The sequence below is a fragment of the Streptomyces yamdrokensis genome (genome assembly GCF_053890455.1).
Genome location: NZ_CM132679.1, coordinates 2172976 through 2631876, shown reverse-complemented (window position 1 = coordinate 2631876; position 458901 = coordinate 2172976). Strand labels below are relative to the sequence as shown.

Here is a 458901-nt window from a genome sequence, read left to right as displayed (position 1 = left end):
GCTCACCTCCGCCGTCGAGGGGGCGTACGACAAGGAGCACGCGCGCCTGCGCGGCCGGCTGCAGGCCGGAACCGTGCTCGCCGGTGACGCGCTCAAGCGGTGGCGCGCCTTCCCGCTCGACTGCACGCCCCGGGAGCTCCTCGACACCCTCGTGGAGGGCCTGGGCGCTCTGCTGCTGTGCGCCGTCGCCGCCGCCGACGAGCGGGTCGACGCCGCCTGGCGGCGCGAACCAGCCGCGAGAGCACCGGAGTTCACCGACCGCGAAGGGGCGACGGAGGGCACCGAGCACCGGATCGGGCTGGCCGTAAGGCGATGGCGGCGCGAGCTGGAGGAGTACGCCGAGGAAGAGGTCCGCGAGCTCGACCGGGGTGCCGCCGCCGATCCCGAGACGGTCGCCGCCCTGGTCGCCACGGCACTGCTGAGCGGGCGCCGGGCACGGACCGCGGGGGAGAGGCTCGCCCAACGGATCGGCGCGCACGCGGCGGTGCGGCTGCGTGACCGGGGCGGGAGGCTGCTCATCGAGCACGTGGATCGGATCATGCACACCGAACGCGAACGCCGGCTCGCACCGCTCGACGCGCTCGAGGTCCATCCGGAGCCCCAGGCCGAACTCATCGCCGCGTTGTCCGTACTGCAGAAGGAGAGGTGACCGGTGACCTCCGTCACTGACCAGGACCACACCGAGCACCCTGAGCGCCCCCGGTCCTCCGAGCGACCGGAGGGGCCGGAGAGGTGTGAGCGGCCGGAGAGGTCCGAGAGATCAGAAGGGGCCATGAGGCCAGAGAAACCAGAGAAACCAGAGGAGCCAGATCGTCCCGAGGAAGGACGCGCGGAGGACGAACGGGAGCAGCAGAAGCGGCGCAGGGGTGGGCAGGGCCCGCACGGGGGCGACAAGTACGGGGACGACGTCTACGAGGAGGACACGTACGAGGAGGACGAGGAGGACGAGGAGGACGACGGGGAGCCCGAGTCGGGACCGGCCGAGCAGGCCTCGTGGGCCGACGGGCTGATCGCGCGCCGGGTGAGCGAGACAGCCGGGCCCCGGCCCCGGCCCCGGCCCAGGCCCAGGCCCAAGACCCGGACCGGGATCGGGGCCGGGGCCGGGGCCGGGACAGAGGGCGGGGCAGGGACCGGGACAGAGGGCGGGGCCGGTTTCGGGTTCGGAGCCGAACCGTACGACCCCCCGGAGACCCGCGCGCCCGCGCCGCAGAAGGTGACCCCTCTGGTGTACGAGGCGCCCCTGGCGTCCCGGCTGGAGGCCCTGCGTGAGCTGGTGGGGCTGTCCCGGGCCCGGCTCGACAGCCGGACGCTGGCCGGGGCGGGCCGGGTCCTCGACGAGGCCGCCGCGCGGCGCAGGCTCTCCGGGCAGCACACCGTCGTCGCCATCGCGGGCGCGACCGGCAGCGGCAAGTCGCAGCTGTTCAACACGCTCGCCGGAGTCGCCATTTCGGAGACCGGCGTCCGACGGCCGACCACCGCCGCGCCCATCGCGTGCAGTTGGAGCGACGGTGCCGCGGGCCTCATCGAACGGATCGGTATCCCGCCCAGGCTGCGCCGGCGTCCGCTGCAGGCGACGGCGGACGCGGACGAGCGGCTGCGCGGACTCATCCTCGTCGACCTGCCGGACCACGACTCGGCGGCCGTGCAGCACCGCGAACAGGTCGACCGGGTGCTGGCCGTGGTCGACGCCGTCATCTGGGTCGTCGACCCGGAGAAGTACGCCGACGCGATGCTGCACGAGCGCTATCTGCGGCCCATGGCGGCCCACGCGGAGGTCATGTTCGTCGTCCTCAACCAGGTCGACCGGCTGCCCGGGGAGGCCGCCGAACAGGTCCTGGACGATCTGCGGCGCCTGCTCGACGAGGACGGCATCGCCCTGGGCGAGTACGGCGAACCCGGTACGACGGTCCTCGCGCTGTCCGCGCTCACCGGCGACGGGGTCGGCGAACTCCGCGAAGCACTCGGCCAGTTCGTGGCCGAGCGGGGGGCGGCCGGCCGCCGTATCGCCGCGGACGTGGACATCGCCGCGGCCCGGCTGTGGCCCGTCTACGCCAACCGCCGCTGGGCCGGGCTCAGCGAGGAGGCGCGGGAGGAGTTCACGGACCGGCTCGCGGACGCCGTGGGCGCCACCGCGGCGGGCGAGGCGGCCGAACGCGCATGGCTGCGCAACGCCAACCGCGCGTGCGGCACCCCGTGGCTGCGGCTGTGGCGCTGGTACGAGGACCGGGGCGGGCCGCCCACCGGAAAGCTCCCGCAGCGGACGCTGCCCGACGAGGAGACCGCCGCCAGGCAGCGGGTGGAGCAGGCGGTGCGCACGGTGTCCGACCGGGCCTCGGACGGGCTGCCCGAGCCGTGGGCCCTGGCGGTGCGCGAGGCGGCCGTACGGGGCTCCCAGGGGCTGCCGGAGGCGCTGGACGCCCTCGCCGCGCGCGCCGCGCTGCCGCCGGGGCGGCCACCGCGGCCCGGGTGGTGGCCGGCGGCCGTGCTCGCCCAGGCGTCCATGACGATCATCCAGTTCATCGGCGGGCTGTGGCTGGTGGGCCAGATCATCGGGTTCATGTCGCCGAACCTGGGGGTTCCGGTGCTGCTGATGGCGATCGGCATCGTCGGCGGTCCGATCGTCGAGTGGAGCTGCCGGATGGCGGCCCGCGGGCCGGCCCGGCGGCACGGGCTGGAGGCCGAGAGGCGGCTGAGGGAGGCCGCCGCGGGGTGCGGCCGCGCCCGGGTCCTGGACCCGGTGGCCTCGGAACTGCTGCGGTACCGGGAGGTACGGGAGGAGTACGGACGGGTGGCGGGGGCGGGCGTCGGGGTGGGCTGAGGCGTGCGAGCGGCCACTTCCGCAGGGCCTGAGGGACCTGCGGGGCCACTCGTACGGAGGGCTGAGTTGTCCACAGTCCGGCGGTGGTCCACAGGCTTCGGCGGGCCCGGCCCGACGGCGGCAGTCTGAGGCGCAGCCGTACGGGACGGGCCCGTACGCGTACCCGTCCGGCGGCCGGTGGAGGTGCCCGGGCGGGGGGAGGCAGGCACGATGAACGAGACGATGATCTGCGCGGTGGGCAACGTGGCGACGCAACCGGTGTTCCGGGAGACGGCGTCCGGACCGGTGGCGAGGTTCCGGCTGGCGGTCACGTCGCGGTACTGGAACCGGGACAAGGCCATGTGGGCGGACGGACACACCAACTTCTTCACGGTGTGGGCCAACCGCCAGCTCGCCACCAACACCACGGCCTCGCTGTCGGTGGGCGAGCCCGTGATCGTGCAGGGGAGGTTGAAGGTGCGCACGGAGACACGCGAGGGTCAGCAGGGCCGTACCTCGGCGGACATCGACGCGGTGGCGATCGGCCACGACCTGGCCCGGGGCACGGCGGCCTTCCGCCGCGCGGGCCGCCCGGGCCGGCAACAGGCCTCCCCGGACCGGCCGGAGCCCAGGTGGGAGACCAGGCCACCGGACGAGCCGGGCGAGGCAGCCGAAGCAGCCGAAGCGGTTGAGGCAGCCGAACGGGCGGAAGCAGCAGGTGTGTCCGACGTGGCCGAGCCTGTCGCCGCAGCCCGGCAGACGCCGGAACCAGCCATGGTGACGTGATGTCACCAGTTCGGCCCCCGGCGGCGAAGCTGACCGAAGTGAGGCCTATCGGCCCATCCGTGTCGAACAATCACGAGTTGTTTTATCGACAATCTCTGTTCGCGCGCACCCCAGGGATAACGATTCCACGTCGGATCGGGCCTCCGACCTGATCATCGGCAGGTGCGGTTCGTGGCGTACTTAGGATGCCGGGCATGGCTTCCGGGGTTCTCGGGGTCGGTGATTCTGCTGGTGGGACCCGCCCCCCACGTCAACGGGCCCCGCTCGGAAGGGAAATCGGTGTTTGCTGCGTCCTCTGGGTTCTCGGCGTTGTCCGCACGCGGGTTCGGGCCGGTGAGACGTCTCGCCGCCGGGACGCTGGTGGCCGGATCCGTCGCCGCCGGTGTACTGGCCGGCGCCGGGACGGCGGCCGCAGACGGCGGGACGACGCGCGGTGAGGGCGGAGCTGCCGCGACCGTGGACGGCCTGAAGACGTACGGCGAGGCCGTGATCCGCAGTACCGCCGGGGACCAGCAGGTGTCGGCGGGGCTGTTCGAGATGTCCGTCGAGGGCGGCGGCATGCTGCAGACGTACTGCGTCGACATCCACACCCCCACGCAGACGGACGCCGAGTACCGCGAGACCGCCTGGGGCGGTACCTCGCTGGGCGCCAACGAGGACGCCGGCAGGATCCACTGGATCCTGCGGAACTCCTACCCCCAGGTGAACGACCTCGCGGCGCTCGCCGACCGGGCGGGCGTCCGGGGCGAGCTGACCGAACAGGACGCGGCGGCCGGCACGCAGGTGGCGATCTGGCGTTACTCCGACGACGTGGACGTGGACGCCCTCGACCCGCAGGCGGAGCAGCTCGCGGACTACCTGGAGAAGAACGCGCGGAACCGGGCGGAGCCGCAGGCGTCACTCACCCTGGACCCGCCGGCCGTCTCCGGACGCCCCGGCGAGCTGCTCGGCCCGGTGACGGTACGTACGGACGCGGGCAGCGTGACGGTGTCGCCGCCGGCGGACGCCACCACGAGCGGGGTCCGGATCCTGGACGCGGACGGCCTGCCGGTCACCACCGCGGTGGACGGCACCGAGGTGTTCTTCGAGATACCCGAGGACGCGCCGGCGGACACGGTCCAGCTGACCGCGCAGGCCTCGACCACGGTGCCGGTCGGCCGGGCGTTCGCCTCGGAGAGCCGCAGCCAGACGCAGATCCTGGCCGGCTCCAGCACCTCGACGGTCTCCGCGACGGCGAGCGCGACCTGGGCGGAGCAGGGCGCGATACCGGCGATGTCCGCCCGGAAGAACTGCGCCGAGGGCGGCGTCGACGTCATCACCACCAACCAGGACGACGAGCCCTTCACCTTCGAACTCGCCGACCGCGAGTACAGCGTGGAGCCGGGCGCCACCCGCACGGTGACGGTCCCGGTGGCCGAGGACCGGACGTACGACTTCACGGTCCAGGGCGCGGACGGATTCGAGAAGCGGTTCACCGGCATGCTCGACTGCCGGACCAAGGCCGCCGAGACCGGCGTCGACGTCCACACCCTCAACGGCCCCACTCCCACTCCCGTGGTGGTCGGCCCCGACGACGTCAACCTCGCCGCCACCGGCGCCACCGGCGCGGCCCCCTGGATCGTCGGCACCGCCATCACCCTGGTCGTCCTCGGCGGAACGGCCCTGGTCATCACCCGCCAGCGCGAGAGGGGGCGCGGCAACTGACGCACTCGATCGACGCGCCCGTCGGACGGTTACTCCTGGATGCCAAGATCCGGACGAGTGGCGGGGAAGACCACGTAAAGGATCGCCGCTGTCGCTCCCGGCAGGGCCGGCACGCCGCCGACCACGGCGTGCGGCCTGCTCGTTCGACCGCGGGCCGATGCCCGGTACTCGGCACAGGCCCGCACAGGCCCGGCGAGGGCCAGGGGCGGCGCGAAGAAGCAGACGACGTCCAGACCGGGCAGCAGCACCAGCACGCGACAAACGCCTCGCCGAACAGGACCGCGAACGCTGTTCCCGCCCGTGTCCCGTCCGGTGCGCCGGCGGAAGGCATGGGCCGATCCAAACAAAACCTCCAGGCGGGTTCTGCGGTAGGGACCTCGACCGACATCCCGGAACGATGCCTGTCCCTCACCGCCACGCGCGTGTCAAGGAACGGATCGATCCGGTTTGCCGTGGGCGGACTGCGGCTTCGGTCGGTTGGTGTGCCGGCGGTGATCTGCCGGGCCACACTCAGGGGTGGGTGGAGCCTTCCGGTGCTCGGGGGCAGCGGGACCGGCCGGCGGGAGACGGGTTTGTGCTCGGGGACGTCGACGAGGTCCGGCCTCGGCGTGGTGAGGCACCGCTACCGCGCTCGTCGTGGGCCCTCGCCCCGCAGCACGTCGATCCTGCCCTCATCGACGCGAACCGGTGTCGCCGGGGGCAGCGATGCGACGGTGACCGAGCTGGTTCGCCGGCGCCCGGCCAGGCCCTCCAGGTGTGATCGAACAGGGCTTCCCTTCGGACGATCACGTTCGACAGATGCATGGTGACAGCGTTCCCGGTGCTTCGAATCCGTGATCTGGACGCTGCCACGGACAGATGCGAAGGTAGATCGCCGGACGCACCGGCAACAGGAGGACGACGTATGTACGTTCGCATCACCGTGACAGTCACGGTCGGCTCCTTCCCGGGAGGCGTGCGGCGGCATGCCCGGTGAGTTCCACGACCGCTCTCCGCGACAGGTCGGCCCCTATCGGATCCTTGCCCGGCTGGGCGCGGGCGGCATGGGCGAGGTGTATCTGGGCGCCGACGAGCGCCCCTCTCCCCCGAGTGCGGAGCCGCAGCTCGTCGCCGTCAAGACGATACGGGCGGACCTGAGCGGCGATCCGGCGTTCCGTGATCGCTTCCGCAGGGAGATGGCGACGGCCAGAGAGGTCGAGAGCCGCTCCACCGCACGCCTGTTGGCCGGGGACGCGGACGCCGCGGAGCCCTGGATGGCCACCGAATACGTGGCGGGCCCGACGCTGGAGCGTGCCGTACGCGTGACAGGCCCGCTGCCCGCCGAAGCAGTGCGGCGCCTCGGTCTCGGCCTCGCACGCGCGCTGCGCGGCATCCACCACGCCCGTGTCCAGCACCGCGACCTGAAACCGGCGAACGTCCTGCTCGGGGCCGGCGGGCCCATGGTCATCGACTTTGGTATCGCCCGTGTCTTCGGTGCCAGCACGATGACGGTGACCGGTGCGATGGTCGGTTCCCCGGGCTACATGTCGCCCGAACACGTCCTGGGCGGGCGGCATGTGGTCGCCGCGTCCGACATCTTCAGCCTGGCTTCCGTGCTCTGTTTCGCCGCCACGGGGGAAAACCCCTTCGGGGACGGGCCGGTGGCTGCGGTGCTGTACCGGATTTCCCAGGTCCAGGCCGATCTGACCGCCGTACCGGCCGAGGTGCGCGAGCTGATCGAGGACTGCCTCGCCCCCGATCCGTCCTCCCGCCCCGACGCCGCCGAACTGGACGTCCGTTTCGGGGCGGCTGTGGGCGACCCGGACAGCCCGTTCGTGTGGCCACCCGCGGTACGGGCCCTGGTGAAGGAGCACGAGGACGAGCTCGCCCGGACCCTCGCCGCTGTCGCCCCAGTGAACCGCCCGGCCCCGACCATGCCGGGCGCCTCGCCGGTCCACAGTGCGCAGACCGTCACCGGCCGGCCCCCGCAGCTCCCCGCCTCGTGGACGCCCGTCCCCGCAGGCGCGCGTCGTGGCAGGACCGTCGCGGCCGTGGTGGCGGGAGCGATGGTGGTGGGGGTGCTCGGAGCGGTCGGACTGCGGTCGTTGGAGGATGACAGCCCGCCGGACGAGCGCACGGCGAAGCCGGGAGCGTCACCGTCCCGAACCGTTCAGCCGACGGCGGGAGTCGATCGCTACGGCGCCGAGCGCACCGGGTACTTTCCCGTCGATTCCAGCGCCCGCCCGGACGGCTGGAAACCGTGGAGCGCCACGATGACGGAGCGGCCCCTGAGATGCGCGATGAACAGCGAAACCCTGGTGTGCCGCACCCTGGACGGCGGCCTGGAGGCGGTGCGCGCGGCCGACGGCAAGCCACTGTGGAAGGCCGGTTCGGCTGCTCCTGACGAGTCCCCCGTGCTCTCCGGCTCGCGAGGTCTGCGGCTTCCCGGGAACCCGACCAATCCGGTGATCCACGGCGACACGGTCGTCTCCGCCGAAGGGGAAAAGGTGCGGGGCCGCTCGCTTGCGGACGGAACCGTCCGCTGGGAACGGTCCCTGGAGGACGAGGGGGCGGGGCGGGCCGAGGGTGACGTGTTCCTGGGTGAGGGCGTCGCCTTCGTCACCGCGAACGGAGCGCGGGCCACGGCTCACGCGTTTGACGCCGTCACGGGCGAGGCTCTCTGGCAACGGCAACTGGCGTCGTCCGACAGGCCGGGGGCCGTCGACGGGGCTTTCGTGGGTGATTCGTTCGTGGCGGGGCGTCTCATCGCCAGAACCGAAGGCGGCCTGACCGCCTTCGAGGCGCGGACCGGCCGACCGACCCAGCTGTCTCTGCCGGAGGACGGCGGCGAGTGCGGCGCGGTCCGTGCACACGGTGGCGGAGTGCTCTGCGACATCGGGGGGAAGGGAACCGTGACGTTGGACGCGGTGACACTGAAGCCGGTGGCCAACGGCTCCCCGGACCCCGGCACGCCCGTGATCCCCGCGGAGGGCGTGATCTCCGCGGGCAGTGGTGAGTACAAGCTGGAGCGGGACCGCACGAAGTTCGCCCTCACCACCCTGAGGGCGACCGCTTCCGAAGGCGGACCGCGCACCGTCGGGGTCTTCCCGACGCGACTGGAGGACCAGGAAGACCCGGGGAGCGGGGAGGGCAGTGCCGATGAGTACGGATACGTCCACTCCGAGGCCGCGATCGTCGGCTCCACGGCGCTGTTCCTCGACAACCGCTACCTCTACACGCTGCCGCTGAAGAGTGGTGAGCGCAGGCGGACCGCAATCGGGAACGCGCCCGGCAACCGAGTGAGCGACGGAGTCAACGGAGAGCTCGACCAGTACGTCTGGGCTCCGGAACCGCTCTCAGTGGGCGGGGTGCTCTTCCTCGTCTTCCACGACGGCACCATCCGCTCGATCGAGCTTCCCGCCTGACGCCCCCGACCCGCCCCGTTCCGCCCCGAAGGCTGTGCCCTCGTCACGACGACCACCCGACCTGGAGTCGCCCACCGTGCTGCGCCCACTCGACGCCCACGCTCCGTACGACGTCGGCCCCTACCGGCTGCTCGCCGGCCTCGGCTCCGGCGGCATGGGAACGGTCCACCTCGCTCTTCCGCCCGACGGTGGTCCCGAGGACCTCGTCGCGTTGAAGACGGTCCGCCGGGATCTGGAGTCGACAGGTGACTTCCGGCTTCGGTTCCGGCGGGAGGCGGAGGCCGCCCGCGCGGTGCGCAGCCCGTACGTCTCCGCGCTCGTCGATGCCGATCCGGACGCCGAACGGCCGTGGCTCGCCACCGAGTACGTCGTCGGTCCCTCGCTCGACGAGGCGGTCACCCGTGCAGGCGCGCTGCCCGTACCCGTTGTACGGGAACTCGGGGCGGACCTTGCCCGCGGGCTGGCCGCCGTGCACGGCGCACGACTCATGCACCGGGACCTGAAGCCCGCCAACGTCGTTCTGGGCGCCCGCGGCCCGCAGCTCATCGACTTCGGCATCGCTCGGGCGTACGACGCGACGGCGCTCACCGCGACCGGCATCATGGTCGGCTCGCCGGGCTTCATGTCGCCGGAACACATCGCGGGCGACCGCTCGGTGACGGCCAAGTCCGATGTCTTCTGTCTCGGCGCGGTCCTCTGTTTCGCGGCCACAGGGCAGGGGCCGTTCCAGGACGGGGAACTCGCCGCGATCGTGCACCGCATCGCCCAAGGGAACGCCGACCTGTCCCGGCTGCCGGAAGTGCTGCGGGACGTGGTCACCGCCTGCCTGCACCGCGACCCTGCCCGGCGGCCCACACCGGGAGAGCTGATCCGGTCGCTGGATCCCGCGGCCGCCGCCGCCCGCCCCGGCTCCTCGGCATCGCGCTTTGGACCCTTCCCCTGGCCGGACAACGTGCGCCGAGTGATCGCCGAGTACGAGGTCGCCGTCGGCAGGGCCCTGATCGCGCCCCCGGCGCCGCGCAGACCGCCGGGCCCCACAGCCACCCCATCCACCCCCGACGACCCGCCCGGAACCACGCCCGCCCCCGCCGTCCTTCCCACCGCCCCACGGTGGGGCAACCGTCTGCGGTGGGCCGTCGGCGCAGGTGCCGGACTGCTGGCCGGTACCCTGACCGCTCTGCTGCTGCCCCTGCTCGGTGAGGAAGACGGTGCCGGCGCGAACGCGGACGAGCGGCCCACTCCGAGCTCCTCCGGCAGCCCGGGTGCCACTGGACCCGCTGTGCCCGTGGTCACCAGTGCGATGCGGGATTTCGGCCCGGACGCGATGGACCGCTCGAATCTGCCCGAGGGATGGTCACCGTGGGTCGCCTCCTTCGAGGGCTCGGGCAGGCCCCTGGACTGTGCGCTCAGCGGCACGGTCATCGTCTGCCGGCTGTATGACGAAGGCAGGCAACGACTGTGGCTGGAGGCGAGGAACGCGTCCGACGGCGCCGCCCTGTGGCAGTACCCGGCCGAGAACGAGATGACCGACAAGAACAGCGTGGGCGGCCTCGACCTGGACGCCCGCCACGCCTACGTCACCTCGGCGGACGAGGACGGTTTCGTGGTCCTGCGTCTTAGCGACGGCGAACCGGTGGGCAAGCTGGCCGGTGAGACCGGCTACAGGCCGTCGACCGCACGGGTGCACAAGGGGCAGGTCTTCGTCTCCTACACAGGAGACGGCGGTGTGGGAACCGCCGGCAACATGTTGTTCCGTGCCTACTCGGCCCGGGACCGCCAACAGCAGTGGGAGCGCGTGCTCGACAGCGCGTTCCCCCTCTCCCTGGACGTCGTGGGCGACCGCGTCTGGGTGGACGGCCTCATCGAATCCCTCACGCTGGACCGGGCGACCGGGAAGACCGTGGCCGGGGTCCCCGAATACTGCCGCCTGCCTGCCCGGGGCGCGAACCACGCCATCTGCCCGGACGGTGTGCGGGACGCCGGAACACTGAAGCAGGTGAGTGACGTCCGCACCGTCATCCCCTCCGCCGTGAGCCGCGCCGGTCTGGCTGTCACCCAAGGCCCCGGCCGGCGGCAGGGCACCCCTTACCTGCAGGCCGTGGACCTGCTGACCGGGCGGGAGCAGTGGTGGGTGGGGGCGGCCGGTGACCCACTGGCACTGGTGGCCGGAGACCGGGTGTTGACTCTGGGGGAGGCCGGGGTACGGAGCTTCGAGCTCGACAGCGGGGAGGGGGAGATCCAACGGACCTACCCCGACTGGCCCACGGAGGACACACCCGGCGGCCCGGTACCCGCCCGCCCCGGCACTGCCATGATGTCCGGCGGTGCGCTCTTCCTCACGTTCGAGACCGGCACGGTGCTCTCCGTGAACGCGCCGTGAGCCCCGTGTCAAAACCCGATGACCGGGTGCGACGGCCGGGCCGACGCGGCCCCGATGATCCTCGTCGTCCGATCTCTCCGGAGCTACGGATCGGACGGTGAACGCCGGCTCGGCAGAGAGACGTCGACGCGGTGCTCAAGCAGTTCGCTTTCTCGGGGAGTGAGGGGAGACGTCCGGGACACGGTCCCTGGAGCCGTCTTTGGGACGTCCAAGGTTTCCCGAGGCCGGCCGGCAGCGACCGGCAGTGACGGACGAGCCACCGGCGCGACCGGAGAAACCCCAGATCAGAGGCTCCGGGCCGAACGCGTTTCGTTCCAGGGGTGGCGGTGCGGCAAGATGGGGTGTATCTGCCCACTGCCAGTTTCAAGCTGCCGGACGGTTTCTCTTGGCTGAGTTCATTTACACCATGCGCAAGGCGCGCAAAGCGCACGGCGACAAGGTGATCCTCGACGATGTCACCCTGAGCTTCTATCCGGGGGCGAAGATCGGTGTCGTCGGCCCGAACGGTGCCGGTAAGTCGACCGTTCTGAAGATCATGGCGGGGCTGGAACAGCCGTCCAACGGCGACGCCTTCCTCACCCCCGGTTACACCGTGGGCATCCTGCTCCAGGAGCCCCCGCTGACCGAGGACAAGACCGTCCTGGAGAACGTCCAGGAGGGTGTTGCCGAGGTCAAGGGCAAGCTCGACCGGTTCAACGAGATCGCCGAGCAGATGGCGACCGAGTACACCGACGCGCTCATGGACGAGATGGGCAAGCTGCAGGAGCAGCTCGACCACGCCAACGCCTGGGACCTCGACGCCCAGCTCGAGCAGGCCATGGACGCTCTGGGCTGCCCGCCCGGCGACTGGCCCGTCGCCAACCTCTCCGGTGGTGAGAAGCGTCGCGTCGCGCTCTGCAAGCTGCTGCTCGAGGCGCCCGACCTGCTGCTCCTCGACGAGCCCACCAACCACCTCGACGCCGAGTCGGTGAACTGGCTCGAGCAGCACCTCGCCAAGTACGAGGGCACCGTCGTCGCCGTCACCCACGACCGGTACTTCCTGGACAACGTCGCCGGGTGGATCTGCGAGGTCGACCGCGGCCGCCTGCACGGCTACGAGGGCAACTACTCCAAGTACCTCGAGACCAAGGCCGCCCGCCTCAAGGTCGAGGGCGCCAAGGACGTGAAGCGGCAGAAGCGCCTCAAGGACGAGCTCGAGTGGGTCCGCTCCAACGCCAAGGGGCGCCAGGCCAAGTCCAAGGCCCGTCTCGCCCGGTACGAGGAGATGGCCGCCGAGGCCGACAAGATGCGGAAGCTGGACTTCGAGGAGATCCAGATCCCGCCGGGTCCGCGGCTGGGCAGCATCGTCGTCGAGGTGAACAACCTCAGCAAGGGCTTCGGCGAGAAGGTCCTCATCGACGACCTCTCCTTCACGCTGCCGCGCAACGGGATCGTCGGGGTCATCGGGCCCAACGGTGCGGGCAAGACCACGCTGTTCAAGATGATCCAGGGGTTCGAGGAACCCGACTCCGGGTCGATCAAGGTCGGCGACACCGTCAAGATCTCCTACGTCGACCAGAGCCGCGCCAACATCGACCCCAAGAAGACGCTCTGGGCCGTCGTGTCGGACGAGCTCGACTACATCAACGTCGGCCAGGTCGAGATGCCCTCCCGGGCGTACGTCTCCGCCTTCGGCTTCAAGGGCCCGGACCAGCAGAAGCCCGCCGGCGTCCTCTCCGGCGGTGAGCGCAACCGGCTGAACCTCGCGCTCACCCTCAAGCAGGGCGGCAACCTGCTGCTCCTCGACGAGCCCACCAACGACCTCGACGTCGAGACCCTCGGCAGCCTCGAGAACGCGCTGCTGGAGTTCCCCGGGTGCGCCGTGGTCGTCTCCCACGACCGGTGGTTCCTGGACCGGGTCGCCACCCACATCCTCGCCTACGAGGGCGAGTCCAAGTGGTTCTGGTTCGAGGGCAACTTCGAGTCGTACGAGAAGAACAAGATCGAGCGGCTCGGACCGGACGCCGCGCGCCCGCACCGCGCCACCTACAAGAAGCTGACCCGGGGCTGATCTCTTGCGGCACATCTACCGCTGCCCGCTGCGCTGGGCGGACATGGACGCGTACGGCCACGTCAACAACGTGGTCTTCCTCCGGTATCTGGAGGAGGCCCGTATCGACTTCCTGTTCCGCCCGGACAAGGACTTCCAGCAGGGGTCCGTGGTGGCGCGCCACGAGATCGATTACAAGCGGCAGCTCGTCCACCGGCACGCACCCGTGGACATCGAGCTGTGGGTCACGGAGATACGGGCCGCGTCCTTCACCCTCACCTACGAGGTGAAGGACGGCGACCAGGTCTACGTCCGGGCGTCCACGGTGATCGTGCCGTTCGACTTCGAGGCGCAGCGTCCGCGCCGCATCACCCGGGAGGAACGGGAGTTCCTCCAGGAGTACACGGACGACGGCGGCGGCGGCGGGGGCGACGCCGCCGACACCGAACAGGACGAGGCCGTCGCGGCATGACGGCGCTCCACCTCGCCGACGAGAGGGAGGCTGCGGACCTCGCGGCCTTCCTCTCCCGGCTGCTCCACTACGACCGTGGGGCCGCGGTGCGCCTCCAGGCGTCGGGCACCGCCCTCGCGGTGTTCGGCCGGCCGCCCTCCTTCGAGGTGCTGGCCATCCGCGCGGTACGGCTGGCCAAGCCGTACGAGGACGGTCTCGAGGTCACTCTGGACGTGACCGTGTCCGCCGGTGAGTTGCTGGAATGGGTGGACGAGGCCGCTGCCACCGCCGCCGTGCCGGGTGCGGTGACCGGGCCGCCGTGGGCCGGGGTGCTGCCCCCGCGCAAGGGCTGGCAGGCGGCCGAACCGGGGCTGCCCGCACCGGAGGCCCTGCGGGCGCTCGTCGCCGCCGCGGTCGCCGAGTTCAAGGCGCGTACGGGAGAGCTGGCGCCCGAGTCGCGTACCCGGACCGAACTCGACCGGATCGGGCGGGAGATCTGGTCCCGCACGGTCGCCGGGACCGACCTCCCGGTGCGGGCCGTGCACGCGGCCCAGTCGCTGGGATTCCTTCGTGCGGCAGCGGCGGCGGGCCCGTCCGCCGGTACGGCCGGCGATCCCGGCGAGCCGGTGCTGCTCGCCTCGGGGTCCTGGCTCCGGCTGCGGACGCCGTACGGGTCCATCGCCCTGCGGCGGGCGGGAACGGGCGGGGTGCTGGGGCTCAGCGTGCGCTGAGCCCCGAGGGGTGTCCGAGCCCCGGAGGGTGTCTCAGTCCGGGGAGTTGATCATCGAGGCCGCCGCGTACGTCAGGTACTTCCACAGCGTCTGCTCGTGCTCCTCGGACAGGCCGAGTTCGTCGAGGGCGACGCGCATGTGCTTCAGCCAGGCGTCGTGCGCGGCCCGGTCGACCTTGAACGGCACGTGCCGCATCCGCAGCCGCGGATGACCCCGGTTCTGGCTGTACGTGGTCGGACCGCCCCAGTACTGGATCAGGAACAGCGTGAACCGCTCCTCGGCCGGGCCGAGGTCCTCCTCCGGGTACATGGGACGCAGCAACGGGTCCCCGGCCACGCCCTCGTAGAAACGGTGGACGAGCCGGCGGAAGGTCTCCTCCCCGCCGACCTGCTCGTAGAACGTCTGCTCCTGAAGCGTGCCGCGCCGAATCTCTGTCACTCCTCCATCGTCTCAGACGGGGCGGCATAGGCCTCAAGGCCCAGGCCCCGCCTTTTGGCCCTTGGGTCCCGGGTCGATACCGGCCGGGCCCCGCCCCCGGCCAGGCTCCGGGCCCCGCCCCCGGGCCGGTGCTCGTACTGTGGAGGTATGGGCGGGCACGCTGTTCAGCAGGATCTCGACGACCTCGCCGGTGCGGCGCGGGCCGCGCTGGTGCGTGAGATCGGCGCGAGCGGGGCGTTCGACGCCGACCCGGTGTGGCGGGAGGCGTTCGCGGCCGTCCCGCGCCATCTGTTCGTGCCGTCCTACTACGTGGGCGTCGTCGGGGGCTACGAGCGGCGGTGGGGCGAGAGCACCGACCCCCGGGCGCGCGAGGCCTGGCTGCGCGGCGTGTACGAGGACGTCCCGCTGGCCATCCGGATGCGCGACGGAGAGCTGCTCTCCTCCAGCAGCCAGCCGTCCCTCATGGCGGTGATGCTCGTCGAACTGGGCGTCCGCGACGGCGACAGGGTCCTGGAGATCGGCACCGGCAGCGGCTACAACGCCGCCCTGCTCGCGCACCGGCTCGGGGACGACGACCTGGTCACCACCGTCGACCTCGACCCGGAGATCACCGAGTCGGCCCGCCGGCACCTGGACGTCGCCGGTCACCACCCGGTGGTCGTCACCGGCGACGGCGCCCGCGGGGTGCCCGCACGCGCCCCCTACGACCGGATCATCGTGACCTGCGCGCTGCCGTCCGTGCCCGGAGCCTGGCTCGCCCAGTGCCGGCCCGGCGCCCGTGTGCTCGCCCCGTTCGCCACCGGCCTGATCGCCCTCACCGTGCACGGTCCGACGCACGCCGAGGGCCGGTTCCTGCGCACGCCCGCCTACTTCGTACCGCTGCGCGGCGCGAACCGGTCGCGGGGGGTGCCGGCCGAGGCGGGCGACCTGGCCGACGTGCCGCGCCGGGCCATGGAGCACGACCGGTTCCGGTTCCTGCTGGCCCTGACCGCGGGCAGCGTCGGGGCCCGGGAGGCGTACGACGTGTGGCGGCACGAGGGGAGGCCGCAGCGTGAACGCTACGGCCTCACGGTCGGCGAGGAGCACTGCTGGGCGTGGCTGGACGACCCAGGAGGGCCGCACCGCTGGGTGCTGCCCTCCTGATACGCGCGTACGTGCCGTCCGCTCAGCCGCGGCGGATGGTGATGGTCGTCCAGGCGCCCACGTGGACGCGGTCGCCGTCCTGGAGCGGGACCGGGACGAACGGCTGAATCGGTTCCTCCCCGCCGTTGACCGTCGTGCCGTTCGTCGAGTTCTGGTCCACGACCGCCCAGCTGCCGTCCGACTGCTGCACCAGCACCGCGTGCTGGTGCGAGACGCCCGGGTCCTCCGGCGGCGTCGACAGGTCGATGTCGGGGGTGTCACCGGTGGAGTGGCGCCGGCGGCCGATCGTGAGCTGGTTGCCGGTGAGGGTGCGCTGCTGCTCGGGCGAGTACGCGGGCAGGTTCAGGCCCGTGGCCTCGGGGCCGGAGCGGTGCATCATCGCCATGAAGTAGTCACGGTCCGGACCGATCGTCGCGGTCCAGGTCACCGGACCCCGGGGCTGCTGCGGGAAGCCGCCGGGACCGGGCGGCGCCTGGGTCGCACCGGGCTGCGGGTAGCCGTAGCCGCCGTGCTGCCCCTGACCGTGCTGACCGGGGCCGTTCGGGGCGCCCTGGCCGCCACCGGGGCCGTCGGACGGCGGGGAGATGACCCAGTCGTCGTCACCGCCGAAGGCGGGACCGCCCTGCTGCGGCGGCCGGCCGGTCTCCTGTGGGAATCCGGGCGGGGCAGGTGGACCGGACCGGTACGCCTGCGGACCTCCGGGGCCGTTCGGACCTCCGGGGCCTCCATATCCGCCCTGGCCACCCGGACCGCCCTGGCCACCGTGCGGACCGGGTCCACCGGGACCGTTCGGTCCACCGGGTCCACCGGGTCCACCGGGACCGTTCGGACCGGGCGGTGGCGGTACCGGACGTGAGGGGTCGCCGCCGAAACCGGGCGGGCCCTGCGGGATCGGCTCGGCCGGCCGGTTCATCTGGGACGGACGGGAGCCCTGGTAGTCGTAGGAGTCCCCGCCGTTGCCACCGCCGTACGACGGACGGGGCGGGGGCGGCTGCTGGTACCCGCCGTGACCACCGGGGCCGCCCTGGCCGCCGTGACCGCCCTGGCCGCCGTGACCACCGGGGCCACCGGGTCCGGGACCGCCCGGTCCCGGACCGACGGGGCGCGGGGCGGCCGGGGTGTACGAGGTCGCCGTGTTCGTCAGGAAGTTCCACCGGCACTCTTCGCAGAACGGCGCGGCGCCCTCACGCGGCGTGCGGCACTGCGGGCACAGCTCGGCTCTGCCACCGGGGCCGGGGCCGCCGGGCGCCCCGTAGCCGCCCTGGCCGCCGGGACCGCCCTGGCTGCCGGGACCGCCCTGGCCGCCGGGAGGAGGGAATCCGTAGCCACCGCCGGGCGGCGGCGGGGGAGGGGGCGGAGGCACGGACCCCGCCATGCGGTGGCCGCACACCTCGCACCAGTCCTCGGAACCCGACTGGTGTCCGTTCGGGCAGGTCGGCATGTCGGCGCTTCCCCCTCTCCTTGTCCGGTCGCTTCCGACCGAAGTTCTCCGGCCCGTAGGCCAGGCTCGTTCAGTTCAGTTTCACTTCTTTACACGAACAGTCTTGGTGGACCGGGTTTCGAGTGTCATCTCGTCGGCCTCCTCGACCCTCGCTTTCAGTCGCACAGTACCGGTCGCGGCGTCGACGACGTCCACCACCTTCGCAAGCAGTTTCGCAGTATCGGCGTTGCCGGAGACACTCGCGAGCTGAACGGCCCGGCCCAGTTTGGACGTTGCTCCATCGAAATCACCCGCTTTGCGCAGGTCGATACCCTGTTGGATGACTTGCGCCAGTTCGGCCTGCCCGGTGTAGTGGGCGACCTGGGGGTTGATCGACGTCGAGGCGGCCACGTCGTCCGTCCACACGGCGCGTACGAGACCCTGCGCGCCGAGCTTGTGGACACCGCCCGCGCCGCTGCCGGCCGGGGCGCCGGCGGGCTGCGGGACGACCAGCGAGAGCCGGGCGGCGAGCATCTCCTGCCCCACGCCGGCGGCCGGGACCTCGACGCAGACGTGGTAGTCACGGGACTCGTCGCCCCAGGAACCCAGCGGGTAGTCGCCCGCGCGAAGGCCGGCCTCGGTACGTCGTCCGGTCATCTCCTCGACCGTCGGCGCGACCTGCTTGACGAACTTCACCGTCGCGCCCAGCGGGGTCCACAGCCGCAGAACGACGTCCGCGACCTCCTTGCCCATCGCCGTCTCCATCATCCGCGTGAAGTCGTCGGCGAGTCCGGCCGGATCGGCGACGATGTCGGCGCTGCCGAGGAGACCGGAAGAGATCGCTGTGACTTCTTTCACTTCCCAGTCGGTGCCCACGCCGCGGGCGTCGCAGGTGAAGCGTCCGGCGCACGCCTGAAGGGCCGCCTTCAGATCCTCGGGCGACTCGTGCTCGTTGCGCCCGTCGGTGAGCAGGATGCCGTGCCGGATCGCCACGTCCGCCGACGCGAGCAGCCGGTCGGCCAGCTTCAGCCAGGTGCCGATGGCGGTGCCCCCGCCCGCGTTCAGCGTGCGCAGCGCCCGCTTGGCCTGCTCACGGGTGGCGGTGTCGGCCACCGCGAGCCGGCCGGCGCCGGGATAGACCTCCTTCGCCACATGCGTGCCGCCGACCACCGCGAAGTGCACGCCGTCGCGCAGGGCGTCGATCGCGGCGGCCGTGGCGTCGCGGGCGTTGCGCATCTTGGTCGGCGGACAGTCCATCGAGCCGGAGCAGTCGACCATGAGCACCACGGCCGCCGACGGCCCTTCACCGGGCGCGTAGAGATGGGGGGCCGCCACCGTGCTGCCGATGGTGCCGCCGCCGGTCGCGGTCACCGTGACGATGGCGTTGACCTCGCGACCGCCCTCCGGCAGGTACTCGTTCTGGTACACGTCCACCGAGAACCGCGGCACGTTCGACTTCGCGAAATTGGCCATGCCTGTTTCTCTCCCCCTGGAGAACCCCGCCGAACGGGGCGACGACAGAAGGCGGACCGGTCCCCTCCGGTTCGCCTGTGCTTGTCCGCAGCTCTCCTGCGGTTTCCTGCGGCTTCCCTGTACTTTCCCCGTCGAGGGCCTGCCGTACGCGGCCTCAGGCCGATCCTGCCCCCTGCGGCACGGCCGGGAACGGGACGAGGGCCACTGTTACGTTGTCGTGGCCCCCGCCGTCGAGGGCGTGACCGACCAGGACCCGCGCGCCGTGCAGCGGGCGGACGGCCGCGTCGGCGGGGACGGCCCCGGCCATCTCCTCGGCCGACTCCGCGTAGTTCCACAGCCCGTCCGTGCAGACCACGACCACTCCGGGCCGGTCCGGTTTGAACGACGCGGTGTGCGGATCGAGTTCGTACGCGTCGGCGCCGAGCCAGCCGGTGATCGCGTGGGCGCGCTGGTCGGCGTACGCCTCGGCCTCGCCCATCAGGCCCGCGGCGACCATCTGCGCGGCCCACGAGTCGTCCTCGGTGAGCCGGGCCGGGGGCGCGGAGCGGTCCACCGGGACCCAGTAGACGCGGCTGTCGCCGACCCAGCCGACGACCAGCAGACCGTCCGTCACCACGGCGCCGACGAAGGTGCAGGCCGGGGCGTTCTGGTGCGGGGCGCGCTCCCGCTCCGTCTCGGGCTCGTCGGCCAGCGCGTTGACCGCGTCCGACGCGGCGATGATCGCCTCGTGCATCGCCTGCTGGGGGTGCGTGCCGCGCGGCAGGGCCGCGAGCAGCGACTCGCTCGCCGCCCGGGACGCGGCCAGCGAGGCATCGTCGGGCCGGGTCGCGGAGGAGACGCCGTCGCAGACGATCGCGACGGAGGCGGGGGAGCCGTCGGGCAGCGTGGTGGTGCCGATGCCGAAGGCGTCTTCGTTGCGGTGGTGGCGCAGGCCGCGGTCGCTGACCGCGGCCAGCGGGCCGCATTCCTGTTCCATGTGGTCCCGTTCGCGTGGCTGGGCGTGGCCACAGTTCTCGCAGTAGCCGTCGTCGTCCACCCTGCCCGCACGACAGGCCACGCACACGGTGCCGCCCGGGACCGTCGAGCCCTCTTCGACACCCTGCTCGGAGGCCACGCGCGGGTCCGGGGCCTGGAGCGGGTACTCCTCGGGCTGCCCGGCCGCCGGCTCGGCGACCAGCTGGGCCGGGCGGTCGAAGCGCACGCCGGAGGGGCGGGGAGCCCCGGCGGGGGGCGGGGGCGCCGGAGGGGAGGGCGGGGGAGGAGGCACGGGGGCGGAGTGCTGGGGGTGGGGGTGAGGACGGGGACCGCCGGTCAGCGGCAGGCCGCTCGAGTCGGTGCCCGCGAGGTCCGCGGGCCGGTGCGTCGGAGCGGACACGCCGGAACCGTCAGGGCGGACGGTGGGCCAGTCCGGCTCGGTCGGCGCCGGTACCGGCGCCGGAGGAGTTGCCGAAGGAGCCGCCGGAGGCCGGGGCGCCCCGCGCTCCGCCGGACTCGGCGACGGCACCGAGCCGCTCCCGGTGTTCCCGGCGTTCATGGTGATCGTCGGATGATCCACCGGCGGTGCCGGGACGGCCGACAGGTCGTATCCGCACGCACCGCAGAAACGGTCACCCGGCTCGAGGGGTTCCTCGCAGCTCGGGCACTTCGACAGGGCGGCCTGCTGGGGCATCTGCGACATCAACTACACCCACGTCCGGGGGCGGTAACGGTTGGCACGTTCCACCAGGTCGATCCTTTCCTCACCGCTCCGCGCCAGCCGGGCCAGCGCGCGGTACGAGCGCTCGAGTCCGAAGCGCAGGTCCCGCTCGTCCAGCCCGTTGCCGAGCAGTGTCCGTCCCCCGGCGGCGGTCCGCTGCCCCCGTCCCGGCTGAGCCGGAAGCGGAGGCGGAACGGAACCCTGGCCCCCGGAGAGTACCCAGTCGAGCGCGCGGCCGAGGACCTCGACCGCCAACTGCTCCCGGCGCGCCGGGTCCAGACCGTACGAATCCAGTGCCTCGACCTGGTCCGCCGCGGCACTCAGGTCGTCAAGGAACGGTACGTCACCCGCGGTCGCGGCCGACCCCCGCAGCCGGGCGCGTACGGCCGCCACCCGCGCGCCCGTGTAGTGGATCGAGGACTCCGGCACCGACTCCAGCGTCCGTACGGCGCCCCGCCGGTCGCCGGTGGCGAGCCGCACCCGGGCCAGACCGAACGCCGCGCTCACATGGCTCGGGTCGGTGGACCACACCAGGCGGTAGTACTCGGCCGCGTTGTCGAGCTGGCCCAGCACCTCGGCGCACAGGCCGAGCGCCAGCTTCGGCGCGATCTCGCCGGGGAAGGCGTCGTAGATCGCGTCGAAGGCGAGCGCGGCGCCCTCGTGGTCGCCGGTGGCCAGGGCGGCGACCCCGCGGTACCAGACCACCCGCCAGTCGTCGGGGTCCTGCTCCTCCAGGGCCCGCAGCGCGGCCAGCGCGGAGTCCGGCTCGCCGGTCTCCAGCCAGGCGCGGACCTGCCGCAGCCGGGTCTCGGCAGACGGCGCGGGCGCCGCGGCCAGGGCGTTGACCAGCTCCGCGGGCGCGGAGGCAGGCAGGCCCGCGAGGAAACCGGCGTTGGGGTCGGCCGGGTCGACGTGCGGGACGGGCAGCGCGAGCGCCGCCGCGGCGGTGTCGACGGGCCTGACGAGACCGTCCGGGGCGGTGTCAGAGGAGGCGCCCGGCGGCACGGAGGCGCCCGGGGTGCCGGACCGTCCGCCCGCCGAGCCCCCGCCCGGCCCTCCGGGGAACTGCTCGGGCCGCGCGCCCCGCGCCGGCTGCTTCGAGTGTCCTCGTCCCGGCCCTCTTCGGGGTACCGCCCGCGCCCCCAGCCGGGACACGTCGCCGTACCCCCGGGGGAACAGCTCGGTGTCCGTCACCCGCGGCTCCGGGCCGAACAGGGTCGACAGGGCGGGGCGGGCGTGGCCCGACTGGACCGAGACGACCTCGCGCAGGACGCCGGTGAGCTGCTCGGCCATCTCCTGCGCGGAGGCGAACCGGCGGGCCGGGTCGGGATCGGTGGCGCGCACCAGCAGCCGGTAGAACGACTCGTACTGGCGGAAGACGTCGATGTGGTCCGGGTCGGGCAGTGAGTCCGCGTAGACGGTCGTGTAGCCCTGGAAGTCGAACGTGAGGACGGCGAGCGTCCGGGCGACCGTGTACAGGTCGGAGGCGACCGAGGGGCCGGCCTCGGCGACCTCCGGGGCCTGGTAGCCGACCGTGCCGTAGATGGCCGACCGGTCGTCGTCCACCCGGCGCACCGCGCCCATGTCGATCAGCTTGAGCTCGTCCTCGGTCTGGATCGCGTTGTCGACCTTGAAGTCGCAGTACAGCAGGTTGCGGGAGTGCAGATGGCCCAGCGCCTCGAGCGCCTCGATACCGTACGCGCACGCCTGCTCCACCGGCAGCGGGTCCCGCCTGCCGTCCGGTGTGCGGCGGCCGTTGGCGATCTCCTTGAGGGCCTTGCCGCCGACGTACTCCATGACGATGTAGCCGTCCAGCGAGCCGGTGCGCTGGTCGAGGTGCTCCACGAAGTTGTAGATCCGCACGATGTTGGCGTGCTCGATCTCCGCGAGGAAGCGCCGCTCGGAGATCGCCGCCTCCATCGCGTCCTGGTCGCCCGTGTCCAGCAGGCCCTTGAGGACCACCCAGCGGTCCGAGACCGCCCGGTCCACGGCGAGGTAGATCCAGCCCAGGCCGCCGTGCGCCAGACAGCCGACCACCTCGTACTGGCCGTGCACCACGTCACCGGCCCGCAGCTTCGGGACGAACGAGTACGGGTGGCCGCACTTGGTGCAGAACCCCTCCGTGCGGCCCGGCCGGCCCGCCCGCGCACGGCCCACCTGGGCCCCGCAGTCCGAACGCGAGCAGAACCGCTTGCGCTCCGGCACCTCGGGGGTGTCCAGGACCATCGCGCGCGGGTCGGGCCGCGGGATCGGCGGGACCTGGACCAGCCCCGCGCCCAGCCGGCCCCGGCCGGAGGAACCGCCGGCGGACCCGGAGCCGCGCACCGACACCGAGCGCTCGGTTCTCCCGCCCGCAGCCGAGCGGGAGAGCCGCCCGGACACCGAGCGCCGTGACTTCGCCGACTGCGACGTCCTGCCGGACGACGTACGCGGACTGCGGCTGCCGGAACGGGAACTGCCGGCCGAGCCGTGCGAGCCGCGTGAGCCGCGTGAGCCGCGTGAGCCGCGCGAACCGCGCGACTCCCGGCCGCCCGCGGCGGTGCCGGTCGGGACCGGACCGACCGTGCCCGTCGGCGACACGACCGGGGCGAGCCCGCAGGTGTCGCAGTACAGCTCACCGCCGCCGACGTCCTCGTAGGCGCCCTCGCAGCCGGGACGCTGACAGGCACGGGGCGCCGCGGAGGCGGGCTGCGACGACTGCGCCTGCTGCTCCCCGTTCCCGTTCCGCTCCCCGTTCCCGCTCCGTCCGCCGTTCCCGCTCCGTTCCCCGGAACCACCGTCGGTCCCCTGGGGCCGGTTCTGGGGCCGGCCCTGGTGGTGCGTCCGGTTCTCCGCCCGACTCATGCGCCCGTCTCCCCCCTCGTCGCTCATGCGCCGGACCCCCCACGCTCCTCGGGCGCGCCCCGGCCCGACGGGCCGGGCATCCGGGGCTGCGTCGTGCCGAGGAGTCCGGCGGCGGCGTGCTGGTAGCGCAGCACCGCCTCCCCGGCGACCCGCAGGTCGCAGGGCGCGCTCCACAGCATGCGGCGCGCCTTCTCGTACCGCTCGGCCAGCACGGTGTCCTCCGCGAGGCCGTGCCGGGCCACCTTCGCCCTGTACGCGTCGAGCCGGCCCCGCAGCTCGGCGCGGATCGCCAGCGGCGCGGTGACCGCGGTCAACGACTCACGGGCGCGCACCAGTTCGTCCTCCGCCTTCTGCTCCAGGGAATCCAGGAGCGGGGACAGCCGGTGCCACTGGGCGTGCCTGCGGTACTCGGCGGCCGTCGCCAGCTGCTCCTGCAGCGCGGTCGGCGGGCCGCTGACGACCGGCACCTCCGTCGCCGCGATCTTCGCGAGCACCTCGCCGCGCGCCGTACGCGCCTCGGCGAGCGTGCGGTCGGCGCGCGAGAGGACGTCCCGCAGCCGCACGATCCGCTTCTCGGAGTCCTGGCGGACCGCGAGCACCGCGTCGATCTCGCGGCGTACCTCCTCCAGGGCGCGCGCCTCGCGGTCGTACACCGTCGTGTCCGGCCGGCCGCCGCCCGGCGCCGAACTGCCCTCCAGGGGCTTCCAGAAGGCCAGCGGGTCACAGATCACCTGCTCGCGCAGCCGGGTCAGGGTGCGGGTGATCCGCTCCAGGTCGTCGCCCGCCGGGTGCTCCCCGGGGCGGACGCCCACGGGGTGGGCGAGCCTGCGGGTGCGCTGGAGTTCGGCGGCCAGTAAGTCGATCCGCGCGGGCAGCGCCGACCACACCGCGTCCGCGGCGACGATCATGTCCAGCGAGGACGCGTACAGCTCGTTCATCAGCTCGACCAGCGTGGCCAGCGAGTAGCGCTCGCCGAGGCGGCCCGCGCGTCCATGGAGCGCCGGCGCGTTCGCGGGGACGGCGACCGGGCCCGGGAGCGTGACGCACTCGCCGCGCAGCAGCTCCGTCAGTTCCACGAGGTCGTCGTGGCTGGACCAGCGGCGCCGGGCGCGGATCTCGCGGGCGGTGCGCAGCGCGCCGGAGTACGCGTCGAAGTACGTCCACAGCAGCGTGATCGACGCCTCGGTGGCCTGCCAGCGCTCCTCGGTACGGCCGGTGAGGCGGGCGCCCTCCAGGAGTCTGCGGCCCGCGTGGTCCTGCAGGGCGAGGAGCGAGGTCTCGACCGCCTCGTGCTCCGCGCCGAGGCGCGCGAGCGCACGGTCCACCTCGTCCCGGTCCATCACCGGCCCGGTGGGATCCGTGTCGCCCATCGATCACCTCTCGCTGCGGGACGGTCGTTGACGTTCGTGAGTCGTTCTGCGTTCTGCGTTCTGCGTTTGGCGTTTGGCTTTTTGCGTTCCGCGGGTTCCGCGGGTTCCGCGGGCCGGGAAGTGACGGTCGGTCAGCTCACGCGCAGGTACTCCGGTGCCGGTGGTTCAAAACTCCCCGGATCCTTGCCCAGAGTCTGTGACAGCCAACGCTCGTACGAGGCCTGCCATCCGTCCGTGGTGTCCTCGCGGAAGTCCTCCAGGATCCGGTTGACCCGGCGGACCAGGTCGTCCGCGTCGTCCTTCATCGCCACGCCGTAGTACTCGGTCGTGAAGGAGTCGCCCTTGAGCTCGACCGTCGGGTCCTGCGCGGCCTGGCTCGCGGCGAGCGCGGCGTCGGTGACGACCGCGTCGACCCTGCCGAGCTGCAGCCGTACCAGGCAGTCGAGCTGGTTGGGGACGGTGGTGCGGATGTCGACGGACTGCGGGAGGACGCCCCTCGCCCTGTCCTCCTCCAGCGTCGTGAACGCGGTGGAGCCCGCCGCCGTGCAGACCTTCCGGTCCGCGAGCGTGGGGCCGTACCCCTGGACCGGGGACTCCTTCTGGGCCAGCACCTGCTGTCCGGTCCTGAAGTACGGTGCGGAGAACGCCACGTCCTCGATGCGGTCGCAGGCGATCGTCATGGTGCGGACCACCATGTCGACCCGGCCGCTCTCGATCGCCGGGATGCGCTGGTCGGTGGGGATCGCCTTGAACTGGACCGCGTTCCGGTCGCCGAGTATGTCCTCGGCGATGCGGTGCGCCAGGTCGATGTCGAAGCCCTCGAGCCCGGCGCTCCCCGGGCTGTTGGGGTCGCGGTAGCCCCAGCGGTAGCTGTTCTGGTCCACGCCGACCATCAGCTTGCGTTTCTCGCCCTCGCGGGCCTTGATCGCGTCGATCGTCGGGCCGTCGTCGCCGGAGGGGGCCAGGGTCTGCTTCTCCGGATCGTCGCACTCCCCGGCCGCCTTCGCGCCCGCGGCGTCCGTCACGGCCCGTCCGGCGGCCCCCGGCGCCTTGACCCCGGCCTTGGAGGAGAAGCCGGTGCTGGTCAGCACCAGCGCGAAGACCAGCGCGAGCGCGCAGAGGGTGGCCATCGCGCCCACCCCGCCCCAGCCCCGCAGCCCGGTCCGCAGACGTCGTACGTTCCCCATCACGCCCCCTTCCGCTCTCACCGGTACTCCGACAGCCTGCGCCCGATGCCCAGCACCGCGCCCGCCGCGCCCAGGACGGCGAGGCCCGCGGAGCCCTGCGGGAGGCCCGTCAGGGCGTCCCGGCCGCCGGTGGCCGCCTCCTCGAACTCGCGCCTCTCGTGCGCCAGCGCCGTGGCCAGGCTCTCGTCGACGCCGGCGAAGCACTCGCCGGTCGCGCCCCTGCCGCCGATCACCAGGTCCAGTGCCTGCTGGTAGTTGCCGCTCTCGTCCTGCTCCCGGGCGGCGTCGTGGCGCTTCCTCCACTCCGTCATGTTGCTCACGGCGGCGGCGACCGGCCTCTCGCCGGCGCTGTCGTCCGCGAGCTCACCGGCCCGGGTCAGACCCTTGTCGAGGGCGGCCATGTCGCGCCGGAAGTCGTGGTCGTAGGCGTCGTACGTCTCGTCGCCGACCTTCTTCGTCTCGGCGCCGCGGGCCACCAGCGTCAGGTTCTCGTTGCCGCGGGCGCTCAGGGACGCGATCCGTGCGTCGTGCAGCACGCCGAGCGAGCGGACGCCGTGGTCGTAGGAGCCGTTCAGCCCCGAGCGGGCGAGGCTGTGACCGACGACCAGCCAGAGCAGCACCACCGTCGCCGCCGCCGTGGCCGCGACCAGGCCGTGGTTGAACACCCGGTGGGTCCGCAGGTACATACGGCGCTGCGTCCAGGCGAGCGCGGCGAGGGCGACGACACCGAGCGCGATCGCGGCCCACGGGTAGGGTGTCGCGTCCGCGTAGTCGGCTTCGAGGCGCCGGGACTCCTTCTCGTAGAGATCCTCCGCCGCCGGGAGCATCTCCTCCTGCATCTTCTCGTTCGCGTACCGCAGATAGGCGCCGCCCACGGGGTAGCCCTGCCGGTTGTACGTACGGGCGCGCTCCACCAGCCCTTTGTACTCGGGCAGCAGCCGGTTGAGCTCGGTGATCGTCGCCGCGGACGAGGAACCCGGGTCGGAATGGGCCGCGGCGCCCACGAGTTTGCCGGCGGCGGTGCGAATGCCCCTCTCGTAGCTGTCCCGGGAGGCGGCGGTCTCCTGACCGCCGGCCAGGAAGCCGCTGGAGGCCGCGGTGTTGGCGTCCGCGAGGGAGCGGTAGATGTCGGCGGCGTCCGAGGCGAGCGGCTCGCTGCTGGTGAGGACGTCGTCGGCGGCCGCGGCCCGGTCGGACATCTGCCAGGCGGCGACCGCGCCGAAGGCCACGACGAGGGCGGCCAGGACCGCGCCGATGACCCTGAGGCGTCCGGGTTCGGTGGTGGCGGCCTCACGCAGACGGACGGCGCCCTCGGCGAACGCCGTACGCCGCGGCGCCTCCGGCTGCCGCCGGGAAGCGGGCAGTCGGGAGCCGCCGCCGGGTGCCTGCCGCGGGACCGGGGCACCGCCAGGACCGGACTGCGGCGGTACGGCGGGAGTCGCGGGCACGGCGGCGCCCGGCGGCGCCGCGCCACCTCTCGGCGTGTGGGTCACTTGACCTCCCCCATGGTCATTCGTCCCCGCAAGTATCGCCGCGGGAACCGACATATGCACCGGCCTTGGCGCGATCTTGATCCGACAGCCCGGAGGCCACCGGCAATTCGGACACACGTGAGCGATCCGGACCGCCCCCTCGCACCACCCCCTGCCCACGAACACGCCGGGGGAATCCGCTTGGTTCCGGGCGGAGTTCGAGGGTGTCGGGGGAGGTCGGTTCCGGAGCTGTCCGGCGGGCCCGGCGGCTTCGGCGGGTTCCGGCGGGTTCCGGCGGAGCCTCGGATCCGACCGGCCGCCCGGCCCGCTTTCCGGGGCCCGCCCGGTGGACGGGGCGCGGACAACCGGCCGTGCCCGCCCCGTGCTGGGCGGGAGGACGGGAAGCCGGGGGAGGGCAAGCCGGGGGAGGGGTGGCCGGGGGAGGGGGAGCCGAAAGCCGGGGCGGGGGAGCTGCCGGCCCCGGCTCGGCCTGCTCCCCTCCGGCCGGCTTTTCCTACCCCCGCTCGTAATGGGCCCGCAGCCGGTCCTGGGCGCCCGGTGGGGCCGTCAGGTGGTCCAGGCCCAGGAGGGCCGCGCCCAGGACCGGGGCGGCGGTGACGACCCGGGGGACGGCCTCGGGGGCCCGCTCGGCGAGCAGGGCGCGGATCCGGTCGTCCAGCCGGGGGTGCCGGGCGGCCAGGACACTGCCGCCCAGCAGGACGGGCGTCTCCTCGGCGAGCAGGTCCAGGCGGGTCAGTGCCACGACGGCCATCGCCACCACCTCGTCGGCCTGGCGGTCGACGATCGCACCCGCGACCGGGTCGCCGCCCGCCGCCGTGGCGAAGAGCACCGGCGACAGCTCGTGACGGCGCTCCGGCGCGAGGTGCCCCAGGTGCAGGGCCTCGACGAGGGCCGGCACGTCGGGAAGCCCGAAGTGCGCCGGGAGGGTGTCGGCCAGGGCGGTGGCGGCGCCGCGGCCGTCCTGGGCGCGGGCGGCGTGCCACAGGGCCTCCTCCGCCAGCGTCCAGCCGCCGCCCCAGTCGCCGGAGACGCGGCCGAGCGCCGGGAAGCGCGTGGTGCGGCCGTCCGGGCGCATGCCGACGCAGTTGATGCCCGCCCCGCACACGACGGCCACCCCGCGCGGCTCGGTGACCCCGGCGCGCAGGACGGCGAAGGTGTCGTTGCGGACCTCCAGGGTGTCGCCCCAGCCGCGGGCCGCCAGAGCCGCCGTCAGCCGCTCCTCCTCGACGGGGAGGTCCGCGTTGGCCAGGCAGGCCGAGACGTGTGCGACGTCATGGGCGCCGGCGGCGGCGAGCGCGGCGGCGACGGTCTTCGACAGGGCGTCCACGGCCGCCTTCACGCCGACGGCGGGCGGCCGGAACCCCCCGCCCCGGGCGGTGGCCAGGACCTCGCCGTCGTGGGCGACCACGGCGACGTCCGTCTTGCTGTTGCCGGCGTCGACGGCGAGGACGCCCGCGGTCAGGCCCATGAGAGGTGCTCCCTGTTGTGTGCGACGAGCAGGTCGGTGAGCTGCTCGGCGTACTCGTACTGGCCGGTCAGGGGGTGGGCGAGCAGGGCGCGGAACACCCGCTCGCGGCCGCCGCGCAGGGCCGCGTCGAGCGCCAGCTCCTCGTAGGCGGTGACATGCGCCATCAGTCCCGAGAACAGGGGGTCCACGCGCGGGACGGGCAGCGGGCCCGCGCCCTTCGGGCCCACGGCCGCCTGCACCTCGATCACGGCGTCCTCGGGGAGGAACGGCAGCGTGGAACCGTTGCGCGTGTTCACCACCTGGTACGGGCTGCCGGCGCCGCCCAGCAGGGCCGCCGCCAGGTCCACGGCCGCCTCGGAGTAGTAGGCGCCGCCGCGCTCGGCCAGCAGCGCCGGTTTCTCGTCGAGGGCCGGGTCGGCGTAGAGGCCGAGCAGCCGGCGCTCCATGCCGGCCACCTCGGCGGCCCGGGACGGCTTGGTGCGCAGCTCCCGTACGACCTCGTCGTGCGCGTAGTAGTAGCGCAGGTAGTACGAGGGGACCACGCCCAGCCGGTCCAGGACGGCCCGGGGCAGCCGGAGGTCGGCGGCGATCGCGTCGCCGTGGTCGTGCAGCAGCGCGGGCAGCACGTCCTCGCCCCCGGGGCCGCCCCGGCGCACCGCGGTCTCCCAGGTCAGGTGGTTCAGGCCCACGTGGTCGAGGTGCAGCTCGGCGGGACCGACGCCGAGACGCGCGGCGAACTTCCGCTGGAGCCCGATGGCGACGTTGCACAGTCCCACCGCCCGGTGACCGGCCTCCAGCAGCGCCCGGGTGACGATGCCGACGGGGTTGGTGAAGTCGATGATCCAGGCGTCGGGGCTGGCGCGCCGGACCCGCTCGGCGATGTCGAGCACCACCGGGACGGTGCGCAGCGCCTTGGCGAGGCCGCCGGCCCCGGTGGTCTCCTGGCCGACGCAGCCGCACTCCAGCGGCCAGGTCTCGTCCCGCTGCCTGGCCGCCTGCCCGCCCACCCGCAGCTGGAGCAGCACCGCGTCGGCACCGTCCACGGCCGCGTCCAGGTCCGACGTGGTGACGATCCGCCCGCCGTGCCCCTGACGGGCGAAGATCCGGCGGGCCAGCCCGCCCACCAGCTCCAGCCGGTCCACGGCCGGATCGACCAGCACCAGCTCCTGGACCGGCAGGGTGTCCCGCAACCGGGCGAACCCGTCGACGAGTTCGGGCGTGTAGGTCGAACCGCCGCCGACCACGGTGAGTTTCATGTCGTCAGACCCTTCAGCCCTGTCGGCCCTTTGCTCCGGTGAGCGCGGCGCCCCGGACGGGCACCTTCGGGGCCAAGAGGACCACGGGACGGGCGGTGCGCGGGAGGGCGGCGCCCGGAAGTTTTGGACGCCGCCCTCCGACCCGGCCTTTCCCCGTGCCGCCGCCGGCTACTTCGTGGTGTTCGGCGGGGTGATCGGGGACGCCGCGATGGACTGCGGCGAGATGCTGCTCGCGTAGGCGGACGGGGGCGCGACGGCCGCCGCCGGGTCGGGACCCTCCATCTCCACCGGGGCCGTGGCGCCGCCGACGATGCGGATGCCGGCCGCGTCGAAGGCGCGCTTGATGCGCCACCGCAGTTCGCGCTCCACGGTCAGGGACTTGCCGGGCATCGTCTTCGCCGAGACACGGACCACCATCGAGTCCAGCAGGACGGAGTCGAGGCCGAGGATCTCGATGGAGCTCCAGAGCAGCTCGTTCCAGGGGTCCTCCTTGGTCATCCTCTCGGCGACGGCGACGAGCGTGGACCTCACGTGGTCCAGGTCCTCGTCCGAGCGGACCGTGACGTCGACGTTGGCGGTCGCCCAGCCCTGGGAGAGGTTCCCGATGCGCTTGACCTCGCCGTTGCGGACGTACCAGATCTCGCCGTCGGCGCCGCGCAGCTTGGTCACCCGCAGGCCGACCTCGATGACCTCGCCGGTGGCGACGCCCGCGTCGACGGTGTCGCCCACGCCGTACTGGTCCTCGAGGATCATGAACACGCCGGAGAGGAAGTCCGTCACCAGGTTGCGGGCGCCGAAACCGATCGCCACACCGGCGACACCGGCCGAGGCCAGCAGCGGGGCCAGGTTGATCTGGAAGGTGCCCAGGACCATCAGCGCGGCCGTGCCCACGATCATGAAGGACGCGACCGAGCGCAGCACCGAACCGATCGCCTGCGAGCGCTGGCGCCGCCGCTCGGCGTTGACCAGCAGTCCGCCGAGCCCGGGGCCGTCCACGGCGTCGCCGGTCCGCGACATCCGGTCGATGAGCTTGGTGATCGCCCGCCGCACGACCACTCTCAGGACGGTCGCGATCACCACGATGAGCAGGACCCTGAGCCCGATCGCGAGCCAGGTGGACCAGTTCTCCTCCACCCAGCCGGCGGCGTTGGTGGCGCTCTCGTGGGCGTCCTCGAGCGTGGGCACCATCGGGGTCCCGGAATCCGAGGGGGTCGGGGACGGCTCCTCGGCGAGGGGGACGGCGGACAGGGACACGGCGGGTACCTCCAGGTGGCACGGTCTGCCCCCGGTGCGGCGGTCGGGGTGCCACGAACTTCGGGGCCTGCATGATTTCAAGGCCTGCTGGATTACGAAAAGGTCACCGGCCGGGCAGAATCACCACACTAACGGGGCATTGTGGGGGGACCTGCCCGATGCGGGGAGAAGAGACGGCCCTCACGCGCGACCGGCCGTGATCCCGCGGGCCGGGGGCGGGGCGCCCGCGGGCCGGAGGGCGGTGTGGTCGAAAACACCCCCAGCCCGTTACCGGGACATGGTGGCGCTACGACCAGGCATGAGGAGAGACTGACTTACGGATCGTCCCGGCGCGAGCCACGCGCCGCCGGCGTACAAGGAGGCATCCGTGCCGCACGTCCTGGTTCTCAACGCGTCGTACGAGCCGCTCGGCGTCGTACCGCTCCGCCGCGCGCTCGTCCTCGTCCTCGAGAACAAGGCCGTGTGCCTCGAGGAGTCCGGCGCCTACCTGCACAGCGCGACCGTCACAGTCCCCGCACCCAGCGTGGTCCGGCTCAAGCGATTCGTGCGGGTCCCCTACCGGGGGCCCGTTCCACTCACCCGCCGGGCGCTCTTCGCCCGCGACGGGGGCCGGTGCATGTACTGCGGTGGCGTCGCAACCAGCGTCGACCACGTCATCCCGCGCAGCCGCGGGGGCAAGCACGTCTGGGACAACGTGGTGGCGTCCTGCCGCCGCTGCAACCACGTGAAGGCCGACCGTCACCTGTTCGAGCTGGGCTGGCGCCTGCGCCACAAACCGGCCCCGCCCACCGGCCTGGCCTGGCGCATCATCGGCACCGGCCACCGCGACCCGTGCTGGCTCCCCTACCTCCAGCCCTACGGCGCGGCCGACGCGATGGCCCGCATCGACGGCCTGTCCAGAGCGGACGGCATCTCCGCCTGACGGGGCCGGGCCGGGCTTTCGCGTACACGCTCCGCGTACACGGTACGGGGGCCGGTCCCGGTACCGCGGGCGGGGCAGACGTGGTCAGGCTGCGTCTCGGTGACGCTCGGAGTACGTGAACGCGAGGAACTCCTCCAGTTCCTCGTCCGACTCGAACGTTTCGGCGGCGAGGTCGTCCGGGGAACGGAGCGACCGGATGTTCTTCGCCGCCGGCGACTCCTCGACCGACAGGCGTGGCCTTGGCTGCGGGGAGTAAGTGAAGTCTTCAGGTGCGGACGTACTCATCAGGGCCCCCAGCAGGGTGAAAACCGGCTCCACGGCCGGCACACGGGCGCTCTCACCTGCTGACATCAGGTTTCGTCGCAGCGAGGACAGCGACCTCTTCGACCGCACGGCCCGGCGGAGCCTTGCGCCACGTGACTCCGCCAGGCTCATCGGAGCCATCCGACAGGAGATCTGACCGGTGCCCGAATTCGACTTCGTGAAGTCCAGCTACAGCAACACCTCCGGCGAATGCGTGGAGGTCGCCCTCGACGCCCCCACGCCGTGGCCGTGCGGGACTCCAAGGTCCCCGACGGCCCGATACTCCGCCTCACCGCGGTGACTTGGGCGGAATTCACCGTGTCGCTGGGCTGACTGCAGCAGCGGTCTTGGCCTGCGTCAAGCACGACGGCACGGCGGCCACGCCCCGGTCCCCGGCGGACCTCCGTTCCTCCGGTGCCGGGGTATGGCCGTCGCGCCGCCGCTCAGGCGTACCGCAGTTGGGAGGGGTCGGCCGAGCGGCTCAGCAGGGGGAGGGCCGTTGCCGAGGCCAGGAGGCAGGCCGCGTAGGCCGCCGGGGGGACCAGCAGGGCGGTCCATGGCAGGGACGGTGCGTTCGCCATCATCGTGCCGTAGCCGGTGCCGAACGCCAGGCCGCCGATGCCCGCGAGGAGCAGGGCGGGGGCCAGGGGCAGTGCGGTTTCCAGGAGCAGTGCCCGGTGCAGTACCGGGCGCGGCACGCCGGCGGCCGTCTGTGCGGCCAGTCCTCGCCGACGGGTGGCCGGCGACTCTGCGGTGCCGACGGCGAGGGCGGTCAGGGTGATCAGTACCGCCACCGTGATCGCGGCGGCGGTCAGGTTCAGTCCTGTCGTGTAGTACGACGTGGAACCGGCCAGGGACGGCCCGTCCCGGTGCAGGGCCGCGAGGAATGCGTGGCGCACGCCCATGAAGCCGGTGCCGACGACCGTCACCAGCAGCATCGCCGCATGCGTACGGGCCGCCGCCCACGGGTCGGCGCGCAGCCGCTCCGCCGCGATCAGTACCGCCGCGGACCGGGCCCGGCCCGCGAGGAACCGCCCGATCAGCCGGGAGGAGGCCCCGGCCAGCCACACCGCGCCCGCGCCGACCGTGAGCAGCGCGGCGAACACCGTCACCAGGAACCCCCGGTCCGCCCCGCCGGCCGAGGTGCGGCCCGCCAGCGCGGACATCACGCCCACCGCCACCACCAGCGCCGCTCCCCCCAGGAACAGCCGGCCGGGTCCGCGTGCCGAACGGATCTCCGTCACCCGGCGTACCCGACCGAGCGGCGAGGCCACCACCCGGCGCAGCGCCAGCGCGCCCGACGCCGCGCCCAGCACCGGCACGGTCACGGCGACCAGGACGACTGCCACCCAGGCGAGGGCGTCCGGCCGCGCCTCCAGGCTCAGCAGGAGCAGTACCGAGAAGACGGTCGCGACCGCCGAGCCGAGCAGGCAGGCGAGACCCGTCTCCAGTGCGGCGATCCGCCGCACCTGCCAGGGCGTCGCTCCGGCCAGACGCAGTCCGGCCAGCCGCCGGTCCCGGTGCACGGCGCCGACGCGGGCGCACTGCCCGAGGAACCCGAGCACCGGGACCAGCAGGAGCAGCAGACCGAGGATCACCCCGGCGCGCGTCCCCGGCTCGTCGACCAGTCCCTCGGCGACGGACGTGCCGGTGCTGCGGCCGCCCAGCGACAGCAGGACACCGGCCGCGAGCGCGAACCCGGTCGCGAGCGCCGCGCCGGTCGCGGTGAGCGTGATCCGCCACCACTCCCGCCGGTCCGAACCGTGGGTGAGCAGCCAGGCCAGCGGCAGATCGGGCCGCAGGGTGTGAGAGAAGCGCGGATGCGAGGAGCGGGCGGCGTTCACGCGGTCACCTCCAGCGGTGCGAGCGTCCCGTCGCGCAACTGCGCCTCGCGGTCGGCGTACGCCGCCACCTGGGCGTCGTGCGTGATCAGCAGTACGGCGGTGCCGGCCTCCCGGGCCGTGTGCGTCAGGGCTGTCATCACCTGCTCGCCCGCCAGCGAGTCCAGGGCGCCGGTCGGTTCGTCCGCGAAGACCACCCTCGGGCCGGTGACCAGGGCCCGCGCCAGCGCGGCCCGCTGCGCCTGCCCGCCGCTCATCTCACCCGGCCGCGACTCCCCCTGCCCGCGCACCCCGAACCGCTCCAGCCACTCCCCGGCCCGCTCCCGCGCCTCGGCCCGCCCGGACCCCGCCAGCATCAGCGGCAGCGCCACGTTGTCGAGCGCGGTCAGCTCCGGAACGAGCTGCCCGAACTGGAACACCACCCCGAAGTCGGTGCGGCGCAGCTCGCTCAGCCGCTTCTCCGGCAGCTCCTCCAGCCGCTGTCCGTCGTACGTCACCGAGCCGGCGTCGGGGCGGACGATCCCGGCCAGGCAGTGCAGCAGCGTCGACTTGCCGCTGCCGCTGGCGCCGGTCACCGCGAGGATCTCCCCGGCGCGCAGTTCGACGGAGGCGCCGCGCAGGGCGAGCGTCTTTCCGTGCGCCTTGACGAGGCCGCGGGCCGCGAGGAGCGGTTGCGCGGTGTCCTTGTCGTGGGCGGCGCCGTCGCCCGTGGTGCCGCTCGGGTTGTTCATGCTGCGTCGACCTCCGCGGTCAGGGTGGTGAGCCGGGCCGCCGTGGTGGTCATCCAGCGGAGGTCGGCGTCCAGGTGGTTGAGGGCGTAGTCCGCCGAGAGCACGGTCGCCGGACCGGCCCCGGCCGCGGACTTCACCGCGGTGAGCTCCCGCATCCGCGCCATGTGGGCGGCGCGTTGGGCGCGCAGGTACGCGGCCGGGTCTCCGCCGGACAGGATCGACACCACGACCTTGGCGAAGATCTCGTTCGTCACGAAGGGCGCGGGCGGGGCGATCTCCCCGGCCCAGCGGGCCAGTTCACGCGTCCCCTCGTCCGTCGCGCGGTACGCGGTCCGCTCCGGGCCGCCGTCGGACCCGGTGCCGTCGACCTCGGCGAGGCCGTCGCGGACCAGGCGTTGCAGGGTCGTGTAGACCTGCCCGTAGGCCAGCGGGCGGGCCTCGGGAAATCGTTCGTCGTGGCGTCGCTTGAGGTCGTAGCCGTGGCTCGGCCCCGAGGCGAGCAGGCCCAGCAGGACGTGACGGGTGCTCATGAGCATCATTATGTACTGAGTACATGTACTGAGTGAATAGTGGTCGCCGAGGAGATTCCCGGTGCCTCGGTGATGCGGTGTTCCGGCGCCCCGCCCCCGCCCGTCAGTCCGCGACCGCGTACGCCTCCGCCGACCACAGCGAATAGCCGTACCGCGTCGCGCGGCTCTCGCCCTGGACGCGGACGTGGCGGACGTCGGGTTCGTCCATGCGGACCGTCTCCCGGCCGCCGGCGCTGTCCGTCACCGAAGCCGCCGTGCGCCAGCTGCGGCCGTCCGCCGAGACCTCGACGCGGTACGCCGACGGGTGGGCGTCCTGCCAGTGCAGGGCGACCCGGCCCAGCCGCACCGGGCCCTCCAGCTCGACCTGCCACCAGGAGTCGTCCTCGACCGGGGACGACCAACGTGTCCCGGGGTCCCCGTCGTTCGCCGCCGAGGCGGGGAAGTCGGGCGTCTCGTCGGCCGAGGAGGTCGCCGTGCCGGTGCGGGCCAGGTCGGGGCCCGCGGTGCGCGGGACGGCGTTGACCGTCAGGGTCCGGGTCGCCCCGCCGAAGCCGAGCCGCACCTCGTACGACCGGGTCGGCGTCCCCGGCTCCACCGTCACCTCGACCGGCACCTCCACGGGCGTGCCGCGCGGAACGGTCAGGGTGCCCTTCGGGACGCCCACCTTCACGCCCTTCGGCGCCTCGACCGTCACCTTGCCGCGCACCTCCTCGGGCAGCAGCGAGCCCAGCGTGGCCGTCAGCCGGCGGGTGCCGCCGATGTCGGCGTCCAGGGTCCCGTCCGCGAGGTCCGGCAGCTTCAGCGAGGCGGCGGGCTCGTCCGTGAACCACGGCACGACGTGCCGTACCCGGGAGGCGTCCGCGCCGGTGACGCGGACGGCGCCGGCCGGGCCGTCCACCCGCAGCTCGGTGGCGCCGGACGCGGCCAGCGTGCCCAGGCGCCGCCAGCCAGCGCCCGGGGCGTGGATCTCGACGGTCCCCGCGGTGCCGGGCTCGGCCAGTACCGTCACCGTGCTCAGGTCCCGGACCCGGGGCAGCTGGAGCACGCCGTCGTCCGTCCGGCCGCCGGACCCGGCGGTCGCCTCGCGGCCGATGCCCGCCCAGGTCCCGTACGCGTTCCGCGCCCGGTCCAGGAACGGGTCCAGGACGCCCTTGCCGACCGTCACCCGGGCCGGCTTCAGCCCCGCCCGCTGTTCGGCCAGCTTCCGGTACGCGGTCCAGGCCGCGCCCGAGTCGTCGGACTCCTGCGCGCGCAGCATGTCCAGCGCGGTGGTCCCGGCCTCGCCGTACCGGGCCAGCTGGCCGGCCCAGGGGGCGACCTCGGTGGCGAGGGAAGCGGTGCGCGGGTGGCCGGCCAGGGTCTCGGGCAGTTCGCGCAGCACCGTGAAGGCCGCGCGCAGCCGCTTCTCGGCCGCGCGGCCGTCGTCGCCGCCGGCGTCCGGGCGGGTCCGCCAGAACTCCTTCAGCAGCGGCCGCAGGTACGCCGACTCCTCGGCGCCGAGGACCGAGGACGCGTCGTTGCCCGCCAGCGCGGACAGCGCCTCACCCAACCGGGGGTCGCCGCCCGCGAGATCCCCGATGGCGGCCCGCCAGGACTCCTGGGGGCGGTAGTCGCGCGGGTTCCACGCGAAGTCGGCCGCGGTGAACAGGGGGATGCGGGACGCCTCGGGCTGCTCCATCGCGTTCGAGAGGAGGGCGGCCGAACCGGCGGCCACGGCGGGTTCGCGGCCCTGGTAGGGGCCGAGGAAGATCCGGCCGGGGGCGAAGTCGTTGACCGGGTAGTTGTCCATGGTCACCAGCGGGCGCGCGAACACCTGCCGCGCCTCGGCCAGGTCGCCGCCGGTGATGGTGCTCGGCACCACCCCGACCCCGGTCCACGCCACCTCCACCCCGGAGGCCAGGGCGTCCGACAGGGCCCGCCGGTACTCGGTCGACCCCTGCTCGTAGTACTCGGTCGGCATCAAGGAGAGCGCCGCGGAGCCGGGGTGACGGTGCGCCAGGTGGCGGGCCACCGCGTTCGCCACGTACGCCTGGGCGCGCGCGGCGGCGTCCGGGCCGGAGCCGAAGAGGTCCGCGTCCGCGCCGCAGTGCCACTCGCTGTAGCTGACGTCCTGGAACTGCAGCTGGAAGGCGCGGAAGCCCAGTGCCCACATCGCGTCCAGCTTGCGGGTCAGCGCGTGCAGGTCGTTGTCCGAGGCGAAGCACATCGCCTGGCCCGGCGCCACCGCCCAGCCGAGCGTGACGTGGTTGCTCCGGGCCCGCTCCGCCAGCTCCCGGAACTGGGCGCGCTGCCGGTCCGGGTACGTCTCGCGCCAGCGGGCCTGCCGGTGGAGGTCGTCGCCGGGCGCGTACAGGTACCGGTTCTGCTTGGTGCGGCCCATGAAGTCCAGCTGGTCCAGCCGCTGCCGGTGCGTCCACGGGGTGCCGTAGAAGCCCTCGGTGATGCCGCGCACGGCGGTGCCCGGCCAGTCGCGGACCACGACGGCGGTGAAGGTGCCGTCGGGGCGCAGGAGCTGACGCAGCGTCTGGACGGCGTGGAACAGTCCGTCCTCGCCCGCCCCGGTGAGGGCGACCGCCTCTTCGCCCACGGTCAGCGTGTAGCCGCCGGAGGGGAGGGAGTGGAGGTCCGGCCGGCGGGCTCCCGCCGGCCGGTCCGCGCCCATCCGCACCATGAGCGCCCCTGCGGGCGCCTTGTCGCCGGGGGCGGTGAACCGGCGCGCGCCGGCCTCCCGCAGCAGCGCCCGCAGAGCGGCGACGGCATGCGGGTCCGCCGACGCGTCGGCGGTCAGCGCGACCTCGTCGGTCACCGCGACCGGGGCACCGTTGGCCCGCAGGGACTGGGGACGGGGCCAGACGGCCAGGCCCGTCTCGGCCCGGTCGGGAACGGGGGACGCGGTCGTCCCGGGAACGGACGGCGCCGCCACGGAGGCGGGCGCGGCGCCCAGAGTTCCGGCGACGACCGCGAACGCGAGAGCGACCGCGCTCTTCCCATGCCGTAGCTGCAAGGCCCCTCCCGAGGAGACAGAACCGTCCCGATCATGCATTGGCACGCCCGGAGCCCACCATTGTGCTCCGGGCGTGTCAACGGGAGTGGCCGTTGTGACAGGTTTGTCCGCATGTGAGACGTGGGAACGGGAACACCATGTGAGCAGGAGCACGTTGTACGGATTGGGAGGTCTGCCTTCGCGTCCGCTGGGTAGGGGCTGCGAGGAACGCGCCGAAAGGCGCATCCGTACACGAGCCGTAACGACGAGGAGGCCCTCTGTGGCTGCTGCACCGGCGTTCCTTCTGGCCCCGCCCATGTCCAAACCCGAGGCGGAGCCGTCCGCCGCCTTCGAAGACCTGCACAGCGCGGAAGCCGAGGGCCTGCAGGCCTGCGTCTTCAGCGCGGAGGGTCCGTGCGCGGGAGTCCCGCTCACCAGTGAGCCCCCGCTGCTCGACGCCGAACCCCTCACCAGCGAGCCCCCGCTCGCCGACGCCGCCCCCCTGACCAGTGAGTCCGACGCCGCCATGGACGCCACCGGACTCGACTCCTTCCCGGCGCAGTACGTCCCGGCGCCCTAGTGGCCGCGCCCGGACCGGCCGAGCCGCCCTCCGAGTCGCCCTTTGACCCCTTCGAGCTTCCCGGGCCGCCGTCCGAGCCGCCATCCGGGCCGTCCTGCGCGCCGCCGTCCGGGTTGTTCTCCGGGCCGTCCTGCGAGCCCTCGGAAGACCTCTCCCGGCTCGCCGCCCTGTACGGCGTCGCCACCTCCTACAACCCCTCGCCGGACCGTGCGGTCGCCGCCTCGGTCACCGCCGTCACCCTCGCCCTGGCCGCCCTCGGAGTGGACGCGGGGGCCCCGGAGGCCGTCCGCGAGGCGCTCGCCGCCCGCGAGCGGGAACTGGCCGAGCGGCTGCTGCCGCCCACCGTGGTCGGCTGGGGCACCGGCACGCCGTCCGCCCTGGGCGCGCTCCCCGAGGGCACCCGGCTGCTCGTGCGCACCGAGCAGGGCGAGACCCGCGTCTCGGCCGCGGACCTCCCGCCCGGCGTGCACCGGGTGAGAGCCACCGCGCCCGACGGGCGCACCGGCGAGGCCCACCTGATCGTCGCCCCGCCCCGGCTGCCCGCGCCCCCGGCCCGCTCGTACGGGCTCCTCGTCCAGCTCTACTCGCTCCTCTCCCGCCGCTCCTGGGGCATGGGCGACCTCGCCGACCTCGGTGAACTCGCCGCCTGGGCCGGACGCGCCCTCGGCGCCGGATTCGTCCAGATCAACCCGCTGCACGCGGCCGTCCCCGGCACTCCGACCGACCCGTCCCCGTACCGTCCCTCCTCCCGCCGCTTCCCGGACCCGGTGCACCTGCGGATCGAGGACGTTCCGGAGTTCGCGTACGTGCCGGTCGACGAGAGGGCCGGGGAGGCGGCCGAGGGCGGGGCCCTGGCGGGGGACCGGATGCCGGACCTGCTCCGGCGGGCCGCGGAGCTGCGCGAGGCGGTGCTGGACAAGGGCGCGCTGATCGACCGGGACGCCGTCTGGGCGGCCAAGAAGGCCGCACTCGAAGCAGTGGTGGACGAGGTGCCGCTCGATCCGGGCCGCCGCGCCGCCTACCGCGACTTCCTCGCCGAGCAGGGACGGGCCCTGGAGGACCACGCCACCTGGTGCGCGCTCGCCGAGGTGCACGGCCCCGACTGGCACGGCTGGCCGGCCGGACTGCGCGACCCGCGCTCGCCCGGGACCGCGCGGGCCCGCCGCGAGCTGACGGCCCGCGTCGACTTCCACTCCCGGCTGGCCTGGCTCACCGACACCCAGCTCAGGGCGGCCCAGCAGGCCGCGCGCGAGGCCGGGATGCCGCTGGGGATCGTCCACGACCTCGCGGTCGGCGTACACCCCGAGGGCTCCGACGCCTGGGCCCAGCAGGACACCCTCGCCGCCGGCATGTCGGTCGGCGCGCCCCCGGACGCGTTCAACGCGCGCGGCCAGGACTGGGGCCTGCCGCCCTGGCGCCCCGACCGGCTCGCCGCCTGTGGCTACGCGCCGTTCCGCGCCCTGCTCCAGGCCCTGTTCCGGTACGCGGGCGCCCTGCGCATCGACCACGTCATGGGCCTGTTCCGGCTCTGGTGGGTGCCCCGGGGGCAGCCGCCCACCGAGGGCACGTACGTCCGCTACGACGCCGAGGCGATGCTCGCCGTCCTCGTCCTGGAGGCCTCCCGCGCCGGCGCGGCGGTGATCGGCGAGGACCTGGGCACGGTCGAGCCCGGCGTACGCGAGGCACTGCGCGAACGCGGGGTGTACGGGACGTCGGTGCTCTGGTTCGAACGGGACTGGGAGGGCGACCGCCGGCCGTTGCCGCCGGAGAGCTGGCGCGCCGACTGCCTGGCCACCGTCACCACCCACGACCTGCCGCCCACCGCGTCCCGCCTCACCGGCGAACACGTCGAGCTCCGCGACGGCCTCGGCCTGCTCACCCGCCCCCTGGCGGAGGAGCGCGCGGAGGCCGCCGCCGACACGGCGGAGTGGCTGGACCTGCTGACCGGACTGGGCCTGCTGCACGGCCCCGGCAGCCCCGGCAGCCCCGGCGGCCCGGAGAGCCCCGGTGCGAGTGGCGCCGTCACCACCGAGGAGGAGGCGCGCGTCCAGGCCGTCCACCGCTACCTGCTGCGCACCCCCGCCCGGATGATCGGCGTCTGGCTCCCCGACGGCGTCGGCGACCGGCGCCCGCAGAACCTCCCCGGCACCTGGGACCAGTACCCGAACTGGCGCCTGCCGATCGCCGACGCGCAGGGCCGCCCGATGTCCCTGGAGGACCTGACGACGTCCCCGAGACTGCACGCGCTGCTCGACGTGGTCCGCGCCCACACCGACCGGCCGGAGGGGGCCGGGTAGTCCTGGGACGGGACGGACGAGGCATGGGGCCGGACGGGTGAGAGGCACGGGACGAACCTTCTCGCACCCGGACATACACGTGCTGACCGGGGTCTCGTGAACCACCCCGGGCGCGCGGTCCCCGAGGCTGTTCGCTACGTTGGCACCGTGGACAAGACGAACGCCCTGCGCGCCGGCGCCCTGGCAGCCGGTACGACGCTGATGATGCTGCTCATGACGTCCCCCGCGCTCGCGCTCACCCGCGACGACGGCGACGACCCCGGCACGGGCCTGAGCGTGATCGAGACGCTGGGGCTGTACGTCGTGGCCCCGACCGTGCTCTTCCTGGTCATCGCGGGCCTGGTGATGGTCCTCGACAAGTCGCACAAGAAGAAGGACACGACCACCTCCAACATCAGGATCAAGGCCGACGCCAAGGCCTGACCCGGCCGTCGTCCCACGCCCTTCCCGAAGGCGCCGCCCCACCGCCCGTATCCGCGTCCCGCGGTACGGGGAGGGGTGGCGCCTTCGGCGTGCGCGGGTCTTCCTACGGCTCTGAACGCTCCGTCGCGAGGAGCAGTTCGCGGAGCAGGCCGTTGAGCTGCCGGGCGCGGTCCGGGGGGAGGGCGGCCAGGGCCTCGGTCTGGACGGCGAGACCCGCGCCGACCGCCTGGTCGACGACGGTGAGTCCCTGCTCGGTGAGGGTCACGCGCAGGCCCCGGCGGTCGTGGGGGTCGGGGGAGCGGCGCAGCAGCCCCGCGCGCTCCAGTTTGTCGAGGCGGCCGGTCATCCCGCCGGTGGTGAGCATCAGCGTGCCGGAGAGCCGGCGGGGGGAGAGCGTGTAGGGCTCACCGGCGCGGCGCAGCGTGGCGAGGACGTCGAACTCGCCCCGGGCGATCCCGTACCGCGCGTACGCCTCCTCCATCCGGTCACCCATGGCGCGCGAGAGCCGGTGGACGCGGCCGAAGACCTCCATGGCGGTGGTGTCGAGATCGGGCCGGACACCGGCCCACTGCTCGACGATCGCGTCCACGGGGTCCTTGCGGTCTCTGCCGTCCGTGCCGTCCGTGCGCTGCTCGGGGCGTGCGTTCATGGCGTCGAGTATCGGCCGGTCCTCGGTCACCCGCAAGAAAGAAGGTCGGAGGTAAGTAGCTTGCTGCTAAGCTACTTTCTGTCGACCTGATGAGAGGGGTGCACCGACCATGACCGCGACCCGGTCCGCGCCGACGGGGAAGCGAGCCGCGGGCCTGATCCTGCTCACCGCCCTGGCACCCGTCTCCTGGGGCACCACGTACGCCGTCACCACCGAACTGCTCCCGCCGGACCGCCCCCTCTTCACCGGCCTGACGCGCGCCCTGCCCGCCGGACTGCTGCTGCTCGCTCTGGCCAGGGTGCTGCCGAGGGGCGTGTGGTGGTGGAAGGCGGCGGTGCTCGGCGCGCTGAACATCGGGGCGTTCTTCCCGCTGCTGTTCCTCTCCGCGTACCGTCTGCCCGGCGGTCTGGCGGCGGTGGTCGGCTCGGTGGGCCCGCTGTTCGTGGTCGGCCTCGCGGCGCCGCTGCTGGGTCAACGCCCGACCGTACGCACGGTGCTCACGGGGGTGGTCGCCGCGTTCGGGGTGAGCCTGGTCGTCCTGAAGGCGGCGGGGGCGCTCGACCCCCTCGGAGTGGGGGCGGCGCTCGCCTCCACGGCGTCCATGTCCACCGGCACGGTACTGACGAAACGCTGGGGACGCCCGGAGGGCGTGGGCCCCCTCGCCCTGACCGGCTGGCAGCTGACCGCGGGCGGCCTGCTCATCGCCCCGCTCGCCCTGCTGGTCGAGGGTGCCCCGCCGGCCCTGGACGCCCCGGCGATCGGCGGCTACCTCTACCTGGCCCTCGCGAACACGGCCCTCGCGTACTGCCTCTGGTTCCGAGGCATGGGCCACCTCACCGCCACCCAGGTCACCTTCCTGGGCCCGCTCTCACCCCTGACCGCGGCAGTGCTCGGCTGGGCAGTCCTGGACGAGACCCTCACCCCACTCCAACTGACAGGCATGGCCCTGGCGTTCGGCGCGACGGTGACGGGCCAGCTCGCGCCGGCGCCCCGGCGGAAGGCCTCCTGGCGCACGGGGCGGCCCCGGACGCCACAGGACGTGAACACGACGCGCCGGGGCCGGCGTGAAGAGCTGCGGCGGTCCGGGCCTCCCGGTCGAGAGCGGTAACGCGTCGTTTGCGCCACGCGGGGCGAAAGTGGCGCGAACAGACGTTGCCCCCCTGTTTCGCGACGCGCAGCCTGGAAGTCCGCGGGAGCGCTCCCATGCGTCGGACCCCGCAGGGGACCGGTCGCGCCCGTTGCCCGGAGAAGCACCAGAAGCACCAGAAGCACCACCGCCGTGCACACGTCCTCGTTTCTGGAGCCGACATGCTACGACGCCGCTGGACCGGGCCCCTTCTGCTGGCCCTCCTGCTGACCGTCCTCGCCCCCCTGCCCGCCGCGGCCCGGTCCGCCGGGGCGGCTGTTTCCGCGGCGGCGGATCCCGTGCCGCTGCGGACGGGAACGGCAAAGGGTGCCCCGGCCGTGCCCCTGCCGTCGCTCAGCGCGACCACCACCCAGGTCGCCCACGGGCTGAGACGGCCCACCGCCGTCGTCGGCCCCGACGACGGCACGGAGCGGCTGTTCGTCACCGAGAAGTCCGGCACCGTCCGGGTCTACCACCCGGACACCGGCCTGGCCGCGACCCCGCTCGTCGACATCACGTCGGCCGTGGACGAAACGGGCAACGAGCGCGGCCTGCTCGGCATCGCCCTCCCGCCCGACTTCGCCGCCAGCCGGAACCTGTACCTGGCGTACACGGCGCTGCCCGACGGCGCGGTCACTCTCGCCCGTTACCGGCTCGACGAGTCCCGCCTGGAGGTCCTGCTCTCCCAGGAACACGCCGAGTACAGCAACCACAACGGCGGCCAGCTCGCGTTCGGCCCCGACGGCAACCTGTACTGGAGCATCGGCGACGGCGGCGGCTCCGGGGACCCCTTCCGCTCCGGCCAGCGGCTGGACACCCTGCTGGGCAAGATCGTGCGGATCGACGTGAGCCGTGGTTGCGGCCCGCTTCCCTACTGCGTCCCCGCCGACAACCCCTTCGTGGACACGGACGGCGCCCGCGAGGAGATCTGGCTGTACGGGCTGCGCAACCCGTGGCGGTTCTCCTTCGACGACGCCGACGGCTCGATGTGGATCGGCGACGTCGGCCAGGGCCGATGGGAGGAGATCGACCACCTCGCCCCGGGACAGGGCGGGCTGAACCTCGGCTGGTCCTGTTACGAGGGGCTGGAGAGATTCGAGGGCGGCGACTGCGTGCCCGGTGAGACGTACACCGAGCCGGTCTTCACGTACTCCCCGTACACCGGCGGCTGTTCGGTCGTCGGCGGCCACGTCTACCGCGGCCAGAAGTACGCCGGCCTGGTCGGCGGCACGTACATCGCCACCGACTACTGCTCGTCCACGGTCTGGGCGCTGCGCCCCGACGGCAGCGGCGGCTACGAGCAGGCCGAGATCGGGGAGATGCCCACCCAGGTGACGTCGATCGGTACGACCGCCGACGGGGAGTTCTACGTGGTCAACGATCTGCCCGGCGGCCTGCACCGGGTGTCGTTCGCGCAGGAGGAACCCGCCTGCCGGGTGGACCGCGCGGTGACGACCTGGGGTACCGGCACGACGGTCGACCTCACCGTCACCAACACCGGTGGCACCCCGGTGAACGGCTGGACGCTGGAGTTCCCCCTGGCCCTCGGGCAGACCGTCGTCTCCGACTGGAACACGGACCTGGCCCAGGGAAGCAACGTGATCACGGCGACCGACGCCTCGCACAACGCCACGATCGCTCCGGGCGCGAGCATCACCCTCGGCTACCTCGCCGGCCATACCGGCGACGCGTCACCGCCGCCACGGTTCACGCTCAACGGGGACGCCTGCACCGTCGGCCGCTGAACCACCGGCGTGGCGCCGGCGCCCACCCGGCCGGCGCACCCGCGGCGCCGTCGGACTCCTCGTGCGGCGTACGGCGTCGGAGACCGGCCCAGTCGCCTCGAAGGGCTGGAGGAACACCAGGGGCGCCCGGCACGGCACCGGGCGCCCCTGCCACTCGTACGGGTTACGCCCCTTCGGCCGCCGCGTCCGCGGCCTGGGCGCGCAGGGCGCGTTCCACGCCTGAGCGGGACTCCGAGACCAGGCGGCGCAGGGCCGGGGCCGGGGCGGCGGCGGCCAGCCAGGCGTCCGTCCTGGCCAGGGTCTCCTCGGAGACCTGGACCGCCGGGTAGAGGCCGACCGCGATCTGCTGGGCCATCTCGTGCGAGCGGGACTCCCAGACGCCGGCCAGCGCCTCGAAGTACCGGTCCGTGTACGGCGCCAGCAGCTCGCGCTGGTCGGTCTGGACGAAGCCGGCGATGACCGCCTCCTGGACCGCGTTCGGCAGCTTGTCGGACTCCACGACCGACGCCCACGCCTCCGCCTTGGCCTCCCCGGTCGGCCGGGCGGCGCTCGCGGTGGCGGCGTGCCGCTCGCCGGCGGCCGTACGGTCCCGCTCGTACTCCGAGGCGATCTCCGCCTCGTCGAACCGGCCCACCGCCGCGAGCCGCTGCACGAACGCCCAGCGCAGCTCGGTGTCGACGGCCAGACCCTCGATCGTCCGGGTGCCGTCCAGCAGGCTCTCCAGGAGGTCCAGCTGCTCCGGCTTGCGCGCCGTCGCGGCGAACGCGCGCGCCCACGCCAGCTGGTGGTCGCTGCCCGCCTCGGCGGCCCGCAGATGGGCCAGCGTGGCCTCCGTCCAGTGGGTGAGCAGCGCCTCGCGGGAGGACGGGGCGGCGTACAGGTCGATCGCCAGCTTCACCTGGCGGTGCAGCGACTGCACCACACCGATGTCCGACTCCTTGCCGATGCCCGACAGCACCAGCGACAGGTAGTCGCGGGTGGCCAGCTCGCCGTCGCGGGTCATGTCCCAGGCCGACGCCCAGCTCAGCGCGCGCGGCAGGGACGCCTCGAAGTCGCCCAGGTGCCCGGTGACGAAGGCCAGCGACCGCTCGTCCAGCCGCACCTTGGCGTACGACAGGTCGTCGTCGTTGAGCAGCACGACGTCCGGACGGGCCTTGCCGACGAGCTCCGGTACGGCCGTCAGCTCGCCGTCGACGTCCAGCTCGACCCGGTCCACGCGCACCAGCTTCCCGCTCGCCCCGTCCAGGTCGTACAGGCCGACCGCGATCCGGTGCGGGCGCAGGACCGGCTCGCCCTTGGCGCCGGCGGGCAGCGCGGGCGCCTCCTGGCGGATGGCGAAGGAGGTGATGGTCCCCGTACCGTCCGCGCCGTCCGTCTCGATCTCCGGGCGCAGGACGTTGATGCCGGCGGTCTGAAGCCACTTCTCCGACCAGGTGCTCAGGTCGCGGCCGGAGGTCTCCTCCAGGGCGCCCAGCAGGTCGGGCAGGCGCGTGTTGCCGTACGCGTGGCGCTTGAAGTACGCCTGCACGCCGCTGAAGAACGCGTCCTTGCCGACGTAGGCCACCAGCTGCTTGAGGACGGAGGCGCCCTTGGCGTACGTGATGCCGTCGAAGTTGACCAGGACGTCGTCCAGGTCACGGATGTCGGCCATGATCGGGTGCGTGGACGGCAGCTGGTCCTGACGGTAGGCCCAGGTCTTCATGGAGTTCGCGAACGTCGTCCACGAGTGCGGCCACTTCGAGCCCGGCGCCTCCGCCTGGCAGGCGGCCTCGGCGTAGGTGGCGAACGACTCGTTCAGCCACAGGTCGTTCCACCACTCCATGGTGACCAGGTCGCCGAACCACATGTGGGCCAGCTCGTGCAGGATCGTCGCGGCCCGCCCCTCGTACGCCGCGTCCGTCACCTTCGACCGGAAGACGTACTGGTCGCGGATGGTCACCGCACCCGCGTTCTCCATCGCGCCCGCGTTGAACTCCGGCACGAACAGCTGGTCGTACTTCCCGAAGGGGTACGGGTAGTCGAACTTCTCCTGGAACCACTCGAAGCCCTGCCGCGTGACCTCGAAGATCGCGTCCGCGTCGAGGTACTCGGCGAGCGAGGGCCGGCAGTAGATGCCGAGCGGCACCGACTGGCCGTCCTTCTCGTACACGCTGTGCACGGAGTGGTACGGGCCGACGATGAGCGCCGTGACGTACGTCGACATCCGCGGGGTCGGCTCGAACTCCCAGACGTTGTCACGGGGTTCGGGGGTGGGCGAGTTGGAGACGACGGTCCAGCCGTCCGGCGCCTTCACGGTGAACCGGAAGGTCGCCTTGAGGTCGGGCTGCTCGAAGCTCGCGAACACCCGGCGGGCGTCCGGCACCTCGAACTGGGTGTAGAGATAGGCCTGGTCGTCCACCGGGTCCACGAACCGGTGCAGTCCCTCACCGGTGTTGGTGTACGCGCAGTCGGCGCTCACCCGCAGGACGTTGCGGCCCGGGAGCAGGCCGGGCAGGGCGATGCGGGAGTCCGCGAAGACCTCGGCGGGGTCGAGGGGGTCCCCGTTGAGGGTCACCTCGTGGACGGTGGGGGCCACCAGGTCGATGAAGGAGTCCCCGCCGCCCTCGACGACGTCGAAGCGCACCGTGGTCACGGACCGGTAGGTGCCGCCCTCCTGCGCGCCAAAGAGGTCGAGATCGACCTCGTACGAGTCAACGGTCAGCAGTCTCGCCCGCTGCTGCGCCTCTTCGCGAGTCAGGTTTGTGCCAGGCACGCGGTCATCTCCTCGTTATGTGTGGGTTGCGTCATCCTTCCACGCCACCGGCGCGGAACGCGATGTCCATTTCCCGCCGGTGGCGTGCCCGGCCGGGCACGGGCCCGGAGACCCGCCTCCTCTGCGCCCCCTGCGCCGCCGGGCGGGAGAAACGGGCAGCGACCCGGCGGCGGGGAAGGAACCGGGGCACCTACCCTGTGAGGCGTCGAGGCCGTGTCGGAGCGTCCGCCGCAGGAGGACATCGTGAGTGCGAGCACGTGGGTCAGTACCTCGATGCCGTATCTGACGCCGCGGGAGAAGGGGCGGCCCGATGCCTGGGAAGCCGAGGCCGCAGCCCGTGGCGGCAAGGGCAGCCAGACCATCGTGCACGCCGGCGCGGTGCCCGCTCCCGACGACATCGCCGCACTGCTCGGCGTTGCTGTGGGCGAGGAGACCGTCGTTCGCCGCAGAGTCATCCGACTCGACGGTGAACCGTACGAGCTGACCGACACGTACTACCCGGCGACCATCGCCCTGGGCACCCGTCTCGCCGAGAGGCGGAAGATTCCGGGCGGCGCGGTGACCTTCCTCGCCGAGCGGGGACACGTCGGGGTGTGGGTGCGCGAGGACGTGACCGCGCGCATGCCCGGCGCCGAGGAGCGCGAAATCCTGCGGATGGGCCAGGACGAGCCGGTCATCGGACTGAGCAGGGTGACGCTGGACGGTGAGGGCCGCCCGATCCAGGCGGACGTGATGGTCGTGCCGGCCTCGCGACAGCGGCTGCGCTACGAGATCCGGATCGGGTGACCGTGCCTGAGCCGGGAGGCGTGTACGACGACAGCGACCGCCCGCCGAACCCCGGGCCACTCCGACAGGCCCGGCTCGAGCAGGAGTACTCGGAGGCGTTCGCCGAGTGGGACGGGAGCGAGGACGCGCGTTTGTGGGACCAGGTGAGCGGAGACGGGATCACCGGGCAGGTGGGGTGACCGCGGTTTTGGGGCTCTCGCGTGCGGGAACCGCGGCCCGGCCGGCCGGGGTCATGGTGCTGCCGGCATGTCGAAGGGGGTTCACCCCGGCCGGGTGAACCCCCTCGCGGCGAGCGGAAGCGGTCAGCCCTTGAGCTCGGCCGCCACCAGTTCCGCGATCTGGACGGCGTTCAGGGCCGCGCCCTTGCGGAGGTTGTCGTTGGAGACGAAGAGGGCCAGGCCGTTGTCGACCGTCTCGTCGCGGCGGATGCGGCCGACGTAGGACGGGTCCTGGCCCGCCGCCTGCAGCGGGGTGGGGATGTCGGTGACGACGACACCGGGGGCGTCGGCCAGCAGCTCGGTCGCGCGCTCCGGGCTGATCGGGCGGGCGAAGCGGGCGTTGATCTGGAGGGAGTGACCGGAGAAGACCGGGACGCGCACGCAGGTGCCGGAGACCTTCAGCCCGGGGATGTCCAGGATCTTGCGGGACTCGTTGCGCAGCTTCTGCTCCTCGTCGGTCTCGTTGAGACCGTCGTCCACGATGCTGCCGGCGAGGGGCAGCACGTTGAAGGCGATGGGGCGCTTGTAGACGGCCGGCTCCGGGAAGTCGACCGCGCCGCCGTCGTGGGTCAGCCTGTCGGCGTCGGCGACGACCTTCTGGGTCTGGCCGTGGAGCTCCGCCACGCCCGCGAGACCGGAGCCGGACACCGCCTGGTACGTGGCGACCACCAGCGCGTCCAGGCCCGCCTCGTCGTGCAGCGGACGCAGCACCGGCATCGCGGCCATCGTGGTGCAGTTCGGGTTGGCGATGATGCCCTTGGGGCGGTTCGCGATCGCCTCCGGGTTCACCTCGGAGACGACCAGCGGGACCTCGGGGTCCTTGCGCCACGCGGACGAGTTGTCGATCACGACCGCGCCCTGCGAGGCGACCTTCTCGGCCAGCGCCTTCGAGGTCGTACCGCCCGCAGAGAACAGCACGATGTCCAGACCGGTGTAGTCGGCGGTGGACGCGTCCTCCACCGTCACGCCGTCCAGCTCCGTCCCCGCCGAGCGGGCCGAGGCGAACAGGCGCAGCTCCGTGACCGGGAAGTTCCGCTCCTTGAGGATGCTGCGCATGACCGTGCCCACCTGACCGGTGGCTCCGACGATTCCGACCCTCACGGCGTCTCCCTCACTGCGTTCTGCGTCATACGACGTATACGGCGTACATGTGCCCTTTGCCTGTCGGCCGGGGCATTTCCATCATGCGGCCGACCACGGCCCGCCTGTCCAGTTCTTTGCGCCCCCTGCCCGCACAGTGGGACGCGCCGGCGCCCCCCACCGGTCGCGGACCTGCGGTCGCCACCCCCTTGAGCTGCAGGAAATCAGTCGTCGGGGGTCGGCGGCCGCAAGGTTCCCTGCCCCGGCCCACTCCCCTCACACGGAGGTGTGACGTACGCCTCTGCCCGGTTCGCGCCCGGTTCGCGCCCGGTTCGCAACCGATTCGCGCGGCGGGCGAACGTTCCGGGCCGCACCGGCGTCGTAGGAGAAACAGTGCGAGGGGGGTGGGCAGTGCTGCGCGGAAGGATCCGGCACGGCCGGCAGGCGTCCGGCGCCGTGGACGACGACCCGCTGGACGCGGCGCAGGAACGCCGGGTACGGGCGGTGCTCGCGCTCGGCGGGGTGCCGCAGACCGACCTGCCGGACGGGGTGCAGCAGGTCAGGCTGCGGCTGCTGGAGCGTGCCGCGAGCGGGCAGGAGGCGCCCCGGGACGTCTCGGCCTGGGCCGCCGTCGTCGCCTCGAACCTCGCCATGGACTGGCACCGGGCCAAACGCCGCCAGGAGCGGCTCGGCGAACGCCTGGCCGCGCTGCGCCCAGCCGGACCCCCGGCCGACGAGGAGACCCGCCTGCTCTCCCTCGCCGTCGCCCGGGGCCTGGACGGGTTGCCCGACGCCCAGCGCCAGGTCGTCGTGCTGCGCTTCTACGCCGATCTTCCGGTGCGCTCGATCGCCGAGCAGCTCGGCGTGCCGGAGGGCACGGTCAAGAGCAGGCTGCACACGGCGGTCCGGGCCCTGCGCGCCCGCCTGCACGAGGACGAGGTGGTGTGACGTGAGCGTCCACGGCGACGACCGGAACGACACCGGCGACGAGCGCGGCACCGAGTACGACGGCCCCCAGTACGACAGCACCGAGTACGACAGCACCGAGTACGAAGGCGTCGAGTACGAAGGCGTCGACGCCCTCATGGCCGCGCTCCTCGACGAACCGCTGCCCGCCGCGGCCCGGCAGGACCCGGCGTTCATGGCCGCGCGGGACGCGGCCGCCGCCGACGTCGCCGTGCTGAGGGAGCAGCTGGGGGCGATCGGGGATGTGCTGGCCGGGGGAGCGCAGGCCGTTCCCACGCCGGTGCGGCCCCTGCCCGCAGCTGCCGCCCCCCGGCCGTCCCGCCGCGCCCGCCGCCCGCTGCGGGTCGCCCTCGGCGCGCTCGCCGCGGTGGCGGCCGCCTCGGTGGTCCTCGGTACGGGCCTGCTCTGGACGCAGTCCGGGCAGGGCGACACCGCCTCCTCGGCAGCCGAGTCCGCCGACGGGGCGGCGGGCGACGAGCGGTCCACGGGCGGCGGGGATCCGGCGGGTCTCCTGTTCGGCAGCCCCCGCTACCTCGCCTGCGCCCGGCTCGTCGCCGAGGGCACGGTGACGGAGGTGGAGCCGGTACCGGGCGCCGGACGGGACCGCGTCACGCTGGAGGTGACCCGCGGCCACAAGCCGCAGCCGGAGCCCGGCACGAGCGCGGGGGACCGGGACGAGGTCACCTTCCTGACCGGGCCCACCGGCCTGCCCCGGCTGCACACCGGCGACCGGGTCCTGGTCGGCCTGCCCCGCGAGGGCACCGTCCCGGACGCGGTGATCGTCGGCGAGGAGGACATCGCCCCCGAGCGGGCGCGCATCACCGCCGCGCTGCCCGCCTCCCGCACCCTGACCTGCGAGTGACCTGCGAGTGGCCGGCGCGGGAGCGGGGTGCGTACGACGAAGGGGCGGGCGCCCTGTTGGACGCCCGCCCCCGGTGGTGGCCGTCGGTTACGGCACGACCTTCTCGATCGTCACGCTGCCCGTGCCCGCGACCGTGCCGCGCGCGTTGACCAGCTGGACCTGGCCGAAGAACTCGCGGCCCTCGGGAGCCGCCGCGGCGGCCGTGACGGTGCCGGAGACGGTGGCCGACTCGCCCGTACCGATCCGCACCGGCGTGGAGCCGTCGACCGTGACCTCGCCGAGGGTGGCGGAGAAGAACACGTCCCGGTAGTCGTAGTCGGTGGAACCGGCCGGGACGGAGTAGCCCACGACCTCGACGGTGTACGTGCCGGCCGCCGGGCCGGCGACGGACACCGACTCCTCCGAGTCGCCGTCGGCGGACTGGCCGACCAGGGCGCCGGCCGCGTCGTAGACCGCGAGGTCCAGGTCGGCGGAGGCGTCGGAGACGTTGCCGATGGTGACGTCGAGCGACGCGGCGCCCTCGGGCACCTCGACCGTGGTGGTGCGGACGTCACCCGTGCCGATGGCCGGGCGGTCCGACAGGGCGGAGCCCAGCGGGCCGCCGACCAGCTTGCCGTCCAGGTCGGCGGCCTCGTTGGTCACCTCCCAGGAGACGTCGGCCGGGGTACCGACCTTGGCCTCCGGCACGGTCACGGTCTGAGGGTCGAAGACCGCGCCGAGCACGGCGACGTCCAGCTTGTACGGGTTGTCGAGCAGCGGCGAGGTGCGGCGCGCCTCGACCTCGATCTCCCAGACGCCCGGCTGCGGGTTCACGTACGAACGCAGGTCGGGGCGGCAGGTGTTGGCCGGGTTGCTGTAGTTCGGGTAGCAGTTGACGGTCGACGTCGGGTCGGCCGGGACGCCGTAGGGGTGGATGGCGACGAACCGGGTCTGGCTCGTGGCCCTCAGCCCGCTCATCGCGATCTCCAGCGTCTTCGCGCCCTCGGGCACGGTGACGAAGTAGGAGGTCGAGGCGTTGCGCTGGGCGGTGCCGGAGGCGGAGAAGGTGTGCGCCAGCGGGGCCGAGACGACCACGGTGCTCAGGATCTGCCGGTCGACGCCCTCGGTGCGCGGGTCGTCGACCTCGAGGATGGCGCTCTTGAGACCCGCCGACCGGGGCGAGGCCTGGACCTTGACGGTCACCGGCTCGTTCAGCGGCAGCCGCACGTCGTCGTCGCCGACGATGCGGAAGGCGCGGTCGGTGTTGTTCTCGAGGTCCAGCTCGTGCCGGATCGCGCGGTCGGGACCGGACGTACGGGTGATCGTGATGTCGTACGTCTTCTTCTGGCCCGCCTTCAGGCCGCCCTCGCGGTCGTAGAGGCCGGTGCCGAAGCCGGGGGTCTTCAGGAACTGCTCGATCGCGGTGTCGACCGGCGCCTTCACGCTGTACTCGTGAGCGGTGGCCCCGTCACGGATCGAGTCCCAGGCCTCCTCGACGTCGATGAGGCCGGCACCCTCCTCGTAGGCCTGCAGGCCCTTGACGTGCTGGGCGGTGGAGGTGAGGGCGGTGCGCAGCTTCGCGGGCGTCAGGTCGATGCGCTTGTGCTTCGCGGCCGACAGCAGCAGCGCGGCGGAGCCCGCGGCCTGCGGGGACGCCATCGAGGTGCCCTGGAGCATGCCGTAACCGGCCGGCAGGCTGTAGCCGGCCTCGGCGACCGGCTGGCCCGCCGCCCAGGTCTGGATGGTGTTGATCGCCGCGCCGGGCGCGATCAGCGTCGGCGTGAAGCCGCCGTCCTCGCGCGGACCGCGGGAGGAGAAGGGCATCATGGCGTACTTCGTCTTCACGACGGAGCCGTAGTTGGCGGCCCAGGTCTCCCTGGAGACGGACGCGCCGACCGAGATGACCTTGTCGGCCAGGGCCGGGTCGCCGATGGTGTTGGCGCCGGGGCCGGAGTTGCCCGCGGAGATCACCAGCTGGACGCCGTAGGTGTCGACGAGGCGGGTGTACAGCTCGGCGCGGGCGTTGTTGCCGTCGTTGAGCGCGGGCAGGCCGCCGATGGACATGTTGACGATGTCGACACCGCGCTCGGTGACGAGGTCGATCATGCCCTCGGTCAGCGCCACGTTGGTGCAGCCGCCGGACCAGGTGCAGGCACGGGAGGAGACGAGCTTCGCGCCGGGCGCGGCGCCGTCCATCTTCCCGCCGAACAGGCCGTTGGCGGCGGTGATGCCGGCGACGTGCGAGCCGTGGGAGCCCTCGATGACCCCGATGTTGACGAAGTCGGCCGTCCTGCCGACCCAGTCCCCGCCGTACGGGTCCATCGGGACGTCCTCGCGGATCTCCACGACGAACGGCTGGCGCTCGGCGACGTCGGTGGCCGGGTCGTCGGTGCCGAAGTACCCGATCTGGAAGCCGTCCTTGTAGGGCTTCATCGGGGTGTCGTCGGAGAAGTCCTGGTTGTTGTTCAGGTCGACCCGGACGGTGCCCGCCCCGGCGTCGTACAGCACGCCCCAGGAGTCGGTGGTGTCGCCGTCGCGGTTGGCGTCGCCGCCCGCGTCGCCGCCGGTGGTGTACGACTCCAGGAAGGTGCTGACCTGGTACGAACCGGCGGGGGCCTGCCAGGTCCTGCCGTTGTACGTGAAGGTCGGGCCGGAGACCGAGGAGGTCATCGGGCGCCAGGTCCGGTCGCCGTCGACGATCGGGTCGGTCGCCGTCACCCAGTCGACGATCTTGCGCTCGCCGGTGGTGGTCCTCTGCAGCGCCGGGTGGGCCAGGTCCACGCCCGAGTCGAGGATGCCGATGGTGACGCCGCGGCCGTCCGCCGTGCGGTTCTTCTTCACGAAGTCGACGGCGCCCGTCTCGAAGGACGGGTTGTACGGGTTCTTCGCGGGAGTCCGCCTGTCGGGGCCCGCGTAGGTGGCGGAGCCGCCCTTGCCGCCCTTGCCCTTGGCCTTGGCGGTGGTGTCCGCGGCCGGGGTGGGGTCGTCGAGCGGTATCTCGTCGCGCAGGTCGATGCCGTGCACGGTGGAGAGCTTGGCGGCGGCGGCGATGGCCGAGTCCGCCCTGGCGGTGGGGACGGTGGCGCGGACGTAGCCGAGCTTGTCGTGGGTCCGGCCGACCGAGCCGCCCTTGACCGCGTTCAGCTCCTCGGCGACCTGTTCGGTCTGGCCGGGGGCGGTGGCGATCATCATCGTGATGTTCTTCTCGCCGTCGGCCTTGGCCTCGGCGAGGAGGTCCGCGTCGCCCGAACCGAGCTTGTCGTGCGCGGACTTGACGTCACCGTCGACGGGTGCGGCGGCCGGCGCGTCGGCGGCGGCCGCCAGGGGTATCGGCCCGACCGCACAGAGCGCGGCGACGAGGCCGGCGGCCAGGGAGATACGGGCCGCGCGTCTCGCGCCCGACAGCGGTTCGCGCTGGGAGGACTGGGTCATCGGCATCCCTTGTAAGTAAAGGCACCATCGTGGAGCGACCGGAGCCGATCGACCCTGGCCGCGATCGTCCGGAATGCGATCCCGGACGATCGTTGAGCCTTACGCAAGGGGTGTGTGTTTGGCGAGGGTTGGCTGAATCGAGATGAATGTATGGGGAAAACCCGCGATGCGTTTATGGGGTGTCGGGGGACCTAAGCGGGCAAGTCGCCCGTGCGGTGGGTCGCGTGGGCGCTCGCGGGTTAACGTCCCGGCATGCGGCAGACCCTGAGGGTGGCGGCCTACGCCGTGGTGGTGCGCGACGGACAGCTCCTGCTGGCCCGGTCCCCGGTCCCCGGAGGTGCTCCGGAGTGGGTGCTGCCGGGCGGTGGCATGGAGCACGGCGAGGATCCGTACGACACGGTGCGGCGGGAGGTCGAGGAGGAGACCGGGTACCGCGTCGAGGTCACCGGGCTGCTCGGCGTGGACTGTGTCCGGCGCGCCTTTCCCCGCCGCCCGCTCCTGCTCCGCCGCGCCGTCGACCACCAGGCCGTACGGCTGGTCTACGAGGGGCGGATCGTCGGCGGCGAGCTGCGCAACGAGATCGGCGGCTCCACCGAACTGGCGGCCTGGCAGCCCCTGGACGCCGTCGCGGACCTGGTCAGGGTCGGCCTGATCGACACCGGGCTGCGGCTGTGGCGGGAGCGCCCGGCGGCGGGACGGGTGGAACAGGTGGAGGGCTGACGCGTGCGACGCGTGAACTTCCGGGCTCCGCGGGCCGACGGGCCGAAACGCTCTTGACGCGCAGTGTGGCGCCACCCGGGTTCCCCGTGAGGTGAACGCGGCGTGACCGGTCCCGGGCCGGTGCGAGAGCGGGGGCCGACGGCCCGGGTGATCCAAGATCCACGTACGGCGATCGGTGTCGCGCGTTGCCGTCGCGTTCACACGCAGGCCATTCCCGCTGCCAAGCATCCAGTAAGAGCGGGACGTTCACCCGGCGAACCACCGGCGAACGCCCCGCGGTCACTGCCGACGCGTTCGCACCCGGGGAGACAGGCGCCATGTCGCGCATACGCTCAGTCACCGGCTCCACCGCACTCCACCGCCGTTCCCTCCTCGCCGCCACCGGCGCGGTCGGCCTCTTCGCCGGTGCCGGATACGCCCTGCGGACCGGCGGCGGCCAGGCCGTGGCCGCCGGCAGTGCCGACGCCGCCGTGGACGAGGCCGTACCGGCCTCCTCCCGGCAGGCGCCGGCCGCCCCGCTCACCCCGTACACGCGCGGCACCACCGTCGCCGGGGTGTCCACACCGCGCGGCGGCAGTGCCGCCGGCTACCGGCGCCTCGAGGAGGGGCCCGGCTGGGGGCGGGTGGTGCGCGGCGAGCTGGCCGGTGCCCGCTCCGGCCGGGACGACCGCCGCACCACGCTGGCCGCCTTCGTACAGCTCACCGACCTGCATGTGATCGACGCGCAGCACCCGCTGCGCCTGGAGTACCTGCGCTCCGCCGAGGTGCGTGCCTGGCGGCCCCACGAGGCGCTCACCGTGCACGGCGCGGTCTCCCTCGTCGAGCGGATCAACGCCCTGCGCGGCGCCCCCGTCACCGGTTCCCCGCTGCACTTCGCGATGACCACCGGCGACAACACCGACAACAACACCCGCTCCGAACTGGACTGGTACCTGACCGCGCTCAGCGGCGGCCGCATCACCCCCAACAGCGGGGACCCGCGCCGGTACGAGGGCGTCCAGAACAGCGGTCTGCGCCAGTACTGGCAGCCGGACGCCACCACCCGCGACGACGACAAGCGGCTCGGCTTCCCCCACCTCGACGGCTTCCTCGCCGCGGCCGTCCGCGAGGTGAACAGCCCCGGCCTCAACCTCCCCTGGTACTCCACCGTCGGCAACCACGACACGATGCCGCTCGGCTGCTACGCCTCCCACGGCGACCCGTACCTCACCGAACTCGCCGTCGGCGGCCGCAAGCTGATGGAGCTCGGGGCGGCCGAGGCGAAGAGGCTCCGGCGGACCATCAAGAAGGCCACCGACCCGCGGGGCGTCCAGTACGGCGCGTTCCTCAGGTCCCAGGCCCGCGCCATGCGGCCGGTGACCCCCGACGAGGCGCGCGCCCCCTTCACGCCCGCCGAGTACATCGAGGCCCACCTCGACCCCGCGTACCGCGGGTTCGGGCCGGTGGGGCACGGCTACTCCGCCGCCAACCTCGACGCGGGCACCCAGTACTACTCGTTCCGCGTCTCCGAGGACGTCATCGGCATCAGTCTCGACACCACCGACCCCGGCGGCCACTACACGGGCTCCCTCGGCACGGCCCAGCTGCGTTGGCTGGAAAGGACGCTGCGCACCAACAGGGGCGCCCGCGCGATCGTCTTCAGCCACCACACCAGCAAGTCGATGACGAACACGCACCGCGACCCGGCCCGCCCCGACGAGCGGCGCCACGACGGCGCGGAACTCGTCGAACTCCTCGGCAGCCACCCCAACGTGGTGGCCTGGGTCAACGGCCACATCCACCGCAACGCCGTCACCCCGCACACCGGATCGGCCGGCTCCTTCTGGGAGATCTCCACCGCCTCCCACGTCGACTTCCCCCAACTCGCCCGCGTCATCGAACTGGTGGACAACAAGGACGGCACCCTGTCCCTGTTCACCACCCTGGTCGAGTCCGCGGCCCCGGCCCGCACGGACTACGACGACCTCACCCAGACCGGCCTCGCCGCCCTCTACCGCGAGCTGTCCTGCAACGCCCCCGGCGCCCGCACCGACCTCGGCGGCACTCCCCGGGACCGCAACACGGAACTCCTGCTCAAGGCGTAGGGCCAAGGCACGGCGGGGTGCGGCGGGGTGCGGCGGGGCGCGGCGGGGCGCGGCGCGGCGAACGGCCCCGGGGGCCGTGCCCCGGGGCCGGTTCAGCGCGGCAGGACCACGACGTAGGCCGCGGGCTCGCGGTCGTCCGCCGCCATCAGGGCCGTACGGATCACCGCCGCCTGCTGCTCCGCCGCGTCCCGCAGTCTGCGCGGGGCGACCCGCACGACCGTGATGCCGAGCCGCTCCAGGTGCTCCCGCCCGTGGGCGTACCCGGACCGCAGGACGTCGTCGTCCAAACGGTCCTCCCGGCGGGTGTCCAGGTCGAGTGCCACGGCCTGCTGCGGCCAGTACGCGTCCAGGCCGCCCAGGTGGGGGCCGCCCGGCAGGCGCAGGTCGACGTTCCACAGCGGGTCGGGCAGACCGTACTCGCGCACCATCCGGTACAGGCGGTCCTCCGCGTGCGCGCGGCCCTCGGCCACCAGGGAGTTCACCGCGTGCTCCACATGCGGCCGGTTCAGCAGCTTCGCGGCGGTCAGTTCCCCCACCAGCGCGGCCGCGTCGCAGTGGCCGCCGACCACCGCCTCCGTGAGCAGCCCGCGCACCGCGCCCGCGTCGTCCAGGCCCGCCACCGCGTCGGCCAGCGCCCGCGGGACCGGCGCCACCGGCACGCCCGCCACCCGCTCGGAGGCCGGCAGCACCGGGGCGCGGACGATGCGCACACAGCCCGTGGAGCGCAGCCGGCGCAGCCGCGGGACCAGTACGTCGAAGGTGTCCAGGCAGGGCAGCGGGGGAGCGGAGGAGAAGCCGTGCAGGGCCAGCGCGGCGAGACCGGTGATCATCGCGTCCTCGTAGTGGGGCGCCGTCGAGTCCGCCGGGCCGGGCTGGACGGGCACGCGTCCGGACCGGACGGACGACCGCTCCCGCGCCGTGTACAGCAGCACCGCGTGCAGCCGCTCCTCACTGGTCGGCGGACCGGGGTGGAGCAGGACGACGCCGGGCAGGAGCCGCTGCCAGGGCCCGCCGGGACGGCACCGGTCGTCGGCCTCCGCGGCCGGGACGCCGTGCGCGCGGAGACGGGCGGTCGTGAGCACGCGCCGCGGCCCGGCGGCGAGATGGTGCAAAGAGCGGGGGGAGAGCGGGGGAAGCGGGGAATCGTGGTTCATGTCCGGCAATCTCCCGCGCCGGATCGGCTCCCGAACCTCTGTTACACGCCCGTCGGCAATTCGGTACAAGCCTGCTTTAAGGGACGCGTGTTCGAATGCCGAAAACCCCTGGTCCATTCGGGTGAGACCAGGGGTAACGGCTGTTATTGACCGAATTCCGTAACAGTCACCCCGCCGCCGCGTCGCACGCCTGGCCGCGCAGCGCACGGGCCAGGTCGTCCCGGGCCTCCAGCACCAGGCGGCGCAGCGCAGGGGGCGCGTCCTCGTGGGCCGCGAGCCACGCGTCCGTCGCGTCCAGCGTCCCGGGCGAGTCCAGCAGTTCGGGGAACAGACCCCGCACCACGTGCATGCCGATCTGGATCGACCGCTCCTCCCACACCCGCTCGATCACCGCGAAGTACTTCTCCGCGTACGGGGCGAGCAGCTCCCGCTGCGAGGGCTGGGCGAAACCGGCGATGGTCGCCTCCACCAGCGCGTTGGACAGCTCCCGCGACTCCACGACCAGCTCCCAGCCCGCCGCCTTGACCTCCGCCGACGGGCGGGCGGCCAGGCAGCGGACCTGGTGGCGCCTGCCGGAGGCGGTGTCGTCCCGGGCCAGCTCCTCGGCCAGCGCCTTCCCGTCGGCGAGCCCGTGCGCGGCCAGCGGCTCCAGGAACACCCAGCGCAGCTCCTGGTCGACGTCGAGCCCCTCGACCGTCACCGTGCCCGACAGCAGCTCCTGGAGCAGCTGGAGGTCGCCCGGCGCACCGGCCGACCGGGCGAAGAAGCGGGCCCAGGCCAACTGCTGCTCGCTGCCCGGCGCGGCGGCCTCCAGCTCACGCCGGGCTCCCTCGGCGAGCAGCCGCCCGCCGGTCTCCCGCCAGGCGGGCGCCGCGTAGTGGACGATCGCCGACTCGGCCCAGGCGTGCAGCATCTGGAGCACGCCGATGTCGGACTCGCGCCCGCCGAACCGCAGGACCAGGTCCACGAACTCCCGCGCGGGCAGCAGCGCGTCCCGGGTGAGGTTCCACAGCGCCGACCAGCACAGGGCGCGGGCCAGGGGGTCGGTCAGCGCACCCAGGTGCTCGCGGAGCGTGGCCAGCGAGGTCTCGTCGAAGCGGATCTTGCAGTACGTGAGGTCGTCGTCGTTGACGAGCACCAGCTCGGGCGCCTCGGCCCCGGCGAGTTCCGCGACGACCGTACGGGCCCCGTCGACGTCCACCTCGGCGCGCGCGTACCGCTCCAGGGACCCTTCGCCCGTACGCCGGTACAGGCCCACCGCCACCCGGTGCGGGCGCAGCTCCGGGTGCGACTCGGCGGCCTCCTGCACCACCGCCAGCTCGTCGATCCCGCCCTCCGCGGTCAACAGCACCTGCGGCGTGAGGGAGTTGACCCCGGCCGTCTGGAGCCAGGCCCGCGACCACGCCGTCATGTCGCGCCCGCTGGTCTCCTCGAGGACCGACAGCAGATCACCGAGCCGGGTGTTGCCGTACGCGTGCCGCTTGAAGTAGCGCCGGGTGCCCTCCAGGAACGCGTCCTGGCCGACGTACGCCACCAGCTGCTTGAGCACCGAGGCGCCCTTGGCGTACGTGATGCCGTCGAAGTTCAGCTTGGCGTCCTGCAGGTCGCGGATGTCCGCGGTGACCGGGTGCGTGGACGGCAGCTGGTCCGCGCGGTACGCCCAGGCCTTGCGGCGGTTGGCGAAGGTGACCCAGCCGTCGGTGAACCGGGTGGCGCCCACGAGCGAGAAGGCGCCCATGAAGTCGGCGAAGGACTCCTTCAGCCACAGGTCGTCCCACCACTCCATGGTGACCAGGTCGCCGAACCACATGTGCGCCATCTCGTGCAGGATCGTGTTGGCGCGGCCCTCGTAGGACGCCCGGGTGACCTTGCCGCGGAAGACGTACTCCTCCCGGAAGGTCACCAGGCCCGGGTTCTCCATCGCGCCCAGGTTGTACTCGGGCACGAACGCCTGGTCGTACTTCCCGAAGGGGTACGGGTAGTCGACGTGGTCGTGGAAGAAGTCCAGGCCCTGCTTGGTCACCAGGAAGATGTCGTCGGCGTCGAAGTGCGGCGCGAGACCCTTGCGGCACATCGCGCCGAGCGGGATCTCCAGCCGTGTGCCGTCGGGCAGTTCACGCTCGTAGGAGTCGGTGACGTAGTGGTACGGCCCGGCGACCACGCAGGTGATGTACGTCGAGATCGGCTTGGTCTCCGCGAACCGCCATACGCCGTCGGTGAGTTCACCGACCCCGTTGCTCCACACCGTCCAGCCCTCGGGGGCCCGCACCTCGAAACGGTGGGGCGCCTTGAGGTCGGGCTGCTCGAAGCCCGCGTACACCCGGCGGGCGTCGGCCGGCTCGTACTGGGTGTAGAGGTACACCTCGCCGTCCTCGGGGTCGACGAAGCGGTGCAGGCCCTCGCCGGTACGGGAGTACGCGCACTGCGCGTCCACGATCAGCTCGTTGTCGGCGGCGAGGTCGTCCAGGAGCAGCCGGGAGCCGTCGAACACCTCGCCCGGGTCGAGGTCGCGCCCGTTGAGCGAGACGGCCGTCACGCTCGGCGCGATCAGGTCCGCGAAGCTGCTCGCGCCGGGCTCCGCACAGCGGAACCGGACGGTCGTCACCGAGCGGAACGTACGCGTCCCGTCCACGCCGCCCCCGCCCTCCCCGCCGGCCCTGCCGGTCGCACCGGCCGTGCCGATCGCGGTGCGCAGGTCGAGGGACACCTCGTACCCGTCCACCGACAGCAGTGCGGCCCGCTCCCGGGCCTCGTCGCGGGTCAGGTTCTCACCGGGCACAGGCGGACTCCTCATGCGTCGTCTGGTGCGTCGTCGACATCGACAGGTCTGTACAGCACCGATCCTGCCATGTGCCCCTGACGCGGGGCGGCAGGGAAGGGAGGGGCGGGAATGAAGGGCGGGAACGAGGGACGGGAATGAGGGGCGGGGCGCGGGTGTTTCCAGGGGGAACGATTCCCCGCACCTGATTTCCTCCCGAGGAGCGACATGCCGGACACGTCCACCGCCACTCCTGTCGACTTCTGGTTCGACCCGCTGTGCCCCTGGGCCTGGATGACCTCCCGCTGGGTGCTGGAGGTGGAGAAGGTGCGGGACATCAAGGTCCACTGGCACCTGATGAGCCTCGCGGTTCTCAACGAGGACAAGCTCGACGAACTGCCCGAGGAGTACGCCGAGATGCTCGCGACCAAGGCGTGGGGCCCCGTCCGTGTCGTCGCCGCGGCCCGGGAGGAGCACGGCGACGAGGTGCTCGGCGACCTCTACACCGCGATCGGCACCCGCATCCACAACGACGGCGAAGGCCCGACGAAGGAGGCCGTGGCCACCGGCCTGAAGGAGGTCGGGCTGCCCGAATCCCTCATGGACCACTGGGACGCCACCCCCTACGAGCCCCAGCTGCGCGCCTCCCACAAGGAGGGCATCGACAAGGTCGGCCAGGACGTCGGCACCCCGGTCATCGCCGTGCCCGGTGCCGACGGCGAGCAGATCGCCTTCTTCGGCCCGGTCGTCACCCCCGCCCCCAAGGGCGAGGAGGCCGCCCGCCTCTGGGACGGCACCCTCGCCGTGGCCTCCGTCCCCGGCTTCTACGAGATCAAGCGGACGCGGACGAAGGGCCCGGACTTCGGCAACCTGTGACGGGACGCTCCGGGGCCGGCCGCTTCGGCCAGGGGCGGCACCGGGACCGTCACTTCGGTTCGGGCAGGCGGATGGGCTTGGGGAACGGCTTCATCGTCCACCCCGTACGCAGGTTGCGGCACTGCCTGCCGGAGTCCGGGTCCAGTACGTTCACACAGATCCAGAACTCGTTCACCCCCGCCCGCCCCAGCCTCTCCTTGAGCTGTTCCTGCTCCGCCCTGTCCAGCTGACGATGCAGTTGCTCCGCGTCGCACGTCGAGCAGGGGTACTTCTTGGTCCTGGGTGTCGTCATGAGTCACTTTGACCCGGAATGCCGCACACCGGAAGCCCCCGCGAGTCGAGTCCTCGCGAGGGCTTCCGTCTTTCCGCCTGCCGGGTGAACGGTGAGAAGACGATCACGGGGCAGGACGTTCACGAACAGCCCTCAGGGGGCGAGCAGGAGCACATCCGTGCGGGACTTCGCGGCCTCGTGGCGCCTGGCCGCGTCCTGCCGGTTCACGACGGCCCACATGGCCTCGATGAGGTCGGCCTGCTGGTTCCTGTGCTGGAGGTGGAAGGCGTGCTCCCAGGCGTCGAAGGCCGGGATCGGCGTCGAGCCCTGTCCGACGTCGCCCTGGTGGTCGTAGACCTGCTCGACGATCGGCCGTCCGCTCGGCGGCTCGTACGCCAGGACACCCCAGCCCGACCCCTGCGTGGTCGCCGCGGCCTTGGTCGGCTGCGCCTTGAAGTCCGCGAAGGAGCCGAAGGGCGCCGTGATCGCGTCGGCCGGCTCGCCCACGCCGTCCTTCCCTGCGGGCTCGCCGCCGCCGTCGCCACTCATGTTGTGCCGGTGGATCGAGTGCAGGGTGTGCCCGGAGGGATGGAACGCCAGGTTCTTCTCCAGCCCGTTGACCGAGCCCCACGACTCCTTGTCCCGGGCCTTCGCGAGCTGCTCCAGCGTGTCGTCGGCGCCCTTCCCGTGGGCCGCGTGGTGCTTGTCGTGGCGCAGCTCGACGATCTCGGGGCTGATCACCGGCGCGAGCTCCGCGTAGTCGTACGGCAGGTCGGGCAACGTGTAGACGGGCATGGCCCCCCTTTGGAACGCTTATTGCAATTAGCTTGCAACTGCACGCTAGCAGCAGAAGGGGTGGTGCGGGTGGCCGGTGCGCGCGCGGACACGGAGAAGGGCCCCGCGCGGACGTGTGGTCGTCGTCCGTGCGGGGCCCTTCTCCGTGGGAGCGGCGGGGAGGGAGGCGGAGAGCGGGGGAGGGAGGCTTCACGTCCCGGTGCGTGTGCGTGCCCCGGCCCGCTGCCAGGCGTAGCCGGCGGCCGCCAGGACGAGGGTCATGCCGCCCGTCGAGTACAGCTGCACGCGCGTGTCCGGCTCCCGGGCCATCAGGACGAAGACGGCGGCCATCCCGGCCAGCGCGATCCACGTCAGCCACGGGAACGCCCACATCCGGACGACCAGCTTCTGAGGTGCCTCGCGCTCCAGGACGCGGCGCAGCCGCAGTTGAGAGACGGCGATGAAGGCCCAGACGACGAGGATCACCGCGCCGATCATGTTCAGCAGCCAGGAGAAGACGTCGTCGGGCCTCCAGTAGCTGAGCAGCACGCACAGGAACCCGAAGACCGACGAGGCCAGCACGGCGACCCGCGGCACCCCGGCCGACACCAGGCCCAGCACCTTCGGCCCCTGACCGCGCCGCACCAGGGAGTAGCCGATGCGCGAGGCGCCGTAGATGTTGGCGTTCATCGCGGACAGCAGCGCCACCAGCACCACGACGTTCATCAGTTGGCCGGCGCCCGGGATGCCGAGCCGGTCCAGGGCGGCGACGTACGGGCCCTGCTCGACGACCGCCGGCGAGTCCCACGGGACCAGGGCGACGATGACCGCCATCGAGCCGACGTAGAACAGCGCGATCCGCCACATCGCCGTACGGACCGCGCTCGCGACACCCTTGACCGGGTTCTCCGACTCCGCCGCGGCGATGGTCACCGTCTCCAGGCCGCCGTACGCGAAGACGGACGCGAGCAGGCCGATCACCAGCCCCTCGCCGCCGTTCGGGAGCAGCGGGGTGAGGTTCGAGGCGCCGGGGGAGTCGGTGCCCGGCAGCACGCCCGCGACGGCCAGCGCACCGAGCACCAGGAACAGCGAGATCGCGCCGACCTTCAGCGCCGCGAACCAGAACTCGAACTCGCCGAACTTCTTCACGGCCGCGAGGTTCGTGGTGCAGAACATCACCATGAACAGCGCCACCCACGCCCACTCGGGCGTACCCGGGAGCCAGCCGGTGACGATCTTCGCGGCGCCGATGCCCTCCAGGCCGACCGCGGTGCACAGCAGCACCCAGAACGCCCAGCCCGAGGCGAAGCCCGCCCAGGGCCCGATCGCCCGCTCGGCGTGCGCAGAGAACGAACCGGACGACGGGTACGCGGCCGACATCTCGCCGAGCATCCGCATCACCAGCATGACCAGCAGGCCGGAGAGGGCGTAGGCGACGACGATCGACGGCCCCGCGGCGGCGATGCCCGCGCCGGAGCCGACGAACAGCCCGGCCCCGATCACCCCGCCCAGGGCGATCATCGACAGATGGCGCTGCTTGAGGCCGTGGGAGAGGGGAGCGTCGTCCCGCGGGGGCGTGTCGGGTGCGTGGGGTGTCTCAGGTGTCTCGGTGGAGGGGCTGGGCACGGACACGGCTCGTCCAATACGGGAGACGGCAAAAACCCCGTCAGTCTGGGCGGCCCTCCCGGGCGGGGAGGAGGCTGCCCAGCATGTGGACGCACTCCATTCGGAGGGTGTTGTTCCGGTTACTCGGCGGCCGCGGGCCCGCCGGCCGGCTCCGCCCTTGCCCGCCGGCAGGGGAAAGCCGGAGGCGGGTGCTTTGGCGGGACCCCACAGACGCCGTACGGCCGGGTCCTGTAGGAGAGGCCACGTCACCGCAGTGACCGGCGTCACCCCGCCCCCCGGTTGGCGGGGATTCTTTGTCCGGAGCCCACCAAGGGCGCGCCGGAGCCTTTGTCGAGCGCTGACGGTGATCGGCGCGAGGGCGCTGGGATAGCGTCGCGGTGTTCCGAACCGCCCTCACCTCCGCGGAGTCCCCATGAGCACCGCAGCCGCCACATCCGCTCTGCCCCGGCAGGGCGGGACCCGAGTCGGTCTGGTCCTCGCCGACCTCGTCCCGGCGTCCCGTGTACGGGACGTCGCCCTGGTCGTCGGAGGTGCCGCGCTCACCGGCATCGCCGCCCAGCTCGCCGTCCCCGTCCCGGGCTCCCCGGTCCCGGTGACCGGCCAGACCTTCGCCGCGCTGCTCGTCGGCACCGCCCTCGGCGCCCGGCGCGGTCTGTTCGCCCTCGCGCTGTACGCGATGGCGGGCGCCGCCGGTGTGCCGTGGTTCGCCGAGGGCGGGTCCGGCATCGGGATGCCGTCGTTCGGCTACGTCCTCGGCATGCTGCTGGCCGCGGTCGTGGTGGGCTCCCTCGCCCGCCGCGGCGCCGACCGCTCCGCCTGGCGGATGGCGGGCACCATGCTGCTCGGCTCGGCGGTCGTCTACGCCGTCGGCGTGCCCTACCTGGCGCTGGCCACCGGCATGTCCGCCTCCGCCGCGGTCGCGGCCGGCCTCACCCCGTTCCTCGTGGGCGACGCCCTGAAGGCGGCCCTGGCCATGGGCGTACTGCCCACCGCCTGGCGGTTCGTCGACAAGCGCTGACAGCGGGGTCCTTCGGGCCGGTCGGGCGCGGACGGACGAGGAGAAGGAGGCCGGCCGGGCGCGTGCACAGCGCCCGGCCGGCCTTTCGTGGGCCCGCCGGGAGGCCGCCCGGGTCCCGCCCGGGGCCGGCGGCGGGACGTACGGGCCGGGCGGAGGTCCACCGCGCCTTTCCGGACGGCACCAGGGTCCCCTTGCCGAGTCCTCCCCGGCCCGCGGTGACCTGCTGGAGACCCGGCAGACCTCGGAACGCAGCGCCCACCGGGGCCGGGAGTACCGGAAGATCCGCTCGGAGGAGACGGCCTCCCGCGACCACCCGGCGGTGGTCCGGGAGTACACGTTCACCCTCAAGGGCGTCGCCCGGCCCGCACCTCTGCTCGGCTGCGACGCGGACGGGAAGCCGTACCGGACCAACACCTGGTACCAGCCGCGCACCGGGGCCACCGCGCTCAGCACGTACGAGAAGGTGAAGGAGGGCTTCACGCCGCTTTGACCCCGCCCCCGCGCTCCCCTGCCCGTGCCCCGGCCCCGACGCGCCCGCGCGCGATCCGCCGTGTCACACTCGGAGCATGCGCGTGTACCTCGGTTCCGACCATGCCGGATACGAACTCAAGAACCACCTCGCCGCGTGGCTCAAGGACGCGGGTCACGAGCCCGTCGACTGCGGGCCCCACCTCTACGACGCCCAGGACGACTACCCGCCCTTCTGCCTCCGCGCGGCCGAGCGGACCGCCGCCGACCCCGGCAGCCTCGGCATCGTGATCGGCGGCTCCGGCAACGGTGAGCAGATCGCCGCGAACAAGGTGAAGGGCGTACGGGCGGCCCTGGCGTGGAGCGAGGAGACCGCGGCGCTGGGCCGCACGCACAACGACGCCAACGTGGTCGCGGTGGGTGCGCGCATGCACACCACGGACGAGGCGACGAAGTTCGTCGAGATCTTCCTGGGCACCCCGTTCTCGGGCGACGAGCGCCACAGCCGCCGCATCGACATGCTCGCGGACTACGAGACCACCGGTGACCTCCCCCCGATCCCTCCCCACCACCCCCAGCAGTAGCCGGCGACCGGCCGGTACGTGACCGGCCGGTACGTGACCGGCCCGTGCGCGGCCCGCCGGGGGAGCGGCAGTTCCTACGGCGGGGCGCACGGACGCGCCGGCTCCGGGAGGCAGCGGCCGGCGACGGCGGACGAGAGCGGAAGAGAGCAGGGAAGGAAGGGACCGGACCCGTGCCGGAGGGCCACACCATCCACCGGCTGGCCGAGGACTACGCCGCGGCCTTCGCCGACGGCGGCCCACTGCGCGTGACCAGCCCCCAGGGCAAGTTCAGCGACGCCGCCGCCCTCCTCGACCGCACCTCCCTGCACACCGCGGACGCCCACGGCAAGCACCTCTTCCTCGGCTTTTGCGACCCCGACCCCGAGCACACCGCCTGGGTCCACATCCACCTCGGCCTCTTCGGCAAGGTCGCCCTGGGCCCGGCCCCCGCGCCCCCGCCCACGGACACCGTCCGCCTGCGCCTCGCGCACCCCACGGCGTACGCCGATCTCCGCGGACCCACCACCTGCGCCCTGATCACCGGCCCCGAGAAGCGGGCGATACACGACCGCCTAGGCCCCGACCCCCTGCGCCCGGACGCCGAACCGGACGCCGCGTACCGCAGGATCAGCCGCAGCCGTACGACGATCGCCGCGCTTCTCATGGATCAGAAGGTCGTCGCCGGCGTCGGGAACGTCTACCGCGCCGAGGTCCTCTTCCGGCACCGCATCGACCCCTACCGCGCGGGCCGGGACGTCACCCCCGCCGAGTGGGACGCGATCTGGACCGACCTGGTCGGGCTGATGCGCGAGGGCGTCCGCGACAACCGCATCGACACCGTCCGTCCGGAGCACACCCCGGAGGCGATGGGCCGCCCGCCGCGCGTCGACGACCACGGCGGTGAGGTGTACGTCTACCGCCGGGCCCATCAGCCCTGCCACATCTGCGGCGGCGGGATCCGCACCGCCGATCTCGCGGCCCGTAACCTCTTCTGGTGCCCCGCCTGCCAACACCGTTAGAGATTTTCCGCCGGACACCCCCCGCGACGGCGCCCGGTGAAGTTCACTGTGAAGTCGGTCCCCCAACGAGGGACAACCAGGACCTCCCGTGCCAAGTGGCCGGTCCGATGGATAGGGTCCCGAACTAATGGCAGCAGGACGAGAGAGGCGCGCAGAAGCCGACACGTTGACGGCCCGGGTGAAGAAGCAGTGGCACCGGGCCCGCGTCGGCGTGCGCCGGGCTGCCGTCGACTACTTCCGCGGGGACGGCTCCGACTGGATAGCCCTCGCGGGGCTGTTGCTGACGATCCCGCTCATCGCGGTGGCGACCCTCGCCAACTCCGTGTGGTTCGCGCCGTCCGCGCTGGTCCTGCCGATCGTCGCCGGCGGGTTGCTGCTGCGCCCGGCGAGCCTGCTCGGCCTGTACGCGGCGGCGGCCACCGCGCTGATCGTGGAGGCCGTCCGACTCGGCCCGTACACCGAGGGCGCCTCCCGGGTCACCCCCGGCGTCGTCCTCGTGGTGGCCGCCGGAGGCTTCTTCGGCCTGGTCGTCGCCCAGTTCCGCAGCCGGGTCGGCGTGCCCTGGCGACGGGGCGGCACCATGCTGTTCGACCTGCGCGAACGCATCCGCGTCCAGAGCCAGTTGCCGCCCCTGCCGAGCGGATGGCACCGGGAGATGTCCCTGCGCCCCGCGGGCGGCCAGTCCTTCTCGGGCGACTTCGTGGTCGCCGCCCGCACCAACGGCGGGCGTACGCTGGAGGTCGTCCTGACCGACGTCTCCGGCAAGGGCATGGACGCCGGATCGCGCGCCCTGCTGCTGTCCGGCGCCTTCGGCGGCCTGCTCGGCAGCCTCCCGCCGCACGCCTTCCTGCCGGCCGCCAACGGCTATCTGCTCCGCCAGGAATGGGAGGAGGGCTTCGCCACCTCCATCCACCTCGTCCTCGACCTGGACTCCGGCGACTACGAGCTGTACTCCGCCGGACATCCGCCGGGTCTCCAACTCAGCGCGGGCAGCGGCAAATGGGAGGAGAAGACGGCCGACGGCCCGCTCCTCGGGGTGTACGACGGCGCCCAGTTCGACCCGGTGAAGGGGGCGCTGCGCGCCGGCGACGTGCTGATGCTGTTCACCGACGGTCTGGTGGAGACGTCGGAGCGGGACATCGTCGAAGGCATCGACCGCCTCACCGGCGAGGCCGACCGCTATGTCGCCGGCGGCTTCCACGGAGCGGCCTGGCACCTCATCGAAGCGGTCGCCAAGGACGTCAACGACGACCGGGCGCTCCTGCTGATCTGCCGCGAGGGCCCGACGGCCGCCGCGACCCGCTGACCGGGCGCCGTACGGCTCGGCGCCGCCACTCTTCTGCCGTCCTCCTGTCTGCCCGTCGTCGCGGGCGAGGGACACTGGAAGGGTGAACGGGACACCGCGCAACCTGCTGACCCTCGCCCAGATCGAGGCCACCGCCCGCGCCGTGCACGAGAGCCAGACCGACAAGGCGGGCGTGCCGTACGCCGAGCACCTGAGGGCCGTCGCCGAGGGCGTCCGGGCGCGCGGCGGCGACGAGGAGCAGATCGCGGCGGCCTGGCTGCACGACGCCGTCGAGGACGGCAGGCTGTCGCAGGAGTGGCTCCGGGAAGCGGCACTGACCCGGCGGACCAAGGACATCGTCCTCGCGGTCACCAAGCGGTCCGGGGAGCCGCCCGAGGTGTACGCGGCCCGGATTCTCGCGACGCCCGGCGCACTGCTGGTGAAGGAGGCGGACCTGGCGCACAACGCCGATCCGGCGCGGCTGGCGGTACTCGACGGGGCCACCCGCACCCGGCTGACCGAGAAGTACAAGCGGACGCGCACTCTCCTCGGCCTTGTGGCGGGCGACCGGCCGGACCGGCCGGCCTGACCGGACGCACCGGCCCACTGGACCGGCTGGAGCGTGTCGCGGAAGTCCCGTCCGGCCCGCGGCGCCCGGCACGGCGCCCCGCCGCGTTGTCGGGGCCGGCCGCGTACACCCAGTACCCCGGCACGCGGACGGCCTTCCGCCCTGCGACGCACCGCACCGGACGCCGCGCATACAAAACCGCGTACACGACGGTGTACGCGGCCTCCAGGGACCGGCTGTCACCCTTGACGGGCTTCCAGAAGCGGCCTGTGGCCACCAGCACGATCGCCAGGTACTCGGCGTTGCCGAAGAACGCGTCCCGCCGCTTGGCGGAGCCCGGCGCTCCAAACGCCCTGCGGTTGGCGTCCGGTCGCGACGAGTCCGTCACAGGGCCACCCGCCAAGAACTCGGGGAGGGGACCGGCGCACTCGCCGCGCTTCTGGAGGACGAGGCGGCGTGGAGCATCTGAGGCACCCTGGCCTTCGCCGTGGAAGGCGTGGAATCCCCACGTCGTTCCGGTTCTCCATTCCGGGTACCCGCGATCGGTGAGTGCTGACGGCCCTGTCGCCGTGACGGCCGGCACACGCCCAACGCACCGCGCGAGCGGGGTTCCAGGGCACCCGGGGCGCCTGTTGTGCGCCGATTGCCCCAGGGTGAAAGGCGCGTATGCCTCATCGTGCGAGCTCGTGAGATGTCCATTCCATTCTTCTTCGAGGCCTGCCCTGTGCTTCGTCGGGACGCGGGGGCGGCAAAAGTGAACAGCCGTGGACGCGTTGTGCGGATACGGCAGGGGCCCGGTCGAATTCCGCCTGCGGGTGGTGAGTCGAATTACCGTGCGAGATCGAACCGTTGGCCCCGGGCGGGCCCCTCGCGGGCGGGCGCGCGCACGCGAGGGGCGGCCGATGCGAGACGGATGATGCGTCACTGGCCGCATGGCCCGGCCCTGTTGGTGGCACGATGGTTCTGGCGGGGCGCGCGGGGATGCGTCACCCGGACCGGACGAGCGGACCGACCAGGGGTGTGATCAGTTGTGGCCATTTCACTGTCTGTGGTGGTGCTGTTGGCGGTCATCCTTGTGGTGCTGATCAGAGGCGGCTCCATCAAGGCCGGCCCCGCGATCGTCGCGATCCTCTTCGGTTTCTTCCTCGCCTCCACCGGCATGGCGCCGTCGATCAACCGCTTCATGAACTCGATAGCGGACATGATCAATTCGATCAGCTTCTGACGCCCTCTGCCGGCGTCCGGTCCTGCCGGTGTCCGGGAACGCGAACAGGGCCGGCCGGAGGAATGGACCTCCGGCCGGCCCTGCACCGTATGGAGCGGGCGACGGGAATCGAACCCGCGTGGCTGGTCCGGGAGATCGCGCGACCGGGCCTTGCCCGACCCGGCGAGACGCTGACCCGGGCGGTTTCGAGTCGTCAGCCGGTGTTCCCCGTTGCCCCTCGTCCGTTCCTGCCGGATCGGGCACGCCGGGGGCACGGGTGGCTCTCTCCCGGCCTCCCGGGGAGGGGAGGCCGGGAGGGGCCTCGTCGTCGGGTCCGGTCGGCGGTCACGAGGTCGTCCGCGGCCGGCGGGCTGATACCGCGTTCACCGCGGAGCCGCAGACCAGGACTGCCGACAGTGCGGTCAAGCTGGTCAGAACGTCCTGGATCTGTGCGACGGGGACGTAGACGACCACGATGACGACGAGGACGGCAGTCCAGTCTCGCAGTCGGGGGATTGAAGGTGGGTTCGCCGAGGTCACACGCATAGCAGTACCTCCTGGGTGCCCGCCCGCCGATCGCCGCTCCTGCCGGGAAGCCTGAGCGGCGATCGGTGGGCTTTCGCGTTGGGCCACTGTGATGTAGGTCTCCCCTCGGCGTGTAGTGGAGTAACGATGCGTAAGGGTGATCTGACACATGGTCACGGGGTGCAGGGGTGCAGGGGTGCAGGGGTGCAGGGGTGCGCGAAGTCATGACGCCCGCGATGCGTGCCGTCCGGCAGCGCTTCGATCGCCGGTGGCGGACGTTCGGACTGCACCCGCCACGGCGGGTCGGCGCCGGTGACGGCGGCGGCTCTCGGGTCCGGGGCGGCTCGGTGCGGTGCTGCGGCCCGGGGGTGGCGTCGATCGGCGCGCGGGTTCCGCGCCCGGCCAGGGAGGTCGGCCGCACCTGGGGGTGGCCGGCCGGGCGTGTGGTGCGGGCCGCATGCCGACGGAAGCGGACCCCGCCGGAACACCCCGATCGTGCCGCGCGTGCCGAGCGGTCCGCGCGGCCGGTCGAACAGAAGCGCAAGCGGCCCGGGGCCCAGTCGCTGCCGGGCCTGGCGCGGGGCCGCCGACGACGGGTCGGCCACGGCCGCACCCCCGGTGGATCCCGGCTCGCCGCCACCATCCGCCGCGACATCCACCTCGCCCGCGAAGCCGCCCGCGAGGCCCTGCGGGACCTCGACGCCCAAGGGGAGGACTGGCCGGGGACCGACCGCCGGCCGTGTCCGCAAGCTTCCGTCCGGCCGCCGCCGAGCCCGCTGCGCCGGTCCTGAAGGCATGCTCCGGCCCGCCCCGGAGACCTTCCGCACGATGAGGGACACGGATGCCGGCCGGCCGACGAGCAGACCGGGGCGAGGCGCGGAGGCCGGCACGACCCGGACGCCGGAAAGAGCTCAGGGCCAGGCCGGAGGAATGATCCTCCGACCTGGCCCTGAGCCGTTCAAAGCGGGCGACGGGAATCGAACCCGCGTAGCTAGTTTGGAAGACTAGGGCTCTACCATTGAGCTACGCCCGCACATCACGCATCGCGGGCCCTGGGGCCGCGGTACTGACAGGCATCGTAGCGGGTGGTGCGCCCTCGTCGCACACCCCGTGCCCGCCCCGGCCCCGGCGCCGCGCCGCGCAGCGCGCCACGCCCGGTAAATGCGGCGTCCCGACCGGGTGCCGGCATGTACCCTACGTGTCGCACCAGACGGGGTGTGGCGCAGCTTGGTAGCGCGTCCGCTTTGGGAGCGGAAGGCCGTGGGTTCAAATCCCGCCACCCCGACCAGTCACCCGATCACCGCCAGTGATCGGCTTTGGGCCGCTGTAGCCGCTGCCGTTACTATGCAAGCTGCACGCCCGTGTGCTCAGCGTCTGAAGTCTCCGGGCTGCGAATCGGCCGGACCGTTCTGGTCCCGGCAGAAATCCAGAAGTCAGCCACCAAGGAGACCGAACCGTGAAGAGCGCCGTGGAGACCCTGAACCCGACCCGGGTTCGGCTCACTGTCGAGGTGCCCTTCGAGGAGCTCAAGGACAGCCTCGACGCGGCGTACAAGAAGATCAACCAGCAGGTCACGGTGAAGGGCTTCCGCAAGGGCAAGGTCCCGGCCCGGGTCATCGACCAGCGGTTCGGCCGCGGTGCGGTGCTGGAGGAGGCGGTCAACGACGCGCTCCCGAAGTTCTACACCGACGCGGTCAACGAGGCCGAGCTGAACCCGCTGGGCCAGCCCGAGGTCGACATCACGGAGCTGAAGGACGGCGAGACGCTGAACTTCACCGCCGAGGTCGACATCCGCCCGACCATCGAGATCCCGGACTACTCCGGCATCGAGGTCGAGGTCGACGCCGTCGAGGTCAGCGAGGAGGACGTCGACAAGGCCGTCGAGGAGCTGCGTGAGCGCTTCGCCTCCACCGCCCCGGTCGAGCGCGCCGCCGAGGACGGCGACGTCGTCACGATCGACCTTGAGGCCAAGGTCGACGGCGAGGTCCTCGAGGACGGCATCGCCAGCGGCGTCTCCTACACCATCGGCTCCGGCGAGCTGCTGGACGGCGTCGACGCCGCGGTGACGGGCCTGTCGGCCGACCAGGAGGCCACCTTCACCTCCGAGCTGAAGGGCGGTTCCGCGGCGGGCAAGGAGGCCGAGGTCACCGTCAAGGTCACCCAGGTGGCCAAGCGGGAGCTGCCCGAGCTGGACGACGAGTTCGCGCAGCTCGCCTCCGAGTTCGACACCCTCGAGGAGCTGCGCGCGGACAGCCGCAAGCGCCTGGAGAACATGAAGCAGTACGACCAGGCCACGCAGGCCCAGGAGCGCGTCCTGGACAAGCTGCTCGAGCTGGTCGAGGTCCCCGTCCCGGAGAAGCTGCTCGAGGACGAGATCAACACCCGTAAGCACAACCTCGAGCACCACCAGCTCGGCCAGATGGGCCTCGACCTCGAGAAGTACCTCGAGATCCAGGGCAAGACCGCCGAGGAGTTCGACACCGAGACCCGCGAGGCCGCGGTCAAGGGCATCAAGACCCAGTTCGTCCTCGACGAGCTGGTCAACCAGGAGAAGCTGAACGTCAACCAGGAGGAGCTCACCGAGCACCTCATGCGGCGTGCGGCCTCCTCCGGGATGTCCCCCGACCAGTTCGCCCAGGCGGTCGTCGAGGGCGGCCAGGTTCCGCTCCTGGTCGGCGAGGTCGCCCGCGGCAAGGCCCTGGCCGCCGTGGTCGAGAAGGCCACGGTCAAGGACACCAACGGCGAGATCGTCGACCTCGACGACGAGGAAGAAGAGGGCGAGGGCGCCGAGGCCCCCGCCGCGGACGCCGACGAGGCCCCCGCCGAGGCCGAGGCCGACGACGCCAAGGCCGACAAGGCCGGGGAGAAGACCGAGGGCTGACCCTCGCGTCGCCTCTGACGGACATACGACGGGCCCCGGACATTCAGCGCCGGGGCCCGTCTGTCGTACGGCAGGGCAGTACACCCAGGGGCGCGGGGCCGTGCCGGTGTGCGGCTCCGCCGCGTGGGCGCGGCCGGCCGCCCCGCTCCGAGGCGCTTCTTGACGGGCCTTTGCGGCGTCGCGACGCCCGGCACACGCTCCCGGCCCGCCGGACACGCCGCTCCTTCTTCCACGGAGATCCACCGGAAGCGCCCCGCCGGACCTCCACCGGCGGACACGCCCACGACGCGGGAACCCGGCGCACCCGGCGGAGCACCCTGCGCTCACAGCGAACACCCCCCGCTCCGGGATTCCCCGAAGGAGCCCGCGCGTTAGGGTCCATGAGTACGAGGGCAGGGGAGTCCGCGAGCACGGCCGGACGGCCCCACGCCCCGGCAGAACACGTGAGACGGCCCGGCGCCGTCGTAAGACGAGCAGGTGGATACGTGACGAATCTGATGCCTTCAGCCGCCGGCGAGCCTTCTATCGGTGGTGGCCTCGGCGACCAGGTCTACAACCGGCTGCTCGGCGAGCGGATCATCTTCCTCGGCCAGCCGGTCGACGACGACATCGCCAACAAGATCACCGCACAGCTGCTGCTCCTTGCCGCCGAACCGGACAAGGACATCTTCCTCTACATCAACAGCCCCGGCGGCTCCATCACCGCCGGCATGGCGATCTACGACACCATGCAGTACATCAAGAACGACGTGGTGACCATCGCCATGGGCCTCGCGGCCTCGATGGGTCAGTTCCTGCTCAGCGCGGGCACGCCCGGCAAGCGCTTCGCACTGCCGAACGCGGAGATCCTGATCCACCAGCCGTCCGCCGGCCTGGCCGGCTCGGCCTCGGACATCAAGATCCACGCCGAGCGGCTGCTGCACACCAAGAGGCGCATGGCCGAGCTCACCTCCCAGCACACCGGCCAGACGATCGAGCAGATCACCCGCGACTCGGACCGCGACCGCTGGTTCGACGCCTTCGAGGCCAAGGAGTACGGCCTCATCGACGACGTCATGCCCACGGCCGCGGGCATGCCGGGCGGCGGCGGCACCGGGGCGGCCTGAGCGGCCCACGGGAGCCACACGGCCCCGTAGGACCCCCACCGGACCCCGACCCGGACGGGACCGGCTCCGAGCAGACCCGCTCGGGCCGGCCCGGACCGGCTCGGAGGGCCCGGTGGCAGCCCCAGCAGCCCCGGCCCACCGCCTCAGCCCCTTTCCAGGAGACACTGTGAACGACTTCCCCGGCAGCGGCCTGTACGACCGCACCCGTGCCGAGTACACCGGCCCCGCGGCCGAGTCCCGCTACGTCATCCCGCGCTTCGTCGAGCGCACCTCCCAGGGCATCCGCGAGTACGACCCGTACGCGAAGCTCTTCGAGGAGCGCGTGATCTTCCTCGGCGTGCAGATCGACGACGCCTCCGCCAACGACGTCATGGCGCAGCTGCTGTGCCTGGAGTCGATGGACCCCGACCGGGACATCTCCGTCTACATCAACAGCCCCGGCGGCTCCTTCACCGCCCTCACGGCGATCTACGACACCATGCAGTACGTGAAGCCCGACGTGCAGACGGTCTGCATGGGCCAGGCGGCCTCCGCCGCCGCGGTCCTGCTCGCCGCCGGTACGCCCGGCAAGCGCATGGCGCTGCCGAACGCCCGCGTGCTGATCCACCAGCCGTACAGCGAGACCGGCCGCGGCCAGGTCTCCGACCTGGAGATCGCCGCCAACGAGATCCTCAGGATGCGTGCGCAGCTCGAGGACATGCTGGCCAAGCACTCCACCACGCCGGTCGAGAAGATCCGCGAGGACATCGAGCGCGACAAGATCCTCACGGCCGAGGACGCGCTGAACTACGGCCTGATCGACCAGATCATCACCACCCGGAAGATGGACAACTCCAGCCTGCGCTGACGCGTGGGGCCCGGGAGGCTGTATCGTCTGCCGCCCCTTGGCATGGTTCATGACGGTCCGCGTCGAAGCGAACCGTGCCGAGGGGGGCCCGAACGGGGGGCCCGGCAAGGTACCGTCGGACATAAGGCAGCACCAGGAGTCGTTGGACGTTGACGTCCAGGCGGCTCCCAGGCGAAGGGGAAGCACACCGTGGCACGCATCGGTGACGGCGGCGATCTGCTCAAGTGCTCGTTCTGCGGCAAGAGCCAGAAGCAGGTCAAGAAGCTCATCGCAGGGCCCGGTGTGTACATCTGCGACGAGTGCATCGACCTCTGCAACGAGATCATCGAGGAAGAACTCGCCGAGACCAGTGAGGTCCGCTGGGAGGAACTGCCCAAGCCCCGGGAGATCTACGAGTTCCTCGAGGGGTACGTGGTCGGCCAGGAATCGGCCAAGAAGGCCCTCTCCGTCGCCGTGTACAACCACTACAAGCGGGTCCAGGCGGGGGAGAACGGCGGCGCCCAGGGCCGCGAGGACGCCATCGAGCTGGCGAAGTCCAACATCCTGCTGCTGGGCCCCACCGGCTCCGGCAAGACCCTCCTCGCCCAGACCCTCGCCCGCATGCTGAACGTCCCGTTCGCGATCGCGGACGCCACCGCCCTCACCGAGGCGGGGTACGTCGGCGAGGACGTCGAGAACATCCTGCTGAAGCTGATCCAGGCCGCCGACTACGACGTCAAGAAGGCCGAGACCGGCATCATCTACATCGACGAGATCGACAAGGTCGCGCGCAAGAGCGAGAACCCGTCGATCACGCGCGACGTGAGCGGCGAGGGCGTCCAGCAGGCCCTGCTGAAGATCCTCGAGGGGACCACGGCGTCCGTCCCGCCGCAGGGCGGCCGCAAGCACCCGCACCAGGAGTTCATCCAGATCGACACGACGAACGTGCTGTTCATCGTGGGCGGTGCCTTCTCGGGCCTGGAGAAGATCATCGAGGGCCGTGCGGGGGCCAAGGGCATCGGCTTCGGCGCCACCATCCGCTCCAAGCGGGAGATCGAGTCCAAGGACCAGTTCGAGCAGGTCATGCCGGAGGACCTGGTCAAGTTCGGCATGATCCCCGAGTTCATCGGCCGGCTCCCGGTCATCACCTCGGTCCACAACCTCGACCGCGAGGCCCTGCTCCAGATCCTGATCGAGCCGCGCAACGCGCTCGTCAAGCAGTACGAGCGGCTCTTCGAACTCGACGGCGTGGAGCTGGACTTCGAGCGAGAGGCCCTCGAGGCCATCGCCGACCAGGCCATCCTCCGCCAGACCGGCGCCCGCGGCCTGCGCGCCATCATGGAGGAAGTCCTCCAGGGCGTCATGTACGAGGTCCCGTCCCGCAAGGACGTCGCCCGCGTGGTGATCACCGCGGACGTGGTCCTCTCCAACGTCAACCCGACCCTGATCCCGCGCGACGCCCGCGGCCGCGGACCGGGCGAGCAGAAGACGGCGTAGGGAACGGCGGCAACCGCCGTTCCCCGCACATGCGAAAGGGCCCCGGTCGAGCGACCGGGGCCCTTCCGCGCTCCCGCGTAGTGCGCGGGCACGCTCCGCGTACTACGCGGGCACGCGCACGTCGTCGCGGAGCTTCGTGGCGATGTCCGCGGCGGCGTCCTTCGTGATGTCCTTGGTGTTGTCACCGGGGGAGACGACGACGACCGTGCTGTAGTCGGCCCAGATGCAGAACCAGTTGGTGGTCTCTTTCTTGGTGAGGTTGTTGTTGCCCTTGCCCGCCTGGCACTTCATCACCGCACCGTCGAGGTCGACCGCCTCGGGCTCGCCCACGAGCTCGGTCATGAGCTCGTTGGACGAGTCCCCGTTGGACGAGTTCTCCCTGGTCTCCTTCTCGATGTTCGCGAAGAGCTTGTCCACGGCCGCCTCGGGGTCCTCGACCTCGCCGTAGGCGCCGAAGAACGTGACGCCCTTCGCCTTGAGCAGTTCGTCCTGGCCGGGCATGTCGGCCGGGTCGGGGTTCGCGGGGTCGTAGTTGCTGAAGTCGGCCGTCGAGTAGGAGGCGCCGACGGACCTGCCGTCCTTCACGCCGCCCTTGGCCAGGTCCTTCGTGGTGCTGGAGCTCGAGTCCTCGCCGGCCTCACCGACGCGCGTGTACTCGCCGATGACCGTTTCCGGCGCCGAGAGCTTGTGCGGGCCGTCGTCCTCCAGGCCGCCCGCGCCGCCGCCCCCGCCGATCACGAAGTACGCGCCGACACCGATCGCCACCACGACCGCCACCGCGCCGATGATCCAGCCGGCCTTCTTGGCGCCGCCACCCGGTGCCGGGGGCTGGGGCGCGCCGTACGGGGCCTGGCCGTAGGGGGGCTGCTGCGGCGGGACGCCCTGGCCGGGCTGGGGCGGGTAGCCGTACCCGGGCTGGCCGGGCGGCGGGGTCTGCTGGGGGTAGCCGTAGCCGGGCTGCGGAGCCTGCGGCTGTTGGCCGTAGGGACCCGGCTGACCGTACGGTCCGGGCTGCTGGGGCTGCCCGCCGTACGGGCCCGGCTGGTTGTAGCTCATGTTCTGGGTTCCCCTCCAGATGCTTATGTGTCGCTGACATCCTGTCTCAGCTCCGGCGTGATCAGGCCGTCGGGGGGTGCACCGTTACAAAGGAAACGCGTTTCGGGACTGGCCCGTGACACCTCTAAACTGAGGCTCGTGACCGAGAACTCTCAGCAGCCGCAGTCGCCCACCTCCGAACTGCCGACCCAGTACGCGCCGGCCGACGTAGAGGGGCCGCTGTACGAGCGCTGGGTGGAGCGGGGCTATTTCGAGGCCGACGCGAAGAGCGACAAGCCCCCGTACACCGTCGTCATCCCCCCGCCGAACGTCACGGGCAGCCTGCACCTCGGGCACGCCTTCGAGCACACCCTCATCGACGCCCTCACCCGCCGCAAGCGCATGCAGGGCCACGAGACGCTGTGGCAGCCCGGCATGGACCACGCCGGCATCGCCACGCAGAACGTCGTCGAGCGGGAACTCGGCAAGGAGGGCAAGTCCCGGCACGACCTGGGCCGTGAGGCCTTCGTCGAGCGGGTCTGGCAGTGGAAGGGCGAGTCCGGCGGCCAGATCTCCGGGCAGATGCGCCGCCTCGGCGACGGTGTCGCCTGGTCGCGCGAGCGCTTCACCATGGACGAGGGGCTGTCCCAGGCCGTCCAGACCATCTTCAAGCGGCTCTACGACGACGAGCTGATCTACCGCGCCGAGCGCATCATCAACTGGTGCCCGCGCTGTCTGACCGCGATCTCCGACATCGAGGTCGAGTACCAGGACGACGACGGCGAACTCGTCTCCATGACGTACGGCGACGGGGACGACACCATCGTCGTCGCCACCACCCGCGCCGAGACGATGCTCGGCGACACGGCCGTCGCCGTCCACCCCGAGGACGAGCGGTACAGGCACCTGATCGGCAAGCTCATCAGGCTGCCGCTGACCGACCGCTCCATCCCGGTCGTCGCCGACGAGCACGTCGACCCCGAGTTCGGCACCGGTGCCGTCAAGGTGACCCCGGCGCACGACCCGAACGACTTCGAGATCGGCCGCCGCCACGACCTGCCGTCCCTCACCGTGATGGACGAGCACGCCGTCATCACCGTCCACGGCCCCTTCCAGGGCCTGGACCGGCTCGAGGCCCGCTCCGCCATCGTCGCCGCGCTGCGCGCCGAGGGCCGGATCGTCGCCGAGAAGCGGCCGTACGTCCACAGCGTCGGCCACTGCTCGCGCTGCAAGACCACCGTCGAGCCCCGCCTGTCCATGCAGTGGTGGGTCAAGGTCGGCCCGCTGGCCAAGGCGGCGGGCGACGCCGTCCGCGACGGGCGGGTCACCATCCACCCGCAGGAGATGGAGAAGCGGTACTTCGACTGGGTCGACAACCTCCACGACTGGTGCATCTCGCGGCAGCTGTGGTGGGGCCACCGGATCCCCGTCTGGTACGGGCCGGACGGCGAGGTCGTCTGCGTCGGACCCGACGACGAGGCACCGAGCGGCGAGGGCTGGCACCAGGACACCGACGTCCTCGACACCTGGTTCTCCTCCGGCCTGTGGCCCTTCTCGACGCTGGGCTGGCCCGAACAGACGGAATCGCTCGCGAAGTTCTACCCGAACTCCGTCCTGGTCACCGGCTACGACATCCTCTTCTTCTGGGTCGCCCGGATGATGATGTTCGGCCTGTACGCGATGGACGGCACCCCGCCGTTCCACACCATCGCCCTGCACGGCATGGTCCGCGACCAGTTCGGCAAGAAGATGTCGAAGTCCTTCGGCAACGCGGTCAACCCGCTGGACTGGATGGACAAGTACGGCTCCGACGCCCTCCGCTTCACCCTCGCGCGCGGCGCCAACCCGGGCACCGACGTGCCGATCGGCGAGGACTGGGTCCAGGGCTCCCGCAACTTCGCCAACAAGATCTGGAACGCGACCCGCTTCGCGCTGATGAACGGCGCCACGGTCGACGGCCCGCTGCCGGACGCGTCGAAGCTGTCGTCGACCGACCGCTGGATCCTCTCCCGGCTGAACTCGGTCGTCGCCGAGGTCGACGCGTTCTACGACGACTTCCAGTTCGCCAAGCTGTCCGACACGCTGTTCCACTTCGCGTGGGACGAGGTCTTCGACTGGTACGTCGAGCTGTCCAAGACGACGTTCCAGGCGGGCGGCGAGCCGGCCGAGGCCGGCAAGCGCGTCCTGGGCGAGGTCCTCGACGTCACGCTGCGGCTGCTGCACCCCGTGGTCCCGTTCGTCACCGAGACCCTGTGGACCACCCTCACGGGCGGCGAGTCGGTCGTCGTCGCCGACTGGCCGACGGCGGTGTCCGTCCCCGGCGCCGACACGCCGGGCGGTTTCCGGGACGCCGGCGCCGAGCGGGAGATCGAGACCCTCCAGTCCGTCATCACCGAGGTCCGCCGCTTCCGCGCCGACCAGGGCCTGCAGCCCGGCCAGCGGGTCCCGGCCCGGCTGTCCCTCGACGGCTCGGCGCTCGCCCCGCACGAGGCGGCGATCCGGCAGCTGCTGCGTCTCCAGCCGGAGGGCGACGCGTTCACCGCGACGGCGACCCTGCCGGTGGCGGGCGTCGAGGTCGCCCTGGACCTGTCCGGGGTGATCGACTTCGAGGCCGAGCGCAAGCGCCTCACCAAGGACCTCGCGGCCGCGCAGAAGGAGCGTCAGCAGGCCGAGGCCAAGCTGGGCAACGAGGCGTTCCTGGCGAAGGCCCCCGACCACGTGGTCGACAAGATCCGTACCCGGCTGGCCAAGGCGGACGAGGACATCACCCGCATCGGGGCCCAGCTGGAACGGCTCCCGAAGGCGTAGCCCCGGCCGTCCCACGTCCTCGAGAGCCCCCCGGAGCCCGAGCGGTTCCGGGGGCTCTCGGCTGCCGTGGGGCGGATGCGGGCGGATACGTAGACTGGCCCCGTGAGCGACCTCCCTCCGAACGGCAACCACGACGACCACGGTGACCACGACGACCACGGTGACCACGACGACCGGCCGGATCCCCTCTACCCTCTCGACTCTCCCGACCCCTTCGAGGAGATCATCGAGGCGGAGACCCACCGGGACCCCGACCTCGCGGTGATCGAAGCCGGCAGCCGCACCCTGCGCACGCAGGGCGGCGCGCCCGAGTCCGACGTGCCCGCGCGGCCGGCGGACCCCGAGGTCGACAAGGCGCTGCGGGAGGTCGAGGGGGAACTGGCGTCCCGCTGGGGCGAGACCAAGCTGGAGCCCTCCCTGACCCGGGTCGCCGCGCTGATGGACGTCCTGGGCGAGCCGCAGCGCGCGTACCCCTCGATCCACATCACAGGCACCAACGGCAAGACGTCCACCGCCCGCATGATCGAGGCCCTGCTCGGTGCCTTCGAACTGCGCACCGGGCGTTACACCTCGCCGCACGTCCAGTCGGTCACCGAGCGGATCAGCCTCGACGGCGCGCCGGTCTCCGCCGAGCGGTTCGTGGAGACGTACCGGGACGTCGCGCCGTACGTCGAGATGGTCGACGAGCGGCAGGAGCACCGGCTGTCCTTCTTCGAGGTGCTCACCGGCATGGCGTACGCGGCCTTCGCCGACGCGCCGGTGGACGCGGCCGTCGTCGAGGTCGGCATGGGCGGCAGCTGGGACGCCACCAACGTGATCGACGGCAGTGTCGCCGTGGTGATGCCGATCGACCTCGACCACACCGACCGGCTCGGCACCACGCCCGCCGAGATCGCCGCCGAGAAGGCCGGCATCATCAAGCCGGACGCGACGGTGATCATGGCCCAGCAACCGGTCGACGCGGCCCAGGTGCTGCTGAGGAAGGCCGTCGAGGCCGACGCGACCGTGGCCCGGGAAGGACTGGAGTTCGGGGTCGTCGCCCGGCAGGTCGCCGTCGGCGGCCAGCAGCTGACCCTGCGCGGCCTCGGCGGCGAGTACTCCGAGGTGTATCTGCCGCTGCACGGCGCCCACCAGGCGCACAACGCCGCCGTGGCGCTCGCCGCCGTGGAGGCGTTCTTCGGCGTGGGCGCCCAGCGCGCCGAGCCGCTGGACATCGACACCGTCCGCAAGGCCTTCGCCGCCGTCGCCTCACCGGGCCGGCTGGAGGTCGTACGCCGGTCGCCCACCGTCGTGCTGGACGCCGCCCACAACCCGGCGGGCGCGCGGGCCGCGGCCGGGGCGGTCGGGGAGGCGTTCCAGTTCAGCCGGCTCATCGGCGTGGTCGGCGCCAGCGGGGACAAGAACGTGCGCGGGCTGCTGGAGGCCTTCGAACCGGTCTTCGCCGAGGTCGTCGTCACACAGAACTCCAGCCACCGCGCGATGGACGCCGACGAACTGGCCGGGATCGCCGTCGAGGTGTTCGGCGAGGACCGCGTCCAGGTCGAACCCCGGCTGCCCGACGCGCTGGAGGCGGCGATCACGCTCGCCGAGGAGGAGGGCGAGTTCACCGGCGCCGGTGTGCTCGTCACCGGTTCCGTCATCACCGTCGGCGAGGCCCGACTGCTTCTGGGGAAGGGCTGAGGAACCGTGCGTACACTCTGCGCGTCGACCCTGATCGGCGAGTTCTTCGTCATCGGTTTCGCCGGACTGGTCGCGATGAAGGACCCGGACCTGGCGACCGGCACCGTGTGGACGGTCTGCGGCATCGCCATGTTCCTGTCCGTGGCACTGTGCGGGGTGATCACCCGGCCCGGCGGCGTCGCCCTCGGCTGGGCCCTGCAGATCCTGCTGATCGCCTCCGGCGTCTTCGTCCCGATGATGTTCCTCCTGGGCGTGATGTTCGCGGCACTGTGGTGGGCCTCGGTGCACTACGGGCGGAAGATCGACGAGGCGAAGGCGATGTTCGCGGCACGACAGCGGGCATAGCGGGGCGTTGCCGGTGCCGGGTGCCTCACCGTGCCCGGCACCCGGGCCCTCTTCGCCGGCGCGGGGACGATCCCGGCTTCCCCCTGTGCCCGGCTCACCGCCGGCCGTGCTCCCCGCGACAGCGGGGCCACCGGGCGAGGTCCGGGTGCCGACCCCGCTGCCCCACCGGGTAGCCTCGGGCCATTCGACTTCCTGGCCTGCAAGGAGCCGCACACCATGACACAGCGCACCCTCGTCCTCCTGAAGCCGGACGCCGTCCGCCGCTCACTGGTCGGCGAGATCCTCAGCCGTATCGAGCGCAAGGCCGGCTGGCGGATCACCGCGCTGGAGCAGCGGACCCTGGACCGTGCCACCCTGGAGCAGCACTACGCGGAGCACGTCGGCCGCCCGTTCTACGAGCCGCTGATGGAGTTCATGGCCTCCGGCCCCGTCGTGGCGATGATCGTCGAGGGTGAGCGGGTCATCGAGGGCGTGCGCCAACTGGCCGGTCCGACCGACCCGGTCGCCGCGGCCCCGGGCTCGATCCGCGGGGACTTCGGCGTCATCGTCCGGGAGAACCTGATCCACGCCTCCGACTCCGAGGAGTCCGCCGAGCGCGAGGTGAAGATCTTCTTCCCGGGCCGCGCCTGACGTTCACGGGCAACACCGTCCGCATCGGCCGCGCGTGACGGCCCCACGGGTACGGGCCGTGCGTGCCGATCGCCCGCGTGGCCGTACGTGGCGTACCCGCCGTGCGCGAGGAATGCGCACAACGGTTGTGTACAACACGCGTACGGCAAGGGACGCGAGGGCCGCACGCGACGATCACCCGCCAAGGTCGCGCATAACAATCACGTAGCGTCCGTGGGCTGCGGTTTCGGCCGCCTGGCGATGGTCTGGGGGCTTTGCCCCCGGACCTTTTCCACGAACGAGTGGCGTTCGGGGGAACGAATGCCCCCGATGGCCCGTCTCCGCAAGCAACGGGATCCGCCATCCGATGACAATGGCGAAGACCCTCGCGCCGTGTTCGCGATGGCGCGTCTACGATGGAAGCCTTCGCGTCACCGCACCCACCTCGCCTACCTGAAAAGCCCTCAAAAGCCAGTGGGAAGGCCAGACGAATCCTGATGGGGAACTCAATGTCGTTCATCGGCCGTGACATGGCTGTCGACCTCGGGACCGCCAACACGCTGGTGTACGTCAGAGGCCGCGGGATCGTACTCAACGAGCCGTCCGTCGTGGCGATCAACACCAATACCGGTGGCATCCTCGCGGTCGGGTCCGAAGCGAAGAAGATGATCGGGCGCACCCCCGGCAACATCGTCGCCGTCCGCCCCCTGAAGGACGGCGTCATCGCCGACTTCGAGATCACCGAGCGGATGCTCCGCTACTTCATCCTGAAGATCCACAAGCGGCGGTACCTGGCCCGCCCGCGGGTCGTCGTCTGTGTCCCCTCGGGCATCACGGGTGTGGAGCGCCGTGCCGTCATCGAGGCGTCGTCCCAGGCCGGCGCCCGCCAGGTGCACATCATCGAGGAGCCCATGGCCGCGGCCATCGGCTCCGGCCTGCCGGTCCACGAGGCCACGGGCAACATGGTGGTGGACATCGGCGGAGGCACCACGGAGGTCGCGGTCATCTCCCTCGGCGGCATCGTCACCGCCCAGTCCATCAGGGTCGCGGGCGACGAACTGGACAACGCGATCATCCAGCACATCAAGAAGGAGTACTCCCTCCTGCTGGGTGAGCGCTCGGCCGAGCAGATCAAGATCACGATCGGTTCGGCGTACGACCTCGACTCCGACGAACACACCGAGATCCGCGGCCGGGACCTGGTCTCCGGGCTGCCCAAGACCGTGGTCATCTCCGCCGCCGAAGTCCGCAAGGCGATCGAGGAGCCCGTCAACGCGATCGTGGACGCCGTCAAGACCACCCTCGACAAGTGCCCGCCGGAACTGTCCGGCGACATCATGGACCGGGGCATCGTGCTGACCGGTGGCGGCGCCCTGCTGCGCGGCCTGGACGAGCGGCTGCGCCGGGAGACGGGCATGCCCATCCACATCGCCGAGGACCCGCTGGACAGCGTGGCGCTCGGCTCCGGAAAGTGCGTCGAGGAGTTCGAGGCACTCCAGCAGGTGCTGGACGCCCAGCCGCGCAGATGACACCTCTTCGATTCCGCCGTACGGGACGATCTCCTCTCGTACGGCGGATCGTTGATATAGAGACACCAGCCCATTCATACTTTCCGACCGTTCCCGAAGACTTCCGAAGACTTCTGACGACTTCCGTTCTCGCTACCCGTTTCGACGAGGAAGGCACGGCCGCCGCACGTGAGGGACACACGAGAGAGCCGGCTGCTCCTGGTGCTGCTGATCACCACCGCTTTCGCACTGATCACGGTGGACATCCGCGGCGGAGAGGATTCCCCGGTCGACGGTGCCCGACAGGCCGCGGCCACGGTCTTCGGCCCGATCGAGAACGGGGTCTCCGGCGCGGTCGACCCGATCGGCAACGCGGTCGCCGCGGTCCGTGACTCCGGCGACCGGCACGACCGGCTCGCCGAACTCGAGCGGGAGAACGCCGCGCTCAAGGCCGAACTCGGCAGCGACGACCGCAACCGCAGCAGGGCCGAGCAGCTCGACACGATGCTGAAGGTCGCCGGGCAGGGCCAGTACGGCATCAAGGGCGCTCAGGTCATCGCCATAGGAGCGGCCCAGGGGTTCTCCTGGACCATCACCATCGACGTCGGCGCGAACGACGGCATCGAGCGCGACATGACCGTCCTCAACGGCGACGGACTCGTCGGCCGGGTCACCACCGTCGGCCCGCACACCGCCACCGTGCTGCTCGCCAACGACCCCGACTTCACCGTCGGCACCCGCATGGAGGCCGGCGACGAACTCGGCTTCGCCTCCGGCCAGGGCGACCGGCCCCTGCGCGTCGAACTCCTCAACGGCAAGGCCGAGATCAAGAAGGGCGACCGGCTGGTCACCTTCGGCTCCCAGGCCGACAAGCCGTTCGTGCCCGGCGTTCCCGTCGGCACCGTCTCCCGCGTCGACCCCTCCGGCGGTGGCCTCACCCGCACCCTCTACGTCACGCCGTTCGTCGGCTTCACCAAGCTCGACGTCGTCGGCGTCGTCGTCCAGGCCCCCGAGAAGGACCCGCGCGACACGGTGCTGCCCGAGAAGCCGAAGCCGACGCCCACCCCGACCGTCACGGTGACCGTCACCCCGTCCGCCCCTGCCGACGGCCAGTACCAGCAAGAGCAGTAGGAGCTGTCACCCATGCGCGTCAACCGGATCCTGCTCTCCAGCTCACTGATCGTCGTCGCCCTGGTGGTCCAGGTGAGCGTCCTCGCCCGCCTCCACCTCCCGGGTGCCGTCCCCGACCTGCTCCTCCTCACCGTCCTCGGCCTCGCCCTGGTCTACGGCCATGTCGGCGGCTCCCTCATCGGCTTCGGCGCCGGACTCCTCGCCGACCTCGCGCCGCCCGCCGACCACGCCGTCGGCCGCTACGCCCTCGTGCTGTGCGTCATCGGCTACCTCGCCGGACTGGTCAAGCCCGAGTCCGGCCAGGTGAGATCGGCGAGTGGCCCCATGACCGTGGTGGTCGCCGCCGCGGTCGGCTCCACCCTGCTCTACGCCGGCGTGGGCGCCCTCGTCGGTGACACCGCCGCCCGCCATGTCGGCCTCGGCGGACTGCTCTTCAGCGCCGCCCTGTACGACCTGCTGCTCGCCCCGTTCGTCGTCCCCGGCGTCATGGCCCTGGCCCGCCGGGCCGAGAACGATCCGCTCGCCGAGACCAGCTCCGCCAAGTCCGGCGACGTCGCCTCCGGCTGGAGCTCCGGCGGCACCGGGCTGCGCATCGGCGCCCAGCGGGGCCTTCGCGTGAAGGCGGCGCGGGCACGGGTGGCGCGGGCCGGCCGCATCAAGGGGGTCAAGCGCCTGTGACCCCGCACCACCTCACCGAGGGGGAGGAAGCCGCGTGACCAACTCCCACCCGTCTCCCACCACCACCCTCAACGGAATGGGCTGCGCCCATGAGTAACATCCCCGAGACCGGGCGCAGTACACGGGTGCAGATCCGGCTCGTCGTCATCCAGGTCCTCGTCCTCTCCCTCCTCGGCACCCTCGGCGGGCGCCTGTGGTACCTCCAGATCCGCGAAGGCGCCGAGTACGCCAAGGAGGCCTCCGGCAACCACGTCCAGCAGGTCGTCCAGCCCGCGGTCCGCGGCTCCATCCTGGACGCCCGCGGGGTGGCCCTCGCCGACAACGAGACCCGGCTGGTCGTCTCCGCCTCCCGCACCGAGCTGATGAAGATGCGCGACGACGGCGAGGCGGTCCTCACCAAGCTCGCCGGTGTCCTCGGCATGCCCGCCGAGGACGTCATGGAGAAGGTCCGGCTGTGCGACGCCGAGACCCCCCAGCCCTGCTGGAACGGCTCGCCGTACCAGCCCATCCCCATCACCGACGAGGCCACCGCCAAGCAGGCCCTGCAGATCCGCGAGCGCGCCGAGGACTTCCCCGGCATCAGCGCCGAGCCCCAGGCCGTACGCCGGTACGCGGCCCCCGGACAGGCCAACACCGCCCAGGTCCTCGGCTACCTCTCGCCCGTCACCGACGAGGAACTCCAGAAGGCGCAGGACACCGACTCGCCGTACCTGCGCTCCGACCAGGTCGGCCGCTCCGGCCTCGAGCGCCAGTACGACAAGGAGCTGCGCGGCAAGGCCGGCGTCACCCGCTACGAGGTGGACAACCTCGGCCGCGTCATCGGCGAGGCCCAGGCCGACCCCGCCGAACCCGGCGCCAACCTCGTCACCAGCATCGACGCCCGCGTCCAGCGGGTCGCCGAGTACGAACTGAACGAGGCGATGAAGGCCGCCCGCAAGGAGATGGACCGCAACACCAACCGCCTCTACGAGGCCGACTCCGGTGCCATCGTCGTCATGGAGGCCAAGACCGGCCGGGTCGTCGCCATGGCCTCCAACCCGAGCTACGACCCCAACGCCTGGGTCGGCGGCATCTCCGGCAAGGACTACGCGAGCCTGACCGGCAAGGACTCCAACTACCCGCTGCTCAACCGCGCCATCCAGGGCGTGTCGGCGCCCGGCTCCATCTTCAAGGTCATCCCGACCGCCGCGGCGGTCAACGCCGGGTACTCCTTCGACGGCCCCTACGAATGCTCCAGCTCGTACTCCATCGGCGGCCAGGTCTTCAAGAACTTCGAGTCCCAGAACCACGGCCGGATCAGCCTCGGCCGTGCCCTCGAGGTCTCCTGCGACACCGTCTTCTACCGCCTCGCCCACGAGGAGTGGAAGCGCGACGGCGGCAACAAGCCGAAGAAGAACGCCGAGGACTGGTTCTACAAGACCTCCCACCAGTTCGGCCTCGGCGAGCTGACCGGCATCGACCTGCCCAACGAGGTCACCGGCCGTGTCCCCGACCGCCAGTGGAAGCGCGACTACTGGGAGGCCAACAAGGACGCCTGGTGCAAGTCCGGCAAGAAGGGCGGCAGCTACGTCGAGCAGATCGCCTACGAGAACTGCCTCGAAGGCAACCGCCTGCGTGCCGGTGACTCCGTCAACTACTCCATCGGCCAGGGCGACACCCTCGTCACCCCCATCCAGATGGCCTCCGTCTACGCGGCCCTCTCCAACGGCGGCACGCTCTACCAGCCCACCGTCGGCAAGGCCGTCATCAGCCCCGACGGCAAGAAGGTCACGGAGATCGAGCCCGAGGCGCAGAGCAAGCTGCCGGTCACCAAGAAGACCCTCGCCGAGATAGACGGCGCCCTCGAGGGAGTCGCCACCCGCGGTACGGCCGCCTGGCGGTTCGGCGGCTGGCCGCAGGACGAGATCCCGATGCACGCCAAGACCGGCACCGCGGAGGTCTACGGCAAGCAGACCACCTCCTGGTTCGCCACCTACACCGAGGACTACTCGATCGTCATGACGATCTCCCAGGGTGGTACCGGCTCCGGTGCCTCGGGTCCCGCCGTGCGCAACGTCTACAACGCGCTGTACGGGGTCTCCCCGGACGGCGTCATCGACGAGAGGAAGGCACTGCTGCCCACCCCGCAGAAGACGCTGCCCAAGGTCAGGACGGACGGCACCATCCTCTCCCCGAAGGTCTCCAAGGACCCGGCCAAGGAACAGCGGGCCGCCGCGGAGGGCGAGCAGGCACCCGACGGACTGTCCCAGGAACAGGGCGCGACCACGACCACATCCCCGCCCGCCAACCGCGACACCCGCCGCCGCGACGCACGACGGGGCGGCTTTCGGCGGGGCGGCGTCCGGGCACGCCGCACGGCAGGCCGGAGGTCGGCGCCATGACCGGCGGAGTCAACAGCTTCCACGTCTCCGGATACGGACCCGAGCGGGCCGGCTGGACGCGGCTCTTCGCCCGCGACTCCCCGGCCCGGCGCCTCGACTGGCCGATACTGCTCTCGGCGATCGCCCTGTCGCTGCTCGGCTCCCTCCTGGTCTACTCGGCGACCCGCAACCGCACCGACATCAACCAGGGCGACCCGTACTACTTCCTGGTCCGGCACTGGCTGAACACCGGCATCGGCCTGGCCCTGATGATCGCCATGCTCTGGCTCGGCCACCGCACCCTGCGCACCGCCGTGCCGGTCCTCTACGGCGCCTCGGTGCTGCTGATCCTGCTGGTGCTCACCCCGCTGGGCTCCACCATCAACGGCGCCCACTCCTGGATCAAGCTCGGCGGCGGCTTCTCGGTCCAGCCGTCCGAGTTCGTGAAGCTCACGATCATCCTGGGCATGGCGATGCTCCTCGCCGCCCGGGTCGACGCGGGCGACAAGCCCTACCCCGACCACCGCACGGTCCTGCAGGCACTCGGACTGGCCGCCGTCCCCATGGTGATCGTGATGCTGATGCCCGACCTCGGGTCGGTCATGGTCATGGCCGTCATCGTGCTCGGCGTCCTGCTCGCCTCCGGTGCCTCCAACCGGTGGGTCCTCGGCCTGATCGGCGCCGGCGTGGCCGGCGCGGTCACCGTCTGGCAGCTCGGGGTGCTCGACGAGTACCAGATCAACCGCTTCGCCGCCTTCGCCAACCCCGAGCTCGACCCCGCAGGCGTCGGCTACAACACCAACCAGGCCCGCATCGCCATCGGCTCCGGCGGTCTCACCGGCTCCGGGCTCTTCGAGGGCTCGCAGACCACCGGCCAGTTCGTGCCCGAGCAGCAGACCGACTTCGTCTTCACCGTCGCCGGGGAGGAACTCGGCTTCGTCGGCGGCGGACTCATCATCGTCCTGCTCGGCGTCATCCTGTGGCGTGCCTGCCGCATCGCCCGCGACACCACCGACCTGTACGGCACCGTCGTCGCCGCCGGCATCGTCGCCTGGTTCGCCTTCCAGTCCTTCGAGAACATCGGCATGACCCTCGGCATCATGCCGGTCACGGGTCTGCCCCTGCCGTTCGTGTCCTACGGCGGCTCGTCGATGTTCGCGGTGTGGCTGGCCGTGGGCCTCCTGCAGTCGATCAGACTGCGACGCCCGCTGTCCGCGTAACCCGGCCACCAGGCCCTTTCGGCCGACCCGGTTTCTCCGGCACCGACCGGGGAAACCGGGTTGGTGGGACCACCGGCCACGAAGAGATTGCGGGTCATGGCGGACACAAAACGTGAAATCGAGCGCAAGTACGAGTCCGGTGAGCGGGGACTCCCCGACCTGACCGGCGTCCCGGGAGTCGAGTCCGTCGTCGACCGGGGCGTGACCCACCTGGACGCCACCTACTACGACACCGCCGACGAGCGCCTCGCCGCCGCCTCCCTCACCCTGCGCAGACGCACCGGCGGCTCCGACGCCGGCTGGCACCTGAAGTTCCCCGTCGCCCCCGGGGTGCGCGACGAGATCCACGCCCCACTCTCCGACGCCCTCCCGGAGAGCCTCGCCCGGCTCGTCCGCTCCCGCGTCCGCGACACCGAACTGAAGCCCGTGGTCCGGCTGCGCTCCGACCGGGACCTGCGCCACCTCCTCGACGCCGACGGCCGGCTCCTCGCCGAGATCAGCGTCGACACGGTGCGCGCCGAACGCCTCACCGGCCACGGCGGCACCGCGCGGTGGACCGAGATCGAGGTCGAACTCGCCGACGGCAGCGACCCCGCCTTCCTCGACAAGGTCGGCAAACGGCTCCGCAAGGCGGGCGTACGCCCCTCGAAGGCCGCGTCCAAACTGGCCCGCGCCCTCGCCGAGACCGCGCCCCCGGCCGGCCTTCCCGAAAAAGCCGCGCCCGCTCCCGCACCCGCCCCGGCCGCGGCACCGAAGCGCAAGCACCGCAGCCGCCCGGTCGGCGAACCCGTCGACGCCGGCGACCACGTCCTCGCCTACGTCCGCGCCCAGCGGGACGCGCTCGTCGAACTCGACCCCGCCGTACGCCAGGACGTACCCGACTCCGTGCACCGCATGCGGGTCGCCACCCGCCGCCTGCGCAGCACCTTCCGCTCCTTCGGCTCCGTCCTGGACCGGGAGACCACCGACCCGATCGGCGCCGACCTGAAGTGGCTGGCCGCCGAGCTCGGCCTGGACCGCGACCAGGAAGTACTCGCCGAGCGCCTGACCTCGGCCCTGGGCGAACTGCCCGACACCCTCGTCCTCGGCGCCGTCCGCGAACGACTGGCCTCCTGGTCCGAGGCCGGCCACCGCGGAGCCCACAGCGAGGTCAACGCCGTCCTCGACTCCCGCCGCTACTTCTCCCTGCTCGACAGCCTCGACAGCCTGCTGGCCGACCCTCCCCTGCGGAAGAAGGCCGCCCGCGACCCCGGGAAGGTGCTCACCAAGGCCGTGAGCAAGGACCTCGCCAAGGTGTCCGACCTCGTCGCCCGGGCACTGGACCTGCCGCCCGGCCACGACCGCGACGTCGCCGTGCACGAAGCCCGCAAGAAGACCAAGCGCACCCGCTACGCCGCCGAGGCCGCCGCCCCGGCCCTCAAGGGCCCCGCCAAGGGCCTGGTCAAGGACATGAAGACGCTCCAGAGCCTGCTCGGCGACCACCAGGACAGCGTCATGGCCCGCCAGACCCTGCGCGAACTGTCCGCCGTCGCCCACGCGGCGGGGGAGAGCGCCTTCACCTACGGCCTGCTCCACGGACACGAGGAGCGCCGGGCGGAGATCGTCGAGGCGGCCCTCCCGGAAACCTGGAAGCGGATCAGGAACAGCACCGCCTTCTGACGCCGGGCCCGCCGCGGGCCGTGCGGGGGACCTCTCCGGCCGGGTTAGGCTGGATGGTCCCCCCGCCCGCACACAAAGGTTCCCGAGATGCCTGCCGAAGCCGCCGAGGCCGCTGAGTCTGTGTTTCCGCAGCTCGAAGCTCTGCTCCCGCATGTGCAGAAGCCGATCCAGTACGTCGGCGGAGAGCTCAACTCCACGGTCAAGCCTTGGGACAGCTGTGACGTCCGCTGGGCGCTCATGTACCCCGACGCGTACGAGGTCGGGCTCCCCAACCAGGGCGTCATGATCCTCTACGAGGTGCTCAACGAGCAGGACGGCGTCCTCGCCGAGCGCACCTACAGCGTCTGGCCGGACCTGGAGGAACTGATGCGCGAGCACCACGTCCCCCAGTTCACGGTCGACAGCCACCGCCCGGTCGGGGCCTTCGACGTGTTCGGCCTGAGCTTCTCCACCGAGCTCGGCTACACCAACATGTTCGCCGCCCTGGACCTCGCCGGCATCCCGCTCGAGGCCCGGGACCGCGGCCCGGACGACCCGATCGTCATGGCCGGCGGCCACGCCGCGTTCAACCCCGAGCCGATCGCCGACTTCATCGACTGCGCCGTCATCGGCGACGGCGAGCAGGCCGTCCTCGAGGTCACCCGGATCATCCGCGCCTGGAAGGAGGAGGGCCGCCCCGGCGGCCGCGAGGAACTCCTCTTCCGCCTGGCCAGGACCGGCGGCGTGTACGTCCCCGGTTTCTACGACGTCGAGTACCTCCCCGACGGCCGGATCGCCCGCGTCGTACCGAACAGGTCGGGCGTGCCGTGGCGCGTCTCCAAGCACACGGTGATGGACCTCGACGAGTGGCCCTACCCCAAGCAGCCCCTCGTCCCGCTCGCCGAGACGGTCCACGAGCGCATGTCGGTGGAGATCTTCCGCGGCTGCACCCGCGGCTGCCGTTTCTGCCAGGCCGGCATGATCACCCGCCCGGTCCGCGAGCGCTCCATCACCGGCATCGGCGACATGGTCGAGAAGGGCCTCAAGGCCACCGGCTTCGAAGAGGTCGGCCTCCTGTCCCTCTCCTCCGCCGACCACTCGGAGATCGGAGACATCGCCAAGGGCCTCGCCGACCGCTACGAAGAGGACAAGATCGGCCTCTCGCTGCCCTCCACCCGCGTCGACGCCTTCAACGTCGACCTGGCCAACGAGCTGACCCGCAACGGCCGCCGCTCCGGCCTCACCTTCGCCCCCGAGGGCGGCTCGGAGCGCATGCGCAAGGTCATCAACAAGATGGTCTCCGAGGACGACCTGATCAGGACCGTCGCCACGGCCTACGGCAACGGCTGGCGCCAGGTGAAGCTCTACTTCATGTGCGGTCTGCCCACCGAGACCGACGACGACGTCCTCCAGATCGCCGACATGGCGATGAACGTCATCCAGAAGGGCCGCGAGGTCTCCGGCTCGGGCGACATCCGCTGCACCGTCTCCATCGGCGGTTTCGTCCCCAAGCCGCACACCCCCTTCCAGTGGGCCCCGCAGCTGTCGGCCGAGGAGACGGACGCCCGCCTGACCAAGCTGCGCGACAAGATCCGCGGCGACAAGAAGTACGGCCGCTCCATCGGCTTCCGCTACCACGACGGCAAGCCCGGCATCATCGAGGGCCTGCTCTCCCGCGGCGACCGCCGCGTCGGCGCGGTCATCCGCGCGGTCTACGAGGACGGCGGCCGCTTCGACGGCTGGCGCGAGCACTTCTCCTACGACCGCTGGATGCGTTGCGCGGACAAGTCCCTCGCGCGGTTCGGCGTGGACGTCGACTGGTACACCACCCGCGAACGCACCTACGAGGAGGTCCTCCCCTGGGACCACCTCGACTCCGGCCTCGACAAGGACTGGCTCTGGGAGGACTGGCAGGACGCCCTCGACGAGACGGAGGTCGAGGACTGCCGCTGGACCCCGTGCTTCGACTGCGGCGTGTGTCCTCAGCTCGACACCAGTATTCAAATCGGACCAACTGGTAGGAAGTTGCTGCCGCTGACGGTCAAGAACGCGGCGTCGGCTCCCAGCGGGGCGACGTCCTGAGCCGTCGTCCACGAGACGTCCAGTGGGCCCACTCCCGGACATCGGGGTGGGCCCACCGGCGTTCGCGGCCCGCGGTGGTGACGCGGTGTTACGGCCGTGCGGTGTCGGGCGTCGGTACCGGTACCGGTGGCTGTACGGGTGCCGTTTCGGGCGGACGGGTGGTGAGGAGGGGCGGGAGGGCGGCCTCGAGGTCGTCCAACGCCCTTCTGGCGACGGCGATGCGGGTGCGCAGATCCCCGTCGGGCACCGGGACGACGGGCACCGGAACCCGGGCGGGGGCCGGGAGGACGTCGGGGGCGGGGGACTGTTCGTGTTCCAGTTCGCGGGCCTCGTCCAGGGAGCTGATGACGACTCCGATCAGGACGTTGACCAGGACGAACGAGGCGATCAGCACGTAGGAGGCGTAGTAGACGATGCTCCAGCGGGAGATCTCCAGACCCGCGTGGACCGCGTCCCCGAGGCCGTCCAGGGTCATCAGCAGGAAGAGGGTGAGGACGGCGCGGCCGAGAGAGCCGTACTGGCCCGGGTTCGCCTCGCCGAAGAAGACCCAGCCGACCATGGCGTAGACGTACAGCAGGAGCGCGCCCACCAGCAGGAAGCTGATGGTGCCGGGCAGGCTGCGGGCCACCGCCACGATGACGATGCGCAGTTGGGGCAGGAAGCGGGCGGTGCGCAGGACGCGGGCGAGGCGCAGGAGCCGCAGGACGGTGGTGTTCTCGCGGACGACGGGGAGGAACGCGCAGGCGACGACGGCGAGGTCGAAGACGTTCCAGGGGTCGCGGAAGAAGTCGCGGGGGCGGTCGGCGTGGGCGCAGGCGCGTACGGCTATCTCGGCGGTGAAGGCGGCGAGGCAGAGGTGTTCGGCGAGGCGTAACCAGCGGTGCCAGTCCGCGGCGAGTCCGCTGTAGGTCTCGGCTCCGAGGAGGACCGCGTTGACGATGATCAGGGTGAAGACGGACAGGGCGAACCAGCGGGCTTCGGTGAGGGCGCGGGCTCTCTCCGCCAGGACGCGGCGCGGGGGCCGGGACCGGGGCGGCCGGGGCATGGCGCCCATGGGGGCAGGGTGGTCGTTCATCGTGCTTTATCTGCTCCTTCGTGCCGCGCGTCATGCCCGAGGTGCGGACGGGCCGGCGGGTTCGCGCGGCGGTGACACTCCAGAGCCGATTTCTACAGCATTGTAGATTCGCGGGTGCCCGATGCGGGAGGGTGACGCGTCGGCCCGGCACCGGTGCATCCGAACGGCCTGCCGGGGCGTCTACTCCTGCATGGACCTGGAGAAGCCGGACGCGGAGAGACCGACACCGCCCGTACCGCCGCCTCCGCGGCGGCAGCCGGAGGCGGCGGGTGAGGGACCCGGGGCGGGGGGTGAGGGGTGCCTGGTCGTGGCGATCCGCCTGCCGGTGCGGATCGTCGTGTTCCTCGTGGTCCTGCCGGTGCGTCTGGTGTGGGACGCGTGTGCCGTCGCCGCGCGGTGGCTGGGCCGCACCGTGTTCCGTCCGCTCGGGCGGGCGCTGCTGTGGATCGGGCGCGCGGTGTTCGTGTGGCCGCTGGTCGGGCTGTGGCGGTACGTCCTCGTGCCGCTCGGCAGGGCGCTCGCGTGGCTCGGGAACCTGGTGGTCGTCGTGCCCGCCGGGTGGCTGTACCGGTACGTGCTCGTGCCGCTCGGGCACGCGCTGGTGTGGCTGTACGCGCGCGTGCTGACGCCCTTCGGGCACGGCGTGATGTGGGTGCTGCGCGGGATCGTGGCCGTCTGTGCCGCGATCGGCCTCGGGGTGTTCGCGGCCCTCGCCCGGCTCACGCGGTATCTGGTCGTCGTGCCCTGTGCCTGGCTGTACAAGTGGGTGCTCACGCCCGTCGGGCATGCCGTCGCCTGGTGTGCGAAGGGGCTGGCGGGACTGGTGGGCATGCTCGTCACCGGCATCGGCGTGGGGCTGTACTGGATCACCCGGATCCTGTTCGTGCTGCCGCTGCTCGCCGTGTGGCGCTGGGTTCTGGCGCCGGTGGGGCGGGCGCTCGCCGTCGTCGCGCGGGAGATCCGGGACGCCCTCGGACATGCCTGGCGGGTCACCGGGTACATCTCGCTCGCGGTGGGGCGGTTTCTGAGGGACCTCTTCCGGTGGACCGTCGTGGAACCGGCGCGCTGGGTGTACGCACGCGTGCTGACACCGGTGGGGCATGTGGTGCGGGACGTGGTGCTGCGGCCCGCCGCCGCGGCGGGCCGTGCCGCGGGGCGGGCCGTACGGCAGTCCCTCGCCTCCGCCCGCGCGACGCTGCGGCAGGCGCGCGCCGACCTCGGCCGGGTGCTCGTCGGGGAACGGCGGCCGGCACCGGTGGAGAACCGGCGGGAACCTATCGGCGGCGACACGCGTACTCTTGGTAGCAGTACGACCGCACTCACGAAGGACTGAGCGACACTGGGCAAGCGACAGCCCGAAGGCCCGCCGCCCGCACCCGCGGTGCAGCGCATCCGACTGCGTTACACCAAGCGCGGCCGCCTCCGGTTCACCAGCCACCGTGACTTCCAGCGTGCCTTCGAGCGCGCGCTGCGCCGCGCCGAGGTGCCGATGGCGTACTCGGCGGGGTTCACGCCGCACCCGAAGGTGTCGTACGCCAATGCCGCACCCACCGGCACGGGCAGTGAGGCGGAGTACCTCGAGATCGCGCTCACCCAGGAGCGCGACCCGGAACTGCTCAGAACGCTCCTCGACGAGTCGCTGCCCACGGGCCTCGACGTCGTGGAGGCGGCCGAGGTCCGTACCCCGGGGCTCGCCGACCGGCTCACGGCCTCGGTGTGGGAGCTGCGGCTGGACGGTGTCGACGCAGAGGAGGCCCGCCGAGCGGTGGACGCCTTCAACGCGGCCGGAACCGTCGAGGTACAGCGCCGGACGAAGAACGGCGTCCGTACGTTCGACGCCCGCTGTGCGGTCGTGGATCTGGAGAGCGTGGAAACGCCCTCTTCACCGGCCGATAGGCCGACCGGCCGCCCCTGTGCGATACTGCGGCTGGTTGTTCGGCACGTGACGCCTGCCGTTCGACCCGACGACGTCCTGTCCGGTCTCCGCGCCGTGGCCGATCTGGCGCCGCCGGTCCCCGCAGCGGTGACCAGGCTGGCGCAGGGGCTGCTCGATGAAGAGACCAGCACGGTGACCGACCCGCTCGCGCCCGACCGCGAGGCAGCAGCGACCGAGCCGCAACCGGCCGGTGCCACTGCCACCGCGACGGTGCCGGCGTAAGGAAGGTCCCGCGTAGGGACGGACGTCGTAGCGCCGCCCTCGTACCTCGGGAGCCACCCGGGTCGGGCAGCGCACCCACCACAAGACTTTCGCCAGGCCGTGCGCATTCGGTGTACGGAACCGGTGAGACAGGACACAGAGAGCTCCCGTGCGGCGCCCGCGCCCCGGACGGCGGTAACCGCGCTTCGCGCGAACCGCGGACGTCACCGGCATCGCCGGACCAGGTGCGGCGCCCGGGAGCCTGACGGGAGAAACCCCCGCATGCTCGAACCGACCGAGCCCACAGAGGGCTCCGAACCGAACAGCCCCAGCGACACCCTGCCGCCGCGCCGTCGGCGCCGGGCCGCGTCACGGCCGGCCGGCCCGCCCGCGGCGGCCCCCGGCACGACGGACCCGGCGACCGCCCCGGCCATACCGGCCGACGAGTCCGCCCGATCCCTCGATCCGCTCGAGGAGAACGACGAGCTCGAGGCGGCGGAGGGCACCGGGAGCGAGACGGCCGCGGCACCCGCGCCGGTCGTGGAGCCGGTGGCGGACCGGGCCGAGGCCCCGGCCGACGTGGACGACGCCGCTCCGCGCAGGCGCCGACGGGTCGCGCGCCGCCCGGCCTCGTCCGCGGGCGCGCCGGAGGCCGCGCAGGCCGCCGAGACCGTCGTACCGGCGATTGAGACCCCGGCCGCGCCGGACGCCCCGGCCGTCGAGCCCGCCTCGGACGCCGGTCCGGCCACTCCGGCCGCGGACGCGGCCCCGCCGCGGGCGCGCCGTCGTGCCACGCGCCGCGTGACCTCGCCGACGGCCCCCGCCGCCGGGACCACCGAAGCGGCACGAGCCACCGCGAGTGCCGAGAGCGCCGTGAGCGCGGACGGCCCGCAGGCCGCCGAGACCGTCGTACCGGCGATTGAGACCCCGGCCGCGCCGGACGCCCCGGCCGTCGAGCCCGCCGCGGACGCCGATCCGGCCACTCCGGCCGCGGACGCGGCCCCGCCGCGGGCGCGCCGTCGTGCCACGCGCCGCGTGACCTCGCCGACGGCCCCCGCCGCCGGGACCACCGAAGCGGCACGAGCCACCGCGAGTGCCGAGAGCGCCGTGAGCGCGGACGGCCCGCAGGCCGCCGACACCGCGGTCGCTTCGGACACCGCCCCCCTCACGGACACCGCCGCCGCGGACACCGCCGAGGCCGCCGTCGCCGACGACGCGGCTCCCCGTCGTACCCGGCGTCGCACCTCGCGTCGTGCCTCCGCGCCCGCGACCGCCGAGACGGCGCAGGCCGGCCCGTCCGCCGAGGCCGCCGCCTCCCCCGCCGAGGAGGCGCAGGCCCCCGTGACCGAGACCACCGGAGAGACCCCCACGTCCCCCGGGACCCCCACGACGTCCGAGACTCCCACGACGTCCGAGACTCCCACGACGTCCGAGACTCCCGGGGCGCCCGACGCGGACGACGCCGCTCCGCGCCGTCGTCGTCGTGCCGTCCGCAAGGCCGCCGCCGGATTCGCCGAGCCCGCCCGGCCCGCCGCAGGGTCCGCCGAGGCCGAGCCGTCGAAGCGTCCCGCGCGTCCCGCGGTCGCCGTCTTCCAGGCTCCGGTGTTCACCGAGCCCCAGTTCCAGACCCCGGAGCGGGCCGCCGCCGAAGCGGCCGCAGAGGCCGTCGGCCCGGTGGAGCCCGATGAGCCCGAGGCGACCGAGGAGCTCTCGGAGGAGCAGCCCGCCCCCCGGCGTCGCCGCCGTCGCCGTGGCGCCGTGGAGGAGACCGACACGGCACCGGACGCCCAGGCCGATTCCGCCGGCGCCGGCAGCACCCGTACCGAGCCCGCCCCCGAGGCCCGCACCGAGGAGGAGGCCGACGAGGACGCGGACGCCGACGAACAGGCCGAGGACCACGCGGACGACGACCAGGACGACAACGAGGGCGCCGGTTCCCGTCGCCGTCGCCGCCGGGGCGGCCGTCGCCGCAGGCGCGGCGAGTCCGCCGAGGGCGACGCCGAGGGTGACGAGCCCGGGGCCGACGCCGAGCGGGACGCCGAGGACACCGCCGACGACGCGGAGGACACCGACGAGCCGGCCGAGGACCATGACGACTCGGGCGCCGCGGGCGGCTCCAGCAGCAGCCGGCGCCGTCGTCGCCGGCGCCGCCGGGCCGGGGACGGCGGCGGTGAGTCCGCCGAGGCCTCCACCGACGACCCCGAGCGCACCGTCGTCAAGGTCCGCGAGCCGCGCAAGGCCTTTGAGCCGTCGGACGAGGTGCAGTCCATCAAGGGCTCCACCCGCCTGGAGGCGAAGAAGCAGCGCCGCCGGGAAGGCCGTGAGCAGGGCCGCCGGCGCGTCCCGATCATCACCGAGGCCGAGTTCCTGGCCCGCCGCGAGGCCGTCGAGCGCGTCATGGTGGTCCGGCAGTACGGCGACCGCACGCAGATCGGCGTCCTGGAGGACGGCGTGCTCGTCGAGCACTACGTCAACAAGGAACAGGCCACCTCGTACGTCGGCAACGTGTACCTCGGCAAGGTGCAGAACGTGCTGCCGTCGATGGAGGCCGCCTTCATCGACATCGGCAAGGGCCGCAACGCCGTTCTCTACGCCGGCGAGGTCAACTTCGAGGCGCTGGGCATGGCCAACGGCCCGCGCCGGATCGAGGCCGCGCTGAAGTCCGGCCAGTCGGTTCTCGCCCAGGTGACGAAGGACCCGATCGGACACAAGGGCGCCCGTCTGACCAGCCAGGTCTCCCTCCCGGGCCGCTACCTCGTGTACGTCCCCGAGGGCTCGATGACCGGCATCAGCCGCAAGCTGCCCGACACCGAACGGGCCCGGCTGAAGACCATCCTCAAGAAGGTCGTCCCCGAGGACGCGGGCGTCATCGTGCGCACCGCCGCCGAGGGCGCGAGCGAGGACGAGCTGCGCCGTGACGTCGAGCGGCTGCAGGCGCAGTGGGAGGACATCAAGAAGAAGTCCAGGAGCGGCGGCAGCTCGAACGCGCCGACGCTGCTGTACGGCGAGCCGGACATGACCGTCCGGGTCGTGCGGGACATCTTCAACGAGGACTTCTCCAAGGTCGTCGTCAGTGGCGACGAGGCGTGGGAGACCGTCCACGGGTACGTCGCGCACGTCGCGCCCGACCTGGCCGACCGGCTGCAGAGGTGGACCAGCGAGGTCGACGTCTTCGCCACGTACCGGATCGACGAGCAGCTCGCCAAGGCGCTGGACCGCAAGGTCTGGCTGCCCAGCGGCGGTTCGCTGGTGATCGACCGGACCGAGGCGATGGTCGTCATCGACGTCAACACCGGCAAGTTCACCGGTCAGGGCGGCAACCTCGAGGAGACGGTCACCAGGAACAACCTGGAGGCGGCCGAGGAGATCGTGCGCCAGCTGCGGCTGCGCGACCTCGGCGGCATCATCGTCATCGACTTCATCGACATGGTCCTGGAGTCCAACCGGGACCTGGTGCTGCGGCGCCTGCTCGAGTGCCTGGGCCGGGACCGTACGAAGCACCAGGTCGCCGAGGTGACCTCGCTGGGCCTGGTGCAGATGACCCGCAAGCGGGTCGGCCAGGGTCTGCTGGAGTCGTTCTCCGAGACCTGCGTCCACTGCAACGGGCGCGGGGTCATCGTCCACCTGGACCAGCCCACCTCCACCGGAGGCGGAGGCGGCGGCAAGCGCAGGAAGCGGGCGCGGGCCGGGGCCGGGGAGCACATCCACGAGCACGAGGCCGACGTCGCCCTGACGGCGGAGCAGGAGGCGGAGGCGGAGTCGGAGGCCGAGGTCGCCGCCGAGGTGGCCGAGCCGGTCGCGCTACCGGCGCCCGAGTACGTCCCCGACGAGGAGCTGTACAGCAGCGCCGCCGAGGCGGAGGCCGCGGCCACCCGCGGACGCGGCCGCCGCCGGGCGAGCCGGAGGGCCTCGGCCCCGGCCGGCGCGCCGAGGCGCGAGGAGCGCCGTCGCGAGCCGGCCGCCGTCGAGGAGCCGGTCGCCGCGGAGGAGCCGGTGGCGGAGGTGCCGACGGCCCAGGACACGACGGCCGCCCAGGAGGCCGCGCGTCCCGTGCAGCCGGAGCCGGCCTCGGAGGCGCACGCCGGGCCGGTCGCCGCAGAGGACCCGGTCGTCGAGGCACCCGCCGAGGCACCGGCGGCCGAGGAGGCCGCTCCCAAGGGCCGTACGCGTCGTCGGGCCACCCGCAAGGTGTCCGCGCCGGCCGGTTCCCCGGCGGGTGCCGAGGCCGCGGTGGTGACGGTCGCGGAGACCTCGTCCGCAACCGTCCCGTCGGAGCCCGAGAAGGCGCCGGAGCAGGTCTCGGCCGAGGCGCCCGAGGCGGCGGCCGGGACCGCCGCGCCGCCGCGCCCGCGCCGCCGCGCGGTGCGCAAGCCGACCGTGTCCACCGCGTCCGAGGATGCGGCCGTCGTGGTCGTCCCGTCGGCCACGGCGGACCGGGCGTCAGCGGTGGACGAGGCGTCAGCGGTCACCGCTGACGCGGAAGTCGCCGGGGAGGCCGCCGACGAGACGGCTCCGGCCAGGAAGACCGCCCGCGCGGCGGCCAAGAAGGCCACGGCGAAGAAGGCCGCCACGAAGAAGACGACGGCCAAGAAGGCGACGGCCAAGAAGACGGCTACGAAGAAGACCGCCGCCAAGAAGACGACGGCCAAGAAGGCGGCGGCCAAGACCACCAAGTCGGCCGCGAAGAAGACGACGGCGAAGAAGACCGCGGCAGCGGCTCAGCAGTCGTCGCCCTCGGTCACGGCGTCGACGGAGGACTGATCAGGGCCCGCCCGGCAGGGCGGCACGCGGAGAGGCGCGGACACCGGTGACACCCGGTGTCCGCGCCTCTCCGCGTTTCGTTTCCCTGGCCGTCCCTGTGGCCGTCCCCGGCCGTCCCCGGCGCCGGACCTCGAACGCCGGCCCGGCCCCGGCATCACGCCGTGCAGTTCGGACAGGTGCCGCGGTACGTCAGCTCGACGTCGGAGACCGTGTATCCGAAGCGTTCCGACTCGGGGAGGGCCGAGAGGGCGTCGCCCGTCGGGTGCACGTCGCGGATCGTTCCGCAGCGGTCGCAGAGCAGGTGGTGATGGGGACGGTGCGCATTCGGGTCGTAGCGCGTGGCACGGTGGTCGGTCGGGACCTCGGTGAGCTCGCCGAGGGCCACCAGTTCGCCCAGAGTGTTGTAGACCGTGGCGCGGGAGATCTCGGGCAGCCGCTCCGTCGCGCGCGCGTGCACCTCGTCGGCGGTCAGGTGGACGTGGTCTCCGCCGAGCACCTCGGCCACGACACGCCGCTGCGCGGTCAGGCGCCAGCCGCGTTCCCGAAGCCTCTTCAAGAGATCACTCATACCGTCACCCTAACCAGCGGTGGAACCCATCTCAAGAACAGGTATGGTTCTGAAAGTCGCCTTGACTTAGACCATGTCCAACGTAGGGTGTTGCCGACGCGAGCCGCGGAGCGGCTTGCGCGGACACTCGGACGACCAGGACCGCAGGCCTTGATCCCAAGCGAAGAACCACTCACCGAGGAGCGAGCTTTGACCGAGAACAACCAGAAGCCGTTGACCACGGCTGCCGGCGCACCGGTTGCCGACAACCAGAACTCCCTGACGGCCGGCCCGCGCGGTCCGATGCTCCTGCAGGACGTCTGGTTCCTGGAGAAGCTCGCGCACTTCGACCGTGAGGTCATCCCGGAGCGCCGGATGCACGCCAAGGGCTCGGGCGCGTTCGGCACCTTCACGGTGACCCACGACATCACGCAGTACACGAGCGCGAAGATCTTCTCCGAGATCGGCAAGAAGACCGACCTGTTCGTCCGGTTCTCCACCGTCGCGGGCGAGCGCGGCGCGGCCGACGCCGAGCGCGACATCCGCGGCTTCGCCCTGAAGTTCTACACGGACGAGGGCAACTGGGACCTGGTCGGGAACAACACCCCGGTCTTCTTCTTCCGCGACCCGCTGAAGTTCCCGGACCTCAACCGCGCGGTGAAGCGCGACCCGCGCACCAACCTCCGCGACGCCGAGAACAACTGGGACTTCTGGACCAACCTCCCCGAGGCCCTGCACCAGATCACGATCGTGATGTCCGACCGCGGCATCCCCGCCTCGTACCGGCACATGCACGGCTTCGGCTCGCACACCTACAGCCTGATCAACGCCGAGGGCGAGCGGTTCTGGGTCAAGTTCCACCACCGCACCCAGCAGGGCATCAAGAACCTCACCGACGCCGAGGCCGAGGCCCTCGTCGGCAAGGACCGCGAGTCCCACCAGCGCGACCTCTTCGACGCGATCGAGGACGGCGACTTCCCGAAGTGGAAGATGTTCATCCAGGTCATGCCGGAGGCCGACGCCGAGAACTACCGCTTCCACCCCTTCGACCTGACCAAGGTCTGGTCGAAGAAGGACTACCCGCTGATCGAGGTCGGCGAGTGGGAGCTCAACCGCAACCCCGAGAACTACTTCGCGGACGTCGAGCAGGCAGCCTTCACCCCGGCGAACGTGGTTCCGGGCATCAGCTACTCGCCCGACAAGATGCTGCAGGGCCGGCTCTTCTCCTACGGTGACGCCCAGCGCTACCGCCTCGGCGTGAACCACCACCAGATCCCCGTCAACGCCGCGAAGAACCCGGTGAACACCTACCACCGCGACGGCGCCATGAGGGTCGACGGCAACCAGGGAGCCACCCCGGGCATCGAGCCCAACTCGTACGGACGCTGGCCGGAGCAGCCGGCCTATCGCGAGCCGAGCCAGGCCGTGGGCGCCGTCGCCGACCGGTTCAACTTCCGCGAGGACGACGACAACTACTTCGAGCAGCCCGGGAACCTGTTCCGCCTGATGAGCTCCGAGCAGCAGCAGGTTCTCTTCGAGAACACGGCGCGTGCCATCAACGGCGCGTCGGAGCAGACCGTCGCACGGCACATCGCCAACTGCACCAAGGCCGACCCGGCCTACGGCGAAGGCGTCCGCAAGGCGATCGAGGCCCTGGCCGCCGGCAGCCTCTGAGACCCGCTCAAGGGGGCGTGCTCCGCGCCCCCGCACCGTACCCGGCGCCGGGCCGTCCGCGCCCCCGCGCCGGGGCGGGCACAGCCACCGCCCGACCACCCTCACGGGCACGACCAGCAAAACCGCTCGATCGGGAGAGATGCGCATGGGCAGGGACGGTCTGACGGCTGAGCAGACGGAACGCGTCATCGCCATCGCCATGGAACTGGCCCGGGAGGGCGACACCGGGGAACTGGTGGGGTTCGTGGAGCACGGGCTGCCGGTGAACACGGCCGACGCGGACGGCAACACCCTGCTCATGCTCGCCGCCTATCACGGCCACGCCGACACCGTGCGGGCCCTGATCCGGCTCGGCGCCGACCCGGATCTGCGCAACGCCCGGGACCAGGCCCCCCTCGCCGGCGCCCTGTTCAAGGGCGCGGACGAGGTGGTCGGGGTACTGCGGGAGGCCGGCGCGGATCTGGACTCCGGCACGCCGACCGCGCGGGCCGCGGCGTCCATGTTCGGCCGCGCCCACCTGCTCGCGGGCTGATCCGCCGGGGGCCGCGCGCGGTCCGTCACCGTGACCGCTCGGACCGGACCCGGTTTGACCGGTCAGGCCATGTCCCCGTAACCTTGACCGTCGGCGTGTCCATCGGGACCGCCACATTCCCGTAAACCTCTTCCTCCCGGGTGCATGGACTGGCTCGGGAGAGGTTGCCCGCGTGTCTGTACTGTCGGGCGGCTGGCCTGCGGGGTGCCGTTCTTCGAGTGAGAGAGAGATCCGCGTGTACGCCATCGTGCGCAGCGGTGGTCGCCAGCACAAGGTTGCTGTCGGCGACATCGTTGAGGTTGACAAGATTTCCACCGCCAAGGTCGGTGACACGGTCGAGCTCTCGACCCTGCTCCTCGTCGACGGCGATGCCGTGACCAGCGACCCCTGGGTGCTGGGCGGCGTCAAGGTCCAGGCCGAGGTCGTGGACCACCACAAGGGCCAGAAGATCGACATTCTGCGCTACAAGAACAAGACCGGCTACCGCCGTCGTCAGGGCCACCGCCAGCAGTACACGGCGATCAAGGTCACTGAGATCCCCACGGCTGCGAAGTAAGGGACTGAGGAGAGATGGCACACAAGAAGGGCGCATCGTCCACCCGGAACGGTCGCGACTCCAATGCCCAGCGGCTCGGCGTGAAGCGCTTCGGCGGTCAGGTCGTCAACGCGGGTGAGATCCTCGTCCGCCAGCGTGGCACCCACTTCCACCCGGGCGCCGGCGTCGGCCGTGGTGGCGACGACACGCTGTTCGCGCTGGCGGCCGGTTCGGTGCAGTTCGGCACCCACCGTGGCCGCAAGGTCGTGAACATCGTTCCGGTCGCCTGATCGGAAGCTTTCGCGAGGCGGACCTCACTTCCCTGGCGGGAAGGCGGGTCCGCCTTTCGCGTGTTAACCAGGAAACACGTACGTACGTACACCTCACTGTCTCTGGAGGCACCCCACATGACCACCTTCGTGGACCGCGTCGAGCTGCATGTCGCCGCGGGTAGCGGAGGTCACGGCTGTGCCTCCGTCCACCGTGAGAAGTTCAAGCCGCTGGGCGGACCCGACGGCGGGAACGGCGGGCGGGGCGGCGATGTGATCCTCACCGTCGACCAGTCCGTGACCACGCTGCTCGACTACCACCACTCCCCGCACCGCAAGGCCACCAACGGCAAGCCCGGCGAGGGCGGCAACCGCAGCGGCAAGGACGGCCAGGACCTGGTCCTGCCGGTGCCGGACGGGACCGTCGTCCTGGACAAGGCGGGCAACGTGCTCGCCGACCTGGTGGGGCACGGGACCTCGTACATCGCCGCCCAGGGCGGCCGGGGCGGGCTCGGGAACGCCGCCCTCGCCTCCGCGCGGCGCAAGGCGCCCGGGTTCGCGCTGCTCGGTGAGCCGGGGGACCTGCGGGACATCGGCCTGGAGCTGAAGACCGTCGCCGATGTGGCCCTGGTCGGCTATCCGAGCGCGGGCAAGTCCTCGCTGATCTCCGTGCTCTCCGCCGCCAAGCCCAAGATCGCCGACTATCCGTTCACCACCCTCGTGCCCAACCTGGGGGTCGTCACCGCCGGTTCGACCGTCTACACCATCGCCGACGTGCCGGGGCTCATCCCGGGCGCGAGCCAGGGCAAGGGCCTCGGGCTCGAGTTCCTGCGGCACGTGGAGCGGTGCAGCGTGCTCGTGCACGTGCTGGACACGGCGACGCTGGAGTCCGACCGCGACCCCGTATCCGACCTCGACATCATCGAGGAGGAGCTGCGGCAGTACGGCGGTCTCGACAACCGCCCCCGCATCGTCGTCCTCAACAAGACCGACGTGCCGGACGGCAGGGACCTCGCCGAGATGGTGCGCCCCGATCTGGAGGCACGCGGCTACCGCGTCTTCACGGTGTCCGCCGTCGCCCACCTCGGGCTGCGGGAACTGTCGTTCGCGCTGGCCCAGCTGGTGGCCGAGGAGCGGGCCGCCCGCCCGAAGGAGGAGTCCACGCGCATCGTCATCCGGCCGAAGGCCGTGGACGACGCCGGGTTCACCGTCACCCGCGAGGACGAGGGCCTGTTCCGGGTGCGGGGCGAGAAGCCCGAACGATGGGTCCGCCAGACCGACTTCAACAACGACGAGGCCGTCGGCTACCTCGCCGACCGGCTCAACCGGGTCGGTGTGGAAGCGGCGCTGATGAAGGCCGGCGCCCGGTCCGGCGACGGTGTCGCCATCGGCCCCGAGGACAACGCGGTCGTCTTCGACTGGGAGCCCACGGTGACCGCCGGTGCGGAGATGCTCGGCCGGCGCGGCGAGGACCACCGTTTCGAGGAGCCCCGCCCGGCCGCCCAGCGCCGCCGCGACCGGCAGGCCGAACGGGACGAGGCCGAGCAGGCGTACGACGACTTCGACCCGTTCCGCGACAAGTCGTAGGGTTCGCAGGGCCGGTAGGGGACGAGGGACCGCTCCGGCGACGGGATTCCCGACCGTCGCCCGCCGCTCACCTCGAGGACCCGCCCGGGCAACGGGATGTTCCCGTGCCGGGGCGGGTTTTCTCTTGTCCGTCTCCTTGTCATGCACGCGCCCTTCCGGGTTCAGTGCGCGGACCGCCCGGAGCGAGAGCTTCCCCGTGTCCACGACGCATGCGAGGCAGGGGAGTTCGCCCATGTCCGGAGCAGTACCGCCCGACCGCCGCCGCGTTCTGACCGGCGCCGCCGTGGTCGGCGCTACGGCCCTCACCCAGCTGCGGCTGCCGGCCACCGCTCGCGCGGCGGAGCAAAAACCGTTGCCCGACGGTGTGTTCGGCCTGGGAGTAGCCTCCGGCGACCCGCTGCCCGACGGCATCGTGCTGTGGACCCGGCTGGCCCCCGACCCCCTGAACGGCGGGGGCATGCCGGACCGCACGGTACCCGTCGAGTGGCAGGTCGCCCGGGACCCCCGGTTCAGGTGGATCGTCCGCCGGGGCACCGCACAGGCCCGGCCCGCCCACGGGCACAGCGTCCACGTCGACGTACGCGGGCTGCGGCCGGACACCCGGTACTGGTACCGCTTCCGCGCCGACGGACAGCTCTCCCGCACCGGCCGCACCCGTACCGCGCCGCCCGCGCGGAGCACGGGCGGTCACCTGAGGGTCGCGCTCGCCTCCTGCCAGAACTGGCAGCACGGCTACTTCACGCCGTACGCCGACATGCTGCGGCAGGACCCGGACGTCGTCGTGTTCGTCGGCGACTACATCTACGAGTCCAACCCCTCGGCGACCGGCGTACGCCGTCACGAGGGCGGCGGGGAGCCGTACAGCCTGGTCCAGTACCGCAACCGGTACGCCCAGTACCGCTCGGACCCGGACCTCGCGGCGATGCACGCGAACGCGCCCTTCGTGGTCTCCTTCGACGACCACGAGATCGACAACGACTTCGCCGGCGAGATCCCGCAGGACCCCGGCAAGCAGCCGCACGACGCGTTCACGGCCCGGCTGACCGCGGGCTACCAGGCGTACTACGAGCACATGCCGGTCCGCGCGAGCGCGGTCCCGAACGGCCCGCACATCCGGATGCACCGCCGGCTGGAGTTCGGCCGGCTCGCCCGGCTCAACGTGCTGGACACCCGGCAGTACCGCAGCGACCAGGCGACCAGCCAGGAGGGCGCCCGGGACCCGTCGCTGACCATGCTCGGCGCCGCGCAGAAGCGGTGGCTGGTCGACGGACTGCGCCACTCGCCCGCCCGCTGGAACCTGATCGCCTCCCAGATCATGATGGCCGAGACCGACCTCCGGGTCGGTGAGGGCAAGCTCTGGTACTACGACGCCTGGGACGGCTACCAGAGCGAGCGCAACGCGCTGCTCCAGGAGTTCCGCCGGGTGAGCAACCCCGTCGTGCTCACCGGCGACCGCCATCTGACGATGATCAGCGACCTCAGGGAGGACTTCGCCGACCCGCGGTCCGCGGTCGTGGGCGCCGAGTTCGTCGGTACGTCCGTCTCCAGCAACGGCGACCAGGACCAGGCCGCCTTCCGCGCGCAGTGGGACCCGCGGCGTGCCGACAACCCGCACTGGAAACTGCTCGACGCCCACCGCGGGTACCACCTGTTCGACATCCGCCGGGACGGCATCGACGCGCGGGTGCGGGTGGTGGACACCGTGGTGGAGCCGCGGGCCACGCCGAGGACCCTGGCCAGGCTGCGGGTCGAGGCCGGCCGGCCCGGCGTGCACCTCGTCTGACCCCGCGGCCCGACGGGAGGGGCCCGGCACTCACGCGGGGCCCGGGCTCCTCCCACGGCATCCCCGGCGAACCGTTCTACCGTCCCTCGGCATGGACACGGAACGTACGCGAGAAGAACTCCCGGCCGCCGGCACCGCCGTCCCCCCGCTGCCCGCCGGCATCCGCCTGCTGCACATGGGCCCGCACGAGACCGGTACCACCGCCGTCCGGGGAGCGCTGTTCGCCGCGAAGGAGAAGACGGCGCGGCACGGCGTCGACTTCCCGGCGCACAGCGCTCCCCGGCCGGGGCCGTCCTCGCCGCCTGCGCCCGGCCCGCGATGACGGGGGACACCGCCCCCCACCGAGCGACACCGGCAGCGGCTGCTGGACCGGGTGCGGGCCACCGGCCGGCGCACCTCCGTGATCAGCGGCGAGTTCTTCGGCTGGAGCACATGCTCCGCCGGCCCCCGCACGGCAAACCCGCCCCCCGGCTTCTGGCGCCGGCACGGGCACCGGCACGACCGACTGGTCGGGCGGTGGGGCGGGGCGACCGGGCCGGACCGGACCGGACCGGGTGGCCGTCGTGGCGGTCGACGACCGCGACCGGGACGCGCTGATGCGCGCCTTCGAGGCGCTGCCCGGACTCCCCGGGGGACCGCTGAGGCCGGTTTTGGAGACCGTGAACCGTTCCCTCACCCTCGCCGAGACCGAAATGCTGCGGAATCTTAATAAAGAATTCCACGGCAATGAGCTTCCGGAGGAGCTGTATTCCGGGCTCGTGCGGCACGGCGCCATCGCACATATGAAGAACTCGTGCGGCCCCACTCCGCAGGACGTGAGGATCCGTACCCCGCAATGGGCTCCGGAGGGCGCCGCCGGGATCGGCGCCGGGGCGGCCGCGCGGATCGGCGGCACGGGCGTGCGGGTCCTCGGCGACCTGGAACCGCTGTCCCGCGTGCCCCGCAGTCCGCGGGCCGGCGGGTGAGCCGCGGCTCGCCCCCGAAGTGGCCGCGCGGGCCCTGCCCGGGGTGCCGGTCACGGTCGCCGCGACGAACGGCACCGACGGGGGCGAACGGCACCGGCAAGGGGCGCAGCGCTCACCGGACACCGTCGAAGGAGCTCGTGAAGGTCCTCGGTCACCGCTGCCTGAAGCGACTGCGCCAGCGCTGAACGAACCAGGGGTGTCCCGCCCGTCACGCACGGCAAGGGTGTGACTCCTGTGGAGTCACTCACAACGATTCACGGGGCGCCCGGGAACCGTCACCCGGCACCAGGAGTCCCAGGTGAATGACAGGTTGCGTGCACATATGCGGCGGAGGTCGCTCACCTTGCACTGCGGTAACCGCAAGTGGGACCATTTGGAAGTTCCCTGTCGCCCCAAGGTAGGTCACCTGTGTCCCAGCGCATAGCCAAGCCCCGTACCACCGCAGTGATCCTGGCCGGTGGCACCGGCCAGCGGGTGGGTCTCTCGATCCCCAAGCAGCTGCTGAAGATCGCCGGCAAGGCAGTCATCGAGCACACCCTGACCACCTTCGAGAACACCGACTCGATCGACGACATCATCGTGCTGATGGCGCCGGGCTACGTGCCCGACGTCGAGAAGATCGTCGCCAAGGCCGGGTTCAAGAAGGTCGCCCGGGTCATCGAGGGTGGCTCGACGCGGAACGAGACCACCGAGCGGGCCATCTCGGCACTCGGCGAGGGCCTGGCCGAGGGCGAGGACCGCAACGTCCTCTTCCACGACGCCGTCCGCCCCCTGCTGTCACAGCGCGTCATCGAGGACTGCGTGAGCGCCCTGGAGCGCTACCAGGCCGTCGACGTGGCCATCCCCTCCGCCGACACCATCATCGTCACGCGGACGCACGGCGAGGACGGCGAGTTCATCACCGAGATCCCCGACCGCTCCCGTCTGCGCCGCGGGCAGACCCCGCAGGCGTTCAAGCTCTCCACGATCCGTCGTGCCTACGAGGTCGCCGCCGACGACCCCAACTTCCAGGCCACGGACGACTGCTCGGTCGTGCTCAAGTACCTGCCCGACGTGCCGATCCACGTCGTCGCGGGCGACGAGTACAACATGAAGGTCACCCAGCCGGTCGACGTCTTCATCGCCGACAAGCTGTTCCAGCTCGCCTCCACCGCCACCCCCGAGCAGATGGGGGAGGACGCCTACCGCGAGCTGCTCACCGGCAAGACGGTCGTCGTCTTCGGCGGTTCGTACGGCATCGGCAAGGACATCTGCGGGCTCGCCGAGTCCTACGGCGCCACCGTGTACGCGCTCGGCCGCTCCACCACCGGCACCCACGTGGAGAACCCGGAGGAGGTGGACGACGCGCTGTCCAAGGCGTACGCCGAGACCGGCCGCATCGACTACGTCGTCAACACGGCCGGTGTGCTGCGCATCGGGAAGCTGGCCGAGACCGACAACGCCACCATCGAGGAGGCGCTGAAGGTCAACTACCTGGCGCCCGTGCAGATCGCCCGGTCGGCGTACAAGTACCTCGCCGAGAGCAAGGGCCAGCTGCTGCTCTACACCTCCAGCAGCTACACCCGGGGACGTGCCGAGTACAGCCTCTACTCCTCGACCAAGGCCGCGATGGTCAACCTCACCCAGGCCCTGGCCGACGAGTGGGCCGGCGACGGCGTCCGCGTCAACTGCGTCAACCCGGAGCGCACCGCCACGCCGATGCGTACCAAGGCTTTCGGCCAGGAGCCGGCGGGCAGCCTGCTGTCCTCCGAGGCGGTGGCCCGTACGTCCCTGGACGTGCTGCTCTCCGAGCTCACCGGCCATGTCATCGACGTGCGCCAGCAGGACCCGACGGCGGGTGCCGCCCGTGCCAGCGGTTTCGAGCAGGCGCTGGCGTCGGTGCTGGACCGTCAGGACGGCGTGTAATAATCGACGGCAAATAGACTCCGGTAATTCAGGCCTCTGCGGCCTCCCGTTTACGCAGTTCCTGCGCGGGTGTTCGCGGGGGCCTGAATCCGTCGCTCACGAATTACCCACAGGCACAAACCGGCACTCACCCTCCAAGAGCAGGTTTCTCCGTTGATATCCACCGCTATTCGCGTCGCCCGGGTGGGCAGCGCGGCCGAGCTGGCCGCGGCGGTCCTCATGATGCTGGGCTTCCCCTGTCTCATGCTGGCCGCGCTCGTCCCGAGCGTCCCCGCCTTCGCGGCAGCGGCCGCCGTGACGTACCTGGCGGACCACTATCTGCACCGCAGGGGCAGCTACCTGGTCAACCGCCTCAGCAAGGTGCGCGCGGGCCTGTCGATCCGCTTCCTGATCCGGCAGCTGCTGCTGATCCTGCTGCTGGCCCGGATGTCCCTCGCCGACAACCTGATCTACTACGGGGCGATCGCCTGCTTCATCGCGTTCTACGGCCTGCAGGCCCCGCACGGCGCGCTGACCACGCTGATCCGCAACCGCCGGCGCATGCCGGTGGCCACCCGCAACGTGGACCTGGCGTCCCGCGTCCGGATCCCGGACGCGCCGCCGCGCCTGCTGTTGAACCGCGCCGCGGAGAAGATGCTCCACCTCGACCTGGCGGCGGTCGGCGGCATACTGCTCGCCGCGGCCCTCGACTCGGCCGCCGTCGGGTTCGCCGGCGTCGGCGTCACGGTGGCCCTGGGCGTCGGGTACGTGCTGGTCCTGGTGCCCTACGTGCGCGGCCGGCGGGTACCGCCGAAGGCCGACCAGGTCCTGGTGGCGGTCGACGACTGGCTGCGCGAGTACCGGCCGCAGACCGTGCTGTACTTCTCCGGCTCCAAGGACTCCGCGTACCAGGTCAACATGTGGCTGGAGACCATGGAGCAGCTGGACACGCGGCCGCTGGTCATCCTGCGCGAGCGGGTCATACTGAACAGCCTGGCACCCACCACGGTCCCGGTCCTCTGCGTGCCCGGAGGGGTGCACCTGATGAACCTGGACCTGTCCACGGTGCGGGTCGCGCTGTACGCGGCGAACGTCGGCAAGAACATCCACCTGCTGCGCGTCCCCACCATGAAGCACGTCTTCATCGGCCACGGCGACAGCGACAAGCTCGCCAGCGTCAACCCGTTCAGCAAGGTCTACGACGAGGTGTGGACGGCCGGCCGCGCGGGCCGCGACCGCTACGCCATCGCCGACGTCGGCGTCCGTGACGACGACATCGTCGAGGTCGGCCGCCCGCAGCTGGCCCCCATCGAGGCCTGGCAGGCCGCCGCCGAGGGCTCCGGGGAGGGGCACCGCCCGACGGTTCTGTACGCCCCCACCTGGGAGGGCTGGGACGACAACCCGGGCAACACCTCGCTCCTGCTGGCCGGTGAGAACATCGTGAAGCGGCTGATCACGGCCGACCCCGCGGTCCGTGTCCTCTACAAGCCGCACCCCTTCACCGGCACCCGCAGCGCGCAGGCCATGGCCGCCCACCTGCGGATCACCGCGCTGATCGAGCAGGCCGCCGCCGAGCGCGCCGCCGACCCCCGCTTCACCGTCGACTCGGCGGCGCAGGCCCGGGCGCGGGGCGAACTGTCCCGTATCGAGGCCCGGCTGGCCGAGCTGACCGGCTCCGCCGACAAGGGCGACGAGGCCGAGGCCAGCCGCGACGGCGTGATCGACGTGGCCCTGCACGAGGAGACCGCCCGGCTGCGCGCCGAGTGGAACACCGCGTACTGGAATTCCTTCCCCGACTGGGAGCACCGCGTCATCACGGGCGCCGAGCCGCGCCTGTACGACTGCTTCAACGTGTCCGACGCGATGGTCTCCGACATCTCCAGCGTCGTCTCCGACTTCATCGCCAGCGGCAAGCCGTACGCGGTCACCGACTCGGCCGGGCTGGGCGTGGAGGAGTTCAAGCGGCAGAACACGGCGGTGCGCGCCGCGGTGATCCTGTCCAACGACGCGGCGCGGCTGGCCGAACTGCTCGAGGCGGTCCGCACCCCAAAGGCCGACTCCCTGGCCGGGGAGCGGGGCGAGCTCAAGCGCTACCTGCTGGGCCCGGACGAGCCGACGTCCATCGACCAGTTCAACGCGGCGGTCGCACAGCTCGCCCAAAAGGCCGAGACGCGCAACCTCGGCCAGGAGTCCCGTATCACGGTCGGCGGCCCGGACGTGGAACCGGTGGACGCGCTGCCCGCACAGCCGGCGTCCGTCACCGGCGAGCCGGACGGCACCGGAGCGAACTGACCGGCTCCGGACCCCCGGAACCCTCTCCGGACACCTGGCAGGGCTCGGCCCCCGAGGAGCGATTCCTCGGGGCCGAGCCCTTCTGCGTCCGGGGCCGCCGACAGGTTCCCGCAACACCCGTGTGGCGTAGGCCACTTGAGGGAGGGCTCGAGGCAACCTCCTGCCTCGAACGCACGTCTAACAGGTAGAGAATGAGGCGATACAAGGGGAAATATCCCGTAACGAGGGGGAAACGTGACCGTGGCGCAGCCTGATGTCACCGTGGTCATCGGGGCGTACGAAGCGATGCCGTACCTGATCGACTGCCTGGACTCGGTGGAGGCGCAGACCATCGACCCGGAGCGCGTCGAGGTCGTCGCCGTCGACGACGGCTCGACGGACGGCACGGGGGAGTACCTGGAGGAGTTCGCGGACCGTGCGCCCATGCGGGTCACCGTGATCCGGCAGGCGAACTCGGGCGGCCCCAGCGGCCCGCGCAACGTCGGTCTGGACAAGGCCTCCGGGCGCTACGTGTTCTTCCTGGACGCCGACGACCGGCTGGGCCCCGAGGCCCTCGAGCGGATGGTCGCCATGGCGGACCGGGCCGGCACCGACGTCGTCCTGGGGCGGATCGAGGGCGTCAACCGCAACGCCCCGAAGTCGATGTGGGGCCGCACGGTGGAGCGCACCGACGTGCACTCCTCCAACATCATGTTCACCCTCAGCGCGCAGAAGCTGTTCCGCCGCGCCCTGCTGGACCGGCACGGCCTACGGTTCGACGAGTCGCTCTACACCGGCGAGGACGCGCTGTTCACCATGGAGGCGTACCTCAGGGCGGACGGCGTCTCCGTGGTCGCCGACCACACCTGCTACTACCTGGTGGGCCGCGACGACGGCAAGCACGTGACCAAGAGCGGGAGTTACACCCTGCGGTTCGACTCCGCCCGCCTCCTGGCGAACCTGATCGCCGACCTCGTCCCCGAGGGCCCGCAGCGTGACCGGCTGATGGTGCGGCCCTTCACCGTCACCCTGCTCCCGCAGTTCGGCCCCCGGTTCCTCAAGGACAGCGACCAGGTGCGGCGGCACAAACTGGAACTGGCGAAGCCGCTGACGGACGCCCACTGGACCGAGGACGTCGCCCGGCACCTGAAGGTCGAGGAACGGTTGCGGCTGCACCTGGTGGCTCAGCAGCGGCTCGAACTCCTCACCGAAGCGGTGAAGTTCACGGCGTCGAAGAAGCAGGCGCCGGCCCTGCTGGAGCGGCGGGGCCGACGCGTCTACCTCGCCTACCCGCACTTCCGTGACCGGGCGGCGGGCATCCCCGACTCCGTCTACCTCGCCGCGCCCCGCGAGGCCCGCGCCTTCCCCGGGTACCGCGAGGGCGGCACGGGCACCGTCCTGCGCCGCGCCGCCCGCCGGGCCCGCCGCCTGCTGACCTCCGGCGAGAGGGTCACACCGGAGGCCCCGACCGTGACGGCGGCGTGACGGGCCCCGCCGCCTCGGCGTCGGCCGCGGTGCCGGCTCCCGCACCGGCGTCGGCGCCGGAATCCCTGCGCTGACCGGGCAGGCCGGGCTGATCCGGGATACCGGGCAGCAGGTTCTCCGCGAGCCGCTGAGAGCATGGACGCTGCCGCGCCTCGGCCTGTTCACCGGGCACCCCGCGGTTCAGGGCCGCCCTGTACAGGCCGCGCAGGGCCGTGTTGCAGCGCTCCTGGGACGCCGGCTCGTCGGGGCCCATCAGCCGCAGCTTCAACTCGGCTCGGACGTGCGCCAGTCCGTCCTTCTCCGGGTGCCGGACCGCCTCCAGCAGCGCCGGTACCCCGCCCGCGTCCGGGGTCAGCACGGTCGCCGCCGCCACCGTCGGGAACTCGGCGCGGAAGGCCTCCTCGGACAGCCCGCCGGTGTTCGCCACCGCGTACGGCTTGCCACTGGCGAGGAAGTCGCTGATGACGCTGGAGACGTCACTGATCAGCAGGTCGGCGGCGTTGAAGCAGGAATACAGGGCGGGCCGTGCGCCCGTGACGATCTGGTGCTCGTCCACCGGCAGCGACGCCCAGTACGCCTCCTCCCAGGCCGCCGTGGCCCTCGCCACCGCCTCGGCCCGTCCGGGCGGCGGAGCGGACTGGGCCAGCATCCTCTCCACCTGGTCGGCGCCCTCCCGGACCCCGGCCGCCGTGAGCCGGTCCAGCTCCGCCGTGAGCCGCTCCAGCTCCGGGGCGGATCGCGCGGGCCCCGCGGATGCCGCGGGCCGTTCCCGGTTCGCCGCCCGGATCAGCTCCCGGACGCGCCGGTCCGCGGCGCCCGCCGCCGGCTGCACCGAACCGGTCAGCGGGTGCGGCTTGTACAGCAGCCGCACGGCCGGATCCGCGAGCAGCGCCCGTACGAGGTTCTCCCCGGCCGCCACCACCGAGGTGTTTCCCGGGTTTCCGTCCCAGCCCTCCCAGGTAGGCGCGTACAGCACGGTGGTGCGGGCATCGGCGGCCGGCGGGCCCGACCGGGTCCGCACGGCGTCCAGTTGGGGACGGCCGATCTCCACCACGTCCTTGTCCTCGACCCCGACCGCCGCCCGCGCGTACCGCTCACGTGCCTGCGGACCGGCCACCCACACCTCGTCGTACGCCTTCGCGTACGGGTTGCAGGACGACGGCTTGTCGCTCTCGCCGTGGTTGACGAAGGCGTGCTTGATCGTGGGGATGCGCAGCACCTGCGAGGTCTTGCCGGAGTTCGACGGGTGGATGAGGACCCGCAGTGTGGAGTGTTCGAGCCGCATGAGGGTGGACACCTTCGGCAGGCACACGACGGGGATGTCGGTCGGCGCGATCCTCGCCACCATGAACCGCTCGCGCAGGATGACGACAGGCCGCCCGTCGAGCCTGCTCATCGTCTCCAGCCACATGTTGGCCTGATAGGCGGAGGACACCCCGCCGGAGAAGTACAGGCCGACCGTGGGCCGGTAGTCGGCCAGCCAGGCGTCGAACCAGTCGAGCACCTCCTGCTCTCCCGCCGGACGCCGGGAGGGCAGCAGCCGCACCAGCAGCGCGCCCAGGCCCGCCGCCGCGAGTACCACCGACACCGTGATCCCGGCCGCCGCGGGCAGGGGCTCCCCGCTCACCGCCGCCGTCGCCAGTCCGGCGGTCGTGGGCAGGCCGAGGAGCAGCAGCCGGTGGCCGGGACGGCGCAGCGGCGCGGCGGGGGCGGGGGACAGGCGCAGCGCCGAGGCGTCGATGTTCCGGGTCAGCACCGGCGGCGTGCGGGTGCGGCGGACCAGTACGGACACCGCCTGGATCGCGCAGTGCAGCGCGTAGAGGGCGAGCAGACCGGCGACCGGCCACGCGAACTGCTGCTCCCGGCCGTGTTCCCCGAGCCGCAGCAGGCCCACCACCAGGAGCAGATCGCGCAGTACATGACGGACGGTGATGTCCGCGTGCGACTTGGCCAGCAGCGACAGCATGCCGGGCTGCCACCGGTACAGCACGCCCTCGACCGCCAGGGACACGGCGGTCGCGGCGAGCAGCAGCGGGACGTCGGGGAGCAGGGCCCCGGCCGCCTGCGCCACGAAGGCACCGGCCAGGACGGCCGCCATCAGCGCCTTGGCGGCGAGCGGACGGCCGGGCGGACGGGGCGAGGCACGGCGCCGGCGGACGCTCGCCGTGAGCCGACGACGGGACCGGGACAGCCGGCCGGACCGGGACGGCCGGCCGGATCGGGACAGGGGCAGGGGCACGCGGTCACTCCAGGGTGCGTCGCTGAGGCGGACGTCCGGGTTAACGCGTACCGACGTCCGGACGACACGCGCGTGTCCGCAACGTGTGGAGTGACCGTTGGCTGCTAGGGGTGTTCCGAAAGTCCCGCACAGCACCCACGGCGCCCGGCACGCACTCTCGCCGCACCGGCCGAAACCCCGAGTACGTCCAGTGCGAGAGCTTTCGTCCGGCACGCCGAGAGCACGCACCGGACACCGCGGGCACCGCACAGGACTTTCGAAACACCCCCCAGGGCCTGTCCGGCATGATCCGCCGGACAGGCCTCAAGGCCCCCGGGAGGTCCCGGGGGCCGGGGGAGCCCTACCCGCGCCCGCCCTGGAGGGCTCGTCGCAGCGGGCGGCCCACGACCCGGCGGGCCTTGCGGTACACCGAGCCGGAGGCGGGGGTGACCGCGGTGGTCTTCGCGGCGCCCGTCTTGGCCACGGACTTGTTCTTCGCCTTGACGGCGGCCAGTTCCTTCTTCAGCTTGGCGTTGTCCGCGCCCAGTTCGCTGACCCGGGTGTGCAGCCAGCCGAAGCGCGCGACGAGCGAGGCCGGGTCGGTGTCGGTCCACGGGCGGACACCGCCGGGGAAGTCCAGCGAGCGCAGCTTCTTCTCGTAGGCCGCGCCACCGTCGCCGTGCGTGAACGTGTTGTCCAGCCCGTTGCGGTCGAGGAACGACGTGAACCGCTCGAACCGCTCGTGGTGGTTGCCGGTGAGCGCCCCGAGGTCGGTCTCCTCGTACAGCCGAGCCGGGTCGACGTCCTCGGGCAGCTTGTCGAGGGTGTGGTGCGGGATCTCGAAGTAGCGGCACAGCTCCAGCGTGCGCGAGTCCGAGCACAGCACGTTCGCGGGCGTACCGGCCAGCAGCGCCGCGATGTTGCCGTGGATGCGGGAACCGAAGGAGAAGTCGAAGTCCCGCAGGTCGTCGATCCAGGTCACCGGGTCGATGTAGACGCGGGCCTTGCCCTCCCGGTACATCGGGTGGTCGGGGTGCGTCGGCATCCCGGTGACCTTCCCGTTCGGGTCGGACAGGTCCCGCCAGTGCAGCTGCATCGCGTCGCTGAGGTTCTGGCCTATGAACCGCAGGTTCGGGTAGCGGGCGTGGGTGCGGGTGATGACCCGGTCCAGACCCTGGTTGCGGACCGCGTTGTGCGAGCCGTTGATCGCGATGCGGGAGTCGGCGGTCAGCTCCCGCGCCCGCTTGCGTACGTCGAGTTCCTTGCCGTACATGAACAGCGAGGGGCAGCCGATGACGTCGACGTCCTTGAAGCCCAGGTCGTTCAGGTACTTCTCGGTGAACTCGCCGCGCACACCGATCGAGGCGCTGCGGTCCAGCACGGCGGAGACGAACTCGCGCACCGCCGGCTCCATCGGCTTCAGCCGCGCCGGGTCGTAGTCGAGACCCGCCTGCGCGCCGATGCCGACGACGACCACCGGGATCTTCAACTGGCTGATCAGCCGCGTCAGCCGCCGCAGGCTCGGCTCGAAGGACGGCCGGAAGGCGTTGGCGAGCGGCACGACGAAGGCGTCGTACTCCTCGTTGATGCGCCCCGGCGGAGTCCCGTCGGCCCGGATGCCGTTGGACACCACCGTGGTGTGCGGTGTCTCGAGGATCTTGTGCGTGGCGTCGCTGAAGATCAGGTTGCCCGCGTTGCTGGCGATGACGTCGCGGTGGAGGGCTTCCTCCACCGCGAAGACGTCGTAGGGGCTCTTGCCCGATCTGAGGAGGATGCGCTGGGTGCGAGAAGCGTTGGGTGACACGCAGTTCACAATATGTTTCCGGAAGCTTTTATTTCTATAGGCAACCAATGCAATCTTTTTCACATGCGCGCTCCGTGAGCGAGCGGTCGCGACGGGGTGTCCGGAGGCTGGACCGACGGGCGCGACCCGCCCCGCTTCGCGTAGATTGCCGGGCGAGGCGACCGATCGGCGTGAGGGGACGGGCGGCACGGTGACAGGGGCAAGGCAGGCCGTGGGCGAGGCCCGCAGGATCGTCGTCAAGGTCGGGTCCTCGTCGCTGACGACCGCGGCGGGCGGCCTGGACGCCGACCGGGTCGACGCGCTCGTCGACGTCCTCGCGAAAGTCCGCAGTGGGGGAGAGCGCGAACTCGTCCTCGTCTCCTCCGGTGCCATCGCCGCCGGGCTCGCCCCGCTGGGCCTCACCCGGCGACCGCGCGACCTCGCCCGCCAGCAGGCCGCCGCCAGTGTCGGCCAGGGCCTGCTGATGGCCCGCTACACCGCGTCCTTCGCCCGCTACGGCGTCCGCGTCGGCCAGGTGCTGCTCACCTCCGACGACATGAGCCGCCGCGCCCACCACCGCAACGCCTCCCGCACCCTCGACAAGCTGCTCGCGATGGGCGCCTTCCCGGTCGTCAACGAGAACGACACCGTCGCCACCGACGAGATCCGCTTCGGCGACAACGACCGCCTCGCCGCCCTCGTCGCCCACCTGGTCCGCGCCGATCTGCTGGTCCTGTTGTCCGACGTGGACGGCGTGTACGACGGTGACCCCGCCCGGCCCGGCACCGCCCGGATCGCGCAGGTGCGGGGCCCGGAGGACCTCGCCCACATCGAGATCGGCAGCGTCGGGAAGGCGGGCGTCGGCACCGGAGGCATGGTCACCAAGGTCGAGGCCGCCCGGATCGCCGCCGCCGCGGGCGTCCCGGTCGTGCTGACCAGTACCGTCCACGCGGGCGACGCCCTCGCCGGCGCGGACACCGGCACCTACTTCCACCCCACCGGCCGGCGCTCCGCCGACCGGCTGCTCTGGCTCCAGCACGCGTCCACCCCGCAGGGCTCGCTCACCCTCGACGACGGGGCGGTGCGCGCGGTCGTGGAGCGCCGCAAGTCGCTGCTGCCGGCCGGGATCGCGGGTGTCGAGGGCGAGTTCAGCGCGGGCGACCCGGTCGAACTGCGGGACCACGAGGGGCGGCCGGTGGCCCGCGGCCTGGTCAACTTCGACGCCAAGGAGATCCCCCGGCTGATCGGCCGCTCCACCCACGACCTCGCCCGCGATCTCGGACCCGCGTACGAACGCGAGGTCGTACACAGGGACGATCTGGTGGTCCTGTATCCGTAAACGCGCCGGACCGTCCGACCCCGGTGGTGGACGTTCCGTAAAACCGCCCCACGACGCCCGGCGGCCTGCTCAACTTTGTCCCGGGGACACATCCGCCCGGCCACCGGGGCCGGCCTGTGCGTGAAGGAGGCCGTCGTGAGACGAGTGCGCCCTGGGACGGCGACGTCCCGCGGTGGTGCCGGCTCCCGGGCGGCCGGCGAGGAACGCGCCCTGGCCAGCGTCGCGGCGGGTGACCGCTACCGGAGCGGCGAGCCCCACGACCTCCCGCGCCTGTGGCACGTCACCCTCAGTGTCTCCGGCGGCCGGGCCCCGATCGCCGAGGTCCGCCGCGCCCTGGAACAGCTCGCCCACGACCACCCCTTCCTGCTGACCAGCCGGTACGCCGACGACCACGCGGAGATCCGCTACTGGGAGGAGGCCCGCGACCTGCACGACGCCGCCGCCGTGGCGCTGCGGCTGTGGGGCGAGCACCGGCAGACCGCGGGACTGCCGCCCTGGGAGATCGTCGGCCTGGAGGTCATCGACCGGGCCACCTACCACCAGCGCATCGCCGCGGGCTACGGCCCGGCGCCGGCGACGCCGGTGGGGGTGCATCCGTTCTGACTTCAAAAGGCCCGTCCGGCTCTCCGCGAGGCGGCGGCCCCCTGTGCCGGCGACCGTGTCGGCGACGACGGGCCCCGTGTCTCGTGGTGCGGGACGACGGTGGTCCGGCCCTCCGGCCGCACTACCCTTCCCTACATGACCACGCTTTCGCCGTACGACTCGATGTCCCCGGTCAACCAGGCCGCCTACCGCGCCAAGGGGGCCGCCGCCACCCTCGCGCCGCTGCCGCGCGCGGCGAAGGACGACGCGCTGCTCGCCGTCGCGGACGCACTGGAGGTCCGGGCGAGCGAGATCGTCGAGGCCAACGCCCAGGACGTCGCCAAGGCGCGCGAGGCCGGCATCGGCGAGGGCATGATCGACCGGCTCACCCTCACCCCGGAGCGGGTGCGCGCGATCGCCTCCGACGTGCGGGACGTGGCCGCGCTGCCCGACCCGGTCGGCGAGGTCGTCCGTGGCTCCACCCTGCCCAACGGCATCGACCTGAGGCAGGTCCGGGTGCCGCTCGGCGTCGTCGGGATCATCTACGAGGGCCGCCCCAACGTCACGGTCGACGCCGCCGCCCTGTGCCTGAAGTCCGGCAACGCGGTCCTGCTGCGCGGCTCGTCCTCCGCGTACCGGTCGAACACCGCGCTGGTCCGGGTGCTGCGCGACGCCGTGGGCGGCGCCGGGCTGCCCGCCGACGCCGTGCAGATGGTGCCCGGCGAGGGCAGGGACAGCGTGCGCGATCTGATGCGCGCCCGCGGCCTGGTCGACGTCCTCATCCCGCGCGGCGGCGCCTCCCTGATCAACACGGTCGTCCGGGAGTCGATCGTCCCGGTCATCGAGACCGGCACCGGCAACTGCCACGTGTACGTCGACGCCCACGCCGACCTCGACACCGCCGTGGAGATCCTGATCAACTCCAAGGCCCAGCGGGTCGGCGTCTGCAACGCCGCCGAGACCCTCCTGGTCCACCAGGACATCGCCCCCGCGTTCCTGCCGCGCGCCCTGGACGCCCTGGCCGGGGCCGGGGTCACCGTGCACGCCGACGAACGGGTGATGGCGTACGCCAAGGGCTCCGCGGCGACGGTCGTGGAGGCCACCACGGAGGACTGGGAGACCGAGTACCTCTCCCTCGACATCGCCGCGGCCGTCGTCGACTCGCTCGACCGGGCCGTGGAGCACATCCGGCTGTGGACCTCCGGCCACACCGAGGCCATCGTCACCACCTCGCAGCCGGCGGCCCGCAGGTTCACCCGGCTGGTGGACTCCACCACCGTCGCCGTCAACGCCTCGACCCGGTTCACCGACGGCGGCCAGTTCGGCTTCGGCGCGGAGATCGGCATCTCCACGCAGAAGCTGCACGCCCGGGGGCCGATGGGGCTGCCGGAGCTGACCAGCACCAAGTACATCGTCACCGGCGACGGACACGTCCGCCGCTGACCCCGCCGGCCCGCCGTCCCACGCCCGGGGCAGACGGACGAATTTCCGTACCGTCTGCCCAGAACGACCCCTCAGGTCTACTCTGGAGAGGTGCCGGAGGACGTGGGGGGCACGCCGTTCCCTGACGGCGGGGAGCCCGACGACGACCACGACCGCGGAGTGTCGGACGAAGAGTTCGACTCCGTGGTCTTCGACGAGGCCTTCATCGGCGCGGCCGTGGTCCATGAGCCGACCGCCGTCGAACGTCTCCTTGCCGCCGCCCGGGCCAGGGCGGAGGCCTCGGAGGCCGATGCCCACCGCACCCGCCCGAGGACCGGGCGGTACGACGACGGGTACGGAGGCCGAGGGCGGTACGACCGCCGCCGGGGCGACGACTTCGACGACCCGGACGACGACACCGGCACCCCCGAGGACGACTACGGTTTCACCGGGCGGCCGTACGGCGGACCGGTCCGCTGGCACCGCCCGGTCGCCTGGGTGCTCGCCCTCGTCATGGGCATCGGCATGGTCGCGCTCGCCTTCTCGGCCGTATACCGGGGGTCCTCCGCCAACAACCGGCAGGACCCGGTGCCGCCGCCTGCCTCGACCGGCCTGGAACAGGGCGGCAGGAGCGCGGCTCCGTCCGCCTCCGCCGACTACTCCCAGCCAAACGTCCCGGTGATTCCGAGCAGCCCCTGACGGGCCGCCGGCAGGTCAGGCGGCAGGCCCGCCAAGGGCCCCCGGCCGGGTCGGGGCCCTGTCACAACCTGGCGTGCGCCGGGGCGTTTACGCGGGCCCGACGCGACCTACTCTGAAGATGTGGCAGGGCCCGTGGACCCGCCCGGAGGGACACCCGAGGGGGCCCCCGGAGGCGGCGAGGACGAGTACCGGTCCGTCGTCTTCGACGAGACCTTCGTCCGCGCTGCCCGCCTCCAGGAGTTCTCCGCCCGGGAGCGCATCACCGACCACACCCCCGCCGTACGCCGCCGGCCGCCCCGGCACCGGGGTCTGTCCCGGCAGGCGCTGGTCCTCGTGGTGCTGATCGCCGTGGCCTTCGGCACCGCGATCTACATGGGCGTACGGCATCCCTACCGGACGCCCGAGACCTGGGCGGCCGCCGAGCCGCTGCGCATGACCGTGATCCCGCTCGCCCCCGGGGGCAAGGTGCCCGGCACCCCCGATCCCGAACGGTTGTACGACAACAGCCCGGCGGCGCGGTTCCGCGTCGGCGCCGAGGGAGTGACGCTCCCGGCGTCCCGGAGCACCGCGCACTTCTCGGACGGACAGGTCGTGACGGCGCTGCTCACCGCGAAGGACTACGTCGTCCGGTCCGCGCTCGACCCCGAGGTGCTGACCGGAGGGGAGACCCGCGCCGTACGCGTCCTGCTCGACGCCGGCCAGCAGGACCAGTTCGACCGGAGCTTCAGGCGGCCGGCCCCGGACGGGCGGCACGCGCCCACCGGATGGCTCGTGCGCTTCGACCCCTCCCGCGCGGAGCTGGCCGACCGCAGGATCCGGGTCCGGGGCACCCTGCAGGCGTCCGAGGCCGACTCCGGTGTCCTCGAGGTCACCGCGGACCACACCTCGGTGTACGCGCTGCGGCCGGCCGGCGCGGACCCGGGGGCCCGGGTGTCGCTCTTCACCGTCCGGCGCGAGCTGCACTTCCGCTTCGACCGCGAGGACCTGCGCCTGCACCAGGCGCAGCTCGTCGCCTCCTACGTCCAGGCCGGCCCGCTGTCCTGCGCCGAGGACTCCGCGGGCCATCTGCGCCCCCTGCTGGCGGGCGGCACGGCCAAGGAGGGCGGCCCCGCCGGCACCGACCCGTACGCCACCGGCGGCACCCGGGCCCTGTGCGGCTCGCTGGCGGCGGGGGCACAGCCCAAGGTGTGACGCCCGGACGCGGACGCCCGTGGCGTTACGCGGTGCCCGTGCCTCAGACGCCGTCGCGCGGCGGCCGGTCGTCCCCGGCGCCCGGGTCCGACGACGTACCCGGCTCCTGCGGGCCGCCCTCGGTTCCCCGGGACCCGTCCGGTCCCTGCGCGGGCCTCGGTCCCGGGGACGTGAAGCCGCCGAAGCCGCGGCGGACCCGGCCGCCCAGGTCCCCGGCGCCGCCCGCGATGTCGCTGACCAGCTTCATCAGCGGGTCCTTGGAGTTCTTCACGTCACCGGCGTAGCTGGTCGCCGAGTCGCGCCAGGAGTCCCGTACCGAGGCGTCCTTGTCCTCGTCGCGGCGCGGGTAGTGACCGTCCATGATCCGCTGGTGGTCGCGGCTCTCCGCCCACTTCTTCAGCTCGGCGGCCCGGACGGTGGTGAACGGGTGGGAGCGGGGCAGCACGTTGAGGATCTTCAGCACGGAGTCGCGCAGGTCGCCCCCGGCGTCGTACTCCTCGGCCTGCTCCAGGAACGCGTCGACGTTCATCTCGTGCAGGTGGTTGCCACCGGCGATCTTCATCAGACCGCGCATCGAGGCCTGGAGGTCCTGGCCGACCAGCAGCCCCGCACGGTCCGCGGACAGCTCCGACTTGCGGAACCACTCGCGCAGCGCCGTCACGATCGCCATGATCGCGACGCTGCCCAGCGGGATCCAGGCCACCCGCACCGCGAGGGAGGTCAGGAACAGCAGGATGGTCCGGTACACCGAGTGCCCGGACAGCGCGTGCCCGACCTCGTGCCCGACGACGGCCCGCATCTCCTCCTCGTCGAGCAGCTCGACCAGACCCGTGGTGACCACGATGATCGGCTCGTCCAGGCCGATGCACATCGCGTTCGGCGTCGGGTCCTGGTTCACGTACATCGGCGGGACCTTCTCCAGGTCCAGGATGTAGCAGGCGTCCCGCAGCATGACGTTGAGGTGCGCGAACTGGCGTTCCGAGACGCGCACGGAGTCGGACAGGAAGAGCAGCCGCAGGCTGCGCTCGGGCAGCAGACCGCTCAGCGCCTTGAAGACCGTGTCGAAACCGGTCAGCCTGCGCAGTGCCACCAGGGCGGAGCGGTCGGCGGGGTGTTCGTACGCACGCGAGGAGATTCCGGGGAAACGCCTGCGCTGCCTGCTCGGCACCTTCTCGTGCCCGTTGTGCTGATGGCCGTCGGACATGTGTCCCCCATGTGCGTCTGTGTGACCTTCGCGGTCCGTTGTGACCTGCGCGGTTGCCAGTACGGTCCCCTGGCGGTCCTCTGTTCGCTCCTTCACCCGCCCCGGGCGAGGCCCAGCCTAGGCGGAGAAGGCGTGGACCGGCAGACCGGTGGGGCGGAAGAGCGGCACGACCGGGAGACCGCGCCTGGAGCACCGTTCCCGAGCCGCCCGGCTCCCCGGGAAGGACGATCAGGACCGCGGGATGGTTGCCTGAGCCGGCCGGCCCCCGCCCGCCCGGGAAGACCGGGGCGGGGCGGCCGGGGCCCACAACGGCGGAGTCGGAGTGATCGGCGGGAAGACGCCCGCATACGATGAGCCGACGTCCTTGTCCCGCCCACACGCGATAGGTACTGCCGAAGATGAGCTTCCCCAGCACCGCTGCCCAGTTGGTCACCCTCGCCGCCGAGGGCGGAGAACACGGTGGCAACCACGAGAGCCTCAGCCCCTACTTCGTGGGTGGCTGTGTCCTGGCCGCCCTGCTGCTCCTGCTGTGGATCACGACCCGCTTCAACCGCGACCGGTAGACCCCCGGGGCCTGTTGGGGGTGTGACCGTAGGGCGTACCTGGAGGCCGGACCGTTCAGGAAGGGCCGGTAGGGTCTGCTCGCATGGGAGAGCAGGACATGCCTACCGGTCCGGAGAAGGGCACGGCCGGGGAACCGGCCGGGGCCGGGGTGGAGGACACGGCCGGACGGCCGGCGAGCGGCGCCGAGCGCCGTCCGGCGCCGAGCCGGGCCGACGGACCGGGCGGCGGCCTGCCGCAGTCGGGCAAGCGCCGCCTCGGCGTCATGGGCGGCACCTTCGACCCGATCCACCACGGGCACCTGGTGGCGGCCAGTGAGGTCGCCGCGCGGTTCCACCTCGACGAGGTGGTCTTCGTCCCCACCGGGCAGCCGTGGCAGAAGAGCCACCGGGCGGTCTCCGCGGCCGAGGACCGCTACCTGATGACGGTCGTCGCGACCGTCGAGAACCCGCAGTTCTCGGTGAGCCGGATCGACATCGACCGCGGCGGGCCCACCTACACCGTGGACACCCTGCGCGACCTGCGCGCGCTCAACCCCGACACGGACCTGTTCTTCATCACCGGCGCCGACGCCCTCGCACAGATCCTCACCTGGCGGGACAGCGAGGAACTGTTCTCCCTGGCGCACTTCGTGGGTGTCACCAGGCCCGGCCATCATCTGACCGACGCGGGCCTGCCCGAGGGGGGCGTCTCGCTCGTCGAGGTTCCAGCCCTGGCCATTTCCTCGACGGACTGCCGTGCGAGAGTCGCCACGGGAGATCCCGTCTGGTACCTGGTGCCGGACGGGGTCGTGCGCTACATCGCCAAGCGCGAGCTGTACCGCGGCGAGTGAGCGGAGAGGGGCACCGGTGAACGACCGATACGACGCGGGACACGGCGACGGAGGGGGCGCCCCGTACGGGCTCGTGGGCTACGACGAGTACGGCCGGCCCGTCTACCGCCAGGCCGACACCCAGGCACCGGGCCGGCACACCCAGGAGGCCCCGCAGGCCCCGCAGCAGCCGTACGACCCGTACCGGCAGCAGGGGCAGCAGGACCAGTACGGGCAGCAGGACCAGTACGGGCAGGGCCACGGGCAACAGGGCCAGCCGGGTTACGGCGGTGGTTACGGCTATGACCCGTACGCCACCGGCGGCCCGCAGCAGCCCTCGCAGCCGTACGACCCCTACGGGGCGGCGGGGGCGGGTACCGGGCAGCAGCCGCAGACGCCCTCCTACGACCTCTACGGGACCCAGGGCGGCTACGACACCCCCCAGAGCGCCGGGACGGCCGCCCCGTACGACCCCTACGGCGATTCCTACGGCGATTCCTACGGGCAGACCGCGCAGGGCGGCACCGGGCAGCAGCCCCGGGTCACCGGACAGACGGCGCACATCCCGCAGCAGCCCGGCCCGGCCGACGGCACGACCGGCCCCCACGACCGCGACGGCCGTGAGGACCGCGACGGCCGTGAGGACCGCCCGGCCGCGGACTCCGGGGCGCCCGAACGGGAGTACCACACCGAGCAGTTCGCCTTCGTCGAGGAACCGGACGACGACTCCGAGGACGTCATCGACTGGCTGCAGTTCACCGAGAACCGCACCGAGCGCCGCGAGGAGGCCAAGCGCCGCGCCCGCAGCCGGATCGTCGCCCTGGTCGTGGCCCTCGCCCTGGTCGCGGCCGGCGGCGTCGGCTACCTCTGGTACGCCGGGAAGCTCCCCGGCCTCTCCGGCTCCGGCAACGGTACGGGCACCACGACGGCCGCGGGCACCCAGAAGCGGGACGTCATCGTCGTCCACCTGCACGACACCGAGGAGGGCGGCACCGCCACCGCGCTGCTCGTCGACAACACCACCACCAAGCAGGGCAGCACCGTCCTGCTGCCCAACTCCCTGGCCCTCGCCGCCGACGACGGCACCACCACCACGCTCGCCAAGTCGGTCGAGGACGACGGCTCCGGCGGCACCCGGAGCGCCCTCGACACGGTCCTCGGCACCGACATCGAGGGCACCTGGCGGCTGGACACGCCCTATCTGCAGAACCTCGTCGACCTGGTCGGCAACATCGACATCGACACCGACGCCGACGTGCCGGACCCGGACGCCAAGAAGAAGGGCGAGGCCCCCCTGGTCAAGAAGGGGAAGAGCCAGACCCTCACCGGGAAGATGGCCGTCGCCTACGCCACCCACCGCGCCTCCGGCGAGGCACAGAACGCCCAGCTGGAGCGGTTCGGACAGGTCATGCAGGGCGTACTGCGGAAGATGACGTCCGACGCGGGCGCCGCGACGACCACCATCCAGACCCTGGGGCAGATCATCGAGCCGCCCCTGACCGACAAGGACCTCGGCTCCTTCCTCGCCCGGCTCGCCGACCTGGCCAAGGGCGGCGACCACAGCACCGCGCTGCTGCCGGTCGAGGAGGACGGCACACTCACCGCCCGGACGAGCGACAGCGTGGTCGAGGAGGTGCTCGGCGGCACCGCGAAGAGCCCCGACAAGGACGCCGCCGTCAGCGTCTCGGTGCGCAACGCCACCGGCGTCGAGGACAACACCGAGAAGGCCCGGGTGGTCCTCCTCAACGGCGGCTTCACCTTCCTGGGGGGCGGCACGGCCACCGCGGCGGCGTCCTCCGAGGTCGTCTACGCGGACGACGCCGACAAGGAGAACGCCTCCGAGGTCGCCAAGACCCTCGGACTGCCCACCGGGTCCGTCACCAAGGGCGAGGTCTCCGGCAACGCCAGGGTCTCGGTGGTCCTGGGCCAGGACTACGAGCCGGGCACCTGACCGGACCGCGGAGTGCCCCGGCCGGAACGCCCCCTGCGGGGCGTTCCGGCCGGGGCACTCCGAAACGCGTGGGGCGCGCCCGGCGGTCCGTGAGACCCTTGAGGGCAAACGACCGCCGAGCGAAAGCCTTGTAGTGACCGCAACCGACCGTTCCATCGAGCTCGTCCAGGCCGCCGCCCAGGCCGCGGCCGACAAGCTCGCGCACGACATCATCGCCTACGACGTCAGTGACGTGCTGTCCATCACCGACGCCTTCCTGCTGGCCTCCGCGCCCAACGACCGTCAGGTCAAGTCGATCGTCGACGAGATCGAGGAGCGGCTCAGCAAGGAGCTCGACGCCAAGCCGGTCCGCCGCGAGGGCGACCGCGAGGCCCGCTGGGTGCTGCTCGACTACGTCGACATCGTCGTCCACGTCCAGCACAGCGAGGAGCGCGTCTTCTACGCCCTCGAGCGGCTGTGGAAGGACTGCCCCGAGCTGGAGCTGCCCGAGGACGCCGTGGCCACCCGCGGCAAGGCCGCCGAGCACGCCCGGCAGAAGGAGGCCGAGGAGGCCGCGGCGCCGGGTGGTGAGTGGCGGTGAGCCCCGCCGGCGAGGTGTCCGGTTCCGGCGTGGGCCGGGGCCGCCGCGTCATCCTGTGGCGGCACGGCCAGACCTCCTGGAACGTGGAGCGCCGCTTCCAGGGCAGCACCGACGTGGAGCTGACCGACACCGGCGTCGCCCAGGCACGCCGGGCCGCCCGCCTCCTCGCCGGTCTCGAGCCCGACGCGATCATCGCCTCCGACCTGAAGCGGGCCGCGCGCACCGCCGCGGAACTCGCCGCGCTCACCGGTCTGGAGCCGGTCCACGACGAGGCCCTGCGGGAGACCTACGCGGGCGTCTGGCAGGGCCTGACACACGACGAGATCATCGCCAGATACGGCGACGAGTACACCGCCTGGAAGCGCGGCGAGCCGGTCCGCAGGGGCGGTGGCGAGCTGGAGACCGAGGTCGCCGACCGCGCCGCTCCGGTGGTGCTCCGGCACGTCGACAAACTCCCGGACGACGGCACGCTCGTGGTGGTCAGCCACGGCGGCACGATCCGCACCACCATCGGCCGGCTGATCGGGCTCGACCCGCGCAGCTGGGAGAGCCTCGGCGGGCTCACCAACTGCTGCTGGTCCGTCCTCGGCGGGGGCGCCCGAGGCTGGCGGCTGCTCGAGCACAACGCCGGCACCCTGCCGGAACCGGTGCTCGGCGACGACGACTGACCCCCTCGGCCGCGGCCCGGGACCCGGTCCGGGGCCGGATTTCACTTTCCGGCAGGACGCAGGCTAAAGTTCTTCTTGTTCGCCCGCCGAGCGGGAAGAACACTCGGGGCTATAGCTCAGTTGGTAGAGCGCCTGCATGGCATGCAGGAGGTCAGGAGTTCAATTCTCCTTAGCTCCACAGAAGCTCCACAGGTCATATGACGAAGATCCCGTCCTCGCCACGAGGGCGGGTTTTTTCGTTGTTCCCGGTTGAGCAGGAGGCGGCCGGCGGGCGTATACCCCCACGAGACGGCCGGCCGTGTCCCGACCGGTACCCCGGCGTCGCTGACCGTACTGGTCCGGCCGTGGCAGAATCAAACGACCGGAAGGGGGCGCGGCCCGACGGGAGGGAGTTGTTGATGCCTGCGAGCATCCACGAGGAGGTCGACCACCTCTTCGGCGGGGTGTTGACACGACGGACCTCTGCCCGCTTCCGCTCCTCCGCGCGTACGGCGTGCGGCCACAGCTGGAGCTGAGCGATGGGTGCACACAGGCGAAGGTGCGACTGGTGCGGCAGCGGGACTCCGATCGTGCGGGACATGGAGCCGGTCAATCCCGACTACCAGTACTGGTGCGCGGAGTGCGCGCAGGCGCTGATCATAAAAGGCGACCCGATCGAGACGTACCGCGAACTCGAAGGCGAACCGATCTACGGCCGGCTTCTCGAGGAGCACTGCACGCTCAAGCGTTTCTATTCGTTCGTGACCGCGTGAAAATGCGGGCAGAACCGGGCGGAACGGAATCGATTTGGTGTTGGGCCCGGATGACCGTGTAAAGTTGGCGTCGCCGCCGGGGCAACCGGGCGGGATGTGACCTGGGGCTATAGCTCAGTTGGTAGAGCGCCTGCATGGCATGCAGGAGGTCAGGAGTTCAATTCTCCTTAGCTCCACAGCAGTAGAGGGCGGATCATCCGATCGGATGATCCGCCCTCTGTGTGTGTCGGGGTGTGCGGCTGCGTGGGTTCATGCGGCCGTGCGGGCCGGCCCGGAGGGCGGCCCGCACGAACCCGTGTCAGCGGCCCAGCGCGCGCCGGCCGCGGCCCTGGGAGAGGACCGGCAGATTGCGGGAGGGCGCCTTGGGCTGCGTCCCCTCCTCGACGCGCAGGGCCAGCGCCGGGCAGCGGCGCACCGCGCGGATCGCCTTGGCCTCCGCGTAGCGCGGCACCTGGGCCTGGGCGACGGTGGGGAAGCCGTCCGCGCCGAGCTGGAAGACCTCCGGAAGGATGTCCGCGCACAGGCCGTGGCCCCGGCACAGCGTCCAGTCGACGAAGATCTTCTGGCGGCTGGGGCCGTTCTCCTCCCCGCCGCCGCCCGGGATGCCCGTAGGGGTCCTGCCGCCCTCGAAGAGCGGCAGCACGCCCTCCACGGGGCGCCCGCAGCCGTTGCCCAGGACATGGGCGGCGAGATCGTCGGTGAACGCCTTGACGGTCGATTCCAGGAACATCGCGGAGCCGTCCGGGTGTGAACACGCGCCCCGCCGCTTCACGTTCCTGGCGACCTGCTTGACCGCCTCCAGAGCGGCCGGGCCGCCGCCGCCCAGGATGTCCTCCAGACCGCGCGCGGCGGCCGGCAGGCCGAGGTAGCAGGGGCCGCACTGGCCGGCGCTCTCCTCGGCCAGCCATTTCGCGACCATCAGGGACTCACCCAGCGGGCAGGTGTCCTGACTGATCGGCAGGATCGCGCCCGCGCCGAGCGTGCCGCCCACCGCGTCCAGGGAGTTGCGGGAGACGATCGCCTCGTTGACGGTCGCCGCGTCGATCCACTTGCCGTGGTAGCCGCCGGTGAGCACCCCCTGCGGCATCGGCGGAGCACCGGCGAGCTGCAGGACGTAACGCAGCGGTACACCCGTCGGGACCTCGATCACCATGGGGCGGGCGACCGCCCCGGAGACCGTGAGCATGACGGTGCCCGGCTCGTCGTACAGGCCGGTGTTGCAGTAGCGCTCCGGGCCGATGCGGGCGGCGATGGCGAGCTGCGCGAAGGTCTCGGCGTTGGAGAGCAGGGTGGGGGCGCCGCCCACGCCGTTCTTCGAGGCGCTGACCTTGCGGCCGGGTGGCACCGCGGGACCGCCGTCGATGGAGCGGATCAGCGAGGCCGCGGCGCCCGTGACCATGCGCACCGGGTTGAGCTGCACGCGGGCGCGCAGCACGGACCGGCGCCCGTTGTTCAGGCCGCGTTCGGCGAGCGCGGCCTCCATGGAGCGCTTGGTGGACTCCCGGGTGACCCCCACCACGAGCGTGCGGGCACCCATGGCCTCGGCGCACAGCAGCGCGCCGTCCAGGATGAGGTGCGGGGCACGGTTGATCATCACCGTGTCCTTGCGGCAGGCCGGTTCGTCCTCGCTGCCGTTGACGACGACGACCGGCCGGACGCCGCGTTTGATCGCCGTCTCGGCGACCGAACGCAGCTTCTTGTGGAAGGGGAAGCCGGCGCCGCCGCGTCCCCTGAGGTTGATGCGTTCAGCGAGCTGGGCGAGCTGTTCGCCGCCCATGGGTTCGAGCGGCCCGTGCACCTTGAGGTGCATGGGCAGATCGAGCCGGTCGACAAGGTCGAAGCCCGACGTGAGCTGGGGAAGCCCGACGACGCGGACTTCGGGTACGTCGGGCAGAGCCTCGTTCACTTGAAGCCTCCGGAAGGCGTGTTCCAAGGTTCGCCCGATCCCGGTGCGTCGAAGTCGTACGACGCACCGGGGGATGGATCAGTGGCGGGACCGCTGTTGTACGTGTCACTCGGGTTGTACGTGTTGTAGAGGCTGTTCGACTCACCGGTGTCGTACACATCACTCGAGCCGTAGCCGGAGGCGGCCGGATTGTCGTAGGTCGGGATGTTGTATCCGGTGTCCTGGAGCGGGTCGTAGGCCGACGGCGGGGCCTCGCCGACCGGTGGCGGGGACGGGACGGGCCAGCTGCCCGAGGTGCTGGAGGGGCCGTCCACGATCCGGCCGTCCATGGTGGGGACGGCCTGGGTGGGCTGCATGTCCGGGGGCAGCTCCATGCGGGCGGTCCGGTCGGCGTAGAGGGGCTGTTGCGGCTGGGACGGAGCGGAGACCGCGCGGTAGGCGGCCGCGAAGCCGTTCGCCGGGTCCGGGGCCGGCGGCGCGACGCGTTCGGCGGTCTCGTACAGCGGCCGGGAGGCCGGTTCGGGGCGCTCGGAACGGGACCGGGAGTCCCGTCTGCCGCCACCCCCGTACCCGGGGAGCGACGCCTCGGCGGCGCGGGCCCGGCTCTCGTCCAGCCTGTCGCGGCCCGGCTGCTCGGCGGTGCCGAGCAGGGCGGTGACCCGGTCGGCGACCTTGCGCTTGACCCGCGGCGGGGAGGCGCGCAGGGCAAGGGCTGCCATGACGCCGAGCAGGGACAGGCCGTACAGGATCAGGAAGACCGGCTTCGCCGCTCGACCCGCGTAGAGCCCGTGCACGAGCGCCGCGCACCAGGCCGGGTAGGCCAGCATGTGCATGGCGCGCCAGCGGGCCGCGACGGGGGCCGGCGAGGCGAAGCGGTTGCGCAGGACGCCGGTGATGCCGACGAAGATCATCAGCATTCCGGCCAGGGTGCCCAGACCGATCAGGAAGGACCTGCCGAGGGCCGCCTCGTCGTCGGTGAGGGCCAGCCCGAAGGGGATCACCGCGGCGATCCAGGTGGTGTGGTCCAGGGCCAGCTTGATGCCGATGTGCACCAGCAGGAAGGCGATCGAGGCGACCGCGGTCGTCCGGTGCACCGCCTGCGCCAGGATGCGCTGGCGCGGACCGAGCAGGACCCGGTCCTGGGCGACGAGTCCCCAGATCACCGAGCAGCTCAGGCAGACGAGCGAGAGAACGCCCACACCGAAGTTGAGGAACTCGGCGAACCAGTCGTCCGCCGTGCTGTCGTCCGGCCTCACGCCCCGCCTCCCCGTGTCACGGCGGAATGCGGGTACGGCCGACCGGCAGCCGACCGGCCCTGAACGGGAGGCGGGCTGCTGTCTGGACGAGGGTTCATGGGGGAACTCCGAACGTTCGGGAGAAGCGGTCCCGCGCCGCACTCTAAACCTCGCCGTACCGGGTAGTACGAGGTTTGAGTTATTGCGCTGTTATCAAAAGACGATCTGGCTGCCGTGATGCCCCTTAGGGGTTGTTACGCGAAGTAACTTTTGACCGGGATTCAGGGATGGTGCCCCGCCGCGGCGGGGCACGGTGCGTCGCGGCGCGCGCCGGGCCTGCGGTATCCTGGCGCCATGCGTGCCGTACGCCTTCTGCTTAGCGAGCCGCGCTGATCAGTCCCGACCACGGTCGAAGAGCGAACCGGGTGGCCGGAATCGGCGCGGCGTCCCCTCCTGTGCGAGGGGATTTTTCATTTCCGAATGTCGCAGCAGCCGTGGGCGCAGACGATCGATGGAGCTTTGAGGATCATGAGCGAGACGAACCCCGCGGCCACCCCCGAAGTGGCCGCGCCGCACCGCTACACGGCCGCCCTGGCGGCCGAGATCGAGGCACGCTGGCAGGACTTCTGGGACGCCGAGGGCACGTACGAGGCGCCCAACCCCAAGGGCGACCTGGCGGGCGACCCGGAGACGGTGGCCCGGCCCAAGAAGTTCATCATGGACATGTTCCCCTATCCGTCGGGTGCGGGACTGCACGTCGGGCACCCCCTGGGGTACATCGCCACCGACGTCTCCGCCCGGTTCCAGCGCATGACCGGCCACAACGTCCTGCACACCCTGGGCTTCGACGCCTTCGGCCTGCCCGCCGAGCAGTACGCCGTGCAGACCGGCACGCACCCGCGCGTGTCCACCGAGGCCAACATCGAGAACATGAAGGCCCAGCTGCGCCGGCTGGGTCTGGGCCACGACCGGCGCCGGTCGTTCGCCACGATCGACCCGGACTACTACAAGTGGACCCAGTGGATCTTCCTGCAGATCTTCAACTCCTGGTACGACGACGAGGCCGGCCGGGCCCGGCCCGTCGCCGAGCTGATCGCCGAGTTCGAGTCCGGTGAGCGCCCCGTACCGGGCCACGCGCGCGCGTGGAGCGAGCTGAGCGGGACCGAGCGCGCCGACGTCCTGGGCGGCTTCCGGCTGGCCTACGCCTCCGACGCGCCGGTCAACTGGTGCCCCGGGCTGGGCACCGTACTGGCCAACGAGGAGGTCACCGCCGACGGCCGCTCCGAGCGCGGCAACTTCCCGGTCTTCAAGGCGAAGCTGCGCCAGTGGAACATGCGCATCACCGCCTACGCCGACCGGCTGCTGTCGGACCTGGACGCACTGGACTGGCCCGAGGCCATCAAGCTGCAGCAGCGCAACTGGATCGGCCGCTCCGAGGGCGCCCGCGTCGACTTCCCCGTCGACGGCGAGCGGATCACCGTCTTCACCACCCGCCCCGACACCCTGTTCGGCGCGACCTACATGGTGCTGGCGCCCGAGCACCCGCTGGTCGAGAAGTTCACCCCGGCCGCCTGGCCCGAGGGCACCCACGACGTCTGGACCGGCGGCCACGCCACCCCGGCCGAGGCCGTCGCCGCGTACCGCGCGCAGGCCGCGTCCAAGTCCGACGTGGAGCGGCAGGCCGAGGCCAAGGACAAGACCGGTGTCTTCATCGGCACGTACGCGACCAACCCGGTCAACGGCGAGCAGGTGCCCGTCTTCATCGCCGACTACGTCCTGATGGGCTACGGCACCGGCGCGATCATGGCCGTACCGGCCGGTGACCAGCGCGACTTCGAGTTCGCGCGTGCCTTCGAACTGCCGGTCCACTGCATCGTCGAGCCGACCGACGGACGCGGCACCGACACCTCCACCTGGCAGGACGCCTTCTCCTCCTACGAGGCGAGGATCATCAACTCGTCGAACGACGAGGTGGACCTGGACGGCCTGGGCGTCGTCGAGGCCAAGGCGCGCATCACCGAGTGGCTGGAGCGCCGGGGCATCGGCGAGGGCACCGTCAACTTCCGGCTGCGCGACTGGCTGTTCAGCCGGCAGCGCTACTGGGGCGAGCCCTTCCCGATCGTCTACGACGAGGACGGCACCGCCCACGCCCTGCCCGAGTCGATGCTGCCGCTGGAACTGCCCGAGGTCGACGACTACTCCCCCCGCACCTTCGACCCGGACGACGCCGACACCCGGCCCGAGACGCCGCTGTCACGCAACGAGGACTGGGTCAACGTCACCCTGGACCTGGGCGACGGCCGCGGCCCGCGCGCGTACCGCCGCGAGACCAACACCATGCCCAACTGGGCCGGCTCCTGCTGGTACGAGCTGCGCTATCTGGACCCGCACAACAGCGAGAAGCTGGTCGACCCACGGATCGAGCAGTACTGGATGGGCCCGCGCGAGGGCATGCCGCACGGCGGCGTCGACCTGTACGTCGGCGGCGCCGAGCACGCGGTACTGCACCTGCTGTACGCGCGCTTCTGGTCCAAGGTGCTGTACGACCTGGGGCACGTGTCGTCGTCGGAGCCGTTCCACAAGCTGTTCAATCAGGGCATGATCCAGGCCTACGTCTACCGTGACAGCCGGGGCATCGCGGTGCCGGCCGCCGAGGTGGAGGAGCACGAGGGCGCCTACCACTACCAGGGGGAGAAGGTCTCCCGGCTGCTGGGCAAGATGGGCAAGTCCCTGAAGAACGCGGTCACTCCCGACGAGATCTGCGCCGAGTACGGGGCCGACACGCTGCGCCTGTACGAGATGGCGATGGGCCCCCTGGACGTGTCGCGGCCGTGGGACACCCGCGCGGTGGTCGGCCAGTTCCGGCTGCTGCAGCGGCTGTGGCGCAACATCGTCGACGAGAACACCGGCGAGGTGACCGTGGCCGACACCCCGGACGCCGACGTCGACGTGGCCACCCTGCGCGCCCTGCACAAGGCGATCGACGGGGTGCGCCAGGACCTGGAGGGGATGCGCTTCAACACCGCCATCGCCAAGGTCACCGAGCTGAACAACCACCTGACGAAGGCGGGGGGACCGGTCCCGCGCTCGGTCGCCGAGCGTCTGGTGCTGCTGGTGGCGCCGCTGGCCCCGCACATCGCCGAGGAGCTGTGGCGCACGCTGGGCCACACCGACTCGGTCGTCCACCGGGACTTCCCGGTCGCCGATCCGGCGTACGTCGTCGACGAGACCGTCACCTGCGTGGTCCAGGTCAAGGGCAAGGTGAAGGCCCGGCTGGAGGTCTCGCCGTCCATCTCCGGGGAGGAACTGGAGAAGGTCGCGCTGGCCGACGAGAAGGTCGTCGCCGCGCTGGGCGGGGCCGGGATCCGCAAGGTGATCGTGCGGGCGCCGAAGCTGGTGAACATCGTTCCGGCGTGACGGCGTGACGGCGTGACGGCGTGACGGCGTGACGGCGTGACGGTGCAGGGCCGGTGCCGTTCGGGCTGCGGGCTTGTGGGCCGCCGGTCCGGGGTAGTCCCCTACGGGCAGGTTCGGGGTTCTTCCGGAACTCAGGGCCTGCCTGTTGCGTTTACCGTTGAAGAACGGCGCGGTGCGTGTGACGGTTGGCCCCAGGGCCTTGGAGGAGGAGTCCCGTGGAAGCAGTGATCGCAGTACTGGCCCTGCTCTTCGTGCTCTTCGTCACGCTGGGCGTGTACGCCACGGTGAAGGTCGTCGGCGCCGCCAGGCGCGGCGCGGACCGGCACATCACCCAGGCCCGCCGCACGGTCGAGGACCACACCCTGAAGGTCAAGTCCTTCGCCCAGTCCGGCCCGGCCGGCGAGATCGCCCAGCTCAGGCTGAAGCTGCGGACGTCCATGCGCGCCACCCAGGACGCGCTGCAGTCCGGCGCGCCGGAGGACCAGTCCCTCAAGGAGTCCCTCGGCCTCTTCGAGCGGCTCAGCGCACACGGGCACGAACTGGACGCCGAACTGAGGCGCCTGGAGTCCGAACCGGACCGCGGCACCCTCGCCAAGCGGCTGCCCGAGCTGCGCGAGCGCACCCATCGCATCGCACGGTCGGCCGACTCCCTGCGCTGGGCGGCCCGTGACCGCGCCCGCCACTTCGCGCAGGACGACCTCGACTCGCTCAGCACCCAGATCGACATGGAGGCCGGAGCCCTGCGGCACTGGACGGCCACCGACCCGCAGCCCGCGCCCGCCTCCGTCTCCGAGTCCGAGTCCGAGTCCGCCCACGATGCCCCGGCGACCGGTCGGACCCGGCCGGAACCGTCGCGGTCCGAGACCGTGCGGGAGCCCGCGCCCGAGCCGGCGCAGCCCTCGATCGCACCGGCCGCGCCCCCTCCCACGTACCCCTGGCAGAAGAAGCCCCGCCCCGAGAGCACCACTTGATCGGGCGCACCGTCCTGACGCAGTGATCCGGCCACGGCTGCGCCCGGCCCGCGAGGCCGGGCTGCCCAGGGGGCGGTACGCCAGGTAACCTCCAGCTCATGTCCCGCCATGTCGCCATCGTCACCGATTCAACGGCCTACCTTCCGGCCCGGACGATGGAGCGGCACGGCATCACAGCGGTCCCCCTGACCGTGGTCCTCGGCGACCGCGCGCTCGAAGAGGGCACCGAGATCTCCACCCGTTCCCTCGCCCAGGCGCTCCAGAAGCGGCGGCCGGTGACGACGTCCCGTCCCGGCCCCGAGGTCTTCGCCGCGGCCTACGGCCGGGCCGCCGAGGCCGGCGCCACCGGCATCGTCTCCCTCCACCTTTCCGCCGAACTCTCCGGCACCTACGACGCGGCGGTCGTCGCGGCCCGCGAGGCGCCGGTGCCGGTACGGGTGGTGGACACCGGCATGATCGCCATGGCGCTCGGATTCTGCGCGCTCGCGGCGGCGGAGGCCGCGGAGGCGGGCGGCACCGTGGACGACGCCGTCACGGCCGCGGAGAAACGGGCGGCGGGCACCGCCGCCTACTTCTACGTCGACACCCTGGACTACCTGCGCAGGGGTGGACGCATCGGGGCCGCGCAGGCCCTGCTGGGGTCGGCGCTCGCCGTCAAGCCACTGCTCCAGCTGACCGACGGCCGCATCGAATCCCTGGAGAAGGTGCGCACGGCGTCGAAGGCCATCGCCCGCCTGGAGGAGATCGCGGCCGAACGGGCGGGCGGCGCCGAGGTCGACATCGCCGTCCACCATCTCGCCGCCCCGGAGCGTGCCTCGGCCCTCGCGGACCGGCTGAGGGTGCGGGTGCCCGGACTGACCGAGCTGCACGTCAGCGAGGTCGGCGCGGTGATCGGGGCGCACACGGGGCCGGGCCTGCTGGGGGTCGTGGTCTCGGCCCGATGAGGCGACGGCGGGACCGCGCCAGGGCCGTACGGGTGACGGGGTTGTCCACAACCGGGAAGTGATCCACGGGAATCGAGCAAGATCATCGCGGATGCGGTGACGTGCCCGATCCTCCTCGCATGGCATTTCGATCACGTTCACACTCACCTTCACGGTCAGCCGCGGCGACCAGCGGCCCGGGGCGTGCACCCGCGTCCGACGGACGTGCCCGGCACCGCCGGCCGACCACTGCCGGTACCGCAAGGGGGACGGTGCCGGGGCTGGGGCCCGGCGGCCGGGAGGCCCGGCGCGGACAGCGGCTCCGGGGCGGCCGGGACCGGGACGCCTCGGTGGAGGAGCTCCGGCGCCGGGCGGAGGTGCTGTTCGGGGAGGGATCAGGGCGAGGCACCCGGGGCGTCGGAGGCGCCGGGCGGACCCGGCGTGTGCCGAGCTGGGCCGTGGGTGGTGAGGACGAGCCGGTGGCGCGGTCCGGGAGGGGGCCGGCCGCAGCCCGTGGCGATGTGGACGTCGGGGAGGTGGGGACGTGGGAGGAGGTCCCCGGGCCGGCCGCCCCGGACCCGGTGCCGCCGGGGGAGCGGCGGCCGGTCGGCCGGACGGTGCTCGCGCTGCGGGATCGGTTGCCGTTGTGGGTGCGGACGCGGTGCGGGCTGGAACGGCGGAGCGTGGCCGCGCTGTCGGTGGTGCTCGTGCTGGCGGTGGGGTTCGCCGCGCAGCACTTCTGGGCCGGGCGGACCCAGCCCGTGCGGGCACCGGAGGTGGTGGGAGCGGCCGTGCCCCGGGCCGGGGACGGAGCGGGGAGCACGCCAATCGCCCCGGCGGGAGCCGGCGGCACGAGTGCGGGCTCCGGCACGGGCACGGCGGGCACGGGTGCGGCGGGCACGGCGCTGCCCGAGATCGTGGTCGACGTCGGCGGCAAGGTCCGTGACCCGGGCGTCCACCGTCTCCCGGCCGGCTCACGGGTCGCGGACGCGCTGCGGGCGGCGGGCGGAGTACGGCCCGGAACCAGGACCGACGGGCTCAACCGGGCCCGGTTCCTCGTGGACGGGGAGCAGGTGATCGTCGGCGGCCCGGCACCAGTGGCGGGGGCCGGCCCGGCACCGGCGGCGGGCGGTCCGGCCGGAGCGGCGCCGGGCGCCGGGCCCGCGACACCCGTGTCCCTCAACACCGCGACGCTGGATCAGCTGGACAGCCTCCCGGGGGTCGGTCCCGTACTGGCCCGGCACATCCTGGACTACCGCACCCGCAACGGCGGTTTCCGCTCGGTGGACGAACTGCGGGAAGTGAACGGCATCGGCGACCGCCGCTTCGCGGACCTGAAGAATCTCGTACGGCCGTGAACAGCCGGGAGGACCTGGTGCACCCCGGGCCGGCGGACCCGGCGCACCCCGCCCCCACCGACCCGCCCGCCCGGCTGTCCGTGCACGCCGCCTCGGGGAAGCGGCTCGGGGCGTCCCACCCCCGACAGGAGGGGCCTGCCGACCTGCGGCTCGTACCACCCGCGCTGGCGGCCTGGGCGACGGCGGCGGTGATGCTGCACGCCCCGCCCGGCCTGGCGACGGGCACGGTGATCACCTCCTTGCTCCTGGCCGCAGTCCTCCTCACCGGGCGAAACCGCCGGACGGAGCCACGGCCTGCGGGGCAGGAACCCGCGGGAGCCGGACACCCAAGCGGACGGGGCCGGTCGCGGGTTTCCGGAGCCGCGGTGCTCCTCTGCGTCGCCGCCGCCGCCGGATCGGCGGGCCTGCACGGCGCCGATCTGCGGCGGGGCCCGGTGCCGGAGCTGGCGCGGGAGTACGCCTCGGTCACGGCCGAGGTCGAGGTCACCGCCGATCCCCGGCTCACCCGCCCCCGGGCCGGCGCCGGCCACACGGCTCCGACAGCCGTACTGCTCGAGGGAGACGTGCGACGGGTGGAGCGGGAGGGGAACGGTGCGGCGGCCGCGACCCGGGCCCCGGTGCTGATGATGGTCGACGCGCGTTCGGCCCGGCCGGGCCCGCGGGGCGACGGACCGGCGCGGGCGGGGGGTGCGCGGGAGCACGCGCCGTGGCTCGGGCTGCTGCCGTCCACCCGGCTGCGGGTCGAGGGCCGGCTCGCGCCGGCGACGGCGGGCGGTGACCGGTTCGCGGCCGTGCTGCGGGTCAGGGACGACGAGACCGGGCCGCAGACGGTGGAGGAGCCGTCGGCGCCGCAACAACTGGCCGGACGGCTGCGCGCCGGACTGCGGGCGGCGACCGACGGCCTGCCGGCGGACGCGCGAGCCCTGCTGCCGGGGCTGGTCGTGGGCGACACCTCCCGCGTCACCCCGGAACTGGAAGAGGCGTTCAAAGAGACCGACCTGACGCACACCTTGGCGGTGTCCGGTGCGAACTTCACGATCCTCCTCGCCCTGCTCCTCGGCCCACCGGGGCTGGCGCAGTACGCCGAACGCCGCGGTCTCGCGTCCCGCCTCGGCCTCCCGCTGCGCACGACCGCGCTGCTCGGCGGGGCGGTCTCGCTCGCCTTCGTCGTCGTGTGCCGGCCCGATCCGAGCGTGCTGCGGGCCGCCGCCTGCGGATCCGTGGCGCTGCTCGCGCTCGCCACCGGCCGCCGCCGGTCCCTGATCCCGGCACTGGCGACCGCCGTCCTGCTGCTGGTGCTCTACGACCCGTGGCTGGCCCGCAGTTACGGCTTCCTGCTCTCCGTGCTGGCCACCGGCGCCCTGCTCACGCTCGCGCCGCGCTGGAGCGCCGGGCTGCGACGGCGCGGAGTGCCGCCACGGCCGGCGGAGGCGCTGGCCGCTGCGGGCGCCGCGCAGGCGGTGTGCGCGCCGGTGGTCGTCGTGCTGTCGGCGCGGGTGAGCCTGGTGGCGGTGCCGTGCAACCTCCTCGCCGAGTTCGCGCTCGCGCCGGCCACCGTGCTGGGCTTCCTGGCCCTGGCCACCGCCCTGCCGGCCCTGTCAGTGGCGAAGGCGCTCGCCTGGTGCGCGAGCTGGCCCGTGGAGTGGATCGCGCAGATCGCCCGGACCGGGGCGGCGCTGCCCGGCGCCGGGGTCGACTGGCCGGGCGGCTGGGCCGGGGCGGCGCTGCTCGGGGCGTGCACCCTGGTCCTCCTGCCGGTCGGCCGGAGACTGCTGCGGCACCCCTGGTGGTGCGGGGCCTGCGCCCTGCTCCTGGTGCTGCTGGTGGTGCAGCCGCCACCACTGACCCGTGCGGTCACGGGCTGGCCGCCACCGGACTGGCGGATGGTGATGTGCGACGTGGGGCAGGGCGACGCGATGGTGCTGGCGGCGGGCGAGGACACCGGCGTGGTCGTGGACGCCGGGCCGGACCCGGCCCCGGTGGACCGCTGTCTGCGCTCCCTGGGCATCACCCGGATCCCGCTGGTCGTGCTGACCCACTTCCACGCCGACCACGTGGCGGGCCTGCCCGGCGTCCTGCGCGGACGGTCGGTGGGCGGCATCGCGGCCACGGGACTGGAAGAACCCGCCGAGCAGGCCCGGTTCGTCCGAGGACTCGCGGCGGACCGGCACCTGCCGGTGACGCGGGCCGTCGCGGGGGAGCGGCGGCGCACGGGGGAGCTGTCCTGGGAGGTGGTGTGGCCACCGCCGCCGAACACCGGCCACACGGCCGGCACTTGGCCGGCCCCGGCCCCGGAGGGGCCGAACGACGCCAGTGTGGCCATGCTCGTCCGGACGGCGGGGCTGCGCCTGCTGCTGCTCGGGGACATGGAACCACCGGCCCAGCGGGCCCTGGCGAGGTCGCCCGCGGCGGGCCGGCTGGCGGACGTCGACGTCCTCAAGGTCGCCCACCACGGCTCGGCGTATCAGGATCCGGGTCTCGTACGCCGGTTGGCGCCCCGGCTGGCGCTGATCTCCGCGGGGCGCGACAACTCGTACGGACATCCGGCCCCGGGCACGGTCGCCGCGCTGCGGGACGCCGGCGCCGCGGTGCTGCGGACGGACCGGGGCGGGTCGATCGCCGTGCTCGGTGGGAAGGACGGGGACGGAGAGCCGCGGGTGGCGCGACACTGAGGGCATGAGGGAAGCCGCGCACGACCACACGCACGACCGTACGCACGTGGACACGGACGAGGGAGCGAGCGAGGGGGCGAGCGAGGGGGCGAGCGAGGGCCCGGACGCGGGTACGCAAGCCGGCGCCGGTCCGGACGCGACGGCGGTCGGTGCCTATCTGCGGCGGCTGGGTGTCGGGCGGCCGGCCCGGCCCACCACCGACGCGCTGCGCGAACTGCACCTGCGCCACCTGCGGACCGTGCCCTTCGAGAACCTCTCGGTCCACCTCGGTGAGGAGATCGTGCTCGACGGGAAACGGCTGATGGACAAGGTGGTGAGCGGCCACCGGGGCGGCTTCTGCTACGAACTCAACGGGGCCTTCGCCACCTTGCTCACCGTCCTCGGGTACGAGGTCACCCTGCTCGCCGCGCGGGTGCACGGCGACGGAGGACGGCTCGGCATCCCGTACGACCATCTCGCCCTGCGGGTACGGACCTCGGACGGCGGCGACCTGCTCGCCGATGTCGGGTTCGGGGCGCACTTCCTGCTGCCGCCGGCGTTCGGGGAGCGGGGGGACCAGGAGGACCCCGGGGGCACGTTCCGCATCACCGGGGCGGCGCCGGACGCGGCCGGGGCGCGCGGCGGTCATGACGACGCCCCGGGCGCGGACCTGGACGTGCTGCGGGACGGGAAGCGGGTGTACCGGCTGGAGCAGCGCCCGAGGGCGCTCGGCGACTTCGTGGCCGGGGCGTGGTGGCACAGCACCTCGCCGCAGTCGCATTTCACCCGGTCACTCGTCTGCTCACGGGTCACCGAGGAGGGAGGGAGGATCACGCTCAGCGGCCGCCGGGTCACCACGACGGCGGCCAACGGCACGCGTGAGGAGCGGGAGTTGGAGACGGACGAGGAGGTGCTCGCGTTCTACCGGGACCGGTTCGGGATACGCCTCGCCCAGGTGCCCACTGTGAGAAATCCCCACCGGGCCGGCTGATCGCGGCCGGCCGGGTCTTTAATGGCCGACGTGAGCGATGTGAGACATGTGCTGGTGCTGCCCGACCGGGATGCCGCGGAAGCGGTGGCGGAGGAGCTGGGTGAGCGGTTCGGCGTCGACGAGGAGCCGCAGCTCGTACGGGATGCCCTGGCCGGTGAGGACGACGCGGAGGACGCCCAGTGGCTCGTCGTCCTGCGCGACGAGAGGCAACGGCTGGACCCCGGAGTCCTGGACGAGTTCGCGGCCCAGTGGGACGGCTGGCGGGAGGAACCCTGAGCCGGCACCGTGACGTGAGGAGCCACCGCCGTCAGTGGTGCGTGCGATGCTTGTCGCGATGGCCAGGAAGACAGCTCAAGACGACCCTCTCGCCCCGCTGACGCTCGCCGTGGGCCAGGAGGACCTCCTGCTCGACCGTGCCGTGCGGGAGGTGGTGGCCGCGGCGAAGGCCTCCGACGCCGACACGGACGTACGCGACCTCACCCCGGACCAGCTCCAGCCCGGCACCCTCGCCGAGCTGACCAGTCCCTCGCTCTTCGCCGAGCGCAAAGTCGTGGTCGTGCGCAACGCGCAGGACCTGTCGGCCGACACCGTCAAGGACGTGAAGGCGTATCTCGGGGCGCCCGCCGAGGAGATCACGCTCGTCCTGCTGCACGCGGGCGGCGCCAAGGGCAAGGGCCTGCTCGACGCGGCGCGCAAGGCCGGGGCGCGGGAGGTGGCCTGTCCGAAGATGACGAAGCCGGCGGACCGGCTGGCCTTCGTACGGAGCGAGTTCCGGACCACCGGGAGATCGGCCACACCGGAGGCGTGCCAGGCGCTGGTCGACGCCATCGGCAGTGATCTGCGGGAGCTGGCGGCGGCGGTGTCCCAGCTGGCGGCCGACATCGAGGGCACGATCGACGAGGCGGTCGTCGGCCGTTACTACACCGGGCGGGCCGAGGCGTCGAGCTTCACGGTCGCCGACCGCGCGGTCGAGGGACGGGCGGCGGAGGCGCTGGAGGCGTTGCGCTGGTCGCTGTCGACGGGGGTGGCGCCGGTGCTGATCACCAGCGCGCTGGCCCAGGGTGTCCGGGCGATCGGGAAGCTGTCGTCGGCGCGCGGCGGCAGACCGGCCGATCTGGCTCGGGAGCTGGGCATGCCGCCGTGGAAGATCGACCGGGTGCGTCAGCAGATGCGGGGCTGGACCCCCGACGGCGTGTCCGTCGCCCTGCGGGCGGTGGCCGAGGCGGACGCCGGCGTCAAGGGCGGCGGGGAGGACCCGGGGTACGCCCTGGAGAAGGCGGTCGTCACCATCGCACGCGCGGCCAGGTCGAGGGGCCGGGCGTAGGGCCTGCCGCCGCCTTCGGACGTCCTGTCCGGTGACAGGCCGAGGACCCCGCTCCACCGCCCGGGGAAGGGCGGTGGAGCGGGGTCCTCGGTGACGCTCGGAGCCCGTACCCGCGTGGCGAACGCAGGCCGCGTACAGGCTCGGGATGCCGGTCGGGGGCGGAGAGAGAGGGCCCGCCCGGGGTCCTTCCGGCGGTCGGATCAGATCCGGTCAGATCAGCGAGCGGTTCAGCCCTTGAGGGACGCGACCTTCACAGCCAGCGCCGACTTCTTGTTGGCGGCCTGGTTCTTGTGGATGACTCCCTTGGAGACGGCCTTGTCGAGCTGACGCGCGGCAGCGCGCTGGTACTCGGTGGCCTTCTCGGCGTCGCCTGCGGCGGCGGCCTCACGAGCCTTGCGGATCGCGGTCTTCAGGGAGGACTTGACGGCCTTGTTGCGCAGCCGGGCCTTCTCGTTGGTCTTGTTCCGCTTGATCTGGGACTTGATGTTCGCCACGAATGAGCCTCTACAGGTTCTGGCACGGGGCCGCACGGGTCCCGTACCGGTGAATTTCTTGAGACGTGCCCCGCGCCGAGAGGGCAAGAGGCACAACCCCCCACGTTACCAGCGGCCCGGCGGACGGCCCAAACCAGGCCCCGGCCGGGCGCCGGTACGGGCCCGAACCCGGCCCCCGCCGGACCTCCGGCCCCCACCCGGGGCGCCACGCCCCCCGCCCGTGGGACCATGGAAGCTACGTATCGACCCGATCCGACCCGAGACCGCAGACACTGCGGACGCCTCAAGAATCAGGACCCTGCGTGCCCGCGACCCCCAGCCACGTGCCCGAGCCGAGCCGTACCGACCCGGCTCTGATCCGCAACTTCTGCATCATCGCGCACATCGACCACGGCAAGTCCACGCTCGCCGACCGGATGCTCCAGCTGACCGGTGTGGTCGATCAGCGGCAGATGCGCGCCCAGTACCTCGACCGCATGGACATCGAGCGCGAACGCGGCATCACGATCAAGTCCCAGGCGGTGAGGCTGCCGTGGGCGCCCACGGACGACAAGGGCAGCACGCGCATCCTCAACATGATCGACACGCCGGGGCACGTCGACTTCACCTACGAGGTGTCGCGGTCGCTCGCCGCCTGCGAGGGCACGGTCCTCCTGGTGGACGCCGCGCAGGGCATCGAGGCCCAGACCCTCGCCAACCTGTACCTGGCGATGGAGAACGACCTCACGATCATCCCGGTGCTCAACAAGATCGACCTGCCGGCCGCGCAGCCCGAGAAGTTCGCCGAGGAACTCGCCAACCTGGTCGGCTGCGAGCCCGACGACGTGCTGAAGGTGTCCGCGAAGACCGGTCTCGGGGTCGAGGCGCTGCTGGACAGGGTGGTCGCCGACGTCCCCGCCCCGGTCGGCGTCGAGGACGCCCCGGCCCGCGCCATGATCTTCGACTCGGTGTACGACTCGTACCGCGGTGTCGTGACGTACGTCAGGGTCATCGACGGCCAGCTCAACAAGCGCGAGCGCATCCGGATGATGTCCACGGGCGCGACGCACGAGCTGCTGGAGATCGGCACCAACTCGCCGGAGATGCTGCCCGCCGACGGCCTCGGCGTCGGCGAGGTGGGCTACCTCATCACCGGTGTGAAGGACGTCCGCCAGTCGAAGGTCGGTGACACCGTCACCAGCCAGCACAAGGGGGCCGAGGAGGCGCTCGGCGGCTACAAGGACCCCAAGCCCATGGTGTTCTCGGGCCTGTACCCGCTGGACGGTTCCGACTACCCCGAGCTGCGCGAGGCGCTGGACAAGCTCCAGCTCAACGACGCCGCCCTGGTCTACGAGCCGGAGACCTCGGCCGCCCTCGGCTTCGGTTTCCGCGTCGGCTTCCTCGGCCTGCTGCACCTCGACGTGATCCGCGAGCGCCTCGAGCGCGAGTTCGGGCTCGACCTGATCGCCACCGCGCCGAACGTCGTCTACCGCGTGGGCATGGAGGACGGCACCGAGCACATCGTCACCAACCCGAGCGAGTTCCCCGAGGGGAAGATCGCCGAGGTGTACGAGCCGGTCGTGCGCGCCACCCTCCTGGCGCCCAGCGAGTTCATCGGCTCGATCATGGAGCTGTGCCAGACCCGGCGCGGCGTCCTGCTCGGGATGGACTACCTCTCCGAGGACCGGGTGGAGATCCGCTACACCCTCCCGCTCGCCGAGATCGTCTTCGACTTCTTCGACCAGCTGAAGTCCAAGACCCGCGGCTACGCCTCCCTCGACTACGAGCCCACCGGCGAGCAGACCTCCAGCCTGGTGAAGGTCGACATCCTGCTGCACGGCGACAAGGTGGACGCGTTCTCCGCGATCACCCACAAGGACCAGGCGTACGCCTACGGTGTGCGGCTCGTCGCCAGGCTCAAGGAGCTGATCCCGCGGCAGGCCTTCGAGGTGCCGGTGCAGGCCGCCATCGGCTCCCGGGTGATCGCCCGCGAGACCATCCGCGCCATCCGCAAGGACGTCCTCGCCAAGTGCTACGGCGGTGACATCTCCCGCAAGCGCAAGCTGCTGGAGAAGCAGAAGGAGGGCAAGAAGCGGATGAAGATGGTGGGCTCCGTGGAGGTCCCGCAGGAGGCCTTCATCGCGGTCCTCTCCAGCGACGAGAACGCGGGCTCGGGCAAGGCCAAGAAGTAACCGCGGGTTACCGGGGGTTGCCGGGGGAGCGCCCGCCGGACGCCCGGGGTGGAGCGAGGCCCGTCGTGCGCGCGCACGACGGGCCTCCGCGCGTCCGCGCCGGGTCCGCAGCGGGCTCCCCGGCGGCTCCCCGGCGGGTTCGTCGTCCGCCCGTCAGGGGATTCTCTGTGCAAAGTGACAGGCCGTGGCCCCTTACGCAGCCGCCGGTGGGCCTTTACTCTGTCCCTGCTCGACGGTTACTCGCGAGTTAAACAAGGGTACGACAGCGTAACCGGCCGAACACCACCCGCATGTCAGCCGTACACCAGCCGCATCTGAGCCAGCCGCACCGTCGCGGGTCCCGGAGGATGTCTTGAGCGACACACAGACTTTGATCGAGAACCGGCCGCCGAGCGTGGCGACCCTCTTCCTGGAGCGTGTCGCCGCCACACCGGACGCCGAGGCGTACCGCTATCCCGTCCCGCCCGCCTCGGGCGAGGGTCCCGACGACTGGAAGTCGCTCACCTGGGCCGAGGCCGCCGAACGGGTCAACGCCATCGCGGCCGGCCTGATCGAGCTGGGCGTGAACCCGGAGGAGCGGGTGGCGCTCGCGTCCGCCACCCGGGTCGAATGGGTCCTCGCCGACCTCGGCATCATGTGCGCGGGCGCCGCCACCACCACGGTCTACCCGCAGACGAACATCGAGGAGTCCGCGTACATCCTGTCGGACTCCGACAGCCGGGTGCTGATCGCGGAGAACGCCGAGCAGGTCGACAAGGTCGCGGCGAAGCGCGCCGAGCTGCCCCACATCGGCCACGTCGTGGTCATCGACGCGGCCGGCGTCGAGACGGACGACTGGGTGATCAGCCTCGCCGAGCTGGAGCGCCGCGGCACGGCCCGGCTGGAGAAGGACGCCGGGCTGGTCAAGGAGCGGGTCGCCGCGATCACCAAGGACCAGCTGGCCACCCTCATCTACACGTCGGGCACCACGGGCCGCCCCAAGGGCGTCCGCCTGCCGCACGACAACTGGGCGTACATGGCGAAGGCGATCGCCGCGACGGGCCTCGTCCACACGGACGACGTGCAGTACCTGTGGCTGCCGCTCGCACACGTCTTCGGCAAGGTCCTCACCTCGGGCCAGATCGAGGTCGGCCACGTCACCGCCGTCGACGGCCGCGTCGACAAGATCATCGAGAACCTGCCGGTGGTGCGGCCGACCTACATGGCGGCCGTCCCGCGCATCTTCGAGAAGGTCTACAACGGGGTCGCCGCCAAGGCGCGGGCCGGCGGCGGAGCCAAGTACAAGATCTTCCAGTGGTCCGCGGGCGTGGCCCGCGAGTACGCCAAGGTCACCCAGGACAACTTCCGCCGCACCGGCACCGCCAGTGCCCCCTTCGGCCTCACCGCCAAGCACAACGTCGCCGACAAGCTGGTCTACGCCAAGATCCGCGACGCGTTCGGCGGCAACCTGCGCGCCTGCATCTCCGGTTCGGCGGCCCTCGCGCCCGACATCGGCTACTTCTTCGCCGGCGCCGGGATCCACATCCTGGAGGGCTACGGACTCACCGAGTCCTCCGCGGCCTCCTTCGTGAACCCCGGCGAGGCCTACCGCACCGGCACCGTCGGCAAGCCGCTGCCCGGCACCGAGGTGCGCGTCGCCGACGACGGCGAGATCCTGCTGCGGGGCCCCGGCGTCATGGAGGGCTACCACGGGCTGCCCGAGAAGACCGCCGAGGTCCTGGAGTCCGACGGCTGGTTCCACACCGGTGACATCGGCGAGCTGTCGCCCGACGGCTACCTGCGGATCACCGACCGCAAGAAGGACCTCATCAAGACCTCCGGCGGCAAGTACATCTCGCCGGCCGAGGTCGAGGGCCAGTTCAAGGCGGTGTGCCCGTACGTCTCCAACATCCTGGTGCACGGCGCCGACCGCAACTACTGCACCGCCCTCATCGCCCTCGACGAGGTCGCCCTCGCGGCCTGGGCCCAGGAGAACGGTCTGGGGGGCAAGCCGTACGCGGAGATCGTCGCCGCGCCCGCCACGGTCGAGATGGTCGACGGCTACGTCAAGGAGCTCAACGAGGGCCTCCAGCGCTGGCAGACCATCAAGAAGTTCCGCATCCTGCCCCGCGACCTCGACATCGAGCACGGCGAGATCACCCCGAGCCTGAAGCTGAAGCGCCCGGTGGTGGAACGCGAGTACAAGCACCTGATCGACGAGATGTACGCGGGCGCCCGGGAGGTGTGACGCGCAGGGGGTGACCCGCCCTTTCCGGTCGGCCGGTGGGTTCCGGTCTTCACACACCACGGACAGCGCCCCAGCGGCATACCTCCCGGGGACACGTCCGGGTGGGAGGCTCAGCGGTCCGTCGCGAAGTTCACGAACGCGGCCCAGCCGGCCGTGTGGACGGAGAGGTGCGGTCGGCTCACGTCCTTGGAGTCGCGGACGTGGACGGTCCCCGGGGCGACGGCTATTTCGACGCACTCGCCGCCCTCGTCGCCGCTGTGACTGCTCCTGTGCCAGACGAGTCGTCGACGGCTCTCAGCGCTCGTCTTCCGTCCGCATCCTCTCGATCAGGGTCGGAGACTCTCGCGGAGCGAGCGCCCGGGCCCCGAGGCTGCCGTAGCGTGCGGCCAGGATACGGACCTCGTCCAGGTCCGCGGCCAGTCGTGCGGAGGTCCGCACTTCCGTATACGCCACCTGCGGTTTTCCCGCGGCGTCAGCAGGGTGAACGAGCCTCCCATGCCCGAGGGCTCGGTCCGGCCCGTAGGCATGACCCGCAACTCGACGGTACGCAGCCGCCCGAGGTCGAGCAGTCGGTCCAGTTGCCCCTTGTGGACCTCGAGTCCTCCCAGCGGTCGACGAAGTACCACCTCGGCGATCACCACAGTCATGTGGGAGGGGGACGTCGGGTCAGAATTTCCCGGCGGCTCGTGCGTGAGGCCACACGTTGTCCGATCATCTCCTCGTCGAGCAGCGGCTTGCGCATCTCGTACAAGGCGCTGGTGCGTCCCTCGGACTGGAACAGCCCAGGGGCGTCCCGGTTGTTGTAGAAGCTGACCTCGACCGCCTGGGCCTCCAGCCGTGCGCAGTCACGGAACCAAGCCGGATGCCGGACCCGCGTACGGGCCTTCGCCCGCTTTTCAACACTTGCGGATCGGACAGGTGTCAGGGCCACAGCAGTTGCTTGGTCCACCCGTCGGGTGAGGACAGGTAGGCGAGCCTGGTGTGGCGGCGCTGCTTGTCGCCCTGCCAGAACTCCACCGACTCCGGGCGCACTGAGTACAGCGTCCAATGGGGCGCCACGAGGTCCGGCTCGCTCTTGATCCGCGTGAGTGATGCCTCCACCTGCGCGTCCCTTTCGGCCAGATCCGCGAGCGGTTGCGATTGCCGACCGAGCAGGGCTTCCGCCCGTGCCCCCGCGCTGCGGGCGAGGAAGTCCGCAGCGCACAGTTCTGGGGTCTCTCGCACGACCGGTCCGCGCACCCGGACCTGGCGGGCGAGCGGTGCCCAGTAGAAGGTCAGCGCCGCACAAGGGCGGGCGGCGAGGTCCCGGCCCTTGAGGCTGCTCGCGTCCGAGGCGAATTGCCAGCCCTCAGGGCTCACGTCCTTGAGGATGAGTACGCGGGCGGTCGGATCACCCTTGGCGTCCGCCGTGGCCAGCGTCATGGCATGCGGCTCCTGCACCCCGGCGCTCAACGCCTTGAGCAACCACTCGGTGAACAGCTCGAACGGCGTGTCCGGCGCAGTGGACGGGTCGAACCCGGGAAGCTCGCCGGCGAAGACCTCGATGTCCCGCAGCGTCTGACGCAGGTCGGCCGCACCGGTCACGTTCTGCTCCCTCGGTCGTGATCGCTCAAGTCGAGCTGAACCTATCAACTCGCATGATTCGCAAGCTGATTGTGGTCGACCACGCCGTTGCATCCCCGAGGTGTCGGACAAGGTGGCCGTTTCCGGACGGGGTTCCGGCGCGGACGAGGAGCCTCGGCGGGCCACGGTGACCGGGCGGCGCGCGCCGAGGAGAATCGCCGCATGCGGATTCTGATCGTCACCGCCGGCTCACGGGGAGATGTCGCGCCCTTCACAGGTCTGGGGCGGCGCCTGCTGGATGCGGGCCATCAGGTCGCCGTGGCCGCTCATCCGTCCTTCGGCGCACTCGTCGGCGGGTGCGGTCTCGACCACCGGCCTGTGCCGGGAGACCCGCAGGGGCTGGTCCGAGCCTGGTCCCAGGCGGCTTCGCGGGAGGAAGCCCGGGCGATGACCAGGGCGTACGCGGACGGCCTCGCCGATGGAGTGGCGGACGCCGTGGCCGCCGGAGCCGACCTGGTGCTCACCCCCTTCGGTCCCGCACCGCTCAGCCGGACGGCCGGCGAAGCGTTCGGCGTCCCCGTCATCGGCACCTACCTCACACCGGCGTTCGCCACCGCGGAGTTCCCGCTGCCCGGGGCACGAGACATCGACGGCCCGGGCCCGGAGGGGAACCTCGCGGCCGGCCGGGCCGTGCTGGAACGCGCGAAAGGGGTCTTCGCGGGCGCCGTGGCCAGGCTGCGCGACCGCCTCGGGCTGCCCGCCGACGCACCATCGGCACCGGAGGAGATCCGGCCGGTCCTCCACGGCTTCAGCCCGCTGGTCGTGCCGCGTCCCGGGGACTGGCCGTCGGGGGTGGGCGTGGCGGGCTACTGGTGGCCCGCCCGGCCGGACCGCTGGCAGCCTCCGGCCGAACTGGTCGACTTCCTCCAGGCCGGTCCGCCCCCGGTGTTCATCGGGTTCGGCAGCATGGCACCGGGGCAGGGGGAACGGCTCAGCGAGCTGGTGGCCGCGGCGGTGGAGCGGGCAGGCGTACGCGCGGTGGTGCAGGCGGGGTGGGCCGAACTGGGCGGCCGCGGCGCCGACGTCCTGGTCGTCGGCGACCTTCCGCACGACTGGTTGTTCCCCCGCACCGCCGCCGTGGTCCACCACGCCGGGGCGGGTACCACCGCGGCCGGACTGCGGGCCGGAGTACCCGCCCTGCCCGTACCGGTCATGGCCGACCAGCCGTTCTGGGCGTCCCGGCTGTACCGGCTGGGAGTCGCTCCCCGGCCCCTGCCGTTCCAGGATCTCACCGTCGAAGCCCTCGGCGCCGGGATCACTGCCTGCCTGTCCGATCCGGCCCACCGCCGCCGCGCGGCCGAACTCGCCCACGGCATCGCCGCGGAGGACGGCGCCGCCGCGGTGCTCGCCCACATCGGCTCAGGACGCGCCGGGTGAATTTGGGGACGCTCCGTCGCCGTGGTCACCCGCGAAGGCTTCGAGGTGGCGCTGGAGGGTGCGTGTCCGTCCCACTCCTGGCGCGCCGTCCACTGCGGCGATGTGGCGTGCACCGCCTTGATTCGTCTGGGTGGTCCGCAGGGGCGGGCCTCCGGACCGGCTGCCCGGGGCCCGTGCTGCCGGCGCCCGTCGAGGGTCACGGGTTTCTCCCTCTCCGGTATTGCGCGAAGCTGATCGGTTTTCGGCCAGTTCCCGACCGGGTGTGGGGTGCCGTTCCTGCTTTCGGTGGTCCACTTCGGTAACTGGTTGCTTATGGGTGGGGTCGGTCTGTCACTCTGTCGGCATTGATCGAGGTGTATTCGTACGAACTGCCCGGGGAGCTGCCCATGGGGGCCATTCCGACGCAACGGGAGGCCTCGCCTGCCGCATCCGAGGCGTTCGCGCGGGCGGGTGCGCGGGCGGACGCGACCCTGCCCGGCGGTTCCCTCGCCCCGGGGTCCGCGCGCGCCCTGGTGCGGGCGGCGCTCGCCGAGTGGACGGAACGCGCCCTGCCCGGCGTCGAGCACCTCACCATCCGTGCCGGTGACGACGCCACGCTGATCGCCAGCGAGCTGGTCACCAACGCCGTCGTCCACGCCGGGACCGAGGTACGGCTCACCTGCACGCTGGAGGAGGACACCGGCGCGCTCGTCATCGAGGTCGCCGACCGGCATCCCTCCCGCGCCCCGTGCGACGGCGGGCCGGACGCGGTGCCCTCCGGGAGTTCCGAGGGCCCCGAGCACGGGCGGGGGCTGCGGCTCGTCGCCGCTCTCTCCGAGACCTGGGGGATCACGTACCGGCCCGGCGCCCACACGAAGACGATCTGGGCCCGCGTCCCCGCAGGGGGCCTCGCGCCGGACGGCCCGGGTGACACGGCGGACGGCGTGGGCGACCCGGACGGCGGGGGAGCCTGGGGCGACGACGTGTGCGTGTACGCGGGGGAGACGGAGCCGGACGGGGCGTATGAGGTTCCAGCGCCCGGCGGGGGCCGGGAGGTGTGGCGTGCCTCGCGGCCGTACCGACGGGACGGGGCCTGGCTGGGGCGCGGAGCGCTGTCGTTCCTGGCCGAGGCGTCCGATCTGCTCGCCGGGCAGCTCGACGAGGATCTCGTCGCCGCCCTCACCGGGCAGCTGATCGTTCCGCGGCTCGCGGACTGGTGTGCCGTGTGGCTGGAGGACGAGAGCAGCGGTCACGGCGGCTGGGGCGGAAGCGCGTCGGCCGACGGGTCCCGTCTCGCCCGGGTCTGGCACGCCGACGAGAGCCGCGTCGAGGAACTGAGCCGGGTGCTCGAGCAGAATCCGCCGCCGCCCTCCGACCCGTTGTCCCCCGGCCCGCTCGACTACCCCTGGCCCGAGAAGGCGTTCCGGATGCCGGAAGCCGGCCTCGGCCTGCCGGAAGCCGCTCTCGGCCTGCCGGAGAGCCTCGGCGGGGCGGAGGGCTTCCGCATGCCGGGGAGCCTCGGCATGCCCGGGGTCGCGGACGGCGGACCGGCGTACGACTGCGTCGTCTCCGTCTCCCTCCCCGTGCCTCTCCCGCCTCCGGTCTCCGTCCCCGCGCCCGGCGCGGCCCTCGCCTACCGGCTCGTCGTCGGCGGGCGGCCGCTCGGGACGCTGGTGATCGGGCGGGCCGGGATCGGGCGGTTCCCGGACGAGATCACCGGGCTGGTGGAGGATCTCGGGCGGCGCGTGGCGCTCGCCATCGGCGCCGCCCGGCAGTACGCCCGCCAGGCCACCATCTCCGCCGTGCTCCAGCGCGGACTGCTGCCCGGCGCCGTCGCCGAGATCCCCGGTGTGCGCTCCGCGTTCGTCCACGAGCCCCTCGACAAGGGCGGGCCGAGCGGCGACTTCTACGACCTGTTCCAGGCGGGCGAGGGCCGCTGGTGCTTCGCCGTCGGCGACGTCCAGGGCAAAGGGCCCGAGGCGGCCGTCGTCATCGGTCTCGCCCGGCCCTGGCTGCGGCTGCTCGCCCGCGAGGGCTACCGCGTCGCCGACGTCCTCGACCGCCTCAACCGGCTGCTCCTCGACGACGCCACCGAAGCCGCCGACGCCGCCGCCCGTGCCCTCGTCGCCGCCGGTGCCCGCCCCTCCGCCCCGGGCGACGGCCCCCAGACCCGTTTCCTGTCCCTGCTCTACGGTGAGCTCACCCTCCGCGACGAGGGCGACGGCGGCGCCCGCGTCACCCTCGGCTCCGCCGGGCATCCCCTGCCGCTGCTGCTCGCCCCCGACGGGACGGTCCGTACCGTCGCCCAGCCGCAGACCCTGCTCGGGGTCGTCGAGGACGCCACCTACAGCAGTGAGACCTTCGAGCTGCGCTCCGGCGACACCCTGCTCTGCGTCACCGACGGCGTCACCGAGCGGCGCTCCGGCTCCCGCCAGTTCGACGACGGGGACGGGCTCGCCACGGCGCTGGCCGGCTGTGCGGGGCTGGACGCCGAGCTGACGGCGGAAAGGATCCACCGGCTCGTCCACGAGTTCGGGGCACGGCCGCCGGCCGACGACCTCGCGCTGCTCGTGCTCCAGGCGGACTGATCCCGCGAGGCGGGAGAGGACCGGGACGAGTGCGGGACAATGGAGCACATGCCTTCCGCACTCCCCGACGGCGAGCCCGTCCCCGCCGACGGCGCGCTGCCCGCGTCCGCGCTCGCCGGGGCCGCAGGCCGCCCCCTCGGGTTCTATCTGCACGTGCCGTACTGCGCGACCCGCTGCGGCTACTGCGACTTCAACACCTACACCGCCACCGAGCTGCGCGGCAGCGGAGGAGTGCTCGCCTCCCGGGACAACTACGCCGAGACCCTGACCGACGAGGTCCGCCTGGCCCGCAAGGTGCTCGGCGACGACCCGCGCGAGGTGCGCACCGTGTTCGTCGGCGGCGGCACGCCCACCCTGCTGGCCGCCGACGACCTCGTACGGATGCTGGCCGCGATCCGCGAGGAGTTCGGGCTCGCGGCGGACGCCGAGGTGACGACGGAGGCGAACCCGGAGTCGGTCGACCCGGCCTACCTGGAGACCCTCCGCGCGGGCGGCTTCAACCGGATCTCCTTCGGCATGCAGAGCGCCCGGCAGCACGTGCTGAGGGTCCTCGACCGCACGCACACCCCCGGCCGCCCGGAGGCCTGCGTCGCCGAGGCGCGCGCGGCGGGCTTCGAGCACGTCAACCTCGACCTGATCTACGGCACCCCCGGCGAGTCCGACGACGACTGGCGGGCCTCGCTCGACGCCGCGATCGGTGCCGGGCCGGACCATGTCTCGGCGTACGCGCTGATCGTCGAGGAGGGCACCCAACTGGCCCGGCGCATCCGGCGCGGCGAGGTCCCGATGACCGACGACGACGTCCACGCCGACCGGTACCTGATCGCCGAGGAGGCCCTGTCGGCGGCCGGATTCGACTGGTACGAGGTGTCCAACTGGGCCACCTCCGACGCCGGCCGCTGCCTGCACAACGAGCTGTACTGGAGGGGCGCCGACTGGTGGGGCGCCGGCCCGGGGGCGCACTCGCACGTGGGCGGGGTGCGCTGGTGGAACGTCAAGCACCCCGGCGCGTACGCGGCCGCCCTGGCCGAAGGGCGCTCGCCGGGGGCCGGGCGCGAGATCCTCTCCGAGGAGGACCGCCGGGTGGAGCGCGTCCTGCTGGAGCTGCGACTCAAGGAGGGCGTTCCGCTGTCGCTGCTCCGCGCGGAGGGCCTCGCGGCCGCCCGCCGCGCCCTGACGGACGGCCTGCTCCGGCAGGGTTCGTACGACGAGGGCCGCGCGGCCCTCACCCTGCGGGGGCGGTTGCTGGCGGATGCGGTGGTGCGGGACCTGGTGGACTGAAGGGGGTCCCGGGGAGGGGGCGGAAAACCGTTGATTCAGGCCGGAGCCGTGACGAAGTCGATCAGCTCCTCGACCCTGCCCAGGAGCTCCGGCTCCAGATCCCGGTAGGACCGCACGCGTCCCAGAATGTGCTGCCAGGCCGCACCCGTGTTCTCCGGCCACCCCAGCGCCCGGCACACCCCCGTCTTCCAGTCCTGGCCGCGCGGGACGCGCGGCCAGGACTCGATGCCCAGGGACGACGGTTTCACCGCCTCCCAGATGTCGATGTAGGGGTGGCCCACCACCAGGGCGTGCTCGCTGGTGACCGCCTCGGCGATGCGCGACTCCTTCGAACCCGGCACCAGGTGGTCCACCAGGACCCCCAACCGCGCGTCCGGGCCCGGACCGAACTCCTCGACGATCGCCGGGAGGTCGTCGACGCCCTCCAGGTACTCCACGACCACGCCCTCGATGCGCAGGTCGTCGCCCCACACCCGCTCGACCAGTTCGGCGTCGTGGCGCCCCTCGACGTAGATGCGCCCGGCGCGTGCCACGCGCGCGCGTGCGCCCGGGACGGCCACCGAACCGGACGCCGTACGGGTCGGACGCGACGGACCGGCGGCCGGCCGCACCAGCGTCACCACGCGCCCCTCCAGGAGGAACCCGCGCGGCTCCAGCGGGAACACCCGGTGCTTGCCGAAGCGGTCCTCCAGGGTCACCGTGCCCGCCTCGCAGCGGATCACCGCACCGCAGAATCCGCTGCCGGGCTCCTCCACCACCAGACCGGGCTCGGCCGGCACCTCGGGGACGGGCCGGGACTTCTTCCACCCAGGGGTCAGGTCAGGAGAGTACTGGCGCATTCTGATGACGATAGGAGAATCCGGCTCCCGTTCGGCCGAGGATTCAGCGCGACACGCCGAAGCGGGCCGTGAGGACGTCGCGCTGGGCCCGTAGGAACGCCGCGTCCACCGCCGCGCCGTGGCCGGGAACGTACACCGCGTCCTCGCCGCCCAGGGCCAGCAGCCGGTCCAGGGCGCCCGGCCACTGCGACGGCACGGCGTCGGGCCCCGCCTGCGGCTCGCCGGACTCCTCCACCAGGTCGCCGCAGAACACCACGTCCGGGGTACCGGGCACCAGCACCGCGAGATCGTGCGCCGTGTGCCCCGGGCCCACGTTCGCGAGGAGTGCCCGCCGTCCGCCGCCCAGGTCGAGCGTCCACTCGCCGGACACCGTGTGCCGGGGGCGGACCAGCGCGTCCACCGCCTCCCGGGCCTCCCGCGCGTCCAGACCGTGGCGCTCCGCGTCCGTGAGCAGTTCCTCGCGCCCCCGCGCCAGCACCGTGTCCAGCCCCACCGCGCCGAACACCTCCGCGCCCGCGAACACCGCCGCCCCCAGCACATGGTCGAAGTGGGGGTGGGTGAGCGCGAGATGCGTCACACGCCGCCCGGCGAGCGACTGCGCCTCGGCCCGCAACCGCGCGCCCTCGCGCAGGGACGAACCGGCGTCCACGAGCAGTACCGCGCCGGTACCGACCACGAGTCCCGCCGTGCAGTCCCACACCGGAAGCCGGCACCGCCCCACCTTTGGCGCCAGCCTCTCCCATCCCGACCCTTCCCAAGCCACCGTCATACCGCGACGCTAACGGCCTACGGCTTTCGCGGCGCGTCCGCGCGGGACCGGCCTTGCCCGGGGAGTACCCCCCGGCCGTACACTGGGCGGGGAGTCTGGCACTCGCGTGCGAAGAGTGCCAGGGCATCCAGGAAACGGACCGGGCGGACGGCTTTTGGAGGTGTGCGTGATGCTCAGTGAACGCAGGCTCCAGGTGCTGCGCGCCATCGTCCAGGACTACGTCGGCACCGAGGAGCCCGTCGGCTCCAAGGCCCTCACCGAGCGGCACAACCTGGGCGTCTCCCCGGCCACCGTGCGCAACGACATGGCGGCCCTGGAGGACGAGGGCTTCATCGCCCAGCCGCACACCAGCGCCGGGCGCATCCCCACCGACAAGGGCTACCGGCTCTTCGTGGACAAGCTCGCCGGTGTCAAACCGATGACCGCGCCCGAGCGGCGCGCCATCCAGAACTTCCTCGAGGGCGCCGTCGACCTGGACGACGTCGTGGCCCGCACGGTGCGGCTGCTCGCGCAGCTCACCCGGCAGGTCGCCGTCGTGCAGTACCCGTCGCTGACCCGCTCGACCGTGCGGCACGTGGAGCTGCTCCCGCTGGCGCCCGCGCGCGCCATGCTGGTGCTGATCACGGACACCGGACGGGTCGAGCAGCGCATGGTCGACTGCCCGGCGCCGGTCGGCGAGGCGTCCCTGGCGGATCTGCGGGCCCGGCTCAACAGCCGTGTCGCGGGCCGCCGTTTCACCGATGTACCGTCCCTCGTCGAGGACCTCCCGGAGGCCTTCGACCCCGAGGAACGCGGTACGGTCTCGACCGTGCTCTCCACCCTCCTGGAGACGCTGGTCGAGGAGAACGAGGAGCGGCTGATGATCGGCGGCACCGCCAATCTGACCCGCTTCGGGCATGATTTCCCCTTGGTGATCCGGCCTGTCCTGGAGGCACTCGAGGAGCAGGTCGTGCTTCTCAAGCTGCTCGGCGAGGCGAAGGATCCGGGCGTGACCGTCCGTATCGGTCATGAGAACGCCCATGAGGGACTCAACTCCACGTCCGTCGTGTCGGTGGGCTACGGTTCGGGCGGCGAGGCGGTTGCCAAGCTCGGCGTGGTCGGACCGACCCGCATGGATTACCCGGGAACGATGGGAGCGGTACGCGCAGTGGCACGGTACGTCGGACAGATCCTGGCGGAGTCGTAAGTGGCCACCGACTATTACGCCGTACTCGGCGTGCGCCGGGACGCGTCGCAGGAAGAGATCAAGAAGGCCTTCCGGCGACTCGCCCGCGAGCTGCATCCGGACGTCAACCCGGATCCGAAGACGCAGGAGCGGTTCAAGGAGATCAACGCCGCCTACGAGGTGCTGTCGGACCCGCAGAAGAAGCAGGTCTACGATCTCGGCGGCGACCCGCTCCAGCAGGCCGGAGCAGGCGGTGGCGCGGGCGGCTTCGGGGCGGGCGGCTTCGGGAACTTCTCCGACATCATGGACGCGTTCTTCGGCACGGCGTCGCAGCGCGGTCCGCGCTCGCGCACCCGCCGGGGCCAGGACGCGATGATCCGCCTCGAGGTCGAACTGGACGAGGCCGCGTTCGGCACGACCAAGGACATCCAGGTCGACACGGCGGTCGTCTGCACCACGTGCAGCGGTGAGGGCGCGGCGCCGGGCACCACGGCGCAGACCTGTGACATGTGCCGCGGCCGGGGCGAGGTCTCGCAGGTCACCCGGTCCTTCCTGGGCCAGGTCATGACCTCGCGCCCCTGCCCGCAGTGCCAGGGCTTCGGCACCGTCGTCCCGACCCCGTGCCCCGAGTGCGCGGGCGACGGACGGATCCGCTCCCGCCGCACCCTGACGGTGAAGATCCCGGCCGGTGTGGACAACGGCACCCGGATCCAGCTGGCCGGAGAGGGCGAGGTCGGCCCCGGCGGCGGCCCCGCCGGCGACCTGTACGTCGAGATCCACGAGCTGCCGCACAACATGTTCCAGCGGCGCGGCGACGACCTGCACTGCACGGTCACCCTCCCGATGACGGCGGCCGCCCTCGGCACCAAGGTGCCGCTGGAGACGCTGGACGGCATGGAGGAGGTCGACATCCGGCCCGGCACGCAGTCCGGCCAGTCGATCCCGCTGCACGGCCGGGGTGTCACGCATCTGCGGGGCGGCGGCCGGGGCGACCTCGTCGTCCACGTCGAGGTGCAGACCCCGGGCAAGCTCGACCCCGAACAGGAGCGCCTGCTGCGCGAATTCGCCAAGCTCCGCGGCGAGGAGCGCCCGCTGGGCCAGTTCCAGCCGGGCCAGCAGGGCCTGTTCTCCCGGCTGAAGGACGCCTTCAACGGGCGCTGACGGGCCTTTCCCGCGGGGACCGGACGAGGTCCCCGCGGGTGCCCCCGAGGCGGGCCGCGCCAAGGGCACGGTCGGCTTCGGGGTCGTTTCGGACCCGCTTTCGATCCGGTTCCGGTCCGTCCTCGATCCAATTCGGAGATGCCCGAAGGACGTGGCAACATGCCGTCATGTCCTTGGCCCTCACCGACCTCCTCCGGCACCCCGTGGTGCAGGCCCCGATGGCGGGCGGAGTCGCCGTGCCGCAGCTCGTCGCGGCCGTGTCCGAGGCGGGAGGGCTCGGGTTCCTGGCCGCCGGGTACAAGACCGCGGACGGGATGTACCAGGAGATCAAGCAGCTGCGCGGGCTGACCGGGGCCCCCTTCGGCGTCAACGTCTTCATGCCCCAGCCCGAGACCCCCGACCCCGCCGCCGTCGGCGTCTACGCCCACCAGCTGGCCGGTGAGGCCCCCTGGTACGACACCGAACTGGGTGACCCCGACAGCGGCCGCGACGACGGCTACGACGCCAAACTCGCCGTCCTGCTCGACAACCCGGTGCCGGTGGTGTCGTTCCACTTCGGCGTGCCCGCCCGTGAGGTCCTGGACACCCTGCGCCGCGCCGGCACGTTCACACTGGCCACCGCCACCACCCCCGACGAGGCGCGGGCCGTTCAGGACGCGGGCGCCGACGCGGTGATAGCGCAGGGCGCCGAGGCCGGCGGCCACCAGGGCACCCACCGGGACTGCCCGGAGACGGACTGCTCCGGCCTCGGGCTGCTGCCCCTGATCAGCCAGGTGCGGGAGGCCGTGGACATTCCGATCGTCGCGGCCGGCGGCATCATGCACGGCAGCCAGATCGCCGCCGTCCTCGCGGCAGGCGCCTCGGCGGCCCAGCTCGGCACGGCGTTCCTCGCCACGCACGAGTCCGGTGCGCACGGCCTGCACAAGCAGGCGCTGACCAACCCCCTGTACACCCGCACCGAACTGACCCGCGCCTTCTCCGGACGCCCGGCCCGCGCCCTGGTCAACCGCTTCCTGCGGGAGCACGGCCGGTACGCGCCCGCCGCCTACCCGGACGTCCACCATCTGACCGCCCCGCTGCGCAAGGCCGCCGCCACCGCCGGGGACCCGCAGGGCATGGCGCTGTGGGCGGGACAGGGCCACCGGATGGCCCGCGAGCTGCCCGCCGGGCAGCTGGTGGAGGTGCTGGCCGCCGAACTCACCGCCACCCGGACCGCGTTGTCGGCGGGAGGTACCCGATGACCGCCCCGGTCTTCGTCGTGGACGACTTCGGTACGGACGGCTTTGGCCACCACGTGCTCGACGGCCCCGAGGGACGGCACGCCGTCTCCGTGAAGCGGCTGCGGGCAGGGGAGAGGGTCGTCCTCACCGACGGCGCCGGCCGCCGGGCCGAGGGCGAGGTGACCGGCACCGAGGGCAAGGACCGGCTGATCGTGCGCCTCGGCGACGTCGTCGAGGAGCCCGTGGAGTCGCCCCGGCTCACCGTCGTCCAGGCCCTGCCCAAGGGGGACAGGGGCGAGCTGGCCGTGGAGACGATGACCGAGGTCGGCGTCGACGCGGTCGTGCCGTGGTCGGCGGCGCGCTGTGTCACCCAGTGGCGGGGCGAGCGCGGGCTGAAGTCCCTCGGCAAATGGCGGGCGACGGCCCGCGAGGCGGGCAAGCAGTCCCGCCGGACACGCTTCCCAAAGATCGCGGACGCGGCCACGACCCGGCAGGTTGCCTCACTTCTCGCCGAAGCCGACTTCGCCGCCGTCCTCCACGAGAGCGGCACCGAACCCCTCGCGACCGCCGCACTCCCCTCCTTCGGCACCATCGTGCTGGTCGTCGGCCCCGAGGGCGGGATCTCGCCGGAGGAGCTGGAGCTCTTCGCGCAGGCCGGCGCCAAGCCCTACCGCCTGGGCCGCAGTGTCCTGCGCACCTCCACCGCCGGCACCGCGGCGACGGCCGTACTCCTGACCCGCACGGGCCGCTGGTCCTGACGGCGCAGGCCGGCCGTCCGCCGCGAGGGCGGCGACCGCCGGGAACAGCTCCCGGCCGTCGAGCTTTGCGAACCCGGGCCCGGAGCCGGAGCCGGTGAGCGGCCCGTGCCGGGCCGCCTCGTCGACGAGGACCCGTACGGCACCCGGCTCGCGCAGGTCGACCCCGCCTGTCCCCCGAGGGCCACGCACCCCGGGTGAGGGAAGCCGTCGGGGACGGAACGACCCTCACCGACCCGGAACACGAGGCGCGTCGTCCTTTCGCCCGGGTGCGGCGGGAGGACTTCCCGGCAGGGCTCCCCGGAACTGTGCCGATGGCGCACCGACCACAGGTGGACGGCCGTTCCGCCCGCGACGGAACCGTCCACGGCGAGTCTCCCGAGCCGGCGTCCGCCACGCGTCCGCCCGGGGTGGTGCGCGGTGGCCGTATGCGCCCTACCGCCACGCCTGTGCCGGTGGCAGGCTGCTGCCCATGGCGTCCAAGGGGGCACTGACAAGGAGTTGGCCGAGGTCCTGGCCGAGGGTTCGGCGCGGGACACGGTGGCGGCGGCCGGCCCTGGCCGTGGGGTTCGCCGTGGTCGCCGTGGGCGGGGCCGTGGCGTGCGAGCCGGGCTCGGTCGGCTCGGCCGCGGTGGCGCTCACGACCGACGAGACGGTCACCCAGGAGCTCAACAGGCAGAAGAACGGGGTGCGGTGGCTCAGCTGCACCGCCTCCTACGGGGACGACGCGAGCGCGTCGCCGCGGTCCGCGAGTGCGAGCGAGAACACGGTGGCCACCGTGGACTGCGACGGGGAGACCGAGGACGGCAAGGAGATCACCGTCACCGGGAAGATCACCCACGCCGTCAACGGCGCCTGTGTGCGCGGGGACATCACCGCGAAGGTGGACGGCAAGCAGGTGTTCCGGGTCGACGGCCTGGGCGACTGCGACGCCACCAGCCCGCCTCCGGTGGGCGAGCCCGCGAGCCGCGGCCCGCGGCCCACCGTCACGGTGACGGTCACGACGACCGTGTGGTGCGACCAGTACCCGTCCTGCCGCCCTGTCGAGGGCAAGTGATCCAAACCCCTGTCCACGCCGACCGCGCCTGCGTAGGGTGACCGGGTGACGCACTCTGCTTCGGTAGCCTCCGCCGCGTATCTCCGGTTCCCGCATCCGCACGGCGAGTTGGTCGCCTTCACCGCCGAGGACGACGTGTGGCTCGCCCCGCTCGACGGCGGCCGCGCCTGGCGGGCCAGCGCGGACAACGTGCCGGTGACGATGCCCCGCATCTCGCCCGACGGCACCACCGTCGCCTGGACCTCCACCCGTGACGGCGCCCCCGAGGTGCACATCGCCCCCGTCGAGGGCGGCCCCGGCCGGCGCCTGACGTACTGGGGGAGTGCCAGGACCCAGGTGCGCGGCTGGACCCCGGACGGGAAGGTCCTGGCGCTCAGCACCCACGGTCAGGCCAGCCTGCGCCGTACCTGGGCCCGTGCGGTCCCCCTCGACGGCGGACCCGCCACCACGCTGCCCCACGGCCCCGTCGGCGACGTCGCCCACGGGCCGCGCACCGTACTGCTCTCCGCGACGATGGGCCGCGAGGCCGCCGCGTGGAAGCGCTACCGGGGCGGTACGGCGGGCAAGTTGTGGATCGAGCAGGAGCCCGGCGACGGCGACGGCGACGGCGCCGAGAACACGGCCGACGGCCCCGGCGAGTTCGTCCGCCTGCACGCCGACCTCGACGGGAACATCGAGTATCCGATCTGGGTGGGTACGAGGATCGCCTTCCTCTCCGACCACGAGGGCACCGGCGCGCTGTACTCCTCCCTCGCCGACGGGTCCGACCTGCGCCGGCACACGCCCCTCGAGGGCTTCTACGCCCGGCACGCCGCCACCGACGGCACCCGCGTCGTCTACTCCAGCGCCGGCCGGCTGTGGATCCTCGACGACCTGGACGGGGCCGAGCCCCGCCCGCTCGACGTCCGGCTCGGCGGCCAGCGCGTCGACCTGACGCCCTTCCCGGTGAACGCCGCCCGCTGGTTCGGCTCCGCCTCCCCCGACCACACCGCGCGCGGCAGCGCCGTCTGCGTGCGCGGCACCGTCCACTGGGTCACCCACCGGTCGGGACCCGCCCGCGCCCTCGCCGCCACTCCCGGCGTCCGCGCCCGGAGTCCGCACACCTTCCGTGCGGACGGCGAGGAGTGGGTGGTGTGGGTGACCGACGCCGAGGGCGACGACGCCCTGGAGTTCGCCCCGGCCACCGGCCTCGCCCCCGGCGCGACCCCGCGCCGGATCGCCGCCGGACAGCTCGGCCGGGTCCTGGGGCTCGCGATGTCGCCGGACGGCAGCCGCGCCGCGATCGCCTCGCACGACGGCCGCGTCCTGCTCGTCGAGCGGGAGACCGGCGAGGTCCGCGAGGTCGACCGCAGCGCCGACGGCGACGTCTGTGGGCTGACCTTCTCGCCCGACTCCGCCTGGCTCGCCTGGTCCCACCCCGGCCCCCGCCCGCTGAGCCAGCTGAGGATCGCCAGTACCACCGACCTCCAGGTCACCGAGGCGACCCCGCTGCGCTTCCAGGACTACGCGCCCGCCTTCACCCTCGACGGCAAGCACCTCGCGTTCCTGTCGACCCGTTCCTTCGACCCGGTCTACGACGAGCACGTCTTCGACCTCGCCTTCGTCGAGGGCGCCCGGCCGCACCTGATCCCCCTCGCCGCGACGACCCCGTCGCCGTTCGGCCCGCAGCGGCACGGCCGCCCCTTCGAGACGCCGGACCGGGACGAGACCCCCGACAGCGAGGGCACCCCCGCCACCCGGATCGACCTGGAGGGGCTCGCCGACCGGATCGTGCCGTTCCCGGTCGAGGCCGCCCGCTACTCCAACCTGCGCGCCGCCAAGGACGGGGTGCTGTGGCTGCGGCACCCGGTGCGCGGTGTGCTCGGCGCCTCCCGGGCCACCCCCGACGACCCCGACCCGAAGACCGAGCTGGAGCGCTACGACCTCGCCCAGTCGCGCATCGAGCAGCTGGCCTCGGACGCCGACCACTTCGAGGTCAGCGGCGACGGCAAGCGGGTGCTGCTGTGGACCGACGGCCGGCTCAAGGTCGTCCCCAGCGACCGGCGCGCCTCGGGCGACGACGACAGCGACGGCAACATCACCGTCGACCTCGACCGGGTCCGCCAGTTCATCGACCCGGCCGCCGAGTGGCGGCAGATGTTCGACGAGGCCGGCCGCATCATGCGGGACAACTACTGGCGGCCGGACATGAACGGCGTCGACTGGGACGCCGTCCTCGACCGCTACCGGCCCGTCCTCGACCGGCTCGCCACCCACGACGACCTGGTCGACCTCCTGTGGGAGGTACAGGGCGAACTCGGCACCTCGCACGCCTACGTCACCCCGCGCGGCGGCTTCGGCGGCGGCGCCCGGCAGGGCCTGCTCGGCGCGGACATCTCCCGCCACGAGGACGGCAGCTGGCGCGTCGACCGCATCCTGCCCGCGGAGACGTCCGACCCCCAGGGCCGTTCCCCGCTGGCCGCGCCCGGCGTCGCGATCCGCACCGGTGACGCGATCGTCGCCGTGGCCGGGCAGCCCGTCGACCCGGTGGGCGGACCGGCCCCGCTGCTGGTCGGCACCGCGGGCAAGCCCGTCGAGCTGACCGTCTCCCCGGCCGGCGGAGGCGAGGCGCGGCACGCGGTCGTCGTCCCCGTCGCCGACGAGGAGCCGCTGCGCTACCACGCGTGGGTCGCCGACCGGCGGGCCCGTGTCCACGAGTTGTCCGGCGGCCGGCTCGGCTACATCCACGTCCCCGACATGCAGGCTCCCGGCTGGGCCCAGATCCACCGGGACCTGCGGGTCGAGGTGGTCCGTGAGGGCCTGGTCGTGGACGTCCGGGAGAACCGCGGCGGCCACACCTCCCAGCTCGTCGTGGAGAAGCTGGCCCGGCGGATCGTCGGCTGGGACCTGCCGCGCGGTATGCGTCCGGAGAGCTACCCGCAGGACGCGCCCCGCGGTCCGGTCGTCGCCGTCGCCAACGAGTTCTCCGGCTCCGACGGCGACATCGTCAACGCGGCGATCAAGGCGCTCGGCATCGGCCCGGTCGTCGGCACCCGCACCTGGGGCGGCGTCGTCGGCATCGACAGCCGCTACCGGCTGGTCGACAACACCCTCGTCACCCAGCCCAAGTACGCCTTCTGGCTGGAGGGTTACGGCTGGGGTGTGGAGAACCACGGCGTGGACCCGGACGTGGAGGTCGTCCAGCGCCCGCAGGACCACGCGGCGGGCCGGGACGTCCAGCTGGACGAGGCGGTACGGCTGGCGCTGGCCGCGCTCGAGGAGACCCCGGCCAAGACGCCGCCGACGGTGGAGTAGGCGGCCCGGCGCCGGGGCGCGGCCGGGTGGACGACGGCTTCCCACGCCCGCCCGCGTCCGGGTGCCCGTCCGCGTTTTGGCGTCGCTCGTGTCCTCGCGTATCCGCGAGACCCGGTGTCCGTCGATGTGCCGGGGTGCCCGTCCGTGTCCCGGCGTCGGCCGGCGTCCGGGGGTGCCCGTCCGTGTCCCGGCGTCGGCCGGCGTCCGGGGGTGCCCGTCCGTGTCCTGGTGTCGGCCCTGTCCCTCCGCGTCGGTGCATCCGTGTGCCCCCGGTGTCCGGCCCGTCCCCGCCCGTCCCCGGGTCCGCCCGGGTCCGCCCGGTCCCGCGCGTCCGCGTGTCCCTCCGGACTGTCCCCGGACGCCTGCCCGCCGCGGCGGGGGCGACTACGATGCCTTCGTACGCGATCACCACGCACCGAGGAGGGCCTGCCATGGCAGGGGAACCGCAGGACGACTGCCTGTTCTGCAAGATCGCCGCAGGGCAGACCCCGGCGACGATCGTCCGGGAGACGGACACCACCGTCGCGTTCCGCGACATCAATCCGCAGGCGCCCACGCACATCCTGGTGATCCCGAAGGCGCACCACAAGGACGCGGCGGCCCTCGCCGCGGCCGCCCCCGAGCTCGCGGCGGACGTCCTGCGCGAGACACGGACCGTCGCGGACCAGGAGCAGTTGGAGAGCTACCGCATCATCTTCAACACCGGCAGCGGCGCCGGTCAGACCGTCTGGCACGCGCACGCCCACGTCCTCGGCGGCCGCGGTCTCCACTGGCCCCCCGGATAGGCGGCGGCTTCCTTGTCCGTACGCGAACTGGTGGTGCTCGGCACCGCCAGCCAGGTTCCCACCCGCCACCGCAACCACAACGGTTATCTGCTGCGCTGGGACGGCGAGGGCATCCTGTTCGATCCCGGCGAGGGCACCCAGCGCCAGATGCTGCGCGCCGGGGTCGCCGCGCACGACCTGAACCGGATCTGCGTCACCCACTTCCACGGCGACCACTCACTCGGCCTCGCCGGAGTGATCCAGCGCATCAACCTCGACCGGGTCCCGCACCCCGTCACCGCGCACTACCCGGGCTCCGGGCAGCGCTTCTTCGACCGGCTGCGGTACGCCACCGCCTACCGCGAGACGGTCGGCATCACCGAGGAACCCGTCGCCGCCGACGGCCCGCTCGCCCGCACCGCCGGATACACCCTGGAGGCGCGGAAGCTGTCGCACCCCGTCGAGTCGTACGGCTACCGGCTGGTCGAACCCGACGGCCGGCGGATGCTGCCCGACCGGCTCGCCGCGCACGGCATCAAGGGCCCGGACGTCGGCCGCATCCAGCGTGCGGGCACGCTCGACGGGATCGCGCTGGAGGACGTCAGTGAGGTGCGGCGCGGCCAGCGGTTCGCCTTCGTCATGGACACCCGGCTCTGCGAGGGGGTGCACGCGCTCGCCGAGGGCTGCGACCTGCTCGTCATCGAGTCCACGTTCCTCGACGAGGACGAAGAACTCGCCGTCGAGCACGGTCACCTGACGGCCGGCCAGGCGGCCCGGGCGGCGCGGGACGCAGGCGTACGGCACCTGGTGCTCACCCACTTCAGCCAGCGCTACAGCGACCCGGAGGAGTTCGAGCGGCAGGCGCGGGCCGCCGGGTACGAGGGCGAGCTGACCGTGGCACGCGATCTGCTGCGGGTGCCGCTCCCCAAGCGCCGCTGAGGCCGCCCGTACGATGCTTCGATGCCCGTACCGAAAGCCGAACTGCACCTTCACATCGAAGGCACCCTCGAACCCGAGCTCGCCTTCGCCCTGGCCGCCCGCAACGGCGTCGACCTGCCCTGGGCCGACACCGACGCCCTGCGCGAGGCGTACCGGTTCCAGGACCTCCAGTCGTTCCTGAACCTGTACTACGCACTCATGGCCGTGCTGCGCACCGAGCGGGACTTCGAGGACCTCGCCGACGCCTACCTGGCCCGCGCCGCGGCGCAGGGCGTGCGGCACGCGGAGATCTTCTTCGACCCGCAGGCCCACATGGCGCGTGGCGTCGGCATGGAAACCGTGGTCGACGGACTGTGGCGGTCGCTCGGGCGCAGCCGGGAGACGCACGGCGTCTCGACCCGGCTGATCATGTGCTTCCTGCGGGACGAGTCCGCCGGGTCGGCCCTGGCGACGCTGGACGCGGCCGAGCCCCACCTGGACCGGATCACCGGTGTCGGCCTGGACTCGGCCGAGGTCGGGCACCCGCCCGTGAAGTTCCGTGCGGTGTACGAGGCGGCCGCCGCGCTCGGGCTGCGGCGCGTGGCGCACGCCGGTGAGGAGGGGCCGCCGGAGTACATCACCGAGGCGCTGGACGTCCTCGGCGTCGAGCGGGTCGACCACGGGCTGCGCTGCGTGGAGGACCCGGCGCTGGTGGAACGGCTGGTGCGGGACCGGATCCCGCTGACCGTGTGCCCGCTGTCGAACGTCCGGCTGCGCGCCGTGGACACCCTCGCCGGCCATCCGCTGCCCGCGATGCTCGACGCCGGCCTGCTGTGCACGGTGAACTCCGACGACCCGGCCTACTTCGGCGGCTACGCGGGCGACAACTTCGACGCGGTGCGCGACACGCTCGGCCTCGGCCCGGAGCGGCTGCGCGAGCTGGCCCGCAACTCCTTCCTCGCCGCCTTCCTGGACGACGACGAGGACCTGCGGGGCCGGTACCTCGCCGAGGTGGAGGCGTACGTCTTCCCGTAGTCCCCACGCGGTCCTCGCCGTCAGCCGTCAGCCGTCAGCCGTTCAGTGCGTCCGGCGCACGGACCGATGGTGGCGCCGACTCCCCTGTGCACACGGGTCGCGGCCCCGTCGGTCGCCGCAACGGCCGTCCACGGCCCCCGTGGTGCCGCCGGACGGGACGTCACCGCGCAGGCCGCCGGCTCACGGTCCGGGACCGGTTGCGCCTGCCCATTGACGACCCCTGTTCGTCTATCTAACCTCTGTTCTCATACGTGGATGACTGTCCCGTGGTCCGGCTGCGCGGGCGCCGCCCGTGGCCCCGTACGCGCCCGCTCGCCGACCCCCGCCCCTGGACCTCACCGATCCCAGGGTCCGCTCGCCGCCGGCCCGGACCCCGTAGGAGCCGCCCCGTGACCGCGCAGACCGTGCCCGTCGCGCCGACCGCCCGCGACCTGACCGTCACCGAGGTACGGCTCACGCCGATCCTGGTCGCCGACCCGCCGCTGCTGAACACGCAGGGCGTCCACCAGCCGTACACGCCCCGGCTGATCGTCGAGGTCGTCACGACGGACGGGACCACCGGGGTGGGGGAGACCTACGGCGACACCAGGTACCTCGAACCGGCCCGGCCCTTCGCCGAACAGCTCAAAGGCCGCAAGATCACGGATGTGAACGGGCTGTTCGCGCTCCTGGACGACGTCACCGTCGCGGCCGCCCGGGTCGGGAACGCCGTCGACGTCGGCGGGCTGCGCGGCGTGCAGACCGCCGACAAGCTGCGGCTGTCCATCGCCTCCGCCTTCGAGGTCGCCTGCCTCGACGCCCTCGGCAAGACCCTCGGCCTGCCCGTGCACGCACTGCTCGGCGGCAAGCTCCGCGACACCGTGGAGTACAGCGCGTACCTCTTCTACAAATGGGCCGGCCACCCCGAGGGCGTCCCGGCCGAGAAGGACGACTGGGGCGCCGCCCTGGACCCGGCCGGCGTCGTCGCGCAGGCCCGCGCCTTCAAGGAGCGGTACGGCTTCGGCTCCTTCAAGCTCAAGGGCGGCGTCTTCCCGCCCGAGGAGGAGGTAGCCGCCGTCCGTGCCCTCGCCGGGGCCTTCCCCGGCCACCCGCTGCGGCTCGACCCCAACGGCGCCTGGTCCGTCGAGACCTCGGTCGAGGTGGCCGAGGAGGTCGGCGGACTCCTGGAGTACCTGGAGGACCCGACGCTCGGCACCCCGGCCATGGCCGAGGTCGCCGCCCGCACCGGCGTGCCGCTGGCGACCAACATGTGCGTGACGACGTTCGCCGAGATCAAGGAGGCGTTCACCACGAACGCCGTCCAGGTCGTCCTCTCCGACCACCACTACTGGGGCGGACTGCGCAACACCCTGCACCTCGCCGCCGTCTGCCGCACCTTCGGCGTGGGCGTCTCCATGCACTCCAACACCCACCTCGGGATCAGCCTCGCCGCGATGACCCACGTCGCGTCCACCGTCCCCGGCCTGCACCACGCCTGCGACTCCCACTACCCGTGGCAGTCCGAGGACGTCCTCACCGAGCGCCTCACCTTCGAGGACGGCGCCGTGCGCGTGTCCGACGAGCCCGGTCTCGGCGTCACCCTCGACCACGACCGGCTCGCCGCGCTGCACCGGCGGTGGCTGGAGGACGACGGCGCGCTCCGCGACCGCGACGACGCGGCGGCCATGCGGACCGCCGATCCCGACTGGGCCACCCCGAAGGTGCCCCGCTGGTGAGAGGCCGGCGGCACACCGGCCCCCGGTCGGGGCGGCTCCGGCGCGAGGGGCCGCGCGTTGTCGGCGACGTGGTGCACACTGGCCAGAACCGCACCAGGCCAGGGAGCGCAACGTGAGAGCGTCCACCGCGCCGGCCGCGCCGGCCGGAGAGGGAACCACCGAGGACAACACCGGGAGTGCCGACAGGGGTGCCCCGGACAGCGCGCCCCGGGCCGCCGCCGTCCGCTCGGGGTCGTCCTGCATGCCCCACGTCGACCCGCTCGCCGCGCTGCGCGCACCCGACGACCCGCCCTGGGACGTCTACCTCACCGGCACCGTCTTCCTCGACATCATCTTCACCGGGCTCGACTCCGCCCCGGTGCGCGGGACCGAGTCCTGGGCGCGCGGGATGGGGTCGAGCCCCGGCGGCGTCGCCAACATGGCCACCGCCCTGGCCCGCCTCGGCCTGCGCACCTGCCTCGCGGCCGCCTTCGGCGACGACCACTACGGGGACTACTGCTGGGACGCCCTGGAGAAGGGCGAGGCCATCGACCTCTCCCCGTCGCGCACCGTGCCCGGCTGGCACTCCCCGGTCACGGTCTCCATGGCGTACGAGGGGGAGCGCACGATGATCTCCCACGGTCACGAGCCGCCCCCGGAGCAGCCCTCCCGCCCGTCCGGCCCCGCCGCCCGCAGGCGGCTCCCGCCCGGCGCGGACCTGCCGCCCTGCCCGCCCCGCGCGCGGGCCGCCGTCGCCTCCCTCGCCCCGGGCCGCAGCGACTCCTGGATCGCCCGCGCCGCGGCGCAGGGCACCCGTGTCTTCGGCGACGTCGGGTGGGACGACACCGGCGCCTGGGACCTGGCCGCGCTGCCCGACCTGCGGCACTGCGAGGCCTTCCTGCCGAACGCGCAGGAGGCCATGCGCTACACCGGCACCGACTGCCCCCGCGCCGCCGCGCACGCCCTCACCGACCAGGTGCCGGTCGCCGTCGTCACCCTCGGCGCGGACGGGGCGTACGCGGTGGACCGGCGGACCGGTGAGAGTGCCGAGGTGCCGGCCATCGCCGTCGAGGCCCTCGACCCGACCGGCGCCGGGGACGTCTTCGTCGCGGGCTTCGTCACCGGCAGCCTGGCCGGCTGGCCGCTCGCCGACCGCCTCGCCTTCGCCGGTCTGACCGCGGCCCTGTCCGTCCAGGAGTTCGGCGGCTCCCTGTCGGCGCCCGGCTGGTCGGAGATCGCCGCCTGGTGGCGCGAGGTCCAGTCCGTACGGGCCCAGGACCCGGCCGCGCTGAGGCGCTACGCGTTCCTCGCGGACCTGGTCCCCGACGACGTGATCCGTCCCTGGCCCCTGCGCCGGGCGGTCCCGACCATCGGCTTCGGCCGGTCGGCCTGACCCGCCCGCTCCCCGGTCCGCCGGCGGGGGGCGGCCGTCACCCCGTCCCCACCCGCCCGCAACCACCCCGCTGTGAAAAGACCTACGGGGTTCTCGCTCCCGCGTCGTACCCTGGGAGACGCGAGGCCGCCCTCAGCTGCGCGGCCCTGACGAGGAGGAACCGCAGGCCTTCAGAGCCGGCCCATGACTCAGACACCCACAGATCGCATCCCCGCGCAGGAGCAGGCGAGAGTTCAGTTCACCGTCCCGGCCAAGCACCCCATGGTGACCGTGCTGGGGTCCGGTGACTCCCTCCTCCGCGTGATCGAGAAGGCCTTCCCGGGGGCCGACATCCACGTCCGGGGCAATGAGATCAGCGCGGCCGGCGACGCCACGGAGGTAGCCCTCGTCTCGCGCCTGTTCGACGAGATGATGCTGGTGCTCCGCACCGGACAGCCGATGACGGAGGACGCGGTGGAACGCTCGATCGCGATGCTCAGGACGACCGAGGACGGGGAGAGCGACGGCCAGGAGACCCCGGCCCAGGTGCTCACGCAGAACATCCTGTCCTCGCGCGGGCGCACGATCCGCCCCAAGACGCTCAACCAGAAGCGCTATGTGGACGCGATCGACAAGCACACCATCGTCTTCGGCATAGGCCCCGCCGGTACCGGCAAGACCTATCTCGCCATGGCCAAGGCGGTGCAGGCCCTGCAGTCCAAGCAGGTCAACCGCATCATCCTGACCCGCCCCGCGGTCGAGGCCGGAGAGCGCCTGGGCTTCCTGCCCGGCACCCTCTACGAGAAGATCGACCCGTACCTGCGCCCGCTCTACGACGCCCTGCACGACATGCTCGACCCCGACTCCATCCCCCGTCTGATGGCGGCCGGGACCATCGAGGTCGCGCCGCTGGCGTACATGCGGGGCCGGACGCTCAATGACGCCTTCATCATCCTGGACGAGGCGCAGAACACCAGCGCCGAGCAGATGAAGATGTTCCTCACCCGGCTCGGGTTCGACTCGAAGATCGTCATCACGGGTGACGTCACCCAGGTCGACCTGCCGAGCGGCACCAAGTCCGGGCTGCGGCAGGTGCAGGACATCCTGGAGGGCGTCGAGGACGTCCACTTCTCCCGGCTGTCGTCGCACGACGTCGTACGCCACCGGCTGGTGGGCCGTATCGTCGACGCGTACGAGCAGTACGACAACGAGCACGGCACCGAGAACGGCACACACAAGAGCGGCCGGGGCAGGTCCGGGCCCAAGGGGAAGTAGACCGAGCAGCAGATGTCGATCGACGTCAACAACGAGTCCGGAACCGAGGTCGACGAGCAGGCGGTTCTCGACATCGCCCGCTACGCGCTCGCGCGGATGCGCATCCACCCGCTCTCCGAACTCTCGGTGATCGTGGTGGACGCCGCCGCGATGGAAGAGCTCCACATCCAGTGGATGGACCTGCCGGGACCGACGGACGTCATGTCGTTCCCGATGGACGAGCTGCGGCCGCCCACGAAGGACGAGGCCGAGCCCCCGCAGGGGCTGCTCGGCGACATCGTGCTGTGCCCCGAGGTCGCCGCCAGGCAGGGCGCCGAGGCGCCGACGCAGCACACCATGGACGAGGAGCTCCAGCTGCTCACCGTCCACGGTGTGCTGCACCTGCTGGGCTACGACCACGAGGAGCCCGACGAGAAGGCCGAGATGTTCGGCCTGCAGGCCGCCATCGTCGACGGCTGGCGCGCGGAGAAGGGCATCACCGGCCCGTCCCCCGCCCCGACCGTGTCATGAGCCCGCAACTCGTGCTGGGCGCGATCGCCCTGACCGTCGTCGCCTGGCTGTTCGCCTGCGCGGAGGCGGGCATCGCCCGGATCTCCACCTTCCGCGCCGAGGAGGCCGCACGCTCCGGCCGACGGGGCAGCGCCGGACTCGCCAAGCTCGCCGCCGACCCGACCCGCTACCTCAACGTGGCCCTGCTGGTCCGCGTCGGCTGCGAGATGGCCGCCGCCGCGCTGGTCACCTACGCCTGCCTGCGCGAGTTCGACGGCACCGCCGAGGCCCTGCTGATCGCCATCGCGGTCATGGTCCTCGTCTCCTACGTCGCCGTCGGTGTCTCCCCGCGCACCATCGGCCGCCAGCACCCCATGAACACGGCCACGGCGGCGGCGTACGTCCTGCTGCCGCTGGCCAGGATCATGGGCCCGATCCCGAACCTGCTGATCCTCATCGGCAACGCGTTCACCCCCGGCAAGGGCTTCAGGCGCGGCCCCTTCGCCTCCGAGGCGGAGCTGCGCGCACTGGTCGACCTCGCCGAGCAGGAGTCGCTGATCGAGGACGAGGAGCGCCGCATGGTGCACTCCGTCTTCGAACTGGGCGACACCCTGGTCCGCGAGGTCATGGTCCCGCGCACCGACCTGGTGATGATCGAGCGCTACAAGACCGTCCGGCAGGCCCTCACCCTCGCCCTGCGCTCCGGTTTCTCCCGGATGCCGGTGACCGGCGAGAGCGAGGACGACGTCGTCGGCGTCGTCTACCTGAAGGACCTGGCCCGCAAGACACACATCAGCCGGGACGCGGAGAGCGAGCTGGTGTCCACTGCGATGCGGCCCGCGTACTTCGTGCCCGACACCAAGAACGCCGGTGACCTGCTGCGTGAGATGCAGAAGGAACGCAACCACGTCGCCGTCGTCATCGACGAGTACGGCGGCACCGCCGGCATCGTCACCATCGAGGACATCCTCGAGGAGATCGTCGGCGAGATCACCGACGAGTACGACCGTGAGATCGCGCCGGTCGAGGAACTGGGCGAGGAGCGCCACCGGGTCACCGCCCGCCTCGACATCACCGACCTCGGCGAGCTGTACGGCCTGGAGGAGTACGACGACGAGGACGTGGAGACCGTCGGAGGGCTGCTCGCCAAGATGCTCGGCCGGGTGCCGATCGCGGGCGCGTCCGCCGTGGTCGAACTCCCCGACGAGCGCCGGCTGCGGCTGACGGCGGAGGCGGCGGCCGGCCGCCGGAACAAGATCGTCACCGTGCTGGTGGAGCCGGTCGCCCCCGGAGACCCGGGGGAGCCGACCGACCCGTCCCGGGACGAGGCGGAAGAGGCGCAGGAGAGGGACGAGCGGGCGGGGGAGCCGTCGGCATGACTCCGGCACGGCTGCGCGCCCTCTGCCTCTCCTTCGACGCGGCCGTGGAGGAGTTCCCGGTCGACCCGGAGACCTCGGTCTTCAAGGTTGAGGCAAGCTCCTCGCCCTGACGAACCTGGACGCGCGGCCCCTGACGGCCAACCTCAAGTGCGGCCCGGACGACGCGGTCCGGCTCCGCGCCGGGTACCCCGGGCTGATCGTCCCCGGCTGGCACATGCCGTGTTCTCTGGTGGGACACCCCCCAGACCCCCCGGACGGCACTGGAACACGGTGACCGTCGACGGCGGCCTCCCGGACCGACTGGTCCGGGAACTGGTCGAGGACTCCTACGACCTGGTCGTCGCCGGCCTCCCACGCGCCGAACGCCTCCGCCTCGACCGCGCGTGAGGCGCTGAGGCGCGGCCCCGTGCCGGGGGAGCCCCGGCGGTCCCGGGACACGGCGACGCAAGCGGCCCTGGGGCACGTCCCCGGGGCCGCGCTCCGTATGCTCGGGGCCATGACCGACAGCAGCGCGCTCGACCCCGAGGACCTCAAGATCGTCACCCTGGCCCGTTCCGCGCGGGCCCGCAACGGTGTGCCCGAGGGGGCCGCCGTACGGGACGAGAACGGCCGGACCTATGTCGCCGGGACCGTGGACCTGGACTCCCTGAAGCTGACCGCCCTGCAGACGGCGGTGGCGATGGCGGTGGCGTCCGGGGCGAAGTCGCTGGAGGCGGCGGCCGTGGTGACGGACGCCGGTTCGGTGCCGGAGGCGGACCGCGCGGCGGTACGGGACCTCGGCGGCCCCGCGACCCCGGTGTTCCTGGCCGGCCCGGACGGGACGGTCCGGGAGACGTCGACCGCGGGATGACCTGATCCAGGACTCCCGGGACGGTCCCGGCCCCCTGGGTGTTACCGACGGTAAATGGGCCGGAATCCAACCTTGCCGTCCCCTGCCTCCCACGCGTCAATGGAACCGTTGCTCCGACGGGCCGTCAGGAGCGGTCCGTCGGTCCCCCGGCTCGCGCAGCGTGACGACCGCTCTCACCTGCCGGGCGTTTCCCCCCACGGAAAGGGAACCGGATTCCATGAGAGGCACACGAATCGGAACAGGCGCGGCACTGGCCGCGGGGGCGCTCGCGGTCTGCGGGCTCGCCCTCGCCCCGTCCGCCGCCGCAGTCGCCCCCGGGTCGGCGACGATCACCGCCGACTGCGGAAGCTTCGGCGGCGGTGAGGCCACCCTCACGGCGACCCAGAACGGCTCGGCCGCCACCCTCACCCTCAGCACCTCCGCGTTCACCGCGCCCGTCGCCCTCGGCCAGGACTCCATCAACTCCACTCTCACGCTGGTGAACGACAACGGGGGAACCGTGAGGTTCGCCGGCACGAAGAACCCGGCCATGGCGGCCGGCGACTCCCTCTCCGTCGGCCCGCTCAGCGGCACCGTGGCCTCCGGCGACAGTCTGGAGGCGTACGGGGGCTCGCTGCGGATGACCGTGTTCGGCTTCATCACCATCACGTGCACGGCGGAGGGACCGCAGTCACCGGGCCCGTTCGTCTTCGACTGATCCCGGGCGAGCCCCACTCGACCGCTGCTCGACCGCTGTCTGCTCCCTCCCGTTCCCCGGGCCGGACATCTCACGGGGTGCCCGGCCCCTGGGGCCCGTCGCCGGCGGGTGGTACGGCGGGGCTCCGGGGATCAGGGAGAATGGGCGGCATGAGTGTTCGTACCCAGTCATCCGAGCAGCCCGCCGAAGCAGTCCACCGGGCCGGCTTCGCCTGCTTCGTGGGCCGCCCCAACGCGGGCAAGTCCACCCTCACGAACGCTCTGGTCGGGCAGAAGGTGGCGATCACCTCCAACCGGCCGCAGACGACCCGGCACACCGTGCGCGGCATCGTCCACCGCCCCGACGCGCAGCTGATCCTCGTCGACACCCCCGGTCTGCACAAGCCGCGCACCCTGCTCGGCGAGCGGCTGAACGACGTGGTCCGCACCACCTGGGCCGAGGTCGACGCGGTGGGCTTCTGCATTCCCGCGGACCAGAAGCTCGGCCCCGGCGACCGCTTCATCGCCAAGGAACTGGCCGGGATCAGGAAGACTCCGAAGATCGCCATCGTCACCAAGACCGACCTGGTGGACGGCAGGGCGCTGGCCGAGCAGCTGATCGCCGTAGACCAGCTCGGCAAGGAACTCGGGATCGAATGGGCGGAGATCGTCCCGGTGTCGGCGACCGCGAACCAGCAGGTCGGCCTGCTGGCCGACCTCCTCATCCCGCTGATGCCCGAGGGCCCCGCCCTCTACCCCGAGGGCGACCTGACCGACGAACCCGAGATGGTCATGGTGGCCGAGCTGATCCGCGAGGCCGCCCTGGAGGGCGTCCGCGACGAGCTGCCGCACTCCATCGCCGTGGTCGTGGAGGAGATGCTGCCCCGCGAGGACCGCCCCGCGGACAAGCCCCTCCTCGACATCCACGCCAACCTCTACATCGAGCGCACCAGCCAGAAGGGCATCGTCATCGGCCCCAAGGGCAAGCGCCTGAAGGACGTCGGCATCAAGTCCCGCAAGCAGATCGAGGCACTGCTCGGCACTCCCGTCTTCCTCGATCTCCACGTCAAGGTCGCCAAGGACTGGCAGCGCGATCCGAAGCAGTTGCGCCGCCTGGGGTTCTGACGCGGGGTGGGTGTGGGGGCGTTCCTGGGGCGTCGGGTTCGGTGGGTGGGGCGGGGTGGTGTTCGGGACTCCTGCCGCGCGGCGGTAGCCGCATGTCGATGCGGCCTCGATCTCCACGTCAAGGTCGCCAAGGACTGGCAGCGCGTTCCGAAGCAGTCGCGCCGCCTGGGGTTCTGACGCGGGGCGGGGTACCTCCGAGACCGCCGGTGTCTCAGGTGCGGGCCGGCCGGCCCCGGTGCTGCTCGCGCAGCACCTCGCGCAGCCAGCCGTACGACGCCTTCGGTGTGCGCCGCTGGGTCTCGAAGTCCACGTGGACCAGGCCGAAGCGGCGGGCGTAGCCCTCCGCCCACTCGAAGTTGTCCATCAGGGACCACACGAAGTAGCCGCGTACGTCCACGCCCGCCTCCAGCGCCCGGTGCAGGGCACGGAGGTGGCCGTCGAGGTACGCGATGCGGGCCTGGTCGTCGATGCCCTCGTAGGAACAGCCGTTCTCGGTGATGACGACCGGGGGGAGCCGGTCGCCGTAGCGGTCGCGGAAGCCGGTGAGGAGCTCGGTCAGGGCCTCGGGAACCACCGGCCAGCCGAAATCGGTCACCGGATACCCCTCGATATCCCTTACGGAGAAGGGGAGTCCGGCCGGCATCCGGACACCACCGAAGTCGATCTCCGTGCCCTGCGGGGCGCCCACCCGGGTCGGCGCGTAGTAGTTGACGCCGTACCAGTCGACCGGCTCGGCGATGATCCGCAGGTCCGCCCCGACGTCGCCCGGCATCAGGTCGCCGACGCCGTCCGGGTAGCGGCCGAGCAGCACGGGGTCGGCGAACAGGCGGTTCAGGAGCGTGTCGTAGAAGTCCGCCGCCGCCACGTCCGCCGGGTCGGGAGAGGCCGGCCAGGTCGGACCGTGGGAGTTGGCGATGCCGATGTCACCGGCTCCGGCCGCGCGCAGGGCGCGTACCGCCAGTCCGTGCGCGAGGAGTTGGTGGTGCGCCACCGGCAACGCGTCGAGGAGCAGCTTCCGGCCGGGCGCGTGGACACCCAACGCGTGTCCGAGCAGGGTGTGTTCGGCGGGCTCGTTGAGGGTGATCCAGCGCTTCACGCGGTCGCCGAGACGCCCGGCGACCTCGGACACGTACTCCGCGAACCGCTCCGCGGTGCTCCGATCCAGCCAGTCCAGACCGGCCGGCAGGTCCCAGTGGAACAGCGTCGGCACCGGCCGTACGCCCACAGCGCACAGGTCGTCGACCAGACGGTCGTAGAAATCCAGGCCGCCCTGCGCACGCACCCGGGGCCAGGAGACGGAGAAGCGGTACGCGTCCACGTCCAGGCCGGACAGCAGTGCCACGTCCTCGCGGTGCCGGTGGACGTGGTCGCAGGCCACCGCCGCCGTGGAACCGTCCCGCACCCGGCCCGGCTCGGACGTGAACACGTCCCACACGGACGGCTCGCGTGAGTCCACCGCGCCCTCGATCTGGTGCGCCGAGGTCGACACGCCCCACAGGAAGCCGTCCGGGAAGCGGGGGACCGGGTTCGTCGTCGCCATGGGGTGGATCATCCGCACCGGCCGCGAGAGAAGTCAACGCCCTTGCGGCCGAAGAAGGTTACGCAGTACGCCGATTACGCGCCCTCCTTGAGCACTCTGCTGATCAGCGCGCGCTGTTCCTCGGTCAGCCGGGGGTCGGCGCAGTACACGGACCGCCCGTCCACCGTGATCCGGTAACTGAAGCCGTCCGGGACCCCGGCCGAAGGTGTGCCCCGGCCGGCGGTCAGGGCCCGCTCGGCCAGGGCGTGCCAGTCGGCGGCGTCGGCCCGGCCCGAGGTGTTCACCTCGGCCTGCCGCTCGATCCCCGCGAAGCCGCCCGTACGCCGCACCTGAATACGCATGGGTCCTGTCTAGTACGAGAACGGACGTGACGCCCACACCGCTGCCACCGCCGCTACCGCGTCGGCACCCCCACCCGCTCCCACGCCTTCGACACCGCCAGCAGTTCCTCGCCCTCGCCGAACCGCTCCCGCGCCGCCTTCACCGTGAGCGTCGCGAAGTCCGTGAACTGCGCGTGCTGCTCCAGCTCGCCGCCGGTCAGCACGTCGTACCAGACCTGCCCCGCCCGCTCCCACGCGTTGCCCCCGAGGGCGGTGGCCGCCCGGTAGAAGGCGTGGTTGGGGATGCCGGAGTTGATGTGGACGCCGCCGTTGTCCCGGCCGGTGCGCACGTAGTCGTCCATCGTCGCGGGCTGCGGGTCCCTGCCGAGGACGTCGTCGTCGTACGCCGTGCCCGGCGCCTTCATCGAACGCAGCGCCACCCCCGTCACCCGCGGGGCGAGCAGCCCGGCGCCGATCAGCCAGTCGGCCTCGGTGGCGGTCTGGCCCAGCGTGTACTGCTTGATGAGGGCGCCGAAGACGTCCGACACCGACTCGTTGAGCGCGCCGGACTGGCCGAAGTAGTCGAGGTTGGCGGTGTGCTGCGTGACGCCGTGCGCGAGCTCGTGACCGATGACGTCGACGGGGATCGTGAAGTCGAGGAAGATCTCCCCGTCCCCGTCGCCGAACACCATCTGGTCGCCGTTCCAGAACGCGTTGTTGTAGTCGCGGTCGTAGTGCACGGTCGCGACCAGCGGCAGGCCACAGCCGTCGATCGAGTCGCGGGAGAAGGCCTCGAGGAACAGCTCGAAGGTGGCGCCGAGGCCCGCGTAGGCGCGGTTGACGGTGGCGTCCTTGCCGGGCCCGTCGCCCTCCTCGCGGACCTTCGCCCCCGGCAGCGCGGTGCGGTGCCGGGCGTCGTGGATCGTCCGGTGCGGCCTGCCCGGTTCGGCCCCGGCGAGGGGCGCGACGGCCGCGGCGCCGATCACCGTGGTCAGGCGGCGCTGGGTGCGCTCGTAGGCGTCGCGCTGGAGGGTGCGGCGGGCGGGGCCGGCCAGCGCGGGGTCGTCGGCCCGCGCGAGCCGGTCCAGGACGTGCGGCGGGACGATGGTGCAGAAGACGGGCTCGAAGCCACCGTGGGTCGTCATGTCCGCACCCTTGCACTGCGTCACGGGAATGTCACTATCGGCAACCGGATCCTCGACCGCGATGGATGAAATGTGCCGCCAACCCCCGCGTCGGGACGCCTTCGAGTGGTATACGGCACTTTTTGTCCCCTTCCTCCCTCTGGTCCCGCATACTGATACGGAACCTCGCGCGGGAGTGCGTCTCGGTTAAGCTGCGGAGCATCATGCGTTTCGGGCTGCTTCTCCTTAGCTGCCGCGGCGAGGGCCTGTAGTCGAGGCCGACCCCCTCCCCGCGGAGTTCGGTGCTGCGCCGTCGGCCGTCCCTTCCGGATCCCACCCGATGACCGCGGACCATCGAGGAGCCCACGCATCATGGCGAACCGCCAGCAGCCCAGCCCCATGCCGATCCACAAGTACGGCCGTTACGAGCAGGTCGACATCCCCGACCGCACCTGGCCCCAGAAGCGGATCACCGCCGCCCCCCGCTGGCTCTCCACCGATCTGCGCGACGGCAACCAGTCCCTGATCGACCCCATGTCGCCCGCCCGCAAGCGCGCGATGTTCGACCTGCTGGTCACCATGGGCTACAAGGAGATCGAGGTCGGCTTCCCGGCCTCCGGCCAGACCGACTTCGACTTCGTGCGCTCCATCATCGAGGACCCGGACGCCATCCCCGAGGACGTCACGATCTCCGTGCTGACCCAGGCCCGCGAGGACCTGATCGAGCGGACGGTCGAGTCCCTGAAGGGCGCCCACCGCGCCACCGTGCACCTGTACAACGCGACCGCGCCGGTCTTCCGCCGGGTCGTCTTCCGCGGCTCCAAGGACGAGATCAAGCAGATCGCCGTCGACGGCACCCGGCTGGTGGTGGAGTACGCGGAGAAGCTGCTGGGCCCCGAGACGCACTTCGGCTACCAGTACAGCCCCGAGATCTTCACCGACACCGAGCTGGACTTCGCGCTGGAGGTCTGCGAGGCGGTGATGGACGTCTACCAGCCGGGTCCGGGCCGCGAGATCATCCTCAACCTGCCCGCCACGGTGGAGCGTTCCACGCCGTCCACGCACGCCGACCGCTTCGAGTGGATGGGCCGCAACCTGTCCCGCCGCGAGCACGTCTGCCTCTCCGTCCACCCGCACAACGACCGTGGTACGGCCGTGGCCGCCGCCGAGCTGTCCCTGATGGCCGGCGCCGACCGCGTCGAGGGCTGTCTGTTCGGACAGGGCGAGCGCACCGGCAACGTCGACCTGGTCACCCTGGGCATGAACCTGTTCTCCCAGGGCGTCGACCCGCAGATCGACTTCTCCGACATCGACGAGATCCGTCGCACGTGGGAGTACTGCAACCAGATGAAGGTCCACCCGCGCCACCCGTACGTGGGCGACCTGGTCTACACGTCCTTCTCCGGCTCCCACCAGGACGCCATCAAGAAGGGCTTCGACGCCATGGAGGCCGACGCGAAGGCCAGGGGCGTCACCGTCGACGACATCGAGTGGGCGGTGCCGTACCTGCCCATCGACCCCAAGGACGTCGGCCGCTCCTACGAGGCCGTCATCCGCGTCAACTCGCAGTCCGGCAAGGGCGGCATCGCCTACGTCCTGAAGAACGACCACAAGCTGGACCTGCCCCGCCGGATGCAGATCGAGTTCTCGAGGATCATCCAGGCCAAGACGGACGCCGAGGGCGGCGAGGTCACGCCGGCCGACATCTGGTCGGTGTTCCAGGACGAGTACCTGCCCAACCCGGACAACCCCTGGGGCCGGGTCCAGGTCAAGAACGGCCAGTCCACCACCGACCGGGACGGCGTCGACACGCTCACCGTCGAGGCCGCCGTCGACGGCGTCGACACCGTGCTGACCGGCACCGGCAACGGCCCGATCTCGGCGTTCTTCGAGGCGCTGCAGTCCATCGGCATCGACGTACGCCTGCTCGACTACCAGGAGCACACGATGAGCGAGGGCGCCTCGGCGCAGGCCGCCTCGTACATCGAGTGCGCCGTCGGCGACAAGGTTCTGTGGGGCATCGGAATCGACGCCAACACCACCCGCGCCTCGCTGAAGGCGGTCGTCTCGGCCGTCAACCGGGCGGCCCGCTGAACAGCCGCTTCGAGGGGTTCGACGGCCCCGCCCGCCATGTCCGGCGGGCGGGGCTCCGTCGTTTACCGGCCAAATCCGGTGGAGATCACGGAAAGGTCTCGTCCGGGGTGCTGACTCGGCCTCACCGATGTGGCTAACATCACGGGGCGCGGCGACGGAGCCGGGGCGATGTGGAGGTGCGACGTGCTGCCAGGACGGGGACCCGACGGCCGTGCCGCTGTCGCCAGACTTTCGCGCCTGCTGGGCACCCGGACCGCGTGGACGGCCGTCGGTGACGGCGAGTTCTTCTGCCCCGGCTGCGGCGGTGACCGCAACTACCAGCGGCTGACCGGACAGCGCCGCTTCGCGCTCCTCGGCGTGCCCGTCATGCCCCGCGGCACGACCGGCCCGGTCGTCGAATGCGCCGCCTGCCGCCACCACTTCGGCACCGACGTCCTGGACCACCCCACCACCACCCGCTTCTCCGCGATGCTCCGCGACGCCGTGCACACCGTCGCCCTCGCGGTACTGGCCGCGGGCGGCACCTGTGCGCGCGCCTCCCTGGAGACCGCCGCGACCGTCGTCCGCGCGGCCGGCATCGACGACTGCACCCAGGACCGGCTGGCGGCCCTCGTCGAGGCGCTGGCCGCCGACACCGGCCGATTCACCGGCGAGCCCTGCGCGGCGGGCCTCGCCATCGAACTGCACGAGGCCCTCGACCCGCTGGCTCCGCACCTCGCCGCCACCGGCCGCGAAGCGATCTTCCTCCAGGGTGCCCGCATCGCCCTCGCCGACGGCCCCTACACACCCGCCGAACGCGACACCCTGTCCGTCATCGGCGCCGCCCTCACCATCTGCGCGACGGACGTGACCCGCCTGCTGGCGGTGGCCCGGACGCCGTCCTGACCGCCCGGGCCGGGCCCGGCTCAGTGGAAGCCGGTGAGTCCGAGGTGCATGATCAGGCGGTCCTGGCCGGGGCCGAAGTAGTCCCGGCGCAGCCCCGCGTCGGGTTGCTCGAGGCGAAAGCCCAGGGACCGGTAGAGCAGGATGGCCGCGCGGTTGGCGGGTTCCACCGTCAGACGGACCTGTTCGATGCCGCTCCCGCGCAGCCGCGCCAGGACCTCCACCATCAGCTCCCGGCCCAGTCCGTGACGGCGGCGCTCCTCGTCCACGCACAGGCCGAGGATCCAGCTCTCCCGGTTGAGCGCCGTGGTCGCGGCCAGGACGTAGCCGCACAGGCGTCCCCCGCCGTCGTCGAGGACCAGGAGATGCTCGGCGTACATGTCGTAGAGCTGGCGGAACAGGAACGCGGGGTACGAGACCTCCTGGAAGACCGCCTCGTCGAGCCGCCGGAGCTCGGGCAGGTCGGACTCCTGTGCCGTCCGCAGGACCAGGGACCGCGGGTCGGGGAACGGGTCCGGTTCCCTGAGGAACCCGCGGCGGTCCAGGGCGTGCTCCAGCGGTTCGGCGGTCATGCCACCCCCAGTCGGGACGTGCGGGATGTGTGGGCGTCAACGCGGCAGCCCGGCGCGGTTCACCCCAAGGAGGGAAGTGGGCGTCCCGGTGGCGGCCGACGGTTTCACCTCGCTACAGTGAGCGTCCAACTCACTGCGTGCAAGGGCGAGTTCAGCTTTGTCGGCGAAGTGCTGACGTGCGCCTGTTGTGCGCCTGTTCGTTGGGGACTGGCTCATTCCCGGCTCTCTGGGCGTTTCGCGTCGGTTTACCGTGCGAGTACCGGCAGACGCTGTTCCGTCCGCCGGTGTCCGCGAGGACATGCGCCCGGAGCACAGGGGCTTGTCCGACACCGATGGGAAACGACAGGGTGATGATGGATCGCAACGCCGACGCGCCGTGGTCGCATTTCGATCCTGAGGTGTATGTCGACCTCAACTACCGCACGCCGCTCGAAGTCGACCTGCTGATCGTGCGGTTGATGCGCGACTACTTCAGCGGCTGCTTCGGCCGGGGCGTCCCGGAAGCGGTGCGCGGTGTCGACGTCGGGGCCGGCGCGAACCTCTATCCGGGCCTGGCCATGCTCCCGTGGTGCGAGAAGATCGTCCTGCTCGAGTACGCGCAGCCGAACGTCGAGTACCTGGAGCGGCAGACGTCACCCGATGGCTACGACGAGGCCTGGGACGCCTTCTGGAACGAACTGGGCGAGGCCCCCGCCTACGCCGCCGTCGAACCGAGGGCCCGGTTCGGCGAGATCGTCCGCGTGGAGCGGGCCAACCTGCTCGACCTCGACGGACAGCGGCGCTGGGACATCGGGACGATGTTCTTCGTCGCGGACTCGATGTCCGAATGCCCCGACGAATTCCTGCGGGGCGTACGGTGCTTCATGGACGTGCTGACCGAAGGGGCCCCCTTCGCCGCCGCGTTCATGAAGGAGTCGGTCGGCTACCAGGTCGGCGAGCACCGGTACCCGGCCTACCGGGTGAACGAGGACCGGGTCCGCGAGAGCCTGGAGCCCTTCACCTCCGAGCTGGAGCTCCACGATCTGCACCACATGGTGCGGCCGGGGCACGAGGGAATCATCCTCGCCCTGGGACGGCGCAATTCGGAGATTGCCGTCCCCTAGGAACGGGGACCATCTCCGAACACAGGGTAACCAGATCTGTACGAGGGGTGCGGGAATGCAGATCAAGCCACGGCAGCATCTGCTGGACATCTGGCGGGCCGCAGCCCGCCATTCGTTCGACGACGGAAAGCTCGTCTGGGGGGAGACCGACGGGCTGAGTGCCGTCGCGGACGCGGAGCGGCTGCTCTGCCTGCTGTACCCCGCCACCGAGGTCCCCGCGTTCCGTCTCGACCAACCGGACACCACCGAGCGGGATGTCCTGCGCGCGCTGGAGCGGGTCGGCAGCCGGCTCGAGATCCCGCCCAACATGATCACCGTCCTGTCCCAGTTCATGCGCACCCACACCGGGCCGGACGACAGCCCCACCTTCTCCGGCGGGCACTACTTCAGGCCGACCGACCCGAAGCAGGAACTCACCCACGGACAAACCCAGCTGGGCGTCGTCGACGCCTACTCCATGTCCGTCACGCTGTGCCTGGCCACCCTGGGGTTCCTCAAGGTCTACGAGGAGAACACCACCCGGCCCGAGGTGCGCAGGTCGCTCGGTGAACTGAGAGACGCCACCAACGCCCGGCTGACCGCCGCGATGGTCAGCCTGCTGCGCTCCTTCACCGTCAACGTCTTCGACGCCGAGTCCGAGCAGGGCCGGCGGCTCATCCAGGTCATCGGGCAGGACAAGCAGTCCGACCGGGCCGTGCTCCAGCAGTTCTCCCGCAAATTCCGCCCGCTGCGCGCCACGATCATCGAAAGCCTCAGCCGTGGCATCGAGGTCGACGAGAGCATCCGGGACGAGAGCCAGCTCTTCGAGTGCGGCTGGGCCTGGGGCGTGGTGAAGGACGCGCCGACCATCACCGACCTGGACGACCCGGTCGAGGGCCAGCCCGACGGCATCGCCGACCGGCTGCCCTACGTGTACTTCACCGTCGTCGCCCTGGACGGCATCCAGGACCTGTTCTCCGACCGCACCCTCACCCTGGGGCTGCTCGACGCCGACCAGCAGAAGCTCGCCGAGGCGTTACGTCTGCGCTGGGAACTCAGCCAGCAGTACTGGTCGGCCATCGCCCGCTTCGGTGCCGAGCGCTGGCCCCTGGAGGACCTTCCCTGGCAGACCACCGGTCTGCGGCTGGAGTCGGAGTACTTCTCCCTCACCGTGGCGGCCATCCTCGTCCACGACCTGATCCGCCGGAAAGCGACCGACGACGACCTCACCCGTACCGTCGCCATCATGGAACGCCTCGCCGACCGGGGCCGCGTCACCAGCCGGATGACCAGGAACGACCCCGCCGTCCGGCTGCACCACCCGGGGGTCACCATGCCGCTCGCCGGGTCCGAGCGGTCCGGCGCGCCGCTGGAGTGGCGGATGACCGACTTCTCCGCACAACTGCTCAAGCGGATCATCCAGCTCGCGGCACTCTCCCGGAACATCGAGGCGCAGGACCGCCTGATCCGCCTGGGCGAGCAGACGTTCGAGCACCTGTGGGACCGGCGGATCGAGGACGGCGACGGAGCCGGCCTCTGGGACAACGCGGCATCCGTCTTCCCGGACGCGGCCCTCGGCCGGCGCCTCTCCTGGAGCATCACCGAGCGCATCACCGAGTGCCTGGTCGCCGCCCGCGGCCTGTACGAGCAGCAGCCCATCCGCAGCCCTGAACTCGCCGAGCTGGCCCGTGAACTGCTCAGCGAGGCCGCCCATCTGTTCGGCAAGGAACAGCTGGAGGCCTCCGCCACCGCCGACGGCAGCCGGGGACGGGCCATGCGGAGCATCGAGAACCGCCTGGACCACGCCCGTGACCTGGTCGACGAGCGGCCCGCCACCGCGTTCGCACTCGCCCTGCCCGTGCTCCAGGAACTCGACACCCTGGCCCAGGCCCGCGGTGCCGCCGCAGAGGAGATGTGAGCCGTGCTCGTCTTCGCCGCCTCCGACAAGGGAGGCACGGGTCGCTCGGTCACCAGCGCCAACCTGGCCTACCAGCGCGCCCTCACCGGTGACCACGTGGCCTACGTGGACTTCGACTTCGGCTCGCCCACGGCCGCCGCCGTCTTCGACGTGCCGGGCGCGATGCGCGGCGTCGCGGAGCGGGGCCTGCACTCCTACCTGGAGGGCGAGGTCGCGGAACCGGCCAGGATCGACATCTGGCGGCAGACCGAGCACCCCCTGCTGCACGCCCGGCCGAACCAGTCCGGCCGCCTGGCCCTGCTGCCCGGCGACGCCGGCGGCGGCGAGTTCGTCACCGGCGAGGACACCCTCGACCGCTGCGTCGACCTCCTGCTCAGGCTGCACGGCGAGTTCGACCTGACCGTGGTGGACCTCAGCGCCGGGCGCAGCTACGCCGTGGACATGGTCCTGGCGGCGACCGCCCACCCCCGGATGCGCTACGTCCCCTTCCGCTGGCTCGTCTTCCACCGCTGGACCCGGCAGCACGTGATCGCCGCCGCCGGGCTGGTCCACAAGGAACACGGGATCATCAGGGGCGGCGTCGAGCGCGGACACGACGAGGAGGCCCTGCGCGGCGCCGTCCGGTTCGTCCGGGCCGCCGTGCCCGACCCCGACTCACCGCTGTGGGCCCAGGGTTCACCCGCCCAGGCGGCCTGGATGCAGTCCTGCGACGACGCCCTGCGCCGGCTCGCCGCGGAGCACCGCATCGGCGACAGCGTGGTGCTCGGCGCCGTACCGCTGGAACCCGTCCTGCAGTGGCGTGAGCAGCTGATCACCGAAGAGGACGTGCTCTCCACCCAGATCGCCAACAAGGAGACGCTCGAGGCGCTGGAGGAGATCGCACGACGCCTGACCGACGACTCCTGCTGGGGACGGCCATGACGGACGCAGTGTTCCGCGAGACCACCGCCGAACCGCGCACCCAGGCGGTGCCGCTGTCCCACCTCTCCCTGGAGCTGGGCCACCTCTACATGGAGGACTTCGAGGCCGGTCCGCAGCACCTGCGGCGGCACTTCGCGCAGGTACGGCCCTGGGCGGACGCGGCGCGGGCCGCGGCGTCCGCCCAGACCGGCGGCAAACGCCCCCGGATCAGCACCTGCTTCCTGATCGACGACTACTTCACCCGCTTCTCCAGCCCCGCCGAACTCGTCCCGCTGCTGCTGACGGAGGCGGAACGGGCCGGGCTGGCCGTCGACTACCTGGCACGCGAGTCCGGCTGCGCGGTCGCCGGCAAGGTGCCGGTCGCGGAGGCGGTGGCCGGCCGGCTCGTGGAGGAACCACCACCCGGCAGTTACGGCCTGCGTCCGCCGGCCGCGCAGACCGGCTGGCTGGCCAACGGTGAGCGCAGCCCCGTCGCGCGCGCCCCGCAAGCGATGAAGAAGGCCGTCGTCTGGCAGCCGCCCAAGGAGACCGCGTCCCGCCGCCACTCCGTCTTCCTGGACGTCGAACTCTGGAGCGACGCACCCGACGGGCAGCGCACCTGGTCCTGCCCCTTCCTCGCCGCGGTGTGGCAGCTCTCCCGCCTCGGGCTGCTGCGCACCGAGGGCGAGGCCGTCCTCGAACCCCAGCCGCACACCGCCGACGGCTTCCCCGAGGACTGGGACGAACTGCCCCCGCTGCTCCGGCTCAACCCCCGGGCGGATCCGTTCGCCGCGTACCGCACCTGCTCGGTGGTGCCCAACCGGTTCCTGCCCGTCGAGCACGCCGTCCGCGTCATCCTCGACCAGACCGAGGTGGACCCCGAAGCGCTGGGCCAGACCGCCCGCCGGTCCGCCGGCGAGAAGGTGCCCGTCCCCGACTCGGTCGCCGACCGCGTCTCCTACGTCTTCTACGCGGGGCCGTGACATGGGGCCGGCGAAGACCGCGCCGCGTGTCGTGCTCGCCTGCGGAGAGGTCCGCACCTCGCTGCTGCCGGCCCTGCAGGCCCTCGACAGCCGGGCCGCCGCCCAGCTCCTCGGACTGCGTGCCGACGAACGCGTCCTGCTCTCCGAGCGCCCCAACCTCTACGGGCGCTCGCCGGACACGCTCACCGGCGTCGACTGCCCCCTGCCCAGCGCCAACGGCGCCCGGGTCCGCGCCGTCGGCACGGTCGCCGCACGGGCCGCGCTCACCGAGGGACGCCTGCTCCAGGCCTCCGCGTACTTCAGGGTGCCCGCCACCGGCCCCGACCACCGGCGGCCGTGGGGTCACTACCTGGTACGGCCCGGTGTGGTCGAGCCGTTCGGGAAACTGCCGCACGAGGCGGTGGCCGAGGGCGTGCTGAACGGCGGGCGGCACGGCGATCTCGACGTCGGCCTGATCGCGGACGGACTGCACACCAGACTGCTGCGCCACCCCCTGCTCGACCACCGGCCGCCCCTCAGGTCCCGCCCCACCCGGCTCCGCTGGGTGGCCCTGCCCGCGGACCCGGGCGCCGGCCCGTCGATCGAGCGGTTCACCCTAGCCGAGGACGAGCTGCGCACCGTCCGGCTCCGGGTGCCCGAGGGCACCCCCAGCGAGGGGCTCGCCGGGCTCTGCGACGACCTCGCCCTGCACGACTGGCTGCTCACCACCGTGGTCCGCATCCTCGACGGCATCCGGCTGGGCGCCGGCGCCGGGGCGGCCGGAGCACCGCCGGCCCGGCAGCGTCCGGGAGCGGGCGGGGAGCTTCCCGCCGTGGTCGGGGCGCTGCGGCCCACCGTCGACCATCTGCTGCACCTGTGGATGCCGCGGGCCCGGGTGGCGCAGGACCTGGCGCCGCTCTGGGACGCGCTGGAGGAACGGCCCGGCTTCACCCGGCAGTGGCAGACCCTCGTGCAACGCATCCGCGACCAGCTCACCCTGCACGCGATCCCGTCCCCCCACCGGGAGGCGGACATGGGTCCCTGACCGGACACCGGGCAACCGCCGGACCCGGCCCCAAGCACATTTCCGCATCCCGATCCGACGCGTATCCCAACGGGGGGAAGAGCGAGATGAGCACGGCACCATCACCTGAGCCCGAGGGCACCCGGCCCGAACCCGGCACGGCGATTCCCGCACAGGCGGGGCCGCCGGACGACCCGGGCAGCACAGTGTTACCGCCTTCGGCGGACGCACGCGACACGCCCGACAAGCCGGGCAGGCGGCCGGGTCCGGCCGCATTCGCGTGGCAGCGCCGGCTGCTGGTCGGCTTGGCCCTCGGCCTCCCCGCCTGGGGCGTCGCCGCGCTGCTGGCCCCGGACGCCGGTACGGGGCGGCAGCTCGCCGCCGCCGCGCTCTGCGCCGGTGCCGTCGTGGCCGTCCAGTACCTCCTCGGCCCGGACCGCGAGACGCGGGAGCGGCGGATGCGGGAGCGGCAGGACAGCTACGGGCGGGAGCGGGAGAGGCGGGCGGAGCGCGTCCTGGCCGGGACCGCCACCGAGGTGGGGAACACCGTGCGGGACGGTCTCCAGCGGTACGACGACGCCCTGAAGACCGGTCTCACCCGGCACGCCGAGGAGACGCGGACCGCTTTGAGCCGGCACACCGAGGACATGAAGCAGCTGGTCGAGAACCGCTTCGCCCAGCTGGACCGGCCCTCGCAGCCCTACCCGCCGCTGGACCGGGTCCGCATGGACGGCGTACCCGAACTGGCCCAGCGCTTCGCCGACTTCCTGGCGCCCGGATCCCCGCTCCTCTACTCCTTCGTCCGGCTGGAGATGCAGCGGGTGATCGAGCACATGTCGGCGCTCACCCGGCTGAGCGTGGAGAGCCACGGGGAGAACCACGACTGGATGCTCGGCCTCGCCCACGTCGCGGAGCAGTCGATCTGCGCCATCAGTACGTCCGTCGACCGGGAGTTCTGGAACAGCGAGCCCGCCGGCCGCTACCTCGACGCGCAGAAGCAGGCGATCGAGGAGCACGGGGTGCCCGTACGGCGCCTGTTCCTGCTGGAGAGCGCCCGCGAACTCGACGACCGACTGCTGCGGCTGTGCGACGAGCAGGAGGCGCTGCGCATCGAGGTGCGGGTGGCGGTGCTGCCGGAACTGCCGCCGCACATCCAGCGCGGCACCGCCAACGACTTCATCGTCTATGACGAGGAAGTGTCCTTCGAGATCGAGCAGGACCTGCGCGACGTCAACGTCAGAACCCGGCTCATCGCGCGTCCGGACCATGTCCAGGAGCAGATGAAGCGCTTCTGGAAACTCTGGGAGGCGGGTATGAGCGTCCGCGAACTGGAGGTGCGGGTCGACGACGAGGAGGACGGCACCTGGATGGTCGACCGCGCCTGAGGCCGTTCTGCCCGGCGCCCTCTCCACGGCTTTGCCCCGCCCTCGCCCGGCCCACGCCCCCGTTACTCCCCGGGGAGTGACCAGCCCTCCGCGCCACCCTCGGCAGTACCCGCCGACTCGCCCTCGCGTCCGACGCATCGGCCCTCCCGTGCCGGGAGTCCGGTGAGCGAATCAGGCTGGGCCGGCCGGGTCCGAGTGGAGGGAGACGGTGTCATGGAACTGGTCCGCATCATCGGCCGGGCCATCGCCGTGCCCTTCCTCGGCGTCGACGTCCGCTGCTGCCGGCGGCACGTCACCGGGCTCGTCGAACGGGCCGGACGCACCCGCGAGGAGGAGGCCCGCCGGCGGGTCGCCGAGGAACGCCTGCGCATCGACCGTGACCCGCACGACCTGCACGACCTGCCGGCCCACAGCATCACCCCCATCGGCGTGCGGACCTCCGTCGCCGCGCACGTCCTGGCCGCCGCCCCGAAGCGGTTCACCGGGAGACGGCCGCCATGTCCCTCGACGACATCGCCGGGACCTGCCGTACGGCCCGCGGTGGACTCCGTACGGCCCTGGAGGCGCTGCACGGCTGATCGCGCGGTTCCCGCGCAGTCCCGGGATGCCGGTGACGGCCGGTCCCGAGTGCCTGTCGGACCGCGAGCGGTAGGTGCTCGCGCCGGTCGCGCGGGCTCAACAACACCGAGATCGCCGAGGCGTCGGGGCTGGGCACGCTCGCGGCGAAGACCCGTGTCAGCCGGATCACGGGCAAGCCCGCCGCCCGCGACCGGGCCCAGCCGGTCATCGTGGCCCACGAGTCGGGGCTGGTCGCGCCGGGGACGCCGTGACGCCCCTCCCGTACGCCCCGCCCCGCGTCAGAGGGCGTGCTGCAGCCAGCGCTGGATCGTGTTGTTGATGTTGCCGGGCAGGGCGCTGAGCCGGTCGATGGCCTCGCGGTCCTCGGGGAGCGGCGGGATACCGGCGGCGGTCAGGGCCGCGTGGAGCTCCAGCCGCCGCCGGTCCTGCGGGTCGATGGCGACGTCCAGCCGGGCCGGCGGGTGCGGCGGCGCGATCGGGAAGTCGCCGTAGGTGCCCCCGTCGAAGGCGTACGGGTCGACGTAGGTGTGGTGGGGGCCGTACTCGTACGAGGTGGCGGTCACGTCGGTCTCCAAAGAATCGCGGTCCTACCTCACAGGAGACCGCCCCGGAGCCCGCCACAGGCGCCGCCCCGCCGAAACGTCACGCCATCGGCGTCATAGCCGGGTCATCCTCCGATCGGACCAACCGCCCAGCGGAAAAGCGGAAGTTGGGAGGAGACGGGGAGGGGGTGAAAGCGCCCCGCGGCACGAACGGCCACCACGTATTCGTACGCTTCAACCTGTATGCCCACCAAGGCGTGAATCAATCCGCGGCGCACAACCACCCGGAGCCCTCACAGGTTGTACACCCGCACCGCGTGAATGATCCCGTTCCGCCGTTCAACGGCAGTACGTGTCCCGGGCGGGGCGTTCGCCGGTGGCCAGGAAGTGGGAGACCCGGGCGTCGCCGCAGGCGTTGCCCTCGGCGAGGTAGGCGTTGTGGCCCGTGGAGTTCACGGTCACCATCACCGCGCGCCGGCCCAGCGCCTCGCGGAGCTTCCTGGCGCCGGTGAGCGGGGTGGCGACGTCCCGTTCGTTCTGCACGAGCAGCACGTTGGACGGCCCCCGGTCCGTGATCCTCACCGGCGCCCGGCGGGGCGGGTACGGCCAGGCCGCGCACGGCATCGCGTTGCGCGGCATCCCGGCCGTCAGCGGGAACGCGGTGCGGCTCCCGGCGACGTCCTTCTCGTACACGGCAGGGGACGTGGGCCAGGCCACGTCGTTGCAGAGGGTCCCGGCGCCCACGGCGGCGACGTTCTGGAGCACCTCCTTCGGCGGGGCGGGCGGCGCGGGCGGCACCGTGCCCTTCCGTGCCGCCCGCATCAGCTTCGCCAGGGCCGGATAGCGGGAGGGCCGGTACAGGCTGTCCAGCATGGTCTGGCGCAGGACGTTGCCGTTCAGCTCCTTTGGACTGGCGCCCGGCCAGGGGATCGGCTCGCGGTCCAGACGGGCGGCGAGCCGCAGGAACAGCGGACGCACCTCCGCGGCCGTCTTCGCCACCCGGCCCGGGTTCCCCGGCTTCGACGCCCACGCGGCGAAGTGCGGGAACACGTCCTCGACCCCCTGCTCGTGCCCCGCCAGCCAGGCGCGGGCCACCCGCTCGGGGTCGGGGTCGTCGTTGCTGTCCAGCACGATCCGGTCCGTCCGGTGCGGGAACATCTCGCTGTAGACCGCCCCGACGTACGTCCCGTACGACACGCCCCAGGCGGAGATCCTCCGCTCCCCGAGCGCCGCCCGGACGCGGTCCAGGTCCCGGGCGTTGTCCGCCGTGCCGAGGTGCCGGAGCAGCTCACCGCCGTTGCGCGCGCAGGCGTCCGCGACGCGCTGTGCGGTGGCCGTGTTCCCGTCGACCGAGCCGTCGGGGGCCGGCCACGGGCGCAGTTTCGACAGCGCCAGGTCACCGTGTTCCAGGCCGCAGTCCACGGTGGTGGAGGGGGCGAGGCCACGGGGTGCGAAGCCGATGAGGTCGTACTGGTCGCGCACCTTCTGCGGGAGCTTCTGCCCCTTCCCGGCCGGGTCGTCCAGACTCGAGCCGCCCGGTCCTGCGGGGATCAGGAACAGCGCGCCCCGCCGGGCACGGTCGTTCTCGGCCGGGAGGCGCGACAGCGCGAGGGAGACGGCCGGGCCGTCCGGGTCGGCGTGGTCCAGGGGGACTCGGAGCGTGGCGCACTCGGGGACCGGCTGTGTGTCACCGGCGCCCCCACAGGGCTCCCAGGAGAGGGCGGAGCGGGAGGAGGCGGACGACGACGGCACGGGTTCGGCGGAGGCGGTGAAGGAGGGCGCCAGGGCGACCAGGACGGCTGCCGGTACGGCAGTGAGGACTGCGGTGTGACGCGTGGTGTACGGCATGCGTCCGAGCGTCCCGGACTCCCGTCGCCGCCCACATCCGGGCAACGGGCGTGTTCATGCGGGGGATTACCCCCGGCTGGAGCCGCGACGCACGGTGCCCGTGAACTCCGTCCAGGCCGCCGCCCCGATCACCAGCACGGGGCCGGCGGCCACCTTGCTGTCCCGGACGGGGACGGCGCCGGGGACTCCGTCGGCGACTTCGACGCAGTTGCCGCCGTTGCCATCGCTGTACGTGCTCTTGCGCCAGCGCGCTTCGCTCAGGTCGTACTCGCGCATCCTCTGAAGTCCTCCGCCGCCGATTGGACCAAGGTCAGGGACAGCTCTGGTGACAGCGCCTCTGCCCTGAGCAGATCGTATGCCGATTGCGCTCGATGCACCACGGCCGGATCGTCCAGCAGGTTCCCCGAATACACGGCTTCTGTATAGGCGGTTGGTGGGGCGTCCTCGAACTCCATGAGCCGAAGGTCTCCCGTCATCACGGGATACGCGCCGGCCGTATAGGGCAGTACCTGGACCAGCACCGCCCGATCCTGTGTGAGCCCCGCAACGTGCTCCAGCTGCTCCGCCATGACCGCCGGTCCGCCCACCGGGATGCGCAGCACGTTCTCGTGCAGGATCGCCCAATAGACCGGCCTCGTGGCGTCCTTGAGGATGCGCCCTCGTTCGACGCGTCCCGATACCTTCTGGTCGACCGACTCTTCCGGCGCGAACGGGTTCATTGCCAGCGTGACCGCCCGCGCATAGGCCGGTGTCTGCAGCAGTCCGGGAACCAGCGTCGGCGCGAACTCGCAGATCTTCGTCGCCAGTGTCTCCAGCTCCGCCGCCTTGGCGAAATAATCCGCGTACCGTCGATCGTCGACCAGCTTCCTGCACAGCCGCTCGAAAATACCGTCGGTTTGCAGCGTGCTGTCGATCCGCTGGGCCACGTCCAATTGAGGTTTCCGAATAGCCTGTTCGAATTGGCCGATGTAGCCACCCGACACGAACACCCGCGCCCCCAGTTCCACCTGGGTGAACCCCGACTCCTCCCGGCGTCGCCTCAGTTCCGCGCCGAAGAACTCCCATGCCGCCTGGCGTGAACCATTGGCCATTGCTACCCCCTTTCCCAACCCCTTTGTGCAGCCCTTTGCCTGTAGAGCGCAAACCTCTTCCGAGTGTAGGTTCCGGCGGGCACCTTAAGGGGCGGAAGCGTGAAAGCCGAATAGAAGGGGACCAGGGTGAAGGAACAGCACTCGGCGCTCTGCGTCGAAGAAGCGGAGGACGTGGTGAAAGAATTGCGGGCGTTACTCGCGAAGGCCGGAATTGTTCTGCCGTCACTGGGGCTGGACCCGGTGAGTCTTGCGCGGGAGGCGCCCTGCCCGCTCGTCGAGCTGGGGCGGTGTTCCGTGGAGACCGCACAGCGGCTCGCGGCCGCGGTGGCGAAGTGAAACCGCCGGTCGGGGTGTACGTCGTGGACACCCGGACCGAGCGGATCGGCATCGTGATGGGACATGAGGGGCCCTACATTCAGCTGAGACCGTACGGCGGCGGCCGGGAGTGGGACGCCGAGCCGGTCGCGGTGCGGCAGGCGACGCCCGCCGAGCGGCTGCGCGCGGCGACCGCGTACGCCAACGCGCGCAGCCGGGGGGAGCTGCCTTGACGCCGGGCCCGGGGCCCGGCGGCTCCGCGCGTACGCGAGAATGGGCGCATGAGCCTGTTCCGCGACGACGGCATCGTGCTGCGCACCCAGAAGCTGGGTGAAGCGGACCGGATCATCACGCTGCTCACCCGCGGTCACGGACGCGTACGTGCCGTGGCGAGGGGCGTGCGCCGGACGAAGTCCAAGTTCGGCGCACGCCTCGAACCGTTCTCCCATGTGGACGTGCAGTTCTTCTCCAAGGGGAGCGAGCTGATCGGGCGCGGCCTCCCGCTGTGCACGCAGAGCGAGACCATCGCGCCGTACGGTGGCGGGATCGTCACCGACTACGCCCGCTACACCGCCGGCACGGCCATGCTGGAGACCGCCGAGCGGTTCACCGACCACGAGGGCGAGCCGGCCGTCCAGCAGTACCTGCTGCTCGTCGGCGCCCTGCGGACCCTCGCCCGCGGCGAGCACGCACCGCATCTCGTCCTCGACGCGTTCCTGCTGCGCTCCCTCGCCGTCAACGGCTACGCCCCGAGCTTCGGCGACTGCGCGAAGTGCGGGATGCCCGGGCCGAACCGGTTCTTCTCGGTCGCCTCCGGCGGCTCCGTCTGCGCCGACTGCCGGGTGCCCGGCAGCGTCGTACCCTCGCCGCAGGCCCTGGAACACCTCGGAGCGCTGCTCACGGGAGACTGGGAGGCGGCGGACGCGTCCGAGGGGCGGTACGTCCGGGAGGGCAGCGGGCTGGTGTCCGCGTACCTTCACTGGCACCTGGAGCGCGGGCTGCGCTCCCTGCGGTACGTCGAAAAGTAAGCACGACACGTCGGTACGAGGAGACGAGAAGCACATGGCCGTACGCGGATTCCTGGGGCGTCAGCGCCGGGAGTACAGGACGCCGGAACCGCACCCCTCCGGCGCGCGGCCCCCGAAGTTTCCCGGTGAGCTGGTCCCCAAGCACGTGGCGATCGTGATGGACGGCAACGGCCGCTGGGCCAAGGAGCGGGGCCTGCCGCGCACCGAGGGGCACAAGGTCGGCGCCGAGCGGGTGCTGGACGTGCTCCAGGGCGGGATCGAGATGGGTGTCGGCGCCATCTCGCTGTACGCCTTCTCCACCGAGAACTGGAAGCGCTCGCCGGACGAGGTGCGCTTCCTGATGAACTTCAACCGCGACTTCATCCGCAAGTCCCGTGACGAGCTCGACGAGCTGGGTGTGCGGGTGCGCTGGGTGGGCCGGATGCCCAAGCTGTGGAAGTCGGTCGCCAGGGAACTCCAGATCGCCCAGGAGCAGACCAAGGACAACGACCGGCTGACGCTGTACTTCTGCATGAACTACGGCGGGCGGGCGGAGATCGCCGACGCGGCGCAGGCGCTGGCCGAGGACGTGAGGGCGGGGCGTCTCGACCCGGCGAAGGTCAACGAGAAGACGCTGCAGAGCTACATGTACTACCCGGACATGCCGGACGTGGACCTGTTCCTGCGGCCGAGCGGTGAGCAGCGTACGTCCAACTACCTGCTGTGGCAGAGCGCCTACGCCGAGATGGTCTTCCAGGACGTCCTGTGGCCGGACTTCGACCGCCGGGACCTGTGGCGCGCCTGTCTGGAGTTCGCCTCCCGCGACCGCCGCTTCGGCGGGGCGATCCCGAACGAGGAGCTGCTCGCCATGGAGGGCAGGCAGGAGCAGTAGGGGACGGCGTGGGTACGGCGAAGGGGCGCGGAGATCACCTCCGCGCCCCTTCCCGCGTCCGGGTCCTCAGGCGCCGCTCGACGCCGCCGCGCACTCCGCGCACGTGCCGAAGATCTCCACGGTGTGGGCCACGTTGACGTAGCCGTGCTCGGCGGCGACGGCCTCCGCCCAGGTCTCCACGGCCGGGCCCTCGACCTCGACCGCCTTGCCGCAGTTGCGGCAGACCAGGTGGTGGTGATGGTCCCCGGTGGAGCAGCGGCGGTAGACGGACTCGCCGTCGGCGGTGCGCAGTACATCCACCTCGCCGGCGTCGGCGAGGGACTGCAGGGTGCGGTAGACCGTGGTGAGCCCGACCGAGTCGCCCTTGTGCTTGAGCATGTCGTGCAGCTCCTGTGCGCTGCGGAACTCGTCGACGTCCTGGAGCGCAGCCGCCACAGCGGCCCGCTGCCTGGTGGCGCGGCCCTTCACGGGCGGTCCAGCGGTGGTCACCGGTTTCCTCCTCACGTCTGCCTCTGCCCTGCCGCGGCCATTGTGCCAGGCCGGGCGGAGGCGGGTCAGGCGCCGCCGTCGCCGGGCGGTTTCCGGCCGGCCGAAACGGCGCACTCCGCGGGGTCCGGGGTGGGCCGCGCGGCGCCCGGAGCACGGGCGCGGCGGCGGGCCAGCGGTGTGGCCAGCACGGTCAGCACGATGAACGCGGCGATCGTCAGCAGCACGATCGTCGCCCCGGGCGGCACGTCCTGGTAGTACGAGGCGACCGTGCCGCCGATGGTCACGCTCACGCCGATCGCGACGGCGATGGCGAAGGTGGCGGCGAAGCTGCGGCTGAGTGCCTGGGCGGCGGCGACGGGCACCACCATGAGCGCGCTCACCAGGAGCAGGCCGACCACGCGCATCGCGACGGTGACGGTGACCGCCGCCGTGATCGCGGTGAGCAGGTTCAAAAAGCGCACCGGCAGGCCCGTGACCCGGGCGAACTCCTCGTCCTGGCTGACCGCGAACAGCTGGCGGCGCAGACCGAGGGTGACCAGCACCACGAACGAGGCCAGGAGGCAGATCGCGGTCACGTCGGACTCGGAGACCGTCGACAGGGAGCCGAACAGGTACGAGGTGAGGTTCGCGTTGGAGCCGGTCGGGGCGAGGTTGATGAACATCACGCCGCCCGCCATACCGCCGTAGAACAGCATCGCGAGGGCGATGTCACCGCGGGCCTTGCCGTACCAGCGGATCAGTTCCATCAGGACGGCGCCGACGACGGAGACCAGGGTCGCCATCCACACCGGCGACCAGGAGAGCAGGAAGCCGAGGCCGACGCCGGTCATCGCGACGTGCCCGATGCCGTCGCCCATGAGGGCCTGGCGGCGCTGGACGAGGTAGATGCCGACCGCGGGGGCGGTGATGCCGACCAGGACGGCCGCCAGCAGGGCCCGCTGCATGAAGGCGTAGTTCAGGAGGTCCATCGGCAATCAGCTCAGCAGTCCCGTGCGGATCGGTTCGGTGCCCGCCGGTGCGTGCGGGTGTACGTGGTCGTGGCCGGGCAGGGCGTGCTGGCCGACCGCCTTCGGGGGCGGGCCGTCGTGCGTCACGCAGCCGTCGCGCAGGACGACCGCCCGGTCGATCAAGGGCTCCAGCGGGCCCAGCTCGTGCAGGACCAACAGGACGGTGGCACCCTGGGCGACCTGGTGGCGCAGGATCGTCGCGAGCACCTCCTGGCTGGCCAGGTCGACGCCCGCCATCGGCTCGTCCAGGATCAGCAGCTCGGGTTCGGCGGCGAGCGCGCGGGCGATCAGCACCCGCTGGTGCTGGCCGCCGGAGAGCGCGTCCACGGAGTCCTTCGCCCGGTCCGCCATGCCGACCAGGTCCAGCGCGTGCCGTACGGCCTCGCGGTCGACCCCCCGGAACACGCCGAAGCGGGTACGGGAGAGCCGGCCGGAGGAGACCACCTCGGTCAGCGTGGCGGGCACGCCGCCCGCGGCCGTGGTGCGCTGCGGGACGTACCCCACCCGCGCCCAGTCACGGAAGCGGCGCTGCGGGGCGCCGAACAGCTCGACCGAGCCGGAGGCGACCGGCACCTGGCCGATAATGCCGCGCACGGCCGTCGACTTCCCGGAGCCGTTCGCGCCGAGCAGGGCGACGACCTCACCGCGGTGCACGGTGAGGTCGATGCCGCGGAGGACGGGACGCGAGCCCAGCTCGGCGTGGACGCCCCGCAGGGATATGACGGGGTCGGTCTTCGTCGTCATGCTGCCGCCCTCCGGTGGGTCGGTCGGTGGTACGCGGCCGGGCGGCCGGTCATGCGGCTCCCAGAGCCGTCCGCAGGGCCTTCAGGTTGGACTCCATGACCTCGAAGTAGTCGTCGCCGCGGGAGGTGTCGGTGATGCCCTCGAGCGGGTCGAGGACGTCCGTCTTCAGTCCGGCGTCGCCCGCGACGGTCTTCGCGGTGTCGTCGCTCACCAGTGTCTCGTAGAACACGGTGGTCACGCCGTCGGCCTTGGCCGTCTCGGAGAGTTCCTTCACGCGGGCGGCGCTGGGCTCGGCCTCGGGGCTGAGGCCGTTGATGGCCTCCTGGGTCAGGCCGTAGCGCTCGGCGAGGTAGCCGAAGGCGGAGTGGGTGGTGATGAAGACGTCGGACTCGCGGTTCTCCAGGCCCGTCTCGAACGTGGTGTCCAGCTCGTTCAGCTTGCCGACCAGGGCCTCGGTGTTCTTCCTGTAGTCGGCGGCGTGGTCGGGGTCGGCCTTCTCGAAGGCCTTGCCGACGCCCTCGGCGAGCTCGGCGTACTTGACCGGGTCGAGCCAGACGTGGGGGTCCTCGCCGCCCTCGGTCTCGTGGCTGTGGCCTTCGTCCCCGCCCTCGTCGGCGTGTTCGTCGGCGTGCTCGTCCTCGTGACCGTGTTCGTCGGCGTGTTCGTCGGCGTGCTCGTCCTCGTGGGCGTGCTCGTCCTCGGCGCCGTGCGTCTCCAGGGTGGTCAGGGTGGCCGCGTCGATCTTCGTCTTCACACCGGACTGGCCGATGGCCTCGTCCACGGTGGGCTGCAGGCCCTTGAGATAGAGCGCCGCGTCGGACTCCTCGAGCTGCGCGGTCTGCTTGGCGCTGATCTCCAGGTCGTGCGGCTCCTGGCCGGGCTGGGTCAGGCTCGTGACGTTCACATGGTCGCCGCCGATCTGCTCGGCGAGGAACGCCATCGGGTAGAAGGAGGCGACGACGTCGAACTCCCCGGTCCCGCCCGCGCCGGCGCTGGCGCCGGCGTCGTCGGAGGAGCAGGCGGACAGCGTGCCCAGGGCCAGCGCGGTGACCGCGGTCGCCGCTGCGGCGGGTATGAGGCGTCGTCGTACGTTCATGACTCCCATTTTCAACAAATATGGAAACCGTTGTCAACAAACTGGACGAGAGGCGTTGAGCACAGTGGGCAGGGCCCCGAATTGGTCGGGGGGCGGGCCCCGCCGGTAGCCTGAGTGCTTCGCTGGAAGCAATCTCGCTTCGTCGCCCGTCGTCGTAATGAAGAGAGCACCGTGGCCGCCGACAAGATCGACACCATCGTCAGCCTGAGCAAGCGCCGAGGCTTCGTATTCCCCTGCAGTGAGATCTACGGCGGCCAGCGTGCCGCCTGGGACTACGGGCCGTTGGGTGTCGAGCTCAAGGAGAACCTCAAGCGCCAGTGGTGGCGCTACATGGTGACGTCGCGTGAGGACGTCGTGGGTATCGACTCGTCGGTGATCCTGGCCCCCGAGGTGTGGGTCGCCTCCGGTCACGTCGCCACCTTCTCGGACCCGCTCACCGAATGCACCGCCTGCCACAAGCGGTTCCGCGCGGACCACCTGGAAGAGGCGTACGAGGAGAAGAAGGGCCGCGCCCCGGAGAACGGCCTCGTCGACATCAACTGCCCCAACTGCGGCAACAAGGGCCAGTTCACCGAGCCCAAGCAGTTCTCGGGCCTGCTCTCCACCCACCTCGGCCCCACGCAGGACTCCGGCTCCGTCGCCTACCTGCGCCCCGAGACCGCCCAGGGCATCTTCACCAACTTCGGCCAGGTGCAGACCACTTCGCGTCGCAAGCCGCCCTTCGGCATCGCCCAGATGGGCAAGTCCTTCCGCAACGAGATCACGCCCGGCAACTTCATCTTCCGGACCCGCGAGTTCGAGCAGATGGAGATGGAGTTCTTCGTCAAGCCGGGCGAGGACGAGACGTGGCAGGAGTACTGGATGCAGCAGCGCTGGAACTGGTACACCGGCCTCGGCATGCGCGAGGAGAACATGCGGTGGTACGAGCACCCGAAGGAGAAGCTCTCCCACTACTCCAAGCGCACCGCCGACATCGAGTACCGCTTCCAGTTCGGCGGCAGCGAGTGGGGTGAGCTCGAGGGCGTCGCCAACCGCACCGACTACGACCTCGGCGCCCACTCCAAGGCCTCCGGCCAGGACCTCTCCTACTTCGACCAGGAGGCCGGCGAGCGCTGGACGCCGTACGTCATCGAGCCGGCGGCCGGTGTCGGCCGGGCGATGCTCGCCTTCCTGCTCGACGCGTACATCGAGGACGAGGCGCCCAACGCCAAGGGCAAGCTGGAGAAGCGCACCGTGCTGCGCCTCGACCCGCGCCTGGCCCCGGTGAAGGTCGCGGTGCTCCCGCTCTCCCGCAACCCGGAGCTGTCGCCGAAGGCCAAGGGCCTCGCCCAGGCGCTGCGGCAGAACTGGAACATCGAGTTCGACGACGCCGGCGCCATCGGCCGCCGCTACCGCCGCCAGGACGAGATCGGTACGCCGTTCTGCGTCACGGTCGACTTCGACACGCTCGAGGACAACGCGGTGACGGTGCGCGAGCGCGACACCATGAAGCAGGAGCGGATCTCCCTCGACCAGATCGAGGGCTACCTGGCGAGCCGCCTGGTCGGCTGCTGACGCCGTAACTCCCTTGAGCCGCCGGCTCCCTCGAACCGCCCCGGGCGGCGCCTTGTGCGCCGCCCGGGGCGGTTCACGTTCCCGCGGGGTCCACCGTCGCCTGGTGGGCCTCGGCCAGATGTTCCTGTGCCTTCAGCCAGGGCAGGAACTGGGCGCGTCTGCGCCAGTCGCAGGTCCCGCAGCTGATCGTGCGCTGCACACCGGTGCGCCGGACCCGCACGACGTGTTCCCGCCCGTGCTGGTCCCAGCGGCTGACCTTGCTCGTGTCGATCTGGGGCATGACGCAGAGTGTGCAGCAAGAGCAACATCAACGGGAGCCCGGCGCGGGGGAATTCGGTGGAGGTCCGGCCCGTGCGGGAGAGGGGGGCGGGGAGGTCGTGCGCGAACCTCGCGCGTGGCCACCCCGTGCGGGGCTACGCGTCAGCTCCGGCCGCCTCGCGGATCTCCTTCGACTCCAGCCGCTCGGCCGTCCGCCGAGCGGTCGCCCGTGCCCAGGGGCCCGAGGTCACCGCGCCCACCACCAGTACCGCGAGCCCGCACGCGGTGAGGATCCACCAGCCGGGCCGCGAGGCCGTCACGAAACTTTCCGCGTACGACGAGGATCCCACCCCGGCTGCCAGCACCGCGCCGATCACCGCGACGCCGAGCGCCTGGCCCAGCTGCCGGCTGGTGGAGGCCACCGCCGAGGCCACCCCGGCCTGGGCACGGGGCATGCCGGAGACGGCGGTGTTGGTGATGGGCGCGTTGACGAAGCCGAAGCCGACGCCGAACAGGACGTACCCGACGGCCAGCGTGGCGTTGGACGTCTCGGCCTCGAAGAGGGCGAAGAGGAGCCCGGCCGCCGTCATCGTGCCGCCCGCGACCAGCAGCGGCAGCCGGGGTCCCCGGCTGCCGACCAGCCGGCCGGAGAGCGGGGCGCACAGGAACGTCGGGAGAGCCATGGGGAGCATCCACAGCCCGGCCTCCAGGGCGCTCAGGCCCCGTACGTTCTGCAGGTAGAGCGTCGACAGGAACAGGAACCCGCCGAGGGCGGCGAACGCGCTCACCGCGATCACCGTGGCCCCGCTGAACGGCGCCGAGCGGAAGAAGCGCAGATCGATGAGCGGTTCGTGGCGCCGTGACTCGTGGACCAGCAGGGCGGTCAGGGACACGAGCGCGACGGCGGCGAAGGGGACCGTGGTGGAGAGCGGCGCGTGCGGCGCCTCGATGATCGCGTACGTCAGCGAGCCGAACAGGACGATGACCAGCAGCTGGCCCACCGGGTCGGCGCGGCGGGCCTTGGGGGCCCGCGACTCGGGGACGAAGCGCAGGGTGAGGAGCAGGGCGGCGAGACCCACCGGCAGGTTGATCCAGAAGATGGAGCGCCAGCCGACGGAGTCCACCAGCAGACCCCCGACCAGGGGTCCCGCCGCCATCGAGAGGCCGACGACCGCGCCCCACGCGCCGATCGCGCGGGCGCGTTCGCGAGGGTCGGTGAAGGTGTTGGTGATGATCGACATGGCGACCGGGTTGAGCATCGAACCGCCCACCGCCTGCACCATGCGGAAGGCGATCAGCGTCTCGAGGTCCGGGGCGAGCGAGCACAGCAGTGAGCCGAGGGTGAAGACGACCAGGCCCGCCAGGAAGACCCGTCTGCGGCCGATCCGGTCCGCCGTGGAGCCGGCGAGCATCAGCAGGGACGCCAGGACGAGCGTGTACGCGTCGATGGTCCACTGCAGACCCGAGGTGCCGGCGTCCAGGTCTCTCTGGAGCGACGGCAGGGCGACGTTCAGGACCGTGTTGTCCAGGCTCACGAGGAGCAGGCTCATGCAGCAGATCGCGAGCACGAGGAGACGTCGGCGCGGATTGAGCTCGGACATGGCCACCATCGTACGCGCGCTTCGATAGTGCGGCTAACTAATGGTCGTTACACGGTGTCGCCCGGAGATCCACGGGCGGCGCCCCGGGCAGTGCTCGGCATGCGGGACAATGGGGGAATGTCCACGCCCCCCTCCACCCCGAACCCGGCCCCGGACGCGCGCGACCTGGCGATCGGCCCGTACGCGGTCCGGCCGCCCGTCGTGCTGGCCCCCATGGCCGGGATCACCAACGCGCCCTTCCGTACCCTCTGCAGGGAATTCAGTGGGGGCAAGGGGCTGTTCGTCAGCGAGATGATCACCACCCGGGCGCTGGTGGAACGCAACGAGAAGACCATGCAGCTGATCACGTTCGACGCGAGCGAGACGCCGCGCTCGATCCAGCTGTACGGCGTCGACCCGGTGACCGTCGGCAAGGCCGTCCGCATGATCGTCGAGGAGGACCTCGCCGACCACATCGACCTCAACTTCGGCTGCCCGGTACCGAAGGTGACCCGCAAGGGCGGCGGCTCGGCCCTGCCCTACAAGCGGAACCTGCTGCGTTCCATCCTGCGCGAGGCGGTCGCCGGAGCCGGGGACCTGCCGGTCACGATCAAGATGCGCAAGGGCATCGACGACGACCACCTGACCTACCTGGACGCCGGCCGCATCGCCGTCGAGGAGGGCGTGAGCGCCGTCGCCCTGCACGGCCGCACCACCGCCCAGCACTACGGCGGCACCGCCGACTGGGAGGCCGTCGCCCGGCTCAAGGAGCACGTGCCGGAGATCCCCGTGCTCGGCAACGGCGACATCTGGTCCGCCGACGACGCCCTGCGGATGGTGCGCGAGACCGGCTGCGACGGGGTCGTGGTGGGACGCGGCTGCCTGGGGCGGCCGTGGCTGTTCGCCGACCTGGTCGCGTCCTTCGAGGGCCGCCGCGACCTGTACCGGCCCACGCTGCGCGAGGTCGCCGACGTCATGGTCCGCCACGCCACCCTGCTCGGCGAGTGGATCGGCGACGAGGCCCGCGGGGTGATCGACTTCCGCAAGCACGTCGCCTGGTACCTGAAGGGCTTCGCGGTCGGCTCCGAGATGCGGAGGCGGCTCGCGGTCACGTCCTCCCTGGAGGCCCTGCGGGCCGGCCTGGACGAGCTGGACCTGGACCAGCCCTGGCCGGCCGGCGCGGACGGCCCCCGCGGCCGCACGTCCGGCAACAACCGGGTGGCGCTGCCGGACGGCTGGCTGAAGGACCCGTACGAGTGCGCGGGCGTCGGTGAGGACGCCGAACTGGACACGTCGGGCGGCTGAGCCGGGCCGAGTCGCGCGTCGGCGGCGGGTGCCGGCGGGTCAGCCCTTCGTGGGGTGCGGGACGGAGCCGTAGGCCTTCAGGAAGCGGTCGCGGAACGCGTCCATCCGCCACACGGGTGCGTCCCGGTCCGGCCTCAGCCCTTCGGTCCAGTTCCAGTCGGCGATGTCCTCCAGCGCCTTGGGGTCCTTGGCGACGATCGTCACCGGTACGTCCCGGCTCGCCCTCGGACCGCTGACCCGGGCGATGGGCTGATGGTCGCCGAGGAAGACGAGGACGGTGTCGTCGGTGCCGTAGCGCTCCAGCCACCGGGTGAGGGCGGTCACCGAGTACTCGACCGACCTGCCGTACTCCCGACGGGACCTGGTGGCGTCCGTCATGAGGCTGCCGGGGTCCTTCCCCGCCCTCTGGATGGGAGCGAAGACGGAGCCGTCGCCGAGTTCGTCCCAGCCGACCATCTCGGGCAGGGGCGCCCAGGGCTGGTGGCTGGAGGTCAGGATGATCTCCGCCATCAGGTTCTTGCCCTCGTCGCGTTCCCTGCCGTGCTCCAGGCGCTGGAACGCCTCGAGCGTGTACTGGTCGGGCATCGTCGACCAGCTGAACTTGGGTCCCCGGTAGCCCAGCTGAAAGGCGTTGTAGACCTTGTCGAGACCGAACCACTCGGCCTCGGGCCAGCCCTTCTGGACGCCCGGCACGATGCCGACGGTGTCCCAGGCGCCGGACTTGCCGAACGCCTTGGTGAGGGTGAGGCGGTCGCTCGCGGTGGCGGTGCGGTAGCGCTGCTGGTTGTCGATCCACAGGCCGGACAGCGCCGTCGAGTGGCCCAGCCAACTGCTGCCGCCGAACGTCGACGACGTCAGCCAGCCGCTGCGCGCCCCGAACCCCGCCTTCGCGAGCGACTCGGTGCCGGCGTCCAGGGTGCCGGTGACGCCGGGGGCGGTCACCGGGTCCTCCAGGGCGGTGCGGCCGTAGCTCTCGATGAACGCGATGAGGACGTCCTTGCCGCGCAGGCCGGGCAGGAGCTGGTCGGAGGGCGTGCCCGCGAACGGGTCCGAGCGCGCCACCTTCTCGAACGCCGCCTCGTCGCGCAGTGTGTCCCGCACCCGCTTGCCCTGCACCTTCAGCGCGGCCGCGGCCCGGTCGGAGGCGACCGGCACACCGGATATCTGCAGGCCGAGGGCGGTGCAGGTGATCCACACCGTCCCCGCGATCAGCGCGCCTTGGGTGGCCCGCGTACGGTGCCGGGCCAGCAGGTCGCCCAGCCGGACCGCGGCGAGCGCCATCACGCCCACCAGGAGCAGGACCAGGACGACCGCGCCGACGGCGGCGGCCGTGGCGACGGCACCGCCCATCGAGTCCTCGACGTAGTGCTGCGCGTCGTCGAGCAGCCCCCAGTCGAGCACCACGTTGAAGCCCCGGCCCAGATACTCGTTGAACCCGATGTCCAGCAGGTTCAGCACGGTCAGTACGGCGATGGCGGCCCCGTACAGCGCGGCCGCGACGATCCGCGGCCGGCGCGGCAGCGCGAGCAGCAGTACGGCCCCGATGATCGCCTCGGCCGGGATCCGGGTGAACCGGCTGGGGCGCAGGGCGCCGGCGGTGTTCGGCAGCAGGAGCGCGCCGACGATCAGCGCGGCGGCGAGTCCGTGCAGGGCCCAGCGGGTGGCGCGCGCGGCACGGGGGTGCCGCGCGCGCAGGCGGGCGCAGTGGGCACGCAGGGCACGCAGGGGGTGCGGGACGCGGGGGATGAGCCCCTTCGAGGCCGCTTCCCCACGCTGTTCCTCCGCCCCTTCCGTGCCCTCGGCCTTCCCTGCCTTCCCTGTCTTCCCTGCCTTTTCTGCCTTCCCTGTCTCTTCCGCCGGGTGCGGGCGCTCTTCCCCCTGTCGGTTCTCCTCGGTCGTCCGTGTCGGTCGGCGCAGGCGTGTGAAGACAGGCACCCGGAGGTCCTTCCGTGCAAAACCCGGTGAGGTGGCGGACCCGGCGTGGGGGTCCGGATCCGCCGTAGTTCCGTACGGGCGTGCTGACCGGCGTGTTCAGCGCGGCGGGAGGTACGTTCGGCGAACAGGGGGCAAAGGCCGGGCATGCCGTCCGTGGAGCCTCGGTGAGGTGCCTGTACAGCCGCCCGGGCGCGGCGGCCGGGGAAGGCGTACGGGGTGCGTCCGCATGGTGAAATCCCGGCGACTGTGGCAGCGTGATTCTCGCCACCCCTGATAAGGGTTGCGCTCAGATGAGCGGATCACGAGCGACTGCACTTCTCAAAGGATGGCACTCGGTGCCATCCTTTGATCGTTCATCGAGCGAAATCAGACGTGCCGATTGTCGCTCACATGAGCGACCGGATCGCTCAATCCGGAATCAATGCGTTCAAGAAATGAACACATGCGGCTGCGAGAGCTTGCCGAGCTGTGACTTTCGATCCCGTGGCGGCGGAGTGGTCGCAGGCGCATGACGCACGTGTGGACGTACCCAGATGCCTTTGATCTGGGTATGTTCCTGCCCGTCAGGGCAGCCACCGCGTCCTCGAGGAGTCGAGACCCGTGTCGGAAAACAAAGATCCCCACGTAGGCCAGCAGGCTCACGGCGTTGAGGGCGTGAAGTTCGTCTACGGCTTCACCGAGGGCAACAGGGACCTCAAGGACCTTCTCGGCGGCAAGGGTGCGAACCTCGCCGAGATGACCAATCTGGGTCTTCCCGTCCCTCCCGGCTTCACCATCACCACGGAGGCCTGCAAGGTCTACCTGGAGAGCGGCACGGAGCCGGCGGCACTGCGTGACGAGGTGAGTGCGCACCTCGACGCCCTCGAAGCGGCGATGGGCAAGAAGCTCGGCCAGAGCGACGACCCTCTCCTCGTGTCGGTCCGCTCCGGAGCCAAGTTCTCCATGCCGGGCATGATGGACACCGTCCTGAACATCGGCCTGTCCGACAAGTCCGTGCAGGGGCTCGCCAAGCAGGCCGGCGACGACCGCTTCGCCTGGGACTCCTACCGGCGCCTCATCCAGATGTTCGGCAAGACCGTCCTCGGCGTCGACGGTGAGCTGTTCGAGGACGCGCTGGAGGCGGCGAAGGCCGCCAAGAAGGTCGAGGTCGACACCGAGCTGGAGGCCGCCGACCTCAAGAAGCTGGTCGCCAGGTTCAAGAAGATCGTCAGGACCGAGGCGGGCCGGGACTTCCCGCAGGACCCGCGCGAGCAGATGGACCTCGCCATCCACGCGGTCTTCGACTCGTGGAACACCGACCGGGCCAAGCTCTACCGCCGCCAGGAGCGCATCCCGCACGACCTGGGCACCGCCGTCAACGTCTGCTCCATGGTCTTCGGCAACCTCGGCCCGACTGCGACGTCCAGGGGCGGCGGCACCGGCGTGGCCTTCACCCGCGACCCCGCATCCGGCCACCAGGGCGTCTACGGCGACTACCTGGAGAACGCCCAGGGCGAGGACGTGGTCGCGGGCATCCGCAACACCGTGCCGCTCGCGGAGCTGGAGCGGATCGACAAGAAGTCGTACGACCAGCTGATGCAGATCATGGAGACGCTGGAGAACCACTACAAGGATCTCTGCGACATCGAGTTCACCATCGAGCGCGGCCAGCTGTGGATGCTCCAGACCCGTGTCGGCAAGCGCACCGCGGGCGCGGCCTTCCGCATCGCCACCCAGCTCGTCGACCAGGGCCTGATCGACGAGGCCGAGGCGCTCACCCGCGTCACCGGCGCACAGCTCGCCCAGCTGATGTTCCCGCGCTTCGACGAGGACACGAAGGTCGAGAAGGTCGGGCGCGGCATCGCGGCCTCGCCGGGCGCCGCGGTCGGCAAGGCGGTCTTCGACTCGTACACCGCCGTCAAGTGGTCCCGCTCCGGCGAGAAGGTCATCCTGGTCCGCCGCGAGACCAACCCCGACGACCTGGACGGCATGATCGCCGCCGAGGGCATCCTCACCTCCCGCGGCGGCAAGACCTCGCACGCCGCCGTCGTCGCGCGCGGCATGGGCAAGACCTGTGTCTGCGGCGCCGAGGAGCTCGAGGTCGACACCAAGCGCCGCCGGATGACCGTCCCCGGCGGGCACGTAGTCGAGGAGGGCGACCTGATCTCCATCGACGGCTCGACCGGCAAGGTCTACCTCGGTGAGGTCCCGGTCGTGCCGTCGCCGGTCGTGGAGTACTTCGAGGGCCGGATGCACCCGGGCGCCGACGACGCCGACGAGCTCGTCGAGGCGGTCCACCGGATGATGGCCTTCGCCGACCGCAAGCGCCGGCTGCGCGTACGCGCCAACGCCGACAACGCCGAGGACGCGCTGCGCGCCCGTCGCTTCGGCGCCCAGGGCATCGGTTTGTGCCGCACCGAGCACATGTTCCTCGGTGACCGGCGCGAGCTGGTGGAGCGGCTGATCCTGGCCGACACCCAGGACGAGCGCGAGGAGTCCCTCAAGGCGCTGCTGCCGCTGCAGAAGAAGGACTTCGTCGAGCTGTTCGAGGGCATGGACGGCCTCCCGGTCACCGTCCGCCTCCTCGACCCGCCGCTGCACGAGTTCCTGCCCGACATCACCGAACTGTCGGTCCGCGTGGCCCTCGCCGAGTCCCGCCAGGAGCCGCACGAGAACGAACTGCGCCTCCTCCAGGCCGTCCACCGGCTGCACGAGCAGAACCCGATGCTGGGCCTGCGCGGCGTGCGGCTCGGTCTGGTCATCCCCGGCCTGTTCACCATGCAGGTACGGGCCATCGCCGAGGCGGTGGCCGAGCGACGGGCGGCCAAGGGCGACCCGCGCGCCGAGATCATGATCCCGCTGGTCGGCACGGTCCAGGAGCTGGAGATCGTCCGCGAGGAGGCCGACCAGGTCATCGCGGAGGTCGAGGAGGCCACCGGAACGAAGCTGAAGCTCGCCATCGGCACGATGATCGAGCTGCCGCGCGCCGCCCTGACCGCAGGTCAGATCGCGGAGGCCGCCGAGTTCTTCTCCTTCGGCACGAACGACCTCACCCAGACGGTGTGGGGCTTCAGCCGGGACGACGTGGAGGCCAGCTTCTTCACGGCCTACCTGGAGAAGGGCATCTTCGGCGTCTCCCCGTTCGAGACGATCGACCGGGACGGCGTCGGCTCCCTGGTGAAGCTCGCCGCCGAGGCCGGCCGCGCCACCCGCCCCGACCTCAAGCTCGGCGTCTGCGGCGAGCACGGCGGCGATCCGGAGTCCGTCCACTTCTTCCACGAGGTGGGCCTGGACTACGTCTCCTGCTCCCCGTTCCGCATCCCGGTCGCCCGCCTGGAGGCCGGCCGCGCGGCGGTCACCTCGAAGGGCAGCGACCACCGCTGACCCCTCCGGGGCGAAGCGGACCCGACCCACAAGCCCCGGAGCCGTTGCCTGTCACCCGACCACCCTCACCGATCGGCAACGGCTCCGGATCACGAAGGAGGGGGCGGCACCCGTGCGGGGGTGCCGCCCTCTCCTGCATGATCTGCCCTGTTGCGTCAAATCACGCTCTGACCTGCGGGTATACGTCTAGCCGCGCCCGGACGGACCCGGTTAGGCCCAGTCATGCTGTGCCCTCGTTGTGCCCTGTAACGGCCGACGGGGGCTCGTTGCTTTCCGTGACCGCCTTCACGATGCGGCGCACCTGCTGGCGGGTGTAGCCGGTCGCCTCGCAGATCTCCTTCTGTGCGACGCCGTCGGTGTCCGCCTGGGCGATGGCGACGGCCAGCTCTTGCCGCAGGATTTCGGTCCGCGCTTCGGCGTCTCTGAACCGGCCTGCGAGCTGGGCCAATGATCGCTTGTCCATGGTACATAGTGTTCCACTCGTCATCATGGAACATGACGTTACCTAGATCGGCAACGAATAACTAGGTCCCGACGCGTTGACAGGGAACATGATGTTCCCTACGGTGGTCCATGTCGCCATAAACGGCGGCGGCCCCGCCCGGTGTGTCACCACCGGAACGGGGCCTAGGTATCGACCCTCTCTCGAAGGGACCGAACCATGCGCGAAAGCGTATCCCTCATCGTCAACCTGCCGTCGATCCCGAAGCAGCCGACGGCCGCCGACAAGTCGCGTGCCATGCCCATCCTGTCCGTCGATCACTTGATGGACACCCCTCTGCCCGTGCTCATCAACGAGCTGGGCGTGACCCTCTTCGACTCCGAGATCACCGACCGGGAGTTCTTCGGTGCGGTGGTCGAGCGGAAGACCGGTGAGCTGCTGCTCACGATGCCCGCCGGCCGGTCCGAGTTCGAGCGGGACACGGTCGCCCGCTACTTGCTCGCCCAGGCGCTCGGGGTGGACGTGGCGCCGATGCCGGCGCCGCTGGTCACCTCCCGCAGCGACGACGACGGCGACTCCGGCCAGGCCGACGAGGCGCTGCGTCGCGTCCGTCAGGGCGGGGGCAACCGGTGAGCACCTCCTACAACCCGCTGTACGACCCGCAGAAGGACGCGCACGTCGTTGTCCCGCCGCTGGAGCGCGCCATCGGCCAGGCCCGGAAGGTCCTCGCCGAGAAGGCCCAGGCGAACATCCACGACCGGGACGAGATGATCCGCGCCGCCTACGGCCTCCACTACGTCCTGCGCGACCTGCTTGCCGCGCTGGACGCCGAGCGGAGTGAAGACCAGTGAACGGGGCGCCTCCGCCGTTTCCGGCGGTCCGCACGGTCACCCTGGACACGCTCGACTGCGGGCCGGTCACGTTCGACTGCCCGGCCTGGTGCATCGGGCATCACTGGCAGGCGGGTGCGGTCATCGGCCGCAACGACATCACCTGCAACTCGGTTCGGGTGAAGGCGTCGGTCGTCACGGAGTCCTACGGGCTGATGCCGGTGCTGAACGCGCGGATTTCGTGGGCGCCGTTCGCCGAGCTGGTGCCGCGGGTGGCCGTCGAGGTCGACCTCGTGGGCGACTTCGAGGCCGAGGAGATCGGGCGGGTGGCCGGCGCACTGCGCACGGCCGCCGCCCGGCTCGAGAAGGTCGCCGCCGAAGCACTCCGACTGCGGGGTGAGGTCCTGTGAAGCGCGACCCACTGCTCTGGGCTGCGCTCGCCGCGGTCCTCGCCGTCCTCGCCTCCGCGGAGTACGAGCTGGCCGTCGCGTGCGGCTTCGGCACCTACGTTGCGGCCGGAGTCCCGGCCGCCCTGGACGTGTACGCCATCGCCGCGCTGCGGGCCCGCCGTGACGTGTTCGCGGTCGTCTGCGCCCTGATCGTGGTGAACGCTGCCTCGCACCTCGTGGCGGTGAAGCTGCTGCCGGTGAGCGCGCCCTTGGTGGTGGCCGTGTCGGCGATTGCTCCGCTCGTCCTGTGGCGTGTTCACCGCCTCTCCGAAGGGACCCAGGCTTTCAAAACTGAAAGCCTGCCGGAACCGAGTTCCGCCCCGGCGGAACCGGCGGCGGAACTGGCGGAACCGATCACCGTGGAGCGGGCCCCCGAGGTGTCTGAAATTCAGACACCTGCCCCCGTCCTCGGCCCCTGGCAGCCCCTGGCGGAACTCGCGGGCGGAACCAGCGGAACCGGCTTCGACCTGCGACTTTCCGAAGGGTCCTCACTAGTGAGGACCCCTGGCGGAACCAGAGCGGAACCGGCCCCGGAACCGGTTCCGCCCACGGTTCCGGCGACCGGGACCGGCGCCGACGACATCGCCTCCGAGGACAGCGGCAACACCACCTTCGAGGCCCGCGTCGCCACCGTCCGGACGTGGCTGCAGACGGAACCGGAACTCACCGGAACCGAGATCGGAACCCGCCTCGGCGTGAGCGACGGCTACGGCCGGCGCCTCCTGCGCACCGCCCGGGACGGCGCATGATCCTCGCCGCCGTCTTCGCGCTCGCCGCCCTCGCGGCCCTCCTCGGCCTCGCCCTGGTCGACGTCCGCACCGTCCCCCCGGTCACCGGGACGTGCGCCCTCATGCTCACCCTCGCCGCGCTCGCCGCGGCCCTGTACCGCTGAAGGAACCCAGCTCATGCAGATCGTCACCATCGGCGGCGTCACCATCGGCGTGTGCATCCTCGTCGCCACCCTCGTCCAGTGGTACCCGGGCCACAAGGCCCTGCAGAAGAAGCCCCAGCTCGTTGGCAGCCTCCTGCCGTTCGTCCTCGCCTGGGCCTACGGCGTCCTCGCGATCCTCACCGTCGGCGGCCTGGTCGGCTGGATCGCCGACACCGCTCTCTGGATCACTAACTGGCTCGGCGACGTCGCCCTCGTGTGGGGCGTGGGCGGGCAGACCGGCCAGTCCGCCACGGGCAGCGCCTACCTGCCGCTCACCCAGACCGGCGGCGCCGTCGTTCTGATCCTCACCGTGGGCATGGTCGCCGCGGCGAAGAAGTCGAGGTACGGCCGGGACCTGAAGGCCGGCGCCTGGTGCGGCATCTGCCTCGGCACCAGCGCGGGTGTCGCGGGGTTCGCCGCGGTGCCCCTGGCGCAGGCCGTGAACTGGCTCGGCAACGCGGTGTACGGAGCCCTGTGATGGCGGAGTCCGAGGAGCCGTCCCGGGCGGCCGGCGGGTGCGTCCTGGTCGTCCTCGGCGGTGCAGCGGTCGCCGCGGTGTTCGCCGCCTCCGAGGAAGCCGGAGTGCTCACCGTGTGGGCGGCCGGCGTGGCTGCCCTCTGGCGGGCGGCCCGCCGCCCGGTGTCCGATTCGTCCGCCCCTCCCCCACCGGGGGAGGACCGCCCCTCTTGCAGTGAATGCGCAGGTCACGAGTTTGTGGGCGTGACCCCTTCTCGAACTCAGAAGGGGATGTTGATCTACACCAGCGCCCCGCCCGACCGGCCCAACCACACCCACATCCACATCGTCGAGGGGGAGGTGAACCAGACATGATCCGTCGACTCCTCGCCCTCGTGCACGAGTACTGCGGGCAGTGCGGATGGTGGGTAGAGAACTGCCCCCATCAGCAGTGAGCCCGGCATGACGGAGCCCCCCGAGACGGCATCGCCTCGGGGGGCTTCGCGCTGGGGTCTACGGCCTGTCGGCATACGGGACCAGGCCGTGCACCTCACGGCAGGGCGGGCAGGCGTAGTGCACGTGCCCCGGGCCGGAGCCTTGCTCGATGACGTCGATGAGCCGGACGCCGGCGGCGAAGCGGTTGTGCCAGCTGCAGAAGCCGTAGCTCGTGGGGGTGCCCGCGGCGTCCTCGGTCTGCGTACTCTCGTCCATGTCGACTCCTCACCAGTCGTCCACACCCCCGGGCCCAGCCAGGCTGCGGGGGCTTTCCATTCCCGCAGCGTAGGCCCACTTGTCAGGTGTTGTCAGGTGGCGTCACCCAACGAGAAGCACCGACGTATGACTCCTACGGTCGATACATGACCGTAGATCTCGACGGGCCCGAACCCCTGTATGAGCAGATCGCCGCGGTCCTCGCTGCCCGGATCGCCGACGGCACCTATTCGCCGCGCCGGCGCATCCCGTCCGAGGCGGGCATCGTGGACGAGTTCGGCGTGTCCCGACCGACGGCGCGGGCGGCCGTGCAGCTGCTCATCAAACGCGGCTTGGTCGTCACCGTGCGAGGCAAGGGCGTGTACGTCATCGCCCTACCGGACACGCCAAAGGATGCGGACTAGCTCGCCCCCCACGGGAACGGGCCCCCGCCCTCGGTCCTCGAGGGCGGGGGCCTTGCCGTTTCAGATCGCGTTGAGTACCTGCACGAGGGCCTGGTCGTGGTCCCGGATCCGCACGTCGATGATGTCGGACAGGGTGCCCTCACGGGCGTGGAGCTCCACGACAACCGGCTGCTGCTGGCCACCGCGGGCGAGCGCGTTGAACTGGGAGCCGGTCAGCACCGGCTCGGGCCGGCCCGTCCCGTTGTACGCCAGATTGAAGCCCGGCTGCAGCATCCCGCCGTTGTCGTACTTGCCCGGCTCGAAGCCGTACCAGTCGGTGTACAGGGGCGACTTGTAGGAGCGGGCGCGGGAGCCGACGACCACGCCGTCACCGCCGCGCGACTCGACGTTCGTCTTGCCGATCGTTCCCGACGTGTGGCCCACGCCCGCGTTCGTGATGCCGATACGGAACGCGCTGGCCCCGTTCTTCACCCAGCCGGGGGGAGCCGTCCGCCCGGAGAAGGCGCCCGTCGCCCAGCGGCGGTGTGGCTTCTGCCCGCGGATCACGGACTCGATCGCCGACACGAACCCGGAGCAGTCCCACGAGGGATTGCCGTTGCCGCCCCACTGGTAGGGCTTGCCGTGCTGGGTCTTCGCCCATTTCACCGCCGCCTGGATCCGCGGGCCGCCGATACCGCCGGCGCCCCGCTTGTCCGCCTCCTTGCTGTACCCGAACAGCCGGTCAATGACCTTGTTGGGGATGCGGCGGATGACCTTCCCGAAGCCGGTGTCCATGCCCGGGAACGACTTCATCAGCGGATCGACCACGTTCTTCATGCCCGCCCGCGCGGACGCCTCAAGGCCGTCCTTCAGCCAGGATGCAGACTCCTTGATCTTGTTCCATGCCGCCGAACCGGCACCCAGGCCGGCCTTCGCCGCGGACTTGATCCAGCCGAAGATGCCCCCATCGGCGAACGACTGCACCACCCCGCCCGACGCGTAGGGCAGGCTGCGATCCGTTGGCATCGACGGGTTCCCGCCCAACATCGGGGCGAGCGCGGCCTTCACGCCCTGCGCGCCCTGAGAGCGGGCGATGGCGTTCACCGAGTGGACGAACCCCGAGCCGACCGCCCGCGTGAACTCCGGCCGCATGATCGCTTCACCGCCCGACAGTTCGAGGCCGCCGCCCGTCGGCGACACGAACCGGTGAACGTCACGGCCCGGCGTGTACCCGGGCAGTACGCCACCGGACGCGAAGCCGGTGAACTCCGGGAGCGGGTCACCGCCGAACGCCTTGGTGACGAACCCCCACACCTTCCGGATGCCGTTGTTGTACACCGTGTTCACGACGTACTCGACGGGCTTCTTCGCAATCCCCGAGATCTTGTCCCAAGCCTTCTTGATGGCCTTCCGGGCAGCCTCGAACGCCTCCCCGACGAGGCGGGCCCCCGTCTTCACCGAACTGAAAGCGGGCTTGATGCCCTTCTCCCACACCCGGCTGATCGTCGACGAGACAGCATCCCAAGCCGGTTTGATCGCCTTGCTGTACGCCTTCTGGAACGCCTCGCCCAGCGTCTTCGCGGCAGCCTTGACCATGTTGAAGTACCGCTGAACGATGTTCTTCCACCACCAAGCGATGACCTCTCCGATGCCGCGGAACACCGGGGCGAGCACCTTTTGCCACAGCCACATGGCGACGCTGGCAACCGTCTTCCAGTAGCTGATGATGAACCCGATGTACGGCTTGATGATCTTCTGCCAAAGCCAGACGACGATCTCGCCGATCCACGTGAACACCGGCTTCAGCACCGCGTTCCACAAGTCCAGCGACGCCGTCCGCAGCCAGTCCCATACCACCTGGACGCCCGCGCGGAACCACGAGAAGCGGTTGTACAGCAGGACCACAACCCCGATCACGGCCACCACGGCGAGGAGAATCCAACCCCACGGGCCCGCCATCATCACCGCGTTGTACGCGGCCACCGCCGCCGTGAGCAGCCACTGAACGCCCGTCCACACCAGCATGGCCAGACGCCACGCATACATGGCCGTGACAATCCCGTAAATCCCTTGGATCGCCCACGGCGCATGGTCGGCAACCCACTGGATGCCCTGCGCGAGGAGACCGAGCGCCTGCAGAGAGATACCGCCGATCGGCCCGAGCGCCTGCCCCACCGACAGGAAGGCGCCCGCAATGTTCCGCAGCGTCTCCCACACCTTCGGGCCCATCTCCGAGGAGTACGACAGGAACCGCTGGAACTCCGGCGACCCTCTGAGGCCGGCACCCCAGTCGGCGAACCTCTTGGTCACCGACTCCATGCGCCCAGAAATGTCGTCCATGTGCGGCAGGAACGCGCCGATCACCCCCGCCATGCCCTTGAAGATGTTCCCGAACGCCACACCCAGGCCAGTGATGGCAGGGCCGACGGACGTCTCGAGATCCTTCTTGAACGTCTTCCACCAAGGCGACTTGAACCCGGCCGACGCCCGGTCCTGCAACCCCTTGATCGCGTCCGCCGCCTCCAGGACGAACGGCGTCAGACCGGGGAGCGCGTTCTTCATGCCGTTGAGGGCCCGCGTGAAGATGGGCATCACGGCCGGCTGCAGCGACTTCGACCAGGCGCCGAACGCGTCCCGCAGACCCGTATACGCGGCCATCGTGTCCCGGGCGGCCGGCGTCAGCTTCGCCAGCTCAGCCTGATACTTGGCCTGCGCGATCGCCGCCTGGTTCACGCCCGCGGTCACCGGCTGCTGCGCCTGCTGCAGGGAACGCTGCGCCGAAGCCGCCTGCTCCGCGGCCTGCACCTGAGCCTCACTCACGCCCCGCTGCGCGTCGGCGATCTTCCGCTGCGCGTCCGCGAGCTGCTGCGCGTTCTCCGTCGCCGTGCGCGCCTGGTCGGCCTGCGCGTCCTTCAGCGACCGCGTCCGGTCCGCCACTGTCTCCTGAGCCGCGGCCACCCTCTCGTGCGCCGTGCGCATCGTCTCCGAACCGTCCACGCCGGCCTTATTCGCGGCCTTCGTCTCAACCTCGAGCCGCTTTGTCTCCGACGTCTGGTCGGCGAGCTGCTGCTTCGCCCTGTCATAGTTGAGCTGGGCCCGCGCCAACTCCCCCTGACCGGCCGCGGCACCCTTCTTACGGACCTCCCGCAGCTCCTTCTCGGCATCCTGCACGTCGAGGACCGCCTGACGCTGATCCAGCTGCGCGCCGGCGAGTTGCCGGTTCATGTCCTCGAGCTCGCGGACCGCCGTGCGACGGGCGTCCGTCAAATCCTCCTGGGCGCGCCGTGCGTCCCTCTGAGCGTCCGCGAGGTCGCCTTCCGCGTCCTGGACGGCCTGAGCCGCCTGCTGCGCCCTCAGGGACGCCTGAGCGGCCGTCTGAGCCGCGCTACGGCGAGCATCCGACACCTGCCGCTGCGCCGACGCAATCTGCCGCGCCCCGTTCCGCTCCGCCGACGCCACCGCAGCCTGAGCCGACGCAAGCTGACTCGCCCTCGAAGCAGCCTGCGCCGCCGCCTGCCCGCCCTGGCTGGTGGCCTGAGTCGCCGCCTCCTGCGCAGCCTTCTGAGCCTGCAGCGTCGTCCCGATCTGCTTGAACGCCGGCACGGCGACCAGAGCGATACCGCCGACACCCACGGCGGCGGCCGTCGCCGCAGCAGCCACCGCACCCAAACCGGCGGCGACAACGGGAAGCACCGGCAGCAGGGCAGGACCGAACGCCAAGCCGGCCGTCGCCAGCAGGTTCAGGTTCGCCGCCGCCGACCGCGTGTCCACGTCGACGTTCGCCGTCTGCCCATCCAGCCGATTCACCTGCGCCTGAAAACGCGCCAGCGAAGCCGACGCGGCCCCCGTGTCCAGCCGCACATCGACGTCCACATCGGACGCCTCCAGGCGCTGCAGGCGGGCCGTCAACTGCGCCAGGCGGGCCATCGCCTCACCCGCATCGATGTCGACACCCACCTCGACATCCATCAGCGTGCGCATCTGCGCCCGGATCTGCGCAATCTCCCGCTGCGCATCCGTGCTGTCCGCGTTGATCTCGATCTCCGGCAGATCCCGCAACGCCGCGGCGACCGCCGTCCGCATGCCCCGGCCGAACGCGCTACCGGTCTGCGCGCCCTGCGTCGTCGCCGGCGCCCTCGCAGTACGGCCACCCGTCGTCACACCATCACGGACCGCCGACGCGAGCTGAGCGGCCATCTGACGGCCCATGATCCGACCCAGCTCATCACCGATCGGAGAAGCAGCCGGCAAGACCGCCGCACGCAAACGCCCCTGGAAACCCCGGGCGTCGGGGAGTACATCGACTTCAACTGAGCCGACAGAGATAGCAGGCACCGCGCCCTCCTCAGGCGACGTGGCGCGGGCCTAGAGGACAAGTCTGGATCAGTTGTTCAGGAGCGGCGAGGCCTGCCCCGCTTGTAGTACGTAGCGATGAACTTGGCCTGCGGCTCGCCCCGCCCCTCGTTCCGGGACGGCTGCGTCGTCCGATCAATCGACGGCAGGAGGCCCGTGTACGGGATCGGGTCCGGCAACGGCCGCTCCGGCGGCAGCAACACCGGCTGCCCAGCCAGCCACGCTTGCCGGGCCTCGTCGAAGTCGCGATAGCCGAGAATCCACTCCACGTAGTGCGGGAACGGATCATCCTCCAGAGCGGGCGGCCTCCACTCCCGCCAGTCGAATCGGCGCAGACACTCCGGCATCCGGTCCGGATCCCGGGTCCGGCGCCTCACGACGGCCACCTCGCCTCAGGCGTACCGAACGTCTCCCGCACCCACGCCACCGGCGGCAGAGGCGTACCGAACCGAGGGCGGCCGTTGACGCGGGACGGCATGCCGCGGCTCCGCATCCACACGTGCCGCTCCGCAAGGAACGCCCGCCACACAGCCATCGCAGCCCAGAACGTGTCATCCGGATGCCGCTCGAGGTAGGCCGCCGCCGCGGACCGGTAGCGGTCCGGCTGCAACTCCGAGACGTGCGCCGGCACCTCCGGGGGCCCCGGGCGCCGCTTCACACCGCACCCCGCACGCCATACGAGCCGCGGGCCGCCCCCCGACGCTGCGGCCGGCTGTCCTCCTCGCCCGACGGCATCCGCAGACTGGCCAGCAGACGGGCCAGGACAAGCGACTGCTGACGATGCTCCGTGATCCAAGGAGCCGTCACCTGCTCACCCTTGGCGTTCACCACGGTCAGCTCCGCACCGTCCGCCCGACGGGCCAGCCGATCCAGCAGATCCGCCGTGCGGCACGCCTGCAACAGCACCAGTTCCTCGTGCACGTCCAGGTCGAAGTGCTCGAACACCGACTCCCACAGCCGAGCCCCCGACTCACCCAGCTCCCCGGGTGTCACGGCTACAGGGCTCTGACCTGCGGCAATGCTCAGACGACTCACGTCGTCTCCTCTCCCAGACCTGACGGCCTGTCAGTCAAACGGGTAAACCCGCAGGTCAGCGGGCCCCTAGGGATCGTTTCAGGGGTCAGCCAGGGTCAGCAGGTATACGACCCCGATCCGTGGAGATCATCCGGAGGGGATCCGGCCCCGGGTGATCCGTCCTGGTTTGGGTGCGGTCCGGCCGGCTCGGCGTCCCAAGCAGCCGGCCGGACCGCGTGTCGACGCTGCAACGCGAGCTCGTCATGCCCGTGACCCACTCGCGGAGCGTCGACGTCTTCATGTCAGCCTCGCAGCGCTGACTCGATGGCCTTGATGGCCTTCGGTGTCGGTACTGGTGCGACGCCTCGCGCGCCGATGGCGTCGACCCACTGCTGCCTGACTGCGGCGCGCTGCCTCACCTCATCGGGTGTGGCGAGCTCGATCGTCAGATGCTCTGACCTTGCGAGCTGCAGCCAGCGCGAGACGGGCTGGTGCTTGAGGTCTCGCCACTGCTGCATCTCGGGTGAGATGTGCGTGCGCATCAGGTGCTGCACCACACCGGTTGCGGTCGGTGCGGGCAGCTTGGCGACGGCGTACAGCTCGGCGTCTCTGCCGCCCTCGCCCGCCAGGTCGCCGGCCATCGCCATCGTCTTACGGTCGGTGACGATCTGGTCGAGTTGGAACGCGATCCCTTCCGCCTTCTCCCACGGTGTGGTGACAGCTGGGTCGTTCCAGTCGAGGAGGTGCTTGTCCAGGTGGGCGGGCAGCTTCCTCGCCTGGGTGCGCAGCTGCTTGACCAGCCCGTCGAACTCGGGCTGCAGGGCGCGAATCCAGCCGGGGACCTGGGCGCGGACGAGGGCGTTGAACTTGCGGGCGATCGGCTCCAGGAAGTCGGTGCCGATCGCGTTGTGCGCCTTGGCGATCCGGTGGGCGTGGGCGCGTTCCTCGATGAGCGCCGCGAGTTCCTCCGGGGTGGCGGGGATGTCGGCGATGGTGGGCCGCTCCGGGGCCTTCATGTGGGCGGCCTTGAGGACGACGTCGACCATCGCCGCGGTGTCGGCGATCTCCTGCGGTACGGGCAGGGCGCGCCGCTGGGCGGACTTCACCGCCTTCTGCGCCTTGCCGGTGTCGTAGTCGAATCCGAGCATCACGCTGCCTCCGGTCCGTCGTTGCCGTACACGGTCATGGGGCTCTCGGCGAGCGAGACGACCTGCTGCGGGCTCATCCTGCCGAGTTCCTGCGGCACGGCCGGCGTCATGTAGCTGGTGTCGTCGTAGGTGCCGGGCTCGCGCAGGGTGCGCAGCTCCTCGAGGTTGGCCGTGTAGCCGGGGGTGTTCTCGGCGTGCGTCTCGACCAGGGGCCGCCACGCGTCGCCGAGGATCGGCATGGCGGCCTGGTCCGCGGCCCACGAGCCGAGGGCGCGCATCATGTCGCGGTCGCCGTCGCGCTGGGCCCGCCTGTACGCGGCGAGAGCGTCGTCGGGGTGCGTGTAGCCGGCAGCCCGCTCGCGTGCGTCACGGGCGGACAGGGCGTCGGTGCCGGACAGTTCGCGGTTGCCGAACAGCCGCTTCTCCAGGGTGGTGCGCCGCTCCTGGTACTGCTGCCGGTCGGCGTCCCGGATGGCGTTGAGCTTGGTTACGGCGTCCTGGTGGGCGCGGGCCATGGCGACTTGCTTCGCCTGCACCGTGATGTCCTCGCGGGCCCGGATCTTCTCGATCTTCCGGTTGAACGCCTCGCGGATCTGGTCGGGGGTCATGACTGGGTTCCTTCCTGGACTGCGTCGTGTGCGAGCTGCTGGGCGTCGCGGACGGCTTGCTGTACGGCTTCGGGGGTGATGGCTTCGCGGACCAGGCCGGCCATGGCGCCGATGGCGGCGACGGCGACGACGCGGACGTGGTCCGGCGGCAGCGTGCCGATCAGGAGTTCCACGGCCATGTCGTCGCCGCGCAGGGCCGCCGCCGTGATGAGCGACCCCGTGCGCAACACCTGCGCTTCGTTCACGACGCCTCCCCAGTCGTTGCCTTACCGCAACGGTTGGGGCACTGCGGCAAGTGGACGTTGCCGCAGCCGGCCCGCTTCCGGCAGAGAGCCGTCCCGCAGCCGAGCGGGCAACGCAGGTAGCTACCGCGCCGCTGGAGTCGGGCGCACGTCCCGCAGAACACCCGACGCAGCTTCGAGCGCTTCCGCGCCACGAGACCCGCAGCACGCCGCCGGGCGAACGCGGCACGCTCCTCCCGCTGCTGCTGCTTCTTTGCTGCGACAGCCGCTATCCGGGCGGCCACGGCCTCATCGACGTGACTCGTCATGCGGGTGACTCCTGATCTGTGGTGGCGGCCGAAAAGCGGCAGCAGCAAGGGGACGGGGGGCGCTTCGGTCTGTTGCTGGGTGTCCCCCGGACCCGTGTCCCCCCTATAGGGGGACGGGGGACACGGGGACACCGGCGGACGTGCGTCCCTGGGGGACACTCGGGGACACTCGGGGGACACGGGGACACCGGTCATTCCGGGGCCTCCTCGAAGGGCTTCACGAGGGTGTGAACCTTGGATCGGTTCGGCCCCGGAGCGACCTCGACGAAGCCTTCGTCGACCAGCCGGGCAATGGCTGCGGCGAGTACGCCCTTGTTGCCGCCGACCCGCGCTTCGATGGCGCGGACGGTCATCGGCTCTTTGGGGTCGGCGATGGCGTCGCTGATCTTCTTCATGACCGACGTCGGGCGGAAGGGTCCGTCGTCCTCGACGGGCTTGTACAGGGCCGCTTCGGCGAACGTCTCGTCATGGGACTTCAGGACGAAGTCGGCGAACCAGTGGAGGCCGCTGCTGTGCGGCAGGGCGTGCCTGCGCAACTGTCCGGGCCGGTCCTTGGCGATGCGCACCGTGGTTCTGCCGGTGAGGCCGACGCCGAACGGGCTCCGGTTCTCGAGGATGTACATCGCGCCGTTGATGCCGTTGAGCTTGTGGACGCCTCCGATGGCGTACCGGCCGCGGCCTTCCTTGTCCTTGACGACGTGGTCGAGGGTGGCGACCGCGGCGCCGAATTCGGCGATGGGCCGCAGGAGCATCCGGCCGAACTTGGCGACGTCGGTGTTGTCCTTGAGTTCCATGCCGTGCATGGCCATGCCTTCGGTGACGCCGTCGACGGGGACGAACGTGGGCCGCAGGTCGTGCATGGCCTGGCCGATCTCCTGCCGGTTGAACCCCATGGTGAGCGGGTCCTCGGGCCGGATGTAGGCGAACCGGTCGCGGATGTGCTGCCGGTCGGTGCCGAGGGCGAGGAGCCGGCCGACGACTCCGGGTGCGTCGTCCTCGAAGTCGATGAACACGACCGCGTTGCCTGCGGCCAGTTCGGAGGCGACGGCCATGAGGGCGAACCACGTCTTGCCGCCTTCGGATTCGCCGACGATCGAGTGCATGCGCCCGGCGTAGAAGAGGCCGACGCCGTCGTCCCGGCTGCCCACGGTGGGCACCGGGGGCTTGTACGTGCCGTCGAGGACGTCCTCGAGGTCGCGAGGGCGCCACGTTGGCAAGGGACCGGCCGGCTGCGGGACGACGGCGAGGCGGGCAGGCTCGGGGGCGACCACGCCCCCGGCCTGCTCCTCCCAGTCGTCCCACATGCCCGGCTCCTGATGGGTCACGCCGCCTCCTTCTTGCTGCGGTTGCGGGTGACGATGTCGGCGTAGGCCTGGTCGCGTTCGGCGAGGGTGGGCCGCATCCAGAGGGCTTCGGGGGTGGCGAGCTGCCGGTTGAGGTCGGAGGCGATCTCGTCGCCGTACTTCAGCCACATCTGGGCGAAGGCGACCAGGCCGGCCATCTTGCGGGGGTCCTCGAGGGGGAGCGCGCACCAGTCGGCGCTGCCGTAGTCGACGTAGTCGCCTCGCTGGTAGCGGGCCTTCGCCGCGGCCCAGTAGTCGCGGAGGATCGCCTCCGGTTCCGTCTCAGGTGGGTGAATTTCACCCACCTGCCGGGGGCCCTGCTGCGTCTCCGGCTTGCCGTGCGCTACCTTGGGGCCAGCGACCGATTCGCTTCTACGAGACCTGGCACCTAGCCCGTGCCGGGTCTCGTTGCTGTTTCGGGTCATGCCGCTCGCTGACCTCCGACCTGTTCGGCGTCGTACTGGTCGATGTCGTCCCAGCGGGCGCGGAGGTACTTGCCGACCCGGAACATCAGGCAGCCGGGACCCGTCTGGGTCTGGTGCCAGTACCGGACGGTCTTCAGGGGGACGCCGTAGTGCTCGGCGATGTCGGGCACGGTGGCGAGGGGGCGCCGATTTGCGCCTGCCGACTTGGGGAGCGTCACGCGGGGGAGGGTGGCCCGTCCCATGCTTCTCCTTTAGGTGAAATGGTTACACGTTCAGGTGTAACCGGGCATCAGGTGCGGCCAATCGTGCCTCACCGTTGCCGGTGATGCAAGTGCTCTGTAGGGTGAAACTAGATCACCTAGGAGTGGAGTGGACTTGTCGGATCGAGGAATCGGCCCCGTGCAGACTGTGGCCTTCAGGGTCGGTGAGCTGCGTAAACGAAAGGGCCTCACAGCGGCCGAAGTTGGCCAGCGAATGCAGGCAGAAGGCTTCAAATGGGATCGGTTCACCGTCTCCAATCTGGAGAAGGGGAAGCGGCAGAACGTGAGCCTGACGGAGTGGCTAGGGCTCGCTCACGTCCTCGACGTGTCTCCCCTTCACCTTCTCGTGCCGCTCGAAGAGGTCGAGTACAACGTGACTCCCGAGACCGCGGCGCCGGCCGCCCGAGTGCGGGCTTGGGTGAGGGGTGTTGAGCCGCTGCCCGGGACGGATCAGCGGATCTTCTACACGGAAGTGCCGTTGAACGAGGTGCGGAGGCGGGAGGCTAAGCGGGAGCTCTTCGAGCGCATGGGTGAGTGGGGCGCGGTCGACGTCGAGGCCGAGAAGCGGCGCGACCCTGGCACATGGGGGAGTGCAGATGGCGAGGGTCTATGACCGCTGGCACTTGAGCCGGCCGCCCGCCGGGGCGGACCCGTGCGAGGACCACAGCACGAAGACGAAGCCGGTGTACGCGAGCGCGGACCATGGCGTCGGGAAGCGCTGGCAGGTCCGCTACCGGGATCCGGCCGGTGAGCAGAAGAAGGAGAACTTCGCCAAGCGCACCGCGGCCGACGCGCGTGCGGCCGAGGTGAAGACCGAGCTGGACAAGGGCGAGTTCGTCGACCGCACCACGCGCCGCCAGACGTTCCGGGAGTACGCGGAGGAGTGGCGCGCCTCGGCGACGCACCGGGAGCGGACCGAGTCGAACGTCGAGCGGGCCCTACGGCTGCACGTCTACCCGCTGCTGGGCAACCACCAGATGGCCGGCATCAAGCGCGCGGACATCCGGGCCTGGCTGAAGGATCGGTCTGCCGCCCTCGCGCCGTCCAGCCTCCGTACCCCGTGGAACGCCCTGTTCGGCGTGCTGGCTGCGGCCCACTACGACGGGATCATCCGGTCGAATCCCTGTCACGGGATTGACCTGCCGGAGATCCGTAAGCCTGAGGTGGTGCCGCTGGATCCGGTGGTCGTTCGCGCGCTGCTGGCCGCGGCCTCGCCCAGCTACCGGGCGCTGGTGCGCCTGGCGGCCACGACCGGGCTACGCCAGGGCGAGCTGTTCGGCCTCGAGGTCGAGCACATCGACCTGCAGGCCGGGACGCTCGAGGTAGAGCAGCAACTCATCGGCCCCGACAAGGGCGTGCCGTACCTGGGCCAGCCGAAGACGGAGAAGAGTTACCGCACGGTGCCGTTGTCGGCGTCCGCGGTGGCGGCCGTCGAGGAGCACCTGAAGGCGTTCCCGCCGGCCGAGGTGGAGATCGAGGACCGCACGGACCCGCGCAAGCCGCGTACCAGGAAGGCCCGCCTGCTGTTCGTGAGCCGGACGGGCGACCCGATCCGGCGCGGGTCGTGGGCCAAGTCGTGGGCGCGCATGGTGAAGCGGGCAGACAAGCAGCTGATCGACGCCGGGTCGCCGCTGCGCGTGCCGGAGGGGACGACGACGCACGACTGCCGCCACTTCTATGCCTCGGTGCTGATCAAGCACGGGGCGAGCGTGAAGAAGGTACAGCGGCGCCTCGGTCACGCTAAGCCATCGATCACGCTCGACCTCTACGTGCATTTGTACGAGGACGACGAGGACACGACGGCCGCTCTCATCGATGAGGCCCTGGCGGAAGTGCCCTGAAAGTGCCCTGATGGGTGCGGAATTCGGAGAGTTCGCAGGTAGACGCAGAGAGGGCGGCACCCGTGCGGGGGTGCCGCCCCCTCCTGTGCCGGCGCGCGCCCCGGCGGCCGTCGGGCCGCGACTCCGTGGGCCGAACGGAGGACGCCCGGGAGCGGATCGGGCAACCCTCCCGAAGGGCGGCCCTACCGTGGGGCATGCCCGACTGGAACGTTCTTTTCCTCCCCAGCGTGCCGCCCCTGGAGCTCTTCCTGCGGGGCACGGTCACCTACCTGGTGCTGCTGGCCGTGATGCGCGTCATCGGCCAGCGCGAGTCCGGCGGGCTGGGGGTCAGCGACATCCTCCTGGTCGTGCTGGTCGCCCAGGCCGTGGGCCCGAGCCTGGTGGGCCACAGCAGCGCCCTTCCCGACGGCCTGCTGGTGGCGGTCACGCTCATCTTCTGGAGCCTGGTGATCGACGCCCTCGCCTACCGGATGCCCCGCCTCGCCGGCGTCGTCAAGGCCCGGCCCCGGCCCCTGGTCGAGGACGGACGGCTCAACCACAGGGCCATGCGCCGGGAACTGATGACCGAGGAGGAGGTCATGGCGCAGCTGCGCCTGCACGGCGTGAGCGATCTGTCGGACGTCACCCGCGCCTACCTCGAGCCCAACGGCATGATCAGCATCATCCGGGGAGAAGAGAGGCGGACCGACGGGCCGCCCCGGCCCGGAACGCCGTGACCGGGAGCGGCACCCGCGGCCGGCGCCACCCCAGCCCTCGCCCTCGTGGTCTCGTAGGCGAGGGCGAGCAACGTCTGTCGACGGTTCCGGGCAGCACTTGGCAGTCGGACAGCCCGAAGACGTCGATGAGAACTGACGACACCGGAGGACGGAGGCCGTTCCCCGATGCCCGTGACGGTGGCCGGCCGCAGGACCGTGTCAAGGCCGTTCGTCCTCGGCTTCGCCTGCGGGCGTCTCCGCCTCGACGCGGCCCCGCGGCCGGCGAACGCGGCGTCCATCGGGGAAGGACTCACCGAGTGGGGGAGGGGCTTTCGTCGTAGGCGGGGATCTGCGACTGAATGTTGAAGGTGATCGGCCCCGCGTCCTCGAACCGCATGGTGAACTTCATGAAGTCGCCGCCCCTGATCAGTTCGCGCACGTCCCGCAGCACCAGATGGGCCTTGCCCGGCTCCAGCTCCACGAGCTGGTTCACCGGGAGATCCACCCCGTCGGGAGACGGCCGGCCGTCGGAGTCGACGATGTCCACCGAGGCCGCATTCGGCGTGCCGGCGCCCACGAGCTTGTCGGCCTCGCTGCCCTTGTTGTAGAGCCACACGTACGCGGGGACGTCGTCTCCCGGCTGCCACGGCTCGCCTCGCGGTTCCGCCACGTGCGCGTACCGGATCATGATGTCGCCGATGCGGGCGTTCTGGCCCGGCGCTTCCCAGTCCGGCAGGGAGAAGTCGTCGTCCCCGCCGCATCCGCCCGCGGTCACAACCAGGGCAAGCGCGGCCGCCGCGAGGGTGCACCGGCCACGGCGTGCGAGGAGGGCTGCCATGGTTGCTCCTCTCACCGACCCACTGGTTCCATCTTGACCACCCCCATGATCCAGGGCAAACGGCGCAGGGCTGATCGTGTGCAGAGCACGGCCTGCGTCGGGACGCCTCGCATGGCGAAAACGGGCACTCGGCCCGTGGCGATGTCCTGTACCCGGGCTGCCCGGATGCCGGCCGGCCGGTGGGACCCGGTGCCGGTCTCGATCCTCGGCGCGGCTCGGAAGGCCGCCGTACGCGGTGACAGCCACCTCCCCACGCGCTACTGGTGCAGCCCCGCTCCGGGCCGAGACGTATGCCTGCCCGGGGGACGTCGATGCCTGTGAACGGGCACTCGACGAGGCCGACCGGGTGACTCACCTGCCGGGCCCCGCACGACAGGGAACGGCCGCGGCTCGACGGCGCACGGCTGGTGGGGGAGCGCGGCGCCGGACATGTGCGGCTCGGGCGGCTGGACCTGGCGGAACCAGCCCTCGAGCGGGCTCTCGAGTGTGATGCGCTGTCCAAAGGTGTGTCGTTCCGGCGCCGTGCCGCCGTCCTGCCCGACCTCGCCCTGATCGGAGCGAAGCGCAGGGCCGCCGATCAGGCCGTGACCTTCACCGATGGGACGTTGCAGCCGGCTCGGCGGTCCGGTTCCGGGTACGTCGCCCGTAGACCCCGGGCTCTGCGGGCGGAGCCCGGCCCGTCGGGCCGGGAGGGCCGGGTGGCGGAACCCGGTGCCGGGATCGGCGCCTTGCGTCTGTGCGGACAACCGGAACGCCGGTCGGGCATCGGCGGGCGCCGCGACCAGTGCAGCAGAGCCACCGTCGACGGACCTTCGCGCCCCGCAGGCTGCGGGATGTCCCAAGATGTCGCGGCCGTGGCACGGCATTGGTCACCGGGACGATCGGGTGAGTCCGGCAGCGACTTGCGGGGGTGGGATCAGTTCTATCAGGAAGTCCTGGTCGGCGGCGCCGGAGCAGCGGCCCTGGACGATCTCCGCTCCGTCCTCGGTGTCTTGGTCGCGCAGGCTCAGGCACCGGCCGGTGACGACCGGGCGGACGCGGAAGTGGGCCGTAGCAGGCGGGCCGAAGGGCTCGATTCGGAACTGTTGGGTCCGGTTGTCGTCGGCACAGTCGTCGCGGGGCTCGAGCAGGTCGCGCCCCGGCCCCTTCAACAGAACGGTGAGACAGCCGATGCCGTACTTCGGATGGTGCCACTGGATCTGCACGGTGTCCTTGCCCAGCGGTTCGAGGAACACCAGCGGCAGGACGGCCTTCGTGCAGGGTCGTTGAGCGGCGACGGCGGTCTGGTACCGGCCGGTGCGATCCCTGCCTTCGGTGAGGCACAGCTCGGGTGTGCGAGCGGGGTGGATGCGTGCCCAGCTGCCCACGGCCAGCATGCGCAGTTCGGTCACCGGCATTGCGGGCGGGGCGGCCGGTGCCGACGAGTCGTGGAACAGGCTGCCGACACCAAGCGTGCCCGCGACCGCGATGCCCGCGGCGCCGAACAGGCCGGCCGCCCGGCGCCACCGCGGGACGCGCGCGGGGACAGGCACACCGATGGCTGAAGCGCCGCGATCGTCGCCCCCCTCGTCGCCGATCGGTGCGGGCCTGTCGGTGGCGATGCGGCGACGTGCGTCGAGCCACTGACGTACTTCTTCCTCACCCAGGCCGCACGCGCGGGTGAAGGCGGCGACAAACCGTTCCCGGGGCAGGGTGGCGCGGCCGAGAGTGGTGGCGATCGTGCTGACCGGGAGCGTGTCGGTGTGCGCGATGGCCTTGCCCTCGAGCTGGCGGTAGGTCAGCCCGGACCAGAGCCGCAGCGTGCGCAGCGCCGCGGTGAACTCGGCAGGGGTGCTGGCCTGCGCCGGCTGTGGTGGTTCCTCCGGTGGCTCGGTGAAGCCGCTCCCTCTCTGGCTCATTACCTCAGCATGCGCCCCGCAGACGGTGATGGGGCACCCTTGAAATCGGCCTTGTTCGAGTGCGTTCGGAGCGCAGTGAGCATCGTTCCGAACGGGTGCGAACAGTGACTTCCCTTGTCGGCCCGGTGGCCGTGCGGACATGCTCGTCGGCGATCGAACCGTCGTGCGGCAGCCGTCGCCGACTCATCAGCCTCCTCTTCGACGCGACAGAGCGGTCCGCCCATCACGCGGCGCCTTCTGTCGCGCCGGACGTCGGCTTCCTCCCAGGAGGGGAACATTGGACAAGGCCAGGATTGGCAGGACCCTCGGTCGTGCCCTGACCGCTGCCGCCATCACCGCCGGTCTCGCCTTCACCGGCCTGCCCGGCACGGCCTCCGCAGCAGCTGAGGCGGCTGACGGCTGCCGCGACATCCACACGTCCGTTACCGGTGCCTACTTCCAAGGCACAGTGTGCTCGGACCCGGACCTCTGGTGGATGTCCCCGGAATACAACGAGCTGCCCACCTACCTGGAGGACACCGCCAAGGACGGCCGACGGGCCGAGTTGTGGGTCGGCTACACGTCGAGCGGCTACGACAGCGAGCTCGTTCTCGAGGCCACATGCGGCGTCGGATGCGCGCCTGACGCAGGCGGGCTGTGGGGATGGGCCGCCTACCCCTACACCGGTGACCAGGCCAAGTTCAGAGTGTGCACCAGTGACGCCGGGGCCTCCCGGCGCTGCGGCAGCTGGCGCTGACGAGCCGACCCCACAGGCCTCGGCCTCGAAGCGGCCGGGCCGCCCGGCGGTGAGTTGCCCGGGCGCCCCGGTCGCGCCGTCACCCGACGACGGGTGCCCCGCCACCATCGGCGCGGGGTGCCCTCGAAACAGGAGGTGTCATGACCATCCGCGCAAGACTTTCGTCTCTGACGACCGGCGCGCTCCTCGCGGCTACGCTGATCGCCACCACGGCGGCCCCGACACGGGCTGCGCCCGCCACTTCCGATCTTCCTGCGGCTGCGACAGAGTCGGAGCAGACGGCTTCCCAGACCGCCGGAGCGGTGGCCTGGTATTCCACCACGTCGCTGGGCGGGCCGATCAGGGCCTGCTTCAAGGCCAGTTGTGACTGGTACTACAAGACGTCTCCCGGGGACGATCTGCTGTGGAGTCATAACGCCTACAACGAGTACGGAAACCTGTGGTACTACGTCGACAACGGTTTCACACGCGGGTGGATCCACTGCGGGAACGTGACGGCCGGCTGCTGAACCCCGGTGGGCGGCTCTTCGGTCGCAGCGTGGCTGCGTATGCGGTGGATCCCTTGTCCGCCACTCCGCGCGGTCTCCTGCCGGGCGGGACTGCCTGCTTGCCGGGGAACCACGGAAGCCCCGCCGGATTTGTTTCCGGCGGGGCTTCGCCCCGTTTGCGGACATCACCCTGACGGCATCGCCCGCCCCGATGTGCTGGGGCACCCGCAGGGGAACGAGAGCCAATCCTTCCGATCGGGTGCCTTCGAGGGGACCGAACCGGCCGACGCGATTGCCACCGAGGCGCCGGCCCTGGGCGCGGAGGGGGTCCGGATCCGGTCGGACGGTGAGTGGCCGGCCGTGACCGCTGACAAGGACTGGTGGGAACCGTATGCGCGTGGTGCGTTCCGCGAGATCATTCCGTTTCCGGAAGCCGGAGCCAACGGCATGCTTGCCGAGGCGCTCGACGTGGCCCTTTCGGCAGGTGTGACCACCCCCACGCGGGACGGAACCAAGGTGGCGGGGAGTGTTCTCCTCCCCGCCTCTCCCCTGCCCGTCCGCTGATCAGGCCGCGGCCAGAACGGTTGCCCTTGTGCGGCGGCGCGGGCTCCGGCCCCTGGGGTGAGCGCCGCGCGGAAGGGCGGCGTCCCTGCGGCCGTCGAGCGTTCGACGTGGCGGCGCCCCCGTACGGGGGCGCCGCCACGTCGCCGTTTCGGAGTGCCTCAGTCGGTGCTGCGGCGCCTGCGGGCTGCGAGGAGGACGCCGCCGCCCGCGAGGACGACGGCCGCACCGCCGGCCGCGATGTACGGGGTCGCGCTGTTGCCACCGGTCTCGGCGAGGTCGGTGCCGCTGCCCTTTTCGGTGGCGCCCTTTTCGCCGGAGCCGGTTTTGGTGGTGCCGTCGTCCGAGCCGGTGTCCTTGTCCTTTTCCTCGTCGGCGGCGGGGACGAAGCCCGCCGGCGGGTTGTCGCAGCCGATGCCGTCGCCGTCGCGGTCCAGGTGCTTGCCGTAGTGCTCGCTGCTCGCCGGGATGTTGGCGTACCCGGCGGCGTACGCCTCGGGGCAGTTCTTGAACACGCCCTCGTGGGCGGTGGCGGTGGTGACGGGCAGCGTGGCCAGTGCGAGCGCGGCGACGGTCACGGCGGCGGACTTGCAGGACAGGTTCACAGGGGTTCCCCCAGCTATGTGCGGATATCCGGCAGCGTGCCCCTGTCCGGGGAGGTCTGCCGGGTGTGAGCTGCCGACGGTAGGGGAGGGGCGGGGGGAGGGTGGGGAGGTTTCGTGGACCTGTGATGCGAACGTGACGTGACCGGACGGTAGCTCTCCGCTCACGCCGGTGCGTTCTGTGCACCGGCGTGAGCCGGAAGCCGGGAGCGTTTACCTGCGGAACGGGCCCTTCACCTCGTACGTGATGCCGCCCGACGAACTCCCGCTCGTGCCGCGCTGGCTGGAGAAGTACAGGCGGGTGCCGTCCGGGGAGAAGGCCGGGCCGGTGATCTCGGAGCCGGACTGGCCGCTCACCCGGAGGAAGGGGGCCACGACGTCGTCGGGCGTGATGACGCAGATCTCCATGTTTCCGCCGTCCTCGGCCACGAAGAGGTCGCCCGAGGAGGAGCCGGTGACGTTGTCCACGCCGGTCAGGGGAGCGGAGCCGCCCGTCACCAGGGAGTCGTCGTAGGCGAGTTCGATGGTCTGGGCGGCGGCGTTGTACTGCCAGACGCGGTTGTCGCCCTTGGTCGTGAACCAGCAGGTGTCGTTCGCGTAGTGGCAGCCCTCGCCGCCGTTGAAGCGCTTGGCGCCGGAGACCTGGTTGCGGGTCGCGGTGACCCCGGACGGGTCCGGGACCCTCGCCCAGCTCACCGGGCCGCTCGTGCCGCTGCCCGCCACCAGTACCTCCAGCGTGCCGGAGGACAGGTCGCCCCACGTCGTCGGCCGGAAGCGGTAGAAGCAGCCGTCCGAGACGTCCTCGGTCAGGTAGACCACCCTGCGGACCGGGTCGGCGGCCGCCGCCTCGTGCTTGAAGCGGCCCATCGCGTCCCGGCGTACCGCCGCCCTCGTCCCCCACGGATCGGTCTCGTAGACGTAACCGCGGTCCACCTCCTCGCAGGACAGCCAGGTGTTCCACGGCGTGCTGCCGCCCGCGCAGTTCTGCCGGGTGCCGGACAGGATGCGGTACGCGCCCGTGACGGCGCCGGTGGCCGAGAAACGCACCGCGCCCGCGCCGCCGGACGGGTTGATCTCCGAGTTGGAGACGTAGATCCAGCCGCTGCCGTCCGCGTAACAGGCGCCGCCGTCGGGGGCGTTGTGCCAGGTGTACGACGTGCCCGGGACCTGCCGGCCGGAACGGGCGATCACCCTGCTGGTGAACCCGGCCGGCAGCCTGATCCCGTTGGCGTCCGCGGCGCCGAGCGCGCCGTAGGGGCCCGGGCCGGGCCGGGCGGGCGCCGCGTACGCGGCGCTGTGCCAGAGCGCGCCGCCGAGGACCGCGCCGGTGCCGCCCATGGCGCTCGCACGAAGGAAGGTACGACGTTCCACTGCCGCTCCTAGAGGTGCCGTGAACCGTCCCGCCACCGGCCGGTGACGGGGACGTGCGGACACGGAACCTACGGGTGTGCCATGGACACATCATGACCACAGGTGTGCCGGGGGGTGACCATCCCGAGTGCCGCCGGGCGCCCGCGTTCTCCCGGCGGGCGCCCGGCGGGAGTCCTACAGCGGCACGCCCACCGCCGTGAACGTCGTCCCGGGTGTCTGCGGGCTGGTGAAGCGGGCGTTGACCAGGTACAGGCGGTCGCGGTAACGGGCCGCGGTGGCCGGGACGTCGAAGCGCGGGTCGGTGATCGAACGGCGCAGGGTCGCCGTCGTCGCGCCGGCGTCGAGGTGGAACACGGTGACGACGTTCAGCCGGTTCTGGACCACGTACAGCGTGCGGCCGACGCGCACCAGGCCGTCGCCGTTGACGACGTCGTCCGCGCCGGACAGGGTGATGCGGGTGGCGCGTCCGGTGCGCAGGCCGACCCGGTACAGCTCACCCGGGGTGCTCTTGACCACGATGACGTCGCGGCCGTCGGGTGTGCTCACGATGCCGTTCGCGTTGTTGACGTCCGGCAGCTGCTCCCAGTCGCCGCTCAGCGGCAGCACCCGGACGGCGCCGCGCCGCCCGCGCGGGACGCCGTAGAGCACCGCGTCGCGCGAGTCGGTGAACCAGGCGCGGTCGCCGAGCAGGGCGACGTCGTTGATGAAATGGCCTGTCGCGGCCGTGAGCCGGTGGGTGGTGCGGAGGGTGCCGGTGCGGGCGTCCACGAGGCGCGCGGTGCCGCCACCGCCGCCCGCGACGTACAGCAGGCCGCCGTGGTCGTCCAGCTTCAGGCCGATGGACGCCAGGCCCGGGGCGCCCTCGTGGAACACCGCGCCCTGTCCGGTGCGCAGGTCGGTGCGGTAGATCGCGCCGTTCGCGCGGGAGCCCATGTACGCGTACGGCCTGCTGCCGATGGTGATGCCCTCGGGGAGCCAGCCGTCGGGCAGCGGGAACCCGGTCGGCCAGGCGGGGCGGTGTCCGGCCGCCTGCGCGGTACCGGTGCCGGCGGTCGCCGCGAGGGCGGCGGCCGCGGCACCGCCGAGCACGGCGCGGCGGGACGGCCGGGAGTGAGGGGAGTGCTTCCGGTTCATGGTTCGGGCCTCCGGGGCGGGTGGGGAGTGCGCGAGACGAGTGGGCGGGGTTCTCGGAGTCGATGAAACTCCAGGAACCCCGCCCACCGAACGGAAACACACGGATCCGACAGGAATTCGACAGTCGGACGGACGGGCGGTAACCGGGACGGCGGTACCCGGGACGGCCGGACGGCCGTCCCGGGTACCGCCCCTTATCCGCTCACGCCGCCTTGACCTCGTACGTCGTCAGACGGACCGTGTCGTCGTCCAGGCACTGGCCCGTCCCCAGGTCGAAGCGCTGCTTGAGCAGCGGGGAGGCGACGAACGGGCGGCCCCGGTGGGTGCCGGTCAGGCCGCGGGAGAGGACCGCCGCGCCGGTGAAGGGGTCGCGGTTGTCGACGGCGTACAGGCCGCCGTTGCGGTCGGTGAAGACGGCGGCCTGCCGGCCGTCGGGCAGCAGGGCCGCCACGCCGCGGCCCGGGACCAGTGCGCTCAGGTCGCAGACCGCGAACCAGGCGTCGGTCAGCTGGAGTCGGACCTTCAGGTCGGTGGTCTCGAGTGCCAGGGTCATCGCTGGGCGCTCCCTTCCAGGGCGGCTTCCTCGGACTGCGCGGGTCGCATGCCGATGTTCAGCAGGGGCAGGTCGGGCTTCATCTGGTCGCGTTCGGGGACGAAGCCGACGACCGGGTCCGGGGTGTCGGGGGCGTTGACGAAGGACACGAACCGGGAGAGCTTCTCGGGGTCGTTGATGGTCTCGGCCCACTCGTCGCGGTAGTGCGAGACGTGGGCGGACATCAGGGACTCCAGCTCGTCGCAGATGCCGAGCGAGTCGTGCACGACGACGTCCCGTACGTGGTCCAGGCCGCCCGGGATCCGGTCCAGCCAGGTCGAGGTGCGCTCCAGACGGTCTGCGGTGCGGATGTAGAACATCAGGAACCGGTCGATGAGGCGCACCAGTTCGGCGTCCGAGAGGTCCTGCGCGAGCAGGTCGGCGTGGCGCGGGGTGGCACCGCCGTTGCCGCCGACGTACAGGTTCCAGCCGCCCACGGTGGCGATGACGCCGAAGTCCTTCGACTGGGCCTCGGCGCACTCGCGCTGGCAGCCGGAGACCGCCGACTTCAGCTTGTGGGGCGACCTGAGTCCCCGGTAGCGCAGCTCCAGGTCGATCGCCATGCGCACCGAGTCCTGGACGCCGTAGCGGCACCAGGTCTGCCCGACGCAGGACTTCACCGTGCGCAGCGACTTGCCGTACGCGTGGCCGGACTCGAAACCGGCGTCCACCAGACGGGCCCAGATCACCGGGAGCTGTTCGACGCGGGCGCCGAACATGTCGATGCGCTGACCTCCGGTGATCTTCGTGTAGAGGCCGAAGTCGCGGGCGATCTCGCCGATCACGATCAGCTTCTCCGGGGCGATCTCGCCGCCGGGGATGCGGGGGACGACCGAATACGAGCCGTTCCTCTGCAGGTTGGCGAGGAAGTGGTCGTTGGTGTCCTGGAGGGCGGCCTGTTCACCGTCCAGGACGTACGTGCTCGCGCCGATGGCCGGGGCGAGCGAGGCGATGACCGAGCCGACCGTCGGCTTGCAGATCTCGCAGCCGTCGCCGCCCCGGGCGCCCTCGCGGCCGTGCCGGTCCAGCAGGTCCCGGTGGGAGGTGACGCGCAGGGCGTGGACGATCTCGTACAGCTCCTCGCGGGTCTGCGAGAAGCAGCCGCACAGGCCCTTGTCGACCTCGACGCCGCTCGCCTCCAGTTCGGCGTTGACCAGCTGGCCGAGCACCTTCACGCAACTGCCGCAGCCGGTACCGGCCCTGGTGCACTTCTTCACCTCGGGCACGGTGGTGCAGCTGTGCTCGGTGACCGCGCCGCGGACGGCGCCCTTGGTGACGTTGTGGCAGGAGCAGATGACCGCCTCGTCCGGCAGCGCGGACGGGCCGAGCTGGGCGGGGGCGCCGGCTCCGGCGGGCAGGACCAGGGACTCGGGCGAGACGGGCGGGACCGACCCGGTGAAGGCGCGCAGCGTGCCGTACGCCTCCGCGTCGCCGACCAGGATGCCGCCGAGCAGGGTGCCGTCGCTGCCGATGACCAGCTTCTTGTACAGGCCGGCGCGGGAGTCGGAGTAGACGACGTCCAGGCAGTCGGCGGTGGCGCCGTGCGCGTCGCCGAAGGACGCCACGTCCACGCCGAGCAGCTTCAGCTTGGTCGACAGGTCGGCGCCGGTGAACGACGCCTCGTCGTCGGCGATCGTCGCGGCGGCGGTCTGCGCCTGTTCGTAGCCGGGGGCGACCAGGCCGTACACCCGGCCGTCGGCGGCCAGCGCGCACTCGCCGATCGCGAAGACGTGCGGGTCGGTGACCGTGCGGCACTGCTCGTCCACGGCGATGCCGCCGCGCTCGCCGACCTCCAGGCCCGACGCACGGGCGAGCTGGTCGCGGGGGCGGACACCGGCGGAGAACACCACCATGTCGGTGGCGAGTTCGGAGCCGTCGGACAGCTTCATGCCGGTGACCGCGCCGTCCTCGCCGACCACGATCTCCTGCGTACCGGTGCCGGTGTGCACGGCCAGGCCCATGTTCTCGATGGTGCGCAGCAGCGCGCCGCCGCCGCCGTCGTCGACCTGCACCGGCATCAGGCGCGGCGCGAACTCCACGATGTGCGTGGTCAGTCCGAGCCCCTTGAGCGCGCCGGCCGCCTCCAGGCCGAGCAGCCCGCCGCCGACCACCGCGCCGGTCGTCGCCTTCTTCGCGTACTCCTCGATCGCGAGCAGGTCCTCGATGGTGCGGTAGACGAAGCAGCCGGCCGCGTCCTTGTTCGGCACCGGCGGCACGAACGGGTAGGAGCCGGTGGCCAGCACCAGGACGTCGTAGTCGACGGTCAGTCCCGAGCGGGCGGTGACCCTGCGGGCCTTGCGGTCGACCGTCTCGGCCGGGTCGCCGACGTGCAGCTCGATGCCGTGTTCCCCGATGAACGCCAGGTCCGTCACGGACAGGTCCTCGGCGGTGCGCCCCGAGAAGTACGAGGTGAGCTGGACGCGGTCGTACGCCGGACGCGGTTCCTCGCACAGCACGACCACGCGGTGCGTGGCGGTCAGGCCGCGCTCGGCGAGCGCCTCCAGGAAACGCTGGCCGACCATGCCGTGGCCGACGAGCACGATCGTGGGGGTGGGCCCCGGGGTGGCGGTCATCAGGAGCCTCCGTCGTTGGTGAGCAGGTGGAGCAGGGGGCCGCCGTCGGACGGGAGCGGCTCTGCTCCCTCCCACGCGCGGGCGAGCGCGCCGACCGTGCCGAGTTCGCCGACCAGGACCCCGCCGATCAGCCGGTCGTCGCGGACGACGACCTTGCGGTAGGTGCCCCGGGTGGCGTCGGTGAGCTGGACGACGTCGTCGCCGGGCCGTGCCTCGGTCTCGCCGAACGCGGCGAGGTCGAACGGGCTGTCGGGCCCCGTGAGGGTGAGCCGGGTCAGGGAGCGGGTGCCGGTGTAGCGGGCGCCCGCGTCCCCGGCGAGCAGGGCGGCCAGTGCCTCGGCCTGTTCCAGCGCGGGGGCGGCCAGTCCGTACACCGTGCCGGCGTGCTGGACGCAGTCGCCGACGGCGTGGATGCGGGGGTCACTGGTGCGCAGCTCGTCGTCGACGACGATGCCCTTGCGGACCTCCAGGCCGGCCGCCTGGGCGAGCCCCACCCGCGGGTGCACCCCGCAGGCCAGGACCACCAGGTCGGCGTCGAGCGCGTACCCGTCGGCCATCTCGACCGAGCGGACCGCGCCGGCGACGCAGCGCACGTCCCGCACCCGGCACTCGGTGTGCACCTCCACGCCGAGGTCGCTCAGATGCCGCCGGACGAGCCGGGAGGCCGCCGGGTCGAGCTGGCGTTCCATGAGCCGCTCGGACTGCTGGGCGAGGACGACCTGCGCGCCGCGCACGGCGAGTGCGCGGGCCGCGGACACGCCGAGCAGCCCGCCGCCGATGACGACGGCCCGCGTCCCCGGACGTACCGCCTTGGCCAGGCCCAGGCAGTCGTCCATGGTGCGGAACGCGTGCACGCCCTCGGGCAGCGTGTGGTCCTCGGTGAACAGCCCGCGCAGCGGCGGCAGCACCGGGTTGGAGCCGGTGGCCAGGACGAGCCGGTCGTAGCCGATCCCGGTACCGTCCGCACAGGCGACGGTGCGTGCCGCGCGGTCGATGCCGGTGACCCGGCCGCGGGTCAGCACCGTCGGCGCCGCCGGGGCGGGGAGGGCGATCAGCTCGGGGCTGTAGCGTCCGGCCAGCACCTCGGCGAGCAGCACCCTGTTGTACGGGCGGTGCTCCTCCTCGCCGACCAGCGTCACCGGTGTGCCGAGCCCGCCGAGCCGCCGGGCGAGTGTCACGCCCGCCAGGCCGGTGCCGATCACCACCACACGCTCGTTCGAGGTCATGTCCCTGAGCGTGCGGTGCGGGTGTTACCCGGCGGCATCGCGTCTGTTTCCCGCGCGGAACGCTGCCCTCAGCGGGGACGGGGGGTGGGTGTGAGGGTTCGGAGCACCGGGCCGGGGCGGCTGTGAGGAGGCGCCGACGGGGAGGCGGGGGTGATGCCGGGGTGATGCGGGGCGGCACTGTGACGACGCCCAACCTCAGGAAAAGCTCATCTTGATGGACGGCACAACTACCCGCTCCATAGGGTCACGCTCATGCCCGACATTTCGCTGACCACGGTCGTTCTCCTCTGCCTCGCGGCGCTCGCCGCCGGCTGGATCGACGCCGTGGTCGGCGGCGGCGGGCTCCTGCTCCTGCCCGCGCTGCTGCTCGGCCTGCCCGCCGGCACGCCCGCCGCGCACGCGCTCGGCACCAACAAGGCGGTCGCCATCGTCGGCACCACCGGCGCGGCGGTGACCTTCGCCCGCAAGGCACCCGTCGACGTACGGACCGCCGTACGCATCGGTCTCGCCGCCCTCGCCGGATCGTCGGGCGGGGCCTTCCTCGCCGCCGGGATGAGCACCGAGGTCCTCGAACCGGTGATCATGGTGGTGCTGCTCGCCGTGGCCGCCTTCGTCATCCTCCGGCCCGGTTTCGGCACCACGCCGAAGCCCGGCCCGGTCTCCCGCCGCCGCGTCCTCGCCGCGATCGGTTTCGGCGGCCTGGGCATCGGCTTCTACGACGGCCTCATCGGCCCCGGCACCGGTACGTTCCTCGTCCTGGCCCTCACCGCCCTGCTCCACCTCGACCTCGTCACCGCGTCCGCCACCGCGAAGATCGTCAACTGCTGCACCAACGCCGGCGCGCTGGCGATGTTCGCCTGGCAGGGCGCGGTGCTGTGGCAGCTGGCGGGCCTGATGGCCGTGTTCAACCTGGCGGGCGGCACCCTCGGTGCCCACACGGCCCTGAGGAAGGGCAGCGGCTTCGTCCGTGTCGTCCTGCTGGTGGTCGTCTTCGCGCTGGTGGCGAACATGGCGTACGAGCAGTGGCTGGCCTGAGCGCCGCACCCGGTGACCAGCCCGGCTGACGTGATCCCTTCGGACGGGCCGGGCTCCAGCGCCGCTCCGTGACGCGAGCGGCCGGTACCGGGGAGCGCCGCGGAACAGGACGACGCCGCCCGGGCCCCGGCCGACGACCTCCGCACGCAGATCGTCGACATGCAGGGCCGGCTGCGGGAGGCCGGGACCCGCCTCGAACACCTCGCGACCGTCCAGAGGACCATCACCGCACTCGCTGACCGCCTTCCGGCCGGGCCTCCGCGCCCGACCCGCCCGAGCACCCGGACCCCCGCGTCCTCGCCTTCCTCAACGGGGCCGCCGGCCCCCTTCGGGCCCGCGACATCTGCGAAGCCCCCGACCACGAACTGATGCCGAAGGACATCGAAGGCACCCGCGCCAAACTGAAACGCCTCGTCGAACTCGGCGTCCTCTCACAGCGTGCCCGGGCCGGTCGGCGTCCGGACAGGTCGACCGGTTTTGCTTCTCAAGGTGTTCATGCCGTGACGACAGGCTCCGCGGCTTCCGTGGCGACGGACGCCGGGGCTGCGGCCGGAGTGGTGGAGGGGGTCGGGGAGACGTACCGCACCTGGTTCTCGAAGGCGACGCCGTGGCTCTTCACGTCGATGGCGATACGGTCGCCGTCGGCGATCCGGAACCCGTCGTGGAAGCTGGCCTCGTCGGCACCCAGGAGTACGTAGTTGACCAGCCCGGGCCGCCGCACCGCCGGGAACGTGAACAGGTGGGCCGCCATGTCCTGCACCCGGTAGTAGAGGGCGTCGTCACCGCAGTCGAAACCGCCCTCCCACGCCGTCGCGCCGTCCCGGACGATGGTGACCCGGCCGGTCACCGTGCGCGGCGGCGGTCCGAGGAACAGCCAGGGGGTGAGCGCCGTGTCGCACAGCTTGCAGTACGGGTTGTAGCCCGGGTCCTGGCGGTGCAGACCGATGTCGCACAGGTCGTTGCCGAAGGTGTAACCGGCGTAGTGGGGCGTGCCGTCGGCGTCGTTGACGTAGACGAGGGCGACCTCCGGTTCCTCGATGAGGGCGACCGGCCGCGCGGGCACGCTCAAAGCCTCGCCCGGCAGCCGCACCCAGTCGCCGAACCCCTTGAAGAACCACTTGGGCGGGGTGAACACCCCGTCCTCCGGGGCGGTTTCACCGCCCCACTTCTTCTTGTGCGTGCCCATGAAACCGCTCAGCAGCGCATGGCCCGTGGCCGTCGGCAGCAACGGAGGCAGCAGCCGTGTCTCCGGTTCCCCGGCGGTGACGACGACGGTCTCCGCACCCTCGGTGAGGGCGGCCCGCAAGGCCTCCTCCGAGCCGTCCGTGGCGATGAAGGCGGCCGCGACCTGGCCGTCCTGCACCCGGTACAGGGTCTGCTGCGCGCCGTCCTCGGGGCGGCCGAAGCCGACGTGGCGTTCGCCGTCGTACATGGCCTCGAAGAGGACGGGGAGGTGAGGGTGGGACATGAATGACTCCTCGATTGCGTAGGTGAGTTGGGGTGAATCAGGAGTGAGGGGCGAGGGTGGTGGGCACGTCCGCGCCCGTGAGGTCGGCCAGGATCTCGCCGACCCGGTCGACCGCCTCCCGTATCCACGGCAGGGTGAGCGGGTCCGCCGCCTCCAGCGCGGCCGTGCGCCGTTCGTCGGTGTCGCCGTAGAAGTGGCTGGTGGCCGCCCGGATCCGCAGAGGGCGGCCGGACTCCCCGAACGCGCTCGCGGGCAGTACGCCGACCCCGTAACGCTCCGAGAGCAGCCCGGCCAGGGCGTCGCCGTCGTGCACGCCGTGCGTGACGGCCAGGTGCTCCCGCAGGGGTTCGAAGTCCGGGTAGAGGTAGCAGGTCGCGGCGACGGGGGCCAGCTCCGCGCCCACGGCGGTGAAGCGGGCGGCGACTGCGCGCACCACCTTCTCGTGCAGCCGCCGGCTCGCCGCGATGCGCTCGGTGACCTCCGGCGGCTCCCCGAACGCGTACGCGGCCGCCGTCTGCACCGGCGCGGGCGGGCTGGACCAGATCTGGCTGGCGACCGCGACGAGCCGGGTGTGCAAGGCGCGCCCCGGTTCGCTGTCGGGCAGCCGGGCCGCCCCTGTACGCCAGCCACCGAGCGCCAGGTTCTTGGTGAGGCCGGTGGTGACAACGGTCAGCTCGGGCGCCTGCAGGGCCGGGGAGACGGCCGGCTCGGAGGTGTCGTACACCAGGTCGCAGTAGATCTCGTCGGAGACGATGACGAGGTCCAGTTCACGGGCCGCCTCCGCCAGCCGCCGTACGGTGGCGGCCGAGGCGATCGTGCCGGTCGGGTTGTCCGGCACGGTCACGACCACGGCCCGGGGGTTCTGCCCGGCGGCCCGGGCATCGGCGACCGCGCCGCGCAGCCGGTCCGGGTCGGGCACCCCGCCCTGCCCCGGCGGGATCGGTACGGGGATGGGCCGGGCCCCGGCGAGACGGGCCTGGGCCGCGTAGCTGACCCAGCCCGGGACAGGCACGATCACGTCCCCGCCGATGGCGAGGAGCAGCGCGAAGAGCAACGACTTGCTGCCAGGACCCGCCACGACGAGCCCTGGGTCGATGGCCAGGCCGCGCCGCTCCCAGTACCCGGCGACGGCGGTGCGCAGGGCGGGGTTTCCGGCGACGGAGCCGTACGCGTTCTCGGCGGCCGCGGCGGCGAGCCGGTCCCTGAGCGCGGGGAGGACGGGCAGGCCGATCTCCCCGCTGGCCATCGACAGGACCCGTTCCCCGGCCCGACGCCGTCGGGCCAGGGCCTCGTCGGCGGCGAGGGTCGCCGACATGGAGACCGGCGTGGGTTCGGGCATGACAGCTCCAACGGTCGGGGTGAGGGTGGAGGTGAACAGGGGGCGGCTCCGGGTCAGGAGGCGGTGGTGCTCGTGGCGTACCGCTCGCGCAGCTCCGCCTTGCGGACCTTGCCGGTCAGCGTCTTCGGGAGGGCGGGGACGTGCTCCACCCGGTCCGGCAGGAAGCGGGTGTCGTGGCCCGCCTCCGTGACCCGGGCCCGGACCTCGTCGAGCGTCGGGCCCTGGCCGCCGCGCGGGACCACGACGGCGACGATCACGTTCCCGGGCCCCGAACCCTCCTGGGCGCCGCCCCCCGCCGGCTCCAGGCCGACCAGCGCGGCCTCGACCGCCTTCGGGTGGCTGCCGATCACCGCCTCCAGTTCCGTCATCGGAGCCACCTGCCCGTCCCGCAGGACCGCGTCCCGGGCCCGGCCGATGATGCGGATGCCGCCCCGGCCGTCGTCCCGGGCGAGGTCGCCGGTGTCGAACCAGCCGTCCTCGCTCAGCTCGGCCGCGAACGCCTCGGGACGCTTGTGGTATCCGAGCGCGAGCGACGCCCCGCGCACCTTGAGCCGCCCCACGGAGCCGGCCGTGCCGCAGGCCCCGGAGAGGGCCGGGGCCTCCGGGGTCCCGAACGCCCCGGACGTCTCGATGCGGGTCTCCATGGCGTCGATGGCGCTGCCGTTGCTCCGCGCCGCCCAGCCCTCGGGGTCCTCGGGCCGGGTGGTGGTCACGGGGCCGTTCTCGGACATGCCCCACAGCGAGTGGGCGCGGGCGCCGAGCGTCTCGTGGACCTCGTCGGCCAGCTCTTTCAGGACCGGGGCCGAGCCGATCACCACATGTCGCAGCGTGCTGGTGTCCCGCCGCTCGGCCCGCTGCGAGACGACCACATCGGCGAGGGTGGCGGGCGGCCCGTACAAGAGGGTGGCGCCGTACCGCTCCACCAGGTCCAGCAGCGCCTCGTTGCGGCGTACGTCCTGGAAAGCGACAGTGCCGCCCAGCATGACGCCCGCGAGGAGGCCCTGCGCGAACCCCGAGTAGTGGACGAGCGGCGTGGAGACCGCCGCCACCCAGTCGTCGCCCGCCCCGAATGCGTCGACGTACCCGCGTACGGCCGAGTGGACCGTGTTCTGGCTGTGCAGGACGCCCTTGGACGGACCGGTGGTGCCGGAGGTGAACAGCACCACGAACGGGTCGTCCGCACCGAGCGCCAGGCCGTCCAGACGGGCGATGGCGCCCTCCTGCTTCTCCCGCTCCTGGGCCACGAAGTGCTCGTGGAAGGGGAGCGCGCCCTCGGGCCGCGGCCCGTCGACCACCACCACATGCTCAAGGGTGCGGAGTCCGTCCTTGAGGCGGGTGACGATCTCCGCCAGTGGCGTGCCCGACCACTCGGGGAGGGTGACGCACACCCGGGCCCCGGTGAGGCCGAGGCGGTGGCGCAGCTCCTCCTCCGTGCAGATGGGCGAGATCGGGACGATGACGGCGCCGACCCGGATGGAAGCGAAGATCAGCGGCACCATCTCCCATCGGTTGGGCAGTTGTACGGCGACGAAGTCGCCCCGCCGTACACCCAGTTCGAGCAGGGCCAGCGCGAACCGGTCGGTCAGACGGTCCAGTTCGGCGTAGTCGAGCGTGTCGGTACGGGACTCCGCGACGCGCCGGCCCGCGATGGCCGGCCGGCGTGGACGCAGGCGGGCCTGGCGGTGCAGGTCGTCGAGGAAGGTCTCCTTCCGCCACCAGCCCCGGCGGCGGTACTCGGCAGCGCGCTCCTCGGGCGTTTCGCCCCCGGTCGCCCGTTGTCCGGGAACAGCGGCCGGGACGGGCCGTTCCGTGGCCGGCACCGCCGCCTCCGTGGCCGCCGTACCCATCAGCGGTCCTTCCGGCGGGCCGCGAGCAGCTCGGGCAGCGGGTTTCCCGCCCGGGCGGCCGCGATCTCCAGCAGGTCCCGGGTGTTCTGCCGTACCCGGTCGCCCACCCAGTCGAAGACCCATGCCTTGCGCGCCTCGGCCGGCAGGTCGAACGGGACCACCCGGGTGACGGCCAGGGCCGCCGAGGCCGCGCCGCCGATATTGGCGATCACGCCGGGCACCAGGGCGGCCCCGGAGGCGGCGACCTTCTCCTTCGCCGCCGCGCTGGAGGCGAGGTTGGCACCCTCCACCACCAGACCGGCCCGCAGGCGGTGGGTGTTCTCGGCGGTGAGCGCGTACTTCTGCGCCGCCAGGACCAGGATGTCCGCGTCGACATCGAGCCAGGCGTCCGGCTCGCCGGAGAGCTTGACGTCCTGCGGCAGGCGGGTGCGGTCGATCCGCCCGAACTCGTCGGTGACAGCGACCAGTTCTTTCACCGGCAGCCGGTCCGCGCTGATCGTGCCCCGGACGTCGGCTATGCCCACGATGATGTGCCCGCGGTCCTCCAGGAAGCGGGCCACCGCCCGGCCCACCGCGCCGAAGCCCTGCACCACGACCCGGGCGGGCCCGGTACGGCCGGTCGCCTCCAGGGCGGTGATCGCGGCGACCCCGACGCCGTGACCGGTGGCGTCGATCAGGGGCTCGTAGTACGTACGCCAGTCGATCGGCATGTCCGGGGCGCCGGGCCGGTAGCGGGGGTCGTAGTTCGCCTCGGCGAAGAAGACGGCCCGGTCGGCGGGGGTGACGCCCATGTCGATGCCGAGGTGGATGCCGCCGTGCAGCAGCGGCTTCACCGTGCGGCCGAAGGTGCGGAAGGTCTCCTCGCGGTGGGAGCCGTCGGAGACGATCCCGGCCTTGGCGCCGCCGATGCGCAGTCCCGCCAGGGTGAACTTCTCGGTCATGTCCCGGGCCAGGCCCGCGACTTCCTCCTCGGTCACCCCGGTGGTCATCCGGGTGCCGCCCATCGCCAGGCCGTCGACGAGCGTGTCGACCACCACCCAGCCCTTGATGGCGCCGCCGCTGCCGTTGAGGTGGACGGTGAGGGCGGGGTCCTGCGGGTCTTCCAGAGCACTCATGGCGAAATCCTTGTCGTTTGTGAGTAACGGGAGTCAGGTGTGGGGAGAGCGGAGATGAGAGGAGTCGGGCCGGCTCCGGGTCAGGCTCGACGGGCACGGGTCACTGGTAGAGCCGGGCGAAGCCGCGCAGGATCTCCAGGCCGTCCTTGCGGAACTCCAGGTGGGCCTGGGCGCCGAAGATCCGGCCGTCGTCGGAGCGCAGGAACTCCACGGGCGCGTGCTCGGAACGACCGATCGAGCGGTAGCCGGCCGGGGCCTCCTGGAGGTAGAGGGTGTGCCGGTGGAAGACGGTGACCGTCGGCTTCACGTAGGTGAAGAGCGGTTCCTCCGTATCGACCTGCACCTCGTAGCCGCCGACCCGCTGCGGCCCCTCCGCGAGGCGTCCGCCGGCCGCGACGGCGAGGATCTGCATGCCGCCGCAGATGCCGAAGACCGGCACGTCCGTGTTGGTGACGAGGTCGATCAGGGGCTTGTAGTACTCGCTGTCGTACGCGCGCACCTTGGTGCCGCTCAGCACGATCGCCTGGTAGCGGCCGTTCACCCGGGCGGGTACGGACAAGGCGTCGACCGCCTCGGTCTGCGACCCCAACTCCTCAAATCGGGAACGGAGTTGTTTGAGGGAGAGCGTTCCGTTGTTGACGACCAGCACACGGGACCGCGTCATGCGCCCGCTCCTGACGTGTGGGTCCGGGCATCGGTGACGACCGTGCCGGTGGAGCCGTCCAGCAGCTCTGTGACGGCGGCGCTGCCGATGACGACCCGCTCGACGCCGCGCTCCAGGGCCTCGCCCGCGGCCCGCAGCTTCTTGCGCATGCCGCCCTTGGCGCCCTTGTCGCGGAAGGCGGCCGCGTCCCGGGCGCTGATCCGGCGTACCGGTTCCCCGCCGATCAGCAGGTGGCTGACGTCGGTGACCAGGACCAGGTCGGTGGCGCCGGTGGCTCCGGCGATCGCGGCGGCAGCCCGGTCGGCGTCGGTGTTGACCTCCTGGCCCGCCGCGTTCCGGGCGAGCGGGGTGACGAGGCAGGCGTGTCCGGGCCGGAGGTTCTTCAGCGGGGCCGGGTCGACGCCGGCGACCGGGCCGACGAGGTTCTCCAGCTCGACGAGCTGCTTCTCCTGCCACCACCAGCGCTCGCCCTCGCCCGCACTCACCAGTCCTTCGCTGCCGAGCAGCCGCTCGGCGGTGATGCCCCGGCTCTCCAGCCGCCCGAGAACGTCCTCGGCCAGCTCGGCGCTGACGGTCTTGATGTCGTCGATGACCTCCGGCGTGGTCCACCGGCTCTGGTTGCCGTACCGGTCGTGCAGGATCGCCGACGGTTCGCTGTAGCGGGGGCTGAGCTTCTTGAGCGGCTTGGACCAGCCGTGCACGAGGACCAGCGGACGGCCCCGGCCGTGGCGGGCCAGGTCGTCCCACCAGCCACCGTCGAGATCGTCCAGGCAGCTGCCGCCGAGCTTGACCACCGTGGGGACGGAACGCTGTGCGCTCATGCCGGCATCACCGGCTGCTGGGTCAGCCCCGTCTCCTCCGGCAGGCCGAACCGCAGGTTCGTCACCTGCACGGCCTGGCCCGCGGCTCCCTTGACGAGGTTGTCGAGCGCGGCGAGCACGACGATCCGGCCGCCCTCCTCGTCGTGCAGGATCGTCACATCGGCGAAGTTGGAGCCGAGGACGACCTGCGGGTCGGGCACCGGGATCAGCGTCTCGTCGGGCCGGCGCACCCGGACGAACGGGCACCCCTTGTAGAAGCGCAGGTAGGCCCGGTTCAGCTCGCGCTGGTCCACCTGCTCGTCGGTGAAGACGTACGAACTGGTCAGCAGCCCCCGTACGTTGGGGACGCCGTACGCCGACATGGTCAGGTTGCCGACCGCGCCGGGCTTGCTCCGCTCCAGGAAGTCACCGACCTCCGCGGCGTGCCGGTGCCCGGTCGGGGAGTACGGGGCGATGGCCCCGGCCCGGAACGGGTGCAGGTCGGAGGTGCGCAGCTGGATGCCGCCGCCGCTGGACCCGCTCTTGCCGTCCACCACCACCGTCTTCAGGTCGAGCCCGAGGCCGAGGGTGAGCGGGGCCAGCCCCAGGGTGATCGCGGTGGCGTAGCAGCCGGGCAGCGAGATCAGCGCGGCGCCCTTCAACCGGTCGCCGATCAGCTCCGGTACGCCGTACACGAAGCGGTCCGCCAGATCGGTGCGCCGCTTGACCTTCGGGTACCAGCGGTCGTGCAGTTCCGGCGTACGGATGCGGAAGGCGCCGCTGAGATCGACGATGGCCGGGACGCGGTCCGCGAGCAGCGAGGCCAGCTCGGCCGAGACCGGCGCCGGGGTGGCCAGGAAAAGGACGTCGACCTTCTCCGCGACCTCCTCGGTGACGGGCTGCACGGTCAGGCCCTGGTGGATGCGGAGGCCCGGGTGGAGCTCGGAGGGCCGGCGGCCGATGTTGGAGGAACCGCCGAGGAAGGCCAGCTCCAGGTCGGGGTGCTGGGTGATGAGTCGGATGAGTTCGCCGCCGGCGAGCCCGGAGGCGCCGACGACTCCTGCACGGATCATGCGAGTAGCTCCTGCACATAACGGCCGATGGCCGAGGGGATGTCCACTCCGGTGGCGGAGGCCACGGCCCGGAAGCCGGGTGCGTGGTTGACCTCGTTGACGACGTAGCCGTCCGGGGTGCTGAAGAGGTCGACCCCGTAGATTCCGGGTCCGAGCACGTCCACCACGCCGTCGATGATCTTGAGCACGTCGGGGTCGTGGGCGACCGCGCGGTTCTTGTTGCCCAGGGCCGCGTTGTTGCGCCAGTCGCTGCCGCCGCTCTCGAACTCCGCCGCGCCGATCAGCTCGCGCCCGACGACGAGGCAGCGCACCGAGCGGCCGCCGAGGTACGGCTCCACCACGCCGGCCTGCTCGAAGGCGTGGGCCAGGTCCTCGATGTAGTCGTACACGGAGTGGGCGGTGTCGGCGTGCCGGATCAGCGTGACCCGCTTGCCCATGCCGCCGAAGACGGGCTTGAGGACGAGGGGCAGCGGCAGGTCGGCGAGGGCCTTGTCGAAGTCCTTGCGGGAGAGCACGAGCCGGTGGTCCGGCACCGGCACGCCCGCGGTCTGCAGCAGGGCGCGCAGGGCGGCCTTGTTCTCGCAGGCGTGGATGGCCCGGGCGGTGTTCAGCGTGGGGACGCCGGCCGCCTCGGCGAGGGTGGCGATCAGCCCGCCGCGGGTGTAGCTGCGACTGCGGATCAACAGGGTGTCGTACCCCCTGATGGCCGGGGCGTCCGGGTGACCGAGGGAGAGGGACTCGTCGTTGACCCAGCCGAGACGGAGGCCGAACGCCGGGGCCGCCTCGATCAGCAGGCGTTCCTCCCAGGCGATTCGGTCCGCGACGACCGCGACGGGGCGGGGAGCGCCCATGTCACTGGCCCCAGTCGCGCAGCTGCACCTCGACCATCTCCAGCGTCAGCCGGCCGTCCTCGACGGCCTCGACGCGGAGGGTCAGGATGCACTCGGGGCAGGAGAGGGTCTCGCCCTGGGTGACCGGGGGCACGGTCAGGTCGGTCTCGCACTCGGGGCATACGCCGGTCAGGGTGGCGGTGGACATGGGGCGACTCCGTCGGTGAGGGAGGGATGTGGGAAAGCGGTGGTTCAGGCGGGGACGGGGCGGAAGTCGATGGCGGCCTTGCGGATCGTGTCCCGGTCCAGCAGCGGGCGGCCGTCCCGCTCCTGCCGCTCGGCCAGCCAGGGGGTGAAGGCGTCGATGTCGATCTCCAGGCCCGAGTCGGCCAGGGCCCAGCGGACCAGCGCGGTGGTGAGGCGGCTGCGGACCCGCAACTCGCGTCTGTTGCCGACAAGTTCGGCGGGCAACGTCTCGTACGCCTCCGGGTGGGTCAGCTGGCCCGGCAGCTCGTACGCGAAGGCGTGCGGCGTGGTCGGCCCGGACTGGAAGGCGTCCCCGAGGCCGGCGCCCCTGAGGGCGATCCGGGACAGCTCGGTGAGGTGGGTCAGGTCGAAGCGGGTGTCGCCGTGGATGACGCGCAGCGAGGTGAGCAGCTCGGCCAGCGGGGCGTTGCCGCCGCGCTCACCGATGCCGCCGACGGTCGCGGAGATCCACTGGGCGCCCGCACGCACGGCGGCCAGGGAGTTGGCGACGGCCATGCCCAGCATGTTGTGCGAGTGGATCTCGATCTCGGAGCCGTCGATCGCGGTGATGTCCCCGATCACCTCCTCCATCTGCCAGGGGGACAGACAGGCGACGGTCTCCGCGAGCCGGAACCGGTCCGCCCCCGCCGCGAAACCCGCCTCGACATAGGGGACGAGCCGTTCCTTGGGCGTACGGGCGCCGTCCTCACCGCTGAACGTGACGTGGAAGCCGCGCTCCTTGGCCTGCGTAATCGCCGAACGCGCCAATACCTGGAGGAACTTGGGGCTGGCCGAGTCGATCTTCAGCTGCGCGTGCTGCTCGGAGGTGGGGATGGAGTACATGATGTGGCGCACACCCAGGCGCTCGGCCTCGTCCAGGGCGCGGGAGACCTGGCGGCGGTCGCGTACGACGAGGAGCGTCATGCTGCGCTCGGGGCCGATGGCCTCGTGGGTGGCGAGGACGAGGTCGGCGTCCTTGGAGTCCGGGCCGGAGACCATGCCCACCTCGACGAGTTCGACGCCCGTACGCACCAGCAGGTCCGCGATGGCGGCGGCGTCCTCGGGGCCGAACTCGACGCCTGCCATGTGCGCGGAGTCCCGCAGCGTCGCGTCGGATATGCGGGGCGGTCTCCCCGGTTCCTCGGTGCTTGGCACTGCCATTTCCTTCACTCCTTATTTCCGGAAGGGCCGTCCTGGAATGGGTTGAATTCCCGAAAGGGGCTGTGAATCGAAATCCTGGGGTGCGCAGGCGCTGATCGCTGATCCATATCCTTCGCCGCCCGGCGGGGAAGGGCAACATCCGCCGCGTCAGAGCTGTGTGGTGGAGTGTCAAGGAATGTCAAGAAGGAAAGGGAGTGCAAGGATGGTGTGCGGGGTTGCCAAATGGCTTACGGAGAGACCCGGTCGATGTGACGCGCGTCTACTGTGCGGACATGGATCTCTTCTCGCTGCCCCGGCTAGGGGTCGTCGTGCCGCCGGAAAACCCCACGGCGGAACCCGAGTTCAACCGTCTGCTCGGTGCCGGAATGAATGTGTACACCTCCCGTTTCCCCGTGACTCCGGGGGTCGGACTCAGGGCCATGCTGGAGACGTACAACGACGTGCTTCCCGATCTGCTCGGCAGCTTCGGCGCGCTGCGCCTGGACGCCACCGTGGTGGCGTGCAGCGCCTCGCACTACCTGCTGGACCCGGAGGGCGACCGGGCCTTCTGCGACGAGTTGTCCGAGCGCGCCGGCTCTCCCGTGCAGTCCTCCACGCAGGCGATACTCGCGGCCTGCGAGGCGCTCGGGGTGACCCGTCTGACGCTCGTCTCCCCGTACCAACCGTGGCTCACCGACACCTCGCGCGCCTTCTGGGAGCGGGCCGGGCTCACGGTCGACGGGGTGGTACTCGTACCGGCGGACCCGGGCACGGCGGAGCCGGGGGCCACGAGCCCGGGTGAGGACGCGCACTACGACCCGTACGAGGTGACGACCGGGGCGATCCTGCGGCGCGTACGGGAGCGGGAACTGCCCGCCGGCACGGCCCTGCTCTTCACGGGTACGGGCATGAGCACGCTCGCCGCCCTCGCCGAGCTGGCCCGGAGCGAGCCGCGGCGCACACTGCTGACCTCGAATCTGGCGTCGGCCTGGTGGGCGCGACGGGCGGTGGGGGAGACCGGAGAGGCGCACCACCCGTTGCTGCGGCGGCTGGAGGGGGCGGCGGTGTGACGGCGAGGGCCCCGGGGAGCGTGGTCGTACGCTCCCCGGGGCCCTCGCGCCGCCCGTTTGCTCAGCCGGCGAACGTCTCCGGCATGCGCCAGGCATACCCCATGCGATAGCCGACACCCCGGACCGTGATGATCCAGCCGCTGGAGCCGAGTTTCGCCCGGAGGCTGCTCACATGGGTGTCGATGGTGCGGCTGGTGTGCCCCCAGTTGCTTCCCCAGACCCGGGACATCAGCTCTTTCCGTGTCACGACCGTTTCGGGGGTGGCGGCCAGGGTGTAGAGCAGCTCGAACTCCTTCGATGTGACGCCGACGAGCCGGTTGTGCAGCCGCACCTCCCGCAGACGCGGATCGATATGGAGATGGTGCAGGGAGATGGCGGCCGGGAGGGCCTGCCGGGGCTGGGCGCGGCGGAGTACCGCCTCGATACGGGCCCCGACCTCCCAAAATCCCCAGGTTTTCACCACGCAGTCGTCCGCGCCTGCTTTCAGGACAAGAACCCGCCCCAGTTCGTCCTCGGCGTCGGTGACGGCTATCAGTGCGGTGTCACCGCTGTTCCGCAGGGAACGGCACAATTCCAGTCCGTCGATATCGGGCAGTTTCAGGGAGAACAGCACCAGATCCGCGTCGCCGTGCGCCCGCAGGGCCTGCTCTCCGGTGGAGACACTGCGGGCGGTGAAACCCTGCCGCCGGAGATCGCTCACCATGGTTGATGCGGCGGCGGTGTTCTGCTCCACCACGAGTACCTGTCTCACGTGCCCCACCTTTTCTCCTCGGCCTCACGTCAGTTCAGGGCGCCGGTGAGCCGGGCCGGGGGTGTGAGCGGTGAGGTGGCCGGTGGTGGCGGGGTCGCGCCGGGGCTGCGGTAGAGGCACTCGTATGCGTAGGCGGCGGAGGCCATGGTCATGTGCCGGTGCCAGCCGGGATAGGAACGGCCCTCGAAGTCGAGTACCCCGAAACGCTTTTGCAGCGTGCTGACGGTCGAAAGGGCCGCCACACGGCTGCGCGCCAACCTGAGGATCTCCACCACGCGGCGGTCGGTGAGCGAGGTGATCCAGTACCGGGCCGGCTGCCGGCCGTCCGGGTCGGGCCGCTCCAGGACGCGATAGGGACGGGCCTCCCCGTCGTTGCCGAGGCTCGGTAGGCGTACCGTATTGGTGTACATGTGTATGGGGACGGTCCTGGTACGGGCCGCCGTCGTCTGCCGGAACGTGACGTATGTCTGGCGGGCGCACCGGTCCTCTCCCAGCGCACTCACCGTGCTTGCGGCAGGTGTGCGACGTCCGGTGAGCACCACCTGTTCCGGCGAGACCTCGCACACCACCTCGACGCGCTGGCGCGCGAGCCCCACGAGCACGCTGGCCGACTCGTCGCATCTCGTCAGGTCGAGTACCCAGGGGATTCTGCGGAGCGGAGGCTGAGCGGCGATCCCGCCCGCGTAGTCGATCACGTAGGAGCCGGCGGTCCGCCCGGCCTGGGACGGGGGGACACGCGCGCGACGCCTGCGTTCGGCGTCCAGGTTCCACGCCCTGTCGAGCACCAGGCTCCAGTCCACCGGTAAGCAGTGTGCATCCGTTACGAGTAACAGGCCCAGGGCACGCTGGCAGTTGACGGCGCGTCCGGTGTTCCGGTCGATCCGCCGGTGCACCCCCACGGAGTGCTCGCCACGCTTGGGAATGATGAGTTCGGTAACGGTCCAGGCGCGCGGGGTCGTGCTCGCGGCCGCGCGCAGGGCCAGCCGGTTACGCACCGGCTGCCAGTCCCACGGACTGGCGTTGATGAACTGGTGCAGTCCATGTGCGGCAGCCGACGGCAGGGGTTTGGCCAGCGCCAGCCTGCGCGGAGTCTTCTTGCCGGGTGCGTGGATCAGCCCCCACAGGTACGCCTGGGCCCACCGGCGCTGCTCCGCGCGTTGGAAGGCCTGGAAGATCTCGTCCATGAATTGTTGCATGCGCGTGCCATCGCCCGACACGACCGTGCGTACCTCACTTGACGACATGTAACGCTACGCCCCCTCGATATTCGTCTTTACTCGAACCCAAGCGGATACACGGCACATAAGTGCGAGTTGAAAATACCGTCTGGGGCGACGATTCCCTGACTTGATCGGCAATTTTGCAACTTTGCGGGCTGAGCTGGGGAAACGGGGCGCCACGGGGTGGGGGAGCGAGGCGCGTGCCGAGGGAGGTAGGGGTTCGACCAGGCAGTAAACCGTTACCGAACCCGACCGAGGAAGTGTCAACAGGATATGAACATGACGCGGATCCGGTCGAGATGGCTGAAGTTGGTCTACGACCGTCGCGTCGGGGCGCGGGCCCGGCGGGCACGATCGGGCGGGGAACGCCGCGCGGGCCCGATGCTCGGCATCGGGCCCGCGCGGAACTGTGGCTGCGGTCAGGCCGGGTCAGGTGCCGCGCCGTGGGCCGGGGCCACCGGCCGCTGGGCGGGGAAGCCCGCCTGCCGGGCGTACAGCACGACCGCGATCACCGGCAGCAGAAGCAGCAGAACCGTCCAGGGGAAGGACTCGCTGCCGACCACGTCGAGCAGGATGCCGCCGACGATGCCGCCGCCCGCCATCGCGACGTTCCAGAGCGTGACGAGCATCGCCTGCGCCGCGTCGGCGGACTCGCCGCCCGCGTCACCGACGGCGGTCTGCAGCAGGGTGGGCACGCCGCCCCAGCCCAGACCCCACAGCACCGCGGCGACGTAGACGAGGGCGGTGGTGTCGGAGAGGACGGCCAGGAGCAGCGAGGCGACGGCGACGAGCAGGGCGCCGCCGACGGTGAGGCCACGCAGCCGCCGGTTGATCTGCGCGCCGACGATCCAGATGCTCGCCAGCGAGGCGGCGCCGAAGACCAGGAGGATCAGGCCGGTGGAGCCGCCCAGTCCCAGGTCCTCGAGATACGTGGCGATGTACGCGTACAGGATGGTGTGGGCCAGCACGAAGACCAGCGTGACGAAGAGGACCGGGGACACACCCGGGATGCGCAGGGTACGCAGCATCTTCGGCCGCTCGCCGCGCCCCTGGCCGGCGAAGTCCGGTACGGCCGCGAAGATCCACACCAGGAGCACGAACGTGAGGGCGGTCATCGACAGGAACGCCACCCGCCAGCCGAGCCAGTCACCGAGGAAGGTACCGGCGGGCACGCCGAGGGAGAGCGCGACGGGGATACCGGCCATGGCGATGGCCATCGCCTTGCCCTGGAGGTGCACGGGGGCCATACGGCGGGCGTATCCGGCGAGCAGGGCCCAGGCGAGACCGGCGGCCACACCGGCGACGAAACGCGCCACCATCGTCAGCTCGTAGACGGACGACACGGCCGTCACGGTGTTGGCGAGGGCGAAGCCGCCCATGGCCGTGAGGAGCAGCCTCTTGCGCCGCCAGCCCGCGGTGGCCGCGGTGAGCGGGATCGCGGTCAGGGCGGTGCCGATCGCGTAGATCGTGACCGTCTGGCCGGTCGCGGACTCGCTGACCCGCAGGTCCTGGCTCATCGCGGGCAGCAGGCCGGCGGGGAGGGTCTCGGTGAGACTGGTGATGAAGACGGCGGTGGCGAGGGCGAGCAGGGCGAACAGCGGAAGCTTCTGCTGTTCGTCGCCTCCGCTCTTCGGGTCCGGGGCCGCAGCGGCGGCGGGCGCCGTGTCGGGTGCGGTGCTCATGGGGTGCGCTCCAGGTTTTCCGTAAGGGAGGTGCGGGATGTGGGACGGACGTCGGGGTCTCGCGAGGACGGTGGAGGCCGGGCGGCGAAGGCGGTGGTGCGGGGCGGCTGGTTCACGGGTGGCCGAGCCCGCCGTCGACGGGGAGCCTGGCCCCCGTGGTGAACGTCGCCTCCGTGGCCAGGAACAGCGCGGCCCGGGCCACCTCTTCGGCGGCGCCGAGGCGGCCGAGCGGCGGCAGGGGCACGGCACCGGAGCCCGGCGCCTCGATACAGCCCGGGGCCACCGCGTTGACGCGGATGCCCCGGGAGACGAGTTCGGCGGCGAGCGCGGTCACGGCGTCGGGGCACGGGGTGGGGGCGGTGAGCACGATCGCACCGCCGTCCTTGAGGTGCGGCAGCAGGGGCCGGGCGGTGGGGACGGCATCGGCGAAGAGGAGATCGACGCCGCCCCCGGCGGCGCTCCTTGCGGTGCTCCCGGGTCCGGTGCCGGTTCGTGCGGTGAGGGCCTGTGCGGTGAGAGCGGTCTCGACGGCGGACGGGGCGACGACGCGGGCGGCGGAGCCGAGTTCGGCGACCGCGTGGGCGCGCTCCTCGTCGGTGCGGGCGGTCAGCAGGACCGTCGCCCCGCCCTCCACGAGACGCTTGGCGATGGCCAGGCCGATGCCGGTGGCCCCACCGACGACCAGGGCCTCTCTGCGCGCGTACTTGGTCATGGTTGCCGCTCCCTCCAGGGGGTGCCCGTTCCTCGCCGGTGCCGCGGTGCCACCCGCGTGGACGACTCTGTGCCCGGGCGCTTCGGGGAACCTTCGGGAAACCTTCGGAACGGCTGACGGACGGGCCGGTGGTGCCCAGAGGCCCGGGGGCCGGTCCCCCGGACATGTACGGTGGCGCCCATGCGGTTTGGGGTACTCGGGCCACTGGTGGTGTGGGACGGCGAGGGACGGGAAGTCAGAGTCCCCGAAGCCAAGGTCCGGGCCCTGCTGGCGGACCTGCTCGCGAACGACGGGGGGCCGGTCTCCGCCGACCGTCTCATCCACGACCTGTGGGGCGACACTCCTCCGGGCAAGCCCGCGGGCGCCCTCCAGGCCAAGATCTCCCAGCTGCGCCGGGTCATCGGCCGGGACCGGGTGGTGCGCCAGCCCCCCGGCTACCGGCTGCGGCTCGACGGCGACGAGGTGGACGCCGCACGCTTTCGCGCCCTGGTGACCGAGGCACGCCCCGTCCAGGACCCCCGCGCCCGGGCCGCGCTGCTCACCGAGGCCCTGGAGCTGTGGCGGGGGCCGGCGTACGCGGACTTCGCGGACGGTCCTTTCGTACGGGGGGCCGCCCAGCGGCTCACGGAACAGCGGCTGTCCGTACTGGAGGAGCAGGCACAGGCACGCCTCGAGGCGGGGGACCACGCGCTCCTCGTCGGGGAACTGACCGGCCTCGTGGCGCTCCACCCGCTGCGGGAACGCCTGCGTGCCGTCCAGATGAAGGCCCTGTACGCGGCGGGGCGCCAGAGCGAGGCACTCGCGTCGTACGACGACCTGCGCACCCGGCTCGTGGGAGAGCTGGGGGTCGATCCGAGCCCCGAACTGACCGCCCTGCACGGGGCGGTGCTGCGACAGGAGCCGGGGCTGAGCGCGGGGGCGTACGGGGCTTCGGCAGGCGGGTCCGGGGCGGCGGTGGCGGACCTCGCACCCGCGGCGGAGACGGCGAGCACCGCAGCGGCCACCGCCCCGGCCCCGCACACGAACCTCCCCGTCCCCCTCACCCCCCTCGTCGGCCGCTGTCAGGCACTGGCCGACCTCTCGCAACTCCTCGCGGAAAAACGGCTGGTGACCCTCACCGGTCCCGGCGGCGTAGGCAAGACCCGGCTGGCCGTGGCGGCGGCCACCGCCGAGCGGGACGGCGCTCAGGCAGGTGAACCGGCCGACGGAACATGGCTCGTCGAGTTCTCCGGCATCCGCGCCGGCACCCCCGCCGACCTGGCCCAGGTCGTCGCCGCCACCCTCGGCATCCGGGACGACGCCCCCCGCTCACTGCCGGGCACCGGCCCTCCCACGCCCTCCCTGCCGCACCGCCTCGCCGCAGCCCTGCGCGACCGCCGCACCCTGCTGGTCCTGGACAACTGCGAGCACGTCGTCGACGCCGCCGCCGAACTCACCGAACTGCTCCTGCGCACCGCCCCAGGGCTGCGGGTCCTGGCCACCGGGCAGGAGCCGCTCGGCCTGGCGGGCGAGGCGATGTTCCTCGTCGAGCCCCTGCCGCCCGCCGACGCGGTCCGGATGTTCATGGAGCGTGCCGCCGCCGCGACCCCCGGCTTCCCGCGCGACCCACAGGCGCCGGACGAGCCCGAGCGCCGGGCCGTGGCCGAGATCTGCCGCCGGCTCGACGGCATCCCACTCGCGTTGGAGCTCGCCGCCACCCGGGTACGGGCCCTGGGAGTGAGGGAGCTGGCGGCCCGGCTCAACGACCGCTTCCGGGTGCTGACTTTCGGGCAGCGCGGCGCACCGGCCCGGCAGCAGACGCTGCGGGCGGTGATCGACTGGAGTTGGGAGCTGCTCAGCGCGCCCGAGCGCATCGTCCTGCGCCGCCTCGCCGCCCACAGCGACGGCTGCGACCTGGCCGCCGCCGAAGCGGTCTGCGCGGGTGACGGCGTCGCCCGGGAAGAGGTGCTCGACCTCGTCACCCGGTTGGTCGACCGGTCCCTGGTGGTCGTGGTGGACGGGCCCACCGGGCCCCGCTACCGGCTCCTGGAGTCCGTCGCCGCGTACGCGACCGAGCGGCTCCACGACATGGAGGACCTCACCGCCGTACGGGACCGTCATCTGCGCCACTACCGGGCCCTGGCCGAACATGCCGAGCCGCAGTTGCGCGGCGCCGGGCAGCGGCCCTGGCTGGCCCGGCTGGACGCCGAGGCCGGGAACCTGCGTACGGCGCTCGACGAGGCGGTGCGCCGTGCGGGCGCGGGAGAGCCGGACGAGGCGGTCCGGCTGGCCACCGCCCTGGCCTGGTGGTGGCTGCTGCGCGGCCGTCTCACCGAGGCCCGCAGCAGCCTGGGAGCGGTGCTGGCCGTGACGTCCGCTTCCTTCGACCCTGCCGATCCCGGCCCCGCCGCCCCCGCCGCCCCCGCCGAACTCGCCCTCCTCCACGCCGCCTTCGCACTGCTCACCGGGGATCACACCGCAGCCGCCACCCCGGAGGGCGGCCGCACCACGACAGCGGACAGCCGCGGCCTCATCGCGACCGGTGACGCCGTTGCCGACCCCGTGCGCCGGGCCCGTGCCCTGTGGCTCTGTGCGTACGGCCTGTTCAGCGCGGGTGACGATGCCGAGGGCAGCGAGCTGAACACCCGCGCCCTCACCCTGTTCACCGCCGCGGAGGACCAGTGGGGCACCGCCGCCGCGCTCGGCCTGCGCGCGACGCTCGCGCTGGTCCGCGGCGACCTCGTCGGGCTCGGCCGTGACGGGCTGCGCAGCTCCCTGATCTTCTGTGAACTGGGCGACCGCTGGGGTGAGTTGCAGACCGTGTCTCCGCTCGCCGCACTCGCCGAGATCAAGGGTGCGTACGAGGACGCGGAGCGTCGCCAGTACGAAGGCCTGCGGATGGCCCGGGAGCTGGGTCTGGAGGCGGAGGTGTCCGCGCGGCTCTCCGGGCTCGGTCGGCTCGCGCTGCTCGCCCGCGACTGGGACCGTGCCCGCGGCCTGCACGAACAGGCGCGCCGGATCGCCGCCGAACAGGGTTACAAGTACGGCGAGATCCACTCCGAGATGGGCCTCGCCCTCGGCGCACGCCGCTCCGGCGACCTCGACGGAGCCGAGGCGCACCTGCTGCACATCCGCGACGGCTACGCCGATGTCTCCTCCCAGGCGGGCGACCACCTGCTCCTGGCCGAGCTCGGCTTCGTCGCCGAGCTGCGCGGCGACGCGCGCGGGGCGGCGGCCCACCACCTGGAGGGCCTGGAGATCGCCCGCGCCCTCGCGGAGCCCCGTGCCCTGGCCCTCTCCCTGGAGGGCCTCGCCGGTGCGGCCGCGCTGCCCGGTCACGGCCCCGCCGCCACCCGCGCGGCCGTCCTCCTGGGCGCGGCGGCGGCCGCCCGTCGCCGGGCCGGAGCCCCGCTGCCGCCCGCCGAACGCGCCGACGTCGACCGCGTCACCGCGTCGGCGCGGGCCGCGCTGGGCGAGGACGCGTTCACAAAGGCGTATGACCGTGGCACCCGGCTGACCGCCGAGGAGGCGGTCCGCCACGCCCGTACGGCACTCGACCCGGGACACTGACCGGGCGGCGCCCTCCTGGACGTCGAGCGCGTCGGGCGGGGGCCGCACGCCCGCGCACTCACCGCCCGCGCATCGTGCCAGGGGGAGCGTCCGCGCCGGTGGGCCGGCGGACCATGACGTGGGTCATCGCCCGGTGGGCGCGGGAGGCGGAGAAGACCGGGCGGTGCCCGCGGTCGCGGTCCGCCCACGCCGACGGATGTCCCCCCACCCTCGCGGTCAGTCCGCACGGGCCGCCGGCGCCAGCAGGTCGATCATCCCCGTCCCGTCCTCGTGGCCGTGTCCCTCGGCGACGTGGCGGGCCATCAGGTCCATGTACGGCGTCAGCAGCTCCGCGCTGACGCCCTGCTCCCCGGCCGTGCGCAGCAGGGTCGCGTTGCCCACGGCCTGCATCGCGAGCTCGGACACCACGTCCGAGGTGTAGTCCCCGCTGCGCAGTCGCCCGGCGGTCTCGTGCACGGCCGGCGTCATCGCGGTGAGCCAGGAGGCGAGCAGGGGCGCGAAGTCCCCGGGATCGATGTCCTCCCGGCGGATCAGCGCGAAGGCGTGGGTGACGCCGGCGAACAGCCCGCTCATCGCACTCAGCAACGCCACGTCGTGCAGCGCGGCGAACCCGGGGTCCTCACCCACGTACCGGGTGCCGGCCGGGACGGTGAGCGTGTCCCGGTGCTCCTCGAACAGGGGGCGCGAGCCGCTGTAGAAGACGTACGCCCCGGACTCCGGGGCCCCGATCATCGGCGGTACCGCCATGATCCCGGCGTCCAGGAAACGGGCGCCGCGTGCCGTGGCCCAGGCTGCGCGGGCACGGCCCTGGGCCGGCGTTCCGGTGGTGAGGTTCACCAGGTCCCGCCCGGTGAGGACGGTGTCCCCGAGCGCCTCGCCGACGGAGTCGTCGTCGAGCAGGCAGGCGACCACCAGACGGTTCGCGGCCACCGCCTCGGCGGCGGTCGAGGCGACCACGGCGCCCTCGGCGGCGAGGGCCGCGGTGCGGGCGGCGGTGCGGTTCCAGACGGTCACCGGATGACCGGCGGCGAGCCAGGCGCGGCCGAGGGCGGTGCCCATGGCGCCGGCGCCGAGGAGGGTCAGGGAAGCAGGAACGGGGGAGGGGGTGTTGTGGGTCATGGAGACCAGGCTCGCCGCGGGGAAGGAGCTGCTCAAGTACGCACTTCGAAGTGGGTGCTCACCCCGGGGAAAGGGCGCAGGCAGCGGAAGCGGACGAGGTGACGGGCATGGGGACGGTACGGCGGCCGGGGGCGTATCTGTGCGGGATCGACGCGGCGATGGACGTGATCGGCGGCAAGTGGAAGGTGCTGGTCCTCTGGGCGCTGCACGAACGGCCGTACCGCTTCGGCGCCCTGCGCCGGGAGCTGCCCGGGATCACCGAGAAGGTGCTCGCCTCGCATCTGCGGGAGCTGGAGTCCGACGGCATCGTGCACCGCGAGGAGTACGACGAGACCCCGCCGCGGGTCGAGTACTCCCTGACGCCCAGGGGCACGGCGCTCAACGAGGCGCTGGAACCGCTGGGCGCGTGGGGGAGGGCGAACGTGCTGGGGCCGCTCGAAGGGTCAGCGGCTGCCGGTGAGGTGGGCGTAGACGACGACGTTGCCCCGGTAGCCGGTGGTGCGTGAGTAGCCTCCGCCGCAGGTGATGATCCGCAGCTCCGGGCGGTTCGCCGCGCCGTACACCTTCCCGTCGGGGAAGTCCCGGGCGTCGTACACCTCGACGGCGTGCACGGTGAACACGGCGGTGGTGCCGTCGCGCCGGTCCACCTCGACGGTGCCGCCCTTGCGCAGGGCGCCCAGGGAGTAGAAGACGGCGGGACCCTCGGCGTTGTCGACATGGCCCGCGACGACCGCGGTGCCGCTCTCACCGGGCGTGGTACCGGCCTCGTACCAGCCGGCCAGGCCCGGCCGCTCGGGCGGCGGCACCTCGAGGCTGCCGGTGCCGGTCAGGCCGAGGCCCGTCAGGGGCGCGTCCACGCCGATCGCGGGGATGCGGATCCGGTCGGGCGGGGAGGGCGGCAGCGCGGCGGACGCCGGGACCTGCCCGGCACCGTGCCCCGAGCCCGTGGAGTGGGCCTGGGTGGCCGACGGCTGCGGCGGGGCGCCCGTGCCGGTTCCGGCGTGCAGCAGCCACAGGCCGCAGCACAGGGCGAGCGTGCTCACCGACGCTATGACCGTGTTGCCCGGTGCCCCGGCCACCCGCCCGGACCTGCGGCGTGTGCGGCGTGTGCGGTGTATGTGACGTATGCGGTGCATCTCTCACCGACCTCTCCCGTGTCGGCCCCGTGCCCCTCCGGGCCGCGAGGGGCGTCGGGCCCGGAGGGGGAGGGACATGCGGTACCGGCGGACGGGCGGCGGAGGGGCGCCCGTCAGATCCTCTCGCCTCTCGCCCGGCGATGCAGGAGCCAGGTACCGCCCGCGGCGGCGACGGCGAGAGCCGTCACGCCGGCCGCGGTCTGCGCGGGACCGGGGCCCAGAGCGCCGCCGACCCCCGTCCTCACACTGCCCCGGGGATACACCTGCTGCGCCGCGGGCGTCAGCCTGACCACCAGGTCACCGGTCACCCGCTGCCCGCCCGCCTCGCACGTCGCGACGATCTCGTACGTCCCCGGCTGCGCGCCCGGTGGCACCCGGAACCGTCCGGTCGAGTCCCGTCCGGCCGTGTCGGGACCGTCGTCGCGCGGTGCCAGCGTGAAACGGCCGGCGCCCACGGCGGTGGCATCGCCCGTGACCGTGTCACCGTCGCCGCACGCCGCGGTGTCCACCGTCACCTGTGTGCCCGCCACGACCACGGACGGGCGCAGTTCCAGGCTCCCGGCCGGTTTTCCGGCCGGCCTGCCGTTGCCGTGGGGAGGTCCCGCGGGGGCGGCGGACTCCTCGGCGTACGCGGCGGGCACCACGAGCAGCCCCGCGGCGGCCATGGCGACGGCGAGCGCGGGTCCGGTCAAGTCGGTCAGCCGCCGGGCGGTACCTCGCATCGATGCTCCCTCGGGCTCACGGAGGGGCCGCGCCCGCGGCACCCCCTTGTGCCGCCGTCGGTCGCGTCCCCGCTAGTCCGAGGTAAAGGCCGGCGGGCGCGGCCCGCTCCCTGAGAGAACGTCAAAAATGAGGTGAATGGGTGTCAGACAGTCTCCGCCGGAGCCCTGCCCGCACCCGTTTCGGCAGGTCACCGCAGTGCCGGGGGCCCGGCCGGGGGAAAGAACCCGAAGGGTGTGCCACACGGCGGTGAACGGGTGAGGCAGCGGCGTACGAGCGGAGCGGCCGGGACTCAGGACCGCACCGTCTCCACTTCCACCCGTACCGCGCACACCTTGAACTCCGGCATCCGCGACGTCGGGTCCAGGGCGGGGTTGGTGAGGGTGTTCGCGCGGCCCTCGCCCGCCCAGTGGAACGGCATGAACACGGTGTCGGGGCGGATCGCGGTGGTGATCCGGGCCGGCGCCACCGCCCGGCCCCGCCGGGACACCACGGCCAGCGGGTCGCCCTCGGCCGCGCCGAGCCGCTCCGCGAGCCGCGGGTGCAACTGCACGAACGGGCCGGGCGCGGCCGCGTTCAGCTCGTCGACGCGCCGGGTCTGCGCGCCGGACTGGTACTGCGCCACGACCCGGCCGGTGGTCAGCAGCACGGGGTACTCGTCGTCGGGCTCCTCGGCGTTCGCGCGGTGCGCGACGGGCACGAACCGGGCCCGCCCGTCCTCGGTGGCGAACCGGTCGAGGAACAGCCGGGGAGTGCCGGGGTGCACGGCACCGTCCGCCGGCGCAGGTTCCTCCACCGGCGCGGGGCCGGGGGCCGGGCACGGCCAGAACACGCCGTTGTCCTCCGCGAGCCGCCGGTAACTGATCCCGGAGTAGTCGGCGGGCCCGCCCGCGCTCGCGCGGCGCAGCTCCTCGAAGACCTCCTCGGGATCGGTCGGGAACCTCTTCTGCGGACTCGGCCCGGTGCCGAGCCGGGCGGCCAGCCCGTGCAGCACCTCGAGGTCGCTGCGCACGCCGTCCGGCGCGGACAGCGCGCGCCGCCGCAGCAGGACCCTGCCCTCCAGGCTGGTCGTCGTGCCCGTCTCCTCCGCCCACTGCGTCACCGGCAGGACGACGTCGGCGAGCGCGGCCGTCTCCGACAGCACGACGTCGCACACCGCGAGGAAGTCCAGCGACCGGATGCGCTCCTCGACGTGCGCGGCGCGGGGCGCCGACACCACCGGGTTGGAGCCCATCAGCAGCAGCGAGCGGATGTCCCCGCCCAGCGCGTCCAGCAGCTCGTACGCGCTGCGCCCCGGGCCGGGCAGCGAGTCGGGGTCCACACCCCAGACGCCGGCGACATGTGCGCGCGCCGCGGGGTCGGTCAGCTTGCGGTAGCCGGGCAGCTGGTCGGCCTTCTGGCCGTGTTCGCGCCCGCCCTGCCCGTTGCCCTGCCCGGTCAGGCAGCCGTACCCGGACAGCGGGCGGCCCGCCCGGCCGGTCGCCAGGCACAGGTTGATCCAGGCGCCCACGGTGTCGGTGCCCTTGGCCTGCTGTTCGGGCCCGCGGGCGGTGAGCACCATCGCCGCCTCTGGCTCGCAGAACAGCCGTACGGTCTCGCGCAGCCGGGGCACCGGCACGCCGGTGATCCGCTCCACGTACTCCGGCCAGTGCGCCATCGCCGCGGCCCGGGTCTCCTCCCAGCCGGTGGTGCGTTCTTGGATGTACGCCTCGTCGCTGCGGCCCTCGGCGACGACCAGGTGCAGCAGACCCAGCGCCAGCGCGAGGTCGGTGCCGGGGCGGGGCGCCAGATGCAGATCGGCCAGCTCGGCGGTCTTCGTACGGCGCGGGTCGACGACGATCAGCGTGCCGCCGTTCTCCTTCAGTTCGGCGAAGTAGCGCAGCGCCGGCGGCATGGTCTCCGCCGGGTTCGAGCCGACGAGGATCACGCAGCCGGTCCTCGGGACGTCCTCCAGCGGGAACGGCAGCCCCCGGTCCAGCCCGAACGCCTTGATGCCGGCGGCCGCCGCGGACGACATGCAGAAGCGGCCGTTGTAGTCGATCTGGGAGGTGCCCAGCACCACCCGCGCGAACTTCCCCAGCGAGTACGCCTTCTCGTTCGTCAGCCCGCCGCCGCCGAACACCCCGACCGCGTCCGCCCCGTGCTCACCGCGCGTACGGCCCAGCCCCTCGGCGATCCGGTCCAGCGCCTCGTCCCAGCCGGCGGGCACCAGCTCGCCACTCTCCCGTGACCGCACCAACGGCGAGGTCAGCCGCACGGCGGAGGACAGCACCGCCGGCGCCGTACGCCCCTTGCCGCACAGCGCGCCCCGGTTCACCGGGAAGTCCGCGCGCTCGCTCACCTCGACGGTCCCGTCCGGCGCGGGCGTCAGATTCATCCCGCACTGCAGGGCGCAGTACGGGCAGTGCGTGGACGTCACGGTGTTCTGCATACCGCCCAGCGTGCGCCGCACGTGTTACACACCGCACCGGCCCCTGTTACACGCCCGGTACGGCGACCTCCCCGGGGGCGGGGGAGCGCGGTGAGGGCACGGCCGTGCGGGGCTTCCTCCGCTCGGACGCCCACGAGGCGGACACGGCCGCCGCACAGGCGGGACATGTCGTCGAGGTCGGCCGTTGCACAGTACGGCCACCGGCCCGGGTCGGCGCAGCGCCATCTCCGCGACGGTCGCGTCGATCGCGTACTTGTGGCCGTGCAGGTCTGCCGCCTCGAGCAGTTCCGCGGCTCTGTGCGCTGCCGCCCCGGTCACCGGCTCCACCTTCACGCGGGACAGCACCCACCGAACCCGGGGCAGGTTCACGCGCGCGTGACCGACCTCCACGATGGTGTCGGCCCCGACGACGACATCGGCCCCCAGGGCATGGAACTCGTGGAGCATCGCGAGGATCCTGCGGTCCTGCGCGATCCAGGCGGAGAGCCTTTGGGAGTCCGGCACGACAGTCCTGGACCGGCCTTTCACGCCGCCGTCGCCGACCCGTCGGCGTCACGCGTCGTCCCGAAGATCCGGGACCGTGCCCCGGCCGGCTCCTCCTCGGTGAAGGCTCCTGTTCTTCCTGGTAACGCGTCAGGCCGGCGCCGGGCAACTGGTGCCGCAGCTGACGAGCCACTGCTTCGGCGACGTAGCCAAAGACGTTGTCGGTGAGCTTTCCCAGCTCGGCGACCTGCTCGGCCGGGAGGGGGCGACCTTGATGCGTGCGGTGTCCGCCATGGTGCGGGCCCACTGCGGTATGCGCGTTACGGCCGCCGTGCGGCCGACGGGGCACGGACGTCGTCGAGCGCCTGCTCCACCCCCGCCTCCCTCGGCCCGAGGAAGTGCGGGTCCGGGCGGAAGGCCGCGTCCGCCGCCGCCTTGCCCGCGGCGAGGATCTCCCGGGCGCCCCCGTAGTACCAGGTGACGTCGTGCCGGTCGTCGACGCCGACGCCGTACGAGGAGACGCCGGCCGCCCGGCACAGGGTGACCGCGCGCCGGATGTGGAAGCCCTGGCTGATCAGTACGGCCCGGTCCACGCCGAAGATCTTCTTCGCGCGCACGCACGAGTCCCAGGTGTCGAAGCCCGCGTAGTCGCTGACGATCCGCGCGCCGGGCACGCCGTGCCGGGTCAGATAGGCGCGCATCGCGTCCGGTTCGTCGTACTCCTCACGGCTGTTGTCGCCGGTGACCAGGACCACCTCGATCCGGCCCGCCCGGTACAGCTCGGCCGCCGCGTCCAGCCGGTGCGCGAGGTACGGCGACGGCTCCCCGTCCCACAGGCCCGCGCCGAAGACCACGGCGACGTCGGTGCGGGGCACGTCGGCGATGGTGTGCAGCCGGCCCTCCGCCGCCAGACGCATCCACGTCGCGGGCAGCAGCGCCAGTACGCACGCCACCATTCCCGCCCGCACCAGCCGCCGCCGGCCGGCCCGGGTGCGCGGCAGGCGGGGCGGGCGCGGTCGGCGGAGCCATCGGGCAGCGCCCGCCCTCACACGGCGCAACGGATGAAGCATGAAACGGACGCCCTCCCCGGTCGGTCCTCGCCGTCGAAGACGCCCTCGCGCGCCCCACGGTTCAGCCGTTTCCTGTGATCAGCGGCACGGTACGGGGGTACCCGGGGGTGAAGCCGCAGCTCGAACGGGCTCACACCGGGCGGGGGCCGTGCCGTGAACCGCCGGAAAACACCCGTCACGCCCGTGCAACGGGCAGGCAACGTCCCCCGGCGACGATCGGAGACATGACGGTGCACCTCACGACCCCGACCCCGATCCCGACCCCGCTCAGCAGCCGGCCGCCCGGGCACGGGGCGGCCGGCGGGAGCGGCCGGCGCCGCCCGCTCCCGCCGCCGCCCCCGGCCCTCGTCGTGGTGGCCCACGGCAGCCGTGATCCGCGCGCGCTGAGCACCGTACGGGCGCTCCTGGACCGCGTACGCGCGCTCCGCCCCGGTCTGCCGGTGCACCTCGGACACATCGAGCTGAACGAGCCGCTCCTTCCCGACACCCTCGCCGGTCTGCACGCGCGGGGGACCGGCTCCGCCGTACTGGTGCCGCTGCTGTTCGGCCGCGGCTACCACGTCAAGCGGGACATCCCCGAGATGGCCGCCGCCTCGCCGCTGCCCACGCGCGTGGCCGCCCCGCTCGGCTCGCACCCGCTGCTCGTCGACGCGCTGCACGCCCGCCTGACGGAGGCCGGCTGGCGGGCCCCGGCCGACGGGGCGACCCGCCGGGCGAGCGCGGTCGTGCTGGCTGCCGCCGGGTCCCGCGACCCCGAGTCGCGGGCCGACACCGCCCGCACCGCCGACCTGCTGGCCCGGCGCCTCGGCGTCCCCGTCGTCCCCGCCTACGCCTCCACGGCCGCCCCCACCGTCTCCGAGGCCCTGCGTGCCCTCGAGGCCGAGGGCCGCCACCGGGTGGCCGTCGCCTCCTGCTTCACCGCCCCCGGCCGCTTCGCCACGGAGTGCGCGGCGGCCTCCCCCTGGGTCACCGCGGCCCCCCTCGGCACCCATCCCGCCATGGCCCACCTCCTCCTCCACCGCTACACCCGGGCCCGCACGGCGCCCGCCCTGACCGCCGCGTGACACGGAGGTCCACGACGGCGCCCGTTCAGGGCGCGGCGGGGGGCCCGGTCCGGGACCAGGACAGCCCCGTGGCCGCCGGCCGCCCGTCCGGCCCCGCCCGGTGACCCGCGCGGCCCGGTGCGGCAGCCCTCCGCGCGTCCCTCGACTGTCACCGCGTACACGTAGTGTCGAGACATGGCAGGCACCAGCACCCCCGCCCCCACCGGCCCCCCGGCTCAGGCGCAGGCACACCCGCGGCAGCACCCCGCCCCGTCCCCCGGCTACGACCCGGGCTCGGCCGCCCGCTGGGCCGCCGAGCCCGACAAGCGTCCCGGGCGTACGGCCTTCCAGCGCGACCGCGCGCGCGTGCTGCACTCCTCGGCCCTGCGCCGCCTGGCCGGCAAGACGCAGGTCGTCACCCCCGGAGCGGCCAGCCCGGTCTGGGACGCCAGCCCTCGCACCCGCCTCACCCACTCCCTCGAATGCGCCCAGGTGGGCCGGGAGCTCGGCGCCGCCCTCGGCTGCGATGCGGACCTCGTGGAGGCCGCCTGCCTCTCCCACGACCTGGGCCACCCGGCCTTCGGCCACAACGGCGAACAGGCGCTGAACGAGTTCGCCGAGGACTGCGGCGGCTTCGAGGGCAACGCCCAGTCGCTGCGCCTGCTCACCCGCATCGAACCCAAGCGGTTCGTCCCGGACCCGGAGAGCGGAGACGCCGTCAGCGTCGGCCTCAACCTCACCCGCGCCACCCTCGACGCCGCCACCAAGTACCCCTGGGCGCGAGGCGCCCACCCCACCGACCCGGCCTCCCCGAAGTTCGGTGTCTACGGGGACGACCGCCCCGTCTTCGACTGGGTCCGCGAGGGCGCCCCCGAGGGCCGTGTCTGTTTCGAGGCCCAGGTCATGGACTGGGCCGACGACGTCGCCTACTCGGTGCACGACGTGGAGGACGGCCTGCACGCCGGCCACATCGACCCCAACTGCCTGCACGCCGAGCCCGAACGGCAGGAGATCTTCGCCGTCGCCGTCGGCCGGTACGTCGGCGCGGACACCGACCCGGCGGAACTCGCCGAGGCGCTCGACCGCCTCCTCGCCCAGGAGTGGTGGCCGCACGGCTACGACGGCACAGCGGTCGCCCAGGCCCGCCTCAAGGACGCCACCAGCCAGCTCATCGGCCGCTTCTGCCTCGCCGCCGAGGGCGCCACCCGGGAGGAATTCGGCAGTGGCCGTCTCACCCGCTACGGAGCCGAACTGGTCGTACCCAGGGGCACCCGTATGGAGTGCGCCGTCCTCAAGGCGGTCGCCGACCGGTACGTCATGCAGCGCGCCGAGCAGGAGCAGCTCCGCGCCGACCAGCAGATCGTCGTCCTGGAACTGGCCGAGGCGCTCACCGCCCGTGCCCCCGAAGGCCTGGACCCGCAGTTCCGCACCCTGTTCGCACAGGCTCCGGACGACCGCGCCCGCAAGCGGGTGATCGTCGACCAGATCGCTTCCCTCACCGACGCCTCGGCCCGCTCGCTTCACGCCCGCCTCACCGGGCAGGCGTGAGGCAGGCGTGAGGCCGGCACGAAGGAGTACGGCACCGGGGGGACCCGCGGGGCCCCGGAGACGGGCGCCTGCCCGAAGGTGACCCTCCGTGGCCTGATCGGGTCACTCCCCCTTCCGGCATCACCCTGTGTGCGGGACGCTCGCACATGGCGGCACTCAAGAGGAGGCATCACGTGGTCGACGCGGATCAGACATTCGTCATCGTCGGAGGCGGCCTGGCGGGCGCGAAGGCGGCCGAGACGCTGCGGGCGGAGGGATTCACCGGCCGGGTCCTGCTGATCTGCGACGAACGGGACCACCCGTACGAGCGGCCGCCGCTGTCCAAGGGCTTCCTGCTCGGCAAGGAGGAGCGCGACGGCGTCTTCGTGCACGAGCCCGCCTGGTACGCGCGCCACGACATCGAGCTGCACCTCGGCCAGACCGTCGACGCCGTCGACCGCGTCGCGAAGACCGTCCGCTTCGGCGAGGACGGCACCACCGTCCACTACGACAAACTGCTGCTGGCCAACGGCTCCGAGCCCCGCCGCCTGGACATCCCGGGCACGGACCTCGTCGGCGTCCACCACCTGCGCCGCCTCGCGCACGCCGAGCGACTCAAGGGCGTCCTGGCCTCCCTCGGCCGGGACAACGGCCACCTGGTGATCGCCGGCGCCGGCTGGATCGGCCTGGAGGTCGCCGCGGCGGCCCGCGAGTACGGCGCGGAGGTCACCGTCGTGCACCGCGGGCCCACCCCGCTGCACTCCGTCCTCGGCCCCGAGCTCGGCCAGCTCTTCGCCGACCTGCACAGCGAGCACGGCGTCCGCTTCCACTTCGGCGCCACCCTCACCGGGATCACCGGCCAGGACGGTGTCGTCCTCGCCGCCCGCACCGACGACGGCGAGGAACACCCGGCGCACGCGGTCCTCGCGGCGATCGGCGCCGCCCCGCGCACCGGCCTCGCCCGGGCGGCGGGCCTGGACCTCGCCGACCCCGTGGACGGCGGCGGCATCCGGGTCGACGAGCGGCTGCGCACCTCCGACCCCGACATCCACGCCGCCGGTGACGTCGCCTCCTTCCCGCACGCCCTCTTCGGCACCCGGCTGCGCGTCGAGCACTGGGCCAACGCCCTCAACGGCGGCCCGGCCGCGGCCCGCGCGATGCTCGGCCAAGAGGTCGCCCACGACCGGGTCCCGTACTTCTTCAGCGACCAGTACGACCTGGGCATGGAGTACTCCGGCTGGGCCCCGCCGGGCTCCTACGACCAGGTCGTGATCCGGGGCGACGCGGGCAAGCGGGAGTTCGTCGCCTTCTGGGTGAGGGAGGGCAGGGTGCTGGCCGGCATGAACGTCAACGTGTGGGACGTCACCGCCCCGATCCAGCGCCTGATCACCTCCCGGACCCAGGTGGACACGGACTCCCTGGCGAACCCGCGCGTCCCACTGGAAAGCCTCGCCCCCTGACGGCCTGCGGAGGCCGAGTGCCCCGACGGCCGGCCGGAACGCCCGTGCTCCTGTGGGCCGGCGGGGACTTCGGCACTCCCGTCGGCCGGCCGGGACGCACGCGCCCCACGGGCATCCGCACTCCGCCGGCGGGGAACCGGGCACCGGTGGGCCGGGTGCCCCGGGACCGGCCGCCGGCGGACCGCCGTAGACTTCACGCGTGGCTGGACGGATCAACGACGAGGACGTGAAGGCGGTACGGGACGCGGTCCCGATCGACGCCGTGGTGTCCGAGTACCTCCAGCTCAAGGGCGCGGGCGGCGGCAACCTCAAGGGTCTGTGCCCGTTCCACGACGAGAAGTCGCCCTCCTTCCAGGTGAGTCCGAGCAAGGGGTTCTTCCACTGCTTCGGCTGCCAGGAGGGCGGCGACACCATCACGTTCGTGATGAAGATCGACCACCTCTCCTTCTCCGAGGCGGTCGAGCGCCTCGCCGCCCAGGCCGGCATCACCCTGCGCTACGAGGAGGGCGGGTACAACCCCGCCCACCAGCGCGGCGAGCGCATCCGCCTGGTCGAGGCCCACCAGATCGCCGCCGAGTGGTACACGGAGCAGCTCGCGACCTCCGCCGAGGCGGACGCCGGCCGCACCTTCCTCGCCGAGCGCGGCTTCGACCAGGGCGCCGCCCAGCACTTCTCCGTCGGCTACAGCCCCCAGGGCTGGGACCACCTCACCCGCTTCCTGCGCGGCAAGGGCTTCACCGACAAGGAGCTGATCCTCTCCGGCCTCTCCCAGGACGGCCGCCGCGGTCCCATCGACCGCTTCCGCGGCCGCCTGATGTGGCCCATCCGCGACATCGGCGGCGACGTCGTCGGCTTCGGCGCCCGCAAGCTGTACGAGTCGGACAACGGACCGAAGTACCTCAACACCCCCGACACGGCGATCTACAAGAAGTCCCACGTCCTCTACGGCATCGACCTGGCGAAGAAGGACATCGCGAAGTCGTCCCGCGCGGTCGTCGTCGAGGGGTACACCGACGTCATGGCCTGCCACCTGGCCGGGGTCACCACCGCCATCGCGACCTGTGGCACCGCGTTCGGCACCGACCACATCAAGATCCTGCGCCGGCTGCTGATGGACAACGGATCGGCCCGGGTGATCTTCACCTTCGACGGTGACTCGGCCGGTCAGAAGGCGGCCCTGCGCGCCTTCGAGGACGACCAGAAGTTCGCCGCCGAGACCTACATCGCCGTCGCGCCCGACGGCATGGACCCCTGCGACCTGCGCCTCGCCAAGGGCGACGAAGCGGTCGCCGACCTCGCCGAACCGCGCACCCCGCTCTTCGAGTTCGCGCTGCGCCACATCGTGGGCCGCTACGACCTGGACACCCCGGCCGGCCGCGCCGCCGCCCTCGACGAGGCCGCCCCCGTCGTCGCCCGCATCAAGAACAGCGGCGCCCAGCACGAGGTCGCCGTCCAGCTCGCGGGCATGCTCGGCATCCTCGACACCCAGTTCGTGGTCAAGCGGGTGGCGCAGCTCGCCCGCTGGGCCCGCGACCGCGGCGGCAAGGGTCCCGCCCCCGACCGGCAGCAGCGCGGCGACCGCGGCGGCGGTGGCCCGCAGCAGTACGGCTCCGCCCCGGCCTTCCCGCGCGGCCCCGCGCTCAACCTGCGCAACCCCGTCTTCGCCACCGAACGCGAACTGCTCAAGCTCGCCCTCCAGCGCCCCGAACTGGTCTCCCCGGCCTTCGACGCGTACGGCCTCGACGAGTTCACCGCCCCGGTGTACGCGGCGGTGCGCCAGGCCGTCCTGGACGCGGGCGGCGCCGAGTCCGGCGTCCCCGACCCGCAGGGCTATCTGGTCCGCGTCCGCGAGGCCGCCCCCGACGACGCCGTCCGCGCCATGGTCACCGAACTCGCCGTCGAGGCGATCATGCTGCACCGGGGCGTCAAGGAGGTCGACGGGACGTACGCGGGCGCCCAGCTGGTCACCGTCCGCCGCCGCGCCGTCGAGCGCCGCATCCGTGAGATCACGGGCCGGCTGACCCGCGTCGCCTCCCAGGGCGACCCGGCCGAACTGGCCTCCGTGCAGAACGAACTGTGGGTTCTCCAGCAGTACGACCAGGCCCTGCGCGAACACGGCGCGGCGGCGCTGTAGGCAGCCCGTAACCGCCGGGTCACCGCGCGGAAGCAAAAAGTCGACGCACGCCCCTCGTGGGGAGGATGTGTCGTACCCCACACTGGGGTGCGGTGCCCGAGTCCTCGGAGCGCGGCCGACCCGTTCCGGCGGGTCCCAGACCCCCCTGGCCCCGCTCATCGCGTACGGGACGGACAGCGGCGAGGTCGCCGACTCCGTCCCGAAGTACCGCTGCCGCCCTCCTCGGCAGCGATCATCCTGGAGGTCGCCCCGGTGCAGACCCAGATCCAGACCCTCGCCCAGTCCGCCGCGCGTACGGCCGGTGCGCGGCCCGACGCGGACGTCCTGGTGGCAGTGCCCGCGCAGAGCCGGGCCGCACATCACCCCGAGACGGAGGGCGAACCCCCGTCCGAGGCTCTTGAACCGGGGAATCCGGCGGCGGCCGCGGACCCTGCGGACCCCGTAGACCTCGTGGACCCCGTGGACCCCGTGGAGGCGGTGGACCCCGTGGACCCCGTGGAGGCGGTGGACGCGGTGGAGGCGGTCCCGCCGCCGGTGCGTGCCGAATCCGGCAGCCCCTCGTCGGACCTGTTCCGCCAGTACCTGCGGGAGATCGGCCGCATCCCGCTGCTCACCGCGGCCGAGGAGGTCGAGCTCGCCTGCCGTGTCGAGGCCGGACTGTTCGCCGAGGAGAAGCTGCGGCTCGCCTCCGACCTGGACAGCGGACTCGCCCTCGACCTGGACCGGCTCGTCGTCATGGGCCGGATGGCCAAGCGGCGGCTGATCGAGGCCAACCTGCGGCTCGTCGTCTCCGTCGCCAAACGGTACGTGGGCCGCGGGCTGACCATGCTGGACCTGGTGCAGGAGGGCAACCTCGGCCTGATCCGGGCCGTGGAGAAGTTCGACTACGCGCGCGGCTACAAGTTCTCCACCTACGCCACCTGGTGGATCCGCCAGGCCATGTCCCGCGCGCTCGCCGACCAGGCCCGCACCATCCGTGTCCCCGTGCACGTGGTCGAACTCATCAACCGCGTCGTCCGCGTCCAGCGCCGCATGCTCCAGGAACGCGGCTGTGAGCCGACCGCGGAGGAGGTCGCCGCCCACCTCGGCCTGACCCCCGAGCGGGTCGGCGAGGTGCTGCGGCTCGCCCGGGAACCCGTCTCCCTGCACGCCCCGGTGGGCGAGGAGGACGACGTCGCCCTCGGCGACCTCATCGAGGACGGCGACGCCGCGAGCCCCGTCGAGTCGGCCGCGTTCCTGCTGCTGAGGGAGCACCTGGAGGCGGTCCTGTCGACGCTGGGGGAGCGTGAGCGCAAGGTCGTCCAGCTCCGCTACGGCCTGGTCGACGGACGGCCCCGCACCCTGGAGGAGATAGGCCGCATCTTCGGCGTCACCCGCGAGCGCATACGCCAGATCGAGTCCAAGACCCTCGGCAAACTCCGCGACCACACCTTCGCCGACCAGCTGCGGGGTTACCTGGAGTGAGGTCGCGGCCATGGCGGCGACCGTCCGCTCGTGGCCCGGGTCCACGCGCACCACGGACCACGGGCGTAGAGGGAGTACGCATTTTCACCGACGCCGAACCCGCCGCATTCTGCCATCGTCCTTCCCATGTGACCTTGGTACCGATGTGCCGGGGACAGGTCTTCGAGGAGTGGGAATGCGCGTGAACGGATTACGGCGGGTTCCGGCGGTCGTGGCGGTGCTGGCGACGGCTGCGCTGCTGGCCGGCTGCGGAGGCGGCGACGAGGGGTCCGCGGACGGCGGGGCCGGTGCCGCGGCCGAGGGCTCGGGGAAGGGGACACAGAAGAAGGCGGGCGGCCCGCTGGACGCGGCCGGTCTGGAGAGCGCGGCGGTCGCGGAAGCGGACCTGCCCGACTACACCTTCACCGTCTTCAAACAGGGCACCGTCCTCGGCAGCAAGGGCGAACCGGCCGACCCGGCGGTCTGCCAGCCCATGGAGGACATCCGGCTGCGCTCCCCCGAACCGGAGCCGGCCGCCGCGGCGGCCCGCTCCGTCCACCCGAAGACGGACACGAAGGCCACCACGATCGAGCTGTACGCCTACGACAAGGCCGCCGACGCCGGGGAGCTCCTCACCCGCGTCCGCGAGGCGACGAGATCCTGTACCGGGTACAAGGACGAACTGGGCCTGCGGCCGACCGTCACCGCCCTCCCCGACCCCGACCCCGGTCCGGGCGACGAGGCGGTCGCCTACAAGCGGGAGTCGTCGGGCACGGCGTTCTGGTACCAGGTGGTGCGCAGCGGCTCCCACGTCGCCGTCTTCGGCTGGCAGGGCCTGGCCGCGCACAAGAGCGCGGGCGTCGTACCGGACGAGGTGATCACCGTCCAGCTGAGGAAGCTGACGGAGACGGCCGGGACGGGCTGAGCCCGGCGGCGGTCACGATGCCGTGACCGCCGCCGGCCGGGCACGGGCCCGTCAGTCCACCTCCACCGCCGCCTGCGCGAACTGCGCCCGGTACAACCGGGCGTAGGCTCCGCCGGCCGCCAGCAGCTTCTCGTGGGCGCCCTGTTCGACGATCGAGCCGTTCTCCATGACGAGGATCGTGTCCGCGTCCCGGACCGTGGAGAGCCGGTGCGCGATGACGAACGACGTCCGTCCGTGCGCCAGTTCGGCCATCCCCTTCTGGATCAGCACCTCGGTCCGGGTGTCCACGGAACTCGTCGCCTCGTCCAGCACCAGGATCACCGGATCGGACAGGAACGCCCGCGCGATGGTGATCAGCTGCTTCTCACCGGCACTGACCCCGCTGCCCTCGTCGTCGATCACCGTGTCGTACCCGTTTGGCAGTGTGCGGACGAACCGGTCGGCGTGGGCAGCCCGCGCCGCCTCCTCGATCTCCTCGTGGGTGACCTTCCGCGAGGCGCCGTACGCGATGTTCTCCGCGATGGTGCCGCCGAACAGCCAGGTGTCCTGGAGCACCATGCCGACCCCGGCCCGCAGCTCGTCCCGGGACATGCGCGCTATGTCGACGCCGTCGAGCGTGATGCGCCCGCCGGACACCTCGTAGAACCGCATCAGCAGGTTCACCAGCGTCGTCTTGCCCGCGCCGGTCGGGCCGACGATCGCGACCGTCTGCCCCGGCTCCACCGTGAGCGAGAGGTCCTCGATCAGCGGTTTCCCCGGCTCGTACCGGAACGAGACGTGCTCCAGCGCCACCCGCCCGCGCAGCTCGGCGGGCTTCTCGGCCGGCGAGAGGTCGGCCCCCTGCTCCTCGGCGTCGAGCAGTTCGAAGACCCGCTCCGCCGACGCGACACCCGACTGCACCAGGTTCGCCATCGAGGCGACCTGCGTCAGCGGCATCGAGAACTGCCGCGAGTACTGGATGAACGCCTGCACGTCGCCGATGGACAGCGCGCCCGACGCGACCCGCAGTCCGCCGACGACCGCCACCAGCACGTAGTTGAGGTTCGACACGAAGAACATCAGCGGCTGCATGATGCCGCTGTTGAACTGCGCCTTGAAACCGGCCTCGTACAGCGCCTCGTTCTCCTCGGCGAACCGCTTCGCCGACTCCTCCTGGCGCCCGAACACCTTCACCAGGGTGTGCCCGGTGTACATCTCCTCGATGTGCGCGTTGAGCTCGCCCGTCGTACGCCACTGCTGCACGAAGTGCGGCTGCGACCGCTTGGCCACGCGGGTGGCGACCACGAACGACAGCGGCACGGTCACCAGCGCGACCAGCGCGAGGATCCACGACACGTAGAACATCATCGCCAGCACCCCGATGACGGTCAGCAGCGAGTTGATCAGCTGGCCCATCGTCTGCTGGAGCGTCTGCCCGAGGTTGTCGATGTCGTTGGTCGCCCGGCTCAGCACCTCACCGCGCTGCCGCCTGTCGAAGTACGACAGCGGCAGCCGCGACAGCTTCGTCTGCACGTCCTCGCGCATCCGGTACATGGTGCGGTTCACGGCGCCGTTGACCAGCCGCGTCGCCACCGCCATCAGCAGACCGGCGACCACGAACACCGCGAGCGCGACCAGCAGGACGTTGCCCACGGCCGTGAAGTCGATGCCCTCGCCCGGCGTGAAGTCGGTGCCGCGGAGCATGTCCGCGACACCGCCCTCGCCGCGCTCCCGCATCGACTCCAGCACCTGCTCCTTGGTGGCCCCGGCCGGCATGTCCCGTCCGACGATGCCCGCGAAGACCAGGTCGGTCGCCCGGCCGAGGATCTTCGGCCCGATCACGCTGAGCCCCACGCTCAGCACCACGCAGGCCAGCAGCCCGTAGATGGTCAGGCGTTCCGGCCCGAACCGCTTGACGAGCCGTTTGCCCGACTCCTTGAAATGCAGCGACTGGTGGTCGGGGCCCGTTCCGGCTCCGGCCCGCGCCATGGCCCCGGCCATCAGGCGGCCTCCGCTTCCGTCAGCTGGGAGAGCACGATCTCCCGGTAGGTCTCGTTGTCCGCCATCAGTTCGTGATGCCGGCCGGTGCCGGCGACCCGGCCCTCGTCCAGGACCACGATCCGGTCGGCGTCCCGGATGGTCGCCACCCGCTGGGCGACGATCACCACCGTCGCCTCGGCGGTCTCCTCGGCCAGCGCCGCCCGCAGCGCCGCGTCGGTCGCGTAGTCGAGCGCGGAGAAGGAGTCGTCGAAGAGATAGATCTCGGGCCGCTGCACCAGCGTCCGCGCGATCGCGAGCCGCTGGCGCTGGCCGCCGGAGACGTTCGTCCCGCCCTGAGCGATCGGCGCGTCGAGCCCGCCCTCCAGCCGCTCCACGAACTCCCTGGCCTGCGCCACCTCCAGCGCGTGCCACAACTCGGCGTCCGTGGCGTCCGGATGGCCGTACCGCAGATTCGTCGCCACCGTCCCCGCGAACAGGTACGGCCTCTGCGGCACCATCCCGACCGTCCTCGCGAGCAGCGCCGGATCGAGGTCCGCGACGGGTACGCCGTCCACCAGGACCTCGCCGTCGGTCGCGTCGAACAGCCGGGGGACCAGTCCGAGCAGCGTCGACTTGCCGCTGCCGGTCGAGCCGATGACGGCGGTGACCTCGCCCGGCCGGGCCACCAGGTCCACCGACTTCAGCACCGGCTCCTCGGCACCCGGGAAGCGGAAGCCGCCGCCCCGGATCTCCAGATGGCCGTGCCGGGGCAGCTCGGTGACGGGCGCGGCGGGCGGTACGACGCTGGAGGAGGTGTCCAGCACCTCCTGGACGCGCTCGGCGCACACCTCGGCCCGCGGCACCATCATGAACATGAAGGTGGCCATCATCACGGCCATGACGATCTGCATCAGATAGGCGAGGAACGCGGTCAGGTCACCGATCTGCATGCCCCCGCTGTCGATCCGGTGCGCGCCGAACCACACCACCGCGATCGACGACAGGTTCACCACCGTCATCACCACGGGGAACATCAGCGCCAGCAGATTGCCGGTGCCGAGCGACACCTCGGTCAGGTCGGCGTTGGCCTTCTTGAACCGCCGCTGCTCGTACGCGTCCCGGACGAACGCCCGGATCACCCGGTTGCCGGTGATCTGCTCGCGCAGCACCCGGTTCACCGTGTCGAGCCGCTCCTGCATGGTCCGGAACAGCGGGCGCAGCCGCCGCACGATCAGCGTCACCGAGACGCCCAGCACCGGCACCACCGCGACCAGCACCCCGGACAGCAAGACGTCCAGACCGAGCGCCATCACGATGCCGCCCAGACACATGATCGGCGCGGACACCATCAGTGTGAACGTCATCAGGGCCAGCATCTGGATCTGCTGGACGTCGTTCGTCGTACGGGTGATCAGCGAGGGTGCGCCGAAGTGGCCGACCTCCCGCGCGGAGAACGACTGCACCTGGTCGAAGACGGCCCCGCGCACGTCCCGCCCCAGCGCCGCCGCGGTCCGGGCGCCGTAGTACACGGCAGCGACGTTGCACACGACCTGCGCCAGCGAGACGCCGATCATCAGGGCACCGTAGGACAGGATGTAGCCGGTGTCCCCCTTGACGACACCGTCGTCGATGATGTCGGCGTTGAGGGTGGGCAGGTAGAGCGTGGCGCAGGTCTGCAGGAACTGCAGCAGCACCAGAAGGACGATGGGTCTTTTGTACGGCCGCAGATGAGTCCGCAGTAGTCGTATCAGCACGCTGAGTCTCTCGGGTGGTCGGCAGGGGCCAGTGGTTGCCCCTGGCCCCTATCGTCGGACACTCCACCCGTGTTACCCCAACCGATTAAATCCGGTTCCGCGCGCCGTCGGTGACGTCCCCACAGCCCGTCCGGTCACATCCGGAACGCCCCCGGGTGGGTCTGCTCGCGCACCGACACGAACTGCTGGCGCACCGCCTGCCCCACCGCCAGGTCGTCGCCCGGTTCCAGCACCTGCGCCGCCGCGCCCTGCCAGACGGGCGGTGTCCGCGGGTCGAGGGTGCCCTGGGACGCCCCGAGCGCCCACGCCGCCTGCCGGGCCGCGCCGATCGCCGCGTAGTCCGCGGGCTGCGGCACCATCACCTGCGCCCCGAACAGCGAGGGGGCCGCCGCCTGGACGGCGGGCAGCTCCGCGGCCTGTCCCAGCAGGAACACCCGCCGGACCTCCACGCCCCGGCCGCGCATCACGTCCAGCGCGTCCGCGAGCCCGCACAGCATGCCCTCGAACGCGGCCCGGGCCAGGTGCTCCGGCTTCATGGACTCGCGCCGCATCCCCGAGAGGGTCCCGGCGGTGTGCGGCAGGTTCGGCGTCCGCTCACCCTCCAGGTAGGGGAGCAGCACCAGCCCGTGCGAGCCAGGCGTCGACTTCATCGCCAGGTCGGACAGGCTCTCCAGATCGGGCAGCCCGAGCAGTTCCGCGGTCCCGCGCAGGGTCCGTACCGCGTTCAGCGTGGTGACGACGGGCAGGTGCATCCCGGTGGCGTCCGCCAGCGCGGTGATCATGCCGTTCGGGTCGTAGAGCGCCTCGGGGTGGACGGCCATGACCGAGCCGGACGCGCCCAGCGACACCACCGCGTCGCCCAGACCGATCCCGAGCCCGAACGCCGCCGCCATCGTCTCCCCGGTGCCGGCCGAGATCAGCAGCCCCTCCGGGGTGGCCCCGGCCGCCTCGGCGGGGCCGATCACCTCCGGCAGCATGGTCTGGTGTCCGAGCGCCAGCTCCACCAGGTCGGTCCGGTAGTTCCCGGTCGCCGCCGCCCAGTAGCCGGTGCCGGACGCGCCGCCCCGGTCGGTGGTCCGGCGCACCGGACGGCCCAGGAGCTGCCACACCAGCCAGTCGTGCGCCTGGAGCAGCACGGCGGTGTGCGCCGCGTTCTCGGGCTCCGTACGGGCCAGCCAGCGCAGTTTCGTCACCGGGTGCGCGGCCTGCGGCACGCTGCCCACCGCCTGCGCCCACGCCTCACGGCCGCCGAGCGCGTCGACCAGATCGGCCGCGGCCACCTGGGTCCGCTTGTCGGCACCGACCATGGCGGGCCGCACGGTGTTGCCGTGGGAGTCCAGCGGCACCAGGGCGTTCGCCTGCGCGGACACCCCGATGGCCTGGACGCCCTCGAGCAGTCCGCCGCCCGCCGCCTCGCCCAGCGAGTACAGCCAGTTCTGCGGATCGACGTCGGACGGGCGGCCCGTGCCCTGGGGGTTGTCCACCGGATGCGGCGCATACCCCTGTTTGAGCACGGTCCCGCTGTCCGCGTCACAGACGACGATGCGAGTGAAATCGGGCGCACTGTCCAACCCGGCGACTATCCCCATGGCCAAAATTCTGCCGTACCCGGCGGCGTCACGACGCCGGGCCGGTCCGCCGCGGGCTTCCCGCCGGGTGTCACCGGGACCCCGGTCAGGTGTTGCTCGTGCCCCAGTCGTCCTCGCCGGCGCCCTGCGCGCTGCGCTCGCGCAGGGTGCGCACCCGCTGCGAGACCGACTCGGGCATCCGGTCGCCCACCTTGTCACTCACCACGTGGTACGCCCGGCCCGCGATCTCCCGGCCCTGCTGGGCCGCGGTCTCCGCGGTGTTGCGCACGGCGGGGTTCTGCGCGAACTGCTGCGCTGACTTCTTCAACTGCTCGTAGCGCTCGCGTCCGGCCCTCGTGCCCAGCACGTAACCCAGGACGACTCCGGCGACGAACGTGAGCCGGTAACGCATGGTGGCCACCCTTCCCTTGTGTAGGACTGCGTGCAGGTCTGCACGGCTCCGCGGTGCGGCGACAGCGCCGGGGAGTACCGATTGGCGAAGCACCCCCCTGCTTGCGCTAATGTATGTGTCGCAGCGAACGCGCGCCCTCTGGCGAATACCCAGGTAGGTGCGTTCGATGCAGACGAGGCATTCCTCCGTAGCTCAATTGGCAGAGCAGCCGGCTGTTAACCGGCAGGTTACTGGTTCGAGTCCAGTCGGGGGAGCTCGGTCCTCCGTAGCTCAATTGGCAGAGCAGCCGGCTGTTAACCGGCAGGTTACTGGTTCGAGTCCAGTCGGGGGAGCATGCTGAACGAGGACCCCGTGGGGGTCCTTTTTCATGCCCGGTTCGCGTCCTGGTCCACCGCCCGGAGCAGCCGTGCGGGCCCCGGGGCGGTCCTCGGGGTCGCGAGGGGGGCCGTGCCTAGTCGATCATCGAGGCAGGAGATCGTATGAGCGGCTATGCTGCGGCAGACGGCACGCACACTTGTGCGCGACACGCCGCTTGGGGCGGTAGCTCAGCCGGTTAGAGCAGCGGACTCATAATCCGTCGGCCGTGGGTTCGAGTCCCACCCGCCCCACCGAGCGCAGATCAGAAGTACGTTCCTACGGCCTCGGGGAACATCGGTACAGCGGTTGGCGCTGAGAACGATCATGGTCAGGGCGTGAGGGCGCTGACCCGGTTCTCGTACTCGCGGCGGGCCTTGCGCTGGGCCGGAACAGCCGGGACGCCGTCGCCCCCGTCGAGTGGCCGGCAGCGGTCGAGGAACTGACGGTGCACGGCGGGGACGGCGCTGACGCGCAGGGTGTAGCCCTGGCCTCGCCGTACGGTCACCCCTTGGTCGAGCGCGGCCCGCTCGGCGGGCTCCAGCTCGGCCGAGCGGAGGAAGTCGGCGACCTTGCCCGGCATGTCGAGGGTGACCGGCAGTTCCGGGGCGGGGATGTCCTCCTCAATGGCGGTGTGGTCAGGCATGAGGTCGGCGACAGCCGTGCGGATCGCACCGCGGCTGACAGTGTGGTCGCGGGCGAGGGCCGCGATGGAGCGGCCTTCCAAGTAGGCGGTGCGTACGGCTTCGGTCTCCCCGGCCGGGACGGCGGGGCGGCGCCCGCCCTTGCTGCCCTTGGCCTCGGCGGCGCGCAGTCCGTCGTAGGTCAGCTCGCGTTGGAGGTCGCGCTGGAGTTCGCCGGCGGCGGCGAGGGTCTGCACCATGAACTTCACGGTGGACAGCAGCTCTCCGGTGCGCGGGTGGCGGGCGGTGAGGTCCATCGCGGAGAACGCGCCGTCGTGGATGCACAGGGCGAGGCGGTCGCGGTGGAGGACGTCGAGCACGTCGAGGATGTGGCCGGTGCCGCGTACGAGGCGGAACATCTCGGAGATGTGCACGGTGTCGCCCGGCCGCCCGTACGCCAGCAGCTCGCTGAACTTCGGGCGCTGGAGGGGGTGGAGGCGGCTGGAGGTGCCCGGGTCCTCCTCGAAGACGACCGGGTCCTCGATCCCGGCCTCGTCCAGGACGAGGTTCTGTCTGGCGGTCGACTGTTGGTCGGTCGAGACCCGCTTGTAGACCAGGTTCGCCACTGAGGGCCCCTTCCGGACGGAGGATCGGACCCTATCTGTCGTCAAACCCTGTCAGCAATCACCATCGGATCTGATTGGATTCGCGCCGCCGTGAACCCCCGGATTGCACGGGTTCATTGGACCCGTCGCCCTCCTGTCGGCAAACGATGGCGGGCTCAAGCGGTCAGCGCATCGCCTCTCAGGTCTCATTCGAGGCTGGCCCCTGGCCGGACCGAATCGAGCAGCGGTGACGTCGCTTGTCACGGTCCCCTGAGGCAGCCGTCATACCTTGCCGCGGCATCCGGCGAGGAGGAGGGCGACCATGTCCTTGGCATCAGCCTGGCCGTAGTCGGGGCCGGTGATGCAGAGGTTTCCGATGGCGCGCAGGAGCGTGTAGGCGGTGACACCGGGGCGAAGTTCCCCGGTGGCGGCGCAGGCGTCCAGCAATGACGCGCAGGCCGGGACCAGGGTGTCGAGCATGAGGGTGTGGAGGTTCTCCAGTCCTGGGTCACCGGACCCCAGCGCCGCGCCGAGGCCGTGCTTGGTCACCAGGAAGTCCACGAACGCGTCCGTCCACAGGGCCAGAGCGGTGAACGGCGAGGCGGATTCCTCAAGAAGTCGGGGCGCGAGAGCGGTGCAGGCGTCGATCTGGTGTCGGTAGACGGCAGTGACGAGATCCGCGCGGGTCGGGAAGTTTCGGTAGACCGTGCCGACACCGACGCCGGCACGTTCGGCGATGTCGCGGACGGGTGCCTGGATGCCCCGGTCAACGAAGACTGCCGCAGCGGCCTCCAGCACGCCACTGCGGGTGCGCTGAGCCTGTGCCTGGCGTACCCCGACCGACTCCGGCACGGATGCCTCCCATTGCTCGCGGAACAATGTTCCGCTAGTTTGGCGGAACGGCGCTCCGCCAAATTATGGCATCCCGGTACTCATGGAAAGTGCAGGACCCTCATGTCCTCGTCCCACTCCCTCAGCCAGCAGATCGTCTCGGTCAAGCCCATCGTTGTTCCCTCGCCCGGGCGCGGCATCGACCTTCAGGTAAAGGTCACCGCACCCCGGTCGGGCCAGAACCTGCCTGTGATCGTTTTCTCCCACGGGAACGCGTGGTCACTGGACGGGTACGAGCCCCTCGTCGACCGGTGGGCCGCCGCCGGATTCGTCGTGGTGCAGCCCACCCACCTGGACTCCCGGCGCAACGCCATCGCCTGGGACGACCCGCGCTTCGCCACCATCTGGCGCGTGCGGATCACCGACCTGCACGCAATCCTCGACCACCTCGCAGACGTCCTGGCCCAGGCCGGCCTGGAGGCCCGCGCCGACCGTGGGCGCACTGCCGTGGTCGGCCACTCCTGGGGCGCCCAGACCGCGGGCGCCCTCCTCGGTGCGCGCGTGCTGGACGCCGAGGGTGTTGCGGGAGAGGACTTCTCCCACTCCGCGGTTTCGGCCGGCGCGCTGATCGGGGCGACGGGAACCGGCGACACCCTCACCCCGTTCGCCGCCGAGAACCTTCCGTTCATGAAGCCGGACTTCTCCACCATGACCGCTCCGACCCTGGTCGTCGCGGGCGGCAAGGACGACTCGCAGCTCTCCACCCGCGGGCCGGAGTGGTTCACCGACGCCTACCACCTCAGCCCGGCGCCCAAGAGCCTGCTCAGCATCACCGAGGCCGAGCACACCATGGGCGGAATCGCCGGCGAGAAGGTCGCCGAGACCACCGACGAGGACCCCGCCCGTGTCGTCCTCACAGCCGATGCGATCTCCGCCTACCTCCGCGCAGCCCTCGACCTCGACGACGCCGAGTGGACCGCCCTCAACAGCACCGCCGAAGGCAGCGACGGTACGTGGAGCCTCGTCAGCAAGTGAGCTCAGCCTGACCGCCGGGGCACACCCGGCGGTCAGCAGCGAGCGGGGCGGAGTTCGGCACCGGGGCGGCGCCGACGCGCACGCTGGGCCGGTTCGAGGCGCGCGTTGACGCCGCCCGGCCCGTCGGCGCTTCCCTGGAGGAGTTCCAGGCCTCCGAGTTCCGCTTCCCGGTGCGCGGCGGGACCCGTACCACTGGAGCGACTGGTACCTGCTCTCGTGCGTGCTGCTGTCTGGGCCGCCGAGCAGTACGACGCCGCTCTGGTACCCGTCGGCTGACCTCTCGCCTCACTCGGCGTCGTCGTCCTCGTCCAGCTCGGGCGCGTCCGGGTCACGCAGCGGGCGCAGGGCGCCGGTGGCCGGGATCCGGGCGGTGAAGCTGTAGCGGCCGAGCAGGTTCGGGTTCTTGTGCTTGAGCGGGGAGAGCCGGGCGACGTCCTCATCGCGGATCTCGTGGGCCTCGGCGCCGAGCTGGTCCTCCATCCCGTCCCGGTGCGCCTGGTGGATGGTGCCGCGCTTTCCATGGCACACGTCCCTCGCCAGCCTGTGGCGGGACTCCTGCACGGTGAGCTGCCGGTTCATCTGACGGCGGTAGGTGTCGTCGACCGGGTCGACCACGCGCAGCAGGTGTTCGGTCCTCGCGATCCGCCCGTACTCCGCGAACGCCGCACCCAGCGGGGTGGGGCGCCCCTCGCGTCCGAACATGCGCAGCAGGTCGTAGGCGCGGACCTGGTTGGTGACCAGGGAACCGGCGACTTTCAGCATGTCCGGCCAGTGCGTGATCACCTTGTTCAGGTTCACGCGGTTGCGGGCCGGGTCCTCCACCGCGCCGTACGTGCCCGTCTCGACGCCGGGCATCGTGGCCCGCCAGAACCGCTGGTCGTCCAGGTCGTGGAACCGGGGTGAGAAGTTGCAGCCGAGGATCTTGAACAGGCCGAACACCATGTCGGAGCAGGAGGCGTTGTCGGTGGCCACCGTCTCCGGCTTGCGCCCGCTGTCCAGGTTCAGCAGCGCGTCCAGGATGTGCAGGGAGCCGCGCGGGGTGCCCGGGACGACCATCTGCCCGATGCCCGCGACCTTCGCCGGGGCATCCCCGCTCCACGCGGTTGATGTCCGGTTTCGGGGTACGGCCCGACATCGGCAAACCGGCGGATCCAGTCCTGCTCGGCGGTCTCGTCGGAGGGGCCGAAGTGCCGTACCTGGTTCCACCAGCGGTCATGGTCGTAGCCCTCGCAGTGGTTGAACTCATGGGCCGTACTGCGTAGCCACTGCCACTCCCGCACGATCGCGGCCTGCTGCCACATCTGTGGCCGCTCCACCGCGAGGAGCGTGTGCAGGAGCTCGGCCGAGTCGCAGACCAGGATGAGCAGAGACCGCATCGCGAAGGACGTCTCACCGGCCTCCCCGACATCCTCGTACACCCGCCCCAACTGGACGTCGAGGAACGTCTCCAAGGCGCGGACGTCCTCGACCCCGATGGGGGACGTCGCCGAGATCACCGCGCTGCGCACGGTGTTCGGCGACGACACCGACCACTTCGCGGTCTCCGCCACCAAGTCCATGACGGGCCACCTGACGGGCGGGGCCGGCGGGGTCGAGTCCGTCGCCGTGGTCCTCGCGCTCCGGGACCGGCTCGCGCCCCCGACCGTCAACCTCGACACCCTCGACCCCGGGGTGAGCGCGGACATCGTCCGCGACGAGCCCCGTCGTCTGCCCGAAGGGCGGATCGCCGCGCTGAACAACTCGTTCGGCTTCGGCGGCCACAACGTGGTGCTGGCGTTCCGGACCTGGTGACGCCGTTCAGAGCAGGCGGCGGGCGAGAGCCGTGGCCAGGGCCTCCCGCACCTCCTGCGGCGGGCGGGGGCCCGCCCGGTCGGTGTCGGCGGTGACGGCCGCGGCGACCGTGCGGAGCGGGGCGCCGGACAGACGGGAGGTCTCGCGCAGGATGTGCCAGGCGGTGTCCGAGTCGCAGCCGTGGGCGGCCATGAGGATGCCGCGGGCCCGGTCGACGGCCGGGCGGGCGGCGATCTCCCGCCGGAGCTGTTCGACCTCGTCCTCCCGTACCCGCACGGGCGGCCGCCGCGCCGGTCCCGGGGCCGTCCCCGGGGCGGGGGCGTCACCCCGGCCCCGGGCGCGCAGGGGGTCGGTGGGGTCCAGGCCGACGAGCGCCAGGATGCGGCGCGGCTGACCGCTCCAGCGGGTGGCCGTGACCGGCACCGACCGCCGGCTGCCGTGGTCGCGCAGGACGTCCAGGAACCGCAGTCCCGCCGTGTCCATGAAGCGCACGCCGCTCATGTCCAGGTCGACCCGGGCCGTGCGGGCGGGCAGCCGGGCCAGCTTCCGGGCGAGGGTGTCGGCGCTGCCGTGGACCAGTTCGCCGCGCGGGGTGAGCAGGGCCCGGTCCCCGTCCATGCGCCCACCGATGACCAGCGTGTTTCGTCTTCCCGAGAAAGGGGGTGGAGCCGCGAAGGTCATGTCACCGCCTGGTTCGGTATGGGTGCGGGCCGTCGGGCGTGCGGATCGGGCGCCGTGGACCGGGCGGCGGGAGGTGCGGGATCGCGGGGCGGGGTGGTGCGGGGTGTATACGGTCCGTGCAGTGCCCGCGAAGGCGCCTGCCCGGTTTGCCGCGCGCTACACCCCTTGCTCGTGCACCGGCCGGAATTCCGGCCGGTTACGGCGGGCCGGCGGCTCAGGTCGCCAGCGGGTTCAGCACCAGGGGGGCGATCTTGCCCTCCAGCATGGCGCCCAGGCCCTGGACGGCGCACACGTCCGGCCGCTCGGCGATGTGGACCGGCATGCCCGTCGCCTGCCGCAGCATCTGGTCGAGGCCCGGCAGCAGGGCGCTGCCGCCGACCATCATGATCCCGCGGTCGGCGAGGTCGGCGACCAGGTCGGGCGGGCAGCCCCGCAGCACCTTGCCGATCCCGTCCAGCACGGCCGTCAGCGGGGTCTGGATGGCGTGCCGCACGGCCGCCGTGTCGACCTTGACCGAGCGGGCGAGGCCGGTGGCGACGTCCCGGCCGTGGATCTCCGTCGACTCCGGGCCGTGCGGGGTGAGCCCGTTGCCGGACAGGGCCACCTGCAGCGGCCGTACGGACTGGCTCGGCAGCATCAGCTCGTGCTGGTGGCGCAGGTGCTGGACGATGGCGTGGTCCACGGCGTCCCCGCCCACGGACATGCGCTCGGCCGTCACGATCGATCCGAGCGAGAGCACGGCCACCTGCGTGGTCGCCGCCCCGCACACCAGGATCATGGTCGCCTCGGGACGCTCCACGGGCAGTCCGCAGCCGACGGCGGCCGCGATGAGCGTGTCGACCAGCTCCACCCGGCGGGCGCCCAGCCCGACCAGCGTCTCGATCGTGGCGCGCTGGGCCAGCGGGTCGGCGTCGTGCGGGGTGGACGCCGCGGCGCGCAGCCGGGGCCTGCGGCGCAGGGTGCGGCGGATCCGTTCGCCGAGCAGATGGCGCAGCATGCGCTGCGCCATCTCGATGTCGACGACGGTGCCGCCCGAGACGGGCCGTACGACACGGATGTAGCCCGGCGTGCGTCCGGTCATCCGCTCGGCGAGCTCGCCGACCGCGATCAGCGCACCGGTACGGGTGTTCACGGCGGCGGCGGACGGCTGGTCGACGACGAGCCCGGCACCCTTGACGTAGACCCGGGTACGGGCCGCTCCCAGGTCGACGGCGAAGTGGCAGCGGCGCAACTGCTCCAGACTGGCGGTCACGGCAGATCCTCCCGAGTGCGCGGTTCTGCGGGCCGCCGGGCGGCGAACCTCAGGACCATCGTGCGCGCGGGCGGGAGCCGCCGCCTCTTGTGGAGGGCCGGGCGGGGGCCGCGGGGCGGGGGAGCGGGCCCGGGCCCTTTGCCGGTTCCCTGGCTGTCGAGGGCCCGGCCGGGGTGCTGCGGGAGGAAGGCGGCGGCCGCCTTTCCGCCGGCGTCGTCACCGACGCGGACAGCCGGACCCGAGTGCCGCCCCGCGCCCCGTCCGCCGCACGCGGGACGACGCCCGGGTCAGGCGGCGGACGCGTGGGCCGCGGGCGGAACCCGGTTCACCTGCCGTCGTGATCGTGATCCGGGTCGGGGCGGCCGACGATGCCCCGTACGACGCCCAGGTCCACCAGGTCCTGGGGGCGGACGCGGAGCCGGTCCGCCGTGGCCCTCGCCTCCTGAGGGGGGCGTTTGAGGATCGCCGCCGCGAGTTCCGGGGCGATCACCGAGAAGTAGCTGTCGGGTGTGGCCCAGGTGTTGCCCGGTGCCGCCAGGGCCAGCGCGCCGCCGGAGCCGCCCTCGCCGACGACGAGCGTGGTGACCGGGGTGCGGGAGGCGGCCACCGCGGCGAACAGGTCGGCGACGGCCGCCCCCGCGCCCTGCCGTTCCGCCTCCGCGTCGTTGGCCGCGCCCGGGGTGTCCACCAGGGTCAGCACCGGGATGCCGAGCCGGTCCGCGAGCCGGATCAGCCGGGCGGCGGTGCGGTAACCGGCGGGACGGGTCGCCGTCCCGGTCTGTGCGGCGTAGGCGACCGTACGGCCCTCGTGCTCGCCGAAGCCGCAGAGCACGCCCTGCGGATCGGTGCCGCCGCAGCGGTCGCCGTTGATCGCGACGCGGTGGGTGAAGTACGCGTCCAGGTAGGCCTGTGCGCGGGGTCGTTCAAAAGACCGGGCGCGCTGTACGGCGTCCCAGCCGGTGGCCGGAAGATCACCCGGGCCCATGCCCAGCGGCTTCGGTGGAGCGGCCGGGGTGGTGGACGGGCGGGTCAGCAGCCGCAGCCACCGGCCCAGCGTGCCGCGCAGGTCCTCCGGCGGGACCACGGCGTCCACCGCGCCCGCCGCCACCTGCGCCTCGGCCGTGTACGCCGCCGGGTCGGCGTCCGCCGGGCGGACCCGTGAGCCGGCGAAACCGATCTGTGCGCCGGGCAGTGCGAGGACCACGTCGGCGCCCGCGCCCAGGGTGGCCCAGCCGCCACCCGTCGTCGGGTCCCGGACCACCGCGATCTGCGCCGGCCCGGCTTCCCTGGTGAGCGTCGACTCGCGGGCCACCCGCTGGAGTTGGGTGAGGGCGAGCATGCCCTCCTGCATCCGGCTGCCGCCGGTGGCGACCAGCGGGACGACCGGCAGCCGGTGCTCGCGGGCATGCGCGTACGCCGACACCAGCCGGTCACCGGTGCGTTCGCCCAGCGAACCGCCGAGGAAGCCGAACTCGAAGGCGATCAGCACGGCCCGGACGCCCTCGACCAGGGCGGTGCCGCAGACCACCGACTCCTGCTCACCGGTGCGCTCGGCCGCACGGGCGCGCGAGGCGTCGTAACCCGGCCAGCCGAGCGGGCCGTCGGGGGCGCACTCCCGGACGGGGTACGGGAGTTCGGTGAACGTGGAATCGTCGGCGACGCGCGCGACGGTCTCGCGTGCGGAGAGCCGGTCAGTCATGCCGCAGCGCCCGCTTCATGATCTTCCCCATGTCGTTGCGGGGGAGCGAGGTGAGGTGGTGGAGCACCCGCGGACGCTTGTGCGGGGCCAGGCGGCGGGCGACGTGGTCCGCCAACTCCTCCAGACCAGGAGGCGAGTGAGGGTCGGCCGGAACGATCCACGCCACGATCCGCTCACCCAGGTCGGCGTCCGGCTCCCCGGTCACCGCGGCCTCCCGGACGCCGGGGTGCTCCAGCAGCGCGTTCTCGATCTCCCCGGCGCCGATCTTGTAACCCCCGCTCTTGATCAGGTCGGTGGCCTTGCGGCCGACGATCCGGACGTAGCCGTCGGCATCGCGCACCGCCATGTCACCGGTACGGAACCAGCCGTCGGCGGTGAAGGCGCCCGCGGTGGCGTCCGGCCGGTTCAGGTACCCGGTGAACAGGTTCGGGCCGCGCACCTGGATCTCGCCCACGGTCTCACCGTCGTACGCCGCCACCGGGGACCCGTCCTCCTCCACCAGCCGCAGCTCCACTCCCGGCAGCGGCACGCCCACGGTGCCGGGGCGGGCCTCGCCGTCCGCGCGGACGCTGGTGTTCATCAGCGTCTCCGTCATGCCGTACCGCTCGACGACCCGGCGTCCGGTGGCCGCGGCGATCCGTTCGTGGTCGTGCACGGGCAGCGCCGCCGACCCCGACACCAGCAGCCGTGCCCCGGCCAGCGCCCCGGCCAGCTCCGGCTCGGTGGGCAGCGACTCCGCGACGCGGTGGTACATCGTCGGCACGCCGAACAGCATGGTCGCGCCGGTGCTCAGCTCCCGGGTCACCCCCCGGGTGGTGAACCCGCCCAGGTGACGCACCGAGCCGCCGCGGCGCAGCGGGCCCAGGACACCCAGGACCAGACCGTGCACATGGAACAGCGGGAGCCCGTGGACGAGGACGTCGTCACCGGTCCACTGCCAGGCGTCGGCGAGCGCGTCCAGGGTGGTGGCGATCGCGCGGCGGGGGATGACGGCGCCCTTGGGCGGGCCGGTGGTGCCGGAGGTGTAGACGACCAGGGCCGGGTCCTCGTCGCCCGCGCTGTCCTTGGGGAGCGTGCCCGGGGCGCGGTCGGCGGGGTCGACGTCCAGGCGGGCCAGGCCGGCCAGTGCCTCCGGGAGTTCCTGGCCGGGCGCGGTGAGCACCAGGTCCGGGGTGCTGTCGGACAGGATGTGGCCGAGTTCCTTCCCGCCCGACTTCGGGTTCAGGGGCACCACGGTCACCCCGGCGAGCAGCGCCGCGGTGACCGCGACCGCCGTCTCCAGCGTCGGCGTCGCCCAGACGGCGACCCGCCGCGCCTCCCGGACGGCCCCGGCGACCGGGCCGGCCGCGGCCGCGAGCTCCCCGTACGTCAGTGAGCGCTCGCCGAACCGGAGGGCGGGCCGGCCGGAGGCGGGGCCGCCGGTCCGGCTGTCGGTCAGGGCCGGGAAGAGAGAGGACACGCGTCGTACTCCTTGACCGTTGGGTGGTGCGGTGCACTGGTGTGGGGCGGGTCGGCTGTGGGGCGTGGGGCCGGCCTTCATGGTCGCCGATGTGCGGCGCGAACGGCAGGCGGGCTCGGCGGTGCGCCCCGTCGGCCTCGCGCTCGACCAGTCGTCCGTAGGTCGTGGAGGGAGCCCGCCGTGTTCCGCACGGCCCTCGTGACCCCCCGGGTGGCGGACGCGACCATCAGGGCGGCGGCTCACCGGCTTCGGTCCGTGGGCCGGGCGCGGTCCGTTGCAGCAGGCCCCAGGTGAACTCCGCGACCACCTCGTGCCGCACGCCCCGCACGTCCGGTGCGACGAGGGCGAGAGCCCACCGGGTGGGGGCGGTGCCTTCGAGCGGGCGGGCCGGGGCGAAGGCGCGGGCGGCCTCGTCGACCGTGCAGGACCAGGGTGTCAGGTCCTCGACGGTGCGCAGCACGGGCGGGCCGGCGCCGGGCGCGCGGACCAGCCACTCGTTCCAGACGGTGCCGTCGGGCGCGGTGAGGACCTCGAAGCGGAGGTCCGGCCAGAGCGGGAGCCGCCACCGCGACGCCTCGCAGTCGAGGTCGCCGATCCGGCGCCGGACCCGGGACTCCGGCTCGCCGAGCACGGACCGGTACCTGGAACGGGCAGGACGGGAGCGCGGCGAGCGGACCGTGGCCTGCCAGCGCTTGTTGGCCTCGCGCATCTTGGCGAGGGAGACGCCCAGTTCGTGACGGGCGTCCTCGACCAGGCCGGGATTGTGGTCCGCCATGCGGCGCAGCAGGACGAGCTGGAAGTCGAGCGGGGTGAAGGGGCCGGACGGGCCGGACGGGCTACCGGGGGTTCTCGCGGAAGGCACGGGGACCATCGTCGCTCACCGCGGGCGCTCCGGGGCGGCGGCCGTCCGGGAGGAACAGCACCGAGTTCACGTAGCGCGGACCCCTGAGCGCGCCGTACGGCAGGACGCGGCGGAGCAGTCCGTGCGAGGCGACGTAGGAGGCCCTGGCCTGGTGGGCCTCCAGCGGGAAACGGGCCAGCGGGACCCAGGCGTCGTCGGGCAGCACCCAGCCGTGGTAGCCCAGCAGGGACAGCTGGTCGACCACGGGCGCGATCGGCTGGATGCGGGACTCCAGCTCCACGAAGAGCGCCGGGCGGTCGCGGGCGAGGATGCCGGCGGCGCCGCGCAGCACCGCCGACTCGTTGCCGTCCACGTCGATCTTGATGAAACCGACGTCCTTCAGGCCCAGCTCGTCCAGCGTGACGCAGGTGACGTCCAGGGCGTGGCCGTGGATGTCCCGGCGGACCAGGGAGGACACGCCCCGGTCGCCGCCGTCGTCCGGCGGCAGCCACAGCCGGGCGACCCCGGTGCGGTCCGAGGCCGCCGCGCGGATCACACGGACGTTCGGCGGAGCGCCGGAGGCGAGCAGTCGCGCCAGGTGGGGGACCGGTTCGACGGTCACCACCTGGCGGGCGCGCCGGGCCAGCCGGTGCGTCCAGGGGCCGTACCAGCCACCGACGTCGACCGCCGTACCGCAGTCCGGCGGGCACAGGTCGGCGAGCCGGGCCAGCTCGGGCTCGAAGCGGGGGTAGACCGCGCGGGCGACGGCGGCCACGGCCCGGGTGGGCAGGACGGACGCCGCACGGGCGGCGAGCGTGACCCGGGGGCGGCCCTCCGTCATGGGGTCGCCCCCGGGGCCCCGGGACGCCCGGCGGGGTCCGCGGGCCTACGGCCCCCGGGCGTGGGGCCTCCGGGCGTGGGGCCTCCGGACACGCGCGCCAGCAGTCTTTCGTGCTCCTCGTCCGAGACCTGCTCGCCGGAGGACGGGAGCAGTTGCGGGATGCCGTCGACGATCGGATAGCGGCGGCGCAGGCGGGGGTTGTACAGCGCCTCCTCGTGACGGCCGTCCCCGTGACCGTCGGCGTCCGCAGCGGCGGGGAGCAGGTGCAGCGGACCCTTGTCGAGCGGGCAGGCCAGAATCCTCAGCAGCGGGTCGTCGGGCTTCACGGCGGAGTCAACTCCTTGGTAGAGGTACTTTGTCGCGAGGCGGTGTCGTGCTTCGGCATGGCCAGCAGCACGGTGACCGCGAGCACCGTGCCCGCCACGCGCAGACCCAGCCGCAGGGGTTCGTCGGGGAGTTCCTCGCCGAACGACAGCGTGCCGAGCACCGCCGTGTACAGGCAGGTCACGGTCGTGCAGACCGGCACGATCAGCGAGGCCCGGCAGCGCTGGAGCGCCGCCTGCGACAGCACCAGGCCGAACGCGCCGGTGAACAGCAGCAGATACGGATACGGGGAGCGCAGCAGGCCGAGCACCGCGTCGCCGACGCCGCTGGTCGTCAGATGGCTCGACACGCCCTTGACGGCGAGCGAGCTGACACCGTAGAGCAGGCCGACGGCGACCCCGTACTCGACGCCGGTGGTCGGCATCCGGTGCCGGCGCCGGGCCCGGCGCTCGGCGGAGCGGTAGAGCCACACCCCGGCCGCCAGCGACGGCACGCACACCAGCAGGATCAGCCGGTACGGCGCATCCCGGCCGACGGTGTCGGCGCCCTCGCCGCCCCCCTTCAGGGACAGCACCACCATCAGCAGCGCGAGCAGGATGGCGCCCAGCGCGTACCGTTCCCGGCCGGTGGTCTCCTCACCCAGGAGCCGTGCCGACAGCATCACGAGCAGTACCAGGCCGGAGACGAACAGGCCCTGGGCGGCGGCGATCGGCAGGGTCCGGTACACCGCGAGCTGCGCGGCGAAACCGGCGGCGAGGGACAGGGCTCCGGCGATCCACAGCGGGTTGCCGAGCACCAGCCGCAGCAGCCGCGCCGGCCGGTGAACCGATACCTCGGGCAGGGTGGACAGCGCCCGCTTCTCCAGGACGAACCCGCCGCTGTACAGGACGTTCGACACCAGGGCAGCGGCCACTCCCCACCACATCGTCCCCGGTCCCCCTTACGTCCGGCGGGCGTGCAGGAGCAGGATCGAGGCGAGCGGCGGCCGGGCACAGGCCAGCCGGTCCAGCATCCGCAGCGGGCGCGGCACCCCGTGGAACGGGGCGCCTTCGAGGCGTACGACGGTGAAACCGGACGCGGCGACGAACTCCCGCAGCGCGCGGGCGGTGTACAGCCGCAGGTGTCCCACCACCTCCGAGCCCGGCCTGCCGTGGATGCCGCGCAGGCTGACCTCGGAGAACACCGGCTGCACCCCGGCCAGCAGCAGCGCACGGTTGTACCAGGCGGCCAGATTGGGGGTGGACAGCATCAGATGGCCCCCGGGGCGCAGCACCCGGTGGATCTCCTCCAGGGCCGCGTCCGGGTCGACGAGATGCTCGAGCACCTCGCTGAACAGCACCGCGTCGGCCGACCCGGACGCGAACGGCAGCCCACCGTCGGTGAGTTCGCCGCGCACCGCGTACGGCATCCGGGTGCGGGCCCGGGTCAGGGCGTCCTGGGACCAGTCGACGCCGACGAGGCGGTGGCCGTGCAGGAGGGGCGCGGCCGTGGCCGCGGCGGAGCCGTCGCCGCAGCCGATGTCGAGGATCGTCCGCGCGCCCCGGGCACCGGCCGGGCCGAGCGCCCCGGCGAGCATCCGGGCCTGGCGGAGGCTGCGGGAGGGGCCCGAGGCCACCGGGACGGCGGGGTTCTCGTAGAAGTCGCGCAGATCGCGGGGCGGGGAGGCGGTGGTCGCGGTGGTCGTCACGGGGTCGCCTCCGTGGAGTGCAGATGGTGTGCGAAGAGGTCGTGGAGGCGGGCGCCGTCCGCCTGCCCCAGCAGCGCCCGGGACCAGCGCACGGACAGATGGAGCCGGCCCGCGGTGGAGGCGGTGGTGAAGGTGAGGCCGCGCGGCATCCGGGACGGCGCCGAGAACCACACCGCGTGCGCGCTGCCCGCCTCCTCGCCGAAGTCCAGCGGGTACGGGATGCGGCCGATGTTGCTGAGCAGCGTGGTCGACAGCAGGGGCGCCGCGGCCCTGCGCAGGGCGCGGGCGAGGGCCCGGCGGGCGGCGACCGGGGCCCAGGGCGCGGTCAGCAGATTCGCCCCGTGGCCCAGTTGGGGGCGGGAGAGGGACTTCAGGGCGCGGGTGCGCAGAGCGGTGCGGTGGAGCAGGCCGGGCAGGTCGAAGGTGTCCAGTTCCGCGAGGGCGAAGGGGACTTCGACCAGCCGGGTGCCGTTGCCGATGGGCATCGTGGCATCCCTGGGACGGTCGTCCACCGGCATGGTGATGCGCAACGGGCGCGGACGGGCGCCGCGTTCGCGGTTCCAGTGGGCGAGGGTCAGGGCGGTGGCGACCATGAGCTGGTCGTTGACGGTGTACGGGGCCCCCTTGGGCCGGTGCGGCAGGGGCAGTTCGGAGACGATCAGCCCGTTGCCGGTGCGGTGGCCCGGGTCCGGGGTGCCGGGGGCCACCCGGGCGGGCGGCGACCAGGGGGAGGGTGTGTCCGGCGCGTCGGCCCGCACGGGCTCGGACCGCCGTACCGGCGGGGCGGCGGCGGAGTTGTCCCTGCCGCCGTAGATCTCGGCGGCGGTGGCCAGGACGCGCAGGCAGGCGGGACCGTCGAGCGCGGTGTGGTTGACGGTGAGGAGCAGCGCGCTGCCTGTCGGGGCGACCGGCCTGCCGACCGTTCCGTCGCCCGTCCTGCGGCCCGCACCGTCGCCCGCTGCGACGGCCCTCGCCTCGTCCGTTCCCGCGTCCGTGCCGACGGCCGGTCCGCCCTCGCCGGCCCCGGTGGCACCCGGGGCGTTCACCAGCTCCAGGCGGACCGGCGGGGAGGCGGTGAGCGGGGGTGCCTGGGTCAGGGTCCGGGTGCGGGCGTCCCGCAGGGCGCCCGGACCCGGCGGCGCGAAGCGCACCACCTCCACGTCGGGCTCGTCGGTCAGCTCCCACTCGTAGCGGCGCCGGTACCAGGGACCCGGGGCCTCCCGCATGAGGATGCGCGGGTGCCGGCGCAGGGCCTCGAGGAACGCCTTGCGCAGGCGGCCGGGGTCCAGTTCCCCGGGGAGGTGCACCTCGATGTGCACCGTCTCCGGTTCCTCCTCCTGAAGGCAGTGCCGGGACACCTCGTCCACCACGGGGAACGGGATGCGAAGGGGTGCGGTCATCCGGTGCCGCCCCTTCCCGCTGAACCGTTCGAACCGTTCGAGTTGTTCGGGTCGTCCGGGCCTCCCGTGCCGTGGGCGCGGGGAGGCTGCCGGGTGGACGTCTCCAGGCCGGGCGGCGGCCGGTGCGCCGGAACGCGCGGGGGCACCGGAGGCAGCTCGACCGTACGGTGATCCGGCCCGTCGGAGGGCCGCTTCCCCCCGGCGGAACCGGATCCGGCCGCCGCGGGCCCGCCTGCGGCCGTCCCGGACCCGTCGTCCGTCCGGCCAAAGGCCCAGCCGTCCTCCCGCACCGCTCGCCCGGACCCCGGGCCGCCCAGGGTCACCAGCGCCGCGAACAGCCCGGTCAGCGCCAGCAGTTGGGCAAGGTGCCCGAAGGCGCCCTCGCCCGTGCCCGGGGGCTCCCCGGCCCTGAGGGCCGCCGCGGTCCCCGCTCCCGCGAGGGCGGCGAGCGCCACCGGCACCAGCAGGGCGGCCCTGCGCCACGCGAGCAGCGCCAGCGCCGGGACCAGCAGTGCCCACCAGCCCGCGACGACCACGCCGACCAGCGTCAGCGCCACCGTGCCCAGCCACGGTCCGGGCGCCGCCGGCTCGGGCTGCGGGGCGTCGGGGTTCTCGGCCTTCCGGCGCCACAGCGCCAGCCCGATCAGCACCGCGATCCCGGCCCCGCTGCCGATCAGTGCGGCGTCGTACGTCGTGGCGGGACCGTAGGACAGCTTCACGGTGCCGCTCTCGCCCGCCGGGATCCGCCAGCCCTGCTGCCAGCCGTCCAGCCGCAGCGGTGTCAGTTCCTCGCCGTTCAGGGTGGCCGTCCAGCCGTCGTTGTGGTTCTCGTACGTCGTGAGGTACGAGGCGGCTCCGGGGCCGACCGACACCTCGCGTTGGTCGCCCAGCCAGTCCCGGACCGTCAGCTCGCGCCCGGCCGCCGAGGCCTCCGGGACGGCGCCGCGGGTCAGGGTCACGGAGGTCACGGTGAGCGGTCCCGCGTCACCGGCCTCGACCCGGTGCTTGCCGGTGGACAACTCCAAGGCCGTCTCCTCGTCCCCCTCCCGGCAGAGCGTCACTTCCACCGGACGCCGCTCGACCAGGTCCCCGACCGTGCCCTTCACGCGGGTCCCGTACAGCTCGCCGTCGACGGCGAGGACCGGTCCCCTGCCGCACTCCAGGGTGAACTCCCGGTCGGCGGACGGCTGCGGGGTGCGGTACTCGTCGAGCGCCGGTATGTAGACCTCCGTCAGCCCCACCGGCAGGCTCAGGTCGTCACCGACGACGGGGTTGTGCAGGGTGAGCGGGGCGGTCCGGGTGACGGTGATGTCGAGCCGGTCCGTGGTGATCGGCGGGAAGCGGACCATGCCGTTGTCGTCGACGTTCGCGATCGCCGCGCCGTCCGGGGAGCTGACGTGCACCTCGGTCGGCCGGGTGGACAGGCCGCCCGCGGCGGCCAGCACGATCTCGCCCACCGGCTGCTTGCCGTCCCAGCTCAGACGGACGACGGGCCTGTCGCCCGCGATCCAGGCCGTGGTCAGGTCGCCGTCGGTGAGGTTGCGCGCGGTCAGGCCCGCGCCGAGGCGGGCGGTGGAGTCGGCGGTGGCGGTGATCCGGGCCTGCTGCTCGGGCGCCACGTCGTACAGCAGCCGGTCCAGCGCCTCGCCCGGCACGGCCACCGCGCTCGCCCCGACCTCGTACGTGCCCGCCGTGCCCGTGGTGAACACGCGGTGCAGCCCGTTCTCGGTGCCCGTCGGGGACAGGCCGGTCGGGTCGGCGAAGCGGTGCAGCGAGACGACCTGCGCGCCGGCGGTCGAGTTCTCCGCGTCCGTGGGCAGCCGCAGCAGCCGGGTCACCCGCACGTCCGGCAGGTCGATCTCGGAGAAGCCCGCGCCGCCCAGACCGGAGTGCCGGGCCACCGAGTCGACGATCGTCAGTTTCATCCAACCCGTCGCGCCCTCGGGCGCCTTGACGTCCTGCTTGGTGCCGTTCGCCTGGAGGAAGCTGGTCTCGGAGCCGCGCTCGGTCTCCACCCGCACCCTGGTCGCCGCGGCCCGCACACCGTCCTGCGGCAGCGGGACGATGCCGATGGAGTCCGGCATCTCGTAGCTGTCGTCGAAGGCGATCCGCAGCCACTGCCCGTCCGGCGAGCCGGCCGAACCCTCCGCCCAGGCCGTCTCCGGGTTGCCGTCGAAGGCGTTCACCGGGTCGTACTGCGGCAGGTGGAACAGCCAGTTGCCGTACGAGGACGCCGACACCGCGCGGGCGCCGCGCAGTTCGGCCACCGTCTGGTGGTCCAGGCCCTCCGTCGGCAGGATCTGGTGCGGCTTCTCACCCGCGCCCTGCGTGGCGTCGGGCGCGTTGCGCTCGTCGGGGGTGTACGTGTACGACGTGTTGGAGTTGACCAGGCCGAACCGGGTGTCGGCGTACCGCATCCCGTCGCCGGTCACCTGCAACGGCGCGGTGCCGAGCCCGGGATGGGCGTCGCCGGTCAGCACGGCCGGCCGGCCGCGCAGCTCGCCGGCCAGCGGCAGCAGCGCCTCCGGGCCGCCGGAGACCACGGCGGTGTCGGCGATCGGGGCCAGCGAGGCCTGCCCCGGACGCCGGACGTCCGCCCCGGTCGGACGGTAGATCTCCACCGCCCGCTGCTGCGGGTACAGCCCCTCGACCTGGAGCGGGGTGTCGTCGGCGATGACTCCGCCGGTCCTCACCGGACCGAGCCCGGTGACCCGCTCGTACCCGGACTGCGTGAGGGTGCGCTTGACCGTCGTGGTCGGCACGTGCCCGACCTGGTCCGGGTCGAGGTCGTTGCGGACGACGACGTAGTAGAGGCCGGCGCGGCTCAGGTAGTCGGCGAGGCCCGGCACTTCGGCGCCGGTCAGCAGGGCCTGTTCGACCGCGTCCATGGCCCGCCGGTTGCCCGGGGTGCCGAACGGGACGTAGTCGCGCTGTGCCCAGCGGGAGCCGGCGACCACGTCGAGCGGCTGGTCGATGGTCGAGCCCCAGGTGTGGATGCCGTGCGCGGTCGCCGGCACGACGAGCGCCCGCGAGTCCGGGGAGTTCTCCTCCAGCCAGTCGGCCGTGGCCCGCCAGTACGTGGGGATCTCCTGGAACGAACCCGGGCCGAGGATCGACCCGTTGAGGTACGGCCACATCAGCCCCGGCAGGATCAGCACCGCGGCGGCCAGCGGCGCGAAGCGCCCGCCCCGCGCCCGCCGCCGGATCCGGCCCGCCCCGTCCGTTTCGTGCGGCCCGCTCGGCCGGCCGGCCCCCTCGGCGCCGTGTGACCGGGCGGCCGTGCCCACCAGATGGGCCAGGCCCAGGACCAGGGCGAGCGCCAGGCCCGTCTGGAACTTGTAGACGTTGCGGAACGGCGACAGCCACCCGTCCAGCCAGTCCTGCACGACCCCGTGGAACGGGGCGCCGAACGCGCCGCCGTACCCGGCGAGCAGCACCAGTACCGTCACCAGCACCGTCAGCACCAGCCAGCGGCGCTCCGGCAGGTCCCGCCGCGCCAGCCCCGCCAGGCCCAGACCGGCCGCGAGCGCCGAACTGACGATCACCAGCGCCGAGGAGGCGACGGTCCAGCCGGCGGGCAGCCACGCCTCACCGAAGTGCAGGTACGCCACCCAGTTCCCGGCCCCGCGCAGCGCCTCGGTGGCCGCCATGGTGTCCGTCGTGGTCTGCGCGGTCTCGACGTAGGGCAGGAAGTTCTCGCCGTACACGCCGAGCAGCAGCAGCGGGATCCACCACCAGGCCGTCGCCACCGCCACGGCGGGAGCCCACCAGGCGATCAGCCTGCGCCGGCGCGGTCCCGGCGGCCGGGACAGCAGGTACAGGCCCACGGGCAGCAGCGACGCCAGCGTCGAGGCCGCGTTGACCCCGCCCATGAACGGGACGAGCAGGGCCGAACGCAGTGCCGCGACCCGGGCCGTGCGGCGCTCGTCCGTCAGCGGCAGCAGCACCCACGGCAGCAACGCGCCCGGCAGGGCGGCGGCCGACGTGGAGCCGATCACCGTGGTGAACAGCGGCCACAGCGCGTACGCCGCCGCCGCGAGCAGCCGGGACGCCCCGCTGCCCACCCGCAGCCGCTCGGCGAGACGCAGGGCGCCCCAGAACGCGACGGACACGATCAGCGACAGCCACAGCCGCTCGGCCAGCCACACCGGCAGCCGCACCAGGTCGCACAGCCAGTAGAACGGCAGCATCGGCCACAGGTAGCCGATGTACTGGTTGTTGACCCCGCCGAACGACCCCTGGTCCTGCCACAGTTGGCCGAGGTCGGCGAGGAACCGCCCCGGGTCGACGGTGACACCCAGCTTGGTGTCGAAGGTCTGCCGCCCCGGTTGCACCGCCAGGAGCAGGACGAACATCACCGCCCAGAAGCCCAGCAGCCAGCGCCGCGACCGCGGGCCCCGGGGCGGGCCCGCGGCGGTCGCGGTACGAGGGACGGCTGCCGGAGGGGGAGCCTGGACCGTGGTCGTCATTCGGGACACCGCCGGAGGATGAGGAGGAGGTTCCACGTAGCGAACTCACGCAGACCGGGCACCTTGACCACGGTCTCGGTGAGGAACGGCCAGTAGCGGGAGCGCGCCGAGACGATGCGTACGTCGGCGCGGCCCCGTACCTGCCGCAGGGTGGTACCGATGTGCACCGGGAAGAGGTTCTCGCCGAGCGTGTGCTTGGCGGGCCCGCCGGTACGGCGCCGGTAGCGGGCGCGGGCCCGCTCGGCGCCGAGATAGTGCCACGGGGTCCATTCGTGCCCGCCCCACGGCGACAGCCAGTTGGTGAACGACACATAGATGAGCCCGCCCGGCCGGGTCACCCGGGCCAGCTCGCTGAGGAAGGTCTGCGGATCGGCCACGTGCTCCAGGACGTTGGACGAGAACGTCACGTCCGCGGCGCCGTCGCACAGAGGCAGCAGATAGCCGTCCGCGATCACGGTCCCCTCGGGCGGCTTCCCGGCGAGCTCCCGCACGTCGGGTTCGAACAGGAAGGCGTCCGCGCCGCGGCGGCGGAACTCCTCGGTGAAGTACCCGCTGCCGCCGCCGACGTCGACCACGACCCGGCCCGCCACGGGACCGCCGTACGCCTCGACCTGGTCGGCGGCGTCCCGGGCGAGCAGCGTGTAGCAGGCGTCGGGGTCCTCCCGCTCGCGCAGGAAGGCGCGGAAGAGGGCGAGGGAGCGGCGAGGTGAGGGGTCCTTCAGCCGGCCGCCGGCCAGTGTGCCGACGGCCGTGCCTCTGCCGCCCGGCTCTCCGTCACCCGATCCGCTGTGGGTCATGTCCCTGTCACCCATGGTTCCGTCGCTCATGGCCGATGGCCCCGCACCGCCTCCGCCGCCACCGCGCGGAACTGCCGCACGGTACGGTCCCAGCGGTAACGGGCCGCGTGCTCCCTGGCCGCCTCGCCCATCAGCTCCCGCCGGGGCCCGGACAGGGCGAGGGTGCACCAGGCCGCCGCGAACGAGGACTCGCCGCGCGCCAGCACACCGGTCTCGCCGTCCACCACGGAGTCCCTGAGGCCGGGCACGTCGAAGGCGACGGTCGGGGTCCGGCGCGTGGCCGCCTCGGTGACGACCAGGCCCCAGCCCTCCACCGCGGAGGGATGCAGCAGCAGCCAGGCCGCGCACAGCAGACGGTGCTTCTCCGCCTCACAGACGTGGCCGGTGAACTCGACACCGGGACCGGCGAGGCGTTCGAGACGTTCCCGCTCCGGGCCGTCGCCGACGATCACCAGCCGGCCGCCGGTGACCGGCCGCACCCGTTCCCACAGCCTGAGCAGCAGATCGATCCGCTTGTACTCGACGAGCCGGCCCACCGCCACGAACAGTGGCTGAGGGGAACGTCCGGTGCCCGGACCGGGCTCCTCCACACCGTTGTGCACGACCCTGATCCGCTCGCGCGGCACGCCGATGCCGTGCAGCGCGTTCGCGGTCGACGGGGAGACGGCGACCAGCAGCCCGTGCTGCCGGGCGCCGGTCAGCGCCCAGTGCTCGAGCCTGCGCCCGATCCGCGCGGCCGGAGCCAGCGGACCGTTGAAGCGCATCCCCCACAGGTCGGTGTGCACATGGTTGACCAGGCACAGCGTCGGCCCGCGATGCCACAGCGGCGCCAGGTACGGCATGCCGTTGCACACCTCGACCAGCAGATCGCAGTCGCCGACCTGACGGGTGAAGGCGGAACGGGCACGCAGGTAGTGACCGTAGGTGCCGCCCGCCGACACCACGCGGTAGTCGCGGAACGCCGTGGGCCCCCCGCACAACAGGGTGACCTGGTGGCCCATGCGGGTCAGGCCGTCGGCCAGCCGGTCGACCAGCAGCTCGGAGCCGCCGGCGGAGGGGTTGTCCAGATCGCGGTGGGCGAGGAAGACGATCCGGCGGGGATGCGCGGGGAGTGCCGGAGGGTGCTGCGGCACGCCGGGGAGCGGCGTGCGCAGCCGGGAGGGCACGTGCTGGGGCATCGGTGCTCCAACTCGTCTCGGGGTGCGGAACCATGCGTGGGGTACGCGGGGCATGTGCGGGTGGGGCCGGGGCGTTCGAAGGCCGGGAAGCGGTGCGGTGGTGCAGGGGGTGTGCGAGGTGGTGCAGGGGGTGCGGAACGGGGTGGGCGGGCGGGTACGGATTTCGGACGGGCGGGGTGACGTCGATCGGAACCCACGTGCTTCGGAGGAGCGTTCGGGCCCTTCCTGGGCGTGGGCTGTGCACGGCTTGTGCTGGGGTGGGGTTGGACAGTTTTCGCCCAGACGTTTCCCAGTGCTACTCACCGGGGTGACAATTTCCGGCCCCGTTGGCCCCGGAGTCACGTAGTTCCGTGAGCATCTACTGAGCAGTACGGGGCAAATCGGGGCGCTCTTCTTCCTTCCTGCCACGTGCCACCAGAACCCCACCGGTCACCGCGAGTACGAATCCCGCCACGGCCGCGCCGACCGGAGCGGTCACGCCCACCAGACGCAGCTGCCCGCTGTCGCGCTCGGCCTGCCGCACGGCCTCCTTCTGCGTGCCGGTCGTGAACGAGAGCTTCTCCGCGTCCAGCAGCACCGCCGCGTCCTCGTCCCCGCCCGGCGCCCGCAGCGTGCGCCGCGGACCGGTCTGCGCGTAGATCACCCGGCCGGTGGCCTGGTCCACGACCAGCTCGAGGCCGTGGTTGGAGTACCACTCCTCGGCCAGTACCTGCGGCCGGTCCGGCTCGTCCACGAGGACGCCCGGCACCAGCCGGGTGCCGGTCTTCGTCGCCGGCACCGAGGCGGTGAACCGGTAGCCCGTGTGCCCCTGCACCTTCTCGGTGCCCCGGTAGCGCATCACGACCGTGTCGCCGAGGGTGTTGTCCCACCACTGGTAGGAGCGTTTCTGCACGTCGAAGGGGAACTTGAGGTACGCCTCGCCCTCGATGTACGGCGTCTCCTCGCAGCAGTGCACCGGCTCGGTGGTCCTGCGGTCCAGCACCCAGCGGTGCGGGGTGAAGTCCAGCGCGTCGTGCGGATCGGCGGCCGGCAGCGACTTGTCGGTGTCGACCGTGGTCGTCACGTCCCACACGGCGTTCCCGCTGCGTTCGCTGTCCTCGACGTTCCCGCGCACCTTCTGGGTGACGGTGATCGTCTGACCCGGCACGGTCTCGACCTTCTCGAGGTCGATCACGCTGCCCCGGCCCTTGTAGACGGCGGTGGTGTCGATGTCGATCGGGTTCACCGCGGCACGCGGCTGCACGTACCAGGCCAGCAGGGGTGCCAGCACCAGCAGAAACGTGCCGAGGCCCAGCAGGACCAGGGAGAAAGGGGAGGCTGTACGGCGCATCCGGGCACTCCAGAGGCTCGGGACGGATCGGCTCGGACAGGCCGACTCCGTGGAGGAAAACGCGCGTGCGGGAGGGGCGGAGCCATCCGGCACCCCCTGCGGGCCGGGACCGTACTCCCTCTGGGCCGGGAACCGTAGGCGCCCCTTGACTCAGTGTCAATGTGCACTCGACACTGGGGGGCGACGGGCAGGGGTGGCCGGACGAGTGTGCGGGGGTGGGGAAACCTCCGACAGAGAGGCTGTCCCTGAAGATGTCCAGACTGCTTGCCGCCGCCCTGACGGTCGCGCTCGCCGCGGTCCTCGCCGTGGGCGCCGCGCTCGGCGTGGTCGCGCTGCTCGATGCCCGGCCCGACCAGCCGAACACGCCGTTGATCACCTACGAACAAGCGGGCCAGGGGAGCTGACCGGTGACGGCGTCCAGAACCGTCACGGCCCGCTCCGCCTGGCACGACGTACCGCGCACCCAGGTGCACCGGTTCGCCGAGACCGCCATGGCCGAGATCCCCGGACTCGCCGAAGAGATCATGAGCGAGATCCAGCGCGAGTACCCGGAACTCCCCGTCGTCCTCGACGACTCGGGCGAACCGATGGCACTCGTCGGCATCCGCCGTGCCATCGAGGTGTTCGTGCAGCACCTCGAGCATGCCGACTACTCGGCCGGCCGCCCCACCGTTCCGCCCGGCATGTTCCACGACTTCGGGCGCGGTGAGGGCCTGCACGGACGGTCGCTCGACTCGCTCCAGGCGATCTACCGGCTCGGTGTCCGGCTGGCCTGGCGCCGGCTCGCCGAGATCGGCCAGCGCATCGACATCCCGCCGCCCGCGATGTACGAACTCGTCGACGCGGGCTACGAATACCTGGACGGACTGGTCGACCAGTCCGTCCGCGGCTACGCCGAGGCGGCCGCCCGCCAGGCCGGGGAGCGGCTGCGGCTGCAGCGCCGGCTGATGGAACTCCTGCTCACCGAACACCACCGGGGCGATCCCGCCGACGCGCTCGCCGAGCGGGCCGCCCGCATCGGCTGGCCGCTGCCCGGGAAGGTCGCGGTGGGCGTGCTGCGGCGCCCCGCGCGCGAGGCGGTCGCGCCCGCCGTGGGCCAGGAGGTGCTGCTCGACATGGAGTCCGAGCAGCCCCGCATGATCGTCCCGGAGCCGGACGCCGCCGGCCGCCCCGAACTGCTGCACCGCGCGCTCACCGGCTGGTCCGGCGCGATCGGCCCGCCGGTGCCGCCGGCCGACGCGGCGAAGTCGCTGCGCTGGGCCGAGGCGGCCCTGCGCCTGATGGAACGCGGACTGCTGCCCGACGGCGAGATGCTGCACTGCACCCAGCACACCGAGGCGCTGGTGCTGCTCCAGCCCGAGGAACTCATCGACGACCTCGCGCTCAAGTGCCTCGCCCCGCTGGCCCACTGCGCCCCCACGAACGCGCGGCGGCTCGCGGAAACGCTGCTGGCGTGGCTGGAGACCCGGGGCGGCGCGCCCGAGGTGGCGGCACGGCTCGGCGTGCACCCGCAGACCGTCCGCTACCGGCTGCGGCAGATCCGCGAACTGTGGGGCGACGAGATCGACGACCCGGACCGCCGCTTCGAACTCGAACTGGTCCTCCGCTCCCAACGCCTCCGCGGCGAACTGGGAGCCCCCGGCCCCCACCGCTGAACGGAGGTACCCGCCCCGGTACAACTCCCCGGCCCGGCGGGGCCGGCAGAGGCCGCGGGAGCTGCGGGACGTGAGGGTCGCGACGGGGTTCGGCGTCGAGTGGAGCGGCGGTCGGTCCGGCGGGTGCGACGGGGCCGGCGGGACTCGCGGGTGTGGCGGGAGCCGTATCGGCTCTCCGGCAGGCCATTGCCCGGGTGGGGCCGGATGGTTAGCCTGTGTGTTCGTCATTCCGATCGCCTGTTGGTATCTCGAACGGGCTCAGACATACAGGGAGGGGGCCGGTCGTGGGACGCCTAGTACCAGCCGTGACCCGGGCTCTCGACATTCTCGAGCTCTTCCTCGACGGGGACGGGACACTCTCCGCCCCCGACATCGTGCGCAGGCTCCAGCTGCCGCGCACCACCGTGCACGAACTGGTGACCACGCTCGCCGCCCGGAAGTACATCGTCCCGGTGACCGGCCAGCCCGGCCGCTACCGGCTCGGTGTCCGCCCGTACCAGCTCGGCGCCCGCTACGCCGAGTATCTCGACCTCGCCGCCGAGGGCCAGCAGGTCGCCCGGTCCGTCGCCGAGACCTGCGACGAGACGGTGCACGTGGCGATCCTGGAGGACACCGACGTCATCTACATCGCCAAGGTGGACTCCACCCACGCGGTACGGATGGTGTCCGCGGCCGGCCGCCGGCTGCCCGCGCACTGCACCTCCGTGGGCAAGATGCTGCTGGCCTCCCTGCCCGAGAGGGAACTCGCCGCGCGCCTGCCCGACGACGCCGGGCTGGCCGCGATGACCCCCAACAGCATCACCGACCCGGCCGCCCTGCGCGAGGCCCTCGCGGAGATCCGCGCCCGGGGCGTCGCCGTGGAGAGCCGCGAGTCCAACCCGGACGTCAGCTGCGTGGCCGCCCCGGTCCGCGACCGCACCGGCCAGGTGGTCGCCGCGCTGTCCATCTCCGTGCCGATGATCCGCTGGAGCGACGACCGTCTCGCCGAGCTGGAACAGCTCGCCGCCAAGGGCGCCGACGACCTGTCCGAGCGCCTCGGCCACCGGAGGGTGTCATGACGACGAAGAGCGATGCCGCCCCGTACGAGGTCGCGGTCCGGGCGGAGTCCGCCCTGGGCGAGGGCCCCACCTGGGACGCGGCGGCCGGCCGCCTCCTGTGGATCGACATCCTGGGCTCCCGGATCCACACCTACGACCCGGCCACCGGCCGGCGCACCCTGCGCCGCAGCGAACAGCACGTGGGCGCGGTCAAGCCGCGTGCGGGCGGCGGCCTGGTCCTCAACCTGCGGGACGGCGTCGGCCTGCTCGACCCCGACGACACCTTCCGCTGGCTGCGCCACGAGCCCGTACCCGGCCGCCGCGGCAACGACGCCGCCGTAGCCCCCGACGGCGCCCTGTGGACCGGCACCATGCGCTACGACGAGGCCACCGGCGGCGGCACGCTCGCGCGCGTCACCGGCGACGGCACCGCCGAACCCGTCCTCGACGACGTGACGGTGAGCAACGGCACCGGCTGGAGTCCCGACGGGCGCCTGATGTACTACATCGACACCCCCACCCGCCGCATCGACGTGTTCGACCACGACCCGGACACCGGCACGGTCACCGGCCGGCGCCCGCTGGCCGAGGTCGAGGACGGCGCGGGCTTCCCCGACGGCCTCACCGTCGACGCCGAGGGCTGTGTGTGGGTGGCGCTGTGGGACGGCGCGGCGGTACGCCGCTACACCCCGGCCGGCGCCCTGGACCGGGTGATCGGCCTCCCGGTCCCGCGCGTCACGGCCTGCGCCTTCGGCGGCCGGGACCTGACCGACCTGTACATCACCACGGCCCGGGTGGGCCTGGACCCCGCGCCCCCGCTGGCCGGCTCGCTCCTGGTCGTCCCGGGCGCGGGCGAGGGAGTGGCCCAGCCCGCCTTCGCGGGCTGAAGCAGGGCCCGGCTCCCCGCCGCGGCAACCCTCCTGCTCAGACCCCCGTGCGATCCAGCCGCTCGAGGACCTTCCGCTCGCCCGGAGTCATCGGCGGCAGGGTCGACGGGGGCAGCGGGGAGCCCGCGAGGGCGGCGAGCACCGTGGCCGGGTGGAACATCCGGGCCGGGGGCGTACGCAGACCGGTGACGCCCCAGAGCGCGGAGGCGGCAGGGTAGGAACCGGTGGCCGCCCGCGTGACGCGCCGGGTGTACGCGGAGACGGCGCGGTCGGCGGCGGTCGGCGTACCACCGCGTACCCCCGGGTACAGCACGTCCTGGCTGACCGCCATGGACCAGGCCCCCTCCGCCACCCGTGCCGCACCCCGCTGCACCCGCCGGGCGAGACCGGGCGCGCCGAGGTCGCCCGCCACCCCGTTCAGCTCCCGGCGAAGGACCTGCGCGCCGAACGCGGCCACCGACATGCCGTGCCCGTACGCCGGGTTGAAGGTGGCCAGCGCGTCCCCGAGCACCACGAAGCCGTCCGGCCACCGGGGTGCCTTCTCCAGATACCGCCGCACGTTGCTCGTCGACCGGCTCAGATGGACGTCGGTGAGCGGCTGCGCGCCGGAGACCAGCCGGCCCACGATCGGGTCCGGCAGGTCGAGCATGTACCGCAGGAAACCCTCCGGTTCCGCGGGCGGCTCACCGCCGCGCGAGCCGCCGCAGCTCACCAGCCACCGGCCGCCCTCGACGGGCATCACCATCGCGCTCCGCGCCGGCCGGGAGACGAACGGGTTCGCCTGCACGATCGTCAGCGGGAACCTTTCCGCACCCTCCGGAACCCGGTACAGGCGCGACGCGTTGACCAGCCCGGAGTCCACGGTCCGCTCCCGGACGCCGGACAGGCCGAGCTCGTCCAGCCAGGTCACGACCCGCGTACCGCGCCCGCTCGCGTCGACGACGACGTCCGCGTCGAGTTCCTCGTCACGGTGCCCGCCGTCGTCGGCCACCGCCACCCGCACCCCGTTCACCCGCCCGGCGGAGCCGGTCAGCCCGGTCACCGCCGCCTTGCGGATCTCGACCGGCGCGTGTTCCAGCACCGCGGTCCGTATCACCCAGTCCAGCAGCGGCCGGGTGCAGGTCAGCATCACCGGTCCCGCGCGCCGCCACCGCCGCAGCCAGCCCTCGGAGGTGAGGGCCAGCATGCCCGAGCTGAGGGAGACCTCGTGCGCACCGGCGGCGAGCAGCCGCCCGCGCGGATCCACGCCCGGCAGCAGCTCCTCCATCGCGTCCAGCCCGCCCGGCATCAGCAGATGCGCGTGGTGCCCCTGCGGCAGGCCCCGGCGGTGCCCGGGGTCCTCGGGCAGATCGTCGCGCTCCAGCACGGTCACCTCGTCCGCTCCGGCGTCGGACAGGGCGGCCGCGGCCAGCATGCCGGCCAGCCCGGCACCGATGACGACAGCTCTACGCGACATGGGGCTCCTCGGGTTCTGCCATGGGTCCGGCCATGGAGTTCGGCCCCGCGCCGTCGGGTGCGGGGGGCGTGGGGGGCACGGGGGGTGAGGCGACGGCGCCGGCGGGAGGGCGGTTCCGCACGCGTTCCAGCGCCTGGGCGAGTTCCACCAGACCGCTCGTGCCGGAGACCTCGGTGGCGTGCAACCGGTAGCTGCCGTCGGTCTCGGGCGGTTCCTCGCGGGCGGCGGCCCGGCGCGCGGCATCGTCGAGCATGGCGGCCTCCGCCGCCAGCCGGGCCTCGTGGGGGGAGCACCCGGCGGCCAGGGCGTCCTCCCGTGCCCGCTCCCGGACGCGGTGGTCGAAGTACGGCGCCAGGGCGAGCAGGGCGTCGTGGATGGACACCTCGCGCCACTGCAGCCGGACCTGGGGGAGCTGCCACCAGGCGGTGGGCGGCCTGGGAGCGGTGGACGCCGACCGCACGAGGCACCACAGGGATGCCAGCCGCCGGTGGTCGAGCAGTCCCCGCCACTGGGCGAGCGCCGACGGCAGCAGCCTCGGCAGCACGAACCCCGCCGAGCACAGCACCGCGCCCAGCGAGGCCATCGGCGGGGCGACGTCGGTGGACAGGAAGTCGAGGTCGTGCCCGTGCCAACGGGCCACGATCGCCGTGTACTTGGTCAGCTGGAAGCCCACCACGTCCAGCAGGGTGCCCAGCAGGATCAGCCGCAGCCCGGTGCGCAGCAGCCCGGTGACCTCGCGGGCCCACTTCAGGCACATGGCGCACATGACCAGCATGGCCGCGCTGTGCCCGAGCAGATACAGCAGGATCATCTCCCGCATGAACGGGGTGTTGGCGTAGTACGTGTCGAGGTCGGTCAGCCGCTCGGTGTCCGCGTCGGCGAGCGCGAACAGGACGACGATGGCGAGCACCAGCAGCCCGTACGCGGCGACGCCGCGCAGCACCAGGCGCCGCACCAGCTCACGGGGCCCGCCCCGCCAGTTGATCAGCAGGACGAGTGCGGCGCAGCTGTACGCGGAGAGCATCCCGTAGGTCAGCGGGGCACCGAAGTTGGGGATGCCGGTGAGTTCGTTGACGGCGGCCAGGGTCGCCGGGGCGGCACAGACGAAGACCAGGGCGGCGAGCGCGATCGCCACGCAGGTGGACAGCGTCAGCGGGTCGCGCAGGGCGGTGCGCGGGCGGCGCCGTACCAGGACGGAGGAGATCCCCAGCATGACGGCCGCCACGTACACGACGAGACTCATCCCGTACGCCCCCCTCGCGACGCGGCGCGCCCGCCACGGCCGATGCGTCCGCCGCGGTTCGTGCGGCCCCCGTCGGTGCGGGGGCTGTCGGTGCCGCCGGTGTCACGGGCGCGGTCGGCGTCATGGGCGTGGTCCGTGTCGCCGGTGCGGCCGGTGCCGTGCGGGGCGGGGTGCCGGTGGTCCGGGCCGGTCCGGCGGGTCCGCCGGCCGCGGGCGGTTCGTCCGTCGCGGTTCATGCGGCCCCCGTCGGTGCGGTGGACGCCGGTGCCGGGGCTGCCTGCGGCACCGCCCCGGCCCGCGTCGCCGGGGCGGCCGGTGCCGTGCCGGTCAGGGCGTCGGCGACGCGGGCCAGTCCGGCCGGTCCCGGTATCCGGTCGAGGCGCCGCCCGGCGCCGCGGGCCGGCGGCAGGCGGTGTCCGGGAACGGCCTCGTCCCGTACCGCGGTGACGATCACGGCGGCCCAGGCGGCGGCCTCGGCCCACTCGGGATCGGCCGTCGTCCCGAGCGCGGACGCGCGGGTCCGGTCGAACAGGTCCCGGTCGAAGTAGGCGTCCAGGTGGCTCAGCGCGTTGTGGATGCTGGTCTGGCGCCACACGAGGAGGGCGGCGGGGGAGGCGGGGCGGGGCCGGGGCAGCCGCAGCGTGCGGCGGACGAGCAGGTCGTCGAGTGCCCGCTCCAGCGGTTCGAGCCGGGCGTACGTCCGCCGGGCCCGCATCCACCGGGCCACCCGGGGCGTCACCAGCGGCACCAGCACCCCGACGACCGTCAGCAGCGCGCCCAGCCCCGCGGCGGCCGGCGAGACGGCGGTGCCGAGCGCCGACCAGTCGCGGCCGGACCAGCGGGCGGCCACCGCGACGAGCTTGGCCACGCTGTAGCCGGCGCCGCACAGCGCGCCCGCCCCCATCAGCGTCAGGCCCGCCCGCAGCCCGCCCCGCACCCGGCGCGCCCAGCGAAGCGACGTCACCGCGGTCACGGTGACCGCGGTGAGGTGCGTGACCAGGTACAGCACGATCATCTGGGCGAGGAACGGGGTCGTCGCGTAGTAGGTGTCCAGGTCGGTGCGGCGCTCCACCGGGGCGTCCCCGAGGGCGAAGGCCACCGTGACGACGACGATGACGCCGGTGCAGGCGAGGATCCAGCGGCGGGCGGTACGGCGCACCCCGGGCCCGCCGCGCCAGTGGACGACGAGGACCTGGGAGGCGGCGCAGTAGGCGATGATCGCCGCGTACGTCAGCGGCGCCGCCAGGTTCGGCACCCCGCCGAGCCGGTTGACCGCGCCGACCGTCGGTGGTGCCCCGAGGAAGAAACAGAGCCCGGCCAGCCCCAGCACGGCGCAGATGGCCCGCAGATACGGATCGTGCCGGTGCCGCAGCAGATCCGGGGCCCGCACCAGCAGACCGAGCCACAGCGCCCCGCAACTCACGTAGTTGATCAGGCCGTTCATCGTCTCGTCCCGCGGTGGTTGAGCGCGGCCCCGATGCGTCCGGCGAGGTCCTGCGGTTCGCCGGAGCCGCCGCCCTCCGCGGCGAACACGGAGTCGGTGGAGGCGTCCAGCCAGGCCCTCAGCCGACGGCCCATCAGCATGCCGAAAAGGTCGGCCTCCTGCTCCTCGGCGAGGCTGAAGTCGGTCCGGGCGGCGACGGGCCGACGTCCCGTGGGATCGCCCGGGCGCCCGCCGGATCCCGCTCCCGCCACCGCTCCGGCCCCCGCCTCCGTCCGCCGCCGGTTCATGTGCCACACCTCGTGACAGAAGATCACGATCTGGTGCCACACGGCGGCCCGTTCGTCCACCACCACGTCGTCGTGGCTCTCCCGCTCCAGCCACAGCCCGCTCGCGGTGTGCGGCGGGAACGCCGCCCGGTGGACGAGGACTTCACGTCCCCGCCAGGCAGCGACGGAGTCGACGAGCGCGTTGAACAGGACCTCGGGCTCGGCGGGCACCGGCACCCGGATGGGCTCGATGAGCGCGTCGGCGAGACGACGCATCTCCTTCCTGGTACGCACCGCTTACTCCCTTGTTCCCTGTTCCCCCGGGGTGATCTCAAGGCCGTTCGAGACTACGCGCCGTGAGGGGCCACGTCATGCGAACAGGTCTCCCTTCGGACAGGCCCCGAGATCCTGTCCGAAGCATTGACGCGCCCGCGCCCGCCCCTTACGGTCCGTTCGAAGTTACGGGCACCATTCGAAATCACGAACAACCGATCCCGGTGTCCCGGCCGCACCTTTTCCGGACGCCGTGCACACACCTCCTCCGAGCGCATCTCCTCGACACGACACCTCGACAGATGGGGCAGGGAATGGGACGACCTGGCCTGAATCGCAGGCACTTCCTGGCCGCGGCGGGCGGCCTGACGGTCGCGGGCGGCTTCGGCTTCGCGGCCCTCGGCACCGGCGCGGACGCCCTGGCCTCCGACGCCGGGACGCGGGTGCGGTACTGGAACCTCTTCAGCGGCGGCGACGGCTACAACATGATCGCGATGCTGGACTCCTTCCGTAAGGACAACCCCGGCATCGACGTGAAGGACTCCACCCTCCAGTGGGGCAGCCCTTTCTACACCAAGCTCGCCATGGCCGCGGCGGGCGACAGGGCGCCGGACCTCGGCGTCATGCACCTGGGCCGCGTCACCGGCTTCTCGCCGGGCCGTCTCCTGGACCCCTGGGACACCGGCCTGCTCGCCGAGTACGGCGTGAGGGAAGCGGACTTCGACCCCGAGCTGTGGAAGCGCGCCGTCATCGACGGCAGGCTCTACGCCCTCCCGCTCGACATCCACGTCCAGCTCTGCTTCTACCGCAGGGACGTGCTGAGGAAGGCGGGCCTGCTCGACGCCGACGGGCGGATGGTGTCGCCGACGTCGACCGACGAGTGGTTCGCCATGCTGAAGGAGGCCAAGCAGGCCACCGGGAAAGGGCTGCAGACCATCGGCCTGTGGCACAACGACCAGAACTTCCAGTGGTGGTTCTTCGTCGCCTTCTACACCCAGCTCGGCGGCACCTGGTTCGACGACGCCAACACCGGGGTCACCTTCGACACCGACAGGGCCACCCGGGTCCTGGAGTTCCTGCGCCGGCACATCACCGACGGGTACGCCGACCCGGGCTTCGGGGGCGGCGCGGGCGCCGAACAGTTCGTCAACGGCTCCCCGTTCGTCTGGGAGGGCAACTGGTCGGTGCCGGTCTTCGACACCGCGGAAGTCGACTACGGCGCGACCCCGCTGCCGCCCGTCTTCGGCAGGCGGGCCACCCACGCCGAGTCGCACGCCTTCGTCCTGCCGCACCAGTCCGGCCGCGGCGGAGCCACCAACGAGGGCGCACACCGGCTCGCCGCCCACATCGTCCGGCACGCCCGGCAGTGGGCGGGCGGCGGACACATCCCCGCCCACACGCCGACCCTGTCCTCGGCCGCGTACCGGAAGCTGAACCCGCAGAGCGAGTACGCCTCGGCCATGGACCACCAGGCCACCGAACCGAAGGTGTGGTTCGCCGGCTCCACCGGCATCCTCGCCCAGCGCGTCGGCCCGATCGTCGTCTCCTCGACGACGGGCTCCGCCAAGCCCGACGCGGCCGCCCGCCGGATGAAGGGCATGCTCACCGAACTGCTCGCCGCGAAGAACCCGATGGACGGCAGGACCGCCGCCGAGGGAGGTGCGGCCGCATGACGGCGACCAGTGCGGAGACCGTCATCACCGCGGCGCGCGCGAGGACCGCCGCGGACGGCGCCACCGTCCGCCGCAAGCAGGGCTTCCAGCACGGCGCCTGGTTCGTCGCCCCGTTCCTCGTGCTGTTCGCGCTGTTCGTGGTCTGGCCACTGCTGCGCGGCCTGTGGCTCAGTCTCACGGACGCCAACATCTCCGGCGACAACGCGGACTTCGTCGGCCTCGACAACTACCGCGAGGCCCTGGACGACCCGCTGGTGTGGGAATCGCTCGGCCACAGCGCGTACTTCACGCTGCTGGTCGTACCGTGCATCACGGTCCTCGCCTTTTTCCTCGCGATGCTCGCCCACCACATAGAGCGCGGCACCTGGCTGTGGCGGCTGTGCTTCTTCGCCCCGTTCCTGCTGCCGTCCACCGTCGCCGCCAACCTGTGGCAGTGGCTGTTCAACCCCGGCACCGGAATGATCAACCACGTCTTCGGCATCGAGACGGCGTGGCTGACCGACAAGTCCTACGCCATGCTCGCCGTCGTCATCTGCACGCTGTGGTGGACGGTCGGCTTCAGCTTCCTGCTCTACCTCGCCGCCCTCCAGGGCGTCCCCGCGCACCTCTACGAGGCCGCCAGGCTGGACGGCGCGAACGCGTGGCACCGCACGGTCCACATCACCCTGCCGATGATGCGGCACATCACCGGCCTCGTCATCGCCCTCCAGATCCTCGCCTCGCTCCAGGTCTTCGACCAGGCCGTGGTGATGATGGACTTCCTGCCCGGCCCCGAGGGCTCCACCAGGACGTTCGTGCAGTACACCCTCGAAGAGGGCTTCACCGGCTACCGCGTCGGCTACGCCTCCGCCATCTCCATCGTCTTCTTCGTGATCATCGCGGCCGTCGCCCTTACGCGGATGTGGCTGCTGCGCAACCGTGAGGAGGGCGGCCGATGAGCACCGCCGCACAGGTACGCGCCAGGCCCCGTAAACCCTGGACGCCCAGCCAGATCGTGCTCACCCTCCTCGGCGCGGCCGTCTCGGCGGTGTTCCTGGCACCGCTCGCCTGGGCGCTGTTCACCTCGCTCAAGCCGGAGGCCGAGGCCGTCGAGGTGCCGCCGCACTGGCTGCCCGAGGAGTGGACCGGCCAGGCCTGGTCGGCCGTCCTGAAGTCCGGCGACATCACCAACTGGCTCGTGAACTCGCTGGTGGTCTCGGTGTGCGTGACGGCCGTGGTGCTGAGCGTGAGCGCGCTCGCCGGATACGGCTTCGCCCGCACGGAGTTCCGCGGCAGGAACGCCCTGCTGGGCCTGGTCATGACCGGCCTGATGGTCTCGCCCGCCGTCCTCGGCGTACCGCTGTTCACCACCGTTCAGCAGATGGGGATGGTCGACACGTACTGGGGCATGATCCTGCCGCAGTGCGCACCCGCCGCGATGGTCTACATCCTCTACAAGTTCTTCCAGGGCGTCCCGCGCGAACTGGAGGAGGCCGCCTTCATCGACGGCGCGGGCCGCTGGCGCGTCTTCTTCACGATCATCCTGCCGCTGTCGCGCCCCTCGCTCGCGGCGGTCGGCATCTTCACCTTCATCAGTTCGTGGAACAACTTCCTGTGGCCGTACATGGTGACCAACAACCCCGACCTGATGACCATGCCGAACGGCATCGCGACCGTCATGAACTCCTACGGCATCCAGTGGGCCCAGCTGATGGCCGGCGGTCTCCTGGCCGGCCTGCCGCTGATCGTCGTCTTCGTCTTCTTCCAGCGCCAGATCGTGGCGGGCGTCGCCCACACGGGCCTGGCCGGCCAGTGACGCCCACCGCCGCACCGGCACCCGTACCGGCCTCGTGGACACCCGCGAACCCCTGAAAGGACCACATGCGTACCGCCCGCTTCACCCTCGACCCCGCCTTCACCGTCGGCCCGGTCGACCCCCGTCTCTTCGGCTCCTTCGTCGAACACCTCGGCCGCTGCGTCTACACAGGCATCCACGAACCCGGCCACCCCACCGCCGACGCCGACGGACTGCGCACCGACGTCCTGGACCTGGTCCGGGAACTCGGCGTCACCGTGATCCGCTACCCCGGCGGCAACTTCGTCTCCGGCTACAGGTGGGAGGACTCCGTAGGCCCCGCCGAGGGCCGTCCGCGCCGCCTCGACCTGGCCTGGCACTCCACCGAGACCAACCGCTTCGGCCTGTCCGAGTACGTCGCCTTCCTGCGGAAGATCGGTCCGCAGGCCGAGCCCATGATGGCCGTCAACCTCGGCACCCGCGGCGTCGCCGAGGCGCTCGAACTCCAGGAGTACGCCAACCACCCCGCCGGCACCGCCCTGTCCGACCTGCGCGTCGCGCACGGCGACAAGGACCCCTTCGGAATCCGCCTGTGGTGCCTCGGCAACGAGATGGACGGCCCCTGGCAGACCGGCCACAGGACCGCCGAGGAGTACGGCCGCCTCGCCGCCGAGACCGCCCGCGCGATGCGCCAGCAGGACCCCGGCGTCGAACTGGTCGCCTGCGGCTCCTCGAGCCAGGCCATGCCCACCTTCGCCGCCTGGGAGTCGACGGTCCTCACCGAGACGTACGACCTGGTCGACCACATCTCCCTGCACGCCTACTACGAGCCGCACGACGGCGACCTCGACTCCTTCCTCGCCTCCGCCGTCGACATGGAGTCCTTCATCGAGAACGTCGTCGCCACCTGCGACCACGTCGGCGCGAAGCTCAAGTCCGCGAAGAAGATCAACCTCTCCTTCGACGAGTGGAACGTCTGGTACATGTCCCGCTGGCAGGAGCAGGCGGCGACCTTCGCGCAGGACGACTGGCCCGAGGCGCCGCGCCTCCTCGAGGACAACTACAGCGTCACCGACGCCGTCGTCCTCGGCTCGCTCCTCATCGCGCTGCTCCGGCACGCCGACCGGGTCAAGGTCGCCTGCCTCGCGCAGCTCGTCAACGTCATCGCCCCGATCCTGACCGAGCCGGGCGGCCCCGCCTGGCGGCAGACGACCTTCTTCCCGTTCGCGCAGGCGTCCCGGTACGGGCGCGGCGAGGTCCTCGACGTCCGCGCGGACTCACCGACGTACGAGACCGCCAAGTACGGCACGGCCGACCTGCTGCACGCCACCGCCGTACGGGCCGACGACGGCACGGTCACCGTCTTCGCCGTCAACCGGAGCCGCACCGGGGCGCTGCCGCTGGAGATCGCCCTCGGCGGCCTCGGCCTCACCTCGGTCGTCGAGCACACCGCCCTCGCGGACGCCGACCCCGACGCCCGCAACACCCTCGCCGAACCGGAGCGGGTCGCCCCGCACCCGGTCGACGGCACGACCCTGACCGACGGCGGGCTCGAAGCCGTGCTGGAACCGCTGTCGTGGAACGTGATCCGGCTGGCGTGAGCCCGGCGGAGAGCAAGGGCCGGCGGAGGCGCGAGGGTCACCGTCCCGGTGACTCCACCGCCTCCACCGGCACCCCGCCGCGCGCCGCGCCCACCAGGGTCAGCCGCGTCCGGTCCGGCCCCGAGGGTGTGGTCCCGTCGGACAGCACGGCCAGGGCCAGTGTGTTGGCCCCACGGGTGCGGAGGATCCCGTTCGGCAGCATGAAGGTGTGCTGCGGGCCCACGTCGTTGACGTACTGGCCCATGTTCCAGCCGTTGAGGAAGATCTGGACGCGGTAGGCACGCTCCGGATCGTCCTCGAGGACGAGTCCGACCGCGGCGTCCACATCCGGGTCGACGTCCAGCCAAAACTCCGTCCGGTACCAGGTGACCCCCTGCCGCCGCCGGTCCTCGCGCGGACGGTCCACGGCCTCCCAGGCGCTTTGGTCCCGGTCGTCGCCGTACCCCGGCAGGTGCCAGCCCTCGCGCTCCCCGTACAGCCCGCCGTTGTTCAGCGCCCCGCGCACCCGGTCCGGCGCCCCGGCCCCCTGGATCCGCCAGCTCACCCCGGGGGAGGCCCCCTCGAAGCCGACGCCGGTCAGTCCACGAGCCGCCCGCCGCGTGCCACGGCCGGCCGCCGGCTCCCCCGCGCCTCCCGCGTCCCCCTCCTGCTGCATCCGCCGTACGAGCACGGACAGGACGTGTTCACCGCGCCCGCGCAGCTTTCCGGGCACGGGGAAGGTCGCGGTCGCGGTCCAGGTGCCACGGCCCGCCGTGTCCTCGTCCGGCACCGGCATCCGGTGCGTACCCAGTGGCCGTCCGTCCAGCCAGGCCATCAACAGCCCCTGCGTACCGGTGCTGTAGGACAGGGACACCGACTCGGCGCCGCGCGCGTCCTCGAAGCGCCCCCGGTACCAGACGTCGCCGTAGTGGAAGCCGTAGTCGTCCGCGAACAGCACGGGCTGCCCCTCGGGCACGGGCGTGGTGCCGACGGAGGCGGTGCGGTCGGCGGCCGTCCACCCCGCGTCGTCGAAGTCCGGCTCGGACTCCGGGTTCTCCGCCCGCCGCCGCCAGCCGGTGAGGGCGGGCAGGGAGGGGGCGGGCACGGCCGGCACCAGCCCCTCCATCAGCAGGGACCCGGACCGGCTGACCATGGTGCGCACCGGCTGCCCGTTCCAGGTCACGGCGGTGATCCCGCGCGGCGCCCACACCTCCAGGCCGGTCTCGCCCGTGATGTCGCCGGTGAGATGGACGGTGGAGCCGCGCAGCGTGGCCGACCGCAGCAGCGGCGGACCGTAGACCAGCAGCGGACCGGACGGGGTCTCGTAGGGCCACAGCCGCTGGGCGGTCGCGTCGTCGGCGAACAGCAGCAGCATCGGTGTGTCGGAGTCGCCGCCCTCGAGCAGGACCCGGCTCAGCCCGCCCACGCCGAGCGGCGTGACCACGTTCAGCCTGCCCCGGTCGTAGGACCAGGCGGGCTCGACGTCCAGCCGGTTGGTGAGCGGCTGGACGTCGCAGTCGAGGGCGATGTGCGCCGTCTCCCCGGTCCGGCCCACGAACGCGGCGATGTCCTGGCGCCCGACGGTCACGCCGAACAGGGGCTGCGCGGTGGAGAACGCCAGCTTCCGCCGCCCCAGTCCGAGCCCGGTGGCGAGCAGCTTGGCGTCCCGCGCGCCGACCGTGACCGGCACGTCGACGCCGGTGCCCGGCAGCACCGACCCGACCTCGTCGTCGGAGTCGTTGCGCAGGACGTAGACCTGGGCGTCGGTGTCGGGGTTGGCCAGGTGGTAGACCTTCAGCCGGTCGTCCTGCGGCCGCACCGCGGACGCCGGTTCGAGGCGGGCGAGGTCCGGCACGGTCCGCAGCAGATGCCCGAGCTGGTGGAGCGGGCCCAGTTTGACGGTGGGCCGGCGGGCCTGGTCGAGCGGGGCCCCGTAGTCGTACGAGGTGTAGACGTCCGGCGAGGCCAGCCACCCCCACGAGGTCCCGCCCGCCACCACGCGCGCGTTGTGCGCGGTGATCCCGTTGGCGAGGCTGGTGAGGAGGGCGCTCCGCTCGTGCGCCGGGTCCCACTCCTCGCGCACCTGCACGTACCCCCTGCCCGCGGAGGTGGCCCCGCCCCAGGGATCGGACGCGCCGACGGCGGCCCCGGCCACGAACCCGGGCGTGCGCGCACTCGCCCCGGCCCCCGCCCCGCGCCTGCGGAAGTACCCGAGATCGGCCGGCACCTCACCGGGCGCGGGCGAGGACTCGAATCCGTACAGCCGGTTCGCCTCGCCCTTCTTCGCGCCGGTGGGGGAGGACCCGGGTGCCCACAGCCCGTCCGCGCCGCCGTCGTTGTGGAACAGCGGTACGTCGATCCCGTCGGCGCGCACCTTCTTGCAGAGGTGGGACAGGTAGGCCCCCGTGCCGTCCCCGGGGCGTGTTCCTTCGTACCGGTCCTCGACCTGGTACAGGAGTACGGTGCCGCCGCCCCCGGTGAACAGGTGCCGGACGGCGATGGCGTTCACGGCCCCCAGCCAGGCGTCCACGTGCCGCAGATACGCGGGGTCGGCGGTGCCGGCCGCGCCCTCGGCGACCGTCAGCCATCCGGGGAAGCCCCCGGCGTCGAGATCGGCGGTCCCGAGGTACGGCCCCGGGCGCAGGACGACGTACAGCCGCTCCTCGGCGGCCATGGTGAGGAACAGGTCGAGGTCGCGGACGCCGGTGAAGTCGTGCGTGCCGGGCGCGGGGGAGTGGAAATTCCAGGGGACGGGGACGGCGACGGCGTTGTGGCCGTGGGCGCGCAGCTTCTGCAGCACGTCCCGCCACAGGGACGGGCTCGGCAGCCGGAAGGGGTGCGTCTCGCCCGACCAGAGCACCAGCCGCCGGCCGTCGACCAGGAGCGAGTACCGGTCGAAGCCGACCTCGTGCCGTCTGCCGTCCGCGCGCGGCGGCGCGGGCGGCGGCCCCGTCGGCACGGCACGCGCCCCGCGCGAGCCGGTTGCCGCCCCGCTGCCGGCCAGCGCGAGGCCGAGCGCCGCCGTGCCGGCCAGCGCGGTGAAGGTACGCCTGCTGAGCTCCAAGGGAGCCGCCTCCTGTTGTGCCGCTGATGCGGCCGCATGGGGCCGCGGGTGGTGCCGTCGAATGGTCCCGGTCCCCCCGGGACGGGTGGTCCTGGTGGGCCATTGTCTACGCCGGGGCACCACTGTGTTCACGCCAGGTTCCCGGTACGTCCGTTTCACCCGGTACGAGTGACACACGTGCGGGTTGTTCCCCTCTCCCGGCGCGGACTGTTCCCCTCTCCCGTTCCCTGTGAACGCCCGGCCGGCGCGGCGAGGCCGAATGGCCGAAGTTCGTCCTGTCCGCCCTCCGTCGAGCCGCCTACGATGCGAGCGCTCCCGGTCTTCACATCATCTCCATGCCTCCTGCGCGAGGGCCGGGAGTCCGCCCGCTTATTGTCAGGTACATGACCTTTCAATCATCACGTCCCACTCACCCCCCACCGGACGAAGAGGGAGAACCATGGCTGGTGGCCTGCTTCTGAGCACCGCGGTGGCCGCGCTGTTCACCGCCGCGACACCCGCACACGACCCGTCCGCCGGGTTCGTCGACCCGCCCCCGGACAAGATCGTCATCAAGGTCGCCACGGTGAACGGCTCCGGCTGCCCCCAGGGCACCACCGCGGTCGCCGTCTCCGAGGACAACACCGCGTTCACGGTGACGTACAGCGACTACCTCGCCCAGGCGGGCGGTGCCTCCGACCCCACGGCATTCCGCAGGAACTGCCAGCTCAGCCTCATCGTCCACGTCCCCCAGGGCTTCACCTACGCCATCGCCGGCGCCGACTACCGCGGCTTCGCCGCCCTCCAGCCCGGCGCGAGCGGCACGCAGCGGGCCTCGTACTACTTCCAGGGTTCCCCGAACACGGAGTACCGCAGCCACCCGTTCGCCGGCCCCTACGACGACAACTGGCAGGCCACGGACACCACCGACTGGGCCCAGCTCGTCTACGCCCCCTGCGGCGTCCAGCGCAACTTCAACATCAACACCGAGCTGCGCGTCAGCGCCGGCACCTCGTCCCCCGACAAGGTCAGCTTCATGACCATGGACTCCACCGACGGAGACATCAGCACGACCTACCACATGGCCTGGAAGGAGTGCCCCGGCGCCTGACGGGGCGACAGGCACGCGGTCCGCGCGCCGGCCCCCGGCCGCACGGGTCGCACACCACCGGTCCTTGCCGTCGGCGTCCCCCGGACGCGCCCCCGTCGCGCCACCGCACGGCGGGTGCGTGGGCGAGCCGGCCCGGGCCGCGGGGGAGAGGGCCGGCTGCGGGGAGTCACTCCCGGCTGTCGAGGCCGCGCAGGTGGAGGGCGCGCAGGGCTGCTTCGAGAGCGAAGCGGTGGTCGGGGTCGCTGAGGTTGTCACCCAGGTAGCCGTCCAGGTTCCGCAGGCGGTAGCGGACGGTCTGGGCGTGGACGCCCAGTATCTCGCCCACCCGCTCGGCCGGTGCCCGGGTGGAGACGTGGACCCGGAGGGTCTCGACGAGCCGTTCGCGCCGGCCGGGGGACAGCCCGCCGAGGGGGGCCAGTTCGCGGGCCGCCAGGTGGTCCACGAGGGCGGGGTCGGACAACAGCCACAGGGTCGTCAGATGGTCCGCGCAGTGGATCAGCGGGGCGTCGGGCACGACACCGTCGTCGACGAGCTGGAGCACACGGCGGGCCCAGCGGACGGAGTCGGCGGTCTGCGCGAGCGGTACGGTCAGGCCCACCGCGGCGCGGGTGCCGGCCAGCGCCGCGGTGAGCATGGTGAGGCGCCCCTGGGTGAGGTCCCCGGGGAGGAGCAGACACGGCTGCGGGATGTCGAGGCCGGCGAGGACGTCGTCGTCGAGACCGGCCTGGATGTGGTGGGGCACCGGGGGACGGAGGGCGACGAGGGTGCACTCCCGGGGCAGTTCCCAGGCTGCGGCCTCGCACAGTTCGGAGACGGTCGTCCGGGGCAGCGGCGGTGCGGCCAGGAGCAGGTGCAACAGCTGTCTTCGTAACGCGGACACCTCGGACGCGGTCCGTTCCCGCACCTCCACGTACCCCTCGCGGGTGATCGCCTCCAGCTCCTCGACGTACGCGAAGAGGGCGTCCGCGAAGGTGAGGACGAGAGAGGGGGAGAGGTTGTACTGGCGCCCCACCGTCCTGGCCCGGCGCAGCGCGATGCGGGCGCCGAGCCGGTAGGCGCTCTGCAGGGTCTCCAGGTCGCGGCCCTCGTAGGCCTCCACCCGGCCGAACCGGCGCAGCAGCTCGTCCCGTGGTCCCGAGCTCTGGCCGGGGTTGGCCACCCGGTCCACGAAGGCGGTCAGCGTGTGCTCCACGCCCCGGCGGATCGCGTCCCCGTCGGGGCCGTTGAACAGCCGGCCGTACACCGGGTAGGCGCGGGCGACCTCCATCCGTATCTCGTTCAGCAGTCCCGGTAGTTCCGGCCGGATGAAGGCCGCGAACTGCCGGGGGAGGGGGCCGAGCGGTTCCCCGGCCTCCGGTGACCGTGTGATCGCGGGCATGAGTCACCCTTTGCTCTCAGATGTGTCCGGCGGCGGGGCGGCCGGCCGGACGCCGCTCCGCCGGAGGGCGGATGACGTCCGGCCGGGTCCGTGGGGTCACGCCGTTCTGGCACGCTGAAGCTAAATCAACTCGGTTGCCTTGTACACGCTTTGAGCGGAAGTGACGTACGGGTGCACCGGCCGGCCGGTGAGACGGCCGGGAACCGCCGTTCCGTGGCCGTTACCTGGCGGCGGAGTGCCAGTTCTCCGCGAGTACCCTGCCGGCGTCGGGGGCGACGGTGCCGGGCGCGTTGAGTCCGGTGAGGTGCGTCCGGGTGTTGTCGAGGGTGAGGCTGTTGTTCCCGGCGGCGGAGGGCAGCCCGGTCTTCGCGTTGACCGCGGCGTTGATCAGGCCGACGTTCAGACCGCAGCCGGTGGCTGCGGGGACCGCGAAGGTGCTGTCGTTCTGGGTGGCACCGGTGAGGTTGATCCGGCTCATGTCGCCGGCCTCGTCAGGGGTGCCGTCGCCCTTGAAGAAGCTCATCCCGAACTCGGGGTAGTCGAGGTTCCGCGGGCGCAGCACGATGGGGTTCGAGGCCGTTCCGATGTAGCACTTGCCGCCCAGGAGAGGGTTCTCCAGGTGGACGCGGACCGGGAGGGCGACGATCGGCATGTCCGTGAGGATGCCCGCGGTCTGGTCGAAGGCGTAGGGGGCGCCGACGGACTCCATGGTGGCGGTGATCCTGTTGAGGCTGGAGTTCTCGAGCGTCCTGCAGATGGCCGTGATCACCGGAACCTCGCTCGGGCACATCAGGCCGAGCAGGCCGCCGGGGACGGTGGCGGGGTCGGCGACGAGCGCGCCGGAGGGCGGGGCGACGACGCCGCTCGTGCCGTCCGCGTTCTGCACGACGCCGATCTGGAGGTTGGTCCTCCCCGTGACCACGGTGGTCTTGCCCAGTTTGATGGAGCCGCCGGCGGAGGTGGAGACCACGCACTGCGGGGTCTTCTCGAGGCCGTCGGCGGCCAGCATCGCCCCCGCGTCGACGGGGCAGCGGGTGAAGGGCGCCCACTCGCCGTTCAGCGCGGGGTCGGCGGCGGTGGCGGTGCCCACGGTGGCGAGGGCGCCGAGCGCGGTCAGCGCGGAGACGGTCGCGAGCCTGGTGCGGTGGGAGAGCAGGGGCATGGTGATGACCTTCCGTGGGAGGGAGCGCGGACGGTACGGCTCAGCGCTCGGGGACGGGGATCTTGAGGGGCTGCAGGTCCTCGGTGCACTCGGCGGGATTGAAGACCTGCACCGCGCACGTCTGGCCCTGGATCTGCTTGACGTAGTTGCCGGGGCCGGAGACGGAGGCGGTGAGGAGGCGGTCGAGGTTCTCGCCGCCGGTGCCGCAGCCGGTGAAGGCCGGGATGCTCACCTCGCCGGTCAGCGGGCCGCCGGAACTGAGCAGGTAGCCGGTGGGCTGGTCGGGAGGCTGGTGGGTGCTGCTCCCGGACAGCACCAGATGGTCGCCGGGATGGGCCGAGGGGTCGGGCTCGGGGGAGCGGAGGGGCGTCCTCGTCCTGCAGCCGGACCCGACCTCCAGGGGGGTTCCGTTGACCTCGAGAGCGGTCACCCGCAGGACCAGCGGGATCCGTACGCGGGTGTCCAGCCTGGTGAACAGAGTGACGAACGAGGTCTCGCCGGCGGCGTCCATGGTCATGGGGCCCGTCTGCTCCAGCACCATGGTGGCCTTCGTCGGAGTGAAGCCGAAGGTCAGGAAGGTGGCCTGGAACGGTGGAGTCCGCGGACGCCCCTGGTGGCGGAGCGTTCCCTGCGAGTGCTGGGTCAGGCGGCCCCCGCTGAAGTCCGGGAAGAACTCGATGTCCGTGGGTCCCTGCTCGATCAGCACGCAGGACAGGGGGACGAGCGAGGCTCCTCTCAGCTTTCTCACGTTCGTGTAGCCGGTGACGTAGGCGTTCAGCGACGCCGACGTGGACGGGTGCCCGTCGTCGTAGAGGCACGGGGGCGCGTCGCGGTCCGCGGCGCTGCCGCCGGGCGTGTCCTCGGCCACCTCCGGCGCGCGGTCCCCCTGCCGGTCCTTTGGTCCGTCCTGCGGCCCAAAGGACGGACCAAAGGACGGACCGGAGGACCCGGGAGAGGGATCCGACGGGGCCGGCGTGCCGTCCGGGTCCGGCGTCCGCGCTCCGACCGGCACGGTGGCCAGCAGTCCCTTGCCCGGCGCGTCCCCGGAGAGGGAGCAGTCGACGGTCGGCGGACCGGGCTCGGTGGCGGTGCCGTCCGCGGCACCGAGCGCCAGGTCGACGGCGAGGGCGCCGGCCCAAAACGTCAGGTCGCCGTCGCTCCGGCCGGTCACCGAGGGGACGTCGCCCGTCGTGGTCAGTGTCAGCGGCCCGGACCCGGGCAGGGGGACCGGCTCCGCGGTCCCGCGCCAGGTCGCCTCCGCCGCCGCTTCGTTCTGGGTGACGCCGACGCCGAGACGGGTCGAGGCCCGCGCGGTGGCGGCCCCGGCCGCGGTGAGGTCCGCGACCGCCTCGGCGGGCAGTTCCACGGTGGTGGTGACGTCGGTGGGTGAGAACGCCTCGCCCGCCTTCGCCCGGCCCGGGAAGTGTGCCGAGATCCGTACCGTCGCGGGCCGGTCTCCCGAGGGGAGCGCGCAGACGTAGGGGAGTTCGACGTCCGTCTCCTGGGTGCCCGCGGCGGTGGCCGTGGCCGGGACCAGGGCGGCGAGCACGACGAACGCGGCGATCGACGCGCTCCTGGCGCGGACACGGTGCGGCCGTGGAACGGCGGCTCGGTGGCCTCTCATACAACTCCGCTCGGGTAAGAACCGGTGTCGGTGGAACGCGGCACGGAGCCCGCGAACGCCCGGCCGAGGACACCGGCCGGGCGGACATGAGCGGGTGGCTCCTTACGGGTTGGAGCCGACGATCTTCGGAATGGAGCCGTTCGACGCCTTGATGGCGTAGTTGCCCTTGAAGATGGGCCTGGTGGCGGTCGTGACCACCGAGCCGCAGTTGACGGGGGCGGGGCTGGAGCTGACGGCCAGGTCACCGGCGACGCTGCTGACGGCCAGGACGCCGGTGGAGTTGGTGTAGGTGGCCGAGGCCTTGCCCGTCACCTTGAACTTGCAGGCGCCGGCGGTCACGTTGGCCGTGACGTTGCCGACGTAGCCCTTGGTGACGCCGGTCGAGGCGGTGTAGTCCTGCGCGACGACGGTCCAGGGGGTGACCGCCACGGTGGTGACGTTGCCCAGGACGCTGGTGCACGGCGAGGACGGGGTGCCGAAGTTGATGGCGCCGATGGTGGCGACCGTCGCCGGGTTGCCCGTCGTGCTCGCCATGGTGCCCGACGCACCCGAGGTCGTGCACGTCATCGGGATGGTGGCGGTCAGCACGATGTTGCTGCTGTTCGTCGCCGTGTAGCCGCCCGACGGGGTGACGGTCCACACCGTGGAGGGCACCGCCGAGGCGGGCGCGACGGTGAGACCGAAGGCGGCCGCGGCCGCACCCGCCACGACTGCGAACCTTCTCGTGTTCTTCTTCATGACGTCAGAACTCCTCGTGGATTGGCCGGCAGAGGTGGGCCGTGGCCGGGAGATCGAGGGAAGGCCGTGCGGCCCGCGGCTCGGTGTTCCCCGGCCGCGAGAAATGACGTTACTTGCGGGAAACTTGGCCGAACAATGCCACTGTTCATGATTCTTTTGAAAGTGGAAACATCTGTTTCCGGGGTGAGGGGTCCGCGGGTCGTCTTAGTCATCGACTGTCAATGTCGACGTCTCGTCCGGTGGTGCGGGGTCTCGCCGTTCGCCGTTCGCCGCCGGGTCGATCTGCTCACCGGATGACAGTTTCCGAGACGTTTCTTATCTGCGCCCTGACAAGTTCCGGATGGCTGAAGCGGGTGTCGCGGAAAACTCGGATTTTGGTATTGCCCGCCGAGGTTACTCGACCGTAACGTGCCGGTGTGGTGCTCGGCTCCAGGTCGGTGGCCCCCGTCGGCCGGAGTCGCGACGGATGCTTTCCGGCCTCACCCTCCCAGCGGGCCCGGACGTCCGTGGGCAGGGTCTCGCGGTCCGTACCCCCCGGCGCCGCGAGACCCTGCCCTGTCTCCTCGAAGACAAGTACGGCCGGTGTGTTGTCTGCGCGGTGACACGTTCTGGAAAGAGGGCGGGAATCCGGATCCGCGACCGTTGGAGGTGATATGGGAATCGAAGTGGTGGTCGAGGGCCTGACCAAGTCCTTCGGTGGGCAGAGCATCTGGCGGGACGTGACACTCACCCTTCCCGCCGGAGAGGTGAGCGTGATGCTGGGACCGTCCGGCACCGGGAAGACCGTTTTCCTGAAGTCGCTCATAGGGCTGCTCAAGCCCGAGGAGGGCCGTGTCCTCATCAATGGGGTGGACATGGTGAGCAGTCCCGAAAGGGACATCTACGAGACCCGTAAACTGTTCGGCCTCATGTTTCAGGACGGGGCCCTCTTCGGATCGATGTCCCTCTTCGACAACATCGCCTTTCCCCTGCGCGAGCACACCCGCAGGAAGGAGTCGGAGATCCGCCGCATCGTCATGGAGCGGATCGAGACCGTCGGGCTGCTGGGCGCGGAGGGCAAGCTCCCGGGAGAGATCAGCGGAGGCATGCGCAAGCGGGCCGGCCTGGCCCGCGCGCTCGTACTGGACCCGCAGATCGTCCTCTGCGACGAACCGGACTCCGGGCTCGACCCCGTCCGCACCGCCTACCTCTCCCAACTGCTGATCGACCTGAACGCGCAGATCGACGCGACGATGCTGATCGTCACCCACAACCTCGACATCGCCGCCACCGTGCCCGACAACATGGGAATGCTCTTCAGGCGCGAGCTGGTCGCCTTCGGCCCGCGCGAGGTGCTGCTCACCAGCGAGGAGCCGGTCGTGGCCCAGTTCCTCGGCGGCCGGCGCGAGGGCCCCATCGGGATGTCCGAGGAGAAGGACGCGGCCACCCTCGCCGCCGAGGCGAACACCGCCGTCACCGACGCGGCCCGGCCCCGGCGGATCGTCCCGCAGCTGGAGCCGTCGCCGGGCCTCCCGCCGCGCCGGGCCGTCGCCCGACGGCGCGAACGAGTCATGGGCATGCTCGACCGGTTGCCGCCCGCCGCGCGCTCCGCCATCCGGGAGACCTACGCGCGAAGCGCCCAGGCACCGACCCTGCCGATGCCCGCCACCGGGAGCGGCGCATGATCACCGGCGCGCTGCGGCAGACCGGCCGGCTCTTCGCGCTCGCCGCCGAAGTGAGCCGCGCCGTCTTCCGAAGACCCTTCCAGTTCCGCGAGTTCGTCGAGCAGTTCTGGTTCATCGCGGGCGTCACCATCCTGCCCGCCGCTCTCGTCTCGATCCCCTTCGGCGCCGTCATCGCCCTCCAGGTCGGCTCCCTGACCCAGCAGCTGGGAGCCCAGTCGTTCACCGGAGGCGCCAGCGTCCTCGCCGTCGTCCAGCAGGCGAGCCCGCTCATCGTCGCCCTGCTCATCGCCGGCGCCGGCGGCTCCGCCATCTGCGCCGACCTCGGCTCCCGCAGGATCCGCGAGGAACTCGACGCCATGGAGGTCATGGGCGTCTCGCCCGTACAACGTCTGGTCGTGCCCCGGGTGCTGGCCACCATGGGCGTGGCGGTCCTGCTCAACGGTCTGGTCTCCGTCGTCGGCACCCTGGGCGGCTTCTTCTTCAACGTCGTCCTGCAGGGCGGTACCCCCGGCGCCTACCTGTCCAGCTTCTCCGCCCTCGCCCAGCTGTCCGACCTGTACATCAGCGAACTCAAGGCGCTGGTCTTCGGGTTCATCGCCGGCATCGTCGCCGCCCACCGGGGCCTCAACCCGCGCGGCGGCCCCAAGGGTGTCGGCGACGCCGTCAACCAGTCCGTCGTCATCACCTTCCTGCTGCTCTTCTTCGTCAACATGGTGATGACGGCCGGCTACCTCCAGATCGTCCCGCCGAAGGGAGGCTGAGCGCGATGGCCTCCCCGCTCGCCCTGCTCGACCGCACCGGCGACCAACTGCTCTTCTACACCCGGTCCCTGCTGTGGATCCCGCGGACCCTGCACCGCTACCTCAGGGAGGTGCAGCGCCTCCTCGCCGAGGTGGCCTTCGGCACCGGGGGCCTCGGCGTCATCGGCGGCACCGTCGGCGTGATGATCGCGATGACGCTCTTCACCGGAACCGTCGTCGGACTCCAGGGCTACGCGGCCCTCGACCAGATCGGCACGGCCGCGTTCACCGGATTCGTCTCCGCCTACTTCAACACCCGCGAGATCGCCCCGCTCGTCGCCGGACTCGCCCTCTCCGCGACCGTCGGCGCCGGCTTCACCGCCCAGCTCGGCGCCATGCGCATCAACGAGGAGGTCGACGCCCTCGAGGGCATGGGCATCCGCTCCATGCCCTACCTGGTCACCACGCGCATCATCGCCGGCGTCGTCGCCATCGTCCCGCTCTACGCGATCGGGCTGCTCTCCTCCTATCTGGCCTCCCGCTACGTGACCGTCCTGTTCAACGGCCAGTCCCGGGGCACCTACGACCACTACTTCAACCTCTTCCTCTCCCCGACGGACGTCCTGCTCTCCGTCCTGAAGGTGCTGATCTTCAGCGTGATGGTGATCCTCGCCCACTGCTACCACGGCTTCCACGCCTCGGGCGGCCCCGCCGGTGTCGGCGTCGCCGTCGGCCGGTCCGTGCGCAACGCCATCGTGCTGATCAGCGTCACCGACTTCTTCCTGTCGCTCGCCCTGTGGGGCGCGACCACGACCGTGAAGGTGGCGGGGTGACATGAGCCGGCCACGACGCCCACGAGGCGAAACGCTGCGCCGCCGGAGCGCCGGGGTGGTGTTCCTGCTGGTGGGCGCCCTGCTGATCTGGCTGGCCGTCGCCGTCTACGACAAGCGGTTCACCGCCTTCGACCCGGTCGTCGTCGAGACCGGCAGCGTCGGCAACGAGATGCACCCCGGCGCCGAGGTCAAACTGCGCGGGGTCGTCGTCGGCGAGGTCCGCGCCATCGACGCCACCGGCGACGGCGCCCGGCTCACCCTTGCGATGAAACCCGGCGCCCTGGACGACGTCCCGGCCGGCGTACGCGCCCAGATGCTGCCGACCACCCTGTTCGGAGAACGCTTCGTCGCCCTCGTACCGCCCGAGAACCCTTCGGACGGCCGGACACTGGCCGCCGGAGCGGTCATCCCCCAGGACCGCTCCGCGAACGCCGTCGAACTCCAGCAGGTCCTCGACAACGTCCTGCCGGTGCTCACCGCGGTCCGGCCGCAGAAGCTCTCCGCCACCCTGTCGGCCGTCTCGCAGGCCCTGGAGGGACGCGGCGACCGGCTCGGCGACACCCTCGGCGTACTCGACGACCACCTGCGGGAGTTCAATCCCCACCTGCCCACCCTCAACCGCGACCTCAAGGAGCTCGTGAAGGTCGGCCATGTCTACGCGGACGCCGCGCCCGACATCATCACGGCGCTCACCGACTTCACCACCACCAGCGGCACCCTCGCCGAGCAGGAGGCCGAACTCGCCGGCACCCTCGGCGCCACCACCCGGGCCGCCGAGGACATGACGGCCTTCCTGCGCAAGAACGAGAACAACATCATCCGGCTCGCCGCGAGCGGCAGGCCCACCCTGGAACTGCTCGCCGAGTACTCCCCCTCCTTCCCGTGCACGCTGCGCACCCTCGCCGAGTTCGTGCCCGCCATGGACAAGGCGCTCGGCAAGGGCACCGACCGGCCCGGCATCCACGTCGACGTCACCACCGTCGCCTCGCGCGGCGCCTACGTCCCCGGCCGCGACACCCCGTCGTACGACTCCGGCGGCGGCCCCCGCTGCCCCCGGGTGCCCTACCCCGGCGCGTCCGCCCGGCCGGCCGTACAGGCACCGGCGGGGACGGGCGCGGGGACGCGGGCCGGGGCGGACGGCGATCTCGGGCCCGCCAACTCCCCGCAGGAGAACGCCCTGGTCAACGAACTCCTCGCCCCCGCCGCGGGCAGGAGCCCCGCGGACCTGCCCGACTGGAGCAGTCTGCTCGTCGGCCCCGTCTACCGCGGTACGGAGGTGACCCTCGGATGACCACCCCGGCCGCCCCGGACCACGCGCACACCCGGCGCCGCCCGCTGACCGGGCCGCTGCTCAAGTCCCTCGTCTTCGTCCTGGTCACCGCCCTCGCCACGGCCGTGCTCGGCCTGAGCGTCGCCGACACCGGCGTGGGCTCCGGCACCCGCACCTACAAGGCCCTGTTCACCGACGTCACCGGGCTCCTCGACGGCGACAGCGTGCGGATCTCCGGGGTGAAGGTCGGCGAGGTGACCGACGTCCGCGTCGTCCGACGACGCACCGCGCAGGTCACGTTCACCGTCCGCGACGACCGCCGGCTGCCCCGGTCGGCCACCGCCGCCGTGAAGTACCTCAACATGGTCGGCCAGCGCTACGTCGCCCTCGACCGGGGCAGCGGCGACCTCACCGGCACCCTCGAACCGGGCTCCACCATCCCGCTCGACCGCACCACCCCCGCCCTCGACCTGACCCTGCTCTTCAACGGGTTCAAGCCGCTGTTCGAAGGACTCTCCCCGAAGGACGTCAACGAACTCGCCGGATCGATCGTGCGGGTCCTCCAGGGCGAGGGCGCCACCGTCGACAGCCTGATCCGTCACATCGGCTCGCTCAGCACGACCGTCGCCGCCAAGGACGAGGTGATCGGCCAGGTCGTCGGCAACCTCACCACCGTCCTGGACACCCTCAACGACCGGGAGGCCGACTTCGACGACCTCGTCGTCACCCTGCAGGAACTCGTCACCGGCTTCGACGACGACCGTGAACCACTCGGCAGGGCCGTCGGGGCCATGGGCGACCTGACCACCGTCACCGCCGACCTCCTCGAGGACGGACGCGAGCCCCTGAAGCGGGACATCCGCGAACTGGGCCGGCTCTCGACGGGCCTGGGCGAACACACCCCGCGGATCGAGGACTTCCTCGACCGCACCCCCGCCAAGATGACCGCCCTGGCCCGCCTGTCCTCCTACGGATCGTGGTTCAACCTCTACCTCTGCGAGGCACGCGTGAGCGGAGTCACCACCTCCGACGGCTCCGAGCCGCCGACCGGGATCGCGATCACCGAACCGAGGTGCCGGGGATGAGGCTCTTCGCGCGCGGTGAGAGGAAGGGCGGGCCCGGCCCGGCCGACAGGGCGGGTCCGGCGGCCGCCGGACCCCGGCGGCCGCGCATCAGGCCGGTCAAGGAACGCGACCCCGTCGCCGTGGCCGTCGCCGGGCTGCTCGGACTCGCCCTGTTCGCGGCCCTCGTCCTCAACGCGGAGCGGCTGCCGCTCGGCGGCGGCACCTCCTACAGCGCCGACTTCTCCGAGGCGGCCGGTCTCGACACGGGCGACGAGGTGCGCATCGCCGGCGTCAAGGCCGGCCGGGTCACCGGCGTCGGGCTCGACGGCGACCGGGTGAAGGTCACCTTCGAGGTCGAGGACGCCTGGATCGGCGACCGGACGACCGCCGCCATCGCCATCAAGACCCTCCTCGGCGACAAGTATCTGGCACTCGACCCGCTCGGCTCCGCCCGCCAGGACCCCGGCAGCCGCATCCCGCTGTCCCGCACCACCTCCCCCTACGACGTGACGCAGGCCTTCCAGGACCTCGGCGGCACCGTCGACGCCATCGACACAAAGAAGCTCGCGGAGAGCTTCGAGACCATCTCCGACACCTTCGAGGACTCCCCGCCGCATGTGCGCAACGCCGCCGTCGGCCTGTCCGCACTGTCGAAGTCCGTCTCCAAGCGCGACGCGGAACTCGCCGAGCTCCTCAAGGGCAGCGCCACGTTCACCAAGACCCTGCAGGACAAGCAGTCCAGCTTCGAGACCCTCATCGAGGACGGCGGCTCCCTGCTCGGCGAACTCAAGGACCGCCGCGCCGCGATACGCGCCCTCCTCAAGGGCAGCAGGAAGCTCGGTACCGAACTCGGCGGCCTCGTCGACGACAACGAGAAGCAGCTCGGCCCCACCCTCAAGGCCCTCGGCCGGGTCACCGGCGTCCTGGAGAGGAACAACGACCAGCTCGGCAGGACCCTCGCGCTGGTCGGGCCGTACTACCGCCTCGTCGGCAACACCCTGGGCAGCGGCCGCTGGTTCGACAGCTACCTGTGCGGCGTCGTCCCCCGCTCCTACCTGCCCGAGACGTCCCTGCCCGAGACCGGATGCCGGCCGCCGAAACAGCGGGCGGCGGCAGCCCGGGGAACGGTGAGTGAACGATGAGCAGACGCGGAAAACTCCTCACCGGCGTGCTCGCCCTCGCGGTGCTCGTCGCCGGCGGTCTGGTCACCGCCCGCGTCCTCGACTCCGGCGGCACCCGCGTCACCGCCTACTTCGACCGCGCCGTCGGCATCTACGCCGGGTCCGACCTGCGCATCCTCGGCGTACGGGTCGGCGAGGTGGAGTCGGTGACCCCGCAGGGGACCACGGTACGGGTCGGCCTCCGTGTCGACGAGGGGGTGAGGGTTCCCGAGGGCGCGAGGGCCGTCGTCGTCGCACCGAGCGTCGTCGCCGACCGCTACGTACAGCTCACCCCCGCCCACAGCACCGGTCCCGCCCTCGCCGACGGCGCCGTACTGCCCGCCTCCCGCAACCTCACCCCCGTCGAGATCGACCAGCTCTACGAGTCGATCACGGATCTGTCCGAGGCACTCGGCCCGGACGGCGCCAACTCCTCCGGCGCCCTGGCCGAGCTGCTGACGACCGGCGCCGCCAACCTCGACGGCAACGGCGAGGCCATCGGCACCACCATCGAGGAGTTCGGCAAGGCGGCCAGGACCCTCGACGGCAGCAGCGGCGACCTGTTCCGCACGCTCGGCCGGCTCCAGACGTTCACCACCATGCTCAAGAACAAGGACACCGACGTGCGCACCGCGCAGGAACGCCTGGACGTCGTCGTCGGCTTCTTCGCCGACAACAAGGACGACCTCACCGGCGCGCTCGAGGAACTCGGCACCGCACTCGGCCAGGTCAAGACCTTCGTCGAGGACAACCGGGGTGAGCTGAAGAAGAACGTCGACCGGCTCGTCCCCCTCACCCGGACCCTCGTCGAGCAGCGGGCCTCGCTGGCCGAGGCGCTGGACGTGGCACCTCTGGCCGCGGGCAACCTCGTGGACGCCTACAACCCCGACACCCGCACCCTCGACGGCCGCGCCAACCTCAACGAGATCAGCATGGGCGGCCCGCTGCTGCCCCTGCCCGAGACGGGCGGCTCGTCCGCGAGCGGCGACGGGGCCGCGAACTCCGGGGAGGGGGAGTGATGGGGGGAGCGATGAGACGCGGCGTGCGCACCACGGGCGGCGCCGTCGGCCTGACCCTGGGCGGACTGATCGCCCTCGGCCTCGGCTTCGCCCTGGCCCTCGGCGCGGTCACCACCGGCATCCCGCGCTTCGACGGCATCGAGGACCTGCCGCTGCCCGGCGGCGCCGACCTCGGCGACCACCCGTACACCGTCACCGCGGAGCTCCACGACGTACTCAGTCTGGTCCCGCAGTCCGCGGTGAAGGTCAACGACGTCGCCGTCGGCCGGGTCACCGCCATCGACCTCGGCCACGACGACTGGTCGGCCCGCGTCACCATGCGGATCAACGGCGATGTGCGGCTGCCCGCCGACTCCACCGCCCGGCTCGAACAGTCCGGCCTGCTGGGCGAGAAGTACGTCCAGCTCGCCGCACCCGCCCAGAAGTCCGGAGCCGGGGCCGACGGCGACCCCGGGACCGGTGCCGAGCCGGGAGCCGGTGCCGAGACCTCGGTCGGGGCCGGTGCCGAGCACCCGGCCGTGACCGGGGGCGGAGACGGAACGCTGGAGGACGGAGCCGTCATCCCGCTTTCCCGCACCAGCCGCGACACCGAGGTCGAGGAGGTGTTCGGCGCCCTGTCCCTGCTCCTCAACGGTGGCGGCGTCAACCAGCTCAAGACCATCACCCGGGAACTCAACGCGGCGCTCGGCGGCCGTGAACCCGAGGTCCGCTCGGTACTGAAGCGGGTCAACACCCTGGTGACCGACCTCGACGACAACCGGGGCGACATCACCGACGCCCTCGACGCCGTCAACCGCCTCTCCACGACCCTCGCCACCCGCAAGGACGACGTCGGCACCGTCCTCACCGACCTCTCGCCGGGACTGAGGACGCTCGAGAAGCAACGCGGCTCCCTGCTGACCATGCTGCGCTCCCTCGACACCCTCTCCGGCGTCGCCGTCTCCACCGTCGACGCGAGCAAGGACGACATGATCGCCGACCTCAAGGCCCTCGCGCCGACCCTGAAGGCCCTCGCGGACGCCGGCGCGGACCTGCCCGACTCGCTCGAAGTGCTGCTGACCTACCCGTTCACCGACGAGGTGATGCGAGGCGTGAAGGGCGACTACCTCAACGTGTACCTGGACATGGCCGCCGTGCCGGGCACCCGGGTGATCCCGCCCCTGGTGCCCCGGGACCCGGACTCCCCGGCAGCGGCGGGGGAGAGGCGCTCCCCCGGGAGGGCCGCCGGCGGACAGGGCCCCGGAAAGGGGCAGGAGTCCGCCCCGTCGGAAGGCGGTCCGGCGGGCAGTCCACCGGGGGCCGGGCCGGGAACCCCGTCGGGAACCCCGCCGGGAACCCCGTCGGGCGGGCCCTCCCGGAAGAACCCGTCCCCCCTGCCCCTGCCCTCGGTCCCCGGCACGGCTCCCCCCTCCGCCTCCGGGACGACGGCGGACCCGACGGCCACACCGGGAGGTGACCTCGGTTGATCACCCCCGCCGTACGGCTGAAGAACCTGGCCTTCCTCCTCGTCGCCGTCCTCGCCCTCTCCTACCTCGGCATCCGCTACGCCGATCTCGGCCGGTACGCAGGCGTCGCCGACCACTACACCGTCGACGTGCGACTTCCGCACACCGGCGGCCTGTTCACCCACTCCGACGTCACCTACCGAGGTGTGTCCGTGGGACGCGTCGGCCCGATCGGACTCACCGCCGACGGTGTCGTCGCCGAGCTCCGCATCAAGAAGTCCGCCCCGAGGATCCCCGCCGACACCCGGGCCGTGGTCGCCGGACTCTCCGCCGTGGGCGAGCAGTACATCGATCTGCGCCCCGAGAGCGACGGCGGCCCCCACCTCACCGAGGGCACCCGCATCGAACGGACCGACACCCAGGTGCCCGCCCCCGTCACCGACGTCCTCACCAGTGTGAACGACCTCGCCGGGTCCGTACCGCTCGAGGATCTGCGCACGGTCGTGGACGAGTTCGGCAAGGCCTTCGAAGGACACGGCGACGACCTCGAGGTCCTGCTGGACAGCGGCAGCGACTTCGTGGTGGCCGCCGACCGCAACCTGCCGGCCACCACCCGGCTCATCACCGACGGCGAGACGGTTCTGCGCACCCAGGCCGAGGAGGGGCGGGCCATCCGCGACTTCGCCACCGGGGCGGCGGAACTGGCCCGCGCCCTCAAGGGCTCCGACGCCGATCTGCGCCGCCTGCTCGCCGTCACCCCCGGGGCCGCCACCCAGGTCAGCGGCGTCCTGCGGGACCTCGACCCGAGCCTCGGCGTCGTCCTCGCCAACCTGCTCACCACCTCCGAGATCGCCGTCACCCGGCAGCGCGGCACGGAGGAGTTCCTGGTGAAGGTCCCGGCGGCCGTCGCCGCCGGCGCCACCGCCGTCGAGGGAGGAAAGCTGAACCTCGGCATGGCCGTCACCTTCTTCAACCCCCTGCCCTGCACCGACGGATACGGCGCCACCCGCTACCGCAACGGCCTCGACCTCGGCACCACGCCCGCCCTCAACACCGGGGCGGCCTGCACGGCCTCCGCCGCGGACGGGGTCAACGTACGAGGCTCGGCGAACGCTCCGAAGGGCGGCCCGGTGCCCGACCCGGCCAAGCCCGGCACCCTGCCCTCCGGCAGCAGCGGTGAGGGTGGTGACGGGGCGAGGGCGGGCGGACCGGCCGCGCTCCCCGGCGCTCTCGCCCTGCCGGGCCAGGGCGGAGAGGCACCGAAGGGTCCGACGGGCCTGACGGGCCTCCTCACTCCGGCCACCGGGAGCACCCGATGAAGACGAACAGGTCCCGCATCCTCACCGGCGCGGGGCTCGCCCTGGCGCTCGGCTTCTGCGGCACCGGCGCGTGGACGTACGCGCAGGCCCGCACCGACGACGCGCTCGCCCACAGCGAGGAACGCGACCGGGTGCTCGCCGACGGACGCGAGGGCATCACCGTCCTCACCACGCTCGACGCCTCCACCCGGCAGCGGGCCGAGCAGGGCATCCGGGCCTGGAGCGCCGCCTCCACCGGGCCGCTGCGCGACGAACTGGGCCGCACCGGGGCCAGGGCGGGAGCGTCGGCGCGCGGCACGGTCACCGAGGCCGCCCTCATCACGCTCGACACCCGCACCGGCGCGGCCAGGCTCATCGCCACCGTCCGCGTCGAGGTCACCCCCGCCGGCACGAAGCAGCCGGCCATCGACCGCAAACGCCTGGAGGCGGTCCTGGCCCGCACGGACGAGGGGGAGTGGAAGGTGAAGGCCCTGAGCGCGGTCCCGGTCACGGCGGAGAGGGCGGCGACGGCGGAAAAGAAGGAGGACGGCGGCCGATGACACCGACGCTGACGCGGCTGCTGCGCAGGACCGCACGCGGCCCCCGGGAGCCCGCCCCGGGCGCGGGCGAGGAGGTCACGGAACCGGAAACCGCGAGGGAGCCGGACGACGCCCCGGACCCGGAGGCCACGCTCCCGGACGACGCCCGCCCTCTTCCCGCCGAACGCCGCCGACGAGTCGTCCTCGCCGTATCCGCCGTCCTGCTCCTCCTGACCGGCGGCGGCTTCTTCCACGGCGCCCACCAGCTGCGTTCGGCCCCGCACGCCCAGAACCGGGCGCTCACCGACACCGAGGCCACCGACCGCGTGGCCGGCGAGGTCGGCAACGCCCTGGCCCGAGCCTTCTCCTACACACCGGGCGGCACCGAGGCCGTCGAACGCTCCGCCCGCACCGTTCTCGGCGGCCGCGCCGCCCGCCAGTACCAGGCGCTCCTCGACCGGGTCCGCGACGACCTCACCGAGCAGCGCGTCTCCCTGAGCACCCGGGTCGCCCGCACCGGAGTGATCGAACTCGACGGAGACACGGCCCGCCTGCTGGTCTTCCTCGACCAGACCTCCCACCGCGGCGAGGAGGCGGCGGACGCGGACGCGGTCTCCACCGCGGCGGCCCAACTCACCGTCACGGCACGGCTCGAGAACGACCAGTGGCGGATCACCGACATCAAGGCCCGCTGACCGTGTGCGGGAGACTGGAGGACCCCATGAAACGCGCGGTCCGCGCCGCCCTCACCGGCGCCCGTACCCGGCCGCTGCCGGCCCTGCTCCTCGCCCTGACCCTCCTGGCCGGCGGCTTCGCGGCACGGGCGGGCCAGGACTGGTACGACGCGGCCCACGACGACCGGGCCGCGTACGCCGTCCAGCGGGACGAGGCACTCGCCGCCGGGGAACAGGCCGTGCAGAACCTCAACACGCTCGACCACCGGAACCTGGACCGGGGACTCGACCTGTGGGAGTCGTCGACCACCGGAGAACTGCACGAACAACTGGCCTCCGGCCGCACGGACTTCGCCGAACAGGTGAAGGCGGCGGAGACGGTCACCACGGCCCGGGTGCTGTCGGGCGCCGTCGCCGAGCTCGACGACCGGGCCGGCCGCGCCCGCGTGCTGATCGCCCTGCGCGTCTCCGTCAGGGCGGCCGACGGCGCGAAGACCGACAAGGACAGCCGGATGCTCGGCGAACTCACCCGGACCGAGGGCCGCTGGAAGCTGAGCGCGCTGGGTCAGGCACCCGTGGGCGGTGCGTCGGCCGGCTGACCCGGCCCCGTACCGCCCAGGCCACCGAGACGCCGAGCCGCCGCACCGAGGAGGACAACCGCACGATGTCGACGACCCGCCACCACATCAACCGCCAGCGCCGTCGCCGGGCCCGCGAAACCCGCCCCGGACCCCGCACGGGCGGCACGGCCCTCCTCCCCGCTCCGGCCGCCGACCCGACCACGGACGGGCCGGCATCCCGTCAGGAGACCGGCACCACAACCGACAGGAGCACCAGGAGCACCAGGAGCACCAGGAGCACCAGGAGCGCCCCCCAGGACCTCGTCCCCGGATCCCGCCTCCGTTCCCGCCGCCGCCCTGCCCTCCCCCTCGCGCTGCTCTGCGCCCTCACCCTCCTCCTCGGCGGCTTCGCCGGCTGGGCCCACGCGAGGGCCGGGACACTCCGGGACGACCCCGCGCGCAGCAACACGGCCCTGACCGACCTCGCCCGCACCAGTGAGATCAAAGGACAGACGTCCCAGGCCGTCGAGGCGCTCTTCTCCTACGACCACACGGACCCCGGCGCCCTGGAGAAGGCCGCGAGGGACCTCCTCACGGAGAAGGCCGTCGACCAGCACGACACGCTGCTCACCGACGTCCGCAAGCGGGCCGACGAGCAGAAGGCGGTGATCACCACGACGGTCACCGAGAGCGCGGTCGAACGCGTCGACGGCGACCGCGCCCGGGTCCTCGTCTACGCCGACCAGAGCAGCGTGGCCACCGCGGGAACCGGGCCGGCCACGGACGAGGACGGAAAGGCCACGAGGAAGGAGCAGGACGAGGGCGTGTACGCCGGCGCCATGCTCGCCGTCGACATGGTCCACCGCGACGGCCGCTGGCGCGTCTTCGCCCTGGACACCTTCGGCCGCTGAGACCGGCCCCGGTACGCCCGCGGCCCACCCCTGCCCGAGCCGCACCCTCCCTCTGTCCCCGCCCCGCACCCGAGCCCCGCACCCGAGCCCCGTACCCGACAGGAGTGACCGCCATGTCCGTACACCGTGCACGCCCACGACACCGGCGCTCCGGCGGGGCCCGCAGGAGACTGCGGACGACCGCCCTCGCCGTGACGGCCGTGGCGGCCCTCACCGCCTCCCAGGCGCCCGGCCTCACCCCGGACGTGAAGGGCGCCCGCGCCACCCCCTCCACCGACGACGACCACGCATCGACGGCGGGGAGCGGCCCGTACGCCGAACCGGCCCCTCCGGGCGACGGCTCCTACCACACCGAACTCCCGCCCCTGAAGGACTCGGACGTCGCGTCGGCCGCCCCGGTGACCACCCGGAACCTGCGCTCCCAGTCCGGCATCCCGGCCACCGTGCTGCGCGCCTACCGTGCCGCCGAGACCTCCGTCGGCAGGACGGACCCCGGCTGCCGGCTGCCCTGGGAACTGCTCGCGGCAATCGGCAAGGTCGAGTCGGGCCAGGCGCGCGGCGGAGCGGTCGACCAAAACGGCACCACGCTGGGCCGTATCACCGGACCGCCGCTCAACGGCCGGGGTTTCGCCCTGATCAGGGACTCGGACAGGGGCGCCCACGACGGTGACACGGTCTACGACCGCGCGGTGGGCCCGATGCAGTTCCTGCCGTCCACCTGGGCCCGCTGGGGAGTGGACGGCAACGGCGACGGCCGCGCCGACCCGAACAACATCTTCGACGCGGCCCTGGCCGCCGGCCACTACCTGTGCGCGGGCGACCGGAACCTGGCACGGGCCGCGGACCTGGACCGGGCGATCCTCAGCTACAACCACTCACGCGCCTACCTGAACCTGGTCAGGCACTGGCTGGAGTTCTACGGCAGGGGAGTCCACACCGTCCCCGACGGCAGGGGCGTCATCCCGAAGAGCCCCGGAGCCGGCGGCGACACCCCGGCCACGGAACCCGCCGACCAGGAGAACGGAACCGGCGGCAACGGCGGCAAGGACGACGGCATCATCATCGGCCCGGACCCGACCACCCCGTCAACCCCCACCCGGTCCCCGTCCACATCCCCCACCACGTCCCCGTCACCGGACCCCTCGCCCCCGACGGACCCCCCGACGAGCGGGACCCCCGATCCCCCCGACGAATCCCCGACGGACACCCCGGCCCCGGACCCCTCCGACCCGACCCCGGACCCCTCCGACCCGACCCCGGACCCCTCCGACCCGACCCCGGACCCCTCCGACCCGGGCCCTTCCCCCACCGACCCGGACGACTGCACCCCGGCCCCCGAACCCCCGTCCCCCGACCCCACCGCTTCCCCCACCACCCCCTGCCCCACAGCCCCGGCCACTCCCACCACCACTCCCACCACCGACGCGGTGGGCGCGGAGGACCGAACGGGTGAGCCGGGCGTGTGAGTACTTTCCGTACCGCGGGTGCCGGAGGGCTTCGAGCCCCGTCAACAAAGAGGTCTTGTGGGGGTACCGCGGAGCCTGCCGCACGTCACGAAGGCCGCCGTGTCACTGGACGCGGGACGACGAGGAAGAGCCCTCCGTGTCCTCGTCGTCCTCGTCGGAGCCCGGGACATGGACGTCGAGCACCCTGATGTTGATCTCGACGACCTCCAGCCCGGTCATCGTCTCGACCGCGTCCGTGACATGGTCACGGAGATCCTTCGCGGTGTCCCGGATCCGGGCTCCGTACTCCACCACGACGTCGACGTCGATGGCGGTCTGTTTCTCGCCCACCTCCACCTTCACGCCGCGCCTCGGATCACTGGAGCGGGACACCTTCTCCTTGACCGCTCCCAGCGCTCGCGAGGCGCCGCCGCCGAGGGCGTGGATCCCCTCGGTCTCACGCACGGCTATGCCCGCGATCGTCGCGACCACGGTGTCCGCGATGGTGGTCGTTCCACGGGTCGCACCCTCGGCGCCGCTCGTGTCCAGTGCGGTACCGCTCCGACTGCCGGTCGTCGTCGTCATGAGTTCCCTCGCACAGCCTCGTCCGGTGAGAGGGCGGTCCGGAGCCGGCAGATGTCCTTTGCCGCTTTGCGCCCTCGTTTCCACTGTGCTCCGGAAGCCGGTCATCCGCCATTCGGGTGGTGACCGGCGGCTTCGCCTGCTCTGCTCCGCCCGCACCGCCGCCCCGTCAGTCCCGGGGCAGCAGGGTGCCGAGCGGTCCCAGGTCGAGGTTGAGATCCTCCGGGCGTACGCCGTGCTGCTCGCAGAGCTCCGTCATGCGCTGGTCGAGCAGCATGAGTGTGGTACCGATCTCGTCGGTCTGGTCGTCGGTGAGGTCGCCCTGGTCGATGCGCCGCAGGGCCTGCCGTTCCATCAGCTGACGGAGGAGCTCGACCACGGTGAGGACCAGGGTGACGAGATCGCGTCCCACCTGCTCGGAGTCCAGGTCCACCCTCGAGGCCGTCACAGCGGCCCGCTGTCGGCCCACGGAGCCGGTACGCGTTCGCTGACCGACGACAGCAGGGCGTGCAACGAGACCCGTACGAGCGGGACATCGGCGATCGCGATGACCAGGTCCCCGCTGACGACGACCCCGGTCGCCAGGACCCGGTCCAGGAGATCGACCAGCGGCACCCCGATAGGGCCGCTCAAAGGGCCGGGGGTGTCCCAGGGAACCGCTTCGTGTGTCATCCCTCACACCTCGCCCACGAAGGAGTAGGGCACCCACGGGCCCGAGAGTTCGATCCGCGCGCCGGTACGTTCCCGCAGGTCCCGCGCCAGCAGGTTCAGTTCGGCCGACCGGTGCTCGGCGACCAGGTAGGTGGCGTTGAGGACCTGGACCCGGTGGTCGCCGCCGGCCGTCCGGGGACCGTGCGGCCGGAGCCGGCGGGACGCCGTGGCGATGCGGGACACCTGCGCGTCCACCGTCTCGGCGACGCGCAGGGAGTCCTCCCTGTGCTGCTCGCGCCGCGCCCGCAGGTTCCGTTTGCGCTCCAGGTACGCCCGCCCCGCTCCCGGCGCCGGACGGCCGCCCCGATCGCCCGGCGGGCCCGGCCGCTGCGCCGGTCTCTCGCCGTCGTCGCCCGGAGCGTCGTCGCCCGGAGCGCCCCCGCCCGAAGCGGCGGCCGCGTAGACCTTCACGCCCCATTCGGCGTGGTGCGCGATGCGTTTCAGGGCGGTGTGGAAGCGCGCCGACTCGTTGCCCAGCACGCGCCTGGCCCTGTCCTCGCCGTTGTACAGCGTCGCCAGCGGCAGGGGGACCGTGGGCGCCTGGGCGGCGACCGCCGACACGACCTCGTGGTGGGCGCGCGCGTACCGTTCGAGCTCGGGCTCGTCCGCCAGACGCTCCTGCCAGGCCTCGTCCGTGAACTCGGCCGCACGAACCGTCTGCACGATCGCGGTGAGGGAACCGAAGGACAGCGAACGCAGGGGTTCGTCCCGGGCGACCCCGGACACCCCGTCGAGGACCGGGCCTCCGTCGGCGCGGCAGACCGCGTACACGTAGAGGGCGCTCGGTTCCGACGTTTCCGACGCCTTGGGACTGCGCTCCGTCATTCCTCTGGTTCCCCCCGGCTCAATGATGCGGATGCGGAGGTGGATTCGAGTGCCTCCAGGCGGGCACGCAGTTCGCGGTTCTCGGCCTGCAGAGAGCTTCGTGCCGCTCGGGAGCTGAGTGCCGGGTCGGTCTCCCACCAGTCGATGCCGGCCTTCTTCGCGGTGTCCACGGACGCCACGAAGAGACGCAACCGGATGGTCAGCAACTCGATGTCGAGAAGGTCGATCTTGATGTCGCCGGCGATCACGATGCCCTTGTCGAGGACGCGCTCGAGGATGTCGGCGAGGTCGGTGTTCCGCGGCCCGGGGACAGGGGAGCAAGCGTCCTGCCTGAAGTCGAGGTCGGTCACCGGGCACTCCTGGAGCGCCGCTTGGCGGGGGCCGCACGCTTCTTGGGCGGGTTCTCTTCCTCTTCCTCTTCTTCCTCGTCCTCTTCCGGTTCCTCCTCTTCCGGTTCCTCCTCCTCGTCCTCCTCGTCCTCGTCCTCGCCCGTCAGTTCGTCGTCCTCGGCCTCGCCGTCCTCTTCCTCTTCCTCTCCCTCCTCTTCCTCGTCTGCTTCCTCGTCCTCGGAAGCCTCCGCCTCCGGGCCCTCCTCGCCCTCCTCGCCTTCTTCGCCGTCTTCGCCTTCCTCGCGCTCTTGTTCCTCCTCCTCCATGGCCTCTTCGTGGGACTTGACGACTTCTCCGTCCCGGATCTCGCCACGCCAGCTCTCGGGCTCCTCGTCGGTGAGCGTGACGTACCGCTGGAAGTGCTTGAAGTCCAGGCGCACACGGCGCCCCTGGACACGCCAGAGGTTGCCCGTCTTCTCGAAGAACCCGGCCGGGTAGTACTCGAGGACCAGGACGATGCGGGTGAGGGACGGAGCCAGTTCGTGGAAGCTCACGGCACCCCGCGTGGTGCCCTTGGCGCCTTCCGACGTCCACACGATGCGCTCGTCGGGCACCTGCTCCTGGACCGTCGCCTTGAAGCTGCGCGAAGACGGTCCGATCTTGACCTTCCAGTTGCTGCCCGTCTCGTCGTCCAACGAGACGTCCTGAACACCCTTGGCGAAACCGCTGAATTTGTCGTACTGGGTCCAGTGGTCGTAAGCGGTCCGCAGAGGCACTCCCACATCGAGTACCTCGATGATGTTCATGAGCTTGCCGCCGCCCGACTTGCGCTTGCCCTTCCCCCCGCCGCCGAAGGTCTCCTTGACCTTGCCCACGACACTGTCCTTGACCCCCTTGGCCTTTTCCGAGGCGAACGCCTTCACCGGCGATTCACCCTTGAGGACACGTGAGCCGATCGCGGGCAGGGACCCACCGTTCTCCGCGACGTCGGTCAGCCGGCCTGTGACGTCGGTCAGCTTGTCCTTCGCCTTCCCGGCGAGCTTCTCCGTCTGTGCACCGAGGAAGCCGGACATCTCCTGCCGGAGCCTGCTCAGTCCGGACTCCTCCGCCTCGGGCTCTTCGTTCTTCGTCTTGGCCATGACTCGTTACCTCCGACGCTTCGTGCGCTTGGATGCGGTCCCCTTCGCCGCCGACGATGTGCCTGCCGCCGTCTTCTTCGCGGGAGAGGTCTTCTTGGAGGCCGATTTCTTGGCCGGGGCCGATTTCTTGGCCGGGGCGGACTTCTTCGCGGTCGCCTTCTTCGCGGGAGCCGTCTTCTTGGCCGGGGCGGACTTCTTGGCCGGGGGCTTCCTGGGGGCACGCTTCCCCGACGGCCGTTTCTCCGGCTTACGCTCGGGGCTCTCCTCCTCTTCCTCCTCCTCTGCGCCGGGTTCCTCTTCCTCCTCTTCCTCCGCGCTGGGTTCTTCCTCTTCCTCCTCCTCGTCCTCTTCCTCGTCCTCTGCGCTGGGTCCCTCCTCTTCCTCCTCTTCCTCTTCCTCCTCGCCCTCGCCCTCGCCCTCGTCGTACTCTTCGTCCCCGTACTCCGCGCCCTCGTCCTCCGGTGCCTCTTCGTCCGCGTACTCGTCCTCGCGCCCCTCGCCGACGTCTTCGTCCTTGTCCTTGTCCTTGTCCTTGTCCTTGTCCTTGTCCTGCGGAGTTTCGAGAAGACGGGCCGTGCGGGCGCTGACCGCGTCGGCCAGCGAGCTCATGCGGCGGTTGGCGGCGGCGGTCGCGGCCTTGCGGCTCGCGTCGAGGACCTCGCCCTTGAACTGGTTCTGGAGTTCGGCGAACTGGGGAACCTCACCGAGCCTGCGCATTCCCTCCGCGGCGAGTTGGCGGGGCTCCAGGCCGAATCGCCTGCCGGCCAGGTACGTGGCGACGCTGAGGGCCACCCGTCCCTTCTTGCTCCGGCCCAGCACGTAGCCGCCGAGCAGCGCGGCCCCCACGACAACCTTTGACTGGTCTTCCATCAGCACGTCACCTTCGATCGCGATCGCTCTTCGCCGGGCCGACCCGCACGGCGTGCAGCCGGTCGAGCAGCCGTTCCTCTTCCCGTTCGAACTCCTCCAGAGTGATGTCGCCCGCCTCGAGCTCCTGGTTGAGCACCGCCAGCTGCGTACGCAGAACGGCGGGGTCGTGCAACTCGCGCTCGGCGGCGTCGTGGAGCTTCTCGGCCACCCAGATCACGCCGCGGACCGGTGCGATGGGCAGCGTGAGCAGGCCGGTGACCAGTCCCATGTCACGCCCCGCCCACGGGCACGGGGCGGGCCTCCGACGAGACGAAGCTGTAGCAGGGGAGCGGGCCGGCGAGCCGGACCTCCATGTGCTCCCGATGCGCGTCCGCGACGTTTTGGGCCCTGGTGAGGAAGGTGTCGCTGTCGCCGCGGTCCACGAGGAAGGACACGTTGAGGGCACAGCCCGGGACGGCGGGACCCGCTGCCACGGCGCGGGCCATGGGCGTGAGGTCGCGCAGCAGGCGCTGCCCCGCCGCCGCCGCTCTGCGGGTGAGCGCGGTGGTGACGGCCTCGCCCAGTCTGATGCTGGCCTCGTAGCCGGGGCGCCGCCGTGCGGCATCGCGAAGCCGCCGTACGTCCTTCTCCTCGGCGACGAGGGCCGCCAGCGCGTTCTGCGCCGGAAGCGCCTTGACGTTGATCTCGAAGCGGCCGGCCAGCTGTTCCAGGGTGGCCGCATGGCGGGACCCGGAGGCGGCCAACTGCTGGAGGACCGTTTCCTCGTCCGGTGCGACCATGCCGAACCGCATGGGCAGCACCGGCCCCTCGTCCGCCAGGCGCATCAGGAGTTCCTGGTGCGCCAGCAGGTCGCGACGTCGCGCGCGCAGCTCGGGCGGCGCGTCGCTGACGACCACCTCGAGCGGGCCCTGCCTGATCGTCCGGACCCGGGCGGGAGGGGAGCCCACACCGCCGAGCCCTTTCGGGAGCGCCGTTCCCGCCCGCAGGACCGCGTAGACGTACACACCGTCGGTCATCGCGGTCATGCCTCCACGCGGCGTCGGCTGCTCTTGCGCGCGGGGGCACGCTTCTTCGGGCGTTCCTGCTCCTCGCCCTCGTCCTCGTCCTCCTCGTCGTCGGACGAGTCGCCGCCGCCGACCGCCTTGCGCATGGTGTCGCCCACGGTGTCGGCCGCCTTGCGTACCTTGCGCTTGCCGACGGCCTTGGCCGCACCGCCGCCGAACAGTTCGGGGACCGTGGTGCTGCCGGAATCGCGCTCGAGGTCCAGCCGGTTGCACGCTTCGGCGAACCGCAGATAGGTGTCCACACTCGCGACGACGATGCGCGCGTCGATCTTGAGGATTTCGATCCCGACCAGCGAGACCCGTATGAACACATCGATGACCATGCCGCGGTCGAGAATCAGTTCCAGCACGTCGTACAACGTGCCGGAGCGAGGCGGGCAGGCCACTACTTCGTCGGAGTAGGTGGTCACGGGCATGGAAGATCCTTCCAGCAGAGGGAGCGAACACGGATCACTCGTCGGCCGCACCCCGGCGGTAGCGGCGGACCCTGCGGTACTCGAGGAGTTCGCCGGCCTGGTCGAGTTGCACCTCGTAGGAGGCCAGGAGGCTCGTGGTGTCGGGAATCCGCGGAACTTCCAGAACGTCCACCACCACACACCAGCCGTCGTCGGAACGCCGGACGGCGGACACGCCTTCCGCCGGGTGGTCGATCAGCCCTTCCAGGGTCTGGAGAGCGGTACGGGCCGCGTGATCGGGCCCTCGCGCGGATCCGGTACGGCGAGCGGACGCCGTTTTGGTATTCCCGGCGGGTGTGCGACGTGGTTGTGCCATATGGCCAGTTTCGCCATTCCCGTCGGACGCGCATCTTGAGCGGAGCCATCGGTGCGGGACAGGTCACGCCGCCGTAGAGATGCGGGCGCGCGCATTCCCCCTGCGGAATGAAAGAAACATCAGGTCATGTGCGTGGTGTGAGAACTCCGGGGAATTCGGTCCATCGGAGGTTGATAATCATGGTTCCCCTGCTTCTTGTTCTTCTTTTGGCCCTCGTCCTCTTCGGTGCCGGATTCGCTCTGAAGGCACTGTGGATCGTGGCGGTGATCGTGCTCGCCGTGTGGCTGCTCGGTTTCGTCATGCGCTCCACAAGCGCAGGCGGCAACAAGGGCCGTTGGTACCGCTGGTAGACCAGCCGTACCGGCATGCGTGCGGGGTGGTACCGGACTTGTTCTCCGGTACCACCCCGCACGCATGCCCCGCCGGTTCCCGCATCCGACCGGCATCCCGAGATCGCGGGAAAACTCCCCACGTGTCCGGCCACGCCCGGCGCGTCCACTACGGAACGGCTCAGTGACGTTTTCTCAGCGATGACCACTTCCAGGTTCTGTTGAGAGAGGGCTGTGCGGGCGATGTCGCCGGTCCTGCCGGGGCTGAGGGCGATGTGTTGCGACGTGTGCCAAAGCCGCTGAGTTCGGCTGTGGCGCGTTCGCCGAGTGCGCGGATGCCCCTGAAGGTCCCGCCCGTCGGTCTGCCACGCGCCGGCCACGCCGCCCATGGCAGACCGGCACCGACCGGCCTGCCATGGGCGCGTCTTGCACGTCAACCCCCCGGTAGGTGATACTCCACTTCCCCCACAACCACTGATCACGACCGTCCGTGAGCTTGCCTCGCACCGGCCGCGATCAGCCGCGGCACCTGTGCCGCCGCACCCGATTCCGTCAACCGGACATCCCGTGGGGGACCCTGCCCGATGGGCGCAACCTTGCGCGCGCTGCGCGCTCTCCTGCTGTTCGCCGGCTTCCATCTGCTCGGCGTCCTGCTGCTGGCGGTGCTCGCCGGCATCGACTACCTGCTGTATCTGCACGTCCCGTCGGGCCTCGCGGTGAAGCTGTATCTGGTCTCCGTGCTGCTGGCGATTCCGCTGGTCCGCGGCCTGTTCATGCTGCGTACACCGAAGGCGGAGGAGGCCCCCGGCCTGCCCGTCACGGAGGCCGACGAGCCCGAACTGTGGCGCACGGTACGGGAGCTGGCCGACCGGATCGGCACCCGAGTACCGTCTCGCGTCCTGTTGACGCCGGACGTCGACGCGGCCGTCGCCGAGGACGCCCGCCTGCTCGGCCTGCTGCCCGGCCCGCGCCGCCTCCACCTCGGCGTGCCCCTCCTCCAAGGGCTGACGGAGGCCCAGCTGAGGTCGGTCCTTGCGCACGAACTGGGCCACTATTCAAACGCCGACACCCGCCTCGCGGCCCTCACCGTGCGCGGCCGCGCCCAGATCCTGCGCACCATCGGGCACTTCGAGGAGCTCGCCGGGAGGACCGCGGCACGCGAACAGGCCCGGCAGGAGAAGAAGAACGCCAAGGCCGCGGCCAAGGGCAGGAAGTCGAGCGAGGCCGGCACCCGGCATTCGGGCGTCACCTACCGCGCGATGGCCCGGATCTACACCGCGTACGCCAAGCTCTACTTGCGCGTCACGCTGGCCGGCGCCCGCGGCCAGGAGTACGCCGCCGACGCCGCGGCCGCCCGGATCGCCGGCAGGGACGCCACCGCCTCGGCTCTGCGCGAGATCCCGGTGCTGGACGCCACGTTCGGCTTCTACATGCACCACTACGTCACCCTGGGCGAGGACGCCGGGCTGCTGCCGCCGCGCGGTGAGGTGTTCGGCGGTTTCGGCCGGATGCTGAGCGCCCGCCAGCTGGAACTGGCCGGGCTGCGCACCGAGCTGCCGACCGAGCCCGCCTCACCGTACGACTCCCACCCGCCGATCGCCGACCGCGTCCGCCGCATCGAGGCGCTGCCCGCCGACCACCGCACCGACGAGGGCAGAGGAGCCGCCCTCGGCCTGCTGTCCGACCCCGAACGGACCCTGGCGGCCCTGGAGGACGCGGTCCTCACGGAGGAGGCGCGGCGGTTCCGGCGTACGGCCGACTGGCCGGAGCTGCTCAACGGTTCGATGACCACCCAGTTCGCGGGCCTCGACACCCCCCTGCACCGGGCCCTGGCCCTGTACACCAAGGCGCCCCCGACCCTGCCCGCGCTGCTCGACCTGATCGACGACGGCCGGTTGTGGCAGCTGGCGCGGCGGTTGCCGCTGTCCGACGAGGCGGTGGCCGCGAAGGGGCGCGTCTTCTGGGAGTTCGTGCGGCCGGCCCTGGCCGAGTCACTGCACCGCATGGTGCTGGCCGAGTTCAGCGCACGCGCCCGGCTGCACTGGGAGTTCTCCTGGGAGCGGGGGGCGACCGCGCGGCTGCTGCCCGCGCCGGGAGAACCGGCGCCGCCGTCCGACACGGCCCTGAGCGACCTGGACGGCCCGGACATGGACGATCTGATCGGCCCCGCCGTGGGTTTTGCCGTCGCCGACCATCCGGACACCGGCCCGCTGCGCGCCTTGCTGCCCTCTGCTCCGACCGACCCTGCTAACCGAGAAACGGACAGTCCCCGATGACCGTAGTGTTGTGGATCCTGGCGATCCTGGCCATACCCACGCTGATCTTCTTCGGGTGGCTGGCCTGGGTGTTCCTCAAGGAGTTCTTCTCCCCGGCCCATGACGAGGACGCCGCCGCCGAGGCGGCCGGGAAACTCGGCCTGCTGCCCGCCGGCCGGCAGAACACCGAGTACGCCGGCCCGCTGCCCGCGGGCTGGGAAGCGGCGCTGAGCCGCGTGGGCGGCGGCGACTGGCACGCTGCGGCCGAGCTGCTGCGGGGCATCGGGCGGAACTGGGACCGGCGGTCGATGGCCGTCGGGGAGCTGGGCGGGCTGGCGGCGGAGGACGACACCTGGCTGCTCGCCTGGGAGGCCGCCCGCCCCGACGACCCGGACGCCGCCGTGGTCCGGGCCAGCAGCACGATCACCCTCGCCGCGCGGATCCGCGGCGCCAAGCGGGCCGAGTACACGACGGAGGAGCAGTTCGCCGGCTTCCACCGGATGCTGCACCGCTCCCGCGACGAGATAACCCGGGCGGCGGCGCTCAACCCCGACGACCCCACGCCGTACGTCACGGAGATCTCGGTGGCGCTCGGCCTGGGCTACCCGCACTCCGAGATGGACAAGCTGTGGGCGGAGATCACCGCGCGCGCCCCGCACCATTACGAGGGACACTGGCGGGCACTCCAGTACTGGTGCAAGAAGTGGCGCGGCTCCGAGCAGCTGGCAGTGGAGTTCGCCGAGCGGGCCGTGGCGAAGGCACCGCTGGGCAGCCTGCTGACCGTGCTCCCGCTGGTCGCCCACTTCGAGCACGACGACTCGGACGACGCCGAGGACGACCGCACGCCCGAGATGGTGGCGCGGGTGGACGCGGGCCTGGCGGACGCCGCCGCGGCCGACCCGGCCCATCCGCGGCTGCCGGAGCTGCGCCACCTGCTGGCGTACTACCTCTCGCTCCAGGACCGGGACGAGATGGCGATCGAGCAGTTCCGGCTCGTGGACGGTTATGTGAACGCGCTGCCCTGGCGCTATCGGGGCAGCGGCGCCGACATGACGGCGTACTACTGCAAGATCCGCGACTCGTCGGCGCAGGTGGTCGCCGCCACGGACTGACGCCGGCCGTAGTGTGCGGGGCGGCACCCGATCGTTCACCGAGTGCCGCCCCCGAGTGTTCCCGGGAAGAAGGAGTTCCGCACCGCCCCGGAGTCCTACGGGACCGAACGCGAAGGCGCGAGGGCGGGGTGAAAGCCCTGCTGGAAGTGATCGTCGCTGAGAGGACGTCAGCGGCCGCTTCGTGGGCCGGAGGGCTGGAGGAGCTGGTCGACGGGTGCGTAGTCGTCGGTGAGGGGTCGGGCGTCGCCGATCCAGGAGGTGAGGTCGTCGCCGGCGGCGATCTTCCAGCCGGTCTGCCGGGCGTCCAGCGCTTCCTGGGCCGCGCGGAGGTCGACCGGCCGGTCGGAGGCGAGCACCACCAGATTGCCGCCCCCGGGGGTGGCGGTCGGGTCGAGGCCGATGTCGGCGGGTTCGCCGACGAGGGCGACGTGCTCGAAGATCTCGCCGAGGGTGGCCGCTTCGGCGCGTGCGAAGGCCTGGACACCGTGATCGATGAGGTTGGCGACGTACAGGCCGTCCTCGTCGAGCACCCGCCGTACGTCGCTCATCGCCTCCACCGTGGTGAGGTGCCACGGCACGCTGACGCCCCCGAAGGCGTCGCCGACGACGAGGTCACGGCTGCCGGCGTCCAGTCGCCGCAGGCCGAGCCTGCCGTCCTCGACGCGTACGTCGATACCGGCTTCCGGCCCCAGACCGAGTTCGTCGCGGTCGATGCGCACGACCCCGCCGTCGATCTCGGACACGAGGCTGCGCGTGCCGGGCCGGGTGGCCGCGAGGTAACGGGGGAAGGTGAGCCCGCCGCCGCCCAGGTGGTGGGCGGCGAGTGGCTCGTCCTCGGGGAAGGCGGCGTCGACCACCGACGCGATGGCGCGCACGTACGTGAACTCCAGGAAGGTCGGGTCGTCGAGGTCGACGTAGGAGTGCCGCAGGCCGTCCAGAACCAGTGTGCGGCCGCTGTCCCGGTCGGGGTCCGCGACGACCCGTGCGCAGTGGTACCTGGTCTCCGCGTCGCAGGCGCCGGGCGCGACCGTGGTGGCGAGGCCGCCGGCCACGACCACGAGTGCGAGGACAGGGGTGGTGCTCCACCGGCGCGTTCGCCACTCGACCAGCGCCGAGCCGACCACCAGCAGCGCTCCGAGGCCGATCAGGATGCCGCTGACCGGCAACCGCGACACGAGGACGAAACCGGTCAGGACGGTGCCGACGATGGCGCCGACGGTGCCGACGCCGGACAGCCGGCCGACGACCGTTCCTGTCTCGGCGAGGCTGGTGAGACGCAGCTTGGTCACGATCGGCGTCACCGCGGAGAGCAGCGCGCCCGGCACGAGGATGGTCAGCGACGCGATCAGCAGGAGCAACGCCGGTGTCCACTCCGCGGTGGTGCGCAGCACGGCGGGGGTGAGCGCCACGACCACTCCCGACACCCCGAGCGAGGGGCCGATGAGCCGGCGTGGATCGACCTGGTCGGCGATGCGCCCGCCCAGCCACGAACCGAGGGCGATCGCGGTGAGGGCGATGCCGATCACCGTGGTGCTGGTCTCGAGGGTGAGGCCGAGGTAGGGAGCCAGCAGCCGCAGAGCGACGATCTCGACCACCAGGACCGCGGCCGAGGACCCGAACACGAGCACGGCGGCGGTACGGGGACCCGGTCCGGAGTCGCGAGGCGTGCCCTCGGCGGTGGGCGGGGAAGACAATTCGGTCACGGGTGACATCCTCGCATGCGGCTCATCCACAGACCGGAGTTGAGGGAAGCCGCCGGTCAGTTCGTGAGGTGCGTGAGGAAGCCGGTCCAAGCGCTGGGGGAGAGGGGCAGCTGCGGGCCCTGGTGGTTCTTGGAATCGCGGACGTGGATGGTGGCGGGGCAGGCCGCCACCTCTACGCAGTCGCCGGAACCACTGCTGCTGCAGGCTGACTTGTGCCAGGCCGACTCACCGGTGCTCATGGGTCTCCCCGCATCCGCCGCAACAGGCTCACTGATTCTGTGAGGGACAGAGCCTGTGCACGCATCCTGGCACACCTCCTCTGGAGCACGCTGACCACCTTGCGGTCGTCGATCAACTGACCGCTTTGCTGTCCCTCGACGCAGGCGAACCATTGGTTCTCCGCGCTCTCGAGCAACTGCATGGGGCCGTGGGACCTCGTGGAGGTGACCGACACGCGTACCGGGCCGCCGTGTCCGCCTGATCCCGGTGGCGTGGGCGCCTCGCTGCCTCTCGACGAGTGCGGTCGCGGGCTCCTGCTGGTCGAGGCGCTCGCCGAGCGGTGGGAGGTGGTGGACCGTGAGCCGCCGGCGAAGACCGTCCGCGCCGGGGTCCGCGTCGATGGGGGCTGCGAGGGCCATTGACGCGCAAGAGGTTCGATTCTACGGTCCGGTCGTTCGAACTTGCGATCGCTGTTCGGTATGACGGACATGCTTCGACCCCCACCGCAAGGAGACCCGCATGCGCCGCAGCTCCCTCCGCAAACGCACCGTCCTCCTCGCTCTGCCCACCGCCGCCCTGCTCGCGCTCATGCCGACCACCGCGTCGGCGTACCCCCACCCCGGCCGGGTCACCGGCTCCGTCGTCACGCACGATCCGTCGATGATGCGGACGTCGTCGGGGCAGTACCTGCTGTACGCGACCGGCGGCGGCATCAGCAACAAGACGTCGGGCGACCGCACCGCCTTCAACGCCGGGGCGGACGCCTTCACCTCCCGGCCGGGCTGGTGGCGGAACTACTCCTCCGTGCCGGAGGCGTGGGCGCCCGACATCTCGTACCACGGCGGCAGGTACCTGATGTACTACTCCGTCTCGTCGTTCGGCTCCAACACCTCCGCCATCGGGCTCGCCACCTCCGGCACCGGGCAGCCGGGGAGCTGGACCGACCAGGGCACCGTCCACACGTCCGGCTCCTCCAGCGACCACAACGCCATCGACCCCAACCTCTTCGTCGACGACGACGGCAGGTGGTGGCTCTCCTTCGGCAGTTGGTGGACCGGGATCAAGATGATCCAGATCAACCCGTCCAGCGGGAAGCAGCTCTCGGGCAACACCACCCGCTACTCCCTCGCGTCCCGGCCCACCGGGACCAAGGCCGTCGAGGCGCCCTTCGTCGTCAAGCGGGGCGGGTACTACTACCTCTTCGCGTCCTACGACACCTGCTGCGCCGGCACCAACTCCACCTACAAGGTCAAGGTCGGCCGCGCCACCACCGTCACCGGGCCGTACCGCGACAGGAACGGCGTCTCGATGATGAACAACGGCGGGACGCCCGTACTGGAGTCGCACGGGAACATCGTCGGGCCCGGCGGACAGTCGATCATGAACGACGTCGACGGGGACCTGATCGTCTACCACTACTACGACGCAGGCGACAACGGCACCCCCAAACTCGGCATCAACCTCCTGAACTGGAGCAGCGGATGGCCCGTCGCGTACTGACCCTGCTGGCCGCGCTGCTGCTCGCCCTCTCGCTCGGGCAGTCCTGCGCGCAGGCGGCCTCGTTCGGCAATCCCGTCAAGGCCCAGAAGGGCGCCGACCCCTGGATCGTCCGCCACGACGGCAACTACCACCTCATCAGCACCTCCTGGACCGACGTCATCACCATCCGCAAGTCCGCCACCCTCGCCGGGCTCGCCACCGCCCCCAGCGTGCAGGTGTGGCAGGGCGACGCGGCCTCCCGGTGCTGCAACATCTGGGCGCCCGAACTGCACTTCATCAACGGGCGCTGGTACCTGTACTACGTCGCCGGGCAGAACGTCTCCGACTACAACCCGACCCAGCGCAGCCACGTCCTGGAGAGCGCCGGGTCCGACCCCCTGGGGCCGTACACCTACCGGGGGCAGCTCAACTCCTCCTGGATGCTGGACCCGACCGTCGCCACCATCAACGGGCAGCTCCACCTCTTCGGCAGCACGCACAACGGCACACAGAACGTGGTCGCCGCCCGGATGTCCAACCCCTACACGGTGAGTTCCTCCTTCTCCACCGTGTCCACGCCCACCTACGACTGGGAGCGGCAGGGCGCGGCCGTCAACGAGGGGCCGGAGGTCCTGCAGCGGGGCGGGCGGACCTTCCTCGTCTACTCCGCCAGCGGCTGCTGGACCCCCGACTACAAGCTCGGCCGGCTCTCCCTCACCGGCTCCGACCCCACCTCCGCGTCGTCCTGGACCAAGGAGTCCACGCCCGTCTTCCAACGCAGCGACGGCAACGGCGTGTACGGGCCGGGGCACAACGGGTTCTTCACCTCCCCGGACGGGAGCGAGAGCTGGATCGTCTACCACGCCAACGACTCGGCGGCGGACGGCTGTGACAACGGGCGCACCGCGCGGGCGCAGAAGTTCACCTGGAACTCCGACGGTTCACCGAACCTCGGTACGCCCGTACGGCTCGGGGCGAGTTGGGCCGGGCCCTCGGGCGAGCCGTCGGCCGTCTCCACCACCTACACCCTCACCAACCGCAACAGCGGCAAGTGTCTCGACGTCGCCGGGAGTTCGTCCGCCGACGGAGCCGACGTGCAGCAGTACACCTGCAACGGCGGCGCCAACCAGCGCTGGCGGCTGGAGGATCTCGGCGACGACACGCACCGGCTGGTGAACGTCTCCACCGGCAAGGTGCTGGACACCGAGAACTGCTCCGCCGCCGACGGGGCCGGTCTGCGCCAGTGGTCGTGGCTGAACAACACCTGCCAGCGGTTCCGGTTCGTCGCCACCGACGGCGGTCACGTCCGGATCGTCAACCGGGCCACCGGCAAGGTCGCCGACGTCGCCGACTGCTCCACCGCCGACTCGGCCGACGTGCGGCAGTGGACCTGGCTGAACAACCACTGCCAGCAGTGGCGGCTCAACCCGGCCTGACCAGCAAAATCCGGCCTGATCGGCAAGGCCCGGGTGGTCAGACCACCTGGCCCACGCCCGCCGCCTCCGGCCAGCTCTGCGCCCCGGTCGGCCAGCCGGACGCCGGGGCCGGGGAGAGGCCGTCGGTGCCCCTGACCTGCGCCGCCGTCAGGCCCCCGCGGGCAGGGACACCGGGCGGGGTGGGTCCGGTGGGCATCGGCGACGGGGCGAAGGACGCCGCGGCGGGCATCGGGGCCGGCGCGGGTGCCGGCACCGGAGCCGCCATGGGCTGCTGAGGCATCTGCTGCGGCATCTGCTGGGGGACCGGCGGCTGAGGAATGTGCTGCGGCACCTGCTGCGGTACGGGCTGAGGCACCGGTTGTCGCACGGGCTGCGACTGCACGGGCTGCGGCTGCAGGGGCGGTGGCACCGGCGAGGAAACCTGCTGCGGCATCTGCTGCGGCCCCGACGAGGCTGAGGCTGCCGCCGGCATCGGCATCCCGCCGCCCGTGCCCACCGCGACCGGGGGCGGAGCGGCGGAGAGCGGCATGCCGATGCCGGCGGCCGGAGCGGCGGGGAGGCCCGGGACACCCGCACCGGCCCCGAGGGCCTGCGCGGCGAGGCCCTGGGTGCCGGCGCCGTTGGTCTCGCTGACCAGGCGGTCCACCGCCGCCGTACCCGAGCTGTAGCCGCTCCCCGTGGCCTGCTCGGGAACGGCGGCCCCCCTCCTGGACGTCCCGTAGAGCACCTGTTCCAGGCCGGACACCAGGCGGCGCACGTCCACCTGCGGACGTACCACGAGACGCAGGAAGCGGCTGGACGAGCCGATCTTGTTGCCGCACTCGCGGACCAGGAGCCGGTGCTCGGTGAGCATGCGGTCCCGGACCACGGTGCCCTCGGCGCCCACGGGGAGGCGCACGAAGAGGAAGTTGCCCTGGGACGGGTAGACCGTCAGACCGGGCAGTGAGGAGAGCTGGCCGGACATGTCCAGCCGGTCGCGGCGCACCTGGTGCAGGCTCTGCTGGTACTCGGTGCCGTGCTCCTTCAGCATGAACACCACGTGCTCGGCGAAGGAGTTGAGGTTCCACTTCGGCAGCATCGAGCGGACGCGGCCCGCGAGCGCGGGGTTGGCGACGAGGTAGCCGAAGCGGATGCCGTGCAGCCCGAAGTTCTTGCCGAGGCTGCGCAGGACGATGACGTTGGGGCGCAGCATCGCCTCCTGCACCACCGACGGTTCCACCTCGGCGTCGGCGAACTCCAGGAACGACTCGTCGATCACCACCAGGTCGAGGTCGGCCATCGCGTCCATGAACTGCACGATCGCGTGCTTGTGCAGGAACCCGCCGTCGGGGTTGTTGGGGTTGCAGATCACCGCGACCCTGGTGCCCCGTGCCCGGATGAACTCGCCGTACTGGGCGAGGTCGAGGGCGAAGCCGCTGGACTCCTGGAGCGGGAACATGTCGACCCGCTTGCCGGTCTCCATGGGCTGGTCGGTCCAGCGGCCGAAGGTGGGGACGGGGACGGCGAGGGACTCGCGGACCAGCAGGTGGTCGATCCAGGTGATGAGTTCCGTCGAGCCGTTGCCCATCGCCACGCACTGCGGCGGGAGCCGGAGCAGACTGCACAGCTCGGCCGTGATGGTGTCGGCGCTGCTCGGGTAGTACGTGATGATGTCGCGCAGCCGCGCCGCCATGTCCTCGAACATGGCCGGGGTGGGGAAGTACGGATTGCACGGAATGCAGAAGTCCACCGGGCCGGCCCCGTCGCTCTCCCGTGCCAGCGCAGCCATCGAGGGGCTGTGCGCCGCGGTGCTGCGGAACAACGAGGTGACGTTGTCGGCCATGGAACCTCCGTGTACGGCGGGCCCGCCGGGGACGTACCGGGCCCGTCATGCGTGGGTGGCCCGCGCGGGGGAGCACGGGCCACCCGTACATACGGAGGGGGGTGTGGCGCTGTTCAACCGGTGTGAAAAAACTGTGACGACGTGAACCCCCGGCGCGGTTTACGCGTCACGCGCCCCCGCGGGGCCCACCACGGACGGTGCCCGTGGCTCAGGCGTCGAACGAGTGCACCGTCGTCGTCCGGTACGTCTCGCCCGGACGCAGCACGGTCGACGGGAACGACGGCTGGTTCGGCGCGTCCGGGAAGTGCTGGGTCTCCAGGCACAGCCCGTCGCCCTGGCGGTAGACCCGCCCACCGGTGCCGACGAGGGTGCCGTCGAGGAAGTTGCCGGAGTAGAACTGCAGTCCCGGCTCGTTGGTGGCGATCCGCAGGGTGCGGCCGGAGGAGGGGTCGCGCAGGGTCGCGGCGTGCCCGGGGCGCGCGGTGATGCCCTTGTCGAGCACCCAGTTGTGGTCGAACCCCTGCCCGTACAGCACCTGCTGGTGTGCGACGCGGAGGTCCCTGCCGACCGGCTTGGCGCTGCGGAAGTCGAACGGGGTGCCGCCGACCCGGGCCAGTTCGCCGGTGGGGATCAGCCCGGCGTCGACCGGTGTGTAACGGTTGGCGGCGATGGTCAGCTCGTGGTCGTTGATCGAACCGCTGCTCTCGCCGGCGAGGTTCCAGTAGACGTGGCTGGTGAGGTTGACGACGGTGGCCCGGTCGGTGGTGGCCGCGTAGTCGACGCGCCAGTCGCCGTGCCGGGTGAGGGTGTACGTCACCCTCGTCCGCAGGGTGCCCGGGTAGCCCATCTCGCCGTCGGCGCTGACGTAGGACAGGCGCAGTCCGACGTCGGAGCCCTCGGCGAACGGCTCGACGTCCCAGACCCGCTTGTCGAAGCCCTGGGCGCCCCCGTGCAGGCTGTTGGCGCCGTCGTTGACGGAGAGCTGGTGGGCGGTGCCGTCGAGGGTGAAGCGGCCCTCGGCGATCCGGTTGCCGTAGCGGCCGACCAGGGCGCCGAAGTACGGGCTGGAGGCGACGTACTCCTCGACGGTGTCGAAGCCGAGCGAGACGTTGGCGTAGCGGCCCCGGCGGTCGGGGATCTCCAGGGACTGGACGATGCCGCCGTAGGACAGGACCTTCAGCCGTGTCCCGCCGTTGGCCAGGGACCAGCTGTGCACCTTCGTGCCGTCCGCGAGCGTGCCGAAGAGCTTCCGTACGGGCTTCCTGCCGCCGCCCGCACCCCGGCCGCTGCCGCCGCCCGAGGCGTGTGCCGTCCCACCGGTCGTGGCGGCGGCGACTCCGGCGGCCGCGGCCGCGGCTCCTGCGACGACCGTGCGTCTGTTCAGTTCCACTATCAGGCTCCCTCGAGGAAAGGGCCCCGCCTTCCGGCGGGGCCCAGGCTGACTTACGAACCGACCTTGCGCTTGTTCCACACGTCGAAGCCGACCGCCGCCAGGAGCACCAGGCCCTTGATGACCTGCTGCCAGTCGGTGCCGACGCCGACGAGGTTCATACCGTTGTTCAGCACACCCAGGACCAGGCCGCCGATGATCGCGCCGAGCACGGTGCCGACACCGCCGCTCATCGACGCGCCGCCGATGAACGCGGCCGCGATCGCCTCGAGCTCGAAGTTGAGGCCGGCCTTGGGCGAGGCCGCGTTGAAGCGGGCGGCGAAGACCAGACCCGCCAGGGCCGCGAGCATGCCCATGTTCAGGAAGACCAGGAAGGTGACCTTCTTGTCCCGCACACCCGACAGCTTGGCCGCGGGCAGGTTGCCGCCGATGGCGTAGATGTGACGGCCGATGACGGCGTTGCGCATCACGTAGCCGAAGCCGACGAGCAGCGCGCCGAGGATCAGCAGCACGATCGGGGCGCCCTTGTAGCTGGCCAGCAGCAGCGTGACGGTGAGGATGGCGGCGGTGAGCGCCACCAGCTTCAGCAGGAACAGCTTGACGGGCAGGACGTCGAGGGCGAACTCCTGCTGGCGGCGCCGGTCGCGGAGCTCCTGGAGCACCACGAGGGCTATCAGTCCGAAGCCGAGCAACAGGGTGAGGTTGTGGTAGTTCGTGTTCGGGCCGACCTCCGGCAGGAAGCCGTTGGCCGTCGTCTGCAGCCCCTTCGGGAACGGGCCGAGGGTCTGGCCGTCGAGGAAGATCTCGGTCAGACCGCGGAAGGTGAGCATGCCCGCCAGGGTCACGATGAACGACGGCAGCCCGCCGTACGCGATGAACCACCCCTGTACCGCGCCCGCGATCGCGCCCACGGCCAGGCACAGCAGCACCGCGACGGGCCAGGGCAGGTCGTTGCGGACCATGAACACGGCGGCCATCGAGCCGACGAACGCCGTCAGTGAGCCGACCGACAGGTCGATGTGGCCGGCGATGATGACCAGCATCATGCCGATCGCCAGGATCAGGATGTAGCTGTTCTGCAGCACCAGGTTGGACACGTTGCGCGGCAGCAGCAGGTCGCCCTCGGTCCACACCGCGAACAGCACCACGATCAGGCCCAGGGCGATCAGCATGCCGTACTGGCGCATGTTGCGGCGCATGCCGTCCAGCATCAGCTGGAGCAGGCCGTCACCGGTGCCCGCCCCGTTCTTGCCCGGCGGCGCGGCGGCCGGGGTCTTGTCGGTGACATCCGTGCTCATCGGGTTACCTCTTTGTCCTTCGTCATCTGACGCATCAGCGATTCCTGGGATGCCTCGGCCCGCGAGAACTCCCCGGTCAGCCGTCCGGCGGCCATCGTGTAGATGCGGTCGCACATGCCGAGCAGTTCGGGCAGCTCGGAGGAGATGAAGACGACCGCCTTGCCCTGGGCGGCCAGTTGGTCGATGACCGTGTAGATCTCGTACTTGGCGCCGACGTCGATACCGCGCGTCGGCTCGTCCAGGATCAGCACCTCGGGACCGGCGAAGATCCACTTGCTGAGGACGACCTTCTGCTGGTTGCCGCCGGACAGCTTGCCCACCGGCTCGAAGACCGTCGGTGCCTTGATGTTCATGGACTTGCGGAAGCCCTCGGCGACCTGGCGCTCCTCGTGCTCGTCCACGATCCCCCGCTTGGCGACCTTGCCCAGCGCGCTGAGCGAGATGTTGCGGTTGATGGTGTCGATGAGGTTCAGGCCGTAGTGCTTGCGGTCCTCGGTGACGTACGCGATGCCGTGCCCGACCGCCTCGGGGACGGTCTTGGTGCGGATCTCCTTGCCGTCCCGCAGGACGGTGCCGCCCGCGTACCGGCCGTAGGTGCGGCCGAACAGGCTCATCGCCAGCTCGGTGCGGCCGGCACCCATCAGACCGGCGATGCCGACGATCTCGCCGCGCCGGGCCTCCAGCGACACGTCGTCGACGACCTTGCGCTGCTGGTCGATCGGGTGGTGCACGGTCCAGTTGCGCACCTCGAGGGCCGGGGCCGTGCCCTCCTCCGGCTGGTGCGGGGTCCGCGCGGGGAAACGGTGTTCCAGGTCGCGGCCGACCATGCCGCTGATGATCCGGTCCTCGGTGGTCTCCGCGGCCTTCACGTCGAGCGTCTCGATGGTCCGCCCGTCCCGCAGGATCGTCACCGAGTCGGCGACCCTGCGGATCTCGTTCAGCTTGTGCGAGATGATGATCGAGGTGATGCCCTGTTCCTTCAGCTGGAGGATCAGGTCGAGCAGCTTGCCGCTGTCCTCGTCGTTCAGCGCCGCGGTCGGCTCGTCGAGGATGAGCAGCTTCACCTTCTTCGACAGCGCCTTGGCGATCTCCACCAGCTGTTGCTTGCCCACGCCGATGTCGGCGACCCGGGTCTCCGGGTGGTCGTCGAGCCCCACCCGGCGCAGCAGTTCGGTGGCGTGCCGCAGCGTCTCGTGCCAGTCGATGAAGCCGCCGCTGGTGTGCTCGTTGCCGAGGAAGATGTTCTCCGCGAGGGAGAGGTAGGGCACCAGGGCGAGCTCCTGGTGGATGATGACGATGCCCTGCTGCTCGCTGGCCCTGATGTCCTTGAACCGGCAGGGGCCCTCCTCGAAGAGGACCTCCCCCTCGTAGGTGCCGTGCGGGTGGACGCCGGAGAGGACCTTCATGAGGGTCGACTTGCCGGCGCCGTTCTCGCCGCAGATGGCGTGGACCTCGCCCTGCTGGACGGTCAGAGTGACGTCCGACAGCGCCTTGACGCCGGGAAAGGTCTTGACGATCGAGCGCATTTCCAGGACGGGTCCCGCCATGGTCGTGCCTTCCAATCCGTAGGGGTACGGCGGTGGTTGGGTCGTCTGCCGAGGCTGCCTACTTGAGGTCGCTCTCCTTGACGTAGCCGGAGTCGACCACGGTCTCCTGGTAGTTGGCCTTGTCCACGGCGACCGGCTCCAGCAGGTAGGCCGGCACGACCTTCGCCCCGTTGTCGTAGGTCTCGGTGTCGTTGACCTCGGGCTCCTTGTCCGTCAGGAGCGCGTCGACCATGTTCGTGGCGACCTTGGCGAGCTCACGGGTGTCCTTGTAGACGGTCATGGACTGCTGGTCGGAGATGATCGACTTCACCGAGGCGACCTCGGCGTCCTGGCCGGTGACGATCGGCAGCGGCTTGTTCTTGGAGCCGTAGTCGTCCGACTTCAGCGCCGACAGGATGCCGATGGAGATGCCGTCGTACGGGGAGAGGACCGCGTCGAGGGCCTCGCTCTTGTAGGACGAGGTCAGGATGTCGTCCATGCGCTTCTGGGCGGTGCCACCGTCCCAGCGCAGGGTGGTGACCTGGTTCAGCTCGGTCTGGCCGGACCGGACGACGAGCTCCTTCTTGTCGATGTACGGCTGCAGGACGTTCATCGCGCCCTGGAAGAAGTAACGGGTGTTGTTGTCGTCGTTGGAGCCGGCGAACAGCTCGATGTTGAAGGGGCCCTTCTCGCTGCCGTCCTTCAGGCCGAGCTTGTCGACGATGTAGTCGCCCTGGAGCTCGCCGACCTTCTCGTTGTCGAACGAGGCGTAGTAGTCGACGTTCTCCGTGCCGAGGATCAGGCGGTCGTAGGAGATCACCGGGATGTCGGCGTCCTTGGCCTGCTGCAGGACGTTGTTCAGCGACTTGTTGTCGATGGCCGCGACGATGAGCGCCTCGACGCCCTGCGTGATCAGGTTCTCGACCTGGGCGACCTGCTGGTCCGGGTCGTCCTCGCCGAAGACCAGCTTGGTCTTGTAGCCCTTGGACTCCAGGTTCTCGACGACGTTGTCACCGTCGGCTATCCAGCGCTCGGAGGACTTGGTCGGCATCGCGATGCCGACGGTCGCTCCCTCGGAGCCCGACTTGTCCTCCTCGCTGCCGCCCTCACCGCTCTGGCCGCAGGCGGACAGGGTGAGGGCGAGGGAGGCGGCGGTGGCCACGGCGGCGAGGGCGGCTCTGCGGTTACGCATGATCATCATCCTTGATGTGGGTGCGGTGACGGTCCAAAGGTGCGAACTCGCTTGTGGGACGAGGTGCTTGATCACGAAGGGTGGATCCAGGGGGTGGCGCGGTGCGAAGAGGGTGCCGGGTGGAACCGACAGGGGTGTGTGGGATTGTGCGCGGCTGTGTCTGCTTCTGTGAAGCCGAGTTTCCGGAACGTTATGACGAGATGTCGAACCTGCGCAGCTTCCCCGGGAGCCGTGAACCGACCGGGTCCATGTCGCGGTCCGCGCCGTGGCGGGCGAGCAGGTCCAGGGCGAGCCGGCCGCGCCGCACCCGCTCCTTGGCGCTCGTCAGCATGACCTCCCGCATGTGGTGTCCGTAGGGGTAGATCCCGGGCGCCTTGGACAGGCCGAACTTCAGGTACAACGGCGCGCCGCGCCGGATCAGTTCGGCCACCTCGTACATCCGGACGTAGCCGCCCAGGTCGTCGGGGGCCTCGATGTACATGTCCATCGGAGCGGCCGAGACCCGTCTGATCTCGGTGAGGTGATCGAGCGTCAGGTCGCTCGGCACGTTGATCGAGTCGGCGCCGAGCTGCTCGTAGACCGCGTACGAGGCCGGGTTGACCGGTCCGACGAGGGCCGAGAGCTTCAGCGTGGTGTCCTGCGGAATGATCCCGGCCACCCGTGCCCGGTGCAGCGTCCACAGCACCCCCTCGTCGGCGACGAGCAGGCACTTGACACCCAGTTCCGTCGCCCGCACGGCGTCCTCGACGCAGCCGGCGACCGCGTCGTGGCCCCGGGCGCGCAGTCCGGCGCCGCGCGAGTCGCTGCGGGTGGAGCCGCCGATGTCCCAGGTGCCGCGCGGGCCGGTGAACAGGCAGAGCTCGATGTCCCGTTCGGCGGTGGCCTCGACCATCTCGGTGATCTCGGCGTCGGTCAGCATCCAGACGCCGCTGCCCTGACTGATCCGGTGGATCGGCACGTCCAGCCGGGAGGCTTCCTTCAGGACCACCGCCAGCGCCTCGGGTCCCTCGCAGGAGGGAACCTCGGTGCGCCAGCGGCCGCCGTCGGGAAAGGAGTGCGGCGAGGCGTCGGCGGGGTCGGGGGCGGGAGCGCCCAGGCCGAGCGCGGTGAGCGCCTGCTCACCGGGCCTGCGGGCTGCCTTGGCGGAAGCGTCGGTCACAAGATGTCCTTCTGTTCGGTATGTCGGACGAGGTTCGCGGTCCGGGGGAGGAGCCGGGCGGGGCGGGGAGCCGAGGGGGCGCTGTGCGCGCCGGTACGGGGCCGGTGAACGGTCCCCGCCCGCGCGCCTGCCGGCGGGGCCCTACGGACGCAGCAGGACCTTGCCCACCTTCGGGTCGCCGGACCCCACCAGCTCGATGGCCTCCGAGAACCCGGCCAGCGGCAGCTCGTGCGTGACCAGCGGCAGCGGATCGAGCAGCCCGGCGGCGAACACCCGCACCGTGTGCGCCCAGGCGTCCGGCGGCGCCCCGAAGACGGTGTGCACCTCCAGCTGCCGTACGACCAGGTCCGTCGGGTCGAGACCGTCCGCGCCCGGCGCCGGGATGCCCGTCAGGACGAGCCGCCCGCCGCGCCTTGACAGCGCGGCGGCCGTGCGGGCCGCGTCGGCGGCCCCGGCGGTCTCGATCACCACGTCGAAGTCGTCCGGGAGCGGCTGGTCCTTGGTGCGGAAGGCGGTGGCGCCGTACCGGCGGGACAGCTCCTCACGGTCGTTGCGGGTGCCGACGACCAGGAGTTCGGCCGGGGAGTTCGCGCGCAGGAACTGCACCGCGAACATGCCGAGGGTGCCCGTACCGACCACGGCGACCCGCTCGCCGGGCACGGTGTTCGCCCTGAGCGCGGCGGCGGCGACGCAGGCCGCCGGCTCCAGCAGCGCCGCCGCGGTGAGGTCGGCGTCGTCCGGCAGGACGTGCAGCAGACGGGCCGGGAGGGTCAGCGTGGCGGCCATCGCCCCCGGCAGGGTGAACCCGGTCTCCTCGTAGCCGGCCGAGCACAGCGTCGTCTCCCCGGCGTGACAGCGGTCGCACACCTGGCAGTTCCGGAAGCCCTCACCGACGACCTTGCGGCCGGTGAGCGACGCGGGTACTCCGGCGCCCACCCGCTCCACGGTCCCGGACCACTCGTGGCCCGGGGTGAGCGGGTAGCGCACGTATCCCTCGGGGCGGTTGCCCTGGTACACCTCGCGGTCACTGCCGCAGATGCCGGTCGCGTGCACCCGGACCAGCGCCTCGCCGGGGCCGGGATCGCGCGGCTCGTGGGCGACGAGGCGGTGCGCGCCGGGGCCTTCGACGACGACGGCCACGAAGGAGGCACCCGCGGCGCCGCCCGTGGGGCCGGTCACTGCGTGCCCTTGGGCTTGCGCTGCTCCCAGCCCTCGGCCCACAGGTCGAACCGGGCCTGCTGCTGCGGGAACTCGGCCGCCGCGTCGACGTCCAGCTCCACGCCGAGGCCGGGGGCGTCGGAGAGGTGGAAGCAGCCGTCCTGAGGGTTCACCTGCGGGGCGCCCTTGACGACCTTCTTGATCTCCGCGTCGGCGAAGTCGTTGAAGTGCTCCAGGATCTTGAAGTTCGGCGAGGTGAAGCCGACCTGGAGGGACGCGGCGGTGAGCACCGGGCCGCCGACGTTGTGCGGCGCGACCAGCATGTAGTGGGTCTCGGCGGTCGCGGCGAGCTTGCGCGTCTCCCAGATGCCGCCGATGTGGCCGACGTCCGGCTGCAGGATGTCGACGGCCTGGCTCTCGAACAGCTCACGGAACTCGATGCGGTCGTGGATGCGCTCACCGGTGGCGAGAGGGATGTCGACCTTGGCGGCGACCTTCTCCAGCGCCTTGAGGTTCTCCGGCGGGACCGGCTCCTCCAGCCAGGCCGGCTTGAAGGGGGCGAGGTCCTTGGCCAGGCGGACGGCGGTGGCGGGGGAGAAACGGCCGTGCATCTCCAGCATCAGCTCGGCCTCGGGGCCGATGGCGTCGCGCACCGCCTCGATCAGGGAGACGGCGTACAGGCTCTCCTTGTGGTCGAGCTCGAAGTGCCCGGTGCCGAACGGGTCGATCTTCAGGGCCCGGTAGCCGCGCTCCACCACCGCCTGCGCGGCCTTGTGGTACGCCTCCGGGGTGCGCTCCGTGGTGTACCAGCCGTTGGCGTACGCCTTGACCTTGTCGGTCACCCTGCCGCCGAGCAGCTGCCAGACGGGGACGCCGAGGGCCTTGCCCTTGATGTCCCAGCAGGCCATCTCGACGACGGCGATACCGGACATCACGATCTCCCCGGCGCGGCCGTAGTCGCCGTACTTCATCCGGCGGACCAGGTCCTCGACGGCGAACGGGTCCGAGCCGAGAATGTGGTTGGCCTGGGCTTCCTTCAGATAACCCACGAGGGCGTCGGTGTGCCCCAGCATCCGGGTCTCGCCGACTCCCGTGATTCCCTCGTCGGTGTGCACCTGGACGTACGTCAGGTTGCGCCACGGCGTCCCGACCACGTGTGTGCTGATTTTGGTGATACGCACGGACGTTGCCCCTCGCTGAGTTGGTGGACCCTGTGACCGGTCGGTGTTGCGGTGCGATGTGTTCGATATTTCGTCACACGTTCGAAATGCTGGCGTGACAGTAAGGACGGTGCGGTGGACGTGTCAATGGGTCGCGCGCATAACGGTTTCGACAGTTTCGAAACCATTGGGTATTGGTCTCTACCAAACCTTTACACCCCGCTCTAGGAACCGGGCGTGAGCGGAACCTAGTCTTCCCGCGTCATGGATTACTGCCACCCGTGCCGACGGCACCTCAACGGCGCCCTCGCATGCCCTGGGTGCGGCACCCCCGCCGAGAGCCTCCCTGTCGATCCGGAGGCTTCGGGTGACTCCCGGGCGGCGGCCTACGGGAGCGGCCCGCCGGAACCGGGGCGGGAGGCGGGGCCGGAACCCGGACCCGGGCCGGACCGCGGACCCGGGCCGGACCGCGGACCCGGGCCGGACCCGGAGCAGGCCGCGGGGCCCGGCGAGGCCGGTGGCGTCGGTGGGGCCGCAGGGCCCGGGAGGCGGCGGGGTGAGCACCTCGGGGCCGCTTTGCCCGCGGACGACGCCACCCCGGCCGTGGACGAGGGGCCGGGGGCGGGCGCGGGTGCGAGCCGCCGGGACCGCAAGGCCGCGGCGCACCGCAGGCGACGGCGTCGGTCGCTGCTGATCGTGGCGGGACTCGTCCTGGCCGCGGGCGCGTTGAGCCTCGCGGAGCTGGGGCTGGAGATGCCCGGGACGAAGTCCGAGCCGGCGGTGGCCGGGGACGAGACACCGGACGGCGGGGCGTCCGAGGCCGAGCCGGCGCCGCGGTCGAGCGCCGCTCCGGGCGCGGGCGGGGAGACGTCCGTGACGTCCCCCTCCCCGGAGGAGTCCGGCTCGCCGTCGGCCTCGGAGTCGCCGGCCGAGGAGGAATCCGAGGAGGCGGCGGAGGAGGAATCCGAGGAGGCGGCGGAGGAGGAGAAGCCCGACGAGGTGACGCGGTCGGCGTCCGCGGACACCGCCCCGGCCGACCCGACGACGGCCCGGCCGCAGGAGTCCCCGGCCCGGCCGGACACCCCGGACGACCCGGCTCCGACCGCCACGGAGCCCGCACCGGAACCGGAGCCGGAGCCGGAGCCCTCCCAGACCTGCGACCGCTTCCTGTGGTGGTGCACCTGACGGCCGCTCACTTCCGGCCTTCGGATGCCGCCCCTTCGGTGTCCAGCATCGCCCGCAGCGTGTCGCGCAGCGAACGGCGTTGTTCGTCGGTGAGGGCCGCCAGCGGCTCGCGGGCGAAGCGCAGCGACTCACGCAGGCCGCGGGCCACCCTGCGGCCCTCCTCCGTCGCCGCCGCCACCTTCACGCGGCGGTCCGCCGGGTCCGGGCGGCGCTCGACCAGGCCGCGGGACTCCAGGCGGTCGACGATGCCGGTGACGTTCGACGGCTCGCACTTCAGGCGGTGGGCGAGCTTCCGCATCGGCAGGGGCTCCAGGCAGAGCAGGCTCAGGAGCCGGGCCTGCGCGCCGGTGAGCGCGTGCCCGGCCGCCGCCTCCTCGTACTCCTCGTGGTAGCGGGCCACCACCGAGCCGATGAGGCCGACGACCTCCAGTGTCAGGTCGTCGGGGCGGTGGGGTGAACCGGGTGTGGCGGCCATGCCTCCAGGGTACCCACATGCTTGACATCCTGAAATATTCAGCTGCATGGTTGTTTCAGGTGATGAAACACTTCGAGGAGAGGCTCCACCCCATGTCCGACACCCCCGCACTCCCCGCCACCGGCCGCGAATGGCACCTGTCGAGCCGGCCCGTCGGCTGGCCGACGCCCGAGGACTTCGCCCTGGTCGAGGCAGAGGTCCCCACCCCGGGGGAGGGGCAGGTGCTGGTGCGGAACACGTACCTCTCCGTCGACCCCTACATGCGCGGCCGGATGAGTGACGCCAAGTCCTACGCGGCGCCGTACGGGGTGGGAGAGGTCATGCAGGGCGGTGCCGTCGGCGAGGTCGTCGCCTCCCGCGCGGAAGGGCTGGCCGTCGGCGACCGCGTGCTGCACGGTCTCGGCTGGCGCGAGTACGCGCTGGTGGAGGCCAAGGGCGTCGTCAAGGTGGACGCGCAGGCCGCGCCGCTCTCCGCCTACCTGGGCGTGCTGGGCATGACCGGACTCACCGCCTACGCGGGACTGCTGCGCACCGCCGCCTTCAAGGAGGGCGACACCGTCTTCGTGTCCGGGGCCGCCGGTGCCGTCGGCAGCCAGGTGGGGCAGCTCGCGAAGCTCAAGGGGGCCTCGCGCGTGATCGGCTCCGCCGGCTCGGACGAGAAGGTCGCCCTGCTCCTCGAGGAGTACGGATTCGACGCGGCCTTCAACTACAAGAGCGGCCCGGTGAGCCGCCGGCTGCGTGAGGCCGCGCCGGACGGCATCGACGTCTACTTCGACAACGTCGGCGGGGAGCACCTGGAGGCCGCGATCGGCTCGTTGAACCGGGGCGGGCGGATCGCCGTGTGCGGGATGATCTCCGTCTACAACAACACGGAGCCGGCGCCGGGCCCGCGCAACCTCGCCCGTCTCATCCAGACCCGGGGCCGCATCGAGGGCTTCCTGGTGGGTGACCACTACGACCTCCAGCCGGAGTTCGTGCGGGAGGTCGGGCCCTGGGTCGCCTCCGGCGAGCTCAAGTACCGGGAGACCGTCGCCGAGGGCATCGAGAACACCCTCGAGGCGTTCCTCGGTGTCCTGCGCGGCGACAACACCGGGAAGATGGTCGTCAAGCTCTGACGCCGCCGGTCGGCAGGCGGTCCGGAGACCGGACCACCGGCCGGCGACACGCCGGCGCCGGGGCCCCTATAGTTCCCCCATGCGCGATCTTGGGGTGGGTTTCCGGTATCTCCTGAAGGGCCAGCGGTGGGTGGCCCGGCACGGCAAGCAGTACGGTTTCGGCCTGCTGCCGGGGCTGATCACGCTGGTGCTCTACGCGGCGGCGCTGATCGCGCTGGCCGTGTGGGGAACGGACTTCGTCGGCTGGGCGACACCGTTCGCGGACGACTGGTCCAGCCCCTGGCCCGGCCTGTTCCGCGGCCTGCTCACCGTCCTCCTCTTCGCGCTCGGCCTGCTGCTCTCCGTCATCACCTTCACCGCGGTGACGCTGCTCATCGGCCAGCCCTTCTACGACAGCCTCTCCGAGAAGGTCGACCGGGACGTCTCGCCCGACGGCACCGCCCCCGAGTCCGACCTGCCGCTGTGGCGGGAGCTGTGGATCTCCGGCCGGGACAGCCTCCGCATCGTCGCACGGGCCCTGCTCTGGGCGGTGCTGCTCTTCGCGCTCGGATTCGTCCCGCTCGCCGGGCAGACCGTCGTACCGGTGATCGGGCTCATGGTCACCGGGTTCTTCCTCACCGAGGAGCTGGCGGCGGTGGCCCTGCAGCGGCGCGGGGTCGAGCTGCGGGCGCGGCTGGCCCTGCTGCGGGGCCGCAAGACCCTCGTCTGGGGCTTCGGCACGCCGCTGGCGCTGGCCTTCCTCGTCCCGTTCGTCGCCGTCTTCCTGATGCCGGGCGCCGTCGCGGGCGCCACTCTCATGGCGCGGGACCTGCTCGGCGAGGAGACCAGGGACGACGACGGCGCCAAGGAGCCCCTGGCACCGTCGCAGCCGCCCCCGGCGACCCGCGGGGACGGGCACTGAGCGTGCCATGAGGTGACCGCATCGTGGTCCTTTGTGAAGGGTTCGTACGAACTCCTGACCGAATACCCGATCGCGGACCGCGGGATCACCGCGACGATTAACGTCTGGACCGGGGTAGTTCCCGCAGGTTGGGGTATTCCTCTGCATGAGCAGCCCCGGTCCGGGACCCTGACCCCGGACCGGGGCTCATGTGCGTCACCCCCGGGCGCCCCGCCGGGGCCTACGACCGCACCGCGAAGCCGTACACCGTCTCCGAGCGGAACGTCCCGCCCGGCCGCAGGACCGTGCTCGGGAAGTCGGGCCGGTTCGGGGAGTCGGGGAAGTGCTGCGTCTCCAGCGCGATGCCGGCGCCGGGAGCGAAGGGCTCCCCGATGTGGTCGGCGGTGTAGAGCTGCACCCCGGGTTCGGTGGTCGCCACCGTGAGGACCCGTCCGGACGCCGGGTCGTACAGCTCGGCGACCTCCACCGGAGCCGGCGTCACGCCCTTGTCGAGCACGAGATTGTGGTCGTACCCGGTGCCCGTCACGCGCGCCTCGCGGAAGTCGAAGCGGGTGCCGGTCACGCCCTGGTGACCGCCGGCCGGGATCAGATCCGCGTCGACGGGCGTGAACCGGGAGGCGGCGAGCCGCAGTACGTGCCCGGCCGCACTGCCGGAGCCGGCCAGGTTCCAGTACGAGTGGTTCGTCGGGTTCACGACCGTCGGCGCGTCCGTCACCGCCTCGTACGCGATCCCCAGGGCGCCCCGCTCGTCCAGCGTGTACGTCACCGACATCTCCAGGCGGCCCGGGAAGCCCTCCTCGCCGTGCGCGGAGACCAGGGTCAGGCGCAGACCGTGCGAGACCGGCGTCACGTCCCACACGCGCTTGTCGAAGCCGCGCTCACCGCCGTGCAGCGAGTTCGGCCCGTTGTTCGCCGCGAGGGTGTGGACCCGGCCGTCCAGCGTGAAGCGGGCGCCCGCGATGCGGTTGGCGTACCGCCCGACCAGGGCGCCCAGGTACGGCTCCGGACGGGCGAGATAGCCGTCCAGGCCGGGGAAGCCCAGCACCACGTTCCCGGACCGCCCCTTTCGGTCCGGCACCTCGACGGCCTGCACGATCCCGCCGTACGACAGCACCCGTACCCGTACGCCGGCCCGTTCCAGGGTCCAGCGGTGCACCAGGGTGCCGTCGGAAAGTGTGCCGAAGAGTTCGTTCATGTGCGAAACAATAAGTCACGGGTTCACCGCCGTGACCGTACGGTGGGCGATCTCCGCCAGCCTGGCCTGACCGTCGACGCTGGGGTGGAACCAGTCCCAGCGGCTCAACTGCGCGGTGCCGAACCTGTGCTCGTACACCGCCCCGCCGTCGTAACGGCACCGCTCGTCCTCGGCGCAGACCTCCTCCAGCGCCTTGTTGTACTCCTCCACCCGGCCCCGCACCGTCTCGCGCCGCTCGTTCGCCGCCGCGTCCAGGGCGTCCGGATCGCCCAGCATCGAGGGGCAGACGCCGAGCTCCCACACCTGCTTGCCCAGCGCGCTGGTCCGCCCCTGCGACCACAGCCGCTTCAGGTCCGGCACGCTCGCCACGTACACCTGGGCCTCGGGCAGCGCCTTGCGCAGGGTGCCCATCGCGTCCTCGAAGTCCGCGCGGAAGTCGGCCACCGGCGTCATCGCCGACACCGTGGCCCGGCAGGCGTCGTTCGCCCCGGCCATCACCGCCACCAACTCCGGTGCGCGGCTCACCGCCCGGGCCATCTGACCGGGCAGGTCCGCCATCCGCGCCCCGGTGACCGCGTAGTTCCAGCTCCGCTCGGCCGCCCCCGCCGGACCCAGCAGCCGCACCGCCAGACTGTCGACCTTCTCGCTGCTGCCCGTCGCCCACGACACCTCGGGACAGTCCGTCAGCACCGAGCACGCGTCGAAACCGGTCGTGATCGAATCGCCCACGGCGGCCACGGAGGCGGGGCTGGTGTCCCAGACCGGTGTGGGCGACGGGGCCGGCGCGGCCTTCTTCTCCCCGGCGCCGGACGGAGCGGCCCCGTCACCGCCGACGGCGTCGCAGCCGGCTGTCCCCAGCACGGCGGCGGCCGTCACCGCGGCGAGCACGGCCCGCGAACGGCCGCCCCGTTTCGGCCCCCTCCACCGCGTCCCCTGGTCCATCCCGCAGCCTCCCCGCACATCGTCGTCACCGTCCCCCATGCATGACAACGCACGGGAGTTCCCGCCTGCCCGCCTGCCCGGCCGCCCGTCAGGCCGTCCGCCCCGAACGGCCCATACGGAACCGCCCGGACGGAACGACGCCCATGGAACGGCTCACACGATCCGGAGCCGCACCCCGGGGCTGTCGGCCTGCCGGGTGAATGACGGAGGTTTCCGGGCACCTGGACGGACGGTACGTCACACTCCTTCCCCCACCACGCGGTAGCCTCGCCACAACGGGCCCTCCCGGCCCCCGCTGATCGGCCCTTTCCGACCTGTCCCGCTCTGCCCGGAGGTTCCGGTGACGACACGTGGAGTCCTGTACGTGCACTCCGCGCCGCGCGCGCTGTGCCCACACGTCGAGTGGGCCGTCGCGGGGGTGCTCGGCGTGCGCGTCGGCCTGGACTGGATCCGGCAGCCCGTCGTCCCCGGCACCTGGCGCTCGGAGTTCTCCTGGAAGGGCCAGGCCGGCACCGCGTCCAAGCTCGCCTCCGCGCTGCGCGGCTGGCAGTTGCTGCGCTTCGAGGTCACCTCGGAGCCCTGCCCCACCGCCGAGGGCGAGCGCTACAGCTGCACTCCCGACCTCGGCATCTTCCACGCCGTCACCGGAATCCACGGTGACATCATGATCCCCGAGGACCGGCTGCGCGCCGCCCTGGGCAGGTCCCAGCACGAGGGGACCGACCTGGAGGCCGAGATCGCCAAGCTCCTCGGCAAGCCCTGGGACGACGAACTGGAACCCTTCCGCCACGCGGGCGAGGGCGCCCCGGTCCGCTGGCTCCACCAGGTCGTCTGACCGCAGCCGTACCGCGCGTCCCGTACCGCGTGGCCCCCCGGCACGCGGAAGGGCCCCACCTCGTGAGGTGGGGCCCTTTCCACGTACGCACGTGGCGCACCGGTGTACCGGCGCCGGTCAGACCGACCGGAACGCCAGCACCACGTTGTGCCCGCCGAACCCGAACGAGTCGTTGAGGGCGGCGATGCGGCCCTCGACGGGCAGCTTGCGCGCCTCGCCGCGGACCACGTCCGCGTTCGCCTCGGCCTCGGGGTCGATGGTGTCGACGTTGATGGTCGGCGGAGCCACCCGGTGGTACAGCGCGAGCACCGTCGACACCGACTCCACGCCGCCGGCACCGCCGAGCAGGTGCCCGGTCATCGACTTGGTCGCGGAGACCGCCATGTGGTCGACGTCGTCGCCGAACACCTTGCGCAGCGCCTTGAGTTCGGCGACGTCACCGGCCGGCGTCGAGGTGGCGTGCGCGTTGACGTGCACGATCTCGGACGGCGCCAGGTCGGTGGCGTCCAGCAGGTTCTGCAGGGCGTGCGAGATGCCGCGGCCCTCCGGCTCCGGCTGCACGATGTCGTGGCCGTCGGCCGAGACGCCCTGGCCGACCGCCTCCGCGTAGACGCGGGCGCCGCGCGCGGCGGCGTGCTCGGCGGACTCCAGGACGATCACGCCCGCGCCCTCGCCGAGGACGAAGCCGTCCCGGCCGACGTCGTAGGGACGCGAGGCGCCCTGCGGGTCGTCGTTGTTCTTGGACATCGCCATCATGTTGCCGAACGCGGCGATCGGCAGAGGGTGGATCGCCGCCTCCGTGCCCCCCGCGACGACGACGTCGGCGCGGCCGGAACGGATCATCTCGATGCCGTAGCCGATGGCCTCCGCGCCCGACGCGCAGGCCGAGACGGGCGTGTGCACGCCCGCCTGGGCGCCCACGAGCAGGCCGACGTTGGCCGACGGGCCGTTCGGCATCAGCATGGGGACGGTGTGCGGGGAGACGCGCCGGACGCCCTTCTCCTTCAGCACGTCGTACTGGTCCAGCAGGGTCGTCACGCCACCGATGCCGGAGGCGATGACGGTGCCGAGCCGGTCCGGGGCGACGTTCGGGTCCTCGCCGGCCTTGCCTTCGAAGCCGGCGTCGGCCCACGCCTCCTTGGCCGCGACCAGCGCGAACTGCGCCGAACGGTCCAGACGGCGGGCCTGCGGCCTCGGGATGGTCTCGGTGGGCTCCACGGCCACGCGGGCCGCGATACGGACCGCCTGGTCGGCGGCCCACTCCTCGGTCAGGGCCTTGACGCCGGAACGTCCGGCGACCAGACCCTCCCAGGTCGAGGCCGCGTCGCCACCCAGCGGTGTGGTTGCGCCGATACCGGTGACGACCACGGTGCGATTGGTCGGGCTCATCGGAATTCTTTCTCCAACGGATTACGAGGATTCGTACGGCGCCACCGCCGGGTGGCGGGGCCGGGGCTCCCGGCCCGAGCGTTGCTCAGGCCTGGTGCTTGAGGATGTACTCGGTCGCGTCGCCGACCGTCTTGAGGTTCTTGACGTCGTCGTCCGGGATCTTGACGTCGAAGCGCTCTTCGGCGGCGACGACGACCTCGACCATGGACAGGGAGTCGACGTCCAGGTCGTCGGTGAAGGACTTGTCCAGCTGGACGTCCTCAACCGGGATGCCGGCGATCTCGTTCACGATCTCCGCGAGACCGGCGACGATCTCTTCCTGAGTGGCGGCCATGATGGCTCCTTCGCTGTGGTTCCTGAGGGTGTGGCGCCTGCCGCGACAGCGGCAGGTGGTGCGGTTCCCGTGCCGGACCGGGATGATCCGGCACGGAGTGCCTAGGGGAGAGTAACGACCGATGCGGCGTAAGCGAGACCCGCCCCGAAGCCGATGACGAGCGCGGTGTCGCCGCTCTTCGCCTCGCCGGTCGCCAGGAGCCGCTCCATCGCGAGCGGGATCGAGGCGGCCGAGGTGTTGCCGGTGGTACGGACGTCACGGGCGACCGTGACGTGCTCCGGCAGTTTGAGGGTCTTCACCATCGAGTCGATGATCCGCACGTTGGCCTGGTGCGGGATGAAGACGTCCAGCTCGTCCGAGGTGATCCCGGCCGCGTCCAGCGCCTGCTGGGCGACCTTCGCCATCTCGAACACGGCCCAGCGGAACACCGCCTGGCCCTCCTGGGTGATCGCGGGGAACTTCACGTTGCCCGCGCTGTCGAGGGGCAGTTCAAAGACGTCGCCGGTCCTGAACCGGTCCCACGCCACCGTCTGCTTGATCGTCTCGGACTTGTCGCCCTCCGAGCCCCACACGGTCGGGCCGATCGCGGGCTCCTTGGACGGGCCGACGACGACCGCGCCCGCGCCGTCACCGAACAGGAAGGCGGTTGCCCGGTCCTCCAGGTCGGTCAGGTCGCTCAGCCGCTCCACGCCGATGACGAGCACGTACTCGGCGGACCCCTCCACCACCATGCCCTTGGCGAGGGTGAGGCCGTAGCCGAAGCCCGCGCAGCCGGCCGAGATGTCGAAGGCGGCGGCCTTGTCCGTGCCCAGCAGGTCGGCGATCTCGGTGGCCACGGCCGGGGTCTGCTTGAAGTGCGACACGGTCGAGACGACCACGGCGCCGATCCGCCCGGCGTCGATGCCCGCGTTCGCGATCGCCTTGCCCGACGCCTCGAGCGACATCGCCGCGACGGTCTCCTCGGGCGACGCCCAGTGCCGGGTCTCGATGCCGGAACGCGAGCGGATCCACTCGTCGGACGAGTCGATCGTCTCCAGGATCACCTCGTTCGGCACGACCCGGGTGGGCCGGTACCCGCCCACGCCCAGGATGCGGGCGTACGGGGCGCCCTTCGCGGGCTTGATCTTCGCCATGCGGATTCTGCTCCTTGGGGCGTCAGACGTGCTCGGAGACGAGCTCGCGGGCGGCGTCGAGGTCGGCGGGGCTCTTCAGGGCCAGCGTCTTCACACCGGGCAGCGCACGCTTGGCGAGGCCGGTCAGGGTTCCCCCGGGGCACACCTCGATCAGCGCGGTCACCCCGAGCTCCCTGAACGTCTCCATGCACAGGTCCCAGCGCACCGGGTTCGCCACCTGGCCGACCAGGCGCTCCAGCACCCCGGCACCGGTCGCGACCGTCGCGCCGTCCTTGTTCGACACGTACACGGCCTTCGGGTCGCCCGGCGTCAGGTCCTCGGCCGCCTTCGCCAGCGCGTCGACCGCGGGAGACATGTGGTGGGTGTGGAAGGCGCCGGCCACCTTGAGCGCGACGACCTTGCGCACGCCCTCGGGCTTGTCCGCCGCCAGCGCCGCCAGCTGCTCCTTGGTGCCGGCCGCCACGATCTGGCCCGCGCCGTTGACGTTCGCCGGGGTCAGCCCCAGCCTCTCCAGGTGCGCCACGGTGACGTCCGGGTCGCCGCCGAGCAGTGCCGCCATGCCGGTCTCGGTGACCGCGGCGGCGTCGGCCATGGCCAGGCCCCGCTCGCGGACCAGGCCCAGCGCGGCCGTGTCGTCGAGGACCCCCGCGAAGGCGGCCGCGGTGAACTCACCGACGCTGTGACCGGCGACCGCGCCGGGCGCGATCCCCGCCACCGCCGAGGCGGCGTCGGCCGCACCGGCACCCAGTGCCGAGACGGACAGCAGCCCGGCCGCGACCAGCAGCGGCTGGGCGACGGCCGTGTCGCGGATCGCGTCCGCGTCGGCCTCGCTGCCGTAGTGGGCGAGGTCGAGTCCGATGGCGTCGGACCAGGCGGCGACGCGGTCCGCGGCACCGGGAAGGTCGAGCCATTCAGTCAGGAAGCCGGGCGTCTGAGCGCCCTGGCCGGGAGCGACGAGTACGAGCACTCTCACACTCTCTCTTGACGACGGCCGAAGCCGCCCGTGGGGACAGGGACGAAGAACACGAGGGGGTTTTGTGGAACCCCGACAAGAGGCTAGAGCTGAAGATCGCCGTCGACCAGACGCCCCAGGATCAGCGCGATCCGCAGTGTGAACGCAGAGCGTACATCGGAGGGTGACCATCCGGTGACGTCTGTCACACGTCGGAGCCGGTAACGCACGGTATTGGGGTGCACGAACAGCATCCGTGCGGCCCCCTCGAGGCTGCTCGCCTGCTCCAGATAGACGCTGAGCGTCTCCAGCAGCGCGGCCCCGGCCTCCTCCAGCGGTCTGTAGATCTCCTCCACCAGTTGTTCCCGGGCCGCGGGATCACCGGCGATCGCCCGCTCCGGCAGCAGATCGTCGGCCAGCACCGGACGCGGTGCGTCCTCCCAGGCGGAGCACGCCTTCAGGCCCGCCGCGGCGGCCTGCGCGGACCGGGTCGCCGCCTGGAGGTCCGGCACCACCGGCCCCGCCACCACCGGCCCCTGCGCATACGGTCCGATCAGCGACTTGGCGACGGCCAGCGGATTGTCGCTGCCGCCCGCGATCACCACCAGCCGGTCCCCGAGCACCCCCGTCAGCACCTGGAGCTTGGCGTGCCGGGCGGCCCGCCGGATCGCCTCCACGGTCAGTTCGGAGTCGCCGTTGGGCGCGGTGCCGAGCAACACGCACACGTGCTCCGGCGAGTTCCACCCCAGGGCGGCGGCCCGGGACACGGCACCCTCGTCGGCCTCGCCGCTGAGCACCGCGTTCACGACCAGCGACTCCAGCCGCGCGTCCCAGGCACCCCGTGCCTCGGCGGCCTGCGCGTACACCTGCGCGGTGGCGAACGCGATCTCCCGCGCGTACACCAGCAGCGCCTCGCGCAGCACCGACTCGTCGCCCGGCGCGGCCACCTCGTCGATGGCGCTCTCCATGACCTCGATGGTGGTGCGCACCATCTCCACGGTCTGCCGCAGCGTGATGGCCCGGGTCAGCTCGCGCGGCGCGGTCCCGAAGACGTCGGTGGAGATGGCCTGCGGCGCGTCCGGGCGCCGGAACCACTCGGTGAAGGCGGCGATGCCCGCCTGGGCGACCAACCCGATCCAGGAACGATTCTCCGGGGGCATCGCCCGGTACCAGGGCAGTGTCTCGTCCATCCGCAGGATCGCCTGCGCGGCGAGGTGGCCGGACGATCTCTCCAGCCGCTTCAGCGTCGCGGGATGCGGGTGGGCGGGGCCTGCCGGGGTCTCGGGCTTGCCGGTTTCGGGTTCGGGCACGGGGACAAGACTGCCTCATCCGGACGCCGGGACACGTCGCCGGGTCTGCCCCGGGGTCTGCCACGGGGTCTCCCGCCGGGGCCGCGGGGCTCGCGCCGGGACTACCGTGGACGGCGTGACGGACGTACGGCGCGCGCACGAGCGCTTCCAGGGCGGCGATCCGGCGGCCGGCATCGAGAGCCGGCACGCCTTCTCCTTCGGCCCGCACTACGACCCCGGCAACCTCCGCTTCGGCGCGGTGATCGCCTGCAACGAGGAGCGGCTCGCCCCCGGCGCCGGCTTCGGCGAGCATCCGCACAGCCACACCGAGATCGTCACCTGGGTGGTGGCCGGCGAGCTGACCCACCGCGACTCCACCGGCCACGAGACCGTCGTCCGCCCCGGGGACGTGCAGCGGCTGAGCGCCGCGTCCGGCGTGCGGCACGTGGAACGCAACGGCGGGCCCGAGCCCCTGACCTTCCTCCAGATGTGGCTGGCCCCGCTGGAAGCAGGCGGCGACCCCTTCTACGAGGTCGTCCACGGCATCGCCGACTCCACCCCGTACGCCCTTCCCGAGGCGGGCGCCATGCTCCACGTCCGCCGGCCGGCGGCGGGGGAGCGGACCGCTCTGCCGGACGCCGCGTACGTGTACGTCCATGTGGTGCGCGGCGAGGTCCTGCTGGACGGTGCCGGGCTGGGACCGGGCGACGCGGCCCGCCTCACGGACCCGAAGGACACCGAGGCGGTCGCGGTGACCGGGGCCGAGCTGCTGCTGTGGGAGATGCGCGGCGCGTGAACCGGCTCACCGGCTCCGTGGTGCGGGGCGGGCACTGCCGTACCCTGCCGGGATGACGCAGCACCCCGTGCCGGACCAGCGGCGGCCCGCGAACGACGGGCCGAAGGCCGCCGCCCGCAACCGTGCCGCGCTGGTCGCCGCCGCCCGGGAGATCTACGCGGAGCACGGTCTGGGCGCCCCGCTGTCCGCGATCGCGCGCCGCGCCGGGGTCGGGCAGGGCGTCCTGTACCGGCACTTCCCCGACCGGGCCGCGGTGACGACCGCCGTACTGGAGGAGAACGTCCGGGAGGTCGAACAGGCGGCCGCGGCCGAGGACGCGACCCTCGCCGGCGTGCTCGGGGTGCTGACCTGGCACCTGAAGGAGTCGGCGGCGTTCATCGGCCTCCTGCACGCCGACGGATCGGACCGCCGCTCCGCCGTCCGCGCCCACGCCCTGGCCCTGTCCCGGCGGGTCGAACACGCCCTGCGCGCGCACCTGCCGGACGCCGGCCACCGGCTGGCCACGGCGGACGAGCTCATGCTCGCCGTCGCCATGGTCTCCGGCGCCGCCACCGGCCCCTCCCACGAGGAGCGGGAGCGCAGGGCGCTGGCGGCCTGGCGGCTCCTCGGCGTCGAGGTGGGACCGGTGCGGCCCTTCTACGGGTAGGGGTCTCCCCGGGCGGGACGTCAGCCGCCGTTGGACTGCCGGGTGCCTTCCGCCAGCGCGTCGAAGGCGTACAGGTACCCGCCCGCGGGCCCGCTGACGGTCATGTAGGCCCTGGTCCCGCCGGGCGTGATCGCCACGTTCGTCGCCGACTCGAGGCCCTCGGCGGCACGCGCGGGCACCTCGACCGTCGCCAGACGCTCACCGTGCCGGTCGTACACGGCCATCGCGGGCCGGCCGTGCAGCCCCTGGTAGAGGTTGCCGTCCGCGTCCACGGCGATCGAGTCGGTCTGCGCGATCCCGCCGTCGACCCGGATCGCGGTGTGCCGGGCGGTGACCCCGCCCCTGCCACCGACGGGGAGGTAGGAGATCCGGTTCTCCGTCAGCTCGCTGAACCACAGCCCGCGGTACTCCGCGTCGAAGGAGATCCCGTTCGTCGCGGCCAGTCCGTCGGCCAGGACGGTGGCCCGCCCGCCGTCGCGGTCGATCCGCACCACACGGCCGAGCGCCCTGCCCTCGGTCAGGCCGCGCGAGTCGCTGACGTACAGGTGGCCGTCCTCGTCGAAGGCGAGGTCGTCGGGGTTCATCGGGGCTCCGTCGACCTCGCCGGAGAAGAAGGTCCGCAGGCCGCTGCCGTCCGGGTTCAGGCTGACCACCTCTCCGTGCGCGAAGTCGGTCAGGTAGAGCCGCCCGTCGTACGGGCTGAACTGCGCGGAGGTGTAGGCCCCGCGCCCGTCGGTGTGGACGGCCCGCTTCGTCTTCCTGCGGACATCGACCCGCATCACCTTCGGCTCGCCCTCGGGCGCGGTGACGTCGACGACGAACAGACCGCCGTCCGCGCCGAAGACCGGCCCCTCCAGCAGCGTCATCCCGGTCTGCTCGTGCACCTCGGTCAGCTGCATCACCTGCTGCGCGCGGAGGGTCCGGCCGCCCGCACCGGGCGCTCCGGCCGTCTGCCCGCCGGTGTCATCCGTCTGCGTACCGCATCCGGTGAGGGCGAGCGAGCCGACGGTGGCGAGCACGGCGAGGGAACGGAGGGGGAGTCGTCGCATGAGGGTCACTCTTCCTGTCGGCCGCGGGGGTGGGGGTGCCGGCGGCGGTGGGGCCGAGACGGACCAGTACGCGCCACAGCGCGTCCGATTCTCAACCGGACAGCGTTGTCCGGTAGTTGTTACCGTAGCGGAGTCGACGGCCGCACAGGCCGACGCGGCCGGAACAACAGAGGATTGAGGCAGGTCCCCCCACATGACGATCCCTCGCACGACGACCCGCCAAGTGCCGTCCTTCGAAGAGCTGGAGGCGCTGAGGCTGCGCTACCGCGCGGAGCGCGAGCGACGCGTACGCCCGGACGGCGCCGCCCAGTACCGGGCCACCGAAGCCGAGTTCGGCTACTACGCCGCCGATCCGTACGTCGGTGAGGCCGCCGAGCGCGAGCCGCTGCACGACACCGTCGACGTCGCCGTGGTCGGCGGCGGGTTCGGCGGCGTCCTCGCCGGGGCGCGGCTGCGGCAGCGGGGTGTGCGGTCCGTCCGCGTCGTCGAGACGGGCGGCGACTTCGGGGGCACCTGGTACTGGAACCGGTACCCGGGCATCCACTGCGACATCGAGGCGCACGTGTACCTGCCGATGCTCGACGAGACCGGGTACGTCCCGGAGTGGAAGTACGCCCCGGGAGAGGAGATCCGCCGCCACGCGATGCGCGTCGCCCGGCAGTTCGACCTCTACGGGAACGCCCTGTTCTCGACCTCGGTCACCTCGCTGACCTGGGAGGAGACATCCGGGACGTGGATCGTGGCCACCGACCGCGGTGACGCGTTCCACGCCACGTACGTCGTCACCTCCACCGGCACCCTGTCCACACCCAAGCTTCCCGGGATCCCCGGCATCCAGGACTTCGAGGGACACACCTTCCACACCTCGCGGTGGGACTACGCCTACACCGGCGGCACCCCCGACGGAGGCATGACCGGCCTCGCGGACAAGCGGGTGGGCGTCGTCGGCACCGGCGCCACCGGCATCCAGGTCATCCCGATGCTGGCCGAGGACGCCGCGCACGTCCACGTCTTCCAGCGCACCCCGTCCACCGTGGACGTACGTGCCAACCGCCGCACCACCGCCCGGGACGTCGGCGCCGACCGCGAGGGCTGGGCGGCCGAGCGCCGCGACAACTACCTCCGCATCGTCTCCGGCGAACCGGCCGACGAGGACCTCGTCGCCGACCGCTGGACCGAGTCGGCCGGCCTCCTGGAGAAGCTCCTGCCGAGCTTTCGCCGCCAGGGCGACCGGGCGGCCTTCGAAGCCGCCTACGAGGCCGCCGACGCCGCGAAGATGAACGAACTCCGTGCCCGCGTGGAGGAGACGGTCACCGACCCGGACACGGCGGAGAAGCTCAAGCCCTGGTACCGGTACGCCTGCAAGCGCCCCACCTTCTCCGACCGGTACTACCAGGCGTTCAACCGCGACAACGTCACCCTGGTGGACACCGCGGACACCCATGGCATCGAGCGCGTCACCGGGAACGGCGTCGTGGTCGGCGACGTCACGTACGAACTCGACTGCCTGATCTTCGCGACCGGATTCGACGTCGGGACCTCCGGCGTCCTCTCCGGGAAGCTGCCGGTGTACGGCCGCGGCGGCACCCAGCTCCTGCACGCGTGGGCGCAGCAGGGCCCGCGCACCCTGCACGGCTTCACCAGCAACGGCTTCCCGAACCTGATCCAGATGGGGACCCTGCAGAACGCCAGCAGCGTCAACTTCACCCACATCCTGGACGAACAGGCCGTCCACGCCGCCGCTCTCGTCGCCGCCGCCGAAGCCGGGGGCGCCCTCCTCGAACCGTCCCGCGAGCTCGAGGACGCCTGGCTCGCCACCCTGGCGAAGGACGCCCCCGACCACGAGTGGTTCCACGCCGGCTGCACTCCCGGCTACTACAACAGGGAAGGCCGGGGCCGCCCCAACGGCCCCACCGCCTACCCCCACGGCGCCCATACCTTCCACCGACTTCTCAAGCAGTGGCGCGAGGACTCCCTCGAGGACATCCTCCGGCCGAGGACACCGCTCCAGGACCGGTGAGCCGACGGGGGAGGGGGACGCTATGAAGTGCGCCGGTTCGCGCGCCCCGCGGTGCGGGCGGCGCGATAGGCGCCGGCCGGGTCGGCGGACGGGCCGGGGACGGGCTGCCAGACGCCGTACGGGGCGCGGTAGGGGTGCCAGCGCCCGTCCGGTCCGTACCTGAGCTGGATGCCGGCGGCGTCGTCGGTGAGCCGGTTGTGCTCGCACGTGACGGGGGCCGTGGCGGCGGGGCGCAGCGGCTGGATGCGGGCCCGGGCGTCGGCGAGGACGTCGTGGCCGACGGTGAACGGCTCGAGGTAGGCGGCTGCTCCGCCCGGTCCGCCGTGGGTGTGGGCGAGCCGGTAGTGGCCCATGCCGACGATGTCCAGGCCGAGACGGTCCATGGCGGCCTGCCGGAACGGCGCCCCGTGCGGCAGGGCCAGGAAGCGCGCGATGTCGCTGCCGGGGCCGGGGCAGGCCGGTGGCTCCTGCCCCTCGAGAAGGGTTTTGGCGCGGTGGGCGGCGTCCGCCGCCAACGCGTCCAGGGCCTCGGCCGCGGGCAGCGGGGCAGGGGGCTCGGCGAGTGAACCGGTCGGCACCGGGCGTGCCCCGGTGAGATCGAGGTCGACCGGGCCGGGGACCGGCGGGGCGGGCGGGTTCGGTGGGGTCGGTTCTGCGGCCGGGGCCGGGGCCGGGGCAGGGCCAGGGGTTTGGGCCGGGACGGTGGCGGCGGGTGGGGACCCGGACACCGGGGGCCCGGTTCCCCCGGGGGCCGCGCCGCTCACGCGCAGGCGCTTCTTCAGGTGCTGGTGGGGGCGGCCGCGCAGTGTGAACAGCGCGGCGGGCGTGGTGCGCAGCCGCTCGGCGAGGAGCATGCCGAGGGCGACGGAGTGCGGGCACGCGGCGCCGGCGGCCTCAGGGTCGCAGGTGCAGGTGTGGGAGATGTCCTCCGGGCCGGGGACGAGGGCGACGCCGCCGGTGTGTGCCGGGTCGGTGAGCCGGTCGCTGACGGCGGCGGTTCCGGCGACGGCCGCGGCGTCGGGGCGTGCGCGGATCGCGGCCTCGAGACGGTCCCAGTCGGCGTCCGTGAGCTCGGCGACGAGCAGCCGGGGCCGGGCGACGCGACCGCCGGGCAGGGGGAACTTGCTCGTGGCGAAGCCCCGGTTGACGTTGAGGGGGCCCGCCTCGTCGGTGAGGAGCAGGCGCCGCGCCGCGTCCAGGAGCGCGGCGTCCCCGGCGTCCCGGGCGAGGGCGGCGGTGAGGGCGGAGGTCAGGGCGTGGGCCCATCCGGCGGTGGTGTGCGGCACGCTCATCGGCGTTCTCCCAGGGCCACGAGGCCGGCCAGTTCCCGGTCGGTGAGCCGGGTGAGCGCCCGGTCCCCGCCGGTCAGGACGGCGGAGGCCAGGGTGCGCTTACGGGCGAGGAGTTCGTCGATGCGGTCCTCGACGGTGTGCCGGGTGATCAGACGGTGCACGGTGACGGTCCGGTGCTGGCCGATGCGGTGGGCGCGGTCGGTGGCCTGGTCCTCGACGGCGGCGTTCCAGCTGCGGTCGTAGTGGACGACGTGGGCGGCGCGGGTGAGGGTCAGGCCGGTCCCGGCCGCTCTGAGGGACAGGACCATCACCGGGTGCAGGCCGGCCTGGAAGGCGTCGACCATGCGCGTCCGCTCGGCCAGGGGCGTCGCCCCGTGCAGGAAGAGCGGGTCGTGGCCGAGGTGGGTGAGGTGGGCGGTGAGCAGGTGGCCCATGGCGACGTAGCTGGTGAAGACCAGTGCGGCCTCGCCGCTCGCCCGGATCGTCTCCAGCAGGTCGACGAGGGCCGCGGTCTTGGCCGAGCGTGCCGTGAACGCGGGTGACTCGCCGTCGGCGGGCGGCTGTTCACGCAGGTAGTGGGCGGGGTGGTTGGTGATCTGCTTCAGCGCGGTCAGGAGCTTGAAGACCAGGCCGTTGCGTTCGATGCCGCGGGCGTCCTCGATCTGCTGCAGGGTCTCGCGGACGACCGCCTCGTACAGACCGGCCTGCTCGGTGGTCAGCTGCACCGGGCGCGGCCGGTCGATCTTCGCCGGGAGCTCGGGGGCGATGCCGGGGTCGGTCTTGCGGCGCCGGAGCAGGAACGGGGCGACGACCCGGCCCAGTTCGGCGGCCTCCACACCGCCGGGGTTCTTCTCCGCGGCGTTCGCCCACCGGGACCGGAACGCCGTCAGCGGCCCGAACAGGCCCGGGTTGGTCCAGTCGAGCAGCGACCACAGCTCGGACAGGTTGTTCTCCACCGGGGTGCCGGTCAGTGCCAGGCGGGTGGTGGAGGGCAGGGCGCGCAGCCGACGGGCGGTGGCGGAGGCGGGGTTCTTCGCGTGCTGGGCCTCGTCGGCGACGACCAGGCCCCAGTGCCGCTCGGCGAGACGGACGGCGTCGCGGCGCAGCAGGTCGTAGGTGGTGACCACCAGCGTGGTGTCGGTGACCGCCTCCAGCGTGCGTTCGGCGCCGTGGTAGGCGACGACCGGCAGGCGGGGGGCGAAGCGGGCGGCCTCGCGGCACCAGGTGGCCACCAGGGACGCCGGGCAGACCACCAGCGCCGGGCCGGGACCGTACCGCTGGTGGTGCAGGGTGAAGGCGAGCGCGGTGAGGGTCTTGCCCAGTCCCATGTCGTCGGCGAGGACGGCGCCGAACCCGAGGCGTGTGGTGTGCGCGAGCCAGGTCAGGGCCCGTTGCTGGTAGCCGCGCAGGGCGGCCGTCAGCCCGGCGGGGGCGGGCACCGCCTCGGGATGGTGCTCGCCCCGGCGCAGCACACCGATCAGGTCGGCGAGCGGTCCGGCGGGTCGGCAGGCCACCGTGTCGTCGGCGACGGTGACGGTGCCCGTCAGGGCGGCGGTCAGCGCCTGCGTCCCGGGCAGCCGGCCCAGGAGCCGGTGTCGGGCACGGCGCCGGAGGGCAGGGTCGGCCAGCACCCACTGTCCGCGGACGCGCACCAGCGGCCGGGCCGCTTCGGCGAGGGCATCCATCTCCTCCTCGCTGAGGTCGGCGCCGTCGAGAGCGACCTGCCAGCGGAAGTCGAGCAGCGCCGTCACGCTGAACCGCGACCGTTCCCCGGCCGCCCGGCCGGGCCCGCCCGGGCCGTCTTCCTCCTCCCCGTCCGGTGTGCCGACGACCGCGGCCGCCGACAGGGCGGTGCGCAGCCGCTCGGGCCACACCACCCGTACTCCCGCTCCGGCGAGTTCGGCCTCCTGCTCCAGCAGCGCGGCGATGTCGGCGGAGCGCAGGACGCACTGCCGCGGGTTCTCCGCACCGGCCAGTACGGCCAGCGCGGTCAGGGCCGGATTCAGCCGCACGGCCCGGCGCAGGAGCCGCCGTACCCGCGGCCGGACCGTATCGGCGCCTTCTCCGCCGACGCGCGCGCCACCGGCCCACACCTGGGCGGCGGCCACCTCTTCCGGTTCATCCGGTTCGCCCGGCACGGAGTCCGCGGGGGCGGAGTCCGCCGGGGCCAGGTGCAGGTCGGCGGTGAGCCGGCCGGCGGCGGCCTGCTCGTCGTCGGGCGGCCGGACCCGCAGGACCAGCCGCGGGGCCGGGCCGCCGTCGACCAGGTCCTCCACACCGTCCAGCCAGCCGCGCACCGCCCCCTGCGTCCCGGTGGTGACCGGGCCCGGTACGGGCGCCGTCCAGGGCCCGGCACCGCACAGGACGGCGGCCGGGGTACGCACCAGCGCGTCGGCCACCGCGTCGCAGCAGGCGAGGAGCGCCCGGCGCGCGCTCATACCGGGACCGGGACCGGGCCCGGACGACAGGACGGCGCCGGGAGGTGCCGCCGCGGCGAGCGCCGTCAACGCTTCCTCGGCGTCCGCCGGGACCGGGCCCACGCGCCATACCGCGTGCCCGCGCTCGTCGAGCGCGGGACGGACGAGCCGGGCCCGGACGAGTTGCAGGGCGATGTGCACCGCCCGCTGCCAGAACACCGCGGTCGGGTCCGCGCCGGCACCGGCCCGGTGCACCGCGGGCAGGCCGTCCGCGAGCCCGGCCCGCCACCCGGCGGCGGGCGGGGCGGACAGGCCGGTCACCGGCAGCGCACGGGAACGGGAACGGGAACGGGAACGGGAGCCGCCGTCCCGCACCCACCACACCGCCGGGTCCGCGCCCCGGGCGGGCACGAACGACACCGGGCAGCCCGCGGCAACCGCTTCGTGCAGCCGGGCCGGGGAAGGGACGGACGGCGTGGCCGCGGGGCCCGGCCCCGGGGAACGCCGGTCGTCCGCGCCCTCGGGGTCGCCGAGAGTGGCGGCGGTGTCGGCGGCGTCGATGGAGGCGAGCTTGCGCAGCAGTTTCAGCGCCGCCGCGCCGCGTGCCGCGTTCTTGTCCGGGCCGACCGCGGTGGCCTGGACCTGCAGGTCACTGGTCCGGTGGCGGCAGCGGTAGGTGCACTCCACGCGCGATCCCAGGACCCGCAGCGTCGACTCGGGCTTGGTGATCGCCTCCCGCTGACAGTGCTTGTTGAGCGTCCTGACCGGGTCCTGGCCCTGCGCGGGGACCGTGATGCGTGCGGTCCCGGCCCGCTTGTCCTCGACCTGCGGGGCGGGCTCCGGCAGGCCGGCCAGTTCGGCGAGCAGCGCGCAGCAGGCGTAGTGCCTGGCCGTCCCGCGTGACCAGGCGGTCCGTTCCGGCCCGCTCCACGTGCGTTCCGCCCGCAGCCGGGCCCGCACGCGGTGGCGGCCTCCGGCGGTGTCCGGCTCCTCCTCGTAGGACAGGCCGTGCCCCTCACCCTCGCCGTGCTGTTCGGCGTACCAGTGCAGCAGCCTGGCCGGAGCCGGGGGCATCGCCGCGGCCCGCCGGAGTGCCGCCGTGCGCGTCCTGGTCCACTCCCTGCCCCGGGCGGTGAGGAGCAGCAGGTACAGGTCGCGGTGGCGCAGCCGTCCCGTGCCGGCCCGGCGCAGTGCCTCCTCCTCCAGCTCCGGACCGGGCCCCCGCCCCGCCGACAGGGCGCGCAGCAGGCGGTGTTCGAAGACCTCCGTCAGCATGCCCGGCAGGACGAGGCGCCCGGCCGCTCCGCCCCGGCCCGGTTCCCGGCCCGGCGGTTCGACGCCGGCCAGAGCTGCCAGCAGGGCGAGCGCCGCCCGGTCCTTCGCCTCCCGGCCGGTACGGGCCTGCCGGGCGGGTCCGGTGACCTGTGCGCCCGCGGCACCGACCACGGCCGCGAACGCGGCACCGGTGCCGCCGTGTTCCGGTGGGACCTCTTCGTACCGAGGGGGCGGCAGCACCTCGACCTGGGTGTGGGTGAGAAGAACGTGCCGCGCCGACTCCACGTCGTGGGCCAGGACGTCGATCACGGCTCGGCGCACCGGCTGCCAACCCGGCAGGTGCGCCGTCCCCAGGAGCACCAACCGCATGTCGCGCACCGTCAACAGCCCGGCGTGAAGGCGCCGCAGCGCCTCGTCGGCCACCGCGGGGCCGTCCACCGTCGACCCGACGAGTCTCCTGAGCGCCTCGTGCCACGGGTCGGCGTCCGGCGACCTCACGTCCCGACCGGTCGACGCCGCCTCCGCCCGCGAACCGGCTGCAGCCGTAGAACCCACTCCCACTCCCCATCGCCCCGGCGCGGCAGCACCGGACCCGATCACTTTAAGCGAGTGAGTCGCTACCGTGAGCCAGATTGCCGACATCGTCGCCCCCGGCACCGGTAGCGGCCTGGCCGGGGCGGTGGGCGACCGCAGCCGTGTCCATGGCTTCGCGTCCGTGTCTGACGTGGCGGTGTGCCAGGGTGGGCGGGCGGTACGGGGAGGCGCCCACGTGCCCGAGGGGGTGCCGAACTCGCCGACGACCGCATGCGCCACGACCAGGGGCGTACCTGCCTGACGGTCAACCACCGCCCCTCCGTGCCCCCGCCGAAGCTCGCCCGCCTCATGGACGGTCAGCTTCAGCGCGGCCCCCGCCCGGCGCGGCAGCACGGCCGGGCGCAGATGCCTCTTGCCCGGTCACGGCCCTGGACGCCCGCGCAACCCCCTCGGCCACGCGGGCACTCTGAGACGCCACGGTCCGCCCGCCCTCGCGGCACGGAACACCGTCATGACGGACGCCCTGGTGACACAGTCATGACGGACACCCTGGTGGGCCCGCCGCCCATGGTCGTCGCCGGCCTGCTCGGCATCCACCCCGATCCGGCCGAACGCGGGGCCACCCTCGTCGGTGGGGACCGGTCCGCATGCTGGGCGGTGCTACGGGCCGCACCGCGGGGCCGGCCGGGCAGGGCGCATGGTTTCTCCGTCTGGCCGCAGGTCGGCGTGGCGGAGTCCGGCGAGTGCCACAGCCAGGGCGCGCCGCCACCGGTGGGGGTCGTGTTGCCGTGAGGCGTCCATCACGGCGCCCACCATGAGGTGGACGGTCTCGAGGTCGTCGGCGGTCACTCCGGGCGGCAACCGGCCGGCGCGGACCGCGCGTTCGACGAGCTGTGCGACCAGTTCCGCGATGCGGGCGCAGCCCTGCGCCAGGTGGGCGGTCCCCTGCTGTCCGCCGCGCAGCAGTTCCCCCAGGGCGCGGTTGTCGGCTTCGAGTTCGAACTGCCGCTCCATGAACCAGGTGAGGCCGCTCCAGGGGTCGTCGGTCCGGCATGCCTGCTGGGCAAGGGCGACCACGGCGTCGACGTGTTCGGCGAACAGGGCGTCCACGAGATCCTGGCGGTCGGGGAAGCGGCGGTACAGGGTGCCCATGCCGCTTCCGGCCGTGCGGGCGATCTCCTCGTACGGCACCCGCAACCCGTCGCGGGCCATGAGTTCCCGTGCCGCCTCCAGCAGGCGCTGCCGGTTGCGCTCGGCGTCACGGCGCAAGGGACGTTCGGTCATGCGGGCGACCCTACCAAGTGGAGACCACTCTCCTAAGTTGAAGAATCTTTCCACTTCGTGGTTTGGTGGCACCGACCACACCACTACGAGGAGGCGGTCATGCCCTCACTGCCCACGACAGTCGAAGCCTTCCCGATTGCGGTCGACGAGCGGGAACTCGACCGGCTCGCCCGTCGGCTGGCCGATACCCGCTGGCCGGACCGGGAGACCGGCCCCGACCAGGGACCGGAACTGGAGCGCATCCGCGCGCTGTGCGCACACTGGGCCACCGATTACGACTGGCGCCGCTGCGAGAAGGACATCAACGGCATCGGGTCGTTCCGTACCGTCCTGGACGGCGTCGGCGTGCACTTCCTGCACGCCCGCTCGCCCGAGCCGTCGGCGATGCCCCTCCTGCTGTGCCACGGCTGGCCCGGGTCCGTCCTGGAGTTCCGGCACCTGGTCGGGCCGCTGACCGATCCCGTCGCGCACGGCGGCCGGGCCGAGGACGCCTTCCACGTCGTGATCCCCTCAATGCCCGGCTTCGGTTTCTCCGACAAGCCCACCGCCCCCGGGTGGGGTGTTTCCCGTACCGCCGTCGCCTGGATCGAGCTCATGGACCGCCTCGGCTACCGCGAGTGGGTCGCACAGGGCGGCGACTGGGGATCGGCCGTCGTCGAGGCGATCAGCCGCAAGGCGCCCGGGGGACTTCTCGGCATGCACGTCAACCTGCCGCTGGTGTTCCCCACCGCCCAGGAGATCGAGGAGGCGACACCCGACGAGCGGCGCATGCTGGACAAGGCGGAGCGCTACCGGAGCGTGCTCGACGGCTACTCCCGGGAGCAGGCCACCCGGCCGCAGACCATCGGCTATTCCCTGGCCGACTCACCCGCCGGACTGGCCGCCTGGATCTACACCCTCTTCCAGGACGTCACCGACAGCGACGGCAACCCCGAGGCGGTCGTCCCGCGCGACGAGATCCTGGACGACATCATGATGTACTGGCTGCCCAACGCGGGCGCCTCCTCCGCACGGCTGTACTGGGAGGCACGCCAGGAACCGGGAGGCGTACCCGGGCCGAACCCCACGCCGGCCGGGTTCAGCATCTTCCCCGGCGAGGCCGTGCAGGCATCGCGCCGTTGGATCGAGCGGCGTTACTCCAACGTCCTGCACTACCGCCGGCTCGATCACGGAGGACACTTCGCGGCTCTTGAACAGCCCGCCGTCCTGACCGACGAGATCCGCACCACCTTCCGGTCACTGCGCCGCGGATGAACCAGCCCGGCCCCTGCCTTTCGCGAGGCACGCGGCGTCCCGGCCGCGTCCCGGCCGCTCCGCCCGTACTCCGGTCCGGGCCACCGCGACTGGCAGCCCCCGCGCGGTCGGGGTCCTGCGGATCCGGTGAAGAAAGTCCGTCGCTCTTTCGCGTGAAAACAATGCTGTAGGGCGGGCCGACGGCAACGGCAACGGCAGCCGGCTGCGGCACTCGCCGGATTTCGGCAAGTCGTTCCGACCGGCCGATCGCGAGCCGTTGATCAGCAGTGCAGCTCCCCGAACACCCATGAAGGAGAAGGTGTCTTTATCGTGCCCCTGTCGAACGGCCTGCTCGAGGTGCTGCAGTCCCCGGCCCAGTGTTTCCTGACCACCCTCATGCCGGACGGTTCCCCTCAGATCACGCAGACCTGGGTGGACACGGACGGAGAGAACATCGTCATCAACACGGTGAGCACCCACCAGAAGGTGCGCAACGTCGAGCGTGATCCTCGCGTTGCCGTGGCTGTGGCGGACCCGTCCACTCCGTCGCGTTACTGGGCGGTCCGGGGGCGTGTCACGGCTTCCGGGACGGAGGGCGCCCGGGAGCACATCGACAAGCTGTCCCACAAGTACCTGGGCCGCCCTTACCCGGGGTTCGACGGCGGCACGCAACAGCGCGTCATTCTGACCATCGGCGTCGACAAGCTGCACACCCCCCGCCGCTGATTCGCCCGTCCTCCCGGCGGCGGTCGTCGTTTCCCGAGATCCGCACAGGAGGAACTCCCCGACCGCCGCGGGGCGGCCGTTCGCCATGACCCCGCCGGGGACCCCGGGGCCGTGCCCGCCCGGAATTCGAAGCCCTCGGCTCCTGACCGGTGGTTCGAGCCTCGCGGGCCGTTACGGCTGCCGGGCCGACGCGGTCAGTCCAGCCGCTGGAACTATTCCCACAGGCCCTTACTCGCCGCCGAAACCGGCGGTTCTTCCACCGCCGATAACGCCGACCTCTCATCGTGCTCGGATACTTCCGCGGTCGACACGTCCGCTACGTCACCGACGAGTGAACCCCATGAGTTTCTGATCAATAGTGTTCTTTCATCACGCCGATGGTTGGTCCGGGCGCGTTCTTTCGAACGGAAAGTTGAGTCCTTCAGCCGTAGGTGGCCGACTCGGCACCGTTAATCTGATTCCGATGGTGCGTCACAGGCCCTGTGACGCAGCCGCCGTTCCATGAGGCCGAAGAGACCTGTTCAGTCTCAATGAGCCTGCAATGAAATTTACTTGGCGTGGAGTTGTGCCCGGCAGGGCAGGAAGTGGCGGGCTGAGGCGGTCATTGCTGCCGGGAACCGGCAGTGACCTGGTGCGATGCCTGTGACAGGCTGCGGATCATGGGCTGGTCGTTCAGGGTGCACGGTGGTGTCGCGGCTGGACTGGGAGCCGTGCTGCTGGTGCTGGCCGGGCTCACCTGGCTGCCGGGGGCTTTGCCTCTGGCCGGGGTGAGGTGGCTGCCGATGGTGCTTGTGGTGGTGCTCTTCCCGGTCTTCGTGGCCGCGGTGGCGCGTCTTCTGCTGCGGCGCGCGGACAAAGGCCTGGTGTGGCAGGCCTTCCGCTGCCTTCCCGGCAAGGTTCAGGTCGGGCTCCTGGCGTTGGCTCTGTCGGGCTTTGCCATGACGGCCTTCGGCTACGAGCCGGAAGGGAACCTGCAGTCCGCCGAGGTGAGGGACGGGCGGTACTTCGCCTTCGACACGACGCCGCACGCGCGCGGCACCGTCGAGATCTCCCAGGAACAGTACCGGGCCGTCCATGAGGCCGATCAGCGGAGCCTGCTCGCCGTCCCGGGGCTGCTCTTCGTCGGCGCCGCGTATGTCGTTCTGGCAGCCGGTGAGTTGCACCGGGCGGATCTCGGTATTCAGGGAGCAGGGAAAAGGGAGGACGTTCGCTCACGCGGGCGCAGTGCGCCGTCCGCCGCGAACGCGGGCCGGGCCCGGTGAGAGCGGGTACGGGACGCATCGCGGCCGTCGGGATGGCGGGCGCCGTCCCCGTCGGGGCCGCCGTGTTCGGCGGCCGGGCCTTCGCGGAGAGCGCGAACGACGGCCCTACCCGCGGTCTTCCCTCTCGGCGGGCCGAGGGCTCCCCGTCGCCCGAGGGCGTGAAGGGGACGCTCACCGTCGGGGAGAGGGAGCGGGACGGTGCACGCGTCGGCAGCCGCCCCCGACGGCAGCGTGACCGTGTACGCACCCGTGCGCGACGGGGGCGAGGCGGGCCCTGCTTCTCGTGGAGGCGGTGACCGACCGGTGGGGTGTCGCGCCGTGTCCCACGGGGGGTGGAAAGACCGTGTGGTTCGAGTGTGCCCTCGGCTCCGTGCCTCGGTCGGCACCACCTCGGTGAACGGCCGGGCTGCTGATGGTCGTGCAGTACGACGAGGGTTCTGGTTTCGCGCGGGGTGCTGCGCGAAACCAGAACAAACCTTGGGTTCTACGGCCGGCCAGAGGGTGGCGCCATGGCCGGAGACCGTGCCGTCGGCCGCTCTGCCCTCCGGCGGACCACACGGGCACGCCGGCGGGCGCCGCCGTCGTCGGCGGTCAGGCAGCCGCGCCGGTGCTTCCGCGGAGCTCCGCCAGCACCGCGTCCGTGAAGGGCGGCCAGGCCTCGACCGCCCAGGGGCCGAAGGCGCGGTCGGCCAGGGCCACGCAGGCGACGTCCGCCGCCGGGTCGATCCACAGGAACGTGCCCGACTGGCCGAAGTGGCCGAACGTGCGGGGAGAGGAGGAACCGCCCGTCCAGTGCGGGGACTTGGCGTCGCGGATCTCGAAGCCCAGGCCCCAGTCGTTGGGGTTCTGGTGGCCGTAGCCCGGCAGGACGCCCTTCGTGCCCGGGTACTGGACCGTCATCGCCTCGGCGACGGTACGGGCGTCCAGCAGGCGCGGGGCCTGCACCTCGGCGGCGAAGCGCAGCAGGTCGTCGAGGGTGGAGGTGCCGTCCTTCGCGGGGGAGCCGGTTCCCTCCAGGGAGGTCGACGTCATCCCCAGCGGCTCCAGCACCGCCTGCCGCAGGTACTCGGCGAACGGGATCTCCGTCGCCTTCGCGATGTGGTCCCCGAGCTGTTCGAACCCGGCGTTGGAGTACAGGCGGCGCTCGCCGGGGGCGGAGGTCACCCGGTGCTCGTCGAAGGCGAGGCCGGAGGTGTGGGCGAGGAGGTGGCGGACCGTGGAGCCCTCGGGGCCCGCCGGTTCGTCCAGCTCGATCGCGCCCTCCTCGTACGCCACGAGCGCCGCGTACGCCGCGAGCGGCTTGGTGACCGAGGCCAGCGGGAGGCGGTGGCCGGTGGGGCCGTGGGTGCCCAGGACGGTGCCGTCCGCCCGGACGACGCCCGCCGCCGCGGTGGGAACCGGCCAGTTCTCGATCAGTGCGAGGCTCTTGAGCGACATGCCTTCGAGCCTAAGCGTTCACAGGGTCAGTTCCAGCAAGGGGTCCGGCTTCCGCGTGAAGCCCATCGAGGCGTACAGCGGCTCGGCCTGCGCGGACGCCGTGAGGCGGATGCGGCGGGCGCCCCGCTCGCGGAACCACGCCAGCAGTTCCTCCATGCAGGCGCGCGCGTAGCCCCGGCGCCGGGCGTCCGGGTCGGTGGCGACGCTGAAGACGTAGCCGTCGGTGCCGTGCGGGCTGTGCGCGCCGCCGATGCGGTACTCGATCGTGCCGGCCACCAGCGCCGACAGCCCGCCCCGCTCCGGGAGGCCCGGCCGGTCCACCACGAACGCCGCGAACGGGCCCTCCGGCTCCGCCAGCTTCGCGCGCAGTACCGGCAGTGCGTCGGCGTGCCAGTCCGTGGCGGGGGAGGAGCGGGCCATCGAGTCGATCATCACCTGGCGCAGGCGCAGTACTTCCTCCGCGTCCCCGGGCACCGCACGGCGTACGAGTGTCATGGCCGGCATCGTAATCGGGCAGGACGTCCGTCCTCCTGCCGTTTTCCCGCCGGTCGTGCTTGCCTGGAGTGCACTCCAGGGATTTAGCGTGGGTGCATGACGGTGACGGAGACCACGGGTGAGAGCACGGGTGCCACGACCGACACCTGCGCAGGTCCGCCGCAGGGCGACCGGCGGCCGGACGGCGCGGACAAGTACACGATCAGCGAGGTGGCCGCCCTCACCGGGCTCAGCGCCCACACCCTGCGCTGGTACGAGCGCATCGGGCTGATGCCGCACATCGACCGGTCGCACACCGGGCAGCGCCGCTACAGCAACCGCGACCTCGACTGGCTCGCCCTCGTCGGCAAGCTCCGTCTGACCGGGATGCCGGTCGCGGACATGGTCCGGTACGCGGAGATGGTGCGGGAGGGCGACCACACCTACGCCGACCGCTTCGACCTCCTCAAGGCGACCCGCGAGGACGTGGTGGCCCGGATCGCGGAACTGCAGGGCACCCTCGCCGTGCTCGACCGGAAGATCAGCTTCTACGCGGACGCCGGGCGCGCCCTGGCGTCGGAGAGGTCCCGATGACCAACGGCACGAACGGCACGAACGGCACGAACGGCACGAACAGCGCGAGCGGCAGGATCACGACGGCGGTACTGGGTGCGGGCGGCCCCGAAGTGGGCGTGCAGGGCCTGGGCTGCATGGGCATGAGTTTCGCCTACGGACCCGCGGACGCGGAGGCCTCCCGGGCGACCCTGGAGCGGGCCCTGGAACTGGGCGTCACGCTCTACGACACGGCCGACTCGTACGCGGCGGGGGAGAACGAGCGGTTCCTGTCCCCGTTCTTCAAGGCGCACCGGGACGAGATCGTGATCGCGACCAAGTTCGCGCTGTCGATCCCGCCCGACGAGCCGACCCGGCGGATCGTCCGCAACGACGCCCCGTACATCCGGCAGGCCGTCGAGGCGAGCCTGAAGCGCCTGGACATCGACACCATCGACCTCTACTACATGCACCGGCGCGACGTGAACGTGCCGATCGAGGAGACCGCCGGCGTCATGGCGGAGCTGGTGCGCGAGGGCAAGGTCAAGCAGCTCGGGCTGAGCGAGGTCACCGCCGGCGAACTGCGGGCCGCGCACGCCGTGCACCCGATCGCCGCGGTGCAGTCGGAGTGGTCGCTGTTCAGCCGAGACATCGAGGCGAACGTCGTACCGGCCGCCCGGGACCTGGGCGTGACCCTGGTGCCGTACTCGCCGCTCGGGCGGGGCTTTTTGACCGGTTCCTTCGCCGACGCCGGCCAGGACCTCACACCGGACGACTTCCGCCGCCTCATGCCCCGGTTCACCGGCGAGAACGCGGCGGCCAACACGGCCCTGCTCGCCCCGGTCCGCGCGGTCGCCGACGCGCACGGCGCCACGCCCGGCCAGATCGCCCTGGCCTGGGTCCAGCAGCGGGCGGCCGTGCACGGCCTCCCGGTCGTCCCGATCCCGGGCACGCGCAAGCCGTCCCGGGTGGAGGAGAACACGGCGGCCACCCGGATCGCCCTCACGGACGAGGAACTGGCCCGACTGGACCCGATCGCCGCCAAGGTGGCGGGCACCCGCTACGCGGACATGGCCTTCACGTCCGCCGGACGGGAGTAGAGCGCGGACCTGGGGCCGAACCCGGAAGGCGGGTTCGGCCGTCGGCCGGTCGGGTCCTGTCCGGCGGATCATGCCGAAGACGCGGGGTCCGGCACGCCCGTCCGCGGCGTTGCCGTCGGTCGCCGGCTCCCCCGGGCTCCCGGCTCCGCTCGGGCAGGGAGGGACCTCCATCGCGTCGGCGCCCTCCTCCGCCTCGCGGCCGAACGCACCGGACCCCACCCGCCCCGGCCGGACGGACACCGCCGGTCGCCCCCGACGTGATCCGCCGGACAGGCCCTACGGCCGGCCGGCAGGCGGCGGTGGTCGTTCCGTACCGGTGTACTGCGCCGCACGCCCTTCGAGGAGGCGTGTCCCGACACGACGGCACGCCGCCTTCGCCGCCCTCCCCGTTGAGGATCAGCGACAGGGAACCGCCGGACATTGACGATCCGCGCCAGGGGGCCCCGTCGTCGCACCGCACGGTCCGCCGCGGTGCCATCGTCGTGTCGTCGGTCCTCGGCGCCCGGTCACGGGCCCACCGCATCCGCCGGGGGCGGCCGAGCACACCGACATCACCGATACACCGATGACACGGAGGCCACACGCATGCGTATCCGAAACAGGGCGGCAGCGCTCACGTCCGGAACGACTCTCGCGGCCGGAGTGCTGCTCGCCACTGTCGCCACGGCCCCCGCCCAGGCGTACAGCCCCAACCCGACGACCTACGTCACCACGCGGGCGACGGACAACTGCCCGTGCACGCACGGCGACCTGATCGACGGGACGTACTTCCAGAAGGACGTCGGGGGCAAGGGCGTCAAGATCCTGGCGACGGTGGGCCAGCCCTCCAACATCGTGGGCAAGGTCGAGTTCCACCCTCTGGGCGAGAAGCTCTGGATCTACGACACGAAGAACGACGGCGACGCCCTCTACGCCGTCGTGGAGTACGTCGTCAACGGCAGCACGGTGACCAAGGGCCCGTACAAGGCCCCCGGCACCACGAAGGCGATCGATGTCCGGACCGTCGACCTGGACATCGCCGAGAACAAGGGGGTGACGGTCCGGCTGTACGACGGCAATGGCACGGACCACATCCGGTCCGTTTCGGGCCGGGCCTGAAGCCCGACCGCTGCGCGACGCCCGCTCGGGCGGGCTCACCCCGGCGGGGCGAGCGCGCCCCGCCGGTAGTCGCCCGGCGGGGCGCCGTAGACGTCGCGAAAGGCCCTGCTGAAGTGGGCCGGGGAGGTGAAGCCCCAGCGGGCGGCGACGGCGTGGACAGGGGACGCGTGCAGTGCCGGGTCGGTGAGGTCCCGGCGGGCGGCTTCGAGGCGGCCGGCGCGGATCAGGCCCGCCACCGTCTCCTCCTCGGCCTCGAAGAGGCGGTGGAGCTGGCGGGTGGAGAGATGGTGGGCGGCGGCGACTGTGACCGGGGACAGTCCGGGATCGTGCAGGTTGCGCCTGATGTGCTCGCGGACGTGGAACACCAGGGCGCGGTCGCGGGTCCCGGCCGGGAGCCCGGCCAGGGTCTCGGTCTCGTGGGCCATCATCCCGGCCACCAGGTCGACCAGCAGCGTGCTGAGCCTTCGGCCGTCCGACGGGCGGTAGCCGCACTCCCGGCCGAAGAGCTGGGTCACGGCCTGCGTGAGCAGCAGCCCGAAGCCGTGCCGACCGGAGATGCGCCGCCCGAGCAGCCGGTCGGTACGCCCGCGGAGGGCCGGTGACAGCGGTACCAGCGCCTTGGGAATCTCCAGACCGAAGCCCACGATCGGCGAGCCGCCGAACGGCGACCGGACCTCGCAGGGCCGCGACATGTCGATCACGTAGATGTCGTGGGTGTGATGCGTGTCGCTGTTGCCCGCCTGCGCGGTGGCCAGGGGAGCGCTGCCGGGCAGGACCAGCGTGAGGTGGTACAGCTCCGGGTCGAAGCTCCGGACGTCCACGGGGCCGCGCCGGTAGTGGCACGGTTGGAAGTCGCTCCACCACACGGCCAGCGGGCCGAGGCGCAGCAGGCGCTGGGAGGCGGTGAAGTCGGCGGGCCGGTCGCAGAGGACCTCCATCGGCGCGATGGTGCGGCGTACGCATTCCCGCCAGGCGTCGAACCGTTCCTGGCGTCGCAGGTCCGAGGTCCGGAACACCGTTTCGGTCAGCATGAACATCAGGCCTTTCCACGCGATCCCACTCTGTTCCCCGTCCGGCCCCGGCCGCGCCGTGGCGGGACACCGGCCTCAAGGCTTGCCGCTCACCCGCCGTCCCGGCCAGATCTGCCGCCCACGACGGGAAATCCAGGGAAGCAGGCCGTCCTGACCTGGGCTTTCCCGCTCGTCCCAGGGACGGGGCGCCACCCGCGGCAAGGGTTCGCGGCACGGGCGCGCCCCGGGGAAGCGGCCGCAGTCGCCGCCGGCGCAGCACGTGTCCCACCTCGGGGGAGTTCACGAGGACGGCGGTGCGGCCCGGGACCGGAGGCGTTTGCCCAGGGACGGCGCGAGCTCCGGGGCCCTCCCCTTCGGGGCGAGTCGTGATGGCGTGCCGGGGCCGGACCACCGCTCATGCGGTGGGTTCGCGGGAACGCCACAGGAAGCCGCGACGCCATGCGGTGCCGAAGGGACGGCCGGTGTGCGGCGTCCTGACGCGCGCGGCGGCGCTCGGACTCCACCGGCCGGGGCGAGGGGGAGGGACGGCCCACGACACCGACCGCCGAGAGTGCCGGCCCGGCCACGGCGAGCCTCTCGGGTGCGCACCGACCGGCGGAGCGCGGCGGACCGCCACCACGGCCGGCGGAGCCCTACAGTTCCGCCAGCAACTCCGCCTTCTTGGAGGAGAACTCCTCGTCCGTCACCAGTCCCGCCTGGTGCAGTTCACCCAGGTGGCGGATGCGCTCGGCGATGTCCGCGGGGTCGCGGCGTACGGCGGCCGCGGCGACCGCGGGTACCGGCGCGGACGTCCGCGCCGCCGCCAGCACGGCCGCCGCGAACGGCAGTGACTCGTGCACCGGGCCGTAGCCCAGCCCGAACACCACGGCCGCCGGGTCCTGGTCGGGGTGCGGCGGCCGGTCCGGTTCGTCGCGGCGCAGCAGGCGCAGGTGTCCCTCGAACACCTCCGGCGACCGCCACTCCACGCCGCTCAACCCGCCCACGGGGAAGCGCTGGTCACCCGCCTTCCACTTCGTCGAGGAGGCGCCCGTCCAGGACCAGCGGAAGGAGACCGTCCTCCCGTCGAAGGTGGCCCGTCCGTCGTACGCCTTGAAGCGCAGCGGCCCCTCGGGGGCGGCCACCAGATGGCGCTCGGCGGGACCCGACCCGGTGAGCAGGGCGAGGAGTTCGTCGGCGTAGTACTCGGCGAGCGTCTCGCGTTCGGCGGGCAGCACGAGCCGGTAGGGGTCGCTGCTTTCCTTCAACTGCCCGGCCGCCGCCTCCATCAGCGGGTCGGCGCCGGGCCGCGGCTCGATGCGCAGCACGACGGTGTCGCGTCTGCCGGGGGTCAGCGTCACTCCGGCGACGGCCTCCAGGGGGACACGACGTTCCCCGAGTGCCTGAAACAGCTTGGGTGTTCGAATCCCCCTTTCGTACCGGATGAGCACGGAGTCGGACTCGAACTCCCAGGCGGCGTGAAATCCGGCCAGTACGTCACCCATGCGGCTCATCGTATGCGGCACGAGCTTTTTCGTCCCCTCCCCGTGCACACCGCGGTTCCTCCGTTCTCTACGCGCGTCCCGATGCCGCGGCGTCGGACAAACCCGCCCGGCATACGCCGCCCCCGTGCGCGCAGTCCACCGCGCGGTATGCGCCAACGCCGATCTCGGCGAAGTTGCGCAGGCTGTCGGTGCCCGGCACGAAGTACCCGCCGTGTCCCCGGGCCTCACGCGCCGACAGCACGCGCGCCCCGAAACCCGGGGACACCGGATCGGCGCCGTGTCCCAGTCCGCCGACCTCCAGATAGGGAACGTCCTGGATCCAGTCGTCGGCGTCCCGCATCGCCCACACCCGTGCGCGGGTGCGCAGTTCAAAGACGGTCCCGGCCCGCATGCCGGGACTGCCGGCCACCGCTATGTCGGTCACCCGGCCGGGCAGCGTGGGTGCGGCGAGCCCGCACACCACGGAGCCGTAGCTGTGGCAGAACAGGGAGACGCGGGACTCGCCGGGCAGGGCGCGCAGCAGCGAGTCGAGGCGTACCGCACCGTCCTCGGCGCGCATCGCCGTCGCCGCCTCCATGCCCAGCCCGCCGGGCGCGGTGTAGTCGGCCCAGGCGATCACGGCGGTACGGGTCGAGGGGGCCGCCGCGCGCTCGGCCGCGTACAGCGACTCGGCCATACCGACGGGCGCCGACCAGCGGCGGTAGGTGCGCTGGAAGGTCAGCAGATCGGTGTCGGCGCCGGGGACGACGACCGAGACCCGCTCGGCCCCGCGCAGGTCGCCGAAGACCTCGGCGGCCCGGCCGGACCCCGACGGGTCGAAGGCGAGGATCTGGCGGCCGGGGCTCAGCAGCGCTCCGAAGCGGTTCATCCGGCGGCCCGCCTGATGCTGTCCGGCGGGCGTGAGCCGCTCGTCGCGCATCCGTTGTCGCTCGACCTCACGGGCCTCCCCCAGCGCGAGGCGGTTGGCGCGGTAGCGCAACTCGACCGGGGCGCCGTTCATGTTGCCGACCGCGAGCGGGAAGCGGTGGGCGAGGCTCACCCGCTGCACCTTGGTGAGGGAGGCGAAGAAGCGGGCCAGTGCGGCGGGCGCGGACCGGGGGTCCGGCAGCCGGTGGCCTCCTGTGCGGCCGTGCTCCCAGGCGCTGAGCGAGGCCGGGAGCGGAGCCGCGTCCTGCTGCCGGCGCAGTGCCGTCCAGCCGGTGGTCGCCAGCATCACGAAGACGACGGCGAGTGCGAGGAGCGCGCGCCACACGTTCAGTTGCGGGGAGGCGTCGAAGGAAGTCACTGTCAGGACACACTAGGAGAACGAGAGGGTCTCGCGTCAATCAAGTGACCGGTGTCACGTTTCGGTGCGTCGTCGGGGGGCAGTGGTCGGCTGACAGCGGATCAGGTGCCACTCGGGACGCCGCTCAGGTGGCGTCCCAGGGCCCCGCCAGGGCGGACCCCAGCTGGTCCAGGTGAGCCGTCATCAGCTCACGCAGGGCGGCGAGGCCGGCGTCGTCCCCGGCGGACCAGGAGCGCTCCGCCACCCGGACCACGCTGCAGACGGCGGCCACCAGCACGCGCGGCCGGGGGTCGGTGTCCAGGTCGACGCCCTCGCGGTCGGCGATCACGCGGGCCAGCCGCTCCTCCAGTTCGCTCGAGCGCCGCAGATGGGCGGCGAGCAGCGCGGGCGTCGACTCGATCACCCGGTACACCCGCAGATGCAGTTCCAGGGGCACGACCTGCTCGACGACCTGGTTGACGCCGTCCCAGCCCTCCCGCAGGGCGCCGCGCAGCGCGTCCAGCGGCGGCTCGCCGGGCGGACGTCCCCGCACGGCGTCGACGACGAGGGACTCCACGAGGTGCGGGACGTGGAACGCGACCTCCTCCTTGCTGGCGAAGTAGCGGAAGAAGGTGCGCTGCGAGACGTGGACAGCCGCCGCGATGTCGTCGACCGTCGTCCCCTCGTAACCGCGGGTCGCGAACAGCTCCAGGGAGGCCCGGACCAGCGCGTCGCGGGTGAGGCGCTTCTTGCGCTCCCGCAGACCCGTACCCGGCGCCGGCATCGCGCCGACGACGGTCCCGGTCGTCTCCATCGTTCCTCCCGCGGTTTTCCGGACCTGTTCCCCGGGTCGGTTCCCGTGGCTCCTCCAGGGCCCCCTGAGGGCCTTCTGTAACTGTTCCCCCAGTTCACGCTATACGGACATGTCGGCTCAGTTACTGGTCGGTGAATTGGTTTGTCAACTGTCAGTGGCTGTCATTAGCCTCGAAGGTATGACTAGTCAGACCACCATCGACGCGACGGGACCCGGGGACGAGACACCCGTGGGCACCCCGTCGGACGCGGCACCCGGCAGAGGGCTGCGCGGCCACCCCTGGCTCACCCTCTTCACCGTCGCCGTCGGCGTCATGATGGTGGCCCTCGACGGCACCATCGTCGCCATCGCCAACCCCGTCATCGCCCGTGACCTGGGAGCCAGTTTCGCCGAGGTCCAGTGGATCACCAACGCGTACTTCCTCGCCCTCGCGGTCTCCCTGATCACCGCCGGCAAGCTCGGTGACCGGTTCGGCCACCGGCAGACCTTCCTCATCGGCGTCGTCGGCTTCGCCGCCGCCTCGGGCGCGATCGGCCTGTCCGACAGCATCGCGTCGGTCATCGTCTTCCGTGTCCTGCAGGGTCTGTTCGGCGCGCTGCTGATGCCGGCCGCGCTGGGTCTGCTGCGGGCGACCTTCCCGGCCGAGAAGCTCAACATGGCCATCGGCATCTGGGGCATGGTCATCGGTGCCTCCACCGCCGGCGGCCCGATCCTCGGCGGTGTCCTCGTCGAGCACGTCAGCTGGCAGTCGGTCTTCTGGATCAACGTCCCGGTCGGCGTCGTCGCGCTCGCCCTCGGCGTGTGGATCCTGCTCGACCACCGCGCGGAGAACCGCCCGCACTCCTTCGACATCCCCGGCATCGGCCTGCTGTCCGGCGCGATGTTCTGCCTCGTCTGGGCGCTGATCAAGGCCCCCGAGTGGGGCTGGGGAGACCTCAAGACCTGGGGGTTCATCGCCGCCGCGGTGGTGCTCTTCGTCGTCTTCGCCCTCTGGGAGAAGCGGGTGAAGGAGCCGCTGATCCCGCTGGCGATGTTCCGCTCCGTCCCGCTGTCCGCGGGTGTCGTGCTGATGGTCCTCATGGCCATCGCCTTCATGGGCGGCCTGTTCTTCGTCACCTTCTACCTGCAGAACGTGCACGGCCTGAGCCCGGTCGACGCCGGTCTGCACCTGCTGCCGCTCACCGGCATGATGATCGTCGGATCGCCGCTGGCCGGCGTGGTCATCACCAAGGCCGGTCCGCGCCTCCCGCTGGCGGGCGGCATGGCCTTCACCGCGCTCGCCATGTTCGGCATCTCCACGCTCGAGAAGGACACCGGCAGCGCCGTGATGTCCCTCTGGTTCGCCCTGCTGGGTCTCGGACTGGCCCCCGTCATGGTCGGCGCCACCGAGGTCATCGTGGGCAACGCGCCGCTGGAGCTCTCCGGTGTCGCAGGCGGCCTCCAGCAGGCCGCCATGCAGGTCGGCGGCAGCCTCGGTACGGCCGTGCTGGGCGCGGTGATGGCCTCCAAGGTCGACAGCGACCTCGCGGACAACTGGGCGGACGCGGGGCTCCCGCCGCTCACCCCGGAGCAGGGCGCGCAGGCCGCCGAGGCCGTCCAGGTGGGTGTGCCCCCGGTGAGCGAGCAGATGCCCCCGGAGATGGTCGCGACGGTCACCGAGGTGGCGCACGACACCTTCCTCTCCGGCATGAGCGCGGCTTCCCTGGTCGCCACCGCGGTCGCCGTCGTGGCGGTGGGCGTCGCCTTCCTCGCCAAGCGCGGTGAGAACGCGGAGGCCGGAGCGGGCGTGGGCCACATCTGACGGCTCCGGTGGCCGAGTTCGCCCATCAGGGTGAACCGCTGCGGTGATCCCTCCCGTTCGGAGGGCACCGCAGGTCACAGTGGGTCAGGTCCTCCGCAGGGCCTGGAGGGTGCCGGCTGCGGCGCGCTGCCGGAGGGGGGCAGCGCGTCGGCGGCGGCTCACCCGTTCTCGCTTCGAAGGCATTCACGCCCTGAGTGGGGGTACTCGCGTGTTGCACCCCACTACAACCTCAACCGACTACGGGGTACAGGGAGTTGATGATGGCGAGCTTCGGAGGCAGCACGCGCAGGCACCCCCGCTCACGTGGCCTGACGGGGTCACGGACCGGGCCGGATCGCGCGACGCTCGGAATCATCGGAGTCATCTGCGCGGTCGTCGGATTCTTCGTGCTGGGGATCGTCCTCGGCCCGGTGGCGATGGTCTGCGGCTGGCTTGCCATGGGCCGCAGCTGGGCCGGGTCCCGCCCGGTCCCGGCGGTGGTCGCCCTGGTTCTGGGCGCCATCGACACGCTGCTGGCGATCATCTGGCTGGCCTCGGCCACCGGCCCGGGCTACGGAATGTTCTGACGACCCGGTTCTGACCCGGATCCGGACGGAAGTCTCCGCCGCGGAACGGCGAAAGGGCCTCCGGCGAAACGCCGGAGGCCCTTTCGCGCGCACCGCCCGCCGGTGTGTCAGGCGTCGCCGCCCGCCGCACCCGGGTCGGCCGCGGTCACGTCGAGCAGCCGGTAGCGGTCGATGGCCTGCTTCAGCACGGACCGGTCGACGTGCCCCTCCCGGGCCAGCTCCGTCAGCACCCCCACGACGATCGACTCCGCGTCGATGTGGAAGAACCGGCGGGCCGCCCCGCGCGTGTCGGCGAAGCCGAAGCCGTCCGCGCCCAGCGACTGGTACGTCCCCGGCACCCAGCGGGCGATCTGGTCCGGCACCGACCGCATCCAGTCCGACACCGCCACGACCGGCCCCTGCGCCGAGGCCAGCTTCCGCGTCACGTACGGCACCCGCTGCTCCTCCTCCGGGCCCAGCAGGTTGTGCCGCTCGCACTCCACGGCCTCGCGCCGCAGTTCGTTCCAGGAGGTCGCCGACCAGACGTCGGCCCGCACGTCCCACTCCTCGGCGAGGATCCGCTGCGCCTGAAGGGCCCAGGGCACCGCGACACCGGAGGCGAGGATCTGCGCCGGCTTCGAGCCCGCCGTGCCCTCACGGAAGCGGTACAGGCCCTTGAGGATGCCGTCCACGTCCACGTCCTGGGGCTCGGCCGGGTGCTGGACGGGCTCGTTGTAGACGGTCAGGTAGTAGAAGACGTCCTCGCCGTGCGGGTGCTGCTCGTCGCCGCCGTACATCCGGCGCAGACCGTCCTGCACGATGTGCGCGATCTCGAACCCGAAGGCCGGGTCGTAGGCGACGCACGCCGGGTTCGTGGACGCCAGCAGCTGCGACTGGCCGTCCGCGTGCTGCAGCCCCTCACCGGTCAGGGTCGTACGCCCCGCGGTCGCGCCGAGAACGAAACCGCGCGCCAGCTGGTCGCCCATCTGCCAGAACTGGTCGCCGGTGCGCTGGAAACCGAACATCGAGTAGAAGACGTACACCGGGATCAGCGGCTCGCCGTGCGTGGCGTACGCCGAGCCGGCCGCGATCAGCGAGGCCGTGCAGCCCGCCTCGGAGATGCCGTCGTGCAGCATCTGCCCGTTCGGCGCCTCCTTGTACGCGAGCAGCAGCTCGCGGTCCACGGACTCGTACTGCTGCCCGAGCGGGTTGTAGATCTTCGCGCTCGGGAAGAAGGAGTCCATGCCGAACGTGCGGTACTCGTCCGGTGCGATCAGTACGAACCGCTTGCCGATCTCCTTGTCCCGCATGAGGTCCTTGAGGAGCCGGACGAACGCCATGGTCGTCGCGATGGACTGCTGGCCCGAGCCCTTCTTCACGTTCGCGTACGTCTTGTCCTCGGGCAGTGCGAGCGGCTTCGAGCGCACCACGCGCGTCGGCACGTACCCGCCGAGCGACCTGCGGCGGTCGTGCATGTACTGGATCTCCTCCGAGTCGCGGCCCGGGTGGTAGTACGGCGGCAGGCCGGACTCCAGGTCCTTGTCGGGGATCGGCAGGTGCAGCCGGTCGCGGAAGCCCTTGAGGTCGTCGACCGTCAGCTTCTTCATCTGGTGCGTGGCGTTGCGGCCCTCGAAGTTCGGGCCGAGCGTCCAGCCCTTGACCGTCTTGGCGAGGATCACCGTCGGCTGGCCCTTGTGGTCCATGGCCGCCTGGTACGCCGCGAAGATCTTCTTGTGGTCGTGGCCGCCGCGCCCCAGGTGCAGCACCTGGTCGTCGGTCATGCTCTCGACCATGGCGCGCAGCCGGTGGTCGTCACCGAAGAAGTGGTCGCGGATGTACGCCCCGGACTCGGTGGCGTACGTCTGGAACTGGCCGTCCGGCGTGGTGTTCATCCGGTTGACCAGCACACCGTCCCGGTCCTGGGCGAGCAGCGGGTCCCAGGAGCGGTCCCAGACCAGCTTGATCACGTTCCAGCCGGCGCCCCGGAAGACCGACTCCAGCTCCTGGATGATCTTGCCGTTGCCGCGCACCGGCCCGTCGAGGCGCTGCAGGTTGCAGTTGACGACGAAGGTCAGGTTGTCGAGGTTCTCGCGGGCCGCGAGCGTCAGCTGGCCCAGCGACTCCGGTTCGTCCATCTCGCCGTCGCCGAGGAACGCCCACACGTGCGACTTCGAGGTGTCGGCGATGTCGCGCGCCTGCATGTAGCGGTTCATCCGGGCCTGGTAGATCGCGCTGATCGGACCGAGGCCCATCGAGACGGTCGGGAACTCCCAGAACTCCGGCATCGAACGCGGGTGCGGATACGAGGCCAGGCCCTCGGGGGCCTTCGACTTCTCCTGCCGGAACCCGTCCAGCTGCCGCTCGCTCAGCCGGTCCAGCAGGAACGCGCGGGCGTAGATGCCCGGCGAGGCGTGGCCCTGGAAGAAGACCTGGTCGCCGCCGTCGCCCTCGTCCTTGCCGCGGAAGAAGTGGTTGAAGCCCACGTCGTACAGCGACGCCGAGGAGGCGAAGGTGGCGATGTGGCCGCCGACGCCGATCCCGGGCCGCTGGGCGCGCGAGACCATCACCGCCGCGTTCCAGCGGGTCGCGTTGAGGACCTTGCGCTCGATCTCCTCGTTGCCCGGGAAGAACGGCTCCGCGCGGGTGGGGATCGTGTTCACGTAGTCGGTGCTGCGCATCTCGGGCACGGCCACGCGCCGCTCACGGGCCCGCTCGATCAGCCGCAGCATCAGATAGCGGGCCCGTTCCCGGCCGCGCTCGTCGACGGCGGCGTCGAGGGAGTCGAGCCACTCCTGGGTTTCCTCGGGATCGAAGTCAGGCACCTGACTCGGAAGGCCACCAATGATGATCGGGTTGCGATCGGATGCGGAAGCCACGCTGTTCCTTACCTGTCGAAGGGCCGTGAGGAGGCCGCTGCTTCACTGACGTAGCCGGGTCTGCGCGCTCCCCATGGTCCACCCCGGGGCCGCACACGTCATCTCTACCGATAGGTAACCGGCACGCGAGACCGGTACGGTGGCGTACGGAGCGAATCTCGCGTTCATGCGAGTCTCGTACCCGTATACAGTTCCCAAACGCCCATTCGGGGCACAAGGGTGTGGTGTGAGTCACCGTGGGCCAGGATGATGTGCCTGGAGTTGCGGTGACCCGGTCAGGATCGTCACCGTTTAGGCGGTCCAAACGGCCGGGTACTTGCGCGATCCGCCCTGCCCGTGTGGACTACGGCCAACGCCGCGCGCCCGCGCGTGGCTGAGATATTCCCAAACCATGATCAGGAGGCACCCCGTGAGCGCGACCGCGGACCACGCGGAGGAGCGGACGAACCCTGCCGCCAGGCTGGGGTTCCAGCCCGGGCAGGTGGTCCAGGAGATCGGCTACGACGACGACGTCGACCAGGAGCTCCGCGAGGCCATCGAGGGCGTCATCGAGAGCGACCTTGTCGACGAGGACTACGACGACGTGGCTGACGCCGTTGTGCTGTGGTTCCGCGACGACGACGGCGACCTGACGGATGCGCTGGTGGACGCCGGCACGTACATCGAGGAGGGCGGGACGATCCTGCTCCTCACGCCGAAGACCGGCCGTTCGGGGTACGTGGAGCCGAGCGACATCTCGGAAGCCGCCACCACGGCCGGCCTGACCGCCGCCAAGAGCGTCAGCGTCGGCAAGGACTGGAGCGGCAGCCGGCTGGCGACGCCGAAGGCGGCCAAGTCGCGGAGGTAGCCGCGTCCCGGAGGTAGCCACGACGGCCCCGCCCCGGCGCGCAGCCGTATCCCGCCTTTCCACCGGACGGGCTGACAGGTTCAGCCCGTCCGGACCGTTGTCGTACCCCCTGCGTAGGGTGTTCCCAGGGAACAGGCCGGGCACAGCACCCCCCGAAGGGACGAACCAGGCGATGGCGATCCAGGCGACGGCGCTCCAGGTCGGCGATCACGCCCCCGACTTCGAGCTCAGGGACAACCACGGCGCGCCCGTGCGGTTGTCCGACCACCGCGGCCGCCGGAACGTGGTGCTCGTCTTCTATCCCTTCGCCTTCACCAGCGTGTGCACCGACGAGCTGCGCGCCCTGCGCGACGGCCTGGACCTCCTCGACGGCCGCGACACCCAGCTGCTCGCCGTCTCCACCGACTCCGTCCACACCCTGCGCGTCTTCGCCGAGCAGGAGAACCTGGAGTACCCCCTGCTGTCGGACTTCTGGCCGCACGGGAACGTCTCGCGTGCCTACGGCGTCTTCGACGAGGGCAAGGGCTGCGCCGTTCGGGGGACCTTCGTCATCGACCGCGAGGGTCTCGTCCGGTGGACGGTCGTCAACGCGCTGCCCGACGCACGCGACCTGGACGACTACGTCGAGGCGCTCGACGCGCTGTGAGCACGCCCGACAGCGGTGATTCCCCGGCGCCCGGTCCTGCGGTGGCCGGGAACCCGTTACTAGGATCGACTCGTTGATCCGACATCCAACGCACGACGGGGCTTCCCGCCCCCGGACATCAATGGAGGACTCGTGGGAGTCAGCCTCAGCAAGGGCGGCAACGTATCGCTGACCAAGGAAGCGCCGGGCCTGACCGCGGTCATCGTCGGACTGGGGTGGGACGTCCGCACCACGACCGGCACCGACTTCGACCTGGACGCCAGTGCGCTGCTGGTGAACAACACGGGCAAGGTCACCAACGACGCCAACTTCGTCTTCTTCAACAACCTCAAGAGCCCCGACGGCTCGGTCGAGCACACCGGCGACAACCTCACCGGTGAGGGCGAGGGCGACGACGAGCAGATCAAGGTCAACCTCGCGGGCGTGCCCGCGGAGATCGAGAAGATCGTCTTCCCGGTGTCCATCTACGACGCCGAGAACCGCCAGCAGTCCTTCGGCCAGGTGCGCAACGCGTTCATCCGCGTCGTCAACCAGGCCGGCGGCGCCGAGATCGCCCGCTACGACCTGTCGGAGGACGCCTCCACCGAGACCGCGATGGTCTTCGGCGAGCTGTACCGGCACGGAGCCGAGTGGAAGTTCCGCGCCATCGGCCAGGGCTACGCCTCCGGTCTGCGCGGCATCGCGCAGGACTTCGGCGTGAACGTCTGACACGCTCGCGTCCGGGCGCCGCTGCCCGGGCCCGGCCGTCTCGCACGGCTGTTCCGTCCGGCGCCGCACGGTTTACGTGCGGCGCCGGACGCGCAGGAGACCACCTGAGAAACATCACCCGGGGAGGGACCAGCAACATGGGCGTCACGCTCGCCAAGGGAGGCAATGTCTCCCTGTCCAAGGCCGCACCGAACCTCACGCAGGTGATGATCGGGCTCGGCTGGGACGCACGCTCCACCACGGGAGCCCCCTTCGACCTCGACGCCAGCGCACTGGTGTGCAGCGACGGCCGGGTCATGGGGGACGAGTGGTTCATCTTCTACAACCAGCTCACGAGCCCGGACGGCTCGGTCCAGCACACCGGTGACAACCTCACCGGCGAGGGCGACGGCGACGACGAGTCCCTGCTGGTCGACCTCTCCAAGGTGCCCGTCCGGTGCGACAAGATCGTTTTCCCGGTCTCCATCCACCTGGCCGACGACCGCGGCCAGGCTTTCGGCCAGGTCAGCAATGCTTTCATCCGAGTGGTGAATCAGGCGGACGGTCAGGAACTCGCCCGCTACGACCTCTCGGAGGACGCCTCCACGGAAACCGCGATGATCTTCGGCGAGCTCTACCGCTATCGGGGCGAGTGGAAGTTCAGAGCGGTGGGGCAGGGGTACGCGTCGGGGCTTCGGGGTATCGCCCTAGACTTCGGAGTCAATGTTTCGTAAAGCCGACTATGGCGACGGGGAGAGTCTCCTCCGGAGATCGTCCGGGGGGACCCCCCACACATGATGGGGTAGCCAGTGGTTCTGAAAACCTTCGGCTGGTCGTTCGCGGTCACCGCGCTCGGCCTGGTCGCAGCGATCCTCTTCGGGGGGTGGACCGCCTTCGGCATCGTGGCGATCCTCTCGATCCTCGAAATCTCGCTGTCCTTCGACAACGCGGTGGTCAACGCCGGGATCCTGAAGAAGATGAATGCCTTCTGGCAGAAGATCTTCCTCACCATCGGCATCCTGATCGCCGTCTTCGGCATGCGGCTGGTCTTCCCCGTCGTGATCGTCGCCGTCAGCGCCTCGCTCGGTCCGATCGAGGCGGTCGACCTCGCCCTCAGTGACAAGGACCGCTACCAGGAGCTGGTCACCGACGCGCACCCGTCGATCGCCGCCTTCGGCGGCATGTTCCTGCTGATGATCTTCCTGGACTTCGTCTTCGAGGACCGGGACATCAAGTGGCTGACCTGGATCGAGCGTCCGCTGGCCAAGCTCGGCAAGGTCGACATGCTGTCGGTCTGCATCGCGCTGATCGTCCTGCTGACCGCCTCCCTGACGGTCGGGGCCAACGCCCACCAGCACGGCGGCACCCATGTCGACAAGGCGGAAACGGTCCTCCTCGCCGGTATCGGCGGTCTGATCACCTACATGATCGTGGGCGGTCTCTCCGGCTTCTTCGAGAACAGGCTCGAGGAGCAGGAGGAACGTGAGCACGAGGCCGAGGAGAAGGCCGAGCGGGTCGGCAGGCCCAAGACGGCCCTCGCAATCGGCGGCCAGGCCGCGTTCTTCATGTTCCTCTACCTCGAGGTCCTGGACGCCTCCTTCTCCTTCGACGGCGTGATCGGCGCCTTCGCCATCACCAACGACATCGTGCTGATGGCCCTGGGCCTCGGTATCGGCGCCATGTACGTCCGTTCGCTGACGGTCTACCTGGTGCGCCAGGGCACCCTCGACGAGTACGTCTACCTGGAGCACGGCGCGCACTACGCGATCGGCGCCCTCGCCGCGCTCCTGCTCATCACGATCCAGTACGAGATCAACGAGATCATCACCGGTCTCATCGGTGTCGTCCTGATCGGCCTGTCCTTCTGGTCCTCCGTGCGCCGCAACAGGGCCCTCGCGGCGGCCGAGGGCGGCGCGGGAGAGAAGACCGAGGTCTCCTCCGGGGTGTGACAGCCCTCCGGGTGAGGAACGCTCTGTTCGGGGCGGCCGTCGAGGACCAGTCCTCGACGGCCGCCCCGACGGCCGTCAGGAGCCCGCCCGGGCGCCGACGGCCGGCGCGTGCGGGCAGCGGGACGGCAGGGCCGGCGGGACAGCAGGACCAGCGGGACAGAGCGGGGTTCGACGAGTGGACTTGGGGCGGGAATGGGCTTCCTGGACGGACTGCGGCGCGGAAACGACAGCGCCTTCGACTCGGGCAACGCGGCCACCAACGCCATCGAGCTGACGAAGCGGAATGCGCAGGTGTCCCTGACCAAACAGGGCGCGGCCACCGGCAACCTCCGGATCAACCTGAGCTGGCGTATGCGCACCTCCGACCTGAGTGGCTCCCAGCGGGAGAGCCTGCTGCGCCACCCCTTCAAGGCGCTCAAGCCCCCGGAGGTCATCGCCCACAGCCAGAGCATGGTCAACGTCGACCTGGACCTGGGCTGCCTGTACGAGCTCCAGGACGGCACCAAGGGCGTGGTCCAGCCGCTCGGCGGCCTCCTCGGCGACGTCAACGGGCCGCCGTACGTCAAGCTCAGTGGCGACGACCGGTTCGGCTCGGGCTCCGGGGAGACGATCTACGTCAACCTGGACCACCGCGAGAACATCAAACGCCTGCTGGTCTTCGTGTACATCTACGACCAGACGCCCGCCTTCGACCGGACCCAGGCCATGGTCACGCTCTACCCCAGCAACGGCCCGCGGATCGAGATAAGCCTGGACGAACGCCATCCGCAGGCCCGCTCCTGCGCGGTGGTGATGATCGAGAACGTCAAGGGCGAACTCGTCGTCCACCGCGAGGTGAAGTTCGTCTACGGCTTCCAGGGGGAACTGGACCGCCTCTACGGCTGGGGCCTGCAGTGGGGGCGCGGCTTCAAGTCGAAGACGGGCCGCTAGCCGGTCGGGCGGACGGGCCCGGTCGGGCCCTACCGCCCGATGAACTGCGGCCCCTGCGGGGGCAGGCGGAAGTCGGGGTCGGGGGTGTGGGGGGCCGGGGGCGGGTAGCCGTAGCCGGACGGGGCCGCCGCGGGGGCGGGCACGGGGGACGTCTGCGGGTAGCCGTAGGCGGGCCGGCCGGCCGGCTGCGGATAGCCGTAGGCCGACTGCGTGGCCGGCGGCTGCTGGGGCGGGTAGCCGTACGCGGGCTGAGCCGGAACGCCCGGCGGCTGTTCGGGCGGCAGCGGGACGGACCGGTCGGCCGCGGCGGGGGCGTGCACCTGGGTCAGGGCCTCGGGGGAAACCGGGGACGAGGAGGACGAGGACGTGGCGGGGTCGGCGGCCGGCGGCTCCTGCGCGGCCTCCGACTCGTCCACCGAGATCCCGAAGTCCGTCGCCAGGCCCTTCAGCCCGTTCGAATAGCCCTCGCCGAGCGCCCGGAACTTCCAGCCGTCCCCGCGCCGGTACAGCTCACCGCAGATCAGCGCAGTCTCCTGGCCCGTCTCCGGTGTGACGTCGAAGTACGCCAGCGCCTCCGCGTCCGGGGTCTGCGCGTCGTACAGCAGGATGCGCAGCGTGTCCACGGTGTCGAAGGTGACACCGTCCGCCGACGCCACCAGCAGGATCCGCCCTACGCCCTCCTCGATCCCGCCGAGATCCGTCTGGATCGCGTCGGTCAGGACCTCGGCGACGCGCTTCTTGCCGAGCCGCCACACCTTGCCGGACGGGTGCCGCGGCTGGTTGTAGAAGACGAAGTCCTCGTCCGAGCGGACCCGGCCGTCGAGCCCGAGGAGCAGAGCGGACGCGTCCACGTCGGGAACGCCCTGGCCGGGCGACCACCGCAGGACGGCGCGTACCGTGGTGGCTCGGAGCGGGACGTTCGATCCCTTCAGCATGGCGTGCGTCATGCGGTCATCCTGCCCTCTCCGTCCTGGTCACGACAACGCGGGGTGCGGACGCGCGCCGGCGTCGTTTGGCACCGACACGACCGGGACACCTGAAGTTCACGCCCGGCGGGAACCGCCGACATCGATACCTACGTACTATTACCGGCCACCTTCCGACATTCCACAGCCATTTCACGCCATGCCGAACGGTCACGGGGGAGTTCAATGCGTCACTTCGGACAGATCGCCCCTGCGGTGCGGAAACGTCTCTTCCACCGGGAGCCCGGCCTGTTCACGGCCCGGTCCCCGGCCCGTCTGCTCTCCATGGCCCTCGGTGCCACGCTGTACAGCCCCGCGACCCGGCCCCGGCTCGCCGACGACATCGTCAAGCAGGCCGGGAACGGCGTGGTCTCGATGGTGCTGTGCCTCGAGGACTCCATCGGGGACGACGAGGTGAGCGCCGGCGAGGCGAACCTCGTGGCCCAGTTCGCCGACCTGGCCGGCCGGCCCGGGGCCGGCCTGCCGCTGCTGTTCATCCGGGTCCGCACCCCCGAGCAGATCCCCGACCTCGTCCGGCGCCTCGGCGCCACCGCCCCCCTGCTGTCCGGGTTCGTCCTGCCGAAGTTCACCGAGGAACGCGGCATGCCCTTCCTCGAGGCCCTCACCGTCGCCGAGGCCTCCTACGGTCACCGCCTCTTCGCGATGCCGGTGCTGGAGTCGCCCGAGCTGCTCTACCGCGAGACCCGGGTGGAGACCCTCGAAGGCATCCTCCGCGCGGTCGACAAGTACCGTGACCGGGTCCTCGCGCTGCGTCTCGGCGTGACCGACTTCTGCTCCCCGTACGGGCTGCGCCGCGGCCCCGACATGACGGCCTACGACCTCCAGATCGTCGCCTCCGTGATCGCCGACGTGGTGAACATGCTGGCCCGCGTCGACGGCACCGGATTCACCGTGACCGGGCCGGTCTGGGAGTACTTCCGGGTCCAGGAACGCATGTTCAAGCCGCAACTGCGGCAGAGCCCGTTCCTCGAGGTGAAGGCCACGGAGCTGCGCCAGTCGCTGATCGAGCACGCCATGGACGGCCTGCTGCGGGAGATCTCCCTGGACCGGGCCAACGGCCTGCAGGGCAAGACCTGCATCCACCCCTCGCACGTCCTGCCCGTGCACGCGCTGTCCGTCGTCAGCCACGAGGAGTACAGCGACGCCCAGGACATCCTGCGGCCGGAACGCGGCGGCGGTGGTGTCATGAGGTCGGCGTACACCAACAAAATGAACGAGGTGAAGCCGCACCGCGCGTGGGCCGAGCGGACCGTGCTGCGCGCCGAGGTGTTCGGCGTCGCGAACGAGGACATCGGGTTCGTGGAACTGCTCGCGGCCGGCCTGGTCAAGTGACCGACCTGAACCGACCTGACATGACCGGATCGACGGCAAGGGATTCATGGAGAAGGCAGTGAACGAGGGAGTGCGCCGCGAGGCGCGCGACGGATCGCGGGCCGGCGGGGACATACCCGCCGGGGACGTCTGGTCCGGCAGCTGGGTCGCCGAGCGGCTGGGCGTCGAGCTGGCCGGCGACGACCGGCTGACCGGGCTGCTGGGGCTGGCGCTGCGCCGCAACCCCAAGCGGGCGCACCTGCTGGTGTCCAACGTCCTCGGCAAGCACGTACCGCAGTCGCCCGCCGTCGTGTACGGCCACGGCGTCGCGCTCGGCCGCCGGGTCCGCGAACTGCTCGGCGACCAGGCGCACCGGGCGGTGGTCCTCGGGTACGCCGAGACCGCCACCGGCCTCGGCCACGCGGTCGCCGACGGCGTGGGCGTCGCCCCCTGCCTGCACTCCACCCGCCGCCCGGTCCCCGGGGTCGCCACGGCGGGCGGCTTCGAGGAGTCCCACTCCCACGCCACCTCGCACCTGCTGCTCCCCGAGGACCCCGGGCTGCTCGCCGGGGACGGGCCGCTGGTCCTGGTCGACGACGAGTTCTCCACCGGCAACACGATCCTGAACACCATCCGCGACCTGCACGCACGCCACCCCCGGCGCCGGTACGTGGTGGTCGCCCTGGTCGACATGCGCTCGCCCGCCGACGCCGGCCGGCTGGACGACCTCGCCCGCGGGATCGGCGCCCGTGTCGACCTGGTGACGACCGTCTCGGGCACGGTGCGGCTCCCGGAGGGCGTGCTGGAGAAGGGCAGGGAGCTCGTCGCCCGGCAGGAGGCACGGACGGCCTCCCGGCCGGCGGCCGGGGCGGGGACGGAAACGGGGACGCGGACGCGGACCGGCCGGGTCGCGCGCATCGAGCTGGGCTGGCCGAAGAGGCTGCCCGACGGCGGGCGGCACGGGTTCACGCCCGCGCACCGCGCCCGCCTGGACGACGCCCTGCCCGCCATGGCCGGCCGGATCGCCGACGCGCTGCCCGACGGCGCCCGACGCGTCCTCGTCCTCGGCTTCGAGGAGCTGATGTACGCCCCGCTCCGCCTCGCCCACGCGCTGGAACAGCAACTGGAGCAGGACCGGCAGCACCGGACGCCGCACCGGGCACCGGCCGCCCGCGCGGGCGGCACCGAGGTCCGCTTCTCGACCACCACCCGCTCGCCCGTCCTCGCCGTGGACGACCCCGGCTACGCGATACGCACCCGGCTGGCCTTCCCCGCCCACGACGACCCCGCCGACGGACCCGGCGAGCGCTACGCCTACAACGTCGCCGGCGCCGGCTTCGACGCCGTCGTCGCCGTCGTCGACTCGGCCGCCGACACCCCCGCGCTGCACGCGCCCGGCGGGCTGCTGGCCGAGCTCGCCGCACACACCCCGCAGGTCCTCCTCGCCGTCGTACCGTCCTACGTGCCCGCCGCCCCGGACCGCCACCGTCCGGGCGGACCGGACGCCCCCGAAAGGCCCGCCTCCATGCTGCCCGAGCCCCTCCGCGGCCCCGCCTTCTCCTCGTACGCGCCCGAGGAGGTCGGCTGGCTGCTCCAGGACCTCTCCGACGTCACGCTGGAGGCGCCCACCGAGGAGCGCGAGGAGGCCATCCAGAGCGGCGGCGCGCACTACGCCGAGTCGCTGCCCGTCGAGTACCAGCCGAGCGAGCAGTACCAGGAGCTGTTCCGGGCGGCCCTCGAGACCTCGGCGGCCCGCCTCGCCCACGCGGTCGGCGTGGTCACCGAGACCGTCCTCGCCGAACGGTCACCGCGACCGGTCCTGGTCTCCCTGGCCCGCGCCGGCACCCCCGTCGGCATCCTGATGCGCCGCTGGGCCCAGTACCGCCACGGGCTCGACCTTCCGCACTACGCCGTCTCCATCGTGCGCGGCCGGGGCATCGACGCCAACGCGCTGCGCTGGCTGGCGGAGCACCACGACCCCCGGGACGTCGTCTTCGTCGACGGCTGGACCGGCAAGGGCGCCATCACCCGCGAACTCGCCCAGGCCGTACAGGAGTTCGAGAAGAATCACGGGGTCACCGGCTTCGACCCGGAGATCGCGGTCCTGGCCGACCCCGGCTCCTGCGTACGGACGTACGGCACCCGTGAGGACTACCTGATCCCGTCCGCCTGCCTCAACTCGACCGTCTCCGGCCTCATCTCACGCACCGTGCTGCGCGCCGACCTGGTCGGTCCCGACGACTTCCACGGCGCCAAGTTCTACCGCGAACTCGCCTCGGCGGACGCCTCGGTGGCCTTCCTGGACGCCGTCCGCGCCCGCTTCCCCGAGGTCACGGACGCCGCCTGCGCCCGGGCCGAGGAACTGCTCGCCGCCGACCGCACCCCCACCTGGGAGGGCTGGGCCGCGGTCGAACGCATCAGTGAGGAGTACGGCATCCACGACGTGAACCTCGTCAAGCCCGGCGTCGGCGAGACCACCCGCGTCCTGCTGCGCCGGGTGCCGTGGAAGATCCTCGCGCGCGCCGGAGCGGGCCACGACCTCGACCACGTACGGCTGCTGGCCGACCAGCGGGGCGTCCCCGTCGAGGAGGTCGCCGGCCTCCCGTACACCTGCGTCGGTCTGATCCACCCCCGCTACACGCGCGGGGCGACCGGCGCCGACGGCCACGCGGTGACGGCCTGATGACCGTCCTCGTCGCCAGCGACCTCGACCGCACCCTCATCTACTCCGCGAACGCCCTCGCCCTGACCGGGCCCGACGCCGAGGCCCCGCGCCTGCTGTGCGTGGAGGTCTACGAGAGCCGCCCGCTGTCCTACATGACGGAGACCGCCGCCCGGCTCCTGGCCGAACTCGGCGACGCCACCGTGTTCGTACCGACCACCACCCGCACCCGCGAGCAGTACCGGCGCATCAGCCTCCCCGGCCCCGCCCCGGCGTACGCGATCTGCGCCAACGGCGGCCACCTCCTGGTCGACGGCGGGACCGACCACGACTGGCACGCCCGGGTGAGTGCCCGCCTCGCCGCCGAGTGCGCCCCGCTCGCCGAGGTGCGGGCCCACCTGGAGCGGACCGCCGACCCGGCCTGGACACGCAAGCACCGCGTCGCCGAGGACCTCTTCGCCTACCTCGTCGTCGAGCGCGAACTGCTGCCCGAGGAGTGGGTGAAGGAACTCGCCGTCTGGGCGGAGAACCGCGGCTGGACGGTCTCCCTGCAGGGCCGCAAGATCTACGCCGTACCGCGGCCGCTCACCAAGAGCGCGGCCATGCGCGAGGTCGCCCGACGCACCGGCGCCGGCCTCGCCCTCGCCGCCGGCGACTCGCTCCTCGACGCCGACCTGCTGCTCGCCGCCGACCGGGGCTGGCGCCCCGGGCACGGCGAACTGGCCGACGCCGACTGGACGGCCCCCGGCGTCACCGCGCTCCCCGAGCGCGGGGTCACGGCCGGGGAGCGGATCCTGCGGGAGTTCCTCGGGGCGGCGCGGTCGGCCGGCTGAGGCGGCTGCGGAGCCCGGTGAGGCGGCTTCGGCGAGGCCGCGCCGGAGCGCCGGGCTGCCCGGGCCCGGCCGGAGTGCCCCCGGCCGGGTCCTACCGGTCGGCGGGCGCGTATCCGTGTCCGCCGGCCGGCCCGTGCCCGGCGGCGGGTTCGTACCGGCCTGCGGTGTCGCCCCCGCCGGGGGAGTCCGACGTCCGCGCCTCTTGCGGGCCCGCCTGCCGGTCGCGCCGCCTGCGGCCGGCGCCCGGCCGCAGCATCCGCGTGCCGAAGAACGCGAGCACCGCCAGCAGGGCCAGGCCGAGGACCACCTTGGAGTAGCCCGACACGATGGTGGTGGCCTGCTGCCAGTTCTCGCCCAGCGCGTAGCCCGCGAGGACGAAGACGGTGTTCCAGATGGCACTGCCCAGTGCGGTCAGGCCGAGGAACACGGACAGCCGCATGCGCTCCACACCGGCCGGCACCGAGATCAGCGAGCGGAAGACCGGGACCATCCGGCCGAAGAACACCGCCTTGGTCCCGTGCCGCAGGAACCACGCCTCGGTCCTCTCGATGTCCGAGACCTTCACCAGCGGGAGCCGCCCCGCGATCGCCACCGTCCGCTCCCGGCCGAGCAGCGCGCCCACGCCGTACAGGGCGAGCGCGCCGATCACCGAACCGGCCGTCGTCCACAGCAGCACCGCGAGCAGACCCATCCGCCCACCGCTCGCGGCGAACCCGGCCATCGGCAGGATCACCTCGCTCGGCAGCGGCGGGAAGAGGTTCTCCAGCGCGATGGCGAGTCCCGCCCCCGGCGCGCCCATGGCGTCCATGAGGTCGTTGACCCACTGGGGCCCGGCTTCCCCGCCCGCCGCGACGGACACGCTGTGCGCTGCGATGGCTGTCATGCGGGCCACCGTACAAACGCGTAGCTGAAGAGAACCTGAGGAAGATCCAGGGGTCGCCGGGCCGGTCCGGCGCGGGGGCCGTCAGCCGCAGCAGCCTCCGCCGCAGCAGCCGCCGCCACCGCCTCCGCCGCCCGCGCGGGGAGCGGCGGCCGGGGCGGAGGCGGCACCGCCCACGGCGACCGTGGACAGCAGCTTCACGGTGTCGTCGTGTCCTGCCGGGCAGGCGGCCGGGGCGGAGGACTCCGCCATGGGACGGCTCAGTTCGAAGGTGTCGCCGCAGGTCCGGCAGCGGTACTCGTAGCGAGGCATGCATACAGGCTAAGGGGTCCTTGCACCATGAGCGCCCGATGAGGTCGCGTGGTCCGGTGCCGTGCGTCGCAAGGCGCCACAGAGCCCTCGTAGCCGAGCCACCGGGACTTTCCGGCAACGCGGCGAGGTGCGGTGCCGGGCCGCGCGACCCGGGCGGGCATGGTGCAAGGCCCCCTAAGGCCTGTCCGGCGGATCACGGTCGGATCACGTCGGGGGCGACCGGCGGTGTCCGTCCGGCCGGGGCGGGTGGGGTCCGGTGCGTTCGGCCGCGAGGCGGAGGAGGGCGCCGACGCGATGGGGGAGGGTCCTCCCTGCCCGAGCGGAGCCGGGAGCCCGGGGGAGCCGGCGACCGACGGCAACGCCGCGGACGGGCGTGCCGGACCCCGCGTCTTCGGCATGATCCGCCGGACAGGCCCCAACCGGCCGACGGCGGGTTGGGGCCGGTGACGGGGGAGCGGGGCGGCCGGATGCGTACCGCTCAGCCGGCGGAGCCGCCCCGGTCCTCGCGGATCAGGGCCACCACCTGCGCCACCGACTCGCGGACCGCTTCCGTCTCCGTCAGGAAGTGCCAGTAGTCGGGATGGCGTCCCTCCAGCCCGGCGACGGCCCGCTCCAGCCGGGCCACGGCGCTGTCCAGCGGGTGGGCGTGGCGCGGGTCGGGGGTGTGACGGCCGGCCATGGCCAGGCGCTGGGCGTCCCGGATGGCGAAGCGGGTGCGCTCGATCTCCTGCTCCGGGTCCTTCTGCACGGCGTTCAGCCGGCCCAGCCGGTCCCCGGCGGCGGACACGGCCTCGTCGGTCGTGTTCAGCAGCGCCCGTACGGTCGACAGCAGGGCGGTGGTGTCCGCCCAGCGCTGCTCGTCGCGTGCGGTGCTCGCCTCGGCGAGCCTGCTCTCGGCCTGCCGCACGTTCTCGGCGGCCAGGTCGGGGACGCCCTGGAGGTCCTGCCAGCAGGTGGCGGTGAAGCGCCGGCGCAGCTCGCTGAGCACCGGTTCCACCTGCTCGCTGCGGGTGGTGAGGGCCTGGGCGCGGGTGCGCAGGGAGACCAGCCGACGGCCGGTCTCGGCGGCCAGTTCCGGCAGCCGGTCGGCCTCCGCGCGGATGGCCTCGGCCTGACGGATGACCTGCTCGGCCCGCTCCAGGGTCTGCGGCACGCCGTGCTGCCCGGCGCCCTGGTTCAGCTTGGTCAGCTCCGGGGAGAGCGCGGCGAGCCGGGCGGCGAGGTCGTCGGCCCGCAGCCCCGACGCGCGGGCGGCGTCCAGCGCGTTCGACGCGGCGAGCAGCGCCTGGCGGGCCCGTTCGACGGCGGGGGCGAGCCGGGCCAGCTGGGTCTCGGCCTTGCCGAGGAGAGGGCCGAGCCCGTCGGTGAAGCGGTCCAGTTCCCGCTTGACCCGGTCCAGCTCGCCCTTGGCCGCGGTCAGTTCGGTGCGGGCCCGGGAGGCGACGGAGGCCTCCAGGTCGTCGCGGTCGAGATCATGGGCGTCGACGGCGGCGATGTACGTGTGGCTGGCCTCGTCGATCCGGCGGCCGAGTGCCTCGAAGTCGGCGACGGCGCGACGGGCGGCGGGGGAGCTGTCGACGGCGGTGATCGTCTCTATGGAGATCCGCAGGTCCCGCTGGGCGGTGTCCAGCTCGTAGAACGCGGCCGCCGCCGCGTCCTTGGCGTCCTGCGCCTCGGCCCGCTGGTTCTCGGCCCGTCCGCCGAACCAGCGCCGGGTGCCGCCGCCGGCGAACGCGACGGGCAGGACCAGCGCCGCCACCAGCGGCAGGACCGTCAGCGCGAACGTGTCACGGAACGGACCGGCGGCCCGGCTCGGGGGGACGGGGCCCCGGGGGACGGGGCCCCGGGACGGAAGACCACGCATGCGGCGCACGCGTGGTCCCGACGGCGAGTACGGCTGCTCTGGTGTCGCCGTCACATCCCTCTCCCGTACTGTCGTTCGCCTGCCCGATGGCCATTGTCCCACCGGTGAAGGACGAACACACGGGTCGTTCAGTTCGCCGTACGGACCGTGATGCTCCCGTCGCCGGTGCGGACGTCGACCAGATGGGAGCTGGCGTCGTCGCGCGGCACCGACACCTCCTCCGAGCCGTCGCCGGTCCCGGTCGTCACCCGGTAGGTGGCCCGGGGCAGTTCGACGGTGGCGGAACCGTCGCCGGTGCGGGACTCCACCAGGTCGGGTACGGCGCTCAGTTCCAGGCGGACCGAGCCGTCGCCGGTCCGGGCGCGCACCGTGCGGGACGCGACCTCGGCCCGCACCGATCCGTCGCCGGTCCGCACGCCCAGGGGACCGGTGGTGTCGGTGACGTGCACGGAGCCGTCCCCGGTACGGATGTCCAGCGCGTCACGGAAGCCCCGGGCGCGCACACTGCCGTCGCCCTCCTCGACCTTCACGGCGACTCCGCGGGGCACCTCGATACGGTGCTTGGCCGAGCAGTCGGCGACGACGCCGGAGCACTCGATCCGCAGCTTCAGCCGGTCGCCCTCCAGCGACCAGGTGGCCTTCGGGTCCGTGCCGAGGGCGACGGTGCCCTGGAACCACCGGGTGACCTCGATGCTCCTCGACGGTCCGCGGTCCGCGGCGACGATCTCGAGCGCGGAGTCGTCGGAGTCGACGGTGAGGGTGCTGCCGGGCAGGCCGAAGGACCGGCGGTCGGGGTCGGTGTCGTCCGCGGCCGTCGCGCAGGCCGTCAGCCCGCCGACGAGCACGACGGCGGCCCCGCCGAGGGCGGCCGCGCGCAGCCGCACGCCACGGGAGGAGCCGGTGGTGGTGCGGGTCGTGCCGGCGGTGCCGGACGTGCGGGTCGTGCGGGTCATGACGGTCTCCCCCTGGGACGGACGGTCGCGCTTTCCGGCGCTCTTCGACCGTACGGAAACGGGCCCCGCCGGGGGATCCGGGCCACTACCGGAACCGAGGTGGGGCTACCCCCAGTACGGGCCCCGCGCGGAGTCCAGGGAAGAACCCGGAGGCGACCCGGGAGGAATCCCGCCCGGACGGATCGCGGCAGGACCCGGGAGCCCGGATCGTTCCCCGGGCCATGTAGGCTGTCGACTCGGCCCGGGCGGTGCGCCCGGGGCCCGGGTGCGTAGCTCAGGGGTAGAGCGCCTGCCTTACAAGCAGGATGTCGGCGGTTCGAAACCGTCCGCGCCCACCGGCGACAGGGCCCTTTGGAAGTCCTCCAAAGGGCCCTGTGCCGTTCGTGCCGGGGGTGTCCCTACGGGGACGGCTTCCTCCCGCCCGGCGGCGGTGTCCCGTGCGCGTGCTTCAGCCGGGAGCGGGCCTGGACGCGGTCGGCGCCGGCCAGGCCCGCCCAGTACCGATGGGTGCTGACGAACACCACCAGCTCGTGCTCCCGGCGCCGGAGCTTCTCCACCTCGGCCTGCTCGTCGTCCGTCCAGCCGGGTGAGGCGGGGCGCTCCACCAGGCGCCAGCCGGTGTCGTCGCTGAACCCGTCGAGCGGTTCCACCGACCAGGGAAGCCGTCTCAACAGGGCCGACAACTCTGCCTGGACCTGACGCAGTTCCTCCTGACCGGCGAGGAGGTCACTTGGAAAGTCATAGGTCGCAGCCACGCGCCAATGATACGCCTGTTCGATTTTGGGTGGCGAGTCAACCAGGGGGTCTCCTCGCCCGGTTCACCCGATCGGGCAAGTCCCGGAACGTCGTCGTCCGGCATGGCTTTCAGGGGCCCCTCGGGGTGAGACTGGGGGCATGTGCCGGAGTATCAAGACCCTGCGTCCGCCCGCGTTGTCCGAGGAGGCCACCGAAGACGAGATCAGGGCCGCGGCCCTGCAGTACGTGAGGAAGGTGTCCGGCTTCCGGGCGCCGGCCGCCCACAACCGTGAGGTCTTCGACCGGGCCGTGGACGCGATCGCCGGGGCCACGGCCGACCTGCTGGACGGCCTGGAGGTGCGCGGCGCGAGCACGGGCGTGGCGCGGCAGGCGGGATAGGCGGGGCGGACGACGACGTGGCGGGCGGTGGGGAGGGTGCGGGCCGGTCCCGCGTTACGACGCCTCCGCCGGCTGCGCGACGACGCCCGCGCCGGGCGCCGGCCGCCTGCGCATCAGGTAGGCCGCCCCCGCCCCCGCCCCGAACAGCGCGGCGACCGACACCGCGGTGGCGAGCCAGGTCGCGCCCAGCCAGTGGGCACCGAGGTAGCCGAGGGCCACGCTGTAGGCGGCCCAGGACAGGCCGGCCAGCGCCGACCAGGGCAGGAAGTCGCGGGCCCGGCGCCGGGCGGCTCCCGCGCCGAGCGAGACCAGCGAGCGGCCGGCCGGGGCGAAACGGGCGAGGACGACCAGACCTCCGCCGCCCCGGGCCAGCGCGGCGCCGAGACGTTCCTGCCCGCCGGTCAGCCGGCGGGACCGGGCGAGCGCCCGGTCCAGGCGGTCGCCACCGCGCCAGGCGAGACGGTAGGCGACCAGGTCGCCCAGGACGGAGGCGGTGGCGGCGCACAGCGTCAGGAGCAGGATGTCGGGCACGTCGGTCGCGGTGCCCGCGGCGGCGGCCGTGGCCGCGGCGATCACGAGGACCCCGCTCGGCAGCACCGGCAGGAACACGTCGAGCAGGACCGAGAGGGCCACCACCGCATAGACCCATGGGCTGCCGATCAGCGACCCGAAACTCTCCACCCGAAACTCCCCGTTGCTCCCCCGTCGGCCAGACCGTGCCGCGGTGTCGCGGGGGGAGCGGCAGGAGAATGACCGTTGACAGTCACTGAGAGTACGCCGGGCAGATGACGGAAAGGTCACGAAGGATTCGTGCGCGCGGCACCGGGAGTTCGCGTTCCCTCGAGGCCTCCGTTCGCGAACTCCCCCTCCGGCGACGGACGGTGCTCTCCCCGAGGCGTGAGGGCGGGGGGAGAGCGCCGCGGGGGCGGGGGTGGCCCCGAGGAAGGTCGGGCCGTGACCGGGGTCCGTTCGGCCGCCCGCTGCTCCACGGTCCGTGTCCGGGTGCGGCGGATGAACATGCGGTCCGGACGGAAGGCGCCGGAGCCGGTGGACAGCGGCGGGAGCGGCGGGAGCACGGCCCGGCAGTGCATGGCCGCGCCCTCGCCCTCGTTCCGGATCGGCCGCAGGGCCTGGGGCCGGTGCACGTCGGAGCAGGCGTGGGCCATGGCGCCCGACGGCATGAACGCGGCGGCACGGGTGCCCGGTCCGGGACCGGAGCCGGGTCGAGAACCCACGTCGGGTGCCCCTGATTGATACTTTCAAGTTCAACATTCGACCATGGGTGCCGTGGGAAACCGGGAGGGGGCGACCGTCTGCTGCCGCACGTGAACGCGCCCCGTTTCCCACCCCCACGCTCGAAGGCGCGACCGGGTGCACCCCCAACGCCGCAGTGGGTTCACGGATTCGACCCCGTGTCACCTGCTGAGTTCGGTCTCCGTCACCGTTCCCAGCCGGACACCCGGACCCGCGCCCGGCCGCACCACGTCCGTCCCCGGTGCGGGGCCCTGCGCCGCGCGCGCGTGCTCCAGCCTCAGCACCGCCGAACGCCCGCGCATCGTCAGCGTCATGAGCTGGTTGCCGAACCAGGGGCCGCCCGTCTTGCGCCACCTGACCGGAGGCTGCCCCGCGCGCCCGTGCCGGGCGAAGACGCGTCCGACGCCCCGGGCGACGGCGCTCCAGCCGAAGCGGAAGCCGAGCCGGATCGACAGGGGAATGGAGTTGTGCACGGGCGAGCAGGTCAGCTGCACCACCCGGGCGTCGGGTCCGCGCCCCTGTCCGCCCGGGCCCCAGCGCGGCTCCGCCGCATACGCGTGATGGACGTCCCCGGAGAGCACGCACACCGTCGCCGGCGCATCCGGACCCGTACCGGCCTCGGCGATCAGCTCCGCCAACTCCCCGAAGGACTCCGGGAACGCCGCCCAGTGCTCCAGATCCGCCGCCCGCCGCAGCCACTCCCCGAACCGCGCCCAGCGGGGCCCCTTGTCACCCCGGGCCAGCACGGAACTCCACCCCTCGACGTCGTGCACCAGATGCGGGAGCAGCCAGGGCAGGGACGTGCCGATGAGGAGGTGGTCGTACCCGCCGCGCCCGTCCAGCGCCTGTTCGCGCAGCCAGGCCGCCTCGGCGGGGTCGAGCATCGCCCGCTCGCCCTCCGTCAGGACCCGGGCCGCCCGGGTGTCCACCATCAGCAGCCGCACCCGGCCGAAGTCGCGCCGGTAACTCCAGCGCACCGAGGCCGTGTCCGCCTCGGCGCCGGCGGCGAAGGCCCGCAACGCGTCCGTGCCGTCGGGCAGTTCCCGCACGGACGCGTACAGCGGGTCCGTGGCCAGTTCGCGCGGGGAGAGATTGCCGAGGTGCTGGTACACCCAGTACGACATCAGGCCGCTGCGCACCCGCTCGCCCCACCACGGCGTGGCCCGCATGTCGGCGACCCACGAGGCTGAGGTGTTCCAGTCGTCGATCACGTCGTGGTCGTCGAAGACCATGCACGTGGGGACCGTGGACAGCAGCCAGCGCACCTGCGGGTCGAGCCAGGACTCGTAGTAGAGGTGGGTGTACTCCTCGTAGTCCGCCACCTGGTCGCCCGGCGCGGCGTCGAGGTCGCGGCGGGCGGCGAGATACGCGCGGGTGGCGTCGGAGGTCTCGTCGGCGTACACCTGGTCGCCCAGGAGGAGCAGCACGTCGGGCCGCTCGCCGCCCGGGTCGGCGGCGATGCGCGCGGCCAGGCCGTGCAGCGCGTCGGGGCCGACGGGATCGTGCTCGCCGGCCGGCGGGGACGCCCAGCGGCAGGAGCCGAAGGCGACCCGCACGGCGTCCCCGGCGCCGGGAGTGGCGATGACGGAGGGCGGCAGCGACGCGAAGGCCCCGTCCTCGGCGTCACCGGCCGGCGGCCACACCCGGGTCCGGTCGAGGAACACCTCGTACGGCGTCGCCGTGCCCGGGGTCAGGCCGGTCACCTCGACGAGCGCGTAGTGGTGCCCCGCGACCTGGAAGGTGCGGGCCGTCCCGCCGGACCCGTCCGCGCAGCGCACCTCGGCGGTGCCCGGCCGGCAGGTCTCGGCCCAGACGGTCGCGGACGAGCCGTCGATGTACCTCAGCAGCGGTCCGAGGCGCAGTCCGGTCATGGTGGTGATCCCTTCCTTCCGTCGCCCCGTACGGTACGGAACGACGGAGGGGTCCGGGGGATCTTGAGCCGGTTGCGGCGTTCCGCGCGGTCGGCGGCCTCAGCAGCTCGCGAGGTGACCCTGCAGGGCGGACTTCTCGGCCGGGTCGACCGACAGGCCGTAGTAGTACTTCACCTGCACCCAGGCGCGGACGTAGGTGCAGCGGTAGGCCGTGCGGGACGGCATCCACTCGGCGGGGTCCTTGTCGCCCTTGGACTGGTTGACGTTGTCGGTGACCGCGAGCAGCTGCGGGCGGGTCAGGTCGTTGGCGAAGGCCTGGCGCCGCGACGTGGTCCAGGAACCGGCGCCGGAGTCCCAGGCCTCGGCGAGCGGGACGAGGTGGTCGATGTCGACGTCGGAGGCGGCGGACCAGGTGGCGCCGTCGAACGGGGAGTACCAGCTGCCGCTGGTGGCCGCGCAGGAGGAGTTGGTGACGACGTTCGTGCCGTCGCGCTTGAGGACCGTCTCGCGGGTGTTGCAGGTGCCGCTGATGGTGATCCAGTGGGGGAAGAGGTCGCGGTTGTAGCCGGTGCGGCTTTCCGTGGACACGGTGAGAGAGGCGAGGTAGGTGCGGGCGGTGGAGGCGCTGACCGGGGTGGGGAGGGCGGCGGAGGCGCTCGGGCCGTTGAGTATCCCGGCGGAGGCGATGAGCCCGGTGAGCGCCGCGACTATGCCCAGACGTCGACGCGCGTAGAACTTCGGCATGCGAACTCCCTTGTGGGGTGGGGCCGTTGAAGTACGAGCAAGGGGGATGCTCGCCTCGTGGCGTTACGGGGAGGAGTGGACCCGGTGAGAAATTAATGACGTGTGCATGGCGTGTCTAGACGCGCTGCGGTGTCGATGTGGCGCGGATGTCGTGCGGGCGTGACGTTTCCGCGGGAGCCCCGCAGGGGCGGACGGGGTGCGGAGGGGGTGCGGGTCCGTGCGGAGGCGTGTGTGCGGGGGCTCGGACCGGCCTCGCGTACGATGGACGGCGCAGAGGGGGAGTAGCCCTTCGCCGGACCGTCGACATACTGCTCAGCCCGTCTGAGCCGGCGCCCGGAGGCAGGTCCCGTACAGGGACCGGCCGGCGAGACCTTCGGCAAGCAGTGCACCGCCCGTGCCCCTCGGCACGGGTGCCATGTGTGCTGCCGTGCCGAGGCGTCCCGTGGACACGCAGGACACGCACAGACTCTCGGCGGGGCAGCCCCGACCGATCGAGGAACCTTGATCAACCTGACCGTGACGGCCGTCGTGTTCGGCGTCGTCCTCCTCGCCGAACTGCCGGACAAGACCGCGCTCGCCGGTCTCGTCCTCGGCACCCGCTACCGGGCCTCCTACGTCTTCGCCGGCGTCGCCGCCGCCTTCGCCGTGCACGTCGCGCTCGCGGTGGCGGCCGGCAGCGTGCTCACCCTGCTGCCGCAGCAGCTCGTGCACGCGATCACGGGTGTGCTCTTCCTGGGCGGCGCGGCGATGCTGCTGTTCAAGAAGGACGAGGGTGACGAGGAGATCCGCAAGCCGGAGAACCAGTCCTTCTGGAAGGTGTCCGGAGCGGGCTTCATGCTCATCCTGGTCGCCGAGTTCGGCGATCTCACCCAGATCATGACGGCCAACCTCGCCGCCCGTTACGACGACCCGCTCTCGGTCGGCCTGGGTGCGGTGCTGGCGTTGTGGGCGGTGGCCGGGCTGGGCATCGTCGGCGGAAAGGCCCTGATGAAGCGGGTGCCGCTGAGGCTGATCACCCGGATCGCGGCGCTGCTGATGCTGGGGCTCGGCGTGTGGAGCCTGTGGGAGGCGGTGACCGGCTGAGCGGGGCGGGCCGGTGGCGGGCGGCGGGGCGAACGGCGGGCCGGCCGCCCCGCCGGGTCCGACTGCGGGGGCGGCTGCGAGGGCGCGGACGGCGGCGACGGCGAGGCCAACGATCCGTGAACGGTTGACGGAGAGGCTGGCGGGGGGCCGGGTTTATTTTGTATCGTTGATAAACAAAGTGGCTCCCGCCCGTTTTCCCTGACCGGCGGGCGGGGCCGCCTTGTTTCCCCTTCCCGTGCTTTGGAGCTGCCGATGACAGCCACCGCCGTACTCGCCGCCCGTGCCCTCCTGCTGGACATGGACGGCACCCTCGTCAATTCGGACGCCTCGGTCGAGCGCGTCTGGCGGCGCTGGGCCGAGCGGAACGGGCTCGACGGGGACGAGGTCATGAAGGTCGTGCACGGGCGGCAGGGATACGCCTCGATGGCGCTGCTGCTGCCGAACCGGCCCATGGAGCAGAATTACGCCGACAACGCGCGCATGCTCGCCGAGGAGACCGCGGACACCGAGGGCGTCGTCGAGGTGCCGGGCGCCCGCGACTTCCTCGCCTCCCTCGACGGCGTGCCGCACGCCCTGGTGACCTCCGCCGACGTCGCCCTGTCCACGGCACGGATGGCCGCCGCCGGACTGGAGCAGCCCCGGGTGCGGGTGACCGCCGAGTCGGTGGGCGCGAGCAAGCCCGACCCCGAGGGCTTCCTCAAGGGCGCGGCGGAACTGGGCATCGCCCCGGCCGACTGCGTGGTCTTCGAGGACTCCGGGGCGGGCATCACCGCGGGGCGCGCGGCCGGCATGCGCGTCGTCGGCATCGGCCCGCGCGCCGGATTCCACGATCCGGACGTGGTCGTACGAGACCTGACCCGGGTACGGGTGGAGCGCGGCGCGGACGGGACGGTCCTGCTGCACATCACGGAAGCCGGACACGCGGCGGGCCGGTAGGGCCGGGCCTGCCCGGGGCCGGCACCGTCGGCTCAGAGGCCCTGGGTCTCGGACTCCAGCCGGCTGCGGGTCTCCGGTCCGTACACGCCCAGCTCGTCGCCGCGGATGCCCCGTGACCACTGGTAGTTGCGGAGGGCGCCCTCCGTGCGACGGTCGAACCGGCCGTCGACCTCGTCGTTGTACAGGTACACCTTGCTCAGGCGCTCCTGGAGCCCGGCGACCTCCGGGCCCCGGTCGCCGCGCCTCAGCGTGGGGCCGGTGGCGTCGCCGCCGTCCAGCTCCCGCACATCCTCGGGGGCGTCGGCCGGGGGGCCGGTGGTCGGGGTCGCGGACGGTTCCGGCTCGTCCGACGGGGCCGCCGAAGCGCCGGCCTTGGCCGACTCGGAGCTTGACGGCGACGCCGACGGGCTCGTGCTCCCGGACGGCGGGGCCGAGGCCGACGCCGGGGCGGACGCCTCCGGTGAGCCGGACACGCTCGTGGCCGGCGCCGCCGAGGGCGTGCCGGACGGCGCGTCCGGCACGCTCGCCCGTACGTCGTCCGGCAGCGCGCCGTCCCGGGACGGCGTCTCATAGGCGAACAGCCCGCTCGCCCACCCGGCGGCCCCGATCACCGCCACCACGGCCCCGGCGGCCACGAGCAGCGTGGTACGGCGACGGCGGCCACCGCCGGGGGGAGCGGGGTCGCCGTCGGCCGGGAGCGGGGGCGTGGCAGGGCCTGCGGGTGAACCCGCGGCGGCGGACACCGTCCTGAGGGGGCGGGTGGAGTCGAACAGGTGCAGGTCGGTGGCGCTCGGCTCGGTCGTGGGCGGCGCGAGAGGCGTGACGAGGGGCGCGGACCGGGAGACCGGACCCGCAGGGGCTTCGGCGGTGCCGGGCGCGGCGAGTGCGTCGGGGGTGACGGCGCGCAGCTGCATGGTGGCGTCCGCGGCCGGCCGCGGCGCGCCGGGTGCCGTCCGCTCGGCCCGGGCGGTCTGTCCACCGGGAGCCGTCCGCCCGCCGTCCGCGGCCTGCTCGCCGTCCGTGGTGCGCTCGCCCCGCGCCGCTCGGCGGGCCTCCTCGGCTCCCTGTCCGGCCTCCGGTTCCAAAGCGCGGCCGCTGTCCGGCGCGCCGCCGTCTGCCGGGGCGTCACCGTCCTTCGGCATGCCGGGGGTCCCGTCGGCCGGTGCGGAGCCGGGCTCCGGTGCCGCGTTCGGCGTACTCGCCGCCACTGCTCCGGTTTCCGCCTCCGCTCCTGCCGCCGTGGTGCCGTCGTCGAGTTCGACGTACGGGCGGATGCGCAGCGGGGAGAAGTCCTCGGCCTGAGCCGCCTGCGCCGTACGGGCGTCGCGGAGGGCGTCGGACACGCGCAGCGTACAGGCGCAGGAAGGGGTGTTGTCCCTCTTCCTGGGCGTACCGCATTCCGGGCACGGGGTGCCCGTCGAATCGTTCACGCGTAATCCCTCCCCTCGCGATCTCCAGAGATTATGCAGATCTTCTCCACACTCCGACGCGCACGCCCCCGGAACGCTGTCTTCCGGAGGGACTCAACAGGCCATAACCGGTCACACCGATCACGATGGACCGTGGAATCGAGAACCTGTGGAGGTGGTCATGTCCGGGCACGCGCACGGCGGGGCGGAGAGGGCGGGCAGCACGCGGCCCTCGCCCGACGCCGGTTCCGGACCACCGGCCTTTGGCATCGGTCCGAAAGGCCCCGGCGGCCCCGGCGGCCCGGGGGGGCCAGGAGGTCCGGGTGGTTCCGGCGGCCCCCCCGAGCAGGTGTCCCGCAACGTCGTCGTCTCGATGAGCGCCCTGCTCCTCGGCCTGCTGCTCGCCGCCCTCGACCAGACCATCGTGGCCACCGCGCTGCCCACCATCGTCAGTGAACTGGGCGGCCTGGAGCATCTGTCCTGGGTGGTCACCGCGTACCTGCTGGCCTCCACCGCCGTGACCCCGCTGTGGGGCAAGCTCGGCGACCAGTACGGCCGCAAGCGGCTGTTCCAGGCCGCCATCGTCATCTTCCTGGTGGGGTCCGCGCTGTGCGGCACGGCGCAGGACATGGCCCAGCTGATCGGCTTCCGCGCGCTCCAGGGGCTGGGCGGCGGCGGACTGATCGTGCTGTCCATGGCGATCGTCGGCGACCTCGTCCCGCCCCGTGAACGGGGCAGGTACCAGGGCATGTTCGGCGCGGTCTTCGGCACGACGAGCGTCCTCGGGCCGCTGCTCGGCGGACTGTTCACCGAGCACCTGAGCTGGCGCTGGGTGTTCTACATCAACCTGCCCCTCGGGATCGTGGCCCTCGCCGTCATCGCCACCGTGCTGCACATCCCGCGCAGGTCGACCCGGCACGTCATCGACTACCTCGGCACCTTCCTCATCGCCTCCGTCGCGACCTGCCTGGTGCTGGTCGCCTCCCTCGGCGGCACCACCTGGGCCTGGGGCTCGCCGCAGATCATCGGCCTCGCGGTACTGGGCGCCGTCCTCACCGTCGCGTTCGTGGCCGTGGAACGCCGGGCCGTCGAACCGGTGCTGCCGCTGGGGCTGTTCCGGATCCGCACCTTCACGCTCACCGCCGTGATCAGCTTCATCGTCGGCTTCGCCATGTTCGGCACGAGCGTCTATCTGCCGACGTTCCTCCAAGTGGTCCAAGGCACCAGCCCGACCATGTCCGGTGTGCACATGCTGCCGATGGTGGCCGGAACGCTGCTGGCCTCGACCGCCTCCGGACAGGTCGTCAGCCGTACCGGCCGCTGGAAGGTGTTCCCGATCGCCGGCACCGGTCTCATCACCGTCGGCCTGCTGCTGCTCCACCAGCTCGACGAGAACAGCCCCACCCTCGTGATGAGCGCCTTCTTCTTCGTCTTCGGCCTGGGGCTCGGCCTGGTGATCCAGGTCCTGGTACTGATCGTGCAGAACGCCGTCTCCTACCAGGACCTCGGCGTCGCCACCTCCGGCGCGACCTTCTTCCGCTCCATCGGCGCCTCCTTCGGCGTCGCCGTCTTCGGCATGATCTTCACGAACGGTCTCGACGACAGACTCACCGCCGCCTTCCGCGGCGCCCAGCTCCCGCCCGGCGTCTCCGCCGACGCGCTGGAGTCCGACCCGCGGGGCATCGCGGACCTGCCGGCCGCCCTGCGCCCGGAGGCCGTCCACGCGTACGCCTCCTCCATCACCGACGTCTTCCTGTACGCCGTTCCCGTCGTCCTCGCCGGGTTCGTCCTGGCCTGGTTCCTCAAGGAGGACAAGCTGCGCGCCTCGGTCACCGCGCCCGACGGCACCGAGACACTGGCCAGCAACCCGGTGGAGCGCTCCTCGTACGACGAGGTGTGCCGCGCGCTGTCCCTGCTCGGCACCCGCGAGGGCCGGCGCGACATCTACCGCAGGACCACCGTCCGCGCGGGCTACGACCTGCTGCCCGCCACGAGCTGGCTGCTGCTGCGGATCAGGAGGCACGGCTCGGTGGAACCGGCCCTGCTCGCCGAGCGCAGCCCCGTCCCGCTCGGCGTCGTCCTGGAGGCCGCCCGCCAGGCCGAGGTGCGGCACCTCGCCCGGCGCGAGGGCCTCGGCCTCGTCCTGACCGACGAAGGTTTCGAGGTCGTCGAGAAGCTGGCGCGGGCCCGGGAGGAGTCCCTGGCCGAACTGCTCGGCGACTGGTGGGGGCCGGAGCGGCCGACCGATCTGGTCCAGCTGGTGCACGAGTTGTCGGGGGAGCTGGGCGGATCGCGCGGGGAACGCCCGCACGGCGACGGCGAGCGTCCGGGCGGTACGCGCGGCGGGCACCCGGGTGCGCCGGTCGGCTGAGCCGGAGCGGGGACACCCGGACCGCCCGTTCACCCGGCCGCCCGTTCACCCGGCCGCCCGTTCAGCCGAGTTGCTTGGTGAACCAGTGCTCCGCGGTCGGTTCGCTGTTGTGCGGTCGCGTCTCGGTGAAGCCGAGCCGGGTGTACAGGGCGCGGGCCTCCACCAGGTCGCCGCGCGTGTCCAGGACCAGCCGGGCGGCCCCCGACGTGCGGGCCGCGTCCTCGGCGGCCCGCACCAGGAGCGCCGCACCACCCTTGCCCCGCATCTCCCGGTACAGGAAGACCCGGGTGAGTTCGGCGGTCGCACCGTCCAGCAGCCGGACCCCCGCGCTGCCCGCCGCCTCGCCCCCGTACCGCGCGACCAGCAGACGCCCGCGCGGCAAAGCCAGGTCGGCGCCCGACTCCGCGGCGATCTCGCGCTCCAGCTCCGCCGGGTCGGTCCGGCGCCCCTCGTGCAGCAGGTACCAGCGGTCGCTCACCTCGGTGTAGTACGCCCGCCAGAGCGCGGCGGCGACGGGGGAGCCGGGGAGCTCGGGGGCGACGGTCCAGACCATGACCGCATTCTCCGCTCCTCCGGCACCGGGCCCGCAACCCCTGTTTGCGGGCGGCTCCTCGGGCAACACGAACGGAGAACCGGCGCGCCAGGAGTGCCGGTTGGCCGACATACCGGAAGGCATCCATGTCCACTGGCCTGATCATTGCGTTGATCGTGATTGTGGCGGTCGTTGTCGTCGCGGCGGCCGTACTGATTCTGCGCGCCCGTGGCCCACGTCACGGCGCGAACCTGAAGCGGCGCTTCGGCCCCGAGTACGACCGGGCCGTCGCCCGGCACGACGGGGACGCCGAGGCCGCCGAACGTGAACTGGCCCAGCGCGTACAGCTCCACGGCGACCTGCGGACACGACCGCTGGAGCCCGCCGAACGGGAGCGGTACGAGGCGGGCTGGACGGCCGCGCAGGAGCAGTTCGTCGAGTCGCCGCGGGAGGCGGTCGCCGAGGCGGACCGCCTGCTCGCCGACCTCGCCGCCGCCCGGGGCTTCCCCGGCGGCGGACAGTACGAGGAGCAGCTCGCCGCGCTGTCCGTGCACCACGCCCACCACGTCGACGGCTACCGGCGCGTGCACCGGGTCGCGCAGGCCCGCGTGAACGGCGCACACGAAGGCGGCGCGGGCACCGAGGAGATGCGCGAGGCCATGGTCGAGGCCCGCGCCCTCTTCGACGACCTGGTGCGGCCCTCCCGCCACGACGGCGGAGACCACCATGGCGGCCCGGACGGCCACCGCGCCGGAACGGCCGAACGCGGCCGCCCCCACACGCCCTCATTGCTCCACCGGCGACAGGCGAAGGAGAGCTGAACGAGATGACCGACAGGACCCGGCGCCCCGGCGGCGACCCGCTGACCGGAACGCCCCGCACCACCACCCCCACCACCCCCACCGCCCCCACGCCCGCCCACGGGACCCGTGACGGCGTCCACGGGGACCTCCCCCAGGACCTCCACGGTCAGGACCTCCACGGCGACCCCCGCCGTGACGCCTACGAGAAGGGCGCCCGAGCCGACACCCCGGGCCTCCGCGAGGACACCGGCACAGTGCCGCCCGCCCGGGAGGGCGCGGACTCTCCGGCCGCCGACCGCCCGCGGACCGGCGGCACGCCGGACACGCACACGTCGCCGGCCGGCCGTCACGACGGCGACCGCGCCCCCGGCGCGGCGCACGGCCCCGGTCTGCTCCCGCTCGACGAGGGCGACGAGCTCTCCGCGCAACTGCAGCACGCCGTGGCCGGTTTCGTGGACGCCCCGAGGGACTCCGTCGAGGAGGCCGACCGCCTGCTGGAGGAACTCGCCGCCCGCTTCACGGACGCGGTCACCGAGCGGCGCCGTACCCTGCGCCGGTCCTGGCAGACCGAGGAGATCGGCGAGGGCCCGAACGCCGCGGAGACCGGCACCGAGCAACTGCGCCTGGCCCTGCGGGACTACCGCGAACTGGCGGACCGGCTCCTGCGCGCCTGAACGGCTCAGCGCCCGGGGCCGCCGTCAGGCATCCCCGGGCTCCGGCCCGTCCGCACCCGCCCGGCGCTCCCGCCACTGCCGTACGACGTCCTCGACGTCGTACGGCAGTGGCGGGAGCGCCGGGCGGCGGCTTGTACGTCATGTCGCGGATCCTGGTGTCGACCTCCGTGAGGACCTTCCGCACGATCCGCTCCGAGGGGGCCGCGAAGGCCGCCTCCAGGGCGTCCTCGGCCTCCCTCGAAATCGACGTCCGGCGGCTTCCGCCCGGTCATGAGGCCGTTGTGCCCGCCGAACGGACGGACGGGAGGGAGCCGGGCGTTTTATCATGCGGCGACAGCGGGTCCTTTGGCCACCGCGCCAGGCCGTTTCGGCCGTTGCGGGGCTACCGCCGGCCCGCCGGAACGTCTCAGGAGGAGCGCACGTGCTCGAACTCACCATGGCCACGGTGTCGTCGGCTGACTCGGGGGCCACGGCCGGCATGCTCATGGCCGACGCGCCGACCGAGCCGGGTGCCGTGCTGAGGGTGGGCCGGGACAGGTCGGTGTGCCGTCTCTCCACGCCGGACGACTGGCTGTTCGTCTCCAGGGTCCACCTGGAGTTCCAGTGCGCCCAGGACGGCACCTGGTACCTGAGCTGGCTGCGCGGTTCGCTCCCCGAGCCGTCCTGCGAGGTCCGGCTGACCATCGGGGGCCAGGTCCACCCGGTCGCCTACGGCGGCAGCGTCGCGCTGCCCAGGGGAGGCGACGGCGAGGTCGTCATCCTGGACCGCGCGGCCCCGCGCAGCGTCAACGTGGGCTTCTACCACGAGGTGTGAGGCCGGCCGGCTCCGCGAGGGTTCTGCGAGGGACCGCCTCGGGACGGCTCACTCCAGAACCCGCGCCAGGGCGAAGCCGTCGTACCCCTTGGCGCCGACCGTCTGGATCGCCGTACCGCTCAGCCTCGGGTGGCCGGCGATCAGGTCGAGGGCGGCGCGGATGCCCAGCACGTCCGGGTCGGTGCTGTCCCGGTCGATCACCCGGCCGCCCCGGACGACGTTGTCGAGGACGATCAGGCTGCCCGCGCGGGTGAGTTTCAGGGCCCACTCCAGGTAGTGCGGGTTGTTGGCCTTGTCGGCGTCGACGAAGACCAGGTCGAACGGGGGCGGGTGCTCGTCGGCCAGCCGGGGCAGTGACTCCAGCGCCGGGCCGACGCGTACCTCGACGAGCCCGTCCAGGCCCGCGCGCGCGATGCTGCGGGTGGCGACCTCGGCGTGGAGCGGGTCGTACTCCAGGGAGATCAGCCGCCCGTCGGCCGGCAGGGCACGGGCCATCCAGAGAGTGCTGTAGCCGCCGAGGGTGCCGATCTCCAGGATGCGCCGGGCGCCCTGCACCTGGGCGAGGAGCTGGAGGAACCTGCCCAGGGCGGGGGTGACGGCGATGGGCGGGAGGCCGGCGGCCTCGCTGTCCCGCAGGGCGGCCGTCAGGGCTTCGTCCTCAGGCGGGAGGAGGGCGGCGAAGTAGTCGTCCACCTGGTGCCAGAGCTGTGACTCGCTCATGTGCCCACACCTTCGTCCTTCGTCTCGTTCTTTGGCCGGCCGGCCGGCCGGACCAGCCGGTTCGTCCGACCGGTCATGCGGGTGACGGTACGTCTTCGGCCCGTCATGTGATCCATCTCGCACCCCGGGGAGTAACCCGAACCCCTCCGTCTATCGTCATCCGGACTAAAGCCGGACCAAAGAGGGACGGACGTCAGGTGAATCGGGGGTTGCCTGCGTCTCTTCCGGGGGCGGTGCGAGCCTCATAGGGTTCGCAGGGGGATCCTCACGCGCGGACGCGGGGGACCAATGGGGCGGGAGGCCGACGAGGCGTGGCAAACGCGGAACACAGGGGGCGACCGGCGGAGGCCTTCCCGGCCACGGCCGTCGGCGACACCGGAACACGCCTGCACACGGTACGACTCGGACTGTGGCTGCTCGCCGCCGTCCTCGCCGTGCGCCAGGTCGCCGCCGTCCTGACCACCCCGCGCGGGGAGCGGCTCACGGACCTCGAGACCTGGTTCGGAGACGACGGCGTGCTGCAGGTCAGCGGCTCGCTCTACGAATCGACCCGTTTCACCGGCACGCCGTTCGGTGGGCTCGTCCTCAAACCCCTCACCCGATCGGCTGAACAAGCGCTCGGCTGGGGCTGGACCTTCGGCACGCTGCTGCTGGTCGTCGCGCTGGGCCTGATCGCCGCCCGCGCCCTGCCCCAGCCGGTCGGCCGCCGCACCGCGCTGCTGGCCGCGCCGGTCGCGGTCAGCCTGCTCATACTGTCCCTGCCGGTGCGCAACACCCTGTGGCTCGGGCAGACCAGCATCATCCCGGTCCTCCTCGTCCTGCTGGGCTGCTTCGTCGCCCGCGGACAGCGGGCCGGCGGCATCCTGATCGGTGTCGCCGCCGCCCTCCAGCCGACCCTGCTGCTCTTCGCCCCGCTGCTGTGGTTCACCGGCCGCCGCCGGGCCGCCGCCGCGTCCGGCATCACCTTCGCCACGGGCACCGTGCTCGCCTGGGCCGCGCTGCCCCGGGACTCGTACACCTACTGGGTGCACCACATGGCGGGCGTCGGACTCGGAGGCCGGGCCGACGACCTCGCCAACCAGTCCCTGCACGGCGCCCTGCTCCGCCTGGGCGTCGAGGGCCCCCTGGAGATCGGCCTCTTCCTGCTGATCGGCGCGGCCGTCGCCACCCTCGGCCTGCGCCGCGCGGTGCGCCACGCCCGCGACGGCCAGCTGCTGCTGGCCGTCGCGATCACCGGATGCGCCGCCATCGCCGTCTCCCCGACCGCGTGGCAGCACCAGTTGCTGTGGGTGCTGCTCACCGTCGTCGGCACGGTCGGCAGACGTGCCTCCGACCGGCTGGTGTGGCCCGTCGCCGTCGTCCTGGTGATGACGCTGCCCGCCCCCATGATCCTGCCGAACATGGCGGCCCTCCACCCCGTCCGCGACAACATCGTCCTGCTCGCCGCGCTCGCCGCCGCCACGGTGATCCCGTTCCTGTCGCGCACCTCGCCGCACTTCCGGGAGCCCGTCCCGACCCGGTACGCCGACCCCGTCCCCACCCGCTTGCGGTACGTTCCGCTGCTGCCGTTCCTGCGCCGGGTCCTGACCCGCCCCAACCTCCTGCTGGAACTGCTGCTGATCCGGGTCACCTACGCCGCCTACTCCAAGGTGCGGCTCGCGGCGACCGGCGGCCGGGAGCGCGCGGAGGAGCACGCCGGGCAGATCCTCGACCTCGAGCGTGTGCTCCACCTGGACATCGAGTACGCGGTCAACCACGCCGTCGTGCAGATCGGCTGGCTGCGGGACTTCTTCGACTTCTACTACACGTCGTTCCACTTCGCCGTCCCGCTCACCGTCCTCGGCCTGCTGTACTGGCGGCGCCCCGTCGACTACCGCTGGGCGCGCGCGAGCCTGGGCTTCACCACGCTGCTGGCCCTGCTCGGCTTCTGGCTCTACCCGCTGGCCCCGCCGCGCCTGATGCCGAACCTCGGGATCATCGACACCGTGCACGGCGTGCAGGACTTCTCCAAGCCGGACTACGGCACCCTCACCGCCCTCACCAACCAGTACGCGGCGATGCCGTCCCTGCACTTCGGCTGGTCCCTGTGGTGCGGCCTGGTCATCGCGGTCATCGCTCCCAGGATGTGGATGAAGGCGCTCGGCCTGCTCCACCCCCTGTTCACCGTCGCCGCGATCGTCGCCACCGGCAACCACTGGGTCCTGGACGCGGTGGGCGGCGCCCTCGTCGTCGTGGCCGGCTTCGGCCTGACGTACCTCCTGCAGGGGCCGCGGGCACGGGTGGTGACGGCCGCCACCGCAGTCACCGGGACTCCGCCTGCGCCGAGGTCCGCGGACGCCACGGACGCGAAGCCACCGGGCCCCGCCCCCACGCCACCCGTACAGGAGGAGCCGGCCCGGAAGTAGTGGCACGGCGCTGCATGCGCGGGCGCGGCTTCGGCCCCGGGCATGGCGAAAGCGGCGGTCCCGGGGATCTGGGGGCCGCCGCTTTCGGTCTGTGGGGTGGTGCCGGGGTCATGCGGGTGGTGCCGGGGTGGTGCCCGGGTCGGTCAGTACCAGTTGTTGGCCTGCCAGAAGTCCCAGGCGGCGCACGGGCTGCCGTAGCGCTCGTTCATGTAGCCGAGGCCCCAGGAGATCTGGGTGGCGGGGTTGGTCTTCCAGTCCGAGCCGGCCGACGCCATCTTCGAGGCGGGCAGGGCCTGGACCAGGCCGTAGGCGCCGCTGGAGGCGTTGGTGGCGGTCGGGTTCCAGCCGCTCTCGTGCTGGACGATGTTCGAGAAGCACTGGTACTGCGCGGAGTCACCGATCATCGACTGCGCGGTCGCCTGGGCCGAGCCCGTGGTGGCTGCCTGCGCGGGGGCGGCGGCGATCAGCGTGCCGCAGGCGGCGGCGGCGAGGGCGGCGCCGGCGGCGGCCTTCTTCGGGGCGGCGACGGTGCGGAGGATGGAAACGGCGGACACGTGGAGCCTTTCTTCGGGTACAGGGCGTCGTCGTGGACCCGGTGCCCGAACACCTGGGGTGCGTGGGGCGGGGCACACGGCGGCGCCGCGGCCCGTGGGGGGCACGTCGGCGCCTGGCGACTGCTCCACAGAAACAGCTTCCGGTGTTTGTCCGCAAAGGTCCCTTTTACTACTCCTGGTCGCATTCAAGGGAAACGCGGTTCCGCGGTCGGCGGCCATCCGCGCAGGTCGGGGGCGACGGGCGAGGGGCCGGGGAGGATGCGGGGGCTACGACCCCGCTTCGTATGTGACCCGGGTCATGTGGGGCGCCTCACGACGGGCCGTCAGCTGCGTCACTGTCGGCGTGCGCGGGGCCACTCAGGGGTGGGTGGTGAAGGTGACCGGCGTCTCGAAAGCCGCTCTGCGGGTGGCGCGGCGCAGGGCGCGGAGGACCGGGGCGCCCAGGGTCAGGGCCAGGACGACGGTGAGCAGGGCCCGGCCCAGGTCCCAGCCCAGCGACGTGGCCAGGCAGTACGCCAGGAAACGGGCCAGGTTGGCGGGGACCGACGCGTCCGGGTCGAAGGAGATGTCCGAGGCGAGGGCGGCCATGAAGGGCCAGCCCGCCATGTTCATCACCGTGCCGTAGGCGAAGGCCGCCAGGAAGCCGTAGACGGCGAGTACGCACAGCTCCGCCCGGCCCCGCAGCCGGTCCGGGCCCGGGAGCAGGCCCGCGCCCATCGTGAACCACCCCATCGCCAGCATCTGGAACGGGAGCCACGGGCCCACCCCGCCCGTGAGCAGCGCGGACGCGAACATCGTCACCGAACCGAGCACGAAGCCGAAGCCCGGCCCGAGGACCCGGCCACTGAGGACCATCAGGAAGAACATGGGTTCCAGGCCCGCGGTTCCCGCGCCGATGGGGCGCAACGCCGCGCCCGTCGCCGCCAGGACGCCCAGCATCGCCACCGCCTTCGGACCCAGGCCCGACTCCGAGATCGTCGCCGCCACCACCCCGACCAGCAGTACGAGCAGCCCCGCGAAAAGCCACGGCGCGTCCTGCGCGTGGGCGTTGAGGGTGGAGGCGGGCGGGGCCAGGAAGGGCCAGCCGAACGCCGCCACGCCCACCGCGCTCACCAGGGCCAGCGCCGCCAGCGAACGTGGGCCCAGGCGGACGGCCCGCGCCTGGCGCTGGGCGCCGGTGGAGGTGCCGGTGGCGGTCCCGGTGGCCGGGGCGGTCTCGCCCGTGGCCGGGGTGGGTGCGGGTGTCATGACAGGGCCTCCCGGACCTGGGAGACCGTGAGCCAGTGCTGCGGGGCCAGGATCTTCGCCACCTGCGGGGCGAAGGACGGTGACGCGACGACCACCTCGGCCGCCGGACCGTCGGCGATGACCTCGCCCTCGGCGAGGAGGACGACCCGGTGGGCGAGTTCCGCCGCCAGCTCCACGTCGTGCGTGGCCAGGACGATCGCGTGCCCCTCGGCGGCCAGCCCGCGCAGGACGGACACCAGGCGGGCCTTCGCCGCGTAGTCCAGGCCGCGGGTCGGCTCGTCGAGGAGGAGCAGCGGTGGACGGGCGGTGAGGACGACCGCCAGGGCGAGGGTCAGTCGCTGGCCCTCGGACAGGTCGCGCGGGTGGCTGTCGTCCGCGACGCCGGGCAGCAGTTCGGACAGCAGGGCGCGGCAGGTGCCCGCCTCCGCCTCCGCGTCCCGGTCGGCGGCGGCGCACTCCGCGGCCACCGTGTCCGCGTACAGCAGGTCCCGCGGCTCCTGCGGGACGAGTCCCACCCGGCGCACCAGGTCGCGGGGGCGGGTGCGGTGCGGCACGGCGTCACCGGTGCGGACCGAACCGGCGGACGGTTCCACGAGCCCGACCAGCGCGCCGAGCAGCGTGGACTTGCCTGCCCCGTTGCGGCCCATGAGCGCGATCGTCTCGCCGGGGGCGACCGTCAGATCGACGTGGCGCAGCGCCCGGACGCCGCCCCGGCGAACGGCCAGGGCGCGGACCTCGGCCACGTGGGTGGGGGCGGGGGCGACCGGGGCTGCTGTACCCGACCGCTTCCGGGTGAACAGGGAGAGGGAGGTCCTGCGGGTGGCGGAGGGTGCGGTGGAGGCGGTGGGGGCTGCCGGGGATTCCCGGACGGTGGCCGGTGCCGCTGCCGGTGCCGTCGCGGCCTCCGCTTCCGCCACCGCCACCGCCTCCGCCTCCGCGAGGCGCTCGCGCAGCGGGGTCGCGCGGCGGCGGGCGTCGCGTACGGTCAGCGGGAGCGGGGACCAGCCGGCGAGCCGGCCCAGGGCCACCACCGGCGGGAACACCGACGACACCGCCATCACCTCCGCCGGGGTACCGAGCAGCGGGGGCTCGCCCGGTCCCGGCAGCAGCACGAGGCGGTCGGCGTACTGGACGACGCGTTCCAGACGGTGCTCGGCCATGAGGACGGTGGTGCCGAGATCGTGGACCAGACGCTGGAGCACCGCGAGGACCTCCTCGGCCGCCGCCGGATCCAGCGCGGACGTCGGCTCGTCGAGGACCAGCACCCGGGGGTGCGGGGTGAGGACCGAGCCGATGGCGACGCGCTGCTGCTGGCCGCCGGAGAGCGTGGAGATGGGGCTCTCGCGCAGGCCGGCCAGCCCCAGCAGGTCCAGCGTCTCCTCGACGCGACGGCGCATCACGTCCGGGGGCAGGCCCAACGACTCCATGCCGTAGGCGAGTTCGTCCTCGACGAGGTCCGTCACGAAGTGCGACAACGGATCCTGGCCCACGGTCCCCACCACGTCGGCGAGTTCGCGCGGCTTGTGCGTACGGGTGTCGCGGCCGGCCACCGTGACCCTGCCGCGCAGGGTGCCGCCCGTGAAGTGCGGGACGAGGCCGCTGACCGCGCCCAGAACCGTGGACTTGCCGACCCCGGACGGCCCGGCGAGCAGGACGAGTTCGCCCTCCGGGATCTCGAAGTCGACGCCCCGCACGGAGGGTTCGGGGGAGCCGTCGTACGTCACGGAGACGTTCTCGAAGCGGATCACGACGGCTCCTTGCCGGTGGTGTCCTCGGGGGCGGGGGTGACGAAGGCGGGGAGCAGGCCGACGAGCACGGCCGCCGCCGGCCACAGGGGCAGCGTGGGCGCGACCAGCGGCACCACGCCGGGGTGCAGGGCCGCCGGATCGCGTACGGCGGCGAGGGCCAGCAGCGCCGCGACCGCCGTACCGCAGCCGGCGACCAGCCACGCGCGGGTGTCCCAGCGGTCAGGACGGTACCGGGTGCGCACACAACGCCGGCCGCCCAGCCACAGCCCCGCGAGCGCGGCCGCCAGACCGGCGAGCAGCACGGGGACTCCGTACGCGGCGCCTTCGGCGGTGAGCAGCCCGTACGTACCCGCGCAGACGCCGAGCAGCCCGCCGAGGGTGAGGGCGGCGGTGGTGCGCCGGACCCCGGCCGGGACCTGTGCCGTACGGCCGTAGCCGCGGGCGTCCATCGCGGCGGCGAGCGCGACCGAACGCTCCAACGCGCCCTCCAGCACCGGGAGTCCGACCTGGAGCAGGCCCCGGACCCCGCGGTCGGGACGGCCCCGCAGCCGACGGGCGGCGCGCAGCCGCTGGACGTCCGTGATCAGACTCGGCGCGAAGGTCAGTGCCACGACCACGGCCACGCCCATCTCGTACAGCGCGCCGGGCAGGGACTTCAGCAGGCGCGACGGGTTGGCGAGGGCGTTCGCGGCGCCGACGCAGATGAGCAGCGTGGCCAGCTTCAGGCCGTCGTACAGGGCGAACGCCAGCGCCTCGGCCGTGACCCGGCCGCCCAGGCGGATGCCCTGCGCCCAGTCGGGGAGCGGGACTTCGGGCAGATCGACGAGGACGTGCGTACCGGGGACGGGGGAGCCGAGGACGATCGCGAAGAGCAGCCGGACGACGATCACGGCCAGCGCCAGCTTGACGAACGCGCCGTACGAACGGGCCCAGGGGGCGTTCGGCCGGCGGACGGCCACGACGTACGCGGAGACCGTGACCAGCAGGGCGAGCAGCAGCGGGTTGGTGGTGCGGGTCGCGGCGACCCCGAGGGCCAGCGCCCACAGCCACCACGCCCCGGGGTGCAGGGGGGTGCCCTGCCGGCGGCGGGGGGCGGGGGCAAAGGCAGTGTGTTCCCGTGGCAGGCTGCCGCCGGGCTCAGCCACGGCGGCGTACCTGCCGGAAGGCCGCCGCCCCGAGCAGCGCCACCACGGCGGTTCCGGCGACGAGACCGAGGGACGGGCCACCGCCGTCCTCGGAGGCGGAGGAGTCCGGGGAGCCGGTCTTCCCGGACTCGCCCTTGGGCCCGTCCTCGGTCTCCTTGCCGGTCGCCGGCCCGTCCGTGCCCGACACCTGCTCCCCGCACCCCCGCCGCGGGTATCCGGCGATGGCGCACAACAGGGCGCCGGCGTCGTAGCGCAGGGGCTCGGCGACGGAGGCCAGGGCCTCGGCCGTACTGGCGTCCGGGGCGACGCGTGCGCAGGCGGTGCGGTGCGCGGGCGGGGTCTCGCCGGACGGGGCGTCGTCGGCCGTACCGAAGTCGATGACGAGGGCCACCCGCTTGCTGCCCTCCTTGGCCGGGGTCTGCGCGCAGATGCCGGCGAAGTCGGCGGCGCCCCGGGGCTGCGCCGAGTCGCCGGACTCCTCGCTGACCGCGAAGCGCAAGCCCTGGACGTCGCCGTCGGCGGGGCGGGCGACGGACGGCCCCTGGGTGGCGTACGTCCAGGTGCCGCCGTCGAGGTCCCAGAACGACCAGTACCGGTACCCGGCGGCGTGCGCCTGGCCCGCGCCCGCCGGCAGGAGCGGGAGCGCGGCCAGGAGCAGGACGCCGGCCGCGCCGGCCCGGCGGGACCGGCGGATCACGGCTGCTGCCTCTTCTTCCGGCCGTTCACCAGGAAGGCCACGACGGCACCGGCGGCCAGGAGGGCGCCGAGAACCCACCAGACGCCGGACCCGGAACCCGAGTCGTCCTTCTCCTGCTCGTCCTTCGCGTCCTTTTCGCCCTGCGTGCCGGAGGTGTCGGCCGCCTGCGCGGCGGGCCCGGTGGCGGTCAGCTGCTTCACCAGGTCCGTGCCGCCGAAGGCGCGCGGGTCGGTGCCGGTCGCGTGGGCGGCGAAGATCAGCTGGGCGTAGGCGGCGGGGCCGCTCCCGGCGGCCCAGTCGGCGGCGTTCTCCTCCAGCCAGGCCGCGGACTTCGCGGCGGGCCCGGTGGCGCCCTGCGCCGCGAGCGCGACCACCGCGTCGGCGGTGTTGCCGTAGTCCGGCTGGTCCTCGGCGCCGGGGAGCGCGGAGACGAGGTGACCGTCCGCGGCGAGCGCCTCCGTGAGGTACGCGGCACCGTTGGCGGCGGCCTGTTCGGGCGTCCCGGCCTTCTCGCACGCGGTCTCGTCCGCCTCGTCCGACGCCTTGTCCGCGTCGGGCCCGACCACGAGGCCCGCGCCGAGGGAGCCGGTCACGCCCGCCGCGGTGGCGTCGGCGTTGGCGATCAGACCGCCCTTCTTGTCCGGCTGGAAGGCGAAGGCACCCGCGCCGTCGTCCTTGCCCGCTCCCTTGGTGCCGCACGGTATGGCCAGCTTCAGCAGCGCGTCGTAGGGGGACTTGCCGTCCTTGACCACCTCGGCCGGCTTCTCGCCCGACGCGGCGAGCGCGCCGATCACGACGGACGTGGAGTTGGCGTCGCTGGCCCCGCCCGCCGTGTAGCCCCAGCCGCCGTCCTCGTTCTGCACGGACCTCAGCCAGCCGACGGCCCTGCCGGTGACGGCGTCGTGCCCGCCGAGCGCGGCGAGGGCCTGTACGGCGGCGGCGGTCTGGTTGGTGTCGACCATGGTCCTGGCGTCGCACGCCGTGCCGGGGTCGGCGCGGAACGGGGCGAAGGAGCCGTCGGCGCACTGCTGGCCGGTCAGCCAGTCGACGGCCGCCTTCGGCGGCTCGACGCCCACCGTGTCCTGGGCGAGCAGGGCCAGCGACTGGCGCCACACGCCGTCGTACTGCGGGTCGCCCTGCCCGTACAGGGCGGAGGGCAGGGCCTGCCGGGACGGCGAGGGGGACGGGGACGAGTCGGCGGAGGCCGGTGCGGCGGCGCCGATCACGGCGACGGCGGCCAGGGCCGCTGCGCTGCTGCGGACGTTCATGATCGGCGGGTGCCTCTCCCTGTGGGGGAGCCGGGCAGCACGGGACACCCCGGCGGCTCGGCTCCGTATACCTCGACGGTGCCGCGCACCGGCGGACCGCCGGACGCGTGAGCCGGTCACGTTCCGCCCGGGGCATTCCGGCTCACCGCCTCGGGGGACGGCTCACGACAGGGGTCTCCCCGGGTCGAGCGAAGCCGAGACTTGGGGAAGGGTCAGCGCCGGAATTGCACCGGCTTCCCCCCGTACGGGTGTGATGACGACGTCGCCACTGTACCCGCCCGTAGGAAAGCGGTCAGGGGTGGCCTGAAGGAGGCGGCCGAGATCACCGGCGGCGTAGGTCACCGCTCACACCGCCGCGTACGCCACCGGCCCGCCCCGTGGGTCGCGGGGCGGGCCGGTGGGTCCCTCCGTGGTGCCTGTGGTGCCTGTGGTGCCGGGAGGGGGCGGTCAGGACGCGGTGCAGGCGCCGACGCTCGGTGGTGCCGTGTTGCCGTTCGTCATGACGGTGAACCCGAAGCTGGTCGACGCCCCGGCCGCCAGCGAACCGTTGCCGTTGGGCCGCATCGTCATCACGTTGCCGCTGCTGTCCCAGCTGGGTGAGCCGTTCCAGGTGGCGGAGACCTTCTGCGGGGACGTCACCGTGACGTTCACCGACCAGTCGCGGATCGCCGAACTGCCCGCGGTGATGGTCACCCTGCCGTTGAAGCGGTCACCCCACGCCTCCGCCCTGCTGTAGACGGCGGTGCAGCCCGCACCCGGGTTGCCGGGGTCGCCGCCCCCGCCGTCGGAGCCGCCGAGGGCGCTCAGCACCGCGTGGTAGGCGGGCTTCTTGTTGTAGTTGTCGTCGAACAGCAGGGGTGTTCCGCCCGACCTCCAGGAGTACTTGTCCGGGATGCCCCACACCGTGATGCCGGTGCACCGTGCCACCGCGAGGCAGGCCGTGACGGCGTTGCCGTAACTGGTGGCCTGGGCCGCGCCCGAGCCCTCGATGTCCAGCTCGGTGATCTGCACGTCCACGCCGAGGTCGGCGAAGCGCTGGAGGTTGGCCCGGTAGTCGGACGGGACCGGGGAGGCGCTGTTGAAGTGGGACTGGAAACCGACGCAGTCGATGGGCACGCCGCGGGACTTGAAGTCCCGGACCATGTTGTAGACCGCGTTGCTCTTCGCGTTGATGCCGTCGGTGTTGTAGTCGTTGTAGCAGAGCTTGGCGTTCGGGTCGGCCGCGCGGGCGGTGCGGAAGGCCTCCTCGATGAAGCCGTTGCCGAGCCTGTCCTGGAAGGGCGAGCTGCGCCGGGCGCCGCTGTTTCCGTCCTGGAAGGCCTCGTTGACCACGTCCCAGGAGTGGATCTTGCCCCGGTAGTGCGCCATGACCTGGTTGATGTGGTTGTTCATCGCCGAGCGCAGCTCGGAGGCGCCGAGGCCGGAGACCCAGCCGGGCAGCTGGGAGTGCCACACCAGGGTGTGCCCGCGGACCGCCATGCCCCGGCTCTGGGCGTGGTTCACGATGCGGTCGGCGTTGCCGAAGCTGAACGAGCCGCGGCTGGGCTCGAGGGCGTCCCACTTCATCTCGTTCTCGGCCGTCACCGAGTTGAACTCGGTGTTGAGCGTGTTGACGTACTGCGCCTCGCCCAGGTGGTTCGCGGCGACCGCGGCACCGAAGTAGCGGCCCTTCTCGGCCGCCGCCGCGCCCAGGGTGTCGGCGGCGTGCGCGGTGCTCTGGGGGAGCGCCACGAGCGCGGTCACGGTGAGCAGCGCGGTCGCGGCGACGGCCAGGGGGCCTCTGGCCGCCCCGGCCCTCGCGCCTCGGACTCCGATTCTGATCATGCGCATGTCATCCCTTCTCCGGTGGGGGTGCCGTAGTGGTGCGGATGTGCGGGCGTGCGGGGTTCGTCCGCTGCCGTGCTCGCTCTGCGTGCCCAGGCGTCCGAAGTCCGCGCTGGACGTTCGAATGTTTCGGAATGAATTCCGAATGGCAGCGCAGACGATATGAACGAACGGAGGGGCGGTCAACCGTTCGCGCGCAACTGGAGTGCGTATGGCCGAAGGATGACGGGTGTGGTGCGAAGGCGGGCGCGTCGGTCCGGCGTCGAAAGTTTCGACGCCCTCAGTGGGAGTCCTTCGCTGCCGTCAGGTCGATCAGACGGCACACCGTCTCTATGTCGATCTTGACCTGGGCGATGGAGGCCCGCCCCGACAGCCAGGTGATGAGTGCCGAGTGCCAGGTGTGCTCGATGACGCGGACCGCCGAGAGCTGCTCGGGCGTGGGGTCCTCGAGGCCCATGGAGTCCAGGATGATCATCGTCGTCTGACGGGAGACCTGGTCGACCTCCGGACTCACGCTGCGGTCCGCGAAGGTCAGGGCGCGCACCATCGCGTCGGCCAGCTGCGGCTCGCGCTGGAGCGCGCGAAAGGCCCGCATCAGGGTCTCGGCGACCCGTTCGGCGGCCGTCTCGCCCGCCGGCGGCCTCTTCCGCAGGGTGCCGTGCATGTGCTCCAGCTGGTCCTGCATCGTGGCCACCAGCAGATGGATCTTGGACGGGAAGTACCGGTACAGCGTGCCCAGCGCCACCTGCGAGGACTCCGCGACCTCGCGCATCTGCACCGCGTCGAAACCGCCCCGGCCGGCCAGCTGGGCGCTCGCGCGCAGGATGCGGCGCCTGCGCGCCTCCTGCTGCTCGGTCAGGGGTGAGGCAGGGGAGGTTCGAGTGGTGCCGGCTTCCATCTTCGCCGCCTTGTTCGCCTTGTGGGTCCCGGCCGGTTCATCCGGCTCCGCCGCCTCGGCCGCCTTGTCCCTGAGGGCTTCCGCAGGCATGGGCCCCGTTCCGTGACTGTCGGTGAGGGTTGATGATCGGACAGCATGGCACGCATCCCGCCGTGGCGTGAATCACCTGATCCACTGCTCGCCGCGTCCTTACCTGCCGGTAGATTCGGAGCCTTGGAACGATCAACTCTGTAACTTGTTCTAGGTTAGCGTCCCGACGTACAGTCGCGGGACCATGCAGGGAGAAGGGGGCCCAGAGTGACCGCTGAGGCCAGTCGGACCGGGCTCTCGCAGGGCCCGGCCTCCGATGACTTGCGACCGCTCCGCATCGCGCTCCTCACCTACAAGGGGAACCCGTTCTGCGGCGGGCAGGGCGTCTACGTCCGTCACCTCTCCCGTGAGCTCGCCCGCCTCGGACACCGGGTCGAGGTCATCGGCGCCCAGCCCTACCCCGTCCTCGACGAGGGCTACGACGGGCTGAGCCTGACCGAGCTGCCCAGCCTCGACCTCTACCGCCAGCCGGACCCCTTCCGCACCCCCGGCCGCGGCGAGTACCGCGACTGGATCGACGCGCTCGAGGTCTCCACGATGTGGACCGGCGGCTTCCCCGAACCGCTGACCTTCTCGCTGCGCGCCCGCCGCCACCTGCGGGCCCGGCGCGGCGACTTCGACGTCGTCCACGACAACCAGACACTCGGCTACGGCCTGCTCGGCGACGTCGGCGCGCCCCTGGTGACCACGATCCACCACCCCATCACCGTCGACCGGCGGCTGGAACTGGACGCGGCGGGAAGCATGCGCCGGCGTGCGTCGGTGCGCCGCTGGTACGCGTTCACCACCATGCAGAAGCGGGTCGCCCGCCGTCTGCCCTCCGTGCTCACCGTCTCCGGCACCTCCCGCGACGAGATCGTCGACCATCTGGGCGTACGGCGGGACCGCATCCACGTCGTCCACATCGGTGCCGACACCGACCTGTTCTCGCCGGACGCGTCGGTGCCCGTCGTACCGGGCCGGATCGTGACGACGTCCAGCGCGGACGTGCCGCTCAAGGGCCTGGTCTTCCTCGTCGAGGCGCTGGCGGAGGTCCGTGCCGAACAGCCCGGGGCGCACCTGGTCGTCGTCGGCAAGCGTCCCTCCAAGGGGCCCGTCGCGCAGGCCGTGGAGCGGCACGGGCTCGGCGACGCCGTCGAGTTCGTCAAGGGCATCTCGGACGCGGAACTGGTCGACCTCGTGCGCTCCGCCCAGGTCGCCTGCGTACCGTCGCTGTACGAGGGCTTCTCGCTGCCCGCCGCCGAGGCCATGGCCACCGGCACCCCGCTGCTCGCCACGACCGGCGGCGCGATCCCGGAGGTCGCCGGCCGCGACGGCGAGACCTGCCTGGCCGTCCCGCCCGGCGACCCAGATGCGCTGGCCGTCGGACTGAACCGGCTGCTCGGCGACCCGGAGCTGCGCGCCCGCCTGGGCGCGGCCGGACGGGAACGGGTGCTGCGGCACTTCACCTGGGCCCGCGCGGCCGAAGGCACGGTGGCCCGCTACCGCGAGGCGATGGCCCGTGCCGGGGGCGGGGGCGCCGGGGCCGGTCCTGCCGCCGCCGGTCCCGCCGCCGGCCCGGCACCCGGGGCCGCTCGGACGCCCGTCGCAGAAGAATCCGTCACCTCCGACCGTGAAAGCAGGGCCACGTGCTGACCGTCGACTTCTCCCGGTTCCCGCTCGCCCCGGGCGACCGTGTCCTGGACCTCGGATGCGGTGCCGGCCGGCACGCGTTCGAGTGCTACCGGCGCGGGGCACAGGTCGTGGCGCTGGACCAAAACGGCGAGGAGATCCGCGAGGTCGCCAAGTGGTTCGCCGCGATGAAGGAGGCCGGGGAGGCGCCCGCCGGGGCCACCGCCACGGCGATGCAGGGCGACGCCCTCGCCCTGCCCTTCCCCGACGACTCCTTCGACGTCGTGGTCATCTCCGAGGTCATGGAGCACATCCCCGACGACAAGGGCGTCCTCGCCGAGATGGTCCGCGTGCTCAGGCCCGGCGGCCGCATCGCGGTCACCGTGCCGCGCCACGGGCCCGAGAAGGTGTGCTGGGCCCTGTCCGACGCCTACCACGAGGTCGAGGGCGGCCACATCCGCATCTACCGGGCCGACCAGCTGCTGGCCAGGATGCGCGAGGCCGGCCTGCGCCCCTACGGCACCCACCACGCGCACGCGCTGCACTCGCCGTACTGGTGGCTCAAGTGCGCCTTCGGCGTGGACAACGACAAGGCGCTGCCGGTACGCGCGTACCACAAGCTGCTGGTCTGGGACATCATGAAGAAGCCGCTGGCGACCCGTCTCGCGGAGCGGACCCTGAACCCGGTGATGGGCAAGAGCTTCGTGGTGTACGCGACCAAGCCGCACCTGCCGCGCGCCGGCGCCACCGCCGGCGTCACGACGGCCGCCGACGCCGGAACGGCCGCCTCGTGACGATCCCCCGGACAGAACACCTCGTCCTGCCCGGGGTCCTCACCGCCGAGCAGGCCGCCGAGACCGTCGCCGGCATCCTCGCCGTGCAGCGTGAGGACGGGGCCGTCCCGTGGTTCAGGGGCCACCACCTCGACCCGTGGGACCACGTCGAGGCCGCGATGGCACTGGACGCCGCAGGCGCCCACGAGGCCGCCGAGCAGGCCTATCTGTGGCTGGCCAGGCACCAGCTGCCGGACGGATCCTGGTACGCGGCGTACGCCGACGGGGACCCGGACGACGTCACCGACCGGGGGCGGGAGACCAACTTCGTCGCCTACATCGCCGTCGGCGTCTGGCACCACTACCTCTCCACCGGCGACGACCCCTTCCTGGACCGCCTGTGGCCCACCGTGTACGCGGCCGTGGAATGGGTGCTGCGGCTCCAGCGGCCCGGCGGACAGATCGGCTGGCGGCGCGACGACGACGGCACGCCCACCACGGACGCGCTGCTCACCGGCTGCTCCTCCGTCCACCACGCGCTGCGCTGCGCCCTCGCCATCGCCGAGCAGCGGGAGGAGCCGCAGCCGGACTGGGAGCTGGCGGCCGGCGCGCTCCGTCACGCGATCCGGCACCACCCGGAGCGGTTCCTCGACAAGGGCCGCTACTCGATGGACTGGTACTACCCCGTGCTGGGCGGCGCCCTCACCGACGCCGAGGCCAAGGAGCGGATCGAGGAGGGCTGGGACCGCTTCGTCGTCCCCGGCCTCGGGGTGCGCTGCGTGGCCCCCAACCCGTGGGTGACCGGCGGTGAGTCGGCAGAACTCGCCCTGGCCCTCTGGGTGATGGGCGAGTCCGACCGCGCGCTGGAGGTACTCCAGTCCATCCAGCACCTGCGCGATCCAAAGACCGGCCTGTACTGGACGGGGTACGTCTTCGACGACGAGGCGGTCTGGCCGGTCGAGCTGACGTCCTGGACGGCCGGCTCACTGCTGCTGGCCGTCGCCGCGCTCGGCGGTCACGAGGCCACCTGCGCGGTCTTCGGTGGCGACCGCCTCCCCAGGGGCCTCGACCCCGACTGCTGCACCCGGGCGTGACCGGGGCGCGGCCGCCCTCGGTCCGGCGGCCGCGGGTGAAGACCCCCACCCTCGGCGTCGGTGGAGGCTGTTGGCGATGGCGTGGCCGACGAAGGGGTGGACCACGGCGGCCGGGCCGTGACCGGCGACGGCACGGGCCCACGCCTCGTCGAACGTGCTGTGTTCTCCGGGGGGCGTGCCCCCGGGCCCCCCGGTCACGCGTCCGTTGGCCGGGCAGGCCGTGGGTGGAGGGTCCGGGAGGCGCCGGTCAGCGTCGGCGGAGGCTGTTGGCGATGGCGTGGCCGACGAAGAGGTAGACCACGGCGGCCAGGCCGTAACCGGCGACGACCCGGGCCCACGCCTCGTCGAACGTGAACAGGTCGCGTGACCAGCCGGCCAGCCAGTTGGCCGCGTCATGGACGAACTGGACCAGATCGTTGGCCCTGTTGGCGTCCAACAGGTACATCAGGATCCAGAGTCCGAGAATGCCGGCCATGATGTCCGCGATCACCGCGACGACCGTTCCTGCGGAGTTGGAGCCACTGCGATTTCGTGGGGACATGGTGTCCGTCTGACCCCGAAACCGCGATTGAAACCCGCACGACCGCACGACCGCACGACCGCACGACCGGCCGGGCGCCTGTCGTACGACGACGGCCCCCCGCCGGAAGGGCGAGGGGCCGCGCGTACCGCGGATGCGGGGCTGTGGGTCAGCCGCGCTGGATGCCCGAGGTGTCCTGGAGGACACCGCGACGGCCGTCCTGCGTCTGGGCGACGAGGGCCGGGCCGCGCTGCTCGACGGCCAGGTACCAGGTACCGGGGGCCAGTTCGGCGATCGGCGTCTGGGAACCGTCCTCCGGGAACAGCGGCCGGGGCACCGGCACCGCGAACCAGAACGGCGAGAAGTCACCGGCGGGCGGCGCGGCCGGCTGACCGGGCTGCTGACCGGGGAACGACTGACCGGGCTGGCCGGGGCCGGGCTGGCCCGGCTGCGGCTGACCGCCGAAGCCGGCCTGCTGTGCGCCCGGGTAGCCGTAACCACCGGGCGGCTGGGCGCCGTAGGGCTGCGGGGCGGCGGGACGGGCCGCCGGCACGAGGGCGCCCTTGAGCGCCGGAACCAGCGGGGTGGCCACCGCGGCGGCGGCCATGACCAGCGTGGCGATGAGGGCCAGGATGAGGCCGATACCGGAGTCGGGCCCGTCGGAGGACGAACCGGTGGTGACGTTGTTCGCGCCGCCGGCCGGGTCGAAGATGTTGCCGAGCGCGCTCCAGGCGGCGAAGACCGTGAACGCGACCCCGAACTGGCCGAGGTCCAGCCCCGCGGCCTTCGGCGGCTGCGGCAGCCCGCGGGAGACGACGACGAGCGCCGCGCCGATGATGCCCGCCAGCACGACACCGAGCACGACCGGGCCACTGCCCCACAGGCTCGGGATGATGTCGTCGGGAGCGCCGTCGATCGAGTAGAGGTCGAGGAACGACGCGATGAACAGCAATACCGCTGCTCCGATCACCACGCCGTCGCCTCGAGTGAGGGAGCGGATATTCACTTCAGGTCCTTCTCGGTCGTCTCGTCGTCAGCAGAGGCGTCGCTGTCACCACGTCGCCCTCGGGGCCCGGTGTGAAGCGCGGGGATGACCCCTCGTCGTGAGGACGACACTATCGTCCGCACGATCGGGCTGTCCGCCCGGATCAAAGCGCCGCCCCCTACCCGCGCAGGAAACTCACGATTCCCTCGGAGATTCCCTGCGCCGCTTTCTGCCGCCAGGCACCGCTGGTCAGAAGTGCCGCGTCCTTGCTATCGCGCATGTTGCCGCACTCGACGAACACCTTGGGAACCGTTGACAGATTGAGACCGCCCAGGTCCTTACGTGTGACGAGACCGGTACCGCCGCCCACGTAGTTGGACGGAGCGTCACCGGTGACGCGTACGAAGTTGCCCGCGATGCGCTCACCGAGGTCGCGGGACGGCCCGACGATGGCCCGGGTGTCGGCGGCGCCGGAGTGCACGGAGCCGGGCAGGATCACGTGGAAACCGCGGTTCCCGGCGCCCGAGCCGTCCGCGTGGACCGACACGACGGCATCCGCCCCCGCCTCGTTCCCGATCCGCGCCCGCTCGTCGATGCACGGCCCGAACGGCCGGTCGTCGTCCTGCGTCAGCTTCACCGTGGCGCCCTGCTCCTCGAGGAGCGCGCGCATCCGGTGGGCGACGTCCAGGTTGAACTTCGCCTCGGTGAAACCGTCGTCGGTCGACGTGCCGGTGGTGTCGCACTCCTTGGAGTTCGTCCCGATGTGCACCTGGCGGTTGATCTCGGCGGTGTGCTGGAAATTGCCCGGATTGTGCCCGGGGTCGATGACCACGACCTTCCCCTTGAGCGGCCCGGTCCCGGCAGGCGCGGACGCGGACGCGGAGGAGGGCGCGGACGGGGAGCCGGAGTCGGGGGAAGGGCTCGGCTTCCTGTCGTCCGTGCCACCGGTCCCGCCCGGCTCACCCGACGGCGAGGCGCCGGCGGAGGGTGCACCGGATGTCGCCGGGGCAAAGGCCCCGGCGGACGCACTCGCGTCGTCCCCGTCGTCGCCCGACCCGCCCACGGCCGCGTAGACGGCCCAGCCGAGCAGCGCGCCCGGTACGAGCGCGGCGAGCGCCACGGTCAGCGGTCCACGCCAAGAGCGGCGGGACCGGGGCGGATCGAAGTCGGGCCCTGTGTACGACACGCAGCCACCCTAGCGGCCACCCGCACCGCCAACGTCCCGATCGGGAGGCGTTCACCCCCGGCGGCGTTCACGGCCGGGCGGCACCCGCCTCAGATCCCGTCTCCCGTGCGGCGCAGGACGCGCAGCGAGTCCGTCGCCGGGAGTTCGGTGA

The 458901-nt window shown here is 72.2% G+C and carries 392 protein-coding genes, 8 tRNA genes and 13 pseudogenes (2 of these 413 cut by a window edge); 217 read left to right on the top strand and 196 right to left on the bottom strand.

Going from position 1 to position 458901, the window contains the following annotated elements; all coding sequences use genetic code 11:
- The 4 genes from ACWZEH_RS11200 to ACWZEH_RS11185 form a co-directional block, all read left to right on the top strand.
- Positions 1-649: the 3' portion of a dynamin family protein gene (locus ACWZEH_RS11200; protein ID WP_456197928.1), read on the top strand. 956 nt of this gene lie to the left of the window's left edge; only the last 649 of its 1605 coding nucleotides appear in the window; its start codon lies beyond the left edge, outside the window; its stop codon occupies positions 647-649.
- A gap of 123 nt (positions 650-772) precedes the next feature.
- On the top strand, positions 773-2818 hold the full coding sequence (locus tag ACWZEH_RS11195; RefSeq protein ID WP_456197927.1) for a YfjP family GTPase: 2046 nt from the start codon (positions 773-775) through the stop codon (positions 2816-2818).
- 210 nt (positions 2819-3028) lie between these two features.
- On the top strand, positions 3029-3583 hold the full coding sequence (locus ACWZEH_RS11190; RefSeq protein ID WP_456197926.1) for a single-stranded DNA-binding protein: 555 nt from the start codon (positions 3029-3031) through the stop codon (positions 3581-3583).
- Between the two features lie 333 nt (positions 3584-3916).
- Complete coding sequence (locus ACWZEH_RS11185; RefSeq protein ID WP_456197925.1) at positions 3917-5287, top strand: Cys-Gln thioester bond-forming surface protein; 1371 nt, start codon at positions 3917-3919, stop codon at positions 5285-5287.
- A gap of 29 nt (positions 5288-5316) precedes the next feature.
- On the opposite strand, the gene ACWZEH_RS11180 is transcribed toward ACWZEH_RS11185, so the two are convergent.
- Positions 5317-5541 (bottom strand): hypothetical protein, encoded by a 225-nt coding sequence (locus ACWZEH_RS11180; RefSeq protein WP_456197924.1) that lies wholly within the window; start codon positions 5539-5541, stop codon positions 5317-5319.
- A 711-nt stretch (positions 5542-6252) separates the two neighbouring features.
- Between ACWZEH_RS11180 and ACWZEH_RS11175 the strand changes: the two genes are divergently transcribed.
- From ACWZEH_RS11175 to ACWZEH_RS11155, 5 genes are all read left to right on the top strand, one after another.
- Complete coding sequence (locus ACWZEH_RS11175) at positions 6253-8691, top strand: protein kinase domain-containing protein (protein WP_456197923.1); 2439 nt, start codon at positions 6253-6255, stop codon at positions 8689-8691.
- Between the two features lie 76 nt (positions 8692-8767).
- A complete protein-coding gene (locus ACWZEH_RS11170) occupies positions 8768-11071 on the top strand; it encodes a serine/threonine-protein kinase (RefSeq protein WP_456197922.1) in 2304 nt (767 codons plus the stop codon).
- A gap of 385 nt (positions 11072-11456) precedes the next feature.
- A complete protein-coding gene (gene ettA, locus ACWZEH_RS11165) occupies positions 11457-13121 on the top strand; it encodes an energy-dependent translational throttle protein EttA (protein ID WP_456197921.1) in 1665 nt (554 codons plus the stop codon).
- 4 nt (positions 13122-13125) lie between these two features.
- Complete coding sequence (locus ACWZEH_RS11160; RefSeq protein WP_456197920.1) at positions 13126-13572, top strand: acyl-CoA thioesterase; 447 nt, start codon at positions 13126-13128, stop codon at positions 13570-13572.
- Complete coding sequence (locus tag ACWZEH_RS11155; protein WP_456197919.1) at positions 13569-14282, top strand: DUF8010 domain-containing protein; 714 nt, start codon at positions 13569-13571, stop codon at positions 14280-14282. The genes ACWZEH_RS11160 and ACWZEH_RS11155 overlap by 4 nt, the downstream gene beginning before the upstream one ends.
- Positions 14283-14315: 33 nt before the next feature.
- Here ACWZEH_RS11155 and ACWZEH_RS11150 read toward each other — a convergent pair whose 3' ends face one another.
- Entirely contained in the window at positions 14316-14720 is a 405-nt protein-coding gene (locus tag ACWZEH_RS11150) for a globin (RefSeq protein WP_456197918.1), read from the bottom strand.
- Positions 14721-14867: 147 nt separating this feature from the next.
- On the opposite strand from ACWZEH_RS11150, the gene ACWZEH_RS11145 reads away from it, so the two are divergent.
- Entirely contained in the window at positions 14868-15863 is a 996-nt protein-coding gene (locus tag ACWZEH_RS11145; protein WP_456197917.1) for a methyltransferase domain-containing protein, read from the top strand.
- A 22-nt stretch (positions 15864-15885) separates the two neighbouring features.
- On the opposite strand, the gene ACWZEH_RS11140 is transcribed toward ACWZEH_RS11145, so the two are convergent.
- From ACWZEH_RS11140 to ACWZEH_RS11095, 10 genes are all read right to left on the bottom strand, one after another.
- Complete coding sequence (locus ACWZEH_RS11140) at positions 15886-17304, bottom strand: FHA domain-containing protein (RefSeq protein WP_456197916.1); 1419 nt, start codon at positions 17302-17304, stop codon at positions 15886-15888.
- Positions 17305-17385: 81 nt separating this feature from the next.
- Positions 17386-18756, bottom strand: coding sequence for a vWA domain-containing protein (locus ACWZEH_RS11135; RefSeq protein ID WP_456197915.1), 1371 nt, complete (start codon positions 18754-18756; stop codon positions 17386-17388).
- A gap of 154 nt (positions 18757-18910) precedes the next feature.
- Positions 18911-20434 carry a PP2C family protein-serine/threonine phosphatase gene (locus tag ACWZEH_RS11130; protein WP_456197914.1) on the bottom strand — a complete coding sequence of 508 codons (1524 nt, stop codon included), beginning with the start codon at positions 20432-20434 and terminating at the stop codon, positions 18911-18913.
- Positions 20435-20437: 3 nt separating this feature from the next.
- Entirely contained in the window at positions 20438-23296 is a 2859-nt protein-coding gene (locus ACWZEH_RS11125) for a serine/threonine-protein kinase (RefSeq protein ID WP_456197913.1), read from the bottom strand.
- Positions 23297-23319: 23 nt separating this feature from the next.
- Positions 23320-24666, bottom strand: a complete 1347-nt coding sequence (locus tag ACWZEH_RS11120) for a coiled-coil domain-containing protein (protein ID WP_456197912.1) — start codon at positions 24664-24666, stop codon at positions 23320-23322.
- A gap of 131 nt (positions 24667-24797) precedes the next feature.
- On the bottom strand, positions 24798-25853 hold the full coding sequence (locus tag ACWZEH_RS11115) for a glutamate ABC transporter substrate-binding protein (RefSeq protein ID WP_456197911.1): 1056 nt from the start codon (positions 25851-25853) through the stop codon (positions 24798-24800).
- A 17-nt stretch (positions 25854-25870) separates the two neighbouring features.
- Positions 25871-27346, bottom strand: a complete 1476-nt coding sequence (locus ACWZEH_RS11110; protein ID WP_456197910.1) for a hypothetical protein — start codon at positions 27344-27346, stop codon at positions 25871-25873.
- A 493-nt stretch (positions 27347-27839) separates the two neighbouring features.
- Complete coding sequence (locus tag ACWZEH_RS11105; RefSeq protein WP_456197908.1) at positions 27840-28814, bottom strand: N-acetylglucosamine kinase; 975 nt, start codon at positions 28812-28814, stop codon at positions 27840-27842.
- Complete coding sequence (locus ACWZEH_RS11100) at positions 28805-30070, bottom strand: 6-phospho-beta-glucosidase (RefSeq protein WP_456197906.1); 1266 nt, start codon at positions 30068-30070, stop codon at positions 28805-28807. The genes ACWZEH_RS11105 and ACWZEH_RS11100 overlap by 10 nt, the downstream gene beginning before the upstream one ends.
- Positions 30071-30238: 168 nt before the next feature.
- Entirely contained in the window at positions 30239-31324 is a 1086-nt protein-coding gene (locus ACWZEH_RS11095) for a mechanosensitive ion channel family protein (RefSeq protein ID WP_456197904.1), read from the bottom strand.
- A 367-nt stretch (positions 31325-31691) separates the two neighbouring features.
- On the opposite strand from ACWZEH_RS11095, the gene ACWZEH_RS11090 reads away from it, so the two are divergent.
- The gene (locus ACWZEH_RS11090) at positions 31692-32246 is read left to right on the top strand and encodes an HNH endonuclease (protein ID WP_456197902.1); all 555 of its coding nucleotides are present in this window, start codon (positions 31692-31694) and stop codon (positions 32244-32246) included.
- Between the two features lie 84 nt (positions 32247-32330).
- Here the strand turns inward: ACWZEH_RS11090 and ACWZEH_RS11085 are convergent, their stop codons facing one another.
- The gene (locus tag ACWZEH_RS11085) at positions 32331-32597 is read right to left on the bottom strand and encodes a hypothetical protein (protein ID WP_456197901.1); all 267 of its coding nucleotides are present in this window, start codon (positions 32595-32597) and stop codon (positions 32331-32333) included.
- Positions 32598-32709: 112 nt separating this feature from the next.
- Between ACWZEH_RS11085 and ACWZEH_RS11080 the strand changes: the two are divergent.
- A pseudogene (locus tag ACWZEH_RS11080) lies at positions 32710-32757 on the top strand (hypothetical protein); the annotation flags it as partial.
- A 2-nt stretch (positions 32758-32759) separates the two neighbouring features.
- Positions 32760-32882: a DUF397 domain-containing protein gene (locus tag ACWZEH_RS11075; RefSeq protein ID WP_456197900.1), complete on the top strand. Its 123-nt coding sequence runs from the start codon at positions 32760-32762 to the stop codon at positions 32880-32882.
- A 110-nt stretch (positions 32883-32992) separates the two neighbouring features.
- On the opposite strand, the gene ACWZEH_RS11070 is transcribed toward ACWZEH_RS11075, so the two are convergent.
- From ACWZEH_RS11070 to ACWZEH_RS11055, 4 genes are all read right to left on the bottom strand, one after another.
- Complete coding sequence (locus ACWZEH_RS11070) at positions 32993-34393, bottom strand: FtsX-like permease family protein (protein ID WP_456197899.1); 1401 nt, start codon at positions 34391-34393, stop codon at positions 32993-32995.
- Positions 34390-35121 (bottom strand): ABC transporter ATP-binding protein, encoded by a 732-nt coding sequence (locus ACWZEH_RS11065; RefSeq protein WP_456197898.1) that lies wholly within the window; start codon positions 35119-35121, stop codon positions 34390-34392. Before ACWZEH_RS11065 ends, ACWZEH_RS11070 begins: the two co-directional genes overlap by 4 nt.
- A complete protein-coding gene (locus ACWZEH_RS11060; RefSeq protein WP_384022117.1) occupies positions 35118-35651 on the bottom strand; it encodes a PadR family transcriptional regulator in 534 nt (177 codons plus the stop codon). Before ACWZEH_RS11060 ends, ACWZEH_RS11065 begins: the two co-directional genes overlap by 4 nt.
- A 103-nt stretch (positions 35652-35754) precedes the next feature.
- Positions 35755-38655, bottom strand: a complete 2901-nt coding sequence (locus ACWZEH_RS11055; RefSeq protein ID WP_456197897.1) for a beta-N-acetylglucosaminidase domain-containing protein — start codon at positions 38653-38655, stop codon at positions 35755-35757.
- 295 nt (positions 38656-38950) lie between these two features.
- Between ACWZEH_RS11055 and ACWZEH_RS11050 the strand changes: the two genes are divergently transcribed.
- The 3 genes from ACWZEH_RS11050 to ACWZEH_RS11040 all read left to right on the top strand — a co-directional run bounded on the left by ACWZEH_RS11050 (position 38951) and on the right by ACWZEH_RS11040 (position 41934).
- Positions 38951-39214 (top strand): hypothetical protein, encoded by a 264-nt coding sequence (locus ACWZEH_RS11050; RefSeq protein ID WP_456199540.1) that lies wholly within the window; start codon positions 38951-38953, stop codon positions 39212-39214.
- Positions 39215-39327: 113 nt separating this feature from the next.
- The gene (gene malQ / locus ACWZEH_RS11045; RefSeq protein ID WP_456197896.1) at positions 39328-41511 is read left to right on the top strand and encodes a 4-alpha-glucanotransferase; all 2184 of its coding nucleotides are present in this window, start codon (positions 39328-39330) and stop codon (positions 41509-41511) included.
- 147 nt (positions 41512-41658) lie between these two features.
- The gene (locus tag ACWZEH_RS11040) at positions 41659-41934 is read left to right on the top strand and encodes a hypothetical protein (RefSeq protein WP_456197895.1); all 276 of its coding nucleotides are present in this window, start codon (positions 41659-41661) and stop codon (positions 41932-41934) included.
- Positions 41935-42037: 103 nt separating this feature from the next.
- Here the strand turns inward: ACWZEH_RS11040 and ACWZEH_RS11035 are convergent, their stop codons facing one another.
- Complete coding sequence (locus tag ACWZEH_RS11035; protein WP_456197894.1) at positions 42038-42583, bottom strand: MarR family winged helix-turn-helix transcriptional regulator; 546 nt, start codon at positions 42581-42583, stop codon at positions 42038-42040.
- Positions 42584-42692: 109 nt separating this feature from the next.
- Between ACWZEH_RS11035 and ACWZEH_RS11030 the strand changes: the two genes are divergently transcribed.
- Complete coding sequence (locus ACWZEH_RS11030) at positions 42693-43691, top strand: EamA family transporter (RefSeq protein WP_456197893.1); 999 nt, start codon at positions 42693-42695, stop codon at positions 43689-43691.
- Positions 43692-43891: 200 nt separating this feature from the next.
- Positions 43892-45454: a PQQ-dependent sugar dehydrogenase gene (locus ACWZEH_RS11025; protein ID WP_456197891.1), complete on the top strand. Its 1563-nt coding sequence runs from the start codon at positions 43892-43894 to the stop codon at positions 45452-45454.
- Positions 45455-45617: 163 nt separating this feature from the next.
- On the opposite strand, the gene pepN (ACWZEH_RS11020) is transcribed toward ACWZEH_RS11025, so the two are convergent.
- Positions 45618-48206, bottom strand: a complete 2589-nt coding sequence (gene pepN, locus ACWZEH_RS11020; protein ID WP_456197889.1) for an aminopeptidase N — start codon at positions 48204-48206, stop codon at positions 45618-45620.
- Between the two features lie 243 nt (positions 48207-48449).
- Here pepN (ACWZEH_RS11020) and ACWZEH_RS11015 point away from each other — a divergent pair, with 243 nt between their 5' ends.
- The gene (locus ACWZEH_RS11015) at positions 48450-48992 is read left to right on the top strand and encodes a GntR family transcriptional regulator (RefSeq protein ID WP_456197887.1); all 543 of its coding nucleotides are present in this window, start codon (positions 48450-48452) and stop codon (positions 48990-48992) included.
- Between the two features lie 2 nt (positions 48993-48994).
- The gene (locus ACWZEH_RS11010; RefSeq protein ID WP_456197885.1) at positions 48995-49171 is read left to right on the top strand and encodes a hypothetical protein; all 177 of its coding nucleotides are present in this window, start codon (positions 48995-48997) and stop codon (positions 49169-49171) included.
- 123 nt (positions 49172-49294) lie between these two features.
- On the opposite strand, the gene ACWZEH_RS11005 is transcribed toward ACWZEH_RS11010, so the two are convergent.
- Positions 49295-50311, bottom strand: coding sequence for an aspartate-semialdehyde dehydrogenase (locus tag ACWZEH_RS11005; protein WP_456197883.1), 1017 nt, complete (start codon positions 50309-50311; stop codon positions 49295-49297).
- A 390-nt stretch (positions 50312-50701) separates the two neighbouring features.
- Here ACWZEH_RS11005 and ACWZEH_RS11000 point away from each other — a divergent pair, with 390 nt between their 5' ends.
- Positions 50702-51238: an RNA polymerase sigma factor gene (locus ACWZEH_RS11000; protein WP_384053836.1), complete on the top strand. Its 537-nt coding sequence runs from the start codon at positions 50702-50704 to the stop codon at positions 51236-51238.
- A gap of 1 nt (position 51239) precedes the next feature.
- Positions 51240-52118 carry a hypothetical protein gene (locus ACWZEH_RS10995; RefSeq protein WP_456197881.1) on the top strand — a complete coding sequence of 293 codons (879 nt, stop codon included), beginning with the start codon at positions 51240-51242 and terminating at the stop codon, positions 52116-52118.
- Between the two features lie 87 nt (positions 52119-52205).
- Here the strand turns inward: ACWZEH_RS10995 and ACWZEH_RS10990 are convergent, their stop codons facing one another.
- Positions 52206-55529, bottom strand: a complete 3324-nt coding sequence (locus tag ACWZEH_RS10990; protein WP_456197879.1) for a S8 family serine peptidase — start codon at positions 55527-55529, stop codon at positions 52206-52208.
- 252 nt (positions 55530-55781) lie between these two features.
- On the opposite strand from ACWZEH_RS10990, the gene ACWZEH_RS10985 reads away from it, so the two are divergent.
- The gene (locus tag ACWZEH_RS10985) at positions 55782-56249 is read left to right on the top strand and encodes an NUDIX hydrolase (RefSeq protein ID WP_456197877.1); all 468 of its coding nucleotides are present in this window, start codon (positions 55782-55784) and stop codon (positions 56247-56249) included.
- Between the two features lie 317 nt (positions 56250-56566).
- Positions 56567-58333, top strand: coding sequence for a TIGR03767 family metallophosphoesterase (locus ACWZEH_RS10980; protein WP_456197875.1), 1767 nt, complete (start codon positions 56567-56569; stop codon positions 58331-58333).
- A 92-nt stretch (positions 58334-58425) separates the two neighbouring features.
- Here ACWZEH_RS10980 and ACWZEH_RS10975 read toward each other — a convergent pair whose 3' ends face one another.
- Positions 58426-59487 (bottom strand): hypothetical protein, encoded by a 1062-nt coding sequence (locus ACWZEH_RS10975; protein WP_456197874.1) that lies wholly within the window; start codon positions 59485-59487, stop codon positions 58426-58428.
- Between the two features lie 166 nt (positions 59488-59653).
- On the bottom strand, positions 59654-62266 hold the full coding sequence (gene pepN, locus ACWZEH_RS10970) for an aminopeptidase N (RefSeq protein WP_456197872.1): 2613 nt from the start codon (positions 62264-62266) through the stop codon (positions 59654-59656).
- A gap of 207 nt (positions 62267-62473) precedes the next feature.
- Here pepN (ACWZEH_RS10970) and ACWZEH_RS10965 point away from each other — a divergent pair, with 207 nt between their 5' ends.
- Positions 62474-63121, top strand: coding sequence for a mycothiol-dependent nitroreductase Rv2466c family protein (locus ACWZEH_RS10965; RefSeq protein ID WP_456197870.1), 648 nt, complete (start codon positions 62474-62476; stop codon positions 63119-63121).
- A 49-nt stretch (positions 63122-63170) separates the two neighbouring features.
- Here ACWZEH_RS10965 and ACWZEH_RS10960 read toward each other — a convergent pair whose 3' ends face one another.
- From ACWZEH_RS10960 to ACWZEH_RS10950, 3 genes are all read right to left on the bottom strand, one after another.
- Entirely contained in the window at positions 63171-63413 is a 243-nt protein-coding gene (locus ACWZEH_RS10960) for a hypothetical protein (RefSeq protein WP_456197868.1), read from the bottom strand.
- A 132-nt stretch (positions 63414-63545) separates the two neighbouring features.
- Positions 63546-64187 carry a superoxide dismutase gene (locus ACWZEH_RS10955; protein WP_456197867.1) on the bottom strand — a complete coding sequence of 214 codons (642 nt, stop codon included), beginning with the start codon at positions 64185-64187 and terminating at the stop codon, positions 63546-63548.
- Between the two features lie 189 nt (positions 64188-64376).
- On the bottom strand, positions 64377-65792 hold the full coding sequence (locus ACWZEH_RS10950) for an amino acid permease (RefSeq protein ID WP_456199538.1): 1416 nt from the start codon (positions 65790-65792) through the stop codon (positions 64377-64379).
- A 412-nt stretch (positions 65793-66204) separates the two neighbouring features.
- On the opposite strand from ACWZEH_RS10950, the gene ACWZEH_RS10945 reads away from it, so the two are divergent.
- The 8 genes from ACWZEH_RS10945 (at position 66205) to ACWZEH_RS10910 (ending at position 73450) form a co-directional block, all read left to right on the top strand.
- Positions 66205-66810, top strand: coding sequence for a biotin transporter BioY (locus ACWZEH_RS10945; protein WP_456197865.1), 606 nt, complete (start codon positions 66205-66207; stop codon positions 66808-66810).
- Between the two features lie 319 nt (positions 66811-67129).
- On the top strand, positions 67130-67300 hold the full coding sequence (locus ACWZEH_RS10940; protein WP_456197863.1) for a hypothetical protein: 171 nt from the start codon (positions 67130-67132) through the stop codon (positions 67298-67300).
- A 76-nt stretch (positions 67301-67376) separates the two neighbouring features.
- Positions 67377-67862 carry a ribose-5-phosphate isomerase gene (locus tag ACWZEH_RS10935; RefSeq protein ID WP_384012789.1) on the top strand — a complete coding sequence of 162 codons (486 nt, stop codon included), beginning with the start codon at positions 67377-67379 and terminating at the stop codon, positions 67860-67862.
- A gap of 170 nt (positions 67863-68032) precedes the next feature.
- A complete protein-coding gene (locus ACWZEH_RS10930) occupies positions 68033-68860 on the top strand; it encodes an Fpg/Nei family DNA glycosylase (RefSeq protein ID WP_456197860.1) in 828 nt (275 codons plus the stop codon).
- A 127-nt stretch (positions 68861-68987) separates the two neighbouring features.
- Positions 68988-70166, top strand: coding sequence for a PP2C family protein-serine/threonine phosphatase (locus tag ACWZEH_RS10925; RefSeq protein WP_456197858.1), 1179 nt, complete (start codon positions 68988-68990; stop codon positions 70164-70166).
- A gap of 82 nt (positions 70167-70248) precedes the next feature.
- Positions 70249-70734: an HD domain-containing protein gene (locus ACWZEH_RS10920; protein ID WP_456197856.1), complete on the top strand. Its 486-nt coding sequence runs from the start codon at positions 70249-70251 to the stop codon at positions 70732-70734.
- 1009 nt (positions 70735-71743) lie between these two features.
- A complete protein-coding gene (locus ACWZEH_RS10915) occupies positions 71744-71938 on the top strand; it encodes a hypothetical protein (RefSeq protein WP_456197854.1) in 195 nt (64 codons plus the stop codon).
- A gap of 744 nt (positions 71939-72682) precedes the next feature.
- A complete protein-coding gene (locus ACWZEH_RS10910) occupies positions 72683-73450 on the top strand; it encodes a hypothetical protein (protein WP_473965381.1) in 768 nt (255 codons plus the stop codon).
- Here the strand turns inward: ACWZEH_RS10910 and ACWZEH_RS10905 are convergent.
- Positions 73405-73475, bottom strand: a tRNA-Gly gene (locus ACWZEH_RS10905). The genes ACWZEH_RS10910 and ACWZEH_RS10905 overlap by 46 nt on opposite strands.
- 178 nt (positions 73476-73653) lie before the next feature.
- Between ACWZEH_RS10905 and ACWZEH_RS10900 the strand changes: the two genes are divergently transcribed.
- The 5 genes from ACWZEH_RS10900 to clpX all read left to right on the top strand — a co-directional run bounded on the left by ACWZEH_RS10900 (position 73654) and on the right by clpX (position 78752).
- Positions 73654-73730 (top strand) — tRNA-Pro (locus tag ACWZEH_RS10900).
- A gap of 168 nt (positions 73731-73898) precedes the next feature.
- Entirely contained in the window at positions 73899-75323 is a 1425-nt protein-coding gene (tig, locus tag ACWZEH_RS10895; protein WP_456197851.1) for a trigger factor, read from the top strand.
- 497 nt (positions 75324-75820) lie between these two features.
- Entirely contained in the window at positions 75821-76429 is a 609-nt protein-coding gene (locus ACWZEH_RS10890; RefSeq protein ID WP_456199536.1) for an ATP-dependent Clp protease proteolytic subunit, read from the top strand.
- Positions 76430-76595: 166 nt separating this feature from the next.
- Positions 76596-77276, top strand: a complete 681-nt coding sequence (locus tag ACWZEH_RS10885; protein WP_456197849.1) for an ATP-dependent Clp protease proteolytic subunit — start codon at positions 76596-76598, stop codon at positions 77274-77276.
- Between the two features lie 189 nt (positions 77277-77465).
- Positions 77466-78752 carry an ATP-dependent Clp protease ATP-binding subunit ClpX gene (clpX, locus tag ACWZEH_RS10880; RefSeq protein WP_456197847.1) on the top strand — a complete coding sequence of 429 codons (1287 nt, stop codon included), beginning with the start codon at positions 77466-77468 and terminating at the stop codon, positions 78750-78752.
- A 102-nt stretch (positions 78753-78854) separates the two neighbouring features.
- On the opposite strand, the gene ACWZEH_RS10875 is transcribed toward clpX, so the two are convergent.
- Complete coding sequence (locus ACWZEH_RS10875; protein ID WP_456197845.1) at positions 78855-79808, bottom strand: hypothetical protein; 954 nt, start codon at positions 79806-79808, stop codon at positions 78855-78857.
- 138 nt (positions 79809-79946) lie between these two features.
- On the opposite strand from ACWZEH_RS10875, the gene ACWZEH_RS10870 reads away from it, so the two are divergent.
- From ACWZEH_RS10870 to ACWZEH_RS10820, 11 genes are all read left to right on the top strand, one after another.
- The gene (locus ACWZEH_RS10870) at positions 79947-82595 is read left to right on the top strand and encodes a valine--tRNA ligase (RefSeq protein ID WP_456197843.1); all 2649 of its coding nucleotides are present in this window, start codon (positions 79947-79949) and stop codon (positions 82593-82595) included.
- Positions 82596-82697: 102 nt separating this feature from the next.
- A complete protein-coding gene (gene folC, locus ACWZEH_RS10865; protein ID WP_456197841.1) occupies positions 82698-84275 on the top strand; it encodes a bifunctional tetrahydrofolate synthase/dihydrofolate synthase in 1578 nt (525 codons plus the stop codon).
- Positions 84276-84281: 6 nt separating this feature from the next.
- Complete coding sequence (locus ACWZEH_RS10860; protein WP_456197839.1) at positions 84282-84620, top strand: DUF4233 domain-containing protein; 339 nt, start codon at positions 84282-84284, stop codon at positions 84618-84620.
- A gap of 216 nt (positions 84621-84836) precedes the next feature.
- Positions 84837-85250, top strand: a complete 414-nt coding sequence (gene ndk, locus ACWZEH_RS10855) for a nucleoside-diphosphate kinase (RefSeq protein WP_456197838.1) — start codon at positions 84837-84839, stop codon at positions 85248-85250.
- A gap of 488 nt (positions 85251-85738) precedes the next feature.
- Entirely contained in the window at positions 85739-86758 is a 1020-nt protein-coding gene (locus tag ACWZEH_RS10850; RefSeq protein WP_456197836.1) for a rod shape-determining protein, read from the top strand.
- Between the two features lie 168 nt (positions 86759-86926).
- Positions 86927-87868: a rod shape-determining protein MreC gene (gene mreC / locus ACWZEH_RS10845; protein WP_456197835.1), complete on the top strand. Its 942-nt coding sequence runs from the start codon at positions 86927-86929 to the stop codon at positions 87866-87868.
- A 12-nt stretch (positions 87869-87880) separates the two neighbouring features.
- Entirely contained in the window at positions 87881-88546 is a 666-nt protein-coding gene (gene mreD / locus ACWZEH_RS10840) for a rod shape-determining protein MreD (protein ID WP_456197833.1), read from the top strand.
- A gap of 89 nt (positions 88547-88635) precedes the next feature.
- Positions 88636-90927, top strand: a complete 2292-nt coding sequence (mrdA, locus tag ACWZEH_RS10835; protein WP_456197831.1) for a penicillin-binding protein 2 — start codon at positions 88636-88638, stop codon at positions 90925-90927.
- A complete protein-coding gene (rodA, locus tag ACWZEH_RS10830; protein WP_456197829.1) occupies positions 90924-92126 on the top strand; it encodes a rod shape-determining protein RodA in 1203 nt (400 codons plus the stop codon). The genes mrdA and rodA overlap by 4 nt, the downstream gene beginning before the upstream one ends.
- A gap of 96 nt (positions 92127-92222) precedes the next feature.
- Positions 92223-93785 carry a CYTH and CHAD domain-containing protein gene (locus ACWZEH_RS10825; protein ID WP_456197828.1) on the top strand — a complete coding sequence of 521 codons (1563 nt, stop codon included), beginning with the start codon at positions 92223-92225 and terminating at the stop codon, positions 93783-93785.
- Between the two features lie 87 nt (positions 93786-93872).
- Positions 93873-95846, top strand: coding sequence for a TIGR03960 family B12-binding radical SAM protein (locus ACWZEH_RS10820; RefSeq protein WP_456197826.1), 1974 nt, complete (start codon positions 93873-93875; stop codon positions 95844-95846).
- A gap of 88 nt (positions 95847-95934) precedes the next feature.
- Here ACWZEH_RS10820 and ACWZEH_RS10815 read toward each other — a convergent pair whose 3' ends face one another.
- Positions 95935-96921, bottom strand: a complete 987-nt coding sequence (locus ACWZEH_RS10815; protein WP_456197824.1) for an ion transporter — start codon at positions 96919-96921, stop codon at positions 95935-95937.
- Positions 96922-97111: 190 nt separating this feature from the next.
- Here ACWZEH_RS10815 and ACWZEH_RS10810 point away from each other — a divergent pair, with 190 nt between their 5' ends.
- The 3 genes from ACWZEH_RS10810 to ACWZEH_RS10800 all read left to right on the top strand — a co-directional run bounded on the left by ACWZEH_RS10810 (position 97112) and on the right by ACWZEH_RS10800 (position 103819).
- On the top strand, positions 97112-98254 hold the full coding sequence (locus tag ACWZEH_RS10810; protein ID WP_456197822.1) for a hypothetical protein: 1143 nt from the start codon (positions 97112-97114) through the stop codon (positions 98252-98254).
- Between the two features lie 48 nt (positions 98255-98302).
- A complete protein-coding gene (locus ACWZEH_RS10805; protein WP_456197820.1) occupies positions 98303-99079 on the top strand; it encodes a TIGR03936 family radical SAM-associated protein in 777 nt (258 codons plus the stop codon).
- A 261-nt stretch (positions 99080-99340) separates the two neighbouring features.
- The gene (locus ACWZEH_RS10800; protein WP_456197818.1) at positions 99341-103819 is read left to right on the top strand and encodes an Rne/Rng family ribonuclease; all 4479 of its coding nucleotides are present in this window, start codon (positions 99341-99343) and stop codon (positions 103817-103819) included.
- Positions 103820-103973: 154 nt separating this feature from the next.
- On the opposite strand, the gene ACWZEH_RS10795 is transcribed toward ACWZEH_RS10800, so the two are convergent.
- The gene (locus ACWZEH_RS10795) at positions 103974-104387 is read right to left on the bottom strand and encodes a Fur family transcriptional regulator (protein WP_456197816.1); all 414 of its coding nucleotides are present in this window, start codon (positions 104385-104387) and stop codon (positions 103974-103976) included.
- A gap of 189 nt (positions 104388-104576) precedes the next feature.
- Between ACWZEH_RS10795 and ACWZEH_RS10790 the strand changes: the two genes are divergently transcribed.
- The 11 genes from ACWZEH_RS10790 to ACWZEH_RS10740 all read left to right on the top strand — a co-directional run bounded on the left by ACWZEH_RS10790 (position 104577) and on the right by ACWZEH_RS10740 (position 117351).
- Positions 104577-106040: a catalase gene (locus tag ACWZEH_RS10790; RefSeq protein ID WP_456197814.1), complete on the top strand. Its 1464-nt coding sequence runs from the start codon at positions 104577-104579 to the stop codon at positions 106038-106040.
- Positions 106041-106185: 145 nt separating this feature from the next.
- Complete coding sequence (locus ACWZEH_RS10785; RefSeq protein ID WP_456197812.1) at positions 106186-106572, top strand: ankyrin repeat domain-containing protein; 387 nt, start codon at positions 106186-106188, stop codon at positions 106570-106572.
- Positions 106573-106807: 235 nt separating this feature from the next.
- Positions 106808-107128, top strand: coding sequence for a 50S ribosomal protein L21 (rplU, locus tag ACWZEH_RS10780; protein WP_384012705.1), 321 nt, complete (start codon positions 106808-106810; stop codon positions 107126-107128).
- A 14-nt stretch (positions 107129-107142) separates the two neighbouring features.
- Complete coding sequence (gene rpmA / locus ACWZEH_RS10775; protein ID WP_042172004.1) at positions 107143-107397, top strand: 50S ribosomal protein L27; 255 nt, start codon at positions 107143-107145, stop codon at positions 107395-107397.
- 117 nt (positions 107398-107514) lie between these two features.
- Positions 107515-108963 (top strand): GTPase ObgE, encoded by a 1449-nt coding sequence (gene obgE / locus ACWZEH_RS10770; RefSeq protein WP_456197809.1) that lies wholly within the window; start codon positions 107515-107517, stop codon positions 108961-108963.
- 232 nt (positions 108964-109195) lie between these two features.
- Entirely contained in the window at positions 109196-110746 is a 1551-nt protein-coding gene (locus ACWZEH_RS10765; protein ID WP_456197807.1) for an alkaline phosphatase D family protein, read from the top strand.
- Between the two features lie 91 nt (positions 110747-110837).
- A complete protein-coding gene (locus ACWZEH_RS10760; protein ID WP_456197805.1) occupies positions 110838-111068 on the top strand; it encodes a hypothetical protein in 231 nt (76 codons plus the stop codon).
- Positions 111069-111309: 241 nt separating this feature from the next.
- A complete protein-coding gene (locus ACWZEH_RS10755; protein ID WP_456197804.1) occupies positions 111310-111711 on the top strand; it encodes a hypothetical protein in 402 nt (133 codons plus the stop codon).
- Between the two features lie 408 nt (positions 111712-112119).
- The gene (locus tag ACWZEH_RS10750) at positions 112120-113616 is read left to right on the top strand and encodes a D-ribitol-5-phosphate cytidylyltransferase (protein WP_456197803.1); all 1497 of its coding nucleotides are present in this window, start codon (positions 112120-112122) and stop codon (positions 113614-113616) included.
- Between the two features lie 153 nt (positions 113617-113769).
- Positions 113770-115887, top strand: a complete 2118-nt coding sequence (locus tag ACWZEH_RS10745; RefSeq protein WP_456197801.1) for a hypothetical protein — start codon at positions 113770-113772, stop codon at positions 115885-115887.
- A 234-nt stretch (positions 115888-116121) separates the two neighbouring features.
- A complete protein-coding gene (locus ACWZEH_RS10740) occupies positions 116122-117351 on the top strand; it encodes a glycosyltransferase family 2 protein (protein WP_456197799.1) in 1230 nt (409 codons plus the stop codon).
- Here the strand turns inward: ACWZEH_RS10740 and ACWZEH_RS10735 are convergent.
- Positions 117317-119449 (bottom strand): hypothetical protein, encoded by a 2133-nt coding sequence (locus tag ACWZEH_RS10735; RefSeq protein ID WP_456199534.1) that lies wholly within the window; start codon positions 119447-119449, stop codon positions 117317-117319. The two genes, ACWZEH_RS10740 and ACWZEH_RS10735, sit on opposite strands and share 35 nt — an antisense overlap.
- 481 nt (positions 119450-119930) lie before the next feature.
- Positions 119931-121373 carry a polysaccharide pyruvyl transferase family protein gene (locus ACWZEH_RS10730; protein WP_456197797.1) on the bottom strand — a complete coding sequence of 481 codons (1443 nt, stop codon included), beginning with the start codon at positions 121371-121373 and terminating at the stop codon, positions 119931-119933.
- Between the two features lie 190 nt (positions 121374-121563).
- Between ACWZEH_RS10730 and proB the strand changes: the two genes are divergently transcribed.
- The 5 genes from proB to ACWZEH_RS10705 all read left to right on the top strand — a co-directional run bounded on the left by proB (position 121564) and on the right by ACWZEH_RS10705 (position 126585).
- Entirely contained in the window at positions 121564-122691 is a 1128-nt protein-coding gene (proB, locus tag ACWZEH_RS10725) for a glutamate 5-kinase (protein ID WP_456197795.1), read from the top strand.
- Positions 122692-122835: 144 nt separating this feature from the next.
- A complete protein-coding gene (locus tag ACWZEH_RS10720) occupies positions 122836-123294 on the top strand; it encodes a hypothetical protein (RefSeq protein ID WP_456199532.1) in 459 nt (152 codons plus the stop codon).
- 135 nt (positions 123295-123429) lie between these two features.
- A complete protein-coding gene (locus ACWZEH_RS10715) occupies positions 123430-124716 on the top strand; it encodes a glutamate-5-semialdehyde dehydrogenase (protein ID WP_456197793.1) in 1287 nt (428 codons plus the stop codon).
- A 90-nt stretch (positions 124717-124806) separates the two neighbouring features.
- Positions 124807-125394: an SCO2584 family spore wall biosynthesis protein gene (locus ACWZEH_RS10710; RefSeq protein WP_456197791.1), complete on the top strand. Its 588-nt coding sequence runs from the start codon at positions 124807-124809 to the stop codon at positions 125392-125394.
- A 120-nt stretch (positions 125395-125514) separates the two neighbouring features.
- Positions 125515-126585 carry an SCO2583 family membrane protein gene (locus ACWZEH_RS10705; RefSeq protein ID WP_456197789.1) on the top strand — a complete coding sequence of 357 codons (1071 nt, stop codon included), beginning with the start codon at positions 125515-125517 and terminating at the stop codon, positions 126583-126585.
- Between the two features lie 43 nt (positions 126586-126628).
- Here ACWZEH_RS10705 and ACWZEH_RS10700 read toward each other — a convergent pair whose 3' ends face one another.
- The gene (locus tag ACWZEH_RS10700) at positions 126629-127789 is read right to left on the bottom strand and encodes a M48 family metallopeptidase (protein ID WP_456197788.1); all 1161 of its coding nucleotides are present in this window, start codon (positions 127787-127789) and stop codon (positions 126629-126631) included.
- 398 nt (positions 127790-128187) lie between these two features.
- On the opposite strand from ACWZEH_RS10700, the gene ACWZEH_RS10695 reads away from it, so the two are divergent.
- From ACWZEH_RS10695 to ACWZEH_RS10660, 8 genes are all read left to right on the top strand, one after another.
- Entirely contained in the window at positions 128188-128352 is a 165-nt protein-coding gene (locus ACWZEH_RS10695; protein WP_456197786.1) for a hypothetical protein, read from the top strand.
- A gap of 83 nt (positions 128353-128435) precedes the next feature.
- Positions 128436-129182 (top strand): nicotinate-nucleotide adenylyltransferase, encoded by a 747-nt coding sequence (gene nadD, locus ACWZEH_RS10690; protein ID WP_456197784.1) that lies wholly within the window; start codon positions 128436-128438, stop codon positions 129180-129182.
- Positions 129183-129198: 16 nt separating this feature from the next.
- The gene (locus tag ACWZEH_RS10685) at positions 129199-131112 is read left to right on the top strand and encodes an LCP family protein (RefSeq protein ID WP_456197782.1); all 1914 of its coding nucleotides are present in this window, start codon (positions 129199-129201) and stop codon (positions 131110-131112) included.
- A gap of 133 nt (positions 131113-131245) precedes the next feature.
- On the top strand, positions 131246-131692 hold the full coding sequence (gene rsfS / locus ACWZEH_RS10680; RefSeq protein ID WP_456197780.1) for a ribosome silencing factor: 447 nt from the start codon (positions 131246-131248) through the stop codon (positions 131690-131692).
- Entirely contained in the window at positions 131683-132360 is a 678-nt protein-coding gene (locus tag ACWZEH_RS10675; RefSeq protein WP_456197778.1) for a histidine phosphatase family protein, read from the top strand. Before rsfS ends, ACWZEH_RS10675 begins: the two co-directional genes overlap by 10 nt.
- Positions 132361-132465: 105 nt before the next feature.
- Positions 132466-132538, top strand: a tRNA-Ala gene (locus tag ACWZEH_RS10670).
- A 340-nt stretch (positions 132539-132878) separates the two neighbouring features.
- Positions 132879-133112, top strand: coding sequence for a hypothetical protein (locus tag ACWZEH_RS10665; RefSeq protein WP_042172034.1), 234 nt, complete (start codon positions 132879-132881; stop codon positions 133110-133112).
- 103 nt (positions 133113-133215) lie between these two features.
- Positions 133216-133288: transfer RNA gene (locus ACWZEH_RS10660), tRNA-Ala, on the top strand.
- 122 nt (positions 133289-133410) lie between these two features.
- Here ACWZEH_RS10660 and ACWZEH_RS10655 read toward each other — a convergent pair.
- Both ACWZEH_RS10655 and ACWZEH_RS10650 read right to left on the bottom strand, forming a co-directional pair.
- On the bottom strand, positions 133411-135018 hold the full coding sequence (locus ACWZEH_RS10655; protein ID WP_456197776.1) for an NADH-ubiquinone oxidoreductase-F iron-sulfur binding region domain-containing protein: 1608 nt from the start codon (positions 135016-135018) through the stop codon (positions 133411-133413).
- Complete coding sequence (locus ACWZEH_RS10650; protein ID WP_456197774.1) at positions 135015-136274, bottom strand: cytochrome b/b6 domain-containing protein; 1260 nt, start codon at positions 136272-136274, stop codon at positions 135015-135017. Before ACWZEH_RS10650 ends, ACWZEH_RS10655 begins: the two co-directional genes overlap by 4 nt.
- A 507-nt stretch (positions 136275-136781) precedes the next feature.
- On the opposite strand from ACWZEH_RS10650, the gene leuS reads away from it, so the two are divergent.
- From leuS to holA, 8 genes are all read left to right on the top strand, one after another.
- Entirely contained in the window at positions 136782-139670 is a 2889-nt protein-coding gene (leuS, locus tag ACWZEH_RS10645) for a leucine--tRNA ligase (RefSeq protein WP_456197772.1), read from the top strand.
- A gap of 215 nt (positions 139671-139885) precedes the next feature.
- A complete protein-coding gene (locus tag ACWZEH_RS10640) occupies positions 139886-140641 on the top strand; it encodes a hypothetical protein (RefSeq protein ID WP_456197770.1) in 756 nt (251 codons plus the stop codon).
- 98 nt (positions 140642-140739) lie between these two features.
- Positions 140740-141585, top strand: coding sequence for a DegV family protein (locus ACWZEH_RS10635; RefSeq protein ID WP_456197768.1), 846 nt, complete (start codon positions 140740-140742; stop codon positions 141583-141585).
- A 119-nt stretch (positions 141586-141704) separates the two neighbouring features.
- Positions 141705-142922 (top strand): ComEA family DNA-binding protein, encoded by a 1218-nt coding sequence (locus ACWZEH_RS10630; RefSeq protein WP_456197766.1) that lies wholly within the window; start codon positions 141705-141707, stop codon positions 142920-142922.
- An 80-nt stretch (positions 142923-143002) separates the two neighbouring features.
- Complete coding sequence (locus ACWZEH_RS10625) at positions 143003-145594, top strand: ComEC/Rec2 family competence protein (protein ID WP_456199530.1); 2592 nt, start codon at positions 143003-143005, stop codon at positions 145592-145594.
- Positions 145595-145598: 4 nt separating this feature from the next.
- Positions 145599-146564, top strand: coding sequence for an arylamine N-acetyltransferase family protein (locus ACWZEH_RS10620; protein WP_456197764.1), 966 nt, complete (start codon positions 145599-145601; stop codon positions 146562-146564).
- A gap of 30 nt (positions 146565-146594) precedes the next feature.
- Entirely contained in the window at positions 146595-146840 is a 246-nt protein-coding gene (locus tag ACWZEH_RS10615; protein WP_456197762.1) for a hypothetical protein, read from the top strand.
- 58 nt (positions 146841-146898) lie between these two features.
- Positions 146899-147888: a DNA polymerase III subunit delta gene (holA, locus tag ACWZEH_RS10610; RefSeq protein WP_456197761.1), complete on the top strand. Its 990-nt coding sequence runs from the start codon at positions 146899-146901 to the stop codon at positions 147886-147888.
- Between the two features lie 227 nt (positions 147889-148115).
- On the opposite strand, the gene rpsT is transcribed toward holA, so the two are convergent.
- On the bottom strand, positions 148116-148382 hold the full coding sequence (rpsT, locus tag ACWZEH_RS10605) for a 30S ribosomal protein S20 (RefSeq protein ID WP_456197759.1): 267 nt from the start codon (positions 148380-148382) through the stop codon (positions 148116-148118).
- Positions 148383-148684: 302 nt separating this feature from the next.
- Here rpsT and lepA point away from each other — a divergent pair, with 302 nt between their 5' ends.
- Together lepA and ACWZEH_RS10595 are read left to right on the top strand one after the other, a co-directional pair.
- Positions 148685-150553, top strand: coding sequence for a translation elongation factor 4 (gene lepA / locus ACWZEH_RS10600; protein WP_456197758.1), 1869 nt, complete (start codon positions 148685-148687; stop codon positions 150551-150553).
- A gap of 352 nt (positions 150554-150905) precedes the next feature.
- The gene (locus ACWZEH_RS10595; protein ID WP_456197756.1) at positions 150906-152780 is read left to right on the top strand and encodes an AMP-dependent synthetase/ligase; all 1875 of its coding nucleotides are present in this window, start codon (positions 150906-150908) and stop codon (positions 152778-152780) included.
- A gap of 110 nt (positions 152781-152890) precedes the next feature.
- Here ACWZEH_RS10595 and ACWZEH_RS10590 read toward each other — a convergent pair.
- The 3 genes and pseudogenes from ACWZEH_RS10590 to ACWZEH_RS10580 form a co-directional block, all read right to left on the bottom strand.
- A pseudogene (locus ACWZEH_RS10590) lies at positions 152891-153049 on the bottom strand (DUF397 domain-containing protein); the annotation flags it as partial.
- A gap of 57 nt (positions 153050-153106) precedes the next feature.
- A pseudogene (locus ACWZEH_RS10585) lies at positions 153107-153711 on the bottom strand (Scr1 family TA system antitoxin-like transcriptional regulator).
- A complete protein-coding gene (locus ACWZEH_RS10580; RefSeq protein WP_456197754.1) occupies positions 153702-154364 on the bottom strand; it encodes a pyridoxine/pyridoxamine 5'-phosphate oxidase in 663 nt (220 codons plus the stop codon). Before ACWZEH_RS10580 ends, ACWZEH_RS10585 begins: the two are co-directional and overlap by 10 nt.
- A 201-nt stretch (positions 154365-154565) precedes the next feature.
- Between ACWZEH_RS10580 and ACWZEH_RS10575 the strand changes: the two genes are divergently transcribed.
- The 3 genes from ACWZEH_RS10575 (at position 154566) to hemW (ending at position 159628) form a co-directional block, all read left to right on the top strand.
- Positions 154566-155780, top strand: a complete 1215-nt coding sequence (locus tag ACWZEH_RS10575) for a glycosyltransferase (protein ID WP_456197752.1) — start codon at positions 154566-154568, stop codon at positions 155778-155780.
- A 386-nt stretch (positions 155781-156166) separates the two neighbouring features.
- A complete protein-coding gene (locus ACWZEH_RS10570; RefSeq protein WP_456199528.1) occupies positions 156167-158347 on the top strand; it encodes a SpoIIE family protein phosphatase in 2181 nt (726 codons plus the stop codon).
- A 48-nt stretch (positions 158348-158395) separates the two neighbouring features.
- Positions 158396-159628, top strand: a complete 1233-nt coding sequence (gene hemW, locus ACWZEH_RS10565; protein WP_456197750.1) for a radical SAM family heme chaperone HemW — start codon at positions 158396-158398, stop codon at positions 159626-159628.
- A 35-nt stretch (positions 159629-159663) separates the two neighbouring features.
- On the opposite strand, the gene ACWZEH_RS10560 is transcribed toward hemW, so the two are convergent.
- Positions 159664-160467 carry a DUF3097 domain-containing protein gene (locus ACWZEH_RS10560; RefSeq protein WP_456197748.1) on the bottom strand — a complete coding sequence of 268 codons (804 nt, stop codon included), beginning with the start codon at positions 160465-160467 and terminating at the stop codon, positions 159664-159666.
- 43 nt (positions 160468-160510) lie between these two features.
- Entirely contained in the window at positions 160511-161236 is a 726-nt protein-coding gene (locus ACWZEH_RS10555; protein ID WP_456197746.1) for an MBL fold metallo-hydrolase, read from the bottom strand.
- A gap of 169 nt (positions 161237-161405) precedes the next feature.
- Here ACWZEH_RS10555 and hrcA point away from each other — a divergent pair, with 169 nt between their 5' ends.
- The 4 genes from hrcA (at position 161406) to ACWZEH_RS10535 (ending at position 165540) form a co-directional block, all read left to right on the top strand.
- Entirely contained in the window at positions 161406-162422 is a 1017-nt protein-coding gene (gene hrcA, locus ACWZEH_RS10550) for a heat-inducible transcriptional repressor HrcA (protein WP_042172081.1), read from the top strand.
- Positions 162423-163562, top strand: coding sequence for a molecular chaperone DnaJ (gene dnaJ / locus ACWZEH_RS10545; RefSeq protein WP_456197744.1), 1140 nt, complete (start codon positions 162423-162425; stop codon positions 163560-163562). It begins immediately after the preceding gene.
- A gap of 167 nt (positions 163563-163729) precedes the next feature.
- Positions 163730-164803: a nitronate monooxygenase gene (locus tag ACWZEH_RS10540; RefSeq protein WP_456197742.1), complete on the top strand. Its 1074-nt coding sequence runs from the start codon at positions 163730-163732 to the stop codon at positions 164801-164803.
- Positions 164800-165540, top strand: a complete 741-nt coding sequence (locus tag ACWZEH_RS10535; RefSeq protein ID WP_456197740.1) for a 16S rRNA (uracil(1498)-N(3))-methyltransferase — start codon at positions 164800-164802, stop codon at positions 165538-165540. The genes ACWZEH_RS10540 and ACWZEH_RS10535 overlap by 4 nt, the downstream gene beginning before the upstream one ends.
- A 432-nt stretch (positions 165541-165972) precedes the next feature.
- Here ACWZEH_RS10535 and ACWZEH_RS10530 read toward each other — a convergent pair whose 3' ends face one another.
- Positions 165973-166179: a hypothetical protein gene (locus ACWZEH_RS10530; RefSeq protein ID WP_456200044.1), complete on the bottom strand. Its 207-nt coding sequence runs from the start codon at positions 166177-166179 to the stop codon at positions 165973-165975.
- Here ACWZEH_RS10530 and ACWZEH_RS10525 point away from each other — a divergent pair.
- From ACWZEH_RS10525 to era, 14 genes and pseudogenes are all read left to right on the top strand, one after another.
- Positions 166100-166594, top strand: coding sequence for a hypothetical protein (locus tag ACWZEH_RS10525; RefSeq protein ID WP_456197738.1), 495 nt, complete (start codon positions 166100-166102; stop codon positions 166592-166594). The two genes, ACWZEH_RS10530 and ACWZEH_RS10525, sit on opposite strands and share 80 nt — an antisense overlap.
- A 45-nt stretch (positions 166595-166639) precedes the next feature.
- Positions 166640-169888, top strand: coding sequence for a S41 family peptidase (locus ACWZEH_RS10520; protein WP_473965380.1), 3249 nt, complete (start codon positions 166640-166642; stop codon positions 169886-169888).
- A 431-nt stretch (positions 169889-170319) separates the two neighbouring features.
- Positions 170320-170673 (top strand): HIT domain-containing protein, encoded by a 354-nt coding sequence (locus tag ACWZEH_RS10515; protein ID WP_456197736.1) that lies wholly within the window; start codon positions 170320-170322, stop codon positions 170671-170673.
- 12 nt (positions 170674-170685) lie between these two features.
- Entirely contained in the window at positions 170686-171591 is a 906-nt protein-coding gene (locus tag ACWZEH_RS10510) for a ribonuclease Z (protein ID WP_456197734.1), read from the top strand.
- 21 nt (positions 171592-171612) lie between these two features.
- Positions 171613-172605 carry an adenosine deaminase gene (locus ACWZEH_RS10505; protein ID WP_456197733.1) on the top strand — a complete coding sequence of 331 codons (993 nt, stop codon included), beginning with the start codon at positions 171613-171615 and terminating at the stop codon, positions 172603-172605.
- 404 nt (positions 172606-173009) lie between these two features.
- Positions 173010-174320, top strand: coding sequence for a glucarate dehydratase family protein (locus tag ACWZEH_RS10500; RefSeq protein WP_456199526.1), 1311 nt, complete (start codon positions 173010-173012; stop codon positions 174318-174320).
- A gap of 241 nt (positions 174321-174561) precedes the next feature.
- The gene (locus ACWZEH_RS10495) at positions 174562-175692 is read left to right on the top strand and encodes a carbohydrate kinase family protein (RefSeq protein ID WP_456199525.1); all 1131 of its coding nucleotides are present in this window, start codon (positions 174562-174564) and stop codon (positions 175690-175692) included.
- Between the two features lie 183 nt (positions 175693-175875).
- Positions 175876-176946, top strand: coding sequence for a PhoH family protein (locus ACWZEH_RS10490; protein WP_456197731.1), 1071 nt, complete (start codon positions 175876-175878; stop codon positions 176944-176946).
- 12 nt (positions 176947-176958) lie between these two features.
- The gene (ybeY, locus tag ACWZEH_RS10485) at positions 176959-177456 is read left to right on the top strand and encodes an rRNA maturation RNase YbeY (RefSeq protein ID WP_456197729.1); all 498 of its coding nucleotides are present in this window, start codon (positions 176959-176961) and stop codon (positions 177454-177456) included.
- Positions 177453-178814, top strand: a complete 1362-nt coding sequence (locus tag ACWZEH_RS10480) for a hemolysin family protein (protein ID WP_456197728.1) — start codon at positions 177453-177455, stop codon at positions 178812-178814. The genes ybeY and ACWZEH_RS10480 overlap by 4 nt, the downstream gene beginning before the upstream one ends.
- A pseudogene (locus ACWZEH_RS10475) lies at positions 178811-179201 on the top strand (MmcQ/YjbR family DNA-binding protein). The gene ACWZEH_RS10480 and the pseudogene ACWZEH_RS10475 overlap by 4 nt, the downstream one beginning before the upstream one ends.
- Positions 179202-179310: 109 nt before the next feature.
- Positions 179311-179664, top strand: a complete 354-nt coding sequence (locus tag ACWZEH_RS10470) for a cytidine deaminase (protein ID WP_456197726.1) — start codon at positions 179311-179313, stop codon at positions 179662-179664.
- A 217-nt stretch (positions 179665-179881) separates the two neighbouring features.
- Complete coding sequence (locus ACWZEH_RS10465) at positions 179882-180361, top strand: hypothetical protein (protein ID WP_456197724.1); 480 nt, start codon at positions 179882-179884, stop codon at positions 180359-180361.
- Between the two features lie 149 nt (positions 180362-180510).
- A complete protein-coding gene (era, locus tag ACWZEH_RS10460) occupies positions 180511-181464 on the top strand; it encodes a GTPase Era (protein WP_456197722.1) in 954 nt (317 codons plus the stop codon).
- 211 nt (positions 181465-181675) lie between these two features.
- Here the strand turns inward: era and ACWZEH_RS10455 are convergent, their stop codons facing one another.
- From ACWZEH_RS10455 to ACWZEH_RS10445, 3 genes are all read right to left on the bottom strand, one after another.
- Positions 181676-183004, bottom strand: a complete 1329-nt coding sequence (locus ACWZEH_RS10455; protein ID WP_456197720.1) for a GH1 family beta-glucosidase — start codon at positions 183002-183004, stop codon at positions 181676-181678.
- Between the two features lie 74 nt (positions 183005-183078).
- Positions 183079-183345: a protealysin inhibitor emfourin gene (locus ACWZEH_RS10450; protein ID WP_456197718.1), complete on the bottom strand. Its 267-nt coding sequence runs from the start codon at positions 183343-183345 to the stop codon at positions 183079-183081.
- Between the two features lie 53 nt (positions 183346-183398).
- On the bottom strand, positions 183399-184469 hold the full coding sequence (locus ACWZEH_RS10445) for a M4 family metallopeptidase (protein WP_456197717.1): 1071 nt from the start codon (positions 184467-184469) through the stop codon (positions 183399-183401).
- 351 nt (positions 184470-184820) lie between these two features.
- On the opposite strand from ACWZEH_RS10445, the gene leuA reads away from it, so the two are divergent.
- Together leuA and ACWZEH_RS10435 are read left to right on the top strand one after the other, a co-directional pair.
- Positions 184821-186542 carry a 2-isopropylmalate synthase gene (leuA, locus tag ACWZEH_RS10440; RefSeq protein ID WP_456197715.1) on the top strand — a complete coding sequence of 574 codons (1722 nt, stop codon included), beginning with the start codon at positions 184821-184823 and terminating at the stop codon, positions 186540-186542.
- A gap of 183 nt (positions 186543-186725) precedes the next feature.
- Positions 186726-187427 (top strand): TerB family tellurite resistance protein, encoded by a 702-nt coding sequence (locus ACWZEH_RS10435; protein ID WP_456197713.1) that lies wholly within the window; start codon positions 186726-186728, stop codon positions 187425-187427.
- A gap of 20 nt (positions 187428-187447) precedes the next feature.
- On the opposite strand, the gene ACWZEH_RS10430 is transcribed toward ACWZEH_RS10435, so the two are convergent.
- A complete protein-coding gene (locus ACWZEH_RS10430) occupies positions 187448-187996 on the bottom strand; it encodes a GNAT family N-acetyltransferase (RefSeq protein WP_456197711.1) in 549 nt (182 codons plus the stop codon).
- A 350-nt stretch (positions 187997-188346) separates the two neighbouring features.
- Here ACWZEH_RS10430 and ACWZEH_RS10425 point away from each other — a divergent pair, with 350 nt between their 5' ends.
- The 8 genes and pseudogenes from ACWZEH_RS10425 to ACWZEH_RS10390 all read left to right on the top strand — a co-directional run.
- Positions 188347-189099 carry an SCO2525 family SAM-dependent methyltransferase gene (locus ACWZEH_RS10425; protein WP_456197709.1) on the top strand — a complete coding sequence of 251 codons (753 nt, stop codon included), beginning with the start codon at positions 188347-188349 and terminating at the stop codon, positions 189097-189099.
- Between the two features lie 55 nt (positions 189100-189154).
- Positions 189155-190996: an SCO2524 family protein gene (locus ACWZEH_RS10420; RefSeq protein ID WP_456197707.1), complete on the top strand. Its 1842-nt coding sequence runs from the start codon at positions 189155-189157 to the stop codon at positions 190994-190996.
- A gap of 3 nt (positions 190997-190999) precedes the next feature.
- On the top strand, positions 191000-191917 hold the full coding sequence (locus ACWZEH_RS10415; protein WP_456197705.1) for an SCO2523 family variant P-loop protein: 918 nt from the start codon (positions 191000-191002) through the stop codon (positions 191915-191917).
- Entirely contained in the window at positions 191914-192879 is a 966-nt protein-coding gene (locus tag ACWZEH_RS10410) for an SCO2522 family protein (RefSeq protein ID WP_456197703.1), read from the top strand. Before ACWZEH_RS10415 ends, ACWZEH_RS10410 begins: the two co-directional genes overlap by 4 nt.
- A 1-nt stretch (position 192880) precedes the next feature.
- Positions 192881-193903 (top strand): SCO2521 family protein, encoded by a 1023-nt coding sequence (locus tag ACWZEH_RS10405; RefSeq protein ID WP_456197701.1) that lies wholly within the window; start codon positions 192881-192883, stop codon positions 193901-193903.
- 86 nt (positions 193904-193989) lie between these two features.
- Positions 193990-195267, top strand: a complete 1278-nt coding sequence (locus ACWZEH_RS10400; RefSeq protein ID WP_456197699.1) for a hypothetical protein — start codon at positions 193990-193992, stop codon at positions 195265-195267.
- A 204-nt stretch (positions 195268-195471) separates the two neighbouring features.
- Positions 195472-195836 (top strand): annotated as a pseudogene (locus tag ACWZEH_RS10395) (histidine kinase); the annotation flags it as partial.
- Positions 195824-196097 (top strand): annotated as a pseudogene (locus ACWZEH_RS10390) (helix-turn-helix domain-containing protein); the annotation flags it as partial. The pseudogenes ACWZEH_RS10395 and ACWZEH_RS10390, both read left to right, overlap by 13 nt.
- A 27-nt stretch (positions 196098-196124) precedes the next feature.
- Here ACWZEH_RS10390 and ACWZEH_RS10385 read toward each other — a convergent pair.
- The 4 genes from ACWZEH_RS10385 to ACWZEH_RS10370 all read right to left on the bottom strand — a co-directional run bounded on the left by ACWZEH_RS10385 (position 196125) and on the right by ACWZEH_RS10370 (position 199327).
- Positions 196125-196409, bottom strand: coding sequence for a hypothetical protein (locus ACWZEH_RS10385; protein ID WP_456197697.1), 285 nt, complete (start codon positions 196407-196409; stop codon positions 196125-196127).
- Between the two features lie 318 nt (positions 196410-196727).
- Positions 196728-198236 carry an alpha/beta hydrolase gene (locus ACWZEH_RS10380; RefSeq protein WP_456197695.1) on the bottom strand — a complete coding sequence of 503 codons (1509 nt, stop codon included), beginning with the start codon at positions 198234-198236 and terminating at the stop codon, positions 196728-196730.
- 66 nt (positions 198237-198302) lie between these two features.
- Positions 198303-198512 carry a DUF397 domain-containing protein gene (locus ACWZEH_RS10375; RefSeq protein WP_456197694.1) on the bottom strand — a complete coding sequence of 70 codons (210 nt, stop codon included), beginning with the start codon at positions 198510-198512 and terminating at the stop codon, positions 198303-198305.
- Positions 198494-199327, bottom strand: a complete 834-nt coding sequence (locus ACWZEH_RS10370; RefSeq protein WP_456197692.1) for a helix-turn-helix domain-containing protein — start codon at positions 199325-199327, stop codon at positions 198494-198496. Before ACWZEH_RS10370 ends, ACWZEH_RS10375 begins: the two co-directional genes overlap by 19 nt.
- 126 nt (positions 199328-199453) lie before the next feature.
- On the opposite strand from ACWZEH_RS10370, the gene ACWZEH_RS10365 reads away from it, so the two are divergent.
- The 4 genes from ACWZEH_RS10365 to ACWZEH_RS10350 are packed head-to-tail and all read left to right on the top strand — an operon-like array spanning position 199454 to position 201541.
- Positions 199454-199663 (top strand): hypothetical protein, encoded by a 210-nt coding sequence (locus tag ACWZEH_RS10365; protein ID WP_456197690.1) that lies wholly within the window; start codon positions 199454-199456, stop codon positions 199661-199663.
- Positions 199660-199875, top strand: a complete 216-nt coding sequence (locus ACWZEH_RS10360; protein ID WP_042172122.1) for a hypothetical protein — start codon at positions 199660-199662, stop codon at positions 199873-199875. The genes ACWZEH_RS10365 and ACWZEH_RS10360 overlap by 4 nt, the downstream gene beginning before the upstream one ends.
- 48 nt (positions 199876-199923) lie before the next feature.
- A complete protein-coding gene (gene recO / locus ACWZEH_RS10355; protein ID WP_456197687.1) occupies positions 199924-200670 on the top strand; it encodes a DNA repair protein RecO in 747 nt (248 codons plus the stop codon).
- A 34-nt stretch (positions 200671-200704) separates the two neighbouring features.
- Positions 200705-201541 (top strand): isoprenyl transferase, encoded by an 837-nt coding sequence (locus ACWZEH_RS10350; protein ID WP_456197685.1) that lies wholly within the window; start codon positions 200705-200707, stop codon positions 201539-201541.
- 66 nt (positions 201542-201607) lie between these two features.
- Here the strand turns inward: ACWZEH_RS10350 and ACWZEH_RS10345 are convergent, their stop codons facing one another.
- The 4 genes from ACWZEH_RS10345 to ACWZEH_RS10330 form a co-directional block, all read right to left on the bottom strand.
- Positions 201608-202030, bottom strand: coding sequence for a Fur family transcriptional regulator (locus tag ACWZEH_RS10345; RefSeq protein ID WP_456197683.1), 423 nt, complete (start codon positions 202028-202030; stop codon positions 201608-201610).
- Positions 202031-202095: 65 nt separating this feature from the next.
- Entirely contained in the window at positions 202096-202998 is a 903-nt protein-coding gene (locus tag ACWZEH_RS10340; RefSeq protein ID WP_456197681.1) for a metal ABC transporter permease, read from the bottom strand.
- A 6-nt stretch (positions 202999-203004) separates the two neighbouring features.
- Positions 203005-203781 (bottom strand): metal ABC transporter ATP-binding protein, encoded by a 777-nt coding sequence (locus tag ACWZEH_RS10335; protein WP_456197679.1) that lies wholly within the window; start codon positions 203779-203781, stop codon positions 203005-203007.
- Between the two features lie 49 nt (positions 203782-203830).
- Positions 203831-204877 (bottom strand): metal ABC transporter substrate-binding protein, encoded by a 1047-nt coding sequence (locus tag ACWZEH_RS10330; RefSeq protein ID WP_456197677.1) that lies wholly within the window; start codon positions 204875-204877, stop codon positions 203831-203833.
- 171 nt (positions 204878-205048) lie between these two features.
- Here ACWZEH_RS10330 and ACWZEH_RS10325 point away from each other — a divergent pair, with 171 nt between their 5' ends.
- Complete coding sequence (locus tag ACWZEH_RS10325) at positions 205049-206431, top strand: glycine--tRNA ligase (protein WP_456197675.1); 1383 nt, start codon at positions 205049-205051, stop codon at positions 206429-206431.
- 73 nt (positions 206432-206504) lie between these two features.
- On the opposite strand, the gene ACWZEH_RS10320 is transcribed toward ACWZEH_RS10325, so the two are convergent.
- Together ACWZEH_RS10320 and ACWZEH_RS10315 are read right to left on the bottom strand one after the other, a co-directional pair.
- Complete coding sequence (locus tag ACWZEH_RS10320; RefSeq protein ID WP_456197673.1) at positions 206505-206711, bottom strand: hypothetical protein; 207 nt, start codon at positions 206709-206711, stop codon at positions 206505-206507.
- Positions 206712-206844: 133 nt separating this feature from the next.
- Positions 206845-208290: an MFS transporter gene (locus ACWZEH_RS10315; RefSeq protein WP_456197671.1), complete on the bottom strand. Its 1446-nt coding sequence runs from the start codon at positions 208288-208290 to the stop codon at positions 206845-206847.
- A 117-nt stretch (positions 208291-208407) separates the two neighbouring features.
- Between ACWZEH_RS10315 and dusB the strand changes: the two genes are divergently transcribed.
- On the top strand, positions 208408-209574 hold the full coding sequence (gene dusB / locus ACWZEH_RS10310; RefSeq protein WP_456197669.1) for a tRNA dihydrouridine synthase DusB: 1167 nt from the start codon (positions 208408-208410) through the stop codon (positions 209572-209574).
- Positions 209575-209613: 39 nt separating this feature from the next.
- Here the strand turns inward: dusB and ACWZEH_RS10305 are convergent, their stop codons facing one another.
- Positions 209614-211299, bottom strand: coding sequence for an alkaline phosphatase family protein (locus ACWZEH_RS10305; RefSeq protein WP_456199524.1), 1686 nt, complete (start codon positions 211297-211299; stop codon positions 209614-209616).
- Positions 211300-212109: 810 nt separating this feature from the next.
- On the opposite strand from ACWZEH_RS10305, the gene ppdK reads away from it, so the two are divergent.
- Complete coding sequence (ppdK, locus tag ACWZEH_RS10300) at positions 212110-214872, top strand: pyruvate, phosphate dikinase (RefSeq protein WP_456197667.1); 2763 nt, start codon at positions 212110-212112, stop codon at positions 214870-214872.
- A 220-nt stretch (positions 214873-215092) separates the two neighbouring features.
- Here the strand turns inward: ppdK and ACWZEH_RS10295 are convergent, their stop codons facing one another.
- Entirely contained in the window at positions 215093-215335 is a 243-nt protein-coding gene (locus ACWZEH_RS10295; protein WP_456197666.1) for a helix-turn-helix domain-containing protein, read from the bottom strand.
- A gap of 198 nt (positions 215336-215533) precedes the next feature.
- Between ACWZEH_RS10295 and ACWZEH_RS10290 the strand changes: the two genes are divergently transcribed.
- Genes ACWZEH_RS10290 through ACWZEH_RS10265 form a run of 6 tightly spaced genes read left to right on the top strand, consistent with a single transcriptional unit; the run spans position 215534 to position 218002 of the window.
- A complete protein-coding gene (locus ACWZEH_RS10290) occupies positions 215534-215947 on the top strand; it encodes a hypothetical protein (RefSeq protein ID WP_456197664.1) in 414 nt (137 codons plus the stop codon).
- Positions 215944-216165 carry a hypothetical protein gene (locus ACWZEH_RS10285; RefSeq protein WP_456197662.1) on the top strand — a complete coding sequence of 74 codons (222 nt, stop codon included), beginning with the start codon at positions 215944-215946 and terminating at the stop codon, positions 216163-216165. The genes ACWZEH_RS10290 and ACWZEH_RS10285 overlap by 4 nt, the downstream gene beginning before the upstream one ends.
- Entirely contained in the window at positions 216162-216554 is a 393-nt protein-coding gene (locus tag ACWZEH_RS10280) for a DUF6907 domain-containing protein (protein WP_456197661.1), read from the top strand. Before ACWZEH_RS10285 ends, ACWZEH_RS10280 begins: the two co-directional genes overlap by 4 nt.
- A complete protein-coding gene (locus tag ACWZEH_RS10275) occupies positions 216551-217342 on the top strand; it encodes a hypothetical protein (protein ID WP_456197659.1) in 792 nt (263 codons plus the stop codon). The genes ACWZEH_RS10280 and ACWZEH_RS10275 overlap by 4 nt, the downstream gene beginning before the upstream one ends.
- Positions 217339-217485 (top strand): hypothetical protein, encoded by a 147-nt coding sequence (locus ACWZEH_RS10270; protein ID WP_456197657.1) that lies wholly within the window; start codon positions 217339-217341, stop codon positions 217483-217485. The genes ACWZEH_RS10275 and ACWZEH_RS10270 overlap by 4 nt, the downstream gene beginning before the upstream one ends.
- A 13-nt stretch (positions 217486-217498) precedes the next feature.
- Positions 217499-218002, top strand: a complete 504-nt coding sequence (locus tag ACWZEH_RS10265) for a hypothetical protein (RefSeq protein ID WP_456197655.1) — start codon at positions 217499-217501, stop codon at positions 218000-218002.
- A 277-nt stretch (positions 218003-218279) separates the two neighbouring features.
- Here the strand turns inward: ACWZEH_RS10265 and ACWZEH_RS10260 are convergent, their stop codons facing one another.
- Both ACWZEH_RS10260 and ACWZEH_RS10255 read right to left on the bottom strand, forming a co-directional pair.
- A complete protein-coding gene (locus ACWZEH_RS10260) occupies positions 218280-218444 on the bottom strand; it encodes a hypothetical protein (RefSeq protein ID WP_456197654.1) in 165 nt (54 codons plus the stop codon).
- Between the two features lie 49 nt (positions 218445-218493).
- The gene (locus ACWZEH_RS10255) at positions 218494-218691 is read right to left on the bottom strand and encodes a hypothetical protein (RefSeq protein ID WP_456197652.1); all 198 of its coding nucleotides are present in this window, start codon (positions 218689-218691) and stop codon (positions 218494-218496) included.
- Between the two features lie 146 nt (positions 218692-218837).
- Between ACWZEH_RS10255 and ACWZEH_RS10250 the strand changes: the two genes are divergently transcribed.
- Positions 218838-219095, top strand: coding sequence for a GntR family transcriptional regulator (locus ACWZEH_RS10250; RefSeq protein WP_456197650.1), 258 nt, complete (start codon positions 218838-218840; stop codon positions 219093-219095).
- 60 nt (positions 219096-219155) lie between these two features.
- Here ACWZEH_RS10250 and ACWZEH_RS10245 read toward each other — a convergent pair whose 3' ends face one another.
- The 9 genes from ACWZEH_RS10245 to ACWZEH_RS10205 form a co-directional block, all read right to left on the bottom strand.
- A complete protein-coding gene (locus ACWZEH_RS10245) occupies positions 219156-223409 on the bottom strand; it encodes a hypothetical protein (protein WP_456197648.1) in 4254 nt (1417 codons plus the stop codon).
- 56 nt (positions 223410-223465) lie between these two features.
- Positions 223466-223804 (bottom strand): hypothetical protein, encoded by a 339-nt coding sequence (locus ACWZEH_RS10240; protein WP_456197646.1) that lies wholly within the window; start codon positions 223802-223804, stop codon positions 223466-223468.
- 277 nt (positions 223805-224081) lie between these two features.
- Positions 224082-224462, bottom strand: a complete 381-nt coding sequence (locus ACWZEH_RS10235; protein ID WP_456197645.1) for a hypothetical protein — start codon at positions 224460-224462, stop codon at positions 224082-224084.
- A 281-nt stretch (positions 224463-224743) separates the two neighbouring features.
- On the bottom strand, positions 224744-225592 hold the full coding sequence (locus ACWZEH_RS10230; protein WP_456197643.1) for a hypothetical protein: 849 nt from the start codon (positions 225590-225592) through the stop codon (positions 224744-224746).
- Complete coding sequence (locus ACWZEH_RS10225; RefSeq protein WP_456197641.1) at positions 225589-226197, bottom strand: hypothetical protein; 609 nt, start codon at positions 226195-226197, stop codon at positions 225589-225591. The genes ACWZEH_RS10230 and ACWZEH_RS10225 overlap by 4 nt, the downstream gene beginning before the upstream one ends.
- Positions 226194-226442, bottom strand: coding sequence for a hypothetical protein (locus tag ACWZEH_RS10220; RefSeq protein ID WP_456197639.1), 249 nt, complete (start codon positions 226440-226442; stop codon positions 226194-226196). The genes ACWZEH_RS10225 and ACWZEH_RS10220 overlap by 4 nt, the downstream gene beginning before the upstream one ends.
- A 496-nt stretch (positions 226443-226938) precedes the next feature.
- The gene (locus ACWZEH_RS10215; RefSeq protein WP_456197637.1) at positions 226939-228072 is read right to left on the bottom strand and encodes an AAA family ATPase; all 1134 of its coding nucleotides are present in this window, start codon (positions 228070-228072) and stop codon (positions 226939-226941) included.
- On the bottom strand, positions 228069-228395 hold the full coding sequence (locus ACWZEH_RS10210) for a hypothetical protein (protein ID WP_456197635.1): 327 nt from the start codon (positions 228393-228395) through the stop codon (positions 228069-228071). Before ACWZEH_RS10210 ends, ACWZEH_RS10215 begins: the two co-directional genes overlap by 4 nt.
- 116 nt (positions 228396-228511) lie before the next feature.
- Complete coding sequence (locus tag ACWZEH_RS10205; protein WP_456197634.1) at positions 228512-228757, bottom strand: DNA-binding protein; 246 nt, start codon at positions 228755-228757, stop codon at positions 228512-228514.
- A 157-nt stretch (positions 228758-228914) separates the two neighbouring features.
- Here ACWZEH_RS10205 and ACWZEH_RS10200 point away from each other — a divergent pair, with 157 nt between their 5' ends.
- The 3 genes from ACWZEH_RS10200 (at position 228915) to ACWZEH_RS10190 (ending at position 231332) form a co-directional block, all read left to right on the top strand.
- Positions 228915-229388, top strand: coding sequence for a helix-turn-helix domain-containing protein (locus tag ACWZEH_RS10200; protein WP_456197632.1), 474 nt, complete (start codon positions 228915-228917; stop codon positions 229386-229388).
- Positions 229372-230616 (top strand): site-specific integrase, encoded by a 1245-nt coding sequence (locus ACWZEH_RS10195; RefSeq protein WP_456197631.1) that lies wholly within the window; start codon positions 229372-229374, stop codon positions 230614-230616. Before ACWZEH_RS10200 ends, ACWZEH_RS10195 begins: the two co-directional genes overlap by 17 nt.
- A gap of 194 nt (positions 230617-230810) precedes the next feature.
- The gene (locus tag ACWZEH_RS10190; RefSeq protein ID WP_456197629.1) at positions 230811-231332 is read left to right on the top strand and encodes a DUF421 domain-containing protein; all 522 of its coding nucleotides are present in this window, start codon (positions 230811-230813) and stop codon (positions 231330-231332) included.
- Between the two features lie 289 nt (positions 231333-231621).
- Here the strand turns inward: ACWZEH_RS10190 and ACWZEH_RS10185 are convergent, their stop codons facing one another.
- On the bottom strand, positions 231622-232149 hold the full coding sequence (locus ACWZEH_RS10185; protein WP_456197627.1) for a copper chaperone PCu(A)C: 528 nt from the start codon (positions 232147-232149) through the stop codon (positions 231622-231624).
- A gap of 869 nt (positions 232150-233018) precedes the next feature.
- Positions 233019-234047, bottom strand: a complete 1029-nt coding sequence (locus tag ACWZEH_RS10180; protein ID WP_456197625.1) for a helix-turn-helix domain-containing protein — start codon at positions 234045-234047, stop codon at positions 233019-233021.
- Between the two features lie 277 nt (positions 234048-234324).
- Here ACWZEH_RS10180 and ACWZEH_RS10175 point away from each other — a divergent pair, with 277 nt between their 5' ends.
- The 3 genes from ACWZEH_RS10175 (at position 234325) to ACWZEH_RS10165 (ending at position 235835) form a co-directional block, all read left to right on the top strand.
- Complete coding sequence (locus ACWZEH_RS10175) at positions 234325-234783, top strand: hypothetical protein (protein WP_456197623.1); 459 nt, start codon at positions 234325-234327, stop codon at positions 234781-234783.
- Positions 234784-234923: 140 nt separating this feature from the next.
- Positions 234924-235292: a hypothetical protein gene (locus tag ACWZEH_RS10170; protein WP_456197621.1), complete on the top strand. Its 369-nt coding sequence runs from the start codon at positions 234924-234926 to the stop codon at positions 235290-235292.
- A gap of 339 nt (positions 235293-235631) precedes the next feature.
- Positions 235632-235835: a hypothetical protein gene (locus tag ACWZEH_RS10165; protein WP_456197619.1), complete on the top strand. Its 204-nt coding sequence runs from the start codon at positions 235632-235634 to the stop codon at positions 235833-235835.
- A gap of 158 nt (positions 235836-235993) precedes the next feature.
- Here ACWZEH_RS10165 and ACWZEH_RS10160 read toward each other — a convergent pair whose 3' ends face one another.
- From ACWZEH_RS10160 to ACWZEH_RS10135, 6 genes are all read right to left on the bottom strand, one after another.
- Positions 235994-236437 carry an excalibur calcium-binding domain-containing protein gene (locus tag ACWZEH_RS10160; protein WP_456197617.1) on the bottom strand — a complete coding sequence of 148 codons (444 nt, stop codon included), beginning with the start codon at positions 236435-236437 and terminating at the stop codon, positions 235994-235996.
- 210 nt (positions 236438-236647) lie between these two features.
- Positions 236648-237805 (bottom strand): alkaline phosphatase PhoX, encoded by a 1158-nt coding sequence (locus ACWZEH_RS10155; RefSeq protein WP_456197615.1) that lies wholly within the window; start codon positions 237803-237805, stop codon positions 236648-236650.
- 174 nt (positions 237806-237979) lie between these two features.
- Entirely contained in the window at positions 237980-238939 is a 960-nt protein-coding gene (locus ACWZEH_RS10150; RefSeq protein ID WP_456197613.1) for an SMP-30/gluconolactonase/LRE family protein, read from the bottom strand.
- Positions 238940-239141: 202 nt separating this feature from the next.
- Positions 239142-239492, bottom strand: coding sequence for a nitrite reductase small subunit NirD (gene nirD / locus ACWZEH_RS10145; protein ID WP_456197612.1), 351 nt, complete (start codon positions 239490-239492; stop codon positions 239142-239144).
- On the bottom strand, positions 239489-242104 hold the full coding sequence (gene nirB / locus ACWZEH_RS10140; RefSeq protein ID WP_456197610.1) for a nitrite reductase large subunit NirB: 2616 nt from the start codon (positions 242102-242104) through the stop codon (positions 239489-239491). The genes nirD and nirB overlap by 4 nt, the downstream gene beginning before the upstream one ends.
- On the bottom strand, positions 242104-243330 hold the full coding sequence (locus tag ACWZEH_RS10135) for an NAD(P)/FAD-dependent oxidoreductase (RefSeq protein WP_456197608.1): 1227 nt from the start codon (positions 243328-243330) through the stop codon (positions 242104-242106). Before ACWZEH_RS10135 ends, nirB begins: the two co-directional genes overlap by 1 nt.
- A gap of 252 nt (positions 243331-243582) precedes the next feature.
- On the opposite strand from ACWZEH_RS10135, the gene ACWZEH_RS10130 reads away from it, so the two are divergent.
- Positions 243583-244365 (top strand): sulfite exporter TauE/SafE family protein, encoded by a 783-nt coding sequence (locus tag ACWZEH_RS10130; protein WP_456197606.1) that lies wholly within the window; start codon positions 243583-243585, stop codon positions 244363-244365.
- 493 nt (positions 244366-244858) lie between these two features.
- On the opposite strand, the gene ACWZEH_RS10125 is transcribed toward ACWZEH_RS10130, so the two are convergent.
- From ACWZEH_RS10125 to ACWZEH_RS10080, 10 genes are all read right to left on the bottom strand, one after another.
- Positions 244859-245833 carry a fumarylacetoacetate (FAA) hydrolase gene (locus ACWZEH_RS10125; RefSeq protein ID WP_456197604.1) on the bottom strand — a complete coding sequence of 325 codons (975 nt, stop codon included), beginning with the start codon at positions 245831-245833 and terminating at the stop codon, positions 244859-244861.
- Positions 245834-245870: 37 nt separating this feature from the next.
- Complete coding sequence (locus ACWZEH_RS10120) at positions 245871-247172, bottom strand: pyridoxal phosphate-dependent aminotransferase (RefSeq protein WP_456197602.1); 1302 nt, start codon at positions 247170-247172, stop codon at positions 245871-245873.
- A gap of 53 nt (positions 247173-247225) precedes the next feature.
- Positions 247226-249019: an AMP-binding protein gene (locus ACWZEH_RS10115; RefSeq protein ID WP_456197600.1), complete on the bottom strand. Its 1794-nt coding sequence runs from the start codon at positions 249017-249019 to the stop codon at positions 247226-247228.
- Complete coding sequence (locus ACWZEH_RS10110; protein ID WP_456197599.1) at positions 249019-250134, bottom strand: Glu/Leu/Phe/Val dehydrogenase dimerization domain-containing protein; 1116 nt, start codon at positions 250132-250134, stop codon at positions 249019-249021. The genes ACWZEH_RS10115 and ACWZEH_RS10110 overlap by 1 nt, the downstream gene beginning before the upstream one ends.
- Positions 250135-250234: 100 nt before the next feature.
- Positions 250235-250798, bottom strand: coding sequence for a type 1 glutamine amidotransferase (locus ACWZEH_RS10105; protein WP_456197597.1), 564 nt, complete (start codon positions 250796-250798; stop codon positions 250235-250237).
- On the bottom strand, positions 250795-251619 hold the full coding sequence (locus ACWZEH_RS10100; protein WP_456197595.1) for an amino acid kinase family protein: 825 nt from the start codon (positions 251617-251619) through the stop codon (positions 250795-250797). Before ACWZEH_RS10100 ends, ACWZEH_RS10105 begins: the two co-directional genes overlap by 4 nt.
- Complete coding sequence (gene argC / locus ACWZEH_RS10095) at positions 251616-252671, bottom strand: N-acetyl-gamma-glutamyl-phosphate reductase (protein WP_456197593.1); 1056 nt, start codon at positions 252669-252671, stop codon at positions 251616-251618. The genes ACWZEH_RS10100 and argC overlap by 4 nt, the downstream gene beginning before the upstream one ends.
- Positions 252668-253522 (bottom strand): ATP-grasp domain-containing protein, encoded by an 855-nt coding sequence (locus tag ACWZEH_RS10090; protein ID WP_456197591.1) that lies wholly within the window; start codon positions 253520-253522, stop codon positions 252668-252670. The genes argC and ACWZEH_RS10090 overlap by 4 nt, the downstream gene beginning before the upstream one ends.
- A gap of 1 nt (position 253523) precedes the next feature.
- Complete coding sequence (locus ACWZEH_RS10085; RefSeq protein WP_073816536.1) at positions 253524-253709, bottom strand: lysine biosynthesis protein LysW; 186 nt, start codon at positions 253707-253709, stop codon at positions 253524-253526.
- 44 nt (positions 253710-253753) lie between these two features.
- Complete coding sequence (locus tag ACWZEH_RS10080) at positions 253754-254908, bottom strand: isopropylmalate synthase (protein ID WP_456197589.1); 1155 nt, start codon at positions 254906-254908, stop codon at positions 253754-253756.
- A gap of 272 nt (positions 254909-255180) precedes the next feature.
- Here ACWZEH_RS10080 and ACWZEH_RS10075 point away from each other — a divergent pair, with 272 nt between their 5' ends.
- Positions 255181-255957 carry a maleate cis-trans isomerase family protein gene (locus ACWZEH_RS10075; protein WP_456197587.1) on the top strand — a complete coding sequence of 259 codons (777 nt, stop codon included), beginning with the start codon at positions 255181-255183 and terminating at the stop codon, positions 255955-255957.
- A gap of 61 nt (positions 255958-256018) precedes the next feature.
- Here ACWZEH_RS10075 and ACWZEH_RS10070 read toward each other — a convergent pair whose 3' ends face one another.
- The 4 genes from ACWZEH_RS10070 to ACWZEH_RS10055 form a co-directional block, all read right to left on the bottom strand.
- The gene (locus ACWZEH_RS10070) at positions 256019-256708 is read right to left on the bottom strand and encodes a response regulator transcription factor (RefSeq protein ID WP_456197585.1); all 690 of its coding nucleotides are present in this window, start codon (positions 256706-256708) and stop codon (positions 256019-256021) included.
- A 29-nt stretch (positions 256709-256737) separates the two neighbouring features.
- Positions 256738-257952: an IS701 family transposase gene (locus ACWZEH_RS10065; protein ID WP_456197583.1), complete on the bottom strand. Its 1215-nt coding sequence runs from the start codon at positions 257950-257952 to the stop codon at positions 256738-256740.
- A 395-nt stretch (positions 257953-258347) separates the two neighbouring features.
- Positions 258348-259610: an MFS transporter gene (locus ACWZEH_RS10060; protein WP_456197581.1), complete on the bottom strand. Its 1263-nt coding sequence runs from the start codon at positions 259608-259610 to the stop codon at positions 258348-258350.
- 112 nt (positions 259611-259722) lie between these two features.
- The gene (locus ACWZEH_RS10055; RefSeq protein WP_456197579.1) at positions 259723-260322 is read right to left on the bottom strand and encodes an SDR family NAD(P)-dependent oxidoreductase; all 600 of its coding nucleotides are present in this window, start codon (positions 260320-260322) and stop codon (positions 259723-259725) included.
- 180 nt (positions 260323-260502) lie between these two features.
- On the opposite strand from ACWZEH_RS10055, the gene ACWZEH_RS10050 reads away from it, so the two are divergent.
- Positions 260503-263871 carry an ATP-binding protein gene (locus ACWZEH_RS10050; RefSeq protein WP_456197578.1) on the top strand — a complete coding sequence of 1123 codons (3369 nt, stop codon included), beginning with the start codon at positions 260503-260505 and terminating at the stop codon, positions 263869-263871.
- A 216-nt stretch (positions 263872-264087) separates the two neighbouring features.
- On the opposite strand, the gene ACWZEH_RS10045 is transcribed toward ACWZEH_RS10050, so the two are convergent.
- Positions 264088-264990 (bottom strand): NAD(P)-dependent oxidoreductase, encoded by a 903-nt coding sequence (locus ACWZEH_RS10045; protein WP_456199522.1) that lies wholly within the window; start codon positions 264988-264990, stop codon positions 264088-264090.
- 107 nt (positions 264991-265097) lie between these two features.
- On the opposite strand from ACWZEH_RS10045, the gene ACWZEH_RS10040 reads away from it, so the two are divergent.
- Positions 265098-265496 carry a winged helix-turn-helix transcriptional regulator gene (locus ACWZEH_RS10040; protein WP_456197576.1) on the top strand — a complete coding sequence of 133 codons (399 nt, stop codon included), beginning with the start codon at positions 265098-265100 and terminating at the stop codon, positions 265494-265496.
- On the opposite strand, the gene ACWZEH_RS10035 is transcribed toward ACWZEH_RS10040, so the two are convergent.
- From ACWZEH_RS10035 to ACWZEH_RS10010, 6 genes and pseudogenes are all read right to left on the bottom strand, one after another.
- A complete protein-coding gene (locus tag ACWZEH_RS10035; RefSeq protein ID WP_456197574.1) occupies positions 265434-266126 on the bottom strand; it encodes a class F sortase in 693 nt (230 codons plus the stop codon). The genes ACWZEH_RS10040 and ACWZEH_RS10035 overlap by 63 nt on opposite strands.
- Positions 266127-266239: 113 nt before the next feature.
- Positions 266240-266848 (bottom strand): hypothetical protein, encoded by a 609-nt coding sequence (locus ACWZEH_RS10030; protein ID WP_456197572.1) that lies wholly within the window; start codon positions 266846-266848, stop codon positions 266240-266242.
- A 290-nt stretch (positions 266849-267138) separates the two neighbouring features.
- Positions 267139-269277 (bottom strand): molybdopterin oxidoreductase family protein, encoded by a 2139-nt coding sequence (locus tag ACWZEH_RS10025; RefSeq protein WP_456197570.1) that lies wholly within the window; start codon positions 269275-269277, stop codon positions 267139-267141.
- Between the two features lie 125 nt (positions 269278-269402).
- Positions 269403-269805: pseudogene (locus ACWZEH_RS10020) on the bottom strand (DNA-binding protein); the annotation flags it as partial.
- Positions 269802-270054, bottom strand: a pseudogene (locus ACWZEH_RS10015) (hypothetical protein). The pseudogenes ACWZEH_RS10020 and ACWZEH_RS10015, both read right to left, overlap by 4 nt.
- 26 nt (positions 270055-270080) lie before the next feature.
- On the bottom strand, positions 270081-270830 hold the full coding sequence (locus tag ACWZEH_RS10010; RefSeq protein WP_456197568.1) for a SanA/YdcF family protein: 750 nt from the start codon (positions 270828-270830) through the stop codon (positions 270081-270083).
- A 224-nt stretch (positions 270831-271054) separates the two neighbouring features.
- Here ACWZEH_RS10010 and ACWZEH_RS10005 point away from each other — a divergent pair, with 224 nt between their 5' ends.
- The 6 genes from ACWZEH_RS10005 to ACWZEH_RS09980 all read left to right on the top strand — a co-directional run bounded on the left by ACWZEH_RS10005 (position 271055) and on the right by ACWZEH_RS09980 (position 279362).
- Positions 271055-271894, top strand: coding sequence for a sirohydrochlorin chelatase (locus ACWZEH_RS10005; RefSeq protein ID WP_456197566.1), 840 nt, complete (start codon positions 271055-271057; stop codon positions 271892-271894).
- Positions 271895-272068: 174 nt separating this feature from the next.
- Positions 272069-273421, top strand: coding sequence for a deoxyguanosinetriphosphate triphosphohydrolase (locus tag ACWZEH_RS10000; RefSeq protein ID WP_456197564.1), 1353 nt, complete (start codon positions 272069-272071; stop codon positions 273419-273421).
- A gap of 173 nt (positions 273422-273594) precedes the next feature.
- A complete protein-coding gene (locus ACWZEH_RS09995) occupies positions 273595-274860 on the top strand; it encodes an NAD(P)/FAD-dependent oxidoreductase (protein WP_456197563.1) in 1266 nt (421 codons plus the stop codon).
- Positions 274861-275059: 199 nt separating this feature from the next.
- Complete coding sequence (gene dnaG, locus ACWZEH_RS09990) at positions 275060-276994, top strand: DNA primase (protein WP_456197561.1); 1935 nt, start codon at positions 275060-275062, stop codon at positions 276992-276994.
- A 210-nt stretch (positions 276995-277204) separates the two neighbouring features.
- Positions 277205-278458 (top strand): RNA polymerase sigma factor, encoded by a 1254-nt coding sequence (locus ACWZEH_RS09985; protein WP_456199521.1) that lies wholly within the window; start codon positions 277205-277207, stop codon positions 278456-278458.
- A 181-nt stretch (positions 278459-278639) separates the two neighbouring features.
- Complete coding sequence (locus tag ACWZEH_RS09980) at positions 278640-279362, top strand: hypothetical protein (RefSeq protein ID WP_456197559.1); 723 nt, start codon at positions 278640-278642, stop codon at positions 279360-279362.
- 51 nt (positions 279363-279413) lie between these two features.
- On the opposite strand, the gene ACWZEH_RS09975 is transcribed toward ACWZEH_RS09980, so the two are convergent.
- From ACWZEH_RS09975 to ACWZEH_RS09960, 4 genes are all read right to left on the bottom strand, one after another.
- On the bottom strand, positions 279414-281342 hold the full coding sequence (locus tag ACWZEH_RS09975; protein ID WP_456197557.1) for an ABC transporter ATP-binding protein: 1929 nt from the start codon (positions 281340-281342) through the stop codon (positions 279414-279416).
- The gene (locus ACWZEH_RS09970) at positions 281342-283075 is read right to left on the bottom strand and encodes an ABC transporter ATP-binding protein (protein WP_456197555.1); all 1734 of its coding nucleotides are present in this window, start codon (positions 283073-283075) and stop codon (positions 281342-281344) included. The genes ACWZEH_RS09975 and ACWZEH_RS09970 overlap by 1 nt, the downstream gene beginning before the upstream one ends.
- Before the next feature lie 134 nt (positions 283076-283209).
- Positions 283210-284664 carry a xylulokinase gene (locus ACWZEH_RS09965; protein WP_456197553.1) on the bottom strand — a complete coding sequence of 485 codons (1455 nt, stop codon included), beginning with the start codon at positions 284662-284664 and terminating at the stop codon, positions 283210-283212.
- Positions 284665-284749: 85 nt separating this feature from the next.
- Positions 284750-285055 carry a YtxH domain-containing protein gene (locus ACWZEH_RS09960; protein WP_456199519.1) on the bottom strand — a complete coding sequence of 102 codons (306 nt, stop codon included), beginning with the start codon at positions 285053-285055 and terminating at the stop codon, positions 284750-284752.
- Between the two features lie 181 nt (positions 285056-285236).
- Between ACWZEH_RS09960 and ACWZEH_RS09955 the strand changes: the two genes are divergently transcribed.
- The 3 genes from ACWZEH_RS09955 (at position 285237) to ACWZEH_RS09945 (ending at position 285663) form a co-directional block, all read left to right on the top strand.
- Positions 285237-285309: transfer RNA gene (locus ACWZEH_RS09955), tRNA-Asn, on the top strand.
- Positions 285310-285314: 5 nt separating this feature from the next.
- A tRNA-Asn gene (locus tag ACWZEH_RS09950) sits at positions 285315-285387 on the top strand.
- A gap of 202 nt (positions 285388-285589) precedes the next feature.
- Positions 285590-285663 (top strand) — tRNA-Ile (locus tag ACWZEH_RS09945).
- Positions 285664-285740: 77 nt separating this feature from the next.
- Here the strand turns inward: ACWZEH_RS09945 and ACWZEH_RS09940 are convergent.
- Together ACWZEH_RS09940 and ACWZEH_RS09935 are read right to left on the bottom strand one after the other, a co-directional pair.
- On the bottom strand, positions 285741-286658 hold the full coding sequence (locus tag ACWZEH_RS09940; RefSeq protein ID WP_456197551.1) for a recombinase family protein: 918 nt from the start codon (positions 286656-286658) through the stop codon (positions 285741-285743).
- A gap of 261 nt (positions 286659-286919) precedes the next feature.
- Entirely contained in the window at positions 286920-287489 is a 570-nt protein-coding gene (locus ACWZEH_RS09935; protein WP_456197549.1) for a TetR/AcrR family transcriptional regulator, read from the bottom strand.
- Between the two features lie 102 nt (positions 287490-287591).
- Between ACWZEH_RS09935 and ACWZEH_RS09930 the strand changes: the two genes are divergently transcribed.
- Positions 287592-288503: an alpha/beta hydrolase family protein gene (locus ACWZEH_RS09930; RefSeq protein WP_456197547.1), complete on the top strand. Its 912-nt coding sequence runs from the start codon at positions 287592-287594 to the stop codon at positions 288501-288503.
- A gap of 285 nt (positions 288504-288788) precedes the next feature.
- On the opposite strand, the pseudogene ACWZEH_RS09925 reads toward ACWZEH_RS09930, so the two are convergent.
- Together ACWZEH_RS09925 and ACWZEH_RS09920 are read right to left on the bottom strand one after the other, a co-directional pair.
- Positions 288789-289577: pseudogene (locus tag ACWZEH_RS09925) on the bottom strand (Tn3 family transposase); the annotation flags it as partial.
- Positions 289505-289999: a hypothetical protein gene (locus ACWZEH_RS09920; protein ID WP_456197546.1), complete on the bottom strand. Its 495-nt coding sequence runs from the start codon at positions 289997-289999 to the stop codon at positions 289505-289507. The gene ACWZEH_RS09920 and the pseudogene ACWZEH_RS09925, both read right to left, overlap by 73 nt.
- Here ACWZEH_RS09920 and ACWZEH_RS09915 point away from each other — a divergent pair.
- Positions 289956-290294, top strand: a pseudogene (locus ACWZEH_RS09915) (beta-ketoacyl-ACP synthase); the annotation flags it as partial. The gene ACWZEH_RS09920 and the pseudogene ACWZEH_RS09915 sit on opposite strands and share 44 nt — an antisense overlap.
- 6 nt (positions 290295-290300) lie before the next feature.
- Here the strand turns inward: ACWZEH_RS09915 and ACWZEH_RS09910 are convergent.
- The 14 genes and pseudogenes from ACWZEH_RS09910 to pgfA form a co-directional block, all read right to left on the bottom strand.
- Positions 290301-290912, bottom strand: a complete 612-nt coding sequence (locus tag ACWZEH_RS09910; RefSeq protein WP_456197544.1) for an STAS domain-containing protein — start codon at positions 290910-290912, stop codon at positions 290301-290303.
- A gap of 277 nt (positions 290913-291189) precedes the next feature.
- On the bottom strand, positions 291190-292227 hold the full coding sequence (locus ACWZEH_RS09905) for a rod shape-determining protein (RefSeq protein WP_456197542.1): 1038 nt from the start codon (positions 292225-292227) through the stop codon (positions 291190-291192).
- Between the two features lie 325 nt (positions 292228-292552).
- On the bottom strand, positions 292553-293926 hold the full coding sequence (locus tag ACWZEH_RS09900; protein ID WP_456197540.1) for a carboxyl transferase domain-containing protein: 1374 nt from the start codon (positions 293924-293926) through the stop codon (positions 292553-292555).
- Entirely contained in the window at positions 293919-295385 is a 1467-nt protein-coding gene (locus ACWZEH_RS09895) for an acyl-CoA synthetase (RefSeq protein ID WP_456197538.1), read from the bottom strand. Before ACWZEH_RS09895 ends, ACWZEH_RS09900 begins: the two co-directional genes overlap by 8 nt.
- A gap of 226 nt (positions 295386-295611) precedes the next feature.
- Positions 295612-296256, bottom strand: a complete 645-nt coding sequence (locus ACWZEH_RS09890) for a hypothetical protein (RefSeq protein ID WP_456197536.1) — start codon at positions 296254-296256, stop codon at positions 295612-295614.
- Positions 296222-297067, bottom strand: a complete 846-nt coding sequence (locus ACWZEH_RS09885; RefSeq protein WP_456197535.1) for an FkbM family methyltransferase — start codon at positions 297065-297067, stop codon at positions 296222-296224. Before ACWZEH_RS09885 ends, ACWZEH_RS09890 begins: the two co-directional genes overlap by 35 nt.
- An 86-nt stretch (positions 297068-297153) precedes the next feature.
- Positions 297154-297393: pseudogene (locus ACWZEH_RS09880) on the bottom strand (Trm112 family protein); the annotation flags it as partial.
- Positions 297390-298304 (bottom strand): DMT family protein, encoded by a 915-nt coding sequence (locus ACWZEH_RS09875; RefSeq protein WP_456197533.1) that lies wholly within the window; start codon positions 298302-298304, stop codon positions 297390-297392. The gene ACWZEH_RS09875 and the pseudogene ACWZEH_RS09880, both read right to left, overlap by 4 nt.
- A gap of 27 nt (positions 298305-298331) precedes the next feature.
- A complete protein-coding gene (locus ACWZEH_RS09870; protein ID WP_456197531.1) occupies positions 298332-299078 on the bottom strand; it encodes a class I SAM-dependent methyltransferase in 747 nt (248 codons plus the stop codon).
- Complete coding sequence (locus ACWZEH_RS09865; RefSeq protein ID WP_456197529.1) at positions 299075-300478, bottom strand: condensation protein; 1404 nt, start codon at positions 300476-300478, stop codon at positions 299075-299077. Before ACWZEH_RS09865 ends, ACWZEH_RS09870 begins: the two co-directional genes overlap by 4 nt.
- Positions 300475-304947 carry an alpha-(1->3)-arabinofuranosyltransferase domain-containing protein gene (locus ACWZEH_RS09860; RefSeq protein ID WP_456197527.1) on the bottom strand — a complete coding sequence of 1491 codons (4473 nt, stop codon included), beginning with the start codon at positions 304945-304947 and terminating at the stop codon, positions 300475-300477. The genes ACWZEH_RS09865 and ACWZEH_RS09860 overlap by 4 nt, the downstream gene beginning before the upstream one ends.
- Positions 304944-305669 (bottom strand): class I SAM-dependent methyltransferase, encoded by a 726-nt coding sequence (locus ACWZEH_RS09855; RefSeq protein ID WP_456199518.1) that lies wholly within the window; start codon positions 305667-305669, stop codon positions 304944-304946. The genes ACWZEH_RS09860 and ACWZEH_RS09855 overlap by 4 nt, the downstream gene beginning before the upstream one ends.
- Before the next feature lie 101 nt (positions 305670-305770).
- The gene (locus ACWZEH_RS09850) at positions 305771-306922 is read right to left on the bottom strand and encodes a glycosyltransferase family 4 protein (protein WP_456197525.1); all 1152 of its coding nucleotides are present in this window, start codon (positions 306920-306922) and stop codon (positions 305771-305773) included.
- A 358-nt stretch (positions 306923-307280) separates the two neighbouring features.
- A complete protein-coding gene (pgfA, locus tag ACWZEH_RS09845) occupies positions 307281-308252 on the bottom strand; it encodes a cell envelope lipid trafficking protein PgfA (protein WP_456197523.1) in 972 nt (323 codons plus the stop codon).
- A gap of 251 nt (positions 308253-308503) precedes the next feature.
- Here pgfA and ACWZEH_RS09840 point away from each other — a divergent pair, with 251 nt between their 5' ends.
- From ACWZEH_RS09840 to ACWZEH_RS09825, 4 genes are all read left to right on the top strand, one after another.
- Positions 308504-308656 (top strand): hypothetical protein, encoded by a 153-nt coding sequence (locus ACWZEH_RS09840; RefSeq protein WP_383810522.1) that lies wholly within the window; start codon positions 308504-308506, stop codon positions 308654-308656.
- 3 nt (positions 308657-308659) lie between these two features.
- Positions 308660-309907 (top strand): PucR family transcriptional regulator, encoded by a 1248-nt coding sequence (locus tag ACWZEH_RS09835; protein WP_456197521.1) that lies wholly within the window; start codon positions 308660-308662, stop codon positions 309905-309907.
- A gap of 284 nt (positions 309908-310191) precedes the next feature.
- Positions 310192-310965, top strand: a complete 774-nt coding sequence (locus ACWZEH_RS09830) for an IclR family transcriptional regulator (protein WP_456197519.1) — start codon at positions 310192-310194, stop codon at positions 310963-310965.
- The gene (locus ACWZEH_RS09825) at positions 310962-311831 is read left to right on the top strand and encodes an SMP-30/gluconolactonase/LRE family protein (protein WP_456197517.1); all 870 of its coding nucleotides are present in this window, start codon (positions 310962-310964) and stop codon (positions 311829-311831) included. The genes ACWZEH_RS09830 and ACWZEH_RS09825 overlap by 4 nt, the downstream gene beginning before the upstream one ends.
- 37 nt (positions 311832-311868) lie before the next feature.
- Here ACWZEH_RS09825 and ACWZEH_RS09820 read toward each other — a convergent pair whose 3' ends face one another.
- From ACWZEH_RS09820 to ACWZEH_RS09800, 5 genes are read right to left on the bottom strand one after another with little or no spacing between them, the layout of a single operon-like run.
- On the bottom strand, positions 311869-313287 hold the full coding sequence (locus ACWZEH_RS09820) for an FAD-binding protein (RefSeq protein WP_456197515.1): 1419 nt from the start codon (positions 313285-313287) through the stop codon (positions 311869-311871).
- On the bottom strand, positions 313277-314530 hold the full coding sequence (locus ACWZEH_RS09815) for an MAB_1171c family putative transporter (protein ID WP_456197513.1): 1254 nt from the start codon (positions 314528-314530) through the stop codon (positions 313277-313279). Before ACWZEH_RS09815 ends, ACWZEH_RS09820 begins: the two co-directional genes overlap by 11 nt.
- Positions 314527-314766 (bottom strand): hypothetical protein, encoded by a 240-nt coding sequence (locus ACWZEH_RS09810; protein ID WP_456197511.1) that lies wholly within the window; start codon positions 314764-314766, stop codon positions 314527-314529. Before ACWZEH_RS09810 ends, ACWZEH_RS09815 begins: the two co-directional genes overlap by 4 nt.
- Entirely contained in the window at positions 314763-315974 is a 1212-nt protein-coding gene (locus ACWZEH_RS09805) for an MAB_1171c family putative transporter (RefSeq protein ID WP_456197509.1), read from the bottom strand. Before ACWZEH_RS09805 ends, ACWZEH_RS09810 begins: the two co-directional genes overlap by 4 nt.
- Positions 315971-316534, bottom strand: coding sequence for a toxin (locus tag ACWZEH_RS09800; RefSeq protein ID WP_456197507.1), 564 nt, complete (start codon positions 316532-316534; stop codon positions 315971-315973). Before ACWZEH_RS09800 ends, ACWZEH_RS09805 begins: the two co-directional genes overlap by 4 nt.
- A gap of 293 nt (positions 316535-316827) precedes the next feature.
- Between ACWZEH_RS09800 and ACWZEH_RS09795 the strand changes: the two genes are divergently transcribed.
- The 4 genes from ACWZEH_RS09795 (at position 316828) to arfA (ending at position 321561) form a co-directional block, all read left to right on the top strand.
- Entirely contained in the window at positions 316828-318186 is a 1359-nt protein-coding gene (locus tag ACWZEH_RS09795; RefSeq protein ID WP_456197505.1) for an extracellular solute-binding protein, read from the top strand.
- Entirely contained in the window at positions 318183-319124 is a 942-nt protein-coding gene (locus ACWZEH_RS09790) for a carbohydrate ABC transporter permease (protein WP_456197503.1), read from the top strand. Before ACWZEH_RS09795 ends, ACWZEH_RS09790 begins: the two co-directional genes overlap by 4 nt.
- Complete coding sequence (locus ACWZEH_RS09785) at positions 319121-319981, top strand: carbohydrate ABC transporter permease (protein ID WP_456197501.1); 861 nt, start codon at positions 319121-319123, stop codon at positions 319979-319981. Before ACWZEH_RS09790 ends, ACWZEH_RS09785 begins: the two co-directional genes overlap by 4 nt.
- A gap of 65 nt (positions 319982-320046) precedes the next feature.
- Complete coding sequence (arfA, locus tag ACWZEH_RS09780) at positions 320047-321561, top strand: arabinosylfuranosidase ArfA (protein WP_456197499.1); 1515 nt, start codon at positions 320047-320049, stop codon at positions 321559-321561.
- Between the two features lie 37 nt (positions 321562-321598).
- Here the strand turns inward: arfA and ACWZEH_RS09775 are convergent, their stop codons facing one another.
- Positions 321599-324604, bottom strand: coding sequence for a glycoside hydrolase family 35 protein (locus tag ACWZEH_RS09775; protein ID WP_456197497.1), 3006 nt, complete (start codon positions 324602-324604; stop codon positions 321599-321601).
- 439 nt (positions 324605-325043) lie between these two features.
- On the opposite strand from ACWZEH_RS09775, the gene ACWZEH_RS09770 reads away from it, so the two are divergent.
- Complete coding sequence (locus ACWZEH_RS09770) at positions 325044-325694, top strand: DUF4360 domain-containing protein (protein WP_456197495.1); 651 nt, start codon at positions 325044-325046, stop codon at positions 325692-325694.
- A gap of 166 nt (positions 325695-325860) precedes the next feature.
- Here ACWZEH_RS09770 and ACWZEH_RS09765 read toward each other — a convergent pair whose 3' ends face one another.
- The 4 genes from ACWZEH_RS09765 to ACWZEH_RS09750 all read right to left on the bottom strand — a co-directional run bounded on the left by ACWZEH_RS09765 (position 325861) and on the right by ACWZEH_RS09750 (position 330596).
- The gene (locus tag ACWZEH_RS09765) at positions 325861-327072 is read right to left on the bottom strand and encodes a PucR family transcriptional regulator (RefSeq protein ID WP_456197493.1); all 1212 of its coding nucleotides are present in this window, start codon (positions 327070-327072) and stop codon (positions 325861-325863) included.
- Positions 327073-327292: 220 nt separating this feature from the next.
- A complete protein-coding gene (locus ACWZEH_RS09760; RefSeq protein WP_456197491.1) occupies positions 327293-328234 on the bottom strand; it encodes a hypothetical protein in 942 nt (313 codons plus the stop codon).
- A 40-nt stretch (positions 328235-328274) separates the two neighbouring features.
- Positions 328275-329858 carry a DUF6801 domain-containing protein gene (locus ACWZEH_RS09755; protein WP_456197489.1) on the bottom strand — a complete coding sequence of 528 codons (1584 nt, stop codon included), beginning with the start codon at positions 329856-329858 and terminating at the stop codon, positions 328275-328277.
- A gap of 102 nt (positions 329859-329960) precedes the next feature.
- A complete protein-coding gene (locus ACWZEH_RS09750; RefSeq protein WP_456197487.1) occupies positions 329961-330596 on the bottom strand; it encodes a hypothetical protein in 636 nt (211 codons plus the stop codon).
- Between the two features lie 653 nt (positions 330597-331249).
- On the opposite strand from ACWZEH_RS09750, the gene ACWZEH_RS09745 reads away from it, so the two are divergent.
- The 14 genes from ACWZEH_RS09745 (at position 331250) to ACWZEH_RS09680 (ending at position 345239) form a co-directional block, all read left to right on the top strand.
- The gene (locus ACWZEH_RS09745) at positions 331250-332260 is read left to right on the top strand and encodes an ABC transporter ATP-binding protein (protein WP_456197485.1); all 1011 of its coding nucleotides are present in this window, start codon (positions 331250-331252) and stop codon (positions 332258-332260) included.
- Positions 332257-333021, top strand: a complete 765-nt coding sequence (locus ACWZEH_RS09740) for an MlaE family ABC transporter permease (RefSeq protein ID WP_456197483.1) — start codon at positions 332257-332259, stop codon at positions 333019-333021. The genes ACWZEH_RS09745 and ACWZEH_RS09740 overlap by 4 nt, the downstream gene beginning before the upstream one ends.
- A gap of 5 nt (positions 333022-333026) precedes the next feature.
- Positions 333027-333833 (top strand): MlaE family ABC transporter permease, encoded by an 807-nt coding sequence (locus ACWZEH_RS09735; protein ID WP_266072670.1) that lies wholly within the window; start codon positions 333027-333029, stop codon positions 333831-333833.
- 1 nt (position 333834) lies between these two features.
- Positions 333835-335124 carry an MCE family protein gene (locus tag ACWZEH_RS09730; RefSeq protein WP_456197481.1) on the top strand — a complete coding sequence of 430 codons (1290 nt, stop codon included), beginning with the start codon at positions 333835-333837 and terminating at the stop codon, positions 335122-335124.
- Positions 335121-336188: an MCE family protein gene (locus tag ACWZEH_RS09725; RefSeq protein ID WP_456197479.1), complete on the top strand. Its 1068-nt coding sequence runs from the start codon at positions 335121-335123 to the stop codon at positions 336186-336188. The genes ACWZEH_RS09730 and ACWZEH_RS09725 overlap by 4 nt, the downstream gene beginning before the upstream one ends.
- Positions 336185-337309 carry an MCE family protein gene (locus tag ACWZEH_RS09720; protein WP_456197477.1) on the top strand — a complete coding sequence of 375 codons (1125 nt, stop codon included), beginning with the start codon at positions 336185-336187 and terminating at the stop codon, positions 337307-337309. The genes ACWZEH_RS09725 and ACWZEH_RS09720 overlap by 4 nt, the downstream gene beginning before the upstream one ends.
- Positions 337306-338346, top strand: coding sequence for an MCE family protein (locus tag ACWZEH_RS09715; protein ID WP_456197475.1), 1041 nt, complete (start codon positions 337306-337308; stop codon positions 338344-338346). The genes ACWZEH_RS09720 and ACWZEH_RS09715 overlap by 4 nt, the downstream gene beginning before the upstream one ends.
- 11 nt (positions 338347-338357) lie before the next feature.
- Positions 338358-339812 carry an MlaD family protein gene (locus ACWZEH_RS09710; RefSeq protein WP_456197473.1) on the top strand — a complete coding sequence of 485 codons (1455 nt, stop codon included), beginning with the start codon at positions 338358-338360 and terminating at the stop codon, positions 339810-339812.
- Positions 339809-341110, top strand: coding sequence for an MCE family protein (locus ACWZEH_RS09705; protein WP_456197471.1), 1302 nt, complete (start codon positions 339809-339811; stop codon positions 341108-341110). The genes ACWZEH_RS09710 and ACWZEH_RS09705 overlap by 4 nt, the downstream gene beginning before the upstream one ends.
- Positions 341107-341649: a hypothetical protein gene (locus tag ACWZEH_RS09700; protein WP_456197469.1), complete on the top strand. Its 543-nt coding sequence runs from the start codon at positions 341107-341109 to the stop codon at positions 341647-341649. The genes ACWZEH_RS09705 and ACWZEH_RS09700 overlap by 4 nt, the downstream gene beginning before the upstream one ends.
- Entirely contained in the window at positions 341646-342323 is a 678-nt protein-coding gene (locus ACWZEH_RS09695) for a hypothetical protein (protein WP_456197467.1), read from the top strand. The genes ACWZEH_RS09700 and ACWZEH_RS09695 overlap by 4 nt, the downstream gene beginning before the upstream one ends.
- Positions 342324-342349: 26 nt before the next feature.
- Positions 342350-342901, top strand: a complete 552-nt coding sequence (locus tag ACWZEH_RS09690) for a nuclear transport factor 2 family protein (protein WP_456197465.1) — start codon at positions 342350-342352, stop codon at positions 342899-342901.
- Positions 342902-342966: 65 nt separating this feature from the next.
- Positions 342967-343773 carry a hypothetical protein gene (locus ACWZEH_RS09685; protein ID WP_456197464.1) on the top strand — a complete coding sequence of 269 codons (807 nt, stop codon included), beginning with the start codon at positions 342967-342969 and terminating at the stop codon, positions 343771-343773.
- Between the two features lie 113 nt (positions 343774-343886).
- On the top strand, positions 343887-345239 hold the full coding sequence (locus ACWZEH_RS09680) for a lytic transglycosylase domain-containing protein (protein ID WP_456197462.1): 1353 nt from the start codon (positions 343887-343889) through the stop codon (positions 345237-345239).
- A gap of 102 nt (positions 345240-345341) precedes the next feature.
- Here ACWZEH_RS09680 and ACWZEH_RS09675 read toward each other — a convergent pair whose 3' ends face one another.
- The 11 genes from ACWZEH_RS09675 to ACWZEH_RS09625 all read right to left on the bottom strand — a co-directional run bounded on the left by ACWZEH_RS09675 (position 345342) and on the right by ACWZEH_RS09625 (position 351509).
- Complete coding sequence (locus tag ACWZEH_RS09675; protein ID WP_456197461.1) at positions 345342-345803, bottom strand: Asp23/Gls24 family envelope stress response protein; 462 nt, start codon at positions 345801-345803, stop codon at positions 345342-345344.
- Between the two features lie 166 nt (positions 345804-345969).
- Complete coding sequence (locus ACWZEH_RS09670; RefSeq protein WP_257849267.1) at positions 345970-346248, bottom strand: gas vesicle protein K; 279 nt, start codon at positions 346246-346248, stop codon at positions 345970-345972.
- Positions 346245-346472: a gas vesicle protein gene (locus ACWZEH_RS09665; protein WP_257849268.1), complete on the bottom strand. Its 228-nt coding sequence runs from the start codon at positions 346470-346472 to the stop codon at positions 346245-346247. The genes ACWZEH_RS09670 and ACWZEH_RS09665 overlap by 4 nt, the downstream gene beginning before the upstream one ends.
- A 3-nt stretch (positions 346473-346475) precedes the next feature.
- Positions 346476-347336 (bottom strand): GvpL/GvpF family gas vesicle protein, encoded by an 861-nt coding sequence (locus ACWZEH_RS09660; RefSeq protein ID WP_456197458.1) that lies wholly within the window; start codon positions 347334-347336, stop codon positions 346476-346478.
- Positions 347333-347686, bottom strand: coding sequence for a gas vesicle protein (locus tag ACWZEH_RS09655; protein ID WP_456197456.1), 354 nt, complete (start codon positions 347684-347686; stop codon positions 347333-347335). Before ACWZEH_RS09655 ends, ACWZEH_RS09660 begins: the two co-directional genes overlap by 4 nt.
- A complete protein-coding gene (locus ACWZEH_RS09650) occupies positions 347683-348804 on the bottom strand; it encodes an SRPBCC family protein (RefSeq protein ID WP_456197454.1) in 1122 nt (373 codons plus the stop codon). The genes ACWZEH_RS09655 and ACWZEH_RS09650 overlap by 4 nt, the downstream gene beginning before the upstream one ends.
- A 6-nt stretch (positions 348805-348810) precedes the next feature.
- On the bottom strand, positions 348811-349674 hold the full coding sequence (locus ACWZEH_RS09645) for a histone protein (protein WP_456197452.1): 864 nt from the start codon (positions 349672-349674) through the stop codon (positions 348811-348813).
- A 7-nt stretch (positions 349675-349681) separates the two neighbouring features.
- Complete coding sequence (locus tag ACWZEH_RS09640) at positions 349682-349942, bottom strand: gas vesicle protein GvpG (RefSeq protein WP_384006589.1); 261 nt, start codon at positions 349940-349942, stop codon at positions 349682-349684.
- A gap of 1 nt (position 349943) precedes the next feature.
- Positions 349944-350699, bottom strand: coding sequence for a GvpL/GvpF family gas vesicle protein (locus ACWZEH_RS09635; protein WP_456197450.1), 756 nt, complete (start codon positions 350697-350699; stop codon positions 349944-349946).
- A complete protein-coding gene (gene gvpJ / locus ACWZEH_RS09630; protein WP_456197448.1) occupies positions 350696-351154 on the bottom strand; it encodes a gas vesicle protein GvpJ in 459 nt (152 codons plus the stop codon). Before gvpJ ends, ACWZEH_RS09635 begins: the two co-directional genes overlap by 4 nt.
- 34 nt (positions 351155-351188) lie before the next feature.
- Entirely contained in the window at positions 351189-351509 is a 321-nt protein-coding gene (locus tag ACWZEH_RS09625) for a gas vesicle protein GvpO (RefSeq protein ID WP_456197447.1), read from the bottom strand.
- Positions 351510-351688: 179 nt separating this feature from the next.
- Here ACWZEH_RS09625 and ACWZEH_RS09620 point away from each other — a divergent pair, with 179 nt between their 5' ends.
- The 3 genes from ACWZEH_RS09620 (at position 351689) to ACWZEH_RS09610 (ending at position 355205) form a co-directional block, all read left to right on the top strand.
- Positions 351689-351859 (top strand): hydrophobic protein, encoded by a 171-nt coding sequence (locus tag ACWZEH_RS09620; protein WP_384006577.1) that lies wholly within the window; start codon positions 351689-351691, stop codon positions 351857-351859.
- A gap of 563 nt (positions 351860-352422) precedes the next feature.
- Entirely contained in the window at positions 352423-354114 is a 1692-nt protein-coding gene (locus ACWZEH_RS09615; protein ID WP_456197445.1) for a M48 family metallopeptidase, read from the top strand.
- Entirely contained in the window at positions 354111-355205 is a 1095-nt protein-coding gene (locus ACWZEH_RS09610) for a hypothetical protein (protein WP_456197443.1), read from the top strand. Before ACWZEH_RS09615 ends, ACWZEH_RS09610 begins: the two co-directional genes overlap by 4 nt.
- Positions 355206-355372: 167 nt before the next feature.
- On the opposite strand, the gene ACWZEH_RS09605 is transcribed toward ACWZEH_RS09610, so the two are convergent.
- The 3 genes and pseudogenes from ACWZEH_RS09605 to ACWZEH_RS09595 form a co-directional block, all read right to left on the bottom strand.
- Positions 355373-356917: a fused MFS/spermidine synthase gene (locus ACWZEH_RS09605; RefSeq protein ID WP_456197441.1), complete on the bottom strand. Its 1545-nt coding sequence runs from the start codon at positions 356915-356917 to the stop codon at positions 355373-355375.
- A 47-nt stretch (positions 356918-356964) separates the two neighbouring features.
- Complete coding sequence (locus ACWZEH_RS09600; protein WP_456197439.1) at positions 356965-357147, bottom strand: DUF397 domain-containing protein; 183 nt, start codon at positions 357145-357147, stop codon at positions 356965-356967.
- Positions 357144-357335 (bottom strand): annotated as a pseudogene (locus tag ACWZEH_RS09595) (Scr1 family TA system antitoxin-like transcriptional regulator); the annotation flags it as partial. The gene ACWZEH_RS09600 and the pseudogene ACWZEH_RS09595, both read right to left, overlap by 4 nt.
- Positions 357336-357399: 64 nt before the next feature.
- Here ACWZEH_RS09595 and ACWZEH_RS09590 point away from each other — a divergent pair.
- The 3 genes from ACWZEH_RS09590 to ACWZEH_RS09580 all read left to right on the top strand — a co-directional run bounded on the left by ACWZEH_RS09590 (position 357400) and on the right by ACWZEH_RS09580 (position 360042).
- Positions 357400-357549: an ATP-binding protein gene (locus ACWZEH_RS09590; protein ID WP_456197437.1), complete on the top strand. Its 150-nt coding sequence runs from the start codon at positions 357400-357402 to the stop codon at positions 357547-357549.
- 97 nt (positions 357550-357646) lie between these two features.
- Positions 357647-358627 carry an arabinan endo-1,5-alpha-L-arabinosidase gene (locus tag ACWZEH_RS09585; RefSeq protein ID WP_456197435.1) on the top strand — a complete coding sequence of 327 codons (981 nt, stop codon included), beginning with the start codon at positions 357647-357649 and terminating at the stop codon, positions 358625-358627.
- A complete protein-coding gene (locus ACWZEH_RS09580) occupies positions 358609-360042 on the top strand; it encodes a family 43 glycosylhydrolase (RefSeq protein ID WP_456197434.1) in 1434 nt (477 codons plus the stop codon). Before ACWZEH_RS09585 ends, ACWZEH_RS09580 begins: the two co-directional genes overlap by 19 nt.
- A 37-nt stretch (positions 360043-360079) precedes the next feature.
- Here ACWZEH_RS09580 and ACWZEH_RS09575 read toward each other — a convergent pair whose 3' ends face one another.
- The 8 genes from ACWZEH_RS09575 to ACWZEH_RS09540 all read right to left on the bottom strand — a co-directional run bounded on the left by ACWZEH_RS09575 (position 360080) and on the right by ACWZEH_RS09540 (position 370768).
- Positions 360080-361864, bottom strand: a complete 1785-nt coding sequence (locus ACWZEH_RS09575) for a pyridoxal phosphate-dependent aminotransferase (protein ID WP_456197432.1) — start codon at positions 361862-361864, stop codon at positions 360080-360082.
- A gap of 208 nt (positions 361865-362072) precedes the next feature.
- A complete protein-coding gene (locus ACWZEH_RS09570; RefSeq protein WP_456197430.1) occupies positions 362073-363254 on the bottom strand; it encodes an aldose epimerase family protein in 1182 nt (393 codons plus the stop codon).
- 53 nt (positions 363255-363307) lie between these two features.
- On the bottom strand, positions 363308-364552 hold the full coding sequence (gene mmsB / locus ACWZEH_RS09565) for a multiple monosaccharide ABC transporter permease (RefSeq protein WP_456197428.1): 1245 nt from the start codon (positions 364550-364552) through the stop codon (positions 363308-363310).
- Positions 364549-366099, bottom strand: a complete 1551-nt coding sequence (mmsA, locus tag ACWZEH_RS09560; RefSeq protein ID WP_456197426.1) for a multiple monosaccharide ABC transporter ATP-binding protein — start codon at positions 366097-366099, stop codon at positions 364549-364551. Before mmsA ends, mmsB begins: the two co-directional genes overlap by 4 nt.
- Positions 366100-366157: 58 nt before the next feature.
- Entirely contained in the window at positions 366158-367270 is a 1113-nt protein-coding gene (gene chvE, locus ACWZEH_RS09555) for a multiple monosaccharide ABC transporter substrate-binding protein (RefSeq protein ID WP_456197424.1), read from the bottom strand.
- Positions 367271-367460: 190 nt separating this feature from the next.
- Entirely contained in the window at positions 367461-368429 is a 969-nt protein-coding gene (locus ACWZEH_RS09550) for a hypothetical protein (RefSeq protein WP_456197422.1), read from the bottom strand.
- 141 nt (positions 368430-368570) lie between these two features.
- Positions 368571-369608: a zinc-dependent alcohol dehydrogenase gene (locus tag ACWZEH_RS09545; RefSeq protein WP_456197420.1), complete on the bottom strand. Its 1038-nt coding sequence runs from the start codon at positions 369606-369608 to the stop codon at positions 368571-368573.
- Positions 369605-370768, bottom strand: coding sequence for a mandelate racemase/muconate lactonizing enzyme family protein (locus ACWZEH_RS09540; protein ID WP_456197418.1), 1164 nt, complete (start codon positions 370766-370768; stop codon positions 369605-369607). Before ACWZEH_RS09540 ends, ACWZEH_RS09545 begins: the two co-directional genes overlap by 4 nt.
- 243 nt (positions 370769-371011) lie before the next feature.
- Between ACWZEH_RS09540 and ACWZEH_RS09535 the strand changes: the two genes are divergently transcribed.
- A complete protein-coding gene (locus ACWZEH_RS09535; protein ID WP_456197416.1) occupies positions 371012-371932 on the top strand; it encodes an SCO2400 family protein in 921 nt (306 codons plus the stop codon).
- A 7-nt stretch (positions 371933-371939) separates the two neighbouring features.
- On the opposite strand, the gene ACWZEH_RS09530 is transcribed toward ACWZEH_RS09535, so the two are convergent.
- Positions 371940-372407 carry a MarR family winged helix-turn-helix transcriptional regulator gene (locus ACWZEH_RS09530; protein WP_456197415.1) on the bottom strand — a complete coding sequence of 156 codons (468 nt, stop codon included), beginning with the start codon at positions 372405-372407 and terminating at the stop codon, positions 371940-371942.
- Positions 372408-372499: 92 nt separating this feature from the next.
- Here ACWZEH_RS09530 and ACWZEH_RS09525 point away from each other — a divergent pair, with 92 nt between their 5' ends.
- Positions 372500-373522 (top strand): NADP-dependent oxidoreductase, encoded by a 1023-nt coding sequence (locus ACWZEH_RS09525; RefSeq protein WP_456197413.1) that lies wholly within the window; start codon positions 372500-372502, stop codon positions 373520-373522.
- 79 nt (positions 373523-373601) lie between these two features.
- A complete protein-coding gene (locus ACWZEH_RS09520; protein ID WP_456197411.1) occupies positions 373602-374423 on the top strand; it encodes an EI24 domain-containing protein in 822 nt (273 codons plus the stop codon).
- A gap of 220 nt (positions 374424-374643) precedes the next feature.
- On the opposite strand, the gene ACWZEH_RS09515 is transcribed toward ACWZEH_RS09520, so the two are convergent.
- Positions 374644-375618, bottom strand: a complete 975-nt coding sequence (locus ACWZEH_RS09515; protein WP_456197409.1) for an aldose epimerase family protein — start codon at positions 375616-375618, stop codon at positions 374644-374646.
- A 15-nt stretch (positions 375619-375633) separates the two neighbouring features.
- Positions 375634-376560, bottom strand: coding sequence for an SGNH/GDSL hydrolase family protein (locus tag ACWZEH_RS09510; RefSeq protein WP_456197407.1), 927 nt, complete (start codon positions 376558-376560; stop codon positions 375634-375636).
- A gap of 340 nt (positions 376561-376900) precedes the next feature.
- Here ACWZEH_RS09510 and ACWZEH_RS09505 point away from each other — a divergent pair, with 340 nt between their 5' ends.
- The gene (locus tag ACWZEH_RS09505) at positions 376901-377395 is read left to right on the top strand and encodes a DUF3145 domain-containing protein (RefSeq protein WP_456197405.1); all 495 of its coding nucleotides are present in this window, start codon (positions 376901-376903) and stop codon (positions 377393-377395) included.
- 117 nt (positions 377396-377512) lie between these two features.
- On the opposite strand, the gene ACWZEH_RS09500 is transcribed toward ACWZEH_RS09505, so the two are convergent.
- The 5 genes from ACWZEH_RS09500 to fasR all read right to left on the bottom strand — a co-directional run bounded on the left by ACWZEH_RS09500 (position 377513) and on the right by fasR (position 382513).
- Positions 377513-378784, bottom strand: coding sequence for a beta-ketoacyl-[acyl-carrier-protein] synthase family protein (locus tag ACWZEH_RS09500; RefSeq protein WP_456197403.1), 1272 nt, complete (start codon positions 378782-378784; stop codon positions 377513-377515).
- A gap of 85 nt (positions 378785-378869) precedes the next feature.
- A complete protein-coding gene (locus tag ACWZEH_RS09495) occupies positions 378870-379118 on the bottom strand; it encodes an acyl carrier protein (protein WP_004988657.1) in 249 nt (82 codons plus the stop codon).
- A 101-nt stretch (positions 379119-379219) separates the two neighbouring features.
- The gene (locus ACWZEH_RS09490) at positions 379220-380251 is read right to left on the bottom strand and encodes a ketoacyl-ACP synthase III (RefSeq protein WP_456197401.1); all 1032 of its coding nucleotides are present in this window, start codon (positions 380249-380251) and stop codon (positions 379220-379222) included.
- A gap of 22 nt (positions 380252-380273) precedes the next feature.
- Positions 380274-381218, bottom strand: coding sequence for an ACP S-malonyltransferase (locus ACWZEH_RS09485; RefSeq protein WP_456197399.1), 945 nt, complete (start codon positions 381216-381218; stop codon positions 380274-380276).
- Positions 381219-381307: 89 nt separating this feature from the next.
- Positions 381308-382513 (bottom strand): fatty acid biosynthesis transcriptional regulator FasR, encoded by a 1206-nt coding sequence (gene fasR / locus ACWZEH_RS09480; protein ID WP_456197397.1) that lies wholly within the window; start codon positions 382511-382513, stop codon positions 381308-381310.
- A gap of 115 nt (positions 382514-382628) precedes the next feature.
- Between fasR and ACWZEH_RS09475 the strand changes: the two genes are divergently transcribed.
- Both ACWZEH_RS09475 and ACWZEH_RS09470 read left to right on the top strand, forming a co-directional pair.
- Entirely contained in the window at positions 382629-383288 is a 660-nt protein-coding gene (locus tag ACWZEH_RS09475) for a pirin family protein (protein WP_456197395.1), read from the top strand.
- 52 nt (positions 383289-383340) lie between these two features.
- Entirely contained in the window at positions 383341-383934 is a 594-nt protein-coding gene (locus ACWZEH_RS09470; RefSeq protein ID WP_456197393.1) for a TetR/AcrR family transcriptional regulator, read from the top strand.
- Positions 383935-383954: 20 nt separating this feature from the next.
- Here ACWZEH_RS09470 and ACWZEH_RS09465 read toward each other — a convergent pair whose 3' ends face one another.
- On the bottom strand, positions 383955-384983 hold the full coding sequence (locus ACWZEH_RS09465) for an SMP-30/gluconolactonase/LRE family protein (protein WP_456197391.1): 1029 nt from the start codon (positions 384981-384983) through the stop codon (positions 383955-383957).
- 193 nt (positions 384984-385176) lie between these two features.
- On the opposite strand from ACWZEH_RS09465, the gene ACWZEH_RS09460 reads away from it, so the two are divergent.
- Entirely contained in the window at positions 385177-387003 is a 1827-nt protein-coding gene (locus tag ACWZEH_RS09460) for a flavin-containing monooxygenase (protein ID WP_456197390.1), read from the top strand.
- Between the two features lie 20 nt (positions 387004-387023).
- Here ACWZEH_RS09460 and ACWZEH_RS09455 read toward each other — a convergent pair whose 3' ends face one another.
- The 3 genes from ACWZEH_RS09455 to ACWZEH_RS09445 all read right to left on the bottom strand — a co-directional run bounded on the left by ACWZEH_RS09455 (position 387024) and on the right by ACWZEH_RS09445 (position 393805).
- The gene (locus tag ACWZEH_RS09455) at positions 387024-388295 is read right to left on the bottom strand and encodes a hypothetical protein (RefSeq protein WP_456197388.1); all 1272 of its coding nucleotides are present in this window, start codon (positions 388293-388295) and stop codon (positions 387024-387026) included.
- A complete protein-coding gene (locus ACWZEH_RS09450) occupies positions 388292-392485 on the bottom strand; it encodes an SNF2-related protein (RefSeq protein WP_456197386.1) in 4194 nt (1397 codons plus the stop codon). The genes ACWZEH_RS09455 and ACWZEH_RS09450 overlap by 4 nt, the downstream gene beginning before the upstream one ends.
- 696 nt (positions 392486-393181) lie before the next feature.
- A complete protein-coding gene (locus tag ACWZEH_RS09445) occupies positions 393182-393805 on the bottom strand; it encodes a TetR/AcrR family transcriptional regulator (RefSeq protein WP_456197385.1) in 624 nt (207 codons plus the stop codon).
- 99 nt (positions 393806-393904) lie between these two features.
- On the opposite strand from ACWZEH_RS09445, the gene ACWZEH_RS09440 reads away from it, so the two are divergent.
- From ACWZEH_RS09440 to ACWZEH_RS09430, 3 genes are all read left to right on the top strand, one after another.
- Entirely contained in the window at positions 393905-395059 is a 1155-nt protein-coding gene (locus ACWZEH_RS09440; protein WP_456197384.1) for an epoxide hydrolase family protein, read from the top strand.
- 309 nt (positions 395060-395368) lie between these two features.
- Positions 395369-395764, top strand: coding sequence for a PPOX class F420-dependent oxidoreductase (locus ACWZEH_RS09435; RefSeq protein WP_456197382.1), 396 nt, complete (start codon positions 395369-395371; stop codon positions 395762-395764).
- Positions 395765-396423: 659 nt separating this feature from the next.
- Positions 396424-397026, top strand: coding sequence for a hypothetical protein (locus ACWZEH_RS09430; protein WP_456197380.1), 603 nt, complete (start codon positions 396424-396426; stop codon positions 397024-397026).
- 591 nt (positions 397027-397617) lie between these two features.
- Here the strand turns inward: ACWZEH_RS09430 and ACWZEH_RS09425 are convergent.
- Both ACWZEH_RS09425 and ACWZEH_RS09420 read right to left on the bottom strand, forming a co-directional pair.
- A complete protein-coding gene (locus tag ACWZEH_RS09425) occupies positions 397618-398463 on the bottom strand; it encodes a serine hydrolase domain-containing protein (protein WP_456197379.1) in 846 nt (281 codons plus the stop codon).
- Positions 398464-398481: 18 nt separating this feature from the next.
- Positions 398482-398958: a GNAT family N-acetyltransferase gene (locus ACWZEH_RS09420; protein WP_456197377.1), complete on the bottom strand. Its 477-nt coding sequence runs from the start codon at positions 398956-398958 to the stop codon at positions 398482-398484.
- Between the two features lie 96 nt (positions 398959-399054).
- On the opposite strand from ACWZEH_RS09420, the gene ACWZEH_RS09415 reads away from it, so the two are divergent.
- The 3 genes from ACWZEH_RS09415 (at position 399055) to ACWZEH_RS09405 (ending at position 401687) form a co-directional block, all read left to right on the top strand.
- The gene (locus ACWZEH_RS09415) at positions 399055-399531 is read left to right on the top strand and encodes a MerR family transcriptional regulator (RefSeq protein WP_456197375.1); all 477 of its coding nucleotides are present in this window, start codon (positions 399055-399057) and stop codon (positions 399529-399531) included.
- Positions 399528-400589 (top strand): aldo/keto reductase, encoded by a 1062-nt coding sequence (locus tag ACWZEH_RS09410; RefSeq protein WP_456197373.1) that lies wholly within the window; start codon positions 399528-399530, stop codon positions 400587-400589. The genes ACWZEH_RS09415 and ACWZEH_RS09410 overlap by 4 nt, the downstream gene beginning before the upstream one ends.
- A gap of 585 nt (positions 400590-401174) precedes the next feature.
- On the top strand, positions 401175-401687 hold the full coding sequence (locus tag ACWZEH_RS09405) for a hypothetical protein (protein ID WP_456197371.1): 513 nt from the start codon (positions 401175-401177) through the stop codon (positions 401685-401687).
- Positions 401688-401722: 35 nt separating this feature from the next.
- Here ACWZEH_RS09405 and ACWZEH_RS09400 read toward each other — a convergent pair whose 3' ends face one another.
- The 4 genes from ACWZEH_RS09400 to ACWZEH_RS09385 all read right to left on the bottom strand — a co-directional run bounded on the left by ACWZEH_RS09400 (position 401723) and on the right by ACWZEH_RS09385 (position 406277).
- Entirely contained in the window at positions 401723-402724 is a 1002-nt protein-coding gene (locus tag ACWZEH_RS09400; protein WP_456197369.1) for a helix-turn-helix domain-containing protein, read from the bottom strand.
- A 626-nt stretch (positions 402725-403350) separates the two neighbouring features.
- Positions 403351-404199 carry a DUF4429 domain-containing protein gene (locus ACWZEH_RS09395; protein ID WP_456197367.1) on the bottom strand — a complete coding sequence of 283 codons (849 nt, stop codon included), beginning with the start codon at positions 404197-404199 and terminating at the stop codon, positions 403351-403353.
- A gap of 67 nt (positions 404200-404266) precedes the next feature.
- Entirely contained in the window at positions 404267-405484 is a 1218-nt protein-coding gene (locus tag ACWZEH_RS09390) for an alpha/beta hydrolase (RefSeq protein ID WP_456197365.1), read from the bottom strand.
- A gap of 124 nt (positions 405485-405608) precedes the next feature.
- Entirely contained in the window at positions 405609-406277 is a 669-nt protein-coding gene (locus ACWZEH_RS09385) for a TetR family transcriptional regulator (protein ID WP_456197363.1), read from the bottom strand.
- Between the two features lie 178 nt (positions 406278-406455).
- Here ACWZEH_RS09385 and ACWZEH_RS09380 point away from each other — a divergent pair, with 178 nt between their 5' ends.
- Both ACWZEH_RS09380 and ACWZEH_RS09375 read left to right on the top strand, forming a co-directional pair.
- Entirely contained in the window at positions 406456-408078 is a 1623-nt protein-coding gene (locus ACWZEH_RS09380) for an MFS transporter (RefSeq protein ID WP_456197361.1), read from the top strand.
- 257 nt (positions 408079-408335) lie between these two features.
- Positions 408336-408644: a small hydrophobic protein gene (locus tag ACWZEH_RS09375; protein ID WP_456197359.1), complete on the top strand. Its 309-nt coding sequence runs from the start codon at positions 408336-408338 to the stop codon at positions 408642-408644.
- A 107-nt stretch (positions 408645-408751) separates the two neighbouring features.
- On the opposite strand, the gene aceE is transcribed toward ACWZEH_RS09375, so the two are convergent.
- Positions 408752-411499 (bottom strand): pyruvate dehydrogenase (acetyl-transferring), homodimeric type, encoded by a 2748-nt coding sequence (aceE, locus tag ACWZEH_RS09370; protein ID WP_456197357.1) that lies wholly within the window; start codon positions 411497-411499, stop codon positions 408752-408754.
- 409 nt (positions 411500-411908) lie between these two features.
- On the opposite strand from aceE, the gene ACWZEH_RS09365 reads away from it, so the two are divergent.
- The 6 genes from ACWZEH_RS09365 (at position 411909) to ACWZEH_RS09340 (ending at position 416558) form a co-directional block, all read left to right on the top strand.
- On the top strand, positions 411909-412346 hold the full coding sequence (locus tag ACWZEH_RS09365; protein WP_456197355.1) for a DUF3052 domain-containing protein: 438 nt from the start codon (positions 411909-411911) through the stop codon (positions 412344-412346).
- A 172-nt stretch (positions 412347-412518) separates the two neighbouring features.
- A complete protein-coding gene (locus ACWZEH_RS09360; protein WP_456197353.1) occupies positions 412519-412992 on the top strand; it encodes a peroxiredoxin in 474 nt (157 codons plus the stop codon).
- A gap of 132 nt (positions 412993-413124) precedes the next feature.
- Entirely contained in the window at positions 413125-413700 is a 576-nt protein-coding gene (locus ACWZEH_RS09355; RefSeq protein ID WP_042170048.1) for a TerD family protein, read from the top strand.
- A gap of 137 nt (positions 413701-413837) precedes the next feature.
- Positions 413838-414413 carry a TerD family protein gene (locus ACWZEH_RS09350; protein ID WP_456197350.1) on the top strand — a complete coding sequence of 192 codons (576 nt, stop codon included), beginning with the start codon at positions 413838-413840 and terminating at the stop codon, positions 414411-414413.
- A 75-nt stretch (positions 414414-414488) separates the two neighbouring features.
- A complete protein-coding gene (locus ACWZEH_RS09345) occupies positions 414489-415628 on the top strand; it encodes a DUF475 domain-containing protein (RefSeq protein ID WP_456197348.1) in 1140 nt (379 codons plus the stop codon).
- 192 nt (positions 415629-415820) lie between these two features.
- On the top strand, positions 415821-416558 hold the full coding sequence (locus tag ACWZEH_RS09340; protein ID WP_456197346.1) for a TerD family protein: 738 nt from the start codon (positions 415821-415823) through the stop codon (positions 416556-416558).
- Positions 416559-416587: 29 nt separating this feature from the next.
- On the opposite strand, the gene ACWZEH_RS09335 is transcribed toward ACWZEH_RS09340, so the two are convergent.
- Entirely contained in the window at positions 416588-417505 is a 918-nt protein-coding gene (locus ACWZEH_RS09335; RefSeq protein ID WP_456197344.1) for a TerD family protein, read from the bottom strand.
- Between the two features lie 204 nt (positions 417506-417709).
- Here ACWZEH_RS09335 and ACWZEH_RS09330 point away from each other — a divergent pair, with 204 nt between their 5' ends.
- From ACWZEH_RS09330 to ACWZEH_RS09320, 3 genes are read left to right on the top strand one after another with little or no spacing between them, the layout of a single operon-like run.
- Positions 417710-418876 (top strand): HpcH/HpaI aldolase/citrate lyase family protein, encoded by a 1167-nt coding sequence (locus ACWZEH_RS09330; protein WP_456197342.1) that lies wholly within the window; start codon positions 417710-417712, stop codon positions 418874-418876.
- Between the two features lie 46 nt (positions 418877-418922).
- Positions 418923-421538, top strand: a complete 2616-nt coding sequence (locus ACWZEH_RS09325; protein ID WP_456197340.1) for a phosphoribosyltransferase — start codon at positions 418923-418925, stop codon at positions 421536-421538.
- Positions 421538-422350 (top strand): HAD family hydrolase, encoded by an 813-nt coding sequence (locus tag ACWZEH_RS09320; RefSeq protein ID WP_456197338.1) that lies wholly within the window; start codon positions 421538-421540, stop codon positions 422348-422350. The genes ACWZEH_RS09325 and ACWZEH_RS09320 overlap by 1 nt, the downstream gene beginning before the upstream one ends.
- A 91-nt stretch (positions 422351-422441) precedes the next feature.
- On the opposite strand, the gene ACWZEH_RS09315 is transcribed toward ACWZEH_RS09320, so the two are convergent.
- The 4 genes from ACWZEH_RS09315 to ACWZEH_RS09300 all read right to left on the bottom strand — a co-directional run bounded on the left by ACWZEH_RS09315 (position 422442) and on the right by ACWZEH_RS09300 (position 426359).
- Positions 422442-423233 (bottom strand): DedA family protein, encoded by a 792-nt coding sequence (locus tag ACWZEH_RS09315; protein ID WP_456197336.1) that lies wholly within the window; start codon positions 423231-423233, stop codon positions 422442-422444.
- Between the two features lie 81 nt (positions 423234-423314).
- Entirely contained in the window at positions 423315-423542 is a 228-nt protein-coding gene (locus ACWZEH_RS09310) for an FmdB family zinc ribbon protein (RefSeq protein WP_456197334.1), read from the bottom strand.
- Positions 423543-424020: 478 nt separating this feature from the next.
- Positions 424021-425460 (bottom strand): hypothetical protein, encoded by a 1440-nt coding sequence (locus tag ACWZEH_RS09305; RefSeq protein WP_456197332.1) that lies wholly within the window; start codon positions 425458-425460, stop codon positions 424021-424023.
- A gap of 74 nt (positions 425461-425534) precedes the next feature.
- Positions 425535-426359, bottom strand: coding sequence for a DUF4097 family beta strand repeat-containing protein (locus ACWZEH_RS09300; protein WP_456197330.1), 825 nt, complete (start codon positions 426357-426359; stop codon positions 425535-425537).
- A 263-nt stretch (positions 426360-426622) separates the two neighbouring features.
- On the opposite strand from ACWZEH_RS09300, the gene ACWZEH_RS09295 reads away from it, so the two are divergent.
- Positions 426623-426694 (top strand) — tRNA-Val (locus ACWZEH_RS09295).
- Positions 426695-426757: 63 nt separating this feature from the next.
- Here the strand turns inward: ACWZEH_RS09295 and ACWZEH_RS09290 are convergent.
- Positions 426758-427114, bottom strand: a complete 357-nt coding sequence (locus ACWZEH_RS09290) for a hypothetical protein (RefSeq protein ID WP_456197329.1) — start codon at positions 427112-427114, stop codon at positions 426758-426760.
- A gap of 139 nt (positions 427115-427253) precedes the next feature.
- On the opposite strand from ACWZEH_RS09290, the gene ACWZEH_RS09285 reads away from it, so the two are divergent.
- Positions 427254-427493 (top strand): DUF2277 domain-containing protein, encoded by a 240-nt coding sequence (locus ACWZEH_RS09285; RefSeq protein WP_456197327.1) that lies wholly within the window; start codon positions 427254-427256, stop codon positions 427491-427493.
- 54 nt (positions 427494-427547) lie between these two features.
- Here ACWZEH_RS09285 and ACWZEH_RS09280 read toward each other — a convergent pair whose 3' ends face one another.
- The 3 genes from ACWZEH_RS09280 to ACWZEH_RS09270 all read right to left on the bottom strand — a co-directional run bounded on the left by ACWZEH_RS09280 (position 427548) and on the right by ACWZEH_RS09270 (position 431362).
- Positions 427548-428174: a DedA family protein gene (locus tag ACWZEH_RS09280; protein ID WP_456197325.1), complete on the bottom strand. Its 627-nt coding sequence runs from the start codon at positions 428172-428174 to the stop codon at positions 427548-427550.
- Positions 428175-428908: 734 nt separating this feature from the next.
- A complete protein-coding gene (locus ACWZEH_RS09275; RefSeq protein ID WP_456197323.1) occupies positions 428909-430618 on the bottom strand; it encodes an alkaline phosphatase D family protein in 1710 nt (569 codons plus the stop codon).
- A 99-nt stretch (positions 430619-430717) separates the two neighbouring features.
- Positions 430718-431362, bottom strand: a complete 645-nt coding sequence (locus ACWZEH_RS09270; protein ID WP_456197321.1) for an HNH endonuclease family protein — start codon at positions 431360-431362, stop codon at positions 430718-430720.
- 501 nt (positions 431363-431863) lie between these two features.
- Between ACWZEH_RS09270 and ACWZEH_RS09265 the strand changes: the two genes are divergently transcribed.
- On the top strand, positions 431864-432445 hold the full coding sequence (locus tag ACWZEH_RS09265; protein ID WP_456197319.1) for a TMEM165/GDT1 family protein: 582 nt from the start codon (positions 431864-431866) through the stop codon (positions 432443-432445).
- Positions 432446-432697: 252 nt separating this feature from the next.
- Positions 432698-433381, top strand: a complete 684-nt coding sequence (locus ACWZEH_RS09260; protein ID WP_456197317.1) for an HAD family hydrolase — start codon at positions 432698-432700, stop codon at positions 433379-433381.
- A 32-nt stretch (positions 433382-433413) separates the two neighbouring features.
- On the opposite strand, the gene ACWZEH_RS09255 is transcribed toward ACWZEH_RS09260, so the two are convergent.
- Positions 433414-434724: a peptidoglycan-binding domain-containing protein gene (locus ACWZEH_RS09255; RefSeq protein ID WP_456197315.1), complete on the bottom strand. Its 1311-nt coding sequence runs from the start codon at positions 434722-434724 to the stop codon at positions 433414-433416.
- A 247-nt stretch (positions 434725-434971) separates the two neighbouring features.
- Here ACWZEH_RS09255 and ACWZEH_RS09250 point away from each other — a divergent pair, with 247 nt between their 5' ends.
- Complete coding sequence (locus ACWZEH_RS09250; RefSeq protein WP_456197313.1) at positions 434972-437161, top strand: DHA2 family efflux MFS transporter permease subunit; 2190 nt, start codon at positions 434972-434974, stop codon at positions 437159-437161.
- A gap of 61 nt (positions 437162-437222) precedes the next feature.
- On the opposite strand, the gene ACWZEH_RS09245 is transcribed toward ACWZEH_RS09250, so the two are convergent.
- Entirely contained in the window at positions 437223-437714 is a 492-nt protein-coding gene (locus tag ACWZEH_RS09245) for a GNAT family N-acetyltransferase (protein ID WP_456197311.1), read from the bottom strand.
- Between the two features lie 125 nt (positions 437715-437839).
- On the opposite strand from ACWZEH_RS09245, the gene ACWZEH_RS09240 reads away from it, so the two are divergent.
- Complete coding sequence (locus ACWZEH_RS09240; protein ID WP_456197309.1) at positions 437840-438514, top strand: hypothetical protein; 675 nt, start codon at positions 437840-437842, stop codon at positions 438512-438514.
- A gap of 5 nt (positions 438515-438519) precedes the next feature.
- The gene (locus ACWZEH_RS09235; RefSeq protein WP_456197307.1) at positions 438520-439170 is read left to right on the top strand and encodes a hypothetical protein; all 651 of its coding nucleotides are present in this window, start codon (positions 438520-438522) and stop codon (positions 439168-439170) included.
- A 24-nt stretch (positions 439171-439194) separates the two neighbouring features.
- Here ACWZEH_RS09235 and ACWZEH_RS09230 read toward each other — a convergent pair.
- Positions 439195-439417, bottom strand: a pseudogene (locus tag ACWZEH_RS09230) (DnaJ family domain-containing protein); the annotation flags it as partial.
- Positions 439418-439591: 174 nt separating this feature from the next.
- Between ACWZEH_RS09230 and ACWZEH_RS09225 the strand changes: the two are divergent.
- The gene (locus ACWZEH_RS09225) at positions 439592-439984 is read left to right on the top strand and encodes an FHA domain-containing protein (RefSeq protein WP_456197305.1); all 393 of its coding nucleotides are present in this window, start codon (positions 439592-439594) and stop codon (positions 439982-439984) included.
- A gap of 48 nt (positions 439985-440032) precedes the next feature.
- Here the strand turns inward: ACWZEH_RS09225 and ACWZEH_RS09220 are convergent, their stop codons facing one another.
- The gene (locus tag ACWZEH_RS09220) at positions 440033-440704 is read right to left on the bottom strand and encodes an O-methyltransferase (RefSeq protein WP_456197304.1); all 672 of its coding nucleotides are present in this window, start codon (positions 440702-440704) and stop codon (positions 440033-440035) included.
- A 311-nt stretch (positions 440705-441015) separates the two neighbouring features.
- Between ACWZEH_RS09220 and ACWZEH_RS09215 the strand changes: the two genes are divergently transcribed.
- On the top strand, positions 441016-443109 hold the full coding sequence (locus tag ACWZEH_RS09215; protein WP_456197302.1) for a bifunctional glycosyltransferase 87/phosphatase PAP2 family protein: 2094 nt from the start codon (positions 441016-441018) through the stop codon (positions 443107-443109).
- 143 nt (positions 443110-443252) lie between these two features.
- Here the strand turns inward: ACWZEH_RS09215 and ACWZEH_RS09210 are convergent, their stop codons facing one another.
- The 8 genes from ACWZEH_RS09210 to ACWZEH_RS09175 form a co-directional block, all read right to left on the bottom strand.
- Entirely contained in the window at positions 443253-443663 is a 411-nt protein-coding gene (locus tag ACWZEH_RS09210; RefSeq protein WP_456197300.1) for an aggregation-promoting factor C-terminal-like domain-containing protein, read from the bottom strand.
- Between the two features lie 357 nt (positions 443664-444020).
- Complete coding sequence (locus ACWZEH_RS09205; RefSeq protein ID WP_456197298.1) at positions 444021-444911, bottom strand: ECF transporter S component; 891 nt, start codon at positions 444909-444911, stop codon at positions 444021-444023.
- On the bottom strand, positions 444908-446659 hold the full coding sequence (locus ACWZEH_RS09200) for an ABC transporter ATP-binding protein (RefSeq protein ID WP_456197296.1): 1752 nt from the start codon (positions 446657-446659) through the stop codon (positions 444908-444910). The genes ACWZEH_RS09205 and ACWZEH_RS09200 overlap by 4 nt, the downstream gene beginning before the upstream one ends.
- Entirely contained in the window at positions 446656-447783 is a 1128-nt protein-coding gene (locus tag ACWZEH_RS09195; RefSeq protein WP_456199517.1) for an energy-coupling factor transporter transmembrane component T, read from the bottom strand. Before ACWZEH_RS09195 ends, ACWZEH_RS09200 begins: the two co-directional genes overlap by 4 nt.
- 13 nt (positions 447784-447796) lie before the next feature.
- A complete protein-coding gene (locus ACWZEH_RS09190) occupies positions 447797-448501 on the bottom strand; it encodes an SCO2322 family protein (protein WP_456197294.1) in 705 nt (234 codons plus the stop codon).
- A complete protein-coding gene (locus ACWZEH_RS09185; protein ID WP_456197293.1) occupies positions 448498-449769 on the bottom strand; it encodes a prenyltransferase/squalene oxidase repeat-containing protein in 1272 nt (423 codons plus the stop codon). The genes ACWZEH_RS09190 and ACWZEH_RS09185 overlap by 4 nt, the downstream gene beginning before the upstream one ends.
- Positions 449770-450216: 447 nt before the next feature.
- Positions 450217-451599, bottom strand: coding sequence for a glycoside hydrolase family 10 protein (locus tag ACWZEH_RS09180; protein ID WP_456197291.1), 1383 nt, complete (start codon positions 451597-451599; stop codon positions 450217-450219).
- 274 nt (positions 451600-451873) lie between these two features.
- Positions 451874-452491: a TetR family transcriptional regulator gene (locus ACWZEH_RS09175; RefSeq protein WP_456199515.1), complete on the bottom strand. Its 618-nt coding sequence runs from the start codon at positions 452489-452491 to the stop codon at positions 451874-451876.
- A gap of 297 nt (positions 452492-452788) precedes the next feature.
- Between ACWZEH_RS09175 and ACWZEH_RS09170 the strand changes: the two genes are divergently transcribed.
- The 3 genes from ACWZEH_RS09170 to ACWZEH_RS09160 are packed head-to-tail and all read left to right on the top strand — an operon-like array spanning position 452789 to position 456059.
- Positions 452789-454216, top strand: a complete 1428-nt coding sequence (locus ACWZEH_RS09170) for a glycosyltransferase family 4 protein (protein WP_456197290.1) — start codon at positions 452789-452791, stop codon at positions 454214-454216.
- On the top strand, positions 454210-454986 hold the full coding sequence (locus ACWZEH_RS09165) for a class I SAM-dependent methyltransferase (RefSeq protein ID WP_456197288.1): 777 nt from the start codon (positions 454210-454212) through the stop codon (positions 454984-454986). The genes ACWZEH_RS09170 and ACWZEH_RS09165 overlap by 7 nt, the downstream gene beginning before the upstream one ends.
- Positions 454983-456059 (top strand): prenyltransferase, encoded by a 1077-nt coding sequence (locus ACWZEH_RS09160; protein WP_456197286.1) that lies wholly within the window; start codon positions 454983-454985, stop codon positions 456057-456059. Before ACWZEH_RS09165 ends, ACWZEH_RS09160 begins: the two co-directional genes overlap by 4 nt.
- A 247-nt stretch (positions 456060-456306) precedes the next feature.
- Here the strand turns inward: ACWZEH_RS09160 and ACWZEH_RS09155 are convergent, their stop codons facing one another.
- The 4 genes from ACWZEH_RS09155 to ACWZEH_RS09140 form a co-directional block, all read right to left on the bottom strand.
- On the bottom strand, positions 456307-456600 hold the full coding sequence (locus tag ACWZEH_RS09155; protein WP_456197284.1) for a hypothetical protein: 294 nt from the start codon (positions 456598-456600) through the stop codon (positions 456307-456309).
- Positions 456601-456748: 148 nt separating this feature from the next.
- On the bottom strand, positions 456749-457585 hold the full coding sequence (locus ACWZEH_RS09150) for a hypothetical protein (RefSeq protein ID WP_456197283.1): 837 nt from the start codon (positions 457583-457585) through the stop codon (positions 456749-456751).
- Between the two features lie 157 nt (positions 457586-457742).
- Complete coding sequence (locus tag ACWZEH_RS09145) at positions 457743-458750, bottom strand: N-acetylmuramoyl-L-alanine amidase (RefSeq protein ID WP_456197281.1); 1008 nt, start codon at positions 458748-458750, stop codon at positions 457743-457745.
- Between the two features lie 89 nt (positions 458751-458839).
- Positions 458840-458901, bottom strand: partial view of a class I SAM-dependent methyltransferase gene (locus ACWZEH_RS09140; protein ID WP_456197279.1) — the 3' portion only. 601 nt of this gene lie beyond the right edge of the window; the window shows 62 of its 663 coding nt (coding positions 602-663); its start codon lies beyond the right edge, outside the window; it ends in the stop codon at positions 458840-458842.

Excerpts from the sequence above, each read along its gene's own strand:
- ACWZEH_RS09395 (WP_456197367.1), bottom strand. The coding sequence starts at position 404,199 with ATGGGTGACGTACTGGCCGGATTTCACGCCGCCTGGGAGTTCGAGTCC.
- ACWZEH_RS10330 (WP_456197677.1), bottom strand. The coding sequence starts at position 204,877 with ATGAACGTACGACGACGCCTCATACCCGCCGCAGCGGCGACCGCGGTC.
- ACWZEH_RS09605 (WP_456197441.1), bottom strand. The coding sequence starts at position 356,917 with ATGTCACCCGTGACCGAATTGTCTTCCCCGCCCACCGCCGAGGGCACG.
- ACWZEH_RS10130 (WP_456197606.1), top strand. The coding sequence starts at position 243,583 with ATGCCCGACATTTCGCTGACCACGGTCGTTCTCCTCTGCCTCGCGGCG.
- ACWZEH_RS10975 (WP_456197874.1), bottom strand. The coding sequence starts at position 59,487 with ATGAACCACGATTCCCCGCTTCCCCCGCTCTCCCCCCGCTCTTTGCAC.
- ACWZEH_RS10340 (WP_456197681.1), bottom strand. The coding sequence starts at position 202,998 with ATGGACCTCCTGAACTACGCCTTCATGCAGCGGGCCCTGCTGGCGGCC.
- ACWZEH_RS09965 (WP_456197553.1), bottom strand. The coding sequence starts at position 284,664 with ATGGGGATAGTCGCCGGGTTGGACAGTGCGCCCGATTTCACTCGCATC.
- ACWZEH_RS11190 (WP_456197926.1), top strand. The coding sequence starts at position 3,029 with ATGAACGAGACGATGATCTGCGCGGTGGGCAACGTGGCGACGCAACCG.
- ACWZEH_RS09760 (WP_456197491.1), bottom strand. The coding sequence starts at position 328,234 with ATGCCCCTGCTCTCCCACCGCACCAGGCTCGCGACCGTCTCCGCGCTG.
- pgfA (WP_456197523.1), bottom strand. The coding sequence starts at position 308,252 with ATGCGCCGTACAGCCTCCCCTTTCTCCCTGGTCCTGCTGGGCCTCGGC.
- ACWZEH_RS09695 (WP_456197467.1), top strand. The coding sequence starts at position 341,646 with ATGACACCGACGCTGACGCGGCTGCTGCGCAGGACCGCACGCGGCCCC.
- ACWZEH_RS10090 (WP_456197591.1), bottom strand. The coding sequence starts at position 253,522 with ATGGGCGCTCCCCGCCCCGTCGCGGTCGTCGCGGACCGAATCGCCTGG.
- ACWZEH_RS10800 (WP_456197818.1), top strand. The coding sequence starts at position 99,341 with ATGCTCGAACCGACCGAGCCCACAGAGGGCTCCGAACCGAACAGCCCC.
- ACWZEH_RS10260 (WP_456197654.1), bottom strand. The coding sequence starts at position 218,444 with ATGCCGGGCTCACTGCTGATGGGGGCAGTTCTCTACCCACCATCCGCA.
- ACWZEH_RS09270 (WP_456197321.1), bottom strand. The coding sequence starts at position 431,362 with ATGCCGAAGTTCTACGCGCGTCGACGTCTGGGCATAGTCGCGGCGCTC.
- ACWZEH_RS10665 (WP_042172034.1), top strand. The coding sequence starts at position 132,879 with ATGGGTGCACACAGGCGAAGGTGCGACTGGTGCGGCAGCGGGACTCCG.
- ACWZEH_RS09860 (WP_456197527.1), bottom strand. The coding sequence starts at position 304,947 with ATGACGACCACGGTCCAGGCTCCCCCTCCGGCAGCCGTCCCTCGTACC.
- ACWZEH_RS10965 (WP_456197870.1), top strand. The coding sequence starts at position 62,474 with ATGCCGGACACGTCCACCGCCACTCCTGTCGACTTCTGGTTCGACCCG.
- ACWZEH_RS10315 (WP_456197671.1), bottom strand. The coding sequence starts at position 208,290 with ATGTCCGAGCTCAATCCGCGCCGACGTCTCCTCGTGCTCGCGATCTGC.
- ACWZEH_RS10765 (WP_456197807.1), top strand. The coding sequence starts at position 109,196 with ATGTCCGGAGCAGTACCGCCCGACCGCCGCCGCGTTCTGACCGGCGCC.
- ACWZEH_RS09425 (WP_456197379.1), bottom strand. The coding sequence starts at position 398,463 with ATGTCGCTCAAGAGCCTCGCACTGATCGAGAACTGGCCGGTTCCCACC.
- holA (WP_456197761.1), top strand. The coding sequence starts at position 146,899 with ATGGCCAGGAAGACAGCTCAAGACGACCCTCTCGCCCCGCTGACGCTC.
- ACWZEH_RS09440 (WP_456197384.1), top strand. The coding sequence starts at position 393,905 with ATGCCCTCACTGCCCACGACAGTCGAAGCCTTCCCGATTGCGGTCGAC.
- ACWZEH_RS10000 (WP_456197564.1), top strand. The coding sequence starts at position 272,069 with ATGGCAGGCACCAGCACCCCCGCCCCCACCGGCCCCCCGGCTCAGGCG.
- ACWZEH_RS09185 (WP_456197293.1), bottom strand. The coding sequence starts at position 449,769 with ATGAACGTCCGCAGCAGCGCAGCGGCCCTGGCCGCCGTCGCCGTGATC.
- ACWZEH_RS09235 (WP_456197307.1), top strand. The coding sequence starts at position 438,520 with ATGACCGACAGGACCCGGCGCCCCGGCGGCGACCCGCTGACCGGAACG.
- mreD (WP_456197833.1), top strand. The coding sequence starts at position 87,881 with ATGCGCGTCAACCGGATCCTGCTCTCCAGCTCACTGATCGTCGTCGCC.
- ACWZEH_RS11085 (WP_456197901.1), bottom strand. The coding sequence starts at position 32,597 with ATGTCAGCAGGTGAGAGCGCCCGTGTGCCGGCCGTGGAGCCGGTTTTC.
- ACWZEH_RS09645 (WP_456197452.1), bottom strand. The coding sequence starts at position 349,674 with ATGGAAGACCAGTCAAAGGTTGTCGTGGGGGCCGCGCTGCTCGGCGGC.
- ACWZEH_RS10265 (WP_456197655.1), top strand. The coding sequence starts at position 217,499 with ATGCAGATCGTCACCATCGGCGGCGTCACCATCGGCGTGTGCATCCTC.
- leuA (WP_456197715.1), top strand. The coding sequence starts at position 184,821 with ATGGCGAACCGCCAGCAGCCCAGCCCCATGCCGATCCACAAGTACGGC.
- ACWZEH_RS09690 (WP_456197465.1), top strand. The coding sequence starts at position 342,350 with ATGAAACGCGCGGTCCGCGCCGCCCTCACCGGCGCCCGTACCCGGCCG.
- ACWZEH_RS09310 (WP_456197334.1), bottom strand. The coding sequence starts at position 423,542 with ATGCCTCGCTACGAGTACCGCTGCCGGACCTGCGGCGACACCTTCGAA.
- ACWZEH_RS09865 (WP_456197529.1), bottom strand. The coding sequence starts at position 300,478 with ATGACCGCACCCCTTCGCATCCCGTTCCCCGTGGTGGACGAGGTGTCC.
- ACWZEH_RS10810 (WP_456197822.1), top strand. The coding sequence starts at position 97,112 with ATGGACCTGGAGAAGCCGGACGCGGAGAGACCGACACCGCCCGTACCG.
- ACWZEH_RS11025 (WP_456197891.1), top strand. The coding sequence starts at position 43,892 with ATGCTACGACGCCGCTGGACCGGGCCCCTTCTGCTGGCCCTCCTGCTG.
- ACWZEH_RS10030 (WP_456197572.1), bottom strand. The coding sequence starts at position 266,848 with ATGCGAGGTACCGCCCGGCGGCTGACCGACTTGACCGGACCCGCGCTC.
- ACWZEH_RS10420 (WP_456197707.1), top strand. The coding sequence starts at position 189,155 with ATGCAGATCAAGCCACGGCAGCATCTGCTGGACATCTGGCGGGCCGCA.
- ACWZEH_RS10465 (WP_456197724.1), top strand. The coding sequence starts at position 179,882 with ATGAGAGGCACACGAATCGGAACAGGCGCGGCACTGGCCGCGGGGGCG.
- gvpJ (WP_456197448.1), bottom strand. The coding sequence starts at position 351,154 with ATGCCCGTGACCACCTACTCCGACGAAGTAGTGGCCTGCCCGCCTCGC.
- ACWZEH_RS09585 (WP_456197435.1), top strand. The coding sequence starts at position 357,647 with ATGCGCCGCAGCTCCCTCCGCAAACGCACCGTCCTCCTCGCTCTGCCC.
- ACWZEH_RS10375 (WP_456197694.1), bottom strand. The coding sequence starts at position 198,512 with ATGCGCGAGTACGACCTGAGCGAAGCGCGCTGGCGCAAGAGCACGTAC.
- ACWZEH_RS09755 (WP_456197489.1), bottom strand. The coding sequence starts at position 329,858 with ATGAGAGGCCACCGAGCCGCCGTTCCACGGCCGCACCGTGTCCGCGCC.
- ACWZEH_RS10135 (WP_456197608.1), bottom strand. The coding sequence starts at position 243,330 with ATGACCTCGAACGAGCGTGTGGTGGTGATCGGCACCGGCCTGGCGGGC.
- ACWZEH_RS10195 (WP_456197631.1), top strand. The coding sequence starts at position 229,372 with ATGGCGAGGGTCTATGACCGCTGGCACTTGAGCCGGCCGCCCGCCGGG.
- ACWZEH_RS09600 (WP_456197439.1), bottom strand. The coding sequence starts at position 357,147 with ATGAGCACCGGTGAGTCGGCCTGGCACAAGTCAGCCTGCAGCAGCAGT.
- ACWZEH_RS09325 (WP_456197340.1), top strand. The coding sequence starts at position 418,923 with ATGGAGAAGGCAGTGAACGAGGGAGTGCGCCGCGAGGCGCGCGACGGA.
- ACWZEH_RS10125 (WP_456197604.1), bottom strand. The coding sequence starts at position 245,833 with ATGTCCCACCCTCACCTCCCCGTCCTCTTCGAGGCCATGTACGACGGC.
- rodA (WP_456197829.1), top strand. The coding sequence starts at position 90,924 with ATGACCGGCGGAGTCAACAGCTTCCACGTCTCCGGATACGGACCCGAG.
- ACWZEH_RS09930 (WP_456197547.1), top strand. The coding sequence starts at position 287,592 with ATGTCCTCGTCCCACTCCCTCAGCCAGCAGATCGTCTCGGTCAAGCCC.
- ACWZEH_RS10795 (WP_456197816.1), bottom strand. The coding sequence starts at position 104,387 with ATGAGTGATCTCTTGAAGAGGCTTCGGGAACGCGGCTGGCGCCTGACC.
- chvE (WP_456197424.1), bottom strand. The coding sequence starts at position 367,270 with ATGCGTAACCGCAGAGCCGCCCTCGCCGCCGTGGCCACCGCCGCCTCC.
- ndk (WP_456197838.1), top strand. The coding sequence starts at position 84,837 with ATGACACAGCGCACCCTCGTCCTCCTGAAGCCGGACGCCGTCCGCCGC.
- ACWZEH_RS09885 (WP_456197535.1), bottom strand. The coding sequence starts at position 297,067 with ATGACGGAGGGCCGCCCCCGGGTCACGCTCGCCGCCCGTGCGGCGTCC.
- ACWZEH_RS09530 (WP_456197415.1), bottom strand. The coding sequence starts at position 372,407 with ATGGCCGCCACACCCGGTTCACCCCACCGCCCCGACGACCTGACACTG.
- ACWZEH_RS09700 (WP_456197469.1), top strand. The coding sequence starts at position 341,107 with ATGAAGACGAACAGGTCCCGCATCCTCACCGGCGCGGGGCTCGCCCTG.
- ACWZEH_RS10785 (WP_456197812.1), top strand. The coding sequence starts at position 106,186 with ATGGGCAGGGACGGTCTGACGGCTGAGCAGACGGAACGCGTCATCGCC.
- obgE (WP_456197809.1), top strand. The coding sequence starts at position 107,515 with ATGACCACCTTCGTGGACCGCGTCGAGCTGCATGTCGCCGCGGGTAGC.
- ACWZEH_RS10320 (WP_456197673.1), bottom strand. The coding sequence starts at position 206,711 with ATGCCCCAGATCGACACGAGCAAGGTCAGCCGCTGGGACCAGCACGGG.
- ACWZEH_RS10935 (WP_384012789.1), top strand. The coding sequence starts at position 67,377 with ATGCGCGTGTACCTCGGTTCCGACCATGCCGGATACGAACTCAAGAAC.
- ACWZEH_RS10445 (WP_456197717.1), bottom strand. The coding sequence starts at position 184,469 with ATGACGACCCACGGTGGCTTCGAGCCCGTCTTCTGCACCATCGTCCCG.
- ACWZEH_RS10050 (WP_456197578.1), top strand. The coding sequence starts at position 260,503 with ATGCGGTTTGGGGTACTCGGGCCACTGGTGGTGTGGGACGGCGAGGGA.
- ACWZEH_RS09205 (WP_456197298.1), bottom strand. The coding sequence starts at position 444,911 with ATGACACCCGCACCCACCCCGGCCACGGGCGAGACCGCCCCGGCCACC.
- ACWZEH_RS09665 (WP_257849268.1), bottom strand. The coding sequence starts at position 346,472 with ATGACACACGAAGCGGTTCCCTGGGACACCCCCGGCCCTTTGAGCGGC.
- ACWZEH_RS11060 (WP_384022117.1), bottom strand. The coding sequence starts at position 35,651 with ATGAGCACCCGTCACGTCCTGCTGGGCCTGCTCGCCTCGGGGCCGAGC.
- ACWZEH_RS09315 (WP_456197336.1), bottom strand. The coding sequence starts at position 423,233 with ATGACAGCCATCGCAGCGCACAGCGTGTCCGTCGCGGCGGGCGGGGAA.
- ACWZEH_RS09745 (WP_456197485.1), top strand. The coding sequence starts at position 331,250 with ATGGGAATCGAAGTGGTGGTCGAGGGCCTGACCAAGTCCTTCGGTGGG.
- ACWZEH_RS09610 (WP_456197443.1), top strand. The coding sequence starts at position 354,111 with ATGACCGTAGTGTTGTGGATCCTGGCGATCCTGGCCATACCCACGCTG.
- ACWZEH_RS10700 (WP_456197788.1), bottom strand. The coding sequence starts at position 127,789 with ATGTCCGACGGCCATCAGCACAACGGGCACGAGAAGGTGCCGAGCAGG.
- ACWZEH_RS10540 (WP_456197742.1), top strand. The coding sequence starts at position 163,730 with ATGTCCTTGGCCCTCACCGACCTCCTCCGGCACCCCGTGGTGCAGGCC.
- ACWZEH_RS09810 (WP_456197511.1), bottom strand. The coding sequence starts at position 314,766 with ATGAACCGCGACGGACGAACCGCCCGCGGCCGGCGGACCCGCCGGACC.
- ACWZEH_RS09765 (WP_456197493.1), bottom strand. The coding sequence starts at position 327,072 with ATGCCCGCGATCACACGGTCACCGGAGGCCGGGGAACCGCTCGGCCCC.
- ACWZEH_RS09910 (WP_456197544.1), bottom strand. The coding sequence starts at position 290,912 with ATGGACGGGGACCGGGCCCTGCTCACCCCGCGCGGCGAACTGGTCCAC.
- hrcA (WP_042172081.1), top strand. The coding sequence starts at position 161,406 with ATGCTCAGTGAACGCAGGCTCCAGGTGCTGCGCGCCATCGTCCAGGAC.
- ACWZEH_RS10005 (WP_456197566.1), top strand. The coding sequence starts at position 271,055 with ATGACGGTGCACCTCACGACCCCGACCCCGATCCCGACCCCGCTCAGC.
- ACWZEH_RS11100 (WP_456197906.1), bottom strand. The coding sequence starts at position 30,070 with ATGAAACTCACCGTGGTCGGCGGCGGTTCGACCTACACGCCCGAACTC.
- ACWZEH_RS10515 (WP_456197736.1), top strand. The coding sequence starts at position 170,320 with ATGGCAGGGGAACCGCAGGACGACTGCCTGTTCTGCAAGATCGCCGCA.
- ACWZEH_RS10985 (WP_456197877.1), top strand. The coding sequence starts at position 55,782 with ATGCGGCAGACCCTGAGGGTGGCGGCCTACGCCGTGGTGGTGCGCGAC.
- ACWZEH_RS10850 (WP_456197836.1), top strand. The coding sequence starts at position 85,739 with ATGTCGTTCATCGGCCGTGACATGGCTGTCGACCTCGGGACCGCCAAC.
- ACWZEH_RS09260 (WP_456197317.1), top strand. The coding sequence starts at position 432,698 with ATGACAGCCACCGCCGTACTCGCCGCCCGTGCCCTCCTGCTGGACATG.
- ACWZEH_RS09975 (WP_456197557.1), bottom strand. The coding sequence starts at position 281,342 with ATGGCCGGGGCCATGGCGCGGGCCGGAGCCGGAACGGGCCCCGACCAC.
- ACWZEH_RS10575 (WP_456197752.1), top strand. The coding sequence starts at position 154,566 with ATGCGGATTCTGATCGTCACCGCCGGCTCACGGGGAGATGTCGCGCCC.
- ACWZEH_RS09500 (WP_456197403.1), bottom strand. The coding sequence starts at position 378,784 with ATGAGCCCGACCAATCGCACCGTGGTCGTCACCGGTATCGGCGCAACC.
- ACWZEH_RS09640 (WP_384006589.1), bottom strand. The coding sequence starts at position 349,942 with ATGGGACTGGTCACCGGCCTGCTCACGCTGCCCATCGCACCGGTCCGC.
- ACWZEH_RS10715 (WP_456197793.1), top strand. The coding sequence starts at position 123,430 with ATGACCACGCTTTCGCCGTACGACTCGATGTCCCCGGTCAACCAGGCC.
- ACWZEH_RS10120 (WP_456197602.1), bottom strand. The coding sequence starts at position 247,172 with ATGCCCGAACCCACGCCGGTCTCCATGTCGGCGACCCTCGCCGCCGAC.
- mmsA (WP_456197426.1), bottom strand. The coding sequence starts at position 366,099 with ATGGCGGGACCCGTCCTGGAAATGCGCTCGATCGTCAAGACCTTTCCC.
- ACWZEH_RS09675 (WP_456197461.1), bottom strand. The coding sequence starts at position 345,803 with ATGACGACGACGACCGGCAGTCGGAGCGGTACCGCACTGGACACGAGC.
- ACWZEH_RS10620 (WP_456197764.1), top strand. The coding sequence starts at position 145,599 with ATGAGGGAAGCCGCGCACGACCACACGCACGACCGTACGCACGTGGAC.
- ACWZEH_RS10290 (WP_456197664.1), top strand. The coding sequence starts at position 215,534 with ATGCGCGAAAGCGTATCCCTCATCGTCAACCTGCCGTCGATCCCGAAG.
- ACWZEH_RS09660 (WP_456197458.1), bottom strand. The coding sequence starts at position 347,336 with ATGACGGAGCGCAGTCCCAAGGCGTCGGAAACGTCGGAACCGAGCGCC.
- ACWZEH_RS10150 (WP_456197613.1), bottom strand. The coding sequence starts at position 238,939 with ATGAACCGGAAGCACTCCCCTCACTCCCGGCCGTCCCGCCGCGCCGTG.
- ACWZEH_RS09575 (WP_456197432.1), bottom strand. The coding sequence starts at position 361,864 with ATGGCCGACAACGTCACCTCGTTGTTCCGCAGCACCGCGGCGCACAGC.
- ACWZEH_RS10735 (WP_456199534.1), bottom strand. The coding sequence starts at position 119,449 with ATGGCGGCCGTCCTGGCCGGTGCCTTCGTGGCGCAGGCGGCCGGGGCC.
- ACWZEH_RS10875 (WP_456197845.1), bottom strand. The coding sequence starts at position 79,808 with ATGAGCTACAACCAGCCGGGCCCGTACGGCGGGCAGCCCCAGCAGCCC.
- ACWZEH_RS10560 (WP_456197748.1), bottom strand. The coding sequence starts at position 160,467 with ATGCGCCAGTACTCTCCTGACCTGACCCCTGGGTGGAAGAAGTCCCGG.
- ACWZEH_RS10960 (WP_456197868.1), bottom strand. The coding sequence starts at position 63,413 with ATGACGACACCCAGGACCAAGAAGTACCCCTGCTCGACGTGCGACGCG.
- ACWZEH_RS09900 (WP_456197540.1), bottom strand. The coding sequence starts at position 293,926 with ATGACTGACCGGCTCTCCGCACGCGAGACCGTCGCGCGCGTCGCCGAC.
- ACWZEH_RS10425 (WP_456197709.1), top strand. The coding sequence starts at position 188,347 with ATGATGGATCGCAACGCCGACGCGCCGTGGTCGCATTTCGATCCTGAG.
- ACWZEH_RS11135 (WP_456197915.1), bottom strand. The coding sequence starts at position 18,756 with ATGGCCAATTTCGCGAAGTCGAACGTGCCGCGGTTCTCGGTGGACGTG.
- ACWZEH_RS10495 (WP_456199525.1), top strand. The coding sequence starts at position 174,562 with ATGCCCCACGTCGACCCGCTCGCCGCGCTGCGCGCACCCGACGACCCG.
- ACWZEH_RS10405 (WP_456197701.1), top strand. The coding sequence starts at position 192,881 with ATGGGGCCGGCGAAGACCGCGCCGCGTGTCGTGCTCGCCTGCGGAGAG.
- ACWZEH_RS09335 (WP_456197344.1), bottom strand. The coding sequence starts at position 417,505 with ATGACGCACGCCATGCTGAAGGGATCGAACGTCCCGCTCCGAGCCACC.
- recO (WP_456197687.1), top strand. The coding sequence starts at position 199,924 with ATGAGCCTGTTCCGCGACGACGGCATCGTGCTGCGCACCCAGAAGCTG.
- ACWZEH_RS09385 (WP_456197363.1), bottom strand. The coding sequence starts at position 406,277 with ATGGAGACGACCGGGACCGTCGTCGGCGCGATGCCGGCGCCGGGTACG.
- ACWZEH_RS09470 (WP_456197393.1), top strand. The coding sequence starts at position 383,341 with ATGACGCAGCACCCCGTGCCGGACCAGCGGCGGCCCGCGAACGACGGG.
- ACWZEH_RS10065 (WP_456197583.1), bottom strand. The coding sequence starts at position 257,952 with ATGTCGTCAAGTGAGGTACGCACGGTCGTGTCGGGCGATGGCACGCGC.
- ACWZEH_RS10370 (WP_456197692.1), bottom strand. The coding sequence starts at position 199,327 with ATGGCCAATGGTTCACGCCAGGCGGCATGGGAGTTCTTCGGCGCGGAA.
- ACWZEH_RS11115 (WP_456197911.1), bottom strand. The coding sequence starts at position 25,853 with ATGGGGAACGTACGACGTCTGCGGACCGGGCTGCGGGGCTGGGGCGGG.
- ACWZEH_RS09340 (WP_456197346.1), top strand. The coding sequence starts at position 415,821 with ATGGGCTTCCTGGACGGACTGCGGCGCGGAAACGACAGCGCCTTCGAC.
- hemW (WP_456197750.1), top strand. The coding sequence starts at position 158,396 with ATGCCTTCCGCACTCCCCGACGGCGAGCCCGTCCCCGCCGACGGCGCG.
- ACWZEH_RS11145 (WP_456197917.1), top strand. The coding sequence starts at position 14,868 with ATGGGCGGGCACGCTGTTCAGCAGGATCTCGACGACCTCGCCGGTGCG.
- ACWZEH_RS09285 (WP_456197327.1), top strand. The coding sequence starts at position 427,254 with ATGTGCCGGAGTATCAAGACCCTGCGTCCGCCCGCGTTGTCCGAGGAG.
- ACWZEH_RS09460 (WP_456197390.1), top strand. The coding sequence starts at position 385,177 with ATGACGATCCCTCGCACGACGACCCGCCAAGTGCCGTCCTTCGAAGAG.
- ACWZEH_RS09400 (WP_456197369.1), bottom strand. The coding sequence starts at position 402,724 with ATGTTCATGCTGACCGAAACGGTGTTCCGGACCTCGGACCTGCGACGC.
- ACWZEH_RS10695 (WP_456197786.1), top strand. The coding sequence starts at position 128,188 with ATGAGCTTCCCCAGCACCGCTGCCCAGTTGGTCACCCTCGCCGCCGAG.
- ACWZEH_RS09710 (WP_456197473.1), top strand. The coding sequence starts at position 338,358 with ATGAGACGCGGCGTGCGCACCACGGGCGGCGCCGTCGGCCTGACCCTG.
- ACWZEH_RS10250 (WP_456197650.1), top strand. The coding sequence starts at position 218,838 with ATGACCGTAGATCTCGACGGGCCCGAACCCCTGTATGAGCAGATCGCC.
- ACWZEH_RS10185 (WP_456197627.1), bottom strand. The coding sequence starts at position 232,149 with ATGGCAGCCCTCCTCGCACGCCGTGGCCGGTGCACCCTCGCGGCGGCC.
- ACWZEH_RS09750 (WP_456197487.1), bottom strand. The coding sequence starts at position 330,596 with ATGAAGAAGAACACGAGAAGGTTCGCAGTCGTGGCGGGTGCGGCCGCG.
- nadD (WP_456197784.1), top strand. The coding sequence starts at position 128,436 with ATGGGAGAGCAGGACATGCCTACCGGTCCGGAGAAGGGCACGGCCGGG.
- ACWZEH_RS09350 (WP_456197350.1), top strand. The coding sequence starts at position 413,838 with ATGGGCGTCACGCTCGCCAAGGGAGGCAATGTCTCCCTGTCCAAGGCC.
- ACWZEH_RS09375 (WP_456197359.1), top strand. The coding sequence starts at position 408,336 with ATGATGGCGAGCTTCGGAGGCAGCACGCGCAGGCACCCCCGCTCACGT.
- nirB (WP_456197610.1), bottom strand. The coding sequence starts at position 242,104 with ATGACCGCCACCCCGGGGCCCACCCCCACGATCGTGCTCGTCGGCCAC.
- ACWZEH_RS09525 (WP_456197413.1), top strand. The coding sequence starts at position 372,500 with ATGTCCGACACCCCCGCACTCCCCGCCACCGGCCGCGAATGGCACCTG.
- ACWZEH_RS10410 (WP_456197703.1), top strand. The coding sequence starts at position 191,914 with ATGACGGACGCAGTGTTCCGCGAGACCACCGCCGAACCGCGCACCCAG.
- ACWZEH_RS10955 (WP_456197867.1), bottom strand. The coding sequence starts at position 64,187 with ATGCCCGTCTACACGTTGCCCGACCTGCCGTACGACTACGCGGAGCTC.
- ACWZEH_RS10555 (WP_456197746.1), bottom strand. The coding sequence starts at position 161,236 with ATGACGGTGGCTTGGGAAGGGTCGGGATGGGAGAGGCTGGCGCCAAAG.
- ACWZEH_RS09580 (WP_456197434.1), top strand. The coding sequence starts at position 358,609 with ATGGCCCGTCGCGTACTGACCCTGCTGGCCGCGCTGCTGCTCGCCCTC.
- ACWZEH_RS09405 (WP_456197371.1), top strand. The coding sequence starts at position 401,175 with ATGCGTATCCGAAACAGGGCGGCAGCGCTCACGTCCGGAACGACTCTC.
- ACWZEH_RS10505 (WP_456197733.1), top strand. The coding sequence starts at position 171,613 with ATGCCCGTACCGAAAGCCGAACTGCACCTTCACATCGAAGGCACCCTC.
- ACWZEH_RS10400 (WP_456197699.1), top strand. The coding sequence starts at position 193,990 with ATGAGCACGGCACCATCACCTGAGCCCGAGGGCACCCGGCCCGAACCC.
- ACWZEH_RS10470 (WP_456197726.1), top strand. The coding sequence starts at position 179,311 with ATGACCGACAGCAGCGCGCTCGACCCCGAGGACCTCAAGATCGTCACC.
- ACWZEH_RS09680 (WP_456197462.1), top strand. The coding sequence starts at position 343,887 with ATGTCCGTACACCGTGCACGCCCACGACACCGGCGCTCCGGCGGGGCC.
- ACWZEH_RS11130 (WP_456197914.1), bottom strand. The coding sequence starts at position 20,434 with ATGTCGCAGATGCCCCAGCAGGCCGCCCTGTCGAAGTGCCCGAGCTGC.
- ACWZEH_RS09495 (WP_004988657.1), bottom strand. The coding sequence starts at position 379,118 with ATGGCCGCCACTCAGGAAGAGATCGTCGCCGGTCTCGCGGAGATCGTG.
- ACWZEH_RS10075 (WP_456197587.1), top strand. The coding sequence starts at position 255,181 with ATGGATCTCTTCTCGCTGCCCCGGCTAGGGGTCGTCGTGCCGCCGGAA.
- ACWZEH_RS11075 (WP_456197900.1), top strand. The coding sequence starts at position 32,760 with ATGCGTGGAGGTCGCCCTCGACGCCCCCACGCCGTGGCCGTGCGGGAC.
- ACWZEH_RS09515 (WP_456197409.1), bottom strand. The coding sequence starts at position 375,618 with ATGAACGAACTCTTCGGCACACTTTCCGACGGCACCCTGGTGCACCGC.
- ACWZEH_RS09795 (WP_456197505.1), top strand. The coding sequence starts at position 316,828 with ATGGGACGACCTGGCCTGAATCGCAGGCACTTCCTGGCCGCGGCGGGC.
- ACWZEH_RS09250 (WP_456197313.1), top strand. The coding sequence starts at position 434,972 with ATGTCCGGGCACGCGCACGGCGGGGCGGAGAGGGCGGGCAGCACGCGG.
- ACWZEH_RS09380 (WP_456197361.1), top strand. The coding sequence starts at position 406,456 with ATGACTAGTCAGACCACCATCGACGCGACGGGACCCGGGGACGAGACA.
- ACWZEH_RS11125 (WP_456197913.1), bottom strand. The coding sequence starts at position 23,296 with ATGAGTCGGGCGGAGAACCGGACGCACCACCAGGGCCGGCCCCAGAAC.
- ACWZEH_RS09635 (WP_456197450.1), bottom strand. The coding sequence starts at position 350,699 with ATGACCGCGATGACCGACGGTGTGTACGTCTACGCGGTCCTGCGGGCG.
- ACWZEH_RS11195 (WP_456197927.1), top strand. The coding sequence starts at position 773 with ATGAGGCCAGAGAAACCAGAGAAACCAGAGGAGCCAGATCGTCCCGAG.
- ACWZEH_RS09625 (WP_456197447.1), bottom strand. The coding sequence starts at position 351,509 with ATGGCACAACCACGTCGCACACCCGCCGGGAATACCAAAACGGCGTCC.
- ACWZEH_RS09850 (WP_456197525.1), bottom strand. The coding sequence starts at position 306,922 with ATGCCCCAGCACGTGCCCTCCCGGCTGCGCACGCCGCTCCCCGGCGTG.
- ACWZEH_RS09455 (WP_456197388.1), bottom strand. The coding sequence starts at position 388,295 with ATGAGCGTGCCGCACACCACCGCCGGATGGGCCCACGCCCTGACCTCC.
- ACWZEH_RS09415 (WP_456197375.1), top strand. The coding sequence starts at position 399,055 with ATGACGGTGACGGAGACCACGGGTGAGAGCACGGGTGCCACGACCGAC.
- ACWZEH_RS10110 (WP_456197599.1), bottom strand. The coding sequence starts at position 250,134 with ATGAGTGCTCTGGAAGACCCGCAGGACCCCGCCCTCACCGTCCACCTC.
- ACWZEH_RS11155 (WP_456197919.1), top strand. The coding sequence starts at position 13,569 with ATGACGGCGCTCCACCTCGCCGACGAGAGGGAGGCTGCGGACCTCGCG.
- ACWZEH_RS11065 (WP_456197898.1), bottom strand. The coding sequence starts at position 35,121 with ATGAACAACCCGAGCGGCACCACGGGCGACGGCGCCGCCCACGACAAG.
- ACWZEH_RS10635 (WP_456197768.1), top strand. The coding sequence starts at position 140,740 with ATGTCCCGCCATGTCGCCATCGTCACCGATTCAACGGCCTACCTTCCG.
- ACWZEH_RS09615 (WP_456197445.1), top strand. The coding sequence starts at position 352,423 with ATGGGCGCAACCTTGCGCGCGCTGCGCGCTCTCCTGCTGTTCGCCGGC.
- ACWZEH_RS09685 (WP_456197464.1), top strand. The coding sequence starts at position 342,967 with ATGTCGACGACCCGCCACCACATCAACCGCCAGCGCCGTCGCCGGGCC.
- ACWZEH_RS09785 (WP_456197501.1), top strand. The coding sequence starts at position 319,121 with ATGAGCACCGCCGCACAGGTACGCGCCAGGCCCCGTAAACCCTGGACG.
- ACWZEH_RS11175 (WP_456197923.1), top strand. The coding sequence starts at position 6,253 with ATGCCCGGTGAGTTCCACGACCGCTCTCCGCGACAGGTCGGCCCCTAT.
- ACWZEH_RS09490 (WP_456197401.1), bottom strand. The coding sequence starts at position 380,251 with ATGGCGAAGATCAAGCCCGCGAAGGGCGCCCCGTACGCCCGCATCCTG.
- ACWZEH_RS10205 (WP_456197634.1), bottom strand. The coding sequence starts at position 228,757 with ATGGGACGGGCCACCCTCCCCCGCGTGACGCTCCCCAAGTCGGCAGGC.
- ACWZEH_RS09360 (WP_456197353.1), top strand. The coding sequence starts at position 412,519 with ATGGCGATCCAGGCGACGGCGCTCCAGGTCGGCGATCACGCCCCCGAC.
- ACWZEH_RS10535 (WP_456197740.1), top strand. The coding sequence starts at position 164,800 with ATGACCGCCCCGGTCTTCGTCGTGGACGACTTCGGTACGGACGGCTTT.
- ACWZEH_RS10295 (WP_456197666.1), bottom strand. The coding sequence starts at position 215,335 with ATGGACAAGCGATCATTGGCCCAGCTCGCAGGCCGGTTCAGAGACGCC.
- rpmA (WP_042172004.1), top strand. The coding sequence starts at position 107,143 with ATGGCACACAAGAAGGGCGCATCGTCCACCCGGAACGGTCGCGACTCC.
- arfA (WP_456197499.1), top strand. The coding sequence starts at position 320,047 with ATGCGTACCGCCCGCTTCACCCTCGACCCCGCCTTCACCGTCGGCCCG.
- ACWZEH_RS09840 (WP_383810522.1), top strand. The coding sequence starts at position 308,504 with ATGTCCAGACTGCTTGCCGCCGCCCTGACGGTCGCGCTCGCCGCGGTC.
- ACWZEH_RS10335 (WP_456197679.1), bottom strand. The coding sequence starts at position 203,781 with ATGACGACGAAGACCGACCCCGTCATATCCCTGCGGGGCGTCCACGCC.
- ACWZEH_RS09155 (WP_456197284.1), bottom strand. The coding sequence starts at position 456,600 with ATGTCCCCACGAAATCGCAGTGGCTCCAACTCCGCAGGAACGGTCGTC.
- ACWZEH_RS10945 (WP_456197865.1), top strand. The coding sequence starts at position 66,205 with ATGAGCACCGCAGCCGCCACATCCGCTCTGCCCCGGCAGGGCGGGACC.
- ACWZEH_RS10980 (WP_456197875.1), top strand. The coding sequence starts at position 56,567 with ATGTCGCGCATACGCTCAGTCACCGGCTCCACCGCACTCCACCGCCGT.
- ACWZEH_RS10925 (WP_456197858.1), top strand. The coding sequence starts at position 68,988 with ATGGCAGCAGGACGAGAGAGGCGCGCAGAAGCCGACACGTTGACGGCC.
- ACWZEH_RS09445 (WP_456197385.1), bottom strand. The coding sequence starts at position 393,805 with ATGACCGAACGTCCCTTGCGCCGTGACGCCGAGCGCAACCGGCAGCGC.
- ACWZEH_RS09890 (WP_456197536.1), bottom strand. The coding sequence starts at position 296,256 with ATGGTCCCCGTGCCTTCCGCGAGAACCCCCGGTAGCCCGTCCGGCCCG.
- ACWZEH_RS10480 (WP_456197728.1), top strand. The coding sequence starts at position 177,453 with ATGAGCCCGCAACTCGTGCTGGGCGCGATCGCCCTGACCGTCGTCGCC.
- ACWZEH_RS10115 (WP_456197600.1), bottom strand. The coding sequence starts at position 249,019 with ATGGGTACGGCGGCCACGGAGGCGGCGGTGCCGGCCACGGAACGGCCC.
- ACWZEH_RS09180 (WP_456197291.1), bottom strand. The coding sequence starts at position 451,599 with ATGCGCATGATCAGAATCGGAGTCCGAGGCGCGAGGGCCGGGGCGGCC.
- ACWZEH_RS10045 (WP_456199522.1), bottom strand. The coding sequence starts at position 264,990 with ATGACCCACAACACCCCCTCCCCCGTTCCTGCTTCCCTGACCCTCCTC.
- ACWZEH_RS10630 (WP_456197766.1), top strand. The coding sequence starts at position 141,705 with ATGGCATTTCGATCACGTTCACACTCACCTTCACGGTCAGCCGCGGCG.
- ACWZEH_RS10105 (WP_456197597.1), bottom strand. The coding sequence starts at position 250,798 with ATGACGCGGTCCCGTGTGCTGGTCGTCAACAACGGAACGCTCTCCCTC.
- ACWZEH_RS09510 (WP_456197407.1), bottom strand. The coding sequence starts at position 376,560 with ATGGACCAGGGGACGCGGTGGAGGGGGCCGAAACGGGGCGGCCGTTCG.
- ACWZEH_RS09330 (WP_456197342.1), top strand. The coding sequence starts at position 417,710 with ATGCGTCACTTCGGACAGATCGCCCCTGCGGTGCGGAAACGTCTCTTC.
- ACWZEH_RS09245 (WP_456197311.1), bottom strand. The coding sequence starts at position 437,714 with ATGGTCTGGACCGTCGCCCCCGAGCTCCCCGGCTCCCCCGTCGCCGCC.
- era (WP_456197722.1), top strand. The coding sequence starts at position 180,511 with ATGAGTGTTCGTACCCAGTCATCCGAGCAGCCCGCCGAAGCAGTCCAC.
- ACWZEH_RS11035 (WP_456197894.1), bottom strand. The coding sequence starts at position 42,583 with ATGAACGCACGCCCCGAGCAGCGCACGGACGGCACGGACGGCAGAGAC.
- ACWZEH_RS10060 (WP_456197581.1), bottom strand. The coding sequence starts at position 259,610 with ATGAGCACCGCACCCGACACGGCGCCCGCCGCCGCTGCGGCCCCGGAC.
- ACWZEH_RS10170 (WP_456197621.1), top strand. The coding sequence starts at position 234,924 with ATGACCATCCGCGCAAGACTTTCGTCTCTGACGACCGGCGCGCTCCTC.
- ACWZEH_RS10490 (WP_456197731.1), top strand. The coding sequence starts at position 175,876 with ATGACTCAGACACCCACAGATCGCATCCCCGCGCAGGAGCAGGCGAGA.
- ACWZEH_RS10255 (WP_456197652.1), bottom strand. The coding sequence starts at position 218,691 with ATGGACGAGAGTACGCAGACCGAGGACGCCGCGGGCACCCCCACGAGC.
- argC (WP_456197593.1), bottom strand. The coding sequence starts at position 252,671 with ATGATCCGTGCAGGAGTCGTCGGCGCCTCCGGGCTCGCCGGCGGCGAA.
- ACWZEH_RS10380 (WP_456197695.1), bottom strand. The coding sequence starts at position 198,236 with ATGCCGTACACCACGCGTCACACCGCAGTCCTCACTGCCGTACCGGCA.
- ACWZEH_RS09650 (WP_456197454.1), bottom strand. The coding sequence starts at position 348,804 with ATGGCCAAGACGAAGAACGAAGAGCCCGAGGCGGAGGAGTCCGGACTG.
- ACWZEH_RS10190 (WP_456197629.1), top strand. The coding sequence starts at position 230,811 with ATGCCCGACTGGAACGTTCTTTTCCTCCCCAGCGTGCCGCCCCTGGAG.
- ACWZEH_RS09960 (WP_456199519.1), bottom strand. The coding sequence starts at position 285,055 with ATGCGTTACCGGCTCACGTTCGTCGCCGGAGTCGTCCTGGGTTACGTG.
- ACWZEH_RS11105 (WP_456197908.1), bottom strand. The coding sequence starts at position 28,814 with ATGGGCCTGACCGCGGGCGTCCTCGCCGTCGACGCCGGCAACAGCAAG.
- ACWZEH_RS09535 (WP_456197416.1), top strand. The coding sequence starts at position 371,012 with ATGGATTACTGCCACCCGTGCCGACGGCACCTCAACGGCGCCCTCGCA.
- ACWZEH_RS11120 (WP_456197912.1), bottom strand. The coding sequence starts at position 24,666 with ATGGGCGACACGGATCCCACCGGGCCGGTGATGGACCGGGACGAGGTG.
- ACWZEH_RS10270 (WP_456197657.1), top strand. The coding sequence starts at position 217,339 with ATGATCCTCGCCGCCGTCTTCGCGCTCGCCGCCCTCGCGGCCCTCCTC.
- ACWZEH_RS10035 (WP_456197574.1), bottom strand. The coding sequence starts at position 266,126 with ATGCACCGCATACGTCACATACACCGCACACGCCGCACACGCCGCAGG.
- ACWZEH_RS09815 (WP_456197513.1), bottom strand. The coding sequence starts at position 314,530 with ATGAGTCTCGTCGTGTACGTGGCGGCCGTCATGCTGGGGATCTCCTCC.
- ACWZEH_RS09825 (WP_456197517.1), top strand. The coding sequence starts at position 310,962 with ATGACGACGAAGAGCGATGCCGCCCCGTACGAGGTCGCGGTCCGGGCG.
- ACWZEH_RS09770 (WP_456197495.1), top strand. The coding sequence starts at position 325,044 with ATGGCTGGTGGCCTGCTTCTGAGCACCGCGGTGGCCGCGCTGTTCACC.
- ACWZEH_RS09520 (WP_456197411.1), top strand. The coding sequence starts at position 373,602 with ATGCGCGATCTTGGGGTGGGTTTCCGGTATCTCCTGAAGGGCCAGCGG.
- ACWZEH_RS10825 (WP_456197828.1), top strand. The coding sequence starts at position 92,223 with ATGGCGGACACAAAACGTGAAATCGAGCGCAAGTACGAGTCCGGTGAG.
- ACWZEH_RS11140 (WP_456197916.1), bottom strand. The coding sequence starts at position 17,304 with ATGCCGACCTGCCCGAACGGACACCAGTCGGGTTCCGAGGACTGGTGC.
- ACWZEH_RS11050 (WP_456199540.1), top strand. The coding sequence starts at position 38,951 with ATGTCCAAACCCGAGGCGGAGCCGTCCGCCGCCTTCGAAGACCTGCAC.
- ACWZEH_RS10820 (WP_456197826.1), top strand. The coding sequence starts at position 93,873 with ATGCCTGCCGAAGCCGCCGAGGCCGCTGAGTCTGTGTTTCCGCAGCTC.
- ybeY (WP_456197729.1), top strand. The coding sequence starts at position 176,959 with ATGTCGATCGACGTCAACAACGAGTCCGGAACCGAGGTCGACGAGCAG.
- ACWZEH_RS09720 (WP_456197477.1), top strand. The coding sequence starts at position 336,185 with ATGAGGCTCTTCGCGCGCGGTGAGAGGAAGGGCGGGCCCGGCCCGGCC.
- ACWZEH_RS10225 (WP_456197641.1), bottom strand. The coding sequence starts at position 226,197 with ATGACCCCCGACCAGATCCGCGAGGCGTTCAACCGGAAGATCGAGAAG.
- ACWZEH_RS09620 (WP_384006577.1), top strand. The coding sequence starts at position 351,689 with ATGGTTCCCCTGCTTCTTGTTCTTCTTTTGGCCCTCGTCCTCTTCGGT.
- ACWZEH_RS10450 (WP_456197718.1), bottom strand. The coding sequence starts at position 183,345 with ATGCGTATTCAGGTGCGGCGTACGGGCGGCTTCGCGGGGATCGAGCGG.
- ACWZEH_RS09240 (WP_456197309.1), top strand. The coding sequence starts at position 437,840 with ATGTCCACTGGCCTGATCATTGCGTTGATCGTGATTGTGGCGGTCGTT.
- ACWZEH_RS10815 (WP_456197824.1), bottom strand. The coding sequence starts at position 96,921 with ATGAACGACCACCCTGCCCCCATGGGCGCCATGCCCCGGCCGCCCCGG.
- ACWZEH_RS10570 (WP_456199528.1), top strand. The coding sequence starts at position 156,167 with ATGGGGGCCATTCCGACGCAACGGGAGGCCTCGCCTGCCGCATCCGAG.
- ACWZEH_RS09740 (WP_456197483.1), top strand. The coding sequence starts at position 332,257 with ATGATCACCGGCGCGCTGCGGCAGACCGGCCGGCTCTTCGCGCTCGCC.
- ACWZEH_RS09320 (WP_456197338.1), top strand. The coding sequence starts at position 421,538 with ATGACCGTCCTCGTCGCCAGCGACCTCGACCGCACCCTCATCTACTCC.
- ACWZEH_RS09790 (WP_456197503.1), top strand. The coding sequence starts at position 318,183 with ATGACGGCGACCAGTGCGGAGACCGTCATCACCGCGGCGCGCGCGAGG.
- ACWZEH_RS10100 (WP_456197595.1), bottom strand. The coding sequence starts at position 251,619 with ATGAGCGCACAGCGTTCCGTCCCCACGGTGGTCAAGCTCGGCGGCAGC.
- mrdA (WP_456197831.1), top strand. The coding sequence starts at position 88,636 with ATGAGTAACATCCCCGAGACCGGGCGCAGTACACGGGTGCAGATCCGG.
- ACWZEH_RS11030 (WP_456197893.1), top strand. The coding sequence starts at position 42,693 with ATGACCGCGACCCGGTCCGCGCCGACGGGGAAGCGAGCCGCGGGCCTG.
- leuS (WP_456197772.1), top strand. The coding sequence starts at position 136,782 with ATGAGCGAGACGAACCCCGCGGCCACCCCCGAAGTGGCCGCGCCGCAC.
- ACWZEH_RS10760 (WP_456197805.1), top strand. The coding sequence starts at position 110,838 with ATGGACACGGAACGTACGCGAGAAGAACTCCCGGCCGCCGGCACCGCC.
- ACWZEH_RS09220 (WP_456197304.1), bottom strand. The coding sequence starts at position 440,704 with ATGAGCGAGTCACAGCTCTGGCACCAGGTGGACGACTACTTCGCCGCC.
- ACWZEH_RS10350 (WP_456197685.1), top strand. The coding sequence starts at position 200,705 with ATGGCCGTACGCGGATTCCTGGGGCGTCAGCGCCGGGAGTACAGGACG.
- ACWZEH_RS09430 (WP_456197380.1), top strand. The coding sequence starts at position 396,424 with ATGGGCTGGTCGTTCAGGGTGCACGGTGGTGTCGCGGCTGGACTGGGA.
- ACWZEH_RS10430 (WP_456197711.1), bottom strand. The coding sequence starts at position 187,996 with ATGACCGCCGAACCGCTGGAGCACGCCCTGGACCGCCGCGGGTTCCTC.
- ACWZEH_RS09805 (WP_456197509.1), bottom strand. The coding sequence starts at position 315,974 with ATGAACGGCCTGATCAACTACGTGAGTTGCGGGGCGCTGTGGCTCGGT.
- ACWZEH_RS09715 (WP_456197475.1), top strand. The coding sequence starts at position 337,306 with ATGAGCAGACGCGGAAAACTCCTCACCGGCGTGCTCGCCCTCGCGGTG.
- ACWZEH_RS10455 (WP_456197720.1), bottom strand. The coding sequence starts at position 183,004 with ATGGCGACGACGAACCCGGTCCCCCGCTTCCCGGACGGCTTCCTGTGG.
- ACWZEH_RS09735 (WP_266072670.1), top strand. The coding sequence starts at position 333,027 with ATGGCCTCCCCGCTCGCCCTGCTCGACCGCACCGGCGACCAACTGCTC.
- dusB (WP_456197669.1), top strand. The coding sequence starts at position 208,408 with ATGTCCACGCCCCCCTCCACCCCGAACCCGGCCCCGGACGCGCGCGAC.
- ACWZEH_RS10085 (WP_073816536.1), bottom strand. The coding sequence starts at position 253,709 with ATGTCCACCGCCACCCTGACCGGCGTATGCCCCGAGTGCGAGACCGAC.
- ACWZEH_RS09300 (WP_456197330.1), bottom strand. The coding sequence starts at position 426,359 with ATGACCCGCACGACCCGCACGTCCGGCACCGCCGGCACGACCCGCACC.
- ACWZEH_RS09820 (WP_456197515.1), bottom strand. The coding sequence starts at position 313,287 with ATGTCGCGTAGAGCTGTCGTCATCGGTGCCGGGCTGGCCGGCATGCTG.
- ACWZEH_RS10990 (WP_456197879.1), bottom strand. The coding sequence starts at position 55,529 with ATGACCCAGTCCTCCCAGCGCGAACCGCTGTCGGGCGCGAGACGCGCG.
- ACWZEH_RS09420 (WP_456197377.1), bottom strand. The coding sequence starts at position 398,958 with ATGACACTCGTACGCCGTGCGGTGCCCGGGGACGCGGAGGAAGTACTG.
- ACWZEH_RS10040 (WP_456197576.1), top strand. The coding sequence starts at position 265,098 with ATGGGGACGGTACGGCGGCCGGGGGCGTATCTGTGCGGGATCGACGCG.
- mmsB (WP_456197428.1), bottom strand. The coding sequence starts at position 364,552 with ATGAGCACGGATGTCACCGACAAGACCCCGGCCGCCGCGCCGCCGGGC.
- ACWZEH_RS09175 (WP_456199515.1), bottom strand. The coding sequence starts at position 452,491 with ATGGAAGCCGGCACCACTCGAACCTCCCCTGCCTCACCCCTGACCGAG.
- ACWZEH_RS10080 (WP_456197589.1), bottom strand. The coding sequence starts at position 254,908 with ATGGCAGTGCCAAGCACCGAGGAACCGGGGAGACCGCCCCGCATATCC.
- ACWZEH_RS09725 (WP_456197479.1), top strand. The coding sequence starts at position 335,121 with ATGACCACCCCGGCCGCCCCGGACCACGCGCACACCCGGCGCCGCCCG.
- ACWZEH_RS09465 (WP_456197391.1), bottom strand. The coding sequence starts at position 384,983 with ATGCGACGACTCCCCCTCCGTTCCCTCGCCGTGCTCGCCACCGTCGGC.
- ACWZEH_RS10180 (WP_456197625.1), bottom strand. The coding sequence starts at position 234,047 with ATGAGCCAGAGAGGGAGCGGCTTCACCGAGCCACCGGAGGAACCACCA.
- ACWZEH_RS09730 (WP_456197481.1), top strand. The coding sequence starts at position 333,835 with ATGAGCCGGCCACGACGCCCACGAGGCGAAACGCTGCGCCGCCGGAGC.
- ACWZEH_RS10025 (WP_456197570.1), bottom strand. The coding sequence starts at position 269,277 with ATGCAGAACACCGTGACGTCCACGCACTGCCCGTACTGCGCCCTGCAG.
- ACWZEH_RS09275 (WP_456197323.1), bottom strand. The coding sequence starts at position 430,618 with ATGACCGGACTGCGCCTCGGACCGCTGCTGAGGTACATCGACGGCTCG.
- ACWZEH_RS09410 (WP_456197373.1), top strand. The coding sequence starts at position 399,528 with ATGACCAACGGCACGAACGGCACGAACGGCACGAACGGCACGAACAGC.
- ACWZEH_RS10055 (WP_456197579.1), bottom strand. The coding sequence starts at position 260,322 with ATGACCAAGTACGCGCGCAGAGAGGCCCTGGTCGTCGGTGGGGCCACC.
- ACWZEH_RS10890 (WP_456199536.1), top strand. The coding sequence starts at position 75,821 with ATGCCTTCAGCCGCCGGCGAGCCTTCTATCGGTGGTGGCCTCGGCGAC.
- ACWZEH_RS10010 (WP_456197568.1), bottom strand. The coding sequence starts at position 270,830 with ATGCTTCATCCGTTGCGCCGTGTGAGGGCGGGCGCTGCCCGATGGCTC.
- nirD (WP_456197612.1), bottom strand. The coding sequence starts at position 239,492 with ATGACCCTGGCACTCGAGACCACCGACCTGAAGGTCCGACTCCAGCTG.